The sequence below is a fragment of the Streptomyces sp. NPDC087440 genome (genome assembly GCF_044744005.1).
GTDB lineage: Bacteria > Actinomycetota > Actinomycetes > Streptomycetales > Streptomycetaceae > Streptomyces.
In genome coordinates this window covers 1-346,065 of the sequence record NZ_JBIUXN010000007.1, presented here as the reverse complement: position 1 = coordinate 346,065, position 346,065 = coordinate 1, and the positions used below count along the sequence as shown (strand labels likewise).

Sequence of the window (346,065 nt, the reverse complement as noted above, 5' to 3'; positions counted from 1 at the left end):
TCCGAACCCGGAAGCTAAGCCTTTCAGCGCCGATGGTACTGCAGGGGGGACCCTGTGGGAGAGTAGGACGCCGCCGAACAAATTTTGATAACGGGAAAGCCCCGCACCATTGGTGCGGGGCTTTTCTGCGTTTACAGGGTCATGCCCTTTCACCTGCCGAGGCCATACCCAGCCAGGTGTGCGGGTTGCCCTGCCAGCACCAGCCCAGTTTCGGGGCGCCCTTGCTGATCCAGAGAGCCGGCACCCGCTTGTCCTTCTCGCGGCGCGATCCCGAGAGCGAATAGCACTTGTTCTTCGCGAGGGTTTCCGGGAACTGCGTGAGCAGGGCAATGCCCTCCTCCAGCGTCAGCCCCGTCCGGGCGCGCGATTTCAGGGCTGCCATCGCGTCCAGCGGGACCGCCGAGCAGAACTCCTCGCCGCGCTCCACGTCGAAGACGACGTACACCGGTGAGTCCGGTGCCCCCGACTCCTTCACCGTGACGAACTGCTCCAGCTCGCCCGGCTTGAAGGTCCACTCGATGACCCCCGGTTTCGTCTTCCCCGCCAGCGTCGTCAGCGGTAGTGATTCCTCGACGGCGACCAGTTCGCGCGTCACCACCAGGAGGAACGGCACGCGCTCCGCGGTGGGCGCGGCCATCGGCTCCGCCCGTTTCGTCACCTGCGCGCGCAGCGGCTCGACGAGTTCACGGAACTCGGCCTCGGTTCGGCCGGCCAGGGGCGCGTACCCCTGGGACAGCAGTGTCTGGACCTGGCGGTCGAACTCGTTGCTCACGTCGGCAACCTGCATGGGCAGCACCCTCTCGGAGAAGTAGCCTTGTGGGAAATTTACGTGCGACGTAAAGTTACGCCGCGACTGTCCGCGTGGTCAAGGGTAAATTTACGTCGGAGGTAAGATTCTTCGTATGCGTACAGGGACGAGCGTTGAGGCAGGGCCCGCCATGGGGCTTCGGGAGTCCAAGAAGTACGAGACGAGGCAGCTCATCTCGGACCATGCGACCCGGCTGTTCATGGAGAAGGGCTTCGAGGCGACCACCATCGCGGACATCGCGGTGGCGTCCCGGGTGGCCAAGAAGACGGTCACCAACTACTTCGCCCGCAAGGAGGACCTGGCGCTCGACCACCAGGGGGAGTTCGTCGCCGGGCTCGCGCGTGCGGTCGCCGGGCGGGGCGTGGGGGAGTCCGCGCTCGCCGCGCTGCGGCGGGAGTTCCTCGCCGGGGTCGAGCGCCGGGACCCCGTGATCGGCTTCGCGGGGGAGCGGTTCTGCCGGATGATCGCCGACAGCCCGACCCTCACGACCCGCCTGCGTGATCTGCACGACCAGCGGGAGGAGGCCCTCGCCCACGTCCTGGCGGAGGAGGCCGGTGTCGCGGGTGACGACTTCGGGACGTACGTTGTTGCCGCCCAACTGGGCTCCGTGCAAAGGGCGTTGTTCCAGCGCATCATGCGGCTGACCCTGGCGGGCCGGTCGGCGGACGAGGTGGCTGCCGAGGTGGCGGAGGACGGGAGGCGGGTCTTCGGTCTGCTGGAGGCGTCCTTCGGTGATTACGCGGTGAGGACTGCTTCCAGATCGTCATCGTGAACTTCAGGTCCGGTCCGCCCCGGACGTGGCGACGGCCTCGCAGTTCTCGGGTGTGGCGGGCCTGCGGTCCGCGAGGCCGACGGGCGTGTTGTCCGCGGCGCCGATCATGTGCGGGCCGTCGACCACGGTTTCGGTGCTGGCCGTGTAGTTGACCTCGGCCCCGTCCAGGGACGGGGCGTTGAGCTGCGCGAAGGGTTTCACGAAGGGTTTGTCGAGTTCGGCCAGGGTGTAGTGGAAGCTGGTCCCGTCCGAGGCGGGGAGCTTCAACGGCCGCTGTGGGGAGGCGGGTTGGTAGGGGCTGGTGGTGGCGGGGTCGTCGGCGGGCGGTGCCCCCGGAGGGGTGGACGTACCGCTGCTGGAACCGGCCCCCGGAGCCGGTGCGGAAGCGGCAGGGGGCCGTCCTTCGGTCGAGGAGCCCGGCTGGGCGCCCGCTGCCGTGTTCGGCGGGGGTGTTGCGCGGTTGCCGCCCGTCGCGAGGGTGGCCGCGGCTGTGATCACTGCCGCCGGGAGGGCGGCGAACATGGTGAGCCAGACAGGGAAGTGCTGGTGGCTGGAGAGGCGCTGCCACAGGGACGGCGGGCCGGGGCGTGGGGGCGTCGGCGGTGGACTCGGGAACCCTGCGCTCACTGGCCCTCCCGGAGGTTGGGAGGACCGCCGTAGCCAACAGCCCTGCTGGTCACCAGGAGTTGGCGGCCTTCCGGACAGCCGGTTGACACGGAGGTCGACTGTCCGGAACGTCTTGCCCCCAGCAGGTCGCGTCCAGGCGGGCCCGTTGGGCGGGGGAGTCAGTGGCGGTGGGTGCCGGTCAGTGAGGCCGGGGCGTGGTGATCGCCGCGGGCCAGGATTTCGCCCGCGACCCAGGATTCGACGCCCCGGTCCTCCAGGGTGGCGAGGGCGACGTCGACCGATTCCTGGGGGACGACGGCGATCATGCCGACGCCCATGTTGAGGGTCTTCTCCAGTTCCAGGCGCTCGACCTGGCCGGCCTGGCCGACGACGTCGAAGACGGCGCCGGGGGTCCAGGTGGAACGGTCGACCGTAGCGTGCAGGTGCTCCGGGATGACCCGGGCCAGGTTGTTGGCCAGGCCGCCGCCGGTGACGTGGCTGAACGCGTGGACCTCGGCGGTACGGGTGAGGGCCAGGCAGTCCAGCGAGTAGATCTTCGTCGGCTCAAGCAGCTCCTCACCGAGGGTGCGGCCGAACTCGGCCACCTCCCGGTCCAGGGACCAGCCCGCACGGTCGAACACGACGTGCCGCACGAGCGAGTACCCGTTGGAGTGAAGACCGGAGGAGGCCATCGCGATCACCGCGTCGCCCTCCCGGATCCGGTCCGCGCCCAGCAGCCGGTCGTACTCCACGACACCGGTGCCCGCGCCCGCCACGTCGAAGTCGTCCGGGCCCAGCAGGCCCGGGTGCTCCGCCGTCTCGCCGCCGACCAGGGCGCACCCGGCCAGCACACAGCCCTCGGCGATGCCCTTGACGATCGCGGCGACACGCTCGGGATGCACCTTGCCGACACAGATGTAGTCGGTCATGAACAACGGCTCCGCGCCGCAGACGACGAGGTCGTCCACGACCATGCCGACGAGGTCGTGGCCGATGGTGTCGTACACGCCCATCTGCCGGGCGAGATCGACCTTCGTACCGACACCGTCGGTCGCGGAGGCGAGCAGCGGACGCTCGTAGCGCCGGAGGGCGGAGGCGTCGAAGAGACCGGCGAACCCGCCGAGGCCACCCAGGACCTCGGGACGCTTCGTCTTCTTCACCCACTCCTTCATCAGCTCCACGGCGCGATCGCCGGCTTCGATGTCGACGCCCGCGGACGCGTAGGTGGAGGGGGAGGTCGTCATGCGCGGGTCGCTTTCGGGGAGTTGGGGCGAGCGGGGTGGTGTCACCACGAAGCCGCGTCGTCGAACGACGTCGGGGCGGGGTGGAAGCCGAGGCCCTTGCGGGCCGCGTCCAGGGCGAGGGTCCGTTCCTCGGCGAGGTGGCTGATCGCGTACCGGGTGATGCGCGGCGGGCCGGGCCGCCGGGCCAGTCGCCAGGCGGTCTCCGCCGCGGTGGCGGCCCAGGACGCGGCGCCCTTCGGCAGCGGGCGCAGTTGTACGCGCAGGCCGCGTGCCGCGAGCAGGTCGCGCAGGGCTTCGCCGATGGGGACGGGGTCCGCGTCGGCGATGTTGTACGTACCCGGTGCCGTGGCCCCGTCGCAGGCCAGCAGTGCCGCGTCGGTCAGATTGCGGATGTGGGTGAGCGACTGGAGGGCGGTGCCGTCGCCCGGCAGCAGCAGCAGGCGGCCGCCGCGCACCGCGCCCAGCACGCGGGGCAGGAGCGTGCGGTCGCCCGGGCCGTAGACGGCGTGCGGGCGCAGGACGACGGTGTCCGGTCGGCCGGACAGTGCCCGTTCGGCGGCTGCCTTGGAGGCCGCGTACGGGGTGAGGTAGCGGCGGACCGGGGCCAGTTCCTCGTCGGCCAGCACGGTGGGCACGAACGGGTCGTAGACGCTGGCGGTGGAGATGTGGACCAGGCGTGCGCCGGGGAAGGACGCCGCCACGTTCCGGGTGCCGGTGAGGTTGGCGTGCCAGACCGGAGCGGGCGGGCCCCAGTCGCCGACGGCTGCGGCGGCGTGCACCACCGCGTCCACCCGGGGCGCCCCGGGCCAGGGGCCGGTGGTGAGGTTCCAGTCGGTGCGGGTGAGCGCGTGGACCGTCCAGCCCCGGTCGGCCGCCGCGCGGCACACCGCGCCACCGACGAATCCGCGCGCTCCGGTCACGGCGATCCTCATGACGTCTCCTCCGCCGTTGACGGGGCCGAGGCGGCGGCCACGGAGACGCGCTCGCTCAGTCGTTCCCGCAGTGCCGCGCGGTCCGGTTTGCGGGAGCGGCCCGCCGCGGGGATGCGGTCCAGGACGACGACCTCGTCCGGGAGCGCGGCCGCGTCGATGAGGGCGGGGAGCTGTGCACGTACGGCCGGGGCGAGGGAGCCGGCGGGCTCGGTGCCGTCCGGGGTCACGGTCAGGACGACCCGTTCGTCGCCGTAGCGGTCGGGGACGCCCACGATGACGGCCTCCGCGACGCCGGGCAGGGCGGTGACGGCCGGTTCGTACAGGCCGGGGTAGATGTTCGTACGTCCGCGGATCAGCATGTCCTTCTTCCGGCCGAGCAACACCAGTCGCCCGCTCTCCAGCCGGGCGAGGTCCCCGGTGGCGTGTTCGTGCATCGGTGGCTCGCCGAGGTAGCCGCGGCACAGGTTCGGCCCCGACACCAGCAGTTCGCCGTCCGGGGCGGTGCGTACGCCGACGCCGGGCAGCGGGGTGCCGAGGAGGTCCCCGGGGCCGGTGTGCTCCGTCTTCTCCCGGCCGGTGGCCACGGCGACGGGCACGATCTCGGTCATGCCGTACACCGCGAGGAAGTCCACCCCCGGCAGGGCGCGTCCCGCGCGGCGCAGCAGGCCGGGCAGCACCGGTGCGCCGCCGAGGACGATGAGGCGCAGCGTCGCGGGCAGGGCCGCCTCGCCCCGCTCGACGGCCTCGACGACCGCGGGGAGGTCGGCGGGTACGCAGAACGCGTGGGTGGCGTCCGCCAGTCCGCGGGCGAACCGTGCGGGGTCGGCCGACGGTGCGAAACCGTACGGCGGCATGGTCCAGTGGGCCCCGGCGATCAGCGCCGGGATGCCCATCATGAGCTGGTCGGTGTGCAGGACGTCGCTGCCCCGCATGCCCAGGGCGTCGCCGCAGCCCGCCAGGCCCGCGCCGAGCGAACCGCGGGTGTGGACCACCGCCTTGGGCGCGCGGGTGGTGCCCGAGGTGAAGACGACGAGCGCCTCCTGCTCCGGGTCGGCGGGCGGTCGTACGGCCGGGGCCGGACCGGCGGCGAGCCTGCGCGCCGACAGGGCGCGGGCGGGCACCCCGGGCAGCCGTCGGCCCGCGTAGATGTGGCGCACGCCGAGCCGGTGGTACGAGGGCAGGAGCAGCCCGCGTCGGCGGGCGAGCGTACGGCCGTACCGGGCCACCGCGTACAGCAGCGACTCGGCGGCCGCCCAGCGGGGAGCGGCCAACTGGAAGCGTGCGGAGAACAGTTCGGGGCCTGTGCCGGGGTCGGCGAACACCACCGTGCCGCCTGCCGCGATCACGCCCAGGGCCAGGACGACGCCGTCCGGCCCCGGGCGTACGGAGAACAGGACCCGGTCCCCGCGCTCCATGCCCGCCTCGCGCAGCCGGTGCGCGGTGGCCAGCACGGCGCGGGTGAGCTGCGCGTAGCTGAGGGTGCGGCCGTCGGGGCCGGTGAGGGCGGGGGCGGGGCCCTGCCGGGCGGCGCTGTCGAACAGGGCGCTCAGGAGGTCCGTTCCGGTGCCGGGGCCCGGCGTGGTGCGAGGGTCGGGGCCCGGCGTGGTGCGGGTGTCGGGCGACTCGGTCACTGCGGGCTCCGGAGCTTCAGGTCGAGCCGGGCGTACCCGGGGATCAGGACGCGGCGGGCCGCGCGGCGGCCGGTGATCTCGGTGGGCCCGGCGGCGAGGACGGTGTTCAGTACGGCGTGCACCTGGGCCATGGCCAGGGGCATTCCCAGGCAGAAGTGCGGGCCCGCGCCGAACCAGAGGCGGCGCAGTTCCGGCGGGTGGGGGCGCTCGGGGGCGAAGGGACCGTACGCCTGCGCGCACAGCAGGGTCGCGATGACGACGCGGTCTCCGGCCGCCACCGGGACGCCGCCGACGGTGGTCGCGGCGGCGACGCTGCGCAGCATCACCGGCGAGGGCACGGTGACGCGCAGCGCCTCCTCGACGACGGCGTCCAGGCCGGGACCCGCGTGGCTGTCGTCCCCGCTCAGGAGTCCGGGACCGTTCAGTCGGCCGGTGTCGTGGCAGAGCGCGACGAGGCGCGGGATGAAGGAGACCAGGGTCTCCGTGCCGGTGAGGAGGAAGGCGCCGACGGCCCCTCTGGCCTCCTCCTCGCTGAGGCCCAGTCCGCGCAGGCGGCCCGGCAGGGTCTCCTCGGAGCCCTCGCGGTAGGCGGTCACCGCGGCGGCCGTCAGATTCCCCAACACCGCACGGGCCCGAGTGATTTGACGGCCCGTCATGGAGTGCCGCCACAGTCGCACCATCCCGGTGACCTCGGCAGCCTGGGCGTGTGCCGCGGCGAACCGGCCCGGATCGACCGGCATGCCGACGATCTCGCAGATGGCCGCGCCCGCACAGGTCTGGGCGACGCGGACCAGGTCGACCTCCTCGCCCGCACGCAGCCGGTCGGCGAGTTCGGCGAGCGGCTGGGTCAGGACACGGGCGCAGAGCTCGGCGACGTACCCGGGAGTGAAGAGCCCGGAGAGGCGGCGGCGCAGTGCCGTGTGGTCGGGTCCCTCCATGTTGAGGAGCACGGAGGGGCCGAGCACGGGGGTCCACAGGTCGGCGGGCGAGCCCGGCCCCGTCTTGGTGAAGTGCTCGGTGTCACACAGCACGTCGCGGGCGAGGGCGGCGTCGCTGACGACCACGCCGACGCGCGGCACGCGCACCACGGGACCGCGCGAGCCGACGGCCCGCAGCAGACGGTAAGCGACGGGGTGCGCGGCGTTCTGGAGGCGCTGCTCCCACGGGTTGTCGGGCGGGGCGAGGACCGTCGTCATCGGATGTCCACCACCTCGGGCCGGTACCGGTGGTCGGCGTACCAGCCGAGCGTGCGGCGCAGACCCCAGGCGCGGACCCGCCGGGCGGACCCGGCGACACGCACGTCGCGCCGTACCCCGTACGCGGGGGTCAGCTTGCGGACCGCGTTGACCAGCGCCCGGTCCTCGTGGGTCTCTTCGATCGCGGTGCGGGGGAAGCCGCCGGCGCGCTCGTACAGGTCGGCCGCGACGGCCATGTTGCAGCCCGGCGCCATCACGTACGGGCCCAGGTAGTCCGGGCCGCGGTTGCCCGGCCTGAACCGTCCGAAGAGCGCCGCGATCTCGGTGGCGCCGACGAGTGCCGCGCGGCGCAGCGGCGGCAGCGGTGCCTCGTCGGTACGGGGGCGCAGGCGGCCCGCGACCAGTTGGAGACCGTCGTCGAAGGCCGCCCGCACCCGGGCGGTCCAGTCGGCGGCGGGCAGACAGTCGGCGTCGGTACGGGCCAGGTGGGTGGCGCCGTGCGCGATGGCGTAACGCATGCCGGTGTCGGCGGCGGCCCCGGTGCCCTTGCGGGACTCGTGGACGAGGTGCAGGCCGCCGGGGAAGCCGAACCCCTTGACGACGTCGGAGGTGCCGTCGGTGGAGTTGTTGTCCACCACGACGAGGGTGAAGTCGCGGTCGGTCTGGGCGGCGAGGGCCCGCAGCGTCGCGGTGATGCCCGGCGCCTCGTTGTACGCGGGGACGACTACCCAGAGGTTCACAGTCGGATCACGCTCATTCCCATGCTGATGCCGCCGGCCAGGCCGACCAGGGCGACGAGGTCGCCGACTTCGGCCCGCCCGCTCTCGCGGGCCCGTACGAGTTGGAGGGGCAGGCTCGCCGCGGCCGTGTTGCCGTGCTCGGTGACGGTGACGGTGATCTTGTCCAGGGGCAGCCCGAAGCGGTCGGCGAGCTGGTCGAGGTAGGGCTTGGACACCTGGTGGACGCAGATGGCGGCCATGTCCTGCCAGCCGACACCGAGACGCTCCAGGGTGTCGTCGAGGATCTGCGGGCCGAGCTGTTCGAAGGCGCGGCGCAGCCCCACACCGTCGAGGCGGAAGTAGGTGTGTTCGTCGCCCCGGGGATGGGCGGAGCCTCCGGAGGCCAGCGTGCCGACGCTCCAGGACCGGGAGTCGGCGGTGAACCCGCTGCCGAGGACGCCGGGTTCGTCGGACGCCTCGACCAGGAGCGCCGCACCCGCGTCGGACATGGTGTAGCCGGGGATCGCCGAGAGGTAGGTGCGCAGGTCGGGCACCGACCAGCGGACGGCGCGCGAGGGGGACTCGCCGCAGGCGACGAGAACGCGGCGGTAGGAGCCCTGGGCGATGAGGGCGTGCGCGGTCTCCAGCGCGTTGAGCACGCTGTTGCAGGCGTTCTTCACGTCGAAGACGGGGCAGCGCAGGTCCAGTTGGTCGGCGACCATGTGGGAGGTCGCCGGTTCGATCATGTCCTGGCTGGCGGCGGCGAAGATGAGCAGGTCGATGCTGCCGGGGTCGGTTCCCGTCTCGGCGAGCAGTTTGCGGGCGGCGGCCGCGGCCAGATCGGACGCCTGCCAGTCGTCGGGCATGGTGTGCAGCCGTTCGACGCCGGTGAGGCGGTGGACCAGGCCGGGCGGTGGTCTGAATCCGGCGCTGGAGGCGGCCACCCGGTGCTCGGTCTCCGTCGTGGAACGGACGGCTTCGGGCAGGTGGACCGTCACCCCGGCGAGCCGGGCGTGGGTGTGAGGCATGGAGCTGGTCTCCCGTCAGACGAGGGTCACGGTCAGCCGGTCGTACGAAGGAATGACCACGCGGCGGCTGTAGCGGCGCTCCACCACCCGCCAGGGCCGCCCGACGGCAGTCAGGGTCTCCAGGGTCCGGCCGATCTCCGCCCGGGCTATCGCGGAGCCCAGGCAGTGGTGGCGGCCGGCGCCGAACCACAGCTGGCGGTTGGCCGGTTCGGCGGGCCGGTCCAGCCGGAACCCTCCGGTGAGGCTGTTGGCGGTGTAGTTGAGCAGGGTGATCCGGTCACCGGCCCTGAGGGTCCGGCCGGCGAGCCGTACGTCGTGGCGGACCGTCCTGCCGATGACCGGGGCGGGGGCGGTCACCCGCAGGCCCTCGCGGACCGCGTCCGGGACCCGGTCGGGCGCCGCCACCAGCGTGTGCTGCTCGCCGGTGTCGTGGAGCAGGGCCACGGTCCTGGTGATCGCGCTCGCCGCGGTCTCGGTGGCCGCGATGCCCACCAGCGCCGCCATTCCGGCCGTCCGCCCGGCGTCCAGGCCGACCTCGCGGCAGAGCCCGATGAGGTGGTCGGGGGACTCGGTGTGCCAGATCTTCTCCACGTGGCCGGTGAGCCTGCCGACGATGTCCCGGCCGCGGGCCACGGTCGCCGGGGTCAGGTCGCCGCCCGCGGAGGCTTCGAGGGAGAGGGCGGCCAGTTCGCGGGCGGTGGCGAAGACGCGTTCGTACGCCGCGTCGTCGGTGCCGGTGACGGGGACCCGCAGCAGCTCGGTGACGATCCGGCCGACGACCGCCCGGCCCAGGGCCGCGACGTCCACGGGCCGGCCGGCGGCCAGCTGGGCGCGGGCCTCGGCGAGCCGGGGGCCGATGGTGCGGTCGACCAGGTCGCGGGCGGCGCTCTCGCCGAAGAGCTCGCGGGTGCCGGCGCGCAGGGCCCGGTGCCCCTCCCCGTCGAAGAGGTCGTCGACCCAGTCGCCCAGGAGCTGGGCCCAGAGCCGGCCGACGCCGCCCCGGTCCAGGACGGTGAAGTTCTTCTGGTCGGTGAGGACGGCCCGCGCCGTCGCCGCGTCGGCGGTCAGCCAGCCGATGCGGGGCACGTACTTCAGCGGCCGGGCCAGTCGGCCGGCGTGGAGCAGGAGCGGGAGAACGGGACGGCTGGCTGCCAGCACGCGAAGTTCGTGCAGCTCGGCGCGGTTCATGGGTGTGGGTGATCCATCTCGTCGTCGTGCGGACCGCGGGGGCCGGGGCCTGCCGGATGCGTCGCTGTGCGGACCGGTGAAGGCGGGGCCTGCCGGATGCGTCGCTGTGCGGACCGGTGGAGGCGGGGCCTGCCGGATGCGTCGTCGTGCGGACTGCGGGAGCCCCGGGGCCTGCCGGTCGTGTCGTGGCCCGCCGCGGGGATGGCCCGCCGCGGGGCCCTTCCCCCTTCAGGGGGAGGGAGGGAAGGGCCCTGCGGCAGGAGGCGGGGCCGGGGGGTCAGCCCGCCTGGGGAGGGAAGAGCGCTGCCATGCCGTCGATCGACTCGGGCCCGTACCCGACGGAGCCGACCGGCACCCGGGACTTGGTGGCCTCGATGACCTTGGCGGTCCACACGGGGCCGAAGCCGCCGCACAGTTCGATGAGCTGGATGCCCTCGTCGACCAGGGCGGCCGCCACCGCGGGCGCCTGCGCGGGGTCCGCCATGCCGACCAGGACGGCACGGAAGCCGTCGCGCTCGATCACGGACCGGTCCTGGTCGGGGTCGAGCCCGCGTCCGGTGAAGAGGAATCCGAAGGCGTCGAGTGCCATGCTTATCGCTCCTTGATCTGCTGGGGCAACCGGGGAGACCGGGCCAGCTCTGCCACTACTTCGTCGGCCACTTCGGCCAGGTTCAGCCTGCCCAGGGCGGGGCCGGTGGACGGCTGGACGCCGTACCACTTCTCCAGGTCGGCGACCAGGACGGAACTCGTCATCGAGTCGATGCCGAAGGCGCTCAGCGGTACCTCCGGGTCGAGTTCGGCCGGTTCCATCTCCAGGAGTTCGGCCACCGCCAGGCGCAGCCGCTCCGTCACCAGTTCGGCGGTGATGTCCTGTGCGGTGCTCATGCCGTGCTCTCCGTCCGTCGGCTGGACCACTGGGCCAGCGGCACCAGTTCTCCGTTTTTGACCTGCTCCGCGCACGAACGGCGGCGGATCTTCCCGCTCGTCGTACGGGGGATCTTGTTGCGCGGCACCGCGTACACGCTGACGGCGGCGGGCAGCACCTTCGCGACGGCGATGCCCGCGGCGCGGACCGCGGCGGCGAGTTCGTCCGCGTCCCGCACGATGGTCTCCAGGACCACCGCCACGCCCCGGTCGTCCTCGCCGAGCGGCCAGGCGGCGGCGCGCTGTTGGGCGAAGGCCGGGTGGGAGTCCAGCGCGACGGCCTCGGCGTCCTGCGGGAAGTAGTTCTCCCCGCCGATGATCAGTACGTCCTTGATGCGGCCGGTGACGAACAGCTCGCCCCCGTCGACGAAGCCGAGGTCCCCGGTGCGGACGTACGTCCGCCCGGCAGCGCCCTCGTCCCCGGCCACCTGCGCGGCGAAGGTCTCCGCCGACTCCTGCTCGCGCCCCCAGTAGCCGCCGCAGTTGCCGGGGGAGTCGACCCAGATCTCGCCGACGACGCGGTCGGCGAGGACGTGGTGGGTCTGCGGGTCGACGACGGCGATCGTGACGTCGTTCACCGCGGTTCCGCAGCCGACGAGTTCGACGGCCTCGCCCGCGACGGTGGTCAGGACCGCCTTGCCCTCCGCGAGCGCGTCGCGCTCGTACCGGCCCACGACCGTGGGCACCAGGGAGGGGCTCAGGCTCACCGCGAGGGTGCACTCCGCGAGCCCGAACCCGGGGGAGAAGGTCTCCTCCCGGAAGAGGCTCACCCGGAACGCCTCGGCGAACCGCTGCTGGGTGGCGGCCCGCACCGGCTCCGAACCGTTGACCGCGACCCGCCAGGTGGAGAGGTCGAGGGCGGCCCGCGCCTCCTCGGACACCCGGTTGACGCACATGTCGTACGCGAAGTCGGGTGCGGCGGTGAACACGTCGTCCTCCGCGGCGATGGCACGCAGCCACACCTTCGGGTCGCGGACGAACGTCGCCGGTTCCATGGTGACCGTACGGGCGTCGGAGACCAGCGGCAGCACCACGGCGGTGCACAGCCCCATGTCGTGGAAGAACGGCAGCCAGCTGACGATGGTGGTGGTCGGCTCGACCTCGCAACGGTCGCGCATCGCGGCCTGGTTGGCGACCAGGTTGCCGTGGCCGACGATCACGCCGCGCGGATCCCCGGTGGACCCCGACGTGTACTGGAGCAGTGCCGTGGCCGCCGGGTCGAGCGCGGCCGCGTCCGGCAGCGGGGCCGCGTCGGGCGCGGGGTCGTCCTGGCGTACGGAGACCCAGCGCACCCCGGGCAGCAGGTCGGCGTCGGCCTCCTCGGCGTCCTGCGCGGTGGAGACGAGCACGGCCAACGGGGCGCAGTCGCCGCAGATCGACTCCAGGCGTTCGGCGCGGGTGGTGGTGCCCGCCCTGGCCGCGGTACGGAACGCGGGCACCGGTACGGCGATCATGCCCGCGTACAGGCAGCCCAGGAAGCCGATGTGGAAGTCGAGCCCGGGCAGGGCGGGCACGATCACGCGGTCCCCGGCGCTGCCGGTCTCGCGCAGTACGGCGGCCAACGCCCGCGCCCGCAGGTCGAGTTCGACCGGGTTCAGGGCCTCGATCACCTCGCCCGACGCGTCGAGCGCCGTGACCACCGGACGGTCCGCGTCGGGGCCGGTGGTGCGGGTCAACAGGGCCTCGACGATGGTGCGTGCTTCCCGACCGCTGTGCGCCGGGGCCGGCGGCCGGGTCGCGGTCGCCTCGGTGGGGGTGTTCACTGCTGTGCTCCTTGTTCGGTGGTGGCTCGGGACGCCAGGGCGACGCCGGGGCTGACCCCCGGCACGGACGAGGACAGGGGCGCCGGGAAGGCGGCCGGGACGGCGGTCGGGTAGCGGCCGGTCAGGCAGGCGGTGCAGTAGCCGGAGGAGTCGCCCCCCACGGCCTCGGTGAGCAGGTCCAGCGACAGGAACGCCACGCTGTCGCAGCCGAGCCGCTCCGCCATCTCGGTGATCGGCATCCGCTGGGCGAGCAGTTCCTCGGGGCGTCCGGTGTCGATGCCGTAGAAGCAGGGCCACCGGTACGGCGGGGAGGCGACCCGCAGGTGCACCTCCGTGGCACCGGCCTCGCGCAGCAACTGGGTCACCGTGCGCATCGTGGTGCCCCGTACGAGCGAGTCGTCCACGAGGACCACCCGCTGCCCGGCGACGGCGTCCGCCACGGGGGCGAGCTTGCGCCGCACCGTGTTCTCCCGGGCCGCCGGATCACCGGCGATGAAGCTGCGGCCGACCGCTCCGGGCCGCAACAGGCCCTGGACGACGGAGAGTCCGGCCCGCTCGGCGTAGCCGTCGGCGGCGACCCGGGCGGTCTCCGGGGTGGCCACGACGACCGGGCGCGGCGATCCGCCGACCGGCGCGTGGTCGGCCAGGGCCTGGCCCGCCCGGTAGCGCGCCCGGTAGACGCTGCGGCCGGAGAGCGTGGAGTCGGCGCGGGCGAAGTAGACGTACTCGAAGAGGCAGGCGGCCGTCTTCGCGTCCGGCACCTCGATGCGGCTGCTCGCCGTGCCGTGGGCGCCGATGGACAGCACCTCCCCGGGCTCCAGTTCACGGACCACCTCGCCGCCGACGGCGGTGAGGGCGGCCGTCTCGGAGGCCAGCAGCCAGGTGTCGCCGCGCCTGCCGAGGGCCAGCGGGCGGAACCCGTGCGGGTCGCGGACGCCGTACAGGTTCTCGCCGTCGGTCAGGACGAGGGCGTACGCGCCCCGCAGCCTCGGCAGCACCTCGTGCAGTGCCGTGGGGACGTCCACGCCCCGCGCCGCGCGCTCGGCGAGCAGCAGCCGGGCGAGGAGTTCGCTGTCGGTGGACCACAGCGCGGGGTCCACGGCGTCGGCGCCGGGGGCCGTGTGCGGGTCCACCAGCGTGCCGTTGTGGGCCAGCGCCAGCGGCGGCCCGTCCAGCATCACCGGCTGGGCACCGGCCAGGCCGTCCCGGGCGCCGTGGGTGGCGTACCGGACGTGGCCGACCGCCACCGGGCCCTCGGGGAGCCCGTCGAGGTCGGGGAGGGCCTGGGCGACGGTGCCCGCACCGTGCCGGGCGATCAGGGCGTCGCCCGTGCCGACGGCGATTCCGGCGCTCTCCTGGCCCCGGTGCTGGAGGGCGACGAGCATCTCCCGCACCGGGGCGGCGTGCGGGCCCGAGGGGCCCCACACACCGGCGATGCCGCAGGCCTCACGGGGCTTGTCGGCGTCGTGCGGGCCCGCGTTCATGAGACGTCTCCGCCCGCGTCCAGCCAGGCGGTGAAGGCTGCGAGGTCCGGCAGGATCACGGTGGAGCAGGAGAGCACCGCCAGGTTCTGCCGCATGTCCGTGATGGTGACGACGGTGCGTCCCGCCCGGTGCGCGGAGAGCATCTCGGCGGCGGTGCCCATGCTGGGCTCGTGGCCGGGCAGCCAGGCCACGCAGACGTCGCTCTCGGCGGCCAGCCGGGTGAGCCGGTGGAACAGCTCGGTCAACTCCCGCAGCTCGGGGGCGAGTTCGTCGTGACGTACGACCGGCTGGTCGGCGAGCGCCGCGTGTGCGGCCCGTACGTCGGCCGGGTGCGAGCCGAGCCATTCGGCCATCACGACACCGGGGTCGTTGATGACGGCGTCGGGCCGCCGGGCGCGCAGGCAGTCGGTGAGCTGCTCCCGGTAGGACTGGTCGGTGAGGTGCGCGCCGGTGCGCGCTCCCTGCATGGTGCCCGCGAGGAAGTACGACCGGGTCTGCCGTACCGTCTCGGTCGCGGCGGCGGCGGTCATTCGTCCTCCAGGGAGTAGGGCGCCAGGTTCAGCTCGGCGGGGGCGGCGGCGCGGTGGATGGCCGCCGCTTCGAGCAGGAACGCGATCACTTCGTCCTGCGGCGCGGACACCGCGTCGGCCACGACCTCCAGGTCGCGCTGGAAGTGGGCCTGGCCGTGGGTGGCGACCGCGCCCTGGTTGTCCTTGGTGATCAGCAGCGCCCGGTCCTCGGCGATGCCCGCGGGCTTGCCGGCCAACGGCAGGATCAGCTCGGCCATCTGCCGGGTGGCCGGGTGGAGCACCCGTACGGAGACGCTGTGCTGCTCGGGGTGGACCAGCAGCGGGCGTATCCAGTCCGCGGGCGGGGGCACGGTCGCCAGCTGCGACTCGGGCCGCATGGTGAATGACCGGGACGCCACGTTGTGCCCGCGTCGCGGGCTGAAGCGCAGGTAGTCGAGGCGAATGACGTCGTCGTCGAGCGTCCAGGTGGCCCGGGCCCGGCCGGGGGCCGTGCTCCCGTTCGCCCGTACGCGGTACGGATAGGCGTCGACGACCACGCGCACCACACCGTCGACCGCGGCCGAGCGGTCGAGCCGCAGCGGCTCGCCGTGCAGGAGGTAGGGGTCCAGGATGACGACGCCGTCGTGCCCCCGGTAGACGGCGGCGACGTGCCGCCCGTCGATCAGGTACTCGGCGGTGACGCCGGTCCGCTCGGCCACCATGCGCCCGGCGGCGAAGGACTGCCAGGCGCAGGACAGCCCGAAGCGCGGCGGGGCGGCCCGGGTGCCGAAGTACTCGTGGAACTGTGAGGCGCTGTTGTAGGGAATACCGACCAGGACTTCGTCGAGGACGTCCTTCTGTACGTCGATCAGCAGTGACGCGCCGAGGGTCTTCACTTGCGGCCTCCCTGGAAGAGCGCTGCGGCCTGCTCCAGCAGGGAGGGCCGGTGTGCGTACGTGGTGTCCTGGCCGCCGAGCAGCGCCAGGTGGTCGCGGAGCACCCGGAGGTAGGTGAGCAGCTCGAACTGGGTGAGGTTGCGCGGCGAGTCGAGGAACTTGATGCCGCCGGTGAGGTCCACGCCCCGGCGACGCTTCTTCTCGTCGAACGCGCGGGCCGTCTCCGGGTCGGTCTCCCGCGCCTTGAGGTAGGCGGCGATCACCCTCGACTGGAGTTCCACGGTCGGGAAGTGACCGCCGGTTCCGTCGGTCATTCCCGCGATGAAAAGGTCGTCGTAGCGCGGCGAGAAGGCGAGCAGGTAGAAGTCCGGCCGCCCCTTGACCCAGTCGAGGTGCTGCTCCTCGATGAACGGAATGTGAATTCTGAATCCGGTCGCGAGAATAATCGTGTCGAATTCTTCGGACGTACCGTCGGAGAATTCCACGAACTTTCCGTCGAACCGGACGGGAGCGGGGCGCACCTTCACCCGCCCGTGCGCGCAGTAGTACGGCAGCAGGGAGTTGACGATCGGCGGTGATTCCAGCGGCTCGTGATCGGGCTTGGGCAGCCCGAACTGTTCGGGGCTGCCGATGCTCAGCTTCAGCATCGTCCGGTAGACGAACCGTGCCACGGGGGCGGGCAGACGGAAGTTCTGGCTCGATTCCGAGACCTGGTCCGCCGGCTTTCCGAAGATGAACTTCGGGAAGAAGTAGTAACCCCGTCGCATGCTGATGGCGACATCGTCGGTGACCCCCGCGGCCTCCACCGCGATGTCGCAGCCGGAGTTGCCCGCGCCGACGACGAGCACCCGCTTCCCGCGGAGCTCGGCGGGGTTGGTGTAGTCACGGCTGTGCAGGATCTCCCCGTCGAACTTCCCCTCGAACGACGGGGTGTGGGGATGCCAGTTGTGGCCATTGGCAATGATCAGCGCGCTGTGTTCCTGGGTGTGGCCGTCCGCAGTGGTGACGCGCCAGCCGTCGGAGAGCCGCTCGATCTTGGTGACGTCGGAGTCGAACCGGATGAGGCGCCGAAGGTCGAACCGCTCGGCGTACTGCCGCAGATAGGTCCGCACCTCGCGGTGGCGGGGATAGTCGGGGAGCTCACGGCTCATGGGCAGGTCGGAATAGCCGGTCACCTCACGCGAAGTGATGGTGTGCGTGTTCTCGTAAACAGAACTCCGCGGATTCTCGATGTCCCAGATGCCGCCCACGTCGGAGTGGGATTCGTACGCCATACAGGGAATGTTCAGGTCGCTGAGGCTTTTCAGGGAGGCGAGTCCAGAAGGACCGGCTCCGATGACGGCGACCGGCCGTGGCTCCGTCTGCGGTTTTGACACGTGTTGCTCCCCGTTGGAGGTGGTGACGTGAACTCGGCACTCCCGATGCACCCGAAGTGCCAACCTCAGACTCCAACAACCGGGCCCCTTGACTCCAGTTAGTTTCAAGGACTTTCAAGTGACGGCAGAAATGAGGTCGTAACTTGACTTCGGTGCCGCCGCTTCTGCCTAATGAGCCTGAACGGCAGCCCCGGAAAGTGAGTCACCTCACATTCCTTCTCGGGGGTGAACCGAACGAAGCTCTTTTACGTGGAAGCTCAAAAGCCTTTACGTAGACGCTTTATGGGAGGAGTGCCAGTGGCACGCGTCGTGGTCGACGTCATGCTCAAGCCCGAGATTCTCGACCCGCAGGGACAGGCGGTGCAGCGTGCACTGCCCCGTCTCGGCTTCGAGGGAATCGCGGACGTCCGTCAGGGGAAGCGTTTCGAGCTGGAGGTGGAGGGGCCGGTCGATGCGGCCGCCCTCGCCCGCGTCCACGAGATGGCCGAGACCTTCCTCGCCAACACCGTCATCGAGGACTTCACCGTGCGGGTGGAGGAGGAGAAGTGACCTCTCGTATCGGAGTCGTCACCTTCCCCGGCACGCTCGATGACCAGGACGCGCTGCGCGCCGTCCGCCTCGCCGGCGCCGAGCCGGTGTCTTTGTGGCACCGCGACAAGGACCTCCACCAGGTCGACGCGGTGGTCCTCGCCGGGGGCTTCTCCTACGGCGACTACCTCCGGGCCGGCGCCATCTCGCGGTTCTCGCCGGTGATGGACACGGTCATCGGGCAGGCGAAGGCCGGTATGCCGGTCCTGGGTATCTGCAACGGCTTCCAGATCCTCACCGAGGCCCACCTGCTGCCGGGTGCGATGCTCCGCAACAATCACCTGCACTTCATCTGCCGCGACCAGAAGCTGCGGGTGGAGAACGCCGGGACGGCCTGGACTGCCGATTACGAGCAGGGCCAGGAGATCTCCGTACCGCTGAAGAACATGGACGGCCGGTACGTCGCCGACGAGCACACGCTCGACGAACTGGAGGCGGAGGGCCGCGTCGCCTTCCGCTACCTGGACGGCAATCCGAACGGCTCGCTGCGGGACATCGCGGGGATCACGAACGCGGCGGGCAACGTCGTGGGTCTGATGCCGCATCCCGAGCATGCTGTCGAGCCTTTGATCGGTACGGGGCGTACCGATGGGCTCGGGTTCTTCACCTCGATCCTGAAGAAGCTGGTCAACGCCTGATGACTCTGGACACCGTCAAGCACGCGAGCGAGACGCCCGACGTCGAGCTGCCCTGGAAGGAACTCGGCCTCAAGGAGGACGAGTACGCCAAGATCCGCGAGATCCTGGGGCGTCGTCCCACGGGTGCTGAGCTCGCGATGTATTCCGTGATGTGGTCGGAGCACTGCTCGTACAAGAGCAGCAAGGTCCACCTCAAGCAGTTCGGTGAGAAGGTCCCCGCCAACGACGCCATGCTCGTCGGGATCGGCGAGAACGCCGGTGTTGTCGACGTCGGCCAGGGCTATGCGGTCACTTTCAAGGTCGAGTCGCACAACCATCCCTCGTACATCGAGCCCTACCAGGGTGCGGCCACCGGTGTCGGCGGCATCGTCCGCGACATCCTCGCCATGGGCGCCCGCCCGGTCGCGGTCGTGGACCCGCTGCGCTTCGGTGCCGCAGATCACCCGGACACCAAGCGGGTCCTGCCCGGCGTCGTCGCCGGGATCGGCGGCTACGGCAACTGCCTCGGCCTGCCGAACATCGGCGGCGAGGTCGTCTTCGACGCCTGCTACCAGGGCAACCCCCTCGTCAACGCCGGTTGCATCGGCGTCATGAAGCACGAGGACATCCACCTCGCGAAGGCCTCCGGGCCCGGTAACAAGGTCATCCTGTACGGCGCCCGCACCGGCGGCGACGGCATCGGCGGCGTCTCGGTCCTCGCGTCCGAGACCTTCGACGACGCCAAGCCCACCAAGCGCCCCGCCGTCCAGGTGGGTGACCCGTTCCAGGAGAAGCTCCTCATCGAGTGCACCCTGGAGATCTTCGCGGAGAAGCTGGTCGCGGGCATCCAGGACCTCGGCGGTGCCGGACTCTCCTGCGCCACGTCGGAGTTGGCGTCGGCCGGTTCCGGCGGTATGCGCGTCGAGCTGGACACCGTGCACCTGCGTGACTCCTCGCTCTCGCCGGAGGAGATCCTCATGAGCGAGTCGCAGGAGCGCATGTGCGCGATCGTCGAGCCGCAGCACGTCGACCGGTTCCTGGAGATCTGCGAGAAGTGGGACGTCATCGCCACCGTCATCGGTGAGGTGACCGAGGGCTCCCAGCTGGAGATCTTCTGGCACGGCGAGCAGATCGTCGACGTCCCCCCACGGTCCGTCGCCCATGAGGGGCCGACGTACCACCGCCCGTACGCCCGCCCGTCCTGGCAGGACGCCCTCCAGGCGGACGACGCCAACAAGCTGCCCCGTCCGGCGACGTCCGAGGAACTGCGCGCGCAGGTCCTGAAGCTGGTGGCTTCGCCGAACCAGGCCTCGAAGGCGTGGATCACGGAGCAGTACGACCGTTTCGTGCAGGGCAACACCGTGCTGGCGATGCCCGAGGACGCGGGCATGGTCCGTATCGACGCCGAAACCGGCCTCGGTGTCACGATGTCGACGGACGGCAACGGCCGCTACGCCAAGCTCGACCCGTACACGGGCGCCCAGCTCGCCCTCGCGGAGTCGTACCGCAACGTCGCCACCACCGGCGCCAAGCCCCTCGCCATCTCGGACTGCCTGAACTTCGGTTCCCCCGAGGACCCGGATGTGATGTGGCAGTTCGCGGAGGCCACCCGGGGTCTCGCGGACGGCTGCCTGGAACTGGGCACCCCCGTCACCGGCGGCAACGTCTCGCTGTACAACCAGACCGGTGAGACCGCGATCCACCCCACGCCCGTCGTCGCCGTCCTCGGCGTGATCGACGACGTCGCCCGCCGCACCCCGATGGCCTTCGCCCAGGAAGGCCAGCTCCTCTACCTCCTCGGCGACACCCACGAGGAACTCGGCGGCTCGGCGTGGTCGGAGGTCGTGCACAACCACCTCGGCGGGATGCCGCCCAAGGTCGACCTGGCCCGCGAGAAGCTCCTCGGCGAGATCCTCATCTCGGCCTCCCGGGACGGCATGATCGACGCCGCCCACGACCTGTCCGACGGCGGTCTGATCCAGGCGGTCACCGAGTCCTGCCTGCGCGGCGGCAAGGGTGCACGCCTGGTCGTGCCGGACGGGCTCGACCCGTTCGTGTTCCTCTTCTCGGAGTCGGCGGGCCGCGCGGTCGTATCGATCCCGCGGAGCGAGGAGCTGCGCTTCAACGACATGTGCGGGGCACGCGGCCTGCCCGTCAACCGCATCGGCGTCGTCGACGGCGAAGAGATCGAGATCCAGGGCCAGTTCAGCATCCCGCTGAACGAACTCAAGGACGCACACGAGCAGACCCTGTCAGGACTCTTCGCCTGACACGGCACCGGCCGTGGCCCCCTGCCCACACGGGCAGAAGCGGCCACGGCCGGCGCGCCGGGCTCAGCGCGACAAGGTCAGGGCAACAGGACCTTGCGCCCGTCCACGCGATGCCCGTTGCGGGCCAGGCGGCCCACGACGTCGACGAGCAAGGACCGCTCGGCCTCCTTGATGCGCTCGTGGAGCGACGCCTCGTCGTCACTGTCACGCACTTCCACCGCCCTCTGGGCGATGACCGGCCCGGTGTCCACACCGGCGTCGACGAAGTGGACGGTGCAGCCGGTGACCTTCGCACCGTAGGCGAGCGTGTCGGCGACCCCGTGGGCCCCGGGGAAGCTGGGCAGCAGCGCCGGATGGGTGTTGACGACGCGCCCGCCGAAGCGCGCGAGGAACTCCGTGCCCAGGATCTTCATGAACCCGGCCGAGACGACCAGGTCCGGTTCGTACGCGGCCGTGGCGTCGGCCAGGGCCGCGTCCCACTCCTGACGGGTGGCGAAGTCCTTCACCCGGCAGACGAAGGTGGGTACGCCTGCCCGCTCGGCCCGCTCCAGTCCGGCGATGCCGGTCCGGTCCGCCCCGACCGCCACGATCCTCGCCCCGAACCCGGTGGGGTCGTCGGCGAGGGCGTCCAGAAGTGCCTGGAGGTTCGTGCCCGACCCGGAGATGAGGACGACCAGACGGCTCGTCGTTGTCCTGCCCTCGTTCATGACAGGGCCTCCACCAGCGCGTCGCCCCGGAGCGTACGCAGTATCCGGACCTCGCGGCCCACCCGTTCGCGGCAGAGGAGACCGGCCTGTTCGAGCTGTCGGCAGTGGTACGTCACCGTGCTGGCCGTGCAGTGCAGCAGGTCCGCCAGCGTGCTCATGGAGACGGACTGACTGCCCTTGCGCAGGATGACGGCGCGCAGTTCGCCCAGGGTCATCGCGAGCACGTCCACCGACCGCTCCTGCGGGGACTCGGCGCTCTTCAGGAACGCGGCGAGCCCGGCCACCGGGTAACCGATGTGCACGTGCCCGTCCTCGGCGACACGGTAGACGCAGGCACGGGTGCCGGAGACCAGCGGCATGAGCGTCAATTTCCGTACGACAACGTCCTGGCCCTGCGGAGCATTGTCCGGCAGCCGCAGCTTCCCCTCGGAAAAGGCGATCCGTGGGCTCAGATTGGCGAGAAGTACACCTGCCGCTCCCGTGACCGACGCCACACCCGCGCGTTCGGCCTCCCGTTCCAGCAAAGGCTTTCCCCGGTGCCATACGGGGGCGACCGCGTCCCATGTCGTACGGACCAAGTCGGCGTACGAGTTCAGGAAGGCGGCAGGGTTGCCGACGGCTTTTCGCCAAGCAGGCGGGACTTCCCCGCCAAATGTCTGCTCCAGGTCGGCCAGCAGCATTTCTGATCCCATGTCAGAGATTCGCTCGATCTCATTGCGCATGGCGTCCGCGCCGACTTCGCCACCCATCGACAGAATCCCCGGAATATGAAGGGACCCTCCAGAAGTGATGGGGCCCATCATGTCGAGAAGAGGCTGCGAGCAGGACTTCCGCAGCATCCTGCGGCGGCTTCCGGGGACTCCTTGCGGGACCCCTAAAACATCCCCTATCAGCGAAAGAACGGACATCCCGGGTGCGGAATGCAAGGTGATGGGGATTTCAACATTCTCGCCTATAAAGAGTGCGGTTCGTTCGTCCACTTTTCCCCCGTTCGAGACCGATCCGGCAGGGGGGCACCACCGTGCCTCCCTGCCGGCTGGTACAACGAATGATATTCAGCCGACGGGGGTGTAACGGCTGAATTTCAGAAGCTGTTCCCGGCCTGCCCATCACCTGTAACGATTTGTTACAGGGGCAGGGGTGTTCACGAGTGAATAGGCGCCATTTCAACAGTTGAATTTCGGACCGGGAGGCCGGTTCTCAGCATTCGATGACGTTGACGGCGAGGCCGCCGCGGGCGGTTTCCTTGTACTTCACCTTCATGTCGGCGCCGGTTTCCTTCATGGTCTTGATGACCTTGTCGAGGGAGACCTTGTGGCTGCCGTCGCCGCGCATGGCCATCTTCGCGGCGGTGACGGCCTTGACGGCGGCCATGCCGTTGCGTTCGATGCAGGGGATCTGGACGAGGCCGCCGACGGGGTCGCAGGTGAGGCCGAGGTTGTGTTCCATGCCGATCTCGGCGGCGTTCTCGACCTGTTCGGGGGTGCCGCCCAGGACCTCGGCGAGGGCGCCGGCGGCCATGGAGCAGGCGGAGCCGACTTCGCCCTGGCAGCCGACCTCGGCGCCGGAGATGGAGGCGTTCTCCTTGAAGAGCATGCCGATCGCGCCGGCGGCGAGGAGGAAGCGGACGATGCCGTCCTCGTCCGCGTTGGGGACGAAGTTCATGTAGAAGTGCAGGACGGCGGGGATGATGCCGGCGGCGCCGTTGGTGGGGGCGGTCACGACGCGGCCGCCCGCGGCGTTCTCCTCGTTGACGGCCATGGCGTAGAGGGTGACCCATTCCATGGCGTGGGCCTTGGGGTCGCCGTCGGCGCGCAGCTGGCGGGCGGAGTTCGCGGCGCGGCGGCGGACCTTGAGGCCGCCGGGCAGGATGCCTTCGCGGGACATGCCGCGCGAGACGCAGGCCTGCATGACGCGCCAGATCTCCAGGAGGCCCTCGCGGATCTCTTCCTCGGTGCGCCAGGCCTTCTCGTTCTCGAGCATCATCGAGGAGATGGACAGGCCGGTCTCGCGGGCCATGCGCAGGAGTTCGTCGCCGGTGCGGAAGGGGTGCTTGAGGACGGTGTCGTCGGGGACGATCGGGTTCTGGCCGGCGACGGCGTCCTCGTCGACGACGAAGCCGCCGCCGACGGAGTAGTAGGTCTTCTCCAGCAGGGGTGTGCCCTGGGCGTCGTAGGCGAAGAGGGTCATGCCGTTCGCGTGGTACGGGAGGGAGCGGCGGCGGTGGAGGATGAGTTCGTTGGGCTCGTCGAAGTCGATTTCGTGGGCGTCGCCGATGTCGGTGGCGAGCAGGCGGAGCTTGCCGGTGGTGCGGATGCGTTCGACCTCGGCGTCGGCGGTCTCGACGTTGACGGTGCGGGGGGAGTGGCCCTCGAGGCCGAGGAGGACGGCTTTGGGGGTGCCGTGGCCGTGGCCGGTGGCGCCGAGGGAGCCGAAGAGTTCTGCGCGTACGGACGTGGTCTGGGCGAGCAGGCCGTCCTTCTTCAGGCGTCCCACGAACATGCGGGCGGCCCGCATGGGTCCGACCGTGTGGGAGCTGGACGGGCCTATGCCGATCGAGAACAGGTCGAAGACCGAGATGGCCACAGCAGAACTCCTCAGAAGGGTGGCGGACGTCGTTGTCCGTCGGGCAGAACAGGGCAGAACAGGGCAGAACAGGCGGAACGAGTGCGCTGCGGGGCCGGACGCCCCGGGCAAGGGACGGGGCACCGAGCTCACTGTCCAGTGTGCGCGGTGCCCCGTATTTACGTATTGCTGGAAGTCGCCTACCACGCGACGCCCAGATGAAGCCTACGTAACCCGACCGAATTACTTCAGGCCGGGGTAAAGCGGGTGCTTGTCGGCGAGGGCAGAGACCCGGGCCGACAGGTCCTTGACGTCGTACGAGGGCTTCAGGGCCTCCGCGATGATGTCGGCGACCTCGGTGAAGTCCTCCGTCTGGAAACCGCGGGTGGCAAGGGCGGGGGTGCCGATGCGCAGGCCCGAGGTGACCATCGGGGGGCGGGGGTCGTTCGGGACGGCGTTGCGGTTGACCGTGATGCCGACCTCGTGGAGGCGGTCCTCGGCCTGCTGGCCGTCCAGCTCCGAGTCGCGCAGGTCGACCAGGACCAGGTGCACGTCGGTGCCGCCGGAGAGCACGGACACACCGTGCTCGGTGACGTCGGCCTGCACCAGGCGCTCGGCCAGGATGCGGGCGCCGTCCAGGGTGCGCTGCTGGCGCTCCTTGAACTCCTCCGAGGCCGCGACCTTGAAGGACACGGCCTTGGCCGCGATCACGTGCTCCAGCGGACCGCCCTGCTGACCCGGGAAGACCGCGGAGTTGATCTTCTTGGCGAGCTCCTGCGTGGAGAGGATCACACCGCCACGGGGGCCGCCGAGGGTCTTGTGGGTGGTCGTGGTGACGACGTGGGCGTGCGGCACCGGGTTCGGGTGCAGGCCCGCGGCGACCAGGCCCGCGAAGTGCGCCATGTCGACCATGAGGTACGCGCCGACCTCGTCCGCGATCTCGCGGAACTTGGCGAAGTCCAGCTGGCGGGGGTAGGCGGACCAGCCCGCGACGATCAGCTTCGGCTGGTTCTCCTTGGCGAGGCGGGCGACCTCGTCCATGTCCACGACGCCGGTCTCGTCCACGTGGTACGCGACCACGTTGTAGAGCTTGCCGGAGAAGTTGATCTTCATGCCGTGGGTCAGGTGACCGCCGTGGGCCAGGTTCAGGCCCATGATCGTGTCGCCCGGCTTCAGCAGCGCGAACATCGCGGCGGCGTTCGCCTGCGCACCGGAGTGCGGCTGGACGTTCGCGTGCTCGGCGCCGAACAGCGCCTTGATGCGGTCGATCGCGATCTGCTCGACCACGTCGACGTGCTCGCAGCCGCCGTAGTAGCGGCGGCCCGGGTAGCCCTCGGCGTACTTGTTGGTGAGGACCGAGCCCTGGGCCTCCATGACGGCGACGGGAGCGAAGTTCTCCGACGCGATCATTTCGAGGGTGGACTGCTGGCGGTGGAGCTCGGCGTCGACGGCGGCGGCGACGTCCGGGTCCAGCTCGTGGAGGGAGGAGTTGAGAAGCGACATCAGGCGAGTCCCTAAGGGTTTCAGTTGCCGGAGAGCGCGGTGTACTCGTCGGCGGAGAGCAGGTCGCCCGGCTCGTCCGTGACGCGCACCTTGAACAGCCAGCCGCCCTCGAAGGGGGCGGAGTTCACCAGCGAGGGGTCGTCCACGACGTCCTGGTTGGCCTCGGTGACCTCGCCGGTCACCGGGGAGTACAGGTCGCTGACGGACTTGGTCGACTCCAGCTCACCGCAGGTCTCGCCCGCGGTCACCGTGTCGCCGACTGCCGGGAGCTGGGCGTAGACGACGTCACCGAGCGCGTTGGCCGCGAACTCCGTGATGCCGACCGTCGCGACGCCGTCCTCGGCCGTCGCGAGCCACTCGTGCTCCTTGCTGTAACGCAGCTGCTGGGGGTTGCTCATGGCTGAATTCTCCTGGATGCGGGGGAGTGCTGAGGAACAGGGTCTTGACAGATGAGACGTGAGGACGCCCGCGGGGATGCGGCGTTCGTCACTTCCGGCGGCGCGGGGCGCTGCTTCCGGCGGCGGGGGCGCTACTTCTGCCGCTTGTAGAAGGGGAGCGCGACGACCTCGTACGGCTCGTGGCTGCCCCGGATGTCGACGCCGACGCCCGCCGTGCCCGGCGCGGCGAAGGCCGCGTCGACGTACGCCATGGCGATCGGCCTGCCCAGCGTCGGGGACGGGGCGCCGGAGGTGACCTCGCCGATGACCTTGCCGTCGGCGACGACCTGGTAGCCGGAGCGCGGGACGCGGCGGCCCTCGGCGACCAGGCCGACCAGCTTGCGCGGCGGAGCGGTCTCGGCGCGCTCGGCGGCCGCCTCCAGGGACGTACGACCGACGAAGTCGCCGTCCTTCTCGAACTTGACGACCCGGCCCAGGCCCGCGTCGAACGGGGTCAGCTTCGTCGTCAGCTCGTTGCCGTACAGCGGCATGCCCGCCTCCAGGCGCAGCGTGTCGCGGCAGGACAGGCCGCACGGGATGAGGCCGACGTCCTTGCCCGCCTCGGTCAGGGCCTGCCACAGCGCCTCCGCGTGCCGCGGCTCGACGAACAGCTCGAAGCCGTCCTCGCCGGTGTAGCCGGTGCGGGCGATCAGCGCCGGGACGCCGGCGACGGTGCCGGGCAGGCCCGCGTAGTACTTCAGGCCGTCCAGGTCGGCGTCCGTGACGGACTTCAGGATGCCGGGGGACTCCGGGCCCTGCACGGCGATGAGGGCGTACGCGTCGCGGTCGTCCCGCACCTCGGCGTCGAAGCCCTCGGCGCGGGCGATCAGGGCGTCCAGGACGATCTGGGCGTTGCCCGCGTTGGCGACCACCATGTATTCCGTCTCGCCCAGGCGGTAGACGATCAGGTCGTCGACGATGCCGCCGTCCTCCTGGCAGATCATCGTGTACCGGGCGCGGCCGAGGCCGACGGTGCCGATGTTGCCGACGAGGGCGAAGTTGAGGAGGTCCACGGCCTGCGGGCCGGTCACCGTGATCTCGCCCATGTGGGAGAGGTCGAAGAGCCCCGCCTTCGTGCGTACGGCATTGTGCTCGTCGCGCTCGGAGGCGTACCGCAGCGGCATGTCCCAGCCCGCGAAGTCGGTCATCGTCGCGCCGAGCGAGCGATGCAGGGCATCGAGGGCGGTGTGGCGGGGGGCGGTGCTCATGACGGAAAGACTCCCAGGGCATGACGACGGGGACGGTCCTCCCCATCTGTCATCGGAACCTGAGAGGTTCGCCGTCGCAACTCGCGCGTGCGGCTTGCACCTTGGGTGGGGCCGCCCGGTGGGGGACCCGCTTTTCAGATCTGCCTCGCCCGCGCGGTACGGGGCCTGAGAGATTCAAGGGAGGAGCTTGCTCCTTCGGCGTCCTTCGGCACTGCTGCCGTGGACTCTCCCGCGCGGATTCATGCGGCCGTTGTGAAGTTGAGGGTGCACAGGTGTGGCCTGGCGCGCACATCATTGCACGGCCCTCCCGGTCAGCAAATCGCTTGTCCCGCATTACCTTTTCTTTACACTTCTTGGGCAAGGGTGAGGGCATACCCGAGGGGGAGGGGTGAGGACGTTGCAGCAGCCCAGTGCATGCGCCGCCACGACAGGCCTGCGGACCGAGGCGGTCGTGGGGGCGGTGGGAGCGGTGGGGACCGTGGGAGCCGTGTCGGCGCGGGTCGTGCGCGACCTGCGCGAGCGCGAGGGACGCAGCCCACGGCGGCTGATGTTCGCCGAGGGGGACGTGGTGGTGGTGTCGGGCCTGCCCGGCAGCGGCAAGTCCACGCTCATGGGCAGGGCCGCCACGGGGGTGCGCACCATCGACTCGCAGGACGTGCGCGAGCGCTGGGACGCCAGGGCGCCGCGCTTACTGCCGTACGCCCTCTACCGCCCGCTCGTCCGCGTCGCGCACTACGCGGGGCTGCGCCGGGCACTGCGCTCCGGCGCCTCCGTCGTCGTGCACGACTGCGGTACGCAGGCCTGGGTGCGGCGGTGGCTGGCGCGCGAGGCCCGCAGACGCGGGCGGGGGCTGCGGCTGATCCTGCTCGACGTGTCGCCCGAGGTGGCCAGGGAGGGCCAGCTGGAGCGCGGCCGCGGGGTCTCCGGCTACGCCTTCGCCCGGCACCGCAGGGCCGTCGGAACCCTGGTCCGGGACGCGGAGGAGGGGCGGCTGCCCGCCGGGTGCGCCTCGGCCGTACTGCTGGACAGGGACGCGGCGGGGGTGCTGCGGGAGATCGGGTTCGAGGGGGAGTGAGGCGGAGCCTCTCCCCTCTCCCCCCGGCGCGGGGTGCCGGGGGGAGAGGGGAAAGGGGCGGGACTACTTCGGGGGACGGGCGGCGGACGCCTTGGCCCACACCGTGGCCGCCAGCTTGGCGGAAGCCTGCTGCACGCCGCCGAAGGCCTGCCGGGCGGCGTCCCAGTCGCCGGTCGAGACGGCCTTGACGAGCGCGTCGACGCTCGCCTTCAGGGCGGTGCGGGCGGCGGAGACCGTGGGGCACGGCTTGGCGGGCCCCGGGTCGACGATCACGGGGGGCGTGGTCGTGTCCACCGTGGTCGTCGCCGTGTTCGTGCCCGTGCCCGTGTCGGCCTCCGGGTCGACCGTCTGCGCGGTGTCCGTGTCCGTCGTGTCGTCGTCCACGGGATCCAGCAGGGACAGCGGGGTGTTGGCCGCGACAGGCTCCGGGTCGTCCGCCCGGGCGGCGGACGCGGTGCCCGCCAGTGCGTCCGCCAGCCGGGCCTCGACCAGGGCGCGGGCGGCGGTCCGCTCCGCAGCGGGCGCGACGGCGAGGTTCCGGGCGGCCTTGGTGAGGGCGTCCAGGTCGTGCCGGACGCCGTGCCCCGCAGCTGCGGATGCCGACGGGATGCTTCCCCCGGCGATGGTGGCAGCGGCGGCCGTGCCGGCCGTGCCGAGGATCAGCGCCCCGCAGAGCGACGTGGAGAGGGCGAGGGCGGCGGTCCTGTTCAGTGCCATGACGGCGGGTTTCCTTCCGGAAGGGGGAGTTCGGGGACGAGGCCGACCCGGCCGGTGGGGGCATCCGGTGGAGCGGTGGCGGTGGGGAACCGCCCGGCGGCCGATCGGCTCTGCTCGCCACCCTCGAATGGCGCAGCACGCTCCGCAACGCGGCGGGTGCGGAACGTGGCCATTCGGGTGGACTCCGCTGATCCGGAGCGCCCCGGCGATAGGCTCGGGCCCCGTACAGAGGCGGTAGGCAGGCGAGAAGGGGACGGTCCGTGGACATACCGGAGACGACGGGGCAGTACGGGGTGCCGGAGCAGCCCGGACCGTACGGCGGTGCTCCCTACGGGGCCCCCGGCGACGGTGCCCCGACCGGCGGGAGCCTTCCCGGCGGTGGTCTTCCCGACGGCGCCGCCCTGCCCGGCGGGGGCTGGCCGGCCAACGAGCTGGAGGACGTGCTCGCCGCCTCCCTCGGCAACCCCGGCGCAGGCCCACGGCTCGTGGAGGTGCTCGGCCGTTCGCAGGTGTGGATTCCGCTGCCCAACGGAGGCGGCCCCGACCGGGGTCCGCTCGACCTGCCGACCATCGAGTTCGACGGCCAGGCGTACGTACCCGTCTTCAGCTCCGAGCAGCAGTTCCGCACCTGCGTCGGCAGCCACCTGGACTTCGCCGTCGCCCCGGCCGTGGAGTTCGCCCGTGGGCTGCCGCCGCAGCTGGGCATCGTGGTGAACCCGGAGGGCGCGGTCGGCATGCCGCTGCCGCCGCCCGCCGTCGCCGAGCTGTGCCGCATCGGCCGCACCCCGCTGGACGGTCCGGCGAGCGGCGGCCGGGTGCGGCTCTTCGAGCCCGACTGGCAGGACGAGCCCGTCGACTTCCTCGCCGCGGCCGCGGAGGCGTTCCGGCAGAGCGGCGTCGTCGTCACCGCCCGCCGCGCCCTGGCGAGCGTGGAGGGCGACCCGCCGGCCCTGTTCGTCGGCGTACAGGTGTCGTCGTGGGAAGGGCCCGACCGCAACGCGCCGATGGAGGCGCTGGGGCAGGCGCTGAACCGGGAGTCCGTGCCGTGGCCGGTGCACCTGCTGCTGCTCGACATGGCGCAGGACCCGGTGGCGGACTGGATGCTGGAGCGGATCCGGCCGTTCTACACGCGGGAGCACTGAGGCCGTGCGGGACCGTGCGGCCGTGCGCGGTCCCGCACGGCGGGCGAAGACTTCCCGCCCGACACCGGCCCGGTGTCAGCGGTGCCGCTTAAGCTGGTTGGATGACCACGCCACACGGGGGCGGTGTCGACACGGTGGATACGGTGGATCGAAGAGGGGCGGGACCCAGGGTGAGCGCGTCAGGCTCCGCGACGGCCGGACAGGTCGAGCACATGCTGCGCCAGGTGACCCCGGGGCGGTACGACGCGTACGAGGCGCTGCTGCACGCCCTCGCGGACGGCCAGGTGTGGATGCTGCTCTGGCACGGCACCGCCGGTTCCCCCGACGCCCAGTACGGGAACATGGAGGTCGAGGGCACCGGCTACGCGCCGTGCGTGACCTCCGCCCAGGAGCTCTCCGCGAGCGGCTGGAACCGGGCGTACGACGTGACCTCGGGCCGTGACCTGGCCCGCGCCCTGTACCCCGACCACTGGGGCATCTGGCTGAACCCGCACGCCCCCGGTGGCGGCGTCGGCATCCCCTGGCTGGACCTGCGGCGCATCGCCACCGGTCTGGACCGGATGCCCGCGGGGCCGCTGCGGATGAGCGAACCGGCCCTGGACATCCCGCAGTTCTACGCCCAGCTGTCCCAGAACGCGCACCGCACCCCGGCCGTCCGCGCGCTCAGCCGCGCCTGGGTGCAGCCCGCGCTGGGAGCCCCGTACCTCGCCATCGGTCTCGACCTGTACGACACCGGCCGCCAGTCGGTGGAGGCGGTGCGGGCGATGATGCAGCAGTCCATCGGCGTCGTCCCGGACGGCCTGCCGGTGTCCACGGTCGCGATGACCGACGAGCACGACCCGGTCGGCATGTGGCTGCGCGCCAACGCCCGGCCGTTCTACGACCGGGACGCGCACGCGCCCGCCCCGACCGGGGCGCCCGGTTACGGCTACCCGCCGTCGCGCGCCTACTGAGCCGCCCCCTCCCCGATTTCCGCCCAAAAGCCCCCTGAGGGGGCCCATCGGCATGCCCGCGCACGGAGGTGGGCAGGTCTGCATGCTGAGACGGGGGTTGTGCATGCGGGGGAAATGGGTGTGTCCCAATTTGGCGTCTCTGGGCGGCAGTTGGACGGTACTGCCGGGCGTTGGGCCCAATTGCCCACTGTTCGCCCGCCGTTCAGCCCCGTCCGGATACCGGAAAACCGCAGACAGCATCACGGTTGCGCATCCATTGGCCGGGGGGTCTGGCGGGGTCCGGCGTCTGCGTTGAAGACTCCCCGAATCAAGGGGCGTTCGCCCTGTGTTCGACAAGCTCCAAGCCGCCACAGCGGCGGGCAAGGGCCGACCACCGTCGGCCGAGAGGGGTCCCCACCACGATGACGGCACCATTGCACGACACCTCGCCGGACGCGGACAAGGCCGCTCCCGCCGACGTCGCGGCCGATGTTGCGAAGAAGTCGGTCGAGGGGCGTTCGCTGCGCCAGATCGCCTGGACCAGACTCAAGCGTGACAAGCTCGCGCTGACCGGCGGCATCGTCGTCGTCTTCCTGGTGCTCGTGGCGCTCTTCGCCCCGCTGATCGTGGACCTGCTCGGCCACCCGCCGGACGAGTTCCACCAGGACAAGATCGACCCGCTGTTCAACATCGCCAAGGGCCTCGACGAGAACATGTTCGCCGGCGTCAGCTCCGACTTCCTGCTCGGCGTCGAGCCCGGCAACGGCCGTGACGTGTTCAGCCGCATCGTCTACGGCGCCAGGATCTCCCTCCTGGTGGCGTTCCTCGCCGCGGTGGTCGCCGTCGTCCTCGGTACGGTCCTGGGCATCGTCGCCGGTTACTTCGGCGGCTGGGTCGACTCGGTCATCAGCCGGGTGATGGACATGCTGCTGGCCTTCCCGCAGCTGCTCTTCATCATCTCGCTGGTCTCGGTGCTGCCGGGCGATCTCCTGGGCATGACCGGCAGTTCGGTCCGCATCTTCATCCTGGTCATGGTCATCGGCTTCTTCGGCTGGCCCTACATCGGCCGCATCGTGCGCGGGCAGACGCTGTCGCTGCGCGAGAAGGAGTACGTCGAGGCCGCCCGGAGCCTGGGCGCTGGACGGGCGTACATCCTGTTCAAGGAGCTGCTGCCCAACCTGGTGGCGCCGATCACCGTCTACACGACGCTGATGATCCCCACCAACATCCTCACCGAGGCGGCGCTCTCCTTCCTGAACGCCGGTGTGAAGCCGCCGACGGCCTCCTGGGGACAGATGCTCTCCAAGGCCATCAACACCTACGAGAGCGACCCGCTGTTCATGATCGCGCCCGGTCTGGCGATCTTCATCACGGTGCTCGCCTTCAACCTCTTCGGCGACGGAGTGCGCGACGCACTCGACCCGAAGGGCACCCGTTGACCACCGGGCGTGCGGCCCGCGAGGGCCGCGCCCCGTCCACCTCGCCCCTGCCACAACGGCCAGGCGGCAACACGAAGGTTTCCGGGCCCTGTGCCGGTAACCGCACTCACCCGGAGGTTGCAGAACCCATGAATCCCCAGCGTTCGTCGGCGAGGATCAGGCAGGTCGCCGGAGCGGCGGTCGTCGTGGCCGCCCTCATGACCACCGCTGCGTGCGGTGGCGGCGGTGACAAGAAGGACGAGGGCAAGAGCGGCGGCAAGGCGGCGGGATTCAACGCGGCCACCGGTGACAAGATCGCGAACCCGTCCACCAAGGCGGGCGGCACGCTGAAGATGATCAGCAAGCAGGACCTGGACTCTGCCGACCCGCAGCGTCAGTACTACGGCATGGCCTGGGACTTCTCCCGCTTCTACTCCCGCCAGCTGGTCACCTACGCGGCCAAGCCCGGCAACGCCAGCGCCGAGCTGGTGCCGGACCTCGCGAAGGCCAACGGCAAGATCACGAACGGCGGCAAGACCTACACGTACGAGCTCAAGGACGGGATCGCCTGGGAGGACGGCACGCCGATCACCTCCAAGGACATCAAGTACGGCATCTCGCGCCTGTGGGCCAAGGAAGCCATCACCGGTGGTCCCAGCTACCTGGTCCAGGCCCTCGACCCGGGCGCGAAGCCCAAGTACCAGGGCCCGTACAAGGACAAGACCAGCGACGGTCCGGCGGGCATCGAGACGCCCAACGACAAGACCATCGTCTTCAACCTGGCGACGCCCAACGTCGACTTCGAGCAGATGCTGGCGATGCCGGCCGGCTCCCCGGTGAAGAAGGAGAAGGACACCGGCGCCAAGTACCAGCTGAAGCCGTTCTCCTCGGGCCCGTACAAGTTCGAGTCGTACTCGCCGAAGAAGTCCATCTCGCTGGTGCGCAACGACAAGTGGAAGAAGGAGACGGACACCGTCCGCGCCGCTCTTCCTGACAAGGTCACCGTCACGGTCAACCCCAACATGGAGGCTCTCGACAAGCTCCTCATCAAGGGTGACTACGACGTCGACATGAACGGCACCGGCCTGACCCAGTCCGGCCGTATCGCGGCGCTGCAGAAGCACAAGGACAACGTCGACAACATCCAGACGTCGTTCACCCGCTACGTCGACATGGCCCCGGTCGGCCCGCTGACCAACGTGGCGTGCCGCAAGGCCGTCATCTACGCGACCGACTTCAAGTCGCTCCAGGAGGTCCGCGGCGGCGAGGAGGCCGGCGGTCCGCTGGCCACCACCATGCTGCCCACCACCATCAAGGGCTACGACGACTACGACCCGTACGGCGTCAAGGCCCGCGGCGGCAAGCCGGACGTGGCCAAGGCCAAGGAGCAGCTCAAGGCCTGCAACCAGCCGAACGGCTTCAAGACCAAGATCAGCGCCCGCAGCAACAACACGGGTGAGAAGGAGACCGCCGAGGCGCTCCAGCAGTCCCTCAAGGCCGTCAACATCCAGGCCGAGGTCGAGGTCATCGACGGCGCCGAGTCGGCGTCCATCACCGGTTCGCCGACCGTCGTCAAGCAGCGCGGTCTCGGCCTGATCATGACCGGCTGGGGCCCCGACTTCCCGACCGGCCAGGGCTTCTCGCAGCCGCTGATCGACGGTCGCTTCATCGCGGCCACCGGTAACTACAACGGCTCCGAGACGAACGACCCGGCGATCAACAAGATGTTCGACGACGCCCTGAAGGCGACCGACCCGGACAAGGCCGCGGAGTTCTACAAGCAGATCAACCACAAGACCGCCGACATCGCCGCGCAGATGCCGTTCCTGTACGAGAAGAACTTCTCGTGGCGCAGCTCGCGGCTGACGAACGTCTACTCGTCGACCGCCTACAACGGCCGCTACGACTACGCGTCGCTCGGCGTCGTGAAGTAGTCCTCACCGAGGACCAGTTGATCCCCACCATCGCCAACCCGCCAAGCCCGAAGGGCAGGTGATGGCCGCAGGAGGCGGCCGGAGGACCCCGTGACCCGGGGTGCTCCGGCCGTCACCGGGCCGCGCACAGTGCTTGCTTACGTCATCCGGCGCCTGTTCGCCGTCATCATGATGCTGTTGGTCGTCACGCTGACGACCTTCGTCATCTTCTTCGTCCTGCCCAAATGGGCCGGACAGGACCCCGCCCTGCTGTTCGTCGGCAAGCAGACCGACCCGGCGTCCATCGAGGGCATCCGGGAGAAGCTGGGTCTCGCCGACCCCGTCCTCGTGCAGTTCTGGCACTTCGTCCAGGCGCTGTTCGTCGGCCGGGAGTACTCCAGCGGAACTGACGTCACCCAGTGCGCGGCCCCCTGCTTCGGTTACTCCTTCCGTACCGAGCAGGAAGTCTGGCCGCAGCTCACCGAGGCCCTGCCGGTCACGCTGTCCCTCGCGGCCGGCGCGTGCCTTCTGTGGGTCGTCGGCGGCGTCGCCGCGGGCGTGGTCTCGGCACTGCGCCGGGGCTCCCTGTGGGACCGCATGGCGATGACCATCGCCCTGGCCGGCGTCTCGCTCCCCATCTACTTCACCGGTCTGCTCTCGCTGGCCATCTTCAGCTTCCAACTGGGCTGGATCGACGGTGAGTTCGCCGCGTTCGGGGACGACCCCGGCCAGTGGTTCCAGAGCATGCTGCTGCCCTGGATCACCCTCGCCTTCCTGTACGCCGCCATGTACGCCCGGCTCACCAGGGCGAGCATGCTGGAGATCCTCGGCGAGGACTACATCCGCACCGCCCGGGCCAAGGGGCTCACCGAACGCGTCGTCATCAGCAAGCACGCGATGCGCTCCACCTGGACCCCGGTGCTCACCCTGCTCGGCCTGGACCTCGGCGCCCTGCTCGGCGGCGCGATCCTGACCGAGTCCACCTACAACCTGCCGGGTCTCGGGCGTCTCGCGGTCGACGCGATCGCCCAGAAGGACCTGCCCGTGATCCTCGGCGTCACGCTGATCGCGGCGCTGTTCATCTGCGTCGCCAACCTTCTCGTGGACATGCTGTACGCCGTCATCGACCCGCGAGTGAGGCTCGGATGACCGACTTCGACAAGCCCGGCACGGACAAGGCCACCGCCGGGTCCGCCGGGGCGACCGTGCCCGACACCACCGTGGGCGTCCCCCAGGAGGTGGGCTCCGCACCCTCGACCTCCTTCCTGGAGGTACGGGACCTGCGGGTGCACTTCCCGACCGACGACGGCCTGGTCAAGTCCGTCGACGGGCTCAGCTTCCAGCTGGAGAAGGGCGAGACCCTCGGCATCGTGGGCGAGTCCGGCTCCGGCAAGTCGGTCACCTCGCTCGGCATCATGGGCCTGCACACCACCGGCCAGTACGGGCGCAGCAAGGCCCGCGTCACCGGCGAGATCTGGTTCGACGGGCAGGAGCTGCTCGGCGCCGACCCGGACGAGGTGCGCAAGCTCCGCGGCCGCGAGATGGCGATGATCTTCCAGGACCCGCTGTCCGCGATGCATCCGTACTACACGGTCGGCAAGCAGATCGTGGAGGCGTACCGGGTCCACCACAACGTGGACAAGAAGGTCGCGCGCAAGCGGGCGATCGAGATGCTCGACCTGGTCGGCATCCCGCAGCCCGACAAGCGCGTGGACTCCTACCCGCACGAGTTCTCCGGCGGTATGCGCCAGCGCGCGATGATCGCGATGTCGCTGGTCAACAACCCCAACCTGCTGATCGCCGACGAGCCGACGACCGCCCTGGACGTCACCGTCCAGGCGCAGATCCTCGACCTGATCCGCGACCTGCAGAAGGAGTTCGGCTCCGCGGTCATCATGATCACGCACGACCTGGGCGTCGTCGCGGAGATGGCCGACCAGCTGCTCGTCATGTACGGCGGCCGCTGTGTCGAGCGGGGCAGCGCGGAAGAGGTCTTCTACCAGCCGCAGCACCCGTACACCTGGGGTCTGCTGGGCTCGATGCCGCGCATCGACCGCGAGCAGACCGAGCGGCTCATCCCGGTCAAGGGCTCGCCGCCGTCGCTGATCAACATCCCCGAAGGCTGCGCCTTCAACCCGCGCTGTCCGTACGCCGACGTGCCCAAGGACAACGTCACCCGGACCGTGCGGCCCGAGCTGCAGCAGGTCAGCAGCGGTCACTTCTCGGCCTGCCACCTCTCGGCCGAGCAGCGGACCCGGATCTGGACCGAAGAGATTGCGCCGAAGCTGTGAGCGATGAAGCCGTGAGCGAGAACGAGACGAAGGCGGCCGAGCCCGAGCAGGCCGCCGCGAAGCAGGAGCCGGCCGCCGCCAAGCCCAAGGGCGAGCCGCTGCTGCGGGTCGAGAACCTGGTCAAGCACTTCCCGATCAAGTCCGGGCTGATGCAGCGCCAGACCGGCGCGGTCAAGGCCGTCGACGGGCTGTCCTTCGAGGTGTACCCGGGGGAGACCCTGGGCGTCGTGGGCGAGTCCGGCTGCGGCAAGTCGACCATGGGCCGGCTGATCACCCGCCTGCTGGAACCGACCGGCGGCAAGGTCGAGTTCGAGGGCCACGACATCACCCACATGTCCACGGCGAAGATGCGCCCGCACCGCCGCGACGTGCAGATGATCTTCCAGGACCCGTACTCCTCGCTGAACCCCCGGCACACGATCGGCACGATCGTCAGTGCGCCGTTCAAGCTCCAGGGCGTCACGCCCGAGGGCGGGGTCAAGAAGGAGGTGCAGCGGCTGATGGCCCTCGTGGGCCTCAACCCCGAGCACTACAACCGCTACCCGCACGAGTTCTCCGGCGGTCAGCGCCAGCGCATCGGCATCGCCCGCGCGCTCGCGCTCAACCCCAAGCTGGTGGTCGCGGACGAGCCGGTCTCGGCCCTCGACGTGTCGATCCAGGCGCAGGTGGTCAACCTTTTGGACGACCTCCAGCAGGAGCTGGGCCTCACCTATGTGATCATCGCGCACGACCTGTCGGTCATCCGGCACGTCTCCGACCGGATCGCGGTGATGTACCTCGGCAAGATCGTCGAGCTGGCGGACCGCGCGTCGCTGTACAAGGCGCCGATGCACCCGTACACCAAGGCGCTCATGTCGGCGGTGCCGGTGCCCGACCCGAGGCGGCGCGGCGTCAAGAGCGAGCGCATCCTGCTCAAGGGCGACGTGCCCTCGCCGATCTCGCCGCCGAGCGGCTGCCGGTTCCACACCCGGTGCTGGAAGGCGACCGAGATCTGCCTGACGCAGGACCCGCCGCTGCTTGAGCTCAAGCCCGGCCAGCAGGTCGCCTGCCACCACCCGGAGAACGCCGCGGACCAGGCGCCGGGCGAGGAGATCGTGGCGGCGGCGAAGGACGCGGTGAAGGTCGTGGACGTCGCCAAGGAGGCCTAGGAGTACGGGAGTTGGGCGAACGGAATCCGGACGTACGGGTTCCAACCGGCCGGTAGGGCACGACTTCGTAAAGTCATGTACATGTCGGTCGCATCCCGGAACGGGAGAGTGCAGAGTCGGCGCGACTGCTCCACACACCGTGGGGCAGGTCAACGCGTTCGAAGGGCAGACTCATGGCACTCTCCCGTTCGGCACGTCTGGCGGCCGTCGCACTCGCGGCCTCCTCCTTCTGCCTGGTCGCCGCGGCCCCCGGCCCGAAACCCGGCAGCGTGGGCGTCGACGACCCGTACTTCCCGAACCTCGGCAACGGCGGCTTCGACATCCGCCACTACGACCTGGGGCTCGACTACAACCCCGACACCGACCGCCTCGACGGCCTGACGAAGATCACCGCGAAGGCGCAGAAGAACCTCTCGTCCTTCCACCTGGACCTGCAGAAGCTCACCGTCGACTCGATCAAGGTGAACGGCAGACGTGCGGACTTCAGCCGCAAGGGCGACGACATACGCATCACGCCCACCCGCTGGCTGGAGAAGGGCGACACCTTCACGGTCGAGGTGAAGTACGGGGGAGTGCCCGAGGCGCTCTCCGGGCCGATCGTCTTCGGCTCGGACTACGGCTGGATGAAGACGACGGACGGCGTCTTCGTGGCCTGCGAGCCGAACGCCGCCTCCACCTGGTTCCCCGGCAGCGACCACCCCTCCGACAAGGCCACCTTCGACATCCGCATCAAGGCCCCCAAGGGCCTGACGGGCGTCTCCAACGGCCGTCTGGTGTCCACGAAGACCGAGGGCAGTACGACCACCCACCACTGGCGCACCGACAAGCCGATGGCGACCTACCTGGCCACCGCCACCATCGGCAAGTTCGACGTGAAGCAGGGCGTCACCCCCGGCGGCATACCGATTTACGTCGCCATCGACCCCGTGCTGAAGAACAGCAACGACGTCGACGTCTACGGTGTGACCGCCGAGGTCACCGACTACTGGTCGCAGCTCTTCGGCAAGTACCCCTTCGAGGAGACCGGCGCGATCGTCGACGACATGCCGCAGGCCGGATTCTCCCTGGAGACCCAGACCAAGCCCGTCTACTCCGCGGTCCGCAGCGAGTCGACCATCGCGCACGAACTGGCCCACCAGTGGTTCGGCGACTCGGTCTCGGTCGAGGAGTGGCAGAACATCTGGCTCAACGAGGGCTTCGCCACCTACAGCCAGTGGCTGTGGGAGGAGCACAAGGGCCGCGGCAACGCCCACGACCTGATGCGCGCCTCGTACAACGCGCGCCCCGCGGAGTCGGCCTTCTGGCAGACGGTGGTCGGCGACCCGCAGCGCGACACGATGTTCGCCTCCGCCGTCTACAACCGGGGTGCGATGACGCTCCAGGTGCTGCGCGAGAAGATCGGCGACAAGGCCTTCTTCAAGCTGCTGCGCACCTGGGTCTCCGACTACAAGTACGCCAACGCGGAGACCAGCGAGTTCATCAAGTACGCGGAGAAGATCTCCGGACAGCAGCTCGACGGGCTGTTCAACACCTGGCTGTACACGAAGGGCAAGCCCGCGCTGTAGCCGCTCGGCCGAAGCCCGCGCCGTAGGCCACACGCCTGACACAAAAGCGTTCGGAGCCCGTACGTAGGTAAGAATGTCGCGTGCTCCAGGAACTCTTCAGCCCCTCCGTCCAACATGTGCTCGACCTCGTCGGGATCTTCGTCTTCGCGATCTCCGGCGCGCTGCTCGCCGTCCGCAAGAACTTCGACGTCTTCGGCATGGCGGTCCTCGCGGAGGTCACGGCACTGGGCGGGGGGCTGTTCCGCGACCTGATCATCGGCGCGGTGCCGCCGGCCGCCTTCAGCGACCTGGGGTACTTCACCACCCCGCTGCTCGCCACCGTCCTGGTCTTCTTCCTGCACCCCGAGGTGGAGCGCATCCAGCTCGGGGTGAACGTCTTCGACGCGGCCGGGCTCGGCCTGTTCGCGGTCACGGGCACGGCCAAGGCGTACGACTACGGGCTCGGCCTGACCGCGTCCGCGACCCTGGGCCTCGCCTCGGCGGTCGGTGGCGGCGTGCTGCGCGACGTGCTGGCCAACGAGGTGCCCTCCCTGCTGCGCTGGGACCGGGACCTGTACGCGGTGCCCGCGATCGTGGGGGCGGCGATGGTCGCGCTGTGCATCCGCTTCGACGTGCTCAACCCGTTCACCAGCGGGCTCGCGGTGGTCACCGCCTTCGGGCTGCGGCTGGCCGCGCTGAAGTTCCACTGGCGGGCGCCGCGGGCCTGGCACAGGTCGTCGGTGAAGGTGGACGCGCCGGATCAGGCGGGCTGAGGTCCTCGCGTACGGGAAGGTCCTCGCGTACGGGAAGGTCCTCCCGTACCGAAAAAGCTACCGCTCAGTAATCGGCCGGTGTAGCGTGCCAGGCATGGCACAGATACCCACCGGGTCCCTCGGGGACAGCGAGTTCGACCGCGACACCGCCGTGGTGCGGCGCGAGCCGGGCGTGTACGACGCGGAGCTCTCCGCGGGCTGGACGATCATCAACGCCGTCAACGGCGGCTACCTCCTCGCCGTCATCGGCCGCGCGCTCGCCGACGCGCTCCCGCACCCGGACCCGTTCACGGTGTCCGCGCACTACTTCACGCCGTCGGTGCCCGGACCGGCCGTCGTCCGTACGGACGTCGTCCGCACCGGACGCACCCTCTCCTCCGGGCAGGCGTCCCTCTTCCAGTACGACGCGGAGGGCAACGAGGTCGAGCGCATCCGCGTCCTCGCCTCCTACGGTGACCTCGGCGCGCTCAGCGAGGACGTCCGTACGACCGCGAAGCCGCCCGCGATCCCGCCGCTGGAGCACTGCTTGGGCCCGTCCGACGGGCCCGCCCCCGAGATCCCCGGCTCCACTGCCCTCACCGCCCGCCTCGACCTGCGGCTCGACCCGGCGACGGTCGGCTGGGCGGTCGGCGCGCCGTCCGGCAAGGGCGAGATGCGGGCCTGGTTCGGCCTCGCGGACGGCCGCGACGCGGACCCGCTGTCGCTGCTGCTCACCGTCGACGCCCTGCCCCCGACCAGCTTCGAGCTGGGGCTGAAGGGCTGGACGCCGACCGTCGAGCTGACCTGCCACGTACGGTGCCGCCCGGCGCCCGGACCGCTGCGGGTCTCCATCGTCACCCGCAACCTGGCGGGCGGCTTCCTGGAGGAGGACGCGGAGGTCTGGGACAGCGCGGACCGGCTGGTGGCGCAGTCGCGGCAGCTGGCGCGGGCGCCGCGGCAGTAACCGGGCCGGTGGGGCGGGCCGGTCAGCGGCGGCTGCGGCCCCGGCCGCCCCAGCCGGAGCCGATGCCCGCCACGTGCAGGGCCAGGAAGGCCAGGCCGAGCAGCATCAGGCTGGTCGGCATGAAGATCTCGTTCGCCGATATGTCGGCCGCGTTGATGATGAACGCGATGACGAAGAGCACGGCTCCCACGATTGCCAGCATCTGAAGTCTCCTTGTGTACTTGCCAGTTGACTGGCTCGGTCGACTGGGCCTGCGACCCCTTACGGAATCCTTATGCGCCGGGTGCCCCCTGTCGGGGTGGACATGCGGTGGCAGTCTGACCGTTGTGAAATCCGACCGACTGCTCTCGATCCTGCTGCTGCTCCAGACCCGCGGCCTGGTGCGGGCCGCCGAGCTGGCCGAGCGGCTGGAGGTGTCGGTGCGGACCGTCCACCGCGACATGGAGGCGCTGTCGGCGGCGGGCGTGCCGGTGTACGCGGAGCGCGGCAGGCGCGGCGGGTTCGCGCTGCTGCCCGGCTACCGGACCGACGTCACCGGGCTGACGAGCGACGAGGCGCGGGCCCTGTTCGTGCTGGCCTCGCAGAGCACGCACGCCGACCTCGGGCTCGACCGGGCGCTGGGGAGCGCGCTGCGCAAGGTGATGGCGGCGCTGCCCGCACCGCACCGGCCCGCCGCCGAGCTGACCAGCCGCCGGATCATCGTGGACCCGGTGCGGTGGCGGCGGTCCGCGGAGGAGACCGACGTGGGGGTGCTGCACGAGGCGGTCTTCGCCGACCGGCGGGTGCGGCTGCGCTACCGGCACGCGGATTCCGCCGCGGTACGGACGTACACGGTCGACCCGTACGGACTCGTGTCCAAGGCCGGGACCTGGTACCTGATCGCCGACCACCGGGGGGCGCCCCGGCTGTACCGGGCGGACCGGGTGCGGTCGGCGGCCGTGCTGGACGATCCGGTGCGGCGGCGGGCGGGCGTGGAGCTGGCGGAGGTCTGGGAGGGGCTGCGGGAGGGGGTGGAGTCCCGGACGGCGGGGGTGGTGGTGCGGGTGAGGGTGCGCGCGGGGCGGCTGGACATGTTCCTGCGGATACACGGGGCGGACGTGGTGACCCCTCCCGCGCCGCCCTCGGACGACTGGGCCGAGCTCTCCCTCGCCTATCCCGACCTGCGCTGGGTCCGCGGCCTCCTCGACTTCGGGACCGGCCTGGAGATCCTGGCCCCGGAGGAGGCCCGCGCCGAACTCCTCCGCACCGCCCACGAGGTGGCCGAGCTCTACGGGGGCTGAGCCCTCTTGGGCTCCGCCCTTTGCCGCCCCAGCCCCCTTGGGCCGCCCTTTGCCGCCCCCGTCCCCTTGGGCCGCCCTCTGCCGCCCCGTCCCCTTGGGCGACGGGGCCGCCCCAAGGGGGCGGAACGGGCGGGCAAGGGGGCGGCCCCTCCCGCTCCCGGCCCGCCCGGGTGCCGCCCCTGGCTCCGCCCCCGCGCCGGACGCCCGTCCAAAGAGGCCCCACCCCGCCCCCACTCCCGCCGCACCGTGCAGGCCCCCCACCCCACCCTCGTACAATCGCCCCACCATGGCTTACCTCGACCACGCCGCGACCACGCCCATGCTGCCCGAGGCGGTCGAGGCGATGACCGCCCAACTGACCGTCACCGGCAACGCCTCCTCCCTGCACGCCGCCGGGCGCCGAGCCCGTCGTACCGTCGAAGAGGGCCGCGAGGCCTTCGCCGCGTCGCTCGGGGCCCGCCCCAGCGAGGTGGTCTTCACCGCGGGCGGCACCGAGGCCGACAACCTCGCCGTCAAGGGCCTGTACTGGGCCCGCCGGGCCGAGGACCCCCGCCGCACCCGCGTCCTGGCCAGCCCCGTCGAGCACCACGCCGTCCTCGACGCCGTCGACTGGCTGGCCACCCACGAGGGGGCGAACGTCGAGTACCTGGCCGTCGACGCGTACGGCCGCGTCCAGCCGGACACCCTGCGCGAGGCCATCGCCCGCGACCCCGACGACGTCGCCCTGGCCACCGTCATGTGGGCCAACAACGAGATCGGCACGATCATGCCGGTGAGCGAACTCGCCGACGTGGCAGCCGAGTTCGGCGTCCCGCTGCACGCCGACGCGGTCCAGGCGTACGGCCAGCTGGACGTCGACTTCGCCGCCTCCGGGCTCGCCGCCATGACCGTGTCCGGCCACAAGGTCGGCGGCCCGTACGGCATCGGCGCCCTGCTGCTGGGCCGCCAGTACACCCCCGTACCCGTGCTGCACGGCGGCGGGCAGGAGCGGCACGTGCGCTCCGGCACGCTCGACGTCCCCGCCATCGCCTCCTTCGCCGTCGCGGGCGTCCTGGCCGCCGAGCGGCGTGAAGACTTCGCCCGGACCGTCGGTGCGCTGCGCGACGATCTGGTGAAGGCCGTGCTGGCCGCCGCCCCCGATGCGATCCTCGGCGGTGACCCGGCTCCCGGCGGGCGGCTGCCCGCCAACGCGCACTTCACCTTCCCCGGCTGCGAGGGCGACTCGCTGCTGCTCCTGCTCGACGCCCAGGGCATCGAGTGTTCCACGGGCTCCGCCTGCACCGCGGGCGTCGCCCAGCCCTCGCACGTACTCCTCGCGACGGGCACCGACCCCGACCTGGCGCGCGGCACCCTGCGCTTCAGCCTCGGGCACACCTCCACGGCGGCGGACGTCGCGGCGGTCGCCGCCGCGATCGGCCCCGCGGTGGAACGGGCCCGCACGGCGGGGCTCAGCTAGCCGCCCGGCCCCCGCCCCGGCCGTACCGCGCCCGTTCTGACCTGCGAGTCAGTATCAGAACGGGAAGCGGAGGGGGACTCTGTTTTATGTAACCCTCATCACGCTCAACCCTGATGGCGCACAATCGCTCTTTATACTTGAGCCCTCTGAAGTCCCTCAGAAGTCGCAGAAGTCACGCGCCGCGCGTGGGGGCCGCACGACGACCCATGGAGTACACGTTGAAGGCGACCCTCCGTTCCCGCATCACCGCGCGCATCGGACGCATGTATCTGGCCAGGATCCAGAAGCACGGCATCAGCTCCTCGCTGCTCAACCGGCTTCCCGAAAACCTGCTCCTGCCCATGCGCCGGGACGGCCTCGACCCGGTGGCCAAGCTGTCCGCCAGGGCCGCCCAGTCCCCGATCTACCAGGTCCCCCTGCCCTTCGGCATGGACGCCTGGGTGGTGACCGGGTACGAGGAGATGAAGGAGGTCCTCGGCTCCACGGACGGCTTCAGCAGCGACTTCACCAACCTCGCGGGCAACGCCGGCGTCGTCGCCGAGCACAACCCCGGCGGCCTCGGCTTCAGCGACCCGCCGGTCCACACGCACCTGCGCCGCATCCTGACCCCCGAGTTCACGATGCGCCGCCTGCGCCGCCTCACCCCGCGCATCGACGAGCTGATCGAGGCGCAGCTCGACGTGATGGAGGCGGCGGGCGCCCAGGGCGGGCCCGTGGACCTGGTGCAGGACTTCGCGCTGCCGATCCCCTCCCTCACCATCTGCGAGCTGCTCGGCGTCCCCTACGAGGACCGCCACGACTTCCAGCAGCTCGCCATGGAGCGCTTCGACCTGTTCAGCGGGGCCACCGCGCCCTTCGGTGCGATGTCCGAGTCGCTCTCGTACTTCCGCGACGTCGTCAAGAAGCAGCGCGAGAACCCGGGCGACGGCCTCATCGGCATGATCATCCGGGACCACGGCGACACCGTCGGCGACGAGGAGCTGGCGGGCCTCGCCGACGGCGTCCTCACCGGCGGCTTCGAGACCACCGCGAGCATGCTCGCCCTCGGCTCCCTGCTGCTGCTCCAGAACCCCGAGGCCTTCGAGCGGCTGCGCGACGACGACGCGGCCGCCGCGCCCTTCGTGGAGGAGGCGCTGCGCTACCTCACCGTCGTGCAGGTCGCCTTCCCCCGCTTCGCGCGCCAGGACATCGAGATAGCCGGTGTGCACATCCCCAAGGGCGACCTGGTGCTGTGCTCGCTGGCGGGCGGCAACCGGGACGCGGCCTACACCCCCGACCAGGGCGGCTTCGACCCGGACCGCAAGGCCTCCGGGCACCTCGCCTTCGGCTACGGCATCCACCGCTGCATCGGCGCCGAGCTCGCCCGCATGGAGCTGCGGGCCGCCTACCCGGCACTGGTGCGCCGCTTCCCGCAGATGAAGCTCGCGGTGCGCCCGGAGGACCTCGACTTCCGCAAGCTGTCCATCGTGTACGGAGTGGACTCCCTGCCGGTGCACCTGCGCTAGGTGCTGCGCACGGGGGCGGGGGAGGGCTTGCGGGCCTCCTGGCGGACCAGCTTCAGGTAGTGGTCCCAGTCCCAGTACGGGCCCGGGTCGGTGTGGTCCGTGCCCGGGACCTCCACATGGCCGACGATGTGCTCGCGGTCCACCGGTATGCCGTACCGGGCGCAGATCCCGGCCGCCAGCCGGGCCGACGACCGGTACATGACCTCCGTCAGGGTGCCCTTCCGGTGGGCGAACGCCTCGTGCTCGATGCCGATGCTGCGTTCGTTGTAGCCGCGGTTGCCCGCGTGGTACGCCACGTCCAGCTCGCGCGCCATCTGCGTGATCTTCCCGTCCCTTGCCCGGATCACGTAGTGCGCGGCGGCCGCGTGCAGCGGATCGCGGAAGACCCGTATCGCCGTGTCGTAACTGCCCTCCGTGGTGTGGATCACGATCCGGTCGATGCGGTAGTCGTCCGGCCGGTCCGCCGTGCGCAGATTGCCCGCCGACGCCGCCACCCACTGGGCGCCCGGCTGGTCCACCGCGCCGTCCGTGCGCTGCTTGTCCACCCCCGGCACCTTCCACCACAGCCGGGACGCCTCATCGCCCCACACCACGGCCGCGCCGGTCACCACCAGACCCGTACCGATGAGGAAGCCGCGTCTGCTCGGCTTCTTCTGCCCACTCGGCAGCGGCTTCTTCGCCTTCTTGGCCATCACGACCCCCCTGTCCCCGTCCTGCACAGGTAACGCTTGGGAGTCCCGGGATGGTTCCGACTACTCTGGACGAGCTATGACCGATACCCCGCGCCCTGCTGCCCCGCGCCCCCTCCGCGTCCTCGCCGCCATGTCCGGCGGCGTCGACTCCGCCGTCGCCGCCGCCCGAGCCGTCGAGGCCGGACACGACGTGACCGGAGTCCACCTCGCGCTCTCCGCCAACCCGCAGTCCTTCCGGACCGGCGCGCGCGGCTGTTGCACCATCGAGGACTCGCGGGACGCCCGCAGGGCCGCCGACGTCATCGGCATCCCGTTCTACGTCTGGGACCTCGCCGAGCGTTTCCGCGAGGACGTCGTCGAGGACTTCGTCGCCGAGTACGAGGCCGGGCGCACCCCGAACCCGTGCCTGCGCTGCAACGAGAAGATCAAGTTCGCCGCTCTCCTCGACAAGGCGCTCGCGCTGGGCTTCGACGCCGTGTGCACCGGGCACTACGCCACAGTCGTGGTCAATGAGGACGGCTCGCGGGAGCTGCACCGCGCCTCCGACATGGCCAAGGACCAGTCGTACGTCCTCGGGGTCCTCGACGAGAAGCAGCTCGCGCACGCGATGTTCCCGCTCGGCGACACCCTCACCACCAAGGAGGAGATCCGCGCCGAGGCCGAGCGCCGCGATCTCGCGGTGGCCAAGAAGCCCGACAGCCACGACATCTGCTTCATCGCCGACGGCGACACCCAGGGCTTCCTCGCGAACCGCCTCGGCGGCAAGGCCGAGGGCGACATCCTCGACGAGTCGGGCACCAAGCTGGGCACCCACGACGGCGCCTTCGGCTTCACCATCGGCCAGCGCAAGGGCCTGCGCATCGGCCACCCCGCCGCCGACGGCAAGCCGCGCTACGTCCTGGACATCTCCCCGGTCAACAACACCGTCACCGTCGGCCCCGCCGAGGCCCTCGACGTCACCGCGCTGACCGCGATCCGCCCCCGCTGGTGCGGCACCGCACCGGCCGCCCCGGGCACGTACACCGCACAGCTGCGTGCCCACGGCGGCGAGAGTGAGGTCGACGCGGAGCTCGTCGGCGGGGAGCTCCGCGTCAGCTTCAAGGAGCCCGTGCGCGGGGTCGCGCCCGGACAGGCGATCGTGCTGTACGACGGCACGCGCGTGGTCGGCTCGGCGACGATCGCGACGACGTCGCGGCGCACGGAAGCGTCGGTCTGAGTCCGCACGGGGGCGTCCGTCCGAGTCCGCACGGAAGCGTCGGTCTGAGTCCGCGCCTGGGCGTCCGTCCGAGTCCTCACGGGGGCGTGCACCCACCCGCAACGGTGCACGCCCCTGCCTAGGTGGTGGCGAAGAACTCCACCAGCACCGGTGCCAGTTTTCGCGGGTCCACGTCGTGCGTCTGCTGCGGCAGGGAGACATGGCGGCCGTCGGGCACCGCGTCCGCCGTCCGTCGGGCGGCGTCACGCATGACACCGGGGCTGGCGTCCCCCGACACCACCAGCACCGGCTGCGTCAGCGCCGCCAGCCGGTCCACCGGGACCGTCCCGTCGCCCATCACCGCGTCGTCGTACGCCAGCGTCGGTGCGAGGGACTCGAAGGAACGCCACACCGGTGCCTGCTTCATCTGCGCGACGAATTCCTTCGGCATCCCGACCACGGACAGGAACAGCTCCACCGCCGCGCCCCGCTCGCCCGCGTCGAGCAGGGCGTTCAGCCGCCGGGTGTACGCCGCCTTCTCGGCCCGCGTCTCCTCCAGCACCGTGAACGGCGGCTCGTACACCGCCAGGCGCGGCACGCGCAGCCCGGCGGACGCCGCCCGCAGCACCAGTGCGCCGCCCGAGGACATCCCGTACAGGCCCGCGCCGCCGCCGACCTCCTCGACCAGCGCCGCCAGGTCCTCGACCTCGCGGGCGACCGCGTAGGGGGCCGTGTCGCCGCTGTCGCCGCGGCCCCTGCGGTCGTACGTGACGACGCTGAAGTGCTCGGCGAGCAGACCCGCGAGGGGGCCCTCCGCCGTACCCGTGCTGAAGGCGCCGCCCACCAGGATCAGCGGCGCGCCCTCGCCCGTGCGCTCGTACGCGAGGGGGGTGCCGTCACGCGAAATCACTTTGCTCATACAGACTTGGACTGCGGGCGCGCGCGGAACTCATCGCTCGCGGGGAGAAGTTTTTTTTCACGGAGTTCCGCGGGGTGTTTCCGTGCTCCCCGACGCGGCGTTCTGTGCCACCGGGCCCGGCGTTAGGTTGGAGGCCATGAACATCTGTGTCTTCCTCTCCGCGGCCGATCTCGACGAGCGCTACACCCGCCCCGCCCGGGAGTTCGCCGAACTCCTCGGCAAGGGCGGTCACACCCTGGTCTGGGGCGGCTCCGACGTCGGCCTGATGAAGGTCGTCGCCGACGGCGTGGAGCGGGCCGGAGGGCGGCTCGTGGGCGTCTCCGTGGACTTCCTCCAGGCCAAGGCGCGGCCCGAGGCCGACGAGATGGTCGTCGCCAAGGACCTCGCCGAGCGCAAGGCGCTGCTGCTCGGCAAGGCCGACGCCGTCGTGATCATGGTGGGCGGCACCGGTACCCTCGACGAGGCCACGGAGATCCTGGAGCTCAAGAAGCACGGGATGACCGACAAGCCGGTCGTGCTGCTCAACACCGAGGGCTTCTACGACGGCCTCAAGCAGCAGTTCCAGCGCATGGACGCCGAGGGCTTCCTCCCCGTACCCCTCACTGACCTGGTGTTCTTCGCTGAGGACGGGGTGGCGGCGCTGGCCTACCTGGAGGAGTCCGCCGGGGTCCAGTAGTGCTCCCCGGGGTGCGAGCATGGGGCACATGGCTACTCATGTGATCACCGGGGCGGGGTCGGGCATCGGCGCCGCCGTCGCCCGCCGTCTGCACGAGCGCGGCGACGACGTCGTCCTCATGGCACGCGACGCGGGCCGCGCCAAGGAGCTGGAGGCTCAGCTCCCGGGCGTGGGCACCCTCGTCGGCGACCTGTCCAACCCCGACCGGCTCTCCTGGGCGTTCTCGCACCAGCGGATGCCGGAGCGCGTCGACTCCCTGCTGCACATCGCGGGCGTCGTCGACCTCGGCCCGGTCGCCGACCTGGGTGTGCGCGCCTGGCACAACCAGCTCAACACGAACCTCATCGCCCCCGCCGAGCTCACGAGGCTCTTCCTGCCGCAACTGCGGCTCGACAAGGGGCACGTGATCTTCGTGAACTCCGGCGCCGGACTGAGCGCGAGCGCCGAGTGGAGCGCGTACGCAGCCAGCAAGCACGGTCTGAAGGCCCTGGCCGACTCCCTGCGCCACGAGGAGCACCCCAACGGGGTGCGCGTCACCTCCGTCTACCCGGGGCGCACCGCGAGCCCCATGCAGGAGAAGGTGCACTCCCAGGAGGGCAAGGCGTACGACCCGGCGAAGTGGATCGACCCGGAGTCCGTCGCCACCACGATCCTGATGGCCCTCGACCTGCCGCGCGACGCCGAGGTCAACGACCTGACGGTGCGGCCCGGACGATGACCTCCGAGGAGACTCCCGTGAAGTGGTGGGGCCCCGCCACCGGCGTCGGCTCCATGCCCGGCGGCGACGCCCGCGAGACCGCCAAGACCGTCACCGGCAGCTTCGAGGACTTCCCGTACCTCGCCGAGCTGCCCGCGCGCGGCCCCGGCGCGGACATGATCGGCCGCACCGCCGGAATGCTCGCCGAGATGTACGTCCACCTGGAGCCCAGCGGCTGGCGGTTCAGCGACCGTCCCGGCCGCGACACCCGGCGCGCCCGCTCCTGGCTGGGCGAGGACCTGGACGCCCTGGAGGAGTTCACCCAGGGGTACACGGGACCGGTCAAGGTGCAGGCCGTCGGGCCGTGGACGCTGGCCGCCGCCCTGGAGCTGCGCGGCGGCGAGGCCTCGCTCGGCGATGCGGGCGCCTGCCGCGACCTGGCGTCCTCGCTCGCCGAGGGCCTGCGCGGGCACCTGGCGGAGGTCCGGCGGCGGATTCCCGGCGGGCGGATCGTCCTCCAGCTCGACGAGCCCTCGCTGATCGCCGTACTGCGCGGGCAGGTCAGGACGGCCAGCGGCTACCGCACCTACCGGGCCCCCGACCGGCAGGTCGTGGAGAGCACCCTGCGCGATGTCCTGGGGGTCCACGACGGGCCGACCGTGGTCCACTCCTGCGCCCCCGACGTCCCCTTCGCGCTGCTGCGCAGGGCGGGCGCGGACGGCATCTCCTTCGACTTCACCCTGCTCACCGAGCGTGATGACGACGCGATCGGCGAAGCCGTCGAGGGCGGCACGAAACTCTTCGCGGGCGTCGTGCCGAGCGTGGACGGACCATTGTCAGACCCGGGCGGTAGCGTCATGGGTGTCAGGCAGTTGTGGCGCAGGCTGGGGCTGAATCCCGGACTCCTGTACGAGTCCGTGGTCGTCACCCCCACGTGCGGTCTCGCCGGGGCCACCCCGGCGTACGCGCGTGCGGCGCTGGACCGCAGCAGCCGGGCGGCACGGTCGCTCGCGGACAACCCAGAGTGACGAGCAGTCCCCTCACGGGGCCAACGGGAGGATGAAGACGGTGGCTGGCGAACAGCACGCAGCGGTACCCGCAGAGGCACGGGAGAAGCACGCGCGGCTCGCTGAGCAGATCGAGGAGCACCGCTTCCGGTACTACGTGAACGACCAACCGGTCGTCAGCGACGCCGAGTTCGACAAGCAGCTCCGTTCCCTCCAGGCGCTGGAGGAGGAGTACTCCGAGCTGCGCACGCCCGACTCGCCGACCCAGAAGGTCGCCGGGGCGTACGAGACGGAGTTCACCTCCGTCCAGCACCGCGAGCGGATGCTCTCCCTCGACAACGCCTTCGACGACGAGGAGCTGGCCGCCTGGGCGGAGCGCCTCGCGGGCGAGCTCAGCGGCATCGAGTACCACCTGCTGTGCGAGCTGAAGGTCGACGGCCTCGCCGTCAACCTGACGTACGAGAAGGGCAGGCTGACCCGCGCCGCCACCCGTGGTGACGGGCGCACGGGCGAGGACATCACGCCCAACGTGCGCACGATCGCGCAGATCCCGCAGCGCCTTCAGGGCGACCGCGTCCCGGACCTGGTGGAGATCCGGGGCGAGGTCTACTTCCCGATGGAGGCCTTCGGCGAGCTCAACGCCCGCCTGGTCGAAGCCGGTGACAAGCCGTTCGCCAACCCGCGCAACGCGGCGGCGGGTTCGCTGCGCCAGAAGGACCCGAGGGTCACCGCCAGCCGCCCGCTGCGGATGGTCGTGCACGGCATCGGCGCCCGTGAGGGCTTCGACATCGGCCGCCTGTCCGAGGCGTACGAACTGCTCAAGGAGTGGGGCCTGCCCACCGCCCAGCAGAACCGGGTGGTCGCATCGCTCGACGGCGTACGGGAGTTCATCGCGTACATCGGCAAGAACCGGCACTCCGTCGTCGAGCACGAGATCGACGGCGTCGTCGTCAAGCTGGACGAGATCCCGCTCCAGGGACGCCTGGGCTCCACCTCGCGCGCCCCGCGCTGGGCCATCGCCTGGAAGTTCGCGCCGGAGGAGGTCAACTCCAAGCTGATCAACATCCGGGTCGGCGTCGGCCGCACCGGCCGCGTCACCCCGTACGCCCAGGTGGAGCCGGTGACGGTGGCCGGGTCCGAGGTCGAGTTCGCGACCCTGCACAACCAGGAGGTCGTGAAGAAGAAGGGCGTCCTCATCGGCGACACGGTCGTCCTGCGCAAGGCGGGCGACGTCATCCCGGAGATCCTCGGCCCGGTCGTGGACCTGCGGGACGGCACCGAGCGCGAGTTCGTGATGCCCGCCGAGTGCCCGGAGTGCGGGACGGCGCTGCGCCCGATGAAGGAGGGCGACATCGACCTCCGCTGCCCCAACGCGCAGACCTGCCCCGCCCAGTTGCGCGAGCGCCTGTTCTACCTGGCGGGCCGCAAGAGCCTCGACATCGAGAACTTCGGCTACGTCGCCGCGACCGCGCTCACCAAGCCGCTGGAGCCCGCCGAGCCGCCGCTGCTCGACGAGGGCGACCTCTTCGACCTCACCATCGAACAGCTCCTGCCCATCAGGTCGTACGTCCTGGACTCGGACTCCGGACTGCCCAAGAAGGACCCGAAGACCGGCGAGGACAAGATCGCCCTGATCTTCGCCAACCAGGACGGCGAACCCCGTAAGAACGCCCTCGCCATGCTGGAGAACATCAAGGCCGCCAAGGAGATGCCGCTCGCCCGCATCCTCACCGGCCTCTCCATCCGGCACGTCGGGCCGGTCGCCGCCGAGGCGCTGGCCCGCGAGTTCCGGTCGATCGAGAAGATCGAGCAGGCGAGCGAGGAGGAGTTGGCGGGCGTCGACGGCGTCGGCGGGATCATCGCGGCCTCGCTCAAGGAGTGGTTCGCGGTCGACTGGCACCAGGAGATCCTCCGCAAGTGGAGGGCCGCCGGGGTGCGCATGGAGGAGGAGGGCGCGGACGAGGACCAGGGGCCCCGTCCGCTGGAGGGCCTGACCGTCGTCGTCACCGGAACGCTGGAGAACCACACCCGGGATGGCGCAAAAGAATCGCTCCAGAGGCTCGGAGCGAAGGTGACCGGTTCCGTTTCGAAGAAGACCTCCTTCGTCGTGGTCGGTGACAGCCCCGGATCGAAGTACGACAAGGCCATGCAGCTGAAGGTTCCGGTGCTCAACGAGGAGGGCTTCGGGGTGCTGCTCTCCGAAGGGCCGGAAGCCGCACGTGAAGCTGCGGTTCCGGTGGAGCAGTAACGGGAAGAACAGCGGCCGGAGGGCCACCCGTTCGGCGCATACCAGACGTCGGAGGGTGGCCGGGTCGCATTCGGGCAACAGCGGGCTACCGCTGCCCGGGAGAGCCTGCTGCGGCCTACTGTGGGGACGTGCGCCTGTCGTGCACGGCTGGGGAACCGCTTGCCGCCTCCGGGGTGTCTGCATCGTAAAGAGACGCCCGTGGAGCCGGGGGAAGCGGGACAGTGGCCGTGATGGCATGACTACGGGGCCATCTCGCGTGACACGGGCACCGCCGGCTGTGAGAGGGACGGGAATGAAACCGACCGAGAGTGCCGATTCGGCCTCCCGGCTGCGCAGTCTGGCCGCTCGGGCCGCACTGTTCGGCCGCCGGGCCGCAGGCCCCCGGCGCCGGCCGCGTGCTTCGCACCAGCCGCAGCAGCCCGAACCGTCCCGCCCGGGGCAGCCGCCGCAATCCGGTCAATCTCCGGCCGCCGGGCAACCGCATCCGGCGGGAAGCCCTCGCGGCGCCCTTCCGGCCGGGCAACTCCCGCCGTCGGGGCAGCCGCAGCAGCCGGGACCGCAGCAGCCCGGACCACTGCAATCCGGACTTCCGCAGGCCGGTCTCCCGCAGCCGGGACCGCTGCCGCCGGGTCTTCAGCAACCGCACCTTCAGCAACCGCACCTTCAGCAACCGGGGCTTCCGCAGCGCAACGGCCGGTCCACGGCGCAGGCCGGTTACGCCACGCAAGCACCGCCGGTGCGGCCCCCGTCCCTGTCCCCGCCCCCGCCGCCCGCGACCAGACACGGAGCGCCCGCCCAGGAGACCCGGGGGCGCAGGCTGGGGCGGCTGTGGGGGCCGACGCTCCCCGCCGTACCGGCCGCGCTCGCCGCCCTCGTCCTCGGCGCGGGCATCGCGCAGACCCTCGGCGAGGGGCGCGCCCTGTTCCCCTCCGGTGCGACGGGCTGGTCCCTCGCCGTGCTCACCGGCGTCATAGTCGGCCACCTCGTCGCGCTCGGCCGGGACAGGTGGTGGGGCGGCACGGGATCGGGGGCGGCGCTCACCCTCGCCGTCCTGCTGCTGTACGGATGGGTTCCGGCCGGGCTGGTCAGCCTGGCCGTTGTCGTGCTGGTCGGCACCGCGCGCAGGCGGCGCTGGCGGCAGGGCCTGCTGCACGGCGCCGTCGACATCCTCGGCATCGTCGCCGCCGCGCTCACCCTGAGCCTCTTCGGCGCCGTACCGACCGTGGAAGAGCCCTGGCAGCCGCTCGGCTGGGACTGGGCCGCGCTGCCCGAAGTGGTCCTCACCGCGGGCACCTACCTGGTGGTCACCCGGCTGCTGCTGTGGCTCGCCCAGTTTCCGCAGCACGGCCGGCTGCCGTCCGTCGCCCGAACGTCCCTGGTCCGCCAGGGACTTGTCGCCGGGGCGCTGCTGGGCATCGCCCCGCTGATCTGCGTGGTCGCCGTCGCCCTGCCCGTACTGCTGCCGCTGTTCGCCGTACCCCTGATCGCGCTGGACTCCACGCTGTGGATAGCCAGGGCGCGGGCCGAGGAGCAGTTGCGCGACCCCCTCACCGGGCTGCCCAACCGGCAGTGGCTGCTGGAGCGCGCCTGGCCCGCGCTGGAGGAGGCCGAATCGCTCGGCTCCCGCTCCGCACTGGTCCTCATCGACATGGACCGCTTCCGCTCGGTCAACGACACGCTCGGCCATCTCGCCGGTGACCGGCTGCTGTTGCAGATCGCGGCCCGGCTGCGCACGGCGCTCCCCAAGGGGGCGGAGGCGGCCCGCCTCGGCGGCGACGAGTTCGCCGTCCTGCTGCCGCGCACGGAGTCCGCGACGAGCGCCCAGCGCATCGCCCGCCACCTGGTCGCGGAGCTGGGCTCCCCCCTGGACCTGGACGGCCTGACCCTCGTTCTGGAGGCCAGCGCCGGGGTCGCCGTCTTCCCCGACCACGCGCTGGACGCGGAGGGCCTGCTGCGGCGGGCGGACGTGGCGATGTACCAGGCGAAGCGGGACCGCAGCGGGGTCGAGGTGTACGAGTCGAAGCGCGACTCCAACACCCCCGACCGGCTCGGCCTGTTGGGAGACCTGCGCCGGGCCCTCGACGCGGGCGAGGTCGAACTCCACTACCAGCCCAAGGTGCGCTTCGACGGGCAGGTGGCCGGTCTGGAGGCGCTGGTGCGCTGGGTGCATCCGGAGCGCGGGCGGGTCCCTCCGGACGAGTTCATCGCCATCGCGGAGTCGTCGGGGCTGATGCCGCACCTGACGGAGTACGTACTGGAGACCGCCCTGGCGCAGGTCGCCCGGTGGCGCGCGCAGGGCCTCTTCGTCCCGGTCGCGGTCAACGTCTCCCCGCGCGACGTGCACACGCCGGGCTTCGCGGGAGCGGTCGCGGCGAGGCTGGCGCGGCACGGGGTCCCGGCGGGGTCCCTCCAGCTGGAGATAACCGAACACGTCCTGCTGGAGGACCCGCAGCGGGCCGCCGACACCCTGGCCGGGCTCACCGGCCACGGCGTGAAGATGTCCCTCGACGACTTCGGAACGGGCTATTCCTCCCTGGTCCACCTGCGGCGGCTGCCGGTGAGCGAGCTGAAGATCGACCGCTCGTTCGTGGCGCGGCTGGCCGTCGACACCGAGGACGCCGAGATCGTACGGTGCACGGTCGACCTCGCCCACTCGCTCGGCCTGCTCGTGGTCGCGGAGGGCGTCGAGGACGACGAGACGTGGGAGCGGTTGCGGGACCTGCGGTGCGATGCGGTGCAGGGGTGGCTGGTGGCGGCCGCCATGCCGCCGGAGGAGGCCACGGCGTGGCTCCTCGCCCGGGGCTCACGGGGCTGGCAGCGTCCGGCGGAGCTGGCGGCGGCCGCGGCGGACTCCTTGCGGGCGGAGAGCGAATAGTCCTCCGGGGGCGAGGGTCCGAGGGCTGGGCCCCCACCGCCCCGCGCCGGGGCGGCTGCTCGTCCGCGCCTCTTCAGGGCGCGGGGTCTCCGTCGCGTGGGCGCGACTGCACCATGCTGGGCGGATCAGGAGCGCCCCATCAGGGGTGCGGGCTGTACCCCATGTGCGGCTCCGCCGCGCGGGCGCTTCCGTGCCGTGCCCCGTTAGGGGCGCGGGGAACTGCGCGACCAGCCACGACGCACCCGCACGGAACCGGGACCCACCACCCCCTGCACGGGAACCGTGCATGCCCCCGCGGGTTGAGGTGAAGGGGCGGGGCTGGGGACCCCCTCGCCCGGGCGGGGCAGGGCTGCGCGTACCCGGTGCTGGGAGGCGGGCCGGCGCCCCTTTGGACGCGCGTCCGGCGCAGGAGCTTGGGCAGGGGCGGCACCGGGCTGGGCCGGTAGCGGGAGGGGCCGCCCCCTTGCCCGCCCGTTCCGCCCCCTTGGGGCGGCCCCGTCGCCCAAGGGGACGGGGCGGCAAAGGGCGGAGTCCGAGGGAGGGAGGGTGGGAAGGGGGCATATGGGTGGTGATGTGTAGCAATCGCCCCGCTGTTCGGGCGAACCCCCGAGCGGGTCCCCCTCCCCCCACCACCCCCACTCCGAAGCTGCTTCCCGGGCGGGAACCCCCGTCGACCGGTACAGGTGCCCGAGGAGCAGCGTGGTACGGAGCAGACAGAGCGGAGCGCACACGCGTTCCCGGAGGCTGGGAAGGGCAGTCGGGCAGTGGGCCCGCAAGACCCTCGTAGGAACGGTCGCCATGGGGCTGGTGGGGCTGACGCCCCTGCCCGCCTACGCAGCCGACTACCCCTTGCAGAGCGACGCCGCGGCAAGCATCGACTGCGACCACCTCTACTACTCGAACTACCTGAGCGGTTCGCAGTTCGACAACGACGCGTCCGGCGAACCGGAGATCACGAACCGGGTCGTCTCCCGGCGGCCCGCCGGCAGCAGTCTGCCCGCCTACTGGTCGACCAACTCCGCCATCGGCCGCGACCCGGACACCGGCAAGCCCACGCTCTTCTACTCCCATTACACGACCGCCAACCGCACCCTCTACAAGCACGTCCAGGGCACCGACCGGGCCACCGACGTCATCTCCGGCACCGAAGGCCGCCAGCTTCCCCCGGGATACAACTGGGGCGGCCTCGGCGCGGATCCCACCCGGGACATGCTTTTCGGCGCACAGAACCTCAGTTCCGCCAAGCAGTTCTTCTCGATGAACCTGAAGACCGGGGCCACCAAGGTCTTCCAGCCGAAGGCCGCCGACCCGGGCGACCGGATCTGGCCCGGCTACACCTCGGTGCCGGACATCTTCGTCGACACGGCCGGCTTCCCGTACATGGGCGCCTACTCCGGTTCGAACACGTACATCTACCGCATCGACGTCGAGAAGGAGACGGCCACCAGGGTCGTCCAGATCACCGGGCCCGGTGCGCAGGGCGGTTCGCTCTACGGCCTGGCCTGGCACAAGAACTCCATCTACCTCGGCCACTACAACGGCACCCTCTACAAGGCGGATCCGGCCACCGGCGTCTCCACCACCGTGCCCGGCGGCCAGGTCGAGCCCAACCGCACCGGCGACCCCCGCTCCGAGAACGGCGGCTCCTGGCCGATCACCGACCTTGCCAGCTGCGCCCTCGCACCGCCGCTGGTGCCCACCCTCAAGGTGAGCAAGTCGGCGTCCGTGAACGGTGCTCCGGCCGGTCGCGCCAAGCCCGGCGACAAGGTCACGTACACGGTGAAGCTGGAGAACACCAGCACCGTCGACTACACCGGGGCGACCGCCACCGACGACCTGACCCGGGTGCTCGCGAACGCCACGTACAACGGCGACGCGACCGCCCTGGACAGCAAGGGCACCGCGATCGGCCGGTTCACGGCGACGCCGCCGCCCTCGCTGAAGTGGGAGGGGACCGTCCCGGCCGGGGAGACGGCGACGCTGACGTACTCCGTCACCGTCAAGGACGACGTCCCGGACGGCGCCGAACTGCGCAACACCGTCGTCGCCAACGACGACACCAACTGCGCGTCCGGCTCCACCGACCCGGACTGCGGCTCCGTCGTCCCGCTCGACGACAAGCCGAGGGTGGTGGTCGTCAAGACGTCCGCGCCCGCGAGTGTGAAGCCGGGCGAGAAGCTGACGTACACGATCACCCTCACCAACCCGAGCCGTGCCGACTACCCGGACGCCAAGGTCGAGGACGACCTGACGGGCGTGCTCGGCGGGGCCGTGTACGGCAACGACGCGGCGGCGAAGGACGGTTCGGGGGCGGCGCTCACCGCGCCCACGTACACCGCGCCCAAGCTGAGCTGGACGGGCCCGGTGAAGGCGGGCGGCAAGGTCGTGATCACGTACACCGTGACCGTCCGCAAGCCGCTGCCCGCCGGGCAGCACACGCTGCGCAACGCCGTCACCACGGACATCCCCGGGCAGTGCCCGCCCGGCAGCACCGACCCCGAGTGCGGGACGGTCACGCCGGTCGCCGAGCTGAAGATCAAGAAGTCCGGCTCGCCGAGGAACCCGAAGGCCGGTGACAAGGTCACGTACACCGTCACGCTGAAGAACGACAGCGAGGCGGACTGGACCGGGGCCACCACCAGCGACGACCTCTCGGACGTGGTCGACGACGCGACGTTCAACGACGACGCGAAGGCGACGTCGGGCGGCGCGAACACCGCCACCCAGCCCGTGTACGACGCGGCCGCCAAGAAGCTCACGTGGACCGGCACCGTCGCCAAGGGCGCGACCGTCACGATCACCTACACCGTGACCGTCAACAACCCGCCCGGCGGCAACAAGAAGCTCGCCAATGCGGTCGTCGGCCCCGACGGCTCCAGCTGCGAGGCGGGCAGCACCGACCCCGACTGCAACGACGACAACCCCGTCAGCGGGCTGAAGGTCAAGAAGACCGCGAGCACGAAGGACGCCAAGCCCGGCGACACGATCACCTACACGGTGACCGCCGAGAACACCGGCGGCGCCGTCGCCAAGGACGTCACGCTCGCCGACGACCTGACCGGTGTGGTCGACGACGCGACGTACAACAACGACGCGAAGACCACGACCGGCGGTGCGAACACCACCACCCAGCCCGCGTACGACACCGCCACCAAGAAGCTCACCTGGACCGGCGACATCGCCGCCGGGGCGACGGTGACGATGACGTACACGGTGACGGTGGGCAAGCCCCCGGCCGGTGACAAGAAGCTCACGAACGCCGTCGTCGGCGGCGACAACTGCCCGCCCGGTTCGACCGACCCCGAGTGCTCGAACGTCGTGCCGGTGGGTGCGGTCGAGGTACGCAAGGTCGCCGACCGCACGGACGCCAAGCCCGGCGAGAAGATCACCTACACGGTGACGGTCCGCAACACCGGCGAGGCCGACTACAAGGGTGCGACCTTCGCCGACGACCTGAGCGGTGTGCTGGACGACGCCTCGTGGGACGACAACGTCACTGCGGGCAGCGGTACGGCCGCCTTCGACGCCGGTACGAAGAAGCTGACCTGGACCGGCGACGTCACCAAGGGCGCGACGGTCACGGTCACCTACAGCGTCACGGTCGGGAAGCCCCCGGCCGGTGACAAGAAGCTCACGAATGCCGTCGTCGGCGGCGAGAACTGCCCGCCTGGCTCCACGGATCCGGAGTGCGGCTCCGTCACCCCCATCGGCACGGTCGAGATCCGCAAGGTCGCCGACCGCAAGGACGCCAAGCCCGGCGAGAAGATCACCTACACGGTGACCGTCACCAACAGGGGCGAGGCCGACTACAAGGGTGCGAGCTTCACCGACGACCTGAGTGGTGTGCTGGACGATGCTTCGTGGGACGACAACGTCACTGCGGGCAGCGGTACGGCTGCCTTCGACGCCGGTACGAAGAAGCTGACCTGGACCGGCGACGTCACCAAGGGCGCGACGGTCACAGTCACCTACAGCGTCACGGTCGGAAAGCCTCCGGCCGGTGACAAGGTGCTGAAGAATGCCGTCACGGGTGGCGACAACTGCCCGCCCGGTTCCACGGACCCGGAGTGTGGGTCTGTCACCCCCGTCGGCACGGTCGAGATCCGCAAGGTCGCGGACCGTTCGGACGCCAAGCCGGGGGAGCGGATCACCTACACGGTGACCGTGCGCAATACCGGTCAGGCGGACGTCAAGGGTGCGAGTTTCGCCGACGATCTGAGTGGTGTGCTGGATGACGCGTCGTGGGACGACAACGTCACTGCGGGCAGCGGAACGGCCGCCTTCGACGCGGCGACCAAGAAGCTGACCTGGACCGGCGACGTTGCGAAGGGTGCGACGGTCACGGTCACGTACAGCGTCACCGTCGGGAAGCCTCCGGCCGGTGACAAGGTGCTGAAGAACGCCGTCACGGGTGGCGACAACTGCCCGCCCGGCTCCACGGACCCGGAGTGTGGCTCTGTCACCCCCGTCGGCACGGTCGAGATCCGCAAGGTCGCGGACCGTTCGGACGCCAAGCCGGGGGAGCGGATCACCTACACGGTGACCGTGCGCAATACCGGTCAGGCGGACGTCAAGGGTGCGAGTTTCGCCGACGATCTGAGTGGTGTGCTGGATGACGCGTCGTGGGACGACAACGTCACTGCGGGCAGCGGAACGGCCGCCTTCGACGCGGCGACCAAGAAGCTGACCTGGACCGGCGACGTTGCGAAGGGTGCGACGGTCACGGTCACGTACAGCGTCACCGTCGGGAAGCCTCCGGCCGGTGACAAGGTGCTGAAGAACGCCGTCACGGGTGGCGACAACTGCCCGCCCGGCTCCACCGATCCGGAGTGTGGCTCTGTCACGCCCGTCGGCACGATCGAGATCCGCAAGGTCGCGGACCGCAAGGACGCCAAGCCCGGCGACAAGATCACGTACACGGTGACGGTGCGCAACACCGGCGAGGCCGACTACAAGGGCGCGAGCTTCGCCGACGACCTGAGTGGTGTGCTGGACGATGCCTCGTGGGACGACAACGTCAGCGCGGGCAGCGGAACGGCCGCCTTCGACGCGGCGACCAAGAAGCTGACGTGGACCGGTGACGTTGCGAAGGGTGCGACGGTCACGGTCACGTACAGCGTCACCGTGGGGAAGCCTCCGGCCGGGGACAAGAAGCTGACCAATGGTGTGGTCGGCGGGGACAACTGTCCCCCTGGTTCGACCGATCCCGAGTGCTCCAACGTCGTGCCGGTGAGTGCGATCGAGGTGCGCAAGGCCGCCGACGTCAAGGACGCCAAGCCCGGCGACAAGATCACGTACACCGTGACGGTGCGCAACACCGGTGAGGCGGACTACAAGGGTGCGCGTTTCAGCGATGACCTGAGTGGTGTGCTGGATGACGCCGTGTGGGACGACAACGTCACGGCGAGCAGTGGCACGGCTGCGTTCGATGCCGGTGCGAAGAGGCTGACGTGGACCGGTGATGTCGCGAAGGGTGCGACGGTCACGGTGACGTACAGCGTCACCGTGGGGAAGCCGCCTGCCGGTGACAAGGTGCTGAAGAACGCCGTCACCGGTGGCGACAACTGCCCGCCCGGCTCCACCGATCCGGAGTGTGGGTCTGTTACGCCCGTCGGCACGGTCGAGGTGCGGAAGGTCGCGGACCGTTCGGACGCCAAGCCGGGGGAGCGGATCACGTACACGGTGACCGTGCGCAATACCGGTCAGGCGGATGTCAAGGGTGCGAGCTTTGCCGACGACCTGAGTGGTGTGCTGGATGACGCGTCGTGGGACGACAACGTCACTGCGGGCAGCGGTACGGCTGCCTTTGATGCCGGTACGAGGAAGCTGACGTGGTCCGGTGATGTTGCGAAGGGTGCGACGGTCACGGTGACGTACAGCGTCACCGTGGGGAAGCCGCCTGCCGGTGACAAGGTGCTGAAGAACGCCGTCACCGGTGGGGAGAACTGCCCGCCCGGATCGACCGACCCTGAGTGCGGTTCCGTCACCCCGGTGAAGTCCCTGACCGTCAAGAAGTCCGGCGGGCCCGAGAATCCCAAGGTGGGCGACACCGTCACGTACACCGTGACCGTACGGAACACGGGTGGTGCCGCGTACGAAGGTGCGAGCTTCACCGACGATCTCCGTGACGTCCTGGACGACTCCACCTGGAGCGGTACGACCTCGCAGACCGTCGGGGCGGTTGAGTTCGACGCGGCGGGCCAGCGCCTGACGTGGAAGGGCGATCTCGCGGTCGGGCAGGAGGCGGTGATCACCTACCAGGTGGTCGTCACCAACGCCGGGAACAAGTACCTGCGCAATGTGGTCAGTTCCGGTGACAGCAACTGTGAGGCCGGGTCCGACGATCCCGACTGCCGCGAGATCCTGCCCAAGCCGGGGCTGGAGATCCGCAAGCAGGCCGCCCCCGCATCGGCCGGGGCCGGGGACACCGTCACGTACACCGTGACCGTGCGGAACACGAGCGCCGACGCCGACTACAGCGGGGCGTCCTTCACCGATGATCTCAGCGGTGTGCTGGACGACGCCGAGTGGGCGGACCAGGTGACGAAGACCTCCGGGACGACGGCCTACGACGCAGGGGCGAAGTCGTTCCGGTGGAACGGTGACGTCGCTCGCGGGACCACGGTCACCGTGACGTACAAGGTCGTCGTCGGGAAGCCGCCGAAGGGTGACAAGAAGCTCTCCAACACCGTTGTCGGCCCCGAGGACTCCTCCTGCCCGCCCGGCTCCACGGACCCGGCGTGCGGGACCGTCACCCCGGTCGGCACCATCGAGGTGAAGAAGACCTCCGCGCCGAAGGACGTCAAGGCGGGACAGAAGGTCACGTACACGGTGACGGTCACCAACACCGGTGAGGCGGAGGTCAAGGGTGCGACCTTCTCCGACGATGTGACCGGCGTGCTGGATGACGCCTCGTGGGACGACAACGTCACTGCCACCGGTGGTGCTGCTCGTTTCGACGCGGCGGCGAAGAAGCTGAACTGGACGGGCGATGTCGCCAAGGGGGCGACAGTGACGGTGACGTACAGCGTCACTGTCGGGAAGCCTCCGGCCGGTGACAAGGTGCTCAAGAACGCCGTCACCGGTGGGGAGAACTGCCCGCCGGGGGCGACCGACCCCGAGTGCTCCACCACCGACGACATCGCGCTCCTCGACCTGAAGAAGACCGCGAGCCCGAAGAGCGCCAAGCCCGGTGAGACCGTCACCTACACGGTGGTGGCCAGGAACGCGGGCACCGCGACGTACCGGGGAGCCGCCTTCGAGGACGACCTGAGCGCCGTTCTCGACGACGCCCGCTACAACGGCGACGCCAAGGCCGAGGGCGGCGGAACGGTCGTCTACACGGCGCCCGTGCTGCGCTGGACGCACGACCTGCCCGCCGGAGCCACCGTCACGATCACCTACTCCGTCACCGTCGACAAGCCGGGCACGGGTGACAAGGAGCTGAAGAACGCGGTCGCCGGGCCGGACGACTCGTCCTGCCCGCCCGGGTCCACCGACCCCGACTGCGGCGAGGTCGTCCCGGTCGCCTCGCTGGAGATCCGCAAGACCTCCGCACCGGCGAAGCCCAAGCCCGGACAGAAGGTCACGTACACGGTGACGGTCACCAACACCGGTGGTGCGGATTACCCGGGTGCGAGTTTCCGCGACGATCTCAGCGGAGTGCTGGACGACGCCGTGTACGAGGAGGACGCGAAGGCGGACGCCGGGGCGGTCGTCTATGCCAGGCCGCATCTGACCTGGACCGGTGATGTCGCGAAGGGGGCGACGGTGACGGTGACGTACAGCGTCACTGTCGGGAAGCCTCCGGCCGGTGACAAGGTGCTCAAGAACGGTGTCGTCGGCCCCGACGACTCCACCTGCCCGCCGGGTTCCACGGACCCGGAGTGCTCCAACGTCACTCCGGTGCCGGTGCTCGTCGTGAAGAAGAGCTCGGAGCAGGCGCAGGCGTCCGTCGGGCAGCCCGTCCGGTACACCGTGACGATCGAGAACACCGGTGAGGCAGACGCCACCGGCGCCACTCTCACCGACGATCTGACCGACGTCCTCGACGACGCCGACTGGAACGACGACGCCACGGCCGACAGCGGCACCGTCTCCTTCGAGCGGCCGCTGCTCACCTGGACCGGCGACGTCGCGAAGGGCGCCAAGGTCACGGTCACCTACTCCGTGACGTTCACGCGCGCCGGTGACGGCACCCTGCGCAACACCGCCGTGGTGCCGGACTCCAACTGCGAGCCCGGTTCGACCGACCCCGACTGCGGCGAAATCGTGCCGCCGGAGCCGGACGACGAGCGGGACCCGGAGCTGGAGGTCGTCAAGACGGCCACCCCGTCGCCGGCCACGGCGGGCGGCAAGGTCACGTACACGCTTCTCATCCGCAACGTCGGCGCGGTGCGGTACGACAGCGCGCTCGTCGCCGACGACCTGACGGGCGTGCTCGACGACGCCTCGTACAACCAGGACGCCACCGCGACCGCGGGGCGGGTCGACTTCCGGTCGCCCCGGCTGATCTGGACGGGCGACCTGGCGGTCGGCGCGTCCGTCACCGTCCGGTACTCCGTCACCGTCGGCAGCCCGCCGAAGGGCGACAAGACGCTGCGGAACGTCGTGGACGGCGGGGACAAGTCCAACTGCCCGGACGGCTCGACCGATCCGAGCTGCGGGACGGTCACTCCGGTCACGCCCCCCGTCGCGACGGAGCGGAAGATGGAGATCCGCAAGACGGCCACTCCGCACAAGGTGAAGCCGGGCGGCACGGTGACCTTCACGATCACCGCGCGCAACACCGGCAAGGTGCCGTACCGGGCGACGTCGTTCAGCGACGACCTGCGCCGGGTGCTGGACGACGCGGCCTACAACGGCGACGCGCGGGCCAGCAGCGGCACCGTGCGGCGCGTCGGCGACCGGCTCGTGTGGAACGGGCCGCTCGCGGTCGGGCAGACGGTCACGGTGACGTTCTCGGTCACCGTACGGACGCCGCTCACCGGCGACGGGCGGCTGAAGAACGTCGTCACCGGCGCGGACAGCAACTGCCTGACCGGTCAGGAGCCGGGGTGCACGACGACGCCGGAGGTGATTCCGCCGAAGCCGAAGAAGGTCAAGCCGAAGGCGGTGGAGGCGCACGGCGGGCCGGGGTCTCTGCCGCACACCGGCAGTGACGGGGCCTGGGGGCTCGGGGGTGGTGCTGCGGCGCTGCTGGTGACCGGGGGCGGGCTGATGCTGGTCGCGCGGAGGCGCGGCTGAGTGTAGGAGGGTGAGCGGTACGTGAGAGGGCCCCGGCGGTGGTTTCCGCCGGGGCCCTCTTGCGGTGGGGCGGGGGGAGGCACCCGGGCGGGCCGGGAGCGGCAGGGGCCGCCCCCTTGCCCGCCCGTCCCGCCCCCGGGGGGCGGCCCCGCCGCCCAAGGGGGCTACCGGGGGGCGGGACCGCCCCGCCCCCGAGGGGTACCCGTGGGGAACTGTTTCGCGGGCATGCGACCGCGACCCATAGGATTGGGCGCAATAACCACACCGCACACCAACCCCTGAGGATCGCTGCATGCCTGGCATCACGCGCGAGGAGGTCGCACACCTCGCACGGCTGGCGCGTCTGGAGCTGAAGCCCGAAGAGCTTGAGCACTTCGCCGGTCAGCTCGACGACATCATCGGCGCGGTCGCCCGCGTCTCCGAGGTCGCCGACCAAGACGTACCGCCTACCTCCCACCCCCTGCCCCTGACGAACGTCATGCGCAAGGACGAGGTACGCCCGTCGCTCACCCCCGAGCAGGCGCTCTCCGGCGCCCCGGCCCAGGAGCAGCAGCGTTTCAAGGTGCCGCAGATCCTGGGGGAGGACTAAAACAGCATGACTGAGATCATCAAGCTCACCGCGGCCCAGACGGCGGAGAAGATCGCCTCCGGCGAGCTCACCGCCGTCGAGGTCACCGAGGCCCACCTGGCCCGGATCGACGCCGTCGACGAGAAGGTGCACGCCTTCCTGCACGTCGACCGCGAGGGCGCCCTCGCGCAGGCCCGCGCCGTCGACGCCAAGCGCGCCGCGGGCGAGAAGCTGGGCCCGCTGGCCGGCGTCCCGCTCGCGCTGAAGGACATCTTCACCACGGAGGGGATTCCCACCACCGTCGGTTCGAAGATCCTCGAAGGCTGGATCCCGCCGTACGACGCGACGCTCACGAAGCGGCTGAAGGCCGCCGACGTCGTCATCCTCGGCAAGACCAACATGGACGAGTTCGCCATGGGGTCCTCCACCGAGAACAGCGCGTACGGCCCGACCGGCAACCCCTGGGACCTCACCAAGATCCCCGGCGGCTCCGGCGGCGGCTCCTCGGCCGCCCTCGCCGCCTACGAGGCCCCCCTCGCCATCGGCACGGACACCGGCGGTTCCATCCGCCAGCCCGCCTCCGTCACCGGCACCGTCGGCGTCAAGCCCACGTACGGCGCGGTCTCCCGCTACGGCATGGTGGCGTTCTCCTCCTCCCTCGACCAGGGCGGCCCCTGCGCCCGTACGGTCCTGGACGCGGCGCTGCTGCACGAGGTCATCGCCGGGCACGACCCGCTCGACTCGACCTCCATCGACGCCCCGGTCCCGCCGGTCGTCGAGGCCGCCCGCAACGGCAGCGTCGACGGCATGCGCGTCGGCGTCGTCAAGCAGTTCCGCGGCGAGGGCTACCAGGCCGGTGTCCTCCAGCGCTTCGACGAGTCCGTCGAGCTGCTGAAGAAGCTCGGCGCCGAGATCGTCGAGCTGGACTGCCCGTCCTTCGACCTGGCGCTCTCCGCGTACTACCTGATCGCCCCCTCGGAGTGCTCCTCCAACCTGGCCCGCTTCGACGCCATGCGCTACGGCCTGCGGGTCGGCGACGACGGCACGAAGTCCGCCGAGGACGTCACGGCCCTGACCCGCGAAGCCGGTTTCGGCGACGAGGTCAAGCGCCGCATCATCCTGGGCACGTACGCACTGAGCTCCGGCTACTACGACGCGTACTACGGCAGCGCCCAGAAGGTCCGCACGCTCATCACGCAGGACTTCGAGAAGGCCTTCGAGCAGGTGGATGTGATCGTGTCTCCCACGACGCCCACCACCGCCTTCCCGATCGGCGAGCGCGCCGACGACCCGATGGCGATGTACCTCGCCGACCTGTGCACCATCCCGACGAACATGGCCGGCAATGCCGCCATGTCGCTGCCCTGCGGCCTCGCGCCGGAGGACAACATGCCGGTCGGGCTCCAGATCATCGCCCCCGCCCTGAAGGACGACCGCCTGTACAAGGTGGGCGCGGCCGTCGAGGCCGCCTTCGTGGAAAAGTGGGGGCACCACCTGCTTGAGGAGGCACCGTCGCTGTGAGCACACTCGCCAAGGCCAAGGGCTTCAAGAAGTCCCGCGCCGGTACGTACCTGTCCATCGGCACCACCGCGTTCGGCGCGCTGAGCGTGATCAAGCAGGCCCGCAAGGCCCGCACGGACAACGACACGCTTCAGCTCATCGACGCCGTCGTCTCCGCCGCCGCCATCGCCACCGGCGTCGCCATCCTCCTGCGGGAGCTGAAGCGCCTGGGCGACGACGACGTCCTGCTGGGCTGAGAGGGAAAGTTTCACCGTGACTGTCACCACCGACCTCGTGTCGTACGAGGACGCCCTCGCGACGTACGACCCCGTCATGGGTCTTGAGGTCCACGTCGAGCTCGGCACCAAGACCAAGATGTTCTGCGGCTGCTCCACGGAGCTCGGCCAGGACGCGAACACCCAGACCTGCCCGACCTGTCTCGGCCTGCCCGGCGCCCTGCCGGTCGTCAACGAGATCGGCGTCGAGTCGGCCATCAAGATCGGCCTCGCGCTCAACTGCGAGATCGCCGAGTGGTGCCGCTTCGCCCGGAAGAACTACTTCTATCCGGACATGCCGAAGAACTTCCAGACCTCCCAGTACGACGAGCCCATCGCCTTCAACGGCTATCTCGACGTACAGCTGGAGGACGGCGAGATCTTCCGCGTGGAGATCGAGCGCGCCCACATGGAGGAGGACACCGGCAAGTCGACGCACGTCGGCGGTGCCACCGGCCGCATCCAGGGCGCCTCGCACTCGCTCCTCGACTACAACCGCGCGGGCATCCCGCTCATCGAGATCGTCACCAAGCCGATCGAGGGAGCGGGCGAGCGCGCCCCCGAGGTCGCCAAGGCGTACGTCGCCGAGCTGCGCGAGGTCATCAAGGCGCTCGGCGTCTCCGAGGCCCGCATGGACAAGGGCCAGATGCGCTGCGACGTCAACCTGTCGCTGCGCCCGCACGGCCGCGAGCAGTTCGGCACCCGCAGCGAGACGAAGAACGTCAACTCGCTGCGCTCCGTCGAGCGTGCGGCCCGGTTCGAGATCCAGCGGCACGCCGCGGTCCTGAACTCCGGCGGCACGATCATCCAGGAGACCCGCCACTTCCACGAGGAAGACGGCTCCACGACGTCCGGCCGCATCAAGGACAACGCCGAGGACTACCGCTACTTCCCCGAGCCGGACCTCGTTCCGGTCGCCCCCGCACGCACGTGGGTCGAGGAACTGCGGGCCGGTCTCCCGGAGATGCCGCGCGTGCGCCGTAACCGACTCCGCGAGGAGTGGGGCGTCAACGAGCACGACATGCAGTCGATCCTCAACGCCGGTGCGGTGGACTCCATCGTCGCGACGATCGAGGCCGGTGCCGACTCCGCGTCCGCCCGCAAGTGGTGGATGGGCGAGCTGGCCCGCAACGCCAACGAGACCGGCCGCGCGATCGACGAACTGCCGATCACCCCGGCGCAGGTGGCCCGGGTCACCGCCCTGGTGGCCTCCGGCGACCTGAACGACAAGCTGGCCCGCCAGGTCATCGAGGGCGTCCTCGCAGGTGAGGGCGGCCCCGACGAGGTCGTCGAGAAGCGCGGCCTGAAGGTCGTATCCGACGACGGCGCGCTGGGTGCGGCGGTCGACGAGGCCATCGCGGCCAACGCGGCCATCGCGGACAAGATCCGCGGCGGCAAGGTCGCGGCGGCCGGTGCGCTGGTCGGCGCGGTCATGAAGACCACCCGGGGCCAGGCGGACGCGGCACGCGTCCGTGAGCTGATCCTGGAGAAGCTGGGCGTCGAAGGCTGACGTTTCAGTTGTACGTCCGAAGGGGCCCCGGTCGAGATCCTGCGACCGGGGCCCCTTCGCGTACCAGGGGTGAACCACGGGCCGCGGTACGGCGTCCTCACCAGGATGACCCGTACGTACGAGAACGACCTCAGGGAACCCCCGGCGCGCGGCGCCCGGCCCGACGGCCGCCACTGGGGCGAGGACGCGCGCGGGCGCACCGCCTGGCGGCGCGGCCGGCTGATCGGCCTGTGCGCGGTGCTGCTGGGGCTGCTCCCGGTCTTCCACGGGTACGTGCCGGACGCGCGCGGCCTCGGCAGCCTGGCGGAAACCTTTCTGCCCTGGTTCGGGCTGCTGATCCTGCCGTTGCTGCTGCTGGCCCTGCGGCGCAGGTCGGCCTTCGCGCTGCTGACGCTGGTGGTGCCGGTGATGGCGTGGGCCGGGCTGCTCGGCGGGGTGTTCCTCGGCGGCGGTTCCGACGACGGCGGCACCGGGGCGTACCGGTTCGGTGTCGTGCAGCACAACATCGCCGACGACAACCCCGATCCGGCGGGCGCCGTACGGGCGCTGGCGGCGGCGGGACCGGACCTGATCGCCCTGGAGGAGGTCACCCCGGCGGCGCTCCCGGCGATCTCCGGCGCACTGGACGGGACGTACCCGCACCACGCGGTGCACGGGACGGTCGGGCTCTGGTCGAAGTTCCCGCTGCGGGACGTGCGCCCGGTCGACCTCAAGCCGGAGGGCATCACGCAGCCGTGGCAGCGGGGACTGCGCGCCACCGCGAACACCTCGGTCGGCCATGTCGCGGTGTACGTCGCGCACCTTCCCTCGGTACGGGCGGCCTGGCCGCAGGGCCTGAAGACGGGGTGGCGCAACGAGGCCGCGGTCAAGCTGGGGGCGGCGCTGGAGGCCGAACGCCTCGAACGGGTCGTGCTGCTCGGCGACTTGAACGCCACGGCGGACGACCGCGGGCTCGACCCGGTGGTGGCCCGCATGGACGACACGGGCGGCGCCGGGTTCGTGTTCAGCTGGCCCAGGAGGTTTCCGGTGGCGCGGCTGGACCACGTGATGGTGCGGGACGGGGTCGTGTCGCGGGTGGAGCGGCTGGCGGCGACCGGGAGCGATCATGTGCCGGTGTCGGCGTGGCTGAGGTTCTAGCTCCGGTCGTGTTCCGGTACGTGGCCGGGGGCCGGGCAGGCCCAGTTAACCGGTGATCTTGCTCAGGTACTTCTCCGGGTCACTCCCGCCCCGTACTTTCCGGGCAACGCCCCACTTACCCGGGAGGACCCCCATGCCCACCGACCTCAGCCGTCGCCGACTTCTCACCGTGGGCACAGGCGCCCTCGGGGCCGCCGCCGCGGGTTCGATGCTGCCGCCCTCGCTGCAGGCCGCCATCGCCGCCGAGCGGCCGGCGGCCGGCGGGCTGCGTGCCGTCAAGCACGTCGTCGTACTGATGCAGGAGAACCGGTCCTTCGACCACTACTTCGGCACCCTGCGCGGAGTGAGAGGCTTCGGCGACCGCAACGCCGTGGAACTCCCCGACGGGAAGCCCGTGTTCGAGCAACCGGGTCCGCTGACGCGCGTGCTGCCCTTCCCGGTGCGCGACGCCGCCGCGGCGCAGAAGAAGGACCTCCAGTACATCGGCGACCTCGATCACTCGTGGGACGGCGGCGCGAAGGCCTGGAACCAGGGCTGGATGAACGGCTGGGTGACCGCCAAGACCGGCGCCACCATGGCGTACTACGACCGCCGTGACCTGCCCCTGCACTACGAGCTCGCCGACACCTTCACCATCTGCGACGCCTACCACTCGTCCATCCACACGTCGACCAGCCCGAACCGCAACCACCTGTGGAGCGGCTGGACGGGGTACGAGGCCAACGGCAGCCGCGCCGTCACGAATGCCGCCTACGCGGAGGGCACCCACCCCGGCTACCCCTGGCCGACGTACGCCGAGCGCCTGGAGAAGGCGGGCCGCACCTGGCAGACGTACACCGAGTGGGAGAACTTCACCGACAACAACATCGAGTTCTTCACCAGCTTCAAGCAGATCGCCCGCAAGGCGCTCGCCAGGACCGGCGGGCACACCTACATGGAGTCCTTCTACGGGCAGGTGCGCGACACCAAGGACGCCGGGGAGCGGGCGAAGCTGCTCGCGCTGCTGGAGGAGGGCGTCGCGACGCTCGACAAGAAGGAGCGGTCGCTGTTCGAGCGCGGGCTGCGGCGCGGCGAGACCGGCAGTCTCGCGAAGAACTTCCGGGCGGACGTCGCGGCGGGCAAGCTGCCCGAGGTGTCCTACCTGGTGCCGTCCGCGATCGACTCCGAGCACCCGGGAGCCTCCTCGCCGGTGGCGAGCGCCTCGCTGGTGTACCAGGTGCTGGACGCCCTCGGCTCGCATCCCGACGTGTGGCGGCACACCGTCGTACTGATCAACTACGACGAGAACGACGGCTTCTTCGACCATGTCCCGCCGCCCGTCCCGCCGACCGACAACACCGACGAGCGGTGGAAGGGACGGCCGACCGGACTCGGCATCCGGGTGCCGATGCTGGTCGTCTCGCCGTGGTCGGTGGGCGGATACGTGTGCTCCGAGACCTTCGACCACACCTCCGTGATCCGTTTCCTGGAGCGCTGGACCGGGGTCCGCGAGCCCAACATCACGCCGTGGCGGCGGCAGGTCACCGGCGACCTGACCTCGGCCTTCGACTTCGACCGGGCGCACCGGCAGCCGTCCGTCGACCACCCCGGGGCGATTCCGCCGTTCACCGGGCGGTGGCGGCCCGTGCCGCCGGCCGTGCAGCGGATGCCGAAGCAGGAGCCGGGGGTGCGCCGGGCGCGCCCGTTGCCGTACCAGCCGGACGCGTACGGGAGGGTGGTCGCCGGGGGCGGGTCCTTCCGGCTGACCGTCGCGAACGAGGGGCGCGCCAGTGCGCACTTCGCGCTGTACCCGTACGCCGGTGAGTTCGCGGTGCCGCAGCACCTGGACGTCGCCGGGCGCGGCCGGGTGGACTGGAGCGTGCCGCTCGCGGGGGACGCGTACCGCTTCACGGTGACCGGGCCGAACGGATTCCGGCGGGAGTTCGAAGGGGCGAAGAGCGGGACCGTCGAGGTCGCCAGCCGGGTGGAGGCGCGCGACCGTGACCTGCATCTGACGCTCACGAACCGGGGGCGCAAGACGGTCACCTTCGTGGTGCAGCCGCTGGCGTACGCCGACGAGGACGACCTCGACGAGCGGCGGCCGCGCCGGGTCACCGTCCGGGCGGGGCGCAGCCGCAGCGTCGTGCACTCGGCGGACGACGCGCGCGGGTGGTACGACCTGGCGGTCACCGTCGAGGGCGAACAGGGCTTCCGGCGGCGGCTGATGGGACACGTCGAGAACGGACGGGCGAGCGTCTCGGGGTGAGGCGTGGGCCCTTGCCGGGCCCTTCTTCCCGGTGTCGGGCCGCGTGCGAGGATGCCTCGGGCGCGGTTCCGCCGGGGGCCGCCAACCGGCAGGTGGGGGCGGGATGTTCGCGAAGGACCTGGGTGCGGCGGGGGACGGCGGCCGCGCGGAACTGCGGCCGCTGGAGCCGTGGCAGGCGGAGGAGTTCTGGGCCCACGTACGGCGGGGCAGCGACTTCATCGGGCAGTACGTCGGACTGCCGGACGTGGTCGGGGACCTGGAGTCGGCGCGCGCCCTCCTCCAGCGGTACGCGGAGAAGGCCGCCGCCGACCGGGGGCGGATGTACGGGATCTGGCTCGACAGCACCCTGGTCGGGGCCGTCACGCTCCGGCTCTTCGACGCGCAGGCACGGACCTGCGAGGTGGGGTGCTGGCTGGAGCCCGCGGCGGCGGGCAAGGGGCTGGTCACACGGGCCTGCCGGGAGATCATCGACTGGGCGGTGCGGGTGCGGGGCATCCACCGGGTGGAGTGGATCTGCGACGTGGAGAACCTCCCCAGCAGCAACGTCGCGAAGCGGCTGGGCATGCGGCGGGACGCAGTGCTGCGCGAGGCGTACTTCTACCGGGGGGCGTGGCACGACGAGGAGGTCTGGTCGGTGCTGGGGCCGGAGTGGCTGGAGGGGCTCGAAGGCCGTTAAGGGGTCTCTCATCCGGGGCACCTAGCGTGCGGGGCATGAACGCGACGACCCGCACCGAGGACAAGAGCGACAAGAGCGACAAGAAGGCCGAGGCGGCCGACGCCAAGGCTGGGACTCTCGTGGATGAGGCCACCGAGATCGATGCGGCCGACGAGGCCGCCGAGAACGCTGCGCAGGAGGAGACGCCGCGTCCCGTGTCGGCGAAGGTCGGGGCCGGGGCCGCGGGCGTCGTCTCGGCGGCCCTCGGGCTGGTGGCGCTGACCGGTGGCTGGACCAGCCGGGTGCTCGCCGAGCGGGAGACGCTGGTGAGCCAGCTCAAGCTCTCCCAGGCGAGTGCGGCGAGCGACCAGATCAAGGGCCTGTACGGCAACGCCTGGCACACGACGGCGCTGGTCAACGGGGGATTCGCGCTGCTGGCCCTGCTCGTGGGCGTGGGCGCGCTGGTGGCCCTGCGACCGGCGGGACCGGACGCGGCCCCGCGGCCCGCGTGGATGCGGGCGGTGTCCTGGGCCGGAGTGGTCCTCGGCCTGATCGGCCTCGTGATCTCCGCCGGAATGTACTTCGACCTCTTCGCCTCCATGCCCACCCCGCCCGCCAAGTAGGACCCCTCCCGGCCCCCGTGGAGCGGCGGGGGCCGCCTCCTAAGGGGGGCGGCCCCTGTCACCCCCCTGCCTAAGGCGCCCACCTCCCGCCTAAGGCCCCCCGCCCCCCGCAAGATCCGGCAGCCTCCCGATGCCCCGCACCCCCCTGGCAGACGAGAGTTGAGGCATCGCACCGAGCGATGAACCCCAACCCGCCAGGGAGCACCAGATGTTCGAGTACGTATTCCAGGCCCGCCAGACCGAGCTCGTCCGGGCCGCCGCCCACGACCGTCTCCTCCGCGTCGCCCGCCAGGCCCGCAAGGAGGCCCGCCGTGCCCAGCGCGCGGCCAAGAACGAGGAGGGCGCCCCCGGTGGACTGAGAGCCCTCCGGGACCACTTCACCCACGCCGCCTGAACGGGCGCCCGCAATGCGGACAGCGGGTGCCGGTCGCACGAAGGCCTGTGCGATGCTCGGCGACGTGGAGACCAGGTCAGTCAGCCCCGTGTTCGTCGGCCGCACCGGCGAACTGAGCACCCTCACCGATGCGCTCGCCCGCGCCACCGCGGGCGAGCCGCAGGCGTTGCTGCTCGGCGGTGAGGCGGGAGTCGGCAAGACGCGCCTCGTGGAGGAGTTCCTCGGCCGGGCGGCCGCCGGTCCCGGGCCGGGGGCCGTCGTCGCCGTCGGAGGGTGTGTGGAGATCGGCGCCGAAGGACTGCCGTTCGCCCCCTTCTCGGCGGCCCTGCGCACCCTGCACCGCCTCCTCCCCGACGCCCTGGCCGCCGCTGCCGCCGGACACGAGGACGAACTCGGCCGACTGCTGCCGGAATGGAGCGACGCCTCCGCCACCCACCAGCTCGGCCCGGGGCCCGGCCGGACCGGCAGCGAGGACGCCACCGCGCGCCTCTTCGAACTGACCGTCCGGCTCCTGGAACGCGTCGCCGCCGACCACACCGTCGTCCTCGTCCTGGAAGACCTGCACTGGGCCGACGCCTCCACCCGGAACCTGCTGTCGTACCTGTTCCGCACCTTGCGCAGCGGGCGGCTGCTGGTCGTGGGGACCTATCGCGCCGACGACATCCACCGGAGGCACCCCCTGCGCCCCCTCCTCGCCGAACTCGACCGGCTGCGCACCGTGCAACGTATCGAGCTGCCCCGGTTCACCCGCGAGGAAGTCCGCTTCCAGCTCACCGGAATCCTGGATTCCGTACCTGAACCCGCCCTGCTGGACGAGGTGTTCGGACGGTCGGACGGCAACGCCTTCTTCGTGGAGGAACTGGCCGTGTCGATCGAGGGCGGCTGCCGGACCGGACTCACGGACTCGCTCCGCGACCTGCTGCTCGTACGCGTCGAGGCGCTCCCGGAGGACGCCCAGCGGATCGTGCGGATCGTCGCCGAGGGCGGCTCGACCGTCGAGTACCCGCTGCTGCTGGCCGTCGCCCGGCTCACCGAGGACGACCTGATCGAGGCTTTGCGGGCCGCCGTGGGCGCCAATCTCCTCCAGGCCGCGCCCGACGGAGAGGGATACCGCTTCCGGCACTCGCTCGTACGCGAAGCGGTCAGTGACGACCTTCTGCCCGGAGAGCGGTCCCGGATCAACCGGCGGTACGCGGAGGTGCTGGAGGCCGACCCCTGGCTCGTCTCCCAGGAGGCCCGCACCACCCGCCTCGCCAGCTACTGGTACGCCGCCCACGACGCGGCGAAGGCCCTGCCCGCCGTGCTGTCGGCCGCCGTCGAGGCCCGCAAGCGGCACGCACGCTCCGAGCAACTCCAGCTGCTGGAAAGGGCACTGGGGCTCTGGGACGACGCCCCCGAGGACGTACGCGCCGCACTGCGGCCCATCGACTACGCCGAGGTCTACCCGCCGTGCGGCTGCGACCCGGCCGCCGCCCCGCTCCGCTACCTCGACCTCATGGCCGAGGCCACCGTCGCCGCCCGCCTCGCCGGGGAACGCGAACGCGCCCTCAAGCTGGCCAAGCGCGCCCTGCGCCTCCTGGAGGAGGAGGCCGGAACCGGCCCCGGCGGAGTGGGTGAGGACGACACCCTGCGCGCCGCCTGGTTCTGGGTGCAGCGCGGCAAGGCGGTCACGGGGCTCTCGCGCGGCGACGGGTGGGAGGAACTGGCCACCGCGCAGGAACTCCTGCGCGGCCTGCCGCCGTCGCTCGTGCACGCCGACATCCTCACCATGGCGGCCAGCTGGGCCATGCTCCACCAGCCCGGTCCCGAGGCCATCGCCACCGCCGAACGGGCCGTCGAGTACGCCCGCATGGTCGGCGCCGAGGACACCGAACTCCGCTCCCGGCTCACCCTCGGCGGCCTGATGGTCGACTCCGGCGACATCGAGAACGGCCTCGCCGAGATGACCGCCGTACGCGAACTCGCCCTCGCCCGGGAGATCGTCAGCGTCGTCAACCACGCCCACACCAACCTGCCCTCCCACCTCGAAGGCATAGGCCGCTCCCAGGAGTCCGCCGACCTCTGCGCCGTCGGCCTCGCCTACGCGCAGGACCACAACCTCGTCGACGGCGAGCACTGGATTCTCGGCAACCAGGCCGAGTCGTACTTCTCCCTGGGCCGCTGGGACGACGCCTGCGCCAACTTCCTGCGCACCGAGCTCGCCGCCTCGCCCAGCATCCGGCCGCGCGGCACGGCGGCCCGCTGGCGCTCCGAGATCGCCCTGCACCGCGGCGAGATCGAGGAGGCCAAGACACAACTGGCCAAGTCGGCACGGTACTTCGGGCCGCACGACCGGATGCCGCAGCACGAGCTGCCCCGCCACCAGCTGACCATCGCCATCGCCGCCCGCGAGGGCCGCGTCCTCGACGCCCGCACCCGGACGGTCGAGGCCATCGGCGACGGCTTCCCCCTCGGCACCCACCGCTACGCCTGGCCGCTCCTCCAGGAGACCGCCGCCATGGAGGCCGACACCCGCACCCTCCCCGCGGCGATACCCGGCCGCGCCGACGCCCTCGCCCTGCTGCGCACGCACGCGCGACGACTCGCCACCGGAGCACCCGTCTGGGAGGCGTACGAGAAGTGGGTGCGGGCCGAACTGGGGCGCGCGGAGGGGCTGGACGCGCCGGAGGAGTGGGGCACGGTCGTCACCGCCTTCGAACCGCTGGACCGGCCCTACGACCTGGCCCGGGTCCGGCTGCGGCTGGCCGTGTCGCTGCTGGACGCCGGTGCTGGTGGTGGCGGAGGTGGCGGCGCCGGTGGTGCCGGGGGTGCCGGTGGTGGGGCGGGGGAGCCCGGTGGCCGGGAGCGGGCGGCGGAGCTGTTGCGGCTCGCCGGGGAGACCGCCGAGCGGCTGGGCGCCCGGCCGCTCGCCGAACAGGTCGCCGCCGTCGCCCGGCGGGCCCGTCTGGCGCCCGCCGCCGCGTCGGCCCCGGCCGGGTCCCCGGGGCAGGACTTCCACCTCACCCCGCGCGAACGCGACGTCCTGCGGCTCGTCGCCGCCGGGCGCAGCAACCGGCAGATCGCCGAGGAGCTCTACATCTCGCCCAAGACCGCGAGCGTCCACGTCTCCAACATCCTGGCCAAGCTGGAGGTCACCGGCCGGGGCGAGGCGGCGGCGGTGGCGCACCGGCTGGGCCTGTTCCGGGAGGAAGCGGTGGCGTAAGGCGCGCAGGGTGCGGCGGAGAAGGGCGGGCGGGGTGCGCAGGGTGGGCGGGCTCATCGGCTATTTCACCGTCACCTTCAGGATGCGGTCGTCGCCGGGACCCGGGGTGCCGCGGGAGTCCGTCTCGCTCGTGACCAGGAGCAACTGGTCGCCCCCCGTGGCCAGTACGGTCCGCAGCCGGCCGTACTTCCCGGTGAAGAAGGCCTCCGGGTCCGCCACCGGCTTCGTGCCGTTCAGCGGGATGCGCCACAGGCGTTCGCCGCGCAGGCCCGCCATCCACACCGAGCCCTCCGCGATCGCGATGCCGCTGGGGGAGGCGTCGGAGGTCTTCCACTGGGCCACCGGGGAGACGAAGCCCTCCTTCTGCTCCTGGCCCTCGACCTCCGGCCAGCCGTAGTTCTTGCCCGGCTCGATCAGATTGAGCTCGTCCCAGGTGTTCTGGCCGAACTCCGCCGCCCACAATCGGCCCTCCTTGTCCCAGGCCAGGCCCTGGACGTTGCGGTGGCCGAGGGAGTAGACCACCGAGTCGGCCTCGGGGTTGCCGTGGACGGGTTTGCCGTCCTTCGTCATGCGGAGGATCTTTCCGCCGAGGGACTTCGGGTCCTGGGCGAGGCTCGTGTCACCGGTCTCGCCCGTGCCCGCGTAGAGCATCTTGTCCGGGCCGAACGCGATGCGGCCGCCGTTGTGGTTGGAGCCCTTGGGGATGCCCTTGAACACCGTGTCCGGGGCGCCCAGTTGCTGGCCCGCGGGGCGCTTGTCGTCGTAGAGCAGGCGGGCGATGCGGTTGTCGGACGCGGTGGTGAAGTAGGCGTAGACCTGGTGGTCCGAGGCGTACGAGGGGGAGAGGGCGAGGCCCAACAGGCCGCCCTCGCCGCCGGGGTCGGTGCCGGGGACCTGGCCGACCGGGGTGAGCTTGCCGGTGGTGGCGTCGACGCGGGTGATGGTGCCTTCGTCGCGGGAGGAGACGAGGAGGTCGCCGTCGGGGAGGGCGGCGAGGCCCCAGGGGGACTTGAGGCCCTGGGCCACCGTGGCGGTCACGGTGGCCTCGCCCTTGGCGGGTGGGCCCTGGGGGGTGGGGGCGGTCGTCGTTCCGGGGGAGGCGGTGGGGCTTTCCGAAGGGGAGGGGGGTGTGGGGGGTGTGCCCGAGCAGGCTGTGGCGAGGAGGAGGGTGGCGGTGGTGAGCAGGGCGGTGGTGGCTGCGGGGTGGCGCACGATGAGGAGTCCCTCCGTCGGTGAAGCCTGGCAATAGTTCATACACCGGTCGCAGCGATTGCGTTCCCACGGCTTTTGGTGGGGGTGGATCTGTGCTGATCGGGGCGGTGCTCGGGGGGCTTGGCTTGCTGCGGTGGGGCCTTGGTGTGCCCGTGCCCGGCACCTCGATTGCCTGCGGCGCTCGCCCCAGCCCCGCCCCTTCACCTGAACCCGCGGGGCTGTGGGCGGGTTCCGTGCGGGTGCGTTGTGGCTGGGCGCGCCCGCGCGGCGGAGCCGCAGATCGGAACAGCCCCGCGCCCCTGGGGGTGCTTAGTCCCAGGAGCCCATCGGGGCCGGGAGGGAGGTGATTTCGGTCAGGTCGGAGGGGGAGAGGGGGAGTTGGGGGGCGGCGGCGTTTTCTCGGACCCAGTGGGCTCGTTTTGTGCCGGGCAGGGGGATCACGTGGCGGCCCTGGGCGAGGGTCCAGGCCAGGGCCACCTGGGCCGGGGTGACCGTCGGGCCGTGGCGGTCGGCGATCCGGCGCAGGCCTGCGACGACCGGTTGGTTGGCGGCCATCATCTCGGCGGTGAAGCGGGGGTGCCGGGCACGGATGTCGTCCGGTTCGAAGCCCGAGCCGGGGGTGAGAGTGCCCGTGAGGAAGCCGTTGCCCAGGGGCATCGCGGCCAGGAAACCGATGCCGCGCGCCTCGCACCAGGGGAGGAGGGCGGTGAGGGCCTCCGGGGACCAGACGGAGAGTTCGGCCTGCACCGCAGCCACCGGGAACACCTGCTGGACGCGCTCCAGTTGGCGGATCGTTCCGTCGTGCAGGCCACCTGCGGCCGGGCGGCCCACGCCCGTGCCCGAGCGGCGTGATGCCCGTGCGCCCACCGCGCACAGTCCGAGAGCCCGCACCTTTCCTGCTCGTACGAGATCCGCCATCGCACCCCAGGTCTCCTCGATGGGTATCTCCGGGTCTGCGCGGTGCAGTTGGTAGAGATCGATGGTGTCGGTCTGGAGGCGGCGCAGCGAGGCGTCGCAGGCGCGGCGGATGTAGGAGGGGCGGCCGTTGGCGACGATGTGCTGGTCGCCGACGAGCAGGCCCGCCTTGGTCGAGACGAAGGCCTCCGCACGGCGTTCCCGCAGGACCCGGCCGAGGAGCAGTTCGTTGGTGAAGGGGCCGTACATGTCGGCCGTGTCCAGGAGGTTCGCCCCCAGGTCCAGCGCCGTGTGCAGGGCCCGGACCGACTCCTCGCCGCGCTGGTGCGAACTCGTGTAGGCCCAGCTCATCGGCATACAGCCGAGCCCGACTGCCCCCGTTTCGAGCGCTGTCGCCCCGATTGTCCTGCGCTCCACCGTGCCGTACCCCTCCGTCTTGCCGCGCCCCCAAACTAACCGTTGCAGGTCAGGCGAGTTCGCATAGCCTCCTCACCATGAATGCGTACGACATCCCGCAACGCCCCGCAGACGTCTGGCTGCCGATCGACCCGGCCGAGATCGACGACCTCCCCGACGCCGCCGAGCACGGACTCGTCTACCGGGTCTGGGACGGGGAGGAGGAGTTCCCGGGCGACCCCGCTGATTGTGAGTTCTATGTGGTGCCGTACATGAAGGGGGCCGACGTCGCCCTGCGGCCGGTGCCGGAGATGACCTCGCTGCGGGTCGTGCAGACCCTCACCGCCGGGGTGGACGACGTACGGGACGCAGTGCCGCACGGGGTGCGGCTGTGCAACGCGCGGGGGGTGCACGAGGCGAGCACCGCCGAGTTGGCGCTGACGCTCGTGCTGGCCTCGTTGCGGGGGATTCCCGGGTTCGTGGACGGGCAGCGGCAGGAGGAGTGGCGGTCGGGGTTCTATCCGGCGCTCGCGGACAGGTCCGTCCTCATCGTCGGGTACGGGTCCATCGGCGCCGCCATCGAGGACCGGCTCACCCCCTTCGAGTGCGCGCGGGTGGCGCGCGTCGCGCGCTCCGCACGCACCACGGAGCGCGGCGACGTGCACGCGTTCACCGAACTGCCCCGGCTCCTGACCGAGGCGGACGTGGTGATTCTGTCCATGCCGCTGACCGACGACACCGCCGGAATGGTCGACTCCGCATTCCTGGGGCGGATGAAGGACGGGGCGCTGCTGGTGAACGTGGCACGGGGGCCGGTCGTCGATACGAAGGCCCTGCTGGCCGAGGTCGGGTCGGGGCGGCTGCGGGCCGCGCTCGACGTCACGGACCCGGAGCCGCTGCCCGCCGGGCACCCCCTGTGGCACGCCCCGAACACCTTGATCACCCCGCACGTCGGGGGCAGTTCGTCCGCCTTCCTGCCCCGCGCCAAGCGGCTGATCGCCCGGCAGGTGAGCCGGTTCGCGGCCGGGGAGGCGCTCGACAACGTGGTCGCGGGCCCGCGCTGACGCCCCGTACCGACTGCCCGAAAAGTCCGCCCACGAACACGCTCCGGAGCCGGTCGACCGCAACCAGTTCCCGTAATCCTGCTGGTAGTTACGGAGAGTAGAGGAACTATGTCCCTGAGTGACGGGACTGGTGTATCGTCCCGACCTAGGGGCTGCGCCACGCACCACACCCACGGCGCTGGGGAGCACGACGGACACTGCAAGGGGGGCGACGGGCGATGCACTGCCAATGGAGAGACGATCCGACGCGGCGGAGTCAGTGGATTTACCACAGTCACCACGGTCGCCGCAGCCACCGGCAGCGGTCCGGCCGCCCGGAGCCGCATCACCCGAACCCGCGCCACCCGGCACCGCCGCACAGGTCCGGTCCCCCGAAACGCCCGCACAGGGAGGCCCGGTGAGTGCCCCGGGGGCCGTCCTGGCCCAGCATCCGACCACCGGTCGCAGCGGGTCGGGGCTGCTGCCCCAACTCCTGCTCGCGCTCGTCTGCGGAGGATACGCCGCGGGCTCCGCGCTCGGCTGGGGATCGCCGCAACTCGCGCTGATCATGGGCGACTTCGGGCTCGCCGTCGCCGCGTTCATCGCCGCCGTCTCCTGTTACTTCTACGCGCGGACCAGGGAGAGCCGCTTCAGGCCCGCCTGGCTGCTGTTCTCCGCCTCCTCCCTGATGGCGGCGGGCGGGAACGCGGTCTGGGGCTGGTACGAGGTGGTGCTGCGGCGCCCGGTACCGGCCCCTTCGCTTGCCGACTTCTTCTTCCTCTGCTTCGGGCCGCCCGCGATCATCGGCCTGCTGGTCCTCGCCAAACGGCCCGTCACCCGCGCCGGTTGGGTCTGCCTGGCGCTGGACGCCTGGCTGATCGCCGGGTCGCTGCTCACCCTCTCCTGGAGCCTGGCGCTCGCCCACACCGCGGACCTCAAGGGGGCGACCACGGCGCTCGCCGCGCTCTCGCTCGCCTACCCGCTGCTCGACATCGCGCTCGTCAGCATGGTCCTGGCCCTGCACTTCCGCCGCTCCTCGGCCAACCGGGCCGCGATCAACACCGCGATCGCGGCCCTCGCCATGACCGTCCTGTGCGACGCGCTGTTCACCTCCCCGCTGCTGCGGGAGAACTACCACTCCGGGCAGATCCTCGACGCCGGCTGGTTCGCCGGATCACTGCTCCTCGCGTACGCGCCCTGGGGGGTGAGCCGGGCCTCGCAACGGGCTCCGTACGGACAGCCCCAGGGGGCCCCGCCCCGGCCCGGCGGCAACGCCGCCCGCACCGGGCCGCAGGGCCGCGCCGTCCGGGCGGGCTCCAGCCGCCCGATCGCCGGATCGCTGGCCGCCCTCACCCCGTACCTCGCGGCCGCCGTCTGCGTGCTCGGCATCCTCTACAACGTCATGGACGGCCACAAGCTGGACCGGGTGGTCCTCTTCACCGGCTGCACGGTCGTGTTGGCCCTGGTCGTGCGCCAGGGCATCATGCTCGTCGACAACATCTCCCTCACCCAGGAACTGGCCCAGAAGGAGAACCACTTCCGGTCGCTGGTGCAGGGATCGAGCGACGTCATCATGATCGCCGCACCGACGGGGATACTGCGGTACGTCAGCCCGGCCGCCACCGGCGTCTACGGGCGCGACGCCGAGGAACTGGTCGGGTCCGAGCTCGCCTCGATCATCCACCCCGCCGACCTCGGATCGGTCGTCCACGAGGTGCGGCGCTTCCTCGCCGCGTCCCCGCTGGACGAGCCGACCACCCGCATCGAGTGCCGTTTCAAATCCGGGACGGGGGACTGGCTCAACGTCGAGTCCACCGTCAACCGACACCAGGGCGGCCTCATCTTCAACAGTCGCGACGTCACCGAACGGGTCCGCCTCCAGGCCCAGTTGCAGCACAACGCCGAACACGACCCGCTCACCGACCTGCCCAACCGTGCCCTGTTCACCAAACGGGTCCGCCAGGCGCTCGCCGGGCGCCGGGCCACCGACCTGGGCACCGCCGTCCTCTTCATCGACCTGGACGGCTTCAAGGCGGTGAACGACCGGTTGGGTCATCAGGCCGGCGACGAGCTGCTCATCCAGGCCGCCCGCCGCCTCCAGGACTCGGTCCGCATCGGCGACACCGCAGCGAGGCTCGGCGGCGACGAGTTCGCCGCCCTCATCCTCGGCGACGGCACCCGCGACCAGGCCGCCCGCGAGTACCAGGTCCACGAGATCGCCGACCGGCTCCGGCTCACCCTCTCCCAGCCGTACAAGGTGGACGGCAACGATGTCCGCGTCGCCGCCTCCATCGGCGTCGCCTTCGCCGAACCCGGCATCACCCCCACCGACCTCATGCGCAACGCCGACCTCGCCATGTACCGCGCCAAGGCCGCGGGCAAGGACCGCGTCGAGCTGTACGCCCCCCAGATGCAGGCCGAGGTCGTCCGGCGCACGGAACTGGCCACCCGGCTGCGCACCGCCCTGCACGACGGCGAGTTCGCCCTGCTGCACCAGCCCGTGGTGAACCTCGCCACCGGCCGGGTCGCCGCCGTCGCCGCCCAGGCCCGCTGGCGCTCCGCCCAGGGCATCCTGTTCACCCCCGCCGAGTTCCTGCGGGTCGCCGACGACAGCGACCGCACCGCCGAGCTGGGCCGCTGGCTGCTGGAGGAGGCCGTCGAGCAGGCCGCCGAGCGCAGCAGGGCCGGGCACGCCGTCCCCGTCACCGTCCGCCTCACCGCCCGCCGCCTGCTCGACCGGTCCATGCCGCTGGGCTCCGTGGAGGCCCTCCTCACCCGGCACGGGCTGCCGTCCGGCGCGCTGATCATCGAGATCGCCGACAGCGACCCACGGGTCTCCTACGACGACCTGGAGCACCGCCTGTCCGCCCTGCGCCGTCTCGGCGTACGGATCGCCCTCGACGGCTTCGGCAGCGGCTACGCGGCGATCAACGCGCTGCGCCGGCTCCCCATCGACGTACTGAAACTGGACCGCGGCCTCATCGAGGGCGTCGTCGAGTCCCCCCGGCTGCACAAGATCACCGGCGGGCTGCTGCGGATCGCCACCGACCTCGGCATGGAGTCGGTGGCCGACGGCGTCGACCTGCCCGACCAGGTGCAGGCCCTGCGCGCGATGGGCTGCACGCACGGGCTCGGCATGGCCTTCTCCGGGCCGCTGGACGAATACCGCTTGCGCCGCGCGCTGGTACGGGGAGACTTCCCCGTACCGGGCGGAGAGGGCAGCGCGCTGCCGGTCCTGGCCGGGGGTCCGGTGGGCGGATCGCTTCCCGTACGGCATCCGAACGTGCCCGCGATCGACTCGTTCGCACATCCGCCATTGCGCTCACATACTGAGACGTCCGTCCCACCCACTTGACACATCCTGTGGGCCGGAGGGAGGGTCAATGCCATGCGCACCCGAATTCTCGTACTTGGAAAGCGCGTCGGCTGAAGCACGGTTCACCGCTGAACCTGCTTGTCTGTCTCCGACGCGCTCCCCTCGCTTGCCTCACGGCACGAGGGGTTTTTTGTTGCACCGGCACCTTGCAGAACCACGCAAAACGCATCGCTTGCACCACCCTCAGCTCCAACCCTCAGCTTCGAGAAGAGAATGCCGATGACCGAGCAGGCCACCGGGGCCCACCATCCGCAGCCCCGGCCCCGTCACCACGGATCCCAGTCCAGCCCGATCGAGCACGTCACGGGTGCGCAGTCGCTCATCCGGGCGCTCGAAGAGGTCGGGGCCGACACGGTATTCGGCATTCCCGGCGGCACGATCCTGCCGGCGTACGACCCGATGATGGACTCCACCCGGGTCCGCCACGTCCTGGTCCGCCACGAGCAGGGCGCGGGCCACGCGGCCACCGGATACGCCCAGGCCACCGGCAAGGTCGGGGTGTGCATGGCGACGAGCGGCCCCGGTGCGACGAACCTGGTCACCCCGATCGCCGACGCGATGATGGACTCGGTGCCGCTGGTGGCGATCACCGGCCAGGTCGTCTCCAAGGCGATCGGCACGGACGCCTTCCAGGAGGCGGACATCTGCGGCATCACGATGCCGATCACCAAGCACAACTTCCTGGTCACCGACCCGGCCGACATCCCGCGCGCCATCGCCGAGGCCTTCCACATCGCCTCCACCGGCCGCCCGGGCCCCGTCCTCGTCGACATCCCCAAGGACCTGCTCCAGGCGCAGACCACCTTCTCCTGGCCGCCCACCAACGACCTGCCCGGCTACCGGCCCGTCACCAAGCCGCACGCCAAGCAGATCCGCGAGGCCGCCAAGCTGATCTGTGCCGCCAAGCGGCCCGTCCTGTACGTCGGCGGCGGCGTCCTCAAGGCGCAGGCCACCGCCGAACTGAAGGTCCTCGCAGAGCTCACCGGAGCGCCTGTCACCACCACACTGATGGCGCTCGGCGCATTCCCCGACAGCCACCCGCTGCACGTCGGAATGCCGGGCATGCACGGTGCGGTCACCGCCGTCACCGCGCTCCAGAAGGCCGACCTGATCGTCGCCCTCGGCGCCCGCTTCGACGACCGCGTCACCGGCAAGCTGGACAGCTTCGCCCCCTTCGCGAAGATCGTCCACGCCGACATCGACCCGGCCGAGATCGGCAAGAACCGCGCCGCCGACGTGCCGATCGTCGGTGACGCCCGCGAGGTCATCGCCGACCTGGTCCAGGCCGTCCAGGCCGAGCACACCGAGGGCAACACCGGCGACTACAGCGCCTGGTGGAAGGACCTCAGCCGCTGGCGCGAGACCTACCCGCTGGGCTACGACCTCCCCGAGGACGGTTCGCTCTCCCCGCAGCAGGTCATCCAGCGCATCGGCGAACTCGCCCCCGAGAACACCATCTACGCGGCCGGCGTCGGCCAGCACCAGATGTGGGCCTCGCACTTCATCCAGTACGAGAAGCCCGCGACCTGGCTCAACTCCGGCGGCGCCGGAACGATGGGCTACGCGGTCCCCGCCGCGATGGGCGCCAAGGCCGGCATGCCGGGCAACACCGTCTGGGCGATCGACGGCGACGGCTGTTTCCAGATGACCAATCAGGAACTCACCACCTGCGCCCTGAACAACATCCCGATCAAGGTCGCCATCATCAACAACGGCGCCCTGGGCATGGTCCGCCAGTGGCAGACGCTGTTCTACAACCAGCGCTACTCCAACACCGTCCTGCACAGCGGCGCCGACATCGACGGCAACGAGGCCAAGGGCACCCGCGTCCCCGACTTCGTGAAGCTGTCCGAGGCGATGGGCTGCTACGCGATCCGCTGCGAGCGTCCCGAGGACCTCGACAAGTGCATCGAGGAGGCCAACTCCATCAACGACCGCCCGGTCGTCGTCGACTTCATCGTCCACGAGGACGCCATGGTGTGGCCGATGGTCGCCGCCGGAACCTCCAACGACGAGGTCATGGCCGCCCGGGGCGTGCGCCCCGACTTCGGCGACAACGAAGACGACTAGAGCCAGAGAAGAGCAGAGAGAGAATCATGTCCAAGCACACGCTCTCCGTCCTGGTGGAGAACAAGCCCGGCGTCCTCGCCCGCATCACCGCCCTCTTCTCCCGGCGCGGATTCAACATCGACTCGCTCGCCGTGGGGACCACCGAACACCCCGAGATCTCGCGCATCACCATCGTGGTGAACGTGATCGAGGCCCTGCCGCTGGAGCAGGTGACCAAGCAGCTCAACAAGCTGGTCAACGTCCTGAAGATCGTCGAACTGGAGCCCGCCGCTGCGATCCAGCGCGAGCTCGTCCTGGTGAAGGTCCGCGCCGACAACGAGACCCGCTCCCAGATCGTCGAGATCGTCCAGCTGTTCCGCGCCAAGACCGTGGACGTCTCGCCCGACGCCGTGACCATCGAGGCCACCGGCGGCGCCGACAAGCTCGAAGCGATGCTCAAGATGCTGGAGCAGTTCGGCATCAAGGAGCTCGTGCAGTCCGGGACGATCGCCATAGGGCGCGGTGCCCGGTCCATCACGGACCGCTCGCTGCGGGCGCTCGACCGTTCCGCATAGCGCTTCGTTCGTATCGCAAGACCCGAAAACTTTCCTCTTCACGCCCGCCGTACGGTGGGTCGCACAACCCGCACACATAGGAGAAACCCAGTGGCCGAGCTGTTCTACGACGCCGACGCAGACCTTTCCGTCATCCAGGGCCGCAAGGTCGCGGTTCTCGGTTACGGCAGCCAGGGCCACGCCCACGCGCTGTCGCTCCGTGACTCGGGCGTCGACGTGCGCGTCGGTCTGCACGAGGGCTCCAAGTCCAAGGCCAAGGCCGAGGAGCAGGGCCTGCGCGTCGTCACCCCCGCCGAGGCGGCGGCCGAGGCCGACGTCATCATGATCCTCGTCCCGGACCCGATCCAGGCGAAGGTCTACGAGGAGTCCGTCAAGGACAACCTGAAGGACGGCGACGCCCTCTTCTTCGGCCACGGCCTGAACATCCGCTACGGCTTCATCAAGCCGCCGGCCGGTGTCGACGTCGCCATGGTCGCCCCGAAGGGCCCGGGCCACCTGGTCCGCCGCCAGTACGAGGAGGGCCGCGGCGTTCCGTGCATCGCGGCCGTCGAGCAGGACGCCACGGGCAAGGGCTTCGAGCTGGCCCTCTCGTACGCGAAGGCGATCGGCGGCACCCGCGCCGGCGTCATCAAGACGACCTTCACCGAGGAGACCGAGACCGACCTGTTCGGTGAGCAGGCCGTCCTCTGCGGTGGCACCGCCGCCCTGGTCAAGGCCGGTTTCGAGACCCTGACCGAGGCCGGTTACCAGCCGGAGATCGCCTACTTCGAGTGCCTCCACGAGCTGAAGCTCATCGTCGACCTGATGTACGAGGGCGGCCTGGAGAAGATGCGCTGGTCGGTCTCCGAGACCGCCGAGTGGGGCGACTACATCACCGGCCCGCGCATCATCACGGACGCCACCAAGGCCGAGATGAAGAAGGTCCTGGCCGAGATCCAGGACGGCACCTTCGCCCAGCAGTGGATGGACGAGTACCACGGCGGCCTGAAGAAGTACAACGAGTACAAGACGGCCGACGAGAACCACCTCCTGGAGACCACCGGCAAGGAGCTCCGCAAGCTCATGAGCTGGGTGAACGACGACGAGGCGTAAGCCTTGAGGGATGAGGGGCCGCAGCTTCCGGGCTGCGGCCCCTCACCCGCATGCGTGCCGGACTCGACACAACGTCCAGCCACGGACGAGTGATACTGCCGAACGGGCGAAGAATCACCCGCCCGGCACCACTACACTTCTGAACCACATCTACGCGTCAGGCCCACAGCGTCGTGCGTCTTCCACGCGGCAAGCCCCTCCACCGCCTGCGGCCGTCGGGACGGCCGTCCGCAAAGGACCAGTGAGGACTCACGTGAGCACTGCCAAGCCTGTCGTACTCATCGCTGAAGAGCTGTCGCCCGCCACCGTCGACGCCCTGGGGCCGGACTTCGAGATCCGGCACTGCAACGGAGCCGACCGAGCGGAACTCCTGCCCGCCATCGCCGACGTGGACGCCATCCTCGTCCGCTCGGCGACCAAGGTCGACGCGGAGGCGATCGCCGCCGCGAAGAAACTGCGGGTCGTCGCCCGCGCCGGTGTCGGCCTCGACAACGTCGACGTCTCCGCCGCCACCAAGTCGGGCGTCATGGTCGTCAACGCGCCGACCTCCAACATCGTCACCGCCGCCGAGCTCGCCTGCGGCCTCATCCTCGCCACCGCCCGCAACATCCCGCAGGCCAACTCCGCCCTGAAGAACGGCGAGTGGAAGCGCTCGAAGTACAGCGGCGTCGAGCTGGCCGAGAAGACCCTCGGCGTCGTCGGCCTCGGCCGCATCGGCGCGCTGGTCGCCCAGCGGATGTCGGCCTTCGGCATGAAGGTCGTCGCGTACGACCCGTACGTGCAGCCCGCGCGCGCCGCCCAGATGGGCGTGAAGGTCCTGACGCTCGACGAGCTGCTCGAGGTCTCCGACTTCATCACCGTCCACCTGCCCAAGACCCCGGAGACCCTCGGTCTCATCGGCGACGAGGCCCTGCACAAGGTCAAGCCCGCCGTCCGGATCGTCAACGCGGCCCGTGGCGGCATCGTCGACGAGGCCGCGCTGTACTCGGCGCTCAAGGAGGGCCGCGTCGCGGGCGCCGGCCTGGACGTGTACGCGAAGGAGCCCTGCACGGACTCCCCGCTCTTCGAGCTCGACCAGGTCGTCTGCACCCCGCACCTCGGCGCGTCCACCGACGAGGCGCAGGAGAAGGCCGGTATCGCCGTCGCCAAGTCGGTGCGCCTCGCGCTCGCCGGTGAGCTGGTCCCCGACGCGGTCAACGTCCAGGGCGGCGTCATCGCCGAGGACGTACGTCCGGGCCTGCCGCTCGCCGAGAAGCTCGGCCGGATCTTCACCGCGCTGGCGGGCGAGGTCGCGGCCCGCCTCGACGTCGAGGTATACGGCGAGATCACCCAGCACGACGTCAAGGTGCTCGAACTCTCCGCGCTCAAGGGCGTGTTCGAGGACGTCGTCGACGAGACGGTCTCCTACGTCAACGCACCGCTGTTCGCGCAGGAGCGCGGTGTCGAGGTCCGCCTCACCACCAGCAGCGAGTCGCCCGAGCACCGCAACGTGGTGACCGTGCGCGGCACCCTCACCGGCGGCGAGGAGGTCTCGGTCTCCGGCACGCTGGCCGGTCCGAAGAACCTCAAGAAGATCGTCGCCATCGGCGAGTACGACGTGGACCTGGCGCTCGCCGACCACATGGTCGTCCTGCGCTACCAGGACCGTCCGGGCGTCGTCGGCACGGTGGGCCGCGTCCTCGGCGAGGCCGGGCTGAACATCGCGGGCATGCAGGTCGCCCGCGCCGACGCCGGTGGCGAGGCCCTCGCGGTCCTCACCGTCGACGACACGGTGCCGCAGGCGGTGCTGGTGGAGCTGGCGGAGGAGATCGGCGCCGCTTCGGTGCGGTCGGTCAACCTGGCTGACTAGTGCGGTAGTTGGGCCCTGCGCGCCCCCGTCCCGGACGATTGTCCGGGGCGGGGGCGCGTTTGCGTTCGGGGGCCCTTCCGTTTCCGGTCCGGCGGGAGGTGCGGGGTGGTTCCGCTCGGGCAGAGGGGGCCCCGGCCCCGCCCCTTTCCCTCAACCCGCAGAGGCATGGGTGTGGGTGAGTGGGGGGTTGCTCGCGCAGTTCCCCGCGCCCCTTGGGTGTGGGCGGTGGGCCCGGAGGGGGGTCCTGGGGCCCATGACGGGTGGGGCGGCGGGGCCTAGCGTGAGGCGTCCCGTGGAGCATTCCGCTTGCGGGGCACGGCAGTTGGGGTGATGCATGTCTGCGCTCGGCGGCATACCTGCGGGGCCGGTTCCGGTACGCACCGGGCCGCCCCCGCTTCCGTTTCCCGTGGCGGCCGTGCGGGCGTTGGCGTACCTCCTGTTCGGGCTCAGCCTGCTGGGCGGGCTCGGGCTGCTCGGGTCGGGGCTCGCGGTGGACGGGCCGTTGGCCGAGCTCCTCGGGCTCGTGCTGTACGGGGCCGCGCCCGGGGTGGCGGGGATGCTGCTGGCGCGCCGGGTGCGTACCGGTGGGCGGCGGGTGTGGGGCGGGCTGGTCGCCGTACAGCTGTGGGTGGTTGCGGGGGCCGTCGGCAATGTCGGGGGTGGGTCCGGGCGCGGGTTCGCACAGTTGGTGCTGCCGCTGGTCACCCTGTGGTTCCTGACGCGGGCACAGAGCCGGGAGTGGTTCCGGCGGCCGGGGCGCGGGGAGTTACGGCGGCCGCGGGGGTGGCGGTTCTCGCTGCCCCGGATGATCCGGTGGCGGCGGGACCAGGGGCAGTCGACCGCCGAGTACGCCGGGCTCGTCGTCATCATCGCGGGCATCGTGCTGGCGCTCACGCTGACCGGCTTCGGCGGCCGGATCGTGGACGGGATACGTACGGCCGTCTGCTCCATCACGAGCGGCACCGACTGCGGGGGCGGTGGCGGAGGCGGCGGCGAGCCGCAGGCCCAGCCGCCGAAGGGTGGTACGGGCGGGGGAGCGGGCGGCGCGGGCGGTGCGGACGCCTGGGGTGCGGTGGGCGGGACGGGGGGTGGGCCCGGGGGTGGTGCCGGGGGTGCCGGAGGCGCGGGTGGTGCCGGTGCTGCGGGCGGAGGCGCGGGTGGTGCCGGCGGTGCGGCTGGTGGTGCTGGCGGCACCGGGGACGCGGGCGGTGCCGGGGGTGCCGGGGGTGCCGGTGAGGATGTGGCGCCCGTCGACGGTCTCGGTCAGCAGGACGGCGAGGGCCTGCCCGGTGAGGAGCAGGAGCCCGAGGCCCAGTACGACGTACCGGAGCCCGATCCGGACGATCCCCAGCAGCAGGTCGACGACAAGCAGCCGCCGGAGGAGGACAAGGAGGAAGAGGAGGACTGCTCCGGCTGGGGCATGTTCGGGTGCGCCGCCGACAAGGTCGGGCAGGCCTTCCAGGGCATCGTCGTCGACGGGATCGGCGGCGACATCAGCGGCTTCTTCGGCCTGTTCAGCGCGGACACCTGGACCGGCATCGCCGACTACGGCAAGCAGATCGGCAGCGAGTGGGCCGACAACGCCAAGGACGCGCCCGGCAAGTGGGCGAGCGGCGACTACTTCGGGGCCCTTGGAGACGTGGGCACCGCCACCGGCAAGTCCGTCCTCGGGCTCGCCGACGACCTCTTCGTCGGCGACGAGGTGCGCGAGCGCTGGAACAACGGCCAGAAGACCCGCGCCGCCGCCAACGTCGTCTGGAACATCGGCTCCCTCTTCATCCCCGGCTACGACGCCGCCAAGGTCGCCGGGAAGTTCACCCACCTGGGCAAGGCCGCCAAGGGCGTCGCCGAGGCGGCGGAAGCGGCCGGGGACGCGGGCGCCGCCGCCAAGCGGGCCCGCAAGGCGGCCGAGGCGGGGGATGTGGAGGGGGCCCGGAAGGCCGCCAAGGAGGCGGACGAGGCCGCGGACAAGGCGGAGGACCGGGCGCGGAGGACAGGGTGTTCGATCGCCCTGCCGTACGCCCCGGGAGTGCCCGGAGTGGCTGGCTCCGGTACGGGCCTCATCGCGGCCGGGGCCGCGCCCCGTATGCGCTACCTCGCGGACGAGGGCTGCGACACGACCGCCAAGAAGCAGGCGGAGGAGGCCCGGAAGCAGGAGCGGGAGGCGTGGGTGGCCCGCAAGAGCGCGGAGGAGCCCGCCCGCGCGGAGAAGGCCGAGGCGAGGATCGCCAGGGAACGTGCCGAGCGTCCGGCCCCCGAGCGCGGCGACACCAACGATGCCCGCAACTACAACCCCCCGGACTGGGCCGAGCACCTGAAGACCCCGGAGCTGGGCTCCGCCGATGGGGCGGAGGGCTACTGGGCCTTCCGTGACCGCAACCCTCCGCCCGAGCAGCGGTATGAGTCCTGGCGCCGCTACCAGGAACAGGTCACCGGGGTGGAGCGCACGCGGGAGTACGTCATCCCGCACCCCGTGAAGGGGGAGAAGGCGGTGGAGTACGACGGTTGGGACTCCGCGAGGAACACCTTCGTGGAGGCCAAGAACGGGTACGAGAGCTATCTCGACGGCACCAAGAAGAAGCTGACCCCGTCGGGTACGAAGAAGTTCGTGGACGAGGCGGAGCGGCAGGTGGCCGCGTCCGGGGGCCGCCCCGTCGAATGGGTCTTCTCCCGCAAGGACGTGGCGGACGCCGCGGCCCTGGCGTTCGAGGACGCGGGCCTGGAGAGCGTCACGGTCCGGCACGTCCCCGCCAAGCCCGGAGGCAAACGGAAGCCGGAGGCATTTGACTAACCTGTCCAGGGCGCAGGCGAGTTGGGCATCCCCCGCACGGAGCGGAAGCACAGGGCAGGACACGTTACGGAGGCATGGAATGGACCGGATTGTGCGGGGCTTCTGGGGTCCTCGCGAGGAGACCGTCGCGGAACTCGCCCCGAAGTGGAAGGCGACCCTGGACCTGTTGGCGGAGCTTCTGCCCGCCGCGTTCGCCTCGCAGGGCGAGAGCTGGATGCGGATCGCCGACAACGGGCCGGCCGTTGAGTTCCCCACCGACGGGCCCGCCGTCGAAGCCGCGCTTCGGGCCGAGCTGGAGAAGGACGGATGGTCCGACCAGACCGGCATCGCGCCGTCCCTGATGCGGCGGGGAGAGCACAGTTGGCAGATCGAGGTGAGTGGGCGCACCGGCGGAGTCTCCGAGTTCCTCACGCAGATGGTCCTGATCAAGATGACCTCCCCGGACGACGCCGCTGTGCCGGAAACCGACCTCATGGCTCGACTGAGCGAACTGTGGGACCCCGACTACGGCGATGTGAGCGACCCCGACACCCGCAAGGTCTTCCGGGAGCGGGGCGGTCAGGTGCAACCGTCCGTCGGCCGCGTCGGCTATCTCTCCTCGGCCCGCGCCGCCCTCGTCCCCGACGACCTGAAGGCGGTAAGCACCGTCCTCACCTCCGGCGGTGTCCTCCTCGACATCGCCGCGCCGGGCGACCACGAAACCGCACTCGCCGCCCATCTGCGCCTGCGCGAGTCCGGCGCACTCCAGCCGCTGCCCAAGCCGATGGACCGGAGCAAGCTGTGAACGCACGCGGCGGCGAGTCCTTCGAGGCGGGGCGTGCCCGGGCCGAGATCGAGGCACTCCTCGCCGGGCCGGTCCCGGCGTCCGGGCCGACGGCCGACGAGCGGCAGAAGTACACCGGGAACTGGCTGTCCTCCCGGGGCGCGGGCTTCGTGATCGCCGAACTCTGGGCGGGGGAGAACCTGGATGGGGTGTACGGCCGCGAATGGGACGCCGCCGAGGAGCAGGCCTCCGGTCATCTCGACGCACTGGCGGCGGAGTTGGACGCCCGCTGGGGTGCGCACGAGGAAGTCGGCATGGCGGTGGCGGTCTTCCGGGCGACGGCCGACGAACCCGTACCGCCGCTCTGTACGGAGCTGCGCCGCCTCGACGCCTTCGGGGATCTGCGGGTCTGGGGCCCCGTACGCGCGCCCGGCGGCGACGCCGACCGCTGGGTCGGGATCTCCGTCAACCAGATCGACGGCGACACCCCGCACTTCCTGATCGCCGTCGTGACGGACCGGCCGATCAGGGAATTGCGGGAGGGCGAGGAGTTGCCCGCCGTGGAAGTGGCCCCGGCCCGGGAGGCTCCCGCCGAGGTCCGGACACCGGCGGTGGAGGTCACGAGCCGTGTCGTACGGGCGTTCTGGGGCCCTCGTCGCGAGTCGCCGGAAGAGCTCGCGGCGCGCTGGGTGCCGACGTTGCGGCGCATCGCCGAACTCGTGCCCGCAGCGGGCCCCCAGGGCGAGAACCCGTGGACCTGGTACCGGATCGCCCTCAACGGCCCGGCCGTCCCACTGGTGGCTGACGTCGATTCTCTGGCCCGGGCCCTCGCCCAGGAGGACGGAGGCCTTTCCCTCGTGATCGAGGGCGACGAGGGGTGGAAGGTCTCCCTCAGCAGCAACGCCGGTCACGAGAGCGAATACCTCAAGCAGTCGCTGGTCTGCTCCGTGTACGCCCCTGGCTCCGCCCGTGTGCCGGAGGATGAACTCCTCGCGTCCGTGGCCGAGTTGTGGGACCCCGACACCGGCAACGTCCTGGACGACGACGTCTTCGACATCCTGAGCGAACGGGCCGACCATCAACCGGGGGACGAGAGCACCGGCTGGCTGATGTACCTCTCGGCGGCCCGCGCCGCCCTCGTCCCCGACGACCTGAAGGCCGTCCGCACCCCGCTCTCCACCGGCGGAGTCCTCCTCGACATCGCCCCGCCCGGCGACCTCGAAGCCGTACTCGCCACCCATCTGCGCCTGCGCGACTCCGGTGCGCTCCAGCCGCTGCCGAGGCCGATGGACCGCGGCAAGCTCTGAACAGGGACGGCCGACGGCTCAGAGCTTGGCGGCCTTCAGGGACATGTGGAGGAGGAGGCGGTCCTCGCCCTCGTGCAGGTCGAGGCCGGTGAGCTGCTCCACCCGGGAGAGCCGGTAGTAGAGGGTCTGGCGGTGGATGTTCAGGGCCGTAGCCGTGCGGCCCGCCTGGCCCGCGCAGTCGAGGAACACCTCGGCGGTGCGGGCCAGTTCGGCGTGCGCGGGGGTGAGGAGGGGGCTGACGGCGGGGTCCACCGGGTGGCCGGGGCCGCTGTCGGGGAGTGCTGCCAGCAGGCGGTACGGGCCGATGGCCGACCACTCCGCCACGGGGCCCAGGTGAGGGCGGGCCAGCGCCGCCCGGGCGGCGGCGGACGCCTCGCGCCAGGCGGCGGGCAGGTCGGCGAGGCTGCGCACCGGGGTGCTGAGGCCGACGGCCCGGCCGGCGGCCGCGTTCGCACCCGCGCCCGCACTCGTGCCCGCGCCGGACCCCAGCAGCGCCCGCGCCGCCCCGTGCGCCGGGCCCAGGTCCGCGCCCGCACTCAGCCGGACCAGCGCGGCCAGGCGCGGACCGGACGCGCCCGGCACCGGGACCAGGGTCAGCACGGAAGCGCCCGGGACCGTACGCACACCCGGGACGGGGTCCTGCCACGGGGCGGCGCACAGGAGTCCGTAGGGGCCGCCCGCGCCCAGTGGAGCGGAGAGTGTGGCCAGGGCCGAAGCGCGGCGTTCGTCGGAGTCGGAGGTCAGGAGGGCGTTCAGGTGGGGGCCGAGGTCGGCGCGGGCCCGGGCCTCGTCCGCGAGCTGGGCCCCGATCCGGCCGCACACCGTCATCGCGGCGTCGAGGGACGCGTCGGGCAGGGAGGGCGCCGCGCCGCCTTCGGAGTCGGCGGCCAGCAGCCAGACGTACCCGTAGACGGTGCCCCTGTGACGTACGGGAAGACAGAGGCGGCCGCGCAGGACGCCCGCCGCCGGGTCCGCCGGGATGCGGACCGGGCCCGCGGCGGAGGTGATGCCGAAGCGTTCGAACCAGGCGCGGACCTCCGAGGTGGAGCGCCGGGTCAGGATCGAGCGGGTGCGGACCGGGTCCATGGCGCCCGCGTCCTCGCTGTCGTGCGCGCCGAAGGCGATCAGCCGGAAATCCCGGTCCTCCAGGGTGGCGGGGGCGCCGAGGAGCGCGGAGATTTCGTCGACCAGGTCCTGGTAATCGGCATTCACGCCCCCATTCTCGCACCGGCCCACGGCATCTTCAGACATCTGTATGAGGCAGGGCTTCCGGATGCGTGACAGCTGTCGATAGTCCAGGCTCGGCGCGATACCTAGATTTCACCGTGGTTATCCGTGCCGTCCCAGTTCTGTCACAAAAGACCTGGTAGACGGCCCCTTCGACACTTATTCGTGGAGGTGCCCCGTGCTGGGTCCCGTGATCCTCGCCGCATCGCGCAGCGACCAGATGCGCCGTTTCGTCTCGGCTGCGCCGGGCACCAAGCAGGTCGTGGACCGGTTCATCGCCGGTGAGTCCGTCGACCAGGTCGTGCCGATCGTCAAGGACGCCGCCGCCAAGGGCCTCGAAGTGACCCTCGACGTCGTCGGCGAGGACATCACGACGCGCGAGCAGTCGTACGCCGCCCGTGACGCGTACCTCGACCTGATCGCGCACCTCAAGGACCTGGGGCTCGGCACCCGCGCCGAGATGTCCGTGAAGCTGTCCATGTTCGGGCAGGCGCTGGAGGGCGGCCACGAGCTCGCCCTCGCGAACGTCCGTCCCGTCGTCGAGGCCGCCGCCGCGATCGGCACGACGGTCACCCTGGACGCCGAGGACCACTCCACCCTCGACTCGATGTTCGCCATCCACGAGGAGCTGCGGAAGGACTTCCCGCAGACCGGCTGCGTCATCCAGGCGTACCTCTTCCGCACCGAGGACGACGCCCGCCGCCTGGCCGCCAACGGCAGCCGCGTGCGCATCGTGAAGGGCGCCTACAAGGAGCCCTCCTCCGTCGCGTACCAGGACAAGGCCGAGATCGACAAGGCGTACGTCCGCATCACGCGCATCCTGATGGAGGGCGACGGCTACCCGATGATCGGGTCCCACGACCCGCGCCTGATCGCCATCGCGCAGGAGCTGGGCCGCCGCGCAGGGCGCAAGCTGGACGAGTACGAGTTCCAGATGCTGTACGGCATCCGCAGCGAGGAGCACGTGCGGCTGGCCGCCGAGGGGCACCGGATGCGCGTCTACACGGCGTACGGCACCGACTGGTACGGCTACTTCATGCGCCGCCTCGCCGAGAAGCCCGCGAACCTGCTCTTCTTCGGGCGCTCGGTCCTCACCAAGAACTGATCCCCCCACGGGATCCACCCCGGGGTCCCCCGGACCCCGCCCCCCCACACTTCTCGTCCCCGACGACACCCCGACGCAAGGAGCCAAGGAACACATGGACGCAGTGACCCAGGTCCCCGCCCCGGTCAACGAGCCGGTGCACTCCTACGCCCCCGGTTCGCCGGAGCGCGCCCGCCTGGAGGCCAAGCTCAAGGAGCTGGCCGAGAACCCGATCGACCTGCCGTGCACCATCAACGGTGAGAAGCGGATGGGTGGCGGCGACCGTTTCGACGTCCGCCAGCCGCACAACCACACGTCCGTCATCGGTACGTACGCCAACGCCACCACCCAGGACGCCCAGGACGCGATCGACGCCGCCCTGGCCGCCGCCCCGGCGTGGCGCGCGATGTCCTTCGACGACCGCGCCGCGATCATCCTGCGCGCCGCCGAGCTGCTGAGCGGCCCCTGGCGCGAGACGCTGGCCGCCTCCACCATGCTCGGCCAGTCGAAGACCGCCCAGCAGGCCGAGATCGACACCCCGTGCGAGCTCGTCGACTTCTGGCGCTTCAACGTCAAGTACGCCCGCGACATCCTCTCCGAGCAGCCCCCGGCGAACGCGCCCGGCGTGTGGAACCGCATGGACCACCGCCCGCTCGAAGGCTTCGTGTACGCGATCACGCCGTTCAACTTCACGGCCATCGCGGGCAACCTCCCCACCGCCCCGGCCCTGATGGGCAACGTCGTCGTGTGGAAGCCGTCCCCGACGCAGACCCACGCCGCCGTGCTGCTCATGCAGCTCCTGGAGGAGGCCGGGCTGCCCAAGGGCGTCATCAACCTGGTCACCGGTGACGGCATCGCCGTCTCCGAGGTCGCCCTCAACCACCGCGACCTGGCCGGCATCCACTTCACCGGGTCCACCCCGACCTTCCAGTACCTGTGGAAGACGGTCGGCGAGAACATCGCGAAGTACCGCACGTACCCGCGTCTCGTCGGCGAGACGGGCGGCAAGGACTTCGTCGTCGCGCACCCCAGCGCCGACCGCGCCGTCCTGAAGACGGCCCTGACCCGTGGCTCCTTCGAGTACCAGGGCCAGAAGTGCTCGGCCTCCTCGCGCGCCTACGTTCCGGCCTCCATCTGGAACGACGGGTTCAAGGAGGAGTTCGCGGCCGAGGTCGACGGCATCACCATGGGTGACGTCACCAACCTCGACAACTTCATCGGCGCCGTCATCGACGAGCGGTCCTTCGCGAAGAACAAGGCCGCGATCGACCGGGCCGCCGCGGACCCGTCGTGCACGATCGTCGCCGGTGGCACGTACGACGACTCGGTGGGCTACTTCGTGCGCCCGACCGTCATCGAGTGCTCGGACCCGGCCAACGAGGTCTTCACGACCGAGTACTTCGGCCCGATCCTGGCCGTGCACGTGTACGAGGACGACCAGTACGACGCGATGCTGGAGCAGATGGAGTCGGTCTCCGACTACGCCCTGACCGGCGCCGTCATCTCCAACGACCGCGCCGCGGCCGCCCACACGATGGAGAAGCTGCGCTTCGCCGCGGGCAACTTCTACATCAACGACAAGTCGACGGGCGCGGTCGTCGGCCAGCAGCCGTTCGGTGGAGGCCGCGCCTCCGGTACGAACGACAAGGCGGGCGCCCCCCAGAACCTCCAGCGGTGGACGCTGACGCGGGCCATCAAGGAGACGCTGGTCCCGCCGACCGACTACCGCTACCCGCACCAGGGCTGAGGCCCGTGCGCGCCGCTTCGGCGGCGCCCTTGAACCCCGCCCCCGTCCGACCCCACATCGGACGGGGGCGGTGCCATACCCGGGGGCGCGAGCGCCCCGACTCCGGAGGCCTTCCTCCGCCCCGGGCCCCTTGGGCTCCGCCCCTTCACCTGGAGCGCTTTGCCGCGCGGCTTGTGGGTGGCTGGTCGCGCAGTTCCCCGCGCCCCTGACGGCATGCCCTCCGGGCAGCCATGTCCCCTGCGGCGAAGCCGCCCCGTCCCCCTTACCCCTTCCCCGTAGCCCCCCTTGGGCGGCGGGGCCGCCCCCGGGGGGCGGGACGGGCGGGCAAGGGGGCGGCTCCTCCCGCTCCCGGCCCACCCGGGTGCCGCCCCTTGGCCCAGCCCCTGTGCCGGACGCGCGTCACCGCCCGGGTTCCGGGCCCGCCTCCCGGCACCGGGCATGCGCAGCTCTGCCCCGCCGGGGCAAGGGGGTCCCCAGCCCCGCCCCTTCACCTAAACCCGCGGGGGCATGGGACGGTTCCGTGCGGGTGAGTGGGTGGCTGGGCGCGCAGTTCCCCGCGCCCCTGAAGGGGCGCCCAGCGCGGCGGAGCCGCAGACAGGCGTCGAAGTAGGCGTCAGAGCTTGCGCCAGCGGGCCATCGCGAAGGAGAAGACGCCGAACAGCATCAGCCCCACCGCCAGCACCACCAGCAGCCACGGGCCCACCGGGGTCTCCCGGAAGCTGCGGATCGTGTCGTCCATGCCCTTGGCCTTGTTCGCGTCGAACGTCACGGCTGCCGCCACCGCGAAGCCGCCGGCCACCATGAAGACCAGGCCGCGTGCCACCCCGCCACCGACACCGGTGACGTCCACGAACTGCCGGGTCCGGCGGGACATCTCGCCCATCTTCAGTTCCTTGTGGTACTTGCGCCGGATCGCCTGGACGGCGATGCCCACGCCGATCCCGACGACCACCAGCGCCGCCACGCCGACCAGCCACTGCCCGGCCGGGAGCTCCATCGCCTTCGCCGTGATGTCCTGCGACTCCTTGTCGCTGGCACCGTCGCCGCTGCTCTTGCTGCCGACGGCGAAGGCCAGCACCGAGTACGAGACGAAGCCGTAGAAGACGAACATGACGGCGGCCAGCGCGCGCTTCTTCGGCTTGTCGCCGTCGGGGCCCACCGAGCCGAACACCGCCTCCGTCAACTGCCACAGGGACATCGCGAGCAGCCCGATGCCCAGGGCCCACAGCAGGACCTTCCCGAACGGCTTCTCCGCTATCTCCGCGAGTGCCCCGCCCTGGTCGGCGGACTTGCTTCCGCCGCCGAGGGCGATCTGCAGCGCGAGTGCCCCGATGAGCAGGTGGATCACCCCGCGCGCGGCGAACCCCGCGCGGGCCGCGTACTTCATGGTGTCGCTGCGGGCGGCCCGCCTTGCCGTTCCGGTCGCACTCGTGGCGTTCATACGGGTTCGCCTCCAGCCTCTCTCGTCGGCAGGCGTGTGCCCCGGGTGGGGGTACGGAAACGAACGCGTGCGCGTAGGGGTAGGTGCTGCGAGGCCTCAGAGGTCGAGGTCGAGGTCGAGGTCGGGGCCCGGGTCGGGGGAGCAGCGCTGGTGGAGGAACTCGTTCACGGCCTGATTCCGGCCGAACTCGGCGACGGCCTTGCAAGGGCGGTCATTCGGGCGACACCGGGTGCGAGAAGAGCAGGTCCTGTTCGTGTACGGGGACAGGATCCGGCGCTGCCTCCGGCAGAGGGTCGGGTTCCGGCGGCGGTGGGGAGCTGCGCGGTCCGAACCTCGTCGTTGCCTCCGGGGCGGTCTCGGTGTCCACTCTTCCTGCGGCTGGGACGGCGCGAGGGGACCGAGGGGTTCCCTCCAGAGGGGAGGGGCGATGTTCGAGGTGCGGCCGGAGGAAGGGTTGGTCCTGCCGTGCGGTGCCGGGACGCTTGCCTTCGGGATGGGGGAGCGGGACGCCCAGTGGGCCGTTGCGACGCTGTGTGATGTGCGGGAGGCGTGGGTGTGCGGGCTGGAGTGGTCCTTCGGGGCCGTGTACGAGGGGCTGGAGTTGCTGGTGGGCGGGGAGAGGGGAGGGGGGTTGAACACCGTGTACCTGGAGCGGGTGGGGCCTCCGCTCGGGCCCGCCGCCGTGCCCGTCGTGCTGGACGGCGTCGACGTGTGCGGGTACCCGCAGGACGAGGTGCAGGAGGCGCTGGCCGGGGGGCCGTCGTACCGCTCGTTGAGGTTGTGGCGCAGTCACCTTCCGGATGCCTATCTGCATTCCGTGCAGCTCAGCTCCATCCGAGGACGATCAGCGTGAGGGCGACCGTGAAACCCGTGCCGAGCAGGACCACGTACCCCGGATAGAACCTCCGCCAGCGGCGCATCAGCATCCCGAAGGCGGCGAAGGCCAGTCCCACCGTGAGGGTGCGGGTGCCGCGCGCCTGGGCGGAGGCGAGCAGCCAGGCGCCGGCGGGGGCGTCCGCGCGGCCCGCCTCGGCCGCGTACACCTTGAAGGGGATGCCGTTCCAGGGCTGGTGGCGGACGGCGGCCGCGCCTTCGGTGGCGAGCTGGGTGCGGACGGTGGCGTGCATGCGGTCGGTGGTGAGGGGAGCGGGCAAGTGCACGCCGGTGGCCGCCAGTTGGAGCGCGAGGAGGCTTCCGGCGAGGCTGCCCGCGAGGGCGGTGAAGGAGAGCTTCAGGGCGGCGCGCGGAGCGGCCACGCACGCGACGGCGAGGAGGAGTTCCGGCATGAGCGGCCAGCTCAGGGCCTCCGCGCCCGCCCAGAGGAAGGCGAGTGGCAGCCCCCACCGGGAAGCGGCGACGGCTGCGATCCGGCGGCGTACCACCGAGTCCCGGAGGGTTTCGTCGTTCGTACGGCGATGGAGTGCGGCCACCGCCTCGCGGGCCTCCTCCGGGGTGACCGTCGGCGGCAGCGGGTCGCCGATCCGGATGCGGACCAGGGTGGAGCGCAGCTTGCCGTGCTTGGGGAGGAGGCGGTCGGTGCCCGCGATGCCGACCGGGACGACGGGGACGTTCGCGTGCTCCGCGAGGAGAAGCGCACCCCGGTGGAAGGAGCCCAGCCCGGCGTCGGCCCCGCTGGTGCGGGTGCCCTCCGGGAAGAGGACCACCGCGCGGCCCGCCCGCAGGTCGTCGCTCATCGCGAGGAGGTCGTCCATGCCACCGCCCTTGCGGCGTACGGGAAAACCCGCCGCGAGCCGGCGGCAGATCCGGCTGCGCCACGGGGAGGCGAACCAGTAGTCCGCCGCCGCGCCGATCGCCGGGGTGTGCCGGGCGTCGAGCGCGGCGAGCAGGGCGGCGGTGTCGGCGTGCGAGGAGTGGTTCGCGACGACGACGCAGCCGCCCCGGGGGAGCCGCCCCCGGCGCTCGACGCCGCCGGTGAGGGTGAGGACGCCCCACCACAGGGCGCGGCGCAGGAACGCCGTGCCCCGGCGCGGGGCGGGGACGGTGAGGTCCTTGGCGGTCAGGGAGGGGAGGGTGGCCGTGCGGGTGGTCGTGCGCAGGGTCCCGCGCAGCGTCGTACGCAGCTTCGTACGCATCAGAGGGTCACCGCCATCGCGAACAGGAGGGCCAGGAGCAGGGAGTCGATACGGTCGAGCAGGCCGCCGAAGCCGGGCAGCCAGGAGCCCGCGTCCTTCACGCCGGACTCCCGCTTGACCAGGGACTCCAGGAGATCGCCCAGGAGGCAGCCGAGGAGGACCGCCGCCCACAGGGTGGGGGTGAAGGCGCCGACTGCCGTGAGGGCGGCGGCAGTTGCTGCCGCGCAGCCGACGACTCCGGCCCAGGTCTTGTTCGGGGAGATGGGGGAGAGGCGGCGGGCCAGCGGTCCGCGCCGGCCGAGGGCGGTGCCGCCGCACCAGGCGCCGACGTCACCGAGGGCGACCGCGAGGCCGACGGCCAGGGCGGTGTCCTGCCCGAGGAGGACGAGGCCGGTGAGGGGCAGCGGAATCCAGAGCATGCCGAAGGCGGTGCGGGCGGTGCGGGTGAAGCCGTGTTCGGCGTCGCCGGTGAGGATCGCGGGGAGGGCGGCGGCGAGGAGGAGCAGGGCGGCGGTGCGGAGGTCGAGGGCGTGGGGGGCGAGGTGGGCGAGGGCGGGGAGGGTGAGGGCGGCTGCGGCCAGGGGGAGGAGGTCGGCGTACCGGGGCGGGATGGGGCGGTCGTCGGGGTGGGAGCCGGTGTCGCTGCCGAGCGGTATGGGCGGTGCGGGCGGGCCGACGAGGGGCGTCCGGCGCCGAGCCGGTCCGCCCGTGCCCGCCCGTTCCGCCCCCGGCGGAACCCGCGCCCACGAGCTGGCGGGGGGAGCGTGGGGGTTGGCCAGGGAAGGCATTGTTCCCGTTGCTGCGCCCCGCGCTGGAAGCGTCATCCGGCCGTACTCCAGGACACCCACCAGGCCCAGGCCCGCCGCCAGGGCGACCGCGCCCGGGGTGCCGAGCCACAGGGCGCCCACGTACAGCGGGGCCGCCAGGGCCCAGGTCCGCCAGCGCCTCCAGAGTTCGGCCCGCATCCGTACCCGTGCGGGGACCAGGGCGAGCGCCACCCCGCTCACGGCCAGGACCCCCGCCACCAGCACCGGCACCCGCGCGCTCACAGCGACCGCCACAGGCGGGCGCAGCGGACAACCGCCGTCAGGGCCGAGCCCGCGGCCAGCACCGCCAGCACGCCGAAGGCCCAGCCCGGTACCGCCGCCGCCACGACCACCAGCAGGCAGCGTTCCGTCTTGCCGACCGGGCCGCCGTTCAGGCGTTCCGCCCCCGCCGCCGCCCCCGCCAGGGAGACCCAGGAGGGAAGCGTGGCGGCCAGGGCGGCGACCGCCACCAGCCACAGCGGGGCGAGGGTGAGGAAACCCGCCAGGACAATCAAGTCGGCGGCTCGGTCGCCCAGTTCGTTGAGGAGTGCCCCGCGCCGGGTCGTGCGGCCCGTGTCGCGGGCCAGCGCCCCGTCCAGGTTCGCGAAGGCGAGCCGGGCCGCCAGCAGCACGGCCACCGGGAGCGCCGCCCCAGGCGCGGGCAGCCAGGCCAGCGTCGCCGCCGCCCCGGCCGCGCACACCACCCCTGCCGCCGTCAGCGCGTCGGGCGACACGCCCCGGCGGGCGAGCCGGGCGCGGACCCCGGACAGCCGGGCCGCGTACCAGGGTTTCAGGGCGTACAGCCCGGCCCCGGCGGAGGAGGGGGAGGTCTTCGTGGACATGGCCCCAACTCTGGTGCGGGGCACGGCCGTACGACACGGCGCAGCTACTCAAACGGCGCCTGAGTACCTGTCACGCACGGGGCCTGCGAGAGTGCTGCGCATGACTGAGTACCCTGCGCCGCGCACCGCCCACACCGCCCACCTCGAATCCGCCGAACTCGCCGCGATCCGCGCCCTCCTGGACGACGCCTTCGACGGCGACTTCGCCGAGGAGGACTGGGACCACGCGCTGGGCGGCCTGCACGCCCTGATCACCGACCCCCGGGACGGCTCGGCCGTCGCGCACGGCAGCCTCGTCCCGCGCCGCGTCCTGCACCGGGGACACTCGCTGCGGATCGGATACGTCGAGGCCGTCGCCGTACGGGCCGACGCACGTCGGCAGGGCCTGGCCGGGCGGATCATGGCGACCCTGGAGGACCTCGTCGACCGCGCGTACGTCCTGGGCGCCCTGTCCGCGTCCGACGCGGGGGCCGCGCTCTACGCGGGCCGGGGCTGGCAGGTGTGGCCCGGCGGCCTGGCCGCGCTGGGCCCGACCGGTGTCGTACCCCTGCCGGAGGAGGAAGGCACGACGTACGTACGTCCCGCACTCGGCCGCACCCTCCCGGACCCGGACGCCACGCTCTTCTTCGACTGGCGGGACGGCGACGTGCTGTGAGCGCGGCCGACGGCTACTTCTCCGGGTCCGCCACGCCCCGGCGCGCGTCCCGCCTGGTGCCGTAGTAGCCGAGCCCGCCGCCCACGGCCAGCGCGACCGGCAGGGCGTACAGGAAGAAGGGCCGGGAGAGGTCGACGACACCGGTGGTGACCATGACCGCGAAGAAGATCACCATCAGGCCGGTGAACAGCATCAGCCTCCGGACGCGCACCCCCAGCAGGACGTGCCCGGCCGGCGCTTCGGGCAGCGTGTCCAGCCCGCCCGCCGGTCCCGCGCTGGCCGCCTTCGGCCGCTTGAAGTAGAGCGAGAACAGCCAGTGCCCGCCCGGCTCCCACCCCTCGGGCGCCAGTTCGGCGATCCTGGCCGCCCGCTCCTGCGCAGTGTTGGCGATCTCGCGCCGGTACTCCCAGCGCAGCGCCGCCGACGGGTCGCGGCGGCAGACGAACCGGCCCATCCGGTCGATGCGCTCGACCTCCCAGCCCTCGTCGCCGTACCGGTTGAGCAACTGGCGGTCGTTGTAGAGGTCGCAGGTCCACTTCCAGACCTCGGCCCGCGCGGCGGGCTCCTCCACGGGGGCGCCGCCGGTCAGCCGGGCCGCGAACTCCTCGGGGCCCCCGAACTCCTCGGCCGGATCGACGTCCTCGCCGTCCGCGACGTACGCGGTCAGGTCGGCGACGGTCGCCTCCGCCTCGTCGCCGGGCATGCCCGCCGCGCGCAGGGCAGCGCCCAGCCGGTCGAAGTAGGTGTCGTTGGCAGTCATCATGATTCCCCCGTACTGAGCGATGCGGTGAGCGCGGTGCGCACCGACGCGTGGAAGTCCAGCCAGGCGCCGGTCTGTTCGGCGAGTGCGGTACGTCCCTCACCCGTGAGCCGGTAGTAGCGGCGTCCCGGGCCGCGCTCGGCGGCGCGGAACTCCCCGACGACGTACCCGGCCTCCTCCAGCCGGTTGAGGACCGGGTAGAGCGTGCCGCCCTTGATGTCCCCGAGTCCGGCCCCGGCCAGGGCCTTGGAGATCTCGTACCCGTAGCTCTCGCCCTCGGTGAGGCAGGAGAGGACGAGGAGGTCGAGGACTCCCTTGAGCCAGCTCGACCGGCGGTCAGGGGTGCGGTGTGCGGCAGCCATACGGACATGACACCACCACCTAGGTAGGAATGCAACCTAGTCGGCGGTGTCAGCTAGCTGGCAATGACACATCAAGCGCCGCAAGGGGTCTGGTGTGATCGCGTCTCAGATAGTAGGAAGTCCGAGTAATTGTGGAGACAGCTGCCCGTACCTGCCCTAGCTTTGTAGGAGCCGAACGTCTCGCTCCATCAGCGAATGGCGGCCGCGGGCCGGTGCCCCGAAGCAGGCAACCCCTGCCGCACCCGCCCCCCGCCTCATTCCGGCGCCTCACAGATGCAGCAGTCCCCTCGCGCATTCCCATGCCTCTGAAGGAGTCGATCCCCATGTCCGAGACCTCGATGACCATGCACTCCACCACCACCCGCCGGGTCCGCCACGCCTCCCGCTCCACCGAGGCCGCCGACCGCAAGCAGGCCGCGGCCGCCCTCCAGCGCGCCCTGGACCGCCGTGACAACGGCGGCGAGACCGGCCACTGAGCCGTACGCGATGCGAGGGGTGAGCGTCGCGTCCACATGGCGGACGCGACGTGTCATCCCCTGGGACGCGGAGTAGGGTCCCGGACATGTCTCGCAGCATCAATCTCGCAGTGATCCCCGGTGACGGCATCGGCCAGGAGGTCGTGGCCCAGGGCCTGAAGGTCCTCAACTCCGTACTCCCGCAGGACGTGAAGCTGGAGACCAAGGAGTACGACCTCGGCGCCCGGCGCTGGCACCGCACGGGGGAGACCCTTCCCGACGCGGAGATGGACGCCCTGAAGCAGCACGACGCGATCCTCCTCGGCGCGATCGGCGACCCCTCGGTCCCGTCCGGCGTCCTGGAGCGCGGTCTGCTCCTGAAGCTGCGCTTCGCCTTCGACCACTACATCAACCTCCGCCCGTCGAAGCTGTTCCCGAACACCTCGACGCCGCTGGCCGGTGACCCGGACATCGACTTCGTCGTCGTACGCGAAGGCACCGAGGGCCCCTACACGGGCAACGGCGGCAGCCTGCGCACCGGCACGCCCGCCGAGGTGGCCACCGAGGTCAGCCTCAACACGGCGTACGGTGTGGAGCGCGTGGTCCGCGACGCCTTCGAGCGCGCGGCGGCCCGCCCCCGCAAGAAGCTCACGCTCGTCCACAAGAACAACGTGCTCGTCTACGCCGGCCACCTGTGGAAGAACACCTTCGACCGCATCGCCGCCGAGTACCCGTCCGTCACCACGGACTACCTGCACGTCGACGCCGCGACGATCTTCTTCGTCACGCAGCCGGAGCGCTTCGACGTCATCGTCACCGACAACCTCTTCGGCGACATCCTCACCGACCTCGCCGCCGCCGTCTCCGGCGGAATCGGCCTGGCCGCCTCCGGCAACATCAACCCGACGGGCGCGTTCCCGTCCATGTTCGAGCCCGTGCACGGCTCCGCGCCCGACATCGCGGGCCAGGGCAAGGCCGACCCGACGGCCACGGTCCTCTCCGTCGCACTCCTGCTCCGCCACCTCGGTTACGAGCCCGAGGCCGCCCGCATCGAGGAGGCGGTCTCCGCCGACCTCGCCGAGCGCACCGCCTCCGTCGTCCGCACCACGGACGAGATCGGCGACGCGCTCGCGGCCCGAGTAGCGGGCTGACCCGCGACTGCCACTCCGCTTCGACAGCCGCCGGGTCCCGACACCCGGCGGCTGTTCCTTTTCCGGCCCCGGGTGCGACCATCGACCCCTGGGCCGCACCCCACGTCAAAGACCCCATTTCGTACCCACCCCTGCGCGCGCGATAATCGAACGCAGGGTCGCGGTAGGAGAGGAAGCTCGGACGTCCTAGTTGTGACGGAAGGCGTGACGCGGCCCACTTCCAAACAAACCGGTGAAGGACACGCACTCATGACGACGCCCACGACGATCGAGCTCAAGCCCTCTTCCACGCCGCTGTCCGAAGCGGAGCGCGAGGCGATCCTCGCCAACCCCGGGTTCGGCCGCCACTTCACCGACCACATGGTCACCATCCGCTGGACGGAGGGCCGCGGCTGGCACGACGCGCAGCTGGTGCCGTACGCGCCGCTGTCCATCGACCCGGCGAACATGACCCTGCACTACGCGCAGGAGATCTTCGAGGGCCTGAAGGCCTACCGCCGCCCCGACGGCTCGGTCGCCACCTTCCGCCCGGAGGCCAACGCCAAGCGCTTCCAGTCCTCCGCGCACCGCCTCGCGATGCCGGAGCTCCCCATCGAGACCTTCATCGCCGCCTGCGACGCGCTCGTCAAGCAGGACGAGGCCTGGGTCCCGCAGCACGGCGGCGAGGAGTCCCTCTACCTGCGCCCCTTCATGATCGCCACGGAGGTCGGCCTGGGCGTCCGCCCCGCCAACGAGTACCTCTTCCTCGTCATCGCCTCCCCGGCCGGGGCCTACTTCCCGGGCGGCGTCAAGCCCGTCTCGGTCTGGCTCTCGGAGAACTACGTCCGCGCCGTCCCTGGCGGCATGGGTTACGCCAAGACCGGTGGCAACTACGCCGCATCCCTCCTCGCGCAGGCCGAGGCCGCCGAGAAGGGCTGCGACCAGGTGGTCTGGCTGGACGCGCTCGACCACAAGTGGGTCGAGGAGATGGGCGGCATGAACCTGTACTTCGTGTACGGCGACAAGATCGTCACCCCCGAGCTGACGGGCTCGCTCCTCGCGGGCGTGACCCGCGACACCCTGCTCAAGCTGGCGGGCGACCTGGGCTACACCTCCTCCGAGGGCCGCATCTCCACCGACCAGTGGCGGGCGGATGCCGAGTCGGGCGCCCTGACCGAGGTCTTCGCCTGCGGTACGGCGGCGGTCATCACCCCCGTCGGCCACGTGAAGTCGGCCTCCGCCGAGTGGACGACGGCGGACGGCGAGCCGGGCCGGGTGACGATGGCGCTGCGGAAGGCGCTGCTGGAGATCCAGACGGGGGCGGCGGAGGACGCGCACGGCTGGATGCACGAGCTGGCGTAGGCCGGAGCGGGGGCGGGGCGGGGGCCCGGGTGCGGGCGGGGGCCGGTACCGGGGCGGGGTCCCGGGTGCGGGCAGGGGCCGGTACCGGGGCGGGCCCGTATCGGGCGGGCCGCCCCCTTGCCCGCCCGTCCCGCCCCCGGGGGGCGGCCCCGCCGCCCAAGGGGGCTGGGGGGATGGCTGCCCGGAGGGCATGCCATCAGGGGCGCGGGGAACTGCGCGACCAGCCCACCACAAGCCGCGCGGCCAAGCGCTTTAGGTGAAGGGGCGGGACCGGGGCAGCGCCGCAGGCAACCGGGGTGCCGGGTGCGGCACAAGCAGGGCCCCGCCGCAGCAAGCCGGGGTGCCGGGTGCGGCACAAGCAGGGCCCCGCCGCAGCAAGCCGGGGTGCCGGGTGCGGCACGAGGAGGGCCCTGCCGCAGCAAGCCCGTCACCCCGCACGGCATGCCCCCCCCTCACCCCCGCAGCGCCCCCGCCAACCCCCCCGCCCACACCAGCAACCCCTCGTCCCGCCCCGCCGCCCCCACACACTGCACCCCGAGCGGCAGCCCGTTCCCCGCCCTCCCCGCCGGGAGCGACACCGACGGCAGCCCCGCGTGGCTCCACGGCAGGGACATCACCGAACTCCCGGTCGTGGCCAGCGACGCCGGTGCGGGCCCCGGGGCCGCCGGGGTCACCCACACGTCGACCCCCGCCTCCCGCGCCGCCCCCGCGATCCGCTCCCGGAAGCGTTCCCGGTCCGCGCGAGCCGCCTCGTACGCCGCATCGGAAATGCCGGAACCCTCCCGCAGGACGGCCAGCGTCTCCTCCCGGTACAGGTGCCCGTACTCCTCGAACCACGGCGCGTGCGAGCGCACCGCCTCGTACCGGTTCATGGTGAAGAGCTGACGGCGGACCTCCTCGAAGTCCGCCATCACCGACACCCGCCGCACCTCGTATCCAGCGGCCCGCAGCCCCCGCACCTGCCCCTCGAAGGCGTCCCGCGCCTCCGCCGAGGCCTGCTCCAGGTACGGACCGTCCGGCACCCCGAGAACAGGCGGCGTCAGAGACTCAGGCTCCGTCCACCCGTCGCACACCACCCCCGCCGCGACCGCCACTGCGGCCACGTCCGCCGCGTACAGGCCCAACGTGTCGAACGACGGCGCGTTCGGGATGACCCCGTCCACCGGAATCCGCCCGAACGTCGGCTTGAAGCCGACCACCCCGCAGTACGCCGCAGGCCTGATCATCGAGCCGACCGTCTGCGTGCCGACGGCCAGCGGCACCAGGCCCGCCGCGACCGCCGCCGCCGAGCCACTGCTCGAACCGCCGGGCGTGTGCGCCAGGTTGTGCGGGTTGCGGGTCGGCCCGGGGGCCAGGATCGCGAACTCCGCCGTCACCGTCTTGCCCGCCACGTACGCCCCCGCCGCCAGCAGCCTGCTGACGACGGTCGCCTGCGGCCCGGCGAGGGCCTCCGGCGGCAGCGCGGAACCGCCTCCCGTGGGCATCCCGTCCACCCGGACGATGTCCTTCACCCCGACCGCGACTCCGCTCAGCGGCCCCGCCGCAGCCTGGGACGGCGGATCGGCATACGTCACGAACGCCCGTATCTCCGCGTCCCGTTCGGCCAGCTCGACCGCCTTCATGCCGTCGCTCCCGTCGCCAGGTCCACCCGTACACCGGCGTGGTCCGACGGCCACACCCCGTCCACCGCGCCATGCCCGAAGCGGGCCACCGACTCCACCGCGCCCAGCCCGCCGGGGCCCGGCACCCCCAGGAACACATAGTCGATCCGCGTACTGGGACCGGGCGTGTGATAGCCGTTCCCGGCGTCCCAGGTGGCGTACGGAGCGCCCGGTTCCGCGTACTCCCAGGCGTCCACGAAGACCTGCTTGGGCACCGGCGGCGCGGTCTTGTACCCGCCCATCAGCCGGATCTCGTCCGCGTCGGGCCAGGCGTTGAAGTCACCGGCGACCACGGGCGGGAACGGCCCGTCGCCGCGGTGCTCGGCCACGAACCGGTGCAGGGCGCGCACCTGCACACACCGCGTCGCGGAGTCGTACACGGCCGAGTTCAGGTGCGTGGTGAACACCGGCACAGGCCCGAAGGGGGCATCCACCCGCGCGTACAGCACCATCCGCCCGTTGTCGGGGGCCCCGTCCGCGGGCAGCCGCACCGAGGCCTCCTCGCCGATCGGCCACCGGCTGAGGACGGCCACCCCGATGTCGGAGGTGTCGCCGTCGGTGCGCCGCTGCCAGTGCCGCGGCTCCTGGAACCGCACCCACGTCCAGTGCCCGAGCCCGAGCTCCTCGGCGAGCCAACCGGCCAGGTTCTCCCGGTCGTTGGCCCACACCTCCTGGAGGACGACGACGTCGGGCCGCTGCTCCCGCAACACGTCCAGGATCGCTTTTCGGCGGGCGTCCCACGGACCGAACCGCCACCACAGATTCCACGTCAGTACGCGCATGCGCCGAACCTACCGGCACCCCGTACGCCGGAAGCCGGGCACCGGAATTCGGACATCGCCGCCCGGGCTGCGAACCGATCGCGGTTCGTGCGCGTCTTGTGTCCCGTACGGCACAACAACCGCACACCCACGGGGAGTTCCACCATGCACGCCGCAACGCGCACCGCCCTCGGCGCGGCCCTGGTCGCCGCCCTCACCGCCCTGGCGCTCCCGAGCGCCTCGGCCAGTCCGCTCGCCCCGCGCACCGAGAAGCTCAGCACCGGACCCGGTGGTGCGCAGGCCGACAAGTCGTCGCGCAACGCGGTACTGAGCGCCGACGGCCGGACCATCGCCTTCGCCTCGAACGCGTCGAACCTGGTCACGGGGGACACCCCGGACACCGAGGACGTGTTCGTCCGCAAGCCGGGCAGCAACGGGCTCGTCCGGGTGTCCGTGCCGGGCAAGCAGACGTCCAGCCCGGGGCTCAGCTCCACCGGCCGCTATCTGACCTTCAGCGCCCGCGGCGCGGACTACGTCTACACGCTGCACCTCCGGGACCTGACCACCGGCAAGACCGTCCGTCTCGACCCCAAGCTGTCGGACGGATACCGGGTCACCGGCACCGCGAAGATCAACGCCGACGGCCGCTTCGTCGCCCTCGACGCCGGGCCGACGGACGCCACTCCGGCCGGGGCGGGCGACGGCGGCAGGGTCTATCTGCTGGACCGGCAGACCGGGAAGACCGTCCGGACCAGCGAGAAGCCGAACCACTGGCAGCGCTCCTGCTTCGTCGAATCGATCAGTGACGACGGCACCAAGGTGGTCTACGCCGACCAGTACGCCAACGGTCCGGTCGGCGGCGACTGGAGCGACCACTACGTCTGGGACCGTGCCACCGGCAAGAGGGTCCAGGCGGACGCCACCCACAACGGGGCCGCAGCCGACCACCAGTCCAGCGACGCGCTGATCAGCGGCGACGGAAGCAGGGTCACGTTCACGTCGCTGGCCACCAACGTCGTCCCCGGTCCGCCCACCAGCGGCTACCACGCATTCGTCCGCGATCTGAAGACCGGGAAGCTGAGCCGGGTCGACGGCCTCTCGCCCACCGACACGACGCTGGCGCGCGGCATCTCGCGCGACGGCAAAAAGGTCCTGGTCGACGTGGTGGGTTCCGACTGGCAGAGCGCGCTGTACGTACGGGACCTGACCACCGGCGCCTCGACCCTGGCCAGCCCGAACGCCGAAGGGAAGCCGACGGGCACGGGGGACGGTGCCATGAGTGCGGACGCCTCGACCGTCGCCTTCACGGGGGACGACGAGGGGAAGTTCGTCCCCGGCGACACCAACGGCCAGTGGGACCTCTTCGTACGCCACCTGAAGTGAGCCCCCAGGGGATGCGGACCGCATTCTGAGACGCCCTGAGACACGGGGGCAGCCGTGTGCCAGACTGCCCCCGTGTCCTCGTCCGCCATGATTATCGGCAGCAGGCGCGCCGGTCCGCAGTGACCGTCCCGTACGCCCACCAGCCCGTACGGCGCGGCCACCGAGCTCCAGACCCGCGCGCAGACCTCTCGCACCCGCGAGGGGTTTTTTCGTTTTCCGGCCCCAACAGGGCCGAGGGCGAGGCGCACGCGAAGATGGGGGCAAGTGGAGCAAGCCATTCCGCAGCCTGGGAGCTCCTCCCAGGACCCGACAGGAGTCAGACAGCATGACGACCGCAGGCAGTGCAGGCCGTGCAGCCAATGCAGGCAATGCAGACAGCGCAGGCAGTGCAGACAGCGCAGGCAACGCGGAGAGCCCTGACGGCGGCTCGAAGCCCGACGACGGCTTCCACGTCTTCGACACCACGCTGCGCGACGGCGCCCAGCGCGAGGGAATCAACCTGACCGTCGCGGACAAGCTGGCCATCGCCCGTCATCTGGACGACTTCGGGGTGGGCTTCATCGAGGGCGGCTGGCCGGGCGCCAACCCCCGCGACACCGAGTTCTTCTCCCGCGCCCAGCAGGAGATCACCTTCCGCAACGCCCAGCTCGTCGCCTTCGGCGCGACCCGCCGTCCTGGGGCCAAGGCCTCCGAGGACCCGCAGGTGAAGGCGCTGGTCGCGTCCGGTGCGCCCGTGGTCACCCTGGTCGCCAAGTCCCACGACCGGCACGTCGAACTGGCGCTGCGCACCACGCTGGACGAGAACGTGGCGATGGTGCGCGACACAGTGACGTACCTGCGCGAGCAGGGCCGCCGGGTCTTCGTCGACTGCGAGCACTTCTTCGACGGCTACCGGGCCAACCCCGAGTACGCCAAGGCCGTCGTGCGGGCGGCGTCCGAGGCCGGTGCGGACGTCGTCATCCTCTGCGACACCAACGGCGGCATGCTCCCCGCCCAGATCCAGGCCGTCGTCGCCACCGTCCTCGCCGACACCGGGGCGCGCCTGGGCATCCACGCCCAGGACGACACCGGGTGCGCCGTCGCCAACACCCTCGCCGCCGTCGACGCGGGCGCCACCCACGTCCAGTGCACCGCCAACGGCTACGGCGAGCGCGTCGGCAACGCCAACCTCTTCCCCGTCGTCGCCGCCCTGGAACTCAAGTACGGCAAGCAGGTCCTCCCCGAGGGCTCCCTGCGCGAGATGACCCGCATCTCGCACGCCATCGCCGAGGTCGTCAACCTCACCCCCTCCACCCACCAGCCGTACGTCGGCGTCTCGGCCTTCGCGCACAAGGCGGGCCTGCACGCCTCCGCCATCAAGGTCGACCCCGACCTGTACCAGCACATCGACCCCGACCTGGTCGGCAACCGCATCCGGATGCTGGTCTCCGACATGGCCGGCCGCGCCTCCATCGAGCTCAAGGGCAAGGAGCTCGGCGTCGAACTCGGCGACGACCGCGAGCTGGTCGGCCGCGTCGTCGCCCGGGTCAAGGAGCGCGAACTCAAGGGCTACACGTACGAAGCCGCAGACGCCTCCTTCGAGCTGCTGCTGCGCGAGGAGGCGGAGGGGCGCGCCCGGCGCTACTTCCGCATCGAGTCCTGGCGGGCCATCGTCGAGGACCGCCCCGACGGCACGCACGCCAACGAGGCGACCGTGAAGCTGTGGGCCAAGGGCGAGCGCATCGTCGCCACCGCCGAGGGAAACGGCCCGGTCAACGCCCTGGACCGGGCGCTGCGCGTCGGCCTGGAACGGATCTACCCGCAGCTCGCCAAGCTGGAGCTGGTGGACTACAAGGTCCGCATCCTGGAGGGCACCCACGGCACCGAGTCCACCACCCGCGTCCTCATCACCACCGGCGACGGCGGCAACTCCGGCAGCTCCGGCAGCTCCGGCGACTGGTCGACGGTCGGCGTCGCCGAGAACGTCATCGCGGCGTCCTGGCAGGCACTGGAGGACGCGTACACGTACGGACTGCTGCGGGCGGGCGTCGAACCGACGGAATAGACCTCCGGCAGGTTCAATGCGCAACTAGTAAGCGCTCGTTCACCCTCCGTCAAGGGGTGTGAACTCGTCACGTGTGCTGGTGATCAAGCCATCTCCGGGGTCCGGGGGTGCACAAGAGTTCGGGGAGCGGATCAACTGTCCCCGGCCGTCACGGAGTCCACACGGTTCCCACCGTGCACATCCGTCACAGTCACTTTCTTACTCAGTGCACCCCTACTTACGGAGAGGACGTGACGACGATGAAGAAGACCTACGTCAAGCCGTCGCTGTTCAACCAGGGCGACTTCAGCAAGAAGACCGCGGGCATGTTCTACGCCTCGTGCAAGGAGTTCTGGTCCCGTCGGCTCTGTATCTGAGCTGCGGAAACCGGTAACTGAGTGATGGAGATGCCCGGCCGCGAGAGCCTGCGCGACTTCTTTGTCGTCCTTCCGGACACCGATGAAGGCGAGGCGGCGGCCGGGCATCTTCGCTCGGCGGCCCCCGGTTCCGACTCCGGGACCGCCTTCGAGACCGTTCCCCACCCGTCGGGCCGTCCGTGGATCCTCGCGCGACTTCTCGTACGCACCCTGGTCCACGTCACCCGGGGCGACGACGCCCTGGTGCTGATCGGCCCGAACACGACCCCCGCCGCGCGCCTGGAGGCCGTCCTCGGCCCCGCCCGCGACACCCTCGACCTGCACCGCCGCCTCACCGAACTGCCGGGCCTCGGGCACGCCGTCTCCCGTATCGGCGGCGAGACCTGCGTGCGGGGCACCGCTTCCGGCCACCGCCGCGTCTACCACGCCGCCCACGCCGGGGGCCGGATCGCCTCCGACCGTCCCGCCGCCCTCGCCCGCCTCACCGGCGCGGCCCTGGACGACGGCGCGCTCGCCCTGCGCCTCCTGGACTTCGTCCCGCACCCGCTGAGGGAGCGCCCGGTCTGGCAGGGCGTGGAGGAGATCGACCCGGCGTACGCGCTGGTGCTGCCCGCCGCCGGTTCCGGTCCCCGCTTCTCGGTACGACGCTGGTGGCAGCCCCCGGTTCCCCGGCTGACCATGGCGGAGGGCGCTCCGCTGGTGGCCGCCGCGCTGGCCGCGTCCGTCGCCGCGCACCTGGAGGGACGCACCCGCGTCAGCGGCGAACTCTCCGGCGGCATGGACTCCACGTCGGTGACCTTCCTGGCCCAGCGGGCGGGGGCGCGGGACACGGCCCTTTTGACGGTGGCCGCCCGCGACGACCGCTCCGAGGACCAGCTCTGGGCGGAAAGGGGAGTCGCCAAGGCCCGCGAGGCGGCGGCCCGGGAGGCGAGCGCGGCCCAGGAGACGGGCGGCGGGGTGAGCGCGGCCCACGAGGCGGGCGGCGGGGTGAGCGCGGCCCACGAGGCGGGCGGCGGGGCGAGCGCGGACCGCGAAGGCGGTGAGCGCAAGATCGAGCACACGCTCGTGCCCGCCGACGACGCCCCCCTCTTCTACGCCGACCTCCGCGCCACCTCGGGCGAACTCCTCGACGAACCCTTCCCGGTGGCCCCCGCGCGCGCCCGCGCCGCGATGCTGCTGGGGCGGGCCGCGGCCACCGGCTCCGAGTACCACCTCACCGGCTACGGCGGCGACGAACTCTTCAACGGCCTCGCCTCCGCCTGCCAGGACCTCCTCCCCGCCCACCCCCTCAAGGCCTGGAACCGGATCAGCGCCCTGCGCCACCAGTCCGGCTGGCCGCTGCTGCCCACCCTGCGCGGCATGCTCTTCCCGCCCACCTTCGGCAACTGGCTCGCGGGCTCCCTCATCGACACCGCGACCGCCGACTCCCGTACCCCACAGGTGAGTTGGGGGATGCGGCAGGCCATGCGGCCCTGGTTCACGGACAAGGCCCGCGGGCTGATCCGGGAGGAGTTCCGGGCGGCCGCGACACACGCCCAGCCCATCGCGCCGCGCCCCGGCCGCCACATGGACCTCGACACCGTCCGGCTCGGCGCCCGCTACTTCCAGGCCATGGAGGACCTTGGCGCGGGCCTCGGCCTGCCGGTCGCCGCCCCCTTCTTCGACGACCGGGTCGTGGAGGCGGTCATGTCCGTACGGGTGGAGGACCGCGTCGTCCCCTGGCGGTACAAGCCCCTCCTGGTGGAGGCGATGCGCGGAGTGGTCCCGGACGAGCTCCTCGCCCGTACCACCAAGGACCACATGTCCGCCGACGACATCCAGGGCCTGCGCGAACACGCCGCGTCCCTGCGGGAGTTGTGGACGGACTCGGTCCTCGCCGAACGCGGCCTGATCGACGCCGGCCAGCTGCGCCGCCTCGCGGACGACCCGTACTCGCCGCTCCTCCAGCAGCACCCCATCGACTCCACGGTGTCCTGCGAGACCTGGCTCCGCACGGCGCAGGACGCCTGGACCCCCACCACGAACAGCGAGGCACGCACATGAGCGAGTGGCAGCTCCGCAAGGGAATCGCCGTCACCACCACCGAGTACGGTGGCGTCCTGCTGGACGAGAAGGACGGCACGTACTGGCAGCTCAACGAGTGCGGCACGCTCGTCGTGACCGCCATCGCCGAGGGCCGCTCCCCGTCCGACGCCGTCGAACAGCTCCTCGCCGAGTACGAGGTGGAGCGGGCGGAGGTCGAGGCGGACGTCGCCGAACTCACGGACCAGCTCCTCAAGGCGAAGATCGTCACCCGGGCCGGGGCCGCCCGATGACCACCGAGATGACGATGCCGCGACGCGGGGCGGGCCCGGGGGGCCTGCGCCTGCGCGCGGCGATCGCGGCGGCCCTGCTGCTCGCGAAGCTGAAGCCGGGACGCCTGCGCGCGGTCCTCACGCTGGTCAGCAGGGGTGCGCGCCCGGCCTCGTACGACCAGACCCTCGAAACGTACGAACGCGTCGTCGCGACGAGCCGCAAGTGCGCGGGCTGGTACGGCTGCCTGCCGCGCTCCATCGCCATCTCCCTGCTCTGCCGGATGTCCGGCACCTTCCCCGACTGGCACGCGGGCGTGCGCAACGCGCCTCCCTTCCAGCCCCACGCCTGGGTCGCGGCGGAGGGCCGCACGGTCGGCGAACAAAACGTCACCGACTTCCGCCCCCTCCTCAAGGTCACCCCGAGTGCCCACTGACCCTTCCGACCCTCCGGGCCGCCCCTCCGCAGCCTCCCTTGAGCCCCCTTCCGCAGCCCCCCTTGGGCGGCGGGGCCGCCCCCCGGGGGCGAGTGGGGCCTCCCCTGCTCGAGCGGAGCCGAGAGCTTGGGGAAGGGCGGGCAAGGGGGGCGGCCCCTCCCGCTCCGGGCCCACCCCGGAGCGCCCCCGCCCGGCCCCCACCCCCCTCGCCCTCCTCCTCGCCCACACCCGCCCCCACCGCCGCCGCCTCCTCACCGGCGTCCTCCTCTCCCTCCTCGGCTCCGGCGCCGGCCTCGCCATGCCCATGGCCGCCAAGTACGCCGTCGAAGCCTTCGGAAGCGGAGGAGGGGGTGCGGCAGGGAGTGCAGGAGGAGGCACCACCCAAGGCCCCCTCCTCGCCCTCCTCGCCGTCGTCATCACCGGCGCACTCCTCGCCGCCACCGGCCACTACCTCCTCGCCCGCACCGGCGAAGCCGTCGTCCTGCGCGCCCGCCGCCGCCTCGTCACCCACCTGCTCCGCCTCAAGGTCGCCGCCGCCGACCGCCTCACCCCCGGCGACCTCCTCTCCCGCGCCACCAGCGACACGACCCTGCTGCACACCGTCCTCTCCCGCAGCGTCGTCGAGTTCGCGTCCGGCGCCCTCACCCTCGTCGGCACGATCGTCCTGATGGCCGTGGTGGACGCCCTCCTCCTCTCCGTCACCGCCCTGGTCCTCCTCCTCTCCGGCGCCGTCCTCGCCCTCCTCATGCCGCGCATCCAGCGCGCCCAGCTCCAGGCCCAGGAGGCCGTCGGCGCGATGGGCTCGCTCCTCGACCGCTCCCTCCAGGCGTTCCGTACGGTCAAGGCCAGCGGCATCGAGGACCGGGAGGCCACCGCGATCGGCGCGGCGGCGCGGACGGCCCACGACCGGGGGATCACCGTCGCCCGCTGGACCTCGGTCTCCGAGGTCGCGATGTTCCTGGCCACGCAACTCGCCTTCCTCGCCGTGCTCGGCGTCGGCGGCGCACGCGTGGTGTCCGGCACGATGGAGGTCTCCTCCCTCGTCGCGTTCCTCCTGTACGTCTTCGGGCTGCTCGCCCCGCTCAGCCAGCTCACCGAGGGCTGGACCGGCCTGAACACGGGCCTGGCCGCCGTCCGCCGGATCGACGAGATCGAGTCCCTCCCGGCCGAGCCGCACACGTACCCGAAGCCGAAAACCCGCCAACCCGCGCCCCTGGGCGTCGAGTTCCAGGACGTCACCTTCGCCTACGCCGACACCCGCGCCCCCGCCCACCACGGCGTCACCTTCACCGCACCCCCCAACACCCTCACCGCCCTGGTCGGCCCGTCCGGCGCGGGCAAGACCACCGTCTTCGCCCTCCTCGAACGCTTCTACGACCACGACACCGGCACCCTCACCGTCGGCGGCCGCGACATCCGCGACTGGCCGCTCGCCGAACTCCGCGCCGCCCTCGCCTACGTCGAACAGGACGCCCCCGTCCTCGCGGGCACCCTGCGCGACAACCTCCTCCTCGCCGCCCCCGACGCCTCCACCGTCGAACTCGCCCACGCGCTCACCCGCACCCGCCTCACCGACCTGGTCGACCGCCTCCCCGACGGCCTCGACACCCAGGTCGGCCACCGCGGCACCACCCTCTCCGGCGGCGAACGCCAACGCATCGCGCTGGCCCGGGCGTTGCTCCGCAAACCCGCCCTGCTCCTCCTCGACGAGGTGACCTCCCAGCTCGACGCCGTCAACGAGGAACGCCTCCGCGACGTCATCCTCGAACTCGCCGCCGACACCACGGTCCTGGTCATCGCCCACCGCCTCTCCACCGTCGTACGGGCCGACCGCATCGTCGTCATGGAGGCGGGCCGGGTCCGCGCCGTCGGGACGCACGCGGAGCTGGTGGAATCGGACGCGCTGTACGGGGAGTTGGCGGCGACGCAATTCGCCACGGAGTGGACCCTCACACAGAGTTGACCACTCCGCACTCCACGTGTTCGACCCGCATCGGGTAAATTCGAACATATGAGGAACAGGCCGCTTTCCGTCATATCCGCCCTCGCGGGATCGACGCTCCTGCTGCTGCTCCCGTTCGCATCGGCCGCGGCTGCCGCGACCGGTACGACGGCGGCGGGGGACGCCCTGAAGAAGGGCCCGGTGTATGTCGCGCCCGAGGCCAGGGCGCAGCTCTCCCAGGCCGACCAGGACGCCCTCGCGCAGAAGATCAAGTCTGCGGACAAGCCCCTCTTCGTGGCGGTCCTCCCGCGCACCCCCGACTTCCCGCCCACCACCGTCCGCGGCAATCTCCGCAACGCCACCGGTGTGACGGGCGTCTACGCGGTCCGCCTGGGCGACGGCTTCGAGGCGGGCGCGGACCCGCGCGCCCTGCCCCGCGCCTCGGTCCGCAACCTGGTCACCGCCGCCAAGACCCCCGCCGGGCTGGACGCGGCCACCCAGCTCAACACCTTCGTCGACCAGGCACTCCCGCAGATCCAGGGCCACGCCCCGGCCTCCTGGGACGGCGGTTCGAACGACGGCGTGAGCACGGGAGTCCTGATCGGCGTCGGCGCGGCGGTGGTCGTCGCGGGCGCGGGCGGAGTGGCCCTGGTCCGCCGCAGCCGCAAGCGCAAGGAAGAGGAACGCCTCGAATCCCTCCGCAAGCTGACGGTCGTCGTCGACGAGGACATCACCGCGTACGGCGAGGAACTCGACCGCCTGGACTTCCACCCCTCCGAGCCGGGCGCCACCGACGAGATGCGCACCGACTACTCCCGCGCCCTCGACCTCTACGAAACGGCCAAGTCCCGCATGGCGGCGGTGGACCAGCCCTCCGACGTACGGGGCGTCACCGAAGCCCTCGAAGACGGCCGCTACTCCCTCGCCGTCCTGGACGCCCGCCGCACGGGCAAGCCCCTCCCCGAACGCCGCTCCCCGTGCTTCTTCGACCCCCGCCACGGCCCCTCCGTCGCGGACGCCACTTGGACCCCCTCGGGCGGCGCGCCCCGCGAGGTCCCGGTCTGCGCGGCCGACGCGACCCGCCTCGCCGACGGCGTCGACCCGGCGGTCCGCACGGTCGACACCGCGGACGGCCGCCGCCCGTACTACGACGCAGGCCCGGCCTACGGCCCCTGGGCAGGCGGCTACTTCGGCGGCGGAATCCTCCCGGGCCTCCTGGTCGGCACCATGCTCGGCTCGATGCTCTCCACCCCGGCCTACGCGTCGGAGTACGGAGCAGGAACGGGCTTCGACGACCCGGGCGCGGGCTTCGAGGGCGGCGACGTCTCGGGCTCCGACTTCGACACCTCGGCCTTCGGCGGCGGCGACTTCGGAGGCGGAGGGGACTTCGGCGGAGGGGGCGACTTCGGCGGGGGCGGCGGAGATTTCGGCGGCGGCAGCTTCTGACCCTCCCCGACGCCAGGGGCGGCAGCTCGGCTTCCCTCATCACCTGGCTGCTGGTCCCCTTGCCCTTGCCGGGGGATCAGAGCTTGCCCCGGACGACGCAGGTCGGGATGTCCAGTACGCGACTCAGCTCCTCCCGGAAGCCGGCTCGCAGCGGCGGCGCGTTCCAGAAGGTGAAGCCCAGGGAGGAGAAGGCGAAGCTGTCGTGCTCCCACCGCCACTCGGGCACCCGGGACACGCCCCCGCACGCCGCGCACCGCACATCGCCCACCCCGGTCGCCATCCACGCCTCCACCACAGCGAAGAGCCCCTCCGACCCGGTCCCCTCGACGGCCGTGGAGCAACGGGGGCAGACCGGCCTCTCGTTCTCCTCCGGCGGAACGTGGAACACCGTCCGCCCGGTGACGACCATCAGGTCTCCGTACGTGTCCCCGTACCGCAGGTCGTCGGTGATCCGGGCCCCCCAGGCCGGTCCTCGCGGGTACACGGGCCCTTCGTACGTCCCGTCTGCGTCGTACGAACTCTCCGGGAGGACAATCCCCTCCGCGACCAGCCAGGACAACCCCCGCTGAGCGAGCCGTCCGGCCTCCTCGTCCGGTACGTCCAGCCCGACGACCGTCTCGAACATTTCCCCCACGGCACTTCCCCTCCCCACCCGACGTCCACGGCGATACGGCGGAGGTCTGACACCGCTTGCGCGAGGCAGTGTCCTGCATAGTCTCGGCCCGTGAACAACAGGCAACGCAAGAAGCTCCCCCGGCGGCTGTGCGCGGCGGCGCAGCGGGGGAGCCCGGGTGCCGTGGCCGCCCTCCTGCGCGCGGGCGCCGATCCCGACGTTCCGCGTGAGGACGGGGCTGAGGGCCCCGTACTCGATCGGACGCAGCAGACCGCCCCTCCCTCCGCCGCCCGCTATTGAATGAACAGCGACATCGGCGACGGGGGGAGATGGCGAGCAGCGACCCATGGCACCCCGGGCAGAGAAGACCTCCGCGACCGAGAAGTCCACGAAGAAGCCCCGCAAGGCTTCCGAGAAGGCTCCCGAAAGGGCACCTAAGAAGCCCACCGGGCCCACCCCGGCCGACACCATCAAGGTGCAGGTCAAGAAGCCCAAGAGCCTCAGCAGCCACACCGCGCGCAACCTGGCCACCACCACCAAGTCCGCCCCGCAGATGCGCACCATCAGCTCCCGCTGGCTGCTGCGGAAGCTGCCCTGGGTCGACGTTCCCGGCGGAACCTACCGGGTCAACCAGCGACTGTCCTACGTCGTCGGCGACGGCCGGGTCACGTTCCTGCAGAACGGCTCCGAGGTCCGGGTCATCCCCGCCGAACTCGCCGAACTGCCCCTGCTGCGCGGCTTCGACGACCTCACCGCGCTGGGCGCCCTGAGCACCATGTTCGTACAGAAGGAGTACGAGCCCGGGCAGGTCATCGTCGAGCAGGGCAAGAAGGCCGACGAGGTCTTCCTCATCGCCCACGGCAAGGTGGAGCGGGTCGGCACCACACCGTACGGCGACGTGACCACGCTGGGCCTGCTCGCCGACGGCGACACCTTCGGCGGCCATGTCCTGGGACTGGGGACAAAGAGCGGCAAGGGCGGCAAAGACAGCAAGGGCGGCAAGAAGAAGAGTGCCGACCGCTGGGAGTTCACCGCCCGGGCCGCCACCGCCACGACCCTGCTCGCCCTCAAGCGCCGTGCGTACGAAGCCGTCGCCGACCAGTACGAACAGCTCCGCACCCACGTCACCCAGGTCCTCGACGGCGGCGACCAGCCGGTCAACCGCAAGGGCGAGGCCGACATCGGCATCCTCTCCGGGCACGAGGGCGAGGTCGGCCTCCCCATCTCCTTCGCCGACTACGAGGCCTTCCCCCGCGAATACGACCTGGCCGCCGCGCAGACCGTGCTCAAGATGCACACCCGCGTCGCCGACCTCTACAACGACCCGATGAACCAGACCGCCGAGCAGGTCAAGCTCGTCGTCGAGGCACTGCGCGAACGCCAGGAGCACGACCTGGTCAACAACCCGGACTTCGGCCTGCTGCACAGCACCGAGTACAACCAGCGCGTCCAGGCCCGCTCCGGCCCGCCCACCCCGGACGACCTCGACGACCTGCTGTCGATGCGGCGCGGCACCGAGTTCCTGTTCGCCCATCCGAGGGTGATCGCCGCGTTCAGCAAGCAGTGCAGCAAACGCGGCATCTATCCGCAGACCGTCGTCGTCGACAGCCACGAGCACTTTGCCTGGCGCGGGGTACCCATGCTGACCTGCAACAAGATCCCGATCACCGAGGACAACACCTCGAAGATCATCGCCATGCGCACCGGCGAGCACAACCAGGGCGTCATCGGCCTCCACCAGACCGGCATCCCCGACGAACTCGAACCGAGCCTGAACGCCCGCTGCATGGGCATCGACGACGAGGGCATCATCTCCTACCTCGTCAGCCTCTACTTCTCGGTGGCGATCCTCGTCCCCAACGCCTGCGGCCTCCTGGAGAACGTCGAGGTGCCGCGCCGTGTCTGACGCACCGGCCGCCTATCGGCTGCCCACCGGGCCGACCGGGCTCGGCAGTTCCGCCTCGGGACTGGCGCTCCTCGGGACGGCTGCCGGTCCTTCGACTGCCGCCTCTGCTCCGGCTCCCGCTGCCTCGCCGCGCAGTCGGCTCCACTGTCCGCCCGCTGTTCGCCACGATCCCGCTCTGGAGCGTGAGGTCAACGAGGAGCTGGTCGCCTGGGCCGAGCGGACCGGGATCAACCCCGGCGGCACCGATGCCCTGCGCGCCATGGACTTCGGGCGGCTCATCACTCTTGCCTACCCCCACACCGAGGACCCCGACCGGCTGCTCGCCATCGCCAAGCCGCACCTCTCGCTGTGGATCGCCGACGACTGTTACGTCGACGAGTCCTCCCTGGGGGCTGTGCCTGTCCTGCTCGGTGCTCGGCTCGGACTCGCCCACGCCGCGATCGACCCGGTTCCGTTGCCCGCCCGGTACGCTCCCGAGCTCGCCCGGGAGCTGGACGCGGACCCCGTTCTGCGCGCTCACCAGTCCGCCTGGCGGCACTTGCGCCGGTACGCCACGCCGGTACAGGTGCAGCGCGTTCACCATGCCGTGGCCTCGCTCTTCGTTGGCTGCGGGCAGGAGGCCACCTGGCACGAGGCGGAGCGGTTGCCTCCGGCGTGGGAGTACCTCACCAGCCGCTGCCTGGACAATTTCCGCCTCAGCATGTTGATGATCGACACGGCGGGGGGCTATGAGGTACCGGCGCAGGAGTATGCCGATCCCCGGGTGCGCAGGGTTCTGACTCTGGCCGCGACCGCCGGGCAACTCGTGAACGATGTGTATTCGGTGGCCAAGGATGCGGCCGGCCCCGGTCTGAGCATGAATCTTCCCGCTGTGATTGCTGCTGAGGAGGGGTGTGCGGTGGGGGAGGCGGTCGAGCGCACGGTGGACATGCACAACGAGCTCATGCACACCTATGAGGCGGAGGCTGCTGCACTTGCCCTTACGGGCTCGCCACTTTTGAGGTGTTGGCTTGCTCAGATTCGTGACTGGCTGGGTGGGGCGTATGAGTGGCACGCCACCAGTGCGCGGTACGGGGGGCCTGCTTAGGTTACTGAGGGCCGGTGGGTGATGGGCCCGGAGTGGGTGTTGGTGGGGCCGTCCTCTGGACCGGAGTGTGGCGCTTCCGGGGAGCCCGTCAAGGGCGCTCCTTTGTCGCGTCGGCTTCGCCGATTTCGCTTCGCTTCACCCTTGACGGGCTCCCCTCCAGCGCAGGTTTCGTTTTGCGGAGGACGGCCGAAAAATGGCCCCGGGGAAGGTCCGGGGAGTGGCCGTGCGCCGTTGCCGGGCGGCGGGTGTGTGGGTGGGGGCTCCGGGAAACAGCCCGGGTTGCTCGTCACCCGTCGGCGGGTGGGTGGGGTGTCGGCTCGTGGTGGCGGGAGCGTGCGTCCGATGGCTGCCGGTGGGGGTGCGCCGACCTCAATGGGGCTGCTGGTGTGGGCTTGGCGGGTGCGGGCCGTCGTGGGGCTGGTGCTCAAGCTGGTTGTTGATGTGGGTGGGTGGATTTCAGGGAGGTGGCCGTGCTGGGACATATACGTTCGGCGCACATAACGTCATCCAGTCCCCGGAATCCCGGCTCCCGCCATCAGGGACAGGGGGTGTCTCAGAAGTGGGACACTTTCGCGCCTGAATGTCCCATCTTCTGGTGGGTCATGACGAGGTTCGGCGAGTGTGGGGGCGAGCGGGGGCGGTAGGGCTGGTCCGGGGTGGTGGCGAGGGCTGGGATGGCTGAGCCCGCGCTGTCCGTCACCGTGCTGCTCAGCTGCTGGGCCTGCGGGGCAGGCAGTCCCGTACCGGTTAGGCGGTCGTACGGATCGCTGCCGAGCGTGGTGAGGACGGCGATGCCGAGGGCCGAGCCGAGTTCGCGGGCCGCGCTCTGGATGCCCGAGCCCTGCCCCGCGCTGTGCGCCGGTACGTCCACGAGCACGATGTTGGTGACCTGGGCGGGGCGGTCGCGAGACCGACGCCGATTCCGTACATGAAGAGGGCGAGGGCGATTGGCCACCACCGGGGTGTCCGGGCCGCGACGAAGCCGAGCACGCCCACGCCGACGGCCTTCAGGAGCAGACCGATCCGCACGTGGGCGAGTGCCGGGGACCGAGGCCGCCATCGAGAAGCTTGTCCCGCTCGCGACGAAGCTGCCCAGCGCGAGCGCCACGAGGGCGATCCCTGCCTCGAACGCGCCGTATCCCAGGGCGAATTGGAGCCACAGCGGCAGCGCCGCGATGATCCCGAACTCGCCGACGCCGACGACCAGTGTGACGACGTTGCCGTTGCGGAAGGAGGGGGTCGAGAAGAGCGTGACGTCCATGAGCGGCGCGCCCCCGTCTCCGCTAGGGCGTGTTTTGAAAGGGCTAGTCCCAGCCTGGAATCCGGTGAGGAGGCGCTGTGAGCGCCGGAACAGACTGTAGGCCGTCAATCAACTGCCGTTTGGAACAAGCTGGAGGTCGTCCCGGCTTCTTGCCCACCGGCAATAACGGCTCCAGCCTGGCCCCTTGCCCGTTCGTCGCAGCTCCACGCCCCACGAGTGGATCACGGCAGAACCACTCGTGAATCGGGCTCAGCGGAGCTCGCCCGCCAGCAGACCCATCGTGAACATGTCGTACCACTCGCCGTCACGGCGGAAGACCTGACGAAGCCGGCCCTCCTCGACAAAGCCAACCTTCTCGTAGACCTTGCGCGCCGCATGATTCTCGGTGACCACGGTCAGCGTGACCTTGTGCAGGCGCATGTCTTCGAAGCCGTAGCGGCAGATCGTCCGCACTGCATCCGTGGCGTAGCCGCGGCCCCAGTAGGCCTTCTCGCCCAGGTAGATATCGAGTTTCGCGATGCCCTTCTCCGGCTCCGCATCGTGCAGCATGACCAGGCCGATGAGCGTCTCGTCGGCGAGCGCCTCGATGCCAAGGAGCAAGTCGCCGTAGGCGTTGCGGGGGCGCTCCTCCAGCCACGTGCGGACGCGCTCCACCGTCTGGGCATACGTGTCGTCCATCCACCGCATGACCTCAGGGTCGTGGTTCCAGCGCCACAGTGCCTCGGCGTCTGCGGGACCCATGGCCCGCAGTTTCACCAGTTCTCCCAGCGCCATGCCCACCGACTCCTTGTTACATCTCATGATCATCGTACGAACCATGAAGTGGTACCACGACCGGGATGGCACGCTCAATCGATTTCGGCGGTGCCGAGACCGCAGCTGCAAACCCGCCCTTGAAACCGGTCCCGCTTTCATCCGCGCGGCAGTGGTGTCCCAGAAGTAGGACACTTCCGCGCCAATGTGTCCCACTTCTGAGACACCCCTACCGCCTCCCCGCTTCATCACCCACCGCCCGTCACCCCGGTCACGGCAAATGTCCGCTTCCTCCGGGCGTAATGCGCGGCGGGGGCCTGGATTCCGGGGATGGGATGGCGTTATGTGCGTCGAACGTATATGTCCCAGCACGGCGACCTCCCTGGAATCCACCCACCCACACCAGCAACCAGCTTGAACACCCACTACTCACCCACGGACAGCCGCCGAGCCCAGGCCGGCAGCCCCATTGAGGTCGGCGCACCCCACCGGCAGCCATCGGACGCACGCTCCCGCCACCCATAGCCGACACCCCACCCACTCACCGACGGACGATGAGCAACCCGGGCTGTTTCCCGGAGCCCCCACCCACACACCCGCCGCCCGGCAACGGCGCACGGCCACTCCCCGGACCTTCCCCGGGGCCATTTTTCGGCCGTCCTCCGCAAAACGAAACCTGCGCTGGAGGGGAGGCCGTCAAGGGTGGAGCGCATGCGACATCGGCGAAGCCGACGCGACGCAGGAGCGCCCTTGACGGGCTCCCCGGAAGCGCCACACTCCGGTCCAGAGGACGGCCCCACCAACACCCGATCCGGGCCCATCAACCACCGCCCCTCCACCACCGGATGCGGGAAGACGTGCGGGCGCCCAGGCTCGAAGCATGCAACAGAGACCGTGGATCGTGGCGACGGAACGCCTGGGCCGGCCCTCACCCCGCGAGGGGTGGCGGCGGGCCCTGGACCTCCTCCCGTGGGAGACCCAGACCCGCCAGGTGTACGACATCGACCCCGACGTCCCCACGGCCACCTGCCACCTCCAGGCCGCCCCGGAGTCGGAGGCCCTGTGCGGCTACCCCGCCGAGCCGCTGACCGAAGTTCCGGGCGGACGCTCCTGGGACACGCTGGAACCAGCCCTCCGATGCACCGCCTGCGAAGAGACGGCACACCGGCAGTGATCCGGACGACCGGCCCCCGTCAGACCGACGCGGCGACGAACGCCGACCAGGCGTCCGGCGACACGGTGAGGACCGGCCCCTCGGTGACCTTGGAGTCCCGGACGTGCACCGCTGCGGGATGTGCAGCCACCTCGACGCAGTTGCCGCCCTCGTCGCCGCTGTAGCTCGACTTGTGCCAGTCGTAGGCGACCTCCAGGCAAGCACCGCCCTCGCTGCCGCTGTAACTGGACTTGAACCAGGCCAAGTTGGTGACGTCCGAGTGCCCGGGGATTGCTGCGTGCGTCATCTCTCTCCCAGCATTCTGTTCATCAGGCTGAGACTCTCTTCAGGTGTCAGCGCCTGTGACCGCAGCATCCCATATTTGCGCCGGAAGATACTGACCTCATCCGGATCGTCGATCATGAAGCTCACCCGCTGGCCCTCGACGTAGGCGACGTTCTCGTACTCGTCCGTCTCCAGCATGATGAAGGGCCCGTCGAGGCTGGCATGCCTCTCCTGCTCCATCGGCATGATCTGGACGGTGACGTGCGGGAGTTGAGCCATCTCACACAGGTGACGGAGCTGATTGCGCATGCACTCCTTGCCGCCGATGTTCCGCCGGAGAACGGACTCCTCGATGATGTTGCTGAACTCCACCCGGGGGCCGGTTCGGTCCAGGACTTCCTTCCGCTCCATCCGGTCCGCGACCTTCTCGTCAATCTCGTCTTCCTCCAGTGCGGGCTGGAGGCATTCGAACACCGCACGGGCGTACTCCGGAGTCTGGAGCAGCCCCGGTATGACCTGGTTCTCGTACCACTCAATGGCCAGCGCCCGCTGCTCATACTCCATGAAGTCCTGCGCGAACAACGGAAACTTCTCCCGCTTCGGCATCTTCCTGACCGCCGTCTCCAACACCCCCTTCGAATCCAGAAGTTGATCGATCTCCCGCGCCAGGGCGAGCGTCAGCACCCGCCGCCCCTGCTCGATCGACGCCAACTTGTCCATGCTGATGAGCAGCGCCTCCGCCAGCTCGGGCTGTGTCATCCCGGCCGCCATCCGCAGAGTGCCGAGCTGTGCGCCGATGAGATGCCAGGAGGTGATGCGCTTCTTTCCCCGGTCCATGGGCCGTTCCTTCCCGCCGTACGCCGTGACCGACCCCACACGAGCCGTACAAATCCGATGTACGAACTCGCGCGCTGCACAACGCTAGTGACGGACCGTGACTCTGGCCTCATGAACATGAAACTCCAACACCCCACGCCCCGCGAGGCGTTCTACCGAGGCGAACGCAAGTCCGTACCCACCGCACGACAGTTCGTCACCAGGGCCCTCGTCGAGTGGGCATGCATCGAGCGCGCCGACGACATCCTCCTCTGCGTGAGCGAACTCGTCACCAACGCCCTCCTGCACGGCGTCCCGCCCGGCCGCGGCCTCCTCCTGCGGCTCGCGCTCGACCCCGTCGAGGCCCGGCTGCGCATCGAGGTCCACGACAGCGGTGACGGCGACGTCGTGGCCGCACCCCTCGACCCGGAGCGGGAGGAGGGGCGCGGCCTGACGCTGGTCGGACTGCTCGCCGACACATGGGGAGTGGGGGAACGAAGCCCCGGGAAGGTGGTGTGGTGCGAGTTCGCCACACAACACGCCTGATCAGCGCACGCTTCAGCGCACCGGCTTCAGCCGTTCTTCGCCGACGCGTCGAAGAACTCAACGATCCGAGGCACGGCCTGCCGCACCGATTCATTGTGGCTGTAGTCGCCGACGTCGGTCAGCCGGGGAGTAACGCCCTTCCCCCTCAACTGGTCGGCGCAGTACTTCGCATGGCTGAAGAAGACATCTGCGTCGCCCCGGGCGTGGAAGATCTCCACCGGTGCGTTAGGCCGCCAGTCGCAGGTGGTGTCCAGCGGGCGCAGCTGCTCCTTCAGGGCACCGGTGGGCTTGCGGATCTTGTTCAGGAAGTCTTCGGTGAACAGGTCACTGGAGTAGTCCGGGAGTGCAGCGTCGATGTCCCGCGACTCGGTGTAGCCATTGAAGAGGCCCTCCACAACCTCGGCGTATCCGGACTTGAAGACCTCGCCGGGCGACGCGTACAGCCCGTACGTCTTGTTCCACGCCGTGGCGAAGTAAGCAAGGTAGAGGCTGGACTTGACGATCTTGTCGTTGGCCGCCGCGGCCTCGAAGGCCGAGAGATGGAAGGGACCGGCGACCGGGGCGAGCGCCCCCAGCCCGAAGTAGCGGTCGGCGGTCTTCTGCTGGAGTGCCCGGCCGACCATCATCGTCGCGGGCCCGCCCTGCGAGAACCCGGCGACCTGCACCTTCGGCTTCAGCTCCCGCCCCTTGCGGTGGGCCACGGTCCTGGCCGCGCGCAGGCCGTCGACCGAGGCCGCGACGGTCGCCCGGGGGTCACCGTAGGGGTGGAAGCCCTCGCCGGAGCCGAGGCCCACGTAGTCGGGTGCCGAAACGGCCCGCCCGGTCGAGGCGAATAACAGGGCGGTGAGCCGGTCGTTGGACTGCGGGTTCTCCGAGGCGACGTCCTTGCGGTAGACGGTGGTGCCGTGCAGCCAGGAGACGGTGGTCAGGCGGCGCGCCGTGCTCCGGGGCAGGACGACGAGCTGGCTCGCGGTCGTGGCGGCGCCCGAACTGTTGGTGGTGCGGTAGACGACCCGATAGGCGGTCACGCCGTAGCGGACCTGGGACGCGTCGATCTTGCCCTGAAGCTGCCCGGCCACTTCCTGCGCCGTGAGCTCGGCCGCCTGCTCGACGGAGACGACGTCGCCACCCCGTGTCCGTTCGCCGACGGAGCCGACGGAGCCGACGGAGCCGGGGGAGCCGGGCGAGTGGGCCGTCGCCGAGGCCGGAACCGTCAGCGCGGACATGCTGCCGAGGAGTGCCGCACCAGCCAGAATCCGGATTCTTGTTCGCGGTGAAGTCATGTACGGATCATGGCCGTTGGGCCTTCGGTCGCGACATGGAGCGACCCCCCGGACCGGACAGGGGGGAAGCCCCCCCGCCCCGTGACCGAAGCCGTACCCGCGCGCTCGTCCCCGTAAGGATCAGGCGGCGTTCTTGATGGCCGAGATGTCGAAGTTCAGCTTGATCTTGTCGCTGACCAGCACGCCACCGGCCTCCAGCGCCGCGTTCCAGGTGAGGCCCCAGTCGGAGCGCTTGATCGTCGCCGAGCCCTCGAAGCCGACGCGCTCGTTGCCGAAGGGGTCCGTGGCCGAGCCGTTGAACTCCAGGTCGATGGAGAGCGGGCGGGTGGTGTCCTTGATGGTCAGGTCGCCCGTGATCCGGTAGTCCGAGCCGCCGAGCTGCTCGGCCTTGGTGGAGCGGAAGGTCATCTCCGGGAAGGTCTCGACGTCGAAGAAGTCGGCGCTGCGCAGGTGGTTGTCGCGGTCCGGGGCGCCCGTGTCGATGCTGGTCATGCGCACCGTGATGGAGGCCTCCGAGGCCGACGGGTTCGAGCCGTCCAGCTTCAGGGTGCCCTCGTGGTCGGTGAAGGAGCCGCGCACGTTCGTCACCATCGCGTGGCGGGCGGTGAAGCCGATGCTGCTGTGACTCGCGTCGACCGTGTACTCGCCGGTCAGGGCGGCCAGCGCGGGGTCCACGGCGGCGGGGGCGGTGGTGGCGGGGGTGCTGCTGTTGGTGCGGCCGAAGATGCCCATGACGGTCCTCCTGGGGACGAGAAGTGGTTGTTGAACCTTCAACATGAAGGACCCTACCGCGATGATGTTCAAGTTTCAACATTCACGGGGCTCGGACGGTCGGGATTCAGCCGTTCGGCCCAGCGGGGCACGGGCGGCGGCGGGCAGAGGGGCCGCTTGGACTTCCGGAACGGGGTTGTTGGACTGCCGGGACCCGTGGGGTCCGTTTCCGTTGACGGGGCCCCTGGGGCCGGGCTTACTCAAGCCCCATGTCGCTGAGATTCCGTGCGTCGTGCGCCGTCGCCGCCGCCTCGTCCGTCGTGTTCACGCTGGCAGGACCGGCGCTGTCCACGGCGGCCGCGGTCCCGGCCGCCCCGGTCCCCGCCGCCGACACCGCCGTCATCCAGTCCCCGCAGCTCACCGTCACCGTGGCCAAGGACTTCCCCCGGGTCCTGTCGTACACCGAGCGGGCGGGCGGGGCCCGGCTGCTCGGCAGCACCAGGCCGGTCACCGAGATCGTCCTGAACGGCACCGCCCGCCCCGTGCAGGTCAAGGCCGCACCGCGGGTGCGGGGCGACTCGGCCTCGTACACCCTGCTCGTGCCCTCCCTCCCCGGGGTGGAGATCGACGCCACGCTGTCCGTGCGCGGGCGCGCCACCACCTTCCGGGTGACGGCGATCCGCGACACACAGGCGTTCCGGGTCGGGACGCTCGACATACCCGGGCACGACCTGGTGTCGGTCGGGAGCGGGGAGGAGGGTGCGGAGACCGCGTTCACCCGGCTCGACCCGGATTCGACGCGCACCGCCGACGTCTTCGGGAAGGTGACCGCGGCGACCCCCGTCGACGCCGCTCCCGTCGGGGCCTCGTACGGCATCGTCAACACCGGCGCCCTCGCCGCGGCCGTCGAGTCGAACTCGTCGTACGACAAGCCGGGCGGGGCGAGCGCGCGGGACGGCGCCCGGTTCTGGCACCGGGCGAGCAGGGCGGAGGACGGCTCCGTCCGCGTCGGCGTCTGGTCGGGGCAGTGGACGTACCGGGGAGAGGGTGCGCCGAAGCCGGAGAGCGGCAAGGACCTGCCCTGGGCGAAGGTCGTCGTGACGCCCGACGCCAACGGGGACAAGAAGGTGGACTGGCAGGACGGGGCCGTCGCCTTCCGGTCGATCGGGATCGAGGCGCCGGGGTCGAAGGAGACCCCCGACCGGGTCGTCACCCACATCCCGTTCAACTTCGCCAGCCAGGCCACCCACCCCTTCCTGCGCACCCTGGACGACGTCAAGCGCGTCTCGCAGGCGACGGACGGGCTGGGGCAGCTGGCCGTGCTGAAGGGGTACGGGTCCGAGGGGCACGACTCCGCCCACCCCGACTACGGCGGCAACTACAACAAGCGCGCGGGCGGGCTCACCGACCTCAACAAGCTGCTCAGGGCGGGCAAGAAGTGGGGCGCCACCTTCGGCGTCCACGTCAACGCCACCGAGTCCTACCCCGAGGCCAAGAACTTCGACGAGACCCTCGTCGACAAGACCAAGCCCGGCTGGAACTGGCTCAATCAGAGCTACTACATCGACCAGCGCCGGGACGTGAACAGCGGCGACCTCGCCCGACGGTTCCAGCAGCTGCGCGACGAGACCGACCGGAACCTGAACTTCCTCTACATCGACGTCTACTACACCCACGGCTGGATCGCCGACAAGACGATCCAGGCCGTCCAGAAGCAGGGGTGGAACGTCGGCACCGAGTGGGCGGAGAAGTTCGAGCACGCCTCGCTCTGGTCGCACTGGGCCAACGACCTCAACTACGGCGGCAAGACCAACAAGGGCCTCAACTCCCAGATCATCCGCTTCATCCGCAACGGCGAGAAGGACATCTGGAACGACCACCCGATCCTCGGCCAGACCGCCATCGAGGAGTTCGAGGGCTGGACCAGTGAGACCGACTGGAACGCCTTCTACGACAACATCTGGCAGCGCAACCTGCCCGCCAAGTTCCTCCAGCACCAGAAGATCCAGAAGTGGGAGAAGGACCGCATCGACTTCGCCGGAGGCGTGCGCGGCACCGTCGAGAACGGCAAGCGTGCCTTCTACGTCGGTGACGCCAAGGTCCTCGACGGGGCGAACTACCTGCTGCCCTGGGACGGCGGCAAGAAGCTGTACCACTACAACAAGGCGGGCGGAAGCACGAGTTGGACCGTCCCGGCCGCCTTCCGGGGGGTCGGTTCCTTCACCGTCAGCAAGCTCACCGACAACGGCCGCGTGAAGACCGCCACCGTCCCCGTCAAGGACGGCAAGGTCACCCTCCAGGCCGAAGCCGGTCAGCCGTACGTCCTCCACCCGGCCGGACGCACCCCCTCCGCCCGCGACGCCGACTGGGGCGAGGGCGGCACGGTCGCCGACCCCGGCTTCAACGACGCAAAGCTCGGCGACTGGCGTACGTCGGGCAAGGCCGTCCGCGACACCGATGGCCAGGGGCGCAACAGCGCCGCCCTCTCCGGAACCGCCCCCGCCGCCCTCACCCAGCGCATCACCGGGCTGAAGGCGGGGCAGCGGTACACCGCGTCGGCATGGATCGAGGTCCAGCCGGGCGCGTCCCGTCGTACGACGCTGTCCATCGGCGGCCAGAAGGTCGTTGTGGAGCGTTCCACCGCCAAGGAGCAGACCGCCGCCAACGACTGGCACGGCACCTACTTCCAGCGCGCCAAGGTCAACTTCACTGCCCCGCAGGGCGGTTCGGCGACGCTCGACATCCGTGCGGACAAGGCCGCTGCGGACGTGCGGGTCCGGGTCGACGACGTCCGGCTCGTCGCCAACGCACCCGCCACCCGGCCCGGAGCCCTCGTCCACGAGGACTTCGAGGCCGTCGACCAGGGGTGGGGGCCCTTCTTCAAGGGCGACGCGGGCGGCGACACCGACCCCCGCACCCACGTCGCGCAGAAGCACGCCCCGTACACGCAGGCCGGCTGGAACGGCAAGCGCATCGACGACGTCCTCGGCGGCGGTGAGTCCCTGAAGTCCCACGAGGAGAACGACGGGCTCGTCTACCGCACCGCCCCCTGGACCGTCCCGATGCAGGACGGCCACCGGTACCAGGTCGAGTTCGACCGGCAGACCAGCCACTCCGGCTCCTACGAGTGGGTGACCGGCTACGACCGCATCGGCGCCGACGGCAAGCCCGCCTCCGTCGAGGTCCGCCGCACCCCGCTCGCCGAACAGCGCACCACCGCCCGCTTCTCCGAGACCGTCACCGCCGGCTGCGGCGACACCTGGGTCGGCCTGCGCAAGAAGGAGGGCGCACCCGACGGGGCCGACTTCGTCCTCGACAACTTCACCGTCACCGACCTGGGGCCCGCCCCCGAGCGCGCCGCCTGCGGCACCCTCGCCCTGACCCCGGCCGCCGGAGCCTTCGAGCCGGGCCGGCAGCACCAGGTCACGGCGGCCTTCACCAACAACGAGGCCACCGCCGCCACCGACGTGCGGCTCACCCTCGGCCTTCCCCAGGGGTGGACCGCCGAGCCCGTCGGCCCGGTCGCCTTCCCGTCCGTTGCGGCGGGCGCGAAGGTCACGGGGAGCTGGCAGGTCACCCCGCCGGTGGACGCCGTCTACCAGCCGTACGAGCTGACGTCGGCCGCCTCGTACGCCGTCGGCGGCACGACCCGCAAGCTGGCCGCCACCGCGAGCGTCCGCACCCTCCCGCCGCCGCCCGCCCGGGACACGTACGCCAGCGACCTCGACTGGACGACGATGGACAACGGCTGGGGCCCGGCGGAGAAGGACATGTCCAACGGCGAGACCGCCCCCGGCGACGGAAAGCCGATCACCCTCAACGGGGTCGTCCACGCCAAGGGGCTGGGGACCGCCTCACCGGGGAAGATCCGCTACTACCTCGGCGGCATGTGCACCTCCTTCACCGCGTTCGTGGGCCTGGACGACGTGCAGAGCAGCCGGGGCAGCGTGCAGTTCAGCGTCCTCGCCGACGGTACGGAGAAGGCGAAGTCCCCGGTGCTGAAGGGCGCCGACCCGGGCTGGGCGCTCACCGCCGACATCGCCGGTGCGAAGTACGTCGACCTGGTGACCGGCGACGGCGGCGACGGGCCGGGCAACGACCACGCGGACTGGGGGAGCGCGCGCTTCCAGTGCGGGACATGACGAGGGAAGCGGTGCGGGAAATGACGTGTCCTGAGCGGTAGTTGACACGAAAGGGCCACGAAGCCCCCGGTGCCCGTGAGGACACTGGGGGCTTTCGTGCGCCGCGCGTATCCTCGTCCGGCATGGGGGACACGGCGAGCACCGGGGACACAGGAAGCACCGAGACGCAGGACTTCTACGCGGACTGGCGGTTACGGCTGAGGCTGGACGGCGCACAGGGACCGGTGTGCGGGGCGGGCATCCTGCTCACCAAGAACCGCGTGCTCACCTGCGCCCACGTCCTCGGCGAGGAGCGGCAGCGTCTCTGGGTGGAGTTCGTGGAGGCGGGCGGCGTCGCACCGGTCGGGGCGCGGCTCGCCCCCGAGCCCGGAAGCTGGACGCCCCCGCTGCCGTACGCCCCCGAGACCGGACCCGACGTCGCGGTGCTGGCGCTCGAACAGGACCGCCCCCTCCTCCAACCCGCCCTGCTCTCCCGTGACCTGCCCGCCGCCCGGCGCACCCTGCGGGCCACCGGCTACACCGCCCACCACGAGGCGGGCCTCACCCTCTTCGCCACGCTCGGCGGCCCGCACGGGCTGTGGACGCAGCTCGACCCGGTCGACGACCCCGTGGCGGAAGGATTCAGCGGCGGCGCGGTCTCCACCCTCCCCGAGGACGGTGCACCCGCCGAGGTGCTCGGCATGACCGTGGCGCGGGGCGGCGGCGCCGGACCGGGCCGGGAACGCTCGTACATGCTGCCCGTCGCCCAGCTCGTCCGGGCCGTGCCGCTGGTCGAGGAACTGAGCCGGCCGGACGCCTGGGACGTCGAACTGTCCACCAGGCTGCGGCAGTGGTTCCGGGGGAGCGGCCGGGCGGCCGTCGAGCTGTGCCTCGTGCCCGAGGGCGGCGGCCGGGACCGCACGCTGGAGCACGCGCTGGCCCGCGCCCAGCTCGTCCACGACCCCGCCGCCCACGACCGCAGACGTCTCGCCGAACAGGTCGCCGCACAACTCCCGCTCGGGCACGGCCGGTTGAGCTCCTTCCGCAGCTGGCTGCTGCACGGCGGCGAGCGCCCGGCGGGCGTGGCCGTCCCGCCCGGCAGGCCCGTCAACCTCGCCGTCCTCGGCCTGGACCGCGACCCGGCGCCGCACCGGCTGCTGCCCGTGCTGCTGCGGGTGCGGCAGCTGGGGGTACGGGTGCTGGTCGTCGTACGGGGCGACACCCGGCTCTCGGAGGAGGCCTGGCGGCGGGCGGAGGGGGACCTGCTGCTCCCGGCGCTCGAAGCGAACGTACGCGAACTGCTCGCCCGCCTGCGGGAGTCGGAGCGCTTCGCCGGACCGGAGGCACTGCCCCGGTCGCAGGAGTACGCCGCCGAACTGGACGGTGTCCTCGGCCGGTGGGCCGACCCGCACACCAGGGCGGGGCTGCTGGCGAGGCTGGCGGCGAGGGTGCGGGGGCCGGTGGGGGAGGGGCGATGAGGGCGGCGGACGGCGGGGGCGCAGGGGCGACGAGGTGTCCGGAGGTGGTGTGCTGATGCGCTGCGCGCACCGTCTGCGTTCGGGGGGCCGGTGTCCCGGGACCGTGCTCGCCACCCGTTACTGCGACCACTGCGGGCTCGGCGCCGACGAACCCCGGTTCGGGCCGCTCACGGCGGACGACCGGCCCGGCGCCTTCCTGCGGCTGCCCCGGCAGCGCCCCAGTTCCGTGGAGGAGCGGCTGCGGCGGCCCGACGACCCGCTCAAGGCCGTCATCCGGTGCGGCTCGCTGGAGTGCCGGACCGTGATCGGGCCGCCCTTCGTGGAGGGGCCCGTCCCGCTGGACGGCTACTGCCCGGTCTGCGGCAGGCGCTACTCGTACCACCCCGACCTGGAACCCACCGCCGACGAGGCCGAACGGCTGGCCGGACAGTACGAGGTCCTCGGGGCCATCGCGCAGGGCGGGCAGGGGTGGGTGTACCTCGCGGTCGACCACCACCTCGACGAGCACGTCGCGATCAAGGGTCTCCTCAACCGCTACCTGGAGGGCGGCCCCGCCCAGGCCGACGAGGAACGCCGCCGCCTCACCGCCATCCGGCACCCGCGCATCGTCCGCATCCGGGACTTCGTCCGCAAGACCGAGGCCGACGGGCGCACCGTCTCCGGCGCGTACATCGTCATGGACGACGTCGGCGACCGCACCCTGGAGGCGATGATCGACGCCACCCGGCGCGGGGAGTTCGTCCTCGACATCGAGCACGTCCTCACCTACGGCTGGCAGATCCTCGAAGCCCTCCGGGCGCTGCACGCCTTCGGCGTCGCCTACATGGACATGAAGCCCTCCAACGTCGTCCACCACCAGGACGGCATCAAGGTCATCGACCTCGGAGCCCTGCGCGACCTCGGCCGCCTCCACCACCGGCCCGAGGACATCCTCACCACCGCGCGCTACGCCTCCCCGGAGATCACCCGCACCCGCGTCCCCACCGTCGCCCACGACCTGCACACGGTCGGCGCCACCCTGCGCGAACTCGCCCAGTGGGCGGTCGGGCTGGGGGACACCGGGCCCGGCGACCTGGGCGCGGTGTCCTTCCGGGCGGTGCTGGACCGGGCCACCGCCCGTGATCCGCGTCGGCGGTACCCCACCGCCACGGACATGGCCGACCAACTCCGGGGCGTACTGCGGGAGATCAGGGCGCTGCGCCCCGGCTACCACGACCCGCCCGAACCCTCGACCTGCTTCACCCCGGCCACCCGGCTCCCCGGCGAGCGCCTGGGCGCCGTGCCCGAGCCCGCGTACTGGCTGGACCGGCCCCTGCGCGGCCGCGACCACCCACCCCGCTCGCCCCTCCTCGACCCGGCGCCGCCCACCCCCTCCGACGTGGCGGCCGGGCTGCCCGCCCCGCGCCCGTACGAAGGGGACCCGCAGGCCGCCCGCTTCGGGGTGAGCAGCGGCTACGACCCCGCCCAGTACCTCCACCAGGCCCCCGGCCGCCGCCCCTCCGTCGAGATCTGCCTGCACAACGTGCGGGTCGCCGTCGCCCTCGGCACCCCCAAGGCCCTCGCCGACGCCCCGCACCAGCTCGCCGCCGCCCGCCGCATCAGGGGCCGGGGCGACGCCCACGGGTGGCGGCTGGAATGGCACCGGGCGCTGGTGGCACTGGCGTCGGCGGACGCGCCGGGGGTGTCCGCGGCCGTCCGCACGGAGCGGCTGCGGGAGGCGCGCGGGCGGTTCGCCGTCGTCTTTCGGGCGCTGCCCGGCGAGTACGCGGCCAAGCTGGCCCTCGCACACTGCGCCGAACTCCTCGGCGAGGACGCGCTGCCCGGACTCGGTGCGGCCCCGCTCTTCCGCTCCGTGCACGCCCGCAACCCCTCGCACGGCGGGGCCGCCCTCGGCCTTGCCCGCCTCGCGCTCGCCCACGGCGACCGCGCGGGCGCACTCGACGTGCTGGCCGCCGTCCCGGACTCCTCCCGCGACCGGGCCGCCGTACGGATCGCCGCCCTGCGCATCAAGGCGGCCCGGCTCGGACCCGACGGCACGCCCGCCGCCGTCGGCGGGATCAACGAAGCCCTCTTCGACCTCGCACAGGCCGAACAGGACCCCACCATGCGGCCGGCGGGCGACGAGATCCTGCGGCTGCGCACCGAACTCCTGGAACGCCGCCTCGACGCCGTGCACGGCACGCCGGGGGAGCGGGCGGTGCGCGAACGCCTGGAGGAGAACTACCGGCGGCTCGCCCACCAGCGGCAGGACCGGGCGGAGTACGAGCACCTGATCGACCTGTCCCACGAGGTGCGTCCGCATACCCGTCTCTGACCACCCCGCCCGTTCCCTGCCCCCCTCACCTCGGGCCTTCCCCACAGGAGTTGACGCCCATGGCTGCTCCCGCCACCCGGCCGGGCCTGACCCTGAGCCTGCACGTCGAGACCCGTCGGGAGCGCTCCCCGCGCCCCGACGCCGTCGTCAAGGCCGTCCTCCAGGCCGAGGCCCGGCCCGTCGGGGCCGACCCGGCGGGCGGACTGCCCGCCACCGACCTCGCCGTGGCCGTCGCCGTGGACCTCGCCCCGGGCGGCGACCCCCACCTGCGCACCGCACTCGCCGACCTGCTCCGGGCCCTGCCCGACGGGGCGTCCTTCGCCCTGTTCGGCGCGGGCGGCACCGGCTATCCCTTCGACGGCGGGTGGGCCGTCGCGAACCCGGACACCCGGGAGGAGGCGGCATTCACGGCCGCCTCGGAGAGGCTGTACGGGGCGGCTCCGGGGCCGGGCGGGCAGGGCGGGCAGGGCGGGCTGGGCGAGCAGGGGGAGTCAGGTGGTCCCGGTGGTCCCGGTGGTCCCGGTGGTCCCGGCGGGCCGGGTGGGTCGGGCGGGTCGGGTGAGTCGGCTGAGCCCCCCGCCCCCGCCCCCGTCCCCGTCCCCGCCCCCGGCCTCGCCGGGCTCCTCGCCGCCGCCCGCACCCGCTTCACCGCACGCCCCCTGCCCGTACGCCACCTCCTCCTGCTCTCCGACGGCACCTGCGGCACCGGCCCCCTCGGCCCCGAACTGGCGCGCTGCGCAGGCGAGTTCACCTGCGACGTAGTGGCCGCCAGCGGAGCCTGGGACCCCCAGGCGCTGGTGAGCATCGCCCGCAACCTGTACGGGACGCGCGCCCTGGCGACCGCCGACCTCGCCCCGTACGCCACCGAACTGATCGCCGCCCGCCGCCGCATCCGCAGCCCGCAACTCCCCATGGACATCACCCTGCGCACCGGCGTACGCCTGCTCGCCCTCCAGGAGACCAGCGGCCAGCAGCTCACCTCCGCGATCCGCCCCGCCCCCGGCGGGCCCGGCCGGTTCGTGCTGCCCACCCACCAGTGGGACGCGGGCCGCCGCGAATACCTCCTGGAGCTGGCCGTCGACGCCTCCGCCGACCCCCTCGGCGTCGACCTGCACCTCGCCTCGATCGCCCTCGGCGACGCCGCCGTGCCGGTCGTCGTCCGCTGGGAGACCCGGCCGCGCCACCTCTCGGCCGAGGAACGGTCGATCACCGACGACAACCTCACCGTCACCCTCGCCGACGCCCTCGGCCGCCTGCGCCAGGAGCTCGACCGGGGCCAGCTCGCCGCCCACCGCGACCGCCGGGACTCCGCCGAACGCCACCTCGGAGCAGCCGCCCAGCTCGCCCACCAGCTCGGCATCAGCTGGCCGCTGGACCGCATCCGCACCGTCGCGGAGGTACTGGACGCCGCCCGGGGCGTGGTCCGCCTGCACAAGACCTACGACCAGGACCGGCTGCGCGCCGACATCCTCACCGGCGGCGACCCGGGCACCGCCGAAGCCCTCCTCCGCGACTACGCCCACGGTGCGGAACGCCAGTGCCCGCGCCCCGGCTGCCCCCAACTCGTCGGCGAGCAGGCCCGGTTCTGCATCCGCTGCGGGCATCCGCTCGGCACGGCGCCACTCGTGCCGGGCCCCGACGCCCCCGGAAGGCGGTCGGCATGAGGACCCCGACGCCCCCGGACGCCACCCCCGGACGGCTCCGGCGCTGGTGGTTCCACCGCCGCAACGGCTCCCGGACCCGCATCCTCCTGGAACGGCACCTCGCGCTCGCCCTGGTCCTGGCCGTCGTCGGCGCGGGCGCCCTGGTCTTCTCGTACCGCGAGGCCGACCGTGCCGCGAGCGAGCTGCGCGACCCCTCCGCCCGTGCCGTCCTCGGCGTGGCGGGCACCCGGCTCGCGCTGCTGGTCTCCCTGGACAAGGCGTCCGAGACGGTGGACGCCGGGCTCACGGGAACCGTCGGCCAGAGCGAGGGGCACCGCGTGCTGCTCGCCGCCGCCCGCAAGAGCCTCTCCGAACTGTCCCTGAAACAGATCGACGGCGCGCAGGGGCGGGCCACCTGCGACACCGTCGAGGGGCTGGTCGCCTCGTACGCCCAGTCCGTCACCGACGGCACCGTGCGCCAGGCCGACGGCTCCCTGATGCAGCGGCAGCGGATGGCGGAGGCGAGGTCACTGCTGGAACGCGCGGGCACGGGCGTCAAGGCGCACCTCGACGGCCTCCAGAGGGGGCAGCTGGAGAAGATCGGCGACGACACCACGCTGGGACCCCTCCAGTACGCGGGCTGGGCGGTTGCCGAACTGGCCCTGATCGCACTCCTGTTGACGATCCTGTCCGCCCTGCGCCTGCTGCGCCGCCGCTGCGGCCGCCGCTACGACGTCTCCCTCATCGCGGCCCTCCTGCTCACCGCCGCGCTCGCCGTCGTCCCGCTCGGGGCGGCCGCCGTCACCCAGAACCGGCTGGCCGACTCCCGCCGGGCCCTGGACGCCTTCGTCTCCCGGACGCACGGGGACCGGGAGACACCGGCCGCCGCGCAGGAGTACGTCATCGAGGAGTCCCCCAAGCTCCTGACCGGCCTCAACGACGACGGCCGCCCGCCCTGGGTCTACTACACCTTCCTCGCCGGCGGCTTCCTGATCTGCGTCCTGCCGGCAGCGGGCTGCGTCCGCAGGCTCAACGCCGACTACTGGAGGGCGGCTTCATGAGTCCGTACGAGAAGGAGCGGCCGTACGAGAAGAAGTGGCCGTACGAGAAGGAGAGCCCGTACGAGAAGGAGCGGCCGTACGAGAGCGCGGGCCCGCACCGGAAGTCCGTGAGCCCGCACCCGAAGGGCTCCCGCCGCCTGCGCAGCCTGCTGCGTCCCGTCGTCCTCCTCCTCGCCCTGCTCCTCCCGGCCGCCACCGCCGCCTGCACCCTCGCCGCGCCCGGCGCACCGCCCGACGACGACACGGTCGCCGTCCTCGGCCCCTGGACCGGCATCCAGGAGAAGCGCTTCACCGAGCTGCTCAAGGGCTTCGGCATCCCGTTCACCTACCAGGGCACCGCCGCCCAGCGCGAGGTCCTGCTCTCCCAGCTCCAGACCGGCACCGCCCCCGACGTGGCGATCATGCCCGGCGTGGGCGAACTCGCCGAGTACGCGGCCGACGGCCACCTCAAACCGCTGACCTGGCTGGCCGCGTCCGAACGGAACGCGTACGGCTCCCCGTGGCAGCCCCGGCCCGCCGACGGCAAGCCCTACTGGCTCCCCGTCAAGGCCGACCTCAAGAGCATCGTCTGGTACCGCGAGGACAGCGCACGGCCCACGGCCCCCGCCCCGGCCGCCGCCTGGTGCATCGGCATGGGCGACGACGGGGCGTCCGGCTGGCCCGGCAGCGACTGGATCGAGGACCTCGTCCTCCAGTCGCAGGGCCCGGAGGTGTACGAGGACTGGGTGAACGGCGCCGTCCGGTGGACCGACCGGCGGATCGTCACGGCCTGGCAGGCCTGGGGCCGCATGATCGCGCAGGGCGGCAAGGCACTCCAGGCACGGGCCCTGCTCACCGACCACCGAGGCAGCCCCTCCGGGGCCCGCGGTCTCCTCTTCGGCGGCCAGGACTGCACCCGGGAACACCAGGGCTCCTTCGCCCCCGCCGCCTTCTACGGTGACAAGGCCCCCGCAGCACGCTTCACCGACTCCGCGCCGCTGCTCCCCGGCGGTCCCTACCGGCAGCGCGGCCACGAGGTGTCCGCCGACTTCGCCGTGCTGTTCAACGACACCCCCCAGGCCCGCGCCCTGCTGCGCACACTGGTCTCGCGCACGGGGCAGCAGGCCTGGACGGACCAGGACAGGGGCCGGATCTTCTCCGCCCGCACCGATGTCGCACCCGCCGCCGACGCGGGCACGGCCGCGCGCCTCACCGGCCGCACCGGGGCGGCCCGCTGCCTGGACGCCTCGGACGCGATGTCCCCGGCGGTGCGGGACGCGTTCTACGACTCCGTACTGGAATATCTGGCCGACCCGGACTCCGAGCGGCTGGAGAAGGAGAAACTGCCGGGGCTCCAGAAGGTGTCCGAGGCGGAACGGGCGCGGGCGGCGAAGCTGGGGAAACCGCGCGGGCTGACCGGGGTGTGCGACGTGCCCCGGTGAGGAGCCGGGCGGGCCCTTTGTGACGTCTTTACAAAGAGGGTCCGCGCCGGGCAGGGATTTCCTCCGTATCCGGGCACGGTTCTGTCCGGGCTCCACAGGGATACGGTCCGGAGACTGTGCAGAGTCGACGGACCGATTTCTTGGCGTTCTTCGTAGGCTCGACACATGACCGTTTTGGATACTCCGGGCGCCCAGGGCGAGCCCACCGACTCCCGCGGCCGGGTGGCCGAGCTGCACGCACTGCGTGAGCAGGCCGTACAGGGCCCGAGCGAGCGGGCCACCCAGGCGCAGCACGCCAAGGGCAAGCTGACCGCGCGCGAGCGCATCGAGCTGCTGCTGGACCCGGACTCCTTCCAGGAGGTCGAGCAGCTGCGCCGGCACCGGGCGACCGGTTTCGGCCTGGAGAACAAGAAGCCGTACACCGACGGTGTCATCACCGGCTGGGGCACGGTCGAGGGCCGCACGGTCTTCGTGTACGCGCACGACTTCCGGATCTTCGGCGGCGCGCTGGGCGAGGCCCACGCCACGAAGATCCACAAGATCATGGACATGGCCATCTCGGCCGGTGCGCCGCTGGTCTCGCTGAACGACGGCGCGGGCGCCCGTATCCAGGAGGGCGTCTCCGCGCTCGCCGGGTACGGCGGGATCTTCCAGCGGAACACCCGGGCGTCGGGTGTCATCCCGCAGATCAGCGTGATGCTCGGCCCGTGTGCCGGTGGGGCCGCGTACAGCCCGGCGCTCACCGACTTCGTGTTCATGGTCCGTGAGACCTCGCAGATGTTCATCACCGGTCCGGACGTGGTGCGGGCCGTGACCGGCGAGGAGATCACCCAGAACGGGCTCGGCGGGGCGGACGTCCACGCCGAGACCAGCGGTGTGGCGCACTTCGCGTACGACGACGAGGAGACCTGCATCGCCGAGGTCAGGTACCTGATCTCGATGCTCCCGTCGAACAACCGGGAGAACCCGCCGACGGTCGCCTCCGAGGACCCGGCGGACCGGCGCGGCGACGTCCTGCTGGACCTGGTTCCGGCGGACGGCAACCGGCCGTACGACATGCGCAAGGTCATCGAAGAGCTGGTGGACGACGGGGACTACCTGGAGATCCACGAGCGCTGGGCGACCAACATCCTGTGCGCCCTGGCCCGGCTCGACGGCCAGGTCGTCGGCATCGTGGCCAACCAGCCGCAGTCGCTGGCGGGCGTCCTGGACATCGAGGCCAGTGAGAAGGCCGCACGGTTCGTCCAGATGTGCGATGCTTTCAATATCCCCATCGTGACGCTGCTCGACGTGCCCGGCTTCCTGCCCGGCGTCGACCAGGAGCACGGCGGCATCATCCGGCACGGCGCGAAGCTGCTGTACGCGTACTGCAACGCCACCGTGCCGCGGATCTCGCTGATCCTGCGCAAGGCGTACGGCGGCGCGTACATCGTCATGGACTCGCAGTCCATCGGCGCGGACCTGACGTACGCGTGGCCGACCAACGAGATTGCGGTGATGGGTGCGGAGGGCGCGGCCAACGTGATCTTCCGCAAGCAGATCGCGGAGGCCGAGGACCCGGAGGCGATGCGGGCGCGCATGGTCAAGGAGTACAAGGCCGAGCTGATGCACCCGTACTACGCGGCCGAGCGGGGACTCGTGGACGACGTGATTGATCCGGCAGAGACCCGTCAGGTACTGATCTCCTCGCTGGCGATGCTGCGCAACAAGCACGCGGACCTGCCGTCGCGCAAGCACGGCAACCCGCCCCAGTAACTTTCTGAGCCTGACGACGACGAGACGACGGAGACGACGCGACGATGAGCATTCCTGCCGATACGAAGAACCTGCTGCGTGTGGAGAAGGGGGAGGCGGCGCCCGAGGAGCTGGCGGCGATCACGGCGATCCTGCTGGCCCGGGCGGCGGCCCGCCCCGCCGAGGTTTCGGCCCCGCACGGGCGGACGGCTGCCGGGTGGCGCCGTCTGGAGCGCACGCCGGGCTTCCGGGCTCCGCACAGCTGGCAGGGCTGATTCCCTTCCGGTCCTTCGAAGGCCCGGCTTCCCACTTCTGGGGGGCCGGGCCTTCGGCTGTCTGCGGGTGGGGGTCTTGTGTGCCGCACCCGGCACCGGGGTTGCCTGCGGCGCTGCCCCGGTCCCGCCCCTTCACCTGAAGCGCTTGGCCGCGCGGCTTGTGGTGGGCTGGTCGCGCAGTTCCCCGCGCCCCTGATGGCATGCCCTCCGGGCAGCCATCCCCCCGCCCGGACATGCCGAAGGGCCCGTGCCCCCCGGCCAAGCCGACGAGGGGGCACGGGCCCGAATTCGTACGAGGAGCGGCTAGCGCAGGCGGGCCATCAGCGCGTGCTCGACCAGCGTGATCAGCGCGCTCTTCGCGTCCGCCCGGTGGCGGGCGTCCGTGGTGATGATCGGGGTGTCGGGGCCGATCTGGAGGGCCTCGCGGACCTCTTCAGGGTTGTACGGCTGGTGGCCGTCGAAGCCGTTCAGGGCGATGACGAAGGGCAGGCCGCTGTTCTCGAAGTAGTCGACGGCCGGGAAACAGTCGGCGAGACGGCGGGTGTCGACGAGGACGACCGCGCCGATCGCGCCGCGCACGAGGTCGTCCCACATGAACCAGAAGCGGTCCTGACCGGGTGTACCGAAGAGGTACAGGATCAGGTCCTGGTCCAGGGTGATGCGGCCGAAGTCCATCGCCACCGTGGTGGTGGTCTTGTCACCGGTGTGGGTGAGATCGTCGATCCCCGCGGAGGCGGAGGTCATGACGGCCTCGGTACGCAGCGGGTTGATCTCCGACACGGCTCCGACGAACGTCGTCTTGCCGACGCCGAAGCCGCCCGCCACCACGATCTTCGCGGAGGTTGTGGAGCGGGCTGCTCCGCTGCTAGAGCTTGCGAAGTCCACTGAGCACCCTTTCGAGCAGTGTCACATCTGGCTGACCGCCCGCGGCTTCGTCGCCGCCGGGCTGGTGAATGGCGACGAGTCCGGCCTCGGCCAGGTCGGCGACGAGGATTCGGGCAACGCCGAGGGGGATGGAGAGCAGTGCGGAGATCTCGGCGACCGACTTGATCTCACGGCACAGGTGGCAGATCCGCTGGTGCTCGGGCAACTGCCCTTGCAGCCTGCTGGGTTCCGCCGTGGTGTGCACCAGCGCCTCGATGGCGAGCTGGTAGCGAGGCCTGGTACGGCCGCCCGTCATGGCGTACGGACGCACCAGGGGGTTGTGACCGCCGCTCCCGGAGGAAGAGGAGGACGGGGAGCCCGCGCGGCCGGTCTGCTGCCGGGGCGGCACCGGCTGGATGCCGGAGGGCTGCCCGTGACGAGCGGGCTGCGGGGGCTGCTGCTGGTAAGGGCGCTGCTCGTACGGCTGCTGGTACCCCGAAGACGGGTGTCCCGAGGACGGGTGTCCCGAGGACTGCTGGCCGCCCTGCGGGGAACGGCTGGGCGCAGAGGGGAAGTTGAACCGGTTCTGCGAGGGGTCGCTCTGACCGCTCTGGCCCTGGCCCGGGCCGCGGCCATAGGGCCAGTCGGCCGACGAACCGTTGGGGGGCGTTGCCACGTTCTCCTCCTCCGACTGCACTGCGGGGCACCATCACCTGTGGAGCCACATCCCCGAACCCTAAAGCCCGGGGATGCCAATACGCACGGGGTGTCTGCCAGTTGAACAGACTTCGTCAAGAACCCTCAGGGGAGGAACAGGGCCTCCCCCGGAGGGTTCAGTTCAGCAGACTCCCCTGGAGTTCGGCCCGCAGATCCGGGGTCAGCACCGTGCCGGCCCGGTCCACCAGCAGTGCCATCTCATAGCCTACGAGGCCGATGTCGGCGTCGGGGTGGGCGAGGACGGCGAGGGAAGATCCGTCGGAGATGGACATGATGAAAAGGAATCCTCGCTCCATCTCCACCACGGTCTGGTTGACGGCGCCGCCCTCGAAGATCCGCGAGGCGCCCGCCGTCAGCGACGTCAAACCGGAGGCCACGGCCGCCAGTTGATCCGCACGGTCACGGGGGAATCCTTCGGACATCGCCAGCAGGAGTCCGTCGGCGGAGACCACCACCGTGTGGGAAACACCGGGGGTGTTGTCCACGAAGTTGGTGATCAACCAGTTCAGATTCTGCGCCGCCTGGCTCATCGGGCTCACACTAACGCTCCTGGTTGTAGGTACTACCCGGTCCACTGTGCTGATCGTAAGTGGCCGCTTGGTTCTGGTCGGTCCCCGCGCTGCGTCCCCGCTGGACGCCCCGGCGCAGGTTGCTCAGCCTGCCCCGTACGTCCTCGGGTGCGCGAGAGACCTGGGGGCCGCTCTGCGGGCTCTGCTCCGCGGTTCCCTCGACCAGGTTGGCCTTGGGCACCCGCTTGGGAAGACCGGAGGGAGTGATCCCGCCCGCCTTCGGGTCCTTGAGCTTCTCGGCCCGCTGCCAGCGCTCGTCGTTCGACGTGCGCCAGCCGCTGTCGGCCGGGGGCTCCTGCCGCGCCGGGGCGGACCGCTGCGGCTGCTCCGGCACGGACTGCGCGGAGGGCTGCTGCGGTGTGCGGGTCGGCAGCGAGGCCTGCGGCCGCTGCTGCTCCTCCGGGGGGGAGGACTGCTCGGCGCGGCCGGACTTGCTGTGCCGGCTGAGCTGGCTCTCCTGGCCGGGCTGGCTGCCGCGGCGCGGAAGACCCGCGTCCGTCAGTGCGTGACCTTCGCGCGGTGCGTCCGGCGAGGTGCCCGGACGGTCGAAGCCTACGGGGTCGTCGGCCGCCGGGGGAGTCTCCTGCGAAGACTGTCCGGAAGGTGAGGTTCCGGATTCCGTTTGGGCCGGGTACGAGGGGTCGTAGCCGGACGGGAATCCGTTCGGGTCCTGCCACTGGGCCTGCTGCGGCTGCTCCTCGTACGCCTGGTACTCGGGTTCCGCATAGCCCTGCGGGGGCTGAGGTGCCTGGGGGGTCTGCTGGGCCGGGAAGCGCTCGGTGGAGCCGAAGGACTCGCGCGGGCCGAAGCCGTCGAAGCCGCCGGTCGAGGGCTGCTCCGGGTAGCCGGTGGGGGCGCCCTGCTGCTGCGGGTAGCCGTTCGGGTCGTAACCCTGCTGGTACGCCTGCTGCTGCGGGTCGTAGGCGGCCGTGGGGTCGTAACCCTGCGGGGCGGCCTGCTGGCCCTCGTAACCCTGCGGGGCCGCCTGCTGGTCCTCGTAACCCTGTTCGTACGAAGCCTGCTGCGGCTCCTGGACCTCGTCGCGGAAGAGCGGGCGGCCCTCGGGCTGCGCGGCGCGGCCCTCCAGGGCGGCCCTGCGCTCCTCGCGGTGCAGCGAGCGGTTCACCGGATCGAGCGGTGTGCGTTCGCCGTGCTGCCCCGCCTCGTAGCGCGAGTCGTCGAAGCCGAGTTCGGCGGCCGTGCGCATCGGGGCGGCCTCGAAGGAGGGCTGCGCCGGGCGCTGCTCGGCCATGATGGAGGAGACGGTGAAGTCGTCCTGCGGCAGGTTCTCGCCACCGCCACCGTGGGTGATCGCGTCCGGGAGCATGACCAGCGAGGTCGTGCCCGCCTGCTCGCCCGAGGGGCGCAGCTGGACGCGGATGCCGTGCCGGTCGGCGAGGCGGCCGACCACGAACAGGCCCATGCGCTGCGAGACGGCGGCGTCCACGGTCGGCGGGTTGGCCAGCTTGTGGTTGATGTCCGCGAAGTCCTCGGGGGTGAGCCCGATGCCCTTGTCGTGGATCTCCACCATCACGCGGCCGTCGGGGAGACGGGTCGCGTTGACGCGGACCTTGGTCTGGGGGGAGGAGAACGTGGTGGCGTTCTCCAGGAGCTCGGCCAGCAGGTGCACGAGGTCGGTCACGGCCTGGCCGTGGATCTCCGACTCGGGGACGCCGGTCAGCTCGATGCGCTCGTACGACTCCACCTCGGAGGAGGCGGCGCGCAGCACGTCGACCAGGGGAACCGGCTGGTTCCAGCGGCGGCCCGGCTCCTCGCCCGCGAGGACCAGGAGGTTCTCGCCGTTGCGGCGCATGCGGGTGGCGAGGTGGTCGAGCCGGAAGAGGCTTTCGAGCTGGTCCGGGTCGGCCTCGTTGTTCTCCAGGTCGGTGATGAGGGTCAGCTGGCCCTCGATCAGGGACTGGTTGCGGCGCGAGAGGTTGGTGAAGATCGCGTTGACGTTGCCCCGGAGCATCGCCTGCTCCGCGGCGAGCCGCACAGCCTCGCGGTGCACCTGGTCGAAGGCGCGGGCGACTTCGCCTATCTCGTCGTGCGAGGTGATCGGGATCGGCTGCACGCGGGTGTCCACGCGGCCCGGTTCCGTACGGGAGAGCTGGTCGACCAGCATCGGCAGGCGCTGCTCGGCGATGCCGAACGCGGCGGTGCGCAGGCGCTTCATCGAGCGGCTCATCTGGCGGGCGACCGCACCGGCCAGCACGAAGGCGGCGAGTACGGCGATCACCACGATCGCACCGTTGATGATGGCGTCGTTGCGGGAGTCCGCGGAGATCTGCGCGGCGTCGTTCACGGCCTTGGTGACGAGCTCGTTCTCGATCTCGGTGTAGCCGTCGAACTTGGCCGTCGCGGCGGCCTGCCAGGTCAGCGGGACGATGCCCTTGGCGGCGAGCTTGCTCTGCGACTGGCCCTTGCAGATCTCGGCGGCCATGCCGTCGAGGACCGAACCGTTCTTGGACGGCGGGGTCGGGAAGGTCTTGCCCTGCGCCTTGGCGGCGGCCTGGGCCTCGGCGAGCTTCTTGCCGCCCTCCTGGGCCTTGCCCGCCATCACCTCGCGGAGCCGGTCCACGTCGTGCTGGGTGCCGCCGGAGACGTACTCGCCGAGCGCGATGGTCTCCAGGTAGTTGTACGAGCAGAACGCCTTGACCTGGCCCTCGAAGACGGCGTCCTCGCCGTTGGGCCGGATCAGCAGGTGCAGGCCGATGGCCCGCTGCAGGGACTCCGCCGCCTTCGCCAGCTCGACCGCGTACACGGTCCGGCCGTAGGAGGTGATGTTGCCGGAGCCCAGGCTCAGTTCGTTCGACACCTCCATCAGGAAGTGCTGGACGTCGCGGTAACCCTCTTCGGTGGCCACCGGGTTCTTGCTCTCGACGCCTGCGGTGTACGCGGTCTCGCGCAGCGTGGTGAGCTTCGGCTCGGCCTGCCGGATGCGGGTGAGGCGGTTCTTCAGACCCTGGTTGTCGGGGGCGCCCGCGACCGCGGAGTCGAACTTCTTCTTCGCGGCGTCGGTGGCCGACCTGGCCTCGTCGACGGCCGGGGCGGTGCGCTTGCCGGCCAGCAGCGGCTGGGCCGTCAGGTCGCGTTCGTTGAGGAGCGCGTGCCCGTACTCGGCGGCGGCACGCACGATGAGCGCGGTCTTCTCCGCGTCCTGCGCCTGCCGCCAGGTCTGGATGGAGCCGTTGACCTGGAAGCCGCCCATCACCAGGGCGACCAGCACGGGTATGAGGAGAATGGCGTTCAGCCGGGTGGCCACGCGCCAGTTGCGCGGGGACATCCGGCTGGAACTGCCGCCTGCTGCGGCTCCCTCGGCGGGAAAGCCCGCGGGAACCTCGGCGGCAGGGGGCGCCGCAGTGCGCGACGGCGGGGTGAAGTTGCCCCGTGTCTGCTGCTCTGCGGAGCTCTTCTTGCTTCGCCTCACTCGACCAACAACCTCTCGGCGTCGGCACCTGTGCTGTGCCGTGTTTCGTTCGGGGCCGTACTGCTGCGCGCGCTGGGGAGCGCACGTACTTACTCAGGAGTTTCGCCGAATTCCAGCACGGACGACGGTTCTCGACCAAACAGCCCGGGGATCGCGCGCCGAGTGGCCCATCCCTCAGATAAAACGGGCATAAAGAACGAGCCCCGCCAAAAGGCGGGGCTCGTGTGAGCGCAGCGGCACCGGTTGAACGCGGCGGGTTGCGTCGCTCGTTGAATTCTCTTTCGAAACGTTATGAACTCCACGCCGGAGCCGGGGCGGAGAGTGTCGTACGACACAGCCCGCCCCTGGAGGACTACGACAACTTCCGTACCGCTGCCCCGACTTGTGAAGTACCTGTGCCCTACTTCAGGCGGGCCATCAGCGCGTGCTCGACCAGCGTGATCAGGCCACTCTTCGCATCTGCACGGTGTCGGGCGTCCGTCGTGATGATCGGGGTGTCCGGCCCGATCTGGAGCGCCTCGCGCACCTCCTCCGGCGTGTACGGCTGGTGGCCGTCGAAGCCGTTGAGCGCGATGACGAAGGGCAGGCCGCTGTTCTCGAAGTAGTCGACGGCCGGGAAGCAGTCGGCGAGACGGCGGGTGTCCACGAGCACGACGGCGCCGATCGCGCCACGCACCAGGTCGTCCCACATGAACCAGAAGCGGTCCTGACCGGGCGTGCCGAAGAGGTACAGGATCAGGTCCTGGTCCAGCGTGATGCGGCCGAAGTCCATCGCCACCGTGGTGGTGGTCTTGCCCCCGGTGTGGGTGAGGTCGTCGATCCCCGCCGAGGCGGAGGTCATGACGGCCTCCGTGCGCAGCGGGTTGATCTCCGAGACAGCACCCACGAACGTGGTCTTGCCGACGCCGAAGCCGCCCGCCACCACGATCTTGGCGGAAGTGGTGGAACGGGCCGCGCCCGTCGCGCCGTCAGAGCTTGCGAAGTCCACTGAGCACCCTTTCCAGCAGCGTCACGGCCGGCGTTCCGTCGGCCTCCGCGCCCTCGCCCGGCTGGTGGATGGCCACCATCCCGGCCTCGGCCAGGTCGGCGACCAGGATGCGCGCGACACCGAGCGGCATCGACAGCAGCGCCGAGACCTCGGCCACCGACTTGACCTCACGGCACAGGTGGCAGATGCGCTGGTGCTCCGGGAGCAGCGTGGACAGGTGCGCCGGGTCGGCCGTGGTGGAGACCAGCGCCTCGATGGCGAGCTGGTAGCGCGGCCTGGTCCGGCCACCGGTCATCGCGTAGGGACGTACCAGCGGCTGATCGCCCTCGTGGTCGTACAGCGCGTCGAGATGCGCGCCGCCGTACGGATCGTGAGAGGCAGGGGGCGGGGTCATGGGTCCTCCGGGCATGACAGCAGGGTGTCGGCGTGCCGTCTGACGGGGCCGGTGGGGGATCGGACTACGGCCGGACGGTTGTGGTGCGTGTGGTGCGTGTTACCTGAGGGAGTGTCGTACGGATCAACCTGGGGGTGTTGTCGTACGAGGTGGCCGGCCGCCTAGTGGAGCAGGCTGCCCTGGAGTTCCGCGCGGAGGTCCGGGGTGAGGACCGTGCCCGCCCGGTCGACCAGCAGAGCCATCTCGTACCCGACCAGACCGATGTCGGCGTCGGGGTGCGCGAGCACCGCCAGCGACGAACCGTCCGAGATCGACATGAGGAAGAGGAAGCCGCGCTCCATCTCCACCACGGTCTGGCTGACCGGGCCGCCCTCGAAGATCCGGGACGCGCCCGCCGTCAGCGAGGTGAGCCCGGAGGCCACCGCCGCCAACTGGTCGGCACGGTCACGGGGGAAACCTTCGGACATCGCCAGAAGGAGTCCGTCGGCGGAGACCACCACCGTGTGGGACACCCCGGGGGTGTTGTCCACGAAGTTGGTGATCAACCAGTTCAGATTCTGCGCCGCCTGGCTCATCGGACTCAACTAACGCTCCTGCTGGTGAGTGGGGTCAACGGTGCGGAACGTGCCAGTGGTGCCGTTGCTTCCGGCCTGGCGGCCCTGCTGGATACCCCGACGAAGATTGGTCAGCCGGCCGCGTACGTCATCGGGCGCACGGGAGACCTGCGGACCTGTCTGGTGGTTCTGTTCCTGCGCCGTGCCCGGGACCAGGTTGGCCTTCGGGACGCGACGCGGAAGTCCTGAGGTGGTGATGCCGCCCGCGGCGGGCTTGCGCACCCGCTCGGCCTGCCGGACGAGTTCGTCGTTCGGCGAGGGCCGCCAGGAGGCCTCGGCGGACTCGCGCTCGGGAGCGGAGGCCGTCGGCTGGGCGGGTACGGAGGCGGGCGCGGCGGGCTGGGGGGCGCCGCCCTGGTCCTGGTGGAACCAGTTCGACTCCAGCGTGTCGAAGAGCGGCGTACGGCCGTCCCCGGGACCCGCGGCGGGCGGCAGGGAGTCCTGCTGCTGCACCTGCGGGACCTGCTGGGTCTCGTGCGCCTGCGGCGACTGCCGGTCCTGCGGGGACTGCTGGGCCTGCGGGTGGGCACCCGGCTGGCCCGGCAGGCTCGCGACGGGACGCGGCGGCCGGAAGGCGGAGTCGTCCTGGCCGGATGCGCCGCCGCGCTGGCGCGGGGCGCCGGTGGGCGGGGCGGTGGTCGGCCGGTCGTAGGAGCCGGTGTCGTACGGGTCGTTCCGGTGCGAGCCGGTGTCGTACGCGTCGTTCCGGTGCGAGCCGGTGTCGTACGGGTCCGGACGGCGCTGCGGCTCGCGCACGTCGGGGCGCTCGTACGGGCCGGGCTGTCCCGACTGCCCCGTCGCCGCCGCGAAGTCCGACTGCGCGAACTGGCCGGTGGACGCGGGGTCCTGGAAGGTCGGCTGCGGGAACTGGCCGGTGGAGGCCGGGTCCTGGGGCCCGCGGACCTGCGGGAACTGGCCCGTGGAGCCCGGACCCTGCGGGAACTGGCCGGTGGAGCCGGGCCCCTGCTGGGCGCGTACGTCCTGGCCCTGCGGCCCGCGCACGTCGGGGCGCTCGAACTGGCCGGTGCCCGAGGGGCCCTGCCGTACGTCCGGACGCTCGAACTGACCCGTGGACGCCGGATCCTGGAGGCCACGGTCCCGGGGGGCCGCCTGCGGGAACTGCCCCGTGGACGCCGGGTCCTGGAACCCGCCGCGCTGGGCCTGCGGGAACTGCCCGGTGGACGCGGGGTCCTGGAAGGCCGACTGCGGGAACTGGCCGGTGGAGGCCGGGTCCTGGGGCCCGCGGACCTGCGGGAACTGACCCGTGGAGCCCGGTCCCTGCGGTGCCTGTACGCCCCGGCCCTGCGGCCCGCGCACGTCGGGGCGCTCGAACTGGCCGGTGGCCGCGGGGTCCTGCCGTACGTCCGGGCGCTCGAACTGACCGGTGGACGCCGGGTTCTGCCGTACGTCCGGGCGCTCGAACTGGCCCGTCGTGGAGCCCGGCGGCGGACCGTTGAAGTCCGGGCGGTCGAACTCGGCGGTGGAGCCGGGACCCTGACGGTCGTCGCTCTCCTCGTGACCGCGCGGCTGGTCGGCCGGGTTGGGCCGGGCACCCCAGCTGGTGGGCCGGCCGCCCTGCGGCGGCACCGGACGCTGCGGCGCCTGCGGCCCTGCCGGGGTGCCGCCGGGCAGCTCGGCGCGCGGGCCGTTCGCCCGGGGCAGGCTGCGGTCCGGCTCGGGAGCGTGCGCCTGGCGCACGTCCTCGCGCCCGCCGCGTCCGCCGCCGAAGGCACCGGCGAGGCCGCCGCGCTTGCCGGGGGAGGCCGGGGGAGCACCGGTCAGACCGGCGCCGGGAGTACGGCCGGGCAGCGCGGCCCGGGGACCCGAACCCGCCGGGACCTGACGGCGCGAGGGCTCGGAGCCGAGCATGCCGCCGCCCTGCGGCGCGCCGGGACGGCTGCCGGGGCCGCCGCCCGCACCGGGACCGCCGGGCAGACCCGGACGCGGGCCCTGGCCGGCGGGCATCTGCGGGGCGCCACCGGGGCCACCGGGCTTGCCGGGAAGCTTGCGGCCGCCCTGGGCGACGTCCACGGGCAGCATGACCAGCGCGGTCGTGCCGCCGGAGTCGGACGGGCGGAGCTGAATGCGGATGCCGTGTCGCAGGGACAGGCGGCCGACCACGAACAGACCCATGCGGCGCGACACCGAGACGTCCACGGTCGGCGGAGCGGCGAGCCGCTCGTTGATCGCGGAGAGGTCCTCGGGCGAGAGGCCGATGCCGGTGTCGTGGATCTCGACCAGCACCCGGCCGTCGGGCAGCGCGTGACCGGTGACGCGGACCTTGGTCTGCGGCGAGGAGAACGACGTCGCGTTCTCCAGCAGCTCGGCGAGGAGGTGCACGAGGTCGTTGACGACCCGGCCGGCGACCTCGGTCGAGGGCACCGATGCCAGTTCGATGCGCTCGTACTGCTCCACCTCGGAGGCGGCGGCACGGAGCACGTCGACCAGCGGCACCGGGCGCGTCCAGCGGCGGCCCGGCTCCTCACCGGCGAGGACGAGGAGGTTCTCGCCGTTCCGGCGCATACGGGTCGCGAGGTGGTCCAGCTTGAAGAGCGAGGACAGCTGGTCCGGGTCGGCCTCGCGGGCCTCCAGCTCGGAGATCAGCGACAGCTGGCGCTGGATGAGGCCCTGCGAACGGCGCGAGAGGTTGGTGAACATCGCGTTGACGTTGCCTCGCAGCAACGCCTGCTCGGCGGCGAGTCGCACCGCCTCGCGGTGCACGTCGTCGAACGCGGTGGCCACGCGGCCGATCTCGTCCCGGCTGTGCACGCCGACCGACTCCACAGAGGTGTCGACGTCCTGCGGGTCCGACTCGGAGAGCGCCTTGACGAGCTCCGGCAGCCGGTCCTGGGCGACCCGGGTCGCGGTGTCCTGCAGACGGCGCAGCGAACGGATCATGGACCGCGCCATGACGAACGCGCCGACGAGCGAGACGCCGAGCACGATGAGGATGACCGCACCGGAGATGATCGTCGAGCGCTCGGAGTCGGCCTTGAGCTCGCGGGCCTTCTGCTCCATCTGGTCGAGCAGGGTGCGCTCGATGCGCGTCATCGTGTCGATCTCGTTGCTGGCCTGGTCCTCCCAGTCCTTGTACGAGCGGGGCTTCAGCTGCTTGATGCCGTTCTCGGTCTTGAGGACCTTCTCCGCGTACTCGTCGGCGTGCTTGGAGTCCGGGTTGGTGTTCGTCAGGACGCTCAGCATCTCTCCGGCGTCGGGGCCGAAGATGCTGCTGAAGGTTTCCAGCGAGGTCTTCTCGTTGGTCCGCGCGTTCAGGCCGAACAGCCGGTCGCTCTCCGGGAGATGGGTGCCCTTCGGGTCGTCCGGGTCCATCGGCAGGGCGGCGGCGATGATCGCGCGCTGCACCGAGGCGTACTCCTTGGCGTTCGAGAACGCCGCCAGCGCACGGGTGCGCTTGATCATCTCCGGGCTTGAGGTGGCCTGCGCCATGTCCTGCGAGAGGCTCAGCAGCGAGGAGATGAGACCGCTGTAGGCGCTGACCGTCTGCGAGTTGCCGGCCGCGCTGCGGTCCTTGAAGGCCTTCCCGCGGATGTCCTTCAGGCTGTTGAGCCGTCGGCTGATGTCGGTGAGGCTGTCGCGAATACTGGTGAGGGCCTCGTCGTTCTCCTCGCCGACCTCGACCCCCGAGGTGCCCTTGACGAAGGCGTCCCGGAACCGGTCGCTCTTGGCCTGCTCCGCCCGGATCGTCGGGTCGTCGGCGGGAGTGTCGTTGGCCAGCGGGCCTGCCGTCTTGTCGCGCTCGTTCTGGAGCGCCGCGGCGAGGTCGGTCGCCTTGCGGGTCATGTCGGTCAGCAGCTGCATGTGCTCCAACTGCTGCATGTCGCTGAGGGACTCGTTGATACGGAGTCCACCGAGCGCGGTGGCCGCGACCACGGGGAGGGCCAGCAGCGACACCAGTCGGGTGCTGATGCTCCAGTTGCGCAGGGATATTCGGGTGCCCTCGGTGATGGGCTTCGGCGTCCTGGCCTTCTTGCCCTTGGCGGGGGCCGCCGGGGGCTCCTGCGAGGAGCCGCCGCCGAAGGCGTTCCCACCACCGCCGAAGGCGCCGCCCGCGCCACCGGGCGCACCGGGACCGCCCTGGCCGGGCCGGGAGGGGCCGCCACCGGGCTGCGCCGGGCCGTCGCCCTGGGAGTTCCGGGCGTGCGGGGGCTGGGGCGATGAGCCTGGGGCGGCCTGGCCGCGCGGCTCCTGCTCGGCCGGGGTTTCCCCACGGCCCTGGCCGGCCTGGGGAGACCCCATGCCATCCCTCTTGAAACGTCCCTGCACTAGCGTCGCAACCTCTGGACCAGGCGTTCTGCCGCCGAGCGGCACAACGGTGTCGAGTCGTGGGGTACCGGATCATCCCCATTGGGTGGTCGTGAGTGACCGCGGTCCGGGGAATTCCAGCACAGTGCCGGATCTCCAACAAGGCCCGAGTGACCCGGTGCACCTGGGGTGACGCTTTGTGCCCGGCGTGTCACCAGTCGTAGAATGCTTTCCCGTACGAAATAGACATTTACGTACGAGTCGCTTACGGGTGGGGGGTGCCCCAGTCGAGACGATCAGGAGCGGAATCGGTCCTTCAGGGATGCAATGTCCGTTTCTGCCCACAAGATCAACAGTCCGAATTGCGGCAATTGCCCCACAGCTCGTGAGCAAACTCACACGAAGATCCCTGCACATTCCCGGCTTTGGCCGGGAAGCGGATGTTTAGCCTGACGCTTTACAGGGATTGCGAATCCGACCACCGGCGCCCGTCCGGCGCCCTCATCGACAAGGCGCGACCACTCATGCAGACGACCAAGAGCGCGAAGAAGACGGCCCCCGCGATCCGCAACCTGGCCAACCCGCAGCGCACCACCCTCGCCCACCTGGACAAGCAGACCGGCACCCCCAAGCCGGCCGCCCTTCCGGAGTACGCGCAGGAACTGCCCTCCGCCACGGCGAACACCCGCCGCACCATCCTCATGGTCGCCCCGGAGATCCAGCAGCTCCCCGAGGCCGTCCCCGCCGCCTGACGCAAGGCCCCGGACGCCGCTCCCCGTAAATCGGGCGAAGCCGACCTCACCTCCCGCGTTAGCCTGGAGCGTCAGACTTCGGCCAGCTCAGGTAAGGGGCGCAGGCATCCCGTGCGCATCGCCAGATTCTCCATCGACGGCAATGTCGCCTTCGGCGCGGTCGAGGGCGAGGGAACACCCGAGTCGGGTGACCTCGTCCTCGACATCATCAAGGGCATTCCGTACGCCGACTTCGAGCTCTCCGGCGTCAAGGTCCCGCTGAACAAGGTGCGGCTCCTTCCCCCGGTGCTCCCCAGCAAGGTCGTGGCCATCGGCCGCAACTACGCGGAGCACGCGAAGGAGCTCGGCAACGAGGTCCCGGAGATCCCGGTCGCCTTCTTCAAGCCGTCCACCTCGGTCATCGGCCCGGGCGACTCGATCGCGTACCCCTCCTTCTCCTCCGAGCTGCACCACGAGGCGGAACTCGCCGTGGTCATCGGCCGGATGTGCCGCGAGGTCCCCAAGGAGCGCGTCAAGGACGTGATCTTCGGCTACACCGCGGCCAACGACGTCACCGCGCGCGACGTCCAGCAGCGCGAGAAGCAGTGGGCCCGCGCCAAGGGCTTCGACACCTCCTGCCCCCTGGGCCCCTGGGTCGAGACCGACCTGGACCCCTCCGACCTCACCATCCAGTGCACGGTCAACGGAGAGCAGCGCCAGCTCGGCCGCACCAGCGACATGGTCCGCTCGGTCGCCGACCTCGTCGCGCACGTCTCCGAAGCGATGACCCTGCTCCCCGGAGACGTCATCCTCACCGGCACCCCCGCGGGTGTCGGACCCCTGAACGTCGGCGACGAGGTCGCCGTCACCATCGAAGGCATCGGCACTCTCACCAACAAGGTGATCAAGCGTGGCTAACACCCCCTCGTCCCCCGTCCGCGTCCGGTTCTGCCCCTCCCCGACGGGCAACCCGCACGTGGGCCTCGTCCGTACCGCCCTCTTCAACTGGGCGTACGCCCGCCACACCGGCGGCACCATGGTCTTCCGCATCGAGGACACCGACGCCGCACGGGACTCGGAGGAGTCGTACAACCAGCTCCTCGACTCCCTGCGCTGGCTCGGCCTCGACTGGGACGAGGGCCCGGAGATCGGCGGCCCGCACGCGCCGTACCGCCAGTCCCAGCGCATGGACCTCTACCAGGACGTCGCCGAGAAGCTCCTCGCGGCCGGTCACGCGTACCACTGCTACTGCTCCACCGAGGAGCTGGACGCCCGCCGCGACGCCGCCCGCGCCGCAGGCAAGGCCTCCGGCTACGACGGCCACTGCCGCGACCTCACCGCCGAGCAGAAGGCCGCGTACGAGGCCGAGGGCCGCCCGGCGATCGTCCGCTTCCGGATGCCCGACGAGGCGATCACCTTCACGGACCTGGTCCGCGGCGAGATCACCGTCCAGCCCGAGAACGTCCCGGACTACGGCATCGTCCGCGCCAACGGCGCCCCGCTCTACACGCTGGTCAACCCGGTCGACGACGCCCTGATGGAGATCACCCACGTCCTGCGCGGCGAGGACCTGCTCTCCTCCACCCCGCGCCAGATCGCCCTCTACCGGGCCCTGATCTCGCTGGGCATCGCCAAGGAGATCCCCGCCTTCGGCCACCTGCCGTACGTCATGGGCGAGGGCAACAAGAAGCTCTCCAAGCGCGACCCGCAGGCGTCCCTGAACGTCTACCGCGAGCGCGGCTTCCTCCCCGAGGGCCTCCTCAACTACCTCTCCCTGCTCGGCTGGTCCTTCTCTGCCGACCAGGACATCTTCACGATCCCCGAGCTGATCGAGAAGTTCGACGTCGCCGACGTCAACGCCAATCCGGCCCGCTTCGACCTCAAGAAGGCCGAGTCCATCAACGCGGACCACATCCGCCTGCTGGACCCCAAGGCCTTCGCCGAGGCCTGCGAGCCCTTCCTCACGGCCCCGCACGCCAACTGGGCCCCAGAGGACTTCGACCGCGCCGCCTGGGAGGCCATCGCGCCGCACGCCCAGACCCGTGTGACCGTCCTCTCCGACATCACCGCCAACGTCGACTTCCTGTTCCTCAAGGAGCCGGTGGAGGACGAGGCGTCCTGGACCAAGGCCATGAAGGGCGACCCCGCCGCCCTCCTGACCACGGCCCGCGCCAACCTGGAAGCCGCGAACTGGTCGGACCCCGAGTCCCTCAAGAACGCCGTACTCACCGCCGGCGAGGCCCACGGCCTCAAGCTCGGCAAGGCCCAGGCCCCGGTCCGCGTCGCCGTCACCGGCCGCACGGTCGGCCTGCCCCTCTTCGAGTCCCTCGAAATCCTGGGCAAGGACAAGACCCTGACCCGCATCGACGCGGCCCTGGCGAAGCTCGCCGCGTAAGCGCCTCCCGTACGCCCGACAAGGGGCGGCCGCCGGTACCCACCGGCCGCCGCCCCTTCTCGCGTTCCCGCCTCCCGTGTACGAGTGCGCCTTACGCCACCCGCTGCCGCGCGCCTAGCCTGGCCCCCATGCCGATCCGTGCCGTCCTCTGGGACATCGACGACACCCTCTTCGACTACACCACCGCCGACCTCGCCGGGATGCGCTCCCAGTTCGCCGCCGAGGGGCTGCCTTCCGGGTACGGCACCGCCGAGCAGGCGCTCGCCCGGTGGCGGGAGCTGATGAAACTGCACTGGGCGCGCTTCGCGGCGGGGGAGTGCACCTTCGAGGAGCAGCGCAGGGCCCGGGTGGAGGGCTTCCTGGGCGGCCCCCTCAGCGACCGGGAGGCCGACGATTGGTTCGCCCGCCACCTCGTCCACTTCGAGGCGGCCTGGACCCTCTTCCCGGACGCCGTGCCGGTCCTGGACGCCCTCGGCGACGGATACCGGCACGCGGTGCTGTCGAACTCCAGCCTGGTCGTCCAGGAGCGGAAGCTCAAGGTCCTGGGCGTCTGGGACCGCTTCGAGGCCGTCCTGTGCGCCGCCGAGCTCGGTGTCTCCAAACCCCAGGCCGGGGCCTTCCACGCCGCCTGCGACGCCCTCGGGCTGCCGCCCCAGGAGGTCGCGTACATCGGGGACGAGCCGGACATCGACGCCCGCGGCGCCGTCGCCGCGGGCCTGACCGGCATCTGGCTGGACCGCACGGGAGCGGGCGGCCGGCCCGAGCTGGTGAGCGTCACGGGGCTGGATCAGCTCCCTGACCTGCTGGCGGGCAATACCCGTTTTGGAGCCCCGGGAACCTTCGGGTAATGTTCTTTCTGCGCCGCCCGAGAGGGCCGAAAGGTCCGGCCGGGAAGCGCAAGCCGAACGAAGACCCCCGGTCAGGGGGTTGAGTTTTGGTGGGCTATGGTGTAATTGGCAACACTACGGTTTCTGGTACCGTCATTCTAGGTTCGAGTCCTGGTAGCCCAGCTTGCAAGAGCTGTTGAAGTTCATAGATCAAGATGCAGCTCTGCTAGGGCCCCCGTTGTGTAGCGGCCTAGCACGCCGCCCTCTCAAGGCGGTAGCGCCGGTTCGAATCCGGTCGGGGGTACAGATCCTTTCTTTCCGACACCTTCAGGTCGCTCCTGGATGTATCGACGCAAGGATCGCTAGGGCCCCCGTTGTGTAGCGGCCTAGCACGCCGCCCTCTCAAGGCGGTAGCGCCGGTTCGAATCCGGTCGGGGGTACTGGTTAAAACCACTGCGAATCAATTCAAAATGGTCTCAACCACCATGGGCTATGGTGTAATTGGCAACACTACGGTTTCTGGTACCGTCATTCTAGGTTCGAGTCCTGGTAGCCCAGCGCAGATCACAACTGCACAGATAGCAAGCCCCCGTTGTGTAGCGGCCTAGCACGCCGCCCTCTCAAGGCGGTAGCGCCGGTTCGAATCCGGTCGGGGGTACGCACCGAGAAGGCCCCGCATCACTGATGCGGGGCCTTCTCGCATGTCCGGGTGCGTACGCCGCCCTTGTCGGCCGGTTCTGGAATTCTGCGGCTTCTTCCGTGTTCGGGAATTCGGATTGCGGTACGGGGATAGGGGCGGGCGGAATTCCCTGGCGAATTGCGCCCCGCTGTCGGCACGCGCAGGGGCGTCGCGGGCGTCGCGCAAGAGCGGCACACCCCGCACGGCCGAAGCCCCGAACTCCGGTGCGTGACGCGGGAGTTCGGGGCCTCGGCCGAAGTGTCGTACGGAAAAAGGGTGTTGAGGGGAGCGGGCGTCAACTGCCCGAGCGGCGCAGGGACTCCGAGAGGCGGGCCGCCGCGTCGATGACCGCCTGGGCGTGCATCCGGCCCGGGTGGCGGGTCAGGCGCTCGATCGGTCCGGAGACCGAGACGGCGGCGACCACGCGGTTGGAGGGTCCGCGCACCGGGGCGGAGACCGAGGCCACGCCCGGCTCGCGCTCGCCGATCGACTGGGCCCAGCCCCGGCGACGTACCCCGGAAAGGGCGGTGGCCGTGAAGCGGGCGCCCTGGAGGCCCCGGTGCAGGCGCTCCGGCTCCTCCCAGGCCATCAGGATCTGCGCGGAGGAACCGGCCTTCATGGTGAGCGTGGAGCCCACCGGGACCGTGTCCCGCAGTCCGGACAGCCGTTCCGCCGCGGCGACGCAGATGCGCATGTCGCCCTGGCGGCGGTAGAGCTGCGCGCTCTCGCCCGTCACGTCGCGCAGGTGGGTCAGTACCGGTCCCGCGGTGGCCAGGAGGCGGTCCTCGCCGGCCGCCGCGGCCAGTTCGGAGAGCCGGGGGCCGAGAATGAAACGGCCCTGCATGTCCCGTGCCACCAGCCGGTGGTGTTCCAGTGCCACGGCGAGCCGGTGTGCCGTGGGTCGTGCGAGCCCGGTGGCCGCGACCAACCCCGCGAGGGTGGCCGGACCGGACTCCAGGGCGCTCAGCACGAGCGCCGCCTTGTCGAGAACGCCGACGCCGCTAGAGTTGTCCATGCGTCGATACTCGCGTCTCACTCTGTGAAACGCAAGTTCAATTTTCCAACGAACTTGTCACGCTGTACCGGCGGCCGTACAACGGCCCGCGGTCACCGCCCCGTACGGGGGTCCGGGCGGGGTGAACCGACATCTCTAGTTGAGCCGGCAAAGCCGCCGGCCGGAGGGAAAGCGATGGGTAGGACACTCGCGGAGAAGGTCTGGGACGACCATGTCGTCCGGCGTGCTGAAGGGGAGCCCGACCTGCTCTTCATCGACCTTCACCTGCTGCACGAGGTCACCAGCCCGCAGGCCTTCGACGGGCTGCGCAAGAACGGCCGGCAGGTACGGCGCCTCGACCTCACCATCGCCACCGAGGACCACAACACCCCGACCCTCGACATCGACAAGCCGATCGCGGACCCGGTCTCCCGGATCCAGCTGGAGACGCTGCGCAAGAACTGCGCCGACTTCGGGGTGCGCCTGCACCCGCTCGGCGACGTCGAGCAGGGCGTCGTCCACGTGGTGGGACCGCAGCTGGGACTGACCCAGCCGGGCACCACCGTGGTCTGCGGCGACTCGCACACCTCCACGCACGGCGCGTTCGGCGCGCTGGCCTTCGGCATCGGCACCTCGCAGGTGGAGCACGTCCTGGCCACCCAGACGCTGCCGCTGGCCCGTCCCCGGACGATGGCCATCACCGTCGAGGGCGAACTGCCCGACGAGGTCACCGCCAAGGACCTGATCCTCGCCATCATCGCGAAGATCGGCACCGGCGGCGGCCAGGGCTACATCCTGGAGTACCGGGGCCCGGCCATCGAGAAGCTGTCGATGGAAGCCCGCATGACCATCTGCAACATGTCGATCGAGGCCGGGGCGCGGGCGGGCATGATCGCCCCCGACGCCACCACCTTCGACTACCTCAAGGGCCGCGACCACGCGCCCCGGGGCGAGGACTGGGACGCCGCCGTGGCGTACTGGAAGACGCTGAAGTCGGACGACGACGCGGTCTTCGACGCCGAGGTCGTCATCGACGGTCCCTCGCTGGCCCCGTTCGTCACCTGGGGCACCAACCCCGGCCAGGGCGCGCCGCTGTCGGCGAACGTCCCCGACCCGGCTTCGTACGAAGACGCTTCGGAGCGCAATGCCGCCGAAAAGGCCCTGGAATACATGGGGTTGACGGCCGGGCAGGCGCTGCGCGACATCACGGTCGACACCGTCTTCGTGGGGTCCTGCACCAATGGCCGTATCGAGGACCTGCGGGCCGCCGCCGCGATCGTCGAGGGCCGCTCGGTGGCGAGTGGCGTCCGGATGCTGGTCGTGCCGGGTTCGGTGCGCGTCGCGCTCCAGGCGATGGACGAGGGCCTGGACAAGGTGTTCACCGCCGCCGGGGCCGAATGGCGGCATGCGGGCTGCTCGATGTGCCTGGGCATGAACCCCGACCAGCTCGCCCCCGGTGAGCGCTCCGCGTCCACCTCCAACCGCAACTTCGAGGGCCGGCAGGGCAAGGGCGGACGCACGCACCTGGTGTCGCCGCAGGTGGCGGCGGCAACGGCCGTCCTGGGCCACCTGGCGTCGCCCGCCGACCTGACCGACGCAACCGCCCTCGTGGAGGCCTGAGAACCATGGAAGCATTCACCGCGCACACCGGCCGGGCCGTGCCCCTGCGGCGCTCCAACGTGGACACCGACCAGATCATCCCCGCCCACTGGCTCAAGAAGGTGACCAGGGACGGCTTCGAGGACGGGCTCTTCGAGGCCTGGCGCAAGGACCCGGAGTTCGTGCTCAACAAGCCCGAGCGCCAGGGTGCCTCCGTGCTGGTCGCCGGACCCGACTTCGGCACCGGTTCCTCCCGCGAGCACGCCGTCTGGGCCCTGCAGAACTACGGTTTCAAGACAGTTGTGTCCTCGCGCTTCGCGGACATCTTCCGGGGCAATTCGCTCAAGAACGGCCTGCTCACGGTGGTTCTGCCGCAGGAGACCGTGGACCGTCTGTGGGAGCTGGTCGAGGCCGACCCGAACGCCGAGATCACCGTTGATCTGCAGGACCGCCAGGTGCGGGCCCAGGGCGTCACGGCCGACTTCGAGTTGGACGAGAACTCCCGCTGGCGCCTCCTCAACGGCCTGGACGACATCTCCATCACGCTCCAGAACGAGGACGCGATCGAGGCGTACGAATCCAGCCGCCCGGCCTTCAAGCCGAGTACGATCCGCGCCTGATCCCCCGCCGGACGCTCCCAGGGGACCCGTTTCCGGGGCTCCCGTAGCCCGTTCGGCCTGAGATCCACGCCTCACTTTCGGCGCCCCCCGCCATTCGTGGCAGGGGGCGCCGAACTGTGTTCCGGGTCTCAACTGCGCTTGTGAGTACGGGAGTTGGGCAGCGGGTCAGAAGTGACTTGAGGGGCTGATGGAGCCTGGAATTCCGTTAGTTGCCCCCGGCGGAGGCGACAACTCGCCCCAGATGGCACAATCGGTGCATGGAACGAGACAGCCAACTCAAGCTGTACGAGGCAGTCGCGGACCAACTGAAAGAAGCACACACGCGGGTGCGTGCACTGCAAGTCCCGGAGGGCGTACGGATGGCGCTGAACCGGAAGCTGCTGGTCATATCGGCCGCGGCGAAACACGATCTCGTGACTGCCGACAGGCGTCTGAGCAGGTTCATGAAGGACCTCGACGAAGGCCGATTCCCCGAAGTCGACTAGCAACTGGGCCTTCGGAACTCCTCTGAGGGCTCCCGTAAGACCTACAACGTTGCGGCACTAGGGTGATTAGCCCGTTTCGTGTTTGATTTGCGGTATATATCTGCCTAACGTGCGAATAAGCCTGGACATTTCGTTCCGGCAATGTCTCCGAAGGGGAAGACGTGAACAAGGCCCAGCTCGTAGAAGCGATTGCCGACAAGGTCGGCGGCCGTCAGCAGGCCGCTGACGCCGTGGACGCCGTCCTGGACGCGATCGTCCGCGCCGTCGTGGCCGGCGACCGTGTCTCGGTCACCGGTTTCGGCTCGTTCGAGAAGGTGGACCGTCCGGCCCGCTACGCCCGCAACCCGCAGACGGGTGAGCGCGTCCGGGTCAAGAAGACGTCCGTGCCGCGCTTCCGCGCCGGTCAGGGCTTCAAGGACCTCGTCGCGGGCTCGAAGAAGCTCCCGAAGAACGACGTGGCCGTCAAGAAGGCGCCCAAGGGCAGCCTGTCGGGCGGTTCTTCCACCCGTACGACCGCCAAGGCCGCGGCCAAGAAGGCCACCGCCAAGAAGGCGACCGCGACGAAGAAGACCACCGCCGCGAAGAAGACCACGGCGACCGCCGCCAAGAAGACCACGGCGACGGCGAAGAAGACCACGGCCAAGAAGGCCACCGCGACCGCCAAGAAGGCGACCGCCACGGCGAAGAAGGCCGCTCCGGCCAAGAAGGCCACGGCGACCACCGCCAAGAAGGCCGTCGCCAAGAAGACCGCCCCGGCGAAGAAGGCCACCGCCAAGAAGGCTCCGGCCAAGAAGACCACGGCGCGCAAGACCACCGCGAAGAAGACCACCGCCAAGAAGAAGTAGTTCTGGCGACGCGGTACTCACACGCCGGGCCGGGCTCCCTCCGGGGAGCCCGGCCCGCGGTGTTTTTGGCCGTCGTACGTCACCGGGGGCGCGGCCCTCGGCGTCACAGGGGGGCTCAGCGGCCCCAGGAGCCCCGCTCAGAAGGTCTGGAGGGTCACCAGGGTGATCCGGACCGCCGGGCCCGCGCCGGACGTCCCACCGGCCTCCTCGCCCGCCGTGCGGTCCGCCGTGTGGTCGGCCGTCTCGATGCGCACGCGCTGACCGGCGCGCAGCAGCCGCAGCCCGCCCGCGTCGAAGGCCGCCGCGTCGAAGGGCACCGGAGTGCCGTCGTCGAGCAGCACACTGCCGCTGCGGGTCTCGGGGTCGTACGTGTACGCGGTCGCCTGCATGCCCAAAAGCCTAGGGCCTGTCGGGGGACAGCAGGGCGGAAGCCTCGGCGAACGCGGGGGAGAGGGCGGCCGTGTGCGGGCCCACCCCCAGGGCGAACGCGGCCCGCAGATCGTCGCCGGTATCCACGTCCTGCCGTACCGAATCCACCAATTCGAGCAGCAGTTCCTCCGCACCCGAAATCATGTGCCGGATACGGGAGGGTCCCCCGAACGAGGGCCGGAATTCCACTTCTGGCGCAGTGGAAAGGAATGTAGTTCCGATTCCTGCGGCATCGGTCAGAAATGCGCGCGGAAATTCCGTCGCCCGGTCGAGCACCCGCAGCAATTCGGCGGGGCGCAGCGCGGGCAGGTCCGCGTTGAGGGCGGCGACGAAAGCACCGGGGCGGCGGGACCGTACCGTACGCACTCCGTGTGCCAGCGCGGCGTTGAGACCGGCGGCCGGGGAGTCCGGCACGGTGCGGGCGCCCAACTCGGCGAGCGCGGCGGACGCCACCGGGTCGTCCGTGACGACCACCACATCGCGGACCGCCGTACAGGCCAGCGCGGCGGCCACGGTGTCCTGCGCGAACGCCAGGGCGAGGCCCGGCCGCAGCGCCTCCGAGGCGGCGGGCGCGAGCCTGCTCTTCGCCCGTGCCAAGGGCTTCAGCGGCACCACCAGGGACCAGCGGGGGGTCCGAGACGCGTTCAGGGGACGGGCCTTTCGTCCGGGCGGCCGGGCGGGGCGGCGCGAGGGGGCGGGGAGGCGGACGGGCCCATTGTCGCCCCAGGTCCTCCCCGGCCAGGAGGCCCGGTCCCCGGACCGGGGCGTACGGTGTTCTCGACAGACGAGGGACCCGGGGCGACACTGTCCGCCGGAACCAGGCGCACAAGTGCACACGGGGTGCAGTGGCCAGGGTCCTAGAGGAAGGTGTCCCGAGTGTCCCGCCGCAGAATCGGCTTCTGGTACCGCCTGGCCGCGGTCATCGCCAAACCCCCGCTGCTTGTGCTCTTCAAGCGGGACTGGCGCGGAATGGAGCACATTCCGGCGGACGGCGGCTTCATCACCGCCGTGAACCACAACTCCTACGTGGACCCCCTGTCGTACGCGCACTGGCAGTACAACACCGGCCGGGTGCCGCGCTTCCTCGCCAAGGCGGGGCTCTTCAAGACCCCGTTCGTCGGCATGATGCTGCGCGGCACGGGCCAGATCCCGGTCTACCGCGAGACGACGGACGCGATGAACGCCTTCCGGGCCGCCATCGAGGCCATCGAGCGCGGCGAGTGCGTCGCCTTCTACCCGGAGGGCACCCTCACCCGCGACCCCGACATGTGGCCGATGGCCGGCAAGACCGGCGCCGCCCGGGTGGCGCTCCAGACCAAGGTGCCCGTGATCCCGGTCGCCCAGTGGGGCGCGAACCTCGCCATGCCGCCGTACGCCAAGGGCAAGAAGACGCACTTCTTCCCCCGCAAGACCCTTCAGGTGCTGGCCGGACCGCCGGTCGACCTGGAGCGGTTCTACGACAAGGAACCCACGCCGGACGTGCTCCGCGAGGCGACCGAGGCCATCATGGCCGCCATCACCGAACTCCTCGCGGAGGTACGGCAGGAGCCGGTGCCCGCCGAGGTGTACGACCACCGCAAGGCACGGGCCGAGCAGCGTCGCAAGGCCGCCGAGAAGAAGCAGCAGCAGTCGGGGGAGAACGCCAAGTGACACGGGTCGCCGTCTTCGGCAACGGCTCCTGGGGGACCGCCTTCGGCATGGTGCTCGCCGACGCGGGCTGCGAGGTGTCCCTGTGGGGGCGCAACGCCGCCCGCGCGGAGGTCATCAACGCCACGCGCACCAACCCCGACTATCTGCCGGGGGTCCAGCTCCCCGACGGCATCACCGCCACCGCGGACGCCGCCGAGGCCGCCTCGGGCGCGGACTTCGCCGTGCTGTGCATCCCCTCGCAGACGCTCCGGGAGAACCTGAGCGGCTGGAAGGACCTCCTGCCGGCCGACTCCGTCCTCGTGTCGCTGATGAAGGGCGTCGAACTCGGCACCGCCAAGCGCATGAGCGAGGTCATCGCCGAAGTCGGCGAGGTCCCCGAGGAGCGGGTCGCCGTGCTCTCCGGGCCCAACCTCTCCCAGGAGATCGCCGCCCGGCACCCCGCCGCGGCCGTGGTCGCCTGCCGCGACGAGGACGCCGCTGTGCGGTTCCAGGCGGCCTGCCACACCCCGTACTTCCGCCCGTACACCACCACCGACGTGGTCGGCGTGGAGCTGGGCGGCGCGGTCAAGAACGTCATCGCGCTGGCCGTCGGCATCACCAACGGCATGGGCATGGGCGACAACACCAAGGCCTCCCTCATCACCCGGGGCCTCGCCGAGACCACCCGGCTCGGCCTCGCGATGGGCGCCGACGCGCACACCTTCGCCGGGCTCGCGGGCATGGGCGACCTGGTCGCCACCTGCTCCTCGCCGCTGTCGCGCAACAACACCTTCGGCACCAACCTGGGGCGCGGCATGACGCTCCAGGAGGCCGTCGCCGCCACCAAGCAGACCGCCGAGGGCGTCAAGTCCTGCGAGTCGGTTCTGGATCTGGCGACCCGGCACGGCGTCGAGATGCCGATCACCGAGACGGTGGTGAGCATCGTCCACGAGGGCAAGCCGCCGCTGGTCGCGGTGAAGGAGCTGATGTCGCGCAGCGCCAAGCCGGAACGCTGAGTCCCGAGCCGGAACGCCGAGTTCCGCAGGGCGTCCGCTACGGGTGTGCCAGGGCTCTTCGGGTACCCTCAAGCCGATATGAGCAGCGAGAACCTCCCCCAGAGCCCTGACCAGGAGCCCCGCAAGCCGCGTGTGGCCGTCGTCTTCGGCGGTCGCAGCTCCGAGCACGGCATCTCGGTCGTCACGGCCGGCGCCGTCATGCGGGCCATCGACCGCGAGAAGTACGACGTGCTGCCGATCGGCATCACCCTGGACGGGCGTTGGGTGCTGGCCGCCGACGAACCCGACCGGATGGCGATCACCGACCGCAAGGTCCCCAACGTCGAGCAGCTCACCGACGCCTCCGAGGCCTCGGTCGTGCTGTCCGTCGACCCGGCCAACCGCGAGGTCGTCTACAGCGAGCCGGGCTCCGTGCCCAAGGCGCTGGGCGAGGTCGACGTCGTCTTCCCGGTCCTGCACGGCCCGTACGGAGAGGACGGCACCCTCCAGGGGCTGCTGGAGCTCTCGGGTGTTCCGTACGTCGGCTCGGGTGTGCTCTCCTCGGCCGTCGGCCAGGACAAGGAGTACATGAAGCGGGTCTTCCTCTCCTTCGGGCTGCCGGTCGGACCGTACGAGGTCATCCGCCCCCGCGAGTGGGCCGCCGACCCGTCGGCCGCGCGCAAGCGGATCGTGGACTTCGCCGGGGAGCACGGCTGGCCGCTCTTCGTGAAGCCCGCCCGGGGCGGTTCCTCGATGGGCATCACCAAGGTCAACGATCTCTCGGGCCTCGACGAGGCGATCGAGGAGGCGCAGCGCCACGACCCGAAGGTGCTGGTCGAGTCGCTGCTCACCGGGCGCGAGATCGAGTGCGGGGTGCTGGAGTTCGAGGACGGGCCGCGGGCGAGCGTGCCCGCCGAGATCCCGCCGGTCTCCGCGCACGACTTCTACGACTTCGAGGCCAAGTACATCGACTCGGCGGCCGGGATCGTGCCCGCGCCGCTGACCGACGAGCAGACCGCCGAACTCCAGCGGCTCGCGGTCGCGGCCTTCGACGCGGCGTCCTGCGAGGGTCTGGTCCGGGCGGACTTCTTCCTCCAGGACAACGGCGAGTTCGTGATCAACGAGATCAACACGATGCCCGGCTTCACGCCGATCTCGATGTACCCGCGCATGTGGCAGGAGACCGGCGTCTCCTACCCGGAGCTGGTGGACCTGCTGATCCAGGCGGCGCTGCGGCGCTCGACCGGTCTGCGCTGAGTCCCTCGCGACCCGGGCCGGTCCGTCGCGCGGCGGACCGGCTCAGTCGTCGACGGTCTTGGGGATCGACTTCTCCACGGGCTTCGCGAAGTCGACCAGGATGCTCGCGTCCGCGTGGTACGAGGCGGGGACCAGGAGTTCCACGTACGCCTCCCGGTAGCGGGACAGGAAGCGCAGGCCGTCGTCGCCCCGGTCGTCCACGACCCAGCCGACCCCGTTGACCTCCACCCCGTCGTTCTTCGGGTCCATGACCTCGGCGGGCCGCTCGATCCCGCAGCGCAGTACGATCGCGGGGTCGCCCCAGGCCGCCGTGTAGGGGGAATCGGGCGATGCGCCGCGGCGCGCCACGTCGTCCATGACCTTGGCCGGCAGCTCCTTGTGCAGCGCCGTGCAGTACCCCGCGACCTCCGCGTCCGGCGAGGGAACCGCCACGGCCGCGGAACCGTCGCTGGGAGCACAGGCAACGGCCGCCGACAGCAGGATCGCTGCGGCGGCCGAGGCACGGCGGAGCCGGTGGGTCGAAGAAGCCATGCGACCAAGCGTAGACGGGGCTACAGGTGGACGACCGGGCAGGTCAGAGTGCGTGTGATGCCGTCCACCTGCTGGATCTTGGCGACCACCATGCGGCCGAGCTCGTCCACGGTGTCCGACTGGGCCCGCACGATCACGTCGTAGGGTCCTGTCACGTCCTCGGCCTGGATGACTCCCGTTATCTTGCCGATCGTGTCGGCGACCGTCGAAGCCTTGCCGACTTCGGTCTGGATGAGGATGTACGCCTGTACCACGGAACCTCCAAGGCGGCCACGAGGATCATGTGGGGTGGGGGAAAGAGACGCCACCGTACCGTGTCGTCGCGGGCGGTGGGGAGACGTGCGCGGCCGCCCGCGCCCGTACGCCGAAGGCGCATCGCGGCGTGCGGCGAACAGAAGTTGACGTACGCGTGCAGCAGAAGGTGACGTACGTGTTGACGGTACCTAGAGCAGTGCTGGCTCGCGACCGCAAGCGCACTGGGGCAGAAGGGGCACATTCATGAAGGGCACCGTGGGCGAGCTGGGAGAGTTCGGCCTCATCAGAGAGCTGACCTCCCGCCTCACCTCCACCCCGGCCGTACGGCTCGGGCCCGGCGACGACGCGGCGGTCGTCGCGGCACCGGACCGACGGGTCGTCGCGAGCACCGACATCCTCCTGGAGGGACGGCACTTCCGGCGCGACTGGTCGACGGCGTACGACGTGGGCCGCAAGGCCGCCGCCCAGAACCTCGCCGACATCGCGGCCATGGGCGCCGTCCCGACCGCGCTCCTGCTGGGCCTCGTGGTCCCCGCCGAACTCCCGGCCACCTGGCCGACCGAGCTGATGGACGGGCTGCGCGACGAGTGCCAGGTCGCGGGCGCGGCCGTGGTCGGCGGCGACGTCGTACGCGGGGACACCATCACGGTGGCCATCACCGCGCTCGGCGACCTGCGCAACCACGAACCGGTCGTACGCTCCGGAGCCCGCCCCGGCGACGTCGTCGCCGTGACGGGGTGGCTCGGCTGGTCGGCGGCGGGCCACGCGGTCCTCTCCCGCGGCTTCCGCTCGCCGCGCGCCTTCGTCGAGGCGCACCGCAGGCCCGAACCGCCGTACCACGCGGGCCCCGCGGCGGCCGGGCTCGGCGCCACCGCGATGACCGACGTCAGCGACGGACTGGTCGCCGACCTCGGGCACATCGCCGAGGCCAGCAAGGTCCGCATCGACCTGCGCTCCGGGCTCATCGACATCCCCACCCAGATGTCGGACATCGGGCAGGCGGTCGGCGTCGACCCCATCCAGTGGGTGCTGACCGGGGGAGAGGACCACGCGATCGTGGCGACCTTCCCGCCGGACGTGAAGCTCCCGGCCCGCTGGAAGGTCATCGGCGAGGTCCTCAACCCGTCCGCGCTGCCGCAGGTGACGGTCGACGGGGCGCCCTGGACCAACAAGGGCGGCTGGGACCACTTCGGGGACATCGAGGGCTGACCTGCCCGGCGTACGGCCGCGTTACATTCGCAGGTATGCGAATAACTCCTGCCGCACGTCACGGCGTGCTCCCCTGCGTGCTCACCGTCGCCGGTTCCGACTCCGGCGGCGGTGCGGGCATCCAGGCGGACCTGAAGACGATGCTGGCCCTGGGCGTGCACGGGATGAGCGTGCTCACCGCCGTCACCGCCCAGAACTCCCTGGGCGTCCAAGGGGTTTGGGACCTTCCGGTGGAGGCGGTGCGGGCCCAGTACCGCAGCGTCGTGGACGACATCGGGGTGCAGGCCGTGAAGACCGGCATGCTCTCCTCCGCCGAACTGGTGGAGGAGGTGGCGGCCCTCCTCGCCGCCACCGACGCCCCGGTCGTCGTGGACCCGGTCGGCGTCTCCAAGCACGGCGACTCCCTGCTCGCCGCCTCGGCCGTGGAGTCCGTGCGCAAGGCCCTCCTCCCGGTGGCCACCGTCGCCACCCCGAACCTGGACGAGGTGGCCCAACTCACCGGCGTACGGGTGGAGTCGGAGGACGGGATGCGTGCGGCGGCGGACGCGCTCCTCGCCTGCGGCCCGCGCTGGGTGCTCATCAAGGGCGGCCATCTCCCGGGCGAGGCCGTCGACTTGCTCACCGACGGCACGGACGATCACTGGCTGCGCGCCCCGCGCTACGACAACCGCCATACCCACGGCACCGGTTGCACGCTCGCCTCCGCGATCGCCTCGGGCCTGGCGAAAGGCCTGGACGTGCCGCAGGCGGTCTCCGCCGCGAAGGAGTACGTCACGGAGGCCATCGCGGCGGGCTTCGCGCTGGGCGCGGGCATCGGCCCGGTCGACCACGGCTGGCGGCTGCGGAACCCGGCGGAGGGCGCGGGTCAGGGATAGTCGCGCAGCACGATGTCCGTCGCCGCCTTCTCGGTCAGCTTCTTGAAGAACCCGGCCAGGGGGCGGGCGGAGAGCATCCGGTAGGTGAGGTCGCGCCGGCGGATCTTGCGGGCGGTGGGCGGCGCGAGGAACGGGCCCGCGTTGCCCGCGACCTTCTGGCACCCCTTGGCGAAGTCGCGGAACTCCGCCTCGTACGCGGCGAACGCGGTGCGGTGGTCGCCGCCCGCCAGGGCCAGCTCACCGGCCAGGACGTACGCGGCGACGACGGCCGCGCCCGTCCCCATGCCGCCCATGGTGGCCCCGTACCCGGCATCCCCCACCAGCACCACCCGTCCCACGGACAGCCGGTCCACGTGGATCTGCGCGATGGCGTCGAAGTACAGTTCGTCCACCGACCGCAGGCCCGCCAGTGCCTCCAGCACCCGCTCGGTCTCCCACCCCATCCCCCGGAACCGTTCACTCAGGATCTTCTGCTGCCGCGCGAGATCACGCCGGTCGTGGTCGAGGCGCTCGGGGGAGGAGAAGACGAAGGACGCGGTGGCGCGCGCGGGATCGCCGTCGGTGTTCGCGAGGGCGACCATCCGGCCGGGATCGCTGTAGTAGTGGGCCGTGCGGTCGAGCCCCAGGTGATTGGGCAGGTCGAACCCGGCCACGTAGTAACCCAGGTACTTCAGGTATCCGGCCTCGGCGCCGAAGGCGAGGGCACGGGTGCGCGAGTGCAGGCCGTCGGCGCCGACGACGAGGTCGAAGGTGCGGGGCGGGGAGTTCTCGAAGGTGACGTCGACGCCGGTGGGGGTCTCGTGGAGGCTCGCGACCGAGTCCCCGAAGACGTAGGTGACGTTCGGCAGGTCCTTGGTCCGCTCGTACATGATCGCGGCGAGATCACCGCGCTCGATCTCGACGTCGCCGCCCATGAAGGTGGAGGGGAGGTCCAGGCGGGGAACGCCGTCGGCGTCCACGAGGGTCTGGGCCTTCATACGGGTGCGGCGGACGTGGACCTCGTCCCAGATCCCCATGTCCTGGAGGACCGTGCGGTGCACGTGCCCCCGGAAGTCGACGGCGAACCCGCCGGGCCGGAGCGCCGCCGCCTTCTCGACGACGGTGACACGGGCACCGCGCCGGGCGAGCTGGAGGGCGAGGGCGGGACCGGCGATGCTGGCGCCGGAGACGAGGAGGTGGAGGTGGGCGAGGGACTGTGACTGCGGTCGCTGGGTCATGGGGAGAGCGTGCGGGGCCCGGCTTACCGGGCACTGACGGTGCGCTGACGGGCCCGCCCGCACGGTGGGGCTACTCGATGCCGATGAGGAGGGGCGAGGACGGGTGGCCGCCCCGGTAGACCACCGTGTCCACCGCCAGGTGCCGTCCCCGCACGTGCGATGCGAGCGCCTCGCCGAGACCCTCCGGCACCGCCTCCCCCAGCACGAGCGTCACCAGCTCGCCCCCCGCCGACAGCATGCGGTCCAGCACCGTCCGTGCCGTCACTGCCACGTCCGTCCCGATCACCGCGACGTCCCCGTCGATCAGCCCGAGCACGTCGCCCGCCTGGCACACGCCCGCCGTCGTCCACGACTGCCGTTCCGCGACGGCCAGTTCGGCGTACCGGGTGGCCCCCGCCGCCGACGTCATCGCGACGACGTCCTCGTCGAACCGCCGGTCCGGCTCGTGCACCGCGAGCGCCGCGATGCCCTGGACGGCGGCCCGGGTCGGGATCAGCGCGACCCGCACGCCCTCGCTCCGTACCTGCTGGGCGGCGGCCGCGGCGGTGTGCCGCAGATCCGCGTCGTTGGGCAGCAGCACGACCTCCCGCGCGTGCGCCCGCCGGATCGCGTCCACCAGTTCGCCGCTGGCCGGCGGCTCCCCGGGCCGCGCCAGCACGGTCGTCGCACCGGCCTGTGCGCACAGCTCCACCAGGCCGTCGCCCGGCACCACCGCGACGACCGCCCGCTGCGCCCGCTCCCGGGGCGGAGCCACCCGGTCGGCGCCGAAGTGCGTGATGCGGATGCGGTACGGCCGCCCGGCCTCGACCCCCGCCTCGACGGCGGCCCCCGCGTCGTCCACGTGGACGTGGACGTTCCACAGCCCGTCCCCGCCCACGACCACGAGCGAGTCCCCGAGCCCGTCGAGCCGACGCCGCAGCCGGTCCACCGCCGCGTCCTCGGCCTCCAGCAGGTAGATCACCTCGAACGCGGGCCCGCCCTCGTCGGAGTGGTCGGCGGAACAGTCCTCGTCGGTCGGCACTGCGGCAGGAGCCTTCGCCCGTACGGCCACCGCTTCCCCCGTGACCGCCTCGACCAGCACCCCCAGCACCGCCACCAGGCCCCGCCCGCCCGCGTCGACGACCCCGGCCCGGCCGAGCGCGGCGAGCTGCCCGGTGGTCTGCGGCAGCGCGGCCCGCGCACCCTCGTACGCGGCCCGGGCGACACCGGGAACGGAGGCGGCCCCCGAGGCGGCGGCCGCCCGCGCCGCCGCCGTGGCGACCGTGAGCACCGTCCCCTCCACGGGGTGCGCCACCGCCTCGTACGCCAGCGCGGCCGCCCGCTCCAGCGCCCTGCACAGGGCCGCCGCGTCCGCCCGCTCCACGGCGGCCAGCTCCTCGGACATGCCCCGCAGGAGCTGGGAGAGGATCGTGCCGGAGTTGCCCCGTGCGCCTATCAGCGCACCGTGCGCCATGGCCCGTACCGCATCGGACAGCAGCGGAACCGAGGCCGAGGGACCCGTCACCGTCTCGTGCGCGGCGAAGACGGCCTCCACGGCCTGGGCCGCGGACTCCATCGTCAGATACAGATTCGTCCCGGTGTCCCCGTCGGCGACCGGGTACACGTTGATCGCGTCGATCTCCTCGCGCTCCGCGCCCAGGGCCGCGAGGGCCAGCGAGCACCAGGTGCGTACCGCGACGGCGTCGAGGTCGTCGGGGGACTGCGGCACCTGGGCCTCCTCCTTGAGCAGCGGGAACTCTCGCAGATTAGCCCCCGGGGCGGGGGCGGCGGCAGAAGGGGCCGGGGCGAGGTCCCCGGGAGCCGTGGTAGTTTCGTTGTACGAGAGCAGTCGTTGTATGCTGCTCCGGTTGCCCGATGAAAATCGGGACATTCCCCCGGCTACGCCACAGGATCCTCGGATCCTTCGGCATGCCGGAATTCACTGTAAGTGCATCTGAAGTCTTTGGAGTGACCGTGGCTGCCAACTGCGACGTCTGCGGCAAGGGGCCGGGCTTCGGCAACAACATTTCGCACTCGCACCGCCGTACCTCGCGTCGTTGGAACCCCAACATCCAGCGCGTGCGTGCAGTGGTCGGTCGGACGCCGAAGCGGCTTAACGTCTGCACCTCGTGCATCAAGGCCGGCAAGGTCTCGCGCTGACGTCTAGATAGCGCGGCCACCTCGCTGGTTGCTTGAAGAACCGGTCCACCCTCGGGTGGGCCGGTTTTTTCTTGTCCTCCCGCCCTCTTTCTTCGAGGGCGCAGCACAATCGGCGCATGCGCTTCGGACTGCTGGGCCCCGTGGAGATACGCACCGACACCGGTGAGCTTCTCGACCCCGGCGGCGAGCGCCCGCGCACGCTCCTCGCACTGTTGCTCCTGAACGCCGGGCGTGGTGTCACCGCCGAGCGCCTCATCGCGGGTCTGTACGGTGACGAGCCGCCGGCCGGTGCCGCGAACGCCCTCCAGTCGCAGGTGTCCCGGCTGCGCAGGCGCCTCCGGGTGCTCGGCGTACGGATCGAGTCCGTTCCCCTCGGATACCGACTGGACGCGGATCCGGCCACCCTCGACGTGCACCTCTTCGAGGATGCCGTGCGCGCCGGACGGACCGCCCTGGCGGCGGGGGAGCACGGGCGGGCCGCGGAACTGCTGCGCGAGGGCCTCGCCCTGTGGCGCGGCAACGCCCTCGCCGGCCTCGCGCCCGGCCCCTTCGCGGCCTTCGCCGGGACCGAGGCCCGCCGCCTGGAGGAGGCACGGCTGAGCGCCCGCGAAAACCTCGCGGCGGCCGAGCTGGGCCTCGGGGGAGGCGCCGCGCTGGTACCGGAACTGCGCGAGCTGATCGCCGTACAACCGCTGCGCGAGCGCCCGTACGGACTGCTGATGCGGGCCCTGGGGGCTGCCGGACGGCCCGCCGAGGCCCTCGCCGTCTACGAGGACGCCCGGCACACCCTCGCCGAGCAGCTCGGCGCCGACCCCTCGCCCGAACTGGCCGCCCTCCACCTGGAACTCCTGCGTCCGCAGGGCGCCGCCGCCCCGCGCCCGCTGCCCGCCCGGCTCACCAGCTTCGTCGGCCGCGAGGACGACCTGAGGCAGCTCGGCGGCCTGCTTCGCTCCGCCCGCCTGGTGACCCTCACCGGCCCCGGCGGGGCGGGCAAGACGCGCCTGGCACAGGAGGGCGCGGGCCGTTGGCCGGGCGAGGTCTGTTACGTGGAACTGGCACCGGTGCCGGACGCGGCGGGCCTGCCGTACGCCGTCCTGGCGGCCCTCGGCGTGCGCGAGAGCGGCTTCCCCGACCGGACGGGCGGCAGTGCCGACGCCCTGGAACGGCTGCTGTCGGTGCTGGCCGCCCACGAAGGACAGCCACCGCTGCTCGTCCTGGACAACTGCGAGCACCTGGTCGGGGCGGCGGCACTGCTGGCCGTCCGCATGCTCGGAGCACACCCCGCACTGAAGGTGCTGGCCACCAGCAGGGAGGCGCTGGGCGTCACCGGGGAGACGCTCGTCACGGTGGAGCCGCTGCGCACACCGGAAGCGGTGCGCCTGTTCACGGAGCGCGCGGCCTCGGTGCGCCCGGGACTCGACCTGCGTCCGGGCACCGCACGGCACGCACGCGTGGCGGACCTCTGCGCCGCCCTGGACGGGCTGCCGCTCGCCCTGGAACTCGCGGCGGCCCGGCTGCGGACCCTCTCCGTGGACGATCTCGCGGACCGCCTGTGCGCCCGGCTCGGCGACGCACCGGCACCGGCACCGGACGGAGGCTCCTTTGCACCGGCGCCGGAGGGCGGTTCCCTCGCACCGGTGCCGGAGGGCGGTTCCCTCGCACCGGTGCCGGAGGGCGGTCTCCTCGCACCGGTGCCGGAGGGCGGTCTGCTCGCACCGGCACCGGAGAGCGGTTCCCTCGCACCGGTGCCGGATGCGCGTTTTCGGCTGCTGTCGCGCGGCGACCGCACCAAGGAGCCCCGGCACCGCACCCTGCGCGCGGTGGTGGAGTGGAGCTGGGAACTCCTGGACGCGACGGAACAGGAGCTGGCGCGCCGGTTCACCGTGTTCGCCGGAGGAGCGACGGCGGACGCCGTACGACAGGTGTGCGCGGCACCCGACGCGGAGGACGTCCTGGCCTCCCTGGTCGAGAAGTCCTTCGTCACGGTCACCGGCGGGCGCTACCGGATGCTGGAGACGATCAGGGCCTTCTGCGCGGAACAACTGGGCGCGGAGGAACGGGACTTCCGGGCCGCCCACACGGCGTACTTCCTGGCCCTCGTGGAGCGCGCCGAACCCCACCTGCGCGAGGCGGCACAGCTGCACTGGCTCGACCTCCTCGAAACCGAGCACACCGACCTCCTCGTCGCCGTGCGCCGAAGCGACACCGCCAGCTCCCTGAAACTGCTCGCCGGGCTCTCCTGGTACGCCCCGCTGCGCGGGCACTCCGGCGAACTGTCGCGCGCCGCCCGGGAGGTGCTGCGGGCCGCGGGGCAGGAGCCACCGCCGGGGCTCGCGGAGGAGTACGCGCTGTGCCTGCTCGCGGCCGTCGACCCGCGGACGGGCCCCGACGGCAGCGCGGCAGACGCGGAGCTGACCGCCCGCGCCGACCGGCTGATCGAGGGCCTGGTCGGACACCTGCGCCGCCCGCACCTCCTCACCCTGTGGGCCCTCGCCTCGGGCCCACGGGCGGACACCCGGACGACGTCGCAGGAGGAGGAGGCGTACGGCAGAAGCGGTCCCTGGGCGGGTGCGCTGCTGCGGATGGGCCGCGCCTACCAGCACCTGTTCGCCGGGCGGCCGGGCCCGGCGGAGGAGGACTTCGCGTCGGCGCTGGCCGGCTTCCGGGCGACCGGCGACCGCTGGGGCATCGCCAACTGCCTCGACCCGCTGGCCACCTTCGCCCACTGGCGCGGCGACCACGCCCGGGCACTGGTCCTCCTGGAGGAGGCGCTCGTCCTCGTCACCGAGCTGAAGGCCCCCGAGGAGACCGCCGACATGCTGATGCGGCGCGGCCACGTCCTGCTGCACGCCGGACGGACGGGCGAGGCCGTCGTACTCCTCACCCGCTCCGCCGACCTGGCCCGCGGCATCGGCGTCCCCGACAAGGCGACCGGAGCGCTCCGCGGGCTCGGTGACGCGGCCCGCCTGACCGGGGACCCGGCACGCGCCCGCACGCACTACGAGGAGGCCCTCGACGGGGGCACCGAGAGCTGGTTCGGTACGGGCGAGACCCTGCGCGTGCTGCTCGGCCTCGGCCGCACCGCCCTGGCGCAGGGCGACCCGGCACAGGCCGAGGAGTGGTTCGACCAGGCCACCGTCCTCGCCGAGGACCAGCCGGGCCGCCTGATCCTCGCCGAACTCGCCGAGGCCCGGGCCCAGGCCGGTCCCCCGGAGCGGGCGGCCCGGCTGCTCGGCGAGGCGGAGGGCCTGCGCGGCACCCCCCTGCTGGGCGACCTCGACGTCGTACGCACGACGGAGGCGACCCGGGCGGCCCTGACCCCACAGGCCTACCGGGAGGCGTACGAGCGGGGGCGCGGGACCCCTGCGTGAACCCCTGCGTGACGCAGGCATGACGCGGAGCCGTCCACAGGGCGCGGGGGATGTCAGACCCATGGTGTCCAATGGATCTCGTGCCCTCGCTCGACGAACCACTCAAGAAGACACTCGGCGGCACCACCGCGAAGGTGATGGCCGAGCACCTCGACCTGCACACGGTCGGTGACCTGCTGCACCACTACCCCCGGCGGTACGCCGAGCGCGGCGAGCTCACCCAGCTCGCCGACCTCCCGCTCGACGAGCACGCCACCGTCGTCGCCCAGGTCGCGGACGCCCGCATCCTGCGCTTCAACAACGGCAAGGGCCAGCGCCTCGAAGTCACCCTCACCGACGGCAGCGGACGCCTCCAGCTGGTCTTCTTCGGCAAGACGATCTACCACCACCAGAAAGAGCTCCTGCCGGGCCGCAAGGGAATGTTCTCCGGCAAGGTCGGCATGTTCCGCAACATCCGCCAGCTCTCCCACCCGGCGTACGAGATGCTCGGCAAGGACGCGGGCTCCGACGCCGTGGAGGCCTGGGCGAACCAGCTGATCCCGCTCTACCCGGCCTGTGCCCAGATGGAGAGCTGGAAGATCGCCAAGACCGTCGACCTGGTCCTGGCCTCCATGGAAGCCACGAACTGGTCCGAGCTGGTCGACCCGCTCCCCACCGCGCTCCGCGAGGGCCGCGGCCTGATCCCGCTCCCCGACGCCTTCCGCAAGATCCACCGCCCGCGCACCAAGGCGGAGATCGCCGACGCCCGCGACCGCCTCAAGTGGGACGAGGCCTTCGTCCTCCAAGTCGCCCTGGCCCGCCGCCGGTTCGCCGAGACCCAGCTTCCCGCCGTCGCCCGCAAGCCCACCCCCGACGGCCTCCTCGACGCCTTCGACGCCAAGCTGCCCTTCACCCTCACCGACGGCCAGCAGAAGGTCTCCAAGGAGATCTTCGACGACCTCGCCACCGAACACCCGATGCACCGGCTGCTCCAGGGGGAAGTGGGTTCCGGGAAGACCATGGTGGCGCTGCGCGCCATGCTCGCCGTCGTCGACGCGGGCGGGCAGGCCGCCATGCTCGCGCCCACCGAAGTGCTCGCACAGCAGCACCACCGGTCGATCGTGGAGATGATGGGCGAGCTGGCCGAGGGCGGCATGCTCGGCGGGTCCTCGCTCGGGACGAAGGTCGTGCTGCTCACCGGGTCGATGGGGATGCCCGCACGGCGGCAGGCGCTGCTGGACCTGGTGACGGGGGAGGCGGGTCTTGTCATCGGCACGCATGCGCTGATCGAGGACAAGGTGCAGTTCCACGACCTCGGGCTGGTCGTCGTCGACGAACAGCACCGGTTCGGAGTCGAGCAGCGCGACGCGCTCCGGTCGAAGGGGAAGCAGCCGCCGCACCTGCTGGTCATGACGGCCACCCCCATTCCGCGCACGGTGGCGATGACGGTCTTCGGCGACCTGGAGACGTCCGTGCTGGACCAGCTCCCCGCCGGGCGTTCCCCGATCGCCACCCACGTCGTACCGGCCAAGGACAAGCCGCACTTCCTGACCCGCGCCTGGGAGCGCGTACGGGAGGAAGTGGAGAACGGGCACCAGGCGTACGTGGTGTGCCCGCGCATCGGGGACGGCGAGGACGAGCCGAAGAAGAAGTCCAAGAAGGCGGCCGAGGAGGCCGAGGACCCGGAGAAGCGGCCGCCGCTCGCTGTCCTGGAGATCGCCGAACAGCTCCGCGCCGGAGCGCTCAACGGGCTGCGGGTCGAGGTGCTGCACGGGCGGATGCAGCCCGACGACAAGGACGACGTGATGCGGCGCTTCGCCGCCGGTGAGGTGGACGTGCTGGTCGCGACCACCGTCATCGAGGTCGGCGTCAACGTCCCCAACGCCACCGCCATGGTGATCATGGACGCCGACCGCTTCGGCGTCTCCCAGCTGCACCAGCTGCGCGGCCGGGTCGGGCGAGGTTCGGCCCCCGGGCTGTGCCTGCTGGTCAGCGAGATGCCCGAGGCCAGCCCGGCGAGGGCCAGGCTGGCAGCAGTGGCGGCGACCCTCGACGGCTTCGAGCTGTCGCGGATCGACCTCGAACAGCGCCGTGAGGGCGATGTGCTCGGCCAGGCCCAGTCCGGTGTGCGGTCCTCGCTGCGCGTCCTGGCCGTCATCGAGGACGAGGAGGTCATCGCCGCCGCCCGCGAGGAGGCCGTCCAGATCGTCGCCGAGGACCCCGAACTGGAGCGGCTGCCCGAGCTGCGGACGGCACTGGACGCACTGCTCGACAAGGAGCGGGAGGAGTACCTCGACAAGGGCTGACCGGCCCGTACGCCATATCGTGGAAGGAGACACACCCAGCAGGCCCGACCCAGAGGACCCCATGACCCGCGTGATCGCAGGCACCGCCGGCGGACGCCGCCTGGCCGTACCGCCGGGCAACGGCACCCGCCCCACCTCCGACCGCGCGCGCGAGGGCCTGTTCTCGACCTGGGAGGCGCTGCTCGGGACCCTGGAGGGCATCCGGATCGCCGACCTGTACGCGGGCTCCGGAGCCGTCGGCCTGGAAGCGCTGTCCCGGGGCGGCGTGCACGCCCTCCTGGTCGAGGCCGACCCGAAGGCGGTGCGGACGATTCGGGACAACGTACGCACGCTGGGGCTGCCCAGCGCCGAGGTCCGGGCGGGCAAGGCGGAGCAGGTCGTGACGGGCGCGGCGCCCGCCGACCCGTACGACATCGTCTTCCTGGACCCCCCGTACGCCGTCACCGACGACGATCTTCGGGAGATTCTCCTCACACTCCACGCCCAGGGCTGGCTCGCCGAGGACGCGATCGCCACCGTGGAACGCAGCACCAGGGGCGGAGAATTCAAGTGGCCCAAGGGATTTGAGCCACTGCGGGCCCGTCGCTACGGCGAGGGAACGCTTTGGTACGGTCGCGCCGCCTCGTCGTGCGAAGACGCACGATGACCGGACCGGAGAGCGAGGGACCACAGATGCGCCGGGCAGTCTGTCCCGGGTCGTTCGACCCCATCACCAACGGACATCTCGACATCATCGGCCGAGCCTCCAGGCTGTACGACGTGGTGCACGTCGCGGTGATGATCAACCAGTCGAAGAAAGGTCTCTTCTCGGTCGAGGAGAGGATCGAGCTGATCAGGGAGGCCACCGCCGACTACGGCAACATCGTGGTCGAGTCCCATCACGGGCTGCTCGTCGACTTCTGCAAGGAGCGCGACATCCCCGCCATCGTGAAGGGTCTGCGGGCCGTCAGCGACTTCGACTACGAACTCCAGATGGCACAGATGAACAACGGGCTCTCCGGTGTCGAGACCCTCTTCATCCCCACCAACCCCACCTACAGCTTCCTCTCCTCCAGCCTGGTCAAGGAGGTCGCGGCCTGGGGCGGCGACGTCGCGCACCTGTTGCCGGAGCACGTGCACGCGGAGCTGACGAAGCGCCTGGCGGAGAAGCGCGCACAGGCGCAGGAGAACTGACAGACCGTCAGCAGGTGTCGGGCGGGAGTCGACTGGCCTTACAGTCGTCCCGTCCGTCTCCACACCAGGCCGAGAGAGTGGCGAGTACACGGTGGACGTGCAGAACAAGCTGGACGAGATCGTCGAGGCGATCGGCAGTGCCCGGTCCATGCCCATGTCGGCCTCGTGCGTGGTCAACCGCGCCGACCTGCTGGACATGCTCGAAGAGGTGCGGCAGGCCCTGCCGAACTCCCTGGCGCACGCCCAGGAGCTGATCGGCGGCCGTGAGCAGATGGTCGAGCAGGCCCGCGAGGAGGCCGCCCGGATCATCGAGTCGGCCCAGGCCCAGCGCGGCGACCTGATCTCCGACACCGAGGTCGCCCGCCGCTCCCAGGCCGAGGCGGACCGCATCCTCGCCGAGGCCCGCCAGGAGGCCGAGGAGATCCGCGCCGAGGCCGACGAGTACGTCGACTCCAAGCTGGCCAACTTCGAGGTCGTCCTCACCAAGACCATCGGCTCGGTCGGCCGGGGCCGCGAGAAGCTGCTCGGCCGGGGCCCCGGCCTCGACGAGCAGGGGTACGCCGACGAGGACGCCCCGGACTACAGCCCGGACCCCTCGACCCTCCTCCAGCGGGCCGACGAGTACGTCGACACCAAGCTCGGTGCCTTCGAGGCCGTCCTCGCCAAGACCCTCGAAGCCGTCGGCAAGGGCCGCCAGAAGCTGCACGGCCGCGTCGCCCACGACGACCTCGGCGTGCACATGGCCGCCCAGGACGACCTGGACCACTCCGGGCTGCGCGGCTCCGACGCCGACTTCCTCGCCGACCTGGCCGAGCCGCAGCCCGCCGCCCCGCCGCGCGCCCCGGAGCCCCCGCCGCTCCAGCCCCAGGTCCCCGCCCAGCAGCCGTACGACCCGTACGCCGCCCCGTACGGGCAGCAGCCGCAGCAGGACGCCTACGCCGCGAGCTACGGCCAGGACCCGTACGGCTACCAGCAGGACCCGTACGCGGCCTCCTACGCCCAGCAGGGATACGACCAGTACGGCCAGCTCCTGCCGCAGCAGCACCAGCCCCAGCAGCATCAGGGTCAGTCCCAGCAGCATCAGGGCCAGCCCCAGCAGTCCCACCAGCAGCAGGGCGCCCTCGACGAGACCAGCATGTTCGACACGAGCATGATCAATCTCGACCAGCTGCGCGAGTACGAGCAGGGTCGCTAGCCGCCCGTCGCCGGGGCCCGGGGACCGGATTGGGCCCTGAGCGAAGCGTCAAGTATCCTGGCCATTCGTCGCGGACCACGTCTGCGATTTCGGCTGCCCGATTCGCCATGGATTTCCGTCCTGCGACGCTACGGCAGTCCCTCCACAGCAATCCGAAAGCAGGAAATCCCCTGAACGCGCGCCTCGACCACCGCAACCCTCTCGTGTTCGACACACACGAGCTGGGCCGGCGTCCCGGTGCCCTTCAGCGGCTGACCCGCTCCGCGGAGGCCCCCAAGGACTTCGGTGTCGAAGGGGTCATCGGCGTACCGGAAGGTGCGCCCTTGGAGATCAGGCTCCGCCTCGAATCCGTCATGGAAGGGGTGCTTGTCACAGGCACCGTCCGTGCGGAGGCCGAGGGGGAGTGCGTAAGGTGTCTGGAGCCGGTGCGACTGTCGGTCGCGGCGGACTTCCAGGAGATGTTCTCGTACCCTGACGCCGACGACCGGGGCCGTGCAAAAGCGGAACCGGGCGACGACGCCGAGGACGACGAGGACACACTCTTCCTCGAGGACGGCTTGTTCGACCTCGAACCGGTGCTGCGTGATGCGGTGGTGCTCGCACTGCCGATGCAGCCGGTGTGCCGGGAGGACTGTGCAGGCATGTGCTCGCAGTGCGGGACCAGCCTGAACGAGAACCCGGACCACCACCATGACGCCGTCGACATCCGTTGGGCGGCGCTGCAGGGACTCGTCGAGACCGGCCAGGTCGACGAGAAGGACAACGTGGACGACGCTGAATCTGGCGTCGACGAGAAGCAGGAGAAGTAGCCGTGGCTGTTCCGAAGCGGAAGATGTCGCGCAGCAACACGCGCCACCGCCGGTCGCAGTGGAAGGCTGCGGTCCCCACCCTGGTGTCGTGCGAGCGCTGCCAGGAGCCGAAGCTCCAGCACATTGCGTGCCCGAGCTGCGGCACGTACAACAAGCGCCAGGTCCTCGAGGTCTGAGCGGCTGGTGAGAGGCACCATGTCTGAGTCACACAAGACGGACAATGCCTCGTCTCACACGCTTCTGGAAGGGCGGCTCGGGTATCACCTCGAGTCCGCCCTTCTGGTGCGTGCGCTGACCCATCGTTCGTACGCGTACGAGAACGGCGGCCTGCCGACGAACGAGCGTCTGGAGTTCCTCGGGGACTCCGTGCTCGGCCTCGTCGTCACGGACACGCTGTACCGCACCCACCCCGATCTCCCGGAAGGCCAGTTGGCCAAGCTCCGGGCCGCGGTGGTCAACTCTCGTGCGCTGGCGGAGGTGGGCCGCGGCCTCGAACTCGGCTCCTTCATCCGGCTCGGCCGGGGCGAAGAGGGCACGGGAGGCCGGGACAAGGCATCCATCCTCGCCGACACCCTTGAAGCGGTGATCGGTGCGGTCTATCTCGACCAAGGTCTGGACGCCGCTTCCGAGCTGGTGCACCGACTCTTCGATCCGCTGATCGAGAAGTCGTCCAGCCTCGGCGCCGGTCTGGACTGGAAGACCAGTCTCCAGGAGCTCACCGCGGCCGAGGGGCTCGGTGTTCCCGAGTACCTGGTCACGGAGACGGGCCCGGACCACGAGAAGACCTTCACTGCTGCCGCCCGCGTCGGTGGTGTCTCGTACGGCACCGGCACCGGCCGCAGCAAGAAGGAAGCGGAACAGCAGGCGGCGGAGTCCGCGTGGCGCGCGATCAGCGCGGCCGCGGCGGAGCGCGAGGCGGCGGCGAAGGCCGAGGCCGAGGCTCCGGCGGCTCCCGCCACGCAGCCGGACGACGAGAACTCGTCGCCGGTCGCCTGAAGCACGCCGTAGTACGTCCGGCCCCGGTGCCGCCCCTTCGCAGGGCGGCACCGGGGCCGGACGCGTACCCGAACAACCTCAAGGAGAGCCGTGCCCGAGCTGCCCGAAGTGGAAGTCGTACGCCGAGGACTGGAGCGGTGGGTCGCCGGGCGCACGGTGGCCGAGGTCGAGGTGCTGCATCCGCGTGCGGTACGCCGCCACCTCGCCGGCGGCGAGGACTTCGCGCACCGGCTGCGCGGGCACCGCGTCGGCACCGCCATGCGGCGCGGCAAGTACCTGTGGCTGCCGCTGGACGACGCACCGCTGGCGGTCCTCGGCCACCTCGGGATGAGCGGACAACTGCTCGTGCAGCCCGAGGAGGCTTCCGACGAGAAGCACCTGCGGGTGCGCGTGCGCTTCGAGGACGGGCTGGGGACGGAGCTGCGCTTCGTCGACCAGCGCACCTTCGGCGGACTCTCGCTGCACGACACCACCCCCGACGGCCTCCCGGACGTCATCGGGCACATCGCCCGCGACCCCCTCGACGCCGCCTTCGACGACGCCGCCTTCCACACCGCGCTGCGGCTGCGACGTACGACGATCAAGCGGGCGCTGCTCGACCAGTCCCTGATCAGCGGCGTCGGCAACATCTACGCGGACGAGGCGCTGTGGCGCTCGAAGCTGCACTACGACCGGCCCACCGCCACCATGACCCGGCCCCGCTCGGCCGAACTCCTCGGCCACGTACGGGACGTGATGAACGCGGCGCTCGCCGTCGGCGGCACCAGCTTCGACAGCCTGTACGTCAACGTGAACGGCGAATCCGGCTACTTCGACCGCTCGCTCGACGCGTACGGCCGCGAGGGGCAACCCTGCGGACGCTGCGGCACCCTGATGCGCCGTCGCGCGTGGATGAACCGGTCCAGCTACTTCTGCCCGAAGTGCCAGCGGCCGCCGAGGGTCGTCAACGGGCAGTAGCGGGACGGGGGTTGTCAGTGGTGCGGACTAGTGTGCGATTGATGGTCCGTTGATCTGCCGTGTCCGCACAAGGAGTTCCGATGCCCGAAGCCCTCACGACGACCGAACTCTCCGCGAGGCAGGCCGTCGTCCTCAACGCGGAGCCCGGCTCGCCCGGGGCGCGGGAGAGCTCCCTCGGCGGCCCGCCGCTGTGGCCCGCCGACGAGCCCTGGCCGTACTGCGCGCAGGAGGAGCACTGGACGTACGGCTCCGAGTCGGGCAACACCGAGCCGATCGTCCCCGGCGCGGTGCCCATGGTGCCGATACTCCAGCTCTTCGCCCGTGACGCGCCGGGCCTGGAGTTCCCCGAAGGGAAGGACGTATTGCAGGTGGTGTGGTGTGCGCTGAACCACGACGACGGCCCCTTCCTGGTGTCGCCGCGGCTGTACTGGCGCAACGAGGCGCAGGTCGTGGCCGACGGGGCGCAGGCCGGGACACCCGTGGCGCGAGAGGGGGAGTACGACGAGTACAACGTTCCCGAGGTGTCCGTACTGGCGCCGACCGTGGTGCGGGACCTGCCGAGCGGGTGGGAGACCTGGAACTCGCGGGACGGCGAGGGCGAGGGCGACGAGGACGGGCACGTCATCGCGTCCAAGGCCGGAGGCTGGCCCGCCTGGACGCAGCCCCCGAACTGGCCCGACTGCGCGGAGGGGCACCGCATGGAGCACCTGCTGACCCTCACCGGCGACATACAGCTCGGTGACTGCGGCGGCGTCTACTTCTTCCGCTGCCGCCGGTGCCCGGAACAGCCGTGGGACTGGCGCGGCGACTGCCACTGACAGCGACCGACGGCGGAGCGGGTCGGAAGCCGGGTCAGAAGCCGAAGTCCTGTGTCCACCACGGGCCGCCCTCGGCCATGTGCACGCCGACGCCCAGAGTGGTGTATTCGCAGTTCAGGATGTTCTTGCGGTGGCCTTCGCTCTTCATCCAGGCGTCCATCACGGCCTGGGCGTCGGCCTGGCCGCGGGCGATGTTCTCGCCGCCGAGGTTCTTGATGCCCGCCTTCGCGGCGCGGTCCCACGGGGTCGCGCCGTCCGGGTCGGTGTGGTCGAAGAAGCCGCGGGCCGCCATGTCGCGGCTGAAGTTGGCGGCGAGCGTGGCCAGACCCGTGTCCGGGCGGACCGGGCTGCACCCGACCTTCGCGCGCTCCTGGTTGACCAGGGAGAGGACCGCTGCCGCCGCGTCGTTCGCGGAGGAGGGCGCCTTGCGCAGTTGGGGGGTGGCAGGGGCCTCGGCGGCGGGAGTGCTCTCCGTACGCTGCGGGGTCGCCGTCTCCGGGGCCTTCGCGGTGTCCTTCTTCGCGGTGTCCGGCTTCGTCTGCTTCTGCGAATCGGTGTTCGGCTTCTTCGCCGCGTCGGCCGGGGCCGACTGCTGCGGGGAAGGGGTCTTCGAGGGACCCTGCGGCCGCTCCTGGCCCCGCGCCGAGGCCGGGGCGGACGACGCCCGCTCGGTCGGGGACACGTCGGCGCCGCCCTGGGCCTTGAGGTCCACCGCGCCGCCCGCGGTCACCCGGTCGCCGGAGCCGTTTCCGGCACCGCCGAGGGTGTAGTTGTCACCGCCGGGGAGGATGCCGGAGGCCACCGCCACGGCGCCGAAGGCCACGGCCGCGGAGACACCGAGAAGGCCGGTGCGCACGGGGGCGGGGCGCTTCTTCCGGCGGCCGCCGCCGTGATTGCCGCCTGCCGTTCCGTCCGCGAACTGGTCTGCGGCGGGCCCGGCGGCAGTGCGTCGATGGCGTCCCATCTGCTGTGCCTTCCTCAAAAACTCGACGGTCAATGTGTTCACCCATAAGGATGAGGCTCATTGGGTCGGGACTGTACGGCATGACGGGTGGGGGCGAAGTGCCGCTTGAGCATTTGGCCGGTTAGCGTGCAGTCATGAACGAAGATGCACGGCCCGACGCACGGCTCACCGCATGGGTGCGCGGTCGGGTACAGGGAGTGGGCTTTCGCTGGTTCACCAGGGCAAACGCTTTGCAGATCGGTGACCTCGAAGGCTTTGCGCTCAACCTCGACGACGGCCGGGTGCAGGTGGTCGCCGAGGGCCCGCGTGAGAATTGCCACCGTCTGCTGGAGTGGCTGCGCTCCGACGACACTCCCGGCCGGGTCGACGGCGTCACTGAGATATGGGGCACACCTCGTGGGGGGTACACCGGCTTCGCCATCCGGTGACCCGTCGGCTGTGCCGAGTCGGCCGCGGGCCCCGGACGAAGGGGTGCCGCAGGCACGTGCGTACGGCAGAAATGCCCTGGTGGTTGCCAGAAACGGGGTTGCCGTGGAAGGCTGCCCGTACGAGGATGATCTCCACGCCCCCAGGGCCCCGCAGAGAGAGCGTCGCCGCCGGCACACCGTGCCGCAGACGGCCGAACGCCCCCGGGTTGCCCGTCGATACGGGCTGTGATCGTGTTGACCGTCAAACTTTTTGGTGAGACTCTGGAATCCCCGCGCACCTTAGCTGTTTGGCAGCGAGAACCGCAGTGAAACAACAGCACTGCCAAGCACCGCGGGTGCGATTCCCTCACGACCCACACCGCTCTCGGTCGGTCACTCAGTGTGGAGGACCACTCATCATGGCAAAGGCGCTTCTCGGTTACGTCGGCGGCTCCGACCCGCGACTCCTCGCCGAGATGCGACGGCTTCAGCAGCGTGTCCAGGATCTCGAGTCCGAGCTCAACCGGATTCAGAACGAGAACGACACGCTCACCGCCGCCGCTCAGCACCGCGGAGACTCTTCTCTGCTCGACGAGGACTTCGACATCGACGTCCCGCGTGCGGAGCCCGCACTCACCTGATTCAGTTGTTTCCGCTCCCGCCGCTCCAGGTCGTCACCTGCGCGGCCGGGAATCCCGGGGAAACCGCGTGAATCCTGCAAGGGACGTTTCGGCGTCCCTTCTCTCTTTCGTCGACTTCCGCCGACCCCTCGTCGTCTCCGGTCGACCCCCCGGTCACACCACGTTTTCTTAACGTCTGATGTGCCCTGCACGTTCATCGGTGAAACCGGGAGGCCCCGGCGAGTCCGGTGTGAGATCGCGACATCCCGGTAAAGTCCGGCTGCGTGCATCTCAAGGCCATGACCCTCCGAGGTTTCAAGTCGTTCGCGTCGGCCACGACGCTCCGTTTCGAGCCGGGCATCACGTGCGTCGTGGGCCCGAACGGCTCGGGCAAGTCCAACGTGGTGGACGCGCTCTCCTGGGTCATGGGCGAGCAGGGCGCCAAGTCGCTGCGCGGCGGCAAGATGGAGGACGTCATCTTCGCCGGCACGACCGGGCGGCCCCCGCTCGGCCGGGCCGAGGTGTCGCTCACCATCGACAACTCCGACGGGGCGCTGCCCATCGAGTACGCCGAGGTCACCATCACGCGGATCATGTTCCGCAACGGTGGCAGCGAGTACCAGATCAACGGCGACACCTGCCGTCTGCTCGACATCCAGGACCTGCTGTCCGACTCCGGCATCGGCCGCGAGATGCACGTCATCGTCGGGCAGGGGCAGCTCGACTCCGTCCTGCACGCCGATCCGATGGGCCGCCGCGCCTTCATCGAGGAGGCGGCGGGCGTCCTCAAGCACCGCAAGCGCAAGGAGAAGGCGCTGCGGAAGCTGGAGGCGATGAAGGCCAACCTGGCCCGCGTCGAGGACCTCACCGGTGAACTCCGCCGCCAGCTCAAGCCGTTGGGCCGCCAGGCCGCCGTGGCGCGGCGGGCCGCCGTCATCCAGGCCGACCTGCGGGACGTACGCCTGCGACTCCTTGCCGACGACCTGGTACGGATGCAGGAGGCGCTCGGCGCCGAGATCGCCGACGAGGCCGCGCTCAAGTCCCGCAAGGAGGCCGCCGAGACGCAGCTCAAGGCCGCCCTGACGCGGGAGGCCGAGCTGGAGGAGGAGGTGCGCAGGCTCGCGCCCCGGCTCCAGCGGGCGCAGCAGACCTGGTACGAGCTCTCCCAGTTCGCCGAGCGGGTGCGCGGCACGATCTCGCTCGCCGACGCCCGCGTGACCAGCGCGAACGCAGCCCCCGCCGAGGAACGCCGGGGTCGCGACCCCGAGGACATGGAGCGCGAGGCCGCCCGCATCCGCGAGCAGGAGGCCGAGCTGGAGGCCGCCCTGGAGGCGGCGCAGCACGCCCTGGACAACACCGTCGAGCACCGCGCCGAGCTGGAGCGCGACCTCGCGGCGGAGGAGCGCAGGCTCAAGGACCTGGCCCGGGCCATCGCCGACCGCCGCGAGGGGCTGGCCCGGCTGCACGGGCAGGTCAACGCGGCCCGCGGCAGGGCCGGTTCCGCGCAGGCCGAGATCGACCGGCTCGCCGAGGCCCGCGACGCGGCGCAGGAACGTGCCGTCGCCGCCCAGGAGGAGTACGAGCAGCTCAAGGCCGAGGTCGACGGGCTCGACGCGGGCGACGAGGAATTGGCCGTACGGCATGACGCCGCCCAGCGCGAACTGGCCGAGGCGGACGCCGCATGGAGTGACGTACGGGAAGAACTGACGGCGGTCGAGCGCAAGCGCGCCGCCACCTCCGCCCGCCGCGAGGCCCTGGCGCTCGGGCTGCGCCGCAAGGACGGCACGGGCGCGCTGCTCGGGGCGGGGGAGTCCCTGGCCGGGCTGCTCGGTCCGGCGGCGGAGCTGCTGACGGTCACCCCCGGGTACGAGGTCCAGGTCGCGGCCGCGCTCGGGGCGGCGGCCGACGCGGTCGCGGTGCAGGGTCCCGGGGCCGCCGCCGACGCGATCCGGCTGCTGCGCAAGCAGGACGCGGGGCGGGCGGCGCTGCTGCTGGCGGGGGAGGGGGCCGAGAGCGATGCGGCCGAGGCTCCCGCTCCGTACGCCGTGGAATTCGTCCGGGGACCCGAGGAGCTGATGGGGGCCGTGCGGCGGCTGCTGCGCCGGACGGTCGTCGTGAGCACCCTGGAGGACGCCGAGGACCTGGTCTACGCGCACCCGGAGCTGACCGCCGTCACCGCCGAGGGCGACGTGCTCGGGGCGCACTTCGCGCACGGCGGTTCGGCGGGCGCGCCGAGCCTGCTGGAGGTGCAGGCGTCCGTGGACGAGGCGGACACGGAGCTGGCCGAACTGGCCGTACGGTGCGAGGAGCTGGCCGGGAAGCAGACGGCGGCCAAGGAGCGCAAGGCCCAATGTGCCGCCCTGGTCGGGGAGTTGGGGGAGGTCAGGCGCGCCGGGGACCGGGAGCGGTCGGCGGTGGCGCAGCAGCTCGGACGGCTCGCCGGGCAGGCGCGCGGCGCGTCCGGCGAGGCCGAGCGGTCGGCGGCCGCTGCGGCGAAGGCGCAGGACGCGCTGGAGCGGTCCGTCGAGGAGGCCGAGGAGCTGGCGGAGCGGCTCGCGGTGGCCGAGGAGGCGCCCGTCGAGGAGGAGCCGGACACCTCGATGCGGGACCGGCTCGCGGCGGACGGGGCGAACGCCCGGCAGACCGAGATGGAGGCGCGCCTTCAGGTCCGTACGCACGAGGAGCGGGTGAAGGGGCTCGCCGGGCGGGCCGACTCGCTGGACCGGGGGGCCCGCGCCGAGCGTGAGGCCAGGGCGCGGGCGGAGCAGCGCCGGGCCCGGATGCGGTACGAGGCGCAGGTGGCGGCGGCGGTCGCGGCCGGCGCCCGGCAGCTTCTCGCGCACGCCGAGGTCTCTCTCGTACGGGCGGACGAGGAGCGGGCCGTCGCGGAGGCGGCGAAGGCGGAGTGGGAGAGGGAGCTGGCCGCCGAGCGGGTGCGCGGGCGGGAGCTGAAGCAGGAACTCGACAAGCTCACCGATTCGGTGCACCGGGGCGAGGTGCTCGGAGCGGAGAAGCGGCTGCGGATCGAGCAGCTGGAGACGAAGGCCCTGGAGGAGCTGGGCGTGGAACCGGCGTCGCTGGTGAGCGAGTACGGGCCCGAGCAGCCCGTGCCGCCGTCGCTCGCGGCCGAGGGCGAGGAGCTGCCCGAGGATCCGGAGCACCCGCGCAACCTGCCCCGGCCCTTCGACCGTACGGAGCAGGAGAAGCGGCTCAAGGCCGCCGAACGGGCGTATCAGCAGCTCGGAAAGGTGAACCCGCTCGCGCTGGAGGAGTTCGCGGCGCTGGAGGAGCGGCACCAGTTCCTCTCCGAGCAGCTGGAGGACCTCAAGCGGACCCGGGCCGACCTCCTCCAGGTGATCAAGGAGGTCGACGAGCGGGTGGAGCAGGTGTTCACCGAGGCGTACCGGGACACGGCGCGCGAGTTCGAGGGCGTCTTCTCCCGGCTGTTCCCCGGCGGCGAGGGGCGACTGATCCTGACCGACCCCGACAACATGCTGACCACGGGTGTCGATGTGGAGGCGCGGCCTCCGGGGAAGAAGGTGAAGCGGCTGTCGCTGCTGTCGGGCGGGGAGCGCTCGCTGACGGCGGTGGCGCTGCTGGTGTCGATCTTCAAGGCGCGGCCCAGTCCCTTCTATGTGATGGACGAGGTGGAGGCGGCGCTCGACGACACGAACCTCCAGCGACTGATTCGGATCATGAAGGAGCTCCAGGAGAGCTCCCAGCTGATCGTCATCACCCACCAGAAGCGCACGATGGAGGTGGCGGACGCCCTCTACGGCGTCTCGATGCAGGGGGACGGCGTCTCGAAGGTGATCAGCCAGCGGCTGCGCTGAGCAGGCGACTGCGCCGGGCCGTCGGGGGCACACGAGGCTTCGAGTGTTCGAGTGGTGAACACCGCAGAGGTGTGCGCCACTGGAAGTCCACTTGACGAGCCTGCCCCCCCCACGGACATGCCCGGCGACGCGACCGGGTCCAGGAGTTCACGTGACCAGCACAGCGAAGACACCGTCGGCGTCCGCCGGAGGCCAACCGGCTCCGGACCATCTCGGGCACGTCATCTTCATCACCGCCGCCGCCGCGATGGGTGGTTTCCTCTTCGGCTACGACAGCTCGGTGATCAACGGGGCCACCAAGGCCATCGGCGACAAGTACGACATCGGGGCGGGCGCCCTCGGGCAGGTCATCGCCGTCGCCCTGATCGGCTGTGCGATCGGCGCCGCGATCGCGGGCCGCATCGCCGACCGGATCGGCCGTATCCGCGTCATGCAGATCGCCGCCGCGCTCTTCACCGTCAGCGCGGTGGGTTCCGCACTGCCCTTCGCGCTGTGGGACCTCACCATGTGGCGCTTCCTCGGCGGCATCGCGATCGGCATGGCCTCGGTGATCGGTCCGGCGTACATCGCGGAGGTCGCCCCTCCGGCCTACCGCGGCCGTCTCGGTTCCTTCCAGCAGGGCGCGATCGTGCTGGGCATCGCGATCTCCCAGCTCGTCAACTGGGGCATCCTCAACTGGGCCGACGGCGACGACCGCCACAAGGTCTTCGCCGGCCTGGAGGCCTGGCAGGTCATGCTCGGCGTGATGGTCATCCCCGCCGTGATCTACGGCCTGCTCTCCTTCGCCATCCCGGAGTCCCCCCGCTTCCTGATCTCCGTCGGCAAGACCGCCAAGGCCAAGAAGATCCTGGCCGAGGTCGAGGGCGAGCACATCGACCTGGACGCCCGCGTCGCCGAGATCGAGCAGGGTATGCGCAGCGAGCACAAGTCGACCTTCAAGGACCTGCTGGGCAGCAGGTTCGGCTTCCTGCCGATCGTCTGGATCGGCATCGGCCTCTCGGTCTTCCAGCAACTGGTCGGCATCAACGTTGCCTTCTACTACTCGGCGACGCTGTGGCAGTCCGTCGGCATCGACCCGAGCGACTCGTTCTTCTACTCGTTCACCACGTCGATCATCAACATCATCGGCACCGTGATCGCGATGATCTTCGTCGACCGGATCGGCCGCAAGCCGCTCGCCCTCATCGGCTCCATCGGCATGACGATCGCCCTCGCCTTCGAGGCCTGGGCCTTCTCCGCCGACATGGTGAACGGCAAGCTCCCCGACACCCAGGGCATGGTGGCCCTGATCGCCGCCCACGTCTTTGTGCTCTTCTTCGCCCTGTCGTGGGGCGTCGTGGTCTGGGTCTTCCTCGGCGAGATGTTCCCGAACCGGCTGCGCGCCGCCGCCCTCGGTGTCGCCGCGGCCGCCCAGTGGATCGCCAACTGGGCGATCACCGCGAGCTTCCCGAGCCTGTCGGAGTGGAACCTCTCCGGGACGTACGTCATCTACACGGTCTTCGCGGCCCTCTCGATCCCCTTCGTGCTCAAGTTCGTGAAGGAGACCAAGGGCAAGAGGCTGGAGGACATGGGCTGACACCCGGCTCCGTGCAGGTGCTGCCCCGGCTCATCCCTTGAGCCGGGGCAGCACCTTTTCCGCGAACAGGGACAGGCTGCGCCGCCCCTCCTCCACCGGCATCCCGCCGCACAGCGGATGCAGGACGAGGCTCTGCGCGTCCAGCGCCGCGCACTGCTCCGGCGTGACGATCCGGTACACCCCTTCGGCGCGCAGCTCCTCGACGGTGCGCGCCCCGGAACGTACCGCCGAGCGGATGTCCTTGGACTGCCAGGAGGCGTACGTACGGGCCTCGTGCAGGAAGTGCTTGCCGTACGTCGCCCACGCGCGCTCCGGGTCCTCGCTGACGTGCAGCAGCGGCGTCTCGGCCCCCGGCATCATGCAGAAGCCCTGCGTCCCGTGCTCGGTGCACTGCTCCTGGTAGTACGCCTGAAGTTCCGGCAGGTGCGCGCTCGGGAAGAACGGCAGCCCCAGCCGCGCCGCCCGCCGGGCCGCCGCCTGGGAGCTGCCGCCGACCAGGAGCATCGGATGGGGCTGGGTGTACGGGCGCGGAGTGACCCGCACGGTCCGGCCGCGGAAGGTGAAGGGCTCGCCCGACCAGGCCTTCAGCAGGGTCTCCAGGAGCTCGTCCTGGAGTTTGCCGCGCCTGCCCCACTCGGCGCCCAACTGCTCGTACTCCTCGGGGCGGTAGCCGATCCCCGCGACGGTGACCAGACGGCCGCCGCTCAGCAGGTCCAGGACGGCGATGTCCTCGGCCAGGCGCAGCGGATCGTACAGCGGACCGATGATCGCGGAGACGGTGACGGCGATGCGCTCCGTGGCGCCGAAGACCGCGCCCGCGAAGGCGAAGGGGGAGGGCAGCCAGCCGTTCGCGGCGCCGTGGTGCTCCTCGGTCTGCACGGTGTCGACGCCGTGCTCGTCGGCGTACGCGGCCATCTCCAGTGCGGCGCGGTAGCGCGCGGACAGCGACGCCGGGGTCGCGTCGGGATCGACCAGGTTGAACCGGACCACTGAGAACGCCATGACGCGAAATCCCCCTCCACAGGTGGAGGGGGACCTTAGCTGACGCAGTGTCAGATAGACAGGTTCTCGCGCGATTCCGTCGAGGTCGGGGTCGAGGCCGACGCCGAGGCCGAGGTCACGGGTGCGGGCTTCTGGCGCGGCAGCACCGCGTACAGCGCGGCGGCGACCAGGATCGTCACGACCCAGCCGAGGCCGTTCGCGCCCAGCCAGGTGGTGGCCAGCGGGCCGGTGAACCAGTCGACCTTGGTGAAGAGCAGGCCCACCACCAGGGCGACGCCCCAGGCGACCATCGCGGTCCAGGCGAAGCCGCCCTTGTACCAGTAGGCGCTGGTGCGCGTGGTGTCCATGAGAGCCTCCCCGTCGTACGAGGTGCGGGTGAACATGTCGACGCCGAAGACGCCGATCCACGCCGAGAACGCCACCGCGAGCAGCGTCAGGAAGGAGATGAACGAGCCGATGAAGCTGGTCGCCACCACCATCAGCAGGAAGCCGAAGATCAGGCTGATGATCGCGTTGACGCTGACCGCCCAGGCGCGCGGCACCTTGATGCCGAGGGTCTGCGCGGTGAAACCGGCCGAGTACATCGACATGGAGTTGATGAGGAGCATCCCGATCAGGGCGATGACCAGGTACGGAACCGAGATCCACATCGGCAGCAGCTCACCGATGAAGGACACCGGGTCCTGCGCCTTCGCCAGGTCCGGGGTGGAGACGGCCATCACCGCGCCCATCAGGACCATCGGCAGCACCACGATGCCCGCGCCGCCGATCGACGCGCCGACCATGCCCCTGGGGGAGGCGGTGCGCGGCAGGTAGCGGGTGAAGTCCGGGCCGGAGGGGACCCAGCTGATGCCGCCCGCGGCGATCGTGCCGATACCGGCGATCAGCATCGCGGTGGAGCCCGCGGGCTTGGCGAAGACGGACGACCAGTCGGTGTTGGCGATCAGGTAGATCAGCACCAGGACGCTGAAGACGCCGAAGAGGTACGTCGACCACTTCTGGCACACGCGCAGGGCGTTGATGCCCAGGCCCGACACGACGAAGGTGCACGCCACGAAGAGCAGCAGGGTGATGACCACCAGCGTGGTGTTGCTCTTCACGCCGAAGAGCAGATCGAGCACAGTAAGTACCGCGTACGCGCCGGTCACCGCGTTGATGGTCTCCCAGCCCCAGCGGGCCACCCAGATCAGCGAGCCCGGGAAGAGGTTGCCGCGCTGGCCGAAGACCGCGCGGGAGAGCGCCATGCCGGGGGAGCCGCCGCGCTTTCCGGCGATGGAGATCAGGCCGACCAGACCGTACGAGACGATCGGCGCGGTGATCGCGACGACCAGCACCTGCCAGAAGTTCAGACCGTTGAAGACGATCAGGCCCGCGCCCATGGTGAGCAGCAGCACACTGATGTTGGCGGCGACCCAGGTCGGGAAGAGCTCGCCGACCCGGCCGGTGCGCTCGTCGTCGGGGACGGGTTCCAGGCCGCGGGTCTCGACCGTGCCCTCGTTGGCCTCGGCAGGAGGGGTTTCTGCGGTGGTGCTCATGGTGGGGGGTTCCATGCCTCTCGCTCGGCACGCCACGTTGCGGGCCGGTGGGGGAGTGATCGTGAGGACTCTACGCGCGTTGATACAGGCTCGGCCATCGTACTTTGACCCGACTGCGTCCCTGAAAAGGGGTATGTCGCTTGGAGGAAGCCACCACCAGGCCGCCGGGCGAACTCGTGGCCGATACTGGTGAGGTTATGGACATCCTCACTCTCGTTGTACTCATCGGAGTCATCGCCCTGGTCGCGGTCGGCGCGATCAGCGGGCTCGTGGTCAGCAGCCGCAAGAAGAAGCAGCTGCCGCCCTCGGCACCGCCGAGCACGCCGACCATCACTGCCCCGCCCGCCGAACCTCAGGTCGGTGAGGACGCCGCTCCGCCGAAGGACGAAGCGCGCCGCACCATCGAGGAGGTCGAGCTCCCCGACGCGCCCGTCGTCGTCGAGGAGCCGGTCGTCGAGCCGGAGCCGGAGGCTCCCGCGCTCGACGTCCCCGAGCCCACCGCCGGCCGCCTGGTCCGCCTGCGCGCCCGGCTCGCCCGCTCCCAGAACTCCCTGGGCAAGGGCCTGCTCACCCTGCTCTCCCGGGACAACCTCGACGAGGACACCTGGGAGGAGATCGAGGACACCCTCCTCACCGCCGACGTCGGCGTCGCCCCCACCCAGGAACTCGTCGAGCGCCTGCGCGAGCGCGTCCGCGTGCTCGGCACCCGCACCCCCGACGAACTGCGCACCCTGCTCCGCGAGGAGCTGCTCCACCTCATCGGCACCGACTTCGACCGCGCCGTGAAGACGGAGAGCGGCGTCGACACCCCCGGCGTCGTCATGGTCGTCGGCGTCAACGGCACCGGAAAGACCACCACCACCGGCAAGCTGGCCCGCGTCCTGGTGGCCGACGGCCGCTCGGTCGTGCTCGGCGCCGCCGACACCTTCCGCGCCGCCGCTGCCGACCAGCTCCAGACCTGGGGCGACCGGGTCGGCGCGCGCACCGTGCGCGGCCCCGAGGGCGGCGACCCGGCGTCGATCGCCTTCGACGCGGTCAAGGAAGGCATCGCGGAGGGCGCGGACGTCGTGCTCATCGACACCGCGGGCCGCCTGCACACCAAGACCGGCCTCATGGACGAGCTCGGCAAGGTCAAGCGCGTCGTGGAGAAGCACGGCCCGCTGGACGAGGTGCTGCTGGTCCTCGACGCCACCACCGGACAGAACGGCCTGGTGCAGGCACGGGTGTTCGCCGAGGTCGTGGACATCACCGGCATCGTCCTCACCAAGCTCGACGGCACCGCCAAGGGCGGCATCGTCATCGCCGTCCAGCGCGAGCTGGGCGTGCCCGTGAAGCTCGTCGGCCTCGGCGAGGGCGCGGACGATCTGGCTCCGTTCGAGCCGGAGGCGTTCGTGGACGCGCTCATCGGGGACTGACCGCCGCATCCTCACGAAGAAGGGCCCCACCACATGGTGCAGATGTGGTGGGGCCCTTCGGCTTGTGTGCGTACGGGCCCGGGGCCGTCCGGGGTACGCCGCTCAGGCCAGATGCCGGTGACAGATGTACGCCAGCGTGCCCAGTAGCAGCCGGGCCTGCGGGGGCTTCGTCGCGGTGTCCAGCGACGGCGGGCGCAGCCACTGGACATGGCCCAGGCCCGCGTGGTCCGAGGGGGGAGCGGTCAGGTACGAACCCGGGCCCAGACAGCGCAGATCCAGGTCCGCGTCGTCCCAGCCCATCCGGTACAGCAGCTCCGGCAGCGCCGCCGCCGCGCCCGGCGCCACGAAGAAGTGCGCCCGCCCGTCCGGCGTCACGCTCACCGGGCCCAGCGGCACGCCCATCCGCTCCAGCCGGATCAGCGCCCGGCGGCCCGCCGCCTCCGCCACCTCCAGCACGTCGAAGGTGCGCCCGACCACCAGCAGCACCGCCGCCCCGGGGAACTGCGCCCAGGCCGCCGTGACCTCGTCCAGCGTCGCCCCGGCCGGGACGACCTGCGCGAAGTCGAAGGGATGGGCGCCGGGCGCCGCGCACACCGCATCGCCGCAGGAGCAGACTCCCGCGACGGCCCTCGCTCCCGGGACCACGTCCCAGCCCCACAGCCCGGTGTACTCCGCCACCGCTGTGCCCTCTGACGTACGGCTGCGGCGCCGTGTGCCGGAGCGCATGTCCCGGATGCCGCCGATCGTGAAGCCCATGCCCCCTCCAACGGGTCGAACGCGCCGGTGGTTACGAGATGGAGTGGAGCGGTGACGCTCCGTCATCACGATGGTGCCGTCGATCCGGCTTCGGCGGCGCTCCGGGGCGGCCGGGGTGGTGCGCGGCGGTGCGCGCGCTGGGGTGTGCGACGCTCCGCCATTTCCTGATCGTCCCGCTGTCAAGTGAATCGCGCCTCGCGCGAAGGGAGTTCACTCGGAGGGGTGGCGAATGGTGGCGTTTCTGTAAGTGCCCTCGCTACGGGGGTGATCGTAGGATTACTTTCAGTGCATGGACCCCGGAGGTGTGCACGCTCGTGGGTATGCCGGGGGCAAGCCGGTTTCCCGTTCGAGGGGGCGCATCGTGGGTACAGAGGGCGTCAACTCACGGCATTCTGTAGGGGGTTGCGTCCCGGCGGTCGTGGTGAATACGACCCCGAGGCAGGGCATGGATGCGGCAGGAGACCCGGAGCGCGGTGTGCGGCCCGCTTCGGACGACGGACGACGAATGGGGGGCGTTCCCGTGGGCGGCAGCAGCGCTGGTGCAGGAAACGCTGGAAAGCGCCCGAACGAGCAGCTCGGTTCGTGGTTCGCGCGCAGCGGCTGGTCCAAGGGCGAGCTGGCGCGCCAAGTCAACCGCCGCGCACGGCAGATGGGCGCCCACCACATCAGCACCGACACCTCCCGGGTGCGCCGCTGGCTGGACGGGGAGAACCCGCGCGAACCCATTCCGCGCATCCTCTCCGAGCTGTTCTCCGAGCGCTTCGGCGCCGTCGTCGCCATCGAGGACCTCGGGCTGCGCGCCGCACACCAGTCGCCGTCCGTGTCCGGTGTCGACCTGCCGTGGGCCGGGCCGCAGACCGTGTCGCTGCTCAGCGAGTTCTCCCGCAGCGACCTGATGCTCGCCCGGCGCGGCTTCCTCGGCTCCTCGCTCGCCCTGTCCGCCGGGCCCGCGCTGATCGAGCCGATGCAGCGCTGGCTGGTGCCCTCGCCGGCCGGCGATCCGGGCCCCGCCGAGACCGCGGGAGCGTCCCGGCGGCCGTCCCGGCTGTCCGAACCGGAGCTTCGGCTCCTCGAAGAGACCACCAAGATGTTCCGCCAGTGGGACGCCCAGTGCGGCGGCGGACTGCGCCGCAAGGCCGTCGTCGGCCAGCTGCACGAGGTCACCGACCTGCTCCAGGAACCGCAGCCCGGCGCCACCTCCAAGCGCCTCTTCCGCTGCGCCGCCGAACTCGCCGAGCTGGCGGGCTGGATGAGCTACGACATCGGCCTCCAGCCCACCGCCCAGAAGTACTTCGTCCTCGCCCTGCACGCCGCCAAGGAGGCGGGCGACAAGCCGCTGGGCTCGTACGTGCTCTCCAGCATGAGCCGTCAGATGATCCACCTCGGCCGCCCCGACGACGCCCTGGAACTCATCCACCTCGCCCAGTACGGCAGCCGCGAGTGCGCCACCGCCCGCACCCAGGCCATGCTGTATGCGATGGAGGCCCGCGCCTACGCCAACATGGGCCAGCCCAGCAAGTGCAAGAGGGCCGTCCGGATGGCCGAGGACACCTTCGTCGACGCAGGCCTCGACGACGAGCAGGACCCCGACTGGATCACCTTCTTCTCCGAGGCCGAACTCAACGGCGAGAACTCCCACTCCTACCGCGACCTCGCCTATGTCGCCGGGCGCAGCCCCACCTACGCCTCGCTCGCCGAACCGGTCATGGAGCGGGCCGTGCACCTCTTCGAGAAGGACACCGAGCACCAGCGTTCGTACGCACTCAACCTCATCGGCATGGCCACCGTGCACCTCCTCAAGCGCGAGCCCGAGCAGGCCGTCGAGTACTCCGAACGGGCACTGGAGATCGCCGGGAAGATCCGCTCCGAGCGGGTCAACAACCGGCTGCGCAAGACCGTCGAGGGCGCGGTCCGCGAATTCGGCGACATCGCCGAAGTACACGATCTGACCGACCAGTTGGGGGCGAAGCTCCCCGAAGCCGCCGAGGCGGTGTAAGTCCCTCACGGGACTCCCTGAACCCGGCCGCGACAGCGACCCCGTGAAGCCCGACTCGGCTCCCCCACGCCAGGTCACCCGGGTAGCTGTCGCGGTCGGCCCCTGTTCCGCGGCGGTGATCGGCCCGTTCATTTCCGCGTAACACGTACGACGCCATCGTCACCCCGGCGAAACACCCAGCGGCATCCGCCGAAACCGCGCTCCGCCAATCTCAGGGTCCATAACCAGCCACCCCGCACTGGCCGCCCCGAGACGAGGAGACGCCGATGCCCCCAGGCATCACGACAGACGCTGTGACTTCAGGGATCTCCGGGTTCCAGTCAGCGGTGACGCTCGCCGCCGACACCCCCACGCTGTCTGCCGCCAACACCGGCTTCATGCTCATCTGTTCCGCCCTGGTGATGCTGATGACACCGGGACTGGCCTTCTTCTACGGAGGCATGGTCCGCGTCAAGTCCACCCTGAACATGCTGATGATGAGCTTCATCAGCCTCGGGATCGTCACGATCCTGTGGGTGCTCTTCGGCTTCAGCCTCGCCTTCGGTGACGACATCGGCTCCGTGATCGGCTGGAGCTCGGACTTCGTCGGCCTCAGCGGCATCGGCCTCACCGAACTCTGGGACGGCTACACCGTCCCGATCTACGTCTTCGCCGTCTTCCAGCTGATGTTCGCGATCATCACGCCCGCCCTGATCAGCGGTGCGCTCGCGGACCGGGTGAAGTTCACCGCCTGGGCGCTGTTCATCACCCTGTGGGCGGTCGTCGTGTACTTCCCCGTCGCCCACTGGGTGTGGGGCGCGGGCGGCTGGCTCTTCGAGCTGGGCGTCATCGACTTCGCGGGCGGCACGGCGGTCCACATCAACGCGGGTGCGGCGGCGCTCGGCGTGATCCTCGTCATCGGCAAGCGGGTCGGCTTCAAGAAGGACCCGATGCGGCCGCACAGCCTGCCGCTGGTGATGCTCGGCGCGGGCCTGCTCTGGTTCGGCTGGTTCGGCTTCAACGCCGGTTCGTGGCTGGGCAACGACGACGGCGTGGGCGCGGTGATGTTCGTCAACACCCAGGTCGCCACGGCCGCCGCGATGCTCGCCTGGCTGGCGTACGAGAAGATCCGGCACGGCGCGTTCACCACGCTCGGCGCAGCCTCGGGCGCGGTCGCCGGTCTGGTCGCCATCACTCCGTCCGGCGGTTCCGTCTCCCCGCTCGGCGCGATCGCGGTCGGGGTCATCGCCGGTGTCGTGTGCGCCATGGCCGTGGGCCTGAAGTACAAGCTCGGATACGACGACTCCCTCGACGTCGTCGGCGTCCACCTGGTCGGCGGTGTGCTCGGCTCCCTGCTGGTCGGCCTCTTCGCCACCGGCGGCGTCCAGTCCGACGCCAAGGGCCTCTTCTACGGCGGCGGCCTCGAACAGCTCGGCAAGCAGGCCGTCGGCGTCTTCGCCGTCCTCGCCTACTCTCTGCTCGTCTCCGCACTCCTCGCCTTCGTCATCGACAAGACGATGGGCATGCGGGTCGAGGAGGACGTCGAGGTCTCCGGCATCGACCAGACCGAACACGCGGAGACGGCGTACGACTTCACGGGCGCCGGCGGCGGCACCGCCCCCCGCACTCCCGTCCCGGGCCCGACCGTAGAAGCGAGCAAGAAGGTGGACGCATGAAGCTGATTACGGCGGTCGTCAAGCCGCACCGGCTGGACGAGATCAAGGAAGCCCTCCAGGCCTTCGGGGTCCAGGGCCTCACCGTCACAGAGGCCAGCGGCTACGGCCGTCAGCGCGGCCACACCGAGGTCTACCGGGGTGCCGAGTACACCGTCGACCTGGTCCCCAAGATCCGCATCGAGGTGCTGGTCGAGGACGAGGACGCCGAGCAGCTGATCGACGTGGTCGTGAAGGCCGCCCGCACCGGCAAGATCGGCGACGGCAAGGTCTGGAGCGTGCCGGTCGAGACGGCGGTCCGGGTGCGGACCGGCGAGCGCGGACCGGACGCGCTGTAGCGCGCGGGGCGCTCGGCGCTCGGCACCGGGCGGGCGGGCTGCTTCCGGCACCGGTGCTCCGCCGGACGCGGGCGGCCGGTGTCCGGCGGGCCGGGGCGGCGGCCGGTCTTCGGCGGCCCGCCCGGGTCCGCCGGGCGGGGCCTCGCTCCGGGTACGGGCGGGCCGCTCCGGGTGCGGCGTTCCGCCGGGCGCGCTGCGGCATCCCCCTGGTACGGGAGGGCCGCCCAGGCGTCCGGGGAGGGATGTTCCGCCGGGCGCGCCGGGGCCTCCCGGGTCCGCGGGGGACAAGGTTCCCGGAGGCAGTTCCGGCCCTTCGCCGGTGACCCGAGGCGGCTCCGGAGACCCCCGGCTCCGCCCGGGGCCCCGGGACATCCCCGGGGCCCCGGAGAGCCGAAAGCCGGAGGCGGTCCCGGTGCCTGCGGCCGTACGAATTCCTGACGACGAACCCCTGGTGGCGAGTGTGGAAGAGAACGACGACCGGAACGACTCCCCGGGACCCAGCGGCTACGCGGCGGCCCGGCTGCGACTCCTCGACACGGAGGCGCAGTCCGGGCCGCCGCGCCGTTCCGGGCTCTCCCGGATCACCGACGAGTGGGTTGCCGCCCTCTTCGAGACCGCCGCCCGCGAGTCCGGGGTGCGCGGCGCGGCCCTCGTCGCCGTCGGCGGATACGGGCGCGGCGAACTGTCCCCCCGCAGCGACCTCGACCTGCTGCTCCTGCACGACGGCCGCGACAGCGGGGCGATCGCCGCCCTCGCCGACCGGATCTGGTACCCGGTCTGGGACCTCGGCATCGCCCTCGACCACTCGGTGCGCACCACCGGCGAGGCGCGCAAGGTCGCGGGCGACGACCTCAAGGTCCACCTCGGCCTGCTCGACGCCCGGCACGTCGCGGGCGACCTCGGCCTCACCGCCGGCCTGCGCACCGCCGTCCTCGCCGACTGGCGCAACCAGGCCCCCAAACGCCTCCCCGAACTGCGCGAGCTGGGGCTCGAACGGGCCGAGCGGGCCGGGGAGTTGCAGTACCTCCTGGAACCCGACCTCAAGGAGGCGCACGGCGGCCTCCGTGACGCCACCGCCCTGCGCGCCGTCGCCGCCTCCTGGGTGGCCGACGCCCCCCGGGAAGGCCTGGCCGCCGCCCGCCGCACCCTCCTCGACGTACGCGACGCACTCCACCTCGCCACCGGGCGCGCCACCGACCGCCTCGCTCTCCAGGAGCAGGACCAGGTCGCCGAGGCCCTCGGGCTGCTGGACGCGGACGTACTGCTGCGGCAGGTGTACGAGGCCGCGCGCACCCTGTCGTACGCCAGCGACGTGACCTGGCGGGAGGTCGAGCGCGTGCTCACGTCCCGTTCCGTACGCCCGCGGCTGAAGGCACTGCTCGGCGGGCGTCCGGCGCCGGAGCGCACGCCGCTCGCCGACGGGGTGGTCGAGCAGGACGGCGAGGCGGTGCTCGCGCGCACCGCCCGGCCGGGCAAGGACGCGGTGCTCGTGCTGCGGACGGCCGCCGCTGCCGCGCAGGCGGGGGTACCGGTCAATCTCCATGTCGTACGACAGCTGGCGAAGGTCGCTCCGCCGTTGCCGGTGCCGTGGCCCGCGGAGGCCCGGGAGGAGCTGGTCACGCTGCTCGGCGCGGCGGAGGCGGCGGTTCCGGTGTGGGAGGCGCTGGAGGCGGAGGGGCTGATCACGCGGCTCCTCCCGGACTGGGAGCGGGTGCGGTGCCGTCCGCAGCGCAACCCCGTGCACACCTGGACCGTGGACCGGCACCTGGTGGAGACGGCGGTGCGCGCGGCCGGGATGACGCGGCGGGTGAGCCGTCCCGACCTGTTGCTCGTGGCGGCGCTGCTGCACGACATCGGCAAGGGCTGGCCCGGCGACCACTCGGTGGCGGGGGAGACCATCGCCCGCGACATGGCGGCGCGGATCGGTTTCGACGCGGTGGACGTGGGCGTCGTCGCCACTCTCGTACGTCACCACCTGCTGCTCGTCGAGACGGCGACCCGGCGCGACCTGGACGACCCGGCGACGGTGCGCGGGGTGGCCGAGGCGGTCGGGTCGGCCACCACCCTGGAGCTGCTGCACGCCCTGACGGAGGCGGACGCGCTGGCGACCGGTCCGGCGGCGTGGTCCGCGTGGCGGGCGTCGCTGGTGGCGGACCTGGTGAAGCGGGTGGGGGCCGTGCTGGCGGGGGAGCCCCTGGCGGAGGCGGAACCCGCCGTGCTGAACGCGGAACAGGAGCGGCTCGCGGTCGAGGCGCACCGCACGGGCGGCCCCGTGCTGGCGCTGCGGGCACGGGAGGAGGGCGACGCGGCGCTCGGGGTCGAACTGTCGATCGCCGTGCCGGACCAGCCCGGGGTGCTTCCGGCGGTGGCGGGGGTGCTGGCGATGCACCGGCTGACGGTGCGCACGGCGGAACTCCGGCTGGCGGACGTGCCGGTGGAGGGGGCCGAGCCGGTGCTGCTGCTGGCGTGGCGGGTGGCGGCGGCGTACGGCGGCCTGCCGGAGGCCGCACGGCTGCGGGCGGACCTGGTGCGGGCGCTGGACGGCTCACTGGACCTGCCGTCGCGCCTCGCCGAGCGGGAGAAGGCGTACGCGGCGGGCGTGCGGCGCAGGTCGGTGCAGCCTCCGCCGCCGAGGGTGACGGTGGCGGCCTCGGCGTCCCGGCACGCGACGGTGCTGGAAGTACGGGCCCAGGACGCACCGGGGCTCCTGCACCGGATCGGGCGGGCGCTGGAGGGGGCCGGGGTGCGGGTGCGGAGTGCGCATGTGTCGACGTTGGGGGCGAGTGCGGTCGATGCCTTCTACGTGACGGGGGTTGACGGGGAGCCGCTGGGGGCGGGAGAGGCGGCGCAGGTCGCGCGGGGGGTGGGGGAGGCACTGGGGGGCTAGGGCCCTTGCCCCTTTGGATGCCGCGGTTGGATGCCGCGGTCCCCCTCGGCCCTGTCCCTTCGGGCTCCGCCCCTCCTCCGCCACCGCCCCCTTGAGCGCCGGGGCCGCCCTCCCCCCTTCCCCGTAGCCCCCTTGGGCGGCGGCTCCGCCCCTCTTCGCCGCCGTCCCCTTGGGCGGCGGGGCCGCCCCCCGGGGGCGGGACGGGCGGGCAAGGGGGCGGCCCCTCCCGCTCCCGGCCCACCCGGGTACCGCCCCTGGCCCAGCACCTGCGCCGGGTGCGCGTCCAAGAGGGCCCCGGCCCGCCCACGTACCGGACGCACAGCCCCGCCCGGCTCGGGCAGGAGAGGCCCCGGACCCGCCCCTTTCCCTAAAGCGCTCGCCGCGCGGCTGCATAAGGGTTCCCGTGCGGGTGAGTGGGTGGCTGGGCGCGCAGTTCCCCGCGCCCCTGAAGGGGCACGGATGGACGGCAGGCACGGAAGGGCGCAGCCCCGCCCGGCCCGCCCCGTACCGGCGGAATCCGACCTGGCAGGGTTCCCCCGTCCCCACGCCCGATACGCTGGGTGCCAAACTCACCCGCCCCCGACACCCGAGGACCAACGAGCGCCGTGTTCGATACCCTCTCCGACCGCCTCAGCGCGACTTTCAAAAACCTCCGCGGAAAAGGCAGGCTCTCCGAGGCGGACATCGACGCCACCGCCCGCGAGATCCGCATCGCCCTGCTGGAAGCGGACGTGGCGCTGCCCGTCGTCCGCGCCTTCATCAAGCAGGTCAAGGAGCGCGCCTCCGGCTCCGAGGTCTCCAAGGCGCTGAATCCCGCCCAGCAGATCATCAAGATCGTCAACGAAGAGCTGGTCGGCATCCTCGGCGGCGAGACCCGCCGTCTGCGGTTCGCCAAGTCCGGCCCGACCGTGATCATGCTCGCGGGTCTCCAGGGTGCCGGTAAGACGACCCTCGCCGGAAAGCTCGGTCTGTGGCTGAAGGGGCAGGGGCACTCCCCCCTCCTCGTCGCCTGCGACCTCCAGCGTCCCAACGCCGTCAACCAGCTCAGCGTCGTCGCCGACCGCGCCGGTGTTGCCGTCTACGCGCCGCAGCCGGGCAACGGCGTCGGCGACCCGGTCACGGTCGCCAAGGACTCCATCGAGTACGCGAAGACCAAGCAGTACGACGTGGTCGTCGTCGACACCGCCGGCCGCCTCGGCATCGACCAGGAGCTGATGCAGCAGGCCGCGGACATCCGCGACGCCGTCAGCCCGGACGAGATCCTCTTCGTCGTCGACGCGATGATCGGTCAGGACGCGGTCAACACCGCCGAGGCCTTCCGCGACGGCGTCGGCTTCGACGGCGTCGTGCTCTCCAAGCTCGACGGTGACGCCCGTGGTGGTGCGGCGCTCTCGATCGCGCACGTCACCGGCCGCCAGATCATGTTCGCCTCCAACGGCGAGAAGCTGGACGAGTTCGACGCGTTCCACCCGGACCGCATGGCCTCGCGCATCCTCGACATGGGTGACCTGCTCACCCTGATCGAGCAGGCGGAGAAGACGTTCAGCCAGGAAGAGGCCGCCAAAATGGCCTCCAAGCTGCAGTCTTCCAAGGGCGGCAAGGACTTCACCCTTGACGACTTCCTGGCCCAGATGGAGCAGGTCCGCAAGATGGGCTCGATCTCCAAGCTGCTCGGCATGCTGCCGGGCATGGGGCAGATCAAGGACCAGATCGCCAACCTGGACGAGAAGGACGTCGACCGCACCGCGGCCATCATCAAGTCGATGACGCCCAAGGAGCGCGCCGAGCCGACCATCATCAACGGCTCCCGCCGGGCCCGTATCGCCAAGGGCTCCGGCGTCGAGGTCAGCGCCGTGAAGAACCTGGTGGAGCGCTTCTTCGACGCCCGCAAGATGATGTCGAAGATGGCCCAGGGCGGCGGCATGCCCGGCATGCCGGGCATCCCCGGGATGGGCGGCGGCCCCGGCAAGCAGAAGAAGCAGATCAAGCAGGCCAAGGGCAAGCGCAAGTCCGGCAACCCGATGAAGCGCAAGGCCGAGGAGCAGGCGGCCGCCGAGCGCCGTGAGCAGGCCGCGCAGGGCGGCGGCGCGTTCGGCCTGCCCGCAGGTCAGGACGGCAAGGACTTCGAGCTCCCGGACGAGTTCAAGAAGTTCATGGGCTAGCAGCCGCAGGATGTTGTCGTACGACGCCGTGGGCGCCCTCCTTCGAGGGCGCCCACGGCGTTTTTGTGCGGTACCCCCGGGACGGCGACCCCGGGAATGCCCGCCCGGAGTATGTATCGTAACGTCCCCATATGAGCAACCCCGTGCCGCCGCGCCAGACCCCTGACCAGCCGTGGCGATCCGAGGGTGCGCCGCCACCGCCGCCCGAGAAGAAGAAGATGCCCGGCGGCTGGGGCAGGCTCGCGATGACGGCGCTGATCGTCTATCTGCTCACCAACATCGTGCTCGGCTTCTTCAACGAGGGCGACGAGCCGACGGTCGCGTACACCGAGTTCAGCAAGCAGGTGACCTCGAACAACGTCGCCAAGATCTACTCCAAGGGCGACGCGATCCAGGGCGAGCTGAAGAAGGAACAGCCCTTTCCGGACGGGGAGAAGGACCAGAAGTACACCAAGTTCCTCACCCAGCGCCCGGCCTTCGCCGACGACAAGCTGTGGGACGAGCTGACCAAGGACGGCGTGACCGTCACCGCGAAGCCGGTCGTGGAGGAACGTTCCTTCCTGGCCAATCTGCTGATCTCGCTCGCCCCGATGCTGCTGCTGGTCGCCCTGTGGGTGTTCATCGCCCGGCGGATGAGCAGCGGGCTCGGCGGAGGCGGGATGGGCGGCCTCGGGCGGAAGGCGCCGCCCAAGCCCGTCGAGGTGGCCCACGACAAGCGCACCACCTTCGAGGACGTCGCGGGCATCGACGAGGTCGAGGGCGAGCTGGAGGAGGTCGTCGACTTCCTCAAGAATCCGGAGGCGTACCGCAGGCTGGGTGCCCGGATGCCCGGCGGCGTGCTCCTCGCGGGCCCTCCGGGTACGGGAAAGACGCTGCTCGCGCGGGCCGTCGCCGGTGAGGCGGGCGTGCCCTTCTTCTCCGCCTCCGCGTCCGAGTTCATCGAGATGATCGTCGGCGTGGGTGCGGGCCGGGTGCGCGAGCTCTTCGCGGAGGCCCGCAAGGTCGCCCCCGCGATCATCTTCATCGACGAGATCGACACCATCGGCCGGGCCCGGGGCGGCGGCGCGGGCATGGGCGGGCACGACGAGCGGGAGCAGACGCTCAACCAGATCCTCACCGAGATGGACGGCTTCTCCGGCTCCGAGGGCGTCGTCGTCATCGCGGCCACCAACCGCGTCGACGTCCTGGACCCCGCCCTCACCCGCCCCGGCCGCTTCGACCGCGTCGTCACCGTCAGCCCGCCCGACCGGGGCGGCCGCGAGGCCATCCTGAAGATCCACACCCGGTCGATCCCGCTCGCCCCCGGCGTCGACCTCGCCCAGGTCGCCCGTACGACCCCGGGCATGACCGGCGCGGACCTGGCCAACCTCGCCAACGAGGCGGCCCTCCTCGCGGTCAAGCGCAAGCAGGACGCCGTCACGCAGTCGGACCTCTCGGACGCGCTGGAGAAGGTCCAGCTCGGGGCGGAGCGTCCGCTCGTCATGCCGGAGGAGGAGCGCCGCAGGACCGCGTACCACGAGAGCGGGCACGCGCTGCTCGGCATGCTCCAGCCGGGAGCCGACCCCGTACGCAAGATCACCATCGTGCCGCGCGGCCGGGCGCTGGGCGTCACGCTCTCCACGCCGGACGCCGACAAGTACGCCTACACCGAGGAATATTTGCGCGGCAGAATCATCGGAGCCCTCGGCGGAATGGCCGCCGAGCAGGTCGTCTTCGACGTGATTACGACGGGTGCCGAGAACGACTTGGAGCAGGTCACCAACCTGGCCAGGGGCATGGTGGGCCGCTGGGGGATGAGCGAGAGGGTCGGTCGTCTCACCGCCATCCCGTCCGATGCGCAGCAGGCGTACGGACTGTCTGCCGCCCCCGCGACGCTGGACGCGGTCGACAGCGAGATGCGCCGGATCGTCGACGAGTGCTACGCGGAGGCGATCCGTCTGCTGGAGGCGAACCGCCCGAAGCTGGACGCCCTGTCGCAGGCGCTGCTGGAGAACGAGACCCTGGAGGAGGCGGCCGCGTACCGCGCGGCGGGCATCACCCGCCTCTCGAAGCCGGACGCCTGAGCCTCGTCGCCCGAGGGGTGCCCGGAGCCGTCAACTCCGCTCCGGGCACACAGCCCTGCGGTGGACGGACGCGTCCATTCCGCTCCGGGCACACAGCCCTGCGGTAGGCGGAGGCGTTCATTCCGCTCCGGGCGCAGGGCCCCGGGGTGCGTGGAAGCGTCAATTCCCTTCCGCGCAGGGAGGCGTACGGGGGAGTGGGACCCGTACCCCTGTCACGGCTTGCGGGCGATCAGGTACCGGAACACGTTCGGCATCCAGACCGTCCCGTCCGGGCGCAGATGCGGATGCAGTGCCTCCACCAGTTCCTTCTCCACCTGCGCCGGATCGGTCGCCCGGACCGCCGCGTCGAAGAGGCCCGTCGACAGCAGGCCCCGCACCGCGCTGTCCATGTCGCCGTACCCGAACGGGCAGGCCACCCGCCCCGAGCCGTCCGGCTTGAGGCCGGACCGCGACGCCACGTCCTCCAGGTCGTCACGCAGCGCCGGACGCCAGCCGCCGGGCCCGGACGCCCTGGGCGAGTCCGTCAGCCGGGTCGCCACCCGCAGCACCGCCGACGTGGCACACCGCTCCGGCGGACCCCAGCCGGTCAGCACGACGGGCGAGCCCCTGCCGACGAGCGGCACGGCCGCCTCCAGGGCCGGTGTGAGCCCGTCGGCGTCACCGGCCGCGCAGCCGATCGGCGCGAAGGCGGTGAGCAGGTTGTACGGTGCCCCGTCGGCCGCGTCGGCAGGTCCGCCGCACACCACCGAGCCCGGTTCGTCCCCAGGGGCGCCGTCGTCGGCCAGCCGCCCGCGCGCGTGCGCGACGAACTCCGGGTCGGCGTCGACGCCGGTGACGTGCGCGCCCCGGGCGGCCGCGACGAGCAGGGCCAGGCCCGCGCCGCAGTCGAGGCCGAGCAGCCGGGTGGCAGCGCCCACCTCCAGCCGCTCGTACACCGCTTCGTAGAGCGGAACCAGCATCCGTTCCTGGATCTCGGCCCAGTCACGCGCGCGGGCGTGCGCCCGCCCGCGGGTACGGGCCGAGGCCGCGCTCGGGTGGTGCCGGACGAGCGTGGGTGTCATCACAAAGCGCCCCAATCCGCCGTGAGGTCGGTCGTTCCCCGTCTATGGCAACCCCCGTGTGCGTGCGCTACGGCACTCCCCCCGTATGTCAGGGAACTCCGCATCCGTCCCCAAGTCCAGGGGGCATCGGGCAATGCTTGCGCCGTGTCCGGAACCACCCGGGGCGGCCCGCCGCGGCCGGGGTTCCGGAAGCGCGGACGACCGTACGGCGTCTGTCCGAGCACCGGTGCCGGTGCGAGCGTCCCCACGGTGGCAGCGGCACTCCGGCACCGGTGACAGCGCGACACCGTCGCGGCGGTCCTGCGGCCGGCGTCGCCACACGGGGCACACGGGCCGACGGACGCCTCCCCACCGGCGGCGGAGCTACCCGCACGGGCGTAGCCGGGGATACGTACCGCCTTGGCGCACGCTGCGCGGGTCCTCCGCAGATCGGCGCACCCGCCCTCGTCGGGAAGCATCAGCGGGAACTGACTGGTACGTGCAAATTATTTGGGATGCCCCGGAATAGGAACACGGGGGCACTCCCGGTCGTTGTCACGTCGTGAGCACGACACCACCAGTCCTCGCCGCAGAACTGGCGCAGGCGTGGGCCGACATTCAGCGGTACCACCCCGAGCTGCCCGATCTTGCCGCGCCCGAGTCCCTGATCGGAGAGTCCTCGTCCGCCTGCGGCGCGGCCCTCTCCTTCGAACGACTGCTGCACGAGGCAGTCCACGGCATCGCCGCGGCCCGCGGCATCCGTGACACCTCGCGCGCCGGTCGCTACCACAACCGCCGATTCCTGGCGATCGCCGAGGAGTTGGGCCTGGACCACCAGGAGGAGCCGCATCCCAGCAGCGGTTTCTCCCTGGTCGCGCTCAACCCCGAGGCCAAGCGCCGCTACCGGCCCACGATCGAGCGGCTGTCGCGCGCGCTGAAGGCGCACACGGTCGCGACGGCGGCGGACACCAAGCGGTCCTTCCGCGGTCCGGCCGCCCGGCACGGGTCCTCCGGGGGAGGGGTGCGGGTCAAGGCCGTCTGCGACTGCGGGCGCAACGTCCGCGTGGTGCCGTCGGTGCTGGCCCAGGCCCCGATCGTGTGCGGCGGCTGCGGCAAGCCGTTCCGCATTCCGGACGTGGTGGGTGCCGCGAGCTGAGGCTTCGGAGCACGACCAGGGCCGGGGACCGGCGTGTGCCGCAGCTGTGGCACAATGGGTAGCTGTACTCGACAGCCGCACAGGACCCCTCTCTCCTCCGGCTGACGCGTCCATCGGGCACTTACGAGTACCGCAACCCCACGTGGCATCCCGTTGTGCCCAACCACGTCAATTCCAGGAGAGAACACTCCAGTGCTCAAGATCAAGCTGAAGCGCCTCGGTAAGATCCGTTCGCCTCACTACCGCATCGTCGTCGCCGACGCGCGCACCCGCCGTGACGGCCGTGCCATCGAGGAGATCGGTCTGTACCACCCGGTGCAGAACCCGTCGCGCATCGAGGTCAACGCCGAGCGTGCCCAGTACTGGCTGTCTGTCGGCGCCCAGCCGACCGAGGCCGTTCTCGCCATTCTGAAGCTCACCGGTGACTGGCAGGCGCACAAGGGCCTCCCGGCCCCCGCGCCGCTGCTGCAGCCGGCGACCAAGGAAGACAAGCGCGCTTCCTTCGACGCCTTCGCGAAGGCGCTGGAGGGTGGCGACGCCAAGGGCGAGGCCATCACCCCCAAGGCGAAGAAGGCCGACAAGAAGGCGGACGAGGCTCCGGCCGACGCCGCTGAGTCGACCGAGGCCTGATCATGCTCGAGGAGGCTCTTGAGCACCTCGTGAAGGGCATCGTGGACAACCCCGACGACGTGCAGGTCGCCTCGCGCACCCTGCGTCGCGGACGCGTCCTTGAGGTCCGGGTGCACCCCGACGACCTCGGCAAGGTGATCGGCCGCAACGGCCGTACCGCCCGCGCCCTGCGTACCGTCGTGGGGGCCATCGGTGGCCGTGGCATTCGCGTCGACCTCGTCGACGTGGACCAGGTCCACTGAGCATCAGGCAGTAGAGCATGACCGGCAGGGGCCGGGGAGGGCTGAGGCCCGCCCCGGCCCGTTGTCATTTCCCGAACAGGTACGACAGGCACGAACAGGAGAGAACGAGAGTGCAGCTGGTAGTCGCGCGGATCGGCCGCGCCCACGGGATCAAGGGCGAGGTCACCGTCGAGGTGCGCACGGACGAGCCGGAACTGCGGCTCGGCCCCGGCGCCGTACTGACCACGGACCCCGCAGGCGTGGGCCCGCTGACCGTCGAGACCGGCCGGGTGCACAGCGGCAGGCTGCTGCTGCGCTTCGAGGGCGTCAAGGACCGCACCGGTGCCGAGGCCCTGCGCAACACCCTGCTGATCTCGGACGTCGACCCCGAGGAGCGTCCCGAGGACCCCGAGGAGTTCTACGACCACCAGCTGATCGACCTCGACGTGGTGCTGGCCGACGGCACCCTGATCGGCCGGATCAGCGAGATCACGCACCTGCCCTCGCAGGACCTGTTCATCGTGGAGCGCGAGGACGGCAGCGAGGTGATGGTCCCGTTCGTGGAGGAGATCGTCACCGACATCGACCTGGCGGAGCAGCGCGCCGTCATCGACCCGCCGCCGGGCCTGATCGACGACAGCGAGGCCGTCGTGGCCTCCACGCGCGACGCCGAGGCGGAGACCGAAGAAGGCGCGAACTGATGCGGCTCGACGTCGTCTCGATCTTCCCCGAGTACCTGGAACCGCTGAACGTCTCCCTGGTCGGCAAGGCCCGCGCCCGAGGCGTCCTGGACGTCCACGCGCACGACCTGAGGCAGTGGACGTACGACCGCCACAACACGGTCGACGACACCCCCTACGGCGGCGGCCCCGGCATGGTCATGAAGCCCGACCCGTGGGGCGCCTGCGTCGACCAGGCGCTCGCCGACGGGTACGAGGCGGGCGCGCACGGCCCCGTCATGGTCGTCCCCACGCCCAGCGGCCGCCCCTTCACCCAGGAGCTGGCCGTCGAGCTCTCCGAGCAGCCGTGGCTCCTCTTCGCCCCGGCCCGCTACGAGGGCATCGACCGCCGGGTCATGGACGAGTACGCGACGCGGATGCCGGTGTACGAGGTGTCCATCGGCGACTACGTCCTCGCGGGCGGCGAGGCGGCCGTCCTCGTCATCACCGAGGCCGTGGCCCGCCTGCTCCCCGGCGTCCTCGGCAACGCCGAGTCCCACCAGGACGACTCCTTCGCCCCCGGCACGATGGCCAACCTCCTGGAGGGGCCCGTCTACACCAAGCCCCCCGAGTGGCGCGGGCGCGGCATCCCGGACGTCCTCATGAGCGGCCACCACGGCAAGATCGCCCGCTGGCGCCGCGACGAGGCCTTCCGCCGCACCACCGCCAACCGGCCGGACCTGATCGAGCGCACCGACCCCGCCGCCTTCGACAAGAAGGACCGGGAGATGCTCTCGATCCTGGGCTGGAAGCCGGGTCCCGACGGGCGATTTGGGCGTAACCCCGAGGCCGTGGAAGAATAAGCAGCTGTTGTCCGTCCACGTGCGCCCCTGCCACAGGGGGAACGACGCCCGTAGTGACGTGAACAGCACTCCCTTTCATCTCGACACATGCCGCTGATGACCTGTGGCATCAGCGAAGAAAGCAGACTCACATGTCTCACCTGCTCGACTCCGTCGACGCCGCGTCGCTGCGCAGCGACGTTCCTGCCTTCCGCCCCGGTGACACCGTGAACGTTCACGTGCGCGTCATCGAAGGCAACCGCTCCCGTGTGCAGCAGTTCAAGGGTGTCGTCATCCGCCGCCAGGGTGCGGGCGTCCGCGAGACCTTCACGGTCCGCAAGGTCTCCTTCTCCGTCGGCGTCGAGCGCACCTTCCCGGTGAACTCCCCGATCTTCGAGAAGATCGAGGTCGTCACCCGCGGTGACGTGCGTCGCGCGAAGCTGTACTACCTGCGCGAGCTGCGCGGCAAGGCCGCCAAGATCAAGGAGAAGCGCGACAACTGATCGCGCCTCCGGGGTCCGGAACCCGCCCGATAGGCTCGGGTTCCGATGGACACCGAAGCAGCACAGCACACGGAGCGCGACCGCTCTTCCGACTCCCCCGCGGGGGACGAGGAGCGGTCGCGCTCCGCGCGTTTTCCCCGCCCGCTGACGTACGCCGTCGCCTGCCTCGTCTTCCTCCTGCTGCTCAGCGGCTTCGTGATGCAGCCCTTCCTGATCCCCAGCACCTCGATGCAGCCCACCCTGGAGGTGGGCGACCGGGTGCTGGTGAACAAGCTGGCGTACCGTTTCGGGGCCGAGCCGCAGCGCGGGGACGTGGTGGTCTTCGACGGGGAGGGTTCGTTCGTACGGGAGCAGCCCGCGGGCAATCCCGTCACGGGCGCCCTGCACTGGGCCGCGGCCTCGCTCGGTCTGGCGGAGCCGGACGAGACGGACTTCGTGAAGCGGGTGGTGGGGGTGGGCGGCGACCGTGTCGTCGTGGACAGGCGGGGGAGGCTCCAGGTGAACGGGCGGAGCGTGGACGAGACGTACCTCTATCCCGGCGACAGCGCGTCCCGGGTGCCCTTCGACATCGTGGTGCCCGAGGGGAAGCTGTGGGTGATGGGCGACCACCGCTCCCGCTCCAGCGACTCCCGCGACCACCTGGGCAGCCCCGGCGGCGGCATGGTGCCGGTGGAACGGGTGATCGGCCGCGCGGACTGGATCGCCTGGCCGCTGGGCCGCTGGGGTGCTCCGCAGCGTACGGACGCCTTCGACGGCGTACGGGAAGTGCGGGGCGTACGAGACGGTCATGGCGTACGGGACGGGGCCGGGGCCCGTGGGTAGCCGCGGCCGGGACCGGGTGCGGCCGCAGGGCCCGCTGCCGACCGGCAGCCGTTCCACGCTGCCCGCCGAGGCCGGGACCGAGGACCGGCCGGGCCGGGCGGAGCGGCGCAGGCTGGCGCAGAAGGTGAAGCGACGGCGGCGCAGGTCCGCCGTCAAGGAGATACCCGTCCTCATCGTCGTGGCGCTGTTCATCGCGCTGGTGCTGAAGACGTTCCTGGTGCAGGCCTTCGTGATCCCGTCGGGCTCGATGGAGCAGACGATCCGGATCGGCGACCGGGTGCTGGTCGACAAACTGACCCCGTGGTTCGGGTCGCGTCCCGAGCGCGGCGAGGTCGTCGTCTTCAAGGACCCGGGCGGCTGGCTGGAGCAGGAGAAGAAGCCGGCGAAGGAAGACCCGGTCGGCATCAAGCAGGTCAAGGAGGGGCTGACCTGGATAGGGCTGCTGCCGTCCGCGGACGAGCAGGACCTCATCAAGAGGGTGGTCGCGGTCGGCGGCGACACGGTGAAGTGCTGTGACCGCAATGGTCAGGTCACCGTCAACGGCGTGGCGCTCAGTGAACCCTATGTGTTTCCGAACGACCGGCCGTCCAAGACTCCCTTCGAGGTGAAGGTGCCCGAGGGCCGGGTCTTTGTCCTCGGAGACCATCGGTCGAACTCGGCCGATTCCCGCTTCCATCTGAACGAGAAGTACCAGGGAACGGTCTCCGAGGAGGATGTTCTGGGCCGGGCCTTTGTGATCGGCTGGCCGATCGGGCACTGGCGGAAGCTGGAGGTCCCCGACACCTTCGCCCGGGTCCCCGAACCGCGCGCCGGGGCGGGGGCGGTGGGACAACCGTCGCATAGGGTGGCGTCCCAGGATCGTCAGGTCCTACTCCCGAGCCCAGGGGAACTCCCGCTCGTTATGGGAGTGGTGGGCCTGCGCCTTCTCGGGCGCGGGCGGTGGCACGGAGTGAGGAGTGGATGTGGGGGATGTGGCGGTCGGTGCCCGGTCCGGACACGACGGACCCGAGGAGAAGCCCGAGCCCGAGCGGCGTGCCGATGCGTCCCCGCCCGTGACCGGCCCTCCGGCGGCGGAGCAGCAGAGCGGTGGAACGGTGAGTGACACGGACAACGTCCAGGACGACGACGGCAGCAGCGAGGACGAGGCTGCGAAGAAGCCGCGTTCCTTCTGGAAGGAACTGCCGCTCCTCATCGGCATCGCCCTCCTCCTGGCGCTCCTGATCAAGACCTTCCTGGTGCAGGCCTTCTCGATTCCCTCGGAGTCGATGCAGGAGACCCTCCAGAAGGGCGACCGGGTCCTGGTCGACAAGCTGACCCCGTGGTTCGGCGCGGAGCCGGAGCGCGGCGAGGTCGTCGTCTTCCACGACCCGGGCGGCTGGCTCAACGACACCGCGGTGGTCGAGCCCAACGCCGTGCAGAAGGTGCTCAGCTTCATCGGGCTGATGCCGTCCGCCGAGGACAAGGACCTGATCAAGCGGGTCATCGCGGTCGGCGGCGACACCGTGGAGTGCAAGGTGGGCGGCTCGGTGCACGTCAACGGCAAGGCGCTCGACGACAAGTCGTACATCGCGCCGAAGGGCGCTCCGTGCGACGACATGCCCTTCGGCCCGCTCAAGGTGCCGGACGGCAAGATCTGGGTGATGGGCGACAACCGCGCGAACTCGCTCGACTCCCGCTACCACCGCAAGCTGGCCACGAAGGGCTTCGTCGACAACGACGAGGTCGTCGGCCGCGCCGTGGTCGTGGCCTGGCCGATCAGCCGCTGGGCGACGCTGCCGGTGCCGGACACCTTCGACCAGCCGGGGCTGGCGAGCGCGACGGCCGCCGCGGTGTCGGTGGCGCCGGGTGCGCTGGGTCTGGCGGGCGCCCTTCCGCTGGTGCTGTGGCGACGGAAGAGGCTGTCCGGGGCACGTACCGACCGGTAGGGTGCCGTCCCAGATCGTTGATCTCCGAAACAGGGGGAGCGCTGGGATGGGCGAAGCAGGACGCAAGGAAGACGGCCGCGGCCGCCTCGGCAATGTGCTGTCGGGGCTGGCCGTGGCCGTCGGCTGTGTGCTCTTCCTCGGTGGGTTCGGGTGGGGAGCGCTGGTGTACAAGCCGTACACCGTGCCGACGGACTCGATGACCCCGACGATCAACACCGGCGACCGGGTGCTCGCGCAGCGGATATCCGGCGACCAGGTGCGGCGCGGGGACGTCGTGGTCTTCACCGACGAGGTGTGGGGCGCGATGCCGATGGTGAAGCGGGTGGTCGGCGTCGGCGGCGACAAGGTCGTCTGCTGCGACAAGCAGAACCGGCTCCAGCTGAACGGGAAGGCGCTCGACGAAACGTATCTCCCGGCCGCCTCCCGGCAGGGGACGGCCGTGACGTCGTTCAGCGCCACGGTGCCCGAGGGAGAGCTGTTCCTCCTCGGTGACGAGCGGCGCACCTCGGTGGACTCCCGCGGCCACCTCGGGGACTCCACGCACGGCACGGTGCCGCTGGCCCGGGTGGACGCCCGGGTGGACGCCGTGGCCTGGCCGGTCGGCGGCGTACTGGACCGGCCGCAGGCCTATCGGGAGCTGCCGGGCGGGGTGTCCGCGCCGGGGCCGGTCAAGCTGCTGGTGACGGCGGTCGTGGTGGGCGTGGTGCTGATCCTGGGCGGGGCGGCGTACGGGCCGCTCGCCCGTCTGGCCGGACGACGGAAGAAGGTGCGGGCATGAGTTCCGAGACGGTGGGTGCGGATGTGACCGCAGGGGCGAGCGGTACGGACAACGTGCTGGGCAGGCCGCTGCGGAAGGTCGCGCGGGTCATCCTGCTCGACCCCGAGGACCGGGTGCTGCTGATGCACGGCTACGAACCCGAGGAGCCGGACCGAAAGTGGTGGTTCACCCCGGGCGGCGGCCTGGAGGGCGACGAGACGCCCGCCGAGGCGGCGCTGCGGGAGGTCGCGGAGGAGACGGGGATCACGGACGTCGAGCTGGGGCCCGTGCTGTGGCAGCGGGTCTGCTCGTTCGTGTTCGACGGGCGGCGCTGGGACCAGGAGGAATGGTTCTTCCTGGCGCGTACCCGGCAGACCGAGACCGACATGACCGGCCTCACCGAGCTGGAACGGCGCAGTACGGCGGGACTGCGGTGGTGGTCCTCCGCCGCGCTGTCGGCGACGCGTGAGACGGTGTACCCGACCAGGCTCGCCGAGCTGCTGCGCACGCTGCTCGACGAGGGTCCTCCGAGTACGCCGATCGTCCTGGCCCCGGAAATCGCATAGGGGCGTACGGGGCTGGCGCACAATAGGGGGACGCACGGCTGAAGGGGAACATGCCATGAGCGCCGAGGACCTCGAGAAGTACGAGACCGAGATGGAGCTGAAGCTCTACCGGGAGTACCGCGATGTCGTCGGTCTGTTCAAATATGTGATCGAGACCGAACGGCGCTTCTACCTCACCAACGACTACGAGATGCAGGTGCACTCGGTCCAGGGCGAGGTGTTTTTCGAAGTATCCATGGCGGACGCGTGGGTCTGGGACATGTACCGGCCCGCCAGGTTCGTCAAGCAGGTGCGGGTGCTCACGTTCAAGGACGTGAACGTGGAGGAGCTCAACAAGAGCGACCTGGAGCTGCCGGGCGGCTGAGTGCCCCGCGGTCCCTCCGGCGGGTGACGGAGTTTTCCACATCCGTTCGGTTGTCCACCAAGATCCACTGGTTCGCGGGGATTGCGTCACATTCGGTTCCGGAGGTGGAACCGAATGAACGCGAAGAACGCACGCGGGGCCCTCGGCCGGTACGGCGAGGACCTTGCCGCCCGACGGCTCACCGAAGCCGGAATGACCGTCCTGGAGCGCAACTGGCGCTGCCGGGCCGGAGAGATCGACATCGTGGCCAGGGACGGCGACGCGCTCGTCGTCTGCGAGGTCAAGACCCGGCGGACCGGCGCCTTCCAGCAACCCACGGAGGGCGTCACCGCCGAGAAGGCCCGACGCCTGCAGACCCTCGCCGAGCTCTATCTGCACGCGCACGGCGGCGCACCCCCGGGCGGCGCCCGGATCGACCTGGTGGGCGTCACCCTGCCCCGGCGCGGGGCTCCCGTGGTGGAACACGTGCGGGGGGTGGCCTGATGGGATTCGCACGTACGTGTTCGGTGGCACTGGTCGGCGTCGAGGGCGTGGTCGTCGAGGTGCAGGCCGACCTGGAACCGGGCGTCGCCGCCTTCACCCTGGTGGGGCTGCCGGACAAGAGCCTGGTGGAGAGCAAGGACCGGGTGCGGGCGGCGGTGGTGAACTCCGGCGTCGTCTGGCCGCAGAAGAAGCTGACGGTGGGGCTCAGCCCCGCCTCGGTGCCGAAGTCCGGCAGCGGCTTCGACCTCGCCGTGGCGGTCGCGGTGCTGAGCGCCGCCGAACGCATCGACCCCCGGGAGATCGCCGACCTGGTGGTGATCGGCGAACTCGGGCTCGACGGCCGGGTCAGACCGGTACGGGGCATCCTCCCGGCGGTGCTCGCCGCGGCCGAGGCGGGGTACCGGCAGGTGGTCGTGCCCGAACAGTGCGCGGCGGAGGCCGCGTTGGTGCCGGGCATCTCCGTCCTCGGCGTACGCAGCCTGCGCCAGCTCATCGCGGTGCTCGCCGGGGAGGAGGTGCCGGAGGAGGAGCCCGCCGAGGAGGGGCGGCCCGACGCCATGCTGGCCGGACTCATGGTGCCCGGCGCGGGAGCGGGCACCGGACTTTCCTCCGGCGGGGACGAGGTGGCCGACCTCGCGGACGTGGGCGGCCAGGAAACCGCGCGCTTCGCCCTGGAGATCGCCGCGGCCGGCGGACACCACCTGCTGCTCCACGGGCCGCCGGGCGCCGGCAAGACCATGCTCGCGGAACGGCTGCGCGGCCTGCTGCCGCCGCTCACCCGGCAGGAGTCCCTCGAAGTCACCGCCGTGCATTCGGTGGCGGGCATCCTCCCGCCCGGCGAACCCCTGGTCACCCGGGCGCCCTACTGCGCACCCCACCACTCCGCGACCATGCAGTCCCTGATCGGCGGCGGCAACGGACTGCCCCGCCCGGGAGCGGTCTCCCTGGCCCATCGGGGCATCCTCTTCATGGACGAGGCCCCCGAATTCACGGCCAAGGCACTCGACTCGCTGCGCCAGCCGCTGGAGTCCGGGCACGTGGTGGTGGCCCGCAGCGCCGGAGTGGTGCGGCTGCCCGCCCGCTTCCAGATGGTGCTCGCGGCGAACCCGTGCCCCTGCGGACGGTACGGGCAGAAGGAGATCGCGTGCGACTGCGGGGCGGCGGTGGTCCGGCGCTACCAGGGGAGGCTGTCGGGGCCGCTCATCGACCGGGTCGACCTGCGGGTGCGGGTCGAGGCGGTGACCCGTGCCGACCTGATGGCGGCGGGCGGACGCGCGGAGACGACCGCGACCGTCGCCCACCGGGTACGGGCCGCGAGGGAACGGGCGGCGGCCCGGTTGGACGGCACCCCCTGGACCAACAACAGCGAGGTGCCGGGCCAAGAACTGCGGACCCGCTGGGCGTCGGCCCCCGAAGCCCTCGGCGCCGCCGAGCGGGACATGGAGCGCGGGCTGCTCACCGCACGCGGCTTCGACCGGGTGCTGCGCGTCGCCTGGACCGTCGCCGACCTGCACGGCCACGACCGGCCCGACCGCAACGACCTGGAGCTGGCCCTCCAGATGCGCACCGGCGTCGACCGGGGCGCCGTCCGCCCCGCCTTCGGGGACCCGGCGGGCTCGGCGTACCCGGTGCGCCCGGCGGTCCTGGTGGGCGGGGGTGTGGCGTGACGGCGAAGGAGGAGGGGGCGGCGGCGCGGGCGGCCCGGGCCGCGCTCACCGGGATCATCGAGCCCGGCGACGTGACCGGCGGACGCTGGCTGCGCGAACACGGGCCCGTCGAGGTGCTGAGACGACTGACCGCCCCCGCAGCCGAGCCGGCCCTCACCGGAGCGGGCGGCAAACGCCTCGACGGCTACCGCAGCCGGGCCGCCGCGGTCGACCCGGAGCAGTACCTCGCGGCGGCGGCCTCCGTCGGCGGGCGGCTGGTCTGTCCCGGCGACGAGGAGTGGCCAGGACAGCTCGACGACCTCGGGGACGCCCGGCCCGTCGGGCTGTGGGTCAGGGGCCGGGCGAACCTGCGGATGTGGGCGCTGCGCTCCGTCGCCGTCGTCGGCGCCCGCGCCTGCACCCCGTACGGGGCGCACATGGCGACCACCCTCGGCGCGGGCCTCGCCGAGCGCGGCTGGGTGGTGGTCTCGGGAGCTGCCTTCGGGATCGACGGAGCGGCGCACCGAGGGGTGCTGGGCGCGGGCGGGGCCACCGTGGCGGTACTGGCCTGCGGCATCGACGTCGTCTACCCGCGCGGGCACGCCGAGTTGATCGGGCGGATCGCGGAACAGGGGCTCGTGGTGGGCGAGTTGCCGCCGGGCAGCCATCCGACGCCGAGCCGCTTCGTGCTGCGCAACCGGGTCATCGCCGCCCTCACCCGGGGCACGGTCGTCGTCGAGGCCGAGTACCGCAGCGGCTCGCTCGTCACCGCCCGCGGCGCCGCGAGCCTGGGCCGCTTCACCATGGGTGTGCCCGGGCCCGCCACCAGCGGACTCTCCGCCGGAGTCCACGAACTGCTGCGCGGCGAGGGCGTCCTGGTGACCGACGCGGCCGAAGTCGTCGAACTCGTCGGCGAGATCGGCGACCTCGCCCCCGCCCGGCGCGGACCCGTCCTGCCCAAGGACCTCCTGGACCCCGTCACCGCACGGGTGCTGGAGGCGCTGCCCGCCCGGCGCGCCGCCGACGCGCGCGACGTCGCACGCGAAGCGGCGACCACCCGGGACGAGGCGCTCGCCCGGCTGTACGAACTGCACTCGCTGGGGTTCGTCGAACGCCACGGCGACGGCTGGCAGTTGGCGTCAAGTGCCGTACGCACCGCGCGCGACCGGCGAGGCGGTGCTTGACCAGGGGCTCCTGAGTGAAAAGGTAACGAGAATGACCGTGGAACCAGGCGTCCGACCCCGGCAGGAGCCGCCGCGTGCGACGACGGCTCCCGCGGCCGGGCGCGGCCCGCGGCCGTCAACCGGACGATCCGGCTCCATGTCCTTCGCGCACTGCGACGCCTCTGTCACGCTACGCTCGCAAGGATTTCGCCCCGCTCAGGCATCACGCACGGCACCAAGTCCCCCTCACGTCACAGCAGAACGGCTCAAGGCAACGCATGCCCCAGCACACCTCCGGGTCTGACCGCGCGGCAGCGCCCCCGGCTGCCCGCGGTGCCGTACGGCCCCCGGCGCCCTCGTCCGTGGACGAGTTGTGGCGGTCGTACAAGACCACGGGCGACGAGCGGCTGCGGGAGCAGCTGATCCTGCACTACTCGCCGCTGGTGAAGTACGTCGCGGGCCGGGTCAGCGTGGGGCTGCCCGCCAACGTCGAGCAGGCCGACTTCGTGTCCTCCGGAGTCTTCGGGCTGATCGACGCCATCGAGAAGTTCGACATCGAGCGCTCCATCAAGTTCGAGACGTACGCCATCACCCGCATCCGCGGCGCGATGATCGACGAACTGCGCGCCCTGGACTGGATTCCGCGTTCCGTACGGCAGAAGGCCAAGGCCGTGGAACGGGCCTACGCCACCCTGGAGGCCAAGCTCCGCCGCACCCCCTCCGAGGGCGAGGTCGCCTCCGAGATGGGCATCGCGGTCGAGGAACTGCACGCGGTCTTCAGCCAGTTGTCGCTCGCCAACGTGGTCGCCCTCGAAGAGCTGCTGCACGCGGGAGGCGAGGGCGACCGGCTCAGCCTGATGGAGACGCTGGAGGACACCAGCGCCGACAACCCCGTCGAGGTCGCCGAGGACCGCGAGCTGCGCCGCCTGCTCGCCCGCTCGATCAACACCCTCCCCGACCGGGAGAAGACCGTGATCACCCTCTACTACTACGAGGGCCTCACCCTCGCCGAGATCGGCAATGTGCTCGGCGTCACCGAGAGCCGGGTCAGCCAGATCCACACCAAGTCGGTCCTCCAGCTCAGGGCCAAGCTGGCGGACGTCGGCCGCTGAGCCGGGCAGGGGTGCAAAAGCCGCTGAATCGGTCCTGCCGGGTGTACCCCGTCGTCTTCTCGGGCGGGCATCCGTATGGTGGATGCGTGCCAAGGATTCGAGCGGCCTCCGTGGCCGAGCACCGGACGATGCAGCGCAGTGCCCTTCTGGACGCTGCCCGCTCCCTCCTGTCCGAAGGCGGTACGGAGGCGTTGACCTTCCCCGCCCTCGCCGAGCGTACGGGCCTGGCCCGCTCCTCGGTCTACGAGTACTTCCGCTCCCGGGGAGCGGTCGTCGAGGAGCTGTGCGCCGTCGACTTCCCCGTCTGGGCGGCCGAGGTCGAGGACGCCATGGCGGCCGCCGACACCGCCGAGGGCAAGGTCGAGGCGTATGTGCGCCAGCAGCTGACGCTGGTCGGCGACCGCCGCCACCGGGCCGTCGTCGCGATCTCCGCGAGCGAGCTGGACGCGGGCGCCCGCGAGAAGATCCGCGCCGCGCACGGCGGACTCGTCACGATGATCGGCGACGCCCTGCGCGACCTGGGCCACGAGCAGCCCCGGCTGGCGGCCATGATGCTCCAGGGTGTCGTGGACGCGGCCGTCCGCCGCCTGGAGCTCGGCGGCGCCGCCGAGGACCCGGCCGTCATCACCGACGCCGCCGTCTCGATGGCCCTGCGCGGTGTCCGGGGCTGACACCCCGGCCGCCCCGTCGCCCCAGCCACCACACGGGGCCCGCCAGCACCGCCATGGGCAGATCCCCGTCGCGTACCGCGACAGCGGGCAACGGCACCCCGAACACCGGCAGCAGCCGGGGCGGGCCGCGGTGCAGCAGGGCGGGCGGCAGCAGGGACAGCGGGTCCAGGTAGTCCGCGCCCCGCAGCAGGCCCCAGTGCAGACAGGTGCCCGCCGGGCAGTGGTACGCCCCCGGCTCCAGCACCGCCACCAGCTGGCCCGCGCGCACCGCGTCGCCCTCCGCGACCAGCGCGCGCACCGGCTCGTACGTCGTGCGCAGCGGCGGGTCACCGGTGCCGGACAGCGTGACGGACAGCACCCCGCGCCCCGCCACCCGGCCCGCGAACGACACCCTCCCCGCAGCCGCGGCCCGCACCTGCGCGCCCGGCGCGGCCGCCAGGTCCACGCCGCGGTGCCCGGCCGCGTACCGCGAAGGAGGCGGCTGCCAGCCCCGTACGACAGAGGGGTGCACGCCCACCGGCCAGGCGCGGTCGGGGTCCTGGGCGGCGAGGGCCGGGGAGGCCTGCCAGAGGAGCACGGCCAGGGTCAGGACGATCAGTCGGTACATGCGAGAACGGTCCCGCAGCGGCTGATTTCGCGGGGATCATGGACCGGATCTGTGGACGGCCGGACGGTTGTGGACAACGCCGTCACCCGGCACTGTGCGGGTCCCGTACACTTCTTGTGGCGATCCGGGTCACCGGGTCGACTTCGCACGTCCCGCCACCACCCTCTCAGCGGTCAGTGGCAGCGTCGCTCGGTCCTCAAGGGTTCACTCCTCAACGGTCACGACGCGTGGGACGTCAGGCGCGACCGCCGTCCGGCGGAAGCGATAACCGAGTACCTCAAGGAGTACGGCCATGGCCGTCGTCACGATGCGGGAGCTGCTGGAAAGCGGCGTCCACTTCGGTCACCAGACCCGTCGTTGGAACCCGAAGATGAAGCGCTTCATCTTCACGGAGCGCAACGGCATCTACATCATCGACCTGCTCCAGTCGCTGTCGTACATCGACCGCGCCTACGAGTTCGTCAAGGAGACCGTCGCGCACGGTGGCTCCATCATGTTCGTCGGCACCAAGAAGCAGGCGCAGGAAGCGATCGCCGAGCAGGCGACGCGCGTGGGCATGCCCTACGTCAACCAGCGCTGGCTCGGCGGCATGCTGACCAACTTCTCCACCGTCTACAAGCGCCTCCAGCGCCTGAAGGAGCTGGAGCTCATCGACTTCGAGGACGTGGCCGCGTCGGGCCTCACCAAGAAGGAGCTCCTGGTTCTCTCGCGCGAGAAGGCCAAGCTGGAGAAGACCCTCGGCGGTATCCGCGAGATGTCGAAGGTCCCCTCCGCGGTGTGGATCGTCGACACCAAGAAGGAGCACATCGCCGTCGGTGAGGCGCGCAAGCTGCGCATCCCGGTCGTCGCGATCCTCGACACCAACTGCGACCCCGACGAGGTCGACTACAAGATCCCCGGCAACGACGACGCGATCCGCTCCGTCACGCTGCTCACCCGTGTGATCGCCGACGCCGTCGCCGAGGGCCTCATCGCCCGCTCCGGTGCCGCCACGGGCGACTCCAAGCCGGGCGACAAGGCCGCCGGCGAGCCCCTCGCCGAGTGGGAGCGCGACCTGCTCGAGGGTGACAAGAAGGCTGACGAGGCTCCGGCCGCCGACGCCGCTGCCGCCGAGGCCGCTCCGGCCGAGGCCGAGGCTGCCCCGGCCGCCGAGGCCGAGAAGCCGGCCGAGGCCGCTGCCGAGGCTCCGGCCGCGGACGCCGAGCAGGCCTGACCCAGCCCGTAACGGCTGACTGACGGCGGGGGAGGGACGCGCCCACAGGCGTTCCCGCCCCCGCCGTCCACCCGTGGATCACGTAGACGCTTCACACACCCGTCGACGCAGATCACGTAGATCACGACCTTCGACTTTCGAGAAGAGATTCACAGACTCATGGCGAACTACACCGCCGCTGACGTCAAGAAGCTCCGCGAGCTCACCGGCGCCGGCATGATGGACTGCAAGAAGGCCCTCGACGAGGCCGACGGCAGCGTCGACAAGGCCGTCGAGGCACTGCGCATCAAGGGCCAGAAGGGCGTCGCCAAGCGCGAGGGCCGTTCGGCCGAGAACGGCGCCGTCGTCTCCCTGATCGCCGACGACAACACCTCCGGTGTCATCGTCGAGCTCAAGTGCGAGACGGACTTCGTCGCCAAGGGCGAGAAGTTCCAGGCCGTCGCCAACCAGCTGGCCGCGCACGTCGCCGCCACCAAGCCGGCCGACATCGCCACCCTGCTCGCCTCCGAGATCGAGGCCGGCAAGACGGTTCAGGCGTTCGTCGACGAGGCCAACGCCAACCTCGGCGAGAAGATCGTCCTGGAGCGCTTCGCCCAGTACGAGGGTGCCTTCGTCTCCGCGTACATGCACCGCACCATGCCCGACCTGCCCCCGCAGATCGGTGTTCTGGTCGAGCTGGACAAGGCCGACGCCGAGCTGGCCCGTGGCATCGCCCAGCACATCGCCGCCTTCGCGCCGAAGTACCTCACCAAGGAAGACGTTCCGGCCGAGGTCGTCGAGACCGAGCGCCGCGTCGCCGAGGAGACCACGCGCGCCGAGGGCAAGCCCGAGGCCGCCCTCCCGAAGATCGTCGAGGGTCGCGTGAACGGCTTCTTCAAGGAGGCCACCCTCCTGGGCCAGCCGTACGCGCTGGACAACAAGAAGTCCGTCCAGAAGGTCCTGGACGAGGCCGGTGTCACCCTGAAGCGCTTCGCGCGCATCAAGGTCGGCATCTGAGTCCGTACGTCCGACCCTGTCGACGTAACGCGAACACAGCCAGACCCGGTTAGGGTCTGATGCAGCCGCCCGGAGTACGCGCCGGACGGCCGCGGATCTGACGAGGAGGCCATTGCCGCAGAGGGAACCGCAAGGACCCACCGGCAATGGCCTTCTTCGTATGTGCACGAGGAGATATCAAGCCCATGAATCAGGCGAATCAGGACAGCGGCAAGAAGACCGGGCGCTTCATGCTGAAGCTTTCCGGTGAGGCTTTCGCCGGCGGCGGCGCCCTCGGTGTGGACCCCGACGTCGTGCACGCCATCGCGCGTGAGATCGCGGCGGTCGTACGCGACGGTGCGGAGATCGCGGTCGTCATCGGCGGCGGCAACTTCTTCCGCGGCGCCGAACTCCAGCAGCGCGGCATGGACCGGGCCCGCTCGGACTACATGGGCATGCTCGGCACCGTCATGAACTGCCTCGCCCTCCAGGACTTCCTGGAGAAGGAGGGCATCGACTCCCGCGTCCAGACCGCCATCACCATGGGCCAGGTCGCGGAGCCGTACATTCCGCTGCGGGCCGTGCGCCACCTGGAGAAGGGGCGCGTCGTGATCTTCGGCGCCGGCATGGGCATGCCGTACTTCTCCACCGACACCACGGCCGCCCAGCGCGCGCTGGAGATCGACGCGGAAGCCCTGCTGATGGGCAAGAACGGGGTCGACGGCGTCTACGACTCCGACCCCAAGAAGAACCCCGAAGCGGTCAAGTTCGACGCGCTGGAGTACAGCGAGGTGCTGTCCCGCGACCTCAAGGTCGCCGACGCCACCGCGATCACTCTGTGCCGTGACAACGACCTGCCGATCCTGGTCTTCGAGCTGCTGGCCGAGGGCAATATCGCCCGCGCGGTCAAGGGTGAGAAGATCGGCACGCTCGTCAACGCCCGGGGCAATCGCGACTGACGGGTTTGTGGTTCGTCCCCGTGGTCCGGCCGGGGGATGGACAATGTCCTGCCGGTCGGACACCGTGCAGGTAACGACGCACGCAGCAGACGCACGCAGCAGCAGTCCAAGACACGCAGCGCAGTTCAAGACATGCAGGAGTACGTGGTGATTGAAGAAATTCTTCTTGAGGCCGAGGAGAAAATGGAGAAGGCCGTCGTGGTCGCCAAGGAGGACTTCGCCGCGATCCGCACCGGCCGTGCGCACCCGGCGATGTTCAACAAGATCGTGGCCGACTACTACGGCGCTCTGACGCCCATCAACCAGCTGGCGTCGTTCTCGGTCCCCGAGCCGCGCATGGCCGTGGTGACCCCCTTCGACGCGAGCGCCCTGCGCAACATCGAGCAGGCCATCCGCGACTCCGACCTCGGCGTCAACCCGAGCAACGACGGCCGCATCATCCGAGTGACGTTCCCCCAGCTGACGGAGGAGCGCCGCAAGGACTACATCAAGGTCGCGCGCAACAAGGCCGAGGACTCCCGGATCTCGATCCGCTCCATCCGCCGCAAGGCCAAGGAGACCCTCGACAAGCTCGTCAAGGACAAGGAGTCCGGCGAGGACGAGGTCCGCCGTGCGGAGAAGGAGCTCGACGACACCACCGCGAAGTACGTGGCGCAGGTGGACGAGCTGCTGAAGCACAAGGAAGCCGAGCTGCTCGAGGTCTGATGAACGACTCTTCCTGGGGGGCCCGGCCGAGGGCGGGCTATGCCGGTGAATGGACCGCCCCCGACCAGGGGCCCCTCCCGGCGGGTCCCGCGTACGATGCGCATGACGCCCAGCACACTCGGCCCATGCCCATCGTGCCCGAGACAGGCAGAGACGCCGACGACCGCGACGATCGGAACCGGGGGACCGCTCCTGCGACGCGGAGCGGTCCCCCGGTCCGTGACGACATGCCGCAGGGCGGTTCTCCGTTCCGCGACGAGATGCCGCAGGAGCCCATGTCCACCCCGCCCCCGGCGCCGCAGCAGCCTCAGGCGCAGCAGCCGCCCCAGCCTCCCCAGAAGAAGCGGGCGGGCCGTGATCTGCGCTCCGCCATAGGAGTCGGCCTCGGCCTCGGCGTGGTGATCGTCGCCTCGCTGTTCATCTGGAAGGCCGCGTTCGTCGGCGTCATAGCGGTCGCCGTGGTCGTCGGGCTGTGGGAGCTGACCTCGCGGCTGGAGGAGCGCAAGGGCATCAAGGCGCCGCTGGTGCCGCTCGCGGTCGGCGGTGCGGCCATGGTCGTCGCCGGTTACGTGCGCGGGCCCGAGGGTGCGTGGGTGGCGATGGCGCTCACGGCGCTGGCGGTGCTGGTCTGGCGGATGACCGAACCGCCGGAGGGGTACCTCAAGGACGTCACCGCGGGTGTCTTCGCCGCGTTCTACGTGCCGTTCCTGGCCACCTTCGTCGCGCTGATGCTCAAGGCCGACGACGGGCCGCAGCGGGTGCTCACCTTCCTGCTGCTGACCGTGGTCAGCGACACCGGTGCGTACGCGGTGGGCTGGCGCTTCGGCAAGCACAAGCTGGCGCCGAAGATCAGCCCCGGCAAGACCCGCGAGGGCCTGCTCGGGGCGATCGCCTTCGCGATGGTGGCGGGCGTGCTGTGCATGACGCTGCTGGTCGACGGCGGTACGTGGTGGCAGGGCGTGCTGCTCGGCCTCGCGGTCGCGGCCAGCGCGACGCTGGGCGACCTGGGCGAGTCCATGATCAAGAGGGATCTCGGGATCAAGGACATGGGCACGCTGCTGCCCGGGCACGGCGGCATCATGGACCGGCTGGACTCGCTGCTGCCGACGGCTCCGGTGGTGTGGCTGATGCTGGTGATCTTCGTGGGCTCGGCCTGATCCATCGGCCCAAATGACCCACCGGGCCTGATCCAGGTACTTTGACCTGCTGCTTTGCGTGTGAGGGGCCCGCTGTCCACAGGACGGCGGGCCTCTTGTCGTACATCTGAGACACTGGTATGACCATGCCTAAGCCCGGAGAACTCACTTTCGTCGCGCCCCGCGGAGCCAAGAAGCCCCCGCGGCACCTCGCCGACCTCACGCCCGCCGAGCGCAAGGAAGCGGTTGCCGAGATCGGCGAGAAGCCGTTCCGCGCCAAGCAGCTGTCCCAGCACTACTTCGCCCGGTACGCCCACGACCCGGCGGAGTGGACCGACATCCCCGCCGGTTCGCGCGAGAAGCTGCGGGACGCGCTGCTGCCCGAGCTGATGACCGTCGTACGGCATCTGTCGACCGACCAGGAGACCACGCGCAAGACGCTGTGGAAGATGCACGACGGGACCCTCGTGGAGTCCGTGCTCATGCGGTACCCGGACCGGGTCACCATGTGCATCTCCTCGCAGGCGGGCTGCGGCATGAACTGCCCGTTCTGTGCCACCGGGCAGGCCGGCCTCGACCGGAACCTGTCGACGGCGGAGATCGTGCACCAGATCGTCGACGGGATGCGGGCGCTGCGCGACGGCGAGGTCCCGGGCGGACCGGCGCGGCTGTCGAACATCGTGTTCATGGGGATGGGCGAGCCGCTCGCGAACTACAAGCGCGTGGTCGGTGCGATTCGGCGGCTGACCGACCCGGAGCCCGACGGGCTCGGGCTGTCGCAGCGCGGCATCACCGTCTCCACGGTCGGGCTCGTGCCCGCGATGCTGCGGTTCGCCGACGAGGGCTTCAAGTGCCGTCTCGCCGTGTCGCTGCACGCGCCGGACGACGAACTGCGCGACACCCTGGTGCCGGTCAACACGCGCTGGAAGGTGCGGGAGGTGCTGGACGCCGCGTGGGAGTACGCGGAGAAGTCCGGGCGCCGGATCTCGATCGAGTACGCGCTGATCCGCGACATCAACGACCAGGCGTGGCGGGGCGACCTGCTGGGCCGCCTGCTGAAGAACAAGCGGGTGCACGTCAACCTGATCCCGCTGAACCCGACGCCGGGCTCCAAGTGGACGGCCTCGCGGCCCGAGGACGAGAAGGCCTTCGTCGAGGCCATCGCGTCGCACGGGGTGCCGGTGACCGTCCGGGACACCCGGGGCCAGGAGATCGACGGGGCCTGCGGGCAGCTGGCCGCCTCCGAGCGCTAGTTCGAAAGGGCCCCTGTAGGCTGGGCTGCACATTTACATATTCCGACAGGGGAGCGCCACAGCGCTGAGAGTGCGGCACCGGTCGTCTTCGGACGGCCAAGGCCGCAGACCCTCTGAACCTTGCCCAGGTCATTCTGGGTAGGAAGTTCGGTCGTTACTCAAGCTGTAGCGCCCTGCCCGCATCCCTTTCGGGGTGCGGGCAGGGCCGCGTCTCTTCCTGGTCATGTCCAGGAGGAAAACCACCAGTGAGCACCATCAAGAGGTACGCCGCCACGGCACTGGCCGCCGCCGTCGGCGTCAGCGCGCTCGCCGCGTGCGGAGGCACTGACAGCGCGGCGCCCGCAAAGGGCGACAAGACCGTCACGCTGGTCAGCCACGACTCGTTCGACGTCTCGCCCGCCGTGCTGAAGGCGTTCACGCAGCAGACCGGCTTCACGGTGAAGGTCCTCAAGAGCGGGGACGCGGGCGCCGCCCTCAACCAGGAGATCCTCACCAAGGGCTCGCCGCGCGGCGACGTCTTCTTCGGCGTCGACAACACGCTCCTGTCCCGCGCGCTCGACAACGGGCTCTTCCAGTCGTACGAGGCCAAGGGCCTGGAGCGCATACCCGCCGACCTCCAGCTCGACAAGGGCGACCACCGGGTGACGCCCGTCGACACCGGCGACATCTGCGTCAACTACGACAAGAAGTTCTTCGCCGACAAGAAGCTCGCACCGCCGAAGACCCTCGACGACCTCGTCAAGCCCGCGTACAAGGACCTCCTGGTCGTGGAGGACGCGGCGAACTCCTCGCCGGGCCTCGGCTTCCTCCTCGCCACCGCCGGACAGTACGGCGACGACGGCTGGCAGGGGTACTGGCAGAAGCTCAAGGACAACGGCGTCAAGGTCGTCGACGGCTGGGAGCAGGCCTACAACGAGGAGTTCTCCGGCTCCGCGGGCGGAAGGAAGGCCAAGGCCGACCGGCCGCTGGTCGTCTCGTACGCCTCCAGCCCGCCCGTCGAGGTGCTGTACGCCGAACCCCGCCCGGCCGAGGCGCCGACCGGCGTCGCCACCGGGACCTGCTTCCGCCAGATCGAGTTCGCCGGGCTGCTGGACGGCGCGAAGAACGCGGCGGGCGGCAAGGCGCTCCTCGACTTCCTCATCGGCAAGCAGTTCCAGGAGGACCTGCCGCTGAAGATGTTCGTCAACCCGGCGGTCAAGGACACCAAGCTGCCCGAGGTGTACGCGAAGTTCGGCGAGAAGGCGGAGAAGCCGCTGACCGTGGACCCCAAGAAGATCACCGACAACCGTGAGCAGTGGGTCAAGACGTGGTCCTCGCTGGTGAAGAAGTAGCCGCGCCCCGGCGGGGTGCGTGGCGCGGGAGCGCGGTGCGGCTCGGGCTGATGGCCGTGCCGCTCGCGTTCTTCGGGCTGTTCTTCGCCTACCCGGTCGTCGCGATCGTGGGGCGGGGCCTGAAGTCCGGCGGGACCTGGCAGTTCGGGCGGATCGGGGAGGTGCTCGGCGACCCCGACATCGGCGGCGTGCTGTGGTTCACCACCTGGCAGGCCGCCGCCTCCACCGCGCTCACCCTGCTGCTGGCCCTTCCGGCGGCGTACGTCTTCGCCCGGTTCGACTTCCCCGGCAAGCAGCTGCTGCGGGCCGTGGTCACCGTGCCGTTCGTGCTGCCGACGGTCGTGGTGGGCAGCGCCTTCCTGGCCGTGCTCGGGCGGGGCGGACTGCTCGCCGAGCTGTGGGGCGTACGGCTGGACACCAGTGTGTGGGCGATCCTGCTCGCGCACGTCTTCTTCAACTACGCGGTCGTCGTACGGACCGTGGGCGGCCTGTGGTCGCAGCTCGACCCCCGGCAGGAGGAGGCGGCCCGGGTCCTGGGAGCGGGGCGTTTCGCCGCCTGGCGGAAGGTGACCCTGCCCGCGCTCGCGCCCGCCGTGGCGGCGGCCGCGCTGATGGTGTTCCTCTTCACCTTCACCTCCTTCGGGGTCGTGCAGATCCTGGGCGGGCCGTCCTTCTCCACCCTGGAGGTGGAGATCTACCGGCAGACCGCCCAGTTCCTCGACCTGCCGACGGCGGCCGTCCTCACGCTTGTGCAGTTCGCGGCGGTCGGCGCGATCCTCGCCGTGCACGCCTGGACCGTACGGCGCAGGGAGAGCGCGCTGCGGCTCGTCGACCCGGCCCGCACGGCACGCCGTCCGCGGGGGGCGGGGCAGTGGGCGCTGCTCGGCGGGGTGCTGGCCACCGTGCTCGTACTGATCCTGCTGCCGCTCGCGGTGCTCGTCGAGCGCTCCTTCGACGGCCCCGACGGCTACGGCTTCCGCTACTACCGGGCGCTCCAGTCGGCCGACGGGGGCGGCGGGACCTTCCTGGTACCGCCGTTGGAGGCGGTCTGGAACTCCCTCCAGTACGCCGTCGTGGCGACCCTCATCGCCCTGCTGGTGGGCGGTCTGGCCGCGGCCGCGCTCACCCGGCGGGCGGGGCGGCTCGTGCGGGGCTTCGACGCGCTGCTGATGCTGCCGCTCGGGGTGTCCGCCGTGACGGTCGGCTTCGGCTTCCTGATCACCCTCAACCAGCCGCCGCTGGATCTGCGGACCTCGTGGATCCTGGTGCCGCTGGCGCAGGCGCTGGTGGGGGTGCCCTTCGTCGTACGCACCATGCTTCCGGTCCTGCGCGCGGTCGACGGGCGGCTGCGGGAGGCCGCGGCCGTGCTCGGGGCGTCGCCGCTGCGGGCGTGGCGGGAGGTCGACCTGCCGCTGGTGCGGCGGGCGCTGCTCGTCGCGGCCGGGTTCGCCTTCGCGGTGTCGCTGGGCGAGTTCGGCGCGACCGTGTTCATCGCACGGCCCGACAACCCGACGCTGCCGGTGGCCGTGGCCCGGCTGCTGGGGCGGGCCGGAGACCTCAACTACGGGCAGGCGATGGCGCTCAGCACGATCCTGATGGTCGTGTGCGCGGTGTCGCTGCTGGTGCTGGAACGCATCCGGCCCGACCGATCCGTATCCGGGGAGTTCTGACATGACCGACAACGCCGGACCGCTGCTGGATCTTCAGGCCGCCACCGTGCGCTTCGGTGCGCGGGCGGCGCTCGACGCGGTCGATCTGCGGGTCGCCGCGCACGAGATCGTGTGTGTGCTCGGGCCCAGCGGCAGCGGCAAGTCCACGCTGCTGCGCGCGGTGGCGGGGCTTCAGCCGCTGGACTCGGGGCGGGTGCTCCTGAAGGGCGCGGACCAGACGGGCGTACCGGTGCACAAGCGCGGGGTGGGCCTGATGTTCCAGGACCACCAGCTCTTCCCGCAGCGTGACGTGGGCGGCAACGTCGCCTTCGGGCTGCGGATGCACGGCGCCGGGCGGGCCGAACAGGCCTCGCGTGTCGAGGAGCTCCTTGAACTCGTCGGTCTGCCGGGCGCGCAGCGGCGGGCCGTCGCCACGCTCTCCGGCGGCGAGCAGCAGCGCGTCGCCCTGGCCCGCGCGCTGGCCCCCCGGCCCGCCCTGCTGATGCTCGACGAACCGCTGGGGCAGCTCGACCGCAGCCTGCGCGAGCGGCTCGTGGTCGAACTGCGTCAGCTCTTCGGGAGGCTGGGCACCACGGTCCTGGCCGTCACCCACGACCAGGGCGAGGCCTTCGCCCTGGCCGACCGGGTCGTCGTCATGCGGGACGGCAGGATCGCCCAGTCCGGCACCCCGTTGGAGGTGTGGCAGCGGCCCGCCTCGGAGTTCGTCGCCCGGTTCCTCGGCTTCGACAACGTGGTGGAGGCGACGATCACCGGCGAGGCCGCCGACACCGTCTGGGGCAAGATCCCCGTCCCGGCGGGCGCACCGCAGGGCGGGGCCCGGCTGCTCGTGCGGCCCGCCGGTGTCCGCCTGGTGCCGGTCGCCGACGGGCTGCCCTGCACGGTGCTCGCCCGGACCTTCCGGGGTCACCACGTCGCCGTACGACTGCGGCCCGCGGACGGTCCGCCGCTGGAGGCCGAGTGCCCGCTGCGGGACGCGCCGGAGGTGGGCGCCGAGGTGGGGGCGGTGTTCGCGGCGGACGAGGTCGTCCTGCTGGAGGGGTGACGCGGGTCAGCGGGCCGTGTCGACCAGGGGCCGTGGCGCGTCGGGCTCCGCGCCCGTCTCGCCCTCGTGCTTGCCGTACCAGGCGACCGCGACCGCACCCGCCACGGCCAGCACGAAACCGATGATCGCGACCCAGGCGAACCCCGGCCGGGAGGCGTCGCCCAGCCAGACCACGCCGATCAGGCCGGGCAGCACCGTCTCGCCCACCACTAGGGCGGCGGTGGCCCCGTTGACCGAGCCGATCTGGAGGGCCACCGTGTGCAGGTACATGCCGCCGATGCCCGCGATGAGGATGGCGTAGAGGGCGGGGTCGGCCAGCAGGGTCCCGAGATCGAAGGGGTCCACTCCGTCGAGGATGCGGACGCCCACGCCCAGCGCGCCGAAGCCGAGGCCCGAGAGGAGACCGGCGAGGATCGCGGCGCCGGCGCCCATCAGCCGTACCGCCACCGTGCCCAGCACCATCAGCGCCACGGAGACGCCGAGCAGCCACCAGTGGGTGGCCCGCTCGGTGTGCCCGCTGCCCTCGTGGCCCGCCGCCGTCGCCAGCAGCACCAGCGAGCCGCAGACGACCGCGATGGACGTCCACTCCTTGCGGCTCAGCCTGATGCCGAGCATCTTCACGCTCAGGACGGCGGTGATGACCAGGTTGGCGCTGATGACAGTCTGGGAGAGGAACAGCGGCAGCATGCGCGCCGCCAGCGCACCGAGGCCGAAGCCGACGAAGTCCAGGACGGTCCCGACGATGAACTCCCAGGTCATCGCCGCCTTCGCGGTGGAGGAGAGGCTGGGGCCGCCGTGCTGGGTGACCCCGGCGGCCGCACTGGCCGCCGAGGCCGCCTCGCGGCGGGCGGACTTGCGTGAGCCGACGGCTTGCAGGACGGAGCCCGTGCCGTAGCAGACCGAGGCCGCGATGGCGGTGATGAGGCCGATGAGCACCAAAAGCTCCGTTCACGGATGTGCGAGTCGTACGTGTCGTACGAGGACGTCTTACTGTCCTCCGACTACGAGACGTGCGTTTCCCCGGGAACGTTGCCTCGGATTCGGCCGTACGTGGCGGAGCCCGGTCAGGTGGCCCGCTCGGCGGCGCTGCGCTCGACGCAGAATTCGTTGCCCTCCGGGTCGGCAAGGGTCACCCAGCCGGTGCCGTCGGGCTTGCGGTGGTCCGCCACCAGTGTGGCGCCGAGCGCCAGGACGCGCTCGACCTCCTCGTCGCGGGTGCGTTCCTGGGGCTGGAGGTCGAGGTGGACGCGGTTCTTGACCGTCTTCGGGTCGGGGACCCGGACGAAGAGGACCCCGAGGCCCGGCGTCCGGAGCAGGGCCTCGGGGTCACCGGGGAAGTCGTCGTCGGCGAGCGGCGCTTCGAGCACCGCCGACCAGAAGGAGCCCAGCTTGTGGGCGTCGGCGCAGTCGATGGTCACGTGTCGTACGAGAGTAGGCATGCGCGCCACTATGACCGCCCGGCCGTACGGGCACTACCGAATTCCGTGCGGGGTTTCAGGACCGGGGAATCTCGCTGGACCGCAGGCGCTCCAGGGCGGCCGGGGCCTCGGCGACCGTGTCGACGAGGGCGATGCGGTGTTCCATCGGGCGCTCCCGGGCGAGGGCCTGGAGGAGCGGCCAGGCGGGGAGGCGTTCGGTCCAGTGGGCGCGGTCCACCAGGACCATGGGGGTGGGTTCGCCGCGCGACTCGTAGTAGTTCGGGGTCGCGTTGTCGAAGATCTCCTGTACGGTCCCGGCCGCGCCGGGCAGGAAGACGACACCGGCGGTGGAGCGGGCCAGCAGGCCGTCCTCGCGGGTGGCGTTGGCGAAGTACTTGGCGATGTGGGAGGCGAAGGCGTTCGGCGGCTCGTGGCCGTAGAACCAGGTGGGGATGCCCACCGACTCGCCGCCCTCGGGCCAGCGGGAGCGCACCGCGAAGGCGGCCTCGGCCCAGGCGGTGACGGAGGGGGTGAAGGACGGGGCCTTGCCGAGGATCGTGAGGGCCTCGTCCAGCACGGTGTCCGGGTGCGGGGCGGCGTAGGCGCCGAGGTTCGCCGCCTCCATCGCGCCCGGCCCGCCGCCGGTCGCCACGGTCAGCCCGGCGCGGGCCAGGCTGCGGCCGAGGCGGGCGGCCCCGGCGTAGGCGTCGGTGCCCCGGGCCATGGCGTGCCCGCCCATGACGCCCACCACGGGGGAGTCCAGGACGTACTCGTCGAGGGCGTCGGAGATCGCGTCGTCGTGGACCGAGCGCAGCATCGAGGCGAATATGTCGCCGTCGGATTTGGTGCGCTGGAACCACGCGTAGGCCAGGGCGTCGGGCGTCGCCTCGTAACCGCCGTCGGCCAGGCCCTCGAAGAGCGAGTCGGGGGAGTAGAGGAGCCCCCGGTAGGGGTCGAAGGGGAGGTTGGGCACCGGCGGGAAGACGAGCGCCCCGTCCGCGCGGACCTTGGCACCCGCCTCGTCGCTCATCGGGCAGCCGAGGAAGACCGCCTCGGACGCCTCGGTGGCCAGCAGGGCCTGCGTACGGTCCGTCAGGTCGACGGACTGGACGCGGTAGCCGCTGAGGGGGCCGCGGGCGACGACCTGGTCGAACTCGGCCAGCGTCTCGATCTCGTTGTCGTGATCCGGGTGTGGGCGCACCGGGCCATCGTAGGCGGCGGCCGTCCGGGCACGGGAGGGGGCTCGGAGCGGGAGTTCGGACGGCGGCGTGCGCGCGGGAGTGGGCGCCGCGCAGGGACCGGCGGCGCCCACGGGAGAAGGAGTTCTACGGTGCCAGGGGCGCGGCCGCGAGCGTGGCCAGGGCCCAGGTGAGCGGGGCGAACAGGGCGACCAGCGCGATCAGCCGGGTGAGGGCGGCCGCGCGCAGGGTCTGGGCGGCGGCGCCCTGACGCAGCAGGGCCCGGGTGGTGGCGGCGCGGGCCTGCCGGGTCTCCAGGGCCACCAGGACCAGGGTCGCCGTCGTGCAGGCCAGCACCAGGGCGACGCCGAGCCCGGTGAGCGGCCCGAAGGAGGGGCCCGGGGTGCGGGAGTACAGGGTGGCGGCGGCGATCAGGCCGGAAGCGGTCGCGCACACCACCCCGAGGGGGCGGCCGATCCGTCCGGCCTCGCCCTGGAGCACCCGCCCGGCGAGGAGGCGTACCGCACCGGGGCGGGCGGCCTGGAGCAGGAAGCCGCACAGGTGGACCAGCCCGGGACCCGCCAGCGCCAGGCCCAGCGCGGTCAGCGACCATCCGGCCAGCACGCCCGCCGGGGCGATGTCGGCGTGCCCCGGCAGCGGCAGCACCCGGCCGGGACCGCCGCCCCGGCTCGTGTACGTCTCGACGGCGAGCCCGGCGGCGGTCAGCGCGACGCCCCACGGCAGACCGACGGGCGGCGAGGTGACGAGGGACGCGACGGCAGGAGCGGCGGCAGGCGCGAGGGTCGCGGTGGCCGTCCCGTGCGGGCCGCCCTGGGAGACGTGCGGGCCGCCCTGGGAGACGTACGGAGTGGGCGCGTCCGGCCTGCCGTCCCCGGGGTGGGCGGCCGTGGCGGGGGCCCGTGAGCCGCCCCGGGGGCGCAGGGTCCAGGCGGTTGCGGCCGAGGCGGTCAGGGGGGTCAGGGTGAGCAGGATCAGGACCGCGGCCAGCGGCAACGGGCGGTCGGCGGCAAGGAGTTCGGTGGCGCCGCCGTCGAAGGGCAGGCCCGTCAGGTCGCCCCGCAGGTGCAGGAAGACGAGCAGGGCGACCATGCTGCCGAGGGTGCAGGACAGGGCGGTCGAGGCGGCCGCCGTGGCCGCCAGCCGGGCCGGGCCCAGGCCCACGGCGGAGAGGCCGGGGCGGGGGCGGGTGCTGGGGTCCGTACGGGCCACGGCCACCGCGAACTGCACTGCTGCGGCCAGCGGGGCCAGGCACCACAGCAGCCGCAGCAGCGAGGAGGTGGTCTGGGCGGGGTGGGAGAGGGCGTGGCCCAGCGTGCCCAGCAGGAGGAAGCCGACGCCCGCCGAGGCCGCCGCGACGAACAGGCGGCGCAGCAGGACCAGGGGGTGCGAACCCCGGGCTAGGCGGAGAGCGAGCACGCGGCCCGGCCCTCCGTTCCGGTGCCGCCCGCAGCCGTCGCGGCGGCCCGGCGGCCGTCCAGGAGGGGGACGGCACGGTCCGCGAGGGCGGCGACCTCCGGGTCGTGCGTGGCCAGGACGACGGTCAGGGAGTGCGAGCGGGCCGCGGTGGTGAGGGTGCGCAGCACCTGGGCGGCGTCCGAGCGGTGCAGCGGGGCGGTGGGTTCGTCGGCGAACAGGACCGACGGGCCGGTGGCCAGGGCGCGGGCGATGGCGACGCGCTGGCGCTGGGCCTGGAGGAGGGCGGCGGGGCGCTTGCGGGCGACGGCACCGATGTCGAGGCGTTCCAGCCACTCCAGGGCGGTGGCCTTCGCGGCCTTGTGGCCCTCGCCGCGCAGCAGGAGGGGGAGCGCCGCGTTCTCCCAGGCGGAGAGCTCGGGGACGAGGTCGGGGGAGGAGGAGATCCAGGCGAAGCGGTCCCGGCGGAGCCGTTCGCGGGTGAGGGCGCCCATGGTGTGCACGGGGACGCTGTTGAACCAGACCTCGCCGTCGTCCGGGAGCAGCTGTCCGGAGAGGCAGTTCAGGAGGGTCGTCTTGCCGCTGCCGCGCGGGCCGGTGACGGCCAGGATCTCGCCCTCGCGGACGGCCAGCGACACGTCGACGAGGGCGGGGGAGCCCTCGTGGGCGTGGTGCAGGGAGCGGGCCCAGAGGACGTCGTTGTCCGGTGGGGCGTTGTCCGGCGGGACCACCATGGCGTACACCTCGTGTCAGGTTCAGATCGAATTTCCCGTCCCCCTTCCGGGGGAACGAAACACGGAGCCGATCGGTCACTGCGCACCGTAGGGATTCGCGGTGCGGAGGTGGGTGTGGCACGGCAGACGTACGGCCCGGACGCCTCCCGTTCTCACTGGAACGGGTGCATCCGGGCCGTACGAACAGATCGACGCACCTGCTGGCGGATCAACGCACCTGCCGGTCGACGCGCCTGCTGCTTACAGCTTGGTCCAGGCCTCGGTGAGGACCGCGCGCAGGATGGACTCGATCTCGTCGAAGGTCTCCTGGGTGGAGATCAGCGGCGGGGCGAGCTGGACGACCGGGTCGCCGCGGTCGTCGGCCCGGCAGTACAGGCCGTTCTCGTACAGCGCCTTGGAGAGGAAGCCGTACAGGACGCGCTCGGTCTCCTCGTCGGTGAAGGTCTCCTTGGTGTCCTTGTCCTTCACCAGCTCGATGCCGTAGAAGAAGCCGTTGCCGCGGACGTCGCCGACGATCGGCAGGTCGAGGAGCTTGCGGAGCGTCTGGTAGAACGCGTCCTCGTTGTCCAGGACGTGCTGGTTGAGGCCCTCGCGCTCGAAGATGTCGAGGTTGGCGAGGCCGACGGCGGCGGAGACCGGGTGGCCGCCGAAGGTGTAGCCGTGCAGGAAGGTGTTGTCGCCCTGGTAGAACGGCTCGGCGATCTTGTCCGAGACGATGCAGGCGCCGATCGGGGAGTAGCCCGAGGTCATGCCCTTGGCGCAGGTGATCATGTCCGGGACGTAGTCGAACTTGTCGCAGGCGAACATCGTGCCCAGGCGGCCGAAGGCGCAGATGACCTCGTCGGAGACCAGGAGCACGTCGTACTTGTCGCAGATCTCGCGGACCCGCTGGAAGTAGCCGGGCGGCGGCGGGAAGCAGCCGCCGGCGTTCTGCACCGGCTCCAGGAAGACGGCCGCCACGGTCTCCGGGCCCTCGAAGAGGATCTCCTGCTCGATCTGGTCGGCGGCCCAGCGGCCGAAGGCCTCCGGGTCGTCGCCGTGGATCGGGGCGCGGTAGATGTTGGTGTTCGGCACCTTGTGCGCGCCGGGGACCAGCGGCTCGAAGGGGGCCTTCAGGGCGGGGAGGCCGGTGATGGACAGGGCGCCCTGCGGGGTGCCGTGGTAGGCGACCGCACGCGAGATGACCTTGTACTTGGTGTGGTGGCCGCGCAGCTTCCAGTACTGCTTGGCGAGCTTCCACGCGGTCTCGACGGCCTCGCCGCCGCCGGTGGTGAAGAAGACCTTGTTCAGGTCGCCCGGCGCGTAGTGCGCGAGCCGCTCGGCCAGCTCGACGGCCTTCGGGTGGGCGTAGGACCACACCGGGAAGAAGGCCAGCTCCTGGGCCTGCTTGTACGCGGTCTCCGCGAGCTCGTGGCGGCCGTGACCGGCGTTGACCACGAACAGGCCGGAGAGGCCGTCGATGTAGCGCTTGCCCTTGTCGTCGAAGATGTGCGTGCCCTCGCCGCGCACGATCGTCGGCACGGGGGCGTTCTCGTACGACGACATGCGGGTGAAGTGCATCCACAGGTGGTCGTACGCGGTCTTCGAGAGGTCCTTGCCGGTGGCAGGGTTGCTTGTGGCACTCACGGCTATCGGGTTCCCCACATGTAGGTCTGCTTCTTGAGCTTGAGGTAGACAAAGCTCTCGGTGGAGCGCACGCCGGGAAGGGTCCGGATGCGTTTGTTGATCATCTCCAGGAGGTGGTCGTCGTCCTCGCAGACGATTTCCGCGAGGAGGTCGAAGGAGCCCGCCGTCACGACGACGTACTCGACCTCCGCCATGTCGGTGAGCGCGTCCGCGACCGGATCGAGGTCGCCCTCCACATTGATGCCGACCATCGCCTGCCGACGGAAGCCCACGGTGAGCGGGTCCGTGACGGCGACGATCTGCATGACGCCCTGGTCGAGCAGCTTCTGCACGCGCTGGCGCACGGCGGCCTCGGAGAGACCGACCGCCTTGCCTATGGCGGCGTACGGACGGCGGCCGTCCTCCTGGAGCTGCTCGATGATCGCCAGGGAGACGGCATCGATCGCCGGGGAGCTTCCGCTGCCGGGCCTGGGTTCTGCGCTACGACTGACCACAGGGCCACTCTGCACGAGGTCTCGTCCGTCTCGCAAGAGCAAACCGATGAAATTCGTTGTTCGTGCGTCAGAATTTGACTGAATCCGAAGTTCTTGGAGGGTGGGTATGTCGAAAGCGATACCCCACTGACTAGTGTGGGTGTCTCACCCACCGGACATCGACGAGGGAGAGTGGCCGTGACCACCGAGCTGCGCCGTCTGCGCAACTACATCGCAGGAGAGTTCCGCGACGCCGCCGACGGGCGGACCACCGACGTGATCAATCCGGTGACGGGCGAGCCGTACGCGACCGCGCCGCTCTCCGGCCAGGAGGACGTCGACGCCGCGATGGCCGCCGCCGCCGAGGCGTTCCCCGCCTGGCGCGACCTGACGCCCGCCGAGCGGCAGAAGGCACTGCTGAAGATCGCGGACGCCTTCGAGGAGCGCGCGGAGGAGCTGATCGCCGCCGAGTCGGAGAACTGCGGCAAGCCGCTGGGCATCACCCGCAGCGAGGAAATCCCGCCGATGGTCGACCAGATCCGCTTCTTCGCGGGTGCGGCGCGGATGCTGGAGGGCCGCAGCGCGGGCGAGTACATGGAGGGCCTGACCTCCATCGTGCGCCGTGAGCCGGTCGGCGTCTGCGCGCAGGTCGCGCCGTGGAACTACCCGATGATGATGGCGGTGTGGAAGTTCGCCCCGGCGCTCGCCGCGGGCAACACCGTCGTGCTGAAGCCCTCGGACACCACCCCCGCCTCCACCGTCCTGATCGCCGAGATCATCGGTGGCATCGTGCCGAAGGGCGTCTTCAACGTCGTCTGCGGCGACCGTGACACGGGCCGTGCGATGGTCGAGCACAAGACCCCGGCGATGGCCTCCATCACCGGTTCGGTACGCGCCGGCATGCAGGTCGCCGAGTCCGCGTCCAAGGACCTCAAGCGGGTCCACCTGGAGCTGGGCGGCAAGGCCCCGGTCGTCGTCTTCGAGGACACCGACATCGCCAAGGCCGTCGAGGACATCTCGGTGGCGGGCTTCTTCAACGCCGGCCAGGACTGTACGGCGGCCACCCGCGTTCTCGTCCAGGAGTCGATCCACGACGAGTTCGTGACCGCGCTCGCCAAGGCGGCGGCCGACACGAAGACCGGGCTGCCGGACGACGAGGACGTGCTCTACGGGCCGCTCAACAACGCCAACCAGCTCAAGCAGGTCACCGGCTTCATCGAGCGCCTCCCCGCGCACGCCAAGGTCGAGGCGGGCGGTCAGCGGGTCGGCGACAAGGGCTACTTCTACGCCCCGACCGTCGTCTCGGGCCTCAAGCAGGACGACGAGATCATCCAGAACGAGGTGTTCGGGCCGGTCATCACCGTCCAGTCCTTCACCGACGAGGCGCAGGCGCTGGAGTGGGCGAACGGCGTCGAGTACGCCCTCGCGTCCTCCGTGTGGACCAAGGACCACGCGCGCGCCATGCGCATGTCCAAGAACCTCGACTTCGGCTGCGTGTGGATCAACACCCACATCCCGCTGGTCGCCGAGATGCCGCACGGCGGCTTCAAGAAGTCCGGCTACGGCAAGGACCTCTCCGGGTACGGCTTCGAGGACTACACCCGCATCAAGCACGTCATGACGTCCATCGAGGGCTGAGACGGGCTGATGCGGGAGTCCCCCGGCCGCTGAGACGGGGTGACGGATTGTGGGGCGGGCAGTAGGCAGAGTGTCTATTGCCCGCCCCTCGCACATCGGGAAAGGGTGAGCACCATGGGTGATCTTGGTCGCGTTTCGCGTCGTCTCTCGCGCCGTACGGTGCTCCGCGGTATCGGGTACGGAATCGGCACGACGGGGGCGCTCGCCGCCCTCACCGGGTGCGGTGTTCCGGCCGCATACGTGAAGCCGGGCGACCGCGCCGGTACGGACTCCTCCGACCGGGACAGGAACCTCCAGTTCGCCAACTGGCCCCTTTACATCGACACCGACGAAGAGGACAAGTCGAAGCGGCCCACCCTGGTGGAGTTCACCAAGCGGACCGGGATCTCGGTGCGGTACACCGAGGAGATCAACGACAACGACGAGTTCTTCGGCAAGGTCAGCCCGGCGCTGATGAACCACCAGGAGACCGGCCGCGACCTCATCGTCATCAGCGACTGGATGGCCGCTCGTTTCGTACGTCTCGGGTGGGTCCAGGAGATGGACCGGGCCAAGCAGCCCAACGTGGCCAAGTACCTGGACCCGCAGCTGCTCAACCCCGCCTTCGACAAGGGCCGCCGGCACGCGGTGCCGTGGCAGTCGGGGATCACCGGGATCGCGTACAACCGCAAGAAGCTCGGCCGCGAGATCAAGCACACCTCGGACCTGTGGCGGCCCGAACTCAAGGGCAAGGTGACGCTCTTCTCCGGGCTCGACGAGAGCTTCTCGCTGCTCATGCAGGGTCTCGGCGTCGACGTCACCCGGTGGGTCGCGGACGACTTCCACACGATGTGCGAGCAGGTCGAGAAGCTGGTCACGACCAAGCACATCCGCCGCTTCACCGGCAACGACTACGTCAAGGACCTGGCCAGCGGCGACGTGCTCGCCTGCCAGGCGTACTCCGGCGACGTCATCCAGCTCCAGGCCGACAACCCCGACATCGAGTTCGTGGTGCCGGAGGAGGGCGCGGAGCTGTGGGCCGAGTCGCTGATGATCCCCAACCTCGCGAAGCACAAGCGCAACGCCGAGAAGCTGATCGACTACTACTACGACCCCGAGGTCGCGGCCGAGCTCGCCACCTGGGTCAACTACGTCTGCCCCGTCCCGGCGGCCCGCGACATCATCGCCTCCTCCAAGGACGAGGAGACGGCGGCCCTCGCCGAGGACCCGCTGATCTTCCCCGACGGCGACGTCCGCAAGCGGCTCCAGATCGCGCGGGACATCACCGCCGAGGAACGGCTGGAGTTCGCGAAGCGGTGGAACTCGATCGTGGGGCTGTAGCGGGAGGTTGCGGTGACCCCGAGGAACCCCGGGTTTCGGCTCTCCCCGGCCGGGGGCGTAAACGGCCAGTCTCCCGCACGGGGCGGCGGCGTTGAGTGTGGGGGACCTGTAAAGCTCACGTAAAGGCCCTCGTACGCTGCGGACATGAACGAACCCGCCGCCCTCCTGAGGCGCATCCGCGTGTGGTTGATCTTCTTCATCGTGTGCCTCGTGCTGAGCGGACTGACCGCCTTCCCGCTCGTCACGGAACTCAACTGGCTGACCGGCGTGCTGCGTTCGTCCCCGCTGCCCGACGCGATGCCCGGGTTCATGGAGTGGATCGAGCGGTGCCGGGAGGGGCTCGTCGCCACCGAGGCGGCGTACCCGTTCGTGCTGTACGGGACGGACTGGCTGGCCTTTGCGCACCTGATGATCGCGGTGGCGTTCTACGGGCCGTACCGCGATCCGGTGCGGAACGTCTGGGTGATCGAGTTCGGCATGATCGCCTGCGCCGGGATCATCCCGCTCGCCCTGATCTGCGGGCCGATCCGGGGGATTCCCTTCGGGTGGTCGCTGATCGACATGGCCTTCGGGGTGTTCGGGGTGATCCCGCTGGCGATCGTGCGGCGGAAGATCAAGCGGCTGGAGGCGCTGACGGCTCCGATCGCGTTGTCGGCGCGGGCCGCCCTGAGCGGCTGAGGGTCGGCGTGGGCCGCTCTCAGCGGCTGAAGGCGGCACGGAGGATGCGTACGGCGGTCGGATTCATGTCCTTGCCCTTCGCGTCCGTGGAGTTGACGGAGTGGACGAGGGTGCGGGACAGGTCGCGCGGGGCCGCGATGATCGCGTTGTAGCCCCAGCGGCCGCCCGTCTTCAGCCACAGGATCTGCCCGTTCCCGGCGTCGAAGCGCTGGAGGCCGGCGCTCATGTTCGCTCCCTCGATGTCGGGGACCGTGAACATCTCCTCCAGGAGCGGGCCGCGCACCACCTGGCCCCGGAAGAGCGCCTTCAGGAACGTCTCCAGGTCGGCCGTGGTGGAGACGAGGTCGCCCGCCGCCCAGGCTTCCGTCGTCCCCCACACCGACACGTCGCGCAGCTCCGTCGAGCCGTCCGGCTTCGGGAACACCTGGTAGCCGTGGTTGTGCGGGCCCTCGATGCGGGGGTTCGAGCCGGGGAAGTAGGTGCCGTGCAGGCCCAGCGGGCGCAGGATGCGCCGGGCCACGGCCTCTTCGTACGAGGTCCCCGACACCTTCTCGATCAGGAGCCCGGCGATCGTGTAGCCGATGTTGCCGTACTTCTGCACCGTGCCGGGCACCGTGTGCTCCCCCTCCTTTGTGGGCGAGGTCGCCGAGGCGACCGCCGCGCGCGCCGAGCGCAGGTCGAAGCGGTGCGCGTACCACTCCTCCAGGTTCCTGCCCACGCTGTCGGGGGCGGGGATGCCGTGCGTGTGGTTGAGGAGCTGGCGGACCGTCACCGTGTCGTACGCAGCGGGAATGTCGGCCGGGAGGTAGGCGCGGACCGGGCGGTTCAGGTCGACCCTGCCCTCGGCGGCCAGCCGCAGCACGGTCGCGGCGGTGAACACCTTGGTGACCGAGCCCGCCCGGAAGCGGGCGTCCGGGTCGGCGGGTCGGCCCGACGCCAGGTCGTGGACGCCGGAACTGCCCTGCCAGTCCCGGCCCTTGCCGCTTACCCGGACGAGCGCGGCCGTGGTGTCCGCGCTCGGGAGCCCGGCGATCGCGGCGCGGAGGGCCTCGGTGTCGGGCCCAAAGGCCTGGTGGGAGGCGGTCGGTGCGGGGTGCGCGAGGGCCGGTCCCGCGGCCACCGGCCCCGCGGCGAGGCCGAGCACCAGGGCGGCGGCGAGGGCGGTTCGGGTGCGTGCGCCGAGGCGGTTCATGGCGGGGCCTTCCGGCTGGGGGATCCCCGTGGGGGAGTCCGGGTGACGGCTGATGGACTCCATCCTTGTGATCCCGGGCCGTGCGCGGATCGCCGGTGGGAGCGGTTCCGGCGGCCGGATTTCCTCCCCCGGGCGGGGGAGGGCGCGAGCGGGTCATCCCCCGCCGGAGGGAGCGATCAGCCCCGTGTCGTACGCACAGATCACGGCCTGGATGCGGTCGCGCAGCCCGAGTTTGGACAGGACGTTGCCCACGTGCGTCTTCACCGTGTGCTCGCTGACGGTGAGGGCCGTCGCGATCTCGGCGTTGGAAAGGCCGCGCCCCAGGTGCAGCAGGGTCTCCCGCTCGCGCGTGGTCAGGACGTCCAGCCGGTCCGAGGGCGGGAGCGCGACCGGGCGGGACGTGAACTCCGCGATCAGCCGGCGCGCCACCGTCGGCGCGACCAGCGACTCCCCGGCCGCCACCACTCGTACCGCGTGCACCAGGTCGTCCCGGCGTACGTCCTTCAGGAGGAAGCCGCTCGCGCCCGCGTGCAGCGCGTCGTACACGTACGCGTCGGAGTCGAAGGTCGTGAGCATGACCGTACGGGTCGTGCCTTCGGAGGTGATCGTGCGGCAGGCCTCGATGCCGTCCGTCCGGGGCATCCGGATGTCGAGCAGCGCCACGTCCGGCGCCAGCCGGCGTACCGCCTCGACGGCCGCCGCCCCGTCGCCCGCCTCCGCGACCACCTCGATGTCCGGCTGCGCGTCCAGGATCATCGCGAAGCCGCTGCGTACGAGCTCCTGGTCGTCCGCCACCACCACCCGGATCGTCAACTCCCCACCTCCGACGGGGAGGTTACAAGTACGGCCGTCAGCCTGAATCCCCTGCCCCCTGGGCCCGGGCCCGCCGTTGCCGAACCGTCGTGCGCGGCGGCCCGCTCGCGGACGCCGATCAGGCCGTGGCCCGCGCCGGGGGCGGTCGCGGGGCCCCGTCCGTCGTCCGTGACGGTGATCGTCAACTGCCCGTCCCCGTAATGCAGTTGTACGGTGACCTGCTGGGCCCCGGCGTGTTTGACGACGTTCGTCAACGCCTCCTGCACGATGCGGTACGCCGTCGCGCCGAGCGCGGGGGAGAGTGGGCGGGGGTGGCCCGTGGAAAAGTGGGACACTTGCGGGCCGTTGTGTCCCACTCTTTCCGCCAACCCCGGCAACTCCTCGATCCCCGGCTGCGGCGCGAGCGGAGCCGGTGAACCGTCAGGGGTGTCCCGCAGCACGCCCAGCATCCCGCGCAGCTGCGTCATCGCCTCCCGGCCCGTCTCCGAGATCGCGTCGAACGCCGCCTCCGCCCGCTCCGGCGCGGTCCGCACCGCCACCGGTCCGGCCTCCGCCTGCACGATCATGATGCTCACCGCGTGCGAGAGGACGTCGTGCATCTCCCGCGCGATACGGGCCCGTTCGCGGGCCGCCGCCTGCTCGGCCTCGATCCGGTTCGCCCGTTCCAGCTCCGCCGCGCGCTCCTCGACGGCCCTCGTGTACGCCTGCCGGGTGCGGGTCAGCCGCCCGAAGACGTACGAGGCACAGAAGACGACCAGCGTGAACATCAGCTCCCGCAGCCAGTCGTCCCGCCCCCGCCACACCACCGACACCACGGCGACCGCCATCGTCAACGTCCCCGCGACCTGCCGGTGCGGACCGGGCGTCAGCGCGGCGACCGAGTAGAGCGCCACCATGCTCGTGTACGGCAGCGTCTGGCCAGGGCCGTCGACCGCGAGCCCGTACAGGCCCTGCGCGCACAGCACCGCCAGCAGTACGGACAGGGGTGCGCGCCGCCGCCACACCAGCGGCAGCACGGTGAGCGTGGTCAGGCCGTACGCGGCGAGCGTCGCCGGGGCCTGGTCCGGGGACCGGGGGATCAGCCACGGGAAGCTGACGGCGATCTGGACGAGCGCGGCCGTGCCGAGGTCCGGGGTCCGGGGGTGGGCGAGCAGGTGGCGGGCGAGTGTCACCGGCGTTCGGGCTTGATGGCCACCGCACCGAACTGGGCCACCGAGGGATCCGTGCAGCGCCATTGGGCGCAGGACACGATTCCCGGGTCCAGGATCTCCAAGTCGTCCAGGAACGAGGCGAATTCGGCGGCCGTGCGGGTGCGGATCGGCGGGGTCGCGTTCTCGTTCCAGAAGGCCATCGCCGCCTCGTTGCCCTCGCCGCCCAGCTCCAGGGTGGGGTGGGTCAGCGCGAGATGGCTGCCCGGCGGGAGGGCGGCCATCAGGGTCCGTACGATCGACCGCGCCTCGGCCGTGTCCGCCACGAAGTTGAGGATGCCCAGCATCGTCACGGCGACCGGGCGGTCCAGGTCCAGGGTCTCGGCGGCGGCTTCGAGGATCTTCTCCGGGTCGCGGGTGTCCGCGTCGACGTAGGCGGTGGCGCCCTCGGGAGTGCTGGTCAGGAGGGCGCGGGCGTGGGCCAGGACCACCGGGTCGTTGTCCGCGTAAACGATGCGGGAGTCGGGTGCGATGCGCTGGGCGACCTCGTGCGTGTTGTCGGCGGTGGGCAGGCCCGTACCGATGTCGAGGAACTGGCGCAGACCCGCCTCGCCCGCCAGGTAGGAGACCGCGCGGCCCAGGAAGCGGCGGTCGGCGCGGGCGACCTCGCCGATGGACGGGTAGAGGAAGGTGACCTGGTCGCCGACGGTGGCGTCCACCGGGTAGTGGTCCTTGCCGTGCAGCCAGTAGTTCCAGACGCGGGCGCTGTGGGCGATGTCGGTGCGTATGTCGGCGGGCATGCGGCGCGTTCTCCTCCGGCGCGGGGGTGGTGGGACGCCATCATGCCGGATCGGTCAACTGTGGTGTCGGGTGCGGTACTTGGTGATGGTGCGGGCGAGGAGGTCGAGGCGGTTGGTGGTGATCGCGTCGACGCCCGCGACGAGCAGGCCGTGCAGGCTGCGGGCCGTGTCCGGGGTCCAGGCGGAGACCAGCAGGCCGTCCCGGTGGGCCCGGTCCACGAGGGCGCGGTCGACGAGCGGGAAGCGGTAGTTCAGCCAGCGGGGGGTGAGGGCGGCGATCACCTCGGGGCGGGGCGGCGCGCCGCTCGTCCAGGTCAGGGCGATCTCCGCGTGCGGGTCGGCGGCGCGGACCCGGAGCATCGCGGCCGGGCCGCCGCAGTAGTACGTCCGCCCGCTCGCGCCCGCCTCGTGGACGACGCCCACCACTTTCCGTACGACGTCGTCGTGGGCGCCCGGGAGATCGAGCATCAGGCGGTGCGCGCCGACCGCGAGGATCGCCTCGCGCAGGGTCGGCACCCCGTGCCCGGTCAGGTCGTCGACCTCGGCCTTCGTGAGGTCGACCAGCCAGCGGTCGTGGCCCCAGAGCCGGTCCAGCTTCTCGTCGTGCAGCAGGACCGGCACGCCGTCGCGGGTCAGCCGCACGTCCACCTCGACCGCGTCCGCGCCCAGGTCCAGCGCGGAGCGGATCGAGGCGAGGGTGTTCTCGCGGAAGCGGTACGGATCGCCGCGGTGGCCCACGGCGAGGACGGGGTGACGGTCACGGTCGGTGCTCATGGGGTCATTCTTCGGGAAGGGACGGCCTCCCGCGCGCTCGGCGACAGGCCGTCCCCGGGGGTCAGCGCGCCAGCCAGTCGTTCGTGTAGGCGTCGATCTCGGCGGAGAGCTTCGCCTTGCCCGCCTCGTCCAGGAAGGACGCCTTCACCGCGTTCTTCGCCAGCTCCGCCAGACCCCGCTCGTCCAGGTCCAGGAGGCGGGCGGCGACGACGTACTCGTTGTTCAGGTCCGAGCCGAACATCGGCGGGTCGTCGCTGTTGATCGTGACCAGGCAGCCCGCCGCCACCATCTCCTTGATCGGGTGCTCGTCCAGGGTGGCGACGGCGCGGGTCGCGATGTTGGACGTCGGGCAGACCTCCAGGGGGATCTGCCGCTCGGCGAGGTGCGCCAGCAGCTTCGGGTCCTGGGTGGCGCTGGTGCCGTGGCCGATGCGCTCGGCGCGCAGGTCGGTCAGGGCGTCCCAGATGGTCTCCGGGCCCGTCGTCTCGCCCGCGTGCGGCACGGAGTGCAGACCGGCCTCGATCGCCTTGTCGAAGTACGGCTTGAACTGGGGGCGCGGCACGCCGATCTCCGGACCGCCGAGGCCGAAGGAGACCAGGCCCTCGGGGCGGTGCTCCAGGGCGAGCCGCACCGTCTCCTCGGCCGACTCCAGGCCCGCCTCGCCGGGGATGTCGAAGCACCAGCGCAGGACCACGCCGAGCTCGGACTCGGCGGCCTTGCGGGCGTCCTCGATGGCCTCCATGAAGGCGGCCTCCGGGATGCCCCGGCGGGTCGAGCTGAAGGGGGTGACGGTCAGCTCGGCGTACCGGATGTTCTGCCGGGCCATGTCGCGGGCCACCTCGTAGGTGAGGTGGCGGACGTCCTCGGGGGTGCGGATCACGTCGACGACGGCCAGGTAGACCTCGATGAAGTGCGCGAAGTCGGTGAAGGTGAAGAACTCGCGGAGCGCCTCGGGGTCGGAGGGGACCTTCGAGTCCGGGTGCCGGGCGGCCAGGTCGGCGACGATCCGGGGGGAGGCGGAACCGACGTGGTGGACGTGCAGCTCTGCCTTGGGCAGGCCCGCGACGAAGGGGCGCAGGTCTGACATCGGTTCCTCCTGGTGCGGTGCGGGGGCCCGTGCCGGGTGCGTACCGGAGAGGTACGGAGGGGGTGACGGGCGGGTGCGGGGTGGTTCGGGATCATCGTAGGCGGGGCACTGCGCCATGTGGGGTACGCCGTAGCATGACCGGGAACCGCCGATGGGGGAGAACCATGTCAGACAACACGCCGCAGCCGAACGGGACCGGGCCGTCGGGTGCCCCCGACCCGTGGGCACCGCCGGAGGACTCCGCTAACAGGGTGCCGCTGGACAAGCCGGGGGCCGGTGCGCCCGGTGGGCCGTACGGCAATCCCGTGCACGACCAGCCGACGGTGACGTCGATGCCGGGGGCCGGGACGGACGGGCTGCCGGGGGCGCCGACGGCTCCGGGAGCGCCCGGGGTGCCGGGGGCTCCGGCGGCGTACGGGTATCCGTCGGGGGCGCCGACGGGGGCGCCGGGCGAGTACGGGTATCCGCCGGCCTATCCGGGGGCGAGCACGCCGGGTGCATCGCCCTACCCGGGGTACCCCGGGTACACCGGATACCCGGGGGCCGGTGGGTGGACGGGTGCCGCGCAGCCGCAGAACGGGTTCGGCGTGACGGCGATGGTGCTCGGCATCCTCTCCATCTGCCTCTTCTGCATGTACCTCGGCGTGATCCTGGGGCCGATGGCGCTGATCTTCGGGATCCTGGGCCGCAAGAAGGCGGCGCGGGGCGAGGCGACGAATCCGGGCATGGCGCTGGCGGGGATCATCACGGGGTCGATCGGACTGGCGATCGGCGTGGTGGTCATCGGACTGGTCGTCTGGAGCGTGGCTTCGCACTCGTAGGGGGGGCGTGGGGGGCCTCTGCGTACGGTGCACCGGCACAGGTGCTGGGCCAGGGGCGGCACCGGTCTGGGCCGGTAGCGGGAGGGGCCGCCCCCTTGCCCGCCCGTTCCGCCCCCGGGGGGCGGCCCCGCCGCCCAAGGGGGCTGGGGGGAAGGGGAGGGGGCGGCTCCGCCGCCAGGGCTATGGCTGCCCGAAGGGCATGCCATCCAGGGGCGCGGGGAACTGCGCGACCAGCCACGACGCACCCGCACATCCAACGGCCCAGCCCAAGCGCACCCGCACATCCAACGGCCCAGCCGACGCGCACCCGCACGGAACGGGACCCGCGACGCCCCCGCACCCGACGCCCCCCTCACAACCCCAGCGCAGCCCTCGTGTCCATGAGGGCGAAGCCCAGGAGGTTGAGGCCGCGCCAGGCGGCGGGGTCCTCCGCGCGGGGATCGTCCGCCGCCAGGCCGATGCCCCAGACGCGGTCGAGGGGACTGGCCTCGACCAGCACGCGCGACCCCGTGCCGAGCAAGTAGGCGCCCAGGTCCACGTGCTGCGTGAACTTGTGGACGTTGCCGGAGACGACGATGTCGTACCGCGCATCGGCCCAGACCGACTCGTCGAAGTCCCGGACCAGGCGCCCCGCCTTCTTCGCCGCCGCCGGTGACGTCGCCCCCAGAGCCGCCCGCTCCGCCTCCGCGTCGCCGAAGAGCACCGCCTTGCGGGCCATCATCCAGTGCTCGGCCGTGGCGTACCGCACCCCGTCCACCGTGAACGGCGACGGCCACCACTGGCTGAATATGCTCGGCCCCAGCGACCCGTCCGGTCGCGGACGGTGACCCCAGAAGTGCAGGAACTTCACCCGCTCGCCCCTGCTGACCTGCGCCGCAAGCTCCTCGATCTTCCCCATGCATGCGAGTCTGGCATTCGCCACTGACACTCCGTACGGAATTTCCGCGCCAACTCGACACACGGTCGACCGAATCCGTCGCGTAACCAAAAGGCAACAACGGAATCACTTGTTGGTGGCGAACTGCTCTGTCAGGATCGGCAATCAAATCAAGCTGGAGCTACGCCGACCCCCGTATGACGGGGTGAACGGCGGAGGAGAGCGTCATGGGCAACCGCTTCCAGGTGCAGGACCGCTTCGAGGGCGGCGCACAGTACATCGGCGGGCAGTTGCGTCCCGGTACCTCGGGTCGTACTCACACGGTCGTGAACCCCGCCACGGGCGAGGGGATCTACACGTACGAACTGGCCGGGAGAGACGACGTCGACGCCGCCGTGGCGGCGGCCAAGGCGGCCTTCCCTGGCTGGTCGGGGGCCACCCCCGGTGAGCGCTCCGACGCCATGCACAGGTTCGCCGCCGTGCTCGCCGAGCAGGCCGAGGACTTCGCGTACGCCGAGTCGCTCCAGTGCGGCAAGCCGATCAAGCTGTCGCGGGAGTTCGACGTACCGGGGACGGTCGACAACGTCGCCTTCTTCGCCGGGGCCGCCCGTCACCTGGAGGGCAAGTCCGCCGGGGAGTACGACGGCGACCACACCTCGTACGTCCGCCGTGAGGCGATCGGCGTCGTCGGGTCCATCGCGCCCTGGAACTACCCGCTCCAGATGGCCGCCTGGAAGATCCTCCCGGCCATCGCCGCGGGCAACACCATCGTGCTGAAGCCCGCCGAGCTGACCCCGTTCACCTCGCTCATGTTCGCGCAGGCCGCGACGGAGGCCGGGCTGCCCGACGGGGTCATCAACATCGTCACCGGCGCGGGCAAGGACGCGGGCGAGCACCTCGTCGGCCACCCGGACGTCGCGATGACCTCCTTCACCGGCTCCACCCCGGTCGGCAAGCGCGTCGCCGAGATCGCCACCTCGACGGTCAAGCGGCTGCACCTGGAACTGGGCGGCAAGGCCCCCTTCCTGGTCTTCGACGACGCCGACCTGGAGGCCGCGGTCAACGGCGCGGTCGCGGGCGCGCTCATCAACACCGGCCAGGACTGCACCGCCGCCACCCGCGCCTACGTGCAGCGTCCGCTCTACGACGCCTTCGTCAGCGGCGTCGCGGAGCTGATGGAGTCCGTACGCCTGGGAGACCCGTTCGAGGAGACCACCGACCTCGGTCCGCTCATCAGCTTCGCCCAGCGCGACCGGGTCGCCGCCATCGTGGACCGGGCCCGGGCGTACGCCCGGATCGTCACCGGCGGCGAGGCCCCGCAGGGCGACCTCAAGGACGGCGCGTACTACCGCCCGACCCTGATCGCCGACGCCGCCCAGGACAGCGAGATCGTCCAGGACGAGATCTTCGGCCCGGTCCTGGTCGTGCTGCCCTTCGACAGCGACGACGAGGGCATCGAGCTCGCCAACGACACCCCGTACGGCCTGGCCTCCTCGGCCTGGACCCGCGACGTGTTCCGGGCGAACCGCGCCACCCGCGAGATCAAGGCGGGCTGCGTGTGGGTCAACGACCACATTCCGATCCTCAGCGAGATGCCGCACGGCGGATACAAGGCCAGCGGCTTCGGCAAGGACATGTCGGCGTACTCCTTCGAGGAGTACACGCAGGTCAAGCACGTCATGTTCGACAACACCGCGGTGGCCCGCAAGGACTGGCACCGCACGATCTTCGGGGACCGATAAAGAGTCCGCTTGACCAGCGGCAACCCACCCGAAAGGGCAATTGCGCATGGAGCAGTTCCAGCACGGGTCACCCTCCACGACGGATGCGGCGCAGGCGGCGGACGCGGTGGAGAGGGCCATGCGGCGCAGCATCACGAGCGGCCGGGGCGCACTCACCCGGCGCTCGCTGATGCGCGCCGCGGGCGGCGGCGCCCTTGCCCTCGGCGGCATCGGGGCCCTCAGTGCCTGCGGCATTCCGGCCGCGGGCGGCAAGGACAGGACGGCAGCGGTCTCGGACGACTTCTCGGCCAAGGAGAAGAGCGTCGTCTTCTCCAACTGGACCGAGTACATGGACGTCGACGAGAAGACCAAGGGCTATCCGAGCCTTCAGGCCTTCACCAAGCGCACCGGGATATCCGTCAAGTACACGGCGGACATCAACGACAACAACGAGTTCTTCGGCAAGATCCAGCAGCAGCTGCACAACGGCCAGGACATCGGCCGCGACCTCATCTGCGTCACCGACTGGATGGCCGCCCGGCTGATCCGGCTCGGCTGGGTGCAGAAGCTCGACCCCACGCACCTGCCCCACGCGTACGCCAACCTCACCGCCCAGTTCCGCAGCCCCGCCTGGGACCCGGGCCGCGCCTACTCGTACCCCTGGACCGGCATCTCCACGGTCATTGCGTACAACGAGAAGGCGACCGGCGGGCGGAAGGTCGACTCGATCTCGCAGCTGCTCGACGACCCCCAGCTCAAGGGGAAGGTCGGCTTCCTGTCCGAGATGCGCGACACCATCGGCATGACGCTGCTGGACCTCGGCAAGGACCCCGCGAAGTTCACCGACGACGACTACGACGCGGCCGTTGCCCGCCTCCAGAAGGGCGTCGACAGCAAGCAGATCCGCCGCTTCACCGGCAACGACTACACGTCCGACCTGGAGAAGGGCGACCTGGCGGCCTGTGTGGCCTGGGCCGGGGACGTCGTACAGCTCCAGGCGGACAATCCGGCCGTGAAGTTCGCGATTCCCGCGGTCGGCTACATCTCCTCCTCGGACAACCTGCTGGTCCCCGCCAAGGCGCGGCACAAGACCAACGCCGAGAAGCTCATCGACTACTACTACGAGCCGGGACCCGCCGCCCAGCTCGCCGCGTACATCAACTACGTCTGCCCCGTCGAGGGCGTCCGCGAGGAACTCGCCAAGCTGGACAAGGCGCTGGCCGACTCCACGCTGATCCTCCCCGACAAGGAGATGGCGGCCAAGGCGCATCCCTTCCGCACGCTCAGCGAGGCGGAGGAGAAGACGTACGAGGAGAAGTTCGCCAAGCTCATCGGCGCGTAGCTCTCCCGAAGAGGTCCGCACCACCAGGTGCCCGCACGTGTCACCGCGTACGAGGCAGCCCCCCCCGCATCCCCCGAAGCACCCCGACTCCCCCCTGGGACCGCAACCCATGACTCAGAAGACCGAAGGCGGCGACGTCCGCCTCGCCGGGATCAGCAAGACCTACGGCTCCTTCACCGCCGTGCACCCGCTCGACCTGACCGTCCCACAGGGCTCCTTCTTCGCCCTGCTCGGCGCGTCCGGCTGCGGCAAGACGACGACGCTGCGGATGATCGCCGGCCTGGAGGACCCCTCCACCGGCACCGTCTCGCTCGGCGACACCGACGTCACCCACCTGCCGCCGTACAAGCGCCCGGTGAACACCGTCTTCCAGAGCTACGCGCTCTTCCCGCACCTCGACATCAGCGAGAACGTCGCCTTCGGGCTGCGGCGGCGCGGCATCAAGTCCGTGAAGAAGCAGGTCGACGACATGCTGGAGCTGGTCCAGCTGGGCCAGTTCGCGAAGCGCAAGCCGCACCAGCTCTCCGGCGGCCAGCAGCAGCGCGTCGCCGTCGCCCGTGCCCTCATCAACCACCCGCAGGTGCTGCTCCTCGACGAGCCGCTGGGTGCCCTGGACCTCAAGCTGCGCCGTCAGATGCAGCTGGAGCTCAAGCGCATCCAGACGGAGGTCGGCATCACCTTCGTGCACGTCACCCACGACCAGGAGGAGGCCATGACGATGGCCGACCAGGTCGCGGTCATGAACGGCGGCCGGGTCGAGCAGCTCGGCGCACCCGCCGACCTGTACGAGAACCCGCAGACCACCTTCGTCGCCAACTTCCTGGGCACCTCCAACCTCATCGAGGCCCAGGTCGCCTCCGCGAGCGCCGACATCATCACCGTGACCTGCGGCGACACCAAGATCAAGATCCCCGGCGCGCGATGTCAGGCCCAGACCTCCACCGGCGACAAACTGCTGGTGGGCGTGCGCCCCGAGAAGGTGTCGATCACCCACGCCGACGACGCCGCCTCGATTCCCGACGGGCGCAACCGCATCACCGGCCGCATCACCGCCTCCAGCTTCATCGGCGTCTCCACCCAGTTCATCGTGGACAGCCCCGCCTGCGCCGACTTCGACGTCTACGTCCAGAACGTCGAGCGCGACTCCCGCCTCGCCCCCGGCGCCGAGGTCGTCCTGCACTGGAACCCCGAGCACACCTTCGGCCTCGACGGGGACCAGGCCATCGACGCGGGCGTGCAGTCGGTGGAGGACGCCTCGTGACCGTCACCGAAGCCTCTCCCGTCACGACAGACCCCCCGGTCCACAAAGTCTCCGCGCGCAAGCGGCTCGTTCCGTACTGGCTGCTGCTCCCCGGCATCCTGTGGCTGCTGGTCTTCTTCGCGCTGCCGCTGGTCTACCAGGGCTCCACCTCCGTCCAGGAGGGCTCCCTGGAGGCCGGGTTCAAGGTCACCTGGCACTTCCAGACGTACTGGGCGGCGCTCGCCGAATACTGGCCGCAGTTCATCCGCTCGCTGCTCTACGCGGGCACCGCGACCATCCTGTGCCTGCTGCTCGGCTACCCGCTGGCCTACCTCATCGCCTTCAAGGCGGGGCGCTGGCGCAACCTGGTCCTGGTGCTGGTCATCGCACCGTTCTTCACCAGCTTCCTGATCCGCACGCTCGCCTGGAAGACGATCCTCGCGGACGGCGGCCCCGTCGTCGGCGTGCTGGACGCCCTGCACGTCCTGGACGTGACGAGCTGGCTGGGCTGGACCGAGGGAAGCCGCCTGCTGGCCACGCCCCTCGCGGTCGTCTGCGGTCTGACGTACAACTTCCTGCCCTTCATGATCCTGCCGCTCTACACCTCGCTGGAGCGCATCGACGGCAGGCTGCACGAGGCGGCCGGCGACCTGTACGCGACCCCGGCGACGACCTTCCGGAAGGTGACGTTCCCGCTGTCCATGCCGGGTGTCGTCTCCGGGACGCTGCTGACCTTCATCCCGGCGGCGGGCGACTACGTCAACGCCGAACTGCTGGGCTCGACCGACACCAAGATGGTCGGCTCGGTCATCCAGTCGCAGTTCCTGCGGGTCCTCGACTATCCGACGGCCGCCGCGCTGTCCTTCATCCTCATGGCGATCGTGTTGATCATGGTCACCGTCTACATGCGCAAGTCCGGGACGGAGGACCTCGTCTGATGAGCGTCGTGAAATGGCTGCGGCGGAATCTCGTCGTCATCGCGGGTCTGCTGACGCTCGCGTACATGATCCTGCCGAACGTCGTCGTGATGGTGTTCTCGTTCAACAAGCCGAACGGGCGCTTCAACTACGCGTGGCAGCAGTTCTCCCTGGACGCCTGGAAGGACCCGTGCGGCGTCGCCGACCTGTGCGGATCGCTGGGGCTCTCGCTCCAGCTCGCCGCCTGGGCGACGCTGGGTGCGACCGTGCTCGGCACGATGATCGCCTTCGCGCTGGTCCGCTACCGGTTCCGGGCGCGCGGCGCGATCAACTCGCTGATCTTCCTGCCGATGGCCATGCCCGAGGTCGTCATGGCGGCCTCGCTGCTGACCCTCTTCCTCAACATGGGCGCGCCGCTCGGCTTCTGGACCGTGCTCATCGCGCACATCATGTTCTGCCTCAGCTTCGTCGTGACCGCCGTCAAGGCACGCGTCATGTCGATGGACCCGAGGCTGGAGGAAGCCGCCCGCGACCTCTACGCGGGCCCCGTCCAGACCTTCGTACGGGTCACCCTGCCGATCGCCGCCCCCGGCATCGCGGCGGGTGCGCTGCTGGCCTTCTCGCTGTCGTTCGACGACTTCATCATCACGAACTTCAACGCGGGCTCGACGGTCACCTTCCCGATGTTCGTGTGGGGGTCGGCGCAGCGCGGCACGCCCGTACAAATTAACGTCATTGGTACAGCCATGTTCGTCATCGCTGTGCTGGTGGTCCTCGGCGGCCAGCTCATCGCGAGCCGTCGCAAGAACAGCGCATCACCCAAGTAGTTCCTCTTCAGGAGCTTGAAGGAGTTGGAAACCATGGCCCCGGTCGCCATGCGTACTGCCGCACAATCCCTGTCCGGCGCGAAGCCGCTGTCGTTCTGGCTGGACGACCCGGCCCGCCCCGCCGCCGAGCCGTCCCTCACCGGGGACGAGCGCTGCGACCTGTTGGTCGTCGGCGGCGGCTACAGCGGACTGTGGACCGCACTGATCGCCAAGGAGCGCGACCCGCAGCGCGACGTCGTCCTCATCGAGGCGAACGAGGTGGGCTGGGCCGCCTCCGGACGCAACGGCGGATTCTGCGCCGCGTCCCTCACCCACGGGCTCGGCAACGGCATCGCCCGCTGGCCCGAGGAGATCAACAAGCTCGAAGAGCTCGGCGAGAAGAACCTCGACGCCATCGAGGAGGCCGTCGCCAAGTACGGCATCGACTGCGCCTTCGAGCGCACCGGCGAGATCGACGTCGCCACCGAACCGCACCAGCTCGAAGAGCTCCACGAGATGTACGAGGAGGCCGTGGCCCTCGGTCTCGCCGAGCACATGGAACTCCTCGACGCCGACGCGATCCGCGCCGAAGTCGACTCGCCGACCTTCCTCGGCGGCCTCTGGGACAAGCGCGGCGTGGCCATGCTCAACCCGGCCAAGCTGGCCTGGGGCCTCAAGCAGGCCTGCCTGGACCTGGGCGTGCGCATCTACGAGAACACCAAGGCCACCCAGCTCGCCTCGGACGCCAACGGCACCGCCGTGCGCACCTCGTACGGCCGGATCTTCGCCCGCCGGGTGGCGCTGGGCACCAACGTCTTCCCGTCGCTGGTCAAGCGGCTGCGGCACTTCACGGTCCCGGTCTACGACTACGCGCTGATGACCGAGCCCCTCACCGAGGAGCAGCTCGCCTCGATCGGCTGGAAGAACCGGGCGGGCCTGGGCGACAGCGCCAACCAGTTCCACTACTTCCGCATCTCCGAGGACAACCGCATCCTGTGGGGCGGCTACGACGCCGTCTACCACTTCGGCGGCAAGCTCAGCGGCGAGCTGGACTCCCGCCCGGAGACCTTCCTCAAGCTCGCCGAGCACTTCTTCACCTGCTTCCCGCAGCTGGCGGGCCTGCGCTTCACGCACGCGTGGGGCGGCGCGATCGACACCTGCACCCGCTTCTCCGCGTTCTTCGGCACCGCGCACGCGGGCAAGGTCGCCTACGCGGCCGGGTACACCGGCCTCGGCGTCGGCGCGACCCGCTTCGGCGCGGAGGTCATGCTCGACCTCCTCGACGGCAGGAAGACTGAGCGCACCGAACTGGAGATGGTCCGCAGCAAGCCGCTGCCCTTCCCGCCCGAGCCGATCGCCTGGGCCGGCATCGAGATCACCAAGCGCTCGATGGCGCGCTCCGACGACAACGGCGGCAAGCGCAACCTGTGGCTGAAGGCCATGGACAAGGTGGGCCTGGGCTTCGACAGCTGACGCCCGCAGTACGGCGTGTGCGCCCCCGGTCTCCCCGGGGGCGCACAACTGTTACCCGGGGTGACCCACCTCACTACCAACAAGTAGCGAAACCCGCGTAATAGCTCGGCCCCACCTCCTTCTCACCTGTGTACGCACCGATCCGTGCACAGCGAAGGAAGAAGGAGGCCCGCCCGCGATGGTTGGCTCGGAAGCGAAGACCGCAGTGGAATGGCTGGTCTCGGTGGCCCCGGACCCCGACGCCTGCCGGTGGGAATGGGAGCGCAACCCCCACGGGGTCGCCCTGCTGCCCGCCGGGAGGCGTTGGGACGTACTGATCCTGCCGGGCGAACTGGGCTATCCCACCCTCGACGTCCTGACCCGTCTGGTGGACCGCCCGGGTCCCGTGCTCGCCGACTTCGGGGACTCCCGCATGGGGTTCTTCGTCCCCGCGGGCACGGCCGCCCGCTGGCTGGGCACGGGGGTACGGGGCGCGGGGCGCGGCACCTGGATCGTCGTCCCGTACCCCGGCCGGGCCACCGCGGGCGGTGTCCGCTGGCTGGTGGCCCCGGACGGCCGGGGCACCCTGACGGACCCGGCGCTGCTGGAACTGTCCATGCACGAGGCGGCGAGCCGTATGGTGCGGGCCCAGCGCGCACCCCTCGACGACCACATCGGCGAGGACGACGACTGACCCACGACACAGGACTTCAGCGGGGCCGCACAGGACTTCGGCGGGAACGCCGGCCGATCCACCACAGCGGCCCCAGCAGCAGCACGCCGAGGCACACGCTGCCCACCACGTCCAGCGGCCAGTGATAGCCCCGCAGCACCAGACCGATGCCGGTGATTCCCGTCAGCACCCCCGCGACGGGCACCGGCCATCGGGTGTGCCCGCCCGCCCGCAGCAGCAGCGCGGCCCCGCCGTACGCCACGGCCGCCGTCGCCGTGTGCCCGGACGGGAAGTACCCCGACAGGGCGGCGTCCAGGGGCGCGGGCCGGTCGATCCACGCCTTCAGCGGTACGACGACGAGCGGCACCGCCCCCATCGCCAGCACGGCGGCGAGCGGCGCGGCACGCAGCCGCCGCCACAGCGCGTACGTCACGGCCGCCGCCAGCACCGGCAGCGCGACCCGGGTGGTGCCGAGGTCGGCGAGGAACTCGGTGATCCGGCGCGGCCCCGCCCCGGCCAGTGCGCGGTCCAGCCGCACGTCCGCCCGCCACAGCGGCCCGTGGGTCACGACCTGCCAGGTGACCAGCGCGAACAGCAGCGCGGCCGCGAGCAGCGTGAGCAGGAATGCCGACTGCCCCGGAGCAGGGGGGGTAGCTCCGGGGCAGTCGGTCGGACCGGAGGGACGGACGCCCCGGGGGGTGTGGGGCGTACCGCCGTCCGATCGGTGAGGAGATCCGGAGCCAGAGGCCCCGGGGGTGGTGTGCGCGTAGGCACGACCAGGGAGGTGCTGGGGAAGCCCTGCCCCGGACTCGCCCGCAGTCCCCTGCGGGCGGGGTGTTTCTCTCATCTGCCAGGAACCGTACGGCAGGAGAGGGGAGACCGACAGCGGGACCCCGATCCCGCCATTGGCCCCCCACACGTTCTTCACAGGGGCAGTCTGACCCAGGATCGGGTCAGGCGCCGAACCGGGATCGGACCGGATGTCGAACCGGGACCGGACCGGATGCCGACCCGGGTCGGCTCAGATGCCCGCGAAGGCCGTCTCGATGATGTCCAGGCCCTCGTTGAGGAGGTCCTCGCCGATCACCAGCGGCGGCAGGAAGCGCAGCACGTTGCCGTAGGTGCCGCAGGTCAGGACCAGCAGGCCCTCCTGGTGGCAGGCCTTGGCGAGGGCGGCGGCAGCGGCGGCGTTCGGGGTCTTCGCGCCGTCCCTGGTGCCGGACTCGACCAGCTCGATGGCGATCATGGCGCCGCGGCCGCGGATGTCGCCGATCACGTCGTGCTTCTCGGCCATGGCGGCGAGGCGGCCCTTCATGACCTCCTCGATGCGCTTCGCCTTCCCGTTGAGGTCCAGCTCCTTCATCGTCTCGATGGCGCCGAGCGCGGCGGCGCAGGCCACCGGGTTGCCGCCGTAGGTGCCGCCGAGGCCGCCCGAGTGCGGGGCGTCCATGATCTCGGCGCGGCCCGTCACGGCGGCCAGCGGCAGACCGCCCGCGATGCCCTTGGCGGTGGTGATGAGGTCCGGGACGACACCCTCGTCCTCGCAGGCGAACCACTGGCCGGTGCGGCAGAAGCCGGACTGGATCTCGTCGGCGACGAAGACGATGCCGTTGTCGGTCGCGAACTTCGAGATCGCCGGCAGGAAGCCCTTCGCGGGCTCGATGAAGCCGCCCTCGCCGAGGACCGGCTCGATGATGATCGCGGCGACGTTCTCCGCACCGATCTGCTTGTTGATCATGTCGATGGCCTGGGCGGAGGCCTCGGCGCCGGCGTTCTCGGCGCCCGTCGGCCAGCGGTAGCCGTAGGCGACCGGCACGCGGTAGATCTCCGGTGCGAACGGACCGAAGCCGTGCTTGTACGGCATGTTCTTGGCCGTCATGCCCATGGTGAGGTTGGTGCGGCCGTGGTAGCCGTGGTCGAAGACGACGACGGCCGTGCGCTTGGTGTACGCACGGGCGATCTTCACCGCGTTCTCGACGGCCTCGGCGCCCGAGTTGAACAGCGCGGACTTCTTCGCGTGGTCGCCCGGCGTCAGCTCGGCGAGCTGCTCACAGACCTCGACGTAGCCCTCGTACGGCGTGACCATGAAACAGGTGTGGGTGAAGTCCTGGAGCTGCGCGGACGCGCGGCGCACCACGGCCTCGGCGGACGCGCCGACCGAGGTCACGGCGATGCCGGAGCCGAAGTCGATCAGCCGGTTGCCGTCGACGTCCTCGACGATGCCGCCACCGGCGCGCGTGGTGAAGACGGGAAGCACGGAGCCCACCCCACCGGCGACCGTGGCCGTGCGGCGGGCCTGAAGCTCCTGCGACTTCGGGCCGGGAATCGCGGTGACGACGCGGCGCTCCTGCGGGACTGCGCTCATGAGGGGCTCCTCGGGAAGGGGGGTGGGGTGAAACGCACGGATCAGCCGGGTTTCATCAGCTACTTCGCAGGCTAGGGGCGGCCGGGTTCCGTGGGCATGTTCCGTCTCGGAGAAGTACGGGGTGCGTGTTGTCCGGTACGGACATAGCGGCCCGGGGGGTTCGGGAGCCCGGATGCGGGGGACCGGGCCACTAGATTGTGGGGCGGTACGAAGGCTCGTACAGCTGGTTCGTGGGGACGAGGGGCAGCACATGAACACCGGTGACAGGCAGGACGACTCGCGCGCCGCCACCCGTGCGGGCGCGGCGGTGCCGCGCCCGGCCGGGCCGCCGCCCCCCGACCTGCCGCCGGTGCCGCCCGCCGCGCCGCCGCTGTCCCGCACCGAGGACTGGCTGAGCGCCCCGCGCCCCGAGGCCGGGCCGGGGATCTGGCGGTACGGGCACGTGCCCCGGCCCGACGGGCCCGACGAGGAGGCGGTCGGCGACCGGGCGCTGCTCGTCGGTGCGGTGATCTCGCTGCTGTCGGGGTTGCTGCTGTGGTCGCTGTGGCGCAACGGGTACATCCCGTACCAACTGGTCCCGCTGAAGCTGTTCACCCCCGAGGACTGGTGGAACTTCGGGATGTACGGCGGGGCGAAGACCGCCGAGGCCGCCGAAGCGGTGGTCATCTACAACGGCCTCGTCTGCGCCGCGATGGTGTACTGGTTCGGGAGGCTCGGCAACTGGCCGGAGGTCTTCCGCCGCTTCGTCAGCAGCCGCCCGCAGCCCGGCCGGGCACTGACCGCGCTCGGGCTCGCCGCGATCGTCCAGACCCTCACCTGGTCGCGCACCCTGCTCGTCGTCGACCCGGTGTTCCTGCTGCTGCCCGAGCAGTGGTTCCAGCCGGACGCCTCGGGCTCCGTCACGGGGGCCATGACCGTCTCGTACGTCCTCTACGCGGTGATCACCCTCGCCCTGCTCTGGCCCTTCGCCCGCATGGGCGGCTGGCTCGGCCTGCTGCGCCGTACGAAACCGTCCGCCGCCCCCGCCCACCCCGCTCACCCCGCCGCCACCCCCGCCCGCTGGCCCGAGCTGCGTGCCGCCGGGTTCGGCGAGGCCGCCGACCGGCTCACCGCCGAGGTGCGGCAGGGGCGGATGACCGACCTCGACGTCGTACGGGTCCGGGCCGCCTGGGAGGCGACCGGCGACGACCCGGCCCGCCGCGAGCGCTTCGCCGCCACCGTCCTGCGCGACGGAGCCGCCGCCTTCACCCACCCCTCCGGCGACCGCGACCTGCCCCGCCGCACCGCCCGCCACGACCTGCTCGCCGGGCAGGTGCGGATCGGCCGGTACGCCGACTCCGAGCCCAACCCGTACCGCAACCGGGGCGTCGGCGTCGCCCTGGAGCCCGCCGTGCTCGGCACCTCGCTGCTGGCCGTCGGGCCGCCCGGCGCGGGCAAGACGCGCAGGCTCACCGCCCCCGTGGGCGAGTCCCTCGCCCTCCAGGCGCTCGCCGGGACGTGCGCCGTCCTGGTGGTCTGCGCCGCCGGGACCCCGCTGGCCGAGGACGAGGCGTACGACGTCGTGGTCCGCGTCGGCGACCCCGCCTCCGTGCACGACCTCGACCTCTACGGCGGCACCACCGACGCCGAAGCCGCCTCCGCCGTCCTCGCCGAGGCCCTGGTCGGCGACCTCGACGCCGTCGACACCGGGCGGGCGGCCACCGCGCTGGCCCAGCTGATCGGGCCGTACCACGCGGTGCGGGGCCGCTTCCCCGCCGTGTCCGAGCTGTACGAGCTGCTGCGGGCCGACCCCGCCGCGCTCCAGCGGCTCGCGGCCGACCTCGACGCGGCGGGCGCGAGCACGATGCTGCGCGACCTGTCCTCGCGGGTACGTCAGATGGGCACCGCCGCCGACCCGTGCCCGGCGCTCGCCGACCGGCTGGCGCTGCTGGACCGGCCCGCCTTCGCGGACTTCTTCGCCACCGACCCGGCGGCCCGGCCCTTCTCGCTGCGGGCGCTCCAGCAGCATCCGATGCGGGTCCGGATCGAGCTGCCCGAGCAGGGGTACGCGGAGGCCTCGCGGCTGCTGGCACGGCTGGTCCTGGCCCAGTTCCTGACGGCGGTCACCGCGCGGGCCGACCGCTCACTGTTCGCCTGCCTGGTGCTGGACGACGCCACGGCCACCCTCACCGCCGACACCGTGCGGGGCATCGGACGGCTGCGGTCGGCGAACGCGGGGGTCGTGCTGAACCTCCGTACCGTCGACGACGTGCCCGAGGCGCTGCACATCCCCCTGCTGGGCGCGGTCGGCTGCCACATGGCGTTCTCCGGGGTCACCACCTGGGACGGGCGGCGCTTCACCGAGGCGTGGGGCACGGAGTGGGTGGAGACCACCGAGGTCGCCCAGCACACCGTCTTCGCCAACCAGCCCTTCACCCGGGCCGTGCACGCGCTGCGCAAACTGGTCACCGGGAAGGCCGTGGTGACCCGGGCGGTCACCGTCAAGAAGGTGGAACGCGAGCGCTGGTCCGCATCGGAGCTGGCCCACGGGGTACCCGCAGGGCACGCGGTGCTGTCGCTCACGACGGTGCGCGGGGAGCATGCCCCGCCGCTGTTGGTGGACCTGCGGGACTGAGCCTCTCCGGGGGTCGTTCCCGGGGCGACGCGCACCTTACGTACGCCCTGGCAGAATTGGCAGTGCCGTTCATACGGGACGGCACAATCCCCCCGAGAAGGTTCCGCCCTCCGATGCCGCCCACGCTCGCCTCCCTCGTCCACCACTCCGCGCTCAAACTCGTCGTGCGCGCCGGGGAGGACCGGCTGGAGACGCCGGTGCGCTGGGCGCACGTCAGCGAACTCGCCGATCCCGTCCCGTACATGGAGGGCGGCGAACTGCTCCTGATCACCGCCATGAAGCTGGACGCCGAGGACCCCGAGGCCATGCGGCGGTACGTGCGCAGGCTCGTCGGCGCGGGCGTCGTCGGGATCGGCTTCGCGGTCGGGGTGTCGTACGACGACATTCCGCAGGCCCTGCTCGTCGCGGCCAAGGAGGAGGGGCTGCCCCTCCTGGAGGTGCCGCGGCGCACTCCCTTCCTGGCCATCTCCAAGGCGGTCTCGGCGGCCATCGCCGCCGACCAGTACCGGGCGGTCACCGCCGGTTTCGAGGCCCAGCGGGAGCTGACCAGGGCCGCACTGACCGGGCCCGGCGAGCTGGTGGCGCGGCTCGCGGCGCACGTCTCCGGCTGGGCCGCGGTGTACGACGCGTCGGGAGCCCTGGTGGCTGTCGCCCCGGAGTGGGCGAGCAAGCGGGCCGCCCGGCTCGTCCCGGACGTCGAACGACTGCGCGACCGGCCCGCGCCCGCCAGCGCGGTGGTGGCCGGGGCGGGCGACGGCAGCCCCGGAGAGGACCGGGTCGAACTCCAGACGCTGGGGGCCGGGCGACGGGCGCGCGGCACGCTCGCCGTCGGGACGGGCGCACCCCTCGGCACGGCCGAGCGGTACGCCGTGCACTCGGCGATCGCCCTGCTGACGCTGACGTCGGAGCGCACCCGGGCGCTCCAGGCCGCCGAGACCCGGCTCGGCGCTGCCGTGCTGCGGATGCTGCTCGCGGGGGAACCCGACCATGCGCGGGCGGTCGCCGGGGATCTGTACGGAGGGCTGCTCGACGCCCCGTTCCGGCTGCTGATCGCGGAGGCGGCGGCGGAGGGCACGGATGCGGGGGAGTCCCTCCAGGCCCTGGTCGACGCGCTGGAGTCGGCGGCGGCGCGGGCGGGCGAGGTCATCCTCGTCGTGCCCGACGGGGGCCGGGTGGTGATCCTCGCGGCGGACGGCGGCGAATCGGTCGCGGCGTGCGCGGCACACATGGCCGTACGGCGCGGGGAGGCGGCCCGCCCCATGGAACCGGCGGAGGCCGACGACGTGGTGGTGGGCCTGTCCGCCCCCGCCGGGCCGATCGCGGCGGCCACCGCCTTCAAGCAGGCCGAGCAGGCGCTGTCGGTGGCCCGGCGGCGGGGCCGCACCCTCGTCGAGCACGAGGAGCTGGCCACGGGCTCGGTCCTCCCCCTCCTCGCGGACGACGCGGTACGGGCCTTCGCGGACGGCATGCTGCGGGCTCTCCGTGACCACGACGCGACGGGCCGCGGCGATCTGGTCGCCTCTCTCCGGGCGTGGCTCTCCCGGCACGGGCAGTGGGACGCGGCGGCGGCCCAGCTCGGTGTGCACCGGCACACGCTGCGGTACCGGATGCGACGCGTCGAAGAAATCCTCGGCCGCTCCCTGGACGACCCGGACGTCCGCATGGAGCTGTGGCTCGCCCTGAAGGCGACGTCGGCCTCGTAGGGGTCTGGGGCGAGTGGGCTGCTGTCCCTGCCGGGGCTACGCCCCTCGCCCCCTGCACGGGCTGCGCCCGCGCGTCCTCAATCGCCGGACGGGCTGATGTGCCTGGCGCGGGCTGAGTTGCTGACGCGCGGGTTGAGCTGCTGGTGCGCCCCTGATATGCCGCCCGAAGGGCAGGCATTCAGGGGCGCGGGGCTGTGTCGATGTGCGGCTCCGCCGCGTGGGCGCGACCAGCCACGACGCACCCGCACGGAACCGGTCCCCGCCCCGCAGGGTTACGGGAAGGGGCGGGTAGGGGAGAAATCCCGCCCCGGCACCGGGTGCCGCCCCGACCGAGCCCAGCCCCACGCCCAAGAGGCCCGCCCCACGCCCCCGTGGCCCGCCCCCCCGCCATTCCGGCACCCACCCACCCCCCAACACTCCACCCCGGACAAACGACGCCACCCGCCCCCACCCCTACGGTGGACCCGTAATCCCACCCCACCCCACTTCGGAAGGGCCGGACCCCCGCTATGACTTCCACCCACGCCTTCTGGCTCGCCGGCCGCCAGGCCACCGGCGACGACACCTTCGACGTCACCTCCCCCTGGGACGGCCGCACCGTCGGCACCGTGAGCATCCCGACCGACGCCCAGGTCGAAGAAGCCGTCGCCGCCGCGTACGCCGTGCGCGACAGCTTCTCCGCCACCCCCGCCCACACACGCGCCGCCGCCCTCAACCACGTCGCCGACCGCCTCGCCGAGCGCACCGAGGAGATCGCCCAGCTGATCTCCGCCGAGAACGGCAAGCCCATCAAGTGGGCCCGCGGCGAAGTCGGCCGCGCCGTGTCCGTGTTCCGGTTCGCCGCCGAAGAGGCCCGCCGCTTCAACGGCGGCGAGGCCCAGCGCCTCGACACCGACGCCGGTGGCGTCGGCCGCCTCGCCCTGACTCGCCGGTTCAACCGCGGCGTCGTCCTCGGCATCGCCCCGTTCAACTTCCCGCTGAACCTGTGCGCCCACAAGGTCGCCCCGGCCATCGCCGTCGGCGCCCCGATCATCCTCAAGCCCGCCCCGGCCACCCCGCTCTCCGGTCTGATCCTCGGCGAGCTGCTCGCCGAGACGGACCTGCCCGAGGGCTCCTGGTCGGTGCTGCCGGTCGCGAACGACAAGATGCCCGCCCTGGTCCAGGACGAGCGCCTCCCCGTCGTGTCCTTCACGGGCTCCGAGAAGGTCGGATACGCGATCCTCGACTCCGTCCCGCGCAAGCACTGCACCCTGGAGCTCGGCGGCAACGGCGCGGCCGTCGTCCTCGGCGACTTCTCCGACGAGAAGGACCTCGACTGGGCCGCGACCCGCATCGCGACCTTCTCCAACTACCAGGGCGGCCAGTCCTGCATCTCCGTGCAGCGCGTCATCGCCGACGCCTCGGTCTACGACCGGCTCGTCCCGAAGATCGTCGCCGCCGTCGAGGCCCAGGTCACCGGTGACCCCTCCGACGCCACCACCGACGTCGGCCCGCTGGTCAGCGAGGACGCCGCCAAGCGCGTCGAGTCCTGGGTCGACGAGGCCGTCAAGGCCGGTGCCGAGCTGCTGACCGGCGGCAAGCGCGACGGCGCCAGCTACGCGCCCACCGTCCTCGCCGCCCTCCCCGCCGACACCACCCTCTCCTGCGAGGAGGTCTTCGGCCCGGTCCTGTCCGTGCAGAAGGTCAACGGCGAGGAGGAGGCCTTCGCGGCGGTCAACTCCTCCAAGTACGGCCTCCAGGCGGGCCTGTTCACCCACGACATCCAGGCGGCCTTCCGCGGCCACCGAGCCCTGGAGGTCGGCGGCGTGATCGTCGGCGACGTCCCCTCCTACCGCGCCGACCAGATGCCGTACGGCGGCGTCAAGCAGTCCGGCGTCGGCCGCGAGGGCGTCCGCTACGCCATGGACGACTACACGTACGAGCGGGTCATGGTCCTCACGGGCATCGACCTGTAGTCCAGCCGCACCCGAAAGGGGAGGCCAGTAGGCTCGTCAGCACCATGACGAGCAGCTCACCGGCCTCCCCTCCGGCATTTCCGGAGCCCCCGGCTCCACCCCGCGCCCTCGGCCCCAAGGCCGACAAGGACACCGTCCGGCGGCACAACCTCAGCCTCGTGCTGCGCGCCGTGCACGACGAGGGCGAGATCACCCGGGCCCAGGTCGCCGCCCGCGTCGGCCTCACCCGGGCGGCCGTGTCCTCGCTGGTGGAACAGCTGCTGGAGGGCGGCTTCCTCGCCGAGTCCGGGAAGACCTTCAGCGGACAGGCCGGACGGCCCGGCACCGTCCTCAAGGTGGCCCGCACCGGTGTCGCCGGGCTCGGCATCGAGATCAACATCGATTACGTCACCGTGTGCGTCGTCGACCTCGCGGGCACCGACCGTGTCCGGCTCACCGAGCACCTCGACAACCGCGACGTCCCGCCCGCCGACGTCCTGCACCGCGCCGCCCGCATCGCCGTGCGCGCCACGGAATCCGCCGCCGAGCAGCAACTGCGGCTGGTGGGTGCGCAGTTGGCGCTTCCCGGACTCGTCTCCGGCGGGACCGTCCGGCAGGCCCCCAACCTCGGCTGGAGCCGCGTCGCCGTCGAAGGGCTCCTCGCCCAGGCCCTCGCCGCCCTGCTGCCCGGCCGCCGCGCCCTGCCCGTCGGCGCCGACAACGAGGCCAACCTCGCCGCGCTGGCCGAACTTTGGTGCGCAGGGCCCGGCGCCCCCCGCTCCTTCCTCTACCTCAGCGGCGAGGTCGGCGTCGGTGGCGCGCTCGTCGTGGACGGCCGACTGCTGCGCGGGGCCCACGGGTTCGCCGGGGAGATCGGGCACGTCGTGGCGCGCGCCGACGGGCCGCCCTGCCGATGCGGTGCGCGGGGCTGCCTGGAGCAGTACGCCGGTCAGCTCGCCCTGCTCCGCAACGCGGGCATCGACGAGAACGCCGGTGTGCCCGGTGTCGCCCTGCTGGAACGCCGGGCCGCCGCCGGTGACCCGGCCGCCCTGGCCGCCCTGCGCACGGCGGGGGAGCGCCTGGGTATCGTCCTGTCCGGCGTCGTCAACATGCTGGACCCCGAGGCCGTCGTGCTGGGCGGCATCTACCGGGGGCTCGCCCCCTGGCTGGCCCCCGTGGTCGAGGACGAACTCGCGGCGCGGGTCGTCTCCGGCCTGTGGGCCGCCGGTTCCGGCCGGCTGCGGCCCTCGTCCCTCGCGGGCGACGCCGCGCGCGGGGCCGCCGCCCTGGTCGTACGGGAAGTGCTGGCCGATCCGGTGGCGTACGCGCCCGCTCCGTAGCGGCGACGGGGCGGGCCCCGGACGCCGGCCCGCCCCCGTCCCCGCCCCCGTCCCCGGCGACGGTCCTCACCGCACCGCGAGCAAGTGCTCCATCGCCAACTGATCCAGCCGCTCGAACGCCATCGACCGCTCCGCCGCGGCCGCCACGTCGAACTCCTCGAAGGCGGACCGGTCGCCCAGCAACCCCGCCAACCCGTCCCCCGCCGTCTCCCGCGCCAACTCGTCCACCCGCGAGTCCCGCAACGCCTGCCGCACCGCCGGGTCCGCCCGGAACGCCGCCGCCCGCTCCTTCAGGATCAGGTAGTTGCGCATGCACCCCGCCGCCGACTCCCACACCCCGTCGGACCCGTCCGTGCGCACCGGCTTGAAGTCGAAGTGCCGCGGCCCCTCGTACCCGGCCGTCTCCAGCAGGTCCACCAGCCAGAACGCCTGACGCAGGTCACCCGCACCGAAGCGGAAGTCCTGGTCGTACTTGATCCCGGTCTGGCCGTTGAGATCGATGTGGAAGAGCTTCCCCGCCCACAGCGCCTGCGCGATCCCGTGCGGGAAGTTGAGCCCCGCCATCTGCTCGTGCCCCATCTCGGGGTTCACCCCGACCAGTTCCGGCCGCTCCAACCGCTCGATGAACGCCAGTGCGTGCCCGATCGTCGGCAGCAGGATGTCGCCACGCGGCTCGTTCGGCTTGGGCTCGATGGCGAACCGCAGGTCGTAGCCCTGCTCGACGACGTACGCACCGAGCAGGTCGAAGGCCTCCTTCATCCGGTCCAGCGCGCTGCGCACGTCCTTCGCCCCGCCGGACTCCGCACCCTCCCGGCCGCCCCACGCCACGTACGTCGTCGCGCCCAGCTCCACCGCCAGGTCGATGTTGCGGATCGTCTTGCGCAGCGCGTACCGCCGCACGTCGCGGTCGTTCGCCGTGAACGCGCCGTCCTTGAAGACGGGGTGGGTGAAGAGGTTGGTCGTCGCCATCGGCACCTTCATGCCGGTCTCGTCCAGGGCGGCCCGGAAGCGCTTCACGATCGCGTCGCGCTCGGCGTCCGTCGACCCGAAGGGGATCAGGTCGTCGTCGTGGAAGGTCACGCCGTACGCCCCGAGACCGGCGAGCCGGCGCACCGAGTCCACCGGGTCGAGGGCCGGGCGGGTGGCGTCCCCGAAGGGGTCGCGGCCCTGCCAGCCGACGGTCCACAGGCCGAAGGTGAACCGGTCGTCGGGGGTGGGGGAGTAGCGATCCGTCATGGTCACAACCTCTGTCCTCGCGGGTCGTCGCACTGCACGCCAGCGGTATTTGTTTGCTGACATGGCAAATAGTGCACGAGGGTCTCCCGACTGGCCAGACCCCCGGTGAACTCCGTTGCGTCTGAGGACTTAGGTCCCGAATGGGGCGGCTGACGGCGGCTGATGGTCACGGCGCGGCAGGGCAACAAGACCCTCCTCGCGTGCATTTGTTCTGTGTACGATCAAAAACCCGCCGCCCCGTCGAAGAGAGCGAACCGTCCGATGACCCGCCACCCGCACGCCCCCGTCGTCATCGGCGTGGACAGCTCCACCCAGTCCACCAAGGCGGCGGTCGTCGACCCCGGGACCGGCCGCATCCTCGGTCTCGGCCGCGCCCCGCACACCGTCACCGGCACGGACGGCGCCCGCGAGAGCGACCCCGAGCAGTGGTGGCGGGCCCTCGCGGACGCGGTCGGCGCGGGGCTCGCCGAGGCGGGGGTACGGGCGGACGCCGTCACCGGCATCGCCGTCGCCGGCCAGCAGCACGGCCTCGTCGTCCTCGACGCGGCCGGACGCCCGCTGCGGGACGCCGCCCTCTGGAACGACACCCGCTCGGCCCCGCAGGCCGCCGCCCTCACCGAGCGGCGGGGCGCCGACTGGTGGCTGGAGCGCACCGGGTCGGTTCCGGTCGCCTCGATCACCGCCACCACCTGGCAGTGGCTGCGCGAGACGGACCCACGCACCGCCGACGCGGCCGCCGCCCTGCGGCTGCCGCACGACTACCTCACCGAGCGCCTCGCGGGCGTGGCCGCCACCGACCCCGGCGACGCGTCGGGCACCGGCTGGTACTCCACCGCCACCGGCTCCTACGACCCCGAGATCATCGAACTCCTCGGCATCCGGGGTGAGTTGCTTCCCGAGGTGGCCGTGTCCGGCGGCACCCGCGTCGGCGGCCTCACCGCCGCGGCGGCCGCCCACCTGGGCCTGCCCGCCGGAATCCCGGTGGCCGCCGGAACGGGTGACAACATGGCCGCCGCCGTCGGCCTCGGCCTGGGCGGCGCGGGCCTCCTCGACCACCCGGTCGTCTCCCTCGGCACCTCCGGCACCGTCTTCGCCGCCACCTTGGCCCGCCCCACCAGCCCCGGCATCAACGGCTTCGCCGCGACGGACGGCACGTACCTCCCGCTCGGCTGCACCCTCAACTGCACGCTCGCCGTGGACCGGATCGCCCAACTCCTGCGCCTGGACCGCGAGGACGCCACCCCCGGAGGCCGTGCCGTCCTCCTGCCGTACCTCGACGGCGAACGCACTCCGGACCTCCCGCACGCCTCCGGCCTCCTCGCGGGCCTGCGCCACGCCACCACCCCGCAGCAAATCCTGGGCGCGGCCTACGAGGGCGCGGCCTTCACGGTGCTGCGCGCCCTCGACGAACTGCTCACCGCCTGCGGTACGGACCCGTACGCGCCGGGCGCGGTGGACCGGCCGCTGCGGCTGATCGGTGGTGGGGCGCGGGGGCGCACCTGGGTCGACACGGTCCGCCGCCTGTCCGGGCGCCCCGTCCTGCTCCCGGCGGCGACGGAGCTGGTCGCGCTGGGCGCGGCGGCGCTGGCCCTCGGGGCGTCCTCGGGCGTGGACCCGGTGGCGGCCGCCGCCTCCTGGAACGCTGACGCGGCGCTCGAACTCCCCGCTCTCGACCGGGACCTGGAATCCTGGATCCGCATCGAGGACATCCTCCAACAAGCCTCCCCCACCTGGCTCACCTAACCTCCCCTCCTCCCGGCCCCCGCCCCTCCGGACTCCGCCCCGTGCCGCTCCGCCCCTCCGGACTCTGCCCTGCCGTCCCGTCCCTCCGGGTCCGCCCTGTGCCGCCCCTGCCTCCTTCGGGCTGCCCCCTTCGGGCTGCGCCCTGTGCCGCTCTGCCCCTTCGGGCTGCGCCTCTCCGCCGCCGCCCCCTCGGCTCCGCCTCTTGCCGCCCCGCCCCCTTGGGCTCCGCCTCTTGCCGCCCCGTCCCCTTGGGCTCCGCCCTTTCCCGCCCCGTCCCCTTGGGCGACGGGGCCGCCCCAAGGGGGCGGAACGGGCGGGCAAGGGGGCGGCCCGCCCGACACCGGCCCACCCCGCTCCCGGCCCTCTCGCCACCGGGCCACCCCGGCACCGGCCCCTGGCCGAGCGCCTGCTCCGGACGCGCGTCCAAGAGGGCCCCGGCCCAGCCCCGTACCGGACGCGTGCAGCCCCGGGCTGCTCAGGCAGAGAGGCCCCAGACCCGCCCCTCCACCTAAAGCGCTCGCCGCGCGGCCATTGCACGGTTCCGTGCAGGTGCGTCGTGGCTGGTCGCGCAGTTCCCCGCGCCCCTGACGGGGCACCCCGCGCGCCGGAGCCGCACAATGAGCACCAGCCCCGTACCCCCAACGCCCCGCGCAAGCGTTCGCCCCCGCCCAAGGGCTGGTAGCAATGAGCGCAATGAGGTAGATACGAGTGGGTAGCACCGGTCGGTAGCCGTACGCGGCATGCATCCCACGGCGGTACGGCACCCCCCGGCCCCCGACCCCAACGCGCGGCGAGGTGAGCCTCATGTCCGCACCACACGCAAACCGGCCCCCCAAAGTCACCGAACGCGAGGCCCGGCAGGTCGCCGAGGCCGCCCGCGAGCAGGACTGGCGCAAACCCAGCTTCGCCAAGGAACTCTTCCTCGGCCGCTTCCGCCTGGACCTCATCCACCCGCACCCCCTGCCCCCGACCGAGGACAGCGAGCGGGGCGAGGCGTTCCTCGCCAAGCTCCGCGCCTTCTGCGAGAGCGAGATCGACAGCGCCCGCATCGAGCGCGAGGCCCGCATCCCCGACGAGACCATCAACGGGCTCAAGGAGCTCGGCGCCCTGGGGATGAAGATCGACCGGAAGTACGGCGGGCTGGGGCTGACCCAGGTGTACTACAACAAGGCGCTCGCCCTGGTGGGCTCCGCCAACCCCGCCCTCGGCGCCCTCCTCTCCGCCCACCAGTCCATCGGCGTACCGCAGCCGCTGAAGCTGTTCGGCACCCAGGAGCAGAAGGACGCGTTCCTGCCGCGCCTGGCCCGTACCGACATCTCCGCCTTCCTCCTCACCGAGCCCGACGTCGGCTCCGACCCCGCCCGGCTCGCCACCACCGCCGTGCCGGACGGCGAGGACACGTACGTCCTGGACGGGGTGAAGCTGTGGACGACGAATGGCGTCGTCGCCGATCTTCTGGTCGTCATGGCGCGGGTGCCGAAGACGGAGACCGGGAGGGGCGGTATCACCGCCTTCGTGGTCGAGGCGGACTCGCCGGGTGTCACCGTCGAGCACCGCAACGCCTTCATGGGGCTGCGAGGGCTGGAGAACGGGGTCACCCGGTTCCATCAGGTGCGGGTGCCCGCCGCGAACCGGATCGGGCCGGAGGGGGCCGGGCTGAAGATCGCCCTCACCACCCTCAACACCGGGCGGCTCTCGCTGCCCGCCATGTGCGTCGGCGCGGGCAAGTGGTGCCTGAAGATCGCCCGCGAATGGTCGGCGGTGCGCGAGCAGTGGGGGAAGCCGGTCGCGCGGCACGAGGCCGTCGGCGGGAAGATTTCGTTCATCGCCGCCACGACGTTCGCTCTCGAAGCCGTGCTCGATCTGTCCTCGCAGATGGCGGACGAGGACCGGAACGACATTCGGATCGAGGCGGCGCTCGCCAAGTTGTACGGGTCGGAGATGGCCTGGCTGATGGCCGACGAGCTGGTCCAGATCCGGGGCGGGCGCGGCTTCGAGACCGCCGACTCCCTCGCCGCGCGCGGCGAACGTGCCGTTCCCGCCGAGCAGGTCCTGCGCGACCTGCGGATCAACCGCATCTTCGAGGGTTCGACGGAGATCATGCATCTGCTGATCGCCCGTGAGGCCGTGGACGCGCACCTCAAGGTGGCGGGGGATCTCATCGACCCCGACAAGACGCTCGGCGACAAGGCGAGGGCGGGTGCGCAGGCCACCGGCTTCTACGCCCGCTGGCTGCCCAAACTGGTCGCGGGACCGGGTCAACTCCCGCGCAGTTTCGGTGAGTTCCACCCGGACGGGCATCCCGACCTCTCCGGCCACCTCCGCTACGTCGAGCGCACCTCCCGCAAACTGGCCCGCTCCACCTTCTACGCCATGTCCCGCTGGCAGGGGCGCATGGAGACCAAACAGGGCTTCCTCGGGAGGATCGTCGACATCGGCGCGGAGCTCTTCGCCATGAGCGCCGCCTGCGTGCGCGCCGAACTCCTGCGCACCACCGAGGATTACGGCCGCGAGGCCTACCAGCTCGCCGACATCTTCTGCCGCCAGTCCCGCATCCGCACCGAGGAACTCCTGGGCCGCCTCTGGACCAACACCGACGACCTCGACCGCAAGGTCGTCGAAGGCGTCCTCTCCGGCACCTACACCTGGCTGGAACAGGGCATCGTCGACCCCAGCGGCGACGGCCCCTGGATCGCCGACGCCACCCCCGGCCCCGCGAAGGAGGACAACGTCCACCGCCCCGTCCGCTAACCGGAACGGGTGACACCGCTGCTTCCCGTGCCCCACGATGTCCCTATGAACCAGGGGTACGGGAAGTACGGCAAGCAGGGGAAGCGCGGGATGCGCGCGTCGATACGGGTGAGTCTGGCGGTGCTCGCCTGCACCGCCGCACTCACGGCCTGCGGAGGCCCCGCCGACCCCGCCGCCCGCGCCGACGCCAAGCCCTCCGCCGCGCCCAAGCCCCTGACGCAGCCCGCGCTCGCCGCCCGCTCGCTCGCCCCCGGCGCGGCGGCCGGACCGTACCGTACGAGCGAATACACCGTCTCCGGCGGCCCGTTGAGCGACGCCTACACCGCGAAGCCGCCCGTCTGCCAGGCCCTCGTCTCGCTGCGGAGCGTCCGCGGCGGGCCCGTCGCCCAGGTGCACCGCAGGCTCACCGACCCGAGGAACCTCCAGGGCGCCGACGTCGCCGTGCAGTTGCGCTCGTACGCGAAGGGGCGCGCGGCCGCGGTGATGGGCGACCTGCGCGCCGCCGGGAAGCAGTGCGCGGGCGGGTTCAGCGAAGTGCGGGGGAGTGGTGCGGGGGTGTACACGTCCGAGGCCGAGGCCGATGTCCCGGCCGGGGCGGGGGACGAGGCGGTGGCCTACCGGCTCGGCCTGAAGGACGGCCCCGGCCGCACCGCCTCGTACGAGTACCTCACCGTGGTGCGGTACGGGGCGACCCTGGTCTCCTTCCGGGCCGAGAACCTCGACGGCAAGGACCTCGACGGCGTGCCCCGGGAGATCCTGGACGCGCAGACGGAGAAATTCACCACCAGCCCCAAAGGCTGAATTCCGTACCGGTGAATGAATTGCGGCACAAGGGAATTCCCCCGTCCCACCCGTCAGGACTCTCCTTGCGGTGAACGCCCGCGGCACTGAAACTGGGCCGTCGGGGACAGGGGGATTTCCGATGCCGAAAATGCCGACATTCGGTCTGGGACAGCTCACCCACCGCATCATGCGCGCCGGAGAGGGCCGGATGCTGCGCAGGCTCGAAAAGATCGTCGCACAGGTCAATCTCTTCGACGCGGAGTTCCGGGAACTCACCGACCCCGAACTCCAGGCCCTCACCGGGGAATTCCGGCGGCGGCACGCCGAGGGGGAATCCCTCGACGACCTCCTCCCGGAGGCCTTCGCCGCCATGCGCGAGGCCGCCGCCCGCACCCTGGGCATGCGCCACTTCGACGTACAGATCATGGGCGGCGCCGCCCTCCACCTCCAGTGCGTCGCCGAAATGCGCACGGGGGAGGGCAAGACGCTCGTCGCCACCCTGCCGCTCTACCTCAACGGCCTCACCGGCAAGGGCGCCCACCTGGTCACCGTCAACGACTACCTCGCCGAGCGCGACGCGACCTGGATGGGCGCCGCGTACCGCTTCATGGGGTTGAGCGTCGGCGTCATCAAGGCCGACATGAGCCCCGCCGACCGTCGTGCCGCGTACGCCTGCGACATCACCTACGGCACCAACACCGAGTTCGGCTTCGACTACCTGCGCGACAACATGGCCTGGAGCCTCGACGAACTCGTCCAGCGCGGGCACCACTTCGCCGTCGTCGACGAGGCCGACTCGATCCTCGTGGACGAGGCCCGCACCCCGCTGATCATCTCCGGGCCCGCCGACCAGCCCACCCAGTGGTACGGCGCCTTCGTGAAGTTCGCCTCCGCCATGAACGGCGTACTGATCCAGGAGGAACGGTTCACCTCCCCGCTCCAGAAGGACGAACTCGCCGAGATCCGCGCCCGCCACCACTACGAGTACGACCCCAAGAAACGCACCGTCGCCATTCTCGAATCCGGTGTCGAATTCCTGGAGGACCAGCTCGGCATCGACAACTTCTACGACTCCGTGCACACCCCCCTCATCGGTCACCTCAACAACTCCCTCAAGGCCAAGGAACTCTTCAAGAAGGACAAGGACTACGTCGTCATGGACGGCGAAGTGCTGATCGTGGACGAGCACACCGGCCGCCTCCTCGCCGGACGCCGTTACAACGACGGCCTCCACCAGGCCATCGAGGCGAAAGAGGGTGTCGAGATAAAGAACGAGAACCAGACCCTCGCCACCGTCACCCTCCAGAACTTCTTCCGCCTGTACGGAAAAGGGCTCTCCGGAATGACCGGCACCGCCATGACGGAAGCCGCCGAATTCCACCAGATCTACTCGCTCCAGGTCGTCCCCGTCCCCACCAACCGGCCGATGGTCCGCCGCGACGAACCCGACCTCGTGTACCGCACCGAGGACGCCAAGTTCGCGGCCGTCGTCGCCGACATCGCCGAGCGGTACGCGGCCGGACAGCCCGTCCTCGTCGGCACGGTCTCCGTCGAGAAGTCCGAGCACCTCTCCCGTCTGCTGCGCCGCAGCGGCATCCCGCACGAGGTCCTCAACGCCCGCAACCACCGCCGCGAGGCCGAGATCGTCGCCCGCGCCGGCCGCCGGGGCGCGGTCACCGTTGCCACCAACATGGCCGGACGCGGCACCGACATCATGCTCGGCGGCGGCGAACTCCCCGAGGCGACCGAGGCGACCGAGGCGGCCGCACAGGAGGCCGCACAGGAGACGGCCGCCGAGGACCTCACGTACGACCGCGACGCCGAGGCCCACGAGGTCAAGGAGCTCGGCGGCCTCTACGTGCTCGGCACCGAACGCCACGAGTCCCGCCGCATCGACAACCAGCTCCGCGGCCGGGCCGGCCGCCAGGGCGACCCCGGCGCCTCCCGCTTCTACCTCTCCCTCGAAGACAGCCTGATGCTGCTCTTCCGCGCCCAGGCCGTCGACCGCGTCATGACCATGGCGAACCTGCCCGACGACGTACCCATCGAGAACAAGCTGGTCACCCGCGCCGTCGCGTCCGCCCAGTCGCAACTGGAGCGGCAGAACTTCGAGGCGCGCAAGGACCTCCTGAAGTACGACGAGGTCATGGACCGGCAGCGCAAGCTGGTCTACGCCGAGCGCCGCCGGGTGCTGGAGGGGGAGGACCTGGCGAGCCAGATCGGCCACTTCATGGACGACACCACCGACGCCTACGTCGCCGCCGAGACCGCCGAGGGCTACCCCGAGGACTGGGACCTCGACCGCCTGTGGACCGCCCTGCGCGAGCTCTACCCCATCACCCTCGACCGCGATCAGGTCCGCGCCGAACCCGACCTCACCCCCGAGACCCTCGCCGAGCTGGTCCGCGCCGACATCCACGACCGGTACGCCGTCCGCGAGGCCGAGCTCGGCCCCGAGGCCCTGCGCGAACTCGAACGCCGGGTGCTGCTCTCCGTACTCGACCGCAAATGGCGCGAGCACCTCTACGAGATGGACTACCTGCGCGAAGGCATCGGGCTGCGCTCCATGCTGGGCCGCGAACCCGTCTTCGAGTACCAGCGCGACGGTTTCGACATGTTCACCGCCATGATGGAGGCCATCAAGGAGGAGACCGTCGGCTTCCTCTTCCACCTCAAGGTCGACGTCACCGAGCAGCCCGCCGACCTCGCCCCGCCGCCCGACGAGGGACTGCGTTTCAGCGCCCCCACGATGGACACCGAGGACGGCGTCGTCACGCGCGACGAGGAGCACCGCCGGGACGACCGTCGGGAAGGCCATGGGGAAGACCGCCGGGAGGACCGTCGCGACGACCGGCGTCACGATCGGAGCGGCCGATAAGCGTCGCGGCACGGACCGATGAGGGGCGCGCTGTCCACCACCGCCCGCGCGCGGGCCACAATGGGGGGATGACGGACAGCCCTGCCCCCCTCGCCGACCCGCATCTCCGCTTCGGAGCCGTGACCGAAGGGCCGCGCGACGTCGTGGTCCTCGGCTCCACCGGGTCGATCGGCACCCAGGCCATCGACCTGGTGCTGCGCAACCCCGACCGCTTCCGGATCACCGCGCTCTCCGCGGCCGGATCGCAGGTCGACCTGCTCGCCGACCAGGCACGGCAGCTGCGGGTACGCACCGTGGCGGTCGCCCGCGAGGAGGCCGTGCCCGCCCTGCGCGAGGCGCTGCGCGCGCGGTACGGGACGGAGCCGCTGCCCGAGATCCTCGCCGGACCCGACGCGGCCACCGAACTCGCGGCCTCCGACTGCCACACCGTCCTCAACGGCATCACGGGCTCCATCGGCCTTGCGCCCACGCTCGCCGCCCTGGAGGCGGGCCGCACGCTGGCGCTGGCCAACAAGGAATCCCTCATCGTCGGCGGCCCTCTGGTCAAGGCCCTCGCCAAGCCCGGGCAGATCATCCCGGTCGACTCCGAGCACGCCGCGCTCTTCCAGGCCCTCGCGGGCGGCAAGCGCGCGGACGTCCGCAAGCTCGTCGTCACCGCGTCCGGCGGCCCCTTCCGCGGACGTACCAAGGCGGAACTGGCCGACGTCACCCGCGAGGACGCGCTCGCCCACCCCACCTGGGCGATGGGCCCCGTCATCACCGTGAACTCCGCGACCCTGGTCAACAAGGGCCTGGAAGTCATCGAGGCGCACCTCCTCTACGACATCCCCTTCGACCGCATCGAGGTCGTCGTCCACCCCCAGTCGTACGTGCACTCCATGGTCGAGTTCACCGACGGCTCCACCCTCGCCCAGGCCACCCCGCCCGACATGCGCGGCCCCATCGCGATCGGCATCGGCTGGCCCGAACGGGTGCCGGACGCCGCCCCCGCCTTCGACTGGTCCACGGCGTCCACCTGGGAGTTCTTCCCGCTGGACACCGAGGCCTTCCCGTCGGTGGGACTCGCCCGTCACGTCGGAACGCTTGGGGGCACGGCCCCGGCGGTGTTCAATGCCGCGAACGAGGAATGCGTCGACGCGTTCCTCGCGGGACGGCTGCCGTTCACAGGAATCGTGGATACGGTCGCGGAAGTGGTCGCGGAACACGGGACCCCCACCCAGGGAACGTCCCTCACGGTCACGGACGTCCTGGAAGCAGAGAAGTGGGCGCGCACCCGCGCCCGCGAACTGGCAGCGAAGACGGCGCACACCAAGACGGCGCACGACACGACGGCGGCGAACGTGACAGCAACAGCGGAGGCCCGCGCATGAGCGACATCCTCTTGATGGTCCTCGGAATAGTGATCTTCGCCGTGGGGCTGCTCATCTCGATCGCCCTGCACGAGCTCGGCCACCTCTCCTTCGCCAAGCTCTTCCGCATCCGCGTCCCCCAGTACATGGTCGGCTTCGGCCCCACCATCTGGTCGCGGCACCGGGGCGAGACCGAGTACGGCATCAAGGCCATCCCGCTCGGCGGCTACATCCGCATGATCGGCATGTTCCCGCCCGGCGCCGACGGCCGGATCGAGGCCCGCTCCACCTCGCCGTGGCGCGGCATGATCGAGGACGCCCGCTCGGCGGCGTACGAGGAACTGAAGCCCGGCGACGAGGAACGGCTCTTCTACACGCGCAAGCCGTGGAAGCGCTTCGTCGTGATGTTCGCGGGCCCGTTCATGAACCTGGTCATCGCCTTCGTGCTCTTCCTGAGCGTCTTCATGACGATCGGGCTGAACAAGCAGACCACCACCGTCGACAACGTCGTCCCCTGCGTCGTCTCGCAGAGCGACGACCGGCCCTGCCGGGCGAGCGACCCGCCGTCGCCCGCGAAGGCGGCGGGCCTGGAGAAGGGTGACAAGATCGTCGCCTTCCAGGGGCAGCCGATCAGTGACTGGGCCGCCCTCTCCGACCGCATCCGCGCCTCCCGCGGCGAGGTCAGCATCACCGTGGAGCGCGCCGGACAGCAGAAGGTCCTCACCACCACGGTGAAGACCAACAAGGTCCTCAAGAAGGACGCCGAGGGCAACCCCGTCAAGGGCGAGTACGTCGACGCGGGATACCTGGGCTTCGGCCCCGGCATCGCCGTCACCCCGCTCAGCTTCGGCGAGTCCATCGACCAGATGGGAACGATGTTCCAGTCCGGCGTGGACTCCCTGATCGCCCTCCCGTCCAAGGTCCCCGACCTGTGGAACGCGGCGTTCAACGGCGAGGAGCGCAAGGCCGACTCCCCGATGGGCGTGGTCGGCGCGGCCCGGGTCAGCGGCGAGATCCTCGGCATGGGCCTGCCCATGGAGAACACCGTGGCGATGGTCGTCTTCCTGATCGCCGGGTTCAACCTCTCGCTCTTCCTCTTCAACATGCTCCCGCTGCTCCCGCTCGACGGCGGCCACATGATCGGCGCCCTGTGGGAGTCCCTGCGCCGCAACCTGGCCAAGGTCTTCAAGCGGCCCGACCCCGGCCCCTTCGACGTGGCCCGGCTCATGCCGGTCGCCTACGTCGTCGCGGGCATCTTCATCTGCTTCACCGTGCTGGTCCTGATCGCCGACGTGGTCAACCCCGTCCGCATCTCCTGACACCGGCACCGCCGCCAGTCACCGGCGCCCCGTCCGGGGTGCCGGTTTCTGCTCTCCATTGAGTGGATTTGTCGACGTGGTGTACTCCGGTCTTTCGAGGTGACGTACGCTCGAAGACCGGAGGCCGCCGATCTCGGCACACCTAGATCCACACTTGGGGTTGCACAGCAGATGACTGCAATTTCTCTCGGAATGCCCGCCGTTCCGACGAAGCTCGCCGACCGGAGGATCAGCCGCAAGATCCAGGTCGGCACCGTGGCGGTCGGCGGAGACGCACCCGTGTCGGTGCAGTCGATGACCACCACCCGTACGTCCGACATCGGCGCGACGCTCCAGCAGATCGCCGAGCTCACCGCGTCCGGCTGCCAGATCGTCCGCGTCGCCTGCCCGACCCAGGACGACGCCGACGCACTGGCCACGATCGCGAAGAAGTCGCAGATCCCGGTCATCGCCGACATCCACTTCCAGCCGAAGTACGTGTTCGCCGCGATCGACGCGGGCTGCGCCGCCGTCCGCGTCAACCCGGGCAACATCAAGCAGTTCGACGACAAGGTCAAGGAGATCGCGCACGCCGCGCGCGACACCGGCACCCCGATCCGCATCGGCGTCAACGCGGGCTCCCTCGACGCCCGCCTCCTCAAGAAGTACGGCAAGGCCACTCCGGAGGCGCTCGTCGAGTCCGCCCTGTGGGAAGCCTCCCTCTTCGAGGAGCACGGCTTCGGCGACATCAAGATCTCGGTCAAGCACAACGACCCGGTCGTGATGGTCAACGCCTACCGCCAGCTCGCCGCCCAGTGCGACTACCCCCTGCACCTCGGCGTCACCGAGGCCGGCCCCGCCTTCCAGGGCACCATCAAGTCGGCCGTCGCCTTCGGCGCGCTGCTCGCCGAGGGCATCGGCGACACCATCCGGGTCTCCCTCTCCGCCCCGCCGGTCGAGGAGATCAAGGTCGGCATCCAGATCCTGGAGTCCCTCAACCTCCGCCAGCGCCGCTTGGAGATCGTCTCCTGCCCGTCCTGCGGCCGCGCCCAGGTCGACGTCTACAAGCTCGCCGACCAGGTCAGCGCGGGCCTCGAAGGCATGGAGGTCCCCCTCCGCGTAGCCGTCATGGGCTGCGTCGTCAACGGCCCCGGCGAGGCCCGCGAGGCCGACCTCGGCGTCGCCTCCGGCAACGGCAAGGGCCAGATCTTCGTCAAGGGCGAGGTCATCAAGACCGTCCCGGAGTCCAAGATCGTGGAAACCCTCATCGAGGAAGCCATGAAGATCGCCGAGCAGATGGAAGCCGACGGCGTCCCCTCCGGCGAACCGACCATCGCCATCGGCAAGTAACCCCCACCCACCACGACGAAGTCCCGCCCCCGGGCGGCTCCCTTTCCGCCCAGCCCCTCGGGCGGCGGGGCCGCCCCCCACCCTCCCCCCTAGCCCCCTTGGGCGGCGGGGCCGCCCCCCAGGGGCGGAACGGGCGGGCAAGGGGGCGGCCCGCCCGATCCGGGCCCACCCCGACACCGGCCCCTGCCCGCACCCCCGGCACCGGCCGCCCTCGACACCTCCGCCCCGGCCGCCCCCGGCCCCCAGCGGGCCCCCCCGATCCAGCCGACCCTGGCAGATCAACCGAGGAACGGTACAGTGCGGAGATCAGCGATCCGTACGGTGAGGCCCCCACGTGTTGACGACGACCACCTGCCGCGTCCTCGCACCCGGCGACCTGGGCGCAGCGCTCGCCCTGCTGGAGAGCGAGCCCGTCAACAACGCCTTCGTGACCTCCCGGGTCCAGGTCGCGGGCCTCGACCCCTGGCGCCTCGGCGGCGAGATGTGGGGCTTCTACGAGGACGGACGCCTGCGCAGCCTCTGCTACTCCGGCGCCAACCTCGTCCCGATCTGCGCCACCCCCGAAGCCGTCCGCGCCTTCGCCGAACGCGCCCGGCGCAGCGGCCGCCGCTGCTCCTCGATCGTCGGCCCCGCCGAGTCCACCACGCTCCTGTGGCAGCTCCTGGAACCCAGCTGGGGCCCCGCCCGCGAGGTCCGCGCCCACCAGCCCCTGATGGTCACCGAGCAGCTCCCGCCGGACATCACCCCCGACCCCCTCGTCCGCCGCATCCGCAAGGACGAGATGGAAACGATCATGCCCGCGTGCGTGGCCATGTTCACCGAGGAGGTCGGCGTCTCCCCGATGGCGGGCGACGGCGGCCTCCTCTACCAGGCCAGGGTCGCCGAACTGGTCGGCGCCGGCCGCTCCTTCGCCCGCCTCGACGAGAACGGCAAGGTCGTCTTCAAGGCCGAGATCGGCGCCGCCACCCCCACCGCCTGCCAGATCCAGGGCGTCTGGGTCGCCCCCGAACACCGCGGCAAGGGCCTCTCCGTCACCGGCATGACCGCCGTCCTGCGCTACGCCCTCGCGGACGTGGCCCCCGTGGTGTCCCTCTACGTCAACGACTTCAACACCCCCGCCCGCGCCTCGTACCGCCGTGTCGGCTTCCGCGAGGTCGGCGCTTTTACGAGCGTCCTCTTCTGACCCGTGGCGGCTACTGTTCGCCCATGACGGACGAAGCAGCCATCGGCCCCCTCGACCTCGCGGAGCACGTCGACGAGGCGCTCGCCGTGCAGGCGCTCGCCTTCGGTCTCAGTGCGGACGAGGTCGGCGTACGACGTCACATCGTGCTGCGGCACATGACCAGCCCCGGCGCACGCGCCCTGGGCGCCACCACCCCGGACGGCCGCCTCGTCGGCTTCGTCTACGGGATGCCCAACGACCGTACGCACTGGTGGTCGACGATCGTCGAGCCGTACCTCAGGCGGCAGGGCCGCGACGGCTGGCTCGACGACTCCTTCGTCATCACCGAACTGCACGTCCACCCGGACCACCAGGCCCGCGGCATCGGCCGGGGGCTCATCACCGCCCTCACGGACGGTGCCGACCAGCCCCGGTCCATCCTCTCGGCGATCGACATCGAGAGCCCGGCGCGCGGCCTGTACCGGTCGCTGGGGTACGTGGACCTGGCCGAGCAGGTCCTCTTCCCGAGCGCCCCGAGGGCGTACGCGGTGATGGGCGCGCCCCTCCCACTGCGGCGGTAACCGATTTCCGCCCGCCCCCACCCCCCGGCTAACCTCCTGACATCACCCTTCCGAGCAGGAGTTCACCATGGCCCAGGTCCAGCGCATGTCCCGTTTGATGGTCAAGACATTGCGTGACGACCCGGCGGACGCCGAGACCCTCAGCCACAAGCTGCTGGTCCGCGCCGGTTACGTACGTCGCAACGCCGCGGGCATCTGGACCTGGCTGCCGCTCGGCAAGAAGGTCCTCGACAACATCTCGCGCGTCGTGCGCGAGGAGATGGACGCCATCGGCGCCCAGGAGGTCCTCCTGCCGGCCCTCCTGCCCAAGGAGCCCTACGAGGCGTCCGGCCGCTGGGAGGAGTACGGCGACCTCCTCTTCCGGCTGAAGGACCGCAAGGGCGGCGACTACCTCCTCGGCCCGACCCACGAAGAGGTCTTCACCCAGACGGTCAAGGACCAGTGCACGTCCTACAAGGACCTGCCGGTGATGCTGTACCAGATCCAGACGAAGTACCGCGACGAGGCCCGCCCCCGCTCCGGCGTGCTGCGCGGCCGCGAGTTCCAGATGAAGGACTCGTACTCCTTCGACACCACCGACGAGGGCCTCGCCGAGTCGTACCGCCTGCACCGCGAGGCGTACATCAAGATCTTCAACCGCCTGGGCCTGGACCACCGCATCGTGTCCGCCGTCTCCGGCGCCATGGGCGGCTCGGCCTCCGAGGAGTTCCTCGCCCCGGCCGCCGCCGGCGAGGACACCTTCGCCGACTGCCCGAACTGCGACTACGCCGCGAACACCGAGGCCGTCACCTTCGCGCTGAAGGCCGTCGAGGGCGAGCACCCGGCCGCCGAGGACATCGCCACCCCCGACACCCCCACCATCGAGACCCTCGCCGCCCAGCTCGGCGTCGAGGCCTCCGCGACCCTGAAGAACCTCCTGGTCAAGGTCGACGGCGAGATCGTCGCCGTGGGCGTCCCGGGCGACCGCGAGGTCGACCTCGGCAAGCTGGGCGAGCACCTCGCCCCGGCCGTCGTCGAGCTGGTCACCGCCGAGGACTTCGAGGGCCGCGACGATCTCGTACGGGGCTACGTCGGCCCGCAGGGACTCGCCAAGGTCCGCTACATCGCCGACCCCCGCGTCGCCCCCGGCACCGCCTGGATCACCGGCGCCAACAAGCCCGACACCCACGCCAAGAACGTCGTCGCGGGCCGCGACTTCGAGGTCGACGACTACCTCGACGTCGTCGTGGTCGAAGAGGGCGACCCGTGCCCCGCGTGCGGCACCGGCCTCAAGCTGGACCGCGCCATCGAGATCGGCCACATCTTCCAGCTCGGCCGCAAGTACGCCGACACCTTCGGCCTGGACGTCCTCGGCCAGCAGGGCAAGCCCGTCCGCGTCACCATGGGCTCGTACGGCATCGGCGTCTCGCGCGCCGTGGCCGCCCTCGCCGAGCAGTCCGCCGACGACAAGGGCCTGTGCTGGACGCCCGAGATCGCCCCGGCCGACGTGCACGTCGTCGCGGCGGGCAAGGCCCTCCAGACGGAGCTCGCCGTCGACGTCGCCGAGAAGCTGGGCGCGGCCGGACTGCGCGTCCTGGTCGACGAGCGCCCCGGTGTCTCCCCGGGCGTGAAGTTCACCGACTCCGAGCTCATCGGCTGCCCGAAGATCCTGGTCGCGGGCCGCCGCGCCGGGGACGGCGTCCTGGAGCTGAAGGACCGCCGCACGGGCGAGCGCGAGGAGCTGACGGTCGACGAGGCCGTCGCCCGCCTGACCGCCCAGTAGTCCCTACGTCGAAGGGCCCCGCACCGGAATCAGGTGCGGGGCCCTTCCGCGTACGTCGCACTGGTCAGCGGTACGACCTGATCAGCCGCGCCAGATGCCGCCCCACCGCATCCAGCGGCTCCGTGCTGCGCGCCACCTGCGCGGCCATCTCCGCGCCCTCCAGGGCGCTCACGACGGTGTACGCCAGCTCCCGCGCGTCCTGCTCCGCGAAGCCCGCCCGCCCCAGCGCCTCGGCCACCAGGGTCCGCCAGTGCGTGAACGCCTCGGCCGCCGCCTCCTGGATGCCGGGGGAGTCCACCGCCGTGCCGACGACCGTCGAGGTCACCGGGCACCCGTCCAGCCAGTCCGACTCCGCCAGCCCCTCCCCGAGGACCTTCGTCAGGACGAGGACGGCCGTCGCCGGATCGTCCTCGGCGGCCAGCATCCTCTCCAGGATGTCCGCGAACTCCGCATCCCCCTGGCGCACCGCGACCGTGCCCAACTCCTGCTTCCCGCCCGGGAAGAAGTGGTACACGGAGCCGAGCGTGGCCTGGGCCTCGCGGGCGATCTGCTTGATGCCGGTGCCCTGGTAGCCCTGGCGCTGCATCAGCCGGGACGTCGTCCGGACGATGCGCTCCCGGGTGCCGAGGGCGCCGGCCTGCTGGGGTTCTGGGCTCTTCTTCACCCGTCGATCGTACCGAGTAGAGCGTTCTTTTCAGCATCCGTTTCCGTCTGAATAGAGCGTTCGTTCCAGGCTCGCTCCCCAACTAGGTAGAGCGTTCGTTCTAGAGCGTGCTACGTTCTCCTCGTCCCGCCGGATAGAGCGTTCGTTCTAGAGGTGGGGCCACTCAGGACCACTACCGAAGGACCCCCTTGTGAGCACGCAGAAGTCCGTCACCGTCATCGGCCTCGGCCCCATGGGTCGCGCCATGGCCGCCGCCTACCTCGATGCCGGCTACCGCGTCACCGTCTTCAACCGCACCGCCGCCCGCGCCGACGAACTCGTCGCCCGCGGCGCCACCCGCGCCGAGAGTGCCGAACAGGCCGTCGCGGCGAATGAGTTGACCGTTCTCAGCCTCACCGACTACGACGCCATGTACGCCCTCCTGGAGCCCGCCACCGCCGCCCTCGCCGGCCGGGTCCTGGTCAACCTGAGCTCCGACACCCCCGAGCGCGCCCGCGAGGCCGCGAAGTGGGCCGCCTCGCACGGCGCCACGCACCTCACCGGCGGCGTCAGCGTCCCGCCCTCGGGCATCGGCAATCCCGACGCGTACACCTACTACAGCGGCCCGAAGGACGTCTTCGCGCAGCACACGGCGACCCTCGAAGTCCTCACCCGCGCCGACTACAAGGGCGAGGACCCGGGTCTGGGCGCGCTCTACTACCAGCTCCAGATGGACATGTTCTGGACCGGCCTGACGGGCTGGCTGCACGCCCTCGCCGTCGCCCGGGCCAACGGCATCACCGCCGAGGAGCTGCTGCCGTACGCCACCGACGTCCTGGGCACCATGCCGAACTTCTTCGCCTTCTACGCGCCCCGCATCGACGCGGGCGAGATCGTCGGCGACGTCGAGCGGATCTCCATGGCCGTCGCCAGCATCGACCACATCGTGCACACGACCAAGGCCGCCGGGGTCGACCCGGCGCTGCCCGCCGCCGTGCTGGAGGCCTTCCGGCGCGGTGCGGAGGCCGGCCACGCCGACGACAGCCTGACCAGCCTCGTCGACGTCTTCGCCAAGAACGGTTCCTGACCGCGGTACGCACGAGGGCGGCCGGGGTGTGCGCACACCCCGGCCGCCCTCACGTGTCACCCGAAGACCCGGGCGCCTACAGCCAGCTCGCGAACTCCAGCAGCATCTCGCCGTCCTGCCGCCGCCCCGCCGCCATCGCCCGCGTGCCCGACTCCACCGCCCGGAACAGCGTCCAGCCGTGCAGCCGCTCCCGGTCCACGTCCAGGGAGTCGGCCAGCCGGTTGATGCGGCGGCGCGTCGCCGGGGCCCCGGCCGCCGTCGCGATCTGGTCGTCGATCCGGTCCCGTACGAGACGCGCGAGATCGTACGCGCGCTCGCCCACCAGCGGATCGGGACCGACGGCCAGCCACGGCGTGCGGTCGCCGCCCAGCACCTTGCCCTGCCGGAAATTGCCGTGCAGCAACAGGAGTTCGGGGGAGGAGGCGACCAGTTCGGCGCGGGCGGCCAGGGCCGCCTCCACCAGCGGGGCCACCTCGTCCGGTGCCTCGCGCATCGGTCCGGCCTGGCGTGCGGTGCGCTCCTCGACCGTCTCGAAGGGGTGCCCCTCGGCGGGCTCGACCCACAGCTTGCGCACCGTCCCCGCGGCCTCCAGCAGCGCCTTCGCCTCCGGCAGGGACCGCAGCGACACCTCGCAGTGCAGGCGTTCCAGCAGCAGCGCGGCCGGGTCCGCGACCTCGTCCGCGAGGCGGACCGCACCCCAGCCGTTCCAGTGCGCGAGCGCCGCCCGCTCCCGGTCCGGACGCGCCGCTTCCGGTACGAGCTTCAGCGCGGCCTGCGTGCCGTCCGCGCGGCGCACCAGCACCACCACGCTGCTGCGGCCACCGGGCGCCATGACCCGCTCACAGGTCAACTCCCGCCGTTCCAGGGCTTCCTGAGCCAGCGACGGAAGCCCTCCGAGCCAGTCGGCGGCCACCGTTTCCCCGTACGCCTCGCCCAGCGCCTTCACCAGGCGCTGTGGCGGTTCGAAAGCCATAGGTGGGGTGTTCTCCTTCGATTCCCAGGGCTCACACGCCTTCGCGTGCCGAAGTGGTCAGTTCGGCGAGCCCTGGAAAGGCTACGCTGCTGCCCCGCCAGCGGACGGCCCGCACCGCCGCCTCGCGCAGCGCGCCCGCCGCCTCGCGGCGCAGCGGCCCCTCGGCGGCGCGCACCAGGTCCGAGTACACCCCGGCCACCCGGTCCTCCAGCACGGCGGCCAGCTTCGCCGCCGTCGCCGCGTCCGGCACGGGGAAGGGCAGCGCGTACGCCGCCTCCGCGACGACGGGCTTCCCGCCCAGGTCGCGCACGGTGCGGGCGAGCGCGTCGCGGCGCGAGCGGTGGGCGGCGTGGGCCTCCCGCGCCTCGGTGCGCCGCCCGGCGCCGATCCGGCCGCCCACCACCCCGTACCCGTAGACGGCGGCGTGCTCGGCGGCCAGCGCGGCCTGTACGGCGTTCAGCGTCACTTCTTCGGGCCCCCGTCGGTCAGCAGGTACACGTGCACGGCGCTCGCCGCCGCCACCGAGGCCAGCAGCCTGGCCAGCTCGGGGGTGGCCCGCACCACGGCCGCCAGATGGGCGTCGGAGGTCCGCTGCTCGGCCGCCGCCAGCTCCTTCAGCGCGGCCCCCGGCTCGGCGGCCACCGTCACGGGAGCGCTCCCGGCCGCCGCGCGCACGGTGGTGCCGCGCAGCGCCTGCGTCTGCCGGGCGACCTCCTCGCGCAGCGGCTTCAGCCGCTCCGTCCGGTCCGGGTGCTTCGCCAGCAGGGCGTCGTAGTGGGCCAGCAGGTCCGCGCTGGTGCGGGCCGCGGCCTCGCGGATGCGCAGCGCCGCCCTGCGCGCCGCCGCGGAGGTCTCCGTACCGGAAGTGCCGGAAGTGCCGGAAGAACCGGACGGGGCGTCCCCGTCCGAGCAGCCGCCGGCCAGCAGGCCCGCTGCGGCGGCCCCGCTCAAGGCCAGCGCACGTCTGCGAGTGGTGGGCGTGCGCACGTCTTCCGTCTCCCTCGGTCCCCGGGTGATCACCGCAGGCGAGCGTACCCGCGCGATGCCCCGGGCGGACGGCAACACCCCTCCGGACCGGATACCCTTTGACCTGACACACGACGAAACAGACAACAGCACACGCGGCCGAGGAGTCACCCGGATGAGCACCACCCAGAGCGACAGGCTGCGCGAACTGCTGGAACCGCTGGTCGCCGCCCAGGGCCTGGACCTCGAGGAGATCGAGGTCGCCAAGGCGGGCAGGCGCCGCATGCTGCGGATCGTCGTGGACGCGGAGGAGGGCGTCGAGCTCGACGCGTGCGCCGAGGTCAGCCGCGCGATCTCCGACAAGCTCGACGAGAGCGACGCGATGGGCGACGACGAGTACGTCCTCGAAGTCAGCTCCCCGGGCGCGGACCGCCCGCTCACCGAGCGCCGCCACTACGTACGGGCCACCGGCCGCCTCGCCAAGCTCACGCTGAACGACGGCGCCGAGCTGATCGCCCGCATCCTCGTCGTGGACGAGGACGGACTGGACCTGGAAGTGCCGGGCGTGAAGGGGCGCAAGCCCACCGCCCGCCGCGTGGAGTTCGCCGACATCGCGAAGGCGCGCGTCGAGGTCGAGTTCAACCGCAAGGACAAGAACGAGAAGGAAGAGGAGGCGTAGCCGTGGACATCGATGTGAGGCTTCTGAAGGGCCTGGCGAAGGAGAAGGAGATCTCCTTCGACCAGCTGGCGGAGGCGATCGAGCAGGCCCTCCTCATCGCCTACCACCGCACGGACGGCAGTTTCCGCCGCGCCCGCGTCAAGCTGGACCGCGAGAGCGGCCACGTGACGGTGTGGGCGAAGGAGGACCCGGCGGACCTGGAGGAGGGCCAGGAGCCCAAGGAGTTCGACGACACTCCTGACGACTTCGGCCGGATCGCCGCCAGCACCGCCAAGCAGGTCATCCTCCAGCGTCTGCGCGACGCCGAGGACGACCAGACCTTCGGCGAGTTCGCAGGGCTTGAGGGCGAGGTCATCGCCGGTGTGGTCCAGCAGGGCATGGACGCCAAGAACGTACTGGTGGACATCGGCAAGCTGGAGGCCATCCTCCCCGTCCAGGAGCAGGTGCCGGGCGAGGAGTACACGCACGGTCTGCGCCTTCGTACGTTCGTCGTACGGGTGGCCAAGGGCGTCCGCGGTCCCTCCGTGACCCTCTCGCGCACCCACCCCAACCTGGTGAAGAAGCTCTTCGCGCTGGAGGTCCCCGAGATCGCGGACGGTTCCGTGGTCATCGAGGCGATCGCCCGCGAGGCCGGTCACCGCACCAAGATCGCGGTCCGCTCGACGCGCTCCGGCATCAACCCCAAGGGCGCCTGCATCGGCCCGATGGGCAGCCGTGTGCGCAATGTCATGGCGGAGCTGCACGGCGAGAAGATCGACATCGTCGACTGGTCCGACGACCCGGCCGAGATGGTCGCCAACGCCCTGTCCCCGGCCCGCGTCTCCAAGGTCGAGGTCGTCGACATGTCGACGCGCTCCGCCCGGGTGACCGTGCCGGACTACCAGCTGTCGCTCGCCATCGGCAAGGAGGGCCAGAACGCCCGCCTCGCCGCCCGCCTCACGGGCTGGCGCATCGACATCCGCCCCGACACCGAGGAGCTCGGTGAGGGCGAGGAGCCGGGCGAGTACCGGCGGGACAGCGCTGACAACCGTGACCGCAGGGACGACCGGGGCTGAAGGTCCCGTACGTCGTGATGTGAGCCCGGGTGAGACCCGGGCCACAGCGGTTTTCGGACCGATCTTCAACGAGCAGGCTTTCGATTCTTGCCCCAAAGGGGTGAGGTCGGTGCGGGGAGGTAGACTTAGTCGTGTCTGGCCAAACGCATACCGGCGCATGCCCTGAGCGAACCTGTGTGGGTTGCCGGGAGCGAGCGGCCAAGAGCGATCTGCTGCGCATCGTGATGATCGAGGGTGAATGCGTCCCCGATCCTCGCGGTACGCTGCCCGGCCGGGGTGCTTACGTACACCCCGCCTCTGCCTGTTACGACCTGGCGGTCCGCCGCCGGGCGTTTCCCCGGGCCTTTCGGGGCCAGGGTCCGCTCGATACCGCGCCACTGGAGAAATACGTGGCGCAGTGCGCCGAGCGGTCAGCACAGTAAGAAAGTGAACGGCACGGGTCCCCGTGCGGTCAGGTACCTCGCGAGTTGGAAGTAGGTCGAGATTGCGATGAGCACTCGATGAGTACGCGATGAGTACGCCCATGAAGTAGCGACGGTCCGGCGTTCAACCCGGACCTAAAAGGAGCGAAGTGGCTAAGGTCCGGGTATACGAACTCGCCAAGGAGTTCGGTGTTGAGAGCAAGGTCGTCATGGCCAAGCTCCAAGAACTTGGTGAATTCGTCCGTTCGGCGTCCTCGACGATCGAGGCGCCGGTTGTACGCAAGTTGACTGACGCACTGCAGGGCCCCGGCGGCAACGCCGGCAAGTCCGCAGCGAAGCCCGGCGCGCCCCGCAAGGCGACGCCTGCCAAGCCCGCGGCACCGTCCGCGGCCACCCCGGCTCCGGCGGCCCCGCGCCCCGGCGCCCCCAAGCCCGGTGCACCGGCCCCCAAGCCGGCCGCCGCCGAGGCGCCCAAGAGCGAGCCCACGGCCCCCGCCGCGACCCCGGCGGCCGCCGGTCCGCGTCCGGGTCCCAAGCCCGCCCCGGCCAAGCCGGCCCCGGTCACCCCGGTTCCGCAGGCCGAGTTCTCCGCCCCCGCGCCGGCCCAGAACGCTGCTCCCGCAGCGCCGCAGGCCCCGCGTCCCGCCGGTGCCACGCCCGGCCCGCGTCCGGCTCGTCCGGCCCCGGCCCAGCGTGACGGCGGCCCGCAGGGCGGCCAGCGCGACAACCGCGGTGGCGAGCGCGGCGGCGACCGCCCCGCGCGTCCCGCCGGCCAGGGCGCCCCGCGCCCCGGCGGTGCCCGTCCCTCGGGTCCCCGCCCCGGCAACAACCCCTTCACCTCTGGTGGCTCCACCGGCATGGCGCGCCCGCAGGCGCCCCGTCCGGGTGGCGCGCCCCGTCCCGGCGGTGCCGGTGCGCCCGGTGGCGCCCCGCGTCCGCAGGGCGGCCCCGGCGGCGCTCCGCGTCCGCAGGGTCAGGGCCAGGGCGGCGCAGGCCGTCCGAGCCCCGGTGGCATGCCCCGCCCGCAGGGTGGCGCTCCCCGTCCGGGCGGCGCTCCGTCCGGCAACCGCCCGAACCCGGGCATGATGCCGCAGCGTCCGGCTGCCGGTCCCCGTCCTGGTGGCGGTCCCGGTGGCGGCGGTCGCGGTCCCGGTGGCGGCGCTGGTCGTCCGGGTGGCGGCGGCGGTCGTCCCGGTGGCGGCGGCGGCTTCGCCGGTCGTCCGGGTGGCGGCGGTGGCGGCTTCGCAGGCCGTCCGGCCGGTCCCGGTGGCGGTGGCGGCGGCTTCGCCGGTCGTCCCGGTGGCGGCGGCGGTGGACGTCCCGGCTTCGCCGGCCGTCCCGGTGGTCCCAACGCACGTGGTGGCACGCAGGGCGCCTTCGGCCGCCCCGGCGGTCCCGCGCGTCGTGGTCGCAAGTCGAAGCGTCAGAGGCGCCAGGAGTACGAGGCCATGCAGGCCCCGTCCGTGGGCGGCGTGATGCTGCCTCGCGGCAACGGACAGACCGTCCGCCTGTCGCGCGGTGCCTCGCTCACCGACTTCGCCGAGAAGATCAACGCCAACCCGGCGTCGCTCGTCGGCGTGATGATGAACCTCGGCGAGATGGTCACTGCCACGCAGTCCGTCTCCGACGAGACGCTGAAGCTGCTCGCCGACGAGATGAACTTCATCCTCGAAATCGTCAGCCCGGAGGAGGAGGACCGCGAGCTTCTCGAGTCCTTCGACATCGAGTTCGGCGAGGACGAGGGCGGCGAGGACATGCTCGTCTCCCGTCCGCCGGTCGTGACCGTCATGGGTCACGTCGACCACGGTAAGACCCGCCTTCTGGACGCGATCCGCAAGACGAACGTCGTTGCGGGCGAGGCCGGTGGCATCACGCAGCACATCGGTGCGTACCAGGTCGCCACCGAGGTCAACGGTGAAGAGCGCGCCATCACCTTCATCGACACCCCCGGTCACGAGGCGTTCACCGCCATGCGTGCCCGTGGTGCGAAGTCCACCGACATCGCGATCCTCGTGGTCGCGGCCAACGACGGTGTGATGCCGCAGACGATCGAGGCGCTCAACCACGCCAAGGCCGCCGGTGTCCCGATCGTCGTCGCGGTCAACAAGATCGACGTCGAGGGCGCCGACCCGACCAAGGTGCGCGGTCAGCTCACCGAGTTCGGTCTGGTGGCGGAGGAGTACGGCGGCGACACGATGTTCGTCGACATCTCGGCCCGTCAGAGCCTCAACATCGAGGCCCTGCTGGAAGCGGTCATCCTGACCGCGGACGCTTCGCTCGACCTCCGGGCGAACGCCGAGATGGACGCACAGGGCATCGCGATCGAGGCCCACCTCGACAAGGGCCGTGGTGCTGTCGCCACCGTCCTCGTCCAGCGCGGAACGCTCCGCGTCGGCGACACGATGGTCGCGGGCGACGCCTACGGCCGCGTGCGCGCCATGCTCGACGACAACGGCAACAACGTGCAGGAAGCGGGTCCCTCGACCCCCGTCCTGGTGCTGGGTCTCACCAACGTCCCCGGCGCCGGCGACAACTTCCTCGTCGTCGAGGAGGACCGCACGGCCCGGCAGATCGCCGAGAAGCGTGCCGCTCGTGAGCGGAACGCGGCGTTCGCCCGCCGTGGCGTCCGGTTCTCCCTGGAGAACCTGGACGAGGCCCTCAAGGCCGGTCTGGTGCAGGACCTCAACATCATCATCAAGGGTGACGCGTCCGGTTCTGTCGAGGCTCTCGAGTCCTCGCTGCTGGCGCTCGACGTCTCCGACGAGGTCGACATCCGCGTCCTGCACCGTGGTGTGGGTGCGGTCACCGAGTCCGACATCGACCTGGCGACGGGTTCCGACGCCATCGTCATCGGATTCAACGTCCGTGCGGCCGGCCGTGCTCAGCAGATGGCCGAGCGCGAGGGCGTCGACGTCCGCTACTACTCGGTGATCTACCAGGCCATCGAGGAGATCGAAGCAGCGCTCAAGGGCATGCTCAAGCCGGAGTACGAGGAGGTCGAGCTCGGTACCGCGGAGATCCGCGAGATCTTCCGCTCGTCCAAGCTCGGCAACATCGCCGGTGTCCTCATCCGCTCGGGCGAGGTCAAGCGCAACACCAAGGCGCGCCTCGTCCGCGACGGCAAGGTCATCGCCGAGGACCTCAACATCCAGGGTCTGCGCCGCTTCAAGGACGACGTCACCGAGATCCGCGAAGGGTTCGAGGGCGGTATCAACCTCGGCAACTTCAACGACATCAAGATCGACGACGTCATCGCGACGTACGAGATGCGGGAGAAGCCGCGCGGCTGATCGCCACGTAGCGACACCGTAGCCCGGGGCGGAGCCCCTGATGTCAGCGGTAGAGGTCGGGGCCGCTCGGCGGAGATTATTTCCGTCGAGCGGCCCCGGCCGTTGCGTGTACGGTTCTGGTGTCCCTGCCAAGCAGTGGCAGCGGCACATGAACCCGAACCGGCGGGACATCCGGACACACATGTATGTGGGGACTCTGTCCTTCGACCTCCTGCTCGGCGACGTACGGTCGCTGAAGGAGAAACGCTCCGTCGTCCGGCCGATCGTCGCCGAACTGCACCGCAAGTTCGCGGTCAGCGTGGCGGAAGTCGGCGATCAGGACCTCCATCGCAGGGCCGAGATCGGGGTTGCGGTGGTGGCCGGCGACACGGGGCACCTCACAGACGTACTGGACCGGTGCGAGCGCATGGTGGCCGCCCGGCCCGAGGTGGAGTTGCTGTCGGTACGGCGGCGGCTGCACAGTGACGAAGACTGAGCAAGAACACACAAGGAGAAGGACCAGTGGCCGACAACGCTCGGGCGAAGAAGCTGGCGGACCTCATTCAGCAGGTCGTCGCCGAGAAGCTCCTGCGCGGGGTCAAGGACCCGCGTCTGGGGACGCACGTGACGATCACGGACACCCGCGTCACCGGTGACCTGCGGGAGGCCACGGTCTTCTACACGGTGTACGGCGACGACGAGGACCGTGCCAACGCGGCGGCCGGACTGCAGAGCGCCAAGGGCGTCCTGCGCTCGGCGGTCGGGCAGGCGGCGGGCACCAAGTTCACGCCCACCCTCACCTTCGTGGCGGACGCCCTCCCGGAGAACGCCAAGACCATCGAGGACCTCCTCGACAAGGCGCGGGCCACCGACGCCAAGGTGCGCGAGACCTCCTCCGGCGCGACGTACGCCGGTGAGGCCGACCCGTACAAGAAGCCCGGTGACGACGACGAGGACGACGCCACCGCATGAGCAACGCAGTAACGAAGACGCCGGACGGCCTTGTCATCGTCGACAAGCCGTCCGGCTTCACTTCGCACGACGTCGTCGCCAAGATGCGCGGGATCGCCAAGACCCGCCGCGTCGGCCACGCCGGAACGCTCGACCCGATGGCCACCGGCGTCCTCGTCCTGGGCGTCGAGAAGGCCACCAAGCTGCTCGGCCACCTCGCGCTGACCGAGAAGGAGTACCTGGGCACCATCCGGCTCGGCCAGGACACCCTGACCGACGACGCCGAGGGCGACATCATCACGTCGACCGACGCCTCCGCCGTCACCCGCGAGGGCATCGACGCGGGCGTCGCCAAGCTGTCCGGCGACATCATGCAGGTGCCGTCCAAGGTCAGCGCCATCAAGATCGACGGCAAGCGCTCGTACAAGCGGGCCCGCGAGGGCGAGGACTTCGAGATCCCGGCCCGCCCGGTGACCGTCTCCTCCTTCCAGGTGTACGACGTGCGCCCGGCCGTGGCGGAGGACGGCACCCCGGTCGTCGACCTGGTCGTCTCCGTCGTCTGCTCCTCGGGCACGTACATCCGCGCCCTCGCCCGCGACCTGGGCGCCGGTCTCGGCGTCGGCGGCCACCTCACGGCGCTGCGACGCACGCGGGTGGGTCCGTACGGTCTGGACGCGGCCCGCACCCTGGAGGCGCACCAGGAGGAACTGGCCGTCATGCCGATCGCGGACGCGGCGGCCAAGGCGTTCCCCCGCTGGGACGTGGACGAGAAGCGCGCCGGGCTGATCATGAACGGCGTACGCATCGACATGCCCGCGCACGAGCGCAACCCGGTGGCCGTGTACGGCCCCGACGGGCGCTTCCTGGCCCTGGTCGAGGACCAGAAGGGCAAGGCCAAGAGCCTCGCCGTGTTCGGCTAGCTCCTGCGCGAGCGGCGACACCGTGGAGCGGGCGGACTTCGTGCCGCCCGCTCCACGGTCCCCTCCCGCTTCCCCCTGTACTGGGTGTGTCCGTTTCACCCGTCCGATTCACCCCTACGGGCGGGCGCTCGGAGTGAATGCGGGGAGTGACGGGGGGCGCTTTCGGCAGGCGTTCTTCTGCCGCTGATCATCCTCTGCCTACGGTCGTGGGCAGGGGGTGTTCCTTTATGGCGGCGGACGGGACTCGGCCGGACGAAGGGTCCGGGCCGGGCGAGCGGCCGGGTCCGGTCCCGCCGGCGGCGCTGGTGCGGATCTGCGACCTGGCCGGGCGGCCGCGCGGCACCGGCTTCGTCGCCGACGACCTCGGCACCGTCGTCACCAGCCACGAGGCCGTCGACGGCCTCACCCGACTGGTCCTGCACGCCCCCGGCGACCGCACCTGCCTCGCCGAGCACGACGCCATCACCCCCCTCCCGGAGCACGGGCTCGCCCTCGTCCGGACCTCGGGCCTCGACGTGCGCCCGCTGCCGGTGACCGGGCGGCGCAAGGTCGCGGTCGGGACGTACGTACGGCTGGCGGCCGGGGGCTGGCGGGAGGCGCGGGTCCTGGGGGCCGCCCCAGTGACGTACACGGCGACCGACCGCTTCCACCTCCTGGACTCCGCGATGGAGCTGGCGATGGGCACGGCGGGCAGCGACGCGCTGCGCCTGGGCGGGGCGGCGGCGGGCGGACCGGTCCTCGACGCCGCCACGGGCGCCGTCTTGGCCGTCCTCGGTACCTCCCTCCACTCCGCGCACCGGGCGGCCGGGTTCGCCGTACCGCTCGGGGGCGAGGACGACGGCCCCCTCGGCGAGCTGCTCCGGCGCAACGCCGCGACCGTCCCCGCGTACGGCGAGGACCTCAACCTGGCGGGCGCCCTCCAGCTCACCGGGACCTCCGTCGGCCCGGTCGGCGGGCCCGGCATCTGGCGCGACCCGGTGGAACGGGCCTGTCTGCGCCGGGAGTTCGAGGACTTCACGACCTCCTCGGCCTACGTCCTCGGGCTGGTCGGCACCCCCGGCACCGGCCGCACCACCGAGCTGCGCGCCCTCGCCGCCCGCCGCGCCTGCGGGCCCGAACCCGCCCCCACGGTCTGGCTGCGCGGGGCCGACCTGCGCAACGCCGACGGCTCGGTGGCGGACGCGGTGGGCCGGGCGCTGGCCCAGGCGGGCCGGATCGTCGCGGCATCCGGGACCCCCGGCGACATGTCCGTCGCCACACCCGAACGCGTGGCCCGGCTGGCGGCCGACGCGGGACGCCCGCTCCTCGTCCTCCTCGACGGACCGGAGGAGATGCCGCCCGTCCTCGCCCACCGCCTCCCGGAGTGGACGTCCGGCACCGCGGACTGGCTGCACACGAACGGGGCGCGGCTGGTGGTGGGCTGCCGCCCCGAGCACTGGGAGCAGGCGGAGCTGCTCCACCCGGCCCCCCGCACCGTCCCGATCGGCGACTTCTCCTCCCCGGAGGCGGTGTACGCCCGCGAGCGGTACGGCATCGAGGCCGGGGCCCTGCGCGACGCCGACGCCCGCCACCCGCTCACCCTGCGGCTGCTGGCGGAAGTACGGGCGGCGATCCCGGACGGCACCGCCGGGGTGCCCGGCTGCCCGACCCGCGAGGAGGTCTTCGAGGCGCACCTGGCGCTGATGTGCCTGCGGGTGGCGGTACGGGTGGCTGCCGCCCGCCGCCCGGCCGTGCGGGGAACGGCGGTGCGGCGGCTGGCGGCAGAGGTCTCGGGCCGCGTCCACGAGGCGGCCCGCCGCTGCCTGGGTCCGGGCCAGGGCGAACTGGACCGTACCTCCTTCGAGGAGATCTTCCCGTGGCGGACGGGCTGGGCCTCGGCCGTCCTCACGGAGGGCATCCTGACCCCGGCCGGCAGCGGCTACCGCTTCGCCCACGAGGAGCTGGCCGACTGGATCCAGGGCGCGCACTTGGACCTGGGCGAGGCGGTGGAGGGCCTGGTGTGGGCATCAGCCCACTCAGCCGGTCCGGCGTTTGAGGACGCGCGGGCGCAGCCCGTGCAGGGGTCCGGGGCGAAGCCCCGGCACGAACCGCAACCCGACAACCAGCCGCGCGGCGAGCGCTTTGGGGAAGGGGCGGGGAGGGGCACCACCGGGGTCCGGGGCGAAGCCCCGGCGGCCCACATCACCACCGCGGAACGGGCCCCGGAGGGCCAAGCCCCCACCGGCGAACCCCCCGTGCGGGGTGCGGGGGACCCCGCCCCGACAGCCCGCATCCTCCCCGTCCCCCGCCACCGCATCGGCCCCGTCGTCGAAGCCATGCTCCTCCTGGAACGCCACCTCGGCCACCCCCAACTCACCCACCGCATGCGGGAGTTGATCGAGGCCCTCGACACCCTCGACACCGACGACGCCCACTGGTGGGCCTCCCGCCTCCTCGGCGAGACCCTCCTCCGCGTCCCCGACCTCGCCCCCTACCGCCCCGTCCTCAGGGAGCTGGCCGAGACCCTCACCGCCCGGTCGCTGCGCGCCGGCGACCCGCCCGGACTCGGAGGGTTCGCCCGTTTCGGCCCCTGGTTCTGGGAACGTCTCAACCTCGACCAGGCCGAACGCATCGACCTTCTGCGCGTCCTGGTCCCCGCCGACGGCCCCCCGGAGACCTCCACCGCCCCCCGCCACCTCGACTCCGTCGCCCGCATCCTCGTCGCCGACGTCCGCCGCGTACAGGTCCTGCTCTGCGCCTGGTTCGACGACACCCGCCCCCTCCCCGGCGGCGCCCGCCTCACCGTCGCCGAGGTCGCCCAGGCCCTCCTGCACACCCACCGCGGCCTCGCCCTGGACGACCTGGTGGAGACCCTCGTCCAGGCCGGGCACCCGCGTGCCGACGAACTCCTGCACGTCCTGGCCGCTGACGAACCTGCCGCCCTGTGCCGGGCCGTCGACCGGTGGGCGCACGACGAGCGGGCCGAGCGCAGGGTGGCCGCGGCCTCGTACGCGGGGGTGGTGGCCCCGTACGCGACGAGCGGCGCGGACCGGGAACGCCTGAGGTTCGCCGCGCTGGCGCTGCTCGCCCGGGGCGGCGACCTCAGCCTGCACGGGGCCGCGCTCGCGCTCCTGGTCCGCGACCCGGCGTCGCGCTCGCGGTTCCTGCCGCGCGCGGTGGCCGCGTTCGTGGTCGGGGAGCCCAAGGTCCCGGCCCAGGCCCTCGTCAGCGCCCTCGGCACGCACCCCGAGCCGGTGCTCGCCGCACTCCAGACCGCGCTGCACTCGGCCGGACCCCGGGCGGGCGAGGTGCTGCGCGCCCTCTCCGGGGTGCACACGCCCGCGCTGGCCCGCCGGGCCGCCGCCCTGGTCGCGGAGTACGTGGCGCGCAGACCGGAGGGGGCGGTGCACGCCGCCGCGTTCGTCGAAGAGCGGCTGGAGAGCGGGCCCGGAGCACGGGCCGTGCTGTTTCCGCTGGTCAGCGGGATGCTGCGGGGCAGCCCCTGTGAGGTGCGGAGCGCGCTGGCACCGGTCCTGGCCGCGCCCGGGACACCGGTGTCGGGGCCGCTGCGGGCCGAGTTGCTCGACGTACTCCTGGAGTACGAGGAGTACCTGCGCGACGACCCGGCGCACGGCCGGGACTTCGCCGTGCTCGACGCCGTGCTGCGGGCCGCCGCGCTCGGCGCGGACACCCGGGACCGGGCGCGGACCCGGGAGCTGGTGCGGCGCACGGGCGCGCTGCTGGTGCGCACCCCCGAGGGGGCGTCGGGCTTCGACCGGCGGCTGGTGGCGCTGGCCCGGGAGGTGCCGGGGTTCGCCCGGCTGGTGGCGGGGTGGCTGGAGGGCGCGCCGGGGGAGTGGGCGGCGATGGTGGGGCCCAGCTCGCGCCGGATGGTGGGGGTACTGGCACAAGCGGGCCTCTCCGGGGTCTGAGCCCCGGGTCCGAGGACACCGATGCGGGGGGCCGCGCCGGGGCATGGCAGTCTTAGACCTGCGTAAGAGCATGTTCAGGGGGTCCGTCCGGAACCCCGGGCAGCCACCACCACGTACCCAGACGTACACAAGGAGCGGTCACAGTGCAGCGCTGGCGCGGCTTGGAGGACATTCCCCAGGACTGGGGACGCAGCGTCGTCACCATCGGCTCCTACGACGGCGTGCACCGCGGGCACCAGCTGATCATCGGGCGGACCGTCGAGCGCGCCCGCGAGCTGGGCGTGCAGTCGGTCGTCGTGACGTTCGACCCGCACCCGAGCGAGGTCGTGCGGCCGGGCAGCCACCCGCCGCTGCTGGCCCCGCACCACCGGCGCGCGGAACTGATGGCGGAACTGGGCGTCGACGCGCTGCTGATCCTGCCCTTCACGGCCGAGTTCTCGAAGCTCAGCCCCGCCGACTTCGTGGTGAAGGTGCTGGTCGACAAGTTGCACGCGCGGCTCGTCGTGGAGGGTCCCAACTTCCGGTTCGGGCACAAGGCCGCCGGGAACGTGGAGTTCCTGGCCGAGCTGGGTCCCACGTACGACTACGGCGTCGAGGTCATCGACCTGTTCGTCAGCGGTGCGGCGGGCGGCGGCGAGCCGTTTTCCTCCACGCTGACCCGTCGCCTGGTCGCCGAGGGCGACGTGGCCGGGGCCGCCGAGATCCTGGGCCGCCCGCACGCCGTCGAGGGCGTCGTGGTGCGCGGCGAGCAGCGCGGCCGCGAACTGGGCTACCCGACGGCGAACGTCGAGACGCTGCCGCACACCGCGATCCCCGCCGACGGCGTGTACGCGGGCTGGCTGACCGCCGACGGCGAGCGGATGCCCGCCGCGATCTCGGTCGGCACCAACCCGCAGTTCGAGGGCAAGAAGCGGACGGTGGAGGCGTACGCCATCGACCGGGTCGGCCTGGACCTGTACGGGATGCACGTGGCCGTCGAGTTCCTGGCGTACGTGCGCGGCATGGCGAAGTTCGAGTCGCTGGACGGGCTGCTGGAGGCCATCGCCGACGACGTGAAGCAGGCGCGGTCGCTGACGGCGGACGCGGACGCGAAGTAGCGGATACCAGAAGGGGCCCGCCGGAAGATTCCGGCGGGCCCCTTCTGGTACCCCCTAGCCCGTGTGCACCTCCAGTGCCACCCGCACCGCCGACTCCAGCGCCCCCTCGATCCAGGCGGGCTTGATCGAGGTGTGGCAGCCCGCGAAGTGCAGGCGGCCCTCGGCGGCGGGGATGTCGGGGAAGAGCTCCGTGTGCTGGCCGGGCAGGAGCACGGACGCCTCCCCGTACGCATACGGGTCGCGCATCCAGGACTGGGTCTTGCCGACGCCCGTGTAGAACACCTCGATCCGCTGCCCGTACACGTCCTGCACCCCGCCCAGCGCGCGCGGGTAACGCTCCTCGTCGTCGAAGCAGTCCCACTTCAGCGCGTCGTCGGACCAGCTGTAGGAGGCGAGCAGCACCCCGCCGTCGCTGCCGGGGACCGGGTGGGAGGGCTGGAACATGAACCGGTTGGCGTTGTCGGTCACCGACCCGCCGCCCCGCAGGTGCGCCGCCTGTGGCTGCTCGTGCATGCTCGCCCGGTGCGCAGCGTAGTGCGCCCGCTGCCCCGGGGAGACGTGCCCCTTCGGTACGGAGGAGTGGGCGCCCAGGAGCGACCCGTCGGCGGGAGCCCTGCCCCGCCGGTACTCCGCGTACAGGCCCGGCCGGACCGCCTCCAGCTCCCGCTTCCAGTCCTGCTCCTCGAACTCCCACCAGCGGCGGGAGAATTCGAGGAGCACCTTGGTCGCCGAGTCGTAGTGCACCTCGGTGACCGCGCGCCGCTTGCCGTAGGAGAGGGCGGGCGTGAAGGTGACGTGGCGCAGACCGCTGAAGGGGACGGTCAGGATCACTTCGTCGCCGTGGAAGGTCTCCTGCTCGACGTCCGCGCCGCCCCGGCCCTCGGAGACGGTGTGCACGCTCACCCCGCGCTCGCCGTGCTCGACGCGCACCGCCCGCCGGTCCAGCCGCACGACGTCCTTCACCTTCTCGTAGAGCGCGTCGGCGAAGGTCGCCGTGCCGCCCGGGAGCTCGTAGAAAGCGGTGTCCGGGCTGATGAGGGCCGCGGACAGGAAGCTGTGCACAAAGCCGAGGTTGAGCCGGGAGGTGAGGTTCTCGACGGTGCCGATCAGGTCGATCGTGGCCTCGTCCAGCTTCGCCTGCTCGGTCAGGTAGCGGTTCATGGAGTGGTTGCCGTACGTCTCGACGACCGTCGCCCAGCCCTCCACCAGTGCCTCGCCGCTCTTTCCGTCGATCAGCGCGCGGACGGGCGCGAGCGCGGAGCGCAGGATGTCCGAGGCGGTCCTGTCCTCGAACGCGGCGGGGACGCCGAAGGAGCGGTTGAGCGGGCGCGGGTCGCGCCGGTAGTCGGCCCGGCGCACCCGGACGCCGTTGGCGCAGATCCAGGTGTGCAGGGCCGGCTTGCCGGCGGCGTCCACATCGGTGAGGTGGAAGCGACGGCGCTTCAGGCCGAGGGCGTCCATCAGCCCGGTGGCCAAGGGGTGACTGGCGGGGATGCGCATCGCGCCCGCCTCGGCGTACTGCTTCGGGTCGGCGAAGGGCGGCTCCGCCTGCTCGTGGCCGCCCGCCCGGAAGGTCTTGATCCGGCCGCCGACCCGGTTGCCGTTGGCCTCGATCACCGTCACCTTGTGCCCCGCCTGCTTCAGCAGGTGCGCGGCGGCCATCCCGGCCGGGCCCGCGCCGACGACCAGCACCTTCTTGGGGGCACGGCGGCTGCGGGGCAGGCCGTCACCGAGCAGGATGCGGGTGTAGCGCGGTACCAGGGGCTGATTGTCCCGGTCCAGGACGAGGACGGCGCGGGCCACGGCCCGGCAGACCTCGCGGGGGGCGGGGGCCGCGGCGGGCGGGCTCGCGGCGACGGCGGTGGGGAGGGCGCCGGAGCGGGAGGGCAGGGCGAGGCTCGCGGCGAGGGCGGCGGTGCCGGTGGCCGCCATGACCGTACGCCGAGAAGGTGGTGTGTTCATGATTCATACGTTCGGGGGCCGGGGTCCGCTGGCGGCGGCGCACACACGGACGGGTGTGCTCGTTCACCCGTATCGCCCAACGGGGGGCATCCGGCTCCGCGTGCGGCCCCGGGACACCTGCGGCAACGTGGTGGGCGATCCACATCCCCGTACCCCTGGGAAAGGCGAGACCGTGACCGACGCCGAAAGCACTTTCGACAAGCTCAAGGGCAAGGCCAAGGAAATGGGCGGCAAGGCCACCGGCAACGACCGGCTGGAGTCCGAGGGCCAGACCGACCAGCTCAAGGCGAAGGCCGAGGAACTGGGCAACAAGGTCAAGGACAAGGTCGAGGGGATCAAGGACTCCCTCACCGGCAACAAGAAGGACGACGCCTGACACCGTGCCGCTGTGCCGCGTTGACGCCGTGACGTGTTGACGCCGTGCCGCTGTGACGGGCGGGAGAGGGCCCCGGTGTGTGCACCGGGGCCCTACTCCTGCGGCCCCCCTGGCGCCGGGACCCGCCGGACCGCCGCCCAGTGGCACGCCACCTGTGCCCCCTCCGCGTGGGCGGGCAGCACCGGAAGCGGTTCCGTACGGCACTTGTCGGCGACGCCCGACGTCTCCGCCCGGCCCGAGGCGAGGATCTGGCAGCGGGCGTGGAAGCGGCAGCCGGACGGGATGCGGGAGGGGTCGGGGGGTTCGCCGCTCAGCACGACGGGTTCGCCGTCCGCCTCGGGGAGGACGGACAACAGGGCCTGGGTGTACGGGTGCTGAGGGTGTGTCAGTACGTCTTCGACCGGGCCGGTCTCCACGATCCGGCCCAGGTACATGACCGCCACCCGGTCCGCGATGTTCCAGGCCAGCCCGAGGTCGTGCGTCACCACCAGGGCGGACAGGCCCAGTTCGTCGCGCAGCCTGAGCAGCAGGGCCAGGATCTCGCCCCGTACGGAGGCGTCCAGGGAGGCCACCGGTTCGTCGGCGACGATGAGTTCGGGGCCCAGGACCAGCGCCCCGGCGATGACGACGCGCTGGCGCTGCCCGCCCGAGAGCTCGTGCGGGTAGCGCAGGAAGAAGCGCTCGGGCGGACGCAGGCCGGCCCGGGAGAGGGCCTCGGCGACGGCCTCGCGCTCGTCGCCCGCGTACCCGTGGATGCGCAGGCCCTCGGCGACCGCGTCGTACACCGTGTGCCGGGGGTTGAGGGAGCCGCTGGGGTCCTGGAGGACGAGCTGCACGCGCTTGCGGTACGCCTTCAGGGCGCGTGCCCGGTAGTCCAGCGCCTCCCCGCCGAAGCCGACCTCCCCCGCGGTGGGCCGCACCAGCCCCAGCAGGGTCCTGGCCAGGGTGGTCTTGCCGCAGCCCGACTCACCGACGAGCGCGACGATCTCACCGGGGGCGACCTCCAGATCGACCCCGTCGACCGCCTGCGCGGGGGGCGCGCCGCGCCGCCCGGGGAAGGTGACGTGCAGGCCCCGGGCGGCGAGAAGGGCGACGTCGGTGGTGCTCATGAGGCGGAAGCTCCCTGGGGGGTCGCGGACGAGACGTGGACGCACGCCGCCCGGTGCTGGGCGGCGGCCTCCCGCAAGGGCTGGTCCTCCTCCGCGCAGGAGGCCAGGGCCACCGGGCAGCGGGGGTGGAAGGTGCAGCCCGAGGGGAGGCGGGCCGGGTCCGGCGGGTCGCCGGGCAGACCGCGCGGGGCCCGGCGGGAGGCCGGGTCGCCGATGCGGGGGAAGGCGGCGGACAGGGCCTGCGCGTACGGGTGGTGGGCGGAGGTGTGGACCGACGCGGCCGGGCCCTCCTCGACCACCCGGCCCGCGTACATCACCGCGAGGCGGTCGCAGGTGTCGGCGAGGACCGCCAGGTCGTGGCTGATCATGAGGAGGGAGATGTTCTGGTCGGCCACCAACTGCTCGATCAGGCGCAGGATCTGGGCCTGGATCATCACGTCCAGCGCGGTGGTCGGCTCGTCCGCGACGATCAGGTGCGGGTCGCAGGCCAGGGACATCGCGATCATCACGCGCTGGCGCTGGCCGCCGGAGAGCTCGTGCGGGTAGGCGTCGGCACGGGCGGCGGGGAGGCCGACCTGTTCGAGGAGGGCCGCCGCGCGGGTGCGGGCGGCGGCCGGGGTGGCCCGGCCGTGGATCAGGAGCGGCTCGGCGATCTGGTCGCCGATGCGGTGCACGGCGTTCAGGGAGTGCATCGCCCCCTGGAAGACGATCGAGGCCCCCGCCCAGCGCACCGCCCGCAGACGGCCCCACTTCATCGTCAGCACGTCCTCCCCGTCGAGGAGGATCTCCCCGGTCAGGTGCGCGGATGCGGGCAGCAGACGCAGCAGGGCCAGCGCGAGGGTGGACTTCCCGCAGCCCGATTCGCCCGCCACGCCCAGCTTCTGCCCCGCGGCGAGCGTGAGGTCCACGCCCCGGACGGCGTGCACGTCCGCCCCGTACCGGACATGGAGGTTGCGGAGTTCCAGGACAGGTGCAGGTGTGGTGCTCAACGGCTCGTCCCCAGCTTCGGGTTGAGTACGGACTCCACGGCGCGCCCGCACAGGGTGAAGGCGAGTGCGACGACCGCGATGGCCAGGCCGGGCGGGGCCAGGTACCACCAGTGGCCCGACGACACCGCGCCCGTCTCCCGCGCCTCCTGGAGCATGCCGCCCCACGAGACGACGGTCGGGTCGCCCAGGCCCAGGAAGGCGAGGGTGGCCTCGGTGAGGATCGCCGAGGAGATCAGGAGGGTGGTCTGCGCGAGGACCAGCGGCATGACGTTGGGCAGCACGTGCCGGGCCATGATGTGACCGTGGCCGCCGCCCAGCGCCTGGGCGCGTTCGATGTACGGCCGGGACTCCACGGCGAGCGTCTGGGCCCGTACGAGACGGGCGGTGGTCGGCCAGGACGTCACCCCGATCGCCAGGACCACCGTCCACACGCTCTGCGAGAGCACCGTCGCCAGCACGATCGCCAGGACCAGCGCGGGCATCACCAGGAACCAGTCGGTGATCCGCATGACGACGGTCGCGAACCAGCCGCCGAAGTGCCCGGCGAGGATGCCGACCAGCGTGCCGATGGCGACCGAGAGGGCCGCCGCCATCAGGCCCACGGCCAGCGAGATCCGCGCCCCGTACAGCAGCAGCCCGAGCAGCGGACGCCCGTACTGGTCGGTGCCGAGCGGGAAGCGCGAGCTGGGGGACTCCAGGGCCGTGCCGGGCGCGTCGGTGACGTTCTGCACGTCACCGCCCACCAGCAGCGGCGCGGCCAGCGCCAGGGCGGCGATCAGCAGCAGCGCCCCCAGCCCGTACAGGCCCGCCCGGTGCGACCGGTACTGCCGCCAGAAGCGGGCGACGGACGTGCGGCGGCGCTCCCAGGTGAGGGAGCGGGCCGTGCCCTTGGGCGAGGGGGTGGATGCGGACGTCGTCATCGGCCCACCCGGGGATCGAGCAACGGATAGAGGAGGTCGGCCAGCAGGTTCATCAGGATCATCGCCCCCGCGAACACCACGAACAGCCCCTGGATCAACGGCAGATCGGGCACCGGGATCGCCTGGTAGAAGAGCCCGCCGAGCCCCGGCCAGGAGAACACCGACTCCACCAGGATCGACCCCGCCGCCACGTGCCCCAGGTTGATGAACACCATCGTGACGGTCGGCAGCAGGGCGTTCGGCACGGCGTGCCTGCGGCGCACGAGTGCGTCCCGCAGCCCCTTCGCCCGTGCCGTCGTCAGGTAGTCGCTGCCCATCTCGTCCAGCAGCGAGGACCGCATCACCAGCAGCGTCTGCGCGTACCCGACCGCGACGAGGGTCAGCACCGGCAGCACCATGTGGTGCGCCACGTCCAGCACGTGCCCGAAGCCCGTCTCGGACCCCGACTCCATGCCGCCGGTCGGGAACAGGCCCGGAATCGGCCCGATCCCCACCGAGAACACGATGATCAGCAGCAGCCCCAGCCAGAACGACGGCACCGACCACAGCGTCAGCGCGACCCCCGTGTTCAGCTTGTCGCCCAGCCGGCCGTGCCGCCACGCCGACCGGGTGCCCAGCCACAGTCCGACCGCCGAGTAGATCACCACGGCGACACCCGTCAGCAGCAGCGTCGCCGGGAACCTCTCCGCGATCAACTCGCCCACGGGCGCGTGGAATTGGTACGAGATCCCGAGGTCGCCGGTGAGCGCCTTGCCGCAGTAGTCGGTGAACTGCTGCCACACCGGCGCGTCCAGGCCGAACTGCCTGCGCAGCACGGCCAGTTGCTCCGGCGACACCGCGCGGTTGCGCGTCATGGTCTTCACCGGGTCGCCCGGAATGATCCGGAACAGGAAGAAGCTGGTGACGAGCACGGCGAAGAGCGAGACGGCCGCGCCGCCCAACTTCCCCGTCACGTACAGCAGATACGCGGTCTTCGGCCCGGCCGCGGCGCGCGCCAGGACGCCCCGCGACGGCCCGGACTTCACCGGGCCGCCGCCGGGCTCCCGCACCACGGCGGGGGTGCTCGCCGCGGTCATGCGGTGCCGCTCGCGGGTGGGGGTGTGGACGTGTCCAGGTGCGTGTTCATGGTCGCTCTCGGTTCTGTGGGGGTGAGGTGCCGGTGACGGTGGGGGAGGGGGTCCGGTACGGGCCCTGCTCGGACGGTGCGGGAGGGGTGTCCGGTACGGGCCCTACTCGCGGTCGTCCGCCGTGCCGCTCCGCCGCCGCACGGCGACCAGGGTGATCACGAGCACCATCAGCGCGCCGACCCCGATGATGATCCACACGGCGGGTGACGGCCCGGCGTCCTGGTCCGGCGTGTCACCGGAAGCCGTCGGCTCCGCCGACCACCAGCTCCAGTAGCCGTCCTGGCCCCAGATGTTGCCGCCCGCCTCCGGCATCGTCTTGATCGACTTGATCTGGTCCGTCCGGTACGCCTCCACCGCGTTCGGGTACACCATCACGTTCATGAACCCGGTGTCGTACAGCCGCGACTGCATCCGCTTGACCAGGTCCACCCGCTTGGCCTTGTCGTACTCGACGGCCTGCTGGTTGTAGAGGTCGTCGAACTGCTTGTCGCAGATGAAGTTGTCGGTCTGCCCGGACGCGTCGGGAGTCGCGGGCAGCGCCGCGCAGGTGTGGATGGACAGGACGTAGTCGGGGTCGGGGTTGACCGAGTAGCCGTCGAAGGCGAGGTCGTACTCGCCGGCCAGCCAGCGGTCGGTGACGCTGTCCAGGCACTCGACCTTCAGCCCGATGCCCAACGCGCCCCACCACTCGGTGAGGTACTTGCCGACCGCCTTGTCGTTGGGGTCGGTGGCGTGGCACAGGATGCGGAGGTCGAGCGGCTTGCCGTCCTTGCCGAGGCGCTTGCCGTCCGCGTTCTTCTTGTACCCGGCGTCGTCCAGGGTCTTGGCGGCGGCGGCCGGGTCGTACGCGATCTGCTGCTCGGCGGACGGCTTCCAGTGGTAGTCGGCGAAGCGCGGCGGGATGTAGCCCTGGCCCTCCACCGCGTGCCCCTGGAAGACCTTGTCGACCAGGGCCTTGCGGTCGACGGACTGGAACAGGGCCTTGCGCACGGCCGGGTCGAGCAGCGCCGGGTTCCCGTCGCCGAACTTCTTCCCGGTCTTGTCGCGGGCGCCCGGGTTGGTCGCCAGCGCGAAGAAGCGGCGGCCCGGCGCGTCGTTGACCTTGATGTTCGACTCGGACTTCAGGGAGGCGGCCTGCGCGGGGGTCAGGCCCTGCACGAAGCCGACCTCGCCCCGGCGCAGTGCGGCGACGGCCGCGTCACCGTCCTTGTAGTACTTCAGCGTCAGCTCGTCGAACTTCGGCGCGCCCCGCCAGAAGCTCTTGTTGGCCTTCAGCTTCACGTACTGGTCGGGCTTGTAGTCCGTGACGATGTACGGGCCGTTCCCGACGATCGGGAACTGCTTGTCGTTGTTGAACTTCGAGAGGTCGCCGACCTTCTCCCACACGTGTTTGGGCACGATCGGCACGTCCAGCGCCGTCATCGTGGCCTGCGGCTTCTTCAGCTCCACGACCAGGGTCTTCGGGTCGGGGGCGGTGACCTTCTTGAAGTTGGCGGTGAAGCTGCCGTTCGCGGAGGCGGCACCCTCGTCCGTCATCATCTTGTTGAAGGTCCACGCGGCGTCCTCGGCGGTCGCCCGCTTCCCGTCCGACCACGTCGAGTTGTCGCGGATCGTGTACGTCCACGTCAGCTTGTCCGGCGAGGACTTCCAGGCGGTGGCCAGCGCCGGGATCGTGTGGGCGTCCTTGACGTCGTAGTTCGTCAGGTACTCGTACACGAGCCGGTGAATGCTCGTACTGACGAGCTTGGTGGCCAGGAACGGGCTGAGCGAGTCCACGCTCTGCGCGACGGCGATGGTGAGGGTCCGGTCGGCGGCCTTGGCCTGCGTCTGCGCCTTCGGTTGGGCCTGGGGCTGGGCTGCCGCCGCCGGGGCCAGTGGGGTCGCGGCCGTGGCCAGCAGGGCGAAGACGGCGGCCCCGGCCGCCGCGAGGCGACGGGCGGCCAGGGGGCGGGCGGGGTGCGGAGGTGGGGAGTGGGGGGTGGTGCCGGTCGTGGTGCCCTGAGTGTCCATGGAGGGAGCCCTCGCGTCGTCACGTGCGCGTCACTTGCTGGTACGGGTGCTGGTCCGGGTGCCGGTACGTGCCCGGGTGGCGGTGGATCTTGGGTCGGCGGAGTGGTGTGGCGCAGGTCTACCAGCGGCGTTCAGGACGTGTCAACGGCCTGTCTACGGTGTGTCAATTGCCGTGTGGGCTGCGGGAATAGGCCATCGGGCGGTGCGGATCCACCGGGTCGCGGACAAGCGGAGGGCCCGCAGCGCGGCCGTGGTGCGACCGTACTGCGGGCCCTTATTGGTCTAGACCCTTGACGCCCTACTGCTGAGGGGCCGAAGGCGGCTGCGGGGGCCACCCGGGGCCGCTCTCCGGGGAGTCGGACTGCGGCTGCTCACCGGGGGCGGGCGCCTGCCCCGGCAGGGGTTGGGGGAGGGGCTGACCCGGCGCCGGGAACTGGCCCTGTCCGGCATACGGGGGGAGGGGCTGCGCGCCGGGGTGTCCGGGCTGGCCGGGCTGGCCGGGCTGCCCCGGCTGCGCGGGCTGCTGGCCGGGCAGGGGCTGCGCGCCCGGCTGCGGCTGTCCCGGTGCGGCGAACTGCTGCTGCGGCTGCGGGAATTGACCCTGCGGTACGGGTGCCTGGGCGCCCGGCGCGGGGGGCTGCTGCCAGCCGCCGGGGGACTGGGGCTGCTGCCACGGCTGGGCGGGCTGCGGCGGGACCTGCTGGCCGGGCAGGGGCTGCGGGGCCTGCTGGTCCGGGGCGAACTGGCCGTACATCGGCGGCTGTTGACCGGGCTGGAGGCCTTGCGGGGGCTGCGGAGCCTGCGGGTGCTGACCCGGCTGCTCGCCCGGGACGGCCTGGGGCTGGGGCTGGGGCTGCTGCCAGTGCTGCCCCGGCTGCGGCTGCCCGGGCTGCCCGGGCTGGACGGCGTACGGCTGCTGGTACGCACCCGGCACCTGACCCTGACCCTGCCCCGGAACCTGCTGTCCCGGCATCGGCGGCGCCAGGTGCGGCGGCGGGTTTCCGTCCGCCGTCCACAGCCCCTGCGCCTGCTGTGCCCGTACGAAGTCCTCGGCGACCAGCGACGACAGGTGGAAGTACGCGTCCCGCGTCTTGGGCCGCATCATGTCGAGGTCGACCTCGGCACCGGCCGCGAGGTGCTCGTCGAACGGCACCACGACCACACCCCGGCAGCGCTGCTCGAAGTGCTGCACGATGTCGTCGACCTTGACCATCTTGCCGGTCTCGCGCACCCCGGAGATGACGGTCAGCGAACGCTGCACCAGCTCCGCGTACCCGTGCGCCGACAGCCAGTCCAGCGTCGTCGACGCACTGCTCGCACCGTCCACGGACGGCGTCGAGACGATGATCAACTGGTCGGCCAGGTCCAGGACTCCGCGCATCGCGCTGTAGAGCAGACCGGTGCCGGAGTCGGTCAGGATGATCGGGTACTGCTTGCCCAGCACGTCGATCGCGCGCCGGTAGTCCTCGTCGTTGAAGGCCGTGGAGACCGCCGGGTCGACGTCGTTGGCGATGATCTCCAGGCCGGAGGGGGCCTGCGAGGTGAACCGCCGGATGTCCATGTAGCTGTTGAGGTACGGGATCGCCTGGACGAGGTCGCGGATGGTCGCCCCGGTCTCGCGGCGCACGCGGCGGCCGAGCGTACCGGCGTCCGGGTTGGCGTCGATGGCGAGGATCTTGTCCTGCCGCTCGGTGGCGAGGGTCGCGCCCAGCGCGGTGGTCGTGGTCGTCTTGCCCACGCCGCCCTTGAGGGAGATCACCGCGATGCGGTAGCAGGAGAGCACCGGGGTGCGGATCAGCTCCAGCTTGCGCAGCCGCTCGGCCTCCTCCTTCTTCCCGCCGAACTTGAAGCGGGACCCGGCGGAGGGGTTGCGGCTGCTCTTGGGCTTCTGCTTGTTGTTGCGCAGGAGCCGCTCGGAGGACAGCTCGACGGCGGCGGTGTACCCGAGGGGCGCACCGGGGTTCCCGGCCTGCCGCGGGTCGGGCGCGACAGGCCAGGCGGCACCGGTCCGGGGATCGACGGGGGCCTGGGGCTGGGCGGCCTGCGGGGCCGGGGCCGGGGGCTGGGCCTGTGCCGGGACCGCCTCGGGCTGCGGGAACCCGTACCCGCCCTGGGCGGGGGTGGCGGGCCCCGGCTGCGGGAAGCCGTATCCGCCGGGTGCCTCGGGGGCACTGGGCGCGGGGCCCGCCTGCACGGCGAACGGCGGCTGGGGCCCGCTCGGCGCGGGCGGCTGCGGGGCTTCCGGTGCGGGCGGGGGTACGGACCCGGGCGCGCTGGGTGCGCCGGCCTCGGCCGGGGCGGTGCCGGGGTGCGGGAATCCGTAACTACCCTGCGGGGCTTCGGGGGTGCTGGGGTGTGCGGGCGGCGGTACGGGGCCGGGGGCACCGGGGGTGCTGGCTTCCGCCGGGGTGGTCGCGGCCGGGGCGGCGCCGGGGTGCGGGAATCCGTAACCACCGCCCTGCGGGGCGGGAGCCCCCGGCTGCGGGAACCCGTATCCGCCCACCTGGGCACCCGGCGCCTGCGGGAACGGCGTCGGCCCCTCGCCCGGCACCCCCTGCGGAGGCTGCGTGCCGAACGGCAGCTCGGCGAGCCCGCCCTGCGGCGGCAGTGCGGCGGAGGGCTGCGGTGCACCCGGCACCGGGGGCTGCGGCGCGGGGAACCCGCCCTGCTGCGGCGCACCCGCATCGGCGGCCTCGGGCTGCGGGTACCCGTAACCCGCCTGCTGCGGCACCGCCGCGTCCTCCGGGAAGCCGGACGACACCTGGGCCCGCTGCCCCGACATCTCGCTCGACGGCGCGGGCGTCGGCCAGGCGGACGACGACGGGGCCGGAGCGGGCGCGGGCCACTGCGGGGCGGTGGTGGGCGCCGCGGGCCGGAAGGCCGGCGGAAGCGGCGGCAGGCTGCTGCCCTGCGCGGGGGCGGGCGGGGTCCAGGTCGGAAGGGCGGGACCACCGGAGGGCGGAGTGTCCTGCGGCTCGTCAGCGGAGGCGGCGGCGGAGTCGGCGGCGGAGGTGGAGGCGGAGGCGGAGGCGGAGGCGGAGGTGGGAACGGCGTCGGTGATCCCGTCCTCCGGAACATCCGAGGCCTCCGGCACGTCCGGCCCGTTCGGCGTGCCCGTCCCGGCTTCCCCGGCCACGGCCTCCGGCGCATCGTCCTCGGCCTCGTACTCCTTGTCGCGCCCGGCGTCATCCGTACCGGCGTCGTCGGAGAGGAAGCCGTGCGGAACGGAATCGCGCGGGGCGTCGTCGTCCTCGTCGGCGAAGGAGCTCGGCACGGAGTCGCGCGGCTCCTCGGCACCGGAGTCGGCATCGCCCTCGGGCTCCGAACCGGGCGACGACGCCTCACTCAAGCCGACGTGGTCGGGCTGACCGTCAACGTCCGCTTCACCCACGGAAGTTGACCCATCGGCCCTGGCCGGATCATCGGCCCCGGCACCGGACCCGTCCTCCGCGGCCTTCTCCGCCTCCTCGGCGGGCGCCAGCTCGGAGAGTTCACGCTTGAGGGCGGCGGGCGAGAAGCGCATGGTCGCACCACTCTCCAGATCCCCGCCCCCGAAGGCCTCGGCCGCCGCACCCGCACCCGCGTCCGCACTCGACGCATCCGCATCAGCATTCGCCGAGCCCGAGCCCGAGCCCGAGCCCGAGCCCGAGCCCGTGCCCGAGCCCGAGTCCACGTCCGAGCCCGCGTTCTGCGTGTACCAGGCGGGCGGGGTGTAGTCGATGGTGAACTCGCCCGTCCGGTCGGCCCGGTCGGCCTCCGCGTCGGGCGACTCCTCGACGGGCGGGCTGACGGGCACGTTCCAGCCCTCGCGGATCTCGTCCCGCTCGCTGTTCACATTGCCTCCTGCTGTGGTCGAGCACCCTGGTGCCGTGCGTGGTGGGTGGGGTGACCGCTTCCGTCGTCCGATCCGCTCGGCGCTTCCCCGTGTCCTGCGTCGTACGGGCGCACGGCCTGTCCGCGGCCCGCTCCGCGCGTACGGAACGCATGCGGAACGGGTGCGCCTGCCGGGCCCGTGCGTCAGCCTAGTCGTCGCCCCTGTCCGTACGGCAGGCCCGCTCACCCCACAAACCGCACCCCTGAAGCCACTTGGCGCCCACAAGTGACCCGACGACGCCACACCGTGACCACCAAAACGGTCACAACTCGACATCTCCCTACGGAAGGTGACCCACCCCCGCGCGCCCCGTGCCCCTTCCCAACAATCAGGTGTCGACCCCTGTGGCATGCGTCATGACGCAGCGCCGCACCCTTCCCCGTACATGTCCCCGTGCATGCCCCACGCCGACGGGGCGGCCCCGAATCCACGGATGCCGCCCCGCCCCTCCACGCACCCACCGGCTACGTCAGGTCGAACTCCCCGTCCCGCGCCCCCAGGACGAAGGCCGTCCACTCGGCCTCGGTGTACCGCAGCACCGTCTCGGGGTCCGTGGACGAACGCATCGCGACCGCGCCGCCGGGCAGGTACGCGATCTCCACCCGCTCCTCGGCATCCTCGGTGCCGGGCGCGCCGAGCCACTCCACATCCGAAATGTCGAGGGCGTAGAGCTCGTCCTTCTCCTGCTGAGTTCCCATTCCGGTGTCCCCTTCGTCACTTCCACTCGACTCAACCGACGCCCTCCCGGACGCCGTTGCCAAGCCCATGGTGCCCGATGGTCGGGAGGGGGATTGCGCCAATGACCGGTTCGTGCAAGGGCATGTACGGGGAGGGGCGGGCGCGAGGACGACCCTGCACCTCCTCAACCCCCGTTCCCCGCAGGGTCCATCCGGCGGGGCGGCCCGAGCAGGGCGGCCTCCGGCTGGTCCGCGGCGGTCGTCACCCACTGGTGTTCGGCCTCCTCGGCACACCACAGGGTGACCCCGTCGGGCAGCCCCGGCAGGGCCTCGCGCTCCGCCGGGGAGAGCACCAGCAGACGCCCCAGGCGGTCCGCCTCCTGCGGCGACACCCGCTGCACCCCCACGAGCCCCGCATGCCGTACGAGACCGGGGGCCACCGGACTCAGGTACGGCAGCAGCGTCAGCACCGACTGCCAGGGCGCGGGCACCACCCGTCCCCGCGGCGGCCGCATCCCACAGTCCCGTACGACCAGGGCCGGACGCCCCTCACCCGCCGCCGGAGCCGGAACCCGCCCCACGCCGCACACCTCCGCGCCGACCGCCCCGGCGACCTGCGCCCACAGCCCGGCCCGCGCCGTCTCGACCACGACCCGCACCCCGCCCCGCGCGGCCCGCAGCGCCAGCACCTGCGCCGTCCACACACCGCCGATCAGCACCACGTCGTACGGAACGGGCCGATGCACCCCGAGCAACAGCGCCCGCCCGTGCGCGTCGACCCCGACGGGCACGCCGTCACCGCCGACGGGCACGCCGTCACCCGCGACCGTCACGCCGTCACCCCCGACGGGCACGCCTGCACCCGCGACCGTCACGCCGTCACCCGCGACCGGCAACCCCCTGCCCTCACCCCGCAGGCCCTCACCCCGCCGGTCCCCGCCCGGCCCACCCCGCCGCGCCCCGAACAGGCCCCTCACCGCGCACCCCCGAGCGGCAGCGTGGCCAGCAGCCCGGGAAACTGCGCCCGGTCCATCCGTACGAGACGCACCCCCGCCGTCCGCGCCGCACGCCCCAACTCGCCCCGTACGCGCTCCAGTTCCGCCTCCCCCGCACAGGTCACCCGGAGGTGCCCCGCCGCACCCGTCGTGCCCCGCGCCCCGCGATGCCGGAGCGTGAGGCTCACGGTGGCCGTGGCACCCCCGGGCAGCGCGGCGACCAGCCCGGCGGCGTCACGCGGGTCGCCCCCGACCTCGTACACGGTGTGCAGCAACCCCTCGGCCCGCCAGGCCCGCAAGGACTCCTCACCCGCCACCACGAACCCTCCCGCCCCGGGGTCCACACCCGCCCCCGCCGCCCCCAGCGCCGAGTCCAGCCCAGCCCGGTCCAGCACCGACGCCCGCAGCCCACGCACGCCCGTCAACCGGCTCGCCACCTGGTCGGCCGCCCGCACCAGACACCGCTGCGCCCCGCCGAACCCGCCCCCGCGCGCGGCCACCGCCCCGGGGCAGAGCTCCGGCTCCAGCCGCAGCGCGACCCACGTGGACCGCACCACGGGCGCACCCCCGCCCACGGGCGTACCCCGCACCTGCTGGACGACCTGCACCGACGCCAGGACGACGTCGTCCACCTCCAACGCCCCCGCGAGCACCTCCCACGGCAGTTCCGCCGCCCCGCCCACCGGACGCAGCCCCGTACCGGCGGCCTCGACCCGTACCACCGCCGCCAGGAACGTCCCGTCGCCGACCATCCCGACACCCCGCGCCCCCTCGCCCCCGCGCCGCCTCTCGTACGCGTACGAGCCGAGCCCCGCCGCCCCACAAGTGGAATCCCCGCGCCGCCGCCGGGCCCGGAACCGTGCCGCCTCCGCCGCCCACCCGTACGCGCTCCGCCCGCCCCGCCGCACGACGACCAGCGCCAGCCCCGCCGCTCCGGCCGCGATCCCCGGCACCGTCCACGCGGGACCGCCCGCGACGCCCGCCGCAGCCACTGCGACGGCGCATTCGCAGAGCGCCAACTCCCGTACCCCGAAAGACCTGTTGAGCCCGCGCACTCTTGTCCCCATCGCCGTACCGACTCCTGCGGCCGTAACCCCCGCTTCCGTACGGGAGTTGACGGAGCGTTCACCCTATCCGAGCTGTGCGTGACCGAATTCACGGTCGTCCGGCGACGGGGGAGGGGTCCGAAAGCGGCGACCGGGGGAGAGTGGCGGCGGTCCGATGGCATCACGACGGGACGAACTCAACGCGTACGTCTTCGCGAAGCGGAGGCTGGTCGCACAGTTCCTCCACCCCACGGGGAACGGCTCGGAGGAGGGCGCTCCCCGCCCCCTGCGGGCCATCCTGCCGGGGGTGCTGGCGGGGGCGGTGGGGCTGGCGGGGTTCGGGGCGTGGGGAATGCTGCGACCGGCGGCACCGCCGGAGTGGGACAAGGCGTACGCGAACGTCATCGTCGCGAACCCGTCCACGACCCGCTATGTGGTGCTCCGGACGAAGGGGGTGGAGAGGCTGCATCCGGTGCTGAACATGGCGTCGGCGCGGCTGCTGGTGAACGCGAACCACGACGGCGAGGCGTCCGTCATCCGGGTCGCCGACTCCGTCATCGACGACCCGAAGGTCGTGCGCGGCCCGACCGTCGGCATCCCGTACGCCCCGGACCGCCTGCCGTCCCGGAGGGAAGCCGTCGCCGCCAAGCGTTGGATCGTCTGCGACCGCCCGCAGTCCGGTGGCAGGGACGTGCAGACGGCGGTCTTCGTCTTCGCGGCGAAGGAGGGGATGGGCAGCCAACAGCGGCTGCCCGACGGGAAGTTCCTGTATGTGCGCAGCACGGGGAGGGACGGCAAGCACTACCTGGTGGACGCGGCCGGGACCTCGTACGAGATCAGGACCGCCGACGCCCTTCTGGTGCGACTGCTCGTCGGTACCGAGGCACCCCACCAGGTCTCGGAGGAGTGGCTCAAGACGCTCCACCAGGGGCCGCCCCTCGCGATGCCCGAGGTGCCGGGAGCGAACAGCGTGTCCCACGCGCCGGGACTGCGGCCGGAACACAACCGGGTGGGCACCCTCCTGAGCGGGCCCGAGGGAAGCCGCACGCAACGCTACGTCGTCCTGCGCGACCGGGTCGCACGGGTCACGGAGTTCGTCGCCATGCTCCTGCGCGGCAGCGGGAAGCTGCCGCCGCCCCCGCCCGGTGAGGACTCGCCCACGGTGCACGGCCTCACACCGGGGGCCGACTTCGTACCCCCGGGATCCGGCCGGTGGCCCCGCCACGCCTCCACCGCACGGGCCACGTTCGGCACCGCTTGCTCCGTACTGCGCTCGGTCAACCGTTCCACCGGAGAGACGACCCTCGACATCTGGTCCGGCCGCGACTTCCCGCACCCTCTCCCCAGCACCAGCCCCTCCTACGTCACGCCCGGCTCCGGCCACCTCTTCCGCCAGTTCACCGGCCACCGCACGGACGTCGGCCCGGTGTTCCTGGCCACCGATGCGGGCTTCCGGCACACGATCCAGACCAAGGGCATCGCCGAACCCGGCGACGCGGGCTACCGCGACGGCCCCGACCCGGCGGCGGACATGCGGGCGCCGAAGACCGCGATGGACCTCCTCGGCTACTCCGGCGCGCCCTACGCCCCCATCCCGGAAGCCTGGTCCTCCCTCCTGCCGACCGGCCCCCGCCTGTCGACCGGCGCGGCGGTGCAGGTGCAGGGCTCATGAGCGGCACCCCGGACACGTACCGCGGGCCCGATACGTACCGCCAGGCCGATACGTACCGCAGACCCGACACCTATCGCCGCACAGCCCGCCGCTGCGCCGCCACGCTCGCCCTGGCGGTGCTCTGCCTGCCCTCCGCCCAGGCGCGCGGCCAGTCGGAAACCCCGGCCGACCCGGGCCCGTGCACCTTCGGCGGGAAGCCGTACGGCGGCCGCCCCTGGCCCCTGCAACGGCTCCAGCTGAACGAGATCTGGGCCATGTCGAAGACCCGGGGAAAGGGAATCCGTATCGCCGTCATCGACTCCGGAGTCGATACCCGGAACCCGCAGCTCAGAGACGCAGTCGCCGCCTCCCTGGGCACCGTCGTCGCATCGGACGGAGTCACGCGCGAGGGCAAGCGCGACGGCACTCACGACGAGGTCGGCCACGGCACCAAGGTCGCCGGAATCATCGCCGCCCGCCCCCACCCGGACACGGGATTCGTCGGCCTGGCACCCGAGGCCACGATCATCCCGATCGACCAGAACGACGCGGAGGGCAGGGGGACTCCGCAGTCCCTGGGCAAGGCCATCGACCACGCCAGGAATCACCGCGCCCACATCATCAACATCTCCCAGGACACGTCCGACACCACGGACCCTCCCGGCCTGAGGCAGGCAGTGCAACGCGCCCTCGCCGAGGGCATCATCGTGATCGCCTCGGCAGGCAACAACGGCACCGACGGCCAGGCGAAACCCACCTACCCCGCCTCCTACGACGGCGTCCTCGCCGTCGCCGCCTCCGACCGCGACAACGAACGCGCCTACTTCTCCCAGACCGGCGCCTTCGTCGACATCGCCGCCCCCGGCACCGACATCGTCTCCACCGTCCCGGGCGGCGGCCACTGCACCGACAGCGGCACGAGCTTCTCCGCCCCCTACATCGCCGGACTCGCCGCCCTCATCAAGGGCAAGCACAGCAAGTGGACCCGCGACGAGATCGTCACCCAGATCCAGCAGACCGCCGAACGTTCCGCCCCGGGCCCCGACCCCCTCCTCGGCTGGGGCGTCGCCGACCCCCTGCGCGCCCTGACGGACGACGCCCACCCCCGCAGCCACCCGGTCGCCGAGCGTCCGCCCCGCGCGCAGACGCCCGATCCGCTGCACACCCCCACCGGGGAGACACCGCAGGAACGGACCGTACGACTGTCGGTGTACGTCCTGACCGCCACCGCGGTATCCCTCGCCGCCCTGACGGGCACGGCCGTGGCGGTACGGGACGCGAGGCGTCGCAGAAGGCGGACGCCCCAGCACCCGGAAACCTGACGCCACCCGCCGAACGGCAGTCGCATTGCGCCCCGCACCACCGCCGCCCGCCACCGGTCCCGCCCCCCAACAACCGGCCCTGACCAGCCACTTGACCGTATCCGGCCCCCCGGTCCGATGGCACGCTCAACCGATCAACACCCAATCCCCACTCACCCACCCCACTCACCTATCCACCCCACTCAGAAGGGAGCCCCGTGCGAGACGGAGACCGCACCCCCGCACCGACCGCACCGGCCGCCCCCACCGCTCCGGGCGGCGACCTGGCCCGGGGCGCGGACGCGCTGCGCCGCTTCCGCGCCCGCGTGCACACGATGCTCGCCGCGTTCGAGGACGGTCCGGCGGGCCCGGGCAAGCTGGCGGCCCACCGCCTCACCCGCGCCGACCTGGGCGCACCGCACACCCCGTTCCCGGAGGCGGACGACCTCCACGCGCAGTACCGGCGCGTACACCTGGGCCTGGTGAAGCTCTCCCGCTCCCTCACCGAGCAGATCGAGTGCCTGTCGATCGCGGTGCACGGCGCGGAGGTCGGCTTCGACAACCTGGAGGAGGACCAACGCCACCGCTTCTGGTCGATCCATTCCCGTACGGAACCGCACACGGAGCGGGGACGGCATCGGGAGCTGGACCGGGAACTGGACCGGGAACGGCGGGCCGACGCATGACGGGCAGCTTCGAGAACCACCCCCTGAACACCATGATCGCTCTGGTCGAGGCCGCGAACCCACGGGCGGTGCAGGGCGCGGCCGAGGCGCTGGCGGGGGTGCGCGAGGCCTTCGTGGAGGCGGCGGTCGAACTGCGCCGCCGCCTGGACGGGGTGGACTGGAAGGGCGAGGCGGAGACGGAATTCCGCCGCTTCGGCCGCCGTCTGGCCGACCACGCGGACGACCTGGGCGCGTACTCGGGCATCGTCGCCGGTCAACTGGAGCAGGCTGCGGGAGGTTTGACGTCGGTACGGAACTCCATGCCGCCCCGCAGTGCGTCACCGGGCGGCGGCCTGCCCGGCGGACCGGCCGAGCCGCACCGCCAGGAGGCCCTGAACCAGCTCAACAGGCTGGCCTCCTTCTACGCGGTGTCGGGCTCGACCCTGGCGTCGACGGAACCGCCCGCCTTCGACGCCGCACTGCGGGCGGGGGTGCCGAGACCGGCCGCCGCGTCGTCGGGCGGGGGAGGTGCGGGACGTACCGTACGCACGGTACGCACGGCAGGCGACGCCCCCGCCGCACTGGCCGACCCGTCCGGAACGACGCTGCCGGGCCCCCGCCCCGTACTCCAGGAACCCACCCCCGCCTCCTGGCACGAGGCCACTGCCCACCCCCAGACCGACCTCCCCCTCCGCGACCTGTCGTCCCACCCCGCAACCTCGCCTGCGCAGCACGCCACCACTTCCGTGGAGCACCCACCGCCCACCACCATGGAGCTCAACAGCCTGTCCCCGGGGACTCAGCCCGCCCCGCCGCCACCCGCCACATCCGCACAACCCCAGGCCCCCACGCCCGCCCCTGCTCCGGCACTGCCTGCCCCCGGGACGATCTCCGGCGGAATCGCCGTCCCCCTACCACCCCGCGCGACGTCCACCACGTACGGAGCCCCCTCACTCACCCCTTCCCCCGGCACACCCGGCACACCCGCCACACCCGGCTCCACGATCGGACGCACCGGAACCGCCTCCCCCACCCCGCTCCCACGCCCCCTTGCGGGCATCCCGGGAGTAATGGGCGGCACCCCCACCCGGACGCCATCCGCAACCCCCCGCCCCGCTTTCACCCAGGGCGGCACGGGCCTGATCCGCCCCCACCCCCAGCCGGGCGCCGCCGCTTCCCGCAAGGGCCGCCGCACCGCACCCCCGTCCCGGGCCACGGAAGCCCCCGAAACCTGGACCCCGGCCCACCCCCCGACCACCCCCGCCGTCATCCCCCCACCACCCAACCCCCGTTCCCACCCCCACCACTGAGGAGGAGACCCCACCCATGGCAGTCCAGAAGGTCAACGGAGTCGCGCTGGCGCAGCTCCAGGCGGAGCTCAACCAGCACTTCCAGAGCGTGAAGGGCCAACTCCGGGCGCTGCACGCCACGATCGACGCCCTGGAAGGCCAGTGGAAGGGAATCGGAGCAGGCGCCTTCAACACCAAGCAGGCGCAGATCAACCAGAACATGGTCCGCATCGGCAAGCTCCTCCTCACCTTCCAGGAGGCGATCGAGGCGGCCCGCACGATCTCGGGCAACACGGAGGACGACGTCCTCGCCGCGATGCGCGGAATCGACGTGGCCCAGGGCTACCAGGGCGGCGGCACCCCGTCCCCGGCCACACCCCCTTCCTCCTTCTCCCGCTACTGACCCCACGACCCCACCCCTAGGAGCTGAGCCCCATGTCCCCCAACGACGGCACCATGCTGGTCACTTACGCGGCCCTGGACGACGCGGCACGCACGATCAAGGCTCAGGCGGACCGCCTCGACCAGAGCCTCGAAGCCATCAAGACCAAGATCTCCGCCGTCTCCGAACTCTGGGCCGGCGACGCCCGCGAGGCCTACAACATGGCCCAGGCCCAATGGGACCGTGAGGCCAAGGCCATCCACACCTCGCTCCTCCAGATCTCCCGCGCAGTCCACAACGCCGCCCCCGCCTACCGCGAGGGCGACCGCCGAGCCGCCCAAAACTTCATGTAACCCCCACTTCCCCCCGCGGCCCCCACCCCTTCACCACCGGGGGCCGCCCCTACACCCCCCGCCCCCCATTGCACTCCCGCGACCTCCCGACGGCCCGCGCGTACTCCACGGTGAGCCGCTTCATCGCCGCTTCGTCGGCGGGTGCCGGAGGGGACGAGTAGACGATTACCACCAACTGCATCTGGGTCGCCCGGTACTGCGTCGCAGGTCTCGCACAGGAGACTTTGTGCGCCCCGCCGCGCTCGCCGTACAGGAACGCTCCGTCCTGCGACAGGTTGGACCCGAGATCAACGCCGTCCCCGACAGCATGAGCAGCCGACGTGATCGGAGCCTCCCGCCCCCACCACTCGGAAGCCACCGCCAAGACCTGCTCCCCGTCCACCCGCACCCGACAACGCTGCCACCCGGCCACGCCAGTCTTCACTGCCTGCACGGAGACCTTCTCCCCTGCGGGCATCAGCGGCTCGAGAGCCGCAGCAGGCACATCAGCACCACAGAGGCCGTTCGGCATTGCGTAACTTCTGAGTTCCTCCTTGACGCCCGACGTGCACGACAAAAGTGCGGCGCACAGAGAAAGCGCAAGCCATGCCGGGCGGGTGAAGTTTTTTCGTTGACGGTGATGCATTTGTGCAGGCCTGCCTTACGGGGTGATCTCAGTTGTCAGGTCATCGGCCGTTCCGGAAACGTTGGCATGGGCGCTACTGAAACCCCGCGAAACGCCTCTCGATGCCCAGTCCGGTGCGATTTCTGCATCCCGTGGTGGGAGGTATTTCTCGGCGGCAGCGCGAGCGGTCTCCTGGGCGAGGTTTCCAGTGTGGTTCCTGCTGTCGACCCAAATTGAACCCGACTCGCGACCGGCGGACTTCAGCTCCTCCGGCTCGAATTGCTGACCCACGTACTCGATCACCACGCCTGTGAGGGCGGCAGCTCCGCCGCCCGCAGCCGCCCCACCGATCGGCGAAGCGATGAACGTCGCTCCGGCTCCGATGGCAGTGCCGACGACCCCGGATGCTGCTGCCTTGCCGATTCCCAAAGCATCGTTGTAGTCCTTGTCGCTCTCGCGAGCCGGACCGAGTACCGATTCTTGGCGGCCCTTGGCCAAAATTCCGCTGATCTCGCCCGTACTGCTGGAGATTTCCTCGACCGTCGTCGCGGGTGGGTGTGGGTACCGGAGTTCCGATGGGGTTCCCGGATTTAGGTGGTAATCCATCAGACTGCCCATGTACACCTTGTGCCCGTACTGCATTTGCGTGTAGCCCTCGGGTGTCTGGCCGAGATTGAGCAGGAACCTGGTGACATCATCACGCTTTGGGCTCGCAGCCACCCCCAGCACGGGATAGAGCTTCTCCGCATTGCCCAGTGATCCGTCGGTCAGCGTTCTGCTCATGTCCGGTAGGTATTCGACGGCGGCCCTACCGATGCTGTCCGCCATGTAGGGGCGGTCGGTCAGCCGCTTTCCGTCGTCCGCGACTGAGTGAACCAATTGCTGCATGAGGCTTGCTTCAGCCGCTGTGTGGGTGATGAATCGATCCCCCAGAGGCTCACCCACCCCCCTCCCCGTCACCCCCGCCTCCACCGCACACGCCATGAAGTCCGGCCCCGCGAAGCTCTCCGACCCGTCGGAGTGACGCGTCACCGGCCAGTCCCGCTCGTTGAACAGGTACTGGAAGTTGCTCAGCTCCGCCTTCCCCTTCTCCTCATCACCCCCGACCCAGAACTCGTGATCCTCCCCCTTCGTCACGAACGACCCGTTGAAGAACTCCGTCGCCGCCTCCGGACTCTTCGACAGCGCCTGCATGAACCCCGTCATCGGGTCGTGCCCCGCATCCGTCCCGCTGCGGTTCAGCGGCAGCGAGTCCTCCCAGATGTCCTCCGCCGACGCGCGCCCGTTCTCCCCGAGTTCCTTCTCCACGCGGATCAGCTCCGCCCCGTACCCCTTCAGGAACTCGTTGTCGTACTGACCCCACCGCATCAGATTGCTCATCACCTGGAAGCCCAGCGCCTCCCTCCGCCCCGCCTCGATCGGCACATCGCCGAGGGCGATCACGTCCCGCTCCCACGCCCGCATCTGCGGACTGTCCGACCGGGTCGCCTCCGCCAGCGTCAGCCCCAGGTACTTCTGCAACTCGTGGTCGTCCTCGAAGCGCGCCCGGTCCGCCCAGAAATCCAGCGCACCCCGCGCGCCCACCCCCACCGCGAGCCGCTCCGCGAACAGGGGGTCCCCGGCGTACCTCTTCAGCCCGGCCCGCAGCGCCTCCAGCTCCTCCGGCCCAGCCCCCCGACCCTTGCGCAGGATCGTCGCCATCGCGTCCGCCTGCCGCAGCGCCCCCGCCGCCGCGTCCCGGTCCCGGTACGCCGCACCCGACGAGAAGCCCCGTTCCGCCTGCGCGACCAGCGCCCGCAGCACCCGGTCCGCCGTCGTGTCGCTCTCCGTCGCCGCGTTGAGGATGCGCTGCACCTCGTCCCGCAGCGACGCACTCTCCCGCGCCTCGGCCTTCTCCCGTGCCGCCCGCTGCGCCTCGGTCTCACCCGCCCTGCACGGCGCGTTCGCCAGCACCTTGAAGCCGCCCCCGGCAACCCCCACCACCCGCAGGTGCTTCGCCTCACCCCGCTCGATGGCCTTCCTCAACTCGCCCCGTTGACGCACGAGTTCGTCCCTCGTGTCGCGCAGTACGTTGTGGATGCTCGTCGCCTGCGTGCGCGCGTCCCCGAACTCCCCGGCGGTCTTGCGTACGAACTCCCGCGTGACCTGCGCCGTTTCCCCCGCCCACCGCGCCCGCTCGGCCCGCCCCCGCAGTCCGTCCCCGGCGTCCTGCTCCAGCACCTTCAACCGCCCGATCACGAGCGCCCACTCCCGCACCGCCGCGTCCAGCGCGGCGAAGTTCCCGTGCCGCAGCGCCTCCAGCCTCACCGGCGTCGCTCCGTCTGCTCGTCGAAGGCGGCGTCGAGCTGCGCGACGCCGCTGATGGTGCGCACCACGTGGTGCTCATCGCTCCGGTGGATCTTCAACGCGGCGTCGAGACCGTTCGAGATGTGCCCGCACGCGTCCGCCAGCGACCGCACCTGCTGCCCCCACCGCTCCTGCACCCGCTGCAACGCACCCCCGAGCGCGAACTCCTGCCCGGTCAGGTCCCGTGCCGCCGCCACCGTCGCCGCGATCGGCCCGCGCCCCTCCTTCCCGACCCGCTGGTGCAACCGGAACGCCTGCTCCCCGATCGCGGCCAGCGCCTTCGGGTCGTACTCCAGGTCCTTCCCCCGGCCCCCGCCCGCCACCGAGTTCAGCCGCATCCGCCCGCCGCCGCTCACCCCACCGGCCCCGCCGCCCGCGACCTCACCCTTGATCCGCTCCCACTCGTCCCACACCATCAGCGCCCCTCCGCCTCCCTCCGGTCCGCAGGCCCCACCCGGCCCTCCTGCTCCACCCACCCCGTCTGCACCAACGACGCCCCCCTCCGCCGGGACACCGCCACCCCGCGCCCCACCGGCAGCGCCCTCGGCCGTACGCCCCCGAACACCTCTCCCTCACCCGGGTCGCCCGACAGCACCACCCCCTGCGCCCCCAGCTCCACCATCCGCTGCACGAAGGGTTCGTACGCCGCCCTGCTCGCCCCCGCCGTGTTCCGCGCCAGCACGAACCGCACCCCCACGTCCCGCGCGAACGGCAGCAGCTCCACCAGTGGGGCCAGCGGATTGCCGCTCGACGTCGACACCAGGTCGTAGTCGTCCACCACCACGAACACCGTCGGCCCCTCCCACCAGCTCCGCTCCCTCAGCTCCCGCGCCGTCACGTCCGCCGCCGGGGCCCGCCGCCGCATCAGCTCGGCCAGCGCCTCCACGTGGTGGTCCATGGAGTGCGACATCGGCACGTACTCGGCGAGATGCGACGGGGGAGTGGCGTCGAGCAGCCCGCGCCGGTTGTCGATGACGAAGAACTTGCAGTCGTCCCCCGCGTACCGCTCGCTCACCTGCCCGATCAGCAACCGCAGCAGATTCGTCTTCCCCGACTCGCCCTCCCCGAAGACCAGGAAGAACGGGTCCCGCTCGAAGTCCGCGAACACCGGCTCCAACCGGTCCTCGTCCACCCCGAACGCCACCCCCTCCCCACTGCGGGGAAGCTCCCGCGCAGGCAGCTCCCTCGGCAACAGCCGTACGGCAGGCGCCTCTGCCGTGCCCGCCCACCGCTCCCGCACCTCGCGTACGAACGCCGCCGTGGCCTCCGCGAGACCCTCCGCCGAACCCACCCCGTCGCAGCGCGGCACCGCCCCCATGAAGTGCAGCCTCTCCGGGGTCAGCCCGCGCCCCGGCACCCCGGCCGGCACCTGGGCGGCGGCCTTCCGGTCCAGCTCGGAGTCCATGACGTCGCCGAGCCGCAGCTCCAGCCGGTTCATCAGGAGGTCCTTGAGCTGGGCCCGTACCTCCATCGACCGCGACGCGGTCACCACGACGTGCACCCCGTACCCGAGCCCCCGCGCCGCGATGTCGACGACGACCGGCTCCAACGCCTCGTACTCCGTACGGAAGTTCCCCCACCCGTCCACAACCAGGAAGACGTCCCCCCACGGCTGCGCCGCCGCGACCCCCTCCCCGCGCGCCCGCAGCGCCCGGTACGTCGCCACCGAGTCGATGCCCGCCGCCCGGAACAGCTCCTCCCGGTCCGCCAGCACCCCGTGCACCTCGGCGACGGTCCGCCGCACCCGCTCGGGGTCGAGCCGCGAGGCCACACCTCCGACGTGCGGCAGCCCGGCGACGGCCGACAGCCCGCCCCCGCCGAAGTCCAGTCCGTAGAACTGCACGTCCCGCGGCGCGTGCGTCCACGCGAACGCCGCCACCAGCGTCCGCAGCAACGTCGACTTCCCCGACTGCGGCCCGCCGACGATCTGCATGTGCCCACCGGCACCCGAGAAGTCCCGCACCAGCACGTCCCGCCGCTGTTCGTACGGCTTGTCCACGTACCCCAGCGGCACACTCAGCGCTCCCGAGGCGCCCAGGTCCAGTCCGTCCAGCGCGGGCGGACAGTCCAACGGCGGCAACCACACCCGGTGCGCCGCGGGCCCCTGCCCCTCCAGCCGCCGCACCACCACGTCCAGCACGGAGTCACCCAGCGCCTCGTCCTGGCCGGCCTCGGTGTCGGTGTCGGTGCCGTCGTCCTCGGGGGAGCGGGTGGGGGAGGGGACCATGCCGGACGCGGACGCGGACGCGGACCCGGCGTCCGGGGCGGCAGCGGCACAGGCACCAGCGCCCGCCCCGGCCTCCCCACCCCCTTCAGCCGCCTCCACCCACTCCGCCGCCTCCACCCACCCCGCCGTGAACCGCACCGGCCCCCGCCGCACCCCGCCCCCGACCCCCGCACCCGCGTCCCCCGCACCCGCCCCGCTCCGGTACGGCCCCGACACGTACGCGGCCTTGAACCGCACCAGCTCGTCCGTCCCGTGCTTGAGATATCCCGACCCCGGCACATTCGGCAGCTGATACGCGTCCGGCACCCCGAGCGCCGCCCGCGACTCCGCCGCCGAGAAGGTCCGCAGGCCCACCCGGTACGACAGATACGTCTCCAGCCCCCGCAGCCGCCCCTCCTCCAAGCGCTGCGACGCCAGCAGCAGATGCACCCCCAACGACCGCCCGATCCGCCCGATCTGCACGAACATCTCGATGAAGTCCGGCATCGCCGTCAGCAGCTCGCTGAACTCGTCGATCACCAGCACCAGCGACGGAATCGGCGCCAACGGCACCCCGCCCGCCCTCGCCCCCGCCCCCCGCGCCCGCTCGTAGTCGTGCACGTTCGCGTAGTTCCCGGCATCCCGCAGCAGCTCCTGCCGCCGGTTCAGCTCACCCCGGATCGCATCGCCCATCCGGTCAACCAGCGACAGATCATCAGCCAGATTGGTGATCACCGCCGCCACGTGCGGCAACCGCGCCATCCCCGCGAACGTCGCCCCGCCCTTGAAGTCCGCCAGCACGAAGTTCAAGGTCTCCGACGAATGTGTGACCGCCAGCCCCAGCACCAGCGTCCGCAGCAGCTCCGACTTCCCCGACCCGGTCGCCCCGACACACAGCCCGTGCGGCCCCATGCCCTCCTGCGCCGCCTCCTTCAGATCCAGGAGTACGGGAGCACCGTCCTGCCCGACCCCGATCGGCACCCGCAACCGGTCCGCCCGGGGCCGCGGCCGCCACGCCCGCGCGACCTCCACCTCCCCGGCGTCCCCCAGCTCCAGCAGATCCGTGAACTCCAGCTCCGCCAGCAGCGGTTCACCCTCGTCCACGCCGACCGGCGCCCGCAGCGGCGCGAGCTGCCGGGCCAGCGCCTCCGCCGCCGCGAGCGCCAGAGCGTCCGGCACGCCCTCGTACGCGACCGCACCCCGGTCCCGACCCGACTCCAGCCGCAGCGTTCCCTCCCGTACCACCACGGACAGCGCACCCCGCGCGTCGTCGTCCCCCAGCTCCCCGGGCACGACCTCGACCACGGTCACCCCCTGCAGCCCGTCCGCCGCGGCCAGCGCACACCCCGGGCCAACCGTCACTCCATCGAGTAAGACCACGACGTGCGGCCGCTCGGTCAGCGGCGCCCCGTCCGTCCGGAACCGGGGCCGCCCCTCCAGCACCCCGCCGAGCAGCTCCTCCAGCTCCCGCACCCCACCGGCCACCAGCCTCCGGCACCCGGCCCCGTCCTCCGCGACCCCCGCGTCCCGCACCTGCGCGTGCGGCAGCCACTTCACCCAGTCCCACTCCTGCGCGGCCCGCTCGCCCGCCGCGACCGCGACCACCAGGTCCGCGGGGGAGTGCAACGCCGTCAACTGCCCCACCACGGCCCGTACTTCACTCCGTACACACTCCTCCTCCCCGCTCACCGTCACGTGGTAGAAGGCCCGCAGCGACACGGCCATCGGCAGCTCGTCGACCGTGCTGTGCACCGCGAGGAACCGGCGCAACGCCCCCGCCGTCAACGGCTCCAGCTCATCGACCGGCGCCGTCTCCGGAGCCACCAGCGGAGCGGCCAGCTCCTGACTCCCCAACCCCACTCTCACCTGTACGAAGTCGGGGTCGCCCACCCGCCGCTCCCACACCCGGCTGCCCTCGGCCACCAGCGCCCACAACTGCTCCGGCGCCGGATGCACGAACAACTGGACGTCCCGCTGCACCCGCGCGATCTTCCGCACGGCCCGCCGCACCTGCGCGAGGTGCTTCAGGTAATCGCGTCGCAGGTCACCCAACTGCCCCCGATTACCCCGTCGATGACGCACCATCATCGCCACCGCCATGGCCACGGTGGACGCGATCATCAGCCCACCCATCACCATCATGATCTTCTGCTTGCCGAGGAACAGGAAGACCACCGACCCACCCATCCCGACCAGCGGCAGGAGCTGCATCAGCACGCCCTCCTGCTGCCCACGCGGCAACTCGGGCGGCGGCTGCACCTGCACCTGCTCGGCCGGGGGGACGGGCGGCATCACCCGAGGCGGACGCTTCACAACAACCTGACCCACGATCCCCAATTCCCTTACCGAACAGGCGTGTTACCCCAAAACACCCCTCACCGGCCGCGGATCCTACTGCCCCCCACCCCTCCCGCTTCCCCCTCAACCCCCGCGGGCTCCATGCCCGCAACCGCCTTCCCGGGCGACGGACCCGCCCCCCCCGCCTTCCCCCTGAGCCCCCTTCCCCCTGAGCCCCCTTGGGCCTGAGCCCCCTTGGGCGGCGAGGCCGCCCAGCGCCTGCTCCCTAGCCCTCCCGGGCGACGGGCCCGCCCCCCGGCCTTCCCCCCCGTAGCCCCCTTGGGCGGCGGGGCCGCCCCCCGGGGGCGGAACGGGCGGGCAAGGGGGCGGCCCCTCCCGCTCCCGGCCCACCGGGAGCCCCCGCCCCCCGCCGCACCCCCACCCACCCCGCACCCCCAACACCCCCACCCCCGTTGGACCAAACGAGGCCCTCCCCCCCCCACCCAACATCCCCCGAAGGAGACCCTCCCGTTGACCCCGACCCCGACCCCCCTCACCCCCCAACCCACACCCCCGCACCCTCACCCCCACCCCCCAACCCCCCTCCGCCGCCTCACCCTCACCACCCCCCACACCCGCATCGACCTCGCCCTCCCCGCCGACCTCCCCCTCGCCGACCTCCTCCCCGACCTCCTCCGCCTCTCCGGCCTCCGCCCCACCCCTCACACCCCCGTCGGCCACCGCCTCCTCCGCCGCGACGGCACCGCCCTCGACAGCTCCCGCACCCTCGCCGCCCAACGCGTCCTCGACGGCGAGATCCTCGCCCTGCGCCCCTTCGCGGAGTCCTTCGCCCCGCCCGTCTTCGACGACGTCTGCGACGCGGTCGCCTCCGCCGTCGCCCGCGACCGCCACCACACCCTCTGGAACGACCGCCTCACCCGCACCGCAGGCCTGTTCGCCGCCTCCGCCCTCCTCACCCTCCTCGCCTTCGCCCTCGGGAAGGCCGCCACCCCCGGCTCCGGCCCCGGCCTCCCCACCGTCCTCGCCGCGGTCACCGCCGTCCTCCTCCTCACCCTCGCCGCCGTACGCACCCGGGTGTACGAGGACCAGGGCGCGGCCCTCGCCCTCGGCCTCCCCGCTCTCGCACACGCCGCCCTCGCAGCCGCGACCCTCGCCCCGCCCGCCGCCACCCTCGGCGAAAGCCACGCCACCCTCCAGGCCCTCCTGGCCTGCGCCGCCGTCCTCCTCGCCTCCGTACTGCTGACCCTGGCCACCCCGTCGACGCGGTCCCGTACACCAGCAGAACCGCACCCCCGAACACCAGCCTCACCAGCCACGCCACAAGAAGACGGCCCCACCGACACCCCCTTCCTCGCCACCGCGACCGCCGCCGCCACCGGCCTGCTGCTCACCTTCACCGGCACCCTCGCGGGCCTCACCCCCGCCCGCACCGCCGCCCTCGGCGTCCCCCTCCTGGTCGGCGCCCTCGCCTGCCTCCCCGGCCTCGCCGCCCGCTTCGCCCACCTTCCCGTGGGCTTCGCCCCACCCCGTACCGCCACCACCCCCGAATCAACAGACGCCCTGACCACAACAGACGCCCCCACCACAACAGACGCCCCCACCGACCCCGCCACCCTCACCCGCCGCACCCACCGCGCCCACGAGCTCCTCACCGCCCTCATCGGCGGCTGCGCCCTCACCGCCACGGCCTGCGCCGCCGTCCTCGGCTTCTCCGGCGGCCTCGCCGCCCAGCTCCTCGCCCTGGCCCTCGGCATCGCGCTCCTCATGCGCGCCCACCTCTTCCGCCACACCGCCCAGGCCGCCTGCACCCTCGCCGCGGGCCTCGCCGCCCTGCTCCTGCTCGGCCTCGGCCTGGCCCTGAACCCGCCGCACACCGACGCCACCGCACTGGACCTGCGTACGATCGTCGTATCGGCGGTCACCGCCGCCACGGCCGCGACCCTGACCGCGATCGCGCTGATCGTCCCCAAGAAGGGGGTCACCCCGTTCTGGGGCCGCTTCCTGGAGCTGGCCGAGGGCTGCGTCCTGCTGACCCTCGTCCCCCTGTGCCTGGCCGTCTTCGACGCCTACCGCACCCTGCGCGGCCTCGGACCCCGGTAATCGCGGCACGGTCCGCACAAACCGCCTGGTACTCTGACCTACGGCCGTTTGTGTACGCGCCCGTCGGAGTCTCCCCGGAGCTCTGAGGGCTGCGCCCAGCGGATCCCCGCCTCCCGAGTAACGGAAGCTCCCCTGAGACCAAGACCAGGGGCACTCGGTGGCAGTCACTTCACTTACGAGGAGTACGCATGGCTCTCGACGCCGCTGTAAAGAAGCAGATCATGTCCGAGTTCGGCCAGAAGGAGGGCGACACGGGCTCTCCCGAGGTCCAGGTCGCCATGCTTTCCCGTCGTATCTCGGACCTGACCGAGCACCTGAAGACGCACAAGCACGACCACCACTCCCGCCGGGGTCTGCTGATCCTGGTCGGCCAGCGTCGTCGCTTGCTCCAGTACCTCGCCAAGAAGGACATCCAGCGCTTCCGTGCGCTGGTCGACCGCCTCGGCATCCGCCGCGGTGCGGCCGGCGGCGCCAAGTAAGACGCCACGAAGGGAGCGGTTCCCGCCTACTGGGGCCGCTCCCTTTGCCGTACGTACAGAGCTTGTACGTGCACGACATACCGGTCCCCACTTAGGCTGGTATGCGCAAGCCCCCGCAGTACCGCTGCGAACGCAGCACAGCTGCCCAGCAGCACGCACGACGAACGAAACACAAAGAAGCAGCGAGAAGCGGCGCAGCCCAGCCCGCCGGTCCTCGGTAGTGGCCCCCGGAGAAACATGACCCCGGGTGCTTCGATCGAAGACCGGCCCGCACCACGGAGCGCGCACGCTTCTCCGCCACCGTCCCACCGCCACACGGGCGACTGGGGACGAAGACGAGGAGAAAACGCTAGTGGAGAACGAGACCCACTACGCCGAGGCCGTCATCGACAACGGCACCTTCGGCACCCGCACCATCCGCTTCGAGACGGGCCGCCTGGCCAAGCAGGCCGCCGGCTCCGCCGTCGCGTACCTGGACGACGACACCATGGTGCTGTCGGCCACGACCGCCTCGAAGCGCCCCAAGGACCAGCTCGACTTCTTCCCCCTCACGGTGGACGTCGAAGAGCGCATGTACGCCGCCGGCAAGATCCCCGGCAGCTTCTTCCGTCGTGAGGGCCGGCCCTCCGAGGACGCGATCCTCACCTGCCGCCTGATCGACCGGCCGCTGCGCCCGTCCTTCAAGAAGGGCCTGCGCAACGAGATCCAGATCGTCGAGACGATCATGGCTCTCAACCCCGACCACCTGTACGACGTGGTCGCGATCAACGCCGCCTCCTGCTCCACGCAGCTGGCCGGCCTGCCCTTCTCCGGCCCGATCGGCGGCACCCGTGTCGCGCTGATCAAGGGCCAGTGGGTCGCGTTCCCGACGCACACCGAGCTCGAGGACGCCGTCTTCGACATGGTCGTCGCCGGTCGCGTCCTGGAGGACGGCGACGTCGCGATCATGATGGTCGAGGCCGAGGCCACCGAGAAGACCATCCAGCTCGTCAAGGACGGCGCCGAGGCCCCGACCGAAGAGGTCGTCGCCGCCGGTCTTGAGGCTGCGAAGCCCTTCATCAAGGCCCTCTGCAAGGCCCAGTCGGACCTCGCCGCCAAGGCTGCCAAGCCCACCGGCGAGTTCCCGGTCTTCCTCGACTACCAGGACGACGTCCTGGAGGCCCTCACCAAGGCCGTCAAGTCCGAGCTCGCCCAGGCGCTCACCATCGCCGGCAAGCAGGAGCGCGAGGCCGAGCTGGACCGCGTCAAGGACATCGCCGCCGAGAAGCTGCTCCCGGCCTTCGAGGGCCGCGAGAAGGAGATCTCGGGTGCGTACCGCGCGCTGACCAAGAAGCTGGTCCGCGAGCGCATCATCAAGGACAAGGTCCGCATCGACGGCCGCGGGATCACGGACATCCGTACCCTCGCCGCCGAGGTCGAGGCCATCCCGCGCGTGCACGGCTCCGCCCTGTTCGAGCGTGGCGAGACCCAGATCCTGGGCGTCACCACCCTCAACATGCTGCGCATGGAGCAGATGCTGGACACCCTCTCCCCGGTGACCCGCAAGCGCTACATGCACAACTACAACTTCCCGCCGTACTCCGTCGGCGAGACGGGCCGCGTCGGCTCCCCCAAGCGCCGCGAGATCGGCCACGGCGCGCTCGCCGAGCGCGCGATCGTGCCGGTCCTGCCGACGCGCGAGGAGTTCCCCTACGCGATCCGCCAGGTCTCCGAGGCGCTGGGCTCCAACGGCTCCACCTCGATGGGCTCGGTCTGCGCCTCCACCATGTCGCTGCTGAACGCCGGTGTGCCGCTCAAGGCCCCCGTCGCCGGTATCGCCATGGGCCTCATCTCCGAGGAGATCGACGGCAAGACGCACTACGTCGCGCTGACCGACATCCTCGGCGCCGAGGACGCGTTCGGCGACATGGACTTCAAGGTCGCCGGTACGAAGACCTTCGTCACCGCCCTCCAGCTCGACACCAAGCTCGACGGCATCCCCGCCTCGGTCCTGGCCGCCGCGCTGAAGCAGGCCCGTGACGCGCGTCTGCACATCCTCGACGTGATGAACGAGGCCATCGACGTCCCGGACGAGATGTCCCCGAACGCGCCGCGCATCATCACCGTCAAGATCCCGGTGGACAAGATCGGTGAGGTCATCGGCCCCAAGGGCAAGATGATCAACCAGATCCAGGAGGACACCGGCGCCGACATCACGATCGAGGACGACGGCACCATCTACATCGGTGCCGCCGACGGTCCGGCCGCCGAGGCCGCCCGCGCCACGATCAACGGCATCGCCAACCCGACCATGCCGGAGGTCGGCGAGCGCTACCTGGGTACGGTCGTCAAGACCACCACCTTCGGTGCGTTCGTGTCGCTCATGCCGGGCAAGGACGGTCTGCTGCACATCTCGCAGATCCGCAAGCTCGCCGGCGGCAAGCGTGTGGAGAACGTCGAGGACGTGCTCGCGGTCGGCACCAAGGTGCAGGTCGAGATCGCCGAGATCGACTCCCGCGGCAAGCTCTCCCTGATCCCGGTCATCGAGGGCGAAGAGAACGAAGAGAAGAAGGACGACGCCTAAAAGTGACGTCCCGTAGTTCCGTGACGACGGCCCGCACCTCCTCGGAGGGGCGGGCCGTCGCCCGTACCCAAACGCTTCTCCAGGGTGAGAACGGCATCGGTACGGTCCGCAGGACCACCCTCCCCGGCGGCCTGCGCATCGTCACCGAAACCCTCCCCTCCGTCCGCTCCGCCACCTTCGGGATCTGGGTCAACGTCGGCTCGCGCGACGAGACCCCCTCCCTGAACGGCGCGACCCACTACCTCGAACACCTCCTCTTCAAGGGCACGAGCAAGCGCAGCGCCCTCGACATCTCCTCCGCCATCGACGCGGTCGGCGGCGAGATGAACGCCTTCACGGCGAAGGAGTACACCTGCTACTACGCGCGTGTCCTCGACACCGACCTCCCCCTGGCCATCGACACGGTCTGCGACATGCTGACCGGCTCGCTGATCCGCCAGGAGGACGTCGACGCCGAGCGGGGAGTGATCCTCGAAGAGATCGCGATGACCGAGGACGACCCGGGCGACTGCGTGCACGACCTGTTCGCGCACACCATGCTCGGCGACACCCCCCTCGGCCGCCCGGTCCTGGGCACCGTCGACACCATCAACGCGCTCCAGGCCGACCGCATCCGGCGCTTCTACAAGAAGCACTACGACCCCACCCACCTGGTGGTCGCGGCCGCGGGCAACGTCGACCACGCCAAGGTCGTACGCCAGGTCCGCAAGGCCTTCGAGCAGGCCGGCGCCCTCGGCAACCCGGACGCCACCCCGGTCGCCCCGCGAGCAGGTTCTCGTACGCTCCGGACCTCCGGCCGCGTCGAGCTCCTGAACCGCAAGACCGAACAGGCCCACGTCGTCCTCGGCATGCCGGGCCTGGCCCGCAACGACGACCGCCGCTGGGCGCTCGGCGTCCTCAACACCGCCCTCGGCGGCGGCATGTCGTCCCGCCTCTTCCAGGAGGTCCGCGAGAAGCGCGGCCTGGCCTACAGCGTGTACTCGTACACCTCGGGCTTCGCCGACTGCGGCCTGTTCGGCGTGTACGCGGGCTGCCGCCCGAGCCAGGTGCACGACGTCCTGAAGATCTGCCGCGACGAACTCGACAAGGTGGCGGCCGACGGCCTCACCGACGACGAGATCCGCCGCGCGGTCGGCCAGCTCTCCGGCTCCACGGTCCTCGGACTCGAAGACACCGGCGCGCTGATGAACCGCATCGGCAAGAGCGAACTGGCCTGGGGCGAGCACATGTCGGTCACCGACATGCTCACCCGCATCTCCGAGGTCACCCCGGACGAGGTACGGGAAGTCGCCCGCGACATCCTGGGACAGCGGCCGTCCCTCTCGGTGATCGGCCCGCTCAAGGACAAGCAGGCCGCCCGCCTCGACGAAGCGGTCGCGTAACCACCCTTCACGGCGTTTAAGGAAGAAGCAATGAGCAAGCTGCGCGTGGCGGTCCTCGGTGCCAAGGGCCGCATCGGCTCCGAGGCGGCCCGGTCCGTCGAGGCCGCCGAGGACCTGGACCTGGTCGCCGCCCTCGACCGGGACGACTCGCTGGAGACCCTCAAGGACTCCGGCGCCCAGGTCGTCGTCGACCTGACCCACCCCGACTCGGTGATGGCCAACCTCGCATTCTGTGTACGCAACGGAATGCACGCCGTGGTCGGCACCACCGGCTGGACCGACGACCGCCTCGCGCAGCTGAACTCCTGGCTGGAGGCTTCCCCCTCGACCGGTGTCCTGATCGCCCCGAACTTCTCCATCGGCGCGGTCCTCACCATGAAGTTCGCGCAGATCGCCGCGCCGTACTTCGAGTCGGTCGAGGTCATCGAGCTGCACCACCCGAACAAGGCCGACGCCCCCTCCGGCACGGCCGCCCGCACCGCCCAGCTGATCGCCGCCGCCCGCGCCGAGGCGGGCAGCCCCGCGATGCCGGACGCCACCTCGACCGCCCTGGACGGAGCCCGCGGCGCGGACGTCGACGGCATCCCCGTCCACTCCGTCCGCCTGCGCGGCCTCCTCGCCCACCAGGAAGTCCTGCTCGGCGGCGAGGGCGAGACCCTCACCGTCCGCCACGACTCCCTGCACCACAGCAGCTTCATGCCGGGCATCCTGCTCGGCGTCCGCAGCGTGGTGAGCACCCCCGGCCTCACCTTCGGCCTGGAACACTTCCTCGACCTGAACTGACGGCACCCAGCCATGCGCGCAAAGATCACCTACTTCATCACGGCAGCCGTCCTGGTCGTCTTCTTCGTCCTGGTCGGCGGCCGTGCCGTCGCCATGATGAAGCTCGGCACCCCGCTCGGCATCGGCCTGGGCCTCGCCGCGCTGATCATCCCGCTCATCGGCGTCTGGTTCCTCTGGAAGAACACCGAGTTCGTCCGGAAGGCCAACAAGCTGGCCGCGCTCCTCGACTCCGAAGGGGCCCTGCCCGTCGACGAGTTGAGGCGCACCCCGGCCGGCCGGATCGACCGCGACTCCGCCGACGAGGTGTTCGCCAAGCGCCGCGCCGAGACCGAGGACTCCCCGGACGACTGGCGCTGCTGGTTCCGCCTCGCCATCGCCTACCAGGACGCCCGGGACACCCCGCGCGCCCGCAAGGCGATGCAGCGCGCCATCGCCCTCCACGACGGCAAGCCGGTCCCCTCCTAGGGACGCGGGGGAACGCATGAGTGAGGGGCCACCTCTTCCGAGGTGGCCCCTCACTCATGCTCCGCGCACCGCACTACGGCTGCCGGTACTCGTCTCCCCAGGCCTCAATGGTGTCGGCCGCCCGGTCGAACGCCTCCACCCGCGACAGGAAGTCCGCGCTGTGGTCGGTGAGCAGCGCAGGCAGCGGCGAACCGCCCTGCCGCTCCATCACCAGCGCCTGCCCCTGCACCGTGCGCGGCAGCCCGAGCCACCGCACCGGCTGCTGTACGGTCCGTACGTTCGAGGTCTGGTTCCACGGCACCGTGACGGTGCTGAAGAACCCCACCCGGCGCAGCCCGGCCCGGCTCACCCACACCCCGAGCCGCAGAACGCGCAGCGCACAGACGATCACGACCGCCCCGACACCGAGCACGATCAGCGCACCGGTCACTTCGGCGGCGAAGGCGATGATCATCGCCGACAGCAGCACGAACGACGCCAGCAGCAGCAGCAGCGCGGCCGCCCCGACCCGGTAGGGCCCGGGACGGTACGGACGCCGCCACTGGTCGTGATCGTCGTACGGCAGCGCAATGTCGTCTGCGCCTGTTTCAAAAGCGCGATCGGCCGTCAGGAAAGGCAGGGGCACGACTGGTCCTCACTCACAAGCACGCTCGATTCGCTGTGCCCGGTGAGGCTACCGAGCGGGCTCCCACCGAGCCACCTCAGGGGGTCCGGAAGGGGCCTGACGGACCGTGAGATCACTCCTGGGCCACGTCGTACCGCCGTACGGTACGAACCGGGCCGGGAGACCGGAGGGGGTCAGCGCCCCTCGGACGCCTCGGACTGCTGGGCCTTGCCCGTCGTGTTCCCCGGATCGAGCGCGGGAAGCCCGAAGAGCAGTGAGCCGACGAGCCCGGCGACCACGGTCAGGCCGATCAGCGAGCGGCCGAGGACCTGGCTCGCACTGGGGCGTTCGGGAACGGGTGGGACGACGTTACTGCGGAAGCGGTCGGCCTCTGCCACGAAGGCGAATGGGACGGCTTCTCGCCGGCGAAACATGGGTGGCACTCCTTAGATCATCAATCCGGACGGGTCTGCATCGGTGTCTGCGGTGTCCTGTGACGCCTTCCACAGGCACCTCTACAGAGACAGACGTACAAGCGTCTCACTTGGTGCCCGATTTCCCCGAATTGCTCAAAGAATGTCCCGAGGCCCTCCAGTGGCCGCGCCGCTCTGTGGCGGGCTGCGGGCACAGATGTACGGATGGGCCGCACGAGGTGTCCGTATTGCGGCGTTTCGAGAAGTTCATCTAGGCTGATCAAACGGACCCGGCACTGCTTGAACCCCCGAGCAGGCAGTGCCGGTGTCCTCTTCCCGGGGATTCCCGGGCATCCGTCCCCTCCCTGGTGTCCCCCCGAGGGGACACCCCGCGCTGAGCAGCGAGTAGCGTGTTACCCATGGCTCCGATCTCCACTCCGCAGACCCCCTTCGGGCGGGTCCTCACCGCCATGGTCACGCCCTTCACGGCGGACGGCGCACTCGACCTCGACGGCGCTCAGCGGCTCGCCACCCATCTGGTGGACGCAGGCAACGACGGCCTCGTCGTCAACGGCACCACGGGCGAGTCCCCGACCACCAGCGACGCGGAGAAAAACGACCTGGTACGGGCTGTACTGGAAGCGGTCGGCGACCGCGCCCACGTCGTCGCCGGAGTCGGCACCAACGACACCCGCCACAGCCTGGAGCTCGCCCGCGAGGCCGAGCAGATCGGCGCCCACGGCCTCCTCGCGGTGACGCCGTACTACAACAAGCCCCCGCAGGAGGGCCTTCTCCGCCACTTCACAGCCATCGCGGACGCCACCGAGCTCCCCGTCATGCTGTACGACATCCCCGGCCGCAGCGGCGTACCGATCAACACCGAGACGATCGTCCGCCTCGCCGAGCACCCCCGGATCGTCGCCAACAAGGACGCCAAGGGCGATCTGGGCCGTGCCAGCTGGGCCATCGCCCGCTCCGGCCTCGCCTGGTACTCCGGCGACGACATGCTCAACCTGCCGCTGCTCTCCGTCGGCGCCTGCGGCTTCGTCTCCGTCGTCGGCCACGTCGTCACCCCGGAGCTCCGCTCCCTCCTCGACGCCCACCTCACCGGTGACGTCCAGAAGGCCACGGAACTCCACCAGAAGCTGCTCCCGGTCTTCACCGGCATGTTCCGCACCCAGGGCGTCATCACCACGAAGGCCGCACTCGCCCTCCAGGGCCTGCCCGCCGGCCCGCTGCGGCTGCCCCTCGTCGAGCTCTCCGCCGACGAAACCCACCAGCTCAAGATCGATCTCGCCGCCGGCGGGGTACAGCTCTAAACACAGACTTCACAACTGAATACGCACCACCGAGCACCACCGGGCGAACGCCCCCCACACGTATCCACACGTGCCGTACGCGCACGTCACGACATGCGCGCCACGCTCCCACGAGGTCCGTTGCGCGCATGGTAAGGAGAGTCTTTTGAGTCATCCGCACCCCGAGCTCGGCGCCCCCCCGAAGCTGGCCAAGGGCGGCCTGCGCGTCACCCCGCTGGGCGGTCTCGGTGAGATCGGCCGCAACATGACCGTCTTCGAATTCGACGGCCGCCTCCTGATCGTCGACTGCGGCGTCCTCTTCCCCGAGGAGGAGCAGCCGGGCATCGACCTGATCCTGCCCGACTTCACCTCGATCAAGGACCGCCTCGACGACATCGAGGGCATCGTCCTGACCCACGGCCACGAGGACCACATCGGAGGCGTCCCCTACCTCCTGCGCCTCAAGCCGGACATCCCGCTGATCGGCTCCAAGCTGACCCTCGCCCTCATCGAGGCCAAGCTCCAGGAACACCGCATCCGCCCGTACACCCTCGAAGTCGTCGAGGGAGACCGCGAGCGCCTCGGCCCCTTCGAGTGCGAGTTCGTCGCGGTGAACCACTCCATCCCGGACGCCCTGGCCGTCGCCATCCGCACCCCCGCGGGCATGGTCGTCGCCACCGGCGACTTCAAGATGGACCAGCTCCCGCTGGACGGCCGCCTCACCGACCTCCACGCGTTCGCGCGCCTGAGCGAGGAAGGCATCGACCTCCTCCTCTCGGACTCCACGAACGCCGAGGTCCCGGGCTTCGTCCCGCCCGAGCGCGACATCTCCAACGTGCTGCGCAACGTCTTCGCGAGCGCCAACAAGCGCATCATCGTCGCGAGCTTCGCCAGCCACGTGCACCGCATCCAGCAGATCCTGGACGCCGCCCACGAGTACGGCCGCCGCGTGGCCTTCGTCGGCCGCTCGATGGTCCGCAACATGGGCATCGCCCGCGACCTCGGCTACCTGCGCGTCCCCGCGGGCCTGGTCGTCGACGTGAAGACCCTCGACGACCTCCCGGACGAAGAAGTGGTCCTGGTCTGCACCGGCTCCCAGGGCGAGCCGATGGCTGCCCTGTCCCGGATGGCCAACCGCGACCACCAGATCCGCATCGTCCCCGGCGACACGGTCATCCTGGCCTCGTCCCTCATCCCGGGCAACGAGAACGCGGTCTACCGCGTCATCAACGGCCTGACCCGCTGGGGCGCCAACGTCGTCCACAAGGGCAACGCCAAGGTGCACGTCTCCGGCCACGCCTCGGCCGGCGAACTGCTGTACTTCTACAACATCTGCAAGCCCAAGAACCTGATGCCGGTCCACGGCGAATGGCGCCACCTGCGCGCCAACGCCGAGCTGGGCGCCCTCACCGGCGTCCGCAAGGACCACATCGTCATCGCCGAGGACGGCGTCGTCGTCGACCTGATCGACGGCCGCGCCAAGATCGTCGGCAAGGTCCAGGCCGGTTACGTGTACGTCGACGGCCTCTCGGTCGGCGACGTCACCGAGACCCACCTCAAGGACCGCCGCATCCTCGGTGACGAGGGCTTCATCTCGGTCTTCGTCGTGGTCGACAGCTCCACCGGCAAGATCGTCGGCGGCCCGACCTTCCATGCCCGCGGCTCCGGCATCGACGACTCCGCCTTCAACGCGGTCACCCCGAAGATCGAGGAATCCCTCGCTCGCTCGGCGGCCGACGGAGTGATGGAAGCGCACCAGATCCAGCAGCTCATCCGCCGCTCGGTGGGCAAGTGGGTGTCCGACACCTACCGCCGCCGCCCGATGATCCTCCCGGTCGTCGTCGAGGTCTGACCGAGGCCTCTGTACCTCATCTCCTGGAGCGGGGCACCTCGATTTGCATCGGGGCGCTCCGCTCCAGTACGTTTACGTCTCCACCTCAGCGGGAAGCAGCGCACGTCCGCGTGCCTGAACGAACCGCAGGGGGTGGGAAATTCCGACTCAGAACTTCTGATAAAGTCGGAACCGCCGGAAAGGGAAAACGCGAAAGCGAAGAACCTGGAAAGCACCGAGGAAATCGGCACTGGAAACAGTCTGATAGAGTCGGAAACGCAAGAAC

The 346,065-nt window shown here is 71.4% G+C and carries 282 protein-coding genes, 5 tRNA genes, 1 rRNA gene, 2 pseudogenes and 2 riboswitches; of the genes and pseudogenes, 189 read left to right on the top strand and 101 right to left on the bottom strand.

Annotation, left to right across the window (positions count from 1 at the left end):
* A 5S ribosomal RNA gene (rrf, locus tag ACIO3O_RS17785) occupies positions 1–79 on the top strand; the annotation flags it as partial.
* A 60-nt stretch (positions 80–139) separates the two neighbouring features.
* Here rrf and ACIO3O_RS17780 read toward each other — a convergent pair.
* Complete coding sequence (locus ACIO3O_RS17780) at positions 140–787, bottom strand: DUF5701 family protein (protein ID WP_401746516.1); 648 nt, start codon at positions 785–787, stop codon at positions 140–142.
* 115 nt (positions 788–902) lie between these two features.
* Between ACIO3O_RS17780 and ACIO3O_RS17775 the strand changes: the two genes are divergently transcribed.
* Positions 903–1,580 carry a TetR/AcrR family transcriptional regulator gene (locus ACIO3O_RS17775; RefSeq protein ID WP_401746513.1) on the top strand — a complete coding sequence of 226 codons (678 nt, stop codon included), beginning with the start codon at positions 903–905 and terminating at the stop codon, positions 1,578–1,580.
* Positions 1,581–1,583: 3 nt separating this feature from the next.
* On the opposite strand, the gene ACIO3O_RS17770 is transcribed toward ACIO3O_RS17775, so the two are convergent.
* The 15 genes from ACIO3O_RS17770 to ACIO3O_RS17700 form a co-directional block, all read right to left on the bottom strand.
* Positions 1,584–2,207: a hypothetical protein gene (locus ACIO3O_RS17770; protein WP_401746510.1), complete on the bottom strand. Its 624-nt coding sequence runs from the start codon at positions 2,205–2,207 to the stop codon at positions 1,584–1,586.
* Between the two features lie 158 nt (positions 2,208–2,365).
* Positions 2,366–3,430, bottom strand: coding sequence for a phosphoribosylformylglycinamidine cyclo-ligase (gene purM, locus ACIO3O_RS17765; RefSeq protein ID WP_401746507.1), 1,065 nt, complete (start codon positions 3,428–3,430; stop codon positions 2,366–2,368).
* A gap of 41 nt (positions 3,431–3,471) precedes the next feature.
* On the bottom strand, positions 3,472–4,362 hold the full coding sequence (locus ACIO3O_RS17760; RefSeq protein ID WP_401746505.1) for an NAD-dependent epimerase/dehydratase family protein: 891 nt from the start codon (positions 4,360–4,362) through the stop codon (positions 3,472–3,474).
* Positions 4,359–5,993 (bottom strand): class I adenylate-forming enzyme family protein, encoded by a 1,635-nt coding sequence (locus tag ACIO3O_RS17755; RefSeq protein ID WP_401746502.1) that lies wholly within the window; start codon positions 5,991–5,993, stop codon positions 4,359–4,361. The genes ACIO3O_RS17760 and ACIO3O_RS17755 overlap by 4 nt, the downstream gene beginning before the upstream one ends.
* Positions 5,990–7,189, bottom strand: coding sequence for a cytochrome P450 (locus ACIO3O_RS17750; RefSeq protein ID WP_401746499.1), 1,200 nt, complete (start codon positions 7,187–7,189; stop codon positions 5,990–5,992). The genes ACIO3O_RS17755 and ACIO3O_RS17750 overlap by 4 nt, the downstream gene beginning before the upstream one ends.
* Positions 7,186–7,929, bottom strand: coding sequence for a glycosyltransferase (locus tag ACIO3O_RS17745; RefSeq protein WP_401746495.1), 744 nt, complete (start codon positions 7,927–7,929; stop codon positions 7,186–7,188). The genes ACIO3O_RS17750 and ACIO3O_RS17745 overlap by 4 nt, the downstream gene beginning before the upstream one ends.
* On the bottom strand, positions 7,926–8,936 hold the full coding sequence (locus tag ACIO3O_RS17740) for a 3-oxoacyl-ACP synthase III family protein (RefSeq protein WP_401746492.1): 1,011 nt from the start codon (positions 8,934–8,936) through the stop codon (positions 7,926–7,928). Before ACIO3O_RS17740 ends, ACIO3O_RS17745 begins: the two co-directional genes overlap by 4 nt.
* Before the next feature lie 15 nt (positions 8,937–8,951).
* Positions 8,952–10,124, bottom strand: coding sequence for a cytochrome P450 (locus tag ACIO3O_RS17735; RefSeq protein WP_401746489.1), 1,173 nt, complete (start codon positions 10,122–10,124; stop codon positions 8,952–8,954).
* Between the two features lie 277 nt (positions 10,125–10,401).
* Positions 10,402–10,713, bottom strand: coding sequence for a DUF6506 family protein (locus ACIO3O_RS17730; protein ID WP_401746487.1), 312 nt, complete (start codon positions 10,711–10,713; stop codon positions 10,402–10,404).
* A 2-nt stretch (positions 10,714–10,715) separates the two neighbouring features.
* A complete protein-coding gene (locus ACIO3O_RS17725) occupies positions 10,716–11,009 on the bottom strand; it encodes an acyl carrier protein (protein WP_401746485.1) in 294 nt (97 codons plus the stop codon).
* Positions 11,006–12,811: a fatty acyl-AMP ligase gene (locus tag ACIO3O_RS17720; protein WP_401746483.1), complete on the bottom strand. Its 1,806-nt coding sequence runs from the start codon at positions 12,809–12,811 to the stop codon at positions 11,006–11,008. The genes ACIO3O_RS17725 and ACIO3O_RS17720 overlap by 4 nt, the downstream gene beginning before the upstream one ends.
* Positions 12,808–14,295 (bottom strand): amidophosphoribosyltransferase, encoded by a 1,488-nt coding sequence (purF, locus tag ACIO3O_RS17715; RefSeq protein WP_401746481.1) that lies wholly within the window; start codon positions 14,293–14,295, stop codon positions 12,808–12,810. Before purF ends, ACIO3O_RS17720 begins: the two co-directional genes overlap by 4 nt.
* A complete protein-coding gene (locus tag ACIO3O_RS17710) occupies positions 14,292–14,825 on the bottom strand; it encodes a hypothetical protein (protein WP_401746478.1) in 534 nt (177 codons plus the stop codon). The genes purF and ACIO3O_RS17710 overlap by 4 nt, the downstream gene beginning before the upstream one ends.
* The gene (locus ACIO3O_RS17705; RefSeq protein ID WP_401746475.1) at positions 14,822–15,700 is read right to left on the bottom strand and encodes a hypothetical protein; all 879 of its coding nucleotides are present in this window, start codon (positions 15,698–15,700) and stop codon (positions 14,822–14,824) included. Before ACIO3O_RS17705 ends, ACIO3O_RS17710 begins: the two co-directional genes overlap by 4 nt.
* Positions 15,697–17,076: a flavin-containing monooxygenase gene (locus ACIO3O_RS17700; RefSeq protein ID WP_401746472.1), complete on the bottom strand. Its 1,380-nt coding sequence runs from the start codon at positions 17,074–17,076 to the stop codon at positions 15,697–15,699. The genes ACIO3O_RS17705 and ACIO3O_RS17700 overlap by 4 nt, the downstream gene beginning before the upstream one ends.
* 297 nt (positions 17,077–17,373) lie before the next feature.
* Here ACIO3O_RS17700 and purS point away from each other — a divergent pair, with 297 nt between their 5' ends.
* The 3 genes from purS to purL are packed head-to-tail and all read left to right on the top strand — an operon-like array spanning position 17,374 to position 20,551.
* Positions 17,374–17,625: a phosphoribosylformylglycinamidine synthase subunit PurS gene (purS, locus tag ACIO3O_RS17695; protein WP_401746469.1), complete on the top strand. Its 252-nt coding sequence runs from the start codon at positions 17,374–17,376 to the stop codon at positions 17,623–17,625.
* Positions 17,622–18,302 (top strand): phosphoribosylformylglycinamidine synthase subunit PurQ, encoded by a 681-nt coding sequence (gene purQ, locus ACIO3O_RS17690; RefSeq protein ID WP_401746466.1) that lies wholly within the window; start codon positions 17,622–17,624, stop codon positions 18,300–18,302. Before purS ends, purQ begins: the two co-directional genes overlap by 4 nt.
* Entirely contained in the window at positions 18,302–20,551 is a 2,250-nt protein-coding gene (gene purL, locus ACIO3O_RS17685) for a phosphoribosylformylglycinamidine synthase subunit PurL (RefSeq protein WP_401746464.1), read from the top strand. The genes purQ and purL overlap by 1 nt, the downstream gene beginning before the upstream one ends.
* Before the next feature lie 77 nt (positions 20,552–20,628).
* Here purL and purN read toward each other — a convergent pair whose 3' ends face one another.
* From purN to gcvT, 6 genes are all read right to left on the bottom strand, one after another.
* Positions 20,629–21,258 carry a phosphoribosylglycinamide formyltransferase gene (gene purN / locus ACIO3O_RS17680; RefSeq protein WP_401746461.1) on the bottom strand — a complete coding sequence of 210 codons (630 nt, stop codon included), beginning with the start codon at positions 21,256–21,258 and terminating at the stop codon, positions 20,629–20,631.
* Entirely contained in the window at positions 21,255–21,950 is a 696-nt protein-coding gene (locus tag ACIO3O_RS17675) for an ArsR/SmtB family transcription factor (RefSeq protein ID WP_401746458.1), read from the bottom strand. The genes purN and ACIO3O_RS17675 overlap by 4 nt, the downstream gene beginning before the upstream one ends.
* 508 nt (positions 21,951–22,458) lie before the next feature.
* Entirely contained in the window at positions 22,459–23,844 is a 1,386-nt protein-coding gene (locus ACIO3O_RS17670) for an L-serine ammonia-lyase (RefSeq protein ID WP_401746455.1), read from the bottom strand.
* A gap of 222 nt (positions 23,845–24,066) precedes the next feature.
* Positions 24,067–25,326 carry a serine hydroxymethyltransferase gene (gene glyA, locus ACIO3O_RS17665; RefSeq protein WP_401746454.1) on the bottom strand — a complete coding sequence of 420 codons (1,260 nt, stop codon included), beginning with the start codon at positions 25,324–25,326 and terminating at the stop codon, positions 24,067–24,069.
* 20 nt (positions 25,327–25,346) lie between these two features.
* The gene (gene gcvH, locus ACIO3O_RS17660; protein ID WP_401746451.1) at positions 25,347–25,724 is read right to left on the bottom strand and encodes a glycine cleavage system protein GcvH; all 378 of its coding nucleotides are present in this window, start codon (positions 25,722–25,724) and stop codon (positions 25,347–25,349) included.
* 131 nt (positions 25,725–25,855) lie between these two features.
* On the bottom strand, positions 25,856–26,971 hold the full coding sequence (gene gcvT, locus ACIO3O_RS17655) for a glycine cleavage system aminomethyltransferase GcvT (protein WP_401746448.1): 1,116 nt from the start codon (positions 26,969–26,971) through the stop codon (positions 25,856–25,858).
* 144 nt (positions 26,972–27,115) lie between these two features.
* A riboswitch (glycine riboswitch) is annotated at positions 27,116–27,213 on the bottom strand.
* 155 nt (positions 27,214–27,368) lie between these two features.
* Between gcvT and ACIO3O_RS17650 the strand changes: the two genes are divergently transcribed.
* Positions 27,369–28,046, top strand: a complete 678-nt coding sequence (locus tag ACIO3O_RS17650) for an AAA family ATPase (protein ID WP_401746445.1) — start codon at positions 27,369–27,371, stop codon at positions 28,044–28,046.
* 63 nt (positions 28,047–28,109) lie between these two features.
* Here the strand turns inward: ACIO3O_RS17650 and ACIO3O_RS17645 are convergent, their stop codons facing one another.
* Positions 28,110–28,763 carry a hypothetical protein gene (locus ACIO3O_RS17645; RefSeq protein WP_401746442.1) on the bottom strand — a complete coding sequence of 218 codons (654 nt, stop codon included), beginning with the start codon at positions 28,761–28,763 and terminating at the stop codon, positions 28,110–28,112.
* 401 nt (positions 28,764–29,164) lie between these two features.
* On the opposite strand from ACIO3O_RS17645, the gene ACIO3O_RS17640 reads away from it, so the two are divergent.
* The 10 genes from ACIO3O_RS17640 to ACIO3O_RS17595 all read left to right on the top strand — a co-directional run bounded on the left by ACIO3O_RS17640 (position 29,165) and on the right by ACIO3O_RS17595 (position 40,867).
* Positions 29,165–29,905, top strand: coding sequence for an enhanced serine sensitivity protein SseB (locus ACIO3O_RS17640; protein ID WP_401746540.1), 741 nt, complete (start codon positions 29,165–29,167; stop codon positions 29,903–29,905).
* Positions 29,906–30,075: 170 nt separating this feature from the next.
* Positions 30,076–30,858 (top strand): enhanced serine sensitivity protein SseB C-terminal domain-containing protein, encoded by a 783-nt coding sequence (locus ACIO3O_RS17635; RefSeq protein ID WP_401746439.1) that lies wholly within the window; start codon positions 30,076–30,078, stop codon positions 30,856–30,858.
* A gap of 401 nt (positions 30,859–31,259) precedes the next feature.
* Positions 31,260–32,276, top strand: a complete 1,017-nt coding sequence (locus ACIO3O_RS17630; protein WP_401746436.1) for an ABC transporter permease — start codon at positions 31,260–31,262, stop codon at positions 32,274–32,276.
* 128 nt (positions 32,277–32,404) lie between these two features.
* Positions 32,405–34,189, top strand: coding sequence for an ABC transporter substrate-binding protein (locus tag ACIO3O_RS17625; protein WP_401746433.1), 1,785 nt, complete (start codon positions 32,405–32,407; stop codon positions 34,187–34,189).
* A 153-nt stretch (positions 34,190–34,342) separates the two neighbouring features.
* Positions 34,343–35,317: an ABC transporter permease gene (locus ACIO3O_RS17620; protein WP_401746538.1), complete on the top strand. Its 975-nt coding sequence runs from the start codon at positions 34,343–34,345 to the stop codon at positions 35,315–35,317.
* The gene (locus ACIO3O_RS17615; RefSeq protein ID WP_401746432.1) at positions 35,314–36,459 is read left to right on the top strand and encodes an ABC transporter ATP-binding protein; all 1,146 of its coding nucleotides are present in this window, start codon (positions 35,314–35,316) and stop codon (positions 36,457–36,459) included. The genes ACIO3O_RS17620 and ACIO3O_RS17615 overlap by 4 nt, the downstream gene beginning before the upstream one ends.
* 98 nt (positions 36,460–36,557) lie before the next feature.
* Entirely contained in the window at positions 36,558–37,607 is a 1,050-nt protein-coding gene (locus ACIO3O_RS17610) for an ABC transporter ATP-binding protein (protein ID WP_401746536.1), read from the top strand.
* Between the two features lie 173 nt (positions 37,608–37,780).
* A complete protein-coding gene (locus ACIO3O_RS17605; RefSeq protein ID WP_401746430.1) occupies positions 37,781–39,172 on the top strand; it encodes a M1 family metallopeptidase in 1,392 nt (463 codons plus the stop codon).
* Positions 39,173–39,252: 80 nt separating this feature from the next.
* Positions 39,253–39,924: a trimeric intracellular cation channel family protein gene (locus tag ACIO3O_RS17600; RefSeq protein ID WP_401746427.1), complete on the top strand. Its 672-nt coding sequence runs from the start codon at positions 39,253–39,255 to the stop codon at positions 39,922–39,924.
* A 94-nt stretch (positions 39,925–40,018) separates the two neighbouring features.
* The gene (locus tag ACIO3O_RS17595) at positions 40,019–40,867 is read left to right on the top strand and encodes a thioesterase family protein (RefSeq protein WP_401746425.1); all 849 of its coding nucleotides are present in this window, start codon (positions 40,019–40,021) and stop codon (positions 40,865–40,867) included.
* 22 nt (positions 40,868–40,889) lie between these two features.
* Here the strand turns inward: ACIO3O_RS17595 and ACIO3O_RS17590 are convergent, their stop codons facing one another.
* Positions 40,890–41,069 carry a hypothetical protein gene (locus ACIO3O_RS17590; RefSeq protein WP_401746422.1) on the bottom strand — a complete coding sequence of 60 codons (180 nt, stop codon included), beginning with the start codon at positions 41,067–41,069 and terminating at the stop codon, positions 40,890–40,892.
* 124 nt (positions 41,070–41,193) lie between these two features.
* Between ACIO3O_RS17590 and ACIO3O_RS17585 the strand changes: the two genes are divergently transcribed.
* The 3 genes from ACIO3O_RS17585 (at position 41,194) to ACIO3O_RS17575 (ending at position 45,108) form a co-directional block, all read left to right on the top strand.
* Positions 41,194–42,147: a helix-turn-helix transcriptional regulator gene (locus tag ACIO3O_RS17585; RefSeq protein ID WP_401746419.1), complete on the top strand. Its 954-nt coding sequence runs from the start codon at positions 41,194–41,196 to the stop codon at positions 42,145–42,147.
* 286 nt (positions 42,148–42,433) lie between these two features.
* Complete coding sequence (locus tag ACIO3O_RS17580) at positions 42,434–43,603, top strand: cysteine desulfurase family protein (protein ID WP_401746417.1); 1,170 nt, start codon at positions 42,434–42,436, stop codon at positions 43,601–43,603.
* Positions 43,604–43,866: 263 nt separating this feature from the next.
* Positions 43,867–45,108: a cytochrome P450 gene (locus tag ACIO3O_RS17575; RefSeq protein WP_401746535.1), complete on the top strand. Its 1,242-nt coding sequence runs from the start codon at positions 43,867–43,869 to the stop codon at positions 45,106–45,108.
* Here the strand turns inward: ACIO3O_RS17575 and ACIO3O_RS17570 are convergent.
* On the bottom strand, positions 45,105–45,800 hold the full coding sequence (locus ACIO3O_RS17570) for an N-acetylmuramoyl-L-alanine amidase (RefSeq protein ID WP_401746415.1): 696 nt from the start codon (positions 45,798–45,800) through the stop codon (positions 45,105–45,107). The genes ACIO3O_RS17575 and ACIO3O_RS17570 overlap by 4 nt on opposite strands.
* A gap of 76 nt (positions 45,801–45,876) precedes the next feature.
* On the opposite strand from ACIO3O_RS17570, the gene mnmA reads away from it, so the two are divergent.
* On the top strand, positions 45,877–47,016 hold the full coding sequence (gene mnmA, locus ACIO3O_RS17565; protein ID WP_401746412.1) for a tRNA 2-thiouridine(34) synthase MnmA: 1,140 nt from the start codon (positions 45,877–45,879) through the stop codon (positions 47,014–47,016).
* A gap of 118 nt (positions 47,017–47,134) precedes the next feature.
* On the opposite strand, the gene ACIO3O_RS17560 is transcribed toward mnmA, so the two are convergent.
* Positions 47,135–47,914, bottom strand: coding sequence for an alpha/beta fold hydrolase (locus tag ACIO3O_RS17560; protein WP_401746409.1), 780 nt, complete (start codon positions 47,912–47,914; stop codon positions 47,135–47,137).
* Between the two features lie 136 nt (positions 47,915–48,050).
* Between ACIO3O_RS17560 and ACIO3O_RS17555 the strand changes: the two genes are divergently transcribed.
* From ACIO3O_RS17555 to ACIO3O_RS17480, 16 genes are all read left to right on the top strand, one after another.
* On the top strand, positions 48,051–48,590 hold the full coding sequence (locus tag ACIO3O_RS17555) for a TIGR00730 family Rossman fold protein (RefSeq protein WP_401746407.1): 540 nt from the start codon (positions 48,051–48,053) through the stop codon (positions 48,588–48,590).
* Between the two features lie 28 nt (positions 48,591–48,618).
* The gene (locus ACIO3O_RS17550) at positions 48,619–49,308 is read left to right on the top strand and encodes an SDR family oxidoreductase (protein WP_401746405.1); all 690 of its coding nucleotides are present in this window, start codon (positions 48,619–48,621) and stop codon (positions 49,306–49,308) included.
* Complete coding sequence (locus ACIO3O_RS17545; protein ID WP_401746402.1) at positions 49,305–50,315, top strand: methionine synthase; 1,011 nt, start codon at positions 49,305–49,307, stop codon at positions 50,313–50,315. The genes ACIO3O_RS17550 and ACIO3O_RS17545 overlap by 4 nt, the downstream gene beginning before the upstream one ends.
* A gap of 40 nt (positions 50,316–50,355) precedes the next feature.
* The gene (gene ligA, locus ACIO3O_RS17540) at positions 50,356–52,542 is read left to right on the top strand and encodes an NAD-dependent DNA ligase LigA (protein ID WP_401746399.1); all 2,187 of its coding nucleotides are present in this window, start codon (positions 50,356–50,358) and stop codon (positions 52,540–52,542) included.
* A gap of 817 nt (positions 52,543–53,359) precedes the next feature.
* Positions 53,360–55,417 carry a putative bifunctional diguanylate cyclase/phosphodiesterase gene (locus ACIO3O_RS17535; RefSeq protein WP_401746534.1) on the top strand — a complete coding sequence of 686 codons (2,058 nt, stop codon included), beginning with the start codon at positions 53,360–53,362 and terminating at the stop codon, positions 55,415–55,417.
* Positions 55,418–56,215: 798 nt separating this feature from the next.
* The gene (locus ACIO3O_RS17530; RefSeq protein ID WP_401746396.1) at positions 56,216–64,663 is read left to right on the top strand and encodes a hypothetical protein; all 8,448 of its coding nucleotides are present in this window, start codon (positions 56,216–56,218) and stop codon (positions 64,661–64,663) included.
* A gap of 292 nt (positions 64,664–64,955) precedes the next feature.
* Entirely contained in the window at positions 64,956–65,252 is a 297-nt protein-coding gene (gatC, locus tag ACIO3O_RS17525; RefSeq protein ID WP_030851400.1) for an Asp-tRNA(Asn)/Glu-tRNA(Gln) amidotransferase subunit GatC, read from the top strand.
* Positions 65,253–65,258: 6 nt separating this feature from the next.
* Positions 65,259–66,752, top strand: coding sequence for an Asp-tRNA(Asn)/Glu-tRNA(Gln) amidotransferase subunit GatA (gene gatA, locus ACIO3O_RS17520; RefSeq protein ID WP_401746392.1), 1,494 nt, complete (start codon positions 65,259–65,261; stop codon positions 66,750–66,752).
* Positions 66,749–66,988 (top strand): hypothetical protein, encoded by a 240-nt coding sequence (locus ACIO3O_RS17515; RefSeq protein WP_401746389.1) that lies wholly within the window; start codon positions 66,749–66,751, stop codon positions 66,986–66,988. Before gatA ends, ACIO3O_RS17515 begins: the two co-directional genes overlap by 4 nt.
* A 16-nt stretch (positions 66,989–67,004) precedes the next feature.
* Positions 67,005–68,516 carry an Asp-tRNA(Asn)/Glu-tRNA(Gln) amidotransferase subunit GatB gene (gene gatB / locus ACIO3O_RS17510; protein WP_401746386.1) on the top strand — a complete coding sequence of 504 codons (1,512 nt, stop codon included), beginning with the start codon at positions 67,005–67,007 and terminating at the stop codon, positions 68,514–68,516.
* 69 nt (positions 68,517–68,585) lie between these two features.
* A complete protein-coding gene (locus ACIO3O_RS17505) occupies positions 68,586–69,653 on the top strand; it encodes an endonuclease/exonuclease/phosphatase family protein (RefSeq protein ID WP_401746384.1) in 1,068 nt (355 codons plus the stop codon).
* A gap of 133 nt (positions 69,654–69,786) precedes the next feature.
* Entirely contained in the window at positions 69,787–71,898 is a 2,112-nt protein-coding gene (locus tag ACIO3O_RS17500) for a phosphocholine-specific phospholipase C (RefSeq protein WP_401746382.1), read from the top strand.
* Positions 71,899–72,001: 103 nt separating this feature from the next.
* A complete protein-coding gene (locus tag ACIO3O_RS17495; RefSeq protein ID WP_401746379.1) occupies positions 72,002–72,574 on the top strand; it encodes a GNAT family N-acetyltransferase in 573 nt (190 codons plus the stop codon).
* Between the two features lie 35 nt (positions 72,575–72,609).
* The gene (locus tag ACIO3O_RS17490) at positions 72,610–73,176 is read left to right on the top strand and encodes a hypothetical protein (protein WP_401746376.1); all 567 of its coding nucleotides are present in this window, start codon (positions 72,610–72,612) and stop codon (positions 73,174–73,176) included.
* Between the two features lie 208 nt (positions 73,177–73,384).
* Positions 73,385–73,570 carry a hypothetical protein gene (locus ACIO3O_RS17485; protein WP_401746374.1) on the top strand — a complete coding sequence of 62 codons (186 nt, stop codon included), beginning with the start codon at positions 73,385–73,387 and terminating at the stop codon, positions 73,568–73,570.
* 13 nt (positions 73,571–73,583) lie between these two features.
* Positions 73,584–76,772 carry an AAA family ATPase gene (locus tag ACIO3O_RS17480; RefSeq protein WP_401746372.1) on the top strand — a complete coding sequence of 1,063 codons (3,189 nt, stop codon included), beginning with the start codon at positions 73,584–73,586 and terminating at the stop codon, positions 76,770–76,772.
* Between the two features lie 60 nt (positions 76,773–76,832).
* Here the strand turns inward: ACIO3O_RS17480 and ACIO3O_RS17475 are convergent, their stop codons facing one another.
* Both ACIO3O_RS17475 and ACIO3O_RS17470 read right to left on the bottom strand, forming a co-directional pair.
* Positions 76,833–78,026: a PQQ-dependent sugar dehydrogenase gene (locus tag ACIO3O_RS17475; RefSeq protein ID WP_401746371.1), complete on the bottom strand. Its 1,194-nt coding sequence runs from the start codon at positions 78,024–78,026 to the stop codon at positions 76,833–76,835.
* Positions 78,027–78,293: 267 nt separating this feature from the next.
* Positions 78,294–79,316 (bottom strand): aldo/keto reductase, encoded by a 1,023-nt coding sequence (locus ACIO3O_RS17470; RefSeq protein ID WP_401746369.1) that lies wholly within the window; start codon positions 79,314–79,316, stop codon positions 78,294–78,296.
* Between the two features lie 77 nt (positions 79,317–79,393).
* On the opposite strand from ACIO3O_RS17470, the gene ACIO3O_RS17465 reads away from it, so the two are divergent.
* The 9 genes from ACIO3O_RS17465 to ACIO3O_RS17425 all read left to right on the top strand — a co-directional run bounded on the left by ACIO3O_RS17465 (position 79,394) and on the right by ACIO3O_RS17425 (position 94,140).
* Entirely contained in the window at positions 79,394–80,359 is a 966-nt protein-coding gene (locus ACIO3O_RS17465) for a 2-hydroxyacid dehydrogenase (protein ID WP_401746368.1), read from the top strand.
* A 397-nt stretch (positions 80,360–80,756) separates the two neighbouring features.
* A complete protein-coding gene (locus ACIO3O_RS17460; RefSeq protein ID WP_401746366.1) occupies positions 80,757–83,693 on the top strand; it encodes an EAL domain-containing protein in 2,937 nt (978 codons plus the stop codon).
* 240 nt (positions 83,694–83,933) lie between these two features.
* Positions 83,934–85,784 (top strand): acetolactate synthase large subunit, encoded by a 1,851-nt coding sequence (locus tag ACIO3O_RS17455; protein ID WP_401746363.1) that lies wholly within the window; start codon positions 83,934–83,936, stop codon positions 85,782–85,784.
* A 26-nt stretch (positions 85,785–85,810) separates the two neighbouring features.
* Positions 85,811–86,338, top strand: a complete 528-nt coding sequence (gene ilvN / locus ACIO3O_RS17450; RefSeq protein WP_401746360.1) for an acetolactate synthase small subunit — start codon at positions 85,811–85,813, stop codon at positions 86,336–86,338.
* A gap of 90 nt (positions 86,339–86,428) precedes the next feature.
* Complete coding sequence (gene ilvC, locus ACIO3O_RS17445; RefSeq protein ID WP_401746357.1) at positions 86,429–87,430, top strand: ketol-acid reductoisomerase; 1,002 nt, start codon at positions 86,429–86,431, stop codon at positions 87,428–87,430.
* A 253-nt stretch (positions 87,431–87,683) separates the two neighbouring features.
* Positions 87,684–89,279 carry a phosphoglycerate dehydrogenase gene (gene serA, locus ACIO3O_RS17440; RefSeq protein WP_401746355.1) on the top strand — a complete coding sequence of 532 codons (1,596 nt, stop codon included), beginning with the start codon at positions 87,684–87,686 and terminating at the stop codon, positions 89,277–89,279.
* A gap of 415 nt (positions 89,280–89,694) precedes the next feature.
* Positions 89,695–92,070, top strand: coding sequence for a Tox-REase-5 domain-containing protein (locus ACIO3O_RS17435; RefSeq protein WP_401746353.1), 2,376 nt, complete (start codon positions 89,695–89,697; stop codon positions 92,068–92,070).
* Between the two features lie 79 nt (positions 92,071–92,149).
* Complete coding sequence (locus ACIO3O_RS17430; protein WP_401746350.1) at positions 92,150–92,854, top strand: hypothetical protein; 705 nt, start codon at positions 92,150–92,152, stop codon at positions 92,852–92,854.
* Complete coding sequence (locus ACIO3O_RS17425; protein ID WP_401746347.1) at positions 92,851–94,140, top strand: hypothetical protein; 1,290 nt, start codon at positions 92,851–92,853, stop codon at positions 94,138–94,140. The genes ACIO3O_RS17430 and ACIO3O_RS17425 overlap by 4 nt, the downstream gene beginning before the upstream one ends.
* A gap of 18 nt (positions 94,141–94,158) precedes the next feature.
* Here the strand turns inward: ACIO3O_RS17425 and ACIO3O_RS17420 are convergent, their stop codons facing one another.
* Positions 94,159–95,352 (bottom strand): PucR family transcriptional regulator, encoded by a 1,194-nt coding sequence (locus ACIO3O_RS17420; RefSeq protein WP_401746344.1) that lies wholly within the window; start codon positions 95,350–95,352, stop codon positions 94,159–94,161.
* Between the two features lie 193 nt (positions 95,353–95,545).
* On the opposite strand from ACIO3O_RS17420, the gene ACIO3O_RS17415 reads away from it, so the two are divergent.
* Positions 95,546–96,472 (top strand): proline dehydrogenase family protein, encoded by a 927-nt coding sequence (locus ACIO3O_RS17415; RefSeq protein ID WP_401746341.1) that lies wholly within the window; start codon positions 95,546–95,548, stop codon positions 96,470–96,472.
* Positions 96,473–96,566: 94 nt separating this feature from the next.
* Complete coding sequence (gene pruA / locus ACIO3O_RS17410) at positions 96,567–98,198, top strand: L-glutamate gamma-semialdehyde dehydrogenase (protein ID WP_401746340.1); 1,632 nt, start codon at positions 96,567–96,569, stop codon at positions 98,196–98,198.
* Positions 98,199–98,811: 613 nt separating this feature from the next.
* On the opposite strand, the gene ACIO3O_RS17405 is transcribed toward pruA, so the two are convergent.
* A complete protein-coding gene (locus ACIO3O_RS17405) occupies positions 98,812–99,639 on the bottom strand; it encodes a DUF1206 domain-containing protein (protein WP_401746337.1) in 828 nt (275 codons plus the stop codon).
* Positions 99,640–100,066: 427 nt separating this feature from the next.
* On the opposite strand from ACIO3O_RS17405, the gene ACIO3O_RS17400 reads away from it, so the two are divergent.
* Entirely contained in the window at positions 100,067–100,492 is a 426-nt protein-coding gene (locus ACIO3O_RS17400) for a hypothetical protein (protein ID WP_401746335.1), read from the top strand.
* Here ACIO3O_RS17400 and ACIO3O_RS17395 read toward each other — a convergent pair.
* From ACIO3O_RS17395 to ACIO3O_RS17385, 3 genes are read right to left on the bottom strand one after another with little or no spacing between them, the layout of a single operon-like run.
* A complete protein-coding gene (locus tag ACIO3O_RS17395) occupies positions 100,464–101,732 on the bottom strand; it encodes a lysophospholipid acyltransferase family protein (RefSeq protein ID WP_401746332.1) in 1,269 nt (422 codons plus the stop codon). The genes ACIO3O_RS17400 and ACIO3O_RS17395 overlap by 29 nt on opposite strands.
* Positions 101,732–102,781, bottom strand: coding sequence for a phosphatidate cytidylyltransferase (locus tag ACIO3O_RS17390; RefSeq protein ID WP_401746329.1), 1,050 nt, complete (start codon positions 102,779–102,781; stop codon positions 101,732–101,734). The genes ACIO3O_RS17395 and ACIO3O_RS17390 overlap by 1 nt, the downstream gene beginning before the upstream one ends.
* On the bottom strand, positions 102,778–103,380 hold the full coding sequence (locus tag ACIO3O_RS17385; RefSeq protein ID WP_401746326.1) for a CDP-alcohol phosphatidyltransferase family protein: 603 nt from the start codon (positions 103,378–103,380) through the stop codon (positions 102,778–102,780). Before ACIO3O_RS17385 ends, ACIO3O_RS17390 begins: the two co-directional genes overlap by 4 nt.
* 100 nt (positions 103,381–103,480) lie before the next feature.
* Here ACIO3O_RS17385 and ACIO3O_RS17380 point away from each other — a divergent pair, with 100 nt between their 5' ends.
* Positions 103,481–104,035, top strand: coding sequence for a GNAT family N-acetyltransferase (locus ACIO3O_RS17380; RefSeq protein WP_401746325.1), 555 nt, complete (start codon positions 103,481–103,483; stop codon positions 104,033–104,035).
* Between the two features lie 13 nt (positions 104,036–104,048).
* Here the strand turns inward: ACIO3O_RS17380 and ACIO3O_RS17375 are convergent, their stop codons facing one another.
* Complete coding sequence (locus ACIO3O_RS17375) at positions 104,049–104,795, bottom strand: hypothetical protein (protein ID WP_401746322.1); 747 nt, start codon at positions 104,793–104,795, stop codon at positions 104,049–104,051.
* On the bottom strand, positions 104,795–105,157 hold the full coding sequence (locus ACIO3O_RS17370; RefSeq protein WP_401746320.1) for a PadR family transcriptional regulator: 363 nt from the start codon (positions 105,155–105,157) through the stop codon (positions 104,795–104,797). Before ACIO3O_RS17370 ends, ACIO3O_RS17375 begins: the two co-directional genes overlap by 1 nt.
* 323 nt (positions 105,158–105,480) lie before the next feature.
* Between ACIO3O_RS17370 and ACIO3O_RS17365 the strand changes: the two genes are divergently transcribed.
* The 3 genes from ACIO3O_RS17365 (at position 105,481) to ACIO3O_RS17355 (ending at position 108,104) form a co-directional block, all read left to right on the top strand.
* A complete protein-coding gene (locus ACIO3O_RS17365; protein ID WP_401746542.1) occupies positions 105,481–105,633 on the top strand; it encodes a hypothetical protein in 153 nt (50 codons plus the stop codon).
* A gap of 86 nt (positions 105,634–105,719) precedes the next feature.
* Positions 105,720–106,763, top strand: a complete 1,044-nt coding sequence (locus ACIO3O_RS17360) for a 3-isopropylmalate dehydrogenase (RefSeq protein ID WP_401746317.1) — start codon at positions 105,720–105,722, stop codon at positions 106,761–106,763.
* Positions 106,764–107,012: 249 nt separating this feature from the next.
* Positions 107,013–108,104, top strand: a complete 1,092-nt coding sequence (locus tag ACIO3O_RS17355; protein WP_401746314.1) for a branched-chain amino acid aminotransferase — start codon at positions 107,013–107,015, stop codon at positions 108,102–108,104.
* 452 nt (positions 108,105–108,556) lie between these two features.
* Here ACIO3O_RS17355 and ACIO3O_RS17350 read toward each other — a convergent pair whose 3' ends face one another.
* Together ACIO3O_RS17350 and ACIO3O_RS17345 are read right to left on the bottom strand one after the other, a co-directional pair.
* Positions 108,557–109,726 (bottom strand): amidase, encoded by a 1,170-nt coding sequence (locus tag ACIO3O_RS17350; protein ID WP_401746313.1) that lies wholly within the window; start codon positions 109,724–109,726, stop codon positions 108,557–108,559.
* Positions 109,723–110,547, bottom strand: a complete 825-nt coding sequence (locus ACIO3O_RS17345) for an endonuclease/exonuclease/phosphatase family protein (protein ID WP_401746311.1) — start codon at positions 110,545–110,547, stop codon at positions 109,723–109,725. Before ACIO3O_RS17345 ends, ACIO3O_RS17350 begins: the two co-directional genes overlap by 4 nt.
* Positions 110,548–110,691: 144 nt before the next feature.
* Here ACIO3O_RS17345 and ACIO3O_RS17340 point away from each other — a divergent pair, with 144 nt between their 5' ends.
* The 8 genes from ACIO3O_RS17340 (at position 110,692) to ACIO3O_RS17305 (ending at position 120,425) form a co-directional block, all read left to right on the top strand.
* Entirely contained in the window at positions 110,692–111,909 is a 1,218-nt protein-coding gene (locus ACIO3O_RS17340; protein ID WP_401746308.1) for a hypothetical protein, read from the top strand.
* A gap of 325 nt (positions 111,910–112,234) precedes the next feature.
* Entirely contained in the window at positions 112,235–113,953 is a 1,719-nt protein-coding gene (cimA, locus tag ACIO3O_RS17335; RefSeq protein ID WP_401746306.1) for a citramalate synthase, read from the top strand.
* Between the two features lie 239 nt (positions 113,954–114,192).
* Positions 114,193–114,309, top strand: coding sequence for a keywimysin-related RiPP (locus tag ACIO3O_RS17330; RefSeq protein WP_380837121.1), 117 nt, complete (start codon positions 114,193–114,195; stop codon positions 114,307–114,309).
* A 30-nt stretch (positions 114,310–114,339) separates the two neighbouring features.
* Positions 114,340–116,352 (top strand): asparagine synthase-related protein, encoded by a 2,013-nt coding sequence (locus ACIO3O_RS17325; RefSeq protein WP_401746303.1) that lies wholly within the window; start codon positions 114,340–114,342, stop codon positions 116,350–116,352.
* Entirely contained in the window at positions 116,349–116,624 is a 276-nt protein-coding gene (locus tag ACIO3O_RS17320; RefSeq protein WP_401746301.1) for a lasso peptide biosynthesis PqqD family chaperone, read from the top strand. Before ACIO3O_RS17325 ends, ACIO3O_RS17320 begins: the two co-directional genes overlap by 4 nt.
* A complete protein-coding gene (locus ACIO3O_RS17315; RefSeq protein ID WP_401746299.1) occupies positions 116,621–117,037 on the top strand; it encodes a lasso peptide biosynthesis B2 protein in 417 nt (138 codons plus the stop codon). The genes ACIO3O_RS17320 and ACIO3O_RS17315 overlap by 4 nt, the downstream gene beginning before the upstream one ends.
* Positions 117,027–119,000, top strand: a complete 1,974-nt coding sequence (locus ACIO3O_RS17310; protein WP_401746297.1) for an ABC transporter transmembrane domain-containing protein — start codon at positions 117,027–117,029, stop codon at positions 118,998–119,000. Before ACIO3O_RS17315 ends, ACIO3O_RS17310 begins: the two co-directional genes overlap by 11 nt.
* Before the next feature lie 48 nt (positions 119,001–119,048).
* Entirely contained in the window at positions 119,049–120,425 is a 1,377-nt protein-coding gene (locus tag ACIO3O_RS17305; RefSeq protein ID WP_401746295.1) for a hypothetical protein, read from the top strand.
* Positions 120,426–120,501: 76 nt separating this feature from the next.
* Here the strand turns inward: ACIO3O_RS17305 and ACIO3O_RS17300 are convergent, their stop codons facing one another.
* Positions 120,502–121,050, bottom strand: coding sequence for a hypothetical protein (locus tag ACIO3O_RS17300; protein ID WP_401746294.1), 549 nt, complete (start codon positions 121,048–121,050; stop codon positions 120,502–120,504).
* Between the two features lie 99 nt (positions 121,051–121,149).
* On the opposite strand from ACIO3O_RS17300, the gene ACIO3O_RS17295 reads away from it, so the two are divergent.
* From ACIO3O_RS17295 to ACIO3O_RS17285, 3 genes are read left to right on the top strand one after another with little or no spacing between them, the layout of a single operon-like run.
* Positions 121,150–121,338 (top strand): hypothetical protein, encoded by a 189-nt coding sequence (locus ACIO3O_RS17295; RefSeq protein ID WP_401746292.1) that lies wholly within the window; start codon positions 121,150–121,152, stop codon positions 121,336–121,338.
* A 46-nt stretch (positions 121,339–121,384) separates the two neighbouring features.
* Positions 121,385–122,944 carry a family 2B encapsulin nanocompartment shell protein gene (locus tag ACIO3O_RS17290; RefSeq protein WP_401746290.1) on the top strand — a complete coding sequence of 520 codons (1,560 nt, stop codon included), beginning with the start codon at positions 121,385–121,387 and terminating at the stop codon, positions 122,942–122,944.
* Complete coding sequence (locus ACIO3O_RS17285; protein ID WP_401746288.1) at positions 122,937–124,031, top strand: family 2 encapsulin nanocompartment cargo protein terpene cyclase; 1,095 nt, start codon at positions 122,937–122,939, stop codon at positions 124,029–124,031. Before ACIO3O_RS17290 ends, ACIO3O_RS17285 begins: the two co-directional genes overlap by 8 nt.
* Positions 124,032–124,683: 652 nt before the next feature.
* Here ACIO3O_RS17285 and ACIO3O_RS17280 read toward each other — a convergent pair.
* A pseudogene (locus ACIO3O_RS17280) lies at positions 124,684–125,307 on the bottom strand (MFS transporter); the annotation flags it as partial.
* Between the two features lie 234 nt (positions 125,308–125,541).
* Complete coding sequence (locus ACIO3O_RS17275) at positions 125,542–126,066, bottom strand: GNAT family N-acetyltransferase (RefSeq protein WP_401746285.1); 525 nt, start codon at positions 126,064–126,066, stop codon at positions 125,542–125,544.
* Positions 126,067–126,925: 859 nt separating this feature from the next.
* Here ACIO3O_RS17275 and ACIO3O_RS17270 point away from each other — a divergent pair.
* Entirely contained in the window at positions 126,926–127,219 is a 294-nt protein-coding gene (locus ACIO3O_RS17270) for a hypothetical protein (protein WP_401746283.1), read from the top strand.
* Between the two features lie 19 nt (positions 127,220–127,238).
* Here the strand turns inward: ACIO3O_RS17270 and ACIO3O_RS17265 are convergent, their stop codons facing one another.
* Complete coding sequence (locus ACIO3O_RS17265) at positions 127,239–127,505, bottom strand: DUF397 domain-containing protein (protein WP_401746280.1); 267 nt, start codon at positions 127,503–127,505, stop codon at positions 127,239–127,241.
* Complete coding sequence (locus ACIO3O_RS17260; RefSeq protein ID WP_401746277.1) at positions 127,502–128,320, bottom strand: helix-turn-helix domain-containing protein; 819 nt, start codon at positions 128,318–128,320, stop codon at positions 127,502–127,504. The genes ACIO3O_RS17265 and ACIO3O_RS17260 overlap by 4 nt, the downstream gene beginning before the upstream one ends.
* A gap of 111 nt (positions 128,321–128,431) precedes the next feature.
* Between ACIO3O_RS17260 and ACIO3O_RS17255 the strand changes: the two genes are divergently transcribed.
* On the top strand, positions 128,432–128,845 hold the full coding sequence (locus tag ACIO3O_RS17255; RefSeq protein ID WP_401746274.1) for an ATP-binding protein: 414 nt from the start codon (positions 128,432–128,434) through the stop codon (positions 128,843–128,845).
* Positions 128,846–128,871: 26 nt separating this feature from the next.
* On the opposite strand, the gene ACIO3O_RS17250 is transcribed toward ACIO3O_RS17255, so the two are convergent.
* Together ACIO3O_RS17250 and ACIO3O_RS17245 are read right to left on the bottom strand one after the other, a co-directional pair.
* Positions 128,872–130,128 carry a lipase family protein gene (locus ACIO3O_RS17250; protein ID WP_401746272.1) on the bottom strand — a complete coding sequence of 419 codons (1,257 nt, stop codon included), beginning with the start codon at positions 130,126–130,128 and terminating at the stop codon, positions 128,872–128,874.
* A gap of 120 nt (positions 130,129–130,248) precedes the next feature.
* Entirely contained in the window at positions 130,249–130,860 is a 612-nt protein-coding gene (locus tag ACIO3O_RS17245) for a YceI family protein (protein WP_401746270.1), read from the bottom strand.
* Between the two features lie 248 nt (positions 130,861–131,108).
* Between ACIO3O_RS17245 and ACIO3O_RS17240 the strand changes: the two genes are divergently transcribed.
* The 8 genes from ACIO3O_RS17240 (at position 131,109) to ACIO3O_RS17205 (ending at position 144,886) form a co-directional block, all read left to right on the top strand.
* Positions 131,109–134,981 carry an endo-alpha-N-acetylgalactosaminidase family protein gene (locus tag ACIO3O_RS17240; RefSeq protein WP_401746268.1) on the top strand — a complete coding sequence of 1,291 codons (3,873 nt, stop codon included), beginning with the start codon at positions 131,109–131,111 and terminating at the stop codon, positions 134,979–134,981.
* A gap of 122 nt (positions 134,982–135,103) precedes the next feature.
* The gene (locus ACIO3O_RS17235) at positions 135,104–136,438 is read left to right on the top strand and encodes a serine protease (protein WP_401746267.1); all 1,335 of its coding nucleotides are present in this window, start codon (positions 135,104–135,106) and stop codon (positions 136,436–136,438) included.
* Between the two features lie 103 nt (positions 136,439–136,541).
* Complete coding sequence (locus tag ACIO3O_RS17230; RefSeq protein ID WP_401746264.1) at positions 136,542–138,752, top strand: serine/threonine protein kinase; 2,211 nt, start codon at positions 136,542–136,544, stop codon at positions 138,750–138,752.
* Between the two features lie 59 nt (positions 138,753–138,811).
* Positions 138,812–140,416 carry a hypothetical protein gene (locus tag ACIO3O_RS17225; protein WP_401746262.1) on the top strand — a complete coding sequence of 535 codons (1,605 nt, stop codon included), beginning with the start codon at positions 138,812–138,814 and terminating at the stop codon, positions 140,414–140,416.
* Positions 140,413–141,456: a hypothetical protein gene (locus ACIO3O_RS17220; protein WP_401746260.1), complete on the top strand. Its 1,044-nt coding sequence runs from the start codon at positions 140,413–140,415 to the stop codon at positions 141,454–141,456. The genes ACIO3O_RS17225 and ACIO3O_RS17220 overlap by 4 nt, the downstream gene beginning before the upstream one ends.
* A gap of 137 nt (positions 141,457–141,593) precedes the next feature.
* Positions 141,594–142,877 (top strand): extracellular solute-binding protein, encoded by a 1,284-nt coding sequence (locus ACIO3O_RS17215; protein ID WP_401746530.1) that lies wholly within the window; start codon positions 141,594–141,596, stop codon positions 142,875–142,877.
* Between the two features lie 165 nt (positions 142,878–143,042).
* Positions 143,043–144,632 carry an acyl-CoA carboxylase subunit beta gene (locus ACIO3O_RS17210; protein ID WP_401746259.1) on the top strand — a complete coding sequence of 530 codons (1,590 nt, stop codon included), beginning with the start codon at positions 143,043–143,045 and terminating at the stop codon, positions 144,630–144,632.
* 44 nt (positions 144,633–144,676) lie between these two features.
* On the top strand, positions 144,677–144,886 hold the full coding sequence (locus ACIO3O_RS17205; protein ID WP_401746257.1) for an acyl-CoA carboxylase subunit epsilon: 210 nt from the start codon (positions 144,677–144,679) through the stop codon (positions 144,884–144,886).
* Between the two features lie 303 nt (positions 144,887–145,189).
* On the opposite strand, the gene ACIO3O_RS17200 is transcribed toward ACIO3O_RS17205, so the two are convergent.
* The 8 genes from ACIO3O_RS17200 to ACIO3O_RS17165 all read right to left on the bottom strand — a co-directional run bounded on the left by ACIO3O_RS17200 (position 145,190) and on the right by ACIO3O_RS17165 (position 156,746).
* Positions 145,190–145,771 carry an ATP/GTP-binding protein gene (locus ACIO3O_RS17200; protein WP_185034326.1) on the bottom strand — a complete coding sequence of 194 codons (582 nt, stop codon included), beginning with the start codon at positions 145,769–145,771 and terminating at the stop codon, positions 145,190–145,192.
* On the bottom strand, positions 145,752–146,426 hold the full coding sequence (locus ACIO3O_RS17195) for a DUF742 domain-containing protein (RefSeq protein WP_401746256.1): 675 nt from the start codon (positions 146,424–146,426) through the stop codon (positions 145,752–145,754). Before ACIO3O_RS17195 ends, ACIO3O_RS17200 begins: the two co-directional genes overlap by 20 nt.
* 157 nt (positions 146,427–146,583) lie before the next feature.
* Positions 146,584–146,997 carry a roadblock/LC7 domain-containing protein gene (locus ACIO3O_RS17190; RefSeq protein ID WP_030980891.1) on the bottom strand — a complete coding sequence of 138 codons (414 nt, stop codon included), beginning with the start codon at positions 146,995–146,997 and terminating at the stop codon, positions 146,584–146,586.
* 10 nt (positions 146,998–147,007) lie between these two features.
* Positions 147,008–150,466, bottom strand: coding sequence for a nitrate- and nitrite sensing domain-containing protein (locus tag ACIO3O_RS17185; RefSeq protein ID WP_401746254.1), 3,459 nt, complete (start codon positions 150,464–150,466; stop codon positions 147,008–147,010).
* Positions 150,467–150,866: 400 nt separating this feature from the next.
* Positions 150,867–151,454 carry an ATP/GTP-binding protein gene (locus ACIO3O_RS17180; protein WP_189825795.1) on the bottom strand — a complete coding sequence of 196 codons (588 nt, stop codon included), beginning with the start codon at positions 151,452–151,454 and terminating at the stop codon, positions 150,867–150,869.
* Positions 151,435–151,848 carry a DUF742 domain-containing protein gene (locus tag ACIO3O_RS17175; RefSeq protein WP_401746252.1) on the bottom strand — a complete coding sequence of 138 codons (414 nt, stop codon included), beginning with the start codon at positions 151,846–151,848 and terminating at the stop codon, positions 151,435–151,437. Before ACIO3O_RS17175 ends, ACIO3O_RS17180 begins: the two co-directional genes overlap by 20 nt.
* Positions 151,849–152,009: 161 nt before the next feature.
* The gene (locus ACIO3O_RS17170; RefSeq protein ID WP_189825947.1) at positions 152,010–152,423 is read right to left on the bottom strand and encodes a roadblock/LC7 domain-containing protein; all 414 of its coding nucleotides are present in this window, start codon (positions 152,421–152,423) and stop codon (positions 152,010–152,012) included.
* 9 nt (positions 152,424–152,432) lie between these two features.
* Complete coding sequence (locus ACIO3O_RS17165; protein ID WP_401746250.1) at positions 152,433–156,746, bottom strand: nitrate- and nitrite sensing domain-containing protein; 4,314 nt, start codon at positions 156,744–156,746, stop codon at positions 152,433–152,435.
* Between the two features lie 503 nt (positions 156,747–157,249).
* On the opposite strand from ACIO3O_RS17165, the gene ACIO3O_RS17160 reads away from it, so the two are divergent.
* The 9 genes from ACIO3O_RS17160 (at position 157,250) to ACIO3O_RS17120 (ending at position 161,336) form a co-directional block, all read left to right on the top strand.
* Positions 157,250–157,477, top strand: coding sequence for a hypothetical protein (locus tag ACIO3O_RS17160; protein WP_401746247.1), 228 nt, complete (start codon positions 157,250–157,252; stop codon positions 157,475–157,477).
* 111 nt (positions 157,478–157,588) lie between these two features.
* On the top strand, positions 157,589–158,374 hold the full coding sequence (locus ACIO3O_RS17155; RefSeq protein WP_401746245.1) for a fumarylacetoacetate hydrolase family protein: 786 nt from the start codon (positions 157,589–157,591) through the stop codon (positions 158,372–158,374).
* The gene (gene gltX / locus ACIO3O_RS17150) at positions 158,367–159,851 is read left to right on the top strand and encodes a glutamate--tRNA ligase (RefSeq protein WP_401746243.1); all 1,485 of its coding nucleotides are present in this window, start codon (positions 158,367–158,369) and stop codon (positions 159,849–159,851) included. Before ACIO3O_RS17155 ends, gltX begins: the two co-directional genes overlap by 8 nt.
* Before the next feature lie 128 nt (positions 159,852–159,979).
* Positions 159,980–160,699 (top strand): HAD family hydrolase, encoded by a 720-nt coding sequence (locus tag ACIO3O_RS17145; RefSeq protein WP_401746242.1) that lies wholly within the window; start codon positions 159,980–159,982, stop codon positions 160,697–160,699.
* Positions 160,700–160,789: 90 nt separating this feature from the next.
* Positions 160,790–160,861, top strand: a tRNA-Gln gene (locus ACIO3O_RS17140).
* 48 nt (positions 160,862–160,909) lie between these two features.
* Positions 160,910–160,982: transfer RNA gene (locus tag ACIO3O_RS17135), tRNA-Glu, on the top strand.
* Between the two features lie 63 nt (positions 160,983–161,045).
* A tRNA-Glu gene (locus ACIO3O_RS17130) sits at positions 161,046–161,118 on the top strand.
* 46 nt (positions 161,119–161,164) lie between these two features.
* A tRNA-Gln gene (locus tag ACIO3O_RS17125) sits at positions 161,165–161,236 on the top strand.
* Between the two features lie 27 nt (positions 161,237–161,263).
* Positions 161,264–161,336: transfer RNA gene (locus ACIO3O_RS17120), tRNA-Glu, on the top strand.
* 316 nt (positions 161,337–161,652) lie between these two features.
* Here ACIO3O_RS17120 and ndgR read toward each other — a convergent pair.
* Complete coding sequence (gene ndgR / locus ACIO3O_RS17115) at positions 161,653–162,372, bottom strand: IclR family transcriptional regulator NdgR (protein ID WP_189825801.1); 720 nt, start codon at positions 162,370–162,372, stop codon at positions 161,653–161,655.
* Between the two features lie 174 nt (positions 162,373–162,546).
* Here ndgR and leuC point away from each other — a divergent pair, with 174 nt between their 5' ends.
* The 4 genes from leuC to ACIO3O_RS17095 all read left to right on the top strand — a co-directional run bounded on the left by leuC (position 162,547) and on the right by ACIO3O_RS17095 (position 165,900).
* On the top strand, positions 162,547–163,971 hold the full coding sequence (leuC, locus tag ACIO3O_RS17110) for a 3-isopropylmalate dehydratase large subunit (protein WP_401746239.1): 1,425 nt from the start codon (positions 162,547–162,549) through the stop codon (positions 163,969–163,971).
* Positions 163,972–163,976: 5 nt separating this feature from the next.
* On the top strand, positions 163,977–164,570 hold the full coding sequence (gene leuD / locus ACIO3O_RS17105) for a 3-isopropylmalate dehydratase small subunit (protein ID WP_401746237.1): 594 nt from the start codon (positions 163,977–163,979) through the stop codon (positions 164,568–164,570).
* 257 nt (positions 164,571–164,827) lie between these two features.
* A complete protein-coding gene (locus ACIO3O_RS17100; RefSeq protein ID WP_401746235.1) occupies positions 164,828–165,055 on the top strand; it encodes a hypothetical protein in 228 nt (75 codons plus the stop codon).
* 161 nt (positions 165,056–165,216) lie between these two features.
* Positions 165,217–165,900: an HU family DNA-binding protein gene (locus tag ACIO3O_RS17095; protein WP_401746233.1), complete on the top strand. Its 684-nt coding sequence runs from the start codon at positions 165,217–165,219 to the stop codon at positions 165,898–165,900.
* Between the two features lie 137 nt (positions 165,901–166,037).
* On the opposite strand, the gene ACIO3O_RS17090 is transcribed toward ACIO3O_RS17095, so the two are convergent.
* Together ACIO3O_RS17090 and cofC are read right to left on the bottom strand one after the other, a co-directional pair.
* On the bottom strand, positions 166,038–166,289 hold the full coding sequence (locus tag ACIO3O_RS17090) for a hypothetical protein (RefSeq protein WP_401746232.1): 252 nt from the start codon (positions 166,287–166,289) through the stop codon (positions 166,038–166,040).
* A 10-nt stretch (positions 166,290–166,299) separates the two neighbouring features.
* Entirely contained in the window at positions 166,300–166,977 is a 678-nt protein-coding gene (gene cofC, locus ACIO3O_RS17085) for a 2-phospho-L-lactate guanylyltransferase (protein ID WP_401746527.1), read from the bottom strand.
* A gap of 228 nt (positions 166,978–167,205) precedes the next feature.
* Here cofC and ACIO3O_RS17080 point away from each other — a divergent pair, with 228 nt between their 5' ends.
* The 3 genes from ACIO3O_RS17080 (at position 167,206) to ACIO3O_RS17070 (ending at position 170,210) form a co-directional block, all read left to right on the top strand.
* A complete protein-coding gene (locus ACIO3O_RS17080) occupies positions 167,206–167,979 on the top strand; it encodes a lysophospholipid acyltransferase family protein (RefSeq protein ID WP_401746231.1) in 774 nt (257 codons plus the stop codon).
* Positions 167,976–168,974: an NAD(P)H-dependent glycerol-3-phosphate dehydrogenase gene (locus tag ACIO3O_RS17075; RefSeq protein WP_401746228.1), complete on the top strand. Its 999-nt coding sequence runs from the start codon at positions 167,976–167,978 to the stop codon at positions 168,972–168,974. The genes ACIO3O_RS17080 and ACIO3O_RS17075 overlap by 4 nt, the downstream gene beginning before the upstream one ends.
* 78 nt (positions 168,975–169,052) lie before the next feature.
* A complete protein-coding gene (locus ACIO3O_RS17070; protein WP_401746226.1) occupies positions 169,053–170,210 on the top strand; it encodes a D-alanine--D-alanine ligase family protein in 1,158 nt (385 codons plus the stop codon).
* A gap of 42 nt (positions 170,211–170,252) precedes the next feature.
* Here ACIO3O_RS17070 and ACIO3O_RS17065 read toward each other — a convergent pair whose 3' ends face one another.
* Together ACIO3O_RS17065 and ACIO3O_RS17060 are read right to left on the bottom strand one after the other, a co-directional pair.
* Positions 170,253–170,741: a DUF3515 domain-containing protein gene (locus ACIO3O_RS17065; protein WP_401746224.1), complete on the bottom strand. Its 489-nt coding sequence runs from the start codon at positions 170,739–170,741 to the stop codon at positions 170,253–170,255.
* A gap of 20 nt (positions 170,742–170,761) precedes the next feature.
* Positions 170,762–170,995: an Lrp/AsnC ligand binding domain-containing protein gene (locus ACIO3O_RS17060; RefSeq protein ID WP_401746221.1), complete on the bottom strand. Its 234-nt coding sequence runs from the start codon at positions 170,993–170,995 to the stop codon at positions 170,762–170,764.
* 244 nt (positions 170,996–171,239) lie between these two features.
* On the opposite strand from ACIO3O_RS17060, the gene ACIO3O_RS17055 reads away from it, so the two are divergent.
* Both ACIO3O_RS17055 and thiD read left to right on the top strand, forming a co-directional pair.
* Positions 171,240–172,205: a thiamine-phosphate kinase gene (locus ACIO3O_RS17055; protein ID WP_189825813.1), complete on the top strand. Its 966-nt coding sequence runs from the start codon at positions 171,240–171,242 to the stop codon at positions 172,203–172,205.
* A gap of 35 nt (positions 172,206–172,240) precedes the next feature.
* Positions 172,241–173,080, top strand: coding sequence for a bifunctional hydroxymethylpyrimidine kinase/phosphomethylpyrimidine kinase (gene thiD / locus ACIO3O_RS17050; RefSeq protein ID WP_401746217.1), 840 nt, complete (start codon positions 172,241–172,243; stop codon positions 173,078–173,080).
* Here the strand turns inward: thiD and ACIO3O_RS17045 are convergent.
* Both ACIO3O_RS17045 and ACIO3O_RS17040 read right to left on the bottom strand, forming a co-directional pair.
* Positions 173,071–174,297: an FAD-dependent monooxygenase gene (locus ACIO3O_RS17045; RefSeq protein WP_401746215.1), complete on the bottom strand. Its 1,227-nt coding sequence runs from the start codon at positions 174,295–174,297 to the stop codon at positions 173,071–173,073. The two genes, thiD and ACIO3O_RS17045, sit on opposite strands and share 10 nt — an antisense overlap.
* A 70-nt stretch (positions 174,298–174,367) precedes the next feature.
* Entirely contained in the window at positions 174,368–176,005 is a 1,638-nt protein-coding gene (locus tag ACIO3O_RS17040; RefSeq protein ID WP_401746214.1) for a DAK2 domain-containing protein, read from the bottom strand.
* 245 nt (positions 176,006–176,250) lie between these two features.
* Here ACIO3O_RS17040 and rpmB point away from each other — a divergent pair, with 245 nt between their 5' ends.
* The 11 genes from rpmB (at position 176,251) to ACIO3O_RS16985 (ending at position 188,040) form a co-directional block, all read left to right on the top strand.
* Positions 176,251–176,436 (top strand): 50S ribosomal protein L28, encoded by a 186-nt coding sequence (gene rpmB / locus ACIO3O_RS17035; RefSeq protein WP_003957616.1) that lies wholly within the window; start codon positions 176,251–176,253, stop codon positions 176,434–176,436.
* 116 nt (positions 176,437–176,552) lie between these two features.
* Positions 176,553–179,807, top strand: a complete 3,255-nt coding sequence (locus tag ACIO3O_RS17030) for an ATP-binding protein (protein ID WP_401746211.1) — start codon at positions 176,553–176,555, stop codon at positions 179,805–179,807.
* A gap of 71 nt (positions 179,808–179,878) precedes the next feature.
* Positions 179,879–182,092: an ATP-dependent DNA helicase RecG gene (gene recG, locus ACIO3O_RS17025; RefSeq protein ID WP_401746210.1), complete on the top strand. Its 2,214-nt coding sequence runs from the start codon at positions 179,879–179,881 to the stop codon at positions 182,090–182,092.
* 61 nt (positions 182,093–182,153) lie between these two features.
* Entirely contained in the window at positions 182,154–182,738 is a 585-nt protein-coding gene (gene rsmD / locus ACIO3O_RS17020) for a 16S rRNA (guanine(966)-N(2))-methyltransferase RsmD (RefSeq protein WP_401746208.1), read from the top strand.
* 26 nt (positions 182,739–182,764) lie between these two features.
* Positions 182,765–183,265, top strand: coding sequence for a pantetheine-phosphate adenylyltransferase (gene coaD, locus ACIO3O_RS17015; protein WP_189825820.1), 501 nt, complete (start codon positions 182,765–182,767; stop codon positions 183,263–183,265).
* Positions 183,266–183,356: 91 nt separating this feature from the next.
* Positions 183,357–184,460, top strand: coding sequence for an ATP synthase F0 subunit B (locus ACIO3O_RS17010; protein ID WP_401746206.1), 1,104 nt, complete (start codon positions 183,357–183,359; stop codon positions 184,458–184,460).
* A 170-nt stretch (positions 184,461–184,630) separates the two neighbouring features.
* A complete protein-coding gene (locus ACIO3O_RS17005) occupies positions 184,631–185,269 on the top strand; it encodes a YceD family protein (RefSeq protein WP_401746524.1) in 639 nt (212 codons plus the stop codon).
* A gap of 2 nt (positions 185,270–185,271) precedes the next feature.
* Complete coding sequence (gene rpmF, locus ACIO3O_RS17000) at positions 185,272–185,445, top strand: 50S ribosomal protein L32 (protein WP_003965982.1); 174 nt, start codon at positions 185,272–185,274, stop codon at positions 185,443–185,445.
* A 19-nt stretch (positions 185,446–185,464) separates the two neighbouring features.
* Positions 185,465–186,265 carry a ribonuclease III gene (gene rnc, locus ACIO3O_RS16995; protein WP_401746204.1) on the top strand — a complete coding sequence of 267 codons (801 nt, stop codon included), beginning with the start codon at positions 185,465–185,467 and terminating at the stop codon, positions 186,263–186,265.
* A gap of 90 nt (positions 186,266–186,355) precedes the next feature.
* The gene (mutM, locus tag ACIO3O_RS16990; RefSeq protein WP_401746202.1) at positions 186,356–187,222 is read left to right on the top strand and encodes a bifunctional DNA-formamidopyrimidine glycosylase/DNA-(apurinic or apyrimidinic site) lyase; all 867 of its coding nucleotides are present in this window, start codon (positions 186,356–186,358) and stop codon (positions 187,220–187,222) included.
* A gap of 80 nt (positions 187,223–187,302) precedes the next feature.
* On the top strand, positions 187,303–188,040 hold the full coding sequence (locus tag ACIO3O_RS16985) for a DUF1963 domain-containing protein (RefSeq protein ID WP_401746200.1): 738 nt from the start codon (positions 187,303–187,305) through the stop codon (positions 188,038–188,040).
* Between the two features lie 34 nt (positions 188,041–188,074).
* Here the strand turns inward: ACIO3O_RS16985 and ACIO3O_RS16980 are convergent, their stop codons facing one another.
* Positions 188,075–189,004 (bottom strand): CAP domain-containing protein, encoded by a 930-nt coding sequence (locus tag ACIO3O_RS16980; protein ID WP_401746198.1) that lies wholly within the window; start codon positions 189,002–189,004, stop codon positions 188,075–188,077.
* Between the two features lie 134 nt (positions 189,005–189,138).
* On the opposite strand from ACIO3O_RS16980, the gene ACIO3O_RS16975 reads away from it, so the two are divergent.
* The 4 genes from ACIO3O_RS16975 to ACIO3O_RS16960 all read left to right on the top strand — a co-directional run bounded on the left by ACIO3O_RS16975 (position 189,139) and on the right by ACIO3O_RS16960 (position 195,440).
* On the top strand, positions 189,139–189,432 hold the full coding sequence (locus tag ACIO3O_RS16975) for an acylphosphatase (protein ID WP_189825827.1): 294 nt from the start codon (positions 189,139–189,141) through the stop codon (positions 189,430–189,432).
* Between the two features lie 398 nt (positions 189,433–189,830).
* Complete coding sequence (locus ACIO3O_RS16970) at positions 189,831–190,052, top strand: hypothetical protein (protein ID WP_266658765.1); 222 nt, start codon at positions 189,831–189,833, stop codon at positions 190,050–190,052.
* A 263-nt stretch (positions 190,053–190,315) separates the two neighbouring features.
* On the top strand, positions 190,316–193,864 hold the full coding sequence (smc, locus tag ACIO3O_RS16965; protein ID WP_401746193.1) for a chromosome segregation protein SMC: 3,549 nt from the start codon (positions 190,316–190,318) through the stop codon (positions 193,862–193,864).
* Between the two features lie 151 nt (positions 193,865–194,015).
* Positions 194,016–195,440, top strand: a complete 1,425-nt coding sequence (locus ACIO3O_RS16960; RefSeq protein WP_401746190.1) for a sugar porter family MFS transporter — start codon at positions 194,016–194,018, stop codon at positions 195,438–195,440.
* Between the two features lie 30 nt (positions 195,441–195,470).
* On the opposite strand, the gene ACIO3O_RS16955 is transcribed toward ACIO3O_RS16960, so the two are convergent.
* A complete protein-coding gene (locus ACIO3O_RS16955) occupies positions 195,471–196,442 on the bottom strand; it encodes an LLM class flavin-dependent oxidoreductase (protein WP_401746188.1) in 972 nt (323 codons plus the stop codon).
* 50 nt (positions 196,443–196,492) lie between these two features.
* Positions 196,493–197,977, bottom strand: a complete 1,485-nt coding sequence (locus tag ACIO3O_RS16950) for a cytosine permease (RefSeq protein WP_401746185.1) — start codon at positions 197,975–197,977, stop codon at positions 196,493–196,495.
* Between the two features lie 197 nt (positions 197,978–198,174).
* Here ACIO3O_RS16950 and ftsY point away from each other — a divergent pair, with 197 nt between their 5' ends.
* Positions 198,175–199,392, top strand: a complete 1,218-nt coding sequence (gene ftsY, locus ACIO3O_RS16945) for a signal recognition particle-docking protein FtsY (protein WP_401746522.1) — start codon at positions 198,175–198,177, stop codon at positions 199,390–199,392.
* Positions 199,393–199,494: 102 nt separating this feature from the next.
* Here ftsY and ACIO3O_RS16940 read toward each other — a convergent pair whose 3' ends face one another.
* Positions 199,495–200,148, bottom strand: coding sequence for a bifunctional DNA primase/polymerase (locus ACIO3O_RS16940; RefSeq protein ID WP_401746182.1), 654 nt, complete (start codon positions 200,146–200,148; stop codon positions 199,495–199,497).
* Positions 200,149–200,668: 520 nt separating this feature from the next.
* Here ACIO3O_RS16940 and ACIO3O_RS16935 point away from each other — a divergent pair.
* The 6 genes from ACIO3O_RS16935 (at position 200,669) to ftsH (ending at position 211,246) form a co-directional block, all read left to right on the top strand.
* On the top strand, positions 200,669–202,144 hold the full coding sequence (locus tag ACIO3O_RS16935) for a hypothetical protein (protein ID WP_401746180.1): 1,476 nt from the start codon (positions 200,669–200,671) through the stop codon (positions 202,142–202,144).
* A 266-nt stretch (positions 202,145–202,410) separates the two neighbouring features.
* The gene (locus tag ACIO3O_RS16930) at positions 202,411–203,799 is read left to right on the top strand and encodes an ammonium transporter (protein ID WP_401746177.1); all 1,389 of its coding nucleotides are present in this window, start codon (positions 202,411–202,413) and stop codon (positions 203,797–203,799) included.
* Positions 203,796–204,134 (top strand): P-II family nitrogen regulator, encoded by a 339-nt coding sequence (locus ACIO3O_RS16925; protein WP_069170469.1) that lies wholly within the window; start codon positions 203,796–203,798, stop codon positions 204,132–204,134. The genes ACIO3O_RS16930 and ACIO3O_RS16925 overlap by 4 nt, the downstream gene beginning before the upstream one ends.
* Positions 204,135–204,585: 451 nt before the next feature.
* Positions 204,586–207,021 carry a [protein-PII] uridylyltransferase gene (locus ACIO3O_RS16920; RefSeq protein ID WP_401746174.1) on the top strand — a complete coding sequence of 812 codons (2,436 nt, stop codon included), beginning with the start codon at positions 204,586–204,588 and terminating at the stop codon, positions 207,019–207,021.
* Between the two features lie 605 nt (positions 207,022–207,626).
* On the top strand, positions 207,627–209,183 hold the full coding sequence (gene ffh, locus ACIO3O_RS16915; protein ID WP_401746172.1) for a signal recognition particle protein: 1,557 nt from the start codon (positions 207,627–207,629) through the stop codon (positions 209,181–209,183).
* 131 nt (positions 209,184–209,314) lie between these two features.
* The gene (ftsH, locus tag ACIO3O_RS16910) at positions 209,315–211,246 is read left to right on the top strand and encodes an ATP-dependent zinc metalloprotease FtsH (protein ID WP_401746170.1); all 1,932 of its coding nucleotides are present in this window, start codon (positions 209,315–209,317) and stop codon (positions 211,244–211,246) included.
* A 212-nt stretch (positions 211,247–211,458) separates the two neighbouring features.
* Here ftsH and ACIO3O_RS16905 read toward each other — a convergent pair whose 3' ends face one another.
* Positions 211,459–212,307 (bottom strand): SAM-dependent methyltransferase, encoded by an 849-nt coding sequence (locus tag ACIO3O_RS16905; protein WP_401746168.1) that lies wholly within the window; start codon positions 212,305–212,307, stop codon positions 211,459–211,461.
* A 541-nt stretch (positions 212,308–212,848) separates the two neighbouring features.
* Between ACIO3O_RS16905 and ACIO3O_RS16900 the strand changes: the two genes are divergently transcribed.
* From ACIO3O_RS16900 to ACIO3O_RS16820, 17 genes are all read left to right on the top strand, one after another.
* Positions 212,849–213,442 carry a hypothetical protein gene (locus tag ACIO3O_RS16900; RefSeq protein WP_189825841.1) on the top strand — a complete coding sequence of 198 codons (594 nt, stop codon included), beginning with the start codon at positions 212,849–212,851 and terminating at the stop codon, positions 213,440–213,442.
* A 192-nt stretch (positions 213,443–213,634) separates the two neighbouring features.
* Positions 213,635–214,072: a 30S ribosomal protein S16 gene (rpsP, locus tag ACIO3O_RS16895; protein ID WP_189825842.1), complete on the top strand. Its 438-nt coding sequence runs from the start codon at positions 213,635–213,637 to the stop codon at positions 214,070–214,072.
* A gap of 2 nt (positions 214,073–214,074) precedes the next feature.
* Positions 214,075–214,314, top strand: a complete 240-nt coding sequence (locus tag ACIO3O_RS16890) for an RNA-binding protein (RefSeq protein WP_033266910.1) — start codon at positions 214,075–214,077, stop codon at positions 214,312–214,314.
* A gap of 110 nt (positions 214,315–214,424) precedes the next feature.
* Complete coding sequence (gene rimM / locus ACIO3O_RS16885) at positions 214,425–214,994, top strand: ribosome maturation factor RimM (RefSeq protein ID WP_401746163.1); 570 nt, start codon at positions 214,425–214,427, stop codon at positions 214,992–214,994.
* Entirely contained in the window at positions 214,994–215,815 is an 822-nt protein-coding gene (gene trmD / locus ACIO3O_RS16880; RefSeq protein WP_401746160.1) for a tRNA (guanosine(37)-N1)-methyltransferase TrmD, read from the top strand. The genes rimM and trmD overlap by 1 nt, the downstream gene beginning before the upstream one ends.
* A gap of 131 nt (positions 215,816–215,946) precedes the next feature.
* A complete protein-coding gene (gene rplS, locus ACIO3O_RS16875; protein ID WP_189825845.1) occupies positions 215,947–216,297 on the top strand; it encodes a 50S ribosomal protein L19 in 351 nt (116 codons plus the stop codon).
* 45 nt (positions 216,298–216,342) lie between these two features.
* Positions 216,343–217,119: a signal peptidase I gene (gene lepB / locus ACIO3O_RS16870; RefSeq protein ID WP_401746156.1), complete on the top strand. Its 777-nt coding sequence runs from the start codon at positions 216,343–216,345 to the stop codon at positions 217,117–217,119.
* On the top strand, positions 217,112–218,221 hold the full coding sequence (gene lepB, locus ACIO3O_RS16865) for a signal peptidase I (RefSeq protein ID WP_401746153.1): 1,110 nt from the start codon (positions 217,112–217,114) through the stop codon (positions 218,219–218,221). The genes lepB (ACIO3O_RS16870) and lepB (ACIO3O_RS16865) overlap by 8 nt, the downstream gene beginning before the upstream one ends.
* Positions 218,214–219,044 (top strand): signal peptidase I, encoded by an 831-nt coding sequence (gene lepB, locus ACIO3O_RS16860; protein WP_401746151.1) that lies wholly within the window; start codon positions 218,214–218,216, stop codon positions 219,042–219,044. The genes lepB (ACIO3O_RS16865) and lepB (ACIO3O_RS16860) overlap by 8 nt, the downstream gene beginning before the upstream one ends.
* 46 nt (positions 219,045–219,090) lie before the next feature.
* Entirely contained in the window at positions 219,091–219,822 is a 732-nt protein-coding gene (gene lepB / locus ACIO3O_RS16855) for a signal peptidase I (RefSeq protein WP_401746148.1), read from the top strand.
* Positions 219,819–220,367, top strand: a complete 549-nt coding sequence (locus ACIO3O_RS16850) for an NUDIX hydrolase (RefSeq protein WP_401746146.1) — start codon at positions 219,819–219,821, stop codon at positions 220,365–220,367. Before lepB (ACIO3O_RS16855) ends, ACIO3O_RS16850 begins: the two co-directional genes overlap by 4 nt.
* A 55-nt stretch (positions 220,368–220,422) precedes the next feature.
* Positions 220,423–220,731, top strand: coding sequence for a DUF2469 domain-containing protein (locus ACIO3O_RS16845; protein WP_185034425.1), 309 nt, complete (start codon positions 220,423–220,425; stop codon positions 220,729–220,731).
* A gap of 114 nt (positions 220,732–220,845) precedes the next feature.
* Positions 220,846–221,214 (top strand): YraN family protein, encoded by a 369-nt coding sequence (locus ACIO3O_RS16840; RefSeq protein ID WP_401746143.1) that lies wholly within the window; start codon positions 220,846–220,848, stop codon positions 221,212–221,214.
* Complete coding sequence (locus ACIO3O_RS16835) at positions 221,214–222,881, top strand: YifB family Mg chelatase-like AAA ATPase (protein ID WP_401746141.1); 1,668 nt, start codon at positions 221,214–221,216, stop codon at positions 222,879–222,881. Before ACIO3O_RS16840 ends, ACIO3O_RS16835 begins: the two co-directional genes overlap by 1 nt.
* Entirely contained in the window at positions 222,878–224,044 is a 1,167-nt protein-coding gene (gene dprA / locus ACIO3O_RS16830; protein ID WP_401746138.1) for a DNA-processing protein DprA, read from the top strand. Before ACIO3O_RS16835 ends, dprA begins: the two co-directional genes overlap by 4 nt.
* 257 nt (positions 224,045–224,301) lie before the next feature.
* Complete coding sequence (whiG, locus tag ACIO3O_RS16825; protein ID WP_189825854.1) at positions 224,302–225,135, top strand: RNA polymerase sigma factor WhiG; 834 nt, start codon at positions 224,302–224,304, stop codon at positions 225,133–225,135.
* A 110-nt stretch (positions 225,136–225,245) separates the two neighbouring features.
* Complete coding sequence (locus tag ACIO3O_RS16820; protein ID WP_189825949.1) at positions 225,246–225,806, top strand: TetR/AcrR family transcriptional regulator; 561 nt, start codon at positions 225,246–225,248, stop codon at positions 225,804–225,806.
* On the opposite strand, the gene ACIO3O_RS16815 is transcribed toward ACIO3O_RS16820, so the two are convergent.
* Positions 225,760–226,413 carry a peptidoglycan DD-metalloendopeptidase family protein gene (locus ACIO3O_RS16815; protein WP_401746134.1) on the bottom strand — a complete coding sequence of 218 codons (654 nt, stop codon included), beginning with the start codon at positions 226,411–226,413 and terminating at the stop codon, positions 225,760–225,762. The two genes, ACIO3O_RS16820 and ACIO3O_RS16815, sit on opposite strands and share 47 nt — an antisense overlap.
* A gap of 292 nt (positions 226,414–226,705) precedes the next feature.
* On the opposite strand from ACIO3O_RS16815, the gene rpsB reads away from it, so the two are divergent.
* The 9 genes from rpsB to ACIO3O_RS16770 all read left to right on the top strand — a co-directional run bounded on the left by rpsB (position 226,706) and on the right by ACIO3O_RS16770 (position 236,697).
* A complete protein-coding gene (rpsB, locus tag ACIO3O_RS16810) occupies positions 226,706–227,626 on the top strand; it encodes a 30S ribosomal protein S2 (RefSeq protein WP_401746132.1) in 921 nt (306 codons plus the stop codon).
* Positions 227,627–227,785: 159 nt separating this feature from the next.
* On the top strand, positions 227,786–228,622 hold the full coding sequence (tsf, locus tag ACIO3O_RS16805) for a translation elongation factor Ts (protein ID WP_401746129.1): 837 nt from the start codon (positions 227,786–227,788) through the stop codon (positions 228,620–228,622).
* Between the two features lie 185 nt (positions 228,623–228,807).
* Entirely contained in the window at positions 228,808–229,560 is a 753-nt protein-coding gene (gene pyrH / locus ACIO3O_RS16800) for a UMP kinase (RefSeq protein WP_401746127.1), read from the top strand.
* A 147-nt stretch (positions 229,561–229,707) separates the two neighbouring features.
* Complete coding sequence (frr, locus tag ACIO3O_RS16795; RefSeq protein WP_401746124.1) at positions 229,708–230,265, top strand: ribosome recycling factor; 558 nt, start codon at positions 229,708–229,710, stop codon at positions 230,263–230,265.
* Complete coding sequence (locus ACIO3O_RS16790; RefSeq protein WP_401746121.1) at positions 230,265–231,422, top strand: phosphatidate cytidylyltransferase; 1,158 nt, start codon at positions 230,265–230,267, stop codon at positions 231,420–231,422. The genes frr and ACIO3O_RS16790 overlap by 1 nt, the downstream gene beginning before the upstream one ends.
* Positions 231,423–231,547: 125 nt before the next feature.
* Positions 231,548–232,654 (top strand): 23S rRNA (adenine(2503)-C(2))-methyltransferase RlmN, encoded by a 1,107-nt coding sequence (gene rlmN / locus ACIO3O_RS16785; protein WP_401746119.1) that lies wholly within the window; start codon positions 231,548–231,550, stop codon positions 232,652–232,654.
* Positions 232,655–232,691: 37 nt separating this feature from the next.
* A riboswitch (TPP riboswitch) is annotated at positions 232,692–232,817 on the top strand.
* Between the two features lie 82 nt (positions 232,818–232,899).
* Positions 232,900–233,985 carry a thiamine ABC transporter substrate binding subunit gene (locus ACIO3O_RS16780; protein ID WP_401746116.1) on the top strand — a complete coding sequence of 362 codons (1,086 nt, stop codon included), beginning with the start codon at positions 232,900–232,902 and terminating at the stop codon, positions 233,983–233,985.
* A gap of 50 nt (positions 233,986–234,035) precedes the next feature.
* Positions 234,036–235,655 (top strand): ABC transporter permease, encoded by a 1,620-nt coding sequence (locus ACIO3O_RS16775; RefSeq protein WP_401746519.1) that lies wholly within the window; start codon positions 234,036–234,038, stop codon positions 235,653–235,655.
* 1 nt (position 235,656) lies between these two features.
* The gene (locus tag ACIO3O_RS16770) at positions 235,657–236,697 is read left to right on the top strand and encodes an ABC transporter ATP-binding protein (protein ID WP_401746114.1); all 1,041 of its coding nucleotides are present in this window, start codon (positions 235,657–235,659) and stop codon (positions 236,695–236,697) included.
* A gap of 6 nt (positions 236,698–236,703) precedes the next feature.
* On the opposite strand, the gene ACIO3O_RS16765 is transcribed toward ACIO3O_RS16770, so the two are convergent.
* The 7 genes and pseudogenes from ACIO3O_RS16765 to ACIO3O_RS16735 all read right to left on the bottom strand — a co-directional run bounded on the left by ACIO3O_RS16765 (position 236,704) and on the right by ACIO3O_RS16735 (position 243,581).
* Positions 236,704–237,633 (bottom strand): hypothetical protein, encoded by a 930-nt coding sequence (locus ACIO3O_RS16765; RefSeq protein ID WP_401746111.1) that lies wholly within the window; start codon positions 237,631–237,633, stop codon positions 236,704–236,706.
* A 134-nt stretch (positions 237,634–237,767) separates the two neighbouring features.
* Positions 237,768–238,136: pseudogene (locus tag ACIO3O_RS16760) on the bottom strand (VOC family protein); the annotation flags it as partial.
* A gap of 55 nt (positions 238,137–238,191) precedes the next feature.
* A complete protein-coding gene (locus tag ACIO3O_RS16755; RefSeq protein ID WP_401746108.1) occupies positions 238,192–239,316 on the bottom strand; it encodes an LOG family protein in 1,125 nt (374 codons plus the stop codon).
* Positions 239,317–239,440: 124 nt separating this feature from the next.
* Positions 239,441–240,730, bottom strand: a complete 1,290-nt coding sequence (locus ACIO3O_RS16750; protein WP_401746105.1) for a hypothetical protein — start codon at positions 240,728–240,730, stop codon at positions 239,441–239,443.
* Positions 240,712–241,461, bottom strand: coding sequence for an ABC transporter ATP-binding protein (locus ACIO3O_RS16745; RefSeq protein WP_401746102.1), 750 nt, complete (start codon positions 241,459–241,461; stop codon positions 240,712–240,714). Before ACIO3O_RS16745 ends, ACIO3O_RS16750 begins: the two co-directional genes overlap by 19 nt.
* Before the next feature lie 240 nt (positions 241,462–241,701).
* Entirely contained in the window at positions 241,702–243,105 is a 1,404-nt protein-coding gene (locus ACIO3O_RS16740) for an aspartate aminotransferase family protein (RefSeq protein WP_401746100.1), read from the bottom strand.
* Positions 243,090–243,581 carry an Lrp/AsnC family transcriptional regulator gene (locus ACIO3O_RS16735; RefSeq protein WP_401746097.1) on the bottom strand — a complete coding sequence of 164 codons (492 nt, stop codon included), beginning with the start codon at positions 243,579–243,581 and terminating at the stop codon, positions 243,090–243,092. The genes ACIO3O_RS16740 and ACIO3O_RS16735 overlap by 16 nt, the downstream gene beginning before the upstream one ends.
* Positions 243,582–243,758: 177 nt before the next feature.
* On the opposite strand from ACIO3O_RS16735, the gene ACIO3O_RS16730 reads away from it, so the two are divergent.
* The 3 genes from ACIO3O_RS16730 (at position 243,759) to ACIO3O_RS16720 (ending at position 247,196) form a co-directional block, all read left to right on the top strand.
* A complete protein-coding gene (locus tag ACIO3O_RS16730) occupies positions 243,759–245,198 on the top strand; it encodes a gamma-aminobutyraldehyde dehydrogenase (RefSeq protein ID WP_401746095.1) in 1,440 nt (479 codons plus the stop codon).
* A 114-nt stretch (positions 245,199–245,312) separates the two neighbouring features.
* Positions 245,313–246,518, top strand: a complete 1,206-nt coding sequence (locus tag ACIO3O_RS16725; RefSeq protein WP_401746092.1) for a spermidine/putrescine ABC transporter substrate-binding protein — start codon at positions 245,313–245,315, stop codon at positions 246,516–246,518.
* A 144-nt stretch (positions 246,519–246,662) separates the two neighbouring features.
* Complete coding sequence (locus ACIO3O_RS16720; protein WP_401746089.1) at positions 246,663–247,196, top strand: hypothetical protein; 534 nt, start codon at positions 246,663–246,665, stop codon at positions 247,194–247,196.
* 19 nt (positions 247,197–247,215) lie between these two features.
* On the opposite strand, the gene ACIO3O_RS16715 is transcribed toward ACIO3O_RS16720, so the two are convergent.
* The 6 genes from ACIO3O_RS16715 to ACIO3O_RS16690 all read right to left on the bottom strand — a co-directional run bounded on the left by ACIO3O_RS16715 (position 247,216) and on the right by ACIO3O_RS16690 (position 253,010).
* Complete coding sequence (locus ACIO3O_RS16715; protein ID WP_401746086.1) at positions 247,216–248,388, bottom strand: serine hydrolase domain-containing protein; 1,173 nt, start codon at positions 248,386–248,388, stop codon at positions 247,216–247,218.
* 153 nt (positions 248,389–248,541) lie between these two features.
* Positions 248,542–249,201, bottom strand: a complete 660-nt coding sequence (locus tag ACIO3O_RS16710) for a response regulator (RefSeq protein WP_401746083.1) — start codon at positions 249,199–249,201, stop codon at positions 248,542–248,544.
* Positions 249,198–250,373, bottom strand: a complete 1,176-nt coding sequence (locus ACIO3O_RS16705) for a sensor histidine kinase (RefSeq protein WP_401746081.1) — start codon at positions 250,371–250,373, stop codon at positions 249,198–249,200. Before ACIO3O_RS16705 ends, ACIO3O_RS16710 begins: the two co-directional genes overlap by 4 nt.
* Positions 250,370–251,149: an SAM-dependent methyltransferase gene (locus tag ACIO3O_RS16700; protein WP_401746079.1), complete on the bottom strand. Its 780-nt coding sequence runs from the start codon at positions 251,147–251,149 to the stop codon at positions 250,370–250,372. The genes ACIO3O_RS16705 and ACIO3O_RS16700 overlap by 4 nt, the downstream gene beginning before the upstream one ends.
* Before the next feature lie 54 nt (positions 251,150–251,203).
* A complete protein-coding gene (locus tag ACIO3O_RS16695) occupies positions 251,204–251,923 on the bottom strand; it encodes a glycerophosphodiester phosphodiesterase (protein ID WP_401746076.1) in 720 nt (239 codons plus the stop codon).
* A gap of 61 nt (positions 251,924–251,984) precedes the next feature.
* Entirely contained in the window at positions 251,985–253,010 is a 1,026-nt protein-coding gene (locus ACIO3O_RS16690) for an adenosine deaminase (RefSeq protein WP_401746074.1), read from the bottom strand.
* Positions 253,011–253,174: 164 nt separating this feature from the next.
* Here ACIO3O_RS16690 and ACIO3O_RS16685 point away from each other — a divergent pair, with 164 nt between their 5' ends.
* On the top strand, positions 253,175–253,831 hold the full coding sequence (locus tag ACIO3O_RS16685; protein ID WP_401746072.1) for a DUF4190 domain-containing protein: 657 nt from the start codon (positions 253,175–253,177) through the stop codon (positions 253,829–253,831).
* A gap of 352 nt (positions 253,832–254,183) precedes the next feature.
* Here ACIO3O_RS16685 and ACIO3O_RS16680 read toward each other — a convergent pair whose 3' ends face one another.
* Complete coding sequence (locus ACIO3O_RS16680) at positions 254,184–254,729, bottom strand: NADAR family protein (protein ID WP_401746069.1); 546 nt, start codon at positions 254,727–254,729, stop codon at positions 254,184–254,186.
* Positions 254,730–254,935: 206 nt separating this feature from the next.
* Here ACIO3O_RS16680 and ACIO3O_RS16675 point away from each other — a divergent pair, with 206 nt between their 5' ends.
* The 7 genes from ACIO3O_RS16675 (at position 254,936) to ACIO3O_RS16645 (ending at position 262,880) form a co-directional block, all read left to right on the top strand.
* Entirely contained in the window at positions 254,936–256,450 is a 1,515-nt protein-coding gene (locus ACIO3O_RS16675) for a gamma-aminobutyraldehyde dehydrogenase (RefSeq protein WP_401746066.1), read from the top strand.
* Positions 256,451–256,496: 46 nt separating this feature from the next.
* Positions 256,497–257,771, top strand: a complete 1,275-nt coding sequence (locus ACIO3O_RS16670) for a PotD/PotF family extracellular solute-binding protein (protein ID WP_401746064.1) — start codon at positions 256,497–256,499, stop codon at positions 257,769–257,771.
* A gap of 109 nt (positions 257,772–257,880) precedes the next feature.
* The gene (locus ACIO3O_RS16665) at positions 257,881–259,032 is read left to right on the top strand and encodes an ABC transporter ATP-binding protein (RefSeq protein WP_401746062.1); all 1,152 of its coding nucleotides are present in this window, start codon (positions 257,881–257,883) and stop codon (positions 259,030–259,032) included.
* Positions 259,029–259,949: an ABC transporter permease gene (locus ACIO3O_RS16660; protein ID WP_401746059.1), complete on the top strand. Its 921-nt coding sequence runs from the start codon at positions 259,029–259,031 to the stop codon at positions 259,947–259,949. Before ACIO3O_RS16665 ends, ACIO3O_RS16660 begins: the two co-directional genes overlap by 4 nt.
* Positions 259,949–260,755, top strand: a complete 807-nt coding sequence (locus ACIO3O_RS16655) for an ABC transporter permease (protein ID WP_401746057.1) — start codon at positions 259,949–259,951, stop codon at positions 260,753–260,755. Before ACIO3O_RS16660 ends, ACIO3O_RS16655 begins: the two co-directional genes overlap by 1 nt.
* 33 nt (positions 260,756–260,788) lie before the next feature.
* Positions 260,789–262,207 (top strand): NAD(P)/FAD-dependent oxidoreductase, encoded by a 1,419-nt coding sequence (locus tag ACIO3O_RS16650; protein WP_401746054.1) that lies wholly within the window; start codon positions 260,789–260,791, stop codon positions 262,205–262,207.
* 178 nt (positions 262,208–262,385) lie between these two features.
* Positions 262,386–262,880 (top strand): hypothetical protein, encoded by a 495-nt coding sequence (locus ACIO3O_RS16645; protein ID WP_401746051.1) that lies wholly within the window; start codon positions 262,386–262,388, stop codon positions 262,878–262,880.
* 16 nt (positions 262,881–262,896) lie between these two features.
* Here the strand turns inward: ACIO3O_RS16645 and ACIO3O_RS16640 are convergent, their stop codons facing one another.
* Positions 262,897–263,427 (bottom strand): phosphatase PAP2 family protein, encoded by a 531-nt coding sequence (locus ACIO3O_RS16640; protein WP_401746048.1) that lies wholly within the window; start codon positions 263,425–263,427, stop codon positions 262,897–262,899.
* Between the two features lie 453 nt (positions 263,428–263,880).
* On the bottom strand, positions 263,881–265,224 hold the full coding sequence (gabT, locus tag ACIO3O_RS16635; protein WP_401746045.1) for a 4-aminobutyrate--2-oxoglutarate transaminase: 1,344 nt from the start codon (positions 265,222–265,224) through the stop codon (positions 263,881–263,883).
* A gap of 250 nt (positions 265,225–265,474) precedes the next feature.
* Between gabT and ACIO3O_RS16630 the strand changes: the two genes are divergently transcribed.
* From ACIO3O_RS16630 to ACIO3O_RS16615, 4 genes are all read left to right on the top strand, one after another.
* Positions 265,475–267,838, top strand: a complete 2,364-nt coding sequence (locus ACIO3O_RS16630; protein ID WP_401746043.1) for an ATP/GTP-binding protein — start codon at positions 265,475–265,477, stop codon at positions 267,836–267,838.
* A gap of 113 nt (positions 267,839–267,951) precedes the next feature.
* The gene (locus tag ACIO3O_RS16625; RefSeq protein ID WP_401746040.1) at positions 267,952–269,541 is read left to right on the top strand and encodes a PucR family transcriptional regulator; all 1,590 of its coding nucleotides are present in this window, start codon (positions 267,952–267,954) and stop codon (positions 269,539–269,541) included.
* Between the two features lie 509 nt (positions 269,542–270,050).
* A complete protein-coding gene (locus ACIO3O_RS16620) occupies positions 270,051–271,496 on the top strand; it encodes an aldehyde dehydrogenase family protein (protein WP_401746038.1) in 1,446 nt (481 codons plus the stop codon).
* A gap of 44 nt (positions 271,497–271,540) precedes the next feature.
* Entirely contained in the window at positions 271,541–272,815 is a 1,275-nt protein-coding gene (locus ACIO3O_RS16615; RefSeq protein ID WP_401746035.1) for an ROK family protein, read from the top strand.
* Between the two features lie 66 nt (positions 272,816–272,881).
* Here the strand turns inward: ACIO3O_RS16615 and xylA are convergent, their stop codons facing one another.
* Positions 272,882–274,051, bottom strand: coding sequence for a xylose isomerase (xylA, locus tag ACIO3O_RS16610; RefSeq protein ID WP_401746033.1), 1,170 nt, complete (start codon positions 274,049–274,051; stop codon positions 272,882–272,884).
* 261 nt (positions 274,052–274,312) lie between these two features.
* Here xylA and xylB point away from each other — a divergent pair, with 261 nt between their 5' ends.
* From xylB to ACIO3O_RS16560, 10 genes are all read left to right on the top strand, one after another.
* Positions 274,313–275,794 carry a xylulokinase gene (xylB, locus tag ACIO3O_RS16605; protein ID WP_401746030.1) on the top strand — a complete coding sequence of 494 codons (1,482 nt, stop codon included), beginning with the start codon at positions 274,313–274,315 and terminating at the stop codon, positions 275,792–275,794.
* An 804-nt stretch (positions 275,795–276,598) separates the two neighbouring features.
* Complete coding sequence (locus ACIO3O_RS16600; protein WP_401746028.1) at positions 276,599–278,545, top strand: acyl-CoA dehydrogenase family protein; 1,947 nt, start codon at positions 276,599–276,601, stop codon at positions 278,543–278,545.
* Between the two features lie 45 nt (positions 278,546–278,590).
* Positions 278,591–279,346 carry a hypothetical protein gene (locus ACIO3O_RS16595; protein ID WP_401746027.1) on the top strand — a complete coding sequence of 252 codons (756 nt, stop codon included), beginning with the start codon at positions 278,591–278,593 and terminating at the stop codon, positions 279,344–279,346.
* Positions 279,347–279,476: 130 nt separating this feature from the next.
* Positions 279,477–282,206 carry a preprotein translocase subunit SecA gene (secA, locus tag ACIO3O_RS16590; protein WP_401746025.1) on the top strand — a complete coding sequence of 910 codons (2,730 nt, stop codon included), beginning with the start codon at positions 279,477–279,479 and terminating at the stop codon, positions 282,204–282,206.
* A gap of 68 nt (positions 282,207–282,274) precedes the next feature.
* Positions 282,275–283,576: a 1-deoxy-D-xylulose-5-phosphate reductoisomerase gene (gene dxr, locus ACIO3O_RS16585; RefSeq protein ID WP_401746022.1), complete on the top strand. Its 1,302-nt coding sequence runs from the start codon at positions 282,275–282,277 to the stop codon at positions 283,574–283,576.
* On the top strand, positions 283,573–284,874 hold the full coding sequence (locus tag ACIO3O_RS16580) for a M50 family metallopeptidase (RefSeq protein WP_401746021.1): 1,302 nt from the start codon (positions 283,573–283,575) through the stop codon (positions 284,872–284,874). The genes dxr and ACIO3O_RS16580 overlap by 4 nt, the downstream gene beginning before the upstream one ends.
* 171 nt (positions 284,875–285,045) lie before the next feature.
* Positions 285,046–286,203 carry a flavodoxin-dependent (E)-4-hydroxy-3-methylbut-2-enyl-diphosphate synthase gene (gene ispG / locus ACIO3O_RS16575; RefSeq protein WP_401746020.1) on the top strand — a complete coding sequence of 386 codons (1,158 nt, stop codon included), beginning with the start codon at positions 285,046–285,048 and terminating at the stop codon, positions 286,201–286,203.
* 334 nt (positions 286,204–286,537) lie between these two features.
* A complete protein-coding gene (locus ACIO3O_RS16570; RefSeq protein WP_401746017.1) occupies positions 286,538–287,386 on the top strand; it encodes a GNAT family N-acetyltransferase in 849 nt (282 codons plus the stop codon).
* 23 nt (positions 287,387–287,409) lie between these two features.
* Positions 287,410–287,946 (top strand): GNAT family N-acetyltransferase, encoded by a 537-nt coding sequence (locus tag ACIO3O_RS16565; protein ID WP_401746016.1) that lies wholly within the window; start codon positions 287,410–287,412, stop codon positions 287,944–287,946.
* A gap of 67 nt (positions 287,947–288,013) precedes the next feature.
* On the top strand, positions 288,014–289,708 hold the full coding sequence (locus ACIO3O_RS16560; protein ID WP_401746013.1) for a proline--tRNA ligase: 1,695 nt from the start codon (positions 288,014–288,016) through the stop codon (positions 289,706–289,708).
* Between the two features lie 64 nt (positions 289,709–289,772).
* Here the strand turns inward: ACIO3O_RS16560 and ACIO3O_RS16555 are convergent, their stop codons facing one another.
* Positions 289,773–290,372: a TetR/AcrR family transcriptional regulator gene (locus tag ACIO3O_RS16555; protein ID WP_401746011.1), complete on the bottom strand. Its 600-nt coding sequence runs from the start codon at positions 290,370–290,372 to the stop codon at positions 289,773–289,775.
* Positions 290,373–290,562: 190 nt separating this feature from the next.
* On the opposite strand from ACIO3O_RS16555, the gene ACIO3O_RS16550 reads away from it, so the two are divergent.
* Entirely contained in the window at positions 290,563–291,438 is an 876-nt protein-coding gene (locus ACIO3O_RS16550; protein ID WP_401746008.1) for an NAD(P)-dependent oxidoreductase, read from the top strand.
* Positions 291,439–291,514: 76 nt separating this feature from the next.
* Here ACIO3O_RS16550 and ACIO3O_RS16545 read toward each other — a convergent pair whose 3' ends face one another.
* The 3 genes from ACIO3O_RS16545 to ACIO3O_RS16535 are packed head-to-tail and all read right to left on the bottom strand — an operon-like array spanning position 291,515 to position 293,398.
* Positions 291,515–292,411, bottom strand: coding sequence for an aminoglycoside phosphotransferase family protein (locus ACIO3O_RS16545; RefSeq protein WP_401746006.1), 897 nt, complete (start codon positions 292,409–292,411; stop codon positions 291,515–291,517).
* Between the two features lie 31 nt (positions 292,412–292,442).
* Positions 292,443–292,877, bottom strand: coding sequence for a ferritin-like domain-containing protein (locus tag ACIO3O_RS16540; protein ID WP_401746004.1), 435 nt, complete (start codon positions 292,875–292,877; stop codon positions 292,443–292,445).
* Positions 292,874–293,398: a hypothetical protein gene (locus ACIO3O_RS16535; protein ID WP_401746001.1), complete on the bottom strand. Its 525-nt coding sequence runs from the start codon at positions 293,396–293,398 to the stop codon at positions 292,874–292,876. Before ACIO3O_RS16535 ends, ACIO3O_RS16540 begins: the two co-directional genes overlap by 4 nt.
* Before the next feature lie 154 nt (positions 293,399–293,552).
* Here ACIO3O_RS16535 and rimP point away from each other — a divergent pair, with 154 nt between their 5' ends.
* The 9 genes from rimP to ACIO3O_RS16490 all read left to right on the top strand — a co-directional run bounded on the left by rimP (position 293,553) and on the right by ACIO3O_RS16490 (position 305,681).
* Positions 293,553–294,056: a ribosome maturation factor RimP gene (rimP, locus tag ACIO3O_RS16530; protein ID WP_401745999.1), complete on the top strand. Its 504-nt coding sequence runs from the start codon at positions 293,553–293,555 to the stop codon at positions 294,054–294,056.
* Between the two features lie 2 nt (positions 294,057–294,058).
* Positions 294,059–295,111, top strand: coding sequence for a transcription termination factor NusA (nusA, locus tag ACIO3O_RS16525; RefSeq protein ID WP_401745997.1), 1,053 nt, complete (start codon positions 294,059–294,061; stop codon positions 295,109–295,111).
* Positions 295,112–295,242: 131 nt separating this feature from the next.
* Positions 295,243–295,533 (top strand): YlxR family protein, encoded by a 291-nt coding sequence (locus ACIO3O_RS16520; protein WP_401745995.1) that lies wholly within the window; start codon positions 295,243–295,245, stop codon positions 295,531–295,533.
* Between the two features lie 149 nt (positions 295,534–295,682).
* The gene (gene infB, locus ACIO3O_RS16515; RefSeq protein WP_401745993.1) at positions 295,683–298,823 is read left to right on the top strand and encodes a translation initiation factor IF-2; all 3,141 of its coding nucleotides are present in this window, start codon (positions 295,683–295,685) and stop codon (positions 298,821–298,823) included.
* 181 nt (positions 298,824–299,004) lie between these two features.
* A complete protein-coding gene (locus ACIO3O_RS16510; RefSeq protein WP_189825910.1) occupies positions 299,005–299,298 on the top strand; it encodes a DUF503 domain-containing protein in 294 nt (97 codons plus the stop codon).
* 26 nt (positions 299,299–299,324) lie between these two features.
* On the top strand, positions 299,325–299,774 hold the full coding sequence (rbfA, locus tag ACIO3O_RS16505) for a 30S ribosome-binding factor RbfA (RefSeq protein ID WP_401745991.1): 450 nt from the start codon (positions 299,325–299,327) through the stop codon (positions 299,772–299,774).
* Positions 299,771–300,673, top strand: a complete 903-nt coding sequence (gene truB / locus ACIO3O_RS16500; RefSeq protein WP_401745989.1) for a tRNA pseudouridine(55) synthase TruB — start codon at positions 299,771–299,773, stop codon at positions 300,671–300,673. Before rbfA ends, truB begins: the two co-directional genes overlap by 4 nt.
* A 227-nt stretch (positions 300,674–300,900) precedes the next feature.
* On the top strand, positions 300,901–304,584 hold the full coding sequence (locus ACIO3O_RS16495) for a trypsin-like peptidase domain-containing protein (RefSeq protein ID WP_401745987.1): 3,684 nt from the start codon (positions 300,901–300,903) through the stop codon (positions 304,582–304,584).
* Positions 304,585–304,727: 143 nt separating this feature from the next.
* A complete protein-coding gene (locus ACIO3O_RS16490; protein WP_401745984.1) occupies positions 304,728–305,681 on the top strand; it encodes a bifunctional riboflavin kinase/FAD synthetase in 954 nt (317 codons plus the stop codon).
* A gap of 54 nt (positions 305,682–305,735) precedes the next feature.
* Here the strand turns inward: ACIO3O_RS16490 and ACIO3O_RS16485 are convergent, their stop codons facing one another.
* Entirely contained in the window at positions 305,736–307,643 is a 1,908-nt protein-coding gene (locus ACIO3O_RS16485) for a flavin monoamine oxidase family protein (protein WP_401745982.1), read from the bottom strand.
* A 172-nt stretch (positions 307,644–307,815) separates the two neighbouring features.
* On the opposite strand from ACIO3O_RS16485, the gene ACIO3O_RS16480 reads away from it, so the two are divergent.
* Positions 307,816–308,019: a CsbD family protein gene (locus ACIO3O_RS16480; RefSeq protein ID WP_401745980.1), complete on the top strand. Its 204-nt coding sequence runs from the start codon at positions 307,816–307,818 to the stop codon at positions 308,017–308,019.
* Positions 308,020–308,111: 92 nt separating this feature from the next.
* On the opposite strand, the gene ACIO3O_RS16475 is transcribed toward ACIO3O_RS16480, so the two are convergent.
* The 9 genes from ACIO3O_RS16475 to eccE all read right to left on the bottom strand — a co-directional run bounded on the left by ACIO3O_RS16475 (position 308,112) and on the right by eccE (position 320,787).
* On the bottom strand, positions 308,112–309,128 hold the full coding sequence (locus ACIO3O_RS16475; protein ID WP_401745978.1) for an oligopeptide/dipeptide ABC transporter ATP-binding protein: 1,017 nt from the start codon (positions 309,126–309,128) through the stop codon (positions 308,112–308,114).
* The gene (locus ACIO3O_RS16470) at positions 309,125–310,117 is read right to left on the bottom strand and encodes an ABC transporter ATP-binding protein (protein ID WP_401745976.1); all 993 of its coding nucleotides are present in this window, start codon (positions 310,115–310,117) and stop codon (positions 309,125–309,127) included. The genes ACIO3O_RS16475 and ACIO3O_RS16470 overlap by 4 nt, the downstream gene beginning before the upstream one ends.
* The gene (locus ACIO3O_RS16465) at positions 310,114–311,037 is read right to left on the bottom strand and encodes an ABC transporter permease (protein ID WP_401745974.1); all 924 of its coding nucleotides are present in this window, start codon (positions 311,035–311,037) and stop codon (positions 310,114–310,116) included. The genes ACIO3O_RS16470 and ACIO3O_RS16465 overlap by 4 nt, the downstream gene beginning before the upstream one ends.
* Positions 311,034–312,113, bottom strand: coding sequence for an ABC transporter permease (locus ACIO3O_RS16460; RefSeq protein ID WP_401745972.1), 1,080 nt, complete (start codon positions 312,111–312,113; stop codon positions 311,034–311,036). Before ACIO3O_RS16460 ends, ACIO3O_RS16465 begins: the two co-directional genes overlap by 4 nt.
* Positions 312,114–312,266: 153 nt before the next feature.
* Positions 312,267–314,174 (bottom strand): ABC transporter substrate-binding protein, encoded by a 1,908-nt coding sequence (locus ACIO3O_RS16455; protein WP_401745970.1) that lies wholly within the window; start codon positions 314,172–314,174, stop codon positions 312,267–312,269.
* A 298-nt stretch (positions 314,175–314,472) separates the two neighbouring features.
* Positions 314,473–318,009 carry an SCO5717 family growth-regulating ATPase gene (locus ACIO3O_RS16450; RefSeq protein WP_401745967.1) on the bottom strand — a complete coding sequence of 1,179 codons (3,537 nt, stop codon included), beginning with the start codon at positions 318,007–318,009 and terminating at the stop codon, positions 314,473–314,475.
* Positions 318,010–318,512: 503 nt separating this feature from the next.
* Complete coding sequence (locus ACIO3O_RS16445; RefSeq protein ID WP_401745964.1) at positions 318,513–318,746, bottom strand: DUF397 domain-containing protein; 234 nt, start codon at positions 318,744–318,746, stop codon at positions 318,513–318,515.
* A gap of 164 nt (positions 318,747–318,910) precedes the next feature.
* On the bottom strand, positions 318,911–319,558 hold the full coding sequence (locus ACIO3O_RS16440; RefSeq protein ID WP_401745962.1) for a hypothetical protein: 648 nt from the start codon (positions 319,556–319,558) through the stop codon (positions 318,911–318,913).
* Positions 319,559–319,698: 140 nt separating this feature from the next.
* Positions 319,699–320,787, bottom strand: a complete 1,089-nt coding sequence (eccE, locus tag ACIO3O_RS16435) for a type VII secretion protein EccE (protein WP_401745960.1) — start codon at positions 320,785–320,787, stop codon at positions 319,699–319,701.
* 154 nt (positions 320,788–320,941) lie between these two features.
* Between eccE and eccB the strand changes: the two genes are divergently transcribed.
* The 6 genes from eccB (at position 320,942) to ACIO3O_RS16405 (ending at position 326,407) form a co-directional block, all read left to right on the top strand.
* Entirely contained in the window at positions 320,942–322,438 is a 1,497-nt protein-coding gene (gene eccB, locus ACIO3O_RS16430; RefSeq protein WP_401745958.1) for a type VII secretion protein EccB, read from the top strand.
* A complete protein-coding gene (gene mycP, locus ACIO3O_RS16425) occupies positions 322,435–323,739 on the top strand; it encodes a type VII secretion-associated serine protease mycosin (RefSeq protein WP_401745955.1) in 1,305 nt (434 codons plus the stop codon). Before eccB ends, mycP begins: the two co-directional genes overlap by 4 nt.
* A gap of 197 nt (positions 323,740–323,936) precedes the next feature.
* Positions 323,937–324,404: a hypothetical protein gene (locus ACIO3O_RS16420; RefSeq protein WP_401745952.1), complete on the top strand. Its 468-nt coding sequence runs from the start codon at positions 323,937–323,939 to the stop codon at positions 324,402–324,404.
* Complete coding sequence (locus ACIO3O_RS16415; protein WP_401745949.1) at positions 324,401–325,693, top strand: hypothetical protein; 1,293 nt, start codon at positions 324,401–324,403, stop codon at positions 325,691–325,693. The genes ACIO3O_RS16420 and ACIO3O_RS16415 overlap by 4 nt, the downstream gene beginning before the upstream one ends.
* A 16-nt stretch (positions 325,694–325,709) precedes the next feature.
* On the top strand, positions 325,710–326,075 hold the full coding sequence (locus ACIO3O_RS16410; RefSeq protein ID WP_401745947.1) for a WXG100 family type VII secretion target: 366 nt from the start codon (positions 325,710–325,712) through the stop codon (positions 326,073–326,075).
* Between the two features lie 32 nt (positions 326,076–326,107).
* The gene (locus ACIO3O_RS16405) at positions 326,108–326,407 is read left to right on the top strand and encodes a WXG100 family type VII secretion target (protein WP_401745945.1); all 300 of its coding nucleotides are present in this window, start codon (positions 326,108–326,110) and stop codon (positions 326,405–326,407) included.
* Between the two features lie 640 nt (positions 326,408–327,047).
* Here the strand turns inward: ACIO3O_RS16405 and ACIO3O_RS16400 are convergent.
* From ACIO3O_RS16400 to eccCa, 3 genes are read right to left on the bottom strand one after another with little or no spacing between them, the layout of a single operon-like run.
* Positions 327,048–329,318: a hypothetical protein gene (locus tag ACIO3O_RS16400; RefSeq protein ID WP_401745944.1), complete on the bottom strand. Its 2,271-nt coding sequence runs from the start codon at positions 329,316–329,318 to the stop codon at positions 327,048–327,050.
* Complete coding sequence (locus ACIO3O_RS16395) at positions 329,315–329,773, bottom strand: hypothetical protein (protein WP_401745941.1); 459 nt, start codon at positions 329,771–329,773, stop codon at positions 329,315–329,317. Before ACIO3O_RS16395 ends, ACIO3O_RS16400 begins: the two co-directional genes overlap by 4 nt.
* Positions 329,773–333,891, bottom strand: a complete 4,119-nt coding sequence (gene eccCa / locus ACIO3O_RS16390; RefSeq protein WP_401745940.1) for a type VII secretion protein EccCa — start codon at positions 333,889–333,891, stop codon at positions 329,773–329,775. Before eccCa ends, ACIO3O_RS16395 begins: the two co-directional genes overlap by 1 nt.
* Positions 333,892–334,371: 480 nt before the next feature.
* Here eccCa and eccD point away from each other — a divergent pair, with 480 nt between their 5' ends.
* The 6 genes from eccD (at position 334,372) to ACIO3O_RS16360 (ending at position 341,633) form a co-directional block, all read left to right on the top strand.
* On the top strand, positions 334,372–335,961 hold the full coding sequence (gene eccD / locus ACIO3O_RS16385) for a type VII secretion integral membrane protein EccD (protein WP_401745939.1): 1,590 nt from the start codon (positions 334,372–334,374) through the stop codon (positions 335,959–335,961).
* A 188-nt stretch (positions 335,962–336,149) separates the two neighbouring features.
* On the top strand, positions 336,150–336,440 hold the full coding sequence (rpsO, locus tag ACIO3O_RS16380; protein ID WP_185034549.1) for a 30S ribosomal protein S15: 291 nt from the start codon (positions 336,150–336,152) through the stop codon (positions 336,438–336,440).
* A gap of 352 nt (positions 336,441–336,792) precedes the next feature.
* Positions 336,793–339,003 carry a polyribonucleotide nucleotidyltransferase gene (locus ACIO3O_RS16375; protein ID WP_401745936.1) on the top strand — a complete coding sequence of 737 codons (2,211 nt, stop codon included), beginning with the start codon at positions 336,793–336,795 and terminating at the stop codon, positions 339,001–339,003.
* Between the two features lie 2 nt (positions 339,004–339,005).
* Positions 339,006–340,385, top strand: a complete 1,380-nt coding sequence (locus ACIO3O_RS16370) for a M16 family metallopeptidase (RefSeq protein ID WP_401745933.1) — start codon at positions 339,006–339,008, stop codon at positions 340,383–340,385.
* A 30-nt stretch (positions 340,386–340,415) separates the two neighbouring features.
* The gene (dapB, locus tag ACIO3O_RS16365; RefSeq protein ID WP_401745932.1) at positions 340,416–341,168 is read left to right on the top strand and encodes a 4-hydroxy-tetrahydrodipicolinate reductase; all 753 of its coding nucleotides are present in this window, start codon (positions 340,416–340,418) and stop codon (positions 341,166–341,168) included.
* Positions 341,169–341,180: 12 nt separating this feature from the next.
* Entirely contained in the window at positions 341,181–341,633 is a 453-nt protein-coding gene (locus tag ACIO3O_RS16360) for a hypothetical protein (protein WP_401745929.1), read from the top strand.
* A gap of 73 nt (positions 341,634–341,706) precedes the next feature.
* On the opposite strand, the gene ACIO3O_RS16355 is transcribed toward ACIO3O_RS16360, so the two are convergent.
* Together ACIO3O_RS16355 and ACIO3O_RS16350 are read right to left on the bottom strand one after the other, a co-directional pair.
* A complete protein-coding gene (locus tag ACIO3O_RS16355) occupies positions 341,707–342,258 on the bottom strand; it encodes a hypothetical protein (RefSeq protein WP_401745926.1) in 552 nt (183 codons plus the stop codon).
* Between the two features lie 173 nt (positions 342,259–342,431).
* Positions 342,432–342,671: a hypothetical protein gene (locus ACIO3O_RS16350; protein ID WP_401745924.1), complete on the bottom strand. Its 240-nt coding sequence runs from the start codon at positions 342,669–342,671 to the stop codon at positions 342,432–342,434.
* Positions 342,672–343,069: 398 nt separating this feature from the next.
* On the opposite strand from ACIO3O_RS16350, the gene dapA reads away from it, so the two are divergent.
* Positions 343,070–343,969 carry a 4-hydroxy-tetrahydrodipicolinate synthase gene (gene dapA / locus ACIO3O_RS16345; RefSeq protein WP_401745923.1) on the top strand — a complete coding sequence of 300 codons (900 nt, stop codon included), beginning with the start codon at positions 343,070–343,072 and terminating at the stop codon, positions 343,967–343,969.
* Positions 343,970–344,114: 145 nt separating this feature from the next.
* Positions 344,115–345,800, top strand: coding sequence for a ribonuclease J (locus ACIO3O_RS16340; protein WP_401745921.1), 1,686 nt, complete (start codon positions 344,115–344,117; stop codon positions 345,798–345,800).
* The last annotated feature ends 265 nt before the right edge of the window (positions 345,801–346,065 follow it).

What these genes read in the sequence shown, in the direction of transcription:
- ACIO3O_RS17780 (WP_401746516.1), bottom strand. Translation starts at nt 787, where the DNA reads ATGCAGGTTGCCGACGTGAGCAACGAGTTCGACCGCCAGGTCCAGACA.
- ACIO3O_RS17775 (WP_401746513.1), top strand. Translation starts at nt 903, where the DNA reads ATGCGTACAGGGACGAGCGTTGAGGCAGGGCCCGCCATGGGGCTTCGG.
- purM (WP_401746507.1), bottom strand. Translation starts at nt 3,430, where the DNA reads ATGACGACCTCCCCCTCCACCTACGCGTCCGCGGGCGTCGACATCGAA.
- ACIO3O_RS17760 (WP_401746505.1), bottom strand. Translation starts at nt 4,362, where the DNA reads ATGAGGATCGCCGTGACCGGAGCGCGCGGATTCGTCGGTGGCGCGGTG.
- ACIO3O_RS17750 (WP_401746499.1), bottom strand. Translation starts at nt 7,189, where the DNA reads ATGACGACGGTCCTCGCCCCGCCCGACAACCCGTGGGAGCAGCGCCTC.
- ACIO3O_RS17740 (WP_401746492.1), bottom strand. Translation starts at nt 8,936, where the DNA reads ATGCCTCACACCCACGCCCGGCTCGCCGGGGTGACGGTCCACCTGCCC.
- ACIO3O_RS17735 (WP_401746489.1), bottom strand. Translation starts at nt 10,124, where the DNA reads ATGAACCGCGCCGAGCTGCACGAACTTCGCGTGCTGGCAGCCAGCCGT.
- ACIO3O_RS17730 (WP_401746487.1), bottom strand. Translation starts at nt 10,713, where the DNA reads ATGGCACTCGACGCCTTCGGATTCCTCTTCACCGGACGCGGGCTCGAC.
- ACIO3O_RS17725 (WP_401746485.1), bottom strand. Translation starts at nt 11,009, where the DNA reads ATGAGCACCGCACAGGACATCACCGCCGAACTGGTGACGGAGCGGCTG.
- purF (WP_401746481.1), bottom strand. Translation starts at nt 14,295, where the DNA reads ATGAACGCGGGCCCGCACGACGCCGACAAGCCCCGTGAGGCCTGCGGC.
- ACIO3O_RS17710 (WP_401746478.1), bottom strand. Translation starts at nt 14,825, where the DNA reads ATGACCGCCGCCGCCGCGACCGAGACGGTACGGCAGACCCGGTCGTAC.
- purL (WP_401746464.1), top strand. Translation starts at nt 18,302, where the DNA reads ATGACTCTGGACACCGTCAAGCACGCGAGCGAGACGCCCGACGTCGAG.
- purN (WP_401746461.1), bottom strand. Translation starts at nt 21,258, where the DNA reads ATGAACGAGGGCAGGACAACGACGAGCCGTCTGGTCGTCCTCATCTCC.
- ACIO3O_RS17675 (WP_401746458.1), bottom strand. Translation starts at nt 21,950, where the DNA reads ATGGGATCAGAAATGCTGCTGGCCGACCTGGAGCAGACATTTGGCGGG.
- glyA (WP_401746454.1), bottom strand. Translation starts at nt 25,326, where the DNA reads ATGTCGCTTCTCAACTCCTCCCTCCACGAGCTGGACCCGGACGTCGCC.
- gcvH (WP_401746451.1), bottom strand. Translation starts at nt 25,724, where the DNA reads ATGAGCAACCCCCAGCAGCTGCGTTACAGCAAGGAGCACGAGTGGCTC.
- gcvT (WP_401746448.1), bottom strand. Translation starts at nt 26,971, where the DNA reads ATGAGCACCGCCCCCCGCCACACCGCCCTCGATGCCCTGCATCGCTCG.
- ACIO3O_RS17645 (WP_401746442.1), bottom strand. Translation starts at nt 28,763, where the DNA reads ATGGCACTGAACAGGACCGCCGCCCTCGCCCTCTCCACGTCGCTCTGC.
- ACIO3O_RS17630 (WP_401746436.1), top strand. Translation starts at nt 31,260, where the DNA reads ATGACGGCACCATTGCACGACACCTCGCCGGACGCGGACAAGGCCGCT.
- ACIO3O_RS17625 (WP_401746433.1), top strand. Translation starts at nt 32,405, where the DNA reads ATGAATCCCCAGCGTTCGTCGGCGAGGATCAGGCAGGTCGCCGGAGCG.
- ACIO3O_RS17615 (WP_401746432.1), top strand. Translation starts at nt 35,314, where the DNA reads ATGACCGACTTCGACAAGCCCGGCACGGACAAGGCCACCGCCGGGTCC.
- ACIO3O_RS17605 (WP_401746430.1), top strand. Translation starts at nt 37,781, where the DNA reads ATGGCACTCTCCCGTTCGGCACGTCTGGCGGCCGTCGCACTCGCGGCC.
- ACIO3O_RS17595 (WP_401746425.1), top strand. Translation starts at nt 40,019, where the DNA reads ATGGCACAGATACCCACCGGGTCCCTCGGGGACAGCGAGTTCGACCGC.
- ACIO3O_RS17590 (WP_401746422.1), bottom strand. Translation starts at nt 41,069, where the DNA reads ATGCTGGCAATCGTGGGAGCCGTGCTCTTCGTCATCGCGTTCATCATC.
- ACIO3O_RS17580 (WP_401746417.1), top strand. Translation starts at nt 42,434, where the DNA reads ATGGCTTACCTCGACCACGCCGCGACCACGCCCATGCTGCCCGAGGCG.
- ACIO3O_RS17575 (WP_401746535.1), top strand. Translation starts at nt 43,867, where the DNA reads ATGTATCTGGCCAGGATCCAGAAGCACGGCATCAGCTCCTCGCTGCTC.
- ACIO3O_RS17570 (WP_401746415.1), bottom strand. Translation starts at nt 45,800, where the DNA reads ATGGCCAAGAAGGCGAAGAAGCCGCTGCCGAGTGGGCAGAAGAAGCCG.
- mnmA (WP_401746412.1), top strand. Translation starts at nt 45,877, where the DNA reads ATGACCGATACCCCGCGCCCTGCTGCCCCGCGCCCCCTCCGCGTCCTC.
- ACIO3O_RS17560 (WP_401746409.1), bottom strand. Translation starts at nt 47,914, where the DNA reads ATGAGCAAAGTGATTTCGCGTGACGGCACCCCCCTCGCGTACGAGCGC.
- ACIO3O_RS17555 (WP_401746407.1), top strand. Translation starts at nt 48,051, where the DNA reads ATGAACATCTGTGTCTTCCTCTCCGCGGCCGATCTCGACGAGCGCTAC.
- ACIO3O_RS17550 (WP_401746405.1), top strand. Translation starts at nt 48,619, where the DNA reads ATGGCTACTCATGTGATCACCGGGGCGGGGTCGGGCATCGGCGCCGCC.
- ACIO3O_RS17545 (WP_401746402.1), top strand. Translation starts at nt 49,305, where the DNA reads ATGACCTCCGAGGAGACTCCCGTGAAGTGGTGGGGCCCCGCCACCGGC.
- ACIO3O_RS17530 (WP_401746396.1), top strand. Translation starts at nt 56,216, where the DNA reads ATGGGGCTGGTGGGGCTGACGCCCCTGCCCGCCTACGCAGCCGACTAC.
- gatC (WP_030851400.1), top strand. Translation starts at nt 64,956, where the DNA reads ATGCCTGGCATCACGCGCGAGGAGGTCGCACACCTCGCACGGCTGGCG.
- gatA (WP_401746392.1), top strand. Translation starts at nt 65,259, where the DNA reads ATGACTGAGATCATCAAGCTCACCGCGGCCCAGACGGCGGAGAAGATC.
- ACIO3O_RS17500 (WP_401746382.1), top strand. Translation starts at nt 69,787, where the DNA reads ATGCCCACCGACCTCAGCCGTCGCCGACTTCTCACCGTGGGCACAGGC.
- ACIO3O_RS17495 (WP_401746379.1), top strand. Translation starts at nt 72,002, where the DNA reads ATGTTCGCGAAGGACCTGGGTGCGGCGGGGGACGGCGGCCGCGCGGAA.
- ACIO3O_RS17490 (WP_401746376.1), top strand. Translation starts at nt 72,610, where the DNA reads ATGAACGCGACGACCCGCACCGAGGACAAGAGCGACAAGAGCGACAAG.
- ACIO3O_RS17485 (WP_401746374.1), top strand. Translation starts at nt 73,385, where the DNA reads ATGTTCGAGTACGTATTCCAGGCCCGCCAGACCGAGCTCGTCCGGGCC.
- ACIO3O_RS17480 (WP_401746372.1), top strand. Translation starts at nt 73,584, where the DNA reads ATGCGGACAGCGGGTGCCGGTCGCACGAAGGCCTGTGCGATGCTCGGC.
- ACIO3O_RS17475 (WP_401746371.1), bottom strand. Translation starts at nt 78,026, where the DNA reads ATGAACTATTGCCAGGCTTCACCGACGGAGGGACTCCTCATCGTGCGC.
- ACIO3O_RS17465 (WP_401746368.1), top strand. Translation starts at nt 79,394, where the DNA reads ATGAATGCGTACGACATCCCGCAACGCCCCGCAGACGTCTGGCTGCCG.
- ACIO3O_RS17455 (WP_401746363.1), top strand. Translation starts at nt 83,934, where the DNA reads ATGACCGAGCAGGCCACCGGGGCCCACCATCCGCAGCCCCGGCCCCGT.
- ilvN (WP_401746360.1), top strand. Translation starts at nt 85,811, where the DNA reads ATGTCCAAGCACACGCTCTCCGTCCTGGTGGAGAACAAGCCCGGCGTC.
- ACIO3O_RS17430 (WP_401746350.1), top strand. Translation starts at nt 92,150, where the DNA reads ATGGACCGGATTGTGCGGGGCTTCTGGGGTCCTCGCGAGGAGACCGTC.
- pruA (WP_401746340.1), top strand. Translation starts at nt 96,567, where the DNA reads ATGGACGCAGTGACCCAGGTCCCCGCCCCGGTCAACGAGCCGGTGCAC.
- ACIO3O_RS17405 (WP_401746337.1), bottom strand. Translation starts at nt 99,639, where the DNA reads ATGAACGCCACGAGTGCGACCGGAACGGCAAGGCGGGCCGCCCGCAGC.
- ACIO3O_RS17400 (WP_401746335.1), top strand. Translation starts at nt 100,067, where the DNA reads ATGTTCGAGGTGCGGCCGGAGGAAGGGTTGGTCCTGCCGTGCGGTGCC.
- ACIO3O_RS17395 (WP_401746332.1), bottom strand. Translation starts at nt 101,732, where the DNA reads ATGCGTACGAAGCTGCGTACGACGCTGCGCGGGACCCTGCGCACGACC.
- ACIO3O_RS17385 (WP_401746326.1), bottom strand. Translation starts at nt 103,380, where the DNA reads ATGTCCACGAAGACCTCCCCCTCCTCCGCCGGGGCCGGGCTGTACGCC.
- ACIO3O_RS17380 (WP_401746325.1), top strand. Translation starts at nt 103,481, where the DNA reads ATGACTGAGTACCCTGCGCCGCGCACCGCCCACACCGCCCACCTCGAA.
- ACIO3O_RS17375 (WP_401746322.1), bottom strand. Translation starts at nt 104,795, where the DNA reads ATGACTGCCAACGACACCTACTTCGACCGGCTGGGCGCTGCCCTGCGC.
- ACIO3O_RS17370 (WP_401746320.1), bottom strand. Translation starts at nt 105,157, where the DNA reads ATGGCTGCCGCACACCGCACCCCTGACCGCCGGTCGAGCTGGCTCAAG.
- ACIO3O_RS17365 (WP_401746542.1), top strand. Translation starts at nt 105,481, where the DNA reads ATGTCCGAGACCTCGATGACCATGCACTCCACCACCACCCGCCGGGTC.
- ACIO3O_RS17360 (WP_401746317.1), top strand. Translation starts at nt 105,720, where the DNA reads ATGTCTCGCAGCATCAATCTCGCAGTGATCCCCGGTGACGGCATCGGC.
- ACIO3O_RS17355 (WP_401746314.1), top strand. Translation starts at nt 107,013, where the DNA reads ATGACGACGCCCACGACGATCGAGCTCAAGCCCTCTTCCACGCCGCTG.
- ACIO3O_RS17350 (WP_401746313.1), bottom strand. Translation starts at nt 109,726, where the DNA reads ATGAAGGCGGTCGAGCTGGCCGAACGGGACGCGGAGATACGGGCGTTC.
- ACIO3O_RS17345 (WP_401746311.1), bottom strand. Translation starts at nt 110,547, where the DNA reads ATGCGCGTACTGACGTGGAATCTGTGGTGGCGGTTCGGTCCGTGGGAC.
- ACIO3O_RS17340 (WP_401746308.1), top strand. Translation starts at nt 110,692, where the DNA reads ATGCACGCCGCAACGCGCACCGCCCTCGGCGCGGCCCTGGTCGCCGCC.
- cimA (WP_401746306.1), top strand. Translation starts at nt 112,235, where the DNA reads ATGACGACCGCAGGCAGTGCAGGCCGTGCAGCCAATGCAGGCAATGCA.
- ACIO3O_RS17330 (WP_380837121.1), top strand. Translation starts at nt 114,193, where the DNA reads ATGAAGAAGACCTACGTCAAGCCGTCGCTGTTCAACCAGGGCGACTTC.
- ACIO3O_RS17325 (WP_401746303.1), top strand. Translation starts at nt 114,340, where the DNA reads ATGCCCGGCCGCGAGAGCCTGCGCGACTTCTTTGTCGTCCTTCCGGAC.
- ACIO3O_RS17320 (WP_401746301.1), top strand. Translation starts at nt 116,349, where the DNA reads ATGAGCGAGTGGCAGCTCCGCAAGGGAATCGCCGTCACCACCACCGAG.
- ACIO3O_RS17315 (WP_401746299.1), top strand. Translation starts at nt 116,621, where the DNA reads ATGACCACCGAGATGACGATGCCGCGACGCGGGGCGGGCCCGGGGGGC.
- ACIO3O_RS17305 (WP_401746295.1), top strand. Translation starts at nt 119,049, where the DNA reads ATGAGGAACAGGCCGCTTTCCGTCATATCCGCCCTCGCGGGATCGACG.
- ACIO3O_RS17300 (WP_401746294.1), bottom strand. Translation starts at nt 121,050, where the DNA reads ATGTTCGAGACGGTCGTCGGGCTGGACGTACCGGACGAGGAGGCCGGA.
- ACIO3O_RS17290 (WP_401746290.1), top strand. Translation starts at nt 121,385, where the DNA reads ATGGCACCCCGGGCAGAGAAGACCTCCGCGACCGAGAAGTCCACGAAG.
- ACIO3O_RS17275 (WP_401746285.1), bottom strand. Translation starts at nt 126,066, where the DNA reads ATGGCGCTGGGAGAACTGGTGAAACTGCGGGCCATGGGTCCCGCAGAC.
- ACIO3O_RS17270 (WP_401746283.1), top strand. Translation starts at nt 126,926, where the DNA reads ATGCAACAGAGACCGTGGATCGTGGCGACGGAACGCCTGGGCCGGCCC.
- ACIO3O_RS17265 (WP_401746280.1), bottom strand. Translation starts at nt 127,505, where the DNA reads ATGACGCACGCAGCAATCCCCGGGCACTCGGACGTCACCAACTTGGCC.
- ACIO3O_RS17260 (WP_401746277.1), bottom strand. Translation starts at nt 128,320, where the DNA reads ATGGACCGGGGAAAGAAGCGCATCACCTCCTGGCATCTCATCGGCGCA.
- ACIO3O_RS17255 (WP_401746274.1), top strand. Translation starts at nt 128,432, where the DNA reads ATGAACATGAAACTCCAACACCCCACGCCCCGCGAGGCGTTCTACCGA.
- ACIO3O_RS17250 (WP_401746272.1), bottom strand. Translation starts at nt 130,128, where the DNA reads ATGACTTCACCGCGAACAAGAATCCGGATTCTGGCTGGTGCGGCACTC.
- ACIO3O_RS17245 (WP_401746270.1), bottom strand. Translation starts at nt 130,860, where the DNA reads ATGGGCATCTTCGGCCGCACCAACAGCAGCACCCCCGCCACCACCGCC.
- ACIO3O_RS17240 (WP_401746268.1), top strand. Translation starts at nt 131,109, where the DNA reads ATGTCGCTGAGATTCCGTGCGTCGTGCGCCGTCGCCGCCGCCTCGTCC.
- ACIO3O_RS17235 (WP_401746267.1), top strand. Translation starts at nt 135,104, where the DNA reads ATGGGGGACACGGCGAGCACCGGGGACACAGGAAGCACCGAGACGCAG.
- ACIO3O_RS17225 (WP_401746262.1), top strand. Translation starts at nt 138,812, where the DNA reads ATGGCTGCTCCCGCCACCCGGCCGGGCCTGACCCTGAGCCTGCACGTC.
- ACIO3O_RS17220 (WP_401746260.1), top strand. Translation starts at nt 140,413, where the DNA reads ATGAGGACCCCGACGCCCCCGGACGCCACCCCCGGACGGCTCCGGCGC.
- ACIO3O_RS17210 (WP_401746259.1), top strand. Translation starts at nt 143,043, where the DNA reads ATGACCGTTTTGGATACTCCGGGCGCCCAGGGCGAGCCCACCGACTCC.
- ACIO3O_RS17205 (WP_401746257.1), top strand. Translation starts at nt 144,677, where the DNA reads ATGAGCATTCCTGCCGATACGAAGAACCTGCTGCGTGTGGAGAAGGGG.
- ACIO3O_RS17190 (WP_030980891.1), bottom strand. Translation starts at nt 146,997, where the DNA reads ATGAGCCAGGCGGCGCAGAATCTGAACTGGTTGATCACCAACTTCGTG.
- ACIO3O_RS17175 (WP_401746252.1), bottom strand. Translation starts at nt 151,848, where the DNA reads ATGACCCCGCCCCCTGCCTCTCACGATCCGTACGGCGGCGCGCATCTC.
- ACIO3O_RS17170 (WP_189825947.1), bottom strand. Translation starts at nt 152,423, where the DNA reads ATGAGCCAGGCGGCGCAGAATCTGAACTGGTTGATCACCAACTTCGTG.
- ACIO3O_RS17160 (WP_401746247.1), top strand. Translation starts at nt 157,250, where the DNA reads ATGCAGACGACCAAGAGCGCGAAGAAGACGGCCCCCGCGATCCGCAAC.
- ACIO3O_RS17145 (WP_401746242.1), top strand. Translation starts at nt 159,980, where the DNA reads ATGCCGATCCGTGCCGTCCTCTGGGACATCGACGACACCCTCTTCGAC.
- ndgR (WP_189825801.1), bottom strand. Translation starts at nt 162,372, where the DNA reads ATGGACAACTCTAGCGGCGTCGGCGTTCTCGACAAGGCGGCGCTCGTG.
- leuC (WP_401746239.1), top strand. Translation starts at nt 162,547, where the DNA reads ATGGGTAGGACACTCGCGGAGAAGGTCTGGGACGACCATGTCGTCCGG.
- leuD (WP_401746237.1), top strand. Translation starts at nt 163,977, where the DNA reads ATGGAAGCATTCACCGCGCACACCGGCCGGGCCGTGCCCCTGCGGCGC.
- ACIO3O_RS17100 (WP_401746235.1), top strand. Translation starts at nt 164,828, where the DNA reads ATGGAACGAGACAGCCAACTCAAGCTGTACGAGGCAGTCGCGGACCAA.
- ACIO3O_RS17090 (WP_401746232.1), bottom strand. Translation starts at nt 166,289, where the DNA reads ATGCAGGCGACCGCGTACACGTACGACCCCGAGACCCGCAGCGGCAGT.
- ACIO3O_RS17070 (WP_401746226.1), top strand. Translation starts at nt 169,053, where the DNA reads ATGAGCAGCGAGAACCTCCCCCAGAGCCCTGACCAGGAGCCCCGCAAG.
- ACIO3O_RS17065 (WP_401746224.1), bottom strand. Translation starts at nt 170,741, where the DNA reads ATGGCTTCTTCGACCCACCGGCTCCGCCGTGCCTCGGCCGCCGCAGCG.
- ACIO3O_RS17055 (WP_189825813.1), top strand. Translation starts at nt 171,240, where the DNA reads ATGAAGGGCACCGTGGGCGAGCTGGGAGAGTTCGGCCTCATCAGAGAG.
- thiD (WP_401746217.1), top strand. Translation starts at nt 172,241, where the DNA reads ATGCGAATAACTCCTGCCGCACGTCACGGCGTGCTCCCCTGCGTGCTC.
- ACIO3O_RS17045 (WP_401746215.1), bottom strand. Translation starts at nt 174,297, where the DNA reads ATGACCCAGCGACCGCAGTCACAGTCCCTCGCCCACCTCCACCTCCTC.
- ACIO3O_RS17030 (WP_401746211.1), top strand. Translation starts at nt 176,553, where the DNA reads ATGCGCTTCGGACTGCTGGGCCCCGTGGAGATACGCACCGACACCGGT.
- recG (WP_401746210.1), top strand. Translation starts at nt 179,879, where the DNA reads ATGGATCTCGTGCCCTCGCTCGACGAACCACTCAAGAAGACACTCGGC.
- rsmD (WP_401746208.1), top strand. Translation starts at nt 182,154, where the DNA reads ATGACCCGCGTGATCGCAGGCACCGCCGGCGGACGCCGCCTGGCCGTA.
- coaD (WP_189825820.1), top strand. Translation starts at nt 182,765, where the DNA reads ATGCGCCGGGCAGTCTGTCCCGGGTCGTTCGACCCCATCACCAACGGA.
- rnc (WP_401746204.1), top strand. Translation starts at nt 185,465, where the DNA reads ATGTCTGAGTCACACAAGACGGACAATGCCTCGTCTCACACGCTTCTG.
- ACIO3O_RS16985 (WP_401746200.1), top strand. Translation starts at nt 187,303, where the DNA reads ATGCCCGAAGCCCTCACGACGACCGAACTCTCCGCGAGGCAGGCCGTC.
- ACIO3O_RS16980 (WP_401746198.1), bottom strand. Translation starts at nt 189,004, where the DNA reads ATGGGACGCCATCGACGCACTGCCGCCGGGCCCGCCGCAGACCAGTTC.
- ACIO3O_RS16975 (WP_189825827.1), top strand. Translation starts at nt 189,139, where the DNA reads ATGAACGAAGATGCACGGCCCGACGCACGGCTCACCGCATGGGTGCGC.
- ACIO3O_RS16970 (WP_266658765.1), top strand. Translation starts at nt 189,831, where the DNA reads ATGGCAAAGGCGCTTCTCGGTTACGTCGGCGGCTCCGACCCGCGACTC.
- ACIO3O_RS16955 (WP_401746188.1), bottom strand. Translation starts at nt 196,442, where the DNA reads ATGGCGTTCTCAGTGGTCCGGTTCAACCTGGTCGATCCCGACGCGACC.
- ACIO3O_RS16950 (WP_401746185.1), bottom strand. Translation starts at nt 197,977, where the DNA reads ATGAGCACCACCGCAGAAACCCCTCCTGCCGAGGCCAACGAGGGCACG.
- ftsY (WP_401746522.1), top strand. Translation starts at nt 198,175, where the DNA reads ATGGACATCCTCACTCTCGTTGTACTCATCGGAGTCATCGCCCTGGTC.
- ACIO3O_RS16940 (WP_401746182.1), bottom strand. Translation starts at nt 200,148, where the DNA reads ATGGGCTTCACGATCGGCGGCATCCGGGACATGCGCTCCGGCACACGG.
- ACIO3O_RS16930 (WP_401746177.1), top strand. Translation starts at nt 202,411, where the DNA reads ATGCCCCCAGGCATCACGACAGACGCTGTGACTTCAGGGATCTCCGGG.
- ACIO3O_RS16925 (WP_069170469.1), top strand. Translation starts at nt 203,796, where the DNA reads ATGAAGCTGATTACGGCGGTCGTCAAGCCGCACCGGCTGGACGAGATC.
- ftsH (WP_401746170.1), top strand. Translation starts at nt 209,315, where the DNA reads ATGAGCAACCCCGTGCCGCCGCGCCAGACCCCTGACCAGCCGTGGCGA.
- ACIO3O_RS16905 (WP_401746168.1), bottom strand. Translation starts at nt 212,307, where the DNA reads ATGACACCCACGCTCGTCCGGCACCACCCGAGCGCGGCCTCGGCCCGT.
- ACIO3O_RS16890 (WP_033266910.1), top strand. Translation starts at nt 214,075, where the DNA reads ATGCTCGAGGAGGCTCTTGAGCACCTCGTGAAGGGCATCGTGGACAAC.
- trmD (WP_401746160.1), top strand. Translation starts at nt 214,994, where the DNA reads ATGCGGCTCGACGTCGTCTCGATCTTCCCCGAGTACCTGGAACCGCTG.
- rplS (WP_189825845.1), top strand. Translation starts at nt 215,947, where the DNA reads ATGTCTCACCTGCTCGACTCCGTCGACGCCGCGTCGCTGCGCAGCGAC.
- lepB (WP_401746156.1), top strand. Translation starts at nt 216,343, where the DNA reads ATGGACACCGAAGCAGCACAGCACACGGAGCGCGACCGCTCTTCCGAC.
- lepB (WP_401746148.1), top strand. Translation starts at nt 219,091, where the DNA reads ATGGGCGAAGCAGGACGCAAGGAAGACGGCCGCGGCCGCCTCGGCAAT.
- ACIO3O_RS16850 (WP_401746146.1), top strand. Translation starts at nt 219,819, where the DNA reads ATGAGTTCCGAGACGGTGGGTGCGGATGTGACCGCAGGGGCGAGCGGT.
- ACIO3O_RS16845 (WP_185034425.1), top strand. Translation starts at nt 220,423, where the DNA reads ATGAGCGCCGAGGACCTCGAGAAGTACGAGACCGAGATGGAGCTGAAG.
- ACIO3O_RS16840 (WP_401746143.1), top strand. Translation starts at nt 220,846, where the DNA reads ATGAACGCGAAGAACGCACGCGGGGCCCTCGGCCGGTACGGCGAGGAC.
- ACIO3O_RS16835 (WP_401746141.1), top strand. Translation starts at nt 221,214, where the DNA reads ATGGGATTCGCACGTACGTGTTCGGTGGCACTGGTCGGCGTCGAGGGC.
- whiG (WP_189825854.1), top strand. Translation starts at nt 224,302, where the DNA reads ATGCCCCAGCACACCTCCGGGTCTGACCGCGCGGCAGCGCCCCCGGCT.
- ACIO3O_RS16815 (WP_401746134.1), bottom strand. Translation starts at nt 226,413, where the DNA reads ATGTACCGACTGATCGTCCTGACCCTGGCCGTGCTCCTCTGGCAGGCC.
- rpsB (WP_401746132.1), top strand. Translation starts at nt 226,706, where the DNA reads ATGGCCGTCGTCACGATGCGGGAGCTGCTGGAAAGCGGCGTCCACTTC.
- tsf (WP_401746129.1), top strand. Translation starts at nt 227,786, where the DNA reads ATGGCGAACTACACCGCCGCTGACGTCAAGAAGCTCCGCGAGCTCACC.
- pyrH (WP_401746127.1), top strand. Translation starts at nt 228,808, where the DNA reads ATGAATCAGGCGAATCAGGACAGCGGCAAGAAGACCGGGCGCTTCATG.
- ACIO3O_RS16790 (WP_401746121.1), top strand. Translation starts at nt 230,265, where the DNA reads ATGAACGACTCTTCCTGGGGGGCCCGGCCGAGGGCGGGCTATGCCGGT.
- rlmN (WP_401746119.1), top strand. Translation starts at nt 231,548, where the DNA reads ATGCCTAAGCCCGGAGAACTCACTTTCGTCGCGCCCCGCGGAGCCAAG.
- ACIO3O_RS16775 (WP_401746519.1), top strand. Translation starts at nt 234,036, where the DNA reads ATGGCCGTGCCGCTCGCGTTCTTCGGGCTGTTCTTCGCCTACCCGGTC.
- ACIO3O_RS16770 (WP_401746114.1), top strand. Translation starts at nt 235,657, where the DNA reads ATGACCGACAACGCCGGACCGCTGCTGGATCTTCAGGCCGCCACCGTG.
- ACIO3O_RS16745 (WP_401746102.1), bottom strand. Translation starts at nt 241,461, where the DNA reads ATGGTGGTCCCGCCGGACAACGCCCCACCGGACAACGACGTCCTCTGG.
- ACIO3O_RS16725 (WP_401746092.1), top strand. Translation starts at nt 245,313, where the DNA reads ATGGGTGATCTTGGTCGCGTTTCGCGTCGTCTCTCGCGCCGTACGGTG.
- ACIO3O_RS16720 (WP_401746089.1), top strand. Translation starts at nt 246,663, where the DNA reads ATGAACGAACCCGCCGCCCTCCTGAGGCGCATCCGCGTGTGGTTGATC.
- ACIO3O_RS16715 (WP_401746086.1), bottom strand. Translation starts at nt 248,388, where the DNA reads ATGAACCGCCTCGGCGCACGCACCCGAACCGCCCTCGCCGCCGCCCTG.
- ACIO3O_RS16700 (WP_401746079.1), bottom strand. Translation starts at nt 251,149, where the DNA reads ATGCCCGCCGACATACGCACCGACATCGCCCACAGCGCCCGCGTCTGG.
- ACIO3O_RS16695 (WP_401746076.1), bottom strand. Translation starts at nt 251,923, where the DNA reads ATGAGCACCGACCGTGACCGTCACCCCGTCCTCGCCGTGGGCCACCGC.
- ACIO3O_RS16690 (WP_401746074.1), bottom strand. Translation starts at nt 253,010, where the DNA reads ATGTCAGACCTGCGCCCCTTCGTCGCGGGCCTGCCCAAGGCAGAGCTG.
- ACIO3O_RS16685 (WP_401746072.1), top strand. Translation starts at nt 253,175, where the DNA reads ATGTCAGACAACACGCCGCAGCCGAACGGGACCGGGCCGTCGGGTGCC.
- ACIO3O_RS16680 (WP_401746069.1), bottom strand. Translation starts at nt 254,729, where the DNA reads ATGGGGAAGATCGAGGAGCTTGCGGCGCAGGTCAGCAGGGGCGAGCGG.
- ACIO3O_RS16675 (WP_401746066.1), top strand. Translation starts at nt 254,936, where the DNA reads ATGGGCAACCGCTTCCAGGTGCAGGACCGCTTCGAGGGCGGCGCACAG.
- ACIO3O_RS16670 (WP_401746064.1), top strand. Translation starts at nt 256,497, where the DNA reads ATGGAGCAGTTCCAGCACGGGTCACCCTCCACGACGGATGCGGCGCAG.
- ACIO3O_RS16665 (WP_401746062.1), top strand. Translation starts at nt 257,881, where the DNA reads ATGACTCAGAAGACCGAAGGCGGCGACGTCCGCCTCGCCGGGATCAGC.
- ACIO3O_RS16655 (WP_401746057.1), top strand. Translation starts at nt 259,949, where the DNA reads ATGAGCGTCGTGAAATGGCTGCGGCGGAATCTCGTCGTCATCGCGGGT.
- ACIO3O_RS16650 (WP_401746054.1), top strand. Translation starts at nt 260,789, where the DNA reads ATGGCCCCGGTCGCCATGCGTACTGCCGCACAATCCCTGTCCGGCGCG.
- ACIO3O_RS16645 (WP_401746051.1), top strand. Translation starts at nt 262,386, where the DNA reads ATGGTTGGCTCGGAAGCGAAGACCGCAGTGGAATGGCTGGTCTCGGTG.
- gabT (WP_401746045.1), bottom strand. Translation starts at nt 265,224, where the DNA reads ATGAGCGCAGTCCCGCAGGAGCGCCGCGTCGTCACCGCGATTCCCGGC.
- ACIO3O_RS16630 (WP_401746043.1), top strand. Translation starts at nt 265,475, where the DNA reads ATGAACACCGGTGACAGGCAGGACGACTCGCGCGCCGCCACCCGTGCG.
- ACIO3O_RS16625 (WP_401746040.1), top strand. Translation starts at nt 267,952, where the DNA reads ATGCCGCCCACGCTCGCCTCCCTCGTCCACCACTCCGCGCTCAAACTC.
- ACIO3O_RS16620 (WP_401746038.1), top strand. Translation starts at nt 270,051, where the DNA reads ATGACTTCCACCCACGCCTTCTGGCTCGCCGGCCGCCAGGCCACCGGC.
- ACIO3O_RS16615 (WP_401746035.1), top strand. Translation starts at nt 271,541, where the DNA reads ATGACGAGCAGCTCACCGGCCTCCCCTCCGGCATTTCCGGAGCCCCCG.
- xylA (WP_401746033.1), bottom strand. Translation starts at nt 274,051, where the DNA reads ATGACGGATCGCTACTCCCCCACCCCCGACGACCGGTTCACCTTCGGC.
- xylB (WP_401746030.1), top strand. Translation starts at nt 274,313, where the DNA reads ATGACCCGCCACCCGCACGCCCCCGTCGTCATCGGCGTGGACAGCTCC.
- ACIO3O_RS16600 (WP_401746028.1), top strand. Translation starts at nt 276,599, where the DNA reads ATGTCCGCACCACACGCAAACCGGCCCCCCAAAGTCACCGAACGCGAG.
- ACIO3O_RS16595 (WP_401746027.1), top strand. Translation starts at nt 278,591, where the DNA reads ATGAACCAGGGGTACGGGAAGTACGGCAAGCAGGGGAAGCGCGGGATG.
- secA (WP_401746025.1), top strand. Translation starts at nt 279,477, where the DNA reads ATGCCGACATTCGGTCTGGGACAGCTCACCCACCGCATCATGCGCGCC.
- dxr (WP_401746022.1), top strand. Translation starts at nt 282,275, where the DNA reads ATGACGGACAGCCCTGCCCCCCTCGCCGACCCGCATCTCCGCTTCGGA.
- ACIO3O_RS16580 (WP_401746021.1), top strand. Translation starts at nt 283,573, where the DNA reads ATGAGCGACATCCTCTTGATGGTCCTCGGAATAGTGATCTTCGCCGTG.
- ispG (WP_401746020.1), top strand. Translation starts at nt 285,046, where the DNA reads ATGACTGCAATTTCTCTCGGAATGCCCGCCGTTCCGACGAAGCTCGCC.
- ACIO3O_RS16565 (WP_401746016.1), top strand. Translation starts at nt 287,410, where the DNA reads ATGACGGACGAAGCAGCCATCGGCCCCCTCGACCTCGCGGAGCACGTC.
- ACIO3O_RS16560 (WP_401746013.1), top strand. Translation starts at nt 288,014, where the DNA reads ATGGCCCAGGTCCAGCGCATGTCCCGTTTGATGGTCAAGACATTGCGT.
- ACIO3O_RS16545 (WP_401746006.1), bottom strand. Translation starts at nt 292,411, where the DNA reads ATGGCTTTCGAACCGCCACAGCGCCTGGTGAAGGCGCTGGGCGAGGCG.
- rimP (WP_401745999.1), top strand. Translation starts at nt 293,553, where the DNA reads ATGAGCACCACCCAGAGCGACAGGCTGCGCGAACTGCTGGAACCGCTG.
- ACIO3O_RS16510 (WP_189825910.1), top strand. Translation starts at nt 299,005, where the DNA reads ATGTATGTGGGGACTCTGTCCTTCGACCTCCTGCTCGGCGACGTACGG.
- truB (WP_401745989.1), top strand. Translation starts at nt 299,771, where the DNA reads ATGAGCAACGCAGTAACGAAGACGCCGGACGGCCTTGTCATCGTCGAC.
- ACIO3O_RS16495 (WP_401745987.1), top strand. Translation starts at nt 300,901, where the DNA reads ATGGCGGCGGACGGGACTCGGCCGGACGAAGGGTCCGGGCCGGGCGAG.
- ACIO3O_RS16485 (WP_401745982.1), bottom strand. Translation starts at nt 307,643, where the DNA reads ATGAACACACCACCTTCTCGGCGTACGGTCATGGCGGCCACCGGCACC.
- ACIO3O_RS16475 (WP_401745978.1), bottom strand. Translation starts at nt 309,128, where the DNA reads ATGAGCACCACCGACGTCGCCCTTCTCGCCGCCCGGGGCCTGCACGTC.
- ACIO3O_RS16465 (WP_401745974.1), bottom strand. Translation starts at nt 311,037, where the DNA reads ATGACGACGTCCGCATCCACCCCCTCGCCCAAGGGCACGGCCCGCTCC.
- ACIO3O_RS16460 (WP_401745972.1), bottom strand. Translation starts at nt 312,113, where the DNA reads ATGACCGCGGCGAGCACCCCCGCCGTGGTGCGGGAGCCCGGCGGCGGC.
- ACIO3O_RS16455 (WP_401745970.1), bottom strand. Translation starts at nt 314,174, where the DNA reads ATGGACACTCAGGGCACCACGACCGGCACCACCCCCCACTCCCCACCT.
- ACIO3O_RS16445 (WP_401745964.1), bottom strand. Translation starts at nt 318,746, where the DNA reads ATGGGAACTCAGCAGGAGAAGGACGAGCTCTACGCCCTCGACATTTCG.
- eccE (WP_401745960.1), bottom strand. Translation starts at nt 320,787, where the DNA reads ATGGGGACAAGAGTGCGCGGGCTCAACAGGTCTTTCGGGGTACGGGAG.
- eccB (WP_401745958.1), top strand. Translation starts at nt 320,942, where the DNA reads ATGGCATCACGACGGGACGAACTCAACGCGTACGTCTTCGCGAAGCGG.
- mycP (WP_401745955.1), top strand. Translation starts at nt 322,435, where the DNA reads ATGAGCGGCACCCCGGACACGTACCGCGGGCCCGATACGTACCGCCAG.
- ACIO3O_RS16415 (WP_401745949.1), top strand. Translation starts at nt 324,401, where the DNA reads ATGACGGGCAGCTTCGAGAACCACCCCCTGAACACCATGATCGCTCTG.
- ACIO3O_RS16410 (WP_401745947.1), top strand. Translation starts at nt 325,710, where the DNA reads ATGGCAGTCCAGAAGGTCAACGGAGTCGCGCTGGCGCAGCTCCAGGCG.
- ACIO3O_RS16405 (WP_401745945.1), top strand. Translation starts at nt 326,108, where the DNA reads ATGTCCCCCAACGACGGCACCATGCTGGTCACTTACGCGGCCCTGGAC.
- ACIO3O_RS16395 (WP_401745941.1), bottom strand. Translation starts at nt 329,773, where the DNA reads ATGGTGTGGGACGAGTGGGAGCGGATCAAGGGTGAGGTCGCGGGCGGC.
- rpsO (WP_185034549.1), top strand. Translation starts at nt 336,150, where the DNA reads ATGGCTCTCGACGCCGCTGTAAAGAAGCAGATCATGTCCGAGTTCGGC.
- dapB (WP_401745932.1), top strand. Translation starts at nt 340,416, where the DNA reads ATGAGCAAGCTGCGCGTGGCGGTCCTCGGTGCCAAGGGCCGCATCGGC.
- ACIO3O_RS16360 (WP_401745929.1), top strand. Translation starts at nt 341,181, where the DNA reads ATGCGCGCAAAGATCACCTACTTCATCACGGCAGCCGTCCTGGTCGTC.
- ACIO3O_RS16350 (WP_401745924.1), bottom strand. Translation starts at nt 342,671, where the DNA reads ATGTTTCGCCGGCGAGAAGCCGTCCCATTCGCCTTCGTGGCAGAGGCC.
- dapA (WP_401745923.1), top strand. Translation starts at nt 343,070, where the DNA reads ATGGCTCCGATCTCCACTCCGCAGACCCCCTTCGGGCGGGTCCTCACC.